Here is a 461,373-nt window from a genome sequence, read left to right as displayed (position 1 = left end):
CGCGAGGCCCTGGCCAGCCTCCGGCCGGTAGTTTCAGGGAAAGCCGCCAACAACGACGACCACAATAGGTTCGCCTTGGTCATCCCGTTGGATCGATGCGGCCCGGACAGCATGAAGAGGTACCCGACACTGCAGAGCTTCGGGCACGGCTGCGGCACGTTCTCTGGATCGGTGGCGGGAGTGGTGCAGGCAAGTCGACGACCGCCCGCCGACCGGCCGACCGCTACGGTTGGCGCCTCTACGCGACCGACGACGTGATGCGGGACACGCGGGGCGGACCACCCTCGAGAGTCAGGAGCATTTCGGACGCGCGGATCTCCCCCTTGCGCGGGAACCTGATGATGGTTGCAGTGACCGGCGTGTCAGTGCAGTTCGGCCTCTCGCTTCCAGACCAGTAATCGAAAGAGATTTGCCCTTTTCGCCGAAAATGCCCAGACGATCACAGCGCTACTCCCATCCGACAGGAAGGCCCGGCGGGATATTCAGGTGTCGAACCGCACTCCGCCGAGCCACGTGACCTTTTCGGGGTCGTGGTGGTCGAAGATGCGGCTGCGTCCGGTGTCCAGGTCGGCGATGCGTGTCATCTCGTCGGCGGTGAGCTGGAAGTCAAAGACGTCGAGGTTTTCTGCCATGCGCTCCGGGCGCACCGACTTCGGGATCACGACCATCTTCCGCTGGATGAGCCAGCGAAGGGCGATCTGGGCAACGGACTTGTCGTGGGCGCGGGCGATGTCGACGAGCACAGGGTTCTCGAAGAGGCCCTGGCCGCCTTCGGCCAGCGGTCCCCAGGACTCGTGCTGGACGCGGTACTCGCCCATCAGCTTCTGGTCGTTGGCCCGTTGGAAGAACACGTGCGTCTCGATCTGGTTGACCGCGGGGACGGTCTCGTTGTGGGTGATGAGGTCGGCGAGCCGGTCGGGGTAGAAGTTGCTGACCCCGATCGCCCGGGTGTGGCCGGTCCGGTTGATGTCCTCCATGGCCCGCCAGGCGCCGTAGTAGTCGCCGAAGGGCTGGTGGATCAGGTAGAGGTCGAGGTAGTCGAGGCCGAGGCGGTCGAGCGAGCGGTGGAAGGCGCGCTTGGCGCTGTCCTGGCCGTAGTCCTGGACCCACAGTTTGGTGGTGATGAACAGTTCGTCGCGAGGGATGCCGCTGGCGGTGATGGCCCGGCCTACGGCTCGTTCGTTCTCGTACGCGGCGGCGGTGTCGATGAGGCGGTAGCCGGCGTCCAGTGCGGCCTCCACCGCCCGCTGGGTCTGGTATTCGGGGATCTGGAAGACGCCGAAGCCGAGGATCGGCATCTGCACGCCGTTGTTGAGGGAAACGTGGGGGACCTTGCTGGTCATGACTGAAACCTTCGCTTTCTGGCTGTGGGAGGGGGACGTCGGCCGGGCGGCAGCCGCTGGGGCAGCGGTGCTTGATGCGAGCCGGGACGGAAGTGGCGAGGGTGGGTTCGGCGACGGGGCCGTCATCGAGGACCTGGTCGACGGCCACCAGGTCGTCCGGCTGATGCACGCCAGATGCGGCGGCGTTGGCGTGGACCTGTTGGGGCCGGAGGTAGCCGGTGATCGCGGAGTCCCGTTGCTGACCGGCAGGCCGCCCAGCGGCCGCGGCGGCGCCGGCGGTCAGCGTTACGGACGAGCGAAATCTCCCTTCCGTCCGGAATGGAGGCCGTCGGACGCGCTTTCGCACGGAGGCCCTGGGAACGGGGCGGACCTGTACTCCTGGGCCACGCGCAGCAAGAACGCGGTCTCGTCCGCCAAGCCGCCGTCGTGGAGCCCCACGGGAACCGCCGGGACACTTCGCGTCGGGAGCCCGGAAAGCTTGGCCCATCGGGCGCTGCGCAGCACGTACGCCAGCACGACGGCGTCGGTGTCCGCCTGCGGGACCCCGGCCCGCACCACGGCACAGCGGATCCGCTCCGGCACGTCCAGCCCGACGTACTGGTGCAGTACGAGGATGGCGTCCCGCATCTCGATCGTCTTGCGGTAGGTGACCAGGTTCCAGGGGGCCCGGGGAAGGAGGAACTCCATTACGCGGGGACGGGGCCCGGTCAGCACGACGTGGGGAACCGCCTCCGTCAGATCCCGCCACATGGGCCACAGCCTCCAGGTCGTAGCGATGTGGCCCGCAGCCTCACGGGCTGCGCAAACCGTGGGGATGAGGAAGGCCGCCGCCCTCAGCAGCGCGTGCAGGGACATGATGAAGGGCAGGAGGGGCATCAGCGCGTCCGCAAGGACGAAGAGATGGACCAGGTGGACGGCCCAGAACAGCCCGGCAAGCGCCGTCCCCCAGCCGAACAGCCACAGGCTCACGCGCAACGAGCGGCAGCGAGTTCGGCGTCCGTACCGCCAGCACAGCCATACACAGGCGGCGTTCCCCACCAGGTGCGTGCCGGTGACGATCAGCCAGTAGACTCTCTCGTCAACGGAGCCGCCGGGCCCGGATCCCCCGGATGGATAGTGCGCCTGAGTCGTCACCGCGAGCATCACCAGGGCCGTCGTCACCGTGCCGACCCCCGCGAGCAGCACACCCCTCAGCCGCCGCCTGCCGATGATCGACGCCACGAAGTGCAGGATGGCGCCGGCCGAGCAGACGCCGATGAGGTTCCGTACCAGAGTGACCAGATGGGGCGGGCCATCGGCGCGCATCACGGCCTCGGTCAGGGACGGAAGGCTCAGCGTCATGGCCGCCGCGGCGGTGGTGCCCGCCAGCCACAGCCCGCGCTGTTCGATGGAGTGGACCGCGGAACGGGAACGCAACAGGACGGCGGCCCACAGGGCGCAGGCGCCGACCGTCAGGGAGAGGTTGCCAAGGTCCCTCGGCTCAGTGTCCATGTGCGGCGCTCACCCCCCGGCCACCGCGGGGACGCCCCGCGGGCCACGAGGAGGCCGTGCACCGCAGCCCTCGCGGGAACGCGGCCCGACGGTGAGCACATCGCCTCCTGTCCCTGGTGCACGCCGAATCGCCCCACACGAAAAAGCACGCCGGAGCGTGCAGTTCCAAATCGTCCTCTCCATGCAATCAGCAGAAGGCAGGGACGTGGAAGCGGCAGCAAGCGGATTTGGCCGATTCACTGCTACAAACATGCCTGAATTAATGAAGCGCTTCCCGTTCCGCGCGCCGCACCACTGACGCGGACGCGCGTCGTGTGCCGCCCGCGGGGCACAGCCCGGTGCCGCGCCCGGCACGGACCCCCGACGCACTCCCGGCGGGCCGGGCATTTCACTGGTCCCCGCCCGCGGGGTCGTACGCCGACCCGTCACGACCTCGACCGAACCCATGTTGCCCAGCGGAAACGGGGCGCCGCACACCCGTCCGTCGGCGGCATCCAGCCCTCGACTGCGGCGCGGTACTGCCTCCTACCGAAGGGGCGGTCCTGGTCGCACTTCAGGACCGTTACCCTTCGCCTCGCGGTTCACGCATTTCCCCCTCCGGACCCAGAGGATGAGGGCACTAAAGGATAATTGTCCGCCACACCGGCACCTGAGATAATTTCCTCCTCGACGCTTCGGCGGATTCACTCGGAGGTACCTTTCAGTGCGACGCGTGGGTTTCACCGCAGGGCGACGGGTTCCGGAAGACCGGACCAATCCGCACGATGAAAACGCGACCGCCACGCCTTACCCGGACAGCGTCTGCGTCCATGAATTGTTCGCGGCGCGGGCGAGGGAACGCCCCGAAGCGCGGGCACTGGCGTGGGGCGACGCGACCATGACGTACGACGTGCTCGACGCCCGGGCTAACCGACTGGCCCACCACCTGCGGCACCAGGGTGTGCGGCGCGGTTCCCTGGTGGGCGTGTGCGTCGAACGCGGACCCGACTTCGTCGTGGCGTTGCTGGGCGTGCTCAAGGCCGGCGGCGGCTACGTTCCCCTGGACCCGTCGCACCCGGCCGAGCGGATCGCCTCCCTCGTCCGCGACGCCGACCCGGTCCGCGTCATCAGCCGGACGGCCACTGCCCGCCGCCTCTCCCTGGATGCGGACCGCACGGTGCTCGTCGACGAGGAGCGGCCGCTGATCGACCGGCTGCCGGCGAGTGCCCCCGCAGTGGCCGTCGCCCCGGACGACGTCGCCTGCGTCATGTTCACCTCCGGGTCGACCGGTGGGCCCAAGGGGGTCGTGTCGACGCACCGGGCGATCCTGCGGACGTTCTTCGGGCAGGACTACATCGATTTCGGCCCCGACCAGGTGTCCCTGCAGTGTTCTCCGGTTTCCTGGGACGTACTGGCACTGGAGCTGTGGTCGGTGCTGCTGCACGGCGGGCTGTGCGTGCTCGCCCCGGGCCAGAGCCCCGACCCGGCGACGCTCGCCACTCTGGTGGCCGAACACGGGGTCACCACCCTCTGGCTGTCGGCCGGGCTGTTCGCCGTGGTCGCCGATGAGCACCCACAGGTCTTCGCCCGGCTCCGGCAGGTCATGACCGGCGGGGAGACGCCCTCGGTCTCCCACGTGCGGCGGATCCGCCGCCGCTTTCCCCGCCTGCGGATGGTGCACGGCTACGGGCCGGTGGAGAGCATGGTCTTCGCCACTTGTCACCACATCACCGAGGACGACGGTGCGGACGGCGAACCGATTCCCCTCGGGTCGCCGATCGCCAACACCCGGGTCTACCTCCTGGACTCCGCCCTGGATCCCGTCCCCCTCGGCGTACCCGGCGAGATCCACATCGCGGGTGACGGACTCGCCCGCGGCTACCTTAAACAACCCCGCCACACCGCCGACCACTTCGTCCCCGACCCCTACGGCCCTCCCGGCACCCGCCTCTACCGCACCGGCGACCTCGCCCGCCGCCATCCCGACGGCCACCTCGAATTCCTCGGCCGCACCGACCAACAACTCAAAATCCGCGGCTTCCGCATCGAACCCACCGAAATCGAAACCACCCTCACCCAACACCCCCACGTCCACACCGCACTCGTCACCGCACACAGGGCCGGGGGCGTCGGGAGCCCGCGCCTGGTGGCCTACCTCGTCGGTGCGGCGGACCAAGCGTCCGCGCAAACGGTCACGGAGCACACGGACGAGTGGCGGCACGTCTTCGACCGGTCGCAGGGTCCCGGCCGACCGGACAACCCCTACTTCGACCTGGCGGGCTGGACGTCCAGTTACACCGGGGAGCCGATCCCCGAGGACGAGATGCGCACCTGGGTGGAATCGACGGTGTCCCGCATCCGCGGCACCGGTGCCCGCCGCGTTCTGGAGATCGGCTGTGGTACCGGACTGCTGCTGTGGCGGCTCGCCCCGCACACGGAACAGTACGTGGGGACCGACTTCTCCGCCTCGACCCTCGACTCCTTGGGACAGGCCCTGCGGACCGGGGGGCTCGACCACCGGGTCAGGCTCACGCACCGCGAGGCGGACGACTTCACGGGCTTCACGCCAGGCGAGTTCGACACGGTGGTGGTCAATTCGGTGGTCCAGTACTTCCCGGACAAGGCGTACCTCGATCGCGTCCTGCGTGGCGCCGCTCGCCTTCTGGCGCCCGGCGGCACTCTGTTCGTCGGTGACGTACGGAACCTGGCCTTGCTGACCGCGCACCACTGTTCCGTGGAGTGGTCCAGGGGAGCGCGAGGCGCACGGCTGGCGCGGCAGGTGGCCCGGCAGACCGCTCGGGAGAGGGAGCTCCTGGTCAGTCCGCGCCACTTCACCTCTTTCTGCGGTCCGGACAGGGAGTTCACGAGCCTGGAGGTGCTGCCCAAGCGGGGCCGGGCGCACAACGAGCTGACGAAGTTCCGCTACGACGTGCTGCTCCGGAAGGCCGGACGGCCCCGGGAGGGCACTCCGGCCGACGCGCCCGCGATGCTGGGGATGTGGTACTCCTGGGACGCCGACGGGATCACTCCCGGGTGGTTGCGCGAACGGCTGGCCGAGGGCGGGTCCTTCGGCGTCCTCGGGGTGCCCAACGCACGGGTCCGCACCGACGTAGCCCTGGCCATCGGCCAGGGCGCGCGGACGGTTCCCGACAGCGACGCGATCGACCCGGAGGACCTGTGGGAGTGGGGGGAGGAGCACGGTTACCACGTGGCCGTCAGCTGGGCGGCCGGACGGACGGACGGTTCTGTCGACGTGGCCTTCGTACCCGCCGGCGCGATCACGGAGCCCCTTTGGGCCGTGTTCCCCGACACCGGTGGGCGGTCGGGCGACACGACCAACGATCCACTGCGCGCCCACTTCCTGGGGGAGGCCCGGCGCGACCTCGTCCCGGCCGTACTCGCCTTCCTGGCCGGCAAACTGCCCAGCCACATGATCCCGTCGGCGTTCGTCTTGCTCGACCGCTTGCCGCTGACGGAAAACGGCAAGGTGGACCGCCGGGCGCTGCCCGAACCCGACGGCGACCGGCCGGACTGGCTGGGTGAGTCCACCGCACCGCGCGACGCCTGGGAAGAGATTCTCGCTGGACTGTTCGCTCATGTCCTCGGGGTGGAGGACGTGGGCGTCCACGACGACTTCTTCGAGTTGGGTGGACATTCGCTGTCCGCGACCCGTCTTGTTTCCCGTGTCCGGAGCCGGCTGGGAGTGGAGCTGCCCCTGGGGGAAGTGTTCACGTGCCGGACGGTCGCCCGGCTGACGGCACGGGTGGCCGGGGAGCGTCGCCGTACCGTTGGCGAGCTGCCGGGGCGAGTGCCGGTGGCGCGCGCGGAAGGGGCCCTGCCGCTGTCCTTCGCGCAGCGACGGCTCTGGTTCCTAGAACAGCTGGATCCCGGGACTGCTCGCTACCACGTGCCGTGCGCCGTACGACTGCGCGGCCCCCTGGACGTGGAGGCGCTGCGGCACGCCCTGGCCGGGGTGGTCCGGCGGCACGAGACGCTGCGCACCACCTTCTCGCAGGAGGGCGGGGTGCCCCGGCAGACGGTCCACGAGCCCGGACCTGTGCCCCTGCGTGTCGAGGACGTCTCCACGGCGGCCGATCCGCAGACTCAGGCCCGTGACCGGGTGGCCGACGAGCTGTCCCGGCCGTTCGACCTGATCGACGCGGCCTCGCCATGGCGGATCCTGCTGGTACGGACGGGGGTCGACGACCACGTGCTGTGCGTGGTATTGCACCACCTCATCTCCGATGGGTGGTCCCTCAGTGTCCTCCTGCGTGAACTGAGCGTGCTCTATCGGGCGTTCGACGAGGGCGTGCCCTCACCGCTTCCGGACCTGCCCGTGCAGTACAGGGACTTCGCCGTCTGGCAGCAGGAGTGGCTGACCGAGGACTTCCTCCGGCCCCAGTCGGAGTACTGGCAGGACCGGCTGGCCGGGGCGCCGGCGGCGCTGGAACTCCCCACCGACCGCCCCCGCCCGGCCGTGCCCACCGGCCGCGGCGCAACGGTGGACGTCGAGATCCCGCCCGACGTCGCCGAGCGGCTGCGCACGCTGAGCCGCGACCAGGGCGTGACGCTGTACATGACGCTGCTCGGTGCGTTTCAGGTCCTGTTGTCCCGCTGGACGGGCATCACCGATGTGGCGGTGGCCTCTCCGGCCGCCGGACGGCGGCATCCGGACGTGGAAGGACTCATCGGGTTCTTCGTAAACACGCTGATCATGCGGACCGACTGCTCGGGGAACCCCTCCTTCACCGACATCCTGCACCGGGTGAGGGAGACGGCCCTGGGCGCCTATGCCCACCAGGACCTGCCGTTCGAGCAGGTGGTGGAGCAACTCGCGCCCGTCCGCGAACGGGGGCGTACGCCGCTCGCGCAGGCCGTCTTCCATCTGCTCAACGTCCCCCGCTCCACCCTGGAGCTCACCGGGGTGCGCGGCGAACCCTTCGACACACCGGACACCACGATACGTACGGATCTTGAGTGCCACCTCACCGAGGAGGACGGGCAGCTGTCCGGGCGCATCGTCTACAGCACGGACCTGTTCGACCGCGAGACCGTCGAGCGGTTCGCCGGCCACTTCCAGCGCCTGCTGGCCGGTGTGGCGGACGACCCCGAACGGCCCGTCGGGCGGATCGGCATTCTCACCGACAAAGAGCGCGAGTCGGTCCTGCACACCTGGAACGTCCCTGCGACCCGTCTGTCGGACGGCCGGTGCTTCCACGAGCTGTTCGAAGCACAGGTACGCCGTACGCCGCACGCCACGGCCGTGCTGTGCGATCGTCGGCGCGTGTCCTACGCGGAGCTGAACGCGCGGGCCAACCAGTTGGCGCGGCTGCTGGCCGCTCACGGGGTCGGTCCCGAGACGCCGGTGGCGGTGATGCTACCCCGGTCGGTGACAGCGGTGGTGGCGCAGCTGGCGGTCGTCAAGGCCGGCGGGGCGCATCTGCCATTGGATCCGCAGCTTCCCGCCCAACGGATCTCGCTCGTGCTGGAAGACGCGCGGCCCGTCTGTCTGCTGACCGACTCCGGCACTGCCGCGGCGGTGCCCGGAACCACGGGGTGCGTCCGGCTCGTACTGGATGACCCCCGCACCGGCGCGCGGATCGGCCACTGCCCCGACGGCGACCTGACTGATGCCGAGCGCGGGGCACCGCTGTCCGTGGACTCGCCCGCGTACGTGATCTACACCTCGGGGTCGACGGGCGCGCCGAAGGGGGTGGTCGTCACCCACCGCGGCCTGGAGCCGCTGCGCGTCTCGCTGGCTCGGCGGCTGGGGGTGACCGGGGACAGCCGGGTGCTGCGATTCGCCTCGCCGGGTTTCGACGCCGCCTGGGGAGAGATATGCCTGGCGCTGCTCAGCGGGGCGACGCTGGTGGTCGCCGACACCGCGCAGCTGCTCCCCGGGCCCGCGCTATGCGCCCTGGTGGCGGAGACGGGAGTAACCGTGCTCTCCCTGCCCCCCAGCGCGCTGGGGATGCTGGATGAGAAGACCTTCCCCGAAGGAGTCACGGTGGTGGTGGCGGGCGAGGCGTGCCCTCCCGGACTGGTCGACCGGTGGGCCCCGGGCCACCAGATGGTCAACGCATACGGACCGACGGAGACCACCGTGTGCTCGACGACGAGCGGTCCGCTGCGGGCTGGGCAACGCCCTTCGCTCGGGTCGCCGATCGCCAACACCCGGGTCTACCTCCTGGACTCCGCCCTGGATCCCGTCCCCCTCGGCGTACCCGGCGAGATCCACATCGCGGGTGACGGACTCGCCCGCGGCTACCTTAAACAACCCCGCCACACCGCCGACCACTTCGTCCCCGACCCCTACGGCCCTCCCGGCACCCGCCTCTACCGCACCGGCGACCTCGCCCGCCGCCACCCCGACGGCCACCTCGAATTCCTCGGCCGCACCGACCAACAACTCAAAATCCGCGGCTTCCGCATCGAACCCACCGAAATCGAAACCACCCTCACCCAACACCCCCACGTCCACACCGCACTCGTCACCGCACACAGGGCCGCGGACGGTCCCGCTGTCCTCGTCGCCTACTGGACTTTGGAGCCCACGGCTGCTCCGGGAGCGGACCCGTCCCCGGCGGAGCTGCGCCGCCATGTGTCCGATCGGCTGCCGAGGCACATGGTGCCGTCCGCCTTCGTCCGCCTAGGCAGCCTGCCGCTGACGCCCAGCGGCAAGGTGGACCGGGCGGCGCTGCCCGCCCCGGTGTTCTCCGCCTCCGAGTTGTGGCAAGCCCCTCGCACGCCCACCGAGGAGGCCGTGGCCGAGGTCTGGGGGCGGGTCCTCGGTGTGGAGCAAGTGGGCGTGGAGGACAACTTCTTCGAGCTCGGCGGTCACTCCTTGCTGATTCCGCAGGTAATCGCCCGCGTCCACGAGCGGCTGTCGGTGAAGTTGCCCGTGGAGACGGTGTTCTCGTGTGAGACGGTGGCCACACTGGCCGCCGCCGTCGACCGGGCGAAGCGGCCGGAGGCACGCCCGGTACGCCGGGTGGACCTCGTGGCGGAAGCGGTGCTCGACCCGGAGATCACCGCGGTCCCGCACGGACGGACGCCAGCCGGTGCCGCGCCCTCGGCGGCCGCACGGCTCCTGCTGACCGGTGCCACCGGCTTCCTGGGAGCCTTCCTGCTCCGCGAACTGCTCGACAGCACCGACGCCGAGGTGTGGTGCTTGGTACGCGCCCCGGGAGGGCAGGAGGCACACGAGCGGATCCGCCGCAACCTGGAGGGGTACGGCCTCTGGGACGGGGTCAGGCACCAGCGCATCGTCGCGGTTCCCGGGGACCTGGAGCTGCCGTTGCTGGGGCTGGGTGCCGAGCGCTTTGCCTTACTGGCCGACGCCGTTGACGTGATCCACCACAACGGCGCCGCCGTCAACGGCGCCGCCCCTTATCACCGGTTGAAGGCGGCCAACGTCCTCGGGACACAGGAGATCCTCCGGCTGGCCACCCGCTCCCGGATCAAACCGGTGCACTACGTGTCGACCTCCGCCGTCGCCCTCGGCACCGGCACGCCCCCTTCCCGTCCCCTGCCGGAGCGCCGCGCCGACCCGGCCCTGCTTCCGCCGGGCGGTTACATCGCGAGCAAATGGGTCGCAGAAGAGCTGGTGCGCACCGCCGGGGCCCGCGGCGTACCCACCGCCATCCACCGTCCCGGACGGGTCAGCGGCGACTCCCGGACCGGCGTGTGCGGGAGGGACGACGCGTTCTGGAACCTAGTACGGGCCATGGTGGCGCTCGGCGCCGTCCCCGAACTGCCCGGAGCCCACGGGTTCACGGGTTCGGGGGCGGACGTAGGTCTCGTTCCCGTCGACTACGTGGCCAGGGCGATCGTGCACCTGTCCACCAGCCGGTCCGCGCACGGTGAGACGTACCACCTCACGGGTGACCGGCCGGTCGCCTTCGGCACCGTGGTACGACGTCTCGTCCGCAGCGGCTACCGGCTCGACAGGGTGCCCTACGCGCAGTGGTGCGCGCTGCTCGACGACGGCCCGGCCGAGCTGGCTCCTGCCCGGCTGCTGGCCGGAACGCTCCAGGATTTTCCCCGAACAGGTGCTTTCCGCTTCGATCGCCGCAACGTCCTCGCCGGGCTCGCCGGATCACCGGTGTGCTGCCCGGGCGTCGACGCGAGCCTGCTGGACACCTACATCGGCTACTTCGTGGCCTCCGGTTTCCTTCCCGCTCCGCCGCCGCCCTCCGGGCGTCGGTGAACGGGCCCCATTCGTCGTCTGGTTCAGGAGGCGCCCCCGTGGACAGCACCACGAAGCACCGCAGCCCCGCCCTCGCACAGCAGTCGTACGCGGATTTCCTCACCGACCGGATGGCACGTGCGTGCGACGCGCTCGGCATCGTGCAGGGACTGTCCCGACCGGTCCTGCGGGAGGTCCGCTCGTTGCTCGACCCCTGGGGGCGGCAGCCGATCGGCGCTCGCAGCCGCTACCCGTCCGCCGTATCCCACGACGGCTTTCCCGCCGAGCTGTCCGTCAACTGGAGCAGTGGACCGCCGCAGGTGCGCATCCTATTCGAATCGCTGGGCGACCCCATGACACCGCTGTCCTGTCGGCGGGCCGGAGTCGCGCTAACCGGCAGGCTCGCCGCACGACCGGGTGTGTCCCTGGACCGGTACCTGAAGATCGAGGACCTGGTCCTCCCCTCACCGCCGGAGCCCGAGCCCGGACTGATATGGCACTCGCTGGCCTGGACCCCGGGCCGCTCCCCCCGGTACAAGGTCTACTTCAGCGCACAGGCCCGAGGACGTGCGCATAGCCACCACCTGGTGGCAGAGGCGATGGGGAGGCTGGGACTGAGCACCGCGTGGAGCCAAGTCCGGGGCCTTCTCGGGCCGTCCGAGGACCAGGAGCACGAGCTGGAGTTCCTGGCGCTCGACCTCAGTGACACCCCGCGCTCCCGGGTCAAGGTCTACTATCGGCACCACGCCCCGACGGCGGCGGTGCTCAACCGGGTTGCGGGCCTGTCCGGTCACCACAACGCCGAGCGCGCGACGGCGGCATACCGCCGGATACTGGGCGAGGCCATGGTGCGGCAGTCCCTGCCCATCCCTAACGAACCCCTGACGTGCCTGGCCTTCCTCCAGGACCACGATATCCCGGTTGAGGCCACGACCTATCTCCGCCTCCCCGGCCTGGTCGGTTCCGACGAGGAGGCGCGCGGCCGGGTCAGCAGTCTGATGGAGGCCGAGGGGATCGACCCCGCTCCGTACCGCTCGATGATCGAGTCCCTGGCGCCCGGACCGCTGTCGCGGACCACCGGGCTGCAGGAGCTGGTCAGTGTCAGGTGCGGCCGCCGGACCCCCGACGTCACGCTGTACCTTCGTTTCGCTGCCTACCCATCGGACTGACGGGGCAGCGGCCGACCCAGGTGTCAGGGGTCGAGGCCCATGGCTGCCTGGAGTCTGTCCAGCACGCTGGCCGACTCGCTGCGCCTGCCCACCCGCCCGTGCCCCGTCCGCACGAGGTCGGCGAACGTCTCAGCCTGCAGTTCCTCACGAGTGGTGTAGCGGGAGCGACCGAGGAGCCGACGGATCAGGTCGGGATGGAGGTCGGGCAGGAGCCCGCCGATGAGCAGCCGACCGGTGTCATCGTCGAGCAACACGTGGTGGTCGAACAGCAGGTGCCCGATCTCGTGGAGCACGATGTGCTCCTGGTGCGGAAGCACGGTGTACCGCTCGAAGAAGATGTGGTCGTCGGTGTCGGTGGCCAGTAACAGGCCGCACATGCCGGAGACGGCGGCCTGCGGCGGCAGGGGGTGGAGGTGGAGCGGACGCTGCCGCTGCTCGGCCAGCCGCTCGCAGAACGCCTCGATCGAGAAAGGGTTCGGTACCGTGATCCGGCGCAGGATCGCTTCGCACTCTCGACGTATGTCGGCATGCCGGTAATCCGTACGCACGTCCTCTGAACCCTTCCTCGCGCAGTGGTTGTCAGGAGAAGGACGGGCATTCCCGGGGATGTCCTCCACGCGTCGGCGGCCGGTCAGGAGCCGGACTCCGGGGATTCTTTCGGTGATGCGCCGTCGTTTCCGTCCGTACTGGGAAGGTTCTGCGCTCTGCGGGCCTCGTTGACTATGGCGAGCAGAACGTCCAGGCTCGCCGGGGAGAGCCCCTCGGCTCGCAACGCCAGATTGCGGACCTTGGTGTCCCGCAACGCCGTGGCGAGTGCCAACTGCGTACTCACTCGTTCCGACACCTCGTCGTTGAAGAAGAACTCGGGTGGAACGCCGAAGAACTCGGCGAGAACGTCGAGCTGCTCAAGGGTCACGTTGGACTTCTTGCCCGTCGCCAGTTCCCACAGATAGGTGCCGGAGATCGTACCGCCGGTCGTCTCGCTGATCTCCTTGGCGAGTTTGGCGTATCCCGGGCGCCTGCGCTCGTCCGGATAGACGGTCTCAATGAGTTCGTTGAGCCGCTGGGCGAGCTTGCGGGGCAGTGGCCGCTCGGCTCCCCGAGGTGATGACCTGTCGCTGCCCATGTGCCACCTTCACGTGAAGAGGGGGAGCCCAACGCTTCCGGCCTGTCCGCTGGGGCGAACAGACTACCTCCTCAAACCAATACAGCCGTCCGGCAGGGTACACAAGACGCCCGGCGGGGGCTCGATGACGCAGGTCGACGACATGGGCGACCTACCGACCGACGTGGACGCCGTCTACACCTCGCGGTGGCGGACGACCGGCAGCAGCAAGCCCGATGTTCACTGGCGGGACGTCTTCCGTCCCTTCCACGTGGACACGGCCCTGATGAACCGCTGGCCCGGAGCGGTGTTCCTGCACGGCCTGCCCGCCCACCGCGGCGAAGAGGTCCGGTGAGGTCCTGGAGGCAAGGCCCTCGCTGGGTGCACGGCCCGACGGTCCAGAAGAAGGAGAAGTGATGAGCGAGGGCACGCAGGACCGCGACGACCTCACCTACCAGATCGTGGTGAACCACGAGGAGCAGTACTCGGTCCGGCCCACCGACAGGGACGTTCCCGACGGGTGGCGGGGCGAGGGCACCACCGGTACCCGTGAGGAGTTCCTGGACCACATCGAACGCGTCTGGGTCGACATGCGCCCCCTGAGCGTACGACGCTGCGGGGAGACCGGGGCCGACGTGCCAGCCGTGTCCTGAACGGTCCGGCACAAAAGGGACCGCCCGGTGAGACAGCCGGTGAGCGGCCGGCGGTTCAGCGGTAGCCGAGGAGGCCGTCGTCGAGTTCCGCCTGGTCCCCGTCCCGGAGTGCGAAAAGCGCCTGCTGGAGCGCGAAGGTCCCACGAACGACCGGGACGCGTTCGGCCTCCTGCCGGAGCGAACCCGCCTCGTGCTCCACGATCTTTCGTACCAGCTCCTCGCCGTAGCTGGCCTGGATCGCGGCCAGGTCCACCGCCTGGTCACCCATGGCCACCTCGTCCCAGTCCACCACGCCGCTGAGTCGAGGCAGTCCGTCCACGGTCTCCCACAGCACGTTCTCGCCGCCGAGATCACCGTGGACGACGGCGCTGGTGAGGTGCGGGAGGGAATCCAGGGCGTCCAGTTCCCGGACGGCGCGTTCCCGGCCTGCGTCGGACATCAGCGGAAACAGCTCTTCCCGGACGTTGGCGGCGAACTCCTGCCACCGGTTCCGCGCGGTGTGCGGGAGCGTCCTTCCCGCGGTGCCGCTCGACCCGGCACGCGCCAGTCCGCGCAAGAGCCCGGCGAACTGGGCTGCGGACGCCTGCAGGACACGCGGGTCGGCCAGCTCCGCGGCGTCCAGCGGGGATCCGGGTACACGGCTCAGGACGAGGTACGGCTTCGGCTCCTTGCCCTCATCCAGGGGAACCGGTGTATGGAAACCCAGGTCGAGCTCGGCGAGAGAGCGGAGCACGGCCGCCCGCTCCGGTAGTCGTGCTCCCGCCGCGTCCGTCCTGGCGAAGCAGACCACGCGTTCCGCACCGACCACGACGTCGTGGAACTGTCCCCGGTGAGCCAGGAGTCCGTCCCTGCCCTCGTCCGGCATGAGCCGCTTCACCGTTTCGAGGTGCTCGTCGATGATGTCCATCGGTCTCCATTCCCTTGCTCACAGGTTGTCTTCCGGTGCGTCGAAGGCAAGGCCGAGCTGCCAGATGAACAGTGCGGCGTGGATCCGGTCCCGAAGGTGGAGCTTGGACAGGATGCGCGAGACGTGGCTCTTCACCGTCGCTTCGCTGAGATTGAGCCCGCATCCGATCTCGCGGTTGTTGCTGCCCTTCGCGATGAGGCGAAGGACTTCACGCTCTCGTGCGCTCAGCAAGCGCAGTTCCGTCGGGACGTCCCGGGCCCTGGGGACCAGCCGGAAACCGCCGAAGAGGCGGCGAGTGACGCCCGCCGGCAGGAACGCCCCTCCCCCCGCCACCGCGCGGATGGCCGCCACGAAATCGCTCTGCGGGGAGCTCACCGGGAGGTACGCCTTGACGCCCGCCTCCAACGCCTTGTGCAGCAAGGTGTCGGTGTCGTCCTCAGCAACCATCACGGCCCCCAGAGAGGGCTCGCCGGAAAGCAGATGGAGGAGCTCGAACCCCTTGGGTGCCAACAGGGACGAGCCGATGATCATCACTTGTGGTCCGGCCTTCTCGGCAACCGTGAAGAGTTCGTCACGGTCACGAGCCGGAATGACGTCCACCTCGGGAGTGCGCTCCAGAAGCGCCATTATCCCGCTTCGGTACACATCCTTTTCCTCCGCGAGTACGACGCGCAGAACGTCCTCACCGCCCGTTGTTACGAGTCCCGCACTGGCGTACCGCCCGGTCGACATCAGCGCCATCACCCCCTCCCGCACAGGTGGATGAGGCGGGGTAATCGTGGACTCAGACCCGCGCATGCCAGGCAGATCGGGTCACGGACCGGAAAATGCATCATGCCGAGCCTCCAGGTTGGAAGCGCACGCCAACCGCAAAAAGCCACACCCTCGTCGCGAAGGGCACGTTGGGCTCTTGTGCGCAGGGTGCCGGGCAGTCGGCCAACCGCCTGCCCTCCACAGGGAAGTGATCAACCGCATTGTAGGCAGGCCCCAGAAGTCATTGTCAACTATAGCGGACGGATCTCATCGTTGGTCAGGGCCGACCCGTCGAACAAGCCTCCCCACCGGCACAAACGAGCGGCAATGCCCCGCCGCACGGGACGATGAGCGTGAGCGCGGCTTGCTCCGGCACACCTGGTTTCCCCCTGGCTCGCCTCCACGACTCAGGAACGGTGTCACACGAGCGGCCATATGCTCTGTAAAACACTTGTGGTGTACCGCGACGGCGGGAGTGTCACCGTCGCACAGGGACATTGCCCGCACCGGAGATGCCTTCGGGCCGCTTCTGCCGAGTAGCAGCGGCTCCAGGCCGAGGCGATCCAGCATGAAGGCGTCCATCAGCTCTTCGAATGTGGCGGAGTTGTCGAGAGGAGAAAAGCGCCGCCCCGGTGTCCTTCGACACCACGGTCCCCGACGGCTTGCTACGGCGGCCGGAGCCGGGGCCGGGTCGGGCAGGGCCGCAGTCGGCGTGGCGCGGCATCCGCTGCGCGAACGACTGCGCATGGCCCATATGCGCACCACCGGAGGAAACAGCCGCACCGGACAGCCGGAGAACATGCCTCCCCCCCCAGTGCGAAGGCGTCGAACTGCCTACCGGCCGGCGATGACGGTACCGGCTGAGGCCAGAGTGGAACTCGGGGTGGCCGGTAACGCCGAGCTTCCCCTGTCGGGCTCCGGGATGCACACGGCAGGCGCGGATGCGCCTCGCTGACGGCGGGGGAACTCAACACATTCATAGCGTGACAGCTGGTCAGCTGGGGCATTGCCAGCCAGATGACCGAGCAGCACGGTTCAGTGCGCAAGGTGAGTCGACTGCGCGGATCGGGCCCCGCTCTGATCCTGGTGCGTCGTACGGTCGTTTCACGGATGGCGACCGGGAAGCGACGCTGGGTCAGGGATGGGGAGGGCTTCGAGGATGGTCAATGCCCGTACGTACCCGCTGTGGCCGAACAGGGTTCCTGTTCGGGTGGTCTCTCGGTGGTCGGGGCATAGCGGCAGGGCCTCTTGGTAGCTCGGGGTCGCGATCCCAACCGAGCAGTACCAGGAGGCCCTGTTGCCGCAGTCTGTCGCGTTCGCTTCCGTGGAGTCCAACGCGCCGTCTCCTGCGTGTGACTGTCTCGCGCACAGGTTCGGCAACGCGGCGGACGGACCGGACCGCGTGCGGTGTTACGGCTCCGACCTGACGGAGGCGGAGTGGCAGGTCGTCCGGCCACTGCTGCCGATCCCCGCGTGGCTTCAGGGACGAGGCGGGCGGCCGGAGGGCTATTGCCACCGCGTGATGCTGGACGCGGTCCGCTATGTCGTCGACAACGGCGTCAAGTGGGTCAACCTGCCCTGTGACTTCCCGCCGTACCGGTGGGTGCACGCGTTCGCCTGCCGCTGGCAGGTGACAGGCTTGCTCGCCGAGTTCCACGACCGGCTGCGCGACAAAGTGCGCCAGAAGGAGGGTCGTGAGGTGGACCCGACGGCCGCCATCGTGGACTCGCAGTCACTGCGGGCAGCGGCGAACATCCCGCGCTCCACGACCGGCTGGGACGGCGGCAAAAGGGCGGGCGGGCGCAAGCGGCATCTGGTGGTGGACTGCCTCGGCCTGGTCCTTGCCGTCGCGGTGACCGCAGCGAACGTGCAGGACCGGGACGCCGCAGTGCCTCTGCTGGAACGGCTGCGCAGGCTGTACTTCTCCGTCCGGCTTGTCTGGGCGAACGGCGGCTATGCGGGGCGGCTGGTCGACTGGGCGGCCGAGAAGCTCGACCTCACGCTCGAGATCGTCAAACGCTGCGACGACACCACGGGGTTCGTGGTGCTGCCGCGCAGGTGGGTGGTGGAAAGAACGCTGAGCTGGCTCACCGAGTGCGGCCTGCACCCGCTCGGCCTCCTCCCGCAACCGCGCGACCTCTTCCCGGGCCTTCTTCTCCCGAGCCTCCAGCAGACCGAGCACCGACGGCACCAGCCACCTCCACAAGCGAGACGAACGGAACAACCACGCCCATCTCTCCCGCCGCCAGGAGGAGTTCATGCCCACCCAGCCCCAACCAAACGATCACGTTCGGAAAGCGGATGGCGTCTCAGACCGGCCAGGTCGGCGCGGGCGGTCTTCAGCAGGGCGAGGGCCGTAGCTACACGTTCTCGGCACGGTCGTCCAGTTCCTCGTCCAAGCCAGTCGCGGTCCTTAAGTAGTCGGCGGCCTGATCGGCGCACTTCGAGGTGTCCGTGTGACGTAGTGACTAAAGCCTATGAAATTCTCTTTCAGATGCTTAGTGGAGTGACGCGATCGGGGGAATCCACGGTGGAGGCTGAGCCTGAATCTGAAGGTGAGCGCGTCTCTGCGTTACCCGACGGGGAGACTCCTGCCCCCGGGGCCGTAACACCACGCGCCAGGAACGATGCACTCACCACGGCTCATTTGCTCCCCTTTCACCTGCGCGAGTACGACGCCGTACGTCGGTCTGCTCGAGGCAATCGGAAGGACTACGCCCTCGATCGACTGCCGATAGGGGAAGGTGGTCAGGCGCGAGTCTTCATCGCCACTCATAAGCCCTCCGGCTGCCGCGTCGCGGTCAAGAAGCGGAGCTCGATGGGCGATAGAGGGCGGCGCCGAACGCGGCGTGAGATTGAAGCAGCACAGGCACTTGAGGCTAACCCTCACATTATGCCTGTCCTCGACTTCTGTCCCGCCTATGAGTGGTTCGTCATGCCGCGTGCCGAAGCCACCGCCGAAGAACGCCGGGCCGAACTACAGGGACCGGATGCGCTGCACACACTGGTCAATTCCATAGCCTCCGCGCTGGCGGATGCTCACGCGGCCGACTGGCTTCACCGTGACGTCAAGCCCTCCAATATCCTTCTCCTCGACGGCCGGTGGACACTGGCCGACTGGGGCATCGTGCGTCGTCCACGCGGCCAGACGACCGGACTGCTCACGAGGGACGGTATCGGCACTGAGCAGTTCGCCGCGCCGGAACTGTCCGTCAATCCGCACGAAGCGACTCACGCCAGTGACATCTACAGCCTCGGCCAGGTAATCGGCTGGATAGTCACCGGTCGCAGCCCGCAGGCGAACGTGCCGCTTCTTCCCGATCCGGGCCATCGTTGGTACGGAGTGGTCCGCCGCGCCACGCAATTGGACCCGTTGCAGCGGCCGCAGGACATAGACGCTTTCCTCGCCCTGGTAGACCGCGAGACCACCTCTGCCTCCGGTCCCCCTCAGGTCCGTGCACAAGCATTGCTGTCCCGGTACACCGGTGGGGACGAGAGTGCTGTCTACGATCTTGTAGCCATGGCAGCCGATCGCCCAGACGACTACAAGTTGTACTTGGAAGGGCTGGCACAGGTCGCCGTTGATGCCGCTGGTCCGGTGTTGGCCCGCGACGTCTCCCAGGCCGGCGCAGTTATGCGCGCTATGGCTGGACATGTGATGGGGGACGGCCAGAGGCGAGCCGAACCACAGGAGGCCGATCGCGTCCTCAGCTGGCTGTCTTCTGTAGCCGCCTACGCAGTACAGGAAGGGCAGTACCAGCTCCTCGATCAAGCGACACGGGCCATGTGCGTTTGGGATGGCGCTTTCAGCTACGGGCGACCCCAACCTGGCATCAGAGCCTGGCTGCGCACATTGTCCGGCCAGGCGGCCGCCGTCATTGCCGCCGTACTCCGGGATCATCCTGACAGCGCACGCCACTTCAGCTTCCTGGCCCAGGACCAGGGCGTTCATATCGACATCCGAAACGCTGTGCACATACCGGAGCGCGGCGCTGGCCGGCTCCCGCTCGTCCCGGCCCAGACTGTGGACCGTCAGCCGCGCAGATCGACCACCCTCCCTGATGTCCTTCGAGGCCAGATACTGTCCCGCCTGTACGATCAAGCCGACAGGCTGGACTGGACCCGCATGAGCGATGCCGCGAGGACAGAGCTGTACACCCAATGGGTGCGGGGACCCCTCTATTGGTGGGGTGCTCCTCCCGTACCTTGGCTCGAAACAACGTGTCCGCGCGTGGTTCAAAGACATGGCGATGAGAGAGTTTCCGCGTGCTCAAGAGGGCAGAGGCCCCATGGCCGTATACGCACCCAGGGTCTTCCGTGGAGTCGAAGAGATCGTCGCAGCAGTCTGTGGGTCGGATGGAGAAATCGTTCCAGGGTCCGTGGCTGCCAAACCCAATCGTTTCATCGCGACCAACGGTGAGAGCAGATACTTCGTCGTTTGGGGCAGTCCGAGCGGATTCCGCCACATGATCTGGGCAATCATGAAGATGGCCGCTGACTCGAAGGAGGAACCCGTTATCGTCCTGACCACCCGTCTTGGCGACCCCGCCGACCCTGCGGCCCGAGCGGAGCAAGAGGCTATCGCGCGCCGCAGTGGTGTGCGTCTCGTGTACCTGAGCCGAGACCTACACCCGCACTCTGATCCTGCACGGTGACGCAGCCCTGGACGACCTCCCCTCTCGCACCTACTACGCCAAATGCCGGGCCCGGGGCAAGACACACGCCACCAAGCCGGAACTGGCGCGCACGACGGTCCTCGCTCGGCTCCGCGTTGCCCATCGCTTGGGTCACCGCCGATGCCGCCTACGGGCCGTCGTGACCGGCGCCCCGGACGACGCCTGGGAGCGGATCTCCTGCAGAGACGGCGCGAAGGGCCCGCGGAACTACGACTGGGCGGCAGCGGCTGGGTACCTGAGGTGTGGCAGGCGATGAAGGCTGGGCCCCCGCTGCCCGGGGCGGCTCCACAGGGCGGCAAGGGACGGCCCGCCGGGAAACCCACCACAGCACGGCCCCAGGCCGCCACCGGAATACGTACCAATATCGTGCACCAGCTGAAGGGCGACCAGGCCGACAGCGTGCTGCTGTTGCTGCCCGAGGCAGGCAGTGTGCACCGCTGGGCCACGCAGGACCCGTCCGCCGACGAGGTGCTCCGCGTCTGGTATGCCGCCATCACCCGCGACTGCCGCCTCGCCGCTCTCGCACTGCCCGAAGAAGAAAACAACGCACTTGCCCAGTTGCTGACCGGCCGCCAGGTACCGATGCGCGTCGCCGGACCTGTGCGCGGAGGGCCTTCACCCTGTGGTCTTCCACGAGGGCGGTACGGGCTTGCTGCATCGCGGCCAGCCAGCGTTGACGGGTCTCCTCCTCTTTGCGCTGTTGGGCCAGCCGTCGTTCGTTCTCAGTGCGTGCGCGGTGGGCGATTTCTCGGAGGAGAGCAGGGAGTTTGTCTTCCAGACGCCAGCGTTGCCGGTCTCCCCAGCGGTAGCGGCGACCCGGATGGGCGTAGGAGTGCTCGATGCCGAGCTCGAGCTGGTGAGATGGGCGCGTGGTCTGCGACGTCACGCGCTGCCAGGTGTATTTCACGCCGCTGGGATCGGGAATCACGTCGGAGCCTTCGCTGAAGAAGAGCGGGAAGGAGCTGTCGGCGGCGGTGATCACCAGGCTGCCCGCAGAACCGGTCGCCGGGGCGCTGACGGTGTAGTTCTTGTCTTCCACGGCGCTGCAGAGGGCGTGGAGGATGCGGCGGGCACGGGGCTGGCAGCTGAGGCAGACCGGGATGTGCGCTTGTGCAGCGGCAGGGTGGAGGCGGTCTGGGGGCAGGTCGTCGGGAACGGGGACAGCTTCGTCTGCGGGTGTGGAGCCGGGGGGTGGGGGATCCGGGGCGCGGGGTGATGAACAGGTCGCCTTTGTCGCGTCCGGTGTGCTGCAGGTGGTGGCCGTCGGGGACCAGGTGGTCTACTCGTGCGGCATAGAGGGTTCGGCGCCAGCAGGCGCGTTCGTCCGGGGTGGGGTCGGTGATGTGCAGGGTGCCGCCCGTTTGCAGGAGTCTGGTGATCAGCTCGACTGCCTCGGTTGCTGCTGGGGTGGAGGCAGACGGGCGTGGGGCGAGCATGGGGTCGGTCTGGGCCAGGTGCTGGCGGCCGGCCTCGGTGGGCGCGGCGCTCCAAGAACCATTAGCCCGTGTCAGGGTGACCAGGCCCCGGTCGCGCAGGGCGTAGACCGTCACGGCGAGGCCGCGGTCATCGGAGGTGACCGGGGCATCGCCGTGGCAGATGCGGCGCAGCACGTCGAGTTGGCGCTTGTTCAGCTTGGTGCGGGCCACGGTTCTGTTCCTGTCGTCGGTGCCAGGATGGTCGAGGTGGTGTCAGTTGTCGCGCTCGGCCTGGCGCAGTGTTTCGAGGGGGATTCCGAGTTCCCGCTCGAGGCGGTCGGCGGCTTTCGTCTGTCCGGCGTGGCGGAGGCAGCCGATGGCCTGTTCCATGAGCTGGCCGATGCGGAGCACTTCCTCACGCAGGGCCTTGAGCTCTTCGATGCTCTCGACAGCTTCTGCTCCGCACCATTCGCGCAGCAGGTCGCGGGCTGGTTTGAAGTGGCGGTCGGTCTCCGCGCAGATCTCGGGGCTGATGTAGGTGCCGGAGTTTTTGCCGCGCCCGCGGTAGTAATGGCAGTAGATGGCTGCATTCTGCGCCTTGCGGTCCTGCTCGTCCAGCAGTGCTGCCAGGTGATCGGCTTGGGTGCGGACCAGCCGGCGAGCGACTTCCAAGGTCGTCGGCCAAGGAGCGATGACGATACCGTCGGAGTCGGTGAAGGTGCGTGGATCGGTGTGGAAGAGGCTTTCGGGGACGTCCAGGAGAGCCTTCAGCGCGGCCACGTCTTCGATGTACAGCACTCCTCGGTCGCGGAGGTTGAGGCCGAAGGACACCAGCCCGTCCCACAGATGTTCGTCATGCAGCGTGGTGATGGCGTGGAAGGCGGTGTCCTCCGCGTCCGGGCCGTCCTGCGTCAGTTCGTTCCACCGCTTGTCGCGCGCCAGCCATGCATCCTTGTCCTGCCAGCGGATACGCAGCCGGGCGGACGGCACCCATTCCTCCCGGCCTTCGGCTTCCTCGGAGACGAAGCGCACCTTGATGCGCAGTGGGCGCTGCGAGCCGATCTTGAGGACCTCGACCTCCTCGACCGGGCCGTGATGCGGTGCTACTCGGTAGGCCCACCGCTCCCCCACCTCCATACGACGCTCCTCCCATCCCTCGAAGCCGTGCATCCACCATCTTGCTCCTGCCGTCGCCGCCCCAGCCTTGTCCGCGAGCTGCCGCCGAATCCACCAGCCGGACGTGTCGGGCACAGAGGCCGGTCCCGCCGTTGCTGATGACGTCCGGGGTCATTGCAAGAGACCTGGTAGGGCTCACGCAAACCTTGCCCACCTCGGCCGGGCAGCAAAGTCTCCGGGACGCGATGCCGGTAGCGGTTTGTATCTTGAGGGCGGTGCGGTCGTGCTCTTCCTATCGGCACAACCGGATGCGGTGGCTTCACGACACGGATGGGGGCGCCGGTGGTGTGAAGGCGTGGATGTGCGAGCTTGGCCTCGGTGCCGCCAACTGGCGCGCTCGCTGAGACGTGGCTTGCGACCATTGACATGCGATGGTGGAGGCGGCTGGCTGACCTCAGGCGGCCAGGGCGGTGTCCTTCCCGAAGACTTCTTCGAAGGGATGGGCCCGGTGTGTGGCGACCAAGGTCCAGGCTCCGCTGGGGTGGTGGCGGGTATGCATGCTGGAGTGACGGACCTCGGAGGGGGTCAGTACTTTCAGGTCGCCGAAGACGTAGTAGAGCGGCGTTGGGGCGTGGGTGGCGGTGAAGAGTAAGCCGGCGTTCAGCCGCCTTCGATGGTCTTAGCGTTGGCCTGCAGACTGAAACCTTCCTCCCGCAGCAGGCCGGCGACCGTGTCGGCGGAGACCCGGTGGCCCTGCCGGGTCAGCTCCGCTGCCAGCTTCCGGGTCGACTTCGTCGTCCACCGCAGCGGCGACATCGGATCGCCCCGCTCGTCGGGCTCGACCAATGCCAGCAGCGCGGGCAGCAGCCCCGGGTCCAGCTCACTGGCCTTCTTCCGGCCTCCGCCAGGACGACGGACCCGCCGCAACGGCGCCTGCCCAGACTCCAGTTCAGCCACCCCGCGTGAGACCGTGCCCTCCCGGGCCCCGGCCGCAGCGGCGACGAGCCTGATCCCACCATGCCCCAACGACCTCGCTTCCGCCCCTATGGCAAGCCGGCGCTGTCGCTCGTCCAGGTGCGGCAACAATGCTTGGAACTTCGCGGCCAGGACGGCCTCGATCCCCTCCGGTCTCCCCATACCAGAACAACGATCCCCGCAGCTGGAAGCCACGACTTGATTCCCTGCAAGCCCTTAGAACTCATAACAGAATGCGTCGTCTGTAGCATGGCTGGTTCCTTGGCGGCCTGATACCGAGGTGTCCTAGAGTCGCCGCATGCGGCGAAGGACGGGACTAGCGATAGCTGGGGTTGCAGCCCTGGCCTGGGGCGAGTGGCTGAACTGGCGTTGGTCTCGAGCTCTCGTGGGGAATAGCGGGGGCGCCTCCACGGCCGTGGTGGTGTGCGGGTACCGGAATCCCCAAGCGACGGCGAACTTGATCAACCGATGGCGAGTCCGTGCTGGAATCCGCTCCATCGCCGCTGACGGTGCGAATGGGACCTGCGTGATCTTCAGCGGCGGTGCGGCTGGCGGCGGTGTTGCGGAAGCCCAGCTGATGGCTGACTACGCGAAGTCGGTGCTTGAGTTCGATGGCACGGTGCTCCTCGAAGACCAAAGCGCGACGACGTGGGAGAACATCACGAACGTGATCCCACTGCTTGAAGACGTGGATCGCATCAAGATCGCCTCCCAGCCGGCTCATGCGCTCAAGGCCCGTGCGTACTTGCGGCGGCAGCGCCCCGATCTTGCAGAGAGGCTGGTGCGCGCGGATGACTACCGCCCTGGCGAGTGGATGGTCGTCAAACCGCTGTTGGCTCTGTACGGACTTTGGACACTCCGCGGCCTCAAAGCCGAGGAGCGGAAGGTCTCGCTGTAGACAGCCGCTGTCGCTTGGCCTCACAGGTGATGGTTCTTGAGCCGACGCCAGCAGATGATGCTGCATCCCAGAGTGAGGAGGGCTTCGTGGATGTCATCGCGGATCTCCCAGCGGATCCGCAGGCGGCGGAACGAGTACAGATGGGCGAATCCGCGCTCCACGACCCAGCGTTGGATACCCAGACCGGAGCCCTGCTCGGTGCCGCGGCGGGCAATCAACGGTTTCACGCCGAGATCCCAGACGAGACGGCGGTACTTGTCGTGATCATAGCCCCGGCCGCCCAGCAGCACATCCCGGCGGCGTCGGGGCCGGCCACGCTTGCCTCGCACCGGCGGCACAGCTTGCAGAAACCGGATGAGTTGAGTGACCTCGTTGCGGTTGCCACCGGTCAGGGTGACGGCAAGTGGGATTCCAGTGGCGTCGGTGATCAGGTGGTGTTTGCTGCCCGTCCTGCCCCGGTCGACGCGGCTTCGTCCGGTCTTGGAGCCCCCTTTAACGCTCGGATATGACAGCCGTCGACCGCCGCCCGGGAGAAGTCCAGGGCGTTCACGCTGCGGAGCTTGGCCAAGAGCACCACGTGCAGTCGGCGCCATAGCCCGGCCTCAGTCCACTCGGCCAGACAGCGCCAGCAGGTCATACCCGAACCGAAGCCGAGTTCCTGCGGCAGATATTCCCAGGCGATCCCCGTGTGCAGCACGAACAGGATGCCCTGGAACACCAGCCGGTCCGGATGACGCTTGCGCCCGGGATACCGGGCCCGACGCTCCACCTTCGGCAACAGCGGCTCGATCACCGCCCACAGCTCGTCGTCGACTTCCACGGCTTCGGCCGCGCCACCCCGCACCCCCAGAACACCAGCTCCGGAGTGATCCAACCACCTCAGAGATCATTGCGTTAGGAGTTCTCATAGGACTCCGTCAGGTCTGTCTTGATCTAGGTGTTGTGGTCCTGGTGGGGAGGGGCTGGTGGGGAGGGGCTGGAGGCAAGTGGTGCAGGTGCCGGTCCAGCACCTCAGGATGTCTTGGGGGCGTCGAGGATCTGGTAGAGGGTGAGTGCGGTCCAGGTGCTTTTGGGGCCAGCCGTTGTTCGGTGAGGAAGGCGTGGGCGGCGGTCACGAGGGTGACGTGGTGGTGCCAGCCGGGCCAGAACCGGCCTTCGAAGTGGTCCAGGCCCAGGCCGTGCTTGAGTTCGCGGTAGTCGTGCTCGATGCGCCGGCGGACCTTGGCCAGGCGGACCAGGTCGGCGATCGCGGTGTCGGCCGGCAGGTTGGACAGCCAGTAGTCGGTGGGAGCCTCGGCCTCTTCGGGCCATTCGACCAGCAGCCAGCAGTCGGGCAGGATGCCGTCCCACCAGCCCTGTTCGGCCGAAGCGGCGGCCCGGATAGGGCGCTCGACGGCGTTGCCGGCCGGGCGGACGCGCACGGCGGCGAAGCGGGAACGTAACTCGCCGCGTGAGCCCTGCCGCCAGGCGAGGGAGGTGAACGCCTCCTGCCCGAGGCCGGTGGCAAGGGCTGCCACTGAGAGTGCGGGGTGGCGGTAGCGGGGCTGGGGCCAGCAGCCGACGGGGCCCTTGCGGGCCGGGGCTGTCGGTTGGGTGTCGAATGGATGGGCGGTCACGTCCGCGCGGACGGCCAGCGTGTAGTCGATTCCCCGCTCTGCCAGGCCGGCCCGCAGGTGGGCGTTGGTGCCGTAGGCGGCGTCGGCCACCACGGCCGACGGCCTCATGCCCCATCCGGCCAGCGTGTCGAGCATGTCCAGAGCCAGCCGCCACTTCTCGCGGTGCCCGGCCTCGGGCGGGATGCGGGTGACGGTCCTGCGGTCAGTGTCCGCCGCCCACTCCTTGGGCAGGAACAGCCGCCACTGAAGTGGACAGGAGGCCGTGTCACTGGCGGCGTGGACGCTGACCGCGACCTGGCAGTTGGCGCGTTTGCCCAGAGCTCCGCAGTACTGCGGAGCCACGGCGACCGACATTCTTCCGTCCATGGGCAGCGACACGTCGTCGATCACCCAGGCCGTCGGGTTGACCAGTGGCAGCACGCGTTCGCAGATCCGCCGCTGCACCGGCGCCGGGTCCAGGTGGACTGGTTCACGAACTGCTGCAGGTTCTGTTCGTTGCCGTCCGGCAGCCGCGAGGCCATGGCCTGGATCGACTTGCGGCGGCCGTCCAGCATCAGTCCCCGCAGGTAGCAGTCGCTTTTGGCCCGCTGGTCCTTGCGCACCGACGCGAACACATCAGCCACGAATAACGCCAACTTCGCCCGGACACGGTTCACTTCATGTGCGTCCATCCACCCAACATGCCTTGGAACAGGCCGAACCGGAAGACTTAACGGAGTCCTACCAGTGGCCTTCCCGGTGACCACCCTGGCCTACGCAGTGGTGGTGGAGTCCTTCGCGCGGCGCTTCTCGGACGGTGTAACCGGTGCCTTGTCCTTCCTTCCGTTGGGACTCGCCCTGGCCGCGTTCTGCACACTGCTGTCGGTGGTGGCCGGATTCGTGCCGGGCTATGTCTTCGGCCTCATCGCCGGGTACGGAACGGCCGACGAGGCCAGGCGTCGGCTTGTCGGACGAGGACGAAGGACGCAGCGTGCTCGCGGGAACGCTCTGCCTGCTCGCTGTCGCGCTGCTGGCCTGGGTGGCCCTGGAGCGTACGCATGACGGGACCTGGCTGCCCGTGCGGATGCTGGACGCCGTGCTGTCTGCCGTCTTCTTGCTGAGCGTGCAGACTCTCGTCTTCGGGCTGATACCGCTGCATATGACGGACGGGCGACGCCTGCTGGCCTGGAGCCGTCCTGCCTGGCTGGGCGTCTACGCGGTGGCGGTGATCTGCTTCGTGCACCTGCTGGTGCTGAACCGGCGGGACGTGGTGAGGCAGGGCACCGCACCCGCGTTCGCGTCCACACTCGCGCTGTTCATCGGCTTCGGCGCGCTGTCTCTGGCCTTTTGGGCCTACTTCCGCTGCCGCCCGCCGCAACCCGCCCCGGCCGATCCGCCGACTCCTCCCGCCCCGCCGGACCCGCCCGCCGCCACCGGGAGCCAACCGTAGGCGTGTCGCGTACACGGGCGCACAACTCAGCCGGAGGAACGGATGGCAGACAGCAGTGCGGGGACTCCGGCCCCGCGCCCTGGAGGACGTCGCGGGTTGCTCGTCGTCCTGGCTCTGGTGGTCGTTCTTCGTGATGATCCTCGTCCTTGCCCGATGCGTCAGCTCGGTCGACGGACCATCCGCGTCATCGACGGGCCCGTCCACCTCAACCTCGACGCAGTCGAGTGACAGCTCGGCGTCCCGTGCGACCGCGACGATGTCAGGCGGCAGCTCCCCTCCCGCCGCGACCCCGGACGACCTCGCGTCCCGACGCCCCCACCGGCGACCTTGTCATCAACGGCGTCAAGCGCGGGATCACCAGCGCGGCGGTGTTCGACAAGTACTCCTTCGACTGGGACAAGATCGTCACCGTGAGCGCGGTCGTGTTGGACGCCGTCCCCAACGGCCCCGTCATCTCTTCCTGACGCTGCTCGGAGGCCACTCATGCCGTAGGGCTTGGCAACTGGGTGCTGCGGCCAGGGCAAGGCGGTCTGCTCCCCCGTCGCCTCGTTTGCAGCAGGTCTTTCTCCTGCGCCCCGCCGGACGGCGAAGAGCCCTGCACCCTCCTGGGGAAGGCGCAGGGCTCCTGATCGCATCCCATGAAGTGGTGTAGCCGGGCGGGGTCCCGGAACACACGGGTGTCTGCCCGGGGCGTGCATCCGTTGGTGGTGCATCTCCCTGAACAAGGGCCGGCCATCGCGCAAGTCTCCCTGACAACCGACCAGTTCAACCGCAGGAGCACGCGATGGCCTGTCCCAGTCTGAGCTGATGTCATTGCCACCGGCATCTCCGTCACGGGGCACCGCGAGATCCTCGAGCTGATGGTCGGCGACAGTGAGTCGAAGCCGTATTGGACGAAGTTCCTGCCCTCGCTGCGGGCCTACGGCCTGGAGAACGTCCAGCTGGTCATCTCCGACAGCCACAGCGGTCCGGTGGCGGCCATCCGCACCGTTTTCCTCGCCGCGGCCTGGCTAAGGTGCCGGGTTCACTTCGTCCGGAAGGGCGTCCAAGCCAGAAGTCACACTCAGGCCAACGGACGCAACGTCACCCACTGACATGGAGCCCACCAGTCCCAAGGTCGGCTATGCCGGGTCTTCGAAGTTGAGCGGTGTGTGGCCCTGAGTGGGCTGATCGGCTGTCACGTTGTGTGAGTCCCGGGGTGTTGGGTGGCCCCGACAGCAGGACGCCCGTGGGTGATCATTTCTGTTCTCTACGCAGAACGATCACCGGAAACCACGGGCTTGGACAACGATACCGATGCGATGTTGCTGCTCGGCCTGGACGGCCTGGCCGTCGCGACGGTGGAGCGGCTGGAGGACGGCACCCGCAGGGTGCATCTGGTCACCACGGACCACGGCGCGCGGGCCTGTCCCGCGTGCGGGGTGTTCGCCACGAGGGTCAAGGGCCCGGCGGTCACCCGGCCGCGTGATCTGCCGGCTGGCGGTGGCCGCTTCCGCCACAGTCAGGCCCCGGCCGAGATGGCCGCCGAAGCGGCTGCGGGCGGATCCGCGGGTCAAGGTCGTGGTCTGCGACGTGCGCGGCCGGATCAAGGCCGGCGCGGCCGAGGCGGTGGGCAGCGGCCGGCTGCTCGACGCCGACGGCGCGGAGAAGGTCCGCCGGCTGCTCGGCCGCAAGTACCTGCTCGCCCGCCTGGGTGACCTGTACGCCAACGTGACCGGGCGGCGGCGCCGCCACCCGATCGTCGCCCTGGAGAACACCTTCTGAGTCGACGCCCCAGGGCGTGGCAAGGCACCCGTCCGCGACGGATCATAGCAGGTGGGAGGCCTGTTCGGGCCGGCCGATCCAATAAGTCTACGAGTGTATACTTGGAGATGTGGCCGGCCGCCGCTCGCACGAACAGGGCGCGAGGGCAGCCCGGCCGACGGAAAGGACTCAGCACCATGAACCTCGATCTCACCGGCAAGCGCGCACTCGTCACCGGCTCCAGCGCAGGGCTCGGCGAGGCGACCGCCAGGATGCTGGCAGCCGAGGGCGCCGCCGTGGTGATCCACGGACGCGACAAGGACCGCGTGGAGGCCGTCGCGGCGGCGATCCGCGCAGCCGGCGGGACGGCCGACACCGCGCTGGGCGACCTGGCCACCGACGAAGGCGCCGCCGACGCCGCCCGGGCCGCCACCGCCGACGGACCCGTCGACATCCTCGTCAACAACGCCGGTTTCTACCGGCACCTGTCGTGGGCGGACGCCACTCCCCAGGAGTGGAACGACACCTACAACGTCAACGTCGTCTCGGGGGTGCGGATGATCCAGCACCTGGTCCCGGCCATGCGCGAACGCGGCTGGGGCCGCGTGATCACCATCGGCGGCGGACTCGCCTCCCAGCCGATGAACACCCACCCCCAGTACAACGCGACCCTCGCCGCCCGGCACAACCTGGCGGTCTCCCTGGCCCGCGACCTCAAAGGCACCGGCGTCACCTCCAACGTGGTCTCCCCCGGCGCGATCCTCGTCGACAGCGTCAAGACCCTCGTCACCCAGATCGGACCCGACCGCGGCTGGGGGCAGACCTGGGACGACATCCACCCCAACGCCGTCGAGGCGCTCATCCCCAACGACCAGAACCGCTTCGGCGAACCCGACGAGATCGCCGCGGCCGTCGCCTACCTGTGCGGGCCGCACGCACAGTACGTCAGCGGAGCGACGATCCGGGTGGACGGCGGCCTGATCCGCTCGGCCTTCTGAGTCAGCGACATCCCGGCGGACCCGGCACGGCGGCGACGGCGCATCCGCCCGCTACACCTCGCCGCCCCCGTCCTCGGCGCTACGGGGCTCGGCGCCACGAGCCTCCGCCCCGTCCGTGACCGGCTGGAGCATCGCGGCCAGCAACTCCGCCAGCCGGTCGTCGTCGGCGTCCGCCAGCGCGCCGACGCCGACGACCGTGCGCAGCAGCCACGTCCCCGCGGCCAGTGCCAGGCCCAACTGGGCGCGCAACTCGGCCTCCGGGCCGCGGATCAGTCCCGCCAGCCGGGCGCCGACGTGCGTCTCGATCCCCTGCCGGAGGATGGCGGCGGCCTCCGGGTCCGACGCGGAGCGGAGCATCAGCAGGAACGGGTCGAGGCGCTCGGCACCCGCACTCGTGCGCTCGGCGAGCGACCGGGCCATCGCCCCCGTCAGGCCACGGGATTCGGTGCCCACCACCGTCGGCGGCCCGAAGAGGCGATCCACCGCCTCGGTGAACAGGCCCTGCTTCGATCCGAAGTAGCGGTTGATCATCATCGCCGTGACGCCCGCGCGCTCGGCGATCTGCCGTACCCCGGCCCGGTCGTACCCGTGCTCGGTGAACTCCACCACCGCAGCCGCCAGGATCGCTTCGCGTGTCGCCACCGCATCCCGCCGGCGAGGCGCCTGTCCACCACTCATGGAACGAGCATACGACCCGCCATCTACGACCGTAGACAACCGGCCGACCCAGCGGGCGGCCCAGCCGGCGGCCGCACCCACGGCGAAGGGGCCGGTACGCGCGCGCGTACCGGCCCCTTGCGATGTCCCGCCGTGCCCGCGTTACTGGGTCTTCGATTTTAGGCGGTGCGGAGGTGTCCGCGGGCTCGGCGGGTGGTGACGCAGCGTGTGCGTAGGCGTTGGTTGGTGGGGTTGCGGAAGCCGTGGGCTGCGCGGGCGACGAGCTTGATCACGCGGTTGATGCCTTCGCTTTTGGCGTTGCTGTGGCCGGTGTGGATGAACGCTTCGATCTCGGCCCACCAGCGGTCGATGGTGGTGGCGAGCTGGCGGACCTCGGGGATGTCGGAGTCGACGCACCAGGTCAGGAACTTCCAGCGCAGGTGTCCGATGTGGCTCCGGTCGGCGCTGGTGCGGGCTGTGGCGAGCAGGTCCCGCAGCCGCTCTTTGGCGATCCAGGCGGTCAGCAGCGTCATACCGAGGGTGCCCGCGTTGATCAGTGCGTTCCACATCGTGCTGAACTGGGCGTCTGTGAGGTCTTCGCGGTTGCGCAGGAGCCGGCGGCGGGCCTTCCACTCGGGATCGGTGGCCCGGCCGCGCCTGCCGCGCAGGCTGGCGGTGGTGCGGCAGCGCACGATGTTGAGCATCTTGTTGGCGAGCTGGACGACGTGGAAGTGGTCGACCACGACGGTGGCGTGCGGCAGGCCGGTGCGGATGGCGGCGCGGTAGCCGGCGGACATGTCGATGGCGACGTAGTGGATCTGCTTGCGCCACTGCAGATCGGTGCCGGCCAGCCAGGCCAGGACGTCGCTGGGCGCGCGGCCTTCGATCTGGCCGAGCAGGCCCTGCACACCGAATGCGTCCACGAAGCCGGTGTGCCAGCGGTCGACCACCGGCTCCCACCGGCCGGTGTCCGGGTTCTGCCGCCACTGCGCGCGGCCGCGGCGGGTCTCGTCGATCCCCAGCACCGTGACCGGCTCCAGCGCGGCAGCGGTCACTTGCTGCCCGGCGGTGCGGAAGGCGTCCATCACCGTGGGCCAGGACAAGCGCAGGTCGCGGGCTGCCTGCACGACGGTGGACCCGGCATCGCGCACCCGCCGCCCGGCCGCCTCCCGCAGTCGGGTGGTGATCCGTGCCCCGGTCGGGACCTGGCTCACCTGCTCGGTGAACGACTTCCTCGGGCACAACGGCTCAGTGCAGTACCAGCGTCGCTTGTGCCACACCAACTGCAGGTCGCGCTCACCCCAGGGCAGATCACGCGGCCGGGTGACCGCCGGGCCCTTGACCCTCGTGGCGAACACCCCGCACGCGGGACAGGCCCGCGCGCCGTGGTCCGTGGTGACCAGATGCACCCTGCGAGTGCCGTCCTCCAGCCGCTCCACCGTCGCAACGGCCAGGCCGTCCAGGCCGAGCAGCAAAACACAACGTGACAGTCGATCAGCCCACTCAAGGCCACACACCGCTCAACTTCGAAGACCCGCTATGCCGCCCGCCTGGCACCGGCCCTCCCCGCCGGGCCGCAGGGCCCCTATCCGTACCAGGGAAGAGTAGGGGGCACATCTCGGGAGTATTCCGCAGGCGCAGGAACCACGGCGTGAGTGGGGCGAGTTCGGCGACGGTCAACGCCATCACGGATTGCTCCCACGCGTGGCGAGGCCTTCCCCGAACCGCCTCTGATCAGCTACCGCCGGCAGCGTAGATCGCCGGGCGGATCGGTGCCGACCACCTCACGCCACTCCGAGGCACTCAGATCTCGGCTGGCGAATCGGCACGCAAGATCGAGCAACGCCCGATCGTTGATCGCCCAGCGGGCCACCTTGCCGTTCGGCGAGGCCGCGATCAGTTCACCGGTCTTCCCGACGCCTACGAGAGCGGTCGCACCCCAACGGTCGTTTGCGAACGTCCTACCCACCGGAACATCGAGTTTCCCGAGCGTTGCGCCGGTGTCGATATCCATCAGGACCACGTTGCCGTCATTGCGCAACCAGCCGACGAACGACGTGCCCGGCACCCACGCCATCGGAATGGAGAATTCGGTATCGCCGGAGATCCTCCGGATCAGCTCGGTTCCGGGAAGGTCCCGAATCTCCAGCGACCCACCAGGGCGGCCGACAAGCAGCCGATTGCCCGCGAACGCGACCGAACTGACTTGGCCCGGGACATTGACCTTTCGTCTTTGCTCGCTATCGGCGACGGTAAGGTGACCACTCCCACCCTCATCCGGGGTGATCCATGCGGCGTACCGCCCCTCAGGCCTGATCGCGGCTATGTGAACCTTCTCGGGGCCGCCCTCTTGGACGATGTTGCCGTTGACATGGTTGATATAGAGCTTGTCCCTGAGCCGTAGGTTGCTCATGCCGCCATATTCACTGACCGAGGACAGCCGCTCGCCATCGGCGGTCAATCGTGCGGCGACGTCGTATGCCCCTTGCCCCTTGACGAGTTGCTTAGTGTGGCTGCCCTGGACCGTGTAGAGAGAGCCGAGGTCATCGATCAGCACGGGCGTGCCATCCGGCGTCCAGTCGGGGAAGAAGGTGCTCGGTCCCCGTGTCGGGTCCGAGACAGTCGGAGGTGAGGTCACGGTTATCGATGCGTCCGGGCCACGGCGCAAATCGTGCAGCACGATATCACCCCGTCCTCCCACGATCAGTGCTCGCCGGCCGTCGGGTGAGATTGCCATGCGGGTCTGTTGGCTCGAACGCGGCGTATCAGGTACTTCCAAGTTTCCGGCATCCAGCCGAATCCTGGAACGCTGATCCGGGTCCCACAGCGATAATGTCGTGCCCTTTGCGGAGACGAGCCGGTTGGATTCACCGATGAACGCCAGTTGCTCGGCGCCGCCACCGCCGGTCAACTCGAGGCTGGCATCGCCATCACGTTTGGCAACGGGATCGGCAAGAAATAGCCGCCCGCCGCCGGCGGCGGCGACCTTCTTACCGTCACCACGAATCGCGAGCGCGGCTGGAGTGAACCCGCTACTGAACTTGAAGTGAGTCCATGCGTCGGGTGGGCCGGCCGTCGATATGACGTCCCCGCCGCCGTAGCCTACGTAGCCGGTGAATGAGCCATCTCCTGACGTCGCGCGCTCACCCCACGTCGGAGGAAACACCTGCTCGTCCTGCCGGTAGATAACCCGGAGGTCGGGCAGGCGCAGGCGCCGCCACCTACCCGCTTCGTCGACCAGTGCGATCGTGTGTGGGCCGGAGAAACCCACCTTGTCCCAGGAGCCGTCGGATTCGATCTGCCTTGTCTGCCGCCCGGTCGACGCCTCGAACACACTAAGCCGATGAATATCGCTCAAGGGATCGGGGAGCACGACGACAATCGCACCATCCGGTGAGACTGCAATCGGTCCAGGTGCGGGGTGGCCCAGCCTCTTCGGTTCCTTTCCGGGGCGCCAGAGCACTGCGTTCCGACCATCGCTGGCCACCACGACCGAGCCCTCGTCGTCGGTCGCGATGTCGGTGATCGGGCTTTTACCCAGTCGCGTTTCGGTGGTCGTGTCACTGCGCGGATCCCACCGAATCAGCCGGCCATCGGTGCTGCCAGCGAACGCGACCCCGCTCGCGGAAGCGACAAGGGACGCGACGGGGGCGGCGAGCGCGCGTTGGCGGACCAAGTCCGGATTGTCATTGAGTACACGGAAGAGTGCTGATCTGGTTTGCGAATCCGGGTTGAGCCTGTAGCCCTCGGCCGCAAGCAGGGCGGCTTTCGCCGCATTTTCCGGTGCTTCGTTGACTGCGGTGGAGGCCAACAGTCGCGCGGTCGCCGTTCGGGCTCGCTCGGCGGCGAGTTGTCTCTGCACGAACGCGACGATTCCCGCACCGACGGCGATCAACAGCAGGACGGACAACAGCGCGATGACATTCCGGGCACGTCGTCGCTCGCGCTGTCGCCGACGATGATGCTCGCCAATTACTTCGTCCTTGTCCACACCGCGCAGCGGCGCGGAGAACTCGGCCAGCGCTTCCTGCACTCGGGGGTCGTGCAAGTCGAGTTCGGGGAGCGCACGCACGTCCCGCAGGCCGACGACGCTGACGCGCTGCTGGATCAGGTGCCGTTCCCGCCTCCATGCTTGATCACAGCCAGAGACAGGGAGAACCCCGAATGGAACCAACGACACACAGCGGACGTGATCTGCCACCCGTCGGGCCGAGGCCAGTGCTCACCACACCACGCCTCCGTCTGCGCCCGCTCTCCGAAGCCGACACCGACTGGTGGGTGCGTCTCCACATCGATGACCAGGTGAACCAGTTCGTCGGCGCCTACACCCACGAGCAGGCCACAGCGCGTCTCCGCGACATCCGTCAACAGTGGGTTCAGCGCGGCCACGGCCTGTGTGCCGTCGAACTGACCAGCACCGGCGAGGCGATCGGGCGCTCCGGCCTCAACTGGTGGGAGACGCTCGGCGAGACCGAGATCGGGTGGACCTTCGCCCGAGCGCACTGGGGCCACGGCTACGCCACGGAAGCAGCACATGCCGTCCTCGCATAGGGCTTCGGCGCACTCGGGCTGGGACAGATCACGGCCATGATCCACCACGGCAATACCGCCTCCACTACCGTGGCCCGCCGCCTGGGATTCACACTTCTACGTGAAGACAGCGTCCTGAGCCGCCCCTGCACCGTTTACGCGCTGAGCAGCGACCGCTTCGCCGCACAGTGAAGGCCGAGCGGCAACGGGTGATAGCCCACCTGCCCTCAAAGACCTGCTCCCGCGGTGCCGGGAGAGCGCCGGAGCGCATGACGAATCTGGGGGTCACCGTGGAGCGGGCGGACCACGGCTTGGTCCAGATGCACGCGGAGACCGGCGCGCCGCCAGTAGATGTCGACCACGGAAGCGACCGGCACGCCATCGGGCTGGGCAGAGTCGAAGCGAGTCCGCTCGCGCTGGCCGTGCAGCCAGGTGGCGGCCGGTGCCGGACACGGCGGACGAGGAGGAGCGGGCTCAACCTCCCGACCCGCGGGTCTCCGCACGCGCGCGCTTGACCGCCTCGTGGGTCCATACGGGCAGTACGTCCAGACGTTCTTTCTCGATGTCGCGCTCGAAGCGTCTGCGCTCTTCGTCCTCGGTGTCCGGGGGCTGGGTCGGTGGGTGCTGCTTCGGGTGGCCCGCCACACTCACCACGTATGTGCTGCCTCCGGCGAGGCCATCCGTGTCGTCTCCGGCGTTGAGGCGTTGCCGCACCTCGAATCGGTACTCCGCGCCTGCCGGTAGACGCCCCGTCGCCGCTCGGACGCTGAGGTATGCGGCGGCCTTCCCGAAGGCCGGAAGCAGGACTCCACGGACGCCTGCCGACGCCGAGGGCTCGGCCCGGTGGACGATGGGCGCGAAGGACGGCAACTCGATCACGGGCGTCCCTTCCGGGACGCACAGCATTGTCGGGCGCCGGATCAGCCGCGCGGCCACGTTCCGCAGCACGCACCGGAGCATGCTCCACACCTGCCGGAGCCAGCGGATCCAGCTGCGTGGCCGGATCCCCCGGGGCCTGGTCGGCCACCGTGTGGGGAGGACAGGGCTGACGGGCAGGTCTGCCCGTCGGGCTTTGCGGCGTGCGGAGACTCCGAAGAGGGATTTCTTCAGCGGCTTTTCGGTACGAAGAGGCGTCAGCAGGAAGGTGACCTCCCATTCGCGTGGGAGGCCGCGGAGGTCGAACACGAGATCCGTTCGCCGTTCCCCCGCGGTCGGGTTGTGGAACTCCACGTACTCGCGCATGCGCGCCCCACCCCTGCCAGGCACGGGTTCGGGCGGGATACGAGGGCCGGCGTGCAGGTTCTTCTGCCCGACCTGACGGTTGGTCGGGGCGATCTCGTCCACGTTCATCCGCACGTTCTCCCCGACCGGTGCCGCGGGGCTGTGGACGAACGCCACCATGCATACGTGGCCGTTGTCCGCGGTCGGCAGTTCGGGGATGAACCACGCCCAGGAAGCGACCTGTGGGTGGGCCGCGTCGATGCCCGGCAGCGTCTGGGGGACTCCGACGGCCTTCCACGGACTGTCCGCCGGCAGGTTGGGGGTGATGGTGCCGTCGCTGGAGAACTGGCTCCAGAACGGGAACGCGTTGCCCATGGAGGGGGACGTGGCCAACGAGGGCAGTCCGGCGGAGGCGTTGCAGTAGATCGCCCACACCTGCACCCCGCTGGCCGGCGTGCTGCTCCTGTTGTGGACCTGCACGTGTACCAGGGCTTTGCCGGCCTGCGGGAGATCGGAGCCGCTCTCCCGGACCTGGTCGAACAGCACATGGCTGAGCGGGGGGACGGGGTTCGCTTCGGGATCCGTCTGGTAGAAGTCGCTGCCCCCCGGACCGCCGTGCCGTTGCCGCACGTCGATCTTGATGTCCTCACAGTGGTAGTGCCGGACCGTCTCCCTGGGCTTGTAGGGGTTGGGGAGGCCGTCCGGGGAGGGGTGGAGCCAGCCGATGTCGAGCAGGTTGTCCCGCACGTACAGATCCACCGGCGGGCTCGTGGCTCCCGGCGTCACGTCGACTTCCCACACCCCGCGCGTGGGAATCGCGGCACGCAACAGCACCCTGGGCGCGGTCGCGTTCCCGATGTTCCCGACCCACAGGTCGTTCACCTGCGGCCCGGGCAGTCCTGTGCTGATGTCCGAGAACTGCCATGCCGAGTCGGTCCGGCCGGCCCGGTAGACACGGGAGCCCACCGCCACGTACAGCAGGTCCGGGCTCAGGGGGTCGGCGACCACGGGGCCGTAGCCGGGGCCGTCCGGGAACCCCGTACTCGTCTGGGGCTCCCAACTGCCCCCGGAGACGCGGAAGAGCGGGGTGCGGGTACCGGAGGCGGTCGTGAGTGGCTGTGTGACGACGAACGCCTCGCCCGATCCGTTCACCGTCATGGAGCGGATCTCCACCGGTGACGGCCGGTTGGCGGAGATCTCGGACCACACCGTGGCCGGCCCGGCCGTCGAGCCCGTAGTGGTTCGCCACAGACGCCCGGTGTTCCTGGCGTCGCTGTCAGTGGCGCAGTAGAGGACGTCGGCGTCGCCCGGGTGGGCGGACACGAACGACACATGGCCGTACGGCACGAAGTCCTGGCTTGTCCGGGTGGCCGTGCCGTCCTGTGCGATGCGCGCGACCATCGCGCGGGTCAGGACAACCGTGGCACCGGCGGAGTGGCTCATGGTGAACGTTGCGGTGAAGGTGCTCGCCGTGGTCGCGGTGACGGTCACCGTCTCCGCGTTGGCGGTGCCGTCGTCGATCGTCGCGACGGACCCCACGATGATGTTGTTCATCGAGGCAGGCGTCACGACCTGTGGGGTGGGGGCTGCCGTGATGGCGGAGGTGAGCGTGGTCGATGTGTCCCGGACCTCCACGCCGGCGAGGCATCTGTCGTCCAGCCCGACGACGAACGGGCTGGTCGCTGCCATCAGCCTGCCGTCGAGTGTGGGAAAACTGGCGTCGAGTTGGGGCTCACGGTGATCGTCGAAGCGAACGACGCGATAGCCCGGCCAGCCGTCGTACAGCGCTCCCACGGCCCACAGGACCACTCCGTTCGGCCCCGGTGCCATGGCCACCTGAACGGCGTCGCCGTCGGAGAGCCCCCGCCACCCCAGTGCGCCCGTTCCCGCGTTCACGGCGGTGTCCTGGCAGCCGACGTAGGTGAGGGCGGGGAGTCGGCGATCGGAGGTGAACTGGTAGATCGCGCTGCTCTGTTTGCCGTGGTCGAGGTTCTGCCAGGCGGCCGAGTCCGAGAGCAGTTCGAGTTCGTTGAAGTCAGCCGGTGGCGCCTCGACCGCATAGGCCGGGTCCGCGAAGTTGGCGCTCTTCCCGATTCCCCCGTCACACCCGATGTAGGTCGCCGGAATCGAGCCAGGGGACGGGGCGAGGGGGGCGAAGGCGATGGCGTGCTGATCCTGGTGGAACGAGAGGTTTTCGTCGTGCCAGGTCCTTCCCGCGTCCTTCGAGCGCGCGAATTTGACGCTGCCGAACATCAGGATGTCGTTGACCCCGTCGCCGGGCGAGTTCGGGGCGACGGCGAACGACATGCCGTAGTAGTCGAAGGGTGATGGCTGTCCCGTCCAGGGGACCTGCGACCAGCTGACCAGCGGATCGGCGGTGGTGTGGAGCGACACGGACTCGCCTGCGCGGGTGTGCCAGGCGTAGACGCGCGACGGATCCCGCGGGCACAAGTCGAGCAGGATGATGTCGAAAGCCTCCGGGGCCATGGCCGACGCCGGGGTGTAGGCCGGGAGCCCGATCCCGGCCGCGCTGAGGTTGGTCCAGGCGGCGGCGCCACCCGCGGGGTCGGTCGTGTGGAAGATCCCGGTGCGTGTGACGCCCGCGTAGAAGTGTGCGGTGCCGGTTCGCGGAATCCAGGCGGCCTGCCCCCTGATGTGGCCGCCGAGGACCAGGCTCCAGCTGACGCCGCCGTCGGGTGAGCGGTAGAACCCGTCCTCCGTCGCCGCGTAGAGCACGGTCGTCGTCGGATCGGACGAGGTCCTGGGGTCCACGATCAGCTTGCGGACCCTCCCCCCGAGGGAGTGGCCCGTGCTCCAGGAGCCGGGTTCTCCGCGGTTGTCGGACACATGCACCGTGCGGTGCCAGTAGGTACCGAGGTAGATGATCTCCGGGTGGTCCGGATTCACGGCGACGCAGAACGGATCGACGTCGGGGTCCGTCTGTTGCAACGAGTCGGCGATCGGCGTCCAGGACCGGCCCTCGTCACGCGTCCGGAAGGCGGACGTGCCTCCGGACCCCGGCCGTTCGGTGACGTAGATCGTCGAGGCGTTCGTCGGATCCACCGCGATGTCCTGCACGAATCCCTGGCGTCCCGCTTCGTTCCGCCGGGACAACCGCTGGAAACCCACATCGCGTGGTGTGAACACGAAGTCCGGACCGATCGGCAGCCATTCCACCGCCAACACCTCGCTCCATCGACGTGTACGGCTGACCTGACCTGCTGAGCCTGATTGCGTCCTGTTTCAAGTGCATCACGACGAACGAGAGCCCGCGAGCCGGGCCCGGGGCGCGGCAGCGCGCGCCCGTCTGCGGGGTGTGCGGGGTGTGCCGGGTGCCTGCCCGGACATACATCTGCGGCCGGGAGTCTCTCATCATCGGCGCAGCGCAGGTCGACGTCCCCGGCCTGACAGGCCGGTAGCCGGAGCGGTCGGTGACCTGCACGGTCGCAGCATCGGGCTGACCCCAGGTGTCGGGACCGACGAAGCGTAACTCCGTGCCGTGCTTGGGCGCCCGCCCTGTGGCGGGGAAATCCACGGCACGGGAACGACGAGCGGACGCGTTCGGGGCATCGTTCGAGGCGGACGACGAGGGCCAGGGCGAGGCCGGCTACGACGAAAACGACGCCGATGAGTTCGGGGACCGAAGGGAGCCGTCCAGCAGCAGGAAGGACAGGTGCTCGTCGGTGTGTCCCGGGGTGGCCACGGCTCGCGGCGTCAGCCCGCCCAGGTCGGCTTCGTCGCCGTCCACCAGACCCTGGTGGACGCAGGCGCGGCGCGCGGCCGCCGAGGCCAGGATCGTGGCGCCTTCGTCGTGGCCGAGCTGGACGGCGCCGGAGAGGAAGTCGGCGTGCAGATGTGTGTCCGCGGCGAACGCGATGCGCAGCTCTCGCCGCTCGGCTGCTGCGTGCAGGGTGCGCGGGTCGCGGCCGGCGTCCATGGTCAGGGCGCGTCCGTCACCGAGGTCGAGCAGGTAGGCGCTGTTGCCCAGTCCTTGGTCGCCGAGCGGGATGAGGTGATCGTCCGCGAAGCCCGCGGCGTCCGCCAAGATCTTGGGAGTGGGGTGTGGTCACGACCCTCAGACTCGTCTACAGCAATCCATGGATTTATGGAGGATGTCATGCCGGAGCACACGAAGAGCGGGACGAAGGAGCGGCTGTACGACGCCTTCGCAGCCAGCGGAAAGGCCCTGGCCAGCGGAAAGCGTCTGGAACTGCTGGATCTGCTCGCCCAGGGCGAGCGCACCGTAGACGCGCTCGCGAAGGCGGCCGGGCTGAACCTGACCACCACCTCGGCGCACCTGCAGACCCTCAAGCAGGCCGGTTTCGTCGCCACCCGCCGCGACGGCGTGCGCATCCACTACCGGCTCGCCGGCGACGACGTCGCCCAGCTGTTCGCACTGCTGCGCAAGGTCGCCGAATCCCACCAGGCCGCCGTGCCCGCCGCCCGTGACGCCTACCTCGGCGAGGACAGCGCTACCGAGCTCGGCCGTGAGGAACTGCGAGTCCGTATCGCGGCCGGGGGCGTCGTCGTGCTCGACGTGCGCCCTGTGGAGGAGTACCAGGCCGGGCACATTCCCGGCGCCATCTCCATCCCGGTCGACGAGCTCGCCGAGCGGATCAACGAGCTGCCCGAGGACATGGAGATCGTCGTCTACTGCCGCGGCGAGTACTGCGTCCTGGCCTACGACGCCGTGCGGCTGCTGACCGACCGCGGCCGCCGGGCAATCCGTCTCAACGACGGCATGCTGGAGTGGCGCCTGTCCGAGCTGCCCGTCGACGCCGCCGAGCTGACGTGAGCGGCCCCGACCACGTGCTCCCGCCGCACCCGGGACTCGCGGGTGGGCCGGTGTATCTGGACTACAACGCCACGACCCCCGTCGACCCGCGAGTCAGCAAGGCGATGTGGCCGCACCTGACCGAGTTCTTCGGCAACCCCTCCAGCAGCCACCCCTACGCCGGCACACCACGACGGGCGCTCGCTGAGGCCCGAGCCCACGTCGCCGACCTGATCGGCGCCGCGCCAGGCGAGATCGTATTCACCGGCTCCGGTTCCGAGGCCGACCTGCTCGCGCTGCGCGGCGCGGTCCTCGCCTCCGGCCGCCCGCGTCCGCACCTGATCACCCAGGCCACCGAGCACCCCGCCGTACTGGAGACAGCGTCCGCGCTGGAGAGGCTGCACGGCACACGCGTGACGGTGCTGCCCGTCGATGGTGACGGGCTCCTCTCTCCGGCAGCACTGGCCGACGCGCTCACCGAGGACACGGTGGTGGTGTCGGTGATGGCGGCGAACAACGAGACCGGCGCCCTGCAGCCGGTCGCCGAACTCGCCGCCCTCGCTCACGAGCACGGTGCGCTCTTCCACTGCGACGCCGCCCAGGCCGTGGGCAAGATCCCCCTCGACGTCGGCGAACTGGGTGTCGACCTGCTCACGATCGTGGGGCACAAGATGTACGCGCCCAAGGGCGCCGCCGCTCTTTACGTGCGCGACGGCGTACGGCTGGAGCCGGTCGTCTACGGCGGCGGCCAGGAACGCGGCCTGCGGGCCGGCACCGAAAACGTAGCCCTGGCCGTCGTCCTCGGCGCCGCCGCCGAAATAGCGGCCGCCGACCTCGCCGCCGGCGCCCCAGCCCACATCGCGGCCCTGCGTAACGAACTCCACCAGCGGCTCACCGACGGGCTGCCCGGCCGAGTCCACCTCAACGGGCCCGACAAGCAGCGCCTGCCGAACACCCTGAACATCAGCATCGAGGGCATCCTCGGCCACGAGCTCCTCGCCGCCGCAGGCCAGATCGCGGCCTCCACCGGATCGGCCTGCCACAGCGGCACCCACACCGCCTCCCCCGTGCTGACCGCCATGGGTCTCGACCCAGCCCGCGCGCTCGGCACCCTGCGGCTGTCCCTGGGCCGCTGGACCACCCCAGACGACATCGAGACAGCGGCAACGGCCCTCATCCGGGCGGCTGCCGCGCAATGACCGGGTCGACCAGCCCGGTTCGGAGGAGTCCGACGACCGCGTTCCTCCTCGCCCGCTCCCTGCCCGTGCGGGTCCGCGCGCAGAACGACACCGCGCAGGCTGTCGCCGCCTTCCTCGCCACCCACTCGCGCGTCGCTCGCGTCCACTATCCGGGGCTGGCCACCGGGGAGCAGAAACGCATCGTGGACGCGCAGACGCGCGGCGGGGGCGGCATGCTCAGTCGCCGTCCTGGACGCGGACGCCGGGCTCGGTCGAACCACTTGCTGATGTCCGGCTGGATCACGGTGATGATGCGCACCGGGCCTCCTCGGCCGACTCCGCTCCGACCGGGTCATGCGACGGCCGACACCGCCGCGGGTCTACGACCCCAAAGGCGGCCGACCGCCCAAGCACGGCGGCGAGTTCGTCTTCGGCGGTCCCACCGCCTGGGGCACCGAGTCAGCCGTGACTGTCACCGACACCCGCCTTTACGGGAAGGCGACCGCGCAGGCATGGGACCGGCTGCGCCCGAGGCTGACCCGACGGAAGCAGCAGACCGGTGCACGCGGCTGCTGATCGCCGCCTATGCCGAGCCGGGTGCGCCGCGGCGTTGATCGACATGAGCCTGACCAGCAGTGTCGTCCAGAACTGCCCAGCTCACGGGGCTTGTAGCGGCGGCGGCCCACCAGGGCGTCGCGGGTGGAGCGCAGCTCCGGCGGGACGGCGTCCTCCACGGCAGGGACCTGTCCCGACCTCACGGCCTGCCGCAGCGCGACGACGTCCACTCCGCATCCGTTCAGGTGGAGGGACAGCGGGGCGTAGCACCGCCACACCTGTTTGCCGTGGTCGCCGGGGATGCGCAGGACGGGGCTTGTGGGCCTGGGGACCGAGCCCGCGGGCTCGGTCCCCAGGCCGGCCTTCAGGCGCCCGAGCCTTCCGGTCAGGGAGTTGTGCAGATGACGAAGGCTCTGATGGACTCGTTCACGGTGTTGGTGTTGGTACCGCGCACGATCCAGGAATCGCCGCTGGCGAAGGAGTCGGTGAAGAAGATCTTGAAGGCTGAGGTCGTACCACCCCCGCCTGTGGGTACCTGACCGGCTGGGCAGGCGACGCTGGCTACGACGTTCCCTCCAGGGGGCACGGTGACGAAGGGGCCGAAGAACTGCGAGTGCGGGGCCAGCAGTTCCGAGCTGGCATCTGCCTTTGCGGATGGAGCGACGTCCGCCTTCTTGCCGCTGGAGCGGTCGTCGGCGAGGGCGGTCGTGGTGCCCCCGATGAGGACGCCGGCAGCAGCGAGAGCGGTCAGAGCAAGGGTGGTCGCACGAACCATCCTGACCTCCTGAATCCGGGCCCCGCTCCCCTGATGGACGCGGAAGCTCCACCTCCGAAGCTACACAGCGGATCCAATTGACCACAGTGCGTACAGGTGGTGCGACGGGGGCGTGGAGGGGCACGGATGGCGGCCCACCTTCGCCCCGCTCCGCCAAGGCAGCGCGGCGAGGTCGCAGGCAGGTGAAGCGGGCGTTGAGGTGCGTCGGTATGACCTGTGCATGCATCGCGCCTGCTTCCGGTCACCCTGCCGAGGGCGGCGAGCCGTACGGCGAAGCGGCAGCGCACCGCCGTACGTCAGCGAACGGGCCTGTCGTACGGCAAGGCCAGGGCTCGGAAGATCGCCGAGGCGGTCATGCGGAGCGAGGCGGTGTCGAAGAACCGCGCGGCGGATCTGGTCACCATCGTGTTGACCCGCTCGAGGGGAGCAGCGATCCGGATGGTGCGGCCGGCGACGATGGGGGCGTTCTCGTCGATGGTCGTGGGGTACGTCGTGGCGGTTCCTCGGGGTTGGGGGCCGACGGCGGCCACGGTGCTCAGGTCGCTCGCGTCCGGCACGAGCAGCTCCGAAGCGTCGGCCTTGAGGTCGCTGACGATGGTGAGCAGGTAGCCGTCGTCCTCGGCGGTCCCGCCTTCGGCGGGGGCGAAGACGGCCTCGCCGGGCATCCGGCCCTCACCGTGCACGAGCAGCCTCTCCTGGCCGGTTCGCGTGTCGAACTTGATGGTGTGGTAGCCCGACAGGCCCGCTCCGGGGAAGGCGATGGCGTAGCTGTAGCGGTAGGCCAAACCGGTGTGGGCGTCGTTGATCGACTGCCGTAGCCGGGGGCGCCGACCCACCACTTCCACGAGTTCTCCCAGGCGGAACGGTCGAAGCGCGGTGCTTCGAGGACGATTCGGCCCTGCGCGTCGGTGTACGCGTTGGTGACGTGCAGCAGCGCCGCCTGGTCGGGCACCTCGAACCAGGTGGTCCTGCCGCCGGCGCGCGGCATCACGCCGATGCGCAGCGGGACGTCGTCGTGCCAGCGGTAGGGGATGCCGGAGTGCTCGGCGTCGTCGAAGACAACCGGCGAGTTGATGAAGACGACATGCTCGCGGGTAATGGCGAAGTCGTGCATGAGGGAGGGGCCGGAGCCGTGGATGACCTGCGACGTGACGATGTCGCCGGAGGCGTCGGCCACGTAGTAGGTCAGGTACGGCGGGAAGGGGCCTTAGCCGAAGAAGTGCAGCTCGCCGCCTGCCCGAGGACGCTGATCTGCGGCGCGCGGACCCCCTCGCGCGGGAGATCTTCTCGGACGTCGCCAACAAGTGGGCGCTGCTGATCATCGAGGCGCTCGGCGAGCGCACCCTGCGTTTCAGCGAGCTGCGGAACGAGGTCGAGGGCGTCAGCCACAAGATGCTCACCCAGAACCTGCGCATGCTGGAGCGCAACGGCCTGGTCGACCGGACGGTGCACCCCACCGTGCCGCCGCGGGTGCAGTACACCCTCACCGAGCCGGGTCAGGGCCTGCGTACTGCGGTCGACGTCATATGCGGCTGGACCCACCAGCACCTCCGTCACATCGAGAGTGCACGCGGGCGTTTCGACGCCTGACGGGCACGCAGCGGCACGCTCGCCTTGCGCGCTTCCTTGTGACGTAACGTCGGGACTGTTGAAGCCTTCTCGCGTCGCCCAACCGATCCACCGTTCGGTCCGATGTGCCCGGCCTCGCAGCGAGACCGGGCACCTCTCGGTGATGCTATGGCGCCTTCGTGCCGCATCGGGAGGAGCCGGGTTCCGGCGCGGGGCGATCATCGCTCGGCATGAAGTCGCCGTGTAGGCCGACGATGCTGGGCGGTCTCTTCAGACTCCGGGGCACCTAGGTGACCGTCAAAGTCACCGGCCCACCCGGCATCGGGGTGCCGTTCGGGAAACCGAAGGACGAGGACTTGCGCGCCTGGTCGGACAGGCGCAGGGCGATGGTGTACGTCCCGGGGGCCACGTCGGAGGGGAGTGGGAAGGTGAGGGTCAACGGGCCGCTGAAGGTCGGTGAGGTACCGCCGGACACGGCCGGGATCCACTGCCCCGAGGAGTCGATCAGGTAGACGTCATAGCCGTTGACACCCGCGGTGGTGCCCGAGACGTTGACGGTGAGGCGGAGGTCCGTGAAGTGGTCCGTTGCCGGGATGGTGGTGGGCGAGAGCGTGGCCCGGTCGATCTGGGGCAGCACCGTGTCGGGTGCCGAAGCGATCGTCAGACCGGTCTCCGGTGCGCCGAACTCCGAGCCGTACAGGGCGACGTTCCCGGCGTTGTCCGTGATGGTCACGCCGGTGATGTCGCAGGTGAAGGCCCCCCGCGGCACGTCGTACTTCACCGAGACGGTCCCGTCCGCCGCGGTCGTCGCCGTGGTGGAGGTCTGCCGGCAGCCGTTGCCACTGCCGGAGTTCACGACCGCCGACGCGACCTCGCCCTGGTCCCCGTGGGGCCGGAAACCGACCTTGATCGTCCGGGCGCCGTGCCAGGTGTCGACCGGGTTCGGCGTCGCCGTGAAACCGTCCGCGGAGAGCACGTCATTGGAGGTGACGTGGACGGGGGCGGCTGAGAGGTTGTTGTAGGTGCTGGTGTTGCCCGCGTTGTCGGTGAGCTTGACCTGCGAGACGGTCCACGTGCCTGATGCCGCGTGCGCGGGGAAGGTCACGGACACGCGGCAGGACCCGGCGTACGTCTGGCCCCACTCGATGTAGCCACACCCCTGGTAGCCCGCGTCCCAGGTCCAATCGATCGCGAATGAGCCGGTCAGGTGCTGCCCGCCGGGGCCGGTCACCGTCAGGGTGCCGCCGGAGATGCCGGCCTGGGGGTCCTGCACGTCGAGATCGTAGGTCATGCTCGACGAGTCCTCGCCGACGTAGACGTACGGCTCCCGTTCGTGGTTCACCACGAGGTCGTCGTAGGTCGGGCCCTGTGTGTCGGCGAGCGTCTTCGCCTCGAACGTGTTGTGGAAAGCACCCAGCCGGCTGGCGTCCCAGTCCAGCGAGGTGCCCTCGGTATCCCAGGCATGTAAGCGGGTAACGGCCCAGGTCACCGACGTCCCGGCCGCGTGCTGCGGAACGGCCAGGGTCCACTCATAAGTAGCCTCTTCAGGCGTCGAACCGGGCACCACGGTGATGTCCTGGCCAGAGGAGCCCACGTCATAGGTCCCGACCAGCGGCACGCCCAGGTAGGTGCCGGCCGTCGCGCCCTGGCGGTGCAGGTAGACCCGCGCGCTCATGCCGTCGGTCTCCGGGGTGGTGTCCGTCATCGTCCAGCGGAGCGTGACGGTCTGGCCGCCAGGCGTCGCGTCCACTACGGACGGGGTGAAGTCCATGTCGGTCACGGCCATGGTGCCCGTCTCCTGCGCCACCGCGGTCCCCGTGATCGGCGTCAGGGCCAGCGCGAGCCCCACCCCGATCGCCGCGATCATCCGTCTCAGTCGTATGCGCAACTCTGGTCCCCTCATTCTGTTTTCCGTCGTGTCCCCGCACTCGGGGCAAGCGGACTGTAACAGTGCGGTGACTGATCTGTTCGGCTGCGCCCGTGCCAGCTCGCAGCGCACAACTACGGACCGCGCACCTGGCTGCGTTCGGTCGCCGACGGAGATGTCGCGTCCGCCGTGGACCAAGCGCTTGACCTCTTGGACCGCTTGGACCGCACCTGGGGTGAGACCGGTGAGACGCTCGTGGTCGTGGCCAGGGCCGGCACCCCGATGTGGCAGATCGTCCAACGCATCGAGAACCTGCGGACCGAGCGCGGCCGCGGGGGCCTCAGTCGCTGTGGGCGACCGGCTCGGGGTCGGCGTCGAGCGCATCGAGCACCGCGTCGCCGTTCGCCCTCGCCCACTCGGTCAGCATGTGGATCGGATCGATCAGCGTCGCCCCGAGCGGGGTGAGCTCGTACTCGACGCGGGGCGGCACCTCGGCGTAGGCGTGGCGGCGGATGAGTCCGTGCGCCTGGAGCCGTCGGAGCGTCTGGGTGAGCACCTTGCGGGAGATGCCGCCGATCAGCTCGATCAGCTCGCCATGGCGCACCGGGCCCTTGCTGAGGCCGTAGAGCACGACCACCGTCCACTTGTCGGCTGAACCCGCTGGAGGCGCGCCTGCGCGCCGGCGAGTTCCCCCCGCTGCTGGGCCGGCCGCCGTTCATCCTCGGCTGGGACATCAGCGGCGTGGTCGAGGAGGCGCCGCAGACGTGGCGGTTCAGACCCGGCCACGAGGTGTTCGGGATGCGCTGATCCAGATCGCGAAAGCGCTGGGCGCGCACGTGATCGCGACCGCCAGCGGGAGCAAGCGGGAGTTCGTCGAGGGGTTCGGCGCCGACGAGGTGATCGACTACACGGCGGTCGACTTCGCCGGGGCGGTCCGCGACATCGACGTCGTGCTCGACACGATCGGCGGCGACACCGTCGAGCGGTCGCTCGCAGTGCTCCGCCCGGGCGGGCACCTGGTGACGGCGGTCGCCGAGGAGGATGCGGAGCTCGCCGCCAGGTACGAGGCGGCCGGTATGCGCTTCAGCGGCATCGCGGTCGACCCCGATCCGGTCGCCCTGCGAGGTCTCGTCGAACTCGTCGAACAGGGCAGGCTCCGGGTCCACGTGCAGGAGACCTTCCCGTTCGAGCGCGTCGCCGACGCGCACCGGCTGCTCGACGGCGGTCACCTCCAGGGCAAGCTCGTCCTCACCCTCTGATCCCGTCGTGGGGCCTCGCGTGAGCGAGGAGTTCGCTCCCGAGTTGTTCGCGCCGTTGGTACGGCGGGATCAGCGTGAGAAGGGCCCGCTGTGCGTGCGGGGGCTGCTGCTGGAGGGCCGTCGCAAGTCAATGCGGCCGATGGCCGAGCGGCTCGGGGCGGACCATCAGCAGTTGCAGCAGTTCATGACGTCCTCGACCTGTTCCTGCCCGCCGCATGGGACACCCCCGAGGCAGCCGCACGCCGCAGGGCCTGCCGGATCCCCGATGGCGAGCACACGACGGCCCTGGTGCCGCGCCGCGCAGGTTCCGCCGATGAGATTCCGGCGGTTGTGCGGTCTACCCATCGACGAAGGGAGCGCACCATGCGCAAGATCATCATTTGCACGTTCCTGACGCTGGACGGCGTCATGCAGGCGCCGGGCGGTCCGGACGAGGACGCTCAGAGCGGCTTCGAGCACGGCGGCTGGCAGAAGCCGGTCGCCGACGACGAGGTCGGCACGGCCATCGCCGGTTGGTACGAGTTCTCCGACGCGATGCTGCTCGGCCGCAAGACGTACGAGATCTTCGCGTCGTACTGGCCGACCGCCGATCCCGACAACCCGTTCACTCATCGGATGAACAGCATGCACAAGTACGTGGCGTCTCGGACCCTGACATCCGTCGAGTGGCAGAACTCCACGCTGCTGGAGGGCGACACCGTCGATGCCGTACGCAAGCTGAAAGCGTCCGACGGCGGCAACATCAACGTCGTGGGCAGTGGCGACCTCGCCCAGACCCTCATGCAGCACGGCCTCGTCGACGAGTACCGGCTGACCATCCATCCGGTGATCATCGGCACCGGCAAGCGGCTGTTCGCCGACGGAACGATCCCCACTGCGCTGGAGCCGGTCAGCGTCTCGACGACGAAGGGCGGCACCATCGTCGGCGTCTACCGGCCGAACGGTAAGCCCAGCTACGACAGCTATTAGGCCGCTTCGTTTGATTCTCACCGGGCAGACCACAGGAAGCTGCCCGCTGCCTGGAGTCCGGCCAGGTAGATGGTCGCGCGGACTTCTCGTAGCGGGTGGCGATGCCGCGCCACTGTAGGCTTTGTCGGCCAGGACGGCGTCCGGCCTGGTGCGGGGCCGTCCGCGTCGGCGCGGAACACGCAGGCGTCTCATCACCGCCAACCACGGACTGATCCAGACGAAACGGCATAAGGGGCCATCCCACATGGGCTGTTGAGTAGCCTGCGGTCGTGGGAATGGGGCGATGGTGTTCACGCTCGTCGAGTCCGCCCAGCAGCGGTGGCGGGCCGTGAACGCGCCTCACCTCGTCGCCCTCGTCCACGCCGGAGCCCGCTTCGAACGCGGCCGCCTCGTCGAACGCCCCGAAGCCCGCATGGCATGAACGACCGTAACCGATCCGCGGAACGCCCCCCAATGGCCCCGGGTCACGGGCGCGGGAAGCGGGCGCGCATGGCGTCGATGCAGGTGTCCCGGGACGTGGGTCCGCCGAACCGAAGACGGTCGTAGGCCGAGAACGCCGGTTCCAGCGTGTCGAGTTCGTCGACCAGAGCGTGCAGCCGCTCCAACCACTGAGCTGAACTTGCATCCGGCTCGTTCGCTGCGGCACCGATCGCGGTCGTCAGGTATTCCTTGCGCTGAATGGCGGCCGGGGTCACCGAGTGCAGGCACACATGCTGCCCGCTGAGATACGCATTCCACTCCGCCTTCCCGGCGACCGGGTCGGCCCAATGAGCGGTGAACCACGCTTCGAGCAACTCCACTCCGCCGGCTTCGTCGGCAAGAGCGAACAGGTCGGCCGGCACCATCTCCGCACCGTCGGAGCGCAGATATCCCGGAAGCGGCAGACGCTGCCCCAGCATCAGCCGACGGACCACATCGGCATCACGGCCATGGACTGCGCACAGTTCCTCCAGGACAACGAACTGCGCGCTGACATAGTCGTCATCGGCATCGGTCATCGGATGGACGCCGTTGACCTCGCGGAACCGCTCGGCGAGTTGCTGCTTCAGGTCTGTCTCCGGCATCGGGTTGCCTCCGGCGTCACCAGTGCGGGCACCTCCCGCACAGGACTCGGCACGCTACCGGCCGGATGGTTCGGCACTCACCGAACCATCGAAGGGGTCACGACAGCACGAGGGGGCCGTGGTGATCTTCCACCTGGAGGTCAAGCAGCGAGTTCGGGGCGGCCAGAGGGCGCCATGGGATCAGGGCGAAGATCTGGCTCAGCGGGTCGTCCATCGCGTCGCGGACGTCCACCAGCCACTGCTGCGACGAACACGACCTCGGCCCCCTCGCGCCGCAGCGCCTCCGCCCGCCCGGCGCACTCCTCGAAGAACGGCAGCACGTCATCGGCGGGCAGATCGACGGGGAAAGGAGCGAACCAGACCTCAAGGCCGGCGTTGGCGGCGCACCGGGCGGCGAAGCTCAGACGCTCGGGCTCACGGCCGGAGACGCGTACGGTGTCGCAGGCCGGGGCGTTCACTCGCGCCGTCACGCCGGCAGTCGCGGAACCCCGGCGAGGAGGTGGCGGGTGTACGGATGCTCGGGGGCGCCCAGGACCTGGGAGGTGTCGCCCTGCTCGACGATGCGGCCGCGCTCCAGGACGGCGGTGCGTTCGCAGAGCGAGGCGACGACCGACAGATCGTGGGAGACCATGACGAGCGTGAGGCCCTGCTCCCGCTTCAGCTCGTTCAGCAGGTCGACGACCTTGACCCGGGTCGTGATGTCGAGTGCGCTGACGGGTTCGTCGGCGAGCAGCACCCGCGGGTCGCACACGGTCGCGCGGGCTATCGCGATGCGCTGACGCTGTCCGCCGGAGAACTCGTGCGGATAGCGCTCCGCGGCATCGGCCGGCAGTCCGACCCGTTCCAGGGCTTGGGCCACCTTGGGCCCGGTCGTGCGCTTGGTGGCGATACCGAGGGAGCGCAGTGGCTCGGACACGATGCCGCTCACCCGCTGTCGCGGGTCGAGCGATGAGTACGGGTCCTGAAAGACACACTGGACGCTGCGCCGGAACCGCCGCACCTGGTCGCGGTCGCGGAGCTTCAGTTCCTCCCCGTCGAAGCGCACCGTGCCCGAGGTGGGCCGGGCGAGCCCGAGCAGCAGACGCAGCAGCGTCGTCTTTCCGGCGCCGGACTCGCCGACGAGGGCGAGGCTGTGTCCGGCCTCGACGGCCAGCGAGACGTCCTCGACGACCGGCTGTGCGCCGGCCCGGTAGCGCAGGGCGGCTTCGCTCAGTTCCAGTACGGCGGTCATCGCGGGCTCCTGGGGTCAAGGGCGGACTCCAGCGTGCGCGCGCTGTCCACCAGCGCCTTGGTGTAGGGCGCGCGCGGGGCCCGCACGATCTCTCGGATGTCGCCCTCCTCCACGGCACGGCCGTCCTTCATCACCAGGGCACGGTCGGTGACCCTCGCGACGACCGCGAGGTCGTGGCTGATGAAGAGGACCGCCATGTCCCGTTCGCGTACCAGGGTGTCGATCAGGTCGAGTATCTCGGACTGTACGGACACATCGAGCGCGGTGGTCGGCTCGTCCGCGATGAGCAGCTTCGGGTCACAGGCCAGCGCCATGGCGAGGGCGACGCGCTGCCGCTGTCCGCCGGAGATCTCGTGCGGGAAGGAGCGGGCGATGCGTTCGGGCTCGGGCAGCCGCACTTGCTCCAGCGCGTCCACGACAGCGCGCTTCAGCGCGGCACCCCGCAACCCGCGCCGTGTGCCGAGCGGTTCGGCGACTTGCCTGCCGACGCGCATCAGCGGATCGAGCGCGGTGAGCGGCTCCTGGAAGACGATGGCGGCGTCCCGGCCGCGTACGCCCGTCAGTTGCCTGTCGCTCGCGCCCACGACCTCGGTGCCGGCGAGTTCGACGCTGCCCGCCGCGGCCAAGCCTTCGGGCAGCAGGCCGAGTACGGCGAGCGCGGTCAGTGATTTGCCGGACCCCGACTCGCCGATGAGACCGAGTCGTTCCCCCGGGGCGATGGTCAACGAGATGTCGTCGACGAGGACACGTTGGTCCGTGCCCTGGATGGTGAGGCCGCGTACGTCGAGGATGTTCATCCGCGCCTCCCCCGGGCCGCCGGGTCGAGGGTGTCGCGCAGACCGTCGGCGATCAGGTTGACACCAATGACGAGCAGCACGAGCAGGATGCCCGGGGCGAGCGCGCCGGCCGGGGCGGTGGTGAAGGTGGCCTGCGCTTCCTGCAGCATGCGTCCCCATGAGGCATTGGGCGGCGGTGCTCCCAGGCCGAGGTAGGACAGACCGGCCTCGGCCAGGATCGCGAGCCCGAACTGGAGAGCCAGGTTCACCATGAGCGTGGGCCAGATGTTGGGCAGCACATGCCCGGCCACGATCCGCGGCCAGGAGGTGCCCGAGGTGCGCGCGGCCGTGATGTAGTCCTGCGTCAGGACCCGTTTGACCAGGATGCGCACCAGCCGCCCCACGACCGCGCTCTGTGCGAGACCGATGGCCAGGACGGCGGACGCCAGGGTGGCCGAGCGGGCGGCGACCACGAGCATCGCGAGGAGCAGGGTCGGGAAGGCGATGAGGATGTCGAGGAGCGCGGCGAGCGTGTCGTCGAGCCAGCCACGCGTGAACGCGGCCAGGACGCCCAGGGTGACACCGATGGCGGCCGCGATGAGGACCGATCCCATGCCTGCTTCGAAGGCGATCCGGGAGCCGGTCATCAGCTGGGTGAACAGATCGCGGCCGAGCTTGTCGGTCCCCAGGAGATGGCCCTCGCCGGGGCCCGCGAGCCGTCCACCGGAGGTGTCGTCGGGGGCGTACGGCACCCACAGGAGCGAGACGAGGGCGAGCAGGGCGATCAGTCCGGCCGTCACACATCCGGCGATCAGCGTGGCCGAGTGCCTGATGGACGGGCGGCTCATCGGGCGCCCCCCGAGAGCCTGCCCCGCAGGCGCGGGTCGATGATCCGCTGGAGGATGTCGGCGGCGAAGCCGATGAGCAGCACCGCGAGCGTGGAGACGAACAGCACGCCCTGGATGACGGGGTAGTCGTGCTGGGCGATGCCCGTCGCGAGCAGGGAGCCGAGGCCGGGCAGTGCGTACACGGACTCCACGACGACCGCGCCGAGCAGCGTGGACGCCAGCTCGATGCCGAGGATGGAGATCACCGGTACGGCGGCGTTGCGCAGTCCGTGCCGCCACATGGCCCGCCCGAACGACGAGCCCAGGGCCCGGGCGGTGCGCAGGTAGTCGCTCCCCAGCACGTCGAGCGTGGCCGACCTGACGTACCGGATCAGCGAGGCGCTCATGACGAGCGCGATGGTGGCGACCGGCAGGACGAGGGAGCGCATCGCCTCGGCGGGCTCCGCCCAGCCGTCCTGGGGGAAACCACCGGCGGGAAGCCAGCCGCCGTTCAGCGCGAAGACGGCGATCAGGATCATGCCGAGCCAGAACACCGGGACGGCGATGCCCAGCTGGGAGACCCCGTTGAGCAGCGCGCCGTACCAGGTCCGCCGCTTGTACGCGGCGATGAAGCCGGCCGGTACGGCGATGAGCACCGCCAGGACGAACGCGGCGAGGGTGAGCGGGACCGTCACCCTCAGCCGCGCGCCGACCTCGGGCCCGACCGGCAGCGAGCTGATGAATGACGTGCCCAGGTCGCCACTGGCCAACTGCCCGATCCAGTGGCCGAATTGCTCGGGCAGGGGTCTGTCGGAGCCGATGGAGTGCCGGGCGGCCGCGATCTGCTCGGGGGCGGCGCCCACCGAGGTGAGCGCGTTGGCGGGGTCGCCCGGCAACAGGCGCAGCAGCACGAACAGGACCACGCTCGCGAGCGCCAGCGACACCAGCAGGAAGGCGAGGCGGCGCAGGATGTACCGGGCCATCAGCCCTTCTTGATGTCGTAGGCGAAGAACTGGGAGTTCAGGCCGTTCACCGGATAGCCGGACAGCTTGGTGTTCGCCACGACGATCTGCGGATACAGGTACAGCCAGTCGCTGGCCGCGTCCTCGGCGGTCTTACGGTTGACCTTCTTCAGCAGCCGGGTCTGCTCGGCCGTGGTGGACGCCTGCTCGGCCTGATCGACCCACTGGGTGACCTGCTTGTCGTCATAGCCCCAGTAGAAATCGGAGTTGCCGTACCAGACCAGGTCACGGTCGTTGACGTGTTCCTGGAGCGTGGCCGTGAAGTCGCGGTTCTGGTAGACCTTGGTGTACCACTGGTCCGGTGTGATCGTGTTGATCTTGACGGTGACGCCGACCTTGGCGAGCTGCGACTTGATGAAGGTGGCCGCTATCGGGTGCGGGTCGTAGTTGGGGGTCTCCAGGGTGAAGGTGAAACCCTTCTTGTACCCCGCCTCGGCGAGCAGTCTCTTGGCGCGGGCGGGGTCGTACGCGTTGACCTTGGTGAGGTCCTCGTACCACGGGTCGGTGGGCGGCACCATGGAGCCGATGAGCTTGCCGTATCCGCCCCAGACGGACTCCAGCAGCTTCTTGTCGTCGATGGCCGCGGAGACGGCCTGGCGGACCTTGACGTCCGTGAACGGCTTGGCCTTGTCGTTGAAGGCGAGCAACAGCTTGGTGGTGGAGTTGCCGTCGCTGACCTTGTAGTTCTGGTTGCTCTTGAACTGGTCGAGGGCGTCGGGCGACTGCTCGCTGGTGACCACGTCGACGGCCCCCGTCAGCAGCGCGTTGTTCAGCGCCGTGGCGTCCTTGTAGTAGTGGAAGACCGCCTGCTTGTTGCGGGCCGCGCCGCCCCAGTAGCCCGCGAACCGGTCGAGGGCGAGGGCGGAGCCGCGGGTCCACTTGCGCAGCCGGTACGGGCCCGTGCCGTCCTCGCTCGTCTTGAGGTTCTTCGCCTGGGAGTTGAGGATCCAGACGTAGGAGAGGTTGTAGACGAAGGAGATCGACTTCTTCGACAGCTGGACTCGCACCGTGCGCGCGTCCGGTGTCGCGATGGACTTGACGACCTCGAGATTGCTCTTGCGCGCGGACTGCGAGTCCTTCGCGAGCACCTTCTCCAGGCTGTACTTCACATCCTCGCTGGTGAGCTTCTTTCCGCTGTGGAACGTCACTCCGTCGCGCAGGGTGAAGGTGTACGTGAGCCCGTCGGGGTTGACCTTGTAGTCCTTCGCGAGCAGCTTCTCGACCTTGCCGGTGTCGGTGAGCTTGAACAGCCCTTCGTAGACATTGCCGTTCAGTGCCTCGGTGACGCCCTGACCGCCGCCCGCGGTGTTGTCGAGGTTCTGCGGTTCGTAGAGCGAGCCGATATTGACCGTGGCGTTCTTGTCGTACGCCCCGCCCGCGCCGCCGCTTCCGCCGGCGCCACCGCCGCAGGCGGTCAGGGTCAGGCCGAGGAGGGCGGCACCGCTGTACAGGGACGTCTTCTTGATGTTCATGAGGGGAACGCTTTCGTGCTGCGAGAGGGAAGTCGCGGGGTGATCAGTGCTGCGCCGGGAAGCCGTCGCGGAAGACGGGCCGCTTCTCACCGGCCCGGACGGGCAGGTGGAACCGGTTCTGCCGCGGCGGCATCGGACAGTTGTACTGGTCGGAGAAGCCGCAGGGCGGCACGAAAGCACGGTTGAAGTCGAGGCGGACCCTGCCCTCGCCGGTGTGGGTGACGAAGAGGAAGCGTCCGGCGCCGTAGGTGCTCTCCCCGTTGGTGGGGTCGCCGAAGACCAGCAGCAGCGTGCCGTCGTCGTCGAAGGCGCTCAGCGTGTAGTCATGGCCGTCCACGGTGAGCGAGATGTCCCCCGGCACGACGAGGTCACGGGTGCCGCCATTGTCCCGGATGTGCTCGAACGCGACCCGCCTGGCGCCCGGAACCGGCGTATACGAAGCCTCCAGGACCCACGCCGGGTCGTACGGGAAGACCTCGATGCGCTCGAAGTTCCGGATCGCCGGTGACCGGGCGTCCCAGAAGCGCAGGCCGTGCTCGGGCCGGCCGGTGACGAGATCGGTGCGCGCGAGCGTGGTGACCGTCACACCCTCCGGTGCTTCGGCGCGGGCCCCGTCGGGATCGGGGCGCTCACCGGCCGGAAACCAGCGGGTTTCGACGAGGGCGAGGTTTCCCGTGGATGAGGTCACCGAGCGACGGCGCTCGATGCACCACGCCTCCCACTCCCCGGCAGGGTCGAGGGTCGGCTGATCCAGGGCGGCGTGGGACACGGCTTCACTCATTCACGTAGACAATCGCTGCCTGTCACGCCTCGAAGTATCACGCTGCGTGAAGTTAAACCCAAAGAGATTTCTTTATCTTCCATAAGCCGCACTATGTCAAGTTGCTCCCGGATACCGAGACGAAAGCGAAACCACAGGTCATCCCAGGCTTGGTGACCCGGCGCAGGGGGTGAGCGGGTGAGCCAGGAGGCTCGGCAGGGCCGAGGCCCGTTACCGAACGTTGCCCTGTCGGGAGCCGGGGAACGCTACCCCCACCGAGGCCCGCGGCCGTGCGTGATCGGATGACCTGAACGAACCGCCTGGCCAGGGCTCATTCGGCGTCCACAGGCGAAGCTTCTCCGGGTTGCGGACCACCCAGATCCGGGTGGCGCGGCCGCCGGAGGCGCCGAACGCGGCCACCGTCACGGTGACCCCGTGTGCTGGGCGACCAGGCCGGGCGCACCGGCCACCGAACGTTCCAGGAGCCGAAGCCCGGGGGCCTTGTCGGCGATCGCGACCATGTACTGGGCGATGCGGTGCGGCACGCACCCGCCGCCGGGCCGAGCTCGCCAGCTCCCGGCAGGCCCCCGGGGGTGCGGCCGACGATCCCGGCGATCTCGGAGAAGGGGTGGCGGAACACGTCGTGCAGTACGAACGCGACCCGCTCGGCGGGCGTCATCGATTCCAGGACGACGAGGAAGGCCATGGTCACCGACTCGTCCAGAGTGATCTGGTCAGCCGGGTCGGCGGCGTCGGTGCCGCGCCCGCCGGCCCACTCCCCGCGGTCGGGCAGCGGCTCGGGAAGCCATGCGCCGACGTAGCGCTCGCGCCGGGCCCGCGCCGAGCCGAGCACGTCCAGGCAGACGCGCCCGGTCACCGTCGTCAGCCAGGCACCGGGAGACATGATGGCCTCCCGCCTGCTCCGCGGCTGCGCGTACCAGCGGGCGTACGCCTCCTGCACGGCGTCCTCGGCCTCGGCCAGCGAGCCGAACAACCGGTAGGCCACCTTGATCAGTTGGCGCCGCTCACCGGCGATCTCTGCCGCGCCCCACTCGGGTACACCCCTTCGCATGATCACGCCCCAGGCCCGCCGCTCCCGCCTTGCATTCCGCGTACCCGCGTCGTCGGGCTGGTGAGACCTTACCGGTGGTTTGTTAAGGCGGGAGTGGGAGGTGGTGGCTGAGTGGTCGACCGGTACTGACTGCGTTGATCAGGTTTTGTAACTGTAATGGTGGGGGCGTGCTGGACCAGGCTTTCCACCAGCGTTGCAGCATGATGGTGGGGGTCAGCCAACTGCGGACGGCACGTAGGGCCTGGGGCCAGCGTGCCGGGTGGTGCGATCGGGTGCCCCCTCTCCGGCCGGGCCGGGTGGTTGGCGGGAGTCGGTGGCAGTCCGGCTTCCCAGCAGAAGGAGAACGCGCGGTTGACCAGGGTCTGGTGGCGGCGGATGGCGCGGTCGGCGCGGACCTGGAAGTCGGCCCAGCCCAGTTCGTCCTTGACTTGCTTGTAGCTCTGCTCGCTCCAGTTGCGGATGCCGTAGATCCGCACGATCTCGGCGAGGTCGGCGGCCGGGTGGGCGGTGTCGGCCTGGCGTGGTGAGCCGGGGCGGGGCAGGCTGGTGGCCAGATACCAGGTGGATTTCTCCGGCAGGGTGTCCGGGTCGGTGGTGGCCACCACCAGTCGGGTGGTGCCGTCCGGTCCCCACCGGCCCAGGGACGCGCCGGCGGCCCACCAGGTGGTGGTGTGCCCGTCGAGGAAGGTGCGGGACACCGCCGTCCAGTCGCCCGGCCGGTCGGGGCCGTGCAAGCCAGTTCCCGGGCGGCGTCGACCGGGGTGTGGGCATCGGGGCCGTACGCCCAGGTGCCCCGGCGCCGTTTGAGGGCCACCACGAACGGCAGTCCGGCTGTGGCCAGTTCACTGCGGAAACCGTCCTGGTCGCCGTAGGCACAGTCGGCCGCCACCGTGCGGAAGTCCACTCCGGCCCGGGTGGCCCGGCGGGCGAGTGCGGCAGCGATCTGCAGTTCCGTGGCGAAGCCCGGATCGCTGCGGCCCTTGGGGAAGTGGCGGGTCGGGGTGATTGGCAGGCCGGTCTCTGAATAGGCGGGGTCGGTGGCGTAGTCGCAGAACAGCCGCACCGCCTCCTGGTAGCCGCGCAGCGTCGAGCGGACACAGCCGTGGACCGCCCGCAGGTCGCCAAACCACTCGTCCGCCAGCGGCGAGGACCAGGTCCACGGGAAGGCGTCCGCGTGTGCGGCAAACGCCCGTACCTTCCGCTCGCGGCCGTTGATGGTCGACAGCGCGAGGTTCCGGGCCAGCTGCTGGTTGCGCCAGCCGTCCAGCATCGCCTCGAAGACCTGCTCCTCCGGCCACAGCAGCGGCACCCCGTCGGCCAGGTGCAGCCGCGCGACCCCAGGTGTCACCCCGTCCTGGCCCACCAATTCGTCACGCTCCGTAGATCGCATCCGGCGCGAGAATCTCGCATCAGACGCGAAGCCCGGAGCGGAACAGCAGGCCAGCCATCCGATCGAGTGAAGCGGAACGATACGGGCCCGGCCTGTCGGCTACCGTCTCGACAGACGCGCGGTGATCCCTATCTCCGCTGATCAGCGGCTGGCCGATGCCAGTCCGACCAACGCCGCGCAAAATGGTGCACGTTCGCATCGGATGCGATTCGCAGCGGTTCCCAGATACGCGCCAAAGGGGCAATGAGATGACGCTCGGCGGCGCCGCGGCCGGAGGCGCTTCATCTCGTGCACGGTGAAGATCACCCGCTGGTGTGGGACGGCCTTCTTGATGGTGTGGGCGAAGTCCATCGCCTTGACGAACTCCGGCCGGACCTTGACCCGGGTGCTGATCTTCTCAGAGAAGACCAGGTCACAGCCCGCCTCTTCCGGGGCGTCTAGCTGGCTCTGGAGTTCCTGCTGGACCGTACTGCACCGGGCGCACCCCACCCTTGTGGTTTTTGTCGCGGCCTCGGGCACCGCGGCGTCGATCGCCGGGCCCAATCTCCCACGCGCTGCCGGGGCCGTGGTCGGCGGGGGTCCGGACTTCGAGTTCGGCGCGGAGCTGGGGGACGAGCATGAAGCGTGGGGTGTGGTACTTCGGGGCGACCTTGCCGCCGCGGGTGCGGCAGGTGCTTGCGGCGGGGACGGAACAAGTGGGGCAGTCGAACTGTTCGGCGGCGGCCGGCCGGTTCGGCGGGACGTGTTCACCGTGGCGCGGTCGGGGCGCTGGGTCAACGGGCTCGGTGCTCGGCAGGCATGCGCGACCCCTGACTGTACGTACGTACAGTAAGGGGTTAGGGTGGCAGACCCAAGAGAAAGGTTTTGCGGCATGATGTCCGACTTGATCGACGTGCACGCGCATTTCACCCCGCCCACCACTCCCGAAGAACGGGAAACGCGGTGGCATGCCATGCGAGCGGAGCAGTTCCTTGCACCGGCTCCCTACCACTGGACGGTCGAGGCGACGCTGGACTACATGGAGCGCGCCGGCGTCGCGATGCAGTTGCTGAGCAACATCCCCAAGACCCTGGACGCCCTTCGCGCGTCCAACGACTACGGCGCGTTCCTCGTGTCGGAGCATCCCTCGAGGTTCGGTCTGCTCGCCGCTCTGCCCACCGACGACCCGGCCGCCGCGCTCACCGAAATCGAGCGCGCCGGCGGCGACCTGCAGGCGGACGGGTTCGCGGTGACCTGCATGTACAACGGAGTCTCCCTCGGCGACGCGAGCCTGGAACCGGTGTGGGCCGAACTCGACCGCCGCGGCGCGACCGTGTTCGTCCACCCGGACGCCTACGCTCCCGCGTTCATGGGCCGCCCCAGCCCGCTGCTGGAGGTCGCCTTCGAGACCGCCCGCACCATCGTCGACATGCTGTACGCAGGCGTCTTCCGCCGGTTCCCGAACATGCGGGTGATCGTCGCGCACTGCGGCGGCGCGCTTCCCGCCCTGGCGGGGCGCCTGCATCTGCTGGGCACGGAAGCCTGGGTACCGAACCCCGGCGAACTCGACCAGGGCGAGATCCGGGACCACCTCGCCCGGCTGTATCTGGACACCGCCGCCACCGGCACCGCCCACACCCTCGCACCGGCCCTGGCCATGACCACCCCAGACCACCTCGTCTATGGCTCGGACAGCGGCGTGCCGTGCAGCACGGAAACGACGCTGGAAGCCAACCGGCATGTCCTGGCGGACTTCACCGGACTCCCCCGCGAACAACTCGAGGCCATCGGCCACAACGCTCTGCGCCTGTTTCCGATGGCTGCGGCCCGGCTCGGTGGGCAGGTCGCGGCGGCCTGACGGCGCGCGCGTCGAGGGAGGCTCGACCCGCACCTCGAAGGAGGAAGAAACCATGCACATGATGGACGCGCAGGGGGTTGTGCGGGTGGCGACCGGACTGCTCCGCGGAACCCCGGAGGAGGGCGTCGTCGTCTACCGCGGCGTGCCCTTCGCCCAGCCGCCAGTCGGGCCGTTGCGGTTCCGCTCACCGCTGCCGCCTGAGCGGTGGTCGGGCATCCGGGACGCCAGCCGCCCGGGCCCCGCCTCGTACCAGTTCAACTCCGACAATCACAGCGATGTCGAGCGCATCGTCCGGGACATCGACCCCGGCGTGCCGGGCATCATGGCGTGGCCCGGCTACACGAACGCGACCTACCGCCACAACCACGCGGCGGAGGACTGCCTGTACCTCGACATCTGGGTGCCGGAGTCGGCTCCGCGCGCAGTCCTGCCCGTCTACGTCTACTACCACGGCGGCGCGAACGCGGTCAGCTCCGGTTCGTTCGAGCTGGAGCGGGGCGCGAACCTGGCCCGCGAGGCCAACATGATCGTGGTCCGGCCGAACTACCGGATGGGCGCTCTCGGCTGGGTCCACTTCGGTCTCCTGGGCGGTGGTCTGCCGGAGGCGGTGAACCTCGGCGTGCAGGACCAGTTCGCCGCGCTGAAGTGGGTGCACGAAAACATCGAGGCGTTCGGCGGCGACCCGGAGAACATCACGATCGGCGGGGAGTCCGCCGGAGCCACCGCGGTCTCGCACCTGCTGACCAACCCGAACGCGCATCCCTACTTCCGGCGCGCGGTGCTGCAGTCGCTGTCCCCCTTCAATCTCTGGTGCACACAGCAGCGGCCGGATGCCGTCACCGTCGCGCAGATGTACCTCGACCTCCTGCACATCGACGACCCGACGCGACTCCAGGACATCGAACCCAACCGGCTGCTGGCCGTGCAGAACGTGCTGACCCGCTACTTCGATCCGGACCGGCATGTCGCCTGGCGTCCCTTGGGCGCCGTCGTCGAGGGGGACTGGGTGCCGCAGGCCCCGGCACTGCATCTGTCGGAGAACATGGTCGCCAAGCCCGGCCTGGAAGTGGCCATCGGTTTCGCGAAGGACGAGTGGCAGTTCTTCCGCGGGCATTCGGAGACGGTCAGCCGCGGATCCCGGCGGGACGTGCTGGGCGTCCTGGCACAGGTCTTCGGTGCGGACGGTGCCGAGGAGGTATACCGGCGATTCCACGAACTTCGCCCGGACCATGCGCCCGGCCTGCTGCTGTCGGACATCATGTCCTTCGAGTTCTTCAAGCTGTCGTCGCTGGCGATCGCGCGGAACCTCAGCGCGCAGCGGATCCCCGTGCACCTGTTCCAGTTCTCCTACGACCTGCCCGGCCTCGGCGGTCGGCTTCGCGCCGTGCACACCGGGGACATCCCTTTCCTGTTCCGCAACCACTCCGAACGCGACCTCGCCTGGTGGCCGGCCTTCGACGGGGCGGACCGGGAGGACGTACGACAGGTCAGCGGGCGGATGGGCGAGCTCTACGCGTCCTTCATCCGCAGCGGCGACCCAGGAGCCCGGTGGCCGCGATTCGACGCGGAGGACGGGAACGTCCTCTGGTTCGGCCGATCCGTCGAGCCGAGGCCCGGCCTGCTGAAGCGGGAGTGGGACATCTTCCAGGAATACGGCCTCGGCACCGTGCGGTCGGTGGAGAACGTGCTCGTCGACAACGTACGGGCAGCACTGGCGAGCAGGTCGGCCGCCTAGCGGGCGGACGGAGCATCCGCTCCTCGTATGGCAAGGGAGCCATGCGTGGCTCGGCGACGCCGGTGCCATACTCGAGCCGAAGCGCGCAGAAATGAGGGATGGCCAGGTGGGCGATTCGATGGCCGGTCGGAGCGAGACGAGCGGTGGCCGACGGCAGGCGATCATACGGGCCGCCGAACGCCTCTTCGCGCTGGAGGGCTATCACGGCGCGACGATGCGCCAGATCGCCGAAGAGGCGGGTGTCAAGCTGTCCCTCGTCGTCTACCACTTCACCTCGAAGCTCGGACTGTACTCGGCGATCTTCGAGGAGCGCCGGTACGTCAACGACGAGCGGTTGGCGCGTCTGAAGGCGATCCCCGACCTGCGCGCCGACGACGCCGTCGAACAGATCGTCAGCTCCTTCACCGATCCGGTTCTCGCGCTGCACGACGACCCGGACGACGTCTGGTTCGCCCGTCTCGTACTGCGCGAGGCATCCGACCCGTCCAGCCAGGAGCGACCGGTCATCCGGGACCAGTTCGACCCGCTGGCCCGCCAGTTCGTCGAAGCGCTCAGCATCGCGCTGCCGGACAAGCCCGCCGGGTTCCACCACTGGGCGTACCTGTACTCGGTGGGAGCCCTCACCCAGAGCGCGTTCGACACCCGCGTGCGCAACATCGCCGACGAGCCCGGCTACGAACAGAAGCACGCTCTCCTGCGGTCCTACATCACCGCCGCCCTGCGGTACGGCTGACCCAGCCCGGCCCGACCCGGGTTCACGCCGATCGCGGCCCTCGCGCTCCGCGGTCCCCACTCCCTGCGCCGCGAGCCGTGGCAGTGTCGGCGTCTTCTTCCGCCCGACGGTCGTCGCTGGGCTCTGGCGGTCCGGTATCGGTCGGGACGCGGTAGAGGGCGGCGGCCAGCGGGGCCGCGCGGATGATCGCTGCTACCACGTCGCCCGCCTCCGGATGCCGATCGGCCAGATGGGTCAACAGGTCGGCCTCGCAGCCCTCCAGAGGGTCGAGGCGGGCGACGAGAGGCCGCCGAGGCTCACCGGAAGGGTTCCGGTCGGCGTGGTAGTGATCCTCTCGGCCTTGCGGCGGCAGTCCCGACACAGCCGGTTGCCGGCCGCGGACCGGATGGCCGCACTGGTGACAGACGCCTGAGCAGGTGATGCACCTGCCGGTGTCCGGCTGCAGGACACGGTCCTTCTCGCCCAGCCGCGCCACAAATGACGCATTCTGTCAGGGCCTCTTACGCGACCGGCTCAAGTGCCTCCAGTACCGGTCCGGCACCCTCGACGGCTTCGTAGCGGGCACCGGCCCGACCCTCGACGAACCAGCGTCACCTTGACGAGCCGAAGTCGGTAACGGCGACGACGTGCTGGTAGAGGCAGACGGCATCCGGCGCGTACCAGGAGCCGTCCGGGCGCTGTATCCGGTTCAGGATCGGGCAGTGGTGGCGGGACGCTTCACCCGGGGTGTCGGCGTCCTGGTGTGCCGACCCGTGATCGCGTCCGAAGCTGTCGCACACCACCACCAGTTCCGGATGCGAAATCTGAGTCCGGGCGTCCTGTGTCAGGAGGCAGGTCGGAGGGGCCTCCACCCGGCCACATAGTCCAGGCCGGTTGTCGGTCCCTCCAGGCTCGCCCGCACACGTGTCTCGTGCCTGGCAGGTTGACGCGGGCCATCGCCGGGCGGCTCGCCGGATTCTGCGGGCCGATCTCTCCAGAAGCGGCGTTCCAGGGCCAGCCGACGGACCTGGGTGGCCGAGGACCGCGTACAGCAGAACCGGGACAGTAGCCTCCGGGGTGCGCTCCCGGATGCCGGGCAGGGCGCTGGCATAGCTGTCGGAAAGCCGGGCGAGCAGCCCGGCCTGCTCCTCGTCCATCACGTATGGGACCGTCCGGGGCGCCTGCTTCGGCTTGTCGGCGTTCGTCATGTCCCCACGGTCCTGGCGCAACACCGGGCCGAGTAGGAACGGCCCGGGAAACCGGTGTTGCTGCCAGAAGTTTGGACAGGGCGTGATCCGGGCCGCCCATCTGGCTGCTGGGCTCGGCCGGATACTCGCGGCCGGAGATCGTCACGACCAGTTGCGGCTGCGGGCAGGCACAGGGGCCGCCGGGGGGCTTTCCCGGCGGGCGGGCTGACCGGGACCACTTCGGTGTGCTCCATCCGGAACGGACTGATCTTCCGCAACCCCGCGAGCCGGATCAAGGTCGGGCAATACAAGTACGCCGTGCTGCAACCGCTCGTCCCCGAACAAGTCGATCGCTCCGTCGCGGCTGCCACCACCCCAGCGGCGCGGCTCATCCTCGCCCTCGCAGCGGTCCACGCCGCCCGGGTCGCCCAGATCGCCACCCTCATGCTCGACGACGTCGACCTCGGCAACCGCCGGCTGACCATCGCCGGACACGCCCGCCCGTTTGACGATCTCACCCTGAAACTGCTGCTGGCCTGGCTGGAGCACCGGCGAAACCGGTGGCCGAACACCGCGAACCTCCACCTACTGATCAACAACCAGACCGCCATGAAGACCAGCCGTGCCAGCAACCGCTGGATCAGTGCCGCGATGCGCGGGCAGGATGCGACATTGGAGCGGCTCCGCGTCGACCAGCAACTCGAAGAGGCCCTGGCCCACGTGCCCGACCCGCTCCACCTCGCCGAGGTCTTCGGACTCGACGGGAAGACCGCGATGCGCTACGCGGACTCCGCACGAGCCCTGCTGGAACAAGCCGCTGAACAGCACCTTCGATGAAATCTGCTCGACCGGGACGCACTATGAGGGGAATCATGAGCGAGTGACGTCGACCGAATCAGCAGCAATCGCTCTACAGGACCATGCCGCCCTCTTGAGTATGGCCGGCGAGCTCACGCCTCGGGAATTCACTTTCCGGATTCACCAGCGCCGCGGACATGAGCTGCCTCTGACTGAGCGGCTCGCCGAACTCGACGATGAGTACGACGTCCTCGAATACGAGGACAGAACCGTGGACCAGGTCGATGCCGAGGTCACGGCCGAAGCCCGCCGCCTCGCGGCCCACCCCATAGTTCCCGCCGAACCCGCGGATACGCCCAGTTGATGCACACGGACACACCCGCGAGTTCCCGTTGAACAGGCTTCGGTTTCCCTGAACCCACGGGCCTCACCGGCCTCGGGGAACATCGGTACAGCGGTTAACGCTAAGTGGTCGGCTCCGGAAGTCCTTCGTGGGTTGGTCATGCTGCCAGGGCGGTAGAGGATTTTTCTGGGTGATCGGCGGTATGCCGGTCGAGCCTGGCCAGCAGATCGTTCAGACCTGGCGTTGCCCCGGCCGCGTGCTGCGAGGAGGACGACCGTGGCGCGCTGCCTGGCCTGGTGTGGGTCTTGTGGCCGTAGGCCATCTTCTTCAGCCGGCGGCGTTCGGCAGCGGTCAGCACCACCGTCACGGCAGCGCATATGGGCATAGTGAACCGACGGCTCTCGTTCGTACAGATGTTGAGCGGCGGGGACGGAGCCGAGGGAGGTACGGGCGTGCGCCCCGGTTACACACGGCGCTGGCGGACTCGTTCAACTACCATGCCGCGTATGCAGTTCACAGGGTGATGGCGATGGCGATATTCGGCTTCTTGGGCAGATGTAGAACCTTGACGAACCAGTTGCCGATCCGGGACGTGATGTACCGCTTGCCGAGGAGGTCCTGCGCGGCCATGGTGCTGTCCTGGTCGAGCAGCCGGGCGGTGCCGGGAAGGGACGCTGCGCTCGTGGAGGTCCGCCCCCGCAGATCGCAGACGGTCACGGTCACGGCGCTGTTGTTGCGGATCCGCTTGACCTTCCAGGAGCCGGCGGGCGTCACGACGAGGATCTCGCCCTGAGGACCTGCCACATGCCAGACCGGCGTCGGGACCGGGGATCCGTCCTTACGGTAGGTGGTGAGGCTGATGTACTTGCTGCGTCGGATCTCGTCCATGGCTGGCACGCTCGGTAGCCTCGATCTTTCGTGATGGTCCGACCCTCTGGCCCGGGGGCCCGTCGGACGATTTCGATGTCAATGCCGAGGACGGCGGCGTGTTCTGCGGCGCCTCCCGCGGTGTGGACACTCTGACCAATGGATCTTGCAGATCCGAGGAAGGGTGTCCTGGTGGGACGTAAGTCTCCGTGTACCGGTGGAGTTCAGGAATGATGCCGTCGCGCTGTACCGCACGGCGAGTGGGAAGCGCACCTGTGCGGCGGCGGAGGCCGGGGGCCCGGCGAGACGCTGCGCAGTGGGTGTGCGGACCTGTCGCGCCGCCAGCGCCGCCTGTTGGACGCCACGCAGGTCGCAACGTCCTAGTCCGGGCGGCGTGCCAGAGACGCGAGGATGATCTCCCGCGCGGCGTGGACCGTGGCCGTGAAGGCGGCCGGGTCCCGGCCGATGCGTTCGGCGCCGCTGCGTAGGGCACCGGACAGCAGCTCCACCGTGAGGTGCACATCGCCGACGTCGCGGAACTCCCCGCGCGCGATGCCGTCCTGGACGACGTTCTCCACTTCGACCACGATCGCGTTGAACGGGTTGTCCGGCCCTTTCGGTACCTCGGCGACCAATGGGCCGGAGCCCGGCTGGAACATCAGCTGCATGGCCTGGTCCGTGCACGCCTTCAGGACCGCCTCGATGATCTCCCGCATCCGCTCCGAGGCCGGGTCCGAGGACCGCGCGGCGATCGCGGCCACACACTCGAGCATGGGCCGGCTCGCCCGCTGAGTCAGCGCCATAACCAGACCACCCTTGTCGCGCGCGTAGTTGTACAGCGTGTTGCGCGCGAGCCCGGCCCGAGCCGCGATATGGCCCATGTTGATCGAGTCGTAGTCGCGTTCGAGCAGCAGCTGCCGCATCGCCTCGGCGAGGTCGGACCACACCATCTCGTGGTGCTCTTCTATGCTGGCTCCCCGGATCCGCGGCATCCGATCATCCTCTCCTCGTCGGGGCTTTCCTTGCGCCCTGGGTCTGTCTCCCCGCCCTGCACAGCGGCCGTGCGGGGCGCGTGTCGTGCGCTGTATCTCAAGAAGCGCGTGGATCAACTTCGGCCTTCGTCGCTAGCCGTCCTGCCCAGCGGCCAGGGCGGCACCCGCCAGATGCGGGTTCTCCTGGTGGCTCGCGGTGAGCCTTACGTGGCTGAGGCGCCAGCCGTCCGCCGTGCGAACCGCCTCGTTGTCGTAGAAGCCGACCACCAGCCAGCGGTCGGGTCCGCCGTCGGCCAGCTCCTCCGGGACCCAGTGTTCGGCGCGGACGTGCGCGTGGACGGTCGCGCGGTCGCCATCGATGTCGATCACGTGACCGGTGATGGCGTGGTGCGTTGCGATGAATGGTGCAAAAGCGCCGCGGAGAGCCTCGACGTAGTCGCCGAGCGGCACGGTCATGGGCGGAATACCGGCGACCGACTCGAAGTCGACCGTGACCGGGTCGGCCAGGACGAGGCCGGGCAGCTCGGTGAACTCCTTCAGGTCCGCGATGTCGGCGTACCGGCCTATCAGTTCGAGGAGATCAGCGCGATCACTGAGCGCGTTCATGGGGGAACCCCTTCTTATTCGCTGTGGCGGCGCCTGTTCGCTGCGGCGACGGCCGGAGCTGCGCACCTTTATGCGACTACCTGTCGCATAGATTACGACGGGTAGTCGCAAAACTCAAACCTTGGGCATGCGTGCGGTGCCACTCACGGTCAGGACTGCGCTCGTATGACACCGGCGACGCTCACCTCGCAGGCGAAGCACCGCTCCTGGCCTGCTTCTCACCGCGCTTTCCGCAGCAGCCCGACCAAGGTCCAACTCATTGCCACCGCGATGGCGATGCCCCTCGAGCCCCCCGACGGCATGCGGTACGTCGCCGGCCACCTGGCCGCCGCGTGGAGTCCGATGCGCGACCTTGTTCCGGTCGAAATGAGGTCCGGCCACCCACCTGGGCATCTCAATGGCCGTTGACACCGCCCAACTTCCTTTCGCGCGAGAGGAAGTTGGCGTCAGCCGGACGTGGCCAACATGTCTGAAGGCCCGTTGGAGCCGGGCAAGTTGGGAATCACCTACTTCCCGACTTGCCCGACGCTTCGCAGACACCCGAGATAACCGATCTCAAGGCGTTGAGCGTGGAGCCGCGGCCGGCGGCCCCGGCTCCACAGCGTCAACCCCCGAAGGACTTCGGGAGCGGACCACTTAGAACTCCTAACAGAAAGGGACTTCGTCCGATCCGGGTGCGATGGGGCCGGGCGAGCACGAAGGAAGATCACTACTCTGCATGAGTGCTTTCCTACGACGAGTTGACTTCACCTGAGCGTGAGCTGTGGGACGCGTTCCCCGAGGGGCGGCGGGTGGATCTGCGTACGGGTACCGCGGAGGAGGACAGGGTCGCCGACGGCGGGCGGTGGGGGCCCGAGCGGACGGTGCGGGCGGCGGTGGTCGCCGCGCTGTTGCTGGGCGCGAACACCGGGCAACTGGGTGCGGTGGCGCGTCTGAGGCTCACCGGGGCACGGATCTCCGGATGCCTGGACCTGGCCGGCGCGCAGATCGCCCATGCCCTCTGGCTGGAGGCATGCTGGTTCGAGGAGGCCGTGAATCTCCTCGGCGCGTCGACGCAGGCCCTCGTGTTCACGGACAGTCGGATACCCGGCATCGAGGCCGATTCGGCCCGCATTGAGGGCAACTTTTCCCTGCGGCGCGCCGTGGTGGAGGGCCGCGCCCCCACACCCTTCAACCGCTTGAGCACCGCCCTGTCGCTCACCGACGCTCGAGTGAACGGCGGACTGCTCCTCAACGGGGCCAAGTTGATCGCACCGGACGGGTGGGCCCTGTCGGCCGGTGGTCTGGCCATGGAAGGGGGCGTCTTCTGCCGGAACGGGTTCGTCGCGTACGGGGAAGTCCGGCTGATGGGGGCAAAGTTGCCGGGCACGCTGGTCATGCAGGGCGCCCGGCTGGAAGGACCCGGTCCACGCGGCGTGGCCCTCACCCTCGACAACGCCATGGCCTCGTCGCTCAAGTTCTCCCAAGGGTTCACCGCGAACGGCACGGTTCGGCTGCGCGGCACGCAGGTCACGGACAACGTGACCTGCGACGGAGCCGTCCTGAACGGCCCGCCCACCGACGACGGAAACGCCCCGGCCCTGATCGCCATGCACCTGCAAGCCGTCGACCTCGATCTCACCCTCGCCCGGCCCCCGTCCGGCACCCTCGACCTGCGGGGCGCTCAGGTGTCGTACCTTCACGAGAACGAGCACAGCTGGCCCGAGAGGGTCGATTTGGACGGATTCGTCTACGGCTCCATCAAAACGGCGGACACGAACGACGAGCGCCACGAGGCCGTGGGTGACCGGGAATCCGTGGCCCGACGCGTGGCATGGATACGCAGCAGCCCGGGCTACAACCCGCAACCGTACGAGCAGTTGGCGGCCTGGTACCGCAAGGCCGGGCACGACGACGACGCCCGCCGCGTCCTCCTCGCCAAGCAGCGCCACCGGCGCCGCGCCCTGTCCCCGGCAGCCCGCGCATGGGGCCACCTCCTCGACGTGACCGTCGGCTACGGCTACCGGCCCTGGCTGGCCGGAGTTTGGCTCCTCGCACTGATCCTTCTGGGCACGCTGTCCTTCTCCGCAGACTCCCCCAAGCCGGTCAAACAAGGCGAAGGCGCCCCGTTCCAGCCCCTCGTCTACACACTCGACCTCTTGATCCCCATCGGGGGTCTAGGTCAGCGCACGGCCTGGTATTGGTCGAGCAACAGCCTCCAGTGGCTGGCCTACCTGCTGATCGCCCTCGGCTGGGTGCTGACAACCGCCGTCATCGCGGGTGTCACCCGCACCCTGCAGAAGAACTAGCGGGCAAGTGCTGGCCTGAGGCGTCGCCAACAGATGAGTGCGCGTCCAAGGATGAGGAAGCCTTCGTGGACGTCGTCACGTATCTCACAGCGGATCCGAAGGCGGCGGAACCAGTGCAGGTGGGCGAACGCGCGCTCCACTACCCCCCAGTTGCGCCGAGGCTGAGCGGCGTGCTCCGGTCCGTTCTCCCAGGTCACCTGCTGGACCCGTTGCCAGCCCTCCAGGGCTAATGAGGGCCCCGGCGGTGGATCGCCCGCGGCTTCAGCCTGCCCACGTTGCGAGCCCTCCAGGGCTGATGAGGACCTCGGCACCGATTGGCGACATCCGACAAGAACCAATCACAAGCAGAGACGCATCAGAGGGACGCCAAAGCGGAGATTCCCATGACTGCCTGGGTATGCAGCGGAATACCACGCGACCGCGTCGCCTTCTCCTGCTCGGCCACACGGCGCAGCTGCTCCTTGCGCTCCCTCTGACGGGCCTCCCGCCGGGTCCTGGCGCAGGCATCGGCCACCTCGCGAGGGTTGCCGACACAGATGAGATCCAGGAGGAACAGCTGAGAGCCTGTTGCGCTATCGATTCCTTGTCCGACCACTACAGCAGCCGGTCCTGCACAGCGGCTGCCTCCGCCGCGCCCGGCATCAGTTTCGCTTTCACGCTCGGGCGCTGTAAGCCCGGCTGTCGTCGGGTCCACAGTGGCGTTTCTCAGGTGTCGGGGTGAGGAGGGAGTCGTCTTCGGTGCGAGCGCCCGGGAGTTGGTGGCGGGCGGCGATCAGAGCGGCGTCGACATCGCGGGTACCGGTGGCGATGCACAGCGTGTAGGAGACATCATCCAGGCGCTGTTGTGCCTCCGGGCCGCCGTTCTCGGCATGCAGGCCATGGAGGGTCTCGTACTGCTGGACGAGGTCGGCGAGGACCGCGGGGTGGGCCATGAGCATGGCAGACTCCTCTTCGCTCTTCGTGGCGCGGTGGCGGTAGGCGCTGAGCTGACGAGCGCCCGGTGTGAGGCGTGGGGCGTCAGGCGGCAGCCGGGGTCGGCTGGGGTCGCGGCTCGGTCTCGATCTGTTCGCGGATGTCATGGCAGCTGCGGGAGATGAGGCGGGAGACGTGCATCTGGGAGATGCCCAGCTCCTGGGCGATGTGGGACTGGGTCATGTCGCGGAAGAAGCGCAGGTACAGGATGTGCTGCTCCCGTTCCGGAAGCCGGTGCAGGCAGGGCTTGACCGCCTCCCGGGCGATGACCGTCTCGTAGCGGGCCTCGGGTCGGCCGAGGGTGTCGGCCAGGGAGTAGCCGTCATCCGCACCGGTCATCTCGGCATCCAGGGACAAGGAGCGGTAACTGCCGAGGGCTTCCATGCCGGTGAGCACGTCCTCTTCGTTCATGCCGGCGGCTTGGGCGACCTGCGCCACGGTCGGGGAGCGGCCAGCGCCTTCGGTGGTGGCCATCTCCTGAATGGTGGCGCGGACCTTGTTGCGCAGCTCCTGCACGCCCCGGGGGACGTGCAGGTCCCAGCCGCAGTCACGGAAGTACCGCCTGAGCTCCCCGACGATCGTGGGGATCGCATACGGCTCAAACGCGCTTCCGCGCTGCGCGTCGTAGCGGTCGACGGCCTTGACCAGACCCATCGCCGCGACCTGCTCCAGGTCCTCCAGATTCTCTCCACGGTTGCGGTAGCGGTGGGCGAGGCGGTGAGCCATCGGCAGCCAGGCAGCCACCAGTTCCTCCACCAACACTTCCCGCTCGGGCCCATCGGAGGCCACAGCCAGCCGTTCGAAGTCGGCCGCAGTGTCAGGGGCGTCGGCGTGAGAGCGGCGGGCACGTGCGGGTACGGCGTTCATCGGTGTCATCTCTGCTTCCTGCTCGTTGATGTCCACCAGCACGGAAGCCCAGCGCGGCACATCTGGGGCCCCAGCGCGTTACGCGCGGCTCCCGCGGGTGTGCCTGCTTTCCGAAGCACCTCGGTCACTGACTCTTCTAGCCCCGCACAATGATGTCAAACCGTTGCGTGCCAGTGCTTGGCAACTTCTCTCGCATCTGCCGGCGCCCAGGGACGAGCTGGGAGGCGAGCTGGATGAGCGGCCCTGCGGCCGAGGTTCCGTGTCGTCTGGGCCCGTTCGCCGTCCCCACCTGCTGAGGTACCTCCACCGACAGTTTCGTACTCACCTGCCCCGGGCACCCGCCTGCCCAGCCTCGGCACCACAACGTGGCCGCGCGGCAGCCCGGCTGCCACGGCCACCGAAACCGCACCGTCAGAAAGAGGATGGCCGTGCCAGAACGAGACGCAACGAAGACCGCCGTCCACGAGACCGCCCCTCAGGTCGTGTCGGAGCCCGCACCTCGGTTCCGCGCGCTGAAACAGGAGCCCCCCGGCCTTGAGCGGGACATGGACCCCCGTCCTCGCTACCAGGCCGAAAACTACAAGGCATCCGGCAAGCTGACCGGCAAGGTGGCCCTGATTACCGGTGGTGACTCCGGGATCGGCCGTTCCGTCGCCTTGCTCTACGCACGCGAAGGCGCCGACGTCGCCATCGTCTACCTCCCCTACGAACAGCCGGACGCCGAGGAAACGCAACGCGTCGTGGAAGAACAGGGCCGCACCTGTCTGCTTCTCCCCGGAGACTTGTGCGACCCCGGCTTCTGCCGCGAGGTCGTCGAACGGACGGTGCGACGGTTCGGCCGCCTGAACATCCTGGTCAACAACGCGGCTTACCTGAACAGCAAGCTGGAGCTGGAACAACTGACCGCGGAAGACTGGGACCGCACCTTCAAAACCAACGTGTACGCCTACTTCCACCTGGTCATGGCGGTACTACCGCACCTCGAGCAAGGCGATGCGGTCATCGCCACCGCCACCGAGGAAGCTCTCAAGGGCAGCACCACGATGATCGACTACGCGGCGTCCAAAGCGGCTCTGGTCGCCTTTACCAAATCCATCGCTCCCCATCTGGCGGAGCGGGGTGTCCGCGCCAACATCGTCGCACCGGGCCCCACTTGGACCGCCCTCAACAACGCCGACGATCACATGCCACGCGAAGGTCTCGCCGATCTCGGCAGCGAAGCGCCCCTGGGCCGCCCCGCCCAGCCGGAGGAAATCGCACCGGCGTACGTATACCTCGCTTCGGACGCGGATTCGAGCTACACGGTGGGCGAAGTGATCGCCGTAACGGGCGGAATCGTGGACACCCGCTAAGAGACGCCCTCCTGAACGCATGCGTCGTGAAGTGCTCGCACCCGCCATTCGGGTGCTGACGGTGAACGTCCTGGAGAAGCGCTACGCGGACTGGGACTGCCGCAGGGACGTTCTGGCACGCGGAATCCTCGCCTGTCGACCCGATGTCGTCGCCTTGCAGGAAGTGGTCCACGACCAGCCCTACCGGAGTGCCGTGGCCGACCTGCTGGGTGAAGGCTGGCATCTGGCATCACACCCTCGCTGGACGGCCGACGGAATGGGCGCCGCCCTGGCGAGCCGATGGCCGATCGGCTCGATACGGGCGGACGACTTCGACGGCGCCGGGCGAACACCGACGATGCCGTGGTGCGGCGTCGTCACCGCGGAGGTACGGGCGCCCCGCCCCTTCGGCCCGTTGCTCATCGTCCACCACAAGCCGAACTGGCCCCGAAGGCAGGAGCGAGAGCGGGAAGCCCAGGCCGTGGCGGCGGCGCGGCTGGCCGAGAGCATGGCCGGTGACCGTCTGCGGCACGTCGTGGCGATGGGGGATTTCGATGCCACCCCCGACAGCGCGAGCGTCCGTTTCTGGACCGGTCGCCAGTCCTTGGAAGGCGTGAGCGTGTGCTACCGCGACGCCTGGGACGCGGCGCATCCGGGCGACCCGGGCCACACCTTCTCCCCGGTGAATCCCCTCGTGCGTCGCGGGGACATGCCCGAAGACGAAGGGCGGCGCATCGACTACATCCTGGTCCGCTGCGACGACTACGGGCCGACCCTCCACATCGCGCGGTGCGAGCGACTCTTCACCGAAGCGGTGAACGGGGTCTGGGGCAGTGATCACTTCGGTCTGGTCGCGGACCTCACCCTGCCCTGCCGTCCGTCGGGCCCCGCCGGGTGGATCTGTCGGGGGTCATAGCCGCCACCGCGCAATGGCTGGTCGGGGCCTCTCCCGCGGCCGGGGCGCGATGAACGCGGCGGTTGCTGAAGCACAGGCCCGGCATGCGGTGACGGTGACCGCGTGGCTCCGATACCCCACGGCGACGGACGCCGCGCTGGTCGCGATGGCGGGGCCGGTACCGTGTCAGTGCGGGGCAAGCCGGCCATCCGGCGCACCTCCTCTTTCCGCCCGGCGCCCCGAATACCCGGCTGTGGCACGGCAACCGGTGGAAGGTACGGCGCCTGCTCGGCGAATCCGGCACAGCCGCCTGTGATTGGGCCCGCGTCTCACGCCTACCCGGCGCTGAACGCCAAATCTCATCACCGGACTGGCGGTCGCGATCCTGGCGCTCGGACCCGAACGCAGCAGCGGTGAAGGGCTCCGGCGAACGGCCGCGACGTCACGGGCGTGAGACCGTCATCGTGACCGGTGCCAGCGCCGGCATCGGCCGCGCGACCGCTCACGCCTTCGCCGCCCGGGGCACTGCGGTCGCCCTGCTGGCACGCGGTGCTCGCGGGCTGGACGGCCGCGGACGAGGTGCGGTCGGCCGGTGGCCATCCGCTGCCCATCAGCGTCGACGTCTCCGACGCCGCGGCCGTCGAGGCGGCGGCCACCCGGGTGGAACAGGAACTGGGGCCGATCGACGTCTGGGTGAATGCGGCCTTCGCCACGGTCTTCGCCCCCGTCCAGGAAATCGAGGCGGAGGAGTTCGAGAGGGTCACGCGCGTGACGTACCGGGGATTCGTCCACGGGACCCAGGCGGCCCTGCGCCGCATGGTGCCCAGAGACCGCGGCACCATCGTCCAGGTGTCGGCTCCGCCCTCGCTCATCGAGGCGTTCCCCCGCAAGCCGCCTATTGCGCGGCCAAGCACGCCATCCAGGGCTTCCACGAATCCCTGCCCTGCGATCTCCTGCACGACCACAGCCGGGTGCGGGCCACCATGGTGCACCTGCCCGGCGTCAACACGCCCCAGTTCAGCTGAGTGCTCTCCCGCCTGCCGCGACATCCCGGCCCATGCCGCCGATATACCAGCCGGAAGTCGCCGCGAAGGGGATCCTTTACGCCGCCGACCACCCGAGACGACGCGAGCACTGGGTGGGTGGCTCGACCGCCGCGGCATGAAACAGCATCAGCGCCGGAAGCGTGCCCAGAACCGATCTACGACCACCCAACGATCACCAACCGAAAAGGCCGCCCCCGCCTTCCGGCGGAAACGGCCTCCGACCTGCAATAACACCGTCGGGACGACAGGATTTGAACCTGCGGCCCCTTGACATCACCCCGACGCGGACCGGGTGGTCACGGTTGCCGACAGCCAGATCGTCCCAACACCCGACACACAGGACGCACCGTCACCGCTTCCGTCACACCGTGCATAGCCCCATAACCACAAAGAAAGCCGGTGACGCACCCGCGGGCGCCTTGTGCGAGGACATGGGAACGGACGCTCTCGCGAAGTCCGTCAGCCAGGCGGCTCGACGGCCGAATGGCGCCCTGGGCGTGAGCGTCGGCTGAGCCGTGTGTCGGTGTACGACGGCTCTCCTGCGCCTGGAGCCGCTGGGGCTGGGGCTGGAGCAGGTCGCGGGCGCCGCCCGTGAGGCTGGAAACCGGTACGTGTGATCGCCCCCCAGGTGCATTCCCGCCAACGCCCGAATCTCCGCGGCCACACAGTCTGACCTGGCCCTTTGCCGGATGCGAGCCGTCGCGAGTGTGGCAAGCGGGGCAGCCGCCCCGACGCGGCTCCATGGTCAAAGGGTGTCGCCGTCGGAGCTCTGGGGTGGGCGTGCGCGGTGGCGGCGCAGGAGTCCGCCGTGTGCGGCTTCTTCGTGGGTGACGACGTAGACGTCGATGTCGTCGCCGGACCCTTCGATGATGGCCTCGCCTGTACCACGGCTGAACAGGTTCTTGAGGCGGTTGCGCCGGCTGGCGCCGATGACGATCTGGGTGGCGTTGACCTGCCGGGCGAACTGCAGGACGGCCTCAGCCGGGTCTTCGGCCCCCACGGTGTGGTAGCTGCCGCCGAGGCTTTCCACCAGGGAGCGCTGGTGGTCCAGTACTCGCGGTGGGGTGGTGGCCAGGCCGTCGCTGAGTTGGACGTGTACGGCGAGTAGTTCGCCCCCTGCCCCACGGGAGGCGGTCCGTTTGCCGCGGCGGATGAGCGTTTCACTTTCGGGTCCGCCGGACACGGCGACCAGGACGCGTTCCCGCGTGGCCCAGGGCTCTTGAATGCCTTGCTGCTCCCGGTAGCGCTGGATGGCTTCCTCGACGCGGTCGGCCGCCCACAGCAAGGCGATCTCCCGGAGAGCGGAGAGGTCGCCGGGGCGAAAGTAGTGCGACAGCGCGGCGTCAATCTTCTCGGGCGGGTAGATGTTGCCGTGGGCCCCAGCCGTTGTCTTCCTTCTCCATGGTCGTCCCTCAGCGTCGGCGCGGCGCTTGTCCAGACCGGAGATCCACGATGCGGGCGCAATCTGCTGGAGGCATGAGCGGAGCACTGGTTCAGGCAGCTGTCCGAGGCAGTGGGAGCACGCTGCCCCAACCCTGGAGAGGCCCCTGGCGCAAAGCCGTAGCATGCAGAGCCGATCTTTCTGTTCACGCATCCAGGCGCATCACCCGTGGTACCCGCGATAAGCATGCCGCCGCTTGATCCACCGATCGCCCCGCTTACCCTGATCAGGCCGTTTCTTCGGCGGCGTGTTCGATTACGCGATGTGACAGGAGTGCACGATGGCCACCTCCCCCGATGTGGCGACCCATCCGCAGGAAAGTGCGGACGGCCGCCGCCGGGCTTCGGGGCGCCTCCGGTCCTGGTTGCTGGAGGGCCTGTCCGATATGGCCAAGCAGCAGCCGGGGCCGCATGCCCAGCCCCCGGAGGGGCACAAGGGGCAGCGGTGGTGGCGGGTGATGTGCCTCACCGGCGTGGACTACTTCTCCACCCTCGGCTACCAGCCCGGTATCGCCGCCCTCGCCGCCGGGCTGCTGTCTCCCATCGCCACCATCGTGCTGGTGGCCGTGACCCTGGCCGGGGCGCTGCCGGTATACCGGCGGGTGGCCAAGGAGAGTCCGCATGGCGAGGGGTCGATCGCGATGCTGGAGCGGCTGCTGTCGTTCTGGCAGGGCAAGCTCTTCGTGCTGGCGCTGCTGGGGTTCGCGGCCACCGACTTCCTGATCACCATCACTCTCTCGGCCGCCGACGCCTCCACCCACCTGGTGGAGAACCCCCACTTCACCAGCGTCCTGCACGGCCATGAGGTGGCCATCACGCTGGGGCTGATCGCCCTGCTCGGCGCCGTCTTCCTCAAGGGCTTCATGGAGGCCATCGGTGTGGCGGTGGTGCTCGTGGGCGGCTACCTGGCGCTGAACGCGGTCGTCGTGGTCGTCGGGCTGTGGCATGTGGCGACCGCATCGCATGTGGTCACCGACTGGTCGCAGGCGCTGACCGCCGAGCACAGCAACCCGTTGATCATGGCCGGATTGGCGCTGGTGGTGTTCCCCAAACTCGCACTGGGTCTGTCCGGTTTCGAGACCGGTGTGGCCGTCATGCCCCATGTGGACGGCGGTCCCGGCGACACCGAGGAGCGTCCCACCGGGCGGATCCGGGACACTCGCAAGCTGCTCACCACCGCCGCCGTGATCATGAGCGTCTTCCTGATCACCACGAGCTTCATCACCACCGTGCTCATCCCGCAGGACGAGTTCAAGGCCGGCGGCCAGGCCAATGGACGAGCCCTGGCGTATCTCGCGCACCACTATCTGGGGTCGGTCTTCGGCAGCGTCTACGACGCCGCGACCATCGGCATCCTGTGGTTCGCGGGCGCCTCGGCGATGGCCGGGCTGCTCAACCTGATGCCGCGCTATCTGCCCCGCTACGGCATGGCCCCGCACTGGGCCCGCGCGGTGCGTCCCATGGTGCTGGTCTTCACCCTGATCGGCTTCCTGGTCACCTGGCTCTTCGACGCCGACGTGGATGCCCAGGGCGGTGCCTACGCCACCGGGGTGCTGGTCCTGATGACCTCCGCCGCCGTCGCGGTCACCATCGCCGCCCGCCGCGCCCGGCAGCGGGGCTGGACCATCGGCTTCGGCGTGATCTCCGTGGTCTTCGTCTACACCACGGCGGTGAACGTGGTGGAACGCCCCGACGGTGTGAAGATCGGCGCGTGCTTCATCGCGGGCATCATCCTGGTGTCCCTGCTGTCCCGGCTCGCCCGCGCCTTCGAACTGCGCGTAACGGACATGGAACTGGACGAGATGGCCCAGCGCTTCATCCGGGACACCGCCACCCGCCGCATACGGTTCATCGCCAACGAGCCGGACAACCGCGACCCGGCCGAATACCGAGACAAGATCCACCAGATCCGGGCCGACAATGACATTCCCGAAGAAGAGGACTTCGTCTTCGTCGAGGTCACGGTGCGCGACCCCTCCGACTTCGAGACGGCCGTCCGGGTCCACGGCGAGGTACTGCACGGCCGCTACCGCGTCCTGACCCTCGACGGCTCCAGCATCCCCAACTCGCTGGCCGCCCTGCTGCTGCACGTACGGGATGAGACCGGGTGCAGACCGCACATCTACTTCGAGTGGACCGAGGGCAGCCCCTTCGCCCAGTTCCTGCGGTTCTTCCTCTTCGGCCAGGGAGAGGTCGCCCCCGTCACCCGGGAAGTCCTCCGCGAAGCCGAACCCGACCGCGCCCGCCGCCCCCACGTCCACGTCGGCTGAGCCTCGGCAAACCGTTAACAACGAGCATGGACCACGTAAGAGGGACGTCAGGACCGATGTCGCCCGCGGAGCCGTCCGTCTAGCGTGAAGGCCATGGAACGGCGAAACGGCCGATCCGCCAGACGCCCGGCGCGCGGGCACGCCGTCGGCCAGCGCCGATGGCGTGCGGACGCACGAGGCGCGGGGTACATCGCGCTGGCGTTCGCCGCGCTGACGACTCTGCTCGACTGGGGGTCGGGGGGACTCACCATCCCGCGCGCCGATCTCTGGTCCCTACTCGCGATCCTCGTCTTCGCCGTCTTGCGGCCACCGCGGGTGACCGCGGACGAGGGATGGCTGACGGTGCACGGATGGGTCTGCATGCGCCGCGTACGCACCGACGCCCTCGTCTCGGTACGGCAGGACGGCAGGATCGCCACCCGCCTCGTTCTGAGGGACACCCACGGCCGGTCGGTTGCGCTCGACCCCCGGGTCCTGCTCGCCGATCCCCTGCTGTGGCACGAGCTCGAGACCGGTGCCCGCCGCTCTCTCGCGCACGGCACCTTGCGGCACGGGGAGGAGACGCTGCGGCGGCTGGGCGAGCACATCGACGGGGAAACGGCTCACGCGGTGCTCAAGGCGTCGGGGTTGGAGTGACCCGCGTCAGAGGGGTGTCAGGACGCCATCAGGGGCCCGTTCTCTTCCCTCGTCCTCCGCCCGGACCGCCCTCGTGACCGGAGCCAGCTCGGGCATCGGCTGGGAGACCGCCCGGCTCCTGGCCGAGCGTGACTGGACCGTCCTCGTTCACGCGCCCGACGCCGATGCCGGGCGGCAGGCCGTGGAGCGGCTGGTCGACGCGGGCGCCAATCGGACACGCCTCGATCTCGCCGTAGCGGACTTCTCGCACCTCGCCGACGTCCGCGCGATGGCCCGGTCGGTGGCCGAGACTCACCCGGCGATCGATGTGCTGGTGAACAACGCGGCCGTGGCCGCACCGGAGTGCCGCACCCTCACCCCCGACGGCAACGAATTGGCCTTCCAGATCAACTTCCTGGCCGCCTACCTGCTCACCCGGGAGCTGACCGGGCCCCTGCGTGCCCGGCCGGGCAGCCGAGTGGTCAATGTGTCCTCCTCCATGCACCGCACCGCGTCCATCGCCTGGAACGACCTGAGCCGGGCCCACCGCTACTCCCGGCACGCGGTGTACGCGCAGTCGCAGCTCGCCCTGACGATCTTCGCCCGCGCCGCCGCCTCCGGCAGGGCACCGTACACCGCGGTCAGTGTGCACCCGGGCATCTGCGAGACGGCGCTGCTGTCGCTGTACGCGCATGAGGGGGACCCCGCCGCCGAGGGTGCCGCGCGCGTGGTGCGGCTGTGTGATCCGGCCACCGATGTGGTCCCCGGCGCCTATTACGACCGCACGGCGCTCTCCCCGGCCGCGCCCATCGCGACCGAGGACCGTACGGCGCGCCGACTGTGCAAGGTGGCCGACCGGCTGGTCGCCAAGGCCGCCTGACGCGCAAGGCCGTGGTCATGGCTCGAACCGGTACCCCAGCCCCGGAACGGTGATCAGGTGGCGTGGGCGTGCCGGTTCGGGCTCCAGCTTGCGGCGCAGGCCGGCGAGGTAGATGCGCAGGTAGTTGCTCCGGCTCTCGTACCCCGGCCCCCAGACGTCGCGCAGCAGCCGGCGACCGGTGATCAGGCGGCCGGGGTTGCGCAGCAGCAGGGCGAGGACGCGCCACTCCGTGGGAGTGAGATGCGGTGCCTCGCCCTCTCCCGACCTGGGCGCGATGAGATACGCCCTGGGATCGACCCGCCAGGAGGCGATGTCCACCGCATCCGGTTGCTGAAGGACCGGCGGGCGGCGCAGCGCCGCGCGCAGCCTGGCGGCCAGCTCCTCCACGGCGAACGGTTTGGTCAGGCAGTCGTCCGCACCGGCGTCCAGCACCTTGACCGTGTCGGCGGGGTCGGTATGCCCGGACAGCGCGATGATGGGCAGCGGACTCCAGGCCCGGACGCCGTGGATGAGGTCCGTACCCGCCATGCCGGGCAGCCCGAGGTCGAGGATGAGGGCGTCCGGCAGACGGTGGGAAACGAGTCGCAGGGCGGTCTCGCCGTCCTGTGCGGTGTGGACCGTGTAGTGCCGGCCTCGCAGGGTCATGTCCAGCGCCCGCAAGAGCTGCGGGTCGTCCTCGGCCACCAGGACGCTCCTCATGCCACGGCCCTCGCTTCCAGTGACGGGGCGACGGGCAGGGACACGACCATGGTCAGCCCACCGCCGGGGGTGTCCTCGGGAATGAGGAGGCCGTCCATGGCCTCGGTCAGGCCACGGGAAAGGGCCAGGCCGAGCCCGAGGCCGGTGGTGTTGTCGGTGTCCCCCAGCCGCTGGAACGGTTCGCAGATCCTTTCCCGGTCGGCCGAGGGCAGACCGGGACCCCGGTCGGCGATCCTGAGTTCCACCCGGGAGGCCAGGACGCTGGCGCCGATCAGTACCTGTTCGCCCTCGGGTGTGTGCCGTACGGCATTGGTGACCAGGTTCGCGATGACGCGCTCCAGGAGCGGAGGGTCGGCGAGCACGTCGGGGACGTCCGCCAGCCCCTGGGTCACGATGCCGACGGGGCTGTCGGGCAGGGTGTCCAGGGCCGGCGGGATGACCTCGGACAGGGCCGTGGGCTGGAGGCGGAGGCTGAGGGCACCAGCTTGGAGACGGCTCATGTCGAGCAAGTTGTCGACCAGTCGGTTGAGCTTGGCCATCGACTCCTCGGCGGTGGCCAGCAGTTCGTCGCGGTCCTCCTCGGAGAAGTCCACGTCGCGGCTGCGCAGCGAGCTGATGGCGGCCCAGCCGCTGGCGATCGGGGTGCGCAGATCGTGGCTGACGGCGGCGAGCAGGGCGGTGCGCATCCGGTCGGCGGCCTTGACCGGCTCGACCTCGGCGGCGGCCTCGGCCAGCCGGGCCCGTTCCAGGGCGGCGGCCACGTGCCCCGCGAAGGCGGTCAACACCCGGCGTTCGGAGGCGTCGAGGTGACGGCCACGCAGGACGAGGAGGTCCTCCTGGCCGACGGGCACGGCGACGGGCCGCACGCCTTCCCCGGCCGCAGCTTCGCCGTCCGGACCGGTGCGGGTGGTGAGTTCGGCGGAATCCATACCGAACGCCTCCCGCGTATGGTCCAGGAGCCCTTGCACGGTTTGAGCGCCCCGCCCAGCGCATCCCCCGCGAGGGACGACAGCGTCTCCGCTTCGGCGGTGGCATTGGCCGCGCCGCGGGACAGTCGCAAGGAACGGTCGACGATCGTGGCGACCGTCACGGCGACCACCGCGAAGGCGGCGAGGGCCAGCGCGTTGTTGGGCTTACCGATGGTGAACTGGCCGATGGGCGCGATGAAGTAGTAGTTGAGCAGCAGCGACGCCGTGATCAGGCAAGCAACGCGGAGACCACGCCACCGATGCAGGCGACGCCGACCACCGTGAGCAGGAAGAGCAGTGCCTCGCTGGTGAGGTTGAGCCCACCGCGGTTCGTGGCGAGGACGACGGTCAGCAGCGGTGGGAGAACGAGTCCGGCGACCGGCCCGGCCACCTTGCGGACGCGGGACAGACCGCTCCTGCGGGCGGGCAGGAGGCGGCCGCGGCCGGCTCGTTCATGGGTCACCATGCGGACGTCGATGTCGCCGGAGAGTTCGACGGTGGTCTCTCCGACACCGCGTCCGGTGAGAAAGCGCAGCAGGTGGCCACGGCGGCTGGTGCCTATGACCAGTTGGGTGGCGTGCTCGGCACGGGCGAAGTCCAGCAAGGCGGTGGGGACGTGGTCGCCGACGACGGAGTGAAGGCTGCCGCCCAGGGACTCCACGAGCTGCCGCTGTCGGGTGAGCGCGGCCGGGGAGGCGTCGGTGAGTCCGTCGCTGCGGGCGATGTGGACGGCCAGCAGATCGCCGCCGGCCCATCGGTCGACGATCCGGGCGGCGCGCCGGATCAGCGTCTCGCCCTCCGGCCCGCCGGTAAGGGCCACCACCACCCGTTCCCGCGTGTCCCACACTCCACCGATTCCATGCTCGAAGCGGTACTTCCGCAGGGCCTCGTCCACCCACCCCGCGACCCACAGCAGCGCCAGCTCGCGCAGGGCGGTGAGGTTGCCCAGGCGGAAGTAGTTCGCCAGCGCGGCGTCGGCCTTCTCAGGGGCGTAGATATTTCCGTGCGCCATACGGCGGCGCAGCGCTTCACCGGCCATGTCGACCAGCTCGATCTGATCGGCGCGGCGCACGACCTCGTCCGGCACGGTCTCCCGCTCCGGCACGCCGGTGATCTTCTCCACGACGTCGTCGAGCGATTCGAGGTGCTGGATGTTGACAGTGGTGATGACGTCGATTCCGGCCTTGAGCAGCTCCTCGATGTCCTGCCACCGCTTGGCGCGGCGCCCGCCTGGGACGTTGGTGTGGGCGAGTTCGTCGATGAGCGCCACCCGGGGTGAGCGGGCCAGGACCGCGTCGAGGTCCATCTCCATGAAGGTGGTACCGCGATACTCGCGTGCGGCCCGGGGGACGGTCTCCAGGCCCTCGAGCAGGCGGGCATCTGACCAGTCACCGAGCTCCCGAGCATAAGGGGCGGGGTGCATGATGCCCCAATAAGCGAGAGGCTACTGAGTGAGGACGTTGTGGAAGCAGGCTGGAGGGCGGTCCGAGCCGACGGCCGGGTGCGTCCGGAGTTGCTCGAAGCGGCCTATGCCGAACCACAGCTGCGGAAGCTGTTCCCGTGGACGGGCATGGGCGAGCTGCACTTCAGCCGGTGCACCGAGCAGCGATGGACATGGGACATCCCCTATATCCAACCCGCCGCCGAAGGCAGCTACTGGGTATCAGGCCCTCTCCGCTCGCAGGCCGTGGGACCGGCACAAACCCCCGAGCAAGCCATCGCCATGGTGGTCGAACGCCTCCCAGCTAACTGCGGACCCGCCTTCCTGGGCACCCCAGAAGAACTCGCCGCCCACGAAGCAGCACGCAACGGAGGTTAAACGACAAGCTCAGGGCCGCGCGGCCGACCACTGCCCGAACGAAGCGGGCAGCTCCGCCAGGACGTCGCTCTTCTGCGGGATCCACCCCAGCGCGGCCCCGGCAGCGGAAGAGTCGATGACCTCGTCCCGGTCGAACACCCGGTATACGGGCTTCTCGTCCTCGATTGGGGCGAAGGCCACGGCATCGGTCCTGCCGACCGCCCGGGCAGCGGCTTCGACGACAGTCAGTGGGGCCACAGGACGCGCGTCGGCCAGCAGGTAGGTGCGCCCGTCGTGTTCCTTGGGCGCACGCAGTACCGCCGTGTAGGCCCGCGCCAGGTCCTCGACGTGAATCCAGGACCATACCTTGTCCCGCCGTCCCCGGTGCACAGGCCCGGAGGATTGGGCCTCGCGGAACCAGTCCCCGACGATCGAGCTGTGTGCATCACCGCCGTGCACCATCCCCGGCCGCAGCACCGTGTGCGGCAGTCCCGCACCCTGCAGTTCGGCTTCCAGACGAGCGCGGACGGTGCTGCTGTCGACGGGGGTCCCAGGCGTCAGCGTCGCGTGAGCGTGCTCACCGTAGATCGAGCAGCCGCTCGTGTACACGAGGTGGTGCCGGCCACCGGCATCGGCGAGAGCACCGAACAGGGCACGCTCGGCGCCGACGGGGTCATCCGGGTCGAAGGCGGTGTGGACCACGGCGTCCGTGTCGGCGAGTATCCCGCTGAGCACGGCACGGTCCGTGAGGCGTCCGCGCAGCGGCCGGACACCGAAGTCTCTCAGCGCCCTCGCCCTGCCCGAATCAGGATCCCGTGTCAGGGCAGCGACCTCATGCCCCGTCCCGGCCAGCGCCCCCGCGACAGCCCGCCCGACATAGCCAGTTGCCCCTGTGATCAGTACACGCATCCCAAGATGCTAACCGGTACCCTGGCAGCCGCCGCGATCCCTGACCCCACATCCGCCACAAGGCGACTCTTCAACCCGCAAGGTCCCTCGCAACCTACAGCTTCAGTCCGCAACCTCGGAGTCACGGGACACTGACCAGCAAGGAGTTCTGAAACAGCTAAGTCTCAGGAGCTGGGACACCAGGTGGGCGTCTTTCTGCCCGCCTCCTTCGCCGGCGCCCCGGTGAAGGCCCACGCCGTGGTAGCGGCCCCCGCCCCGATGGCCGCCTACGCACGCGGGCTGTACCGGTTCCTGCGCGAACTCGACCAACAGGGGTGCGACCTGATCATCGCCTCTTTGCCGGTGGAGGAGGGGCTGGGACTGGCGATCGCCAACCGGCTGCGCCGTGCCGCGGGGCCCCGGCCCACCGCGTGACCAGCACCGATGATGGACCTCTCGCGTCACCGGACGCGACTGATCTGCTCCTTTGGGCACGATGCCCTCGTGCAGCTGCTGCCCATTCCTTGCCCCGCCCGCCTCATTCCGGACGCCACCGGCACCGACGCCTTCCACGATGTGTACCGGACGGCCATGGCGCAGCAGGCTGTGTTCGTCGCCATTGAATCCGAACGATGTCAGCGGTGGACCGTGAAGGCGGACACGCTCACTGCCGGCTCCGGCCACGCTGTCGACGATGCCGTGAACGGTGCGGTCCGGGCCGCGATCACCCGTCTTGGCGAAAACCGGGAGGTCGACCTGGACACCTACGCATGCCTGGTCTACTTCATGATGCACGGCGTGCGGAGCGAAGACCGAGCCCGTGAACTCGCGGCTGCACTCCATGCCGCCCTGTACGGAGACCTGGGGCCCCTGACCCAAGCAGTGCCTCCCTCTCATGATTGCCGACCGCGGCAGATCACGCTGAGAGGCCGCGGCCGAGGCGGTCAGGCGGTGGGCACAGCCGCGTCGAGGCCGCGAGAGGCGACGAGTTGCGCACTGCCGTCGGCCAGGCGGTAACGCAGGCCCACCACGGCGGTCTGGCCGGCGGCGACCTTGTCGGCGAGGACCCGGGAGCGGTCCAGCAGCAGGTCGGCGGTGTGCCTTATGTGCTCGGCGAGGATCTCCTCCGGCTCCACCCGTCCAGCAGCCCGCGCGGCCAGCACGCTGGGGGTCACCCGCTCGACGACGTCCCGGACGTATCCGGCCGGCGTCATGCCGTCCTCCAGCGCAGCGCACGCCGCGCCGACCGCGCCGCACGAGTCATGCCCAAGGATCACGACCAGCGGGCAGCCCAGCACCTCCACGCCGAACTCGATACTGCCCAGCACTTCCGGGCCCATGACGTGGCCCGCGGTGCGCACCACGAACAGGTCGCCCAGACCCCGGTCGAAGATGATCTCAGCGGCCAGCCGGGAGTCTGAACACCCGAACAGCACGGCGAAGGGCTGCTGGGACGGTGCGGTCTCGGCGCGGCGGGCGGTGTCCTGGTTCGGGTGCTCGGGGGTGCCGGCGACGAAGCGCTGGTTACCGGCCAGTAGCAGCTCGAAGGCCTCGCGGGGCGTCGGGGTCTTGATCTCGCTCATGCCCGCAGCCTAGGACCCGGCACCAGCCGTCGCACCGCCTGGTCCCGTCGGTGCGCGTCGGGTCGGGCGCCGCTGACGGCTTGGGCAGTACCCCGAGGCGCCCGGCGAGGGCGGCCTCGATGCGGAGTCTCAGCGCGCGGCGCTGCTGCCCGGCCCCGTACGGCCACCGGTCCAGAATCCTCCGCTCGTGGTCCATACCCGCACAACGAGCGAGGCGCTGCCCGCGCTGTCGGCCGAACGACGGAGGACCGCCAGGGATCACACGCCGTCCCCTCCGTTCCGGGCCTGCACCAGCAGTTGGGCCACGACGTCCTTCGCCGTGAGGTCCACGCGGGTCGGCCGGCGCGGGGCGATGATCTCCGGCCCGGCCGGTGCGTCGGTCGCCTCGGCCTCGGCGAGCGCCCGGTACAGCGAGGCGACCGACGGATGCGGCGGTGCCGGTCCCTTTACACCCGTACGGCGCCCGACCGGTCAGGCCTCTGATTGTCACGCACCCGGTAGACACCCGGAGCCAACTCGTCGGACGCTTCGACGACAAGCGATGCCAAGTAGGCAGGCCAACGGGTGTTTGAATCCCAGGTCGCGCTCACTGGCAGGCGCATGCTGGCAACCGTTTCGAGTTGAGCGCCGCTGAGGTCCGCGTGGCGCAGCTTCGCATGGCGCAGGCTCGCGTGGCGCAGGTCCGCGCCGGACAGGTCCGCCCCGACCAGAATCGCATAGGTCAGGTCCGTGCTCCTCAGGTCCGCCCCGACCAGAATCGCATGGCTCAGGTCCGCATGGCTCAGGTCCGCATGGCTCAGGTCCGCATGGCTCAGGTCCGCGCCCATCAGGTCCGCATGGCTCAGGTACGAGAGGCTCAACTTCAGCGGATCGACATCGCCTGGCTGCGCAGGCTGGTTGAGGTGCGCGGCTTGGGGGACGGGTGCGTGGGGTGTTTCCTCTGTGTGTTGTGCGATGGCTTCCGCAGTTGCGGTGATGGCAGTGGCGGGGGCGTCGCGGCATGCGAGGTAGAGCAGCCCGCGGAGTGCGGCTGCGTGGTCTTCGCGCTCGTCGTCCGTCACCACGTCTCCAGGGTAGGCCGGTGGCTTCATTGCGGGGGCCGTTGTCGTTTGACGCAGATGGGGTAGCGGTATTCGGGCCGGGTGTTGGCTGCCAGCAGGAATCCGACGGCCGCGTTTTCGGCCCGGCGTACGGGGCCGTCCGTGCTGCCGGGCGGAGGGGGCGTGGCCGATCCCATGATCGTCTCGATGATGTGGGTGAAGTGTTTCTCTGCCTGTTTCCAGTCCGGTTCGGTATCTGGCGCGCCGGGGCTGACAGGGTGGCGGGTGCCGAAGGCCAGGACCCGCGGCCTTCACCGTGTCGTTGCCCTGTTTGTGCACGTCATGCAACGTGATCACGAGCCGCTCCCGGAAGAGGGGGGCGGGGGCGGTTCGGCCAGGCGGCGCAGTTCGGCGAGAACGTCCTCCAGTTCACGCGCGTGGTGGGCTTGGATCTGCTCGGTGATGACATAGCCAGCCGTGGCTCCGATGATTGCGGGGATGGCGGCCCAGCCGGTCAGGGATAGTAGCCACGCGCACCACAGGGGGGCGAACGGCGGTAGGCGAAGTGATGCCGATCAGTACGTCGTAGGCGTTCGCCCAGCCGATCAGAAACCCGTTGAGCACATACAGCGCCGTGCACATCGCGAGCACGGAGGCACCCCGGCTGATCAGCCAGAAGCCGAACCGGGGCAGGGCATGCCGGTCGGCCCAGCGTGCCCGCAGCCGTTGCCATCGGCCTGGTGGCGGAGGCCCACCGGGCGACGGCGGGGATGCAGTGGACACCCTGTTCAGGGTAGAGGGTCGAACCGACCGACCGGGAGGTGAACCGCACTCTCTGCGAGACAAGTTGAGGGGTGTCTGCGCTGTCCCGCCACAGGACCGTACCGCTGACAAAGCCCCCGGCGACCGCCCCTGCATGCCAGCGCCAACTTGCGGCAGACATCCGGCATAGGAGCACCACACCATCACAAGGGCAGTGTCCACGAACTTCCCCACTCACTTGAGAGCTTGATCAAGTGAGGCCAGGAGTAACCCTGGTTGTTTTCAAGTCTCTGGCCGCAGTTTGGTGAAGATCGCGTCCGTCGTGGAGTCACGGACGACCCATGCGCGAGTGTCATCGCCTGATCCTCGGGCGGCCGCTCTCCAACGCGTCCCGCGCCGCTTCCATGAAGGCGTGGCGGCATTCACGTTTGGTGGCACCCTGTCCAGGCGAAATTGCGTTGCGCATGTGTGCGTGTAGCGTCTTGGTGTAGTCGTGGGCGGCCTGGGCTGTCTCATGCGAACAGGTCAGCTCGACGGCCTTCTTCGCCAGCCACAGGTCATGCAGTCTCTCGTCTGCAGGGTCTTCAGGAGCCGGAAGACCAAGTTCTCGGCGATCCAGCACCAGCTCGACGCGTTGCGCGGCAGCCAGGAATCCCGAGATCGCCTCTTTGCGCTCAGCGCGCTCTGCGTCTCTGCGTTGCTGCCGGTCACGTTGCACCTCGACGCGCGTCGCCAGGTACTGCCCTACGAGTGTCCCCGCGGTCCCGAGAAAGACACCGATCAAGGCGAGAACCGTGCTTCCAGCAACTCCATCCATGGCATACAGCCTGGTAGATGGGTGCCGTGCCACGACCGGTTTCTCGAAAACCACCCTCTGCCCGGGCTTGTGACGGTGATGGTTCCGGCGCCGGTGGCGAGTCCGCCGGGGACGGTGGCGACGAGCTGGGTGGCGCTGATGGGGGTGAAGACGGCGGTGGCCGTGGCCGCGGCGCTGTCGGTGAAGGTGACGGTGTCGACGTTGACGAAGCCGGTTCCGTTGATGGTGATCTGGTCTCCTGCGGTGCCCGTTGCCGGAACCACCGAGGTGACGGCCGGGGCGAGGTAGTAGTCGATGAGGGTGGTGCCCGAGGTGCTGGTGCCGCCGGCGGTGGCGATGGTCACGGGCTGGGTGGACACGGTTCCGACCTGGCCGGGGTTGGCCGATGCGGTGAAGGTGACCTGGCTGGGCTGGGTGGGAGTGACCGCGACGGTGCCGACGGTGCCCACCCCGACCTGCGTTCCGGTCAGGAAGTTGCTGCCGAACAGTGTCACCGGGCCGCCCGTGGCGGCTGCGACGCAGGAGACGCTGGTTCCTGTGGTGGTCGGCGTGGCGATGACGAAGAAAGGCGGGGCGTTGCTGGTGGCGCCTGTGGTGCTGGTGACGCTGACGGAGACCTGGCCGGAGCACGGTGCGGTGTTGGGGACGACGAAGGTGACCTGGGTGGCGGTGACGGTGGTCGGGGTGACCGCTGCCGAACCGAAGTTGACCCTGGTGGTGAGCGTGGCTGGCCCGCCGATCTGCGGCGGGTGAGATCCGGCGCGCCCCCGGCTTTCCCGGGGCCACCTGGGCGGGGCCGTGAGGCCGCGCCGCCACCCCGGCCGACGGCCGGTTCAGCCATGGGCCGGGCCGGGCGCCGAGCGGGCGCGGGGCGGGCGCTCCGGGAAGAGCCGTCGTTGTCCACGCATGACGACGTGCCCCAGGCCGGAGAGCGCACCGGCGATCGCGAGGTCGGCGATGGGGAGTGGCTCGGTGCCCAGCAGGGTGCGCAGGGGCGGGAGATAGACGCCCGCCGCTTGCAGGGCCAGCGCCGTGCCGACGGTGAGCAGCAGGAATGGGTTGGCGAGGCTGCCGGGGCGGGCACGGCAGCCCAGCGCGACGCCGAGCTGGGTGGCGCCCAGGATCAGGAACATCATGGACTGCCAGGGGCGGCCGGTCTCCCGCGCCCAGACTCCGGCGGTCAGAGTGATGGTGGCGACGAAGACCCCCATGGCCAGGAGCCGGGGCCAAAGCCCGGCGCCCAGGACGCTCTCCTCGGGCGGGCGTGGTGGGTGGCGCATCACCCCCGGCTCGACGGGTTCGGCTCCCATCGCCACACCGGGGAGTCCGTGGGTGAGCAGGTTGATCCACAGGATCTGGGCGGGGAGCAGGGGCAGTGGCATGCCGAAGAACGGGCCGAGGAGCATGACCAGGATTTCCGCTGTTCCTCCGGCGAGGGCGTAGAGCAGGAACCGGCGCACGTTGGCGTAGACGCGGCGGCCCTCCTCGACCGCGGCGACGACGGTGGCCAGGTTGTCGTCGGCGAGCACGAGGTCGGCCGCTTGGCGGGCCACTTCGGTGCCGCGCTGTCCCATGGCAACGCCGATGTCCGCGCGGCGCAGCGCGGGACCGTCATTGACGCCGTCGCCGGTCATCGCCACCACATGGCCCGCCGCGCGCCATGCCTGGACGATGTCCAGCTTCTGATCGGGCGTGGTCCGGGCGTAGACGCGCGAGGCGGTCAGCGGGCCCGCGGTGCCCTGGCGGATGCGCATCCCCGTGGTGACCTCGTCCTCCCGGGCCACGATGCCCGCACGCGCGGCCACCGCCCGTGCCGTGAGGGGGTGGTCGCCGGTGATGAGGACCGGGGCGATACCGGCCTGTTGGCACGCTGTGACGGTGGTCCGGGAGGTGTCGCGGGGCGGGTCGAGGATGCCGACCAGGCCGAGCAGCGAAAGCCCCGATTCCCAGGTGTCCGGGCTCCGGAGCCGTGTCTCGTCGTGGTCGGCCGAGGCTACGGCGAGGACACGGTATCCGTCGCGGGCCAGGGCCTCGGCCTGGGCGGCGGCCCGGGTCCGGGTGTCCAGAGGGTCGATGAGGGCCGGCGGCCGGAGCATGACCTCGGGGGCTCCTTTGCATACGACCCGCAGTCCGCCGCCGGGTGCGCGGTGCACCGTCGTCATGCGCTTGCGTGCGCTGTCGAAGGGGATCTCGTCGACCCGTGGCAGTTCGCGTTCCAGTGCGGCCCGGTCCAGGCCGAGCCTGGCTCCGGCCGTGAGCAGGGCGGCCTCGGTGGGGTCGCCCATCGCGCGCCACCGTCCGTCCCCGTCCGAAGGAGGCTCCAGCGCGGCGTCGTTGCACAGCATCGAGGCGCGGAGCAGCGCGGCCAGGTCCGGGGCGTCGCTCACGGTCGCCGGGTGGCCATCGCGTGTGACCCGGCCTTCGGGCCCGTAGCCGATGCCGCTGACGGTGGCCTCGCCCTGTGGCGTCCACAGCCTCTCCGCGGCCATCCGGCCCTCGGTCAGGGTGCCGGTCTTGTCGGTGGCGAGCACCGTGACCGAGCCCAGGGTCTCCACCGCGGGCAGCCGCCGGACGATGGCGTGCCGCTCCGCCATCCGCCGTGCCCCCAGGGCCAGGGCGAGGGTGACCACGGCGGGCAGGGACTCGGGTACGGCCGCGACGGCCAGGCTGATCGCGGCCACGACCATCAGCTCGACCGGCTGTCCGCGGACCAGGCCCAGGGCGAGCACCACCGCGCACAGTGCGACGGTGACGGCCGCCAGCACCCTGCCGAACCGGGCCAGTCGGCGTTGCAGCGGGGTCAGTCCTGGCGCGGTACCCATCAGCGCGGCAATCCTGCCGAGCGCGCTGTCCGGGCCGGTGCCGGTGATCCGGACCCGTCCGCGGCCGCGGACGACCACCGTGCCCGCCGACACCGTGGACGGCGTCCGGTCCGCGCCGGCCGTCTTCTCCACCGGGACGGACTCGCCCGTCAGCGCCGACTCGTCGACCAGGAGCAGGGCCGCGTCGATGACCTCACCGTCGGCGGGAACGATGTCCCCCTCGCCCAGCAGGACCAGGTCTCCCGGCACCACATGAGCGGCCGGTACGGAACGCTCCTCGCCGTCCCGCACCACCCGGGCCGTGGGCGCGCTGAGGGCCGTCAGGGCGGCCACGGCCCGCTCCGCCCGTACCTCTTGGACGACACCGGCCACGGTGTTCACGGTGATGACGAGCAGGATCACCGATGCGTCGGGGAGATCTCCCGTGGTCAGGGTCAGCACGGCGGCCACGAGCAACACCACGATCAGTGGGTCGCGCAACTGCTGCAGCACACGGCGCCACAGCGGAGTGCGCCGTTCCCGGGCCACGACATTGGCCCCGTGCTGCTCCAGTCTCCGCGCCGCTTCCTCCCGCGACAGCCCTGCCGTCACCAGGGGGCATCCTTCGCAGGCCGCCCTCGCTGGGCGGCCAGGGTTCGCGAGGAGCCAAAGCGCTCGGCGGGGCGAGGGGCCGGCATGCCTTCATCGTGTGGCCGATGTTCCTGGAGCGCATCCGGCGCCCACGGGACCGGCGACGGAGCCTGAGTCCCAAGCCGACCACGTCCGCCATCAGAACCGATCGGTACGAGCCAGGAAGCGGGGCGGTGTGTCCGTGGTCATGGGGTACTCACGTGCGAATGAGTCGACCGCAGGAAGGCGGTGGGGATGATGGCGCTCCCGCTGGTGGTGGGTGTCGATGGACCGGAGTCCAGCCTGGACGCCCTTGACTGGGCCGTGGACGAGGCCGCACGCCATGAGCTCCCCTTGCACCTGGTCAATGCTTCCCGGTGGGAACGGTATGAGGGCCGCCTGCCCTCGTTCGGCACCGACCGTCCCACTGAGGATGTGGCGGCCGAGAACATCGTCGCCGCCTGCGCGGAACGTGCGACGTTGCGCAACCCTGACCTGACGTGAAGGTGTCCGCCGAGGTCCTGGCCGAGGACACCGTGATGGCGCTGCTGGAGCAGAGCCGTGAGGCGTTCGCCGTGGTCACCGGGTCCCGTGGCAGGGGCGCGATCGCGGAGACGCTTCTTGGGTCGGTCGGCCTGGCGGTGGCGGCACGTGCCGTCTCCCCGGTGGCCGTGGTCAGGGGCGGGGAGAAGAACCGCGCGGGCGCCCTGCGGCGCGTGGTCTTCGCCGTCGGCGACCTGGTGGAAGGGTCGGCGGCAGTCCGGTTCGCCTTCCGTGAGGCGCGGGCGCGGGAGGCCGCACTGCACGCCGTACGCTCCTGGCGGCGCCCCGCGCACCCCCACGCGGGCCAGTCGCCGCTGGAGCGTGAAGCGAGCGGCCTGATCTACGAGGAGCAAGCGGCGGGCGTCCTCAGCGAAGTTCTGGAACAAGTCGAGCGCGAGCACGACAGCATCACGGTCCATCGCGAAGTCATCGAAGGACCGGCGCACCGGGTCCTGCTGGACGTGTCCGAGCAGGCCGATCTGCTGGTCGTCGGCGCCCTCCGGCGCCGTGACCACACCGGGCCGCAGCTCGGCCGGGTCAGCCACGCCGTACTCCACCGCTCCGCATGCCCGGTCGTGATCGTGCCCCAGCGGGTGTGAGCGCGGCAGGGCACGGGCGTGCTCAGGCTCGCCACTGCCGAGCGGCGCGCAGTCGCCGCAGGTAGGGGTCGTGGGCATGGCGTGGCAGGAGGCGCAGCCGGACGTCCAGGACGAGAACTCCGTCGGGCCGGGCCACCACCGGGTTGAGGTCGGTCTCGGCGAGCTGAGGGAGGTCACAGGCCATCCGGGACAGCCTCAGCAGCAGCAGCTCCAGCCCCTCGAGGTCCACCGGCCCGCCACCCCGGTAGCCGAAGAGCAACGGGGCGCAGCGCGGAGCGGTGAGGAGGCTGTGCACATCGCGGTCGGTGAGCGGGGCGAGTCTGGCGGCGTGGTCGGCGAGGAGCTCGGTGGCGGTGCCGCCGAGGCCGAAGAGCACCAGGGGGCCGAACACCTCGTCCTGCACGACACCCGCGAACAGCTCCACGCCCCGGCGTGCCATGGGCTGGAGGAACGCACCGGCCATCCGGTCCCCGAAACGCGCCCGCAGGTCCCGGTAGGCGTGGCGCACCTGGTCCGGCCCCTCCAGGTCGAGCCGCAGCGCTCCCAGGTCGCTCTTGTGCACCAGCCCGGGCCAGTACGCCTTGACGGCCACCCGGCCGCGCTCGTCCTCCACCAGGTGCCGTGCGGCCGCCACCGCGGTAGCGGTCGAGCAGGGCCGCGCAGTCACGGGGGTCGGGCCACCCTCCACCGGGATGACGGGTGAGGAACTCCTCCACGAGGACCGTGGCACCGGCGGGGTCGATGCCCGACAGCGGTGGCACGCTGCCCGGCGGTTCGGCGCGCCAGCGCGCGTAGCGGGCGGCATGGGCCAGTGCGCGCGCCGCGGACTGCGGTTCGGAGTATGCGGGGACGGGGCGGTCGTCGGTGCCCGCGAGGAGCCGTACGGGCGCCTCCTGGTCGAGGAGGACCGCGGCCACCGGCCGGGGGTGCCGGCCCGGGGAGCCGGTGAGGGCCAGCAGCGGGTCGTCCCGCGTTCCGGTGGCCAGGGCCGTGGGCACGAGGACCACCAGCACGGCGTCCATGGTTCCGTGTGCCGCCAGCAGGTCCACACAGGAGCGCATCCGGTCAGCGGTGACGGCGGCCGTGGTGTCCACGGGGTTGCCGGTGGCGGCGCCGGGCGGCAGGACCGCCCGCAGTTCACCGGCCAGACCGGGGTCCAGCGCGGGGACGGTGAGTCCCGCGTCGGCGCAGGCGTCGGCGGCCAGCACACCAGCGCCTCCCGCGTTGCTCACCACCGCGACCCGGATGCCCGCGGGCAGCGGCTGGGCGTGCAACAGGGCCGTGGTGTCGACCAGTTCGGCGATACTCCGGGTGGCGATGATGCCCGCCTGGGTGAACAGGGCACCGCGGGTCATGGCGGGGGTGGCCGCGCGGCGGTGTGCGAGGCGGCGGCGCGCCGCCCGGCCTCCGAGCGGCCCGCGTCCACGGTGAGCACGGGCATGGTGCGGGCGACACGGCGCGCGGTGCGGGAGAAGGCCCGCGGATTCCCGAAGGACTCCAGGTGGAGCGATGCCGACCCCTCCGGACTGTACGGCGACCCGCGCGCACCCCGGCAGCGGAGGATGCGCGGCGAACGTCGCGTTCAGACACGCCTCGTCGGCCGTGTCGGCGATCCCCAGGCAGTTGGGGCCCACCAGCCGCATCCCGTGGCGGCGTCAGCAGGTGAACAGCGCCTCCGCCTGACCGGTGTCAAGCCCCGCCGTCAGGACGACCAGCGCCCCCACACCCGCCGTACCGCACTGCCCCGCGACGTCGGGCACCGCGATGCGTGGGGCACGACAGCGACGGGGCGCGCGGCGTGGTGGAGCAGTGCGTGTGCGACGTGGCCGACCGGCCGGGTCCCTTCCGCTCCTCCGCACCATCACGACGGGACTCCTGGACAACGCAAGCACATGCAGGCCGACGGACCCGAGCAAAAAGCGTCCACGCCTGCGGTGATGGGATGGCTCATGGGAATCTCCGAGGAGGTGGCTGGTCCTCCGTCCCGCCGACGCCGCGTCCCCCTCATTCATGGGGGACGACGGCGACCGGGCAGCTCGCGTGGTGCACCGCTGCCTGTACCACGGGACCCAGGCGGGGCCCCAGCGCGGGCGGGTGCTTCCGCCGTCCGACCATCAGCAGGTCGCTGTCGGCCGCGGCCTCCACGACGGCCTGGGCCGGGCTCTCCAGTCGGATCTCGTCGACGACCTTCACCCGGGGGAACTTCTCCCGCCACGGTCGCAGTACCTCGTCCAGTTCCCGTCGCGCCTGCTCCGTGAGGGCCTGAGCCACGCCGGACTCCGCGCCCCCGGTGGCGGCATGGGTCCGGTCGGGCTTTCGTCCGTGGACGGCATGCAGTGGCACATCGCGGGTGAAAGCGGTGACATAGGCGAATTCCAGGAGGTTGTCCTGGGGGCCGTGCAGGCTCAGGCCCACGACCACACGCCGCCGGTGTCCGGCCTCTGCCCGCCCCGCGCGCATCAGGACCACCGGCCGCTCCGCCCGTGCGATGGTGTGCAGTCCGATGTCGCCGAGGAAGAAGCTCGCCACCCGGTCCAGCCCGCGCGATCCGAGCACCAGCATGCGGGAGTGCGCCGCCGCGTCGAGCAGGGCCGTCTCGGCCTCGTCCGCCACCAGGTCCTCGATGATGGTCAGTTTCGGGTGGTCGCGGGCCAGCTCGGTGCGGGCGTCGTGCACGATGCGCTTCGCCCAGTAGTTCTGGTCGTCCGCCGCCTGGCTGTCGGGCGTGGGCGGGCACAGCAGGATCCACGCGTGCGTCAGACGCAGCGCCAGCTGACGCCGTTCCGCCTCGTCGGCGGCCCAGTGCGCGGCGGCCAGGCTCTCGGCCGAGCCGTCGAGACCCACGGTGACCACTTGTTCCATGACGGCTTCTTCCATGGCGGTGCCTCCTGCCGGATTCCCCGGTTCTACGCGGCCAGGGTGGAGCCGCCGGTGTCATCGGTGCCGTAGGCGATGTGCTCGGTGACCGAGACGACCCCGTCCACGCCCCGGCACAGCCGCACGACGACCGGGATCAGGCTCCTGGCCTCGACCGATCCGTCCAGCGTGACCTCGCCCTCGGTCACGTCGACCGTCACGGCCGAGGGCGCCAGCCGCAGGGTCCGGCGCAGCAGATCCCTTTCGATCTCGTCGCGGATCGCGTCGTCGTGGCGCAGGAAGACCCGCAGCAGGTCGCCACGGCTGATGATGCCGAGCAGTTCGCCGGTCTCGTCCACCACGGGAAGCCGCTTGATGTTCCGCTCCGACATCACGCGGGCCGCCTCGACGACCGTCCACTCCGGACGCGCGCACACGGCGGGCGCCGACATCAGCTCCTCCGCCCTCGCCCCCTCCGCTTTCGCGCGCTCCCACGCCTCCAGGTGCGGGACCGGCAGAAGGCCGGAGGGGGCCGCCTGGCCGGAGGACTTGCGCAGCAGATCACCTTCGGACACCACGCCGATGGGGCGTCCCGCACCGTCCACGACCGGCACGGCGGTGACTTCGTACTCCGCGAGCAGCCCTACGAGTTCCTTGAACGGCATGTCCCGGTGCGCCTGGACCACCGGGCGCGTCATGAGGTCTCCGACCGTTCTGTGGTGCATGTTCCGGCTCCTCTCGCAGACTCACTCGCGTGCGTCGGCCGGTGTTCCCTTGTCGAGCCTGCCAGCTCGTCCCCGCCACCGGATGAGCCTCTTGGCTCCCCCTGACGGCCACACGGCCCAGATGGGGCCGTCCGACCCCTCGATCCAGGGCTTTCCGCCCCCAGGACACCGTTCACCTGCGGTGACACAGTGGATGTGAGGAGGAAAGGCGGGATGTCGATGCGTGCGCATGTCGGCGACCAACTGATTGTCGAAAGCCCCACCACGGGTGCCACCAAACGCGATGGTGAGATCGTCGGAATCCACCATGCCGACGGGACACCTCCCTACGACGTGCGGTGGTCGGACACCGACCAGGTCACCCTTGTGTTCCCCGGTCCTGACGCACACATTCAGCCCATCGGCCACGGGCTCGAAGGGCAGCCGGAGGAGCCCCGGCAGCCCGGCTCCGCGGCGCCCCACGGCGGTGCTCGTTCGCTCTCCGAAGCGGTGGTCATGGCGCTGGTGCGGGACGCCACGGCCGCCCCGTCGATGCACAACGCCCAGCCCTGGCGGTTCCAGTACTTCCGGCGCAGGCGTGTCTTCCATCTGCGGGCGGATCTCCGGGGCGCTCTGCCGCACTCCGACCCCGAACTCCGCGCGCTGCACATCGGCTGTGGCGCCGCCCTGATGAACCTGCGGGTCGCGGTGGCGCACGAGGGCTGGGGGGCGCAGACTCGGCCGCTGCCCGACCCCGGCGACCCGATGCTGCTGGCGTCGGTGACCCTGACCGGTCCGCTCGGCGACGAGGCCGATCCGGCCGACTTGTACCCCGCCGTACGCACCCGGCACACCAGCCGGTACCCCTTCGCCGAGACACAGATCCCCACGCCGGTACGCACCTCGCTCGTCGATGCCGCACACCGGGAGGACGTCGCGCTGGACTTCGTCTCCGGCTGGCATCTTCAGTCCGTCCTGGACCTGGTGCTGGAGGGCGAGGCCCGTAACCTCACCGACGCCGGCGCCGCCGCGGACCTGGCCCGCTTCACCCGCAGCGCGGACGACACACGATCGGCCACCGAAGGGGTTCCGGAGTCCGCTTTCGGGCCCCGCCGCCGGATCGGCAAGGCCCCCATGCGTGACTTCGCGGGCGGCAAGTCCATCCCCGGCCGCCCGACCACCGACTTCGAGACCTCTCCCCACCTGGCGTTGCTGAGCACCTCCCGCGACCGCCCGGTGGACTGGCTGCGCACCGGCCAGGCGGTGGAGCGTGTTCTGCTGCGGGCCACGCTGGAGGGGTTGTCCGCCTCGTTCGTCACGCAGGCCCTGGAATGGCAGGACCTGCGCTGGCCGCTGCGCGATCCGACGTCGGGCATGGCCTATGTGCAGATGGCGCTGCGGCTGGGGTACGGCCCTCCTGGTACACAGACCCCCAGGCGGCCGGTCGACGACGTGCTGGACATCGAGCCGTAGCTCCGGCCGCGCGTCTCCTCGAGGAACCGCCCTCAGGCCGGGCGCTCCGCCTCCTCCGGCCCGACGCCCCGGAAGTGGCATTCCACGTCCACGACCCCCTCCACGGCCCGAGCGAGGCGCGCGGCCACGGGGATCAGCGCGGTGTCGCGGATCTGTCCGCCGAGCGTGACGACTCCCTCCCGCACCTGGACGTGGACACTGCTGCCGGGGAGGAGGTAGGACACCACCGTGCGATGGACCTCTTCCTCGATGTCCTGGTCCGAGCGCAGGAAGACCTTCAACAGATCGCCGCGGCTGACGATTCCCTGCAGCTTGCCCTCGGCGTCGACCACGGGGAGCCGTTTGACCCCTCTGAAGGCCATGATCCGGGCCGCCTCGGACAGCGTGGCGTCCGGGTGCACGGTCACCGCCGGGGAGCTCATCAGCTCCTCCGCCGTCAGCGCCCCCGCCTTCGCGAGGTCGGGTAGGCGCCGCAGCTGCTGGAACCGGTTCGGATCGCTGTCCCGGAACTCCTCCTTGGGCAGCAGATCCGCCTCGGAGACGACACCGATGACACGGCCCTCGCCCTCCAACACCGGCATGGCACTCACCCGCCACTGGCCCAGCGTCTGCACCAGTTCCTTGAATGACGCGTCACGCCCGACGGCGACCACCGTCCGGGTCATCACATCGCTCACGATATGCGGAGTCTCGGACACGGGGGTACCTCCCTCCGCGCGGCGTTCCGGCGGCTCTTCTTCCTCCAGTGTCCGGCGTGCCGGTGTCCCCCGGCCACCCGAGGGCCGCGGCGTTCAGCAGATCCGGGGCAGTTGCTCGCCGAGTGGCAGATCCACGATCCGGGTCCCGCCCAGTCCGGTGCGGGCGACGACCATGCCGGGGTGTTCGGCCACGCACTCGCCGATCACGGCCGCCTCGCGTCCCCTCGGGTGCGCGCGCATCGCGTCCAGGACCGCGTCGGCGTGGGTCCTGGGCACGAAGGCGACCAGGCGGCCCTCGTTGGCCACGTACATCGGGTCCAGGCCGAGGAGGGCACATGCGGTGGCGACCGCGTCCGGAACGGGCACCGCCGCCTCGTCCAGGACGACGCCGGTGTCCGAGGCCGTCGCGATCTCGTTGAGAGCGGCGGCCAGGACGCCTCTCGTAGGGTCGCGCAGGACGTGGATCTCGGGGGTGACGGCGAGCATCGACCGGACCAGTCCGGCCAGGGGTGCGGTGTCACTGACCACCTCGGTGCCGAAGGTCAGCCCTTCGCGGACGCTGAGGATGGCGATGCCGTGCTGTCCGATCGGTCCGCTGACGATCACCACGTCGCCGGGCCTGGCACGCTGCGGGCGGATGTCCACACCGGCGGGGATCAGCCCGATCCCCGCCGTGTTCACGTACACACCGTCGCCGTGGCCGGAGTCGACCACCTTGGTGTCGCCGGTGACCACGGTGACGTCCGCCGCGCGGGCGGCCGCGCCGAGCGACTGGGCGACCCGGCCGACGGTGCTCAGCTCGGTGCCCTCCTCCAGGATGAACGCGCAGGACAGGTACGCGGGAACGGCTCCGCTCATGGCCAGGTCGTTGACGGTGCCGTTGACCGCCAGATCTCCGATGCTCCCGCCGGGGAAGAACAGCGGGCGGACGACGTAGGAGTCGGTCGAGAAGGCCAGCCGGGCGCCGCCGAGCGTGACGGCGGCCGAGTCGGTGAGTCCTCCCAGCGTCTGGCCACCGTAGGCCGGGAGGAAGAGGTGCCGGGTGAGCTCCGCGGAGAGCGCTCCTCCCCCTCCGTGGCCCATGACCACCACCGGGTGGTCGCGCAGCGGCATCGGGCAGGACCAGCCGACGGTGCCGGCGGTGATGTCAGTCAACGGAAGCCGTCTCCTCCGTGCGGGGCGTGGCCAGACGCCGGTACAGGTAGTAGGCGGCGCACGCGCCCTCGCTGGAGACCATGGTCGCGCCCAGCGGTGTGCGCGGGGTGCAGGCGGTGCCGAAGGCCGCGCACTCGTGGGGTTTGATCAGCCCCTGGAGCACCTCTCCGCTGCGGCACACCGCGGGCTCCTCGGTGGCCAGGCCGGTGACCTCGAACCGGTGCTCGGCGTCGTAGTCGCGGTAGGCGTCCGAGAGGCGCCAGCCGCTGCCCGGGATGGTGCCGATGCCGCGCCAGGCGCGATCGGTGGTGGTGAACACCTCTCGCAGCACGCCGAGGGCGACCGGGTTGCCCTGTGGGCGCACCGCGCGTGGGTAGGCGTTCTCGACGCGGTGTTCGCCCCGTTCGAGTTGGCGGACCGCCCGTCGGATGCCTTCCAGGATGTCCAGCGGCTCGAATCCGGTGACCACGATGGGCACCTTGTAGGTATCGGCGAGGGCGGGGTACTCGAAGGTGCCCATCACGCTGCACACGTGCCCGGCGGCGAGGAACGCCTACGGCGAATGGATCGAGAGCCAGTCCCTGCACATCCATCTGCTGCACGCCCCCGACTTCCTCGGCCACCCCAGCGCCGTCGAACTCGCCCGCGAGCACCGCGCGGCCGTGGAACGCGGCCTGCGGATCAAACAAGCGGGCAACGCCATCATGGAGCAGCTCGGCGGCCGCGCCATCCACCCGATCAACGTCCGCGTCGGCGGCTTCTACCACGTGCCGGCCCCGGCCGAAGGCCGGCGATCAGCGGATCGGCCACGTTCAGTGCCAAGGTCATCGGCCAGCCACAGATCCGGCAGCTCGGCGCCCTTGCGCTTCGCCCGTGCCCGCAGATACCGGCTCACCGCCCGGGCCGTTTTCGGGCCGAACCGCACGCGGCGGTCGCGGCTGCCCTTGCCCTGGTAGTGCACCGAGTCAGTGACCAGGTCGATGTCCTCCACGGTGAGGTTGCCGACCTCGGACAAGCGGGCGCCGGTGTTGTAGTAGAGGCGGATGATGGCCTCGTCCCGCAGTTGGAGGAACGTCTTGCCCTTGCAGGTGGCCAGCACCTTCTTGGTGTCGTCGTCCCGGATGACCGGGATCAGCTTCTTGACCGTCTTGGGCTGGCGGACGCGTTCCATCGGGGAGCGGTCGATCTCCTCCTCGTCCAGCATCAGCCACTTGAAGAACTGCTGCAGTCCCTTGTGCTTGTTCAGCGCTGTCGACGCCGACCGCGTCTCGATCATCCAGCCCTGGAATGCTTCGATGTGGGCGCGGGTGACCTCGGCGGGGTCCTCGGCCGCGTCGTCCGTCTCGAGGTCGGGCGTGGCGTTCTCGTTCAGGTAGCGGGCGAGTTGGGCGGCGGCGAGGAGGTAGTTGTAGCGGGTGGTCTCCGGGTAGTTGCCCGCCCGCAGGGAGCGGTCCCAGTCGCGCAGGAACCCGATCCCAGGTCTTGGGGAGCCCTGCGGTGATCTTGTCCAGGTCCAGAAGCGACATGGAGCGAAACCCTCCGAGTCAAGGGGTCGGTGAGCGCCGTGCTCGACCTCGACACGGGAAACGGGAGCGCGAAAAGAGGGCCCTCACAGGGGTTGACCTGCGAAGACCCTCTGCACCGTCGGGACGACAGGATTTGAACCTGCGACCCCTTGACCCAGCGTTGGGTGCCCAGGCCGGAGCCGTGCTCGGTGCCCCGGCGAGCGATCATCGGCTTCACGCCGAGATCCCAGACCAGGCGGCGGTACTTGTCGTGGTCGTAGCCGCGGTCGGCCAGCACCACGTCCGGGCGGCGCCTGGGCCGGCCGCGCTCCCCCCCGCACCGACGGCACGGCCTGGAGGAGTGGGATCAGCTGGGTGACGTCGTTGCGGTTGCCGCCGGTCAGGGTCGCGGCGAGCGGAATGCCGGTGGCGTCGGTGACCAGGTGATGCTTGCTGCCCACCCTGCCCCGGTCGACGGGGCTTCGTCCGGTCTTGGCTCCCCCTTTAACGCCCGGACGTGGGAGCCGTCGACGGCCGCCCGGGAGAAGTCCAGGGCGTTCGCGCTGCGGAGCTTGGCGAGGAGGACCTCGTGCAGCCAGGGCCACACGCCGGCTTCGGTCCACTCGGCCAGGCGGCGCCAGCAGGTCATGCCCGAGCCGAAGCCGAGTTCCTGCGGCAGGTGTTCCCAGGCGACACCGGTGTGCAGGATGAACAGGATGCCCTGGAATACCAGCCGGTCCGGATGACGCTTGCGCCCGGGATGCCGGGTCCGACGCTCGATCTTGGGCAGCAGCGGCTCGATCACCACCCACAGCTCGTCGTCGACGTCCCATGGTTTCGCCCGTGCCACCCCACACCCCCCGATCATCAGTCCCGGAGTGATCCAACCACCTCAAAGATCATTTCGTCAGGAGTTGTAAGCCGCTGGTTCCGGGTGCGGAAGCGTTCCTTCCAGGCACTGGCGGCCCCGGGCGGCAGGTCGAGGGAGTCGATGCCGGGGTGGTGGCGTTCCAGGTCCGACCAGAAGTTCCGGGTCAGGGCGCGGGCCAGGTTGTCCAAGGTGCTGTAGTCGAGCTTCGGTCGACGTTCTTCCAGGTAGTCGATCAGGAGTCGGCGGATCGGTGCGCAGGCCACGCCGTGGCGGTCGACGAGCTGCTCGCAGGTGAGCTGGCCGGTGACCCGGTCCAGGAAACGCAGGGTCGCTGGTGCGTCGGACGGCAGATGGCCGAGCTCACGGAGCCACGAGTAGAAGAGGGTGCCACCCGAGTTGTCTATCTCCGACTTCCGAAGCTCGATGGAGAACTGGATGGCGTCACCGGCGGTGATGTCCGCCAGGTCTCCACCTTTGGCGAGCATGATGCGTGCCAGGGCCCGGCGGGCGCGGCGTCCTCCAACGGCCGTCCAGCGTTTCGGATCGACAGTCTCTCGCAGACGCGCGTAGCCCTCGGGGTCACGTGCCTGTTCGACGACTGGGCGCAGGTGGGTGGTCCGGTAGCCGAACTGCCACGTCAGCGGGAGCCGTATCACGTCGGCGCTGGCCAATATCAGCAGCCCGGTCTGTATGTCGTCCATCGCGCCTGGGCTGTCGCGCTGACCCAAGCGTGGCCCTGCTGGAGCCAGTGGTGCGGGCACTGGGCTGCCGGAGATGCCTCCCATCGTTCCTGCCAGCTCTCGCCGGGGAAGCTGTCCAGCCAGGCCAGGATCGCGCGGGCTCCGCTTTTACGGGCCCATCGGGTGTGCTTCTTCTCCGCCTGGAACGGCGGCCGGTCCAAGAGCGCGAGCACCTCCTCCGCGGACGAGCACGTCGTTGACCATCGCGTCCCGGCGGATCGAGCCGGGAACCGGGCCTGCGCCTGCCGCAGCATGCCGCCCGCAGCTTGCGGGGCCCGCGGCCGGTCCTGCGCCTGGGCCCGCGCTGATCCGGCCATAACTCGGACTCGGACGTTCATCCGCTCCTCCCGAACAGATCATTGAGGCTCTCCGTCCGGTACCCGGCAGCTGGGACGGCCGGTACCCGGGTCTGATGGGCCTGCCGCTCATGGCGTTCGCGGACTGCCTCGACGACCTCCTCTGGACCGGCCGGGACGTAGATCTGGGTGGTGGTTAGGTGCGCATGCCCCAGGACCCACTCCAACTGCCCGTACGTGTACCGGGTGCGGTGCGAGAGCGACGGCGCCGACCGCCGGGTCTGGATCGGCACCCAGAGCCTGGCCCACCCCACCGAGTGGGTACCGCTCGCTGACTGCTCCTGGACCGACGACGGTCTGATCACCCCGGCCGCCACCGAGATCCTGAGAAAACGCCGCTCCGCTACCGGCCCGCGCCGCGGCAGAGAGGAGGCCCTGGGCGAGGCCCGGGCATGGCTGGCCGGCCACGAGGTCCTACCAGCAGCGCGTCTTCGCCGACCTCGCCCAGGCAGTCACTGAGAAGCGGGCCTTCGACGTCCGTTCCCAGATGCGGACGGCCACGACACTCACCCGGCGCGGCGCCAGCTCTTCCGAACAGCGCATCCTGACCATGGCCCGCACCTTCCTCCGCCAGCAGGACCATCTCCCCGACCCCGGGTCGGACCCGGACCGTGCTCACGCCATCTCCCCCGCCGACGCGCACCACGCGCAAGCGCGCCAAGCCGCAAGAAGGCGCCAGGTCGCCCAAGGCGCCCACGAAGAAGAACGAGGCGAGGAAGGAGAAGAAGCCGAACCCCGCACGGATGGAGCGGCGCGAACGCCGTGCCGGAGTGCTCCAGGCCAGGAGCGCTCTTCAACGCCTCGACCAGCGTTTCCGGCTCCATCTCACCGCTGATGAGCAGCGGAACCTGATAGAGGAACTGGCCGCTGCGGTGCAGATCGCAGGCGACTGGCTGTCCACCACAGAGCGGCAAGAGGCCAGGTCCTGGACCCGGAAGCTCACCCAGCCCAAGAAGCAGACCGGCGAACGCCAGGCACGCCGTGAGCTTGCACCTCACGTCCTGGAGTCCGCGGCCGCTGCCGTCCGCGGGGCACTGAAGAAGGCCGCCCGCGAGCAGACCACCACCAGCTGGGCCCGGCTGGAGCAGCAACTCGGCTCCGCGCTGCCTCGCACGACGCTCGCGGACCGGGTCCAGATCCTGACCCTCGTCGACCAGGCCGCCCCCGCCGACCAGGCACTCCTGTCGTCCCTGGTCGCCGCGGGAGACCCGGACATGACGATGTCCTACCGCAAGGTCGCCGACGCGCTGGGCCTGGATGTGCCCGCGGACGACGACGACCTCCGCGACGTAGTCGAGGCAGACGTGCGGCAGGTTCACCACCACTGGCGCCACCAATAGCCCGTCACCGGCTGGGCATTTATCCAATCCGATCCCGGCGGGCAGGCACCAAACGTACGGTCACGCAAGGCAGTCGGTGACCGAGTGGTCACACCAGGTCAACTCCGGGCCGTGGAGAATCACAGAGGGGCGAGCCGTGGCCTGAGCGTCACTCGCAGCTACTTTGCCCCTGGGGCCGACCTGCAAGCCCGAGCCGGGGCAGTTGACCGGCCGGGGCGGGGCGAGCCGGCGTCTCCACACTGACGCGGTGGCGACGCGGGGCATGGTGATCGCCGTTTCCGGCGAAAGCGAACGAAAGCCACCGCGATCGCGCGACGCGCCGATGGCTACTCCGTTAGGGACAGGGCCCGGCTCGGGCAGATCTCGACGGCGACCCGGGCCCGCTTCAGCGCCTCGTCGTCCGCCGGGGTGTCCTGGAGGACGACGACCGTGCCGTCCTCCTCGCTCTGATCGAACCCTTCGGGGTCGGTCAGGACGCACTGGCCCGCTCCGACGCACCGGTCGAGATCCGCCACGACTTTGGTCATGCCGGCTCCTCCCACGCCACGGGTACCTCGTGGATGCCGTAGATGAGGGCGTCGTCCTTGTAGGGCAGCTTGTCGGCTGACGTGGCCAGCCGCAGCGTCGGAATCCGGCGGAAGAGCGTGTCGAAGACGATCTGCAGCTCCATCCGGGCCAGGTTCTGGCCGAGGCACTGGTGGATGCCGAAGCCGAAGGCGACGTGGTTGCGGGCGCCCCGGTCGAGCTTGATCTCGTCCGCCTCGTCGAAGGCCGAGGGGTCGTGGTTCGCCGCGTTGCTCAGCGCCAGGACGGGGTCGCCGGCCCGGATGGTCACGCCGCCGATCTCCACGTCCTCGACGGCGACGCGGGCGTTGGCGAACTCGGCGATGGTGTAGACCCGCAGCAACTCCTCGATCGCGGGCAGGGTACGCGCCGGGTCCTCGCGCAGCGCCGCCAGTTCCTCCGGGCGCTCCAGCAGCGTCACCACGCCGAGCGAGATCATGTTGGCGGTGGTCTCGTGCCCGGCGAGCAGCAGCAGGAAGGCCAGCGACAGGACGTCCTCGGGGTCGTTGCCCTGGGCGAGCTGGCGGCCCAGCAGGTCGTCGGTCGGCTCGGCGGCCTTCTTGGCGATCAGATCCCTGAGGTAGTCGCGCAGTCCCGTGAGCGCCTGCTGTCTGTCCTCGGCCGTGAGGGCGCGGCTGAGCAGGGTCGCACTGCGGGTCTGGAAGAAGTCGTGATCGTGGTAGGGCACGCCGAGTTGCTCGCAGATGACCAGGGACGGCACCGGCAGGGAGAGGGCCTGCACGAGGTCGGCGGGGCGCGGCCCGGCCAGCATCGCGTCGATCTGCTCGTCGACGATCTCCTGGATGCGCGGGCGCAGGCCGGCCATGCGGCGCACGGTGAACTCGCCGACCACGGCCTTGCGTGCGGGGCCGTGCTCGGGCGGGTCCAACTGGATCATCGTCTGGAGGAGTGGTTGACGGCCGGGTCGCTCGCGGGTGAACCGGGGGAAGTTCGGATTCCGGCGGTCGGAGCTGAACCGTGGGTCCGTGAGCATGGCTCGGATGTGCTCGAGTCGGCTCAGGGCCCAGGCGACCTGGCCGCTGGGCAGGGTGACTTGGGAGATCCCGGGATCGGTGTCCCGGATGCGGGTGTGCTGCTCCGGGGGCGCGTACGGGCAGCGGCGGGTGGCCTGCAGGGCGGGAGCGGTCATTGAGGAGCCTCTATCGTTCAAGATCGAATCCAAGCGGAATAGCGTCATCGGTCGTGAGTGGAGCTGCGTTACTCGTTCCTGGCTTCGGTGGGGTCTGCGGATGGGCTGGGCAGAGGGTGGCCTTGCGATTCGGGGATCGGTACGGTGGCGAGGCGCTGGCCGTTGCGAGCGGCGGCGGCCTTGGCCCAACCGCTGGTGGAGATGACGCCGAGCGCGAGCGCGACGAGTCCGCAACCTCCGAGGATGGCCCAGGCAGCGTGGCTTGAGTTGATGAAGCCGGTGCCGGTGCCGGTGCCGGCCACGATCGAGCCGGTGACGGCGACGCCGATGGAGGCGCCGAACTGGCGGGCGCTGGCGGCGAGCGCGCCGGCGACACCGACCTGGTCGGGCGGCAGTCCGGAGACGGCGGTGTTGGTGATCGGCGGGGTGAACATTCCCGCGCCGAGGCCGAAGATGGCGTAGGCGGCCAGCAGGTAGACGCTCGCGGTGTGCGCGGTCAGGGGGACGAGAAGGAAGGCGCCGATAGCGAGTAGCGCGCCGCCCAGCGTGAGGGGGAGGCGGGCGCCCTGGGAAGCGAGAAGCCGCCCGGAGAGGTTGGCGGCGACGGCCTGGCCCACGGCCAGCGGGATGATCATCAGTCCGGCGTGCAGGGGGCTGAAGTGGCGGATGTCCTGGAGGTAGAGGGTGTTGAGGAACAGGAACCCGCCGAGACCGGCCGACATCAGGACGGCGATCGTGTTCGCGCCGGAGAACGGAGGGCTGCGGAAGAACCGCAGGTCGATCAGTGGCTCGGATCGCCGGGGCTCGACGATGAGTATCCCGATGAGGGCCAGGACGGCGAGTACGATCAGCCCGACGATCCAGGGGTCTGCCCATCCGTGGCGGGGGCCCTCGATCGTCGCGGCGATGATCGACGCGAACAGGACGATGATCAGCGCCTGGCCGGGCGGGTCGAACGCGCGGCCCCGGGCGGCCTTGGACTCGGGGATGAATCTCTGGGTGAGCAGGATGGCGGCGATCCCGATCGGAACATTGACCCAGAACACCGATCGCCAGTCGATGCCGCTGACCAGCAGGCCGCCGAGCACGGGCCCGGCCGCGATGGTGATCCCGATCGCCGATCCCCACATGCCGAGCGCTCTTGCCCGTTCCCGGCGGTCGGTGAACACGCTGACGATGATCGACATCGCGACCGGGTTGAGCATCGAGCCGCCCACCGCTTGCAGGCCACGGAAGGCGATCAGCCACCCGACGCTGGGCGCCAGGCCGCAAAGGAGGGAGCTGAGGGAGAACAGCGCCAGCCCGAGCTGGAAGATCCGCTTGCGGCCGAAGCGGTCGGCCATGGAGCCGGACAGCACGAGCAGGCAGGCCAGGACCAGGGAGTAGGCGTCGACCGTCCACTGCAGGCCGCTGACCGAGGCGTGCAGGTCCTTGCTTACCGACGGGAGCGCCACGTTGACGATGCTGAGGTCGATGCCGGTCACGCCCACGCTGAGACAGCAGATCGCCAGCACCATCCGGCGATGAACGGGACGTAATGGGCCGGTCATCGCCGTCGGCCCGGGAGTGTTCGCTGTGCTCATGGCGGATCCCTGAACGGATTCGATAGAGTCTCCGATAGAAACGGAGAGGGTGTCCAGATCACTATACGGAGACCCTATCCACTTATGCAAGGACGCGCGAATGACTGACCATCCGCCCTCCAAAAGGGCCGACGCCACCCGCAACCGCCAGCGGATCCTCGAAGCGGCACGCACCGCTTTCGCCGCCACCGGAGCCGAGACGTCAATGGCCGAGATCGCCCGGAGAGCCGGGGTCGGCCCGGCAACCCTGTACCGCAACTTCGCGACCCGCCACGAACTCCTGGAGGCACTACTTACCGACGAGGTCGATGAGGTCTGCGCAGCCGCCGCGACAGTCGAGGGTGACAGCCCGAGGGACCGGCTCACGACCTGGCTGCGCCGGTTCTTTCAGTACGTCACCACCAAGCGGCCGGTCGTCATCGGGCTGCTTGAGCACACCGACAGAACCGATCCCGTCTTCCAAAGCCGGGGCCGGATGCTCGCAGCCGGCCAGCCGTTGCTCTCCGCCGCCCAGGACGCGCACCAGATCGCCGGCGATCTTGACCTCGACCAGATCCTCGACCTCGTGGTGGCCATCGCGAAGATCCCCGGAACCCCGGAATACCGACAGCCGATCCTTGACGCGGCGCTCGCCGGACTGCACAGGCGCGGCACCTGATGTCCACTCTGTGCGGCGCACGGTGCGGAATCCCGCCTTGCGCAGGTTCGCCGCACTGACCGAGGCCGGAGCCTCGGACTGGCTGCACGAGCGGGAGCGGCGGATCCGGGGTCCTGCCGCAGTTCGCCGGCTTGCAGGTGCTGCCGGGTGACATCGCCGCGACCCTCGTCGAGGACCCGGAATGGGCACCGTGGCGGGTTGCCGTCCGAACCGGATACCTGCCCGACTCCGACGGCTACCCCGGCATGGACGGTGTGGCAGAAGATCCGCATCGAACAGCAGCTGCCGAACCTGTGGGCGGGCGTGCCCCGGATTCTCTGGAACCGCATCACTCGGCAGTTCACCCCGAGCGGTTGACCAGCCGCCACCCACTTGAGCTGGCTGCGTCATGCCCGCTGGTCAGCCATATCCGCCCGAAATTTCCCAGGTACTACGGCAACCCCACGTTGAGGGCCGTGCCTGACCCGACGTACAACGCCGGACGCGGCGTCGAAGTCCTGGCGATGTCCTACCTGCCGAACGGCGGCACGACGCCACGCAATCCGTACCCACGGGCTGGCGTAGTCGATCTCAACCCTGCCAACATCACCGTTCGTCAAAGCCGTTACTGGCTGATCGACGCCAGCGGCATCTAGGAGAGCGGGGAGTAACCGCAGCTCAGGGGCTCGTCCGGATGCGTGGCGATGCCGTCACGTACAGGCGGCCGTCGTCTCCGCCACCGCGTACACAGCCAGGCGGAGCGCGACGTCCTCGGTGGAGATCACCGCCGGCGACCGCGCGGTGCTGGGCCTCGTTGAGCAGGGTCCCTGCCGGTACTGGGGTCTCCGCCGCCTACAGCGGCAGGTCGTCGAGCCGCCGCTCGGCCTGGAACATCGCTGCGGGCCCCACGTCCTCGAGCCGGGACACCACCGCGCCGGACACGAGACGGTGGGCCTGGTCGAGCATGCAGTCCTCTGCGTCGACCAGGTCGCAGGACCAGCCGCCGGCGTACGGGTTCCAGAACAGCACGCGCGTACCGCCCTGGCCGATGCGGATCGACACCGGCGGGCGGCTCACGTACCGCTCCGGCCACGTGAAACCGCTGGTCGATCCGCCATGCGGGCCGGGCGCGGCCACCATCGCGCGGAGGTAGACGGAAGCGGGCCCGTGAGGCAGCCCAAGTTGCCCACGGCTGTCGTGGTGCCCAGCGGCCTTGAACTGCGTCCTGACACGCCGAGCCATCAGGTCCGCCTGCCACCGTTGCCCCCGGGCCGCCGCCTCGTTAGGCCGAACGGGTGATAGCGAACGGTCCGGTGACGGGCCGACGGTGAAGGGGCGGGTAGCCGGGATGGCGCGGGATCTGGGCCTGGACGACGTCGTCGACCACTTCACGCTGAACAGCGGGGAGACCAGTTGGCTGCGCGACAAGCGCTTCCCGGACCGCCCAGCGCGACCGCACCGATGCTCCAGGCCGCCCTGGTATACGTCAACACGCCGATGATCCAGGACATGCTCGCCGAGCCGGAGTGGGCCGACGTCCTGACCAACGAGGATCGCCGTGCGCTCACCCCGCTGTTCTGGATGCACATCCAGCCCTACGGGGAGGTACGGCTGAACATGTCCAGCCGCCTTCAGCTCTCCGCCCCCCCCACCAGCTCGAAGGCGGAGCCCGCCGCAGCCTGACCGCCTTCACGGCCGCCCTCATCTCCACCTCGGCGTTATACGCCTTGCGGGTGGCGCCGTCTGCACCGCCTGCAGCGCGGCGAAGGCGAGCGCGGCCTCCGCCGCGACCGGGTCCGCGTCCAGCTCGCCCGGCTCCACCAGCTCCATTCTTCTATTCCGGACTAACAGCGATTCCTGCTCAGTAGCGCGGCGGCCACCTTGAGAAAGGTGGCGCGGAAGCGATACAGCGTTTCCTTGGGCTGCACCAATCAGGCGGGGCAGCTGGATCACCTCGGCGGGACCTACCCAGTCGGCAACAAGGCTGGCGTCAGGTCGTTGGATCGGACCAGAAGCAGATCGGTACGGCCGGCGGTACGACCACGGTCTGACCTGGAAGTGTGGCCCGTGCTCCGACGACGCAGCGAAGGGCTGCGGAGCATCTTTGCACCATGACCATCACTTCTCCGTCGAACACTGCATCGCACTCGGTCTTTCCGGGACGATGGGTGGGCGGCGCATCCCTCATCGTCGGACCCTTGCTGGTGCTCGCCGGTGTGCTGCTGCGTGTGCGCTTCGGCTTTTTCTTTCCTGCCCAACTGAGCGCGTACGAGCATCATCCGGACCTCATGACAGCCTCGTACAGCCTGGTGTCCGCAGGATGGGTGTTGCTCTGGCCGGGCGTCGTGCTCCTCGCCGCCGACATCGGTGCGCATTACAGGGAGCTGGCTGTGTGGGGCGGCGCTCTCGCAGTCCTGGGCTTGTTCGCCCGGGCGTTCCACGCTGGTGTGGACCACGCAGGCTTCCAACTGGTGACCGCCCAGGGTGCGGCGTCGGCGACGCGAACGGTGAGCGAGACCTATGGTGCGTTTCATGTCTTCAGCACGCTGAACGCCGCCATCATGGGGGGCTGGATCCTGCTGGCCGTCGGCGCCTACCGCTCGCGGGTGCTCGGCCCCCTGCGCGCGGCGGCCTTGGCTCTGGCATCGGCGATGCCGCTGGGAGTGCTGAAGGGGACGACCACCTGGTCGGCCGCGGCGGCTGCGGGGGTGTGCGTAGCGCTTGTTCCGCTGGGCGTAACCGCATGGCGCACCGGGCCAGCCGCGCGGCCGGTCACAGTCGTTGGGAGGTTTGTGCTGGTGGGCGTCGTGGGCATCGCAATGTTCCTCTTCGGGCAGGCCGGATGAGTGCTCGTCGATATCGTTGCGTGATGCGCATAGTGCCTTGGCGCCTGCGGACGCGGTCGCATCTGTTGATCCTCGACGCCGGCACAGCCGGTGTCGTGATAGCCGCGTATGTTGCGCTGGCCGGGCAGGGCGCGTCCGACGGCCTGCCTCGGTTCTCCGGCCCGGCGTGGGTGGGCTGGCTGGTGGCCGCGTGTGTGGGAGCGCCACTGACCGTTCGGCGTGTGTGGCCCCTGCCTGCCCTGGCGGTGGTTCTGGGCGCCACGGCAGCGGCGACCCTTCTCGACATCACCCGCGATCCCTACATCTCCACGGCCCTGGCGCTCTATACGGTGGCGCTTCTGGAGCCGGCCCGCCGGGCTACTGGGTCGCTGGCCCTGACCCTCGTCGTCTCTGCGACTGCGGTCGTCACCGGAGAGGCAGTCCTGACACCCTCCGGCCCGTGGTCAGAAGCCGCCGGAACCGCGGCGCTCGTCTGGCTGGTGCTGGGCGCCATGTGGGCTGCGGGCCGCGTCGTGCGGGAGCGGCGCGCCCGAGCGGTCCGCCAGCAACGGCGCCTGGCCGACGAGGTGCTGGCCGAGGAACGCCTGCGCATCGCCCGAGAGTTGCACGACATCGTCTCGCACAGCCTCAGCGTGATCGTCGTCAAGGCGGCGGTCGCCAACCATGTGGCCGAGGAACGTCCCGAGGAGACGCGCGACGCCATCCGGGCCATCGAACAGACCGGTCGGGAGGCGCTCACTGAGATGCGGCGCGCCTTGGGGATGCTGCGCGGCGACACCGCCGGAGAGCACACGCGAGGTGCCGGCTCCGCGGAGACGGCACCCGCTCCCGGTCTGGGCGACCTGCCTTCTCTCGTCCAGCGCGCCGAGCAGGCGGGAATCCGTACTGGACTGCGTACCCGGCTGACGGCTGACCTCTCCGCGGGTCTGGCCCTGACCGTCTACCGGATCGTGCAGGAAGCGCTGACCAACGTGGTCAAGCATTCTGGCAACGGAACGCGCTGCGAGGTCGCCATCACCGCGGACTCCCGTGGAGGAGTGCACATCGAGGTGGTGGACGACGGAGCAGGGGACGCGGTCGTATCCGGCCGGGCGGATCTCAGGGGCGGCCACGGACTCCTGGGAATGCGGGAACGCGTGATGATGTACGGGGGAACGCTGGAGGCCGGACCGCAGCCCGGCGGCGGGTTCGCCGTATCGGCTCGCCTACCAGCCGAACCAACGCACGGCACCGCACCAAGCCGAAGGGAGACGACCGCGTGACCGACCCGATCCGGGTACTCGTCGCCGACGACCAGTCCCTGCTCCGAGGCAGTTTCCGGGTACTCATCGACACCACCCCCGGGCTGACCGCTGTCGGCGAGGCCGGCACCGGCGCCGAAGCCGTCCAGAGCGCGCGGCGCCTGCGCCCGGACGTCGTGCTCATGGACATCCGAATGCCCGGTATGGACGGGATCGAGGCGACACGACACATAGCCCGATCTCCCGAGACGGCGGAGACACGCATTCTCATCCTGACCACATTCGACCTCGACGAGTACGTGTACGGCGCGCTGCGGGCCGGAGCAGCGGGGTTCCTCCTCAAAGACACCTCTCCCGAGGTCCTGCTCTCGGGCATCCGCACGGTCGCCGCCGGAGAGTCCCTCCTCGCACCGTCGGTGACTCGGCGTCTGATCGCCGAGTTCGCCCGATTCCCCCATGCGCACCCGGTGCCCGGCTCCTCGCTGGAGGGCCTCACAGACCGCGAGCGAGAGGTTTTGCTACTCGTGGCCCGCGGCCTCTCCAACACCGACATCGCCGAGTACCTCCACCTCAGCCACGGCACCGTCAAAACACACATCGGTCGACTACTGAGCAAGCTGCGGGCACGTGACCGTGCGCAACTAGTGATCAGCGCCTATGAATCAGGGCTTGTATCAGTGACCATCGCTCCTGAGCGCCGTGTCCAACCTGGGAGCGGCGAACTTCTCTGATGACTCCCCCGCCCTGAGCAGTAGACGATCAAGGTGGGTTCAATGACAAGGCCCCGCCCGGGGCGGGGCAGGAATTGTTCAGGCGTGCTCAGGCCCGGGCCCCGTGTTCTCCCGCTTCCTGCGGAGACGGCGGCGTAGGGTCGGTGGATACCGGCATGCCGAGGTCAACCAGCTGCGGCCGACAATCGGTCGGAGCCCGTTTGAGGCTGTTGAGCTTGGCCATAGCGGCGTCAAAGCTGACTTGAAGTCCTTCGACCTCGCCGAGCCAGCCGTTGGCGCGGGCCTCGCGGATGCGCTCCCGCAGGTTCTGGATGATCTCGAGGATGGTCAGCGCGTCGGACGGTAGGTCGCGATGATCACTCCGCTGCTGGTCGGCTGAGCGCTGACCAGCTCCAGCTTCTTCAGGGTGGCGTCGTCGGCGAACAGCTTCTTGCGGCCCTCGCCGGCCACCACCGGGTGGATCAGCAGTACCAGTTCGTCCAGCAGGTCCTGCTCCAGAAGCGAACGCACCAGCGTGGGGCTGCCCGCGACGGTGATGTCCTTCCCCTCGCCCGCCTTGAGCTTCTCGATCGCGGCCGCCAGATCGCCGTTGATGAGCGTGCTGTTCGCCCAGTCCTCCACGCTGTCCAGCGTGGAGGAGACGACGTACTTGGGCGAGTCATTGATCCACTTGGCGAAGCCGGCGTCCTCGCCGTCGGTCACCGTCGGCCAGTACCCGGCCCACTCGGTGAAGGTCGCCCGGCCCAGCAGAATCGTGTCGGCCGTCTCCAGCGTCTTTCCCAGCGCCGCGCCCATCTCCTCGTCGAAAGCGAACTGCCACTCGTTCGGCGACTGGGCGACACCATCGAGCGAGACGAACAGACCCGAAACGACCTTGCGCATGATTCCTCCGTGATGAGTTCGGGGTCGTCTGCCCGGTCCCGGCCGAATAGCGCTCCGGCCGGGGCGGGCCGACCCCGTGGGCTACGTCAGGAAGACTATGCGGGCACCGGGGAGGAGGGCTTGTACAGAAGCGACAGCGGCTCCGCCCTGTCTGGAGCACTCAGCTGAGTGGCGGTCCGGCCGATGAACCGGGTCAAGGACCGCGCCAGGTGCGGTTGGTCGAAATAACCCAGCTGGTGCACGACCTCCTGCGCCGGCACCCCCTCCTGGATCAGAACCGCCGCCTCGCGGGCACGGTGGATCTGCCGGATGGCACCCCGGGTGAGGCCCGTCGCCGCGACGAAACGCCGCTGGAGGGTCCGATCGGAGACATCGGGGGCCGCGCCGCCGAGCACCGCGGGCACGATCGGGTCGCAGTCCACGATGCCCTCACGCACCATGCGCCGCACGAACGCCTCCGCATTGTCGTAATCGGGCACGTGCCAGGCGGAACCCTTCAGCCACACGGAGCGCCGCGTGACGTCGGGGATCTCCGCGCTGCCACCCACAAGCCGGCTGATCGGCACGTGAGGCATCGAGGTGCCGAGAGCGAAGCTGATACCGAAGAACGTGGCGTCCTTGGGAACGGGAGCCAGAGAGGCCCTGGGCTCTGGGCCCAGCACGGCCGCCTGCATCTGGCCGTCGTGCTCCCAGAAGACAAGCTCCCAATGCGACGCCGCGATCGACGTCATCCGGCCAACCTCGATGCTGCGGCTGCGCCATACCCTCTCGATGTACGGCAACTCCGACGGCCGACTCTCGATCTCCAGACCCAACCGGATCGCCCCCGTTCATCGCCGCCTGCGCCGCCAGTGTGTCATGTCGCGCGGGCGGCCAAAGCTCGTGCGAGATGCGCGGGAGTATCCGCGCGGCTCGGCCCGAACGCGGCCGGCGGCCCGATGCCCCAGGGCTCATGTGGAAGCCCAACTACCTGGCCCGCATCACCGCGACAGCCGACCTCGTGATCTGGGACTCCTTCGAGCAACCGCACCGTAGGACTCGCGACTACGTGGCATTCGGTCCGTTCCAGTTCGACCGTCACCAATACGATGACGCCTTGCGGGCCCTGAATGCCGCAATCGGCTCCGACGAGACGTGATCCGCACCCGCCAACGCTAGTTCAGAGAAGCTTGCATCCGTTGTCCGGTCCTCCAGATGGATCCTCGCCAGCGGCCCTCGACGAGGGCTGGGTACAGGGACGGGCAGGAGACCGAGCCACATGTCCATTCTGGCGCGCTTCCGACTCCCACCACGACGGCACCGGCCTCGGCCTGCCCATCGTCCGCCATCTGGTCCACGCCTCCGGCGACCAGATCACCCTCAACGCCGCGACGCCGAGCGGCGGTCTGGACGCCCAGGTCCGGCTACGCCCCGCCGAGCAGGAACGTCGCTGCGGAGGCGCCACCGGACGCGCTGCTCACCGCGTCGGACGCCGAACACCGACACCCAGAAACGGTCCCCGGACGCCGGTATAACCGCTGTTCCCCGCTACCAGCGGACCGCTGGTCACGGCTGGCCGGGGCTCCTGGCGTGAGAACACCAAGATGCCCGCGAGGCTACTCTCCACACCCGATGCGGCGTCTGCGCGGAGTCAGAGGTGACGCACCCAGGAGTCACCAGTCGGTGAGGTCGATCAAACGGGAACAGTGCGGGTCGTCGATGTCGCCCGGCACGGTCCGTTCCACCTCCACGATCAGGGAGGGAAGTGCTGCGAGCAGGGCTGTCAGGGCACCGGACGGTCGTACGTCGGCGGCGACCACATCGGTGTCTTCCTCGTGGTCGACATACAGGCGCATCCGGTCGGGGCTCTGAAGGAGGAAACCTCGCAGTCGCGGGTCGGGCTGTTCTTCGGTCCAGGGGCAGGTAAGGGTGCGCAGGATGGTGAAGGCGTTGTCGCACTCCCCCGGGCCGACGGGATCGACCTGCGCCGGATCCACATGGATGAGGGCCATGCCCATCACCGTGTCGACACGGCTGCTGGAGAAGATCTGGGTACCGGTGGTCAAGGCCCGCACGATGCCGAGGACATCATTCGGGCCCGCTAGTTCCTCAGGATCGTCAACGGTGCGCAGAGGAATCTCCCAGGCCACCAAGTCATCGGAAACGCATGGGTGTCGAGGGCCAGTGACGATCCGGACCGCCGCAGCAGGGGACGGCGAGGGCAGGACACCGTGGATGAACCGGCCGTCGGGCAATGGGGCATGGATGTGGTGGAGCAGCAGGCGCACCATGTCCGCCTGCTGCTCCGCGATGTCGTCGTACGTGAGAGTCACGCATCAAACGATGTCACTGGTTGAGCCAGTTCGGGCACTTATTCAGGCCCTTGCAGTAGGCGGTGATAATACCGATCTTCTGGCCGGGGCCGGCGTCGTAATGTCCGTCGGCGGTCTTGCGGGCGTACTGGACGATCACGATGACCTGCACGCGGCGGTTGCCGTTCCAGGCATAGGCCCAGTACTCAAGGCGGGCGCCGTTCTTCTTATCGGGCTTGCCGTTGATAGCGGCATTGACGATCTTGCATTTCTTGATGTTGTGAGGGCCGGAGAAGTGTTTCCAGCCGAGCTTGCTGTTGCCTCCTCCTGAGCCGCATACGCAATTCAGTCTCCCGTCCTTATAGGCTATCGGCGATATGCTCGCGTTCCGCGGATGGCGAGCGGGTTCTGTATGCATGCCATCCGCCCCAAAGCGTCTCAGAGATGCGGGAAGCGCCACCACGTGGCGCGCCTTGATTGCAATCTCTCCACTTGCGGAATGTTCAATCCGAAAGCAAATGGAGCGATCAATGACTGCTTCCCTTCAGCTTTGAGTACCAGCTTCTCAGCGCTCGCTCCCCACGTGCACAGGTCTCGTCACCCCAGCGCAGGCCCGCTGTCACCGGTCTTCCACCCACGGACGGAGCCTCACCCATCCCGAAGCTCTTCGAGCTCGCTGCGGGTCAGGATGAAGGGCGGGATGCGGCCTTTTCAGCCCTCCTGGGTGGCGTGCACGAGACCGGCTGGCGGTTGTCCTCCGCCATGGTCGGGCGCCGGGTTGGTGATGTCGTCCAGCAGCGTGTCAATGAGCCTGGCCAGCCCCCTTGGCCCTCCGCCGCCGTAGCCGTAGGTGTAGTTGCCGCCTTCATCACTTGGGGCGCGAGAAAGACGGTGCTGTCCTCGGTGCGTACCCAGACCGCGCGGTTGCCGATGGTCAGGGCGGCGAGCGGGGAGAGGGCGGGCACGCGTTGTGGGGCGAGGGTTTCGATCTTTCCGTCGCGGGTGTGTACGGCAGGCATGTCGGTCAGCGGGTCGATGAGGATCTGTTCCTCCCCGGTGTCGCCGAGGTAGGTGGCTTAGCACCCCATCCCGGCCGACGGTATCCGCCGCTGCTGCGGCCACTTCGCCGAGGCTGTACTGCCCGGCACCATGCCCCAGGTCTCGTTGATCTGTGCTGTCGCCGCGATGATCGCTCCGAAGACCTCACCTGGCAGGGATAAGTCGGCCAGCAGCGCGTCGACCTCTTGGGACAGCTCGCACGGCCAGCCCTCCTCTTCCTGGCCGTGCGATTGTGGCTAGCCGTTGCGGGGCGGAACGTTGATGACGGTAGCGTGAGCAAGGTCGGGCTCGAGCTTCCCAGCGGATGGCGGCTCAAGCTTCGCGGACGAAGCTCGCACAGTCCGGGCAGTCATCGATATATCGATGCCGACACTCGGCAGTGTGCTGCAGAAAGGTGATCGCCTGTTGTCTTCGGATGATCTCCTCTTCGAGGGCCGCGATCTTCGCCTTCACGACCGTCTGCGCCGTTGACTTCTCAGGTGCCATGGCGGCGACCACCTCGGGCAGCGAGAGCCCGACGCGCCGCAGTTTCAGCACCGTGCGCGCCTGTTCCACAGCGCTGTCGTCGTAGATGCGGTAGCCGTTGCCATCGCGGCCCACGCTGAGCGCCCCAACATGCTCCCAGTGCCGCAGCACGTGGGCCTCTATTCCGAGTTCTGCTGCCACTTCGCCGATCGTCTGCATCGCACACGCCCTTGCCTTCACGTCGACCTGAACCCTTAGCGTCTCGATCATGCCTGACACCACTGGCCCCATGGGCTCCCGCCGCCGTCCATCGATCCTTGTCACCGGCGCGACCGGCAACCTCGGCCGGGAGGTCGTCAACCGTCTCGTAGAGCGCGACGCGCGCGTTCGATGCCTCGTGCGAGATCAGCCCGAACCGCGACCCGGAGTCGACTGGGTGGTCGGTGACCTCACAGACCCCGCTGATGTGCGTGCGGCGCTTGCCGGCATGGACGCTGTGTTCCTGATCTGGCCCCTACTCGATTCCGCCCCAGCCCACGAGGTCGTGATGGAGATCGCCGCAATGGCGCCTCGTGTCGTCTACCTGTCCTCGACCGCCATCGACGACAGCGCCTCTTGCCAGAGCGATCCCATCGTTCAGGTGCACGCCGATATGGAAGCCTTGCTGAACAGCGCCGGACTGCGCCCCATCGTGCTGCGCAGCGACACACTGGCGTCCAACGCGCGTGGCTGGGGGGCGCAGCTGTGCGGGGGCGACGAGGTGTCAGGCCCGGACGTCGCGCGGACAGCCGTGGTCGACGAGCGAGATGTCGCCGATGCCGTCGTGGCCGTACTGCTCGCGCCGCACGACCAACTCGATCACGAGCCGTACCTGCTCACAGGGCCCGAAGCCCTCACTCGCGCCGACCAGGTAGCCCAACTCGGTGCCGCCCTTCAGCGCCGCCTACGTTTCCAAGCGCTGCCAGCAGATCTGGCGCGATCGCGAATGCTCGCAGACGGTCGACCGGAGCCACTTGTGGAAGCACTGATCACCGCCTCGGTGCGGCGACCAGAGTCAAACCGCATCACTGATCACCTTGAGCACCTCATCGGCCGACCGGCCGGCACCTTCACCAAGTGGGCCGCCGATCACGCGGCAGAGTTCAGCTGACGAGAACTGCGGCCCCCTCACCCCACGCGATGACGAACATGCTCGACGCCCTGCATGGGGCTTGTCGAGTCCAAAATCGTCGTTCGATTTCTCTCAGCTTGACGCTGAAGCTCCTATGGACCGTCAAGTGCTGGAGATGCCGATGGGGCGCCCCTGAAGGCGCTGGTGAGGTGGCGGTAGACCTCGCGCGCGATGAAGCGCTTGAGGCATCTGACGATGTCCTTCGTCTTGAGCCCCTCGAGGGTGCGTCGTGCGACGTGGTTACGGGTGCGTGGGTCGTGGCGCATGCGGACCAGCACGATTGCGTGCAGCGCGCGGTTGGCCTGGCGGTCGCCGCCGCGGTTGAGTCGGTGGCGGTCGGTGCGACCGGAGGAGGCCGGCACAGGTGTGGCGGCGCACAGGTGGGCGAAGGATGCCTCGTATGGCGGATCTCGCGGTCAGGCGGCCCGTGTGACGCGAGATCGGGTGAGAGGAGCCGGGCTCTTCTTCTTCCGGGTGAGACGCCGGATCATCAGGGTGATCGCGGCCCACGTGATGAGGGTCTCCGAGTGCTGGACGAGCCGCTCGTAGTCTCGCGCGTGGCGGCGGGCGTGCATGATCCACGCAAGCGACCTCTCGACGACCCAACGACGTGGCAGCACGATGAAGCCGTAGGCGTCCTTGGGTCGGCTGACGGGCGGCCGCTTCTCGTAGTCGGGCCCGCTCCTCGGGCGGCGGCATCTGCGGCTTCCCCTTCAGCAGCGCGTCGACCGCGTTGAACAGCTCGTCCTCGCTCGGCATGCTCCGTCACGACCGTGATCGTGTCAGCGGCGTTGCCGCAGTAGCCATGCGGTGCGCCGATGACCGTGATCTCGCCCCGGAAGTTGTTCAGCGTGGCGACGATCGCCGCGCTGGCCAGCCGTCCTACGGAGACACTGGCGGGCCCATGGAACAATCCCTTCAGTCACGGGCTCAGGGGGAATGACGCCGTATGGAACGGGTTGAGGCTGCGCGAGACCTCGTGCTCGGTTACATCCGGGCGCTGAACGCGATTGATGAGGCGATGAGGGCGGCGATTCCCTCACTTGAGCGACTGGCGGATGTCGTCGGCCTGGCCCGTTCGCGGCAGATCAGCCGGGGTGATCACATCGGCATCTATTCCTACAAGGTTCATGGGACAGGGTGCCGCTTCGTGAGCGACAACGGCACTGAGGTTGATGTGGACTTCGCAGCAGACGGGAGCGAAGTCTTCGACCTCTGGCGGCTGCGCGGGTATGGGCTGAGCCTGCCGGAGCCCCTTGACATCACGGATCAGGACATAAGGTCCGCAGTGCGGTCGCTGCAGTCGCTTCTGCACGAGGTGCGACCAGGGTGGTTCAGCGTAGCCAACTGATCGCTTCAGGATGAGGTTCGCAGGCAGCGGAGGCATATGAGGGTGCAGGCCAGTTCGAGCAGGCCCTGGTGGAGGTCGGCGCGTCGTTCGTAGCGGGTGCGGAGCCGTTTGAACTGGTTCAGCCAGGCGAAGGCGCGCTCGACGACCCAACGCACCGTGCCCAGTCCTGAGCCGTGGGCGACACCGCGTCGGGCGATCACCGGCTTGACGCCGCGCTTCCACAGCAGGGGGCGGTACTTGTCGAAGTTGCAGCCGCGGTCGGCGTGCAGGCGCAGATCGCCCAGCAGCACGACCAGACGATCACATACGCCACGGCCATCCGGACCCGGACCGCGTCCACCGAGGCGATCCTGCGGCGCTTCACCCGCGACGCCTCCCACCCCACCTACGCGGCGATGCTGGAGGTCGGCCGCACCCAGAAGACCATCTTCGTGGCCCGCTACTCGCGGATCCGGAGTGGGCCGACCTCCTCACGCTCGCCGACCGGCGCGGACTGACCCCGCTGTTCTGGTCCCACGTCCGACCCTACGGCGAGGTCAACCTCGACATGGATGCGCGCCTCAACCTCGCCGCGGCCATCGTGCCGGGCCCCGGAACCCACTGGACGGCCAGCAGGCGGCTTCCCGGGATCGGCCGTGATGGCTCAACCGACTGGGAGTGGCGCCGGGTGCGGCATAGTCGATCGGCGTTAAACCGGGTCGAGGCGCGGGCTGCCACCTGCTGCGGGAAGAAAACGCCCGACGTGTGTGACGATCAACCGTCCCACCCGGGGGTGTCACCGTGGTGCCCGATCCACTCAATAGTGGATAGTCTTCGCTATAGTGGAGAACATGAGTGACGGCAGCACTTTCTCCAGCGGCCTGTCCATTGCCGAACTGGGGGCCAGGATCCGAGGCGAGCGACGGGCTCGGAGCATCAGCCTGGAACGGCTCGCCAAGCTGAGCGGCGTGAGCCAGAGCATGGTGTCCGAGGTGGAACGCGGCGCGAAGACGCCAAGCGTGCTGGTTCTCGACCGCCTGGCGACCGCACTGGGCACCTCTATCGCTCGACTGCTGGACGAACCGGTGCGCCCGGACGTCGTGGTTCTGGTCAGTGACCGGCAGCAGGTGGTACGAGACCCCGCGGGGTGGGAACGGCGGATCCTTTCCCCGGTCCTGCCGGACATCGAATTCGAGTTCATGCGCACCACCCTGGAACCGGGCGTGGACGCAGGAGAGTTCTCCCCGCACTCGCCGGGATCGCACGAGTACGTGGCAGTGGAACAAGGGTGTCTGCGCCTGACCATCGACGGTGTGCCCCACCGGCTTCAGGCCGGGGACGCAGCCTATTTCCCCGGCAACCGCCGGCACGCCTTCGCCAACGACATGGCCGAAGCGTGCGTGTACTACCTGGCTATGACACTGGCCCCGGCAGTCCAGTTCCACCGCCTGTCGGGAGGGCACGATGCATGACCTGCGGAAAGCAGCCCGTTCGGCGGCGGACCTCGCAACCGAACACCTGGCGGGTGTGCCCGGGGGGCCGGTGTGGCGGCCGGTGTCCGAGGCGGACCGCGCGTGGCTCACCCGCCAGCCACTGCCCGCCGACGGCCGCCCGCTGGCGGACCTACTGGACGAGGTGCGCGACCGGATCCTGCCGTATCCCATGGGCAACGGGCATCCGCGGTTCTTCGGCTGGGTCAACTCCCCGCCGTCCCCCGCCGGCGTCCTGGTGGCCCCCCTGGCCGCGGCCATGAACCCCAGCTGCGCGGGCGGAGACCACACTGGCGTTCTGCTGGAGCGCACCGCCGTGCGGTGGCTGGCGGAGCTGGTGGGATTCCCCCACCCCCCGGCGGCCGGGCTGCTGACCAGCGGAGCCTCCATGGCCACCATCACGGCACTAGCCACGGCCCGCCACCAGGCGTTCCGCGACCAGGGCCACGACGTGCGCGAGACCGGCCTGTACGGGCATCGCCCGATGGCGCTCTACGTGTCCGCCGAGGCGCACAGCTGTCTGCGCAAAGCGGCAGAACTTCTCGGCCTGGGCACCCGGTACCTCCGCACCGTCCCGGTCGACTCGGCTTTCCGCATGGACACCGGCGAGCTGCGCCGTCTGATCGCGGCTGACCAGCGAGCCGGGGTGCGGCCGTTCTTCGTCGCCGCCAGCGCGGGAACGGTCAACACCGGAACCGTCGACCCCCTGGACGACATCGCCGCGATCGCTCTCGAGCACCGACTGTGGTTCCACGTCGACGGTGCCTACGGCGCGCTCGGCATCCTCGCCGACGACGCCGCCCCCGGCTTTGCCGGACTGGAACGGGCGGACTCTCTGGCTCTGGACCCACACAAGTGGCTTGGCGTCCCCGTTGATGCCGGCTGCATCCTCTTCCGCGAACCGGCCGGCCCGCGCGACGCCTTCAGCCTGGTTCCCCCCTACCTGCGCGACGAGGACGCCGGGGAGCTGGGCTGGTTCTCCGAGTACGGCACCGAACAGACCCGCCCGTTCCGAGCACTGCGCGTATGGGCCACGATCGCCCACCTCGGCCGGGACGGCATCGTTCACCTGGTACAGCACACCACCAGGCTCGCGCGCACGCTCGCCGAGTTGATCGAAGCTTCCGACGACTTCGAGCTGCTCGCCCCGGCGGTCACTTCCATCACCGCGTTCCGCCACCGCCCTCCGGACCTCGACACAGACCGCGCGGAAGCACTGAACGAGGCGATCCCGGCCGCCGTGCAGCGCCGTGGGCACGCCTTCCTCACCGGCACGCGGATCTCGGGTGCCGCGGCCCTGCGCGCCTGTGTCCTCCACCCAGGCACCACGAAGGACGACCTGACCGTCCTGCTCGACGAAATCCGAGCCGCGGCTCGGGAGGTCACCACATGAGTCCTCAATACCTGGTCGTCGACCTCGGCGGCGTGCTGTTCCACTTCGACCACGCCCATCGCCTGCAACGCCTGGCCGATGTCTTTGCGCTCCCCGCAGATCGAATCGACGTGTTGCTGTGGCGGTCCGGGTTCAGCGCCGACTGCGATTCGGGCAAGTACCCGCACGCGGCGGAGATCCGGGACCGTATTCGGGCTGCCACCGGCTTCACCGGCAGCGACGATGACCTCGACGCTGCCTGGTGCAGCGCCTTCCGGCCCGACTACGCCGTTCGGGAGACACTGGAACGCCACCGCGGCTCCCGGCCCTTGGCGCTGTTCACCAACAACGGCCCGCTGGAGCAGGAGGCGCTGCTTCGGCTGTACTCCACGATGTTCGACTGCTTCGACCACCTGCTGTTCAGCCATCGCCTCGGCCACCGAAAGCCTGCCCTGGCTGCCTTCGGCGCCGCCGCGAAACAACTGGGCGCCCGCCCGGACGACATCCTCTTCATCGATGACAGCGCAGCCAACACCGACGCAGCACGCGCCGCAGGCTGGACCGCCCTCCACTTCCAGAGCAGAGAGACCATCGAGCGAACCCTGGCCCTCGAATGCAGTAACGCCACGACACAAGGCGTGCAGGCATGTTGATCTAACGGCCGATTGGTGAGCAAGATCGGTAAGCGAGGCTTCACAGCCGGATCGGCACCGGATCATGCTCATAAAGCGGTGTCATAAAGTCATCTCAAGAACTTGAGGAGCACCCTTTTCTGTACGATTTGGCGGGTGCAGCCACCCCAGGACGACGACACCGCCAAGCGCGCCCCTGCTCCTTCGCGAGGGCACACAGCTCGGCATACTCCTTGTCCTCGGCGAGGTTGTTCGGCGTGCACAGGGCCCTTGCAGGATGCCCGCGCGGGCGAACCGCTTGACGGTCTCGACGGTCTCCTCGAAGCCCCCGGGGCGGCCACGGAAAACGCCGTGCGAGTCGGCCGAGAAGCCGTCGAGGGACACGTTCATGTGCGCCCCCAAGGCGGCGAAGGCCGCGATCTGCTCGTTCGTGATGATCGTCGCGTTCGTGCACACCTCGGCCCCCATGCCCGCGTCGCGGAACGCGGCGGCCACCTCGATCAGCTCGGTGTACATGAACGGCTCACCGCCGGTCAGCGTGACGCGGTTGACCCGGGCCTCGGCGAGCTGGGGCACCAGGCGGTCACGGACCGGGGACAGGGGCATGAACTCGCCGCGCTTCGTCGCCGAGACGAAGCAGTGTTTGCAGGACTCGTTGCACGGCTCGCACACCCGGACGAGCGCCTTGCGGTGTGGGTGATCCACAGGTGTTCGGAAGTAGCAGGACGCAGCTTGCGCCCCAGTGATGATCGGACGGGCTGTCATACAAGCCTCCACAGTTGGCGGTGGTGCCCGCGCCCCGGCCGGGCGACACTCAGGCGAGCGCGGCCGGGGGCGGGAGTCTCATCAGGCGGGGACGTACGGGAGAGCGGCGCGCACCTCGTCCCCCAGGCGGCGTATGCACGGCTCGCAGCTGTAGAGCGGCACCTGGTGCCCCGCGCTCTCCGCCGTGCCGAGCAGCAGCGTCGGCAGGGCAATGCGCTGGCACCACAGCCAGCAGTCACCCGGCACTGGTTGGCGCCGCTCGGGCGCCGGCGCCGGGGTGGCGCCTGCGGATGAGGACGCCCCGGACCTTCCTCTCCAGGTGTCGGATACACCTCCTCGCATGCGTGCAAGGAAGCGTTGCCGCCTTCCCAGAGGACCGGGCCGAGCCACAACACCGGGAGCGCGGTGCGCTCGCACCACAGCCAGCAGTTGCCAATGGTCCAGCGTCGCCGCACGAGCGACCTCCTTTCCCTGCCGTGACGGCTCCGGCCGCCCTCCCCCGGGGGAGTAGGAAGCGGCGGCCGGAGCCCCGGACCACCCCGGGCCGAGGCTCACGGGCACGCCTGGCCGGGGTGGGGGTCATGGATGGGTGATGCCGTAGCTGAGCACGCCCAGGAGCGTGGCCACGGCCAGGACGTACAGCAGTTGTCCGGTGGTGGGCCTCATCGCGGCTTACCTGTGTCAAGCAGGTGTCCGGCGCTGCCGCCAGTGTCGCGCCAACACGGCTGGCAGGCCCAGGAGACGCGTCTCAAGCCGTCGCTGGACTCCCACACGTCGACCACGACATGGTCCCGCGTGGTGGTGGCGCAGAAGCGGCACACCCGTACAGGAGCCAGATCGGCAGCCTCGTCCAGCGGCCCGACGACGGCCTCCATCGCCCGGCGCAGGGCGGCAGCGTCAGTGAACAGCCGATCAGCCTCCGGCGGGTGGATCCAGCGGGTGCCGCCGCGATCGCCGTCCAGCCCGGGGACCGTGAGCCTGTCCCCTGCCCGATAGAGGGTCATGCCCAGAGGCGGAGCCGCAGGCCAGGCGTCTGCCCCGCCCGGTGGAATGATCCACACCAGCTCCTGACGCACCGGGTCCTCGAAGACCGCACCCGCACTGTCACCGAGAGCGTCCAGGACGTGACGGCCCCAGTCATCCGGAGTCGCGACAGCGTTCCAGGTCTCATCAGCGCGCATCAGGTCGAGCGGCTGCTTGGGCAGGAGGCTGGCGAGCACATGCCCGCTCATAGATCTTCCTCTCCGGTGGTGCGTGCTTGTGGTGTCCGCCCGTCGAGCGGCATGCCGTTGTGGGGGTGACGGGAGGGGCGGGCTGCTGCCCGCCCGGCTTCAGGGCGAGGCCGCGAACTCGCAGCCGCACCGCGTGCCGTCGTGTAGGGAGGTCAGGCTCGCTCTCAAAGACGTGCCGCATCCGCGGCAGACGAGCCGTCATGGGCGGTCGGGTGCGCCGGGATAGTCCTCGTCCGGGTCGAATCCGGTTCGCCGCGCTTCCCATAGCGCCTCATCGAGTTGCGCGGCCGGGTCCCACTCAGGGGCCAGCCCCTTGCTTGACTGAGGGGCACCGAACGGGCTGGGGATATCGCAGGAGTGGCCGCCGAACACCATGCCGAGGCTGACCCACCGGCGGTTGTCTGTGCGGTCTGTTTGAGAGCTCACAGGAGATTCCCCTCCTCCAGGGGCGTTGTCGCGTAGGCCAGCGCGCGCCCGTGGTCTGCACTCTTCTCGACCGGCTCACCGACGGCCTCACCTGCGGCCTTGACGCCGATGCCGTGTTGGAGCACGGGCTGACGCTGGTCAGGGCAGCGGCCTCATGAGCAAGGATGCGGCTCCGATCGGGGCGGTCGGCGTGGTCGGCGCGGGCGCGGTCGGACAAGCCACGGCCGCAGCGCTCGTCACCTCCGGTCTGGCTGCCCGCCTGCTGGTCACCTCGCGCACATCCTCACGCGCGGCCGCGCTGGTGGCGGACCTGGACGACATGCGCACCGCGCTGCGCGGGTCAACCTACCCGCTGACCTGCCACCCTGCCGACCTGATGGACTGCGACGCCGTGGTGGTCGCCTTACGGGCGTCGTTCACTAACACCCGCGCCACTGACGTCCGTATGGCCGGTGCCTCGGCGAATGGCGCCCTGGTCGCCGGGCTCGCGGGGAAGCTGCGCGGCTATGGCGGCACCGTGCTGATGGTGACCAATCCGGTCGACCTGATGGCGAGAATGTTCGCCGACGTCTCCGGCTGCCGCCGGGTGTATGGGATCGGCTCGGCCCTGGACACCGCGCGCTACCGGACGGCGCTCGCCGTCCACGTCGGGGCGCCGCTGGCGGCGGTCAGCGGGCAGGTGATCGGCGAGCACGGTGATCACCTGGTGGTGTGCGCATCATCGACCACCGTCAACGATGAGCCAGCGGACGTGCCCGTTCGGGTGATCTTCAACGAATTGTGCTCGAGGCCCGGGCGGATCAGCGCCGGTATCGGCCGCACCCGCTACGGACCTGCCGGTGCCGTGCTCGAAACCGTGCACCTGGCCCTCGGCCTGGCCGACGGCACCACGCAGCTCTCCACGGCCTACCAAGGCGGCTGGCTGGGAATTCCGTTGCGATTCACCGCAGGCCAGCCCATACCGTGCCTCCCACAGCTGGCTCCCAGCGAGGCCACTCACTTCCAGTCCGCCGACGCCAAGCTCCGCACCGCATACGAGGCCCTCACCCCGGCGCTCCAGCCCATCCCGTCCACTCCTGAAGGGAACCACCACCCGTGACCGCTACCGCTACCCGCATCACCGCCGCCGACGCGGGCGTGACCGTCATCAGCCACACCCCCGCCATCACCAACTGGGCCGACCGCTACTTCGGCGCCTGGTGGAACGCCTCTGCCACCACCCCCGCTGAGGCCAGCGGCGGATTTCCGGCGGTCTTCGCCGACGTCGACCCGGAACTCGTGGAAGACATGTCGTTGCTGGTCGACACCTTGCAGCACGATGCAATCACCTACGCGAAGGCCAAAATGCTGGTCGCCCACGACCGGGACGGCGCTGTCGTGGCGTTCTCCCCCGACGAGCAACTGGCCTACCGGTTCCAGCCGGAACGCCAGCGCCTGACGATCGCCGGGCGCGCGGCCCAGCCGGTCGCCGTCGCGGCTTCGCGCCTGGCCCGCGAGATGGTCCGCGCGCAGCTGCTGCGCGACGGCTGGACGGTGCTTCACGCCTCAGCCGCCGACCGCGACGGCCGCACCGTCCTGACCTTCGGCTCCAAGGGCGCCGGGAAGACCACCGTGGCCATGCTGCTGGCCTCCTGGGGACACGACCTGCTCGCAAACGACCGGGTGCTCGTACGCCCCGAAGGCGAGCGGCTACGGGTGCTGCCGTGGCCGTCCGCCGCCGCTCTCGGCCTGGGCCTGCTGGACGCCCTCGGTCTGTACGACGTGGTCCGCGAACGGCTCCAGGCCGGGGAAGAGCTACACCCCACCCAGCACCAGGCGGTGACCGACGCGCTCCTGGCCGGGCAGCGAGAGCCGCTGTGGGCGCCCGGCGACGGCAAGCGGGAGCGGAAGGCCCAGCTCTTTCCTGACCAGTTCGTGACCTGGTTCGGTATGCGCCTGGCGACCGAAGGCAGCGCTGTCGCGCTGCTGTTCCCCCGCATCACCCCGGGTGCGGACCCCGCTCTCACGCACGAGGTGCGTCAGGTGACTGAGTCCGACTTCATGAGCGGGAGCACCGAGGACCGCTACCCCGACGTCTTCGGCCTGGCCGAGGGGATCGACGGTGGCGGCAGCGAGTCTGCCCGCCGCGCGGTCGCCGAGCGCCTGGCCAAGCTCCCGCATCACGCACTCGTCCTCGGCCACTGCACAACCGCCAATACGGCATTCCTCTCCAACCTCTTGGAGAACGCCTGAAGGCTGCGAAGCCCCCGCACCTTGTGGTGGCATGCGCGAGGCCGGGGGCCCGCTTCCCAACCCCCCACCCTACGCGGTCTACCGTCTCCGGCGGACTGCGGTGCATGAGAGGAGGCGGGCCGCCTTCCGGGCCTGGCCGGTCAGGACGCCGAGCAGGAAGGACAGGGCGAGGATCGCGCACGCCGTCCGTGTCGCCGCCCTACGCACGGCCCCTGGCACCGTGCGCGGGTCCTTTTCGTACGCCCGCCGGGCCTCACGGCGCACATACGCCGTCGGTACCCGGCGTCGCCAACTCAGCTGGCGGCGTGACTGTTCCTCGTTGTCATTGACTGTGAGCACTTCTCTTGGGGCGAAGGTGGACCGCCCGTATTCCACGGCGGTCCGCCATACCCTGATCCAGCGCGGCGTCTGCGGATCGTCAGGATCTCCCGCATCATTGAGCAGTGCCATGACAGCGTCGCCGACCTTTTTGAGCTCCTCTGTCCTCATGGAGGACTGAGACAACCCGCTTTTGGGCTGCGCGAGTTGCGCTAGATGTTCTTCCATCCAGAGCCACGCCTGATGCTCCGCCGTCTGTCCTCCTGGTGTGCCGCCCTGTGGTGCCTCGGCGACGAGGATGGCCTTGTGCAGCCGCTGCTCCTGCTCTCTGCGCTCCTCATCGCTCATGCCGCCGAGGAGGCGCAGCAAGTGGTGCGCGCCGTCCATACGACCCCAGGTGAAATCGGACTGCCGCCATTCCGCGTCGATGAACGCGCCGAAGTGGGCCAGGCGCACCCCGTAGAGCTTGCGCTCACCCATTCCGTCAAAGCGGTCCTCGTGGAAGAGCGGGCTCATCGTGTCCGGGCCGAGTCGCATGAATTCGAACTTCGGCGGGAGCGGTTCGACGAGTTTCGAAGGCGGCGCGTACACGCGCGTCACGACTTCGACGGTCAGGCAAGCAGTGACAGCCTCCTGATCGCTCCAGCCGTTGTGCAGGCCCGCCGCCGTCATCGCGTTCACATAGTGCTCCCCCGCGGCCTTGATGGTCTCCCTCAGTTTCTCGGGGATGTCCAGTTGCCGGTAGAGCCGTTCGTAGAGTCGAGCAGCCCCTTCTTCCGCCAAGTCACCGGGATTGGCTTTGATGCGGATCTCGGTGTCGAGCGCTTCGGTCAGTGCGAGCACCCGCCGCAGGCACTTGCTGACCTTTCGGCCTCCGTCAGTCAGTGCCGAGAGAACGTCCTTGTTCGTCTCTGTGTCAAGCATTTCCAGAAGGTGGTCGATGAGACATTGAAGGACACGCTCAGCTGCGATGATCCCCCAGTTCCATGGCCCGTCCGAGGCAAAATCCACGGGCTGGTCGTAGCAGGGGATCCAGCTTGGGCTTTCAGGGTCTCGTCCTGTGCCCGAGTGGGGGGCAAGAATTTTTTCCAGGCGGGCGCTGTCCGTTTCCGGCGTCGCCATCAGCGATCTGGTCCGGTCGGTCTCACTGATCCGTTTGCGCAGGTCGTAGAGGAGGGCGGCGGCCCGGTTACGACGGTATTCGTTGTTGAGGTTGCCTGCCACGTTCCGGATGTGCCGATAAAATGGTTGCTTGCCCCCGCTGTCCTTCACATCGTTGAACATCCTCTGAAATAGTTCCAGTTGGCGATCACGGATGCCGGAACACACACGCGTGGCGAGGTCTTCCATACCGGACCGAAGATTGACCTCCTGCGGATAGCGGATCGCGTTCAGCGCCGCCGAGTTCCAGCGGATCTTGTCGCACGGCTGTTCCTTGGTGCTCTCCTGAGCCAGTCGGCCTACTGACGGCACCACGTAGACGACGACGCGCTTCAGGGGATTGTCAAGCTTGCGCCTGGTGATCGCTTCAAGGACAGGGCCGAAGGGGGCATTGTTGAGGATGCCACCATCGAGAACGCAGCTGGCGGGAAAGTCGAGCTCGGCTCGCGGCTGCACGCGGTATTTCAGCAGCGGGTACTCGGACACCGCAGGGAATGCTACCGGAAACCCGGCGGTGGCACGGGCAGCATCGATCAACGCCGTCAGATCCTCGTCCTTGAAATGAGAGACACAAGGAATTTCGTCGAATTTCCAGTGCCGGCAGTCCTCCTTCTTGTACGTCACGTTCTCGTCCTGCTGAAATCGGTAGAGGCGCCGGTGGTCACGAACGTCGAATTCTCCGCCGAATCCGTCCTCGTAATTGAGGTTGCGTCCGTCCAGGGCCGTCGCTGTCACGAACAGCGTGACGGGGTGGCGGCTGCCACACGGGGCGCCGCCGATGTCGTGCACTGCGTTGGCGACCTTATTTCTGAAGGTGTCGCCGTTGAGCACACTGATCTGTGACGTCGGGTGCAGCAGCGTTTTCAGGTCTGCGGAGTCCTTCCACAGATCGCGCAGCGGTGGCAGCTTCGCGCCCCGGGCGATCGCCGTGGCCAGCATCAGACCGTTGATGCCGCCAGCAGAAGTTCCCGAGATGACGTCGATCACGACCCGCGTTCCAGCCTTGCGCGCGAGTCGTGCCCAGATGTCGAACACCTCCCGGTCCCGTTCGTCGATCGTGTCCTTGTCCTCGTCCTTGCCGCTGGACGCGCGGCGCAGCAGGTCAAGCTCATGAGTGACGCCGCCCATCCACACGGCGAGACTGACGCCCCCGTTCATCACCAAGGCAAGCCGGGTTTCATGATGAGGGGGGGTCTCGGTGTCGTTGGCCATCGCGACTTCCCTTCCTTTGGGAAAGCTACTCCGGGCCTGCCCGGCGCATCCATCAGTCGGAGCGACCACCTGCACCGATGCGCCGTTGATCGCTCTGTGTAACCGACCATCGGCCAAATGTGGGGGCGTTGCAACTCAAAGGCGTCTCACTGGCCCAACGGGCATTTGCCTCTGACAGCTGCCGAATACGGCAATCGAGGAGCCCCCTCGGGTGTATTTCATGCAGGATATGCATCCCGTACAGCCCCCGAAGAAGACAGCCCCAACGGCGACCGCCGCCTCCTCTGGGGGTGACCGTGTGGCGCGAGGCTGGTAGAGACCACTTTGTGCAGCTCAGCGCCAGCGTGATCGACAATATCGTGTGCAACACATGTGGCGCTACTTGATGCTGGGTTTCGTCGATCATGACTGACTACCAGCGGAAGGACCGGATCGGATCGGCAGTGCTCTTCGGGGCGAGAGCCCCATGGTGCTCCGGAAGCTGGAGGCCGGATTCGCGATTTTCGGGGACGCGCCGTTCCGCCGGAATACTCGGCGCTGTTGGTGGACGATCCCGCGGTGGAGTGGCTGTCGGATCTTCAGAAGAGCAAGCGTCTTGCATTTCTCTCCGACAAGGACAAGCTGAGGAACATCCATGTCAGATCTGCTCACGTACGAGTTCCAGTCCACTGTGCCCGGCCTCAAGATGCGGCTTCATGATCAATGAGAGATAGTGATGTGGATGCCGCTTTCGGGCAGTGACCGATGTCTCGCCAGCCATGAGATGGCCGCAGCGGAGTCGAACCAGCGCGGCTACCTGAGAGTGGTGCCGTGGGTATCGGATGCGACACGAGCATACGCCGTATCAGTGCAGGCGCTGATGAAGGGCGACAGCGGTCGGCGACACAAGGAAAAAGACTAAGTCGCGCAGCGGCATCGTGAATCCCGTTCTCCGTAGAGACAACGAAGCGGCGGGTCACCGCGCGGCTCTTGTGGTGATGTGCCGTCGCAGAGTTAGGGGTAACTCATGGACATCGTCTACTACCAGGGCACCGAAGATCAGCTTCTGCGTGTCAATGCGGACGGCACCGACAAGCGGATCATCGGCTCCGCCCTGTCGATGCCCTTTGTGTCCGACGGCGTCGTCTACTACCAGGGCCTCAACAACAATCTCTGGCGCAAGAACACGGACGGCACCGACGGGCACGGCATTGGCAACAACACCACCCCGTCACCGCCCTTCGTGTACGGAGGCGTCGTCTACTTCCGAGGCACCGACGATCAGCTTTGGCGCATCAACACGGACGGCACCGGCCAGCAGAGCATCGGCTACACCCTGTCGACGCCCTTCGTGTACGACGACGTCCTCTACTACCAGGGCCTCAACAACAATCTCTGGCGCAAGAACACGGACGGCACCGACGGGCACAGCGTTGGCAACAACACCACCCCGTCACCGCCCTTCGTGTACGGAGGCGTCGTCTACTTCCGAGGCACCGACGATCAGCTTTGGCGCATCAACACGGACGGCACCGGCCAGCAGAGCATCGGCTACACCCTGTCGACGCCCTTCGTGTACGACGACGTCCTCTACTACCAGGGCCTCAACAACAATCTCTGGCGCAAGAACACGGACGGCACCGACGGGCACAGCGTTGGCAACAACACCACCCCGTCACCGCCCTTCGTGTACGGAGGCGTCGTCTACTTCCGAGGCACCGACGATCAGCTTTGGCGCATCAACACGGACGGCACCGGCCAGCAGAGCATCGGCTACACCCTGTCGACGCCCTTCGTAGCCAGCTGATTCATGGCCTGGAAACGGCCAGCGGCACAGGTGGTTCTGTGAGGAATTGGACCCTTCTTCTCCTGATGTGCCCGGGTCGCCGACCTGGGCACATCAGGAACTGCCTCAGCCTTGTTGGTTCAGCGCTCTGGTCAGGTCCCGGTTGGCCTCCCTGGCGGCATCGAGATCGGATCGGGCCTCCTCCAACGCGGAGGTCAATTCGACGTTGTGCTGCTCCAACCTCGTGATCTTCCGCTGGAGCTCGTCGATATCCGCTGGCACGGCAAGCGGATACCTGGAGGCACGCGCGACTGGCACTTCCGTCACGGGTCCGTAGGGGACGCATCGGTCGTTCCGCATTCCTCTTCGTCGGGACACAGCCGGGCAAGGCGCCGATTCGCCAGGTCGACGGCGTCACGGAGGCTCTCCCCAGAGTTGGGGTAGCCGTGCCGACGCCCGAGTTCGGTGAGGGAGTAAAGCCGGGGATGCCGTCCGCGGGCTGTCCCGGCTTCCGGCCGCGGAAGCCGAGGCGTTCCTGCCACTCGCTGGTGCCGGTGATCGTCGTTGTGCCGAAGTGGCCATCCATGAAGGTCTTAGCCATCGACGAGTGCGGCCTCGTAGGTCAGCACGCCGGGGTACGCGACCGGCTGGCCTGAGGCCGACGGGTTGGACCGGGCGGCGGCGACAAGCTTGGACAAGGAGATCTCCGGCCGGGCCGGGGTGGGCAGCGGACCGGGCGCCGCGTGGCCGAGGCGGTCGGCGATCCGGTCGCGCATCGAGTCCATGAAGAAGCCACGCGGATCGACCTTTCCCGGCTGCCACTCCAGGTGGCCGATCACCGACCGTGGGCCCCAGCCGTGGACGCGGCAGATCGCCGCCGAGACCCGCTCAATGGCCTCCAACTGCTCCGTGGGCCACGGGTCCTCACCATCGCCGAAGTGGAGTGACGAGGGCTTTGTGCTCTGCCTCAGCAGGCGTCGTCGAGGACGGCGGCGATCTGATCGAGTACGTGGTGGGGTGGCGTGTAGGGCACGCGCAGATGGTGGATGAGGGTGGCGTCGGCCGCGAAGCGTGGGCCTGCCGCGAGCGCGACCCCGTTCCGGCCGGCTCGTTCCACGATGGTGTCGGCAAGGGCGGTGGTCAGCCGCAGCCACAGGGCGAGCCCGCCGGGCGGGAGGGTGAAGTGCCAACGGCCGTTGCCGGCAGTGGCAAGCAGGTTGCTGAGGTGGTCGCGCTGCTGACGCAACTCGTGCCTACGCCGGTTGAGTACCGGTTCCAGGTCACCAAGCAGCTCGGCTGCGACGAGCTGCTGCATCGGGGGCGCGGACAGTGGTCCGGCCAAAGGATGGTCCTGCAGTTTCCTGATGAGCGAGGCGGGGGCTCGGATCCAGCCGATGCGCAGCCCGCCCCAGATGGACTTGCTGGTTGAACCGATCAGCAGCGCTGCGCGCATACGGGGGGCGGGAACGGGTCGGTCGCCCAGGTCGAGGTCGCGCAGGGTCTCGTCCACCACAAGGGTCACCTGATGCTCGGTCGCAAGCCGACTCACAGTCCGGCGGACGTCCGGAGACATCAGCGCTCCGGTCGGATTGTGGAAGTCGGGCACCAAGTACGCGAGGTTCCCGCGCGCGGCAGCGAAGGCGTCCTGCAGTTGCCCCAGGTCCCAGCCTGTGGTGGTGACCCGGCAGCCGACCAGCCTCGTTCCGGGTGCTCGCAGCACCCGGAGCGCATCGAAATACGTGGGGATCTCCACCACCGCCACGCGAGGCCGAAAATGCGCCGCGAGGAGGGTTAGTGCGGCTCTGGCACCGTTGGTAATAAGGATCTGCTCGGGTCGTGTCCCGGTGCCCTCGCGGCTGTACCTGGCAGCGATCGCGGTGCGCAGTTCCGCGATGCCCGGCCCTGGCTCGCCGTCCTCGGCCAGCAGGGGCCCTGCCCGCTCTACGGCTCGCTTCGTCGCCTCCAGATAGAGCTCTTGCGGCGCAGCGGGAACGGCCCGGCGCAGGTCGATCAGAGGCCCGGCCTCGCCCGTTGCCGAGAGAGGGGCGATGCGTTGCGTAGCGACGGCGGGGAGCTGCACGGTGCTGGCGCTGCCGTGCCGGGTGCGGACCCATCCGGCATCGCGCAGCCGGTCCAGGGCGGCCGTCACCGTGCCACGGCTCACGCCCAGAGCCGCAGCCAAACGGCGCTCGGCGGGCAGCTCGCTCCCGGCGCGGACACGGCCATCGAGCAGCGCCTCCCGTACCGCATCAGCCAGCGCTGTACTGAGCGGCGCCTTGGTGCTCCGCCATGGGCCCAGAGCCTGCACCAGCTGGTCGTCCCCCATCCGCACTGGTCCAGTTTCCCACAATTGGACCAGGGCTCGGAGCGGTGGGCTCCGTACAGTCGTGATGACACGACGAAGGAGACATACCGTGCACCCACGACTTGCCGCCGACCGCGACGGACTACCGCACCTGTTGGAGACCGTTCGGCAACACGCTGTCGGCCTGCTCGACGAGGTCTCCGAACGAGAGGTTGTCCCCGCAGCGCAGCTGCCGGACCCGGACCCCCTGTCCGCACAGGGAGCAGGGCTGCAGGCAGCGGTGGACGAGTTCGCCGCCCGCTGGGAGCCGGCACTCTCGGCGAGCGCCGGACCGCGTTATCTGGGATTCGTCACCGGCGGCGTGACGCCGGCCGCGCTGGCCGGCGACTGGCTGACCGCGACCTGGGACCAGAACGCGATGTCGTCCCTGGACGGGGCTGGACAGCACCTGGAGCGCGAGACGATCGGCTGGCTGCGCCCCCTCTTCGGCCTGTCCGAAGACCACCACGGGACCTTTGTCAGCGGCGCCACCATGTCCAACACCGTCGGCCTTGCCATCGCCCGCGAATGGCTCGGAGAGCAGCAGGGCATGTCACCGGCTGAGCATGGTGCAGGTGCGCTCGGCACTGTACGGGTGCTGTCAGGGGCTGCGCACTCCAGCGTGTCCAAGGGGTTGTCGATGCTTGGTCTGGGACGGCAGGCCCTGGTACGTGTGCCGGCCCGCCCCGGGCGGGAAGCGGTCGACCTGGCGGCCCTGGAGCACGCGCTCGCCGAAGGCGAGGGCGACGGCCCGGCCATCGTGGTCGCCAACGCAGGTACGGTCAACACCGCAGACTTCGACGACTTGCGCGCCATCGCCGCACTGCGCGAGCGCTACTCGTTCTGGCTGCACGTGGACGCGGCCTTCGGCGCCTTCGCAGCCCTGTCTCCCGGGCACGCCCACCTGGTCGACGGCCTCGACCTGGCCGACTCGATCTGCATCGACCTGCACAAGTGGCTGAACGTCCCCTATGACAGCGCCGTACAGTTCACCCGTCGCCCCGACCTGCAGACGAGCGTTTTCCAGAACGCGGCGGCCTACCTCGGCCCGCTCGAGGACACCCCTGACATGGCTCACCTCACCCCGGAGAATTCCCGTCGCCTGCGCGCTCTCGCGGTGTGGTTCACCCTACGGGCTTACGGCCGGGACGGTCACCGCGAGATCACCGAAAGGTGCGTCGACTGCGCCCGTGCGCTGGGCGACGCCGTCGAGAAGACACCCGGCCTGCGGCTCCTGGCACCGGTCCGCCTCAATGTCGTCTGCTTCACCCTTGTCGACGACCCCACCGCCGAACGGCTCGCCGCGCTCGCCAAGCGGCTGTCCGACGAAGCCTTCCTCACCCCTACCGTCCTCGACGGTGTGCCCGCGCTGCGGGCAGCCTTCAGCAACTGGCAGACCACCGAAGCCGACGCCCGCCGAGTAGCCGCGGCGTTGCAAGCCGCTCTGCCCGCGTTGTGAGGCGACAGGCTGACCGCGCCCCGGCGGCGTACCCGTCGGGGCCTACGGCGAGCAGCCAGGCGTGGGCGGCATCGAAGTCATCGCCCCCAGTTCGATGCGGGCTTGCTTCTCCTCCCTGATCCCCACAGCCAGCCTTGGAACGGCAGCCCTTCCCGAGCGTCTGGCGTCTGGCGCCTGGCGCCTGGCGCCTGCAGAGCCTGCCGGTCCGTCTCCGACCGTCCGGAGGGACGGACACCTTGTGCCGTCCCTCCCCCACACCGCTTCGGCGATCAGGCGGTGGTGAACTCGGCGACATGCCCGTTCCGCATGGTCAGATGGGCGCCCTTGAAGCGGGACCGCATGCGCCGGTCGTGGGTGACGACGACGACCGTGCCTTGATAGCCGGTCAGCGCCTCCTCCAGTTCCTCGACGAGCGCGGGCGAGAGGTGGTTGGTGGGTTCGTCCAGCAGCAGCAGGTCGACCGGCTCGGTCACCAGCCGGGCGAGTTCGATACGGCGCCGCTGCCCGTACGACAGGTCCTGCACACGCTGCCGAAGGTCGTCCGGGCTGAACAGCCCGAGGGAGAGCAGCGCCTCGGTGTGCTCGCCGATATCGCCGATCCGTCCGCTGCTGAACGCCTGAAGCACCGTCATCCCTTGTGGCCATGGCGTCTGTTCCTGCCGCAGATGCCCCACGCGGCCCGATACCCGCACCGATCCGCTGTCGGGTGCCAGCTCTCCGGAGAGCACCCGCAGCAGCGTCGTCTTGCCGGCCCCGTTGGGCCCGGTGATCAGCAGCCGTTCACCGGGCCCGAGGCGCAGGGAGTCGATGCCGAGCCGGTCGGCGACCCGGACGTCGATGAGTTGGGCCACCGTCTCCTCCGGAAGCGCGGCCTCGGTGGTGATCTCGGCGGTGAAGGTGAGCGGCTCGGGCGGCGGCGCGACCGGGTTTTCGGTCAGCCGCGCGACGCGTTCCTTGGCGTTGCGGATCCGCACCATCGCGCCGTGGCCCCGCCCGCGCATCCGGAACTGCCCGGCGCCGAAGACGGCGAAGGGGAGCTTGCGCGGGATGTTGTCCAGCCGTGCGACGTTGGACGTGATCAGTTCGCGGCTGCGGTCCAGTTCGGCGCGCCACTGCTCGTACTCCAGCAGCCGGCGCTGCCGTTCCGCTGCCTTGGCCGCCAGGTAGCCCTCGTAGCCGTTGCCGTAGCGGGCCACCTTGCCGGAGTCGATCTCCAGGATCGTGGTGGTGAGGCGGTCGAGGAAGAGTCGGTCATGGGTGACCGCGACGACGGTGCCTTTGTGCTTGCGCAGGTGTTCCTCCAGCCAGCTCACGGCCCGGTCGTCCAGGTCGTTGGTCGGCTCGTCCAGCAGCAGCAGTTCCGGTTCCGAGGCCAGCGTCGCCGCCAGGGCGAGGCGTGAGCGCTCGCCCCCGGACAGGGTGCCCAGCCGCCGGCCGCGCTCCAACCCGGGCAGCCCGAGCCCGTGCAGCGCGATCTCCACGCGGGAGTCGGCCTCGTAGCCGCCGCGGGCCTGATACCGGTCCACCAGCGCGGCGTAACCCTCCAGGAGGCCGGCGAGTCCGGGATCCTGGCCCGCCTGGTAGGGCCGTTCGGCCAGCTCGGCCTCGGCCCGGCGCATGCCCTCCTCCAGCTCCCGCAGGTCGGCAAGGGCCAGATCGACGGCGTCCTGGACCGTGGCGTCCAGCGGCAGCTCCAGTGTCTGGGCCATATACCCGACGCCACCGGGCGCGACCACCGTCAGCGCACCGTTGTCCGGCTGTTCCTGACCGGCGATGAGCCTGATCAGCGTGGACTTGCCGGATCCGTTGTCCCCGATGACACCGACCTTCTCCCCCGGCTTGATCGTGAAGCCGATCCGGTCGAGTACGACGTGGTTTTGGTAACGCTTGGTGATGTCATGCAAAGCGAGTTGCGCTGTCGACACGCGGAAGTCCTCCTGATCGGGGTTGAGTGGTGTCGCCGCGCACACAGCAGGCCGTTGGAAAACGCAGACGGTTGGAAACCCGCACCGTCAGGAGCGGTTCCATCCGGAGGGAAACAGCGCATGACGAAGGAATCGCAGCGCGTCCGTCTTCTCAGGGGTGCACGGCGGGGCGCGGTGACGGAGCCAGGCTCGACGTCCCACACCTTCGCGGACCACACGTACCGATCACAGGGAACCCATAGGGGCATCGTAGATGGTACGAAGCCGCACCGGCAACCGGGGCCGGGCGGAGCGCCGGTCCGTCTTGCGGCCCTCCCGCCCGGGTCACGGCTGGGGGTAGGCCCGCAGAGCGGACGCCAGCTCCGGCCCCACCCTCGCCTTCAGCAGGGTGCCCTGCTCGGTGTGTTCGGCGGACAGCACCTCGCCCTCCCGGTGGACCCGGGAAACCAGGCCGCCCTGGGTGTAGGGCACCATGGCCTCGATCTCCACCTCGGGACGCGGCAGCAGGACGTCGATGAAGTCCCGCAGTGCATCGATACCGTCTCCGGTGCGCGCGGAGACCGCGATCGAGTCCGGTTCCGCGGCCAGCAGCCGGGACAGCACGTCCGGGTCGGCGGCGTCCGCCTTGTTGACGACCACGACCTCCCTGATCTCGCCCGCGCCGACCTCCGCCAGGGCCTCCCGGACGGAGGCGAGTTGCGCCTCGGGTTCCGGGTGCGAGCCGTCCACCACGTGCAGCACCAGGTGCGCGTCCGCCACCTCGTCGATGGTCGAGCGGAACGCCTCGACGAGGTGGTGCGGAAGGTGCCGTACGAAGCCGACGGTGTCGGCGATGGTGTAGGGACGGCCGCTCGGGGTCTCCGCGCGGCGCACCGTGGTGTCCAGGGTGGCGAACAGCGCGTTCTCCACCAGCACTCCGGCGCCGGTGAGCCGGTTCAGCAGGGAAGACTTACCGGCGTTGGTGTACCCCGCGAGCGCGACCGACAGCACCCTGTTGCGCCGCCGCTCCTCGCGCTTGACATCCCGTCCGGTCTTCAACTGGGCGGTCTCGCGGCGGAGTTTGGCCATTCGCTGGTGGATCTGCCGCCGGTCGGTCTCGATCTTCGTCTCGCCGGGTCCGCGGGTCGCCATGCCGCCCCCGCCACCGCCGCCCATCTGCCGGGACATCGACTGGCCCCAGCCGCGCAGCCTGGGCAGCATGTACCGCATCTGGGCCAGCGCCACCTGGGCCTTGCCCTCGCGGGACTTCGCGTGCTGCGCGAAGATGTCCAGGATCAGTGCCGTACGGTCCACGACCTTGACGCGTACGACGTCCTCCAGGTGGACCAGCTGGCTCGGGCTGAGTTCGCCGTCGCAGACGACCGTGTCGACGTCGGCCTCCTCGACGATCTCCCGCAGCTCTTCGGCCTTGCCCGATCCGATGTAGGTCGCTGGGTCGGGCTTCTGCCGCCGCTGGATGACCCCGTCGCACACCAGGGCGCCCGCCGTTTCCGCCAGCGCTGCCAGTTCGGCGAGTGATGCCTCGGCGTCGTCGGCGCTGCCGGACGTCCAGACGCCGACGAGTGCGACACGCTCCAGGCGCAGTTTGCGGTATTCGACCTCGGTGACGTCGGCGAGTTCGGTGGACAGTCCGGCGACTCGGCGCAGCGCGGCCCGGTCCTCGCGGTCGTACTGCTCACCGTCGGGGCTGTCGGGGTCCACCGGCACGAGGTGTTCGTCCATCAGGGCGTCCGCCCGCTGCTGACGTGCGGCGGGACCCTCGGGGTGCGTCATATGAGTCCTTTCTCGGGCGGGGACCGCCGGTGGAGCCCGGCACGGGTGCGCTGCGGGCCCTCCTGGGGTGACGGTTCCCACCGGTCGCGTGATCGTTCGTCCGGCCTCTGCGCGGGGCGCGCCGGAGATGTCCGGGGTGCACGTGGAGTCCGTCAGATCCGTCGAAAGGACGGACTGGACAGGACGAGGCGGGCCAGGGGCCGGGGCCGGAAAGGAGGTGGGTGAACACTGTCGGCGACAACGGACGGGCACACGAGCACAGCCCGGAAGCTGTGCCCGGCGGTACGTCTCGCCGAAAGGCTCAGCCAAGGGCCGCTTGGGGCTTCGCGCCCAGCGCCGCGTCACAGAGGGTCAATGCCGAATCTCACACGCCGACAACCGTAGTTGACTCTCCGGCCGACCGCATCCGCCTTTTCCGGACGACGAAGACCACTCACCGCGACTCACCCTGCTCGGCCCGGTCGTACGGCGGTCTCCGGCCGTAATCACCTGGTTGAAGCCGTCCGCGAAGCAAGCGTCGCTGTGCGCGGCCCCCGCCGAGAGGTGGTCTCCCCGGGATTCCCGGTCATCCGCCAGCTGAACACCTGGAGTCCGTCCTCACCTACCGGGGCACAACCGCGATGCGCACCCTCGCGCTCGGCCAGACGCTGACCGGGCGCACGGCCTTCCGCTGACCCGGCCCGGCGTGCACGACACGCCTGGCCGGATCACTCGGGATCTGGGCGAGCCGCCCTGAGTACCCGGCGCAGCCGGGCAGGGTCGACTTCGGTCACGGCTGTCTTCCCGTCCAGCTCCCAGCCCTCGCCGTACGCCTCGGCGAAGGCTTCCCCGCCCAGCGCGGCCCGGCCCCGGCGGATGAGCTCGCCGACCTGCCGGTCCGTGCGGTCGTGAGCGCCGCGCAGCCGGGAGACGGCGCCGAGCAGGACGGCCGACTCGCGATGCCGCCCGTGTGCCTCGGCCAGCGCGGCCATGTTCACCGCCACCAGCGACAGGATCGGCAGGTCCCGGGTCTTCAGCGCCGCCGCGTACGCCGTCGCCAGCGGCTTCTCCGCACCGGCGAGGTCGCCTCCGTCCTGGTGCTCGAGCGGGAGCCGGGGCCCCGCTCCCCGTGGAAGGCGGACCCGCTCGGGATGCGGGGCCTGTCCGCCGCGTCGGTCGAGGCGTTCTACCGCCGCGGGATGCTGCACCCGCTGCTGACGGCGTCGGGCGTCCACGACGATCCCGGCGCGAACCCCGAAGCAGACGAGCCGTCACCCCCTCGTGGCGGGGGCCACTTCGCCGGCATGATGCTCGATCCGGCCAAGGTCGAGGTCGCCGCCCTGCCGTTCCGGCTTCCCAGCCCGGCGATGGAGGGCGCGCTGACAAACCTCGCAGCGGTCGAGGCGGTGCTGTCCGAGCGGGCGTCCAAGCTCGGCGTGGACGTCAGACGCGGCGTCACGGTCTCAGCCATCGCCCAGGGCGACAAGAGCGTGGTCGCGCAGGCCGGTGAGCGCGAGTACGCGGCGCGCTGGCTCGTCGGCTGCGGTGGCGGACGCAGCGCGGTGCGTGAGCTCGCGGGCTTCGAATTCGTCGGCAGCGAGCCGCAGTTCACCGGCTATACCGTGCTCGCCACCATCACCGATCCCGAGAAGCTGGGCCGTGTCAATCTGACGCCGAACGGCATGTACATCCAGATGCCCACGGAAGGGCACCTGGGCATGATGGACTTCGACGGCGGCGCGTTCGATCGTTCGCGGCAGCCGACCCGCGACCATCTGCAGGCGGTTCTGCGCCGCGTGTCCGGCACCGATGTGGCGCTGAGCGACATCCATCTCGCCTCGAGCTTCACCGATCGGGCCATGCAGACGACGACCTACCGGCAAGGACGCGTCCTGCTCGCGGGCGACGCCGCTCACATCCACTCCCCCCTTGGCGGGCAGGGACTCAACCCCGGCATCGGCGACGCCATGAACCTGGGATGGAAGCTCGCGGCGACCGTGCGCGGGTACGCGCCGGACGGGCTTTTGGACACCTACATCCGCGAGCGCCATCCGATCGGCGCAGCCGTGCTCGACTGGACGCGCGCCCAGACGGCGGCCATGAAGCCGGACCCGCATGCGCAGGCGCTCCAAGGAGTGACGCGCGACCTGATCGGGACCCGTGACGGAGCGACCTACGTGTTCGAGAAGATATCGGGATCGTCGATCCGCTACGACCTCGGCAACGAGCACCCGCTGGTCGGCCGCAACGCCCCGGACCTTCGCCTCGATGACGGCACTCGCTTCGGCGCCCTGATGCGGGACGGACGAGGCGTCGCGCTCGATTTCAGCACCGACCGATGCCTGCGCGGTTCAGCGATGGGCTGGGAGAACCGGCTGCGGTATGCGGCCGGTCCGGCGAGAGACGACCTCGGATTGGGTGCCGTGCTCGTCCGGCCCGACGGCGTAGTCGCCTGGGCGGGTGACCGCGCCCCTGATCGTGGGGCGTTCGAGCGGGCCGCCGGCCATTGGCTCGGTAGTCCGGACATCTGAGGCAGCGACCCCGGTCCCTGTCGGCCCACGTGCCGAAGGGGACCGCTCTTCTCATCGTTGGCGCAGCCGGCGCCGGGATCGGCGGAACGCCCCGCGGACACCACTACGGGACCAGCGGCCGCCAGATGTCTACATTCATACTATTTGCAACCGAAGTGAAACTTCCTCTCCTCAACCGAGTTCCAGGAGCGCATATGGCGATCACCCTCCGGCCGGGAAGCACCGTGATGTTCACCGGCGATTCGATCACCGACTGCCAACGGCTGGACAGCGAACAGGGGCTCGGGTTCGGCTATCCGCTGCGCATCGCGGGCGAGTGGGGACTCAGGCATCCGGACCGGGCCGTGACCTGGCTGAACTCCGGGATCGCGGGCGACAAGGTGATGGACCTCGAAGCCCGCTGGCAGGCGGATGTGCTCGACGCGCGCCCGGACGTGGTGTCGTGGCGGGCCGACCTGGACCCGAAGATCCAGGTCGTGCGCGAGCTCGCCCGCGAGTACGGCGCGCACCTGCTCGCCGCCGACGGCATGTTCGCCAAGCTCGCCGCGACGACCGGGCCGGAGTACTGGGCCGCGGACGGCGTGCACCCGACGCCCGCCGGTCACGCCGCACTCGCGGCGGCCTGGCTGCGCCTGGTCGCGTGACCGGGCCCGGCCGTTGCCGGCGGTCCCCATCGCCGCGGCGAGCGCTCCAGCGGGCCGTCAGCGCCCCGTCGAGGTCACCGTCCGGCCCCTCCCACCAGCACCAGGTCCGCTCCGGCGGCCGCAGCGGCCCGTCCGGCGCCTCGATCAGCGGCACCCGGGCGGGGAGGGCAACGTGGCGAGCCGGTGGGCCAGCGTCGGACCGGCCGATGAGGCCACGTCGGCGTCCCACGCCACCGCCGGCTCCCCAGGGTCCGCCGGACGCCGGCCTAGCCTCGCACGCGCCTGTGGCGCCGCATCATGAGCACGCTTGCGGCCGCGACGGCCAGGACGGCGCCGCCGAGGAGGGTCGGCTTGTTCTCGCCGACCGCGGCGGGCCCGAAGCCCGCGTCGACCCCGCCGCTGGGGTAGCTGCGCTCGACCTCGAACGTATCCGTGAGCTGGACGCTCGGCGGACACTTCACGATGACGTCGTGGCCGCCGGACGTGGCCTTCTTCGGCACTTGGAAGTGGCCGGTGAGCACACCATCGTGGTCGTTGTCGAACAGGTGGAACTCGTCTCCGCCCGCCGTGCCCTTGCCATAGGTCACGCCCGAACCGCAGGCGGTCGTACTGACGGTGACCGTGGCCCCCGGGGCGCCGTACCTCGGGCTGATGCGGAGCTCCGAGTCATCGGCGGCGGCAGCGGCCGGGCCCTGCAGCACGAGGGCACTCAGAACCAGGCCGATGCCTGCAACGACGGGTACGTTCCGCATGAAAACCTCCAACGGAGCAGTGGCCGACCTGATCATGCGGCACCTGTGAGGCGCTCCCCTCACGAGACAACCGACAGTTGGCCACCGCCGCAACACGAGGCGTCACCCCGCAACGCCGCGGCCACCGCTCCGCTTGATGGTCTCCGCAGGTCACCGGAGCGACGGCCGAGAGGGAGTGGCAAGGGCCGGAGGAGGGCGAATGGGCTATGCGCGCAGTGGCGCCGGTGCGCCGAGCGCGTACACGCATCGCTCGGCGGCACGTGGTCAGAGCGCGGGCCAGTTCCGCGGCAGGGCGTCGAGCGCGCCCAGGGGCCCGGCACCAGGATCCCGCCCGGAGCCGGAACCGCAGCCGAGGCCGGGGCAGCCGCGGGCCGTTCGGCAGCACTCCGGGGGCGTACCTTCCCAGGTGATTGATCGAGAAGTCACCGAGTAGACCTGCGGTGCAGCGCGGGACCCTACCGAGGCCACTGTCCCCACGCTGCTGCCTGAGCAGCCCCGCCCGTTCACTTTCGGCAAGACCACCCGCACGAGGATCTCCGGCTGGGCCCAGAAAGTCATCGGTGACCGGAAGATCCGCAAGAAGGAACTGGGCGCCGCCACCCGACTCCTGGCCCTGTACACCGCCGCCCACGCCCCCCTCGACGCCCGCCTCGACGGCCGCCTCGGACGCGCCGAGGACGGCGGGCCGCACCTGGACCAGGCCGCCGCGTTCACCGCCCTGCCACCCGAGGACGTCGCCGAGCACGCCGGACTGCTGATCACTGCCGACTGGCTCGCCGAAACCGACACCGCCAAAGGGAAGCTGCGCGGACAGCTTGCTGAACGCATCCTGCCTTTGGGAGGGCTGCGGTAGAGCGCCGGGCCCGCCCTGCCAGCATCACCCGCGCGCGCCACCCGCACCCGGGGCGGGGTGACCGGCAGCGATCGGCCGGGGGCGAGTCCTGCCATCCGTTTCGGCTGTATCTCGACTGACCCTCTACGTACATGCCCGGCCGGGCCGCCCCGGGCCGCAGGGCCCCTGAATACCCCCGCTCAGCCGGCGTTGAACGCCTCGGCCACGGTCAACGTGTCCTCGTACAGGTGCATGCGAACGATCCGGCCGCCCTCGACCACCAGGTGCATGGCCACCGGTGTGGTGAACTCCTTCCCACTGGCCACGACGGTGTGCGTGAAGACCGCCAGCAGCACCACGTCACCACCGTCGACGATGACGCGCTCCAGCACGACCTTGCTCCTGCCGTGCGCGAAGTGCGGCCACATCGTGGTGAAGTACGGCGCGACCTCCTCCCGGCGGGTACGGCGCCCGGTCCAGGGCAGCGCCTCACTGCCGGGGACGTGCCAGTCGATCTCCTCGGCGAACAGTTCCTGGATGCCGTCGGGGTCCTGCCTGCCGAGGCGCTCCACGAACTTATCGACCACGGTCCGCGAGGTCTGAGCATCTGTTGTCATCGTCCTTGTCCTTTGTCTCTTCGTCTGCTTGAGGTGTCGGTCGGGCCTCAGCCCTGGAACAGGAAGTGCTTGCCGCTCAGCGGCCCGCCGAGCTGCATGAGCGGCCCGCCTTCAGGCAGCGCGCCAAGGTCGGCCGGCGCGAACCCGAATTCGGCTCTTCGCAAGCACGCGCACGCGGTTCAGATGCCCTGGAGCGGCGCATGCGTCCCGCGGCGCCGATTTGGCGCCTAGAGCTGTGTGGCGCCGCCGTCGACGGGCAGTTCCGCGCCGGTGGTGAAAGTGCTTTGGTCGCCGGCCAGGTAGAGGGCGGCGGCCGCGACCTCCTCGGGACGGCCGGCGCGGCCGAGCGGGGTCAGTGGGGCGGGCTCGGCCGCGGTGGGCCGATCGCCGCGCGGGAAAGCGGCGAGGAGCTCGTTCAGGCCCGGGGTCTCGACGGGGCCGGGGGTGAGGGCGTTGACGCGGATTCCGCGGCCGGTCAGTTCGGCGGCCCAGGTGCGGGCGAGGCTGCGGATCGCGGCCTTGGTGGCGGCATAGACGCCCAGGCCCGGGGTGGCCCGCAGGGCCGAGCTGGAGGAGAGCAGTATCACCGAGGCGCCGGCCGTCAGCAGCGGCAGCGCCTTTTGGACAGTGAAGACCGTGCCCTTGAAATTGATCGAGGCGGTGCGGTCGTACTCCTCCTCGGTGATCGCGCCGAGCGGGCCGTAGTCCCCGACCCCGGCGTTGGCCACCACAATGTCCAGGCCGCCGCTGCGGTTCGCGATCTCGGCGAAGAGCCGGTCGAGGTCGTCGAGGTCCGAGGCATCGCCCTGGATGGCGATGCCTCGGGCGCCGACCTGCGCGACGGCGGCGTCCAGCTCGGCCTTGCGGCGCCCGGTGAGGTAGACGGTCGCGCCCTCGGCGGCGAAACGGCGGGCGATCGCCAGGCCGATGCCGCTGGAGGCGCCGGTGACAAGGGCGGTCTTGTCGTCCAGCTGTCCCATGAGATTCTCCAATTCCTTGACGTAACCATTATTGTTACATTGATGGGCGCAGAATGCGCTCTCCTCCGATCAGGGGCGGTCCGAGGTCAGGCGGCTTTCAAGATGTCCCGCAGCACGTCCTCCAGCGTGGTCTTGGCCAGCTCCCTGCGCAGGGCGGCCTCCACTTCGTCGTACACGGCAGTCATCGCCGGCCCGATGCCGTGACCCACGACACACTCCGGGTCCGGTGTCGCGCGATGCAAGGCGAAGACCGGTCCCGGCTCGATCGCCTGGTAGACGTCGAGCAGGGTGATCGCCGCCAGGTCCCGCGCGAGCATCCAGCCCGCCCCCGCCCCCCGCCGCGAATCGGCCAGGCCGGCCTTGCGCAGCTTGGCCAGCAGGCGGCGGATCACCACCGGGTTGGTGTTGACGCTCGTCGCGATCTGCTCGGAGGTGGCGACCTCGTGGCCACGCCGCTGATACAGCCCGATCCATGTCAGGGCGTGCGCCGCGATGGTCAGCCTGCTGTTGGCGCTCACGCCGGACTCCACCTCCCTCGCCCCTCGATTCTAGTCGTAACGATAACTGTTACAACTGCGTGCGGCAAGTCCTGCGGGGCCGGCCGGACCGGCCTCATCAAGGAGCACGCCCCCCGCGAGCGCACCATCGCCGAGTTCTTCTCCGTCAGCCGGGCCGTGGGTGACGAGAGGCCAGGTCCAGGAAGAAGCCCGGAGCGTCCAGGAGTTCCTTCTCCACCGCCAGTTTCCCCTCTGCCGGGCACGCACCTCTTGCGCCGGGGTGGCGTCCTGAGCCCTGTGCAATTCCACTGCGCCGTGGAAAACCTCCGGCAACGCATTGCTCCGCAGATCACCCAGAAACACCGTGCCGCCGTCGCGGGTGGTCTCGATGGCGCCTTCGCGCACCTGGAGCAGACAGGCAGCGTCGGGGAAGCACTGCGCGACGGAGTTGATCACGACGGTGTCGTGCGATCTCGGCGGCAGACCGGTGAAGTCCGCCGTGTGCCGCAGGCTCAGCTCGACCCGCGGGGAGAGGCGGTCACGCGTGCGACGACCTGGGTCTTGGAGCCCTGGTCGACCAGAGCCTCGGCGCCGGCGCGGGGGCGGTGACCGCCCCGCGCTACCGCGGCAGGTGCCGGGGCGCCGCGCAGGGCCAGGGCGCGTTCACCAGGCCCGGAACGTGGCGTCCGGCCGGTCTTCGGCGGCGACGCGCCCGACGCGCAGGAACGATGCACGGTGGCTCAGGTGCTGCCCCGGGGCGGCGTAGGACTCGAAGGACGTCAAAGACGGGTCGGACAGTCCCGGCACCCGCCGCCAGGTCGCATCGGCGCGGAAGGCGTCGTCGTCGGTGAGCGCGTCGCTCCACACGCCGTTGCCCTTCCGCCGCAAGTAGTGGCCGGGATAGTTGACCGACTCCAGGGACACCGCGGCCGGGTCCGCCAGTCCCGGAACGACTTTCCACCGCATGTCGGCGTACGGTGTGACGTTCGGGTCGACCCGGCCGCGGCTCTCGTAGTGCCGGACGAAGCGGTTCGGTGCGCCGGCCGCCTCGAAGCTGTAGACGTTCGACCGGATCGAGACGTTGTCGAAGCGGGCGAGGGGCCGGCCGGCTGCCGCGCCGTCCGCCGCGGTATCGGCCCCGCGCAGGCCCGCCCGCACACCGTTGGCTCCCGAGGCGAAGCTCGTGTCCGTCACGCTGAGCCTGGGCTCCGCCATGCCATCGACGTACACCTTGATCGACGAGCCGATGGCTTCGATCTTCACATGGTGGGTCTTGCCGACCGCCACACGGAACCGAGCGCGGGCCAGTTCCGTTCGCTCGTCGCCGGTGGACTTGCCCAGGACCAGGCCCTTGGTGGTGAGGGCGGCGTAGTAGCCACGGAAGCCCTCACTTCCGGTGCCGGGCTCGGTGACGCGGAAGGTGAGCCCGGACGCGCTGCGGCCGTGCTTGAGCGTGACGTCGGCTTCGTAGACGAGGTCCGAGAAGTTGGTGTTCTGCAACGCCAGCCCGCCGGACCCGGCGGCGGAGTACGCCCCGCGTGTCGCCGACCACTGGGCGTCGCCGTAGGTGTGCCATCCCACGGCGTTGTCGTCGCCGAAGTCGTCGTGGACCTTCATGGTGACCGGCCTGATGGTGCCGTCCTCGTTGAAGTACATCCGGTCGTAGGCGAGTTGGCGGTGGTTGCCTTCGGTGTCGCTGAGCGGGCGGCGGTGGTACACGATGTACCAGATGTCGGTACCGGGCACGTTGACGACCGAGTTGTGGCCCGAGCCGCGGGCGACGGCGGGGTCCTGCCCGAGCACCTTGTCGATCTTCTTGAAGGGGCCGGTGGGCGAGTCGGACATGGCGTAAGAGACGGAGTAGTCCGGGCCGGTCCAGCCTCCCTCGGACCACATCAAGTAGTACTTGCCGTTCCGTTTGAACATGAAGGAGCCCTCGGTGTAGTTCTCCGGGGTGATCTCCTTGTAGGTGGTGCCGTCGGCGAAGGTGCCGAGGCTGGTCATGTCCGGGTTGAGCTTGACGACGTTGGCGTGGTGCCAGCCGCCGTAGTACATGTACGCCTGGCCGTTGTCGTCGATGAAGACGTCCTGGTCGATGGGCTGGGCCCCATTGTGGAACTGCGAGATGAGAGGTTTGCCGAGAGCGTCCTTGTAAGGGCCTTCGGGGCGATCGGCGACGGCCACCCCGATGCCGCCGAGCTCGGAGTTGTTCTGGATGTCGTTGGCCGCGAAGTACAGGTAGTACTTGCCGTTCCGCTCGACCGGTGCGGGCGCCCAGAGGGCACGTCTGGCCCAGGGGATGTCGGCGATGTCGAGGACCTTGGGGTGTTCGGTCCAGTGGACCATGTCGGTCGAGGAGAACGCGTTCAGATACGTCTGCTGGTCGTACTCCTGGGACGTGGTCGGATAGATCCAGTACCGGCCGTCGTAGACCGCGATGTCGGGATCGGCGTACCAGCCGTCGACGATCGGGTTGCCGGACTCGGCCGTGCCGTAGTCGGGTACGACCGTGGGGGCTTTCGGTGCGCTCGCGGCGTCGGCCGCCACGGAGGCGGGCGGGAAGCCGAGCAGCAGGGTGGCGGACAGCGCGACGGAGAAGGCGCCTATGCCGCGAGTTCCGCGAGTTCTGCGAGTCAACGTACTGCCTTTCGGGAGGGGGCGGAGCACCGGGAAAGCGGGCGGGCGACGACGGGTACCGCCCGCGGGGCGTGAGGCCGCCCGGTAACCGGTCCCCCCGGCACCGCCGGCGTCTCGGTGTCATCAGCGGTTGGAGACCTTGAAGGCGCCGTGGCCCTGGGCCGTCACATCCAGGGCCCCCCGATGCCGTTCGCGCAGCGCTCCGCCGGGCGGTGCGTCGTCGGAGGAAGGGCGGTGTCGGCATGAGGTCCCCGCAGGCGCACCTAGGGCGCTGACAACGTTAACGAACATCAGCGCCTCGGTTTCCATGGAGACAACGATGTCACAGATGGATCTCATGGAGAGTTCCAGCTGCTGCGGCCAGTGTCAATACGCCGCAACGCGGCGCGGAGCGGGTGAAGTTGACCGCGATGACGGTGCGCTGGTCAGCTGGTCATTGCCGTGGAAGCGCTGGATACCAAAGCGCTGGGCTCGTCTTGGCCAGAAGAGCACCGAGCAGCCGCAGACGGTCTCTGCTGATCAGCGGCTTCCCCATGTTGCCCGGACAACGCGGCGCAAGATGGCGCCAGTTCGCATCACATGCGATTCGCGCCGATTCCGAGGTAAGCCCAGAAGCCGCCAGTAGTTGAGCCGTCGGTGCCGACGGCGAACGTCGCCAGGGCCAGAGGGAAGGAGTCGCTTCAACAAGGATTGTTCCGCCTTTCCCGAGTGCCGCGAAGGCAGGTGGTCGGCACCGTAAGCAACACATGGATACTTGCCCATGAATCAATGAATGGATAAGCTCCGGTCCTGGCACGGACGGAGGGAAGGTATGCGCGAGGTGTCCCAGCCGGCGACCGAGGCGATCCGGATGGTGGAGGTACTGCGTGCGCTGGCCGATCCGGTGCGACTGGAGATCATCCAACGACTCGCCGCGACCGGCGAGGAGAGCTGCAACGCCATCGGCGGCGACCTGGACGTTCACCAGACGACGCTGTCCCACCACTACCGGGTGCTGCGCGAGGCGGGAGTCACCTGGACAACCGTCAAGGGCCGATCCCGGCTGGTGCGGCTTCGCCGTGACGACTTGGACGCGTTGTTCCCCGGCCTGCTCGACTCGGTACTGAACGGAGCTCGCCGCACGCACGCAGCCGCAGAAGGCTGAGGGGTCTCGCCGGTAATGCCGCTGGATTGAACGCTCATTAAACGGTCGCCGGCCGCGTCGCCTTAAAGCAAAGATATTGGACTTAAGGAGCCGTCATGGTCAGCAAGATCCCGCCCGCCGAGCGCGAGGCCCTGCTCGCCGAACCCATCATCGGTGTGCTGAGCGTGGCCGCCGAACCCGGCCGCGCGCCGCTCACCACCCCGATCTGGCACCTCTACACCCCCGGCGGCGAGGTCACCGTGGAAACCTCGCCGAACGCTCGCAAGACGAAGCTGATCGAGGCCGCCGGCCGGTTCGCGCTGTGCGTGCAGGACCCGGCCACCATCCGGTACGTGACCACCGAGGGTCCGGTCATCGGCATCCGACCGGTCACCGAAGAGGAACGGCTGGCGAGGGCGCGGCACTACCTGCCGGAGGAAGCCGCGATCGCGTACGTCAAGGCCACCCCGCATCAGAGCGCCAACGTCGTCGTCACCATGCGCCCGGAACGCTGGAACACCGCCGACTTCAGCGATCAGACCGCGGAACTGTCCTGATCCCGGCGGACCGGCCTGTTCCGCGGCAGCTGGTGTCCTGACACCCGACGCCGAGGGCGGCACATCCACCCCGATGCTGCTGGCCCGCTCCCGCCACGCCTCCGTCCGCTCCCTGGAACGCTACGCCCGCCCCGGCGTCGACGACGCAGTCGCCCGACACGTCGCCGAACGCGACCCCGCCGCCCACCGCAGAGGTTGAGCCTTCGGGAGCTACCTGCGGGTTACTTGCTCCCTGGTGTCTGTGCTGGGACTACCGAGCCAGTACCGGTGCCGGCTTAGCGCACGGTCTGACGTGGATGTTCCTCAACCCCCAGCTTCATGGGATGTCAACTGTCCGCGTCGTGGGGACGCCGGGCGGCCCCCACAGGATGGCGGAGCAGTACGGGATACTGGCGAGCGAGGGCTCAGCCGCTGGCGGGGAAGCTCGTGGGGCTCATCGGGCACGGGGCGGTCGCGCCGCGGCAGCCGCTCGGACGACCAGGTCGTAGGAATTCTCGACCGCGTCGGTGACCAGTCGTTTGGTGATGCCGGGCCCCGGGCCGAGCGAGATCCAGTGCCGTTTGTCGAGATAGCGGCCCGGGGTGATCGAGGCATAGCCGTGTACGTGTGCGTGGGCGTGTTCGGGTTCGCACTTGACCGTGATGATCTGCTCGTCCGGGTCGTCGGTGACGATGAGGAACACCTTGCCCGCGACCTTGTACACGTCGAGTTGGGGGGTGAAGGGGTGTCCGTGGCTGACGTCGGGCAGGGCCAGGGCCGTCCGGCGGGCGGTGTCCTGGAGCCGGTCGCCTGCCGCGCTCACCGGGACGCCCGCGTTTTGCTGCCGTAGGTGTGCGGGTCGACGGGCTGCTCGGCCTTGGGCAGGTGGGCGACGACGAGCCGGTAGGACTCTGTGACGAGTTCCCTGACGAGCGACTTGTCGATGCCGTCCCCGCCCTCCAGCGTGATCCAGTGCTTCTTGTTCATGTGGTAGCCGGGGGTGATGTGGCTGTTCTGGTTCCGCAGGGCGAGGGCCTCGCCGGGTTCCGCCTTGAGGATCACGACGGGACGCCCGGGCACCTCGGTCATCAGCATGAACACCTTGCCGCGCACCTTGAAGACCTCCCAGTCGTCGCCGAAGGGATGCTCCAGATTGGCTCCGGGAAGCTCTTCCGCGCAGTCGGCGGCGGTCTTGTGCAGGGTCAGTCCGTTCATGGGCGTTGTCTTCCTTCAGGTGGTGACGGCTGCGACGCCGAAGGGCGCCGGGAGCGCGCCGCCCAGTCGCGGCGGCACAGTCCATCCTTGCCCGGAAACAGTCGAAAACCGGCGGTAGGCTGCGGACACGTGATGGTCGACAAGCGACACCCCGTTCCGGACGGGCAAGCCGAACCGGCCGCGGTCCCCTTGTACGGTTTTCAGCCCCCGGTCGGCACTCCCTACGGGCTGGAGGTGACCACCGTCGAGGGCTTCTTCGCCGAGCACGACGACTGGCCGTGGAACCCGCCCCGTCCGGGCCGGGCCACCTTCCACTACCTCATTCTGGTCACCGAGGGCGTACTGCGGCACGACGTCGACCACGTCACGCGGACCGTCGTCCCCGGCCAGTGGCTGTGGGTGCGCCCCGGGCATACGCAGTGCTGGCATCCGCCCGGCACCGCCCGCGGCCCGTTCGTCCTGTTCGAGCCCGACGTGCTCACGCCCGGCACCGCACGCCTCCTGGCCCCGCTCACCGCGCACGAGGCCCCTGCCGTGCTCAGCCCGCACCCCGACGACGCCACCTGGCTCCAGCAGACGGCACTCCAACTCCTGGACGAACACCGAGCCCTCGGGCGCCGCCCCCTCGATATCCACCACGCACTGCGCCGCAGCCTGCTCGAATCGCTGCTGCTGCGCCTCACCAACGCCCCCGGCACCGCCCTCACCGGCACGACGGTCGGCACGGGCCGTGGTGACACCTATAGGCGGTTCATGGACGCCCTGGAGCTGCACTTCCGCGAACTGCACCGGGCCGCGGATTACGCCGAGCTGCTCGGCTGCTCGGTCCGCACCCTCAGCCGCGCCGCCCGGGACGCCACCGGCAAGGGGGTACGTGAGCTCATCGACGAGCGGCGCCTCCTCGAAGCCCGGCGCCTGCTGGGAAATGCCCGGTGGGACGCCCGGGTCGTGGCCGCCCACCTCGGCTTCACCGATCCCGCGAACTTCGGCCGCTTCTTCCGTAACCACACCGGTCTCACGCCGGCCGCGTTCGCGGCCCGCGAAGCAAAGACCCGCGTACGTCTGGGGCGAGGCCGCCCGCGTTGATTCCGTCGTTCTTCAGGTCGGCGGCCAGCGCGTCGAGGTGTCCGGCACTGCGGGAGATGAGGGCGATGTCGAAGCCTTCGTGGCCGAAGCGGCGGGCGACGGCAGCGCCCAGTCCGGGGCCGGCTCCGACGAGAGCGAAGGCGGTCATGAGAGGAGTCTCCTGTTGCTGTGCGGCGCGAGTGACTGGTCGGGGTCAGGTCCGCGGGGTCAGGCGCAGGGTGGTGGCGCGGGCCTGCTCGGCGGTCATGGGTTCGACGTAGCCGGTGTAGCGGCCGTACTTGGCCCGGTAGGCGGCATCCACGCGCTCGTTGAGGGCGGGGTCGGTGACGGGGGTGAAGGTGACGTCGGCCTCGGCACCGTCGGCGGTGATGTGCCCGGTGCGGCCGGCCTGGGCGGTGTTCCACCAGGCGCCGCGGTTGCCCCGCCAGGAGCGGACGTACAGCTCGTCGCCCTCGCGTACGACCCAGATGGTGGTCGGCGTGCGCAGGGAGCCGTCGCTGCGGGTGGGGGCGATGCGCAGTTCGTCGGCGGCTGCGATGCGCTCCAGTGTGGCCGGGTTCCAGGTGGTCATCAGCTCGGCTCCTTCACGGTGAAGTGGGGGTGCGGGTGGGATCCTTCCGCCTGGCCGGTGCCGGGGCCGGGAAGGGATGCGTGGCCGTCCGGGTGGCGCGCAGCGGTGGGGCGCAGGAAGCAGGCGGCCACGGCGGAGGCGGCGACGACGGCGGCGGCCAGCAGCAGGCTGATGCGCACGCCGGTCAGGACATGGGCCTGGCCGGCGATGAGCGCGCCGAAGACGGCGACGGCCAGTGCACCGCCGAGCTGCCGGGAGGTGTTGAACACGCCGCTGGCGGTTCCGGTCAGAGCGGTGGGCACGCTGTTGACCAGCAGGGCGGTGGTCGGCGGCATGGCCAGCGGACCGCCCAGGCCCACCGGCAGCATCAGCAGCGCCAGTGCCCACGTCGGCGTCGCGGCCGGCACCGCGGCCAGGGTGAGCAGGCCCGCCGTCATCAGGAACAGGCCGCACGCGATGGGCACGCGCGCACCGAAGCGTTCGGCCGCGCGGGCGGAGACGGGGTTGATGAACGCGGACAGCACCGTCATCGGGACGAACGCCACGCCGGTGGCCAGCGCGGACAGCCCGCGCTCCTGCTGGAGGTAGAGGCTGAAGAGGAACACCATGCCGTAGAAGCCGGCCATGAACGCGAACCCGGCGGCGCAGGAGATGACCACGGTGCGTCGGCGCAGCAGGCTCAGCGGCACCATCGGATGTGCGCCGCGGGCCTGGGCCCGGACGAAGACCGCAGCGGCGGCCGGCATCAGCAGCGCCGCGCCCCAGACCAGGGGTGTGGTGAAACCGCGTTCTCCGGCCTCGATCGCGGCGAAGGTCAGTGTGCCCATCGCGATCACGGCGGTGACCTGACCGGTCACGTCGAATGGAGCCGGCCGGTGCGCGGAGCGGGCGGTGCGGGCCAGGAGCAGCAGGGCGATCAGTCCGACGGGAAGGTTGATGAAGAAGATCATCCGCCAGCTCATCAGGCTGGCTGCGCCGCCGGCGACCGGTCCGGCTGCCGAGGCGACGGCGCCGCCCACCGCCCACAGGGCGACCGCGCGGGCCCGTTTGGCCGGGTCGGTGTATGCCTCGCGGATCAGGGCCAGGCTGGTGGGCATCATGGCCGCCGCGCCGGCCCCCTGCACCAGCCGGGCGGCGATGAGCACCGGCAGGCTGGGGGCGAGTCCGCAGGCGGCGGAGGCCGCCACGAACACCGCGAGGCCAAGTCCGAATGCGCGGCGCGCGCCGATACGGTCCGACAGGGCCCCGGCCGACAGCAGCAGGGCTGCGAACATCAGGGTGTAGCCGTCGAGGACCCACTGCAGGCCGCTGATGCCGCCGCCCAGATCGCTGCGGATCGCCGGCAGTGCGACGTTGACGACCAGGGCGTCCAGGGTGATCACGAAGAATCCCAGCAGGGCCGCACCCAGTGCGGCGCCCGGGCGCCCGCGCCGCCCGGAGGCGGTGTCTTCGCGGGGGGTCAAGGAGGCAGGCGATGTCATGGTGCAGGACTCCAGGAGGCAGACGAAGGCGGTGGACACTCTCGGGCGCCATCGGCGCACGGGTCCGGCCACGGGCGGAGCGTTGGGCCGAGGTGCGGGACCGGGGCGCTGAGGCCCCGTAGGTATCCAGGCAACCCCTGGTCATGTGCGCGGGGAAGGCACCGCTGTTCCAGGTACTGGCACAACCCCCCGTCCCGCGAGCGGCGCCCTTGGGGGCAGCGCGCGAAGGCGCCGGGCGGCCGTCTTCAGCGGCTGCCCGGGGCTCTTGGGTGCTGTGTCAGCCGTTGACCAGGCTCATGTGGTGTTCGTTGTAGCGGTCTCCGTGCACACCGGTGCCCGCGGCCAGAGCATTCAGCTCGGCTACCTCGTCGGCGGACAGCGCGGCCTCGGTCGCGGCCGCGTTCTCCTCCACCCGTTGGATGCGGCGCGTTCCGGGGATGGGGACGATCCACGTGTGCTGGGCCAGAAGCCAGGCCAGCGCCACTTGCCCGGGGGTGGCGTCCTTGCTCCGGGCGAGGGTGGCCACGTGGTCGACCAGCGCCTGGTTCGCGGCACGGTTGTCATCGCTGAACCGCGGGATCGTGCGGCGGACGTCCCCGTCCGTGAACGTGGTCGTCGCGTCGACCGTACCGGTGAGGAAGCCCTTGCCCAGTGGGCTGAAGGGGACGAATCCGATGCCGAGTTCGGCCAGCGCGGGCAGGATCTCGGGCTCGGGGTCGCGGGTCCACAACGAGTATTCGCTCTGCACGGCGGTCACCGGGTGAACGGCGTGGGCGCGGCGGATGGTGGCAGCGGAGGCTTCGGACAGGCCGAAGTGCCGTACTTTCCCGGCCGTGATGAGGTCACCGACGGCGCCCGCGACCTCTTCGATCGGCACCTGGGGGTCGACGCGGTGCTGGTAGAAGAGGTCGATGGTCTCGGTGCGCAGGCGGCGCAGAGAGGCATCCGCCACGCGCCGGATCTGGTCCGGGCTGCTGTCCAGACCGGTCATCTGCCCGTCCTCGATCCGCCAGCCGAACTTGGTGGCGATCACCACCTGGTCGCGTACCGGCGCCAGGGCCTCGCCCACCAGTTCCTCGTTGACGTAGGGGCCGTAGACCTCGGCGGTGTCGAAGAACGTGACGCCCCGCTCCGCAGCGCCGCGCAGGACGGCGATCATGTCCTGTCGGTTGCCCGGGTTGGGACCGTAGGACTGGGACATGCCCATCGCGCCCAGCCCGATGGCGGAGACGTTCAGGCCCTGGCCCAGGGTGCGCGTATGCATCTCGGGATCTCCTTGAGTAGCAGGTAAGAGGCCGGGTCAGTGGGCGGTGAAGCCGCCGTCGACGGGCAGGGCGACGCCGATGACGAAGCTGGCGGCGGGGCTGCACAGCCACAGCACGGCGGCGGCGATCTCCTCGGCGGTGCCGAGGCGGCCGATGGGCTGCTGCTTCATGATCTCGGCCATGGCCTCGGCCTGGCCCTCGAGCATGCCGGCGACCATCGGGGTGTCGATCGTGCCGGGGCACACCGCGTTGATGCGCACGCCCCTGGGGGCGTACTCCACGGCGGCACTCCGGGTCAGGCCGATCACGCCGTGCTTGGAGGCGTGGTAGGCGGCGCGCTCGGGCAGGCCGACCAGGCCGCCGAGGGAGGAGCAGTTGACGATCGCGCCGGAGCCCTGGCTGCGCATCTGCCGCAGCTCATGCTTCTGGCACGTCCAGACGCCGCGGAGATTGACCGCATTGACGCGGTCGAACTGCTCGGCTTCCTCGTCGGCAGCGTCCGAGGGAGGGACCTGGATCCCGGCGTTGTTGAATGCCATGTCCAGGCTCCCGAAGGCGGCCACCGCACGGTCGACCATGGCCGCGGCCTGGTCCTCGTCGGCGACGTCGCACCCGACACCGAGGGCCTGGTGGCCGGCGTCGGTGAGGTCCTTGGCCGCCAGGTCGGCGGCACTGTGGTCGAGGTCGGCCAGGACGACGGCCGCGCCGGCCCGAGCGAAGGCACGGGCGGTGGCCAGGCCCATGCCGGAAGCAGCACCGGTGACCAGGGCGACCTGGCCCGTGAAGTCGTACTGGGGGTTCATGAGCGGAAAAGTCCTCTCGTGTCGGCGGCAGAGATCAGCACCCTCTACTTCCCCGGCTGCCCGGATCGTCGAGCGCGACGTCGGGCAGCCGTGGCGCGTCAGGGCTTGAGGAGTGCCTTGATGGCGCGGCGCTCGTCCATGGCCTGGTAGCCCTCGGCCACCTCCGAGAGGGGAAGCTCCAGGTCGAAGACCTTGCCCGGGTTGATCCGACCGGACAGCACCCGGTCGATCAGGTCGGGCAGGTACTCGCGTACGGGGGCGGGGCCGCCGCGCAGGCCGACGTGACTGTAGAACAGCTCGGTGCCGTCCAGGGAGACGCAGTGGGGCACACCGACGAAGCCGACGTTGCCGCCGGGCCGGGTGGACTGCAGGGCCTGCTGCATGGACTGTTCGTTGCCCACGCACTCCAGCACGCGGTCGGCACCGATCCCGCCGGTCATCTCCTTGATCCGTGCCACGCCCTCATCGCCGCGCTCGGCGACGATGTCCGTGGCGCCGAACTCGCGCGCCAGCTTCTGGCGGGACTCGTGCCGGGACATGGCGATGATCCGTGTGGCACCGAGTTCCTTGGCGGCGATCACCGCGCACAGGCCGACCGCGCCGTCACCGACCACGGCGACGGTGTCACCGGGGCCGACTTCGGCGGCCTTGGCCGCGTACCAGCCGGTGCCCATGACATCGGAGCAGGCCAGCAGGCTGGGTACGTACGTTGCGTCGGGTACCTCGGGGGTGGCCACGAGCGTGCCGTCGGCGAGCGGGATGCGGATCTTCTCGGCCTGGCAGCCCTCGGCGCCGACGAACTCGCGGTGCAGGCAGTTGGTCTGGTAGCCGTTCTCGCAGTTCGGGCAGGTGTTGTCCGAGGCGAAGAACGAGCCGATGACGAACTGCCCGGGCTGGATGGTCTTCACGTCCGCGCCGACTTCCTCGACGATGCCGACGTACTCGTGACCGAAAGGGGTGGGCTGCCCGACCGGGTTGATGCCGCGGTAGTCCCACAGGTCCGAGCCGCACACACAGGTGGCGACGGTACGGATGACGGCGTCAGTCGGGTTCTGAATGGTCGGGTCGGTTCGCTCCTCGAAGCGGACGTCTCCGGGAGCGTAAAGGACGGCTCCACGCATGATGAACGGGCCTTTCTGGTCCTCAAAGGGTCCGGTACGCCCGCCGGGGCGTCCGGAAAGTACCGGGGCGAGGGCCGTCAGCGGGCGACGGCGGCAAGCGCCTTGGCGTACTGCTCGCCGGTGACCGGCTCCAGCCAGGTGGTGCCGTCGCTGTTCTCGTCGCCGACGAGGATGGCGATGTGGGCCATGAGGGTGGTGTCGGTGGCGCCGTGCCAGTGCTCCTCACCGGCCGGGCACTTGACCGTCTCACCCGCGGTGACCCGCACGACGTTGCCGTCGCGGGTGCCGACCAGGCCGACGCCGTCGGTGATGTAGAGGGTCTGTCCCTTGGCGTGGGAGTGCCAGTTGGTGCGGGCACCGGGGGTGAAACGCACCAGAGCGGCGGCCAGGCGGGCCGGGTCGGTGGGCGCCTCGATCTGGTTGAGGTAGACGTCGCCGGTGAACCGTTCGACGGGCGCCTTGGCGGTGGGGGTGGAGGTGATGTGTTCCACGACGGCTTTCCTTGATCCTCGAAACGGGCGCGGGGAGGGACGGGACGGGCCTGGTCAGGCGGCTCGCTCGTCGGCGATCTTCTTCAGCAGGGTGATCGCGGTCATGCCGTTGGGCCACCCGGCGTAGAAGGCCAGGTGCGTGATCGCCTCGGACAGCTCCTCCACGGTCAGCCCGTTGTCCAGGGCCACACCCAGGTGGTACGGCAGCTGCTCGCTGCGGTACAGGGCGGCCAGCACGCTCACCGTGACCAGGCTGCGGTCCCGCGGCGACAGTCCGGGCCGCTCCCACACGTCTGCGAACAGCACCTCGTTGGTGATCTCGACCAGCTTCGGCGCGATGCCGGCCAGTTCCTGGGGTGCGGACTGCTTCGCCATAAGGTGACTCCCTGCGATGGTTCGAACACGCGGATGCGGCACTTCTCACCGTCGGCCCTGCCGGTCTCACCGTCGGCTCTGCCGGTCTCACCGTCGGCACTGCCGGGCTGGGGGCATCCGCAGACGGGTTCCCACCGCCTGCGGGCTCGGACCGCATCCGCTGCCACCATCGACGAAACCGCAGCTCACAACCCTGCGGAAGGCACTGCTGTTACAGGTACTGACAGAACCCCCCAGCTCTGCTCCACCGCGCTTAGCCTGGCAAATATGGACACCGCCCACGAGATCCGCGAGTTCCTCGCCACCCGCCGCGCCAAGATCACTCCACAGCAGGCCGGCCTGCCCGCCTTCGGGGGCGGCGACCGCCGGGTGCCCGGACTGCGCCGTGAAGAGGTCGCCCTGCTGGCCGGCGTCAGCATCGACTACTACGCCCGCCTGGAACGCGGCCGGCTCGCCGGCGCCTCCGAAGAAGTCCTCGACGCCGTCTGCCGGGCCCTGCAGCTCGACGAGGCCGAACGCGCCCACCTGCACGATCTGGCCGCCGCCCAGCGCCATCGCCCACCACGCCACGCCGCCCGCAAGCAGAAAACCCCCGTCTCGGCCAGCCTCACACGCGTCCTGGACTCCATGACCGATGCTCCGGCCTTCATCCGCAACGGACGCCTCGACATCCTGGCCGTCAACCCGCTCGGGCGCGCCCTCTACGCCCCCTTGTTCACCGGCTCAACCCGCCCGGTCAACATCGCACGCTTCCAGTTCCTCGACCCCACCAGCCGCGACTTCTTCCCCGACTGGAACGCCTCCGTCAACACCACCGTCGCCCTCCTGCGCACCGAAGCCGGCCGGGCCCCGGGCGACCTCGAGCTGACCGGGCTGATCGGCGAACTCGTCACCCACAGCGACGAGTTCCGCGCCGCCTGGGCCAAGCACAACGTGCGCCTGCACCACACCGGCCGCAAGCCCTTCCGCCACCCGGCCATCGGCAAGATCACCCTCGACTTCGACGCCATGGAACTGCCCGCACACCCCGGCCTCACCCTGACCGCCTACAGCGCCGAGTCCGGCACACCCGCGTACGACGCCCTGCGTCTGCTCGCCTCCTGGACCGCCACCGACCACGAACAAACCCACCACGAAGACCCCGCCCACTCCTGACCTGCCCCGGGCAGGCACTACAGCTCGGGGCACAGGGCAGGCGCTCAGCCCATCCCCGCCGACGCCGCCGGCGACGGATGCGTATCGGCCCAGTCGGACAACAGCCGCACCCGCTGCGCCGACTCGCTGCCCGGATCCGGCGTCAGGACCGACAGCATCAGATCCGGCCGCCCCGGCAGCGTCAACGTCTCGAACGGCAAGCTCAGCCGCCCCACCGCCGCTACCTGCGAGCCGGGCGCGAGCTGGCTCCGGCCGAGCTCGCGGCTCAGGGCCGACTCGGACTCCTTCCGGTGTGCTCAGCTGTGTTCAGCGAGGAGCGGTACCGCCCGGGGACTCTGCGCTCAGGAGCGTGAGCAGCCCGGGGAATCTCTTCTCGATGTCCGCGCGTCGTAGTCGGATGCCCTTGCGGTTGCCGTAGTCGATCTCGTCAATGAGACCTGCCTCGCGCAGGACCCGGAAGTGGTGGGTCTGGGTCTGCTTCGAGATCGGAAGGTTGAACGAGTTGCAGCCCCGCTCGCTGTCGCTGCGGTCGGCGGCCAACTCCGTCATCACCGAACGACGGTGCTCGTCGGCGAGGGCGCGAAATACCGCACCCAGATCGAGCGCATCGGCCTCGGGGCCGACCAGGTTCATCCCGGCCACGCGGCACTCCCTTCAGGTACGACTTGAATCGTACCTCAAGGATGTGCTCCACTGAGGTACGAAATTGATCGTACCTTGACCCGATTGCGCTGCCCGGTGCCGCCGCGCCCTGAGACCCGGCCCGGCACTCGCCGGGGACCTGGTCATCGACACTCCGAGAGGTCATCGTCATGAAGAAGCCCGAGGTGCTGATAGTCGGTGCCGGAATCGCAGGGCCCGCACTCGCATACTGGCTCTCCCGGAATGGCTACCGGCCGACGGTCGTCGAACACGCCCGGCAGTTGCGCTCCGGTGGTAGCGCGATCGTCGTGAAGGGGCCCGCGATCCCGGTCGCTGACCGCATGGGCATCCTTCCGCAGCTCCGCGGGCTCGCCACCCGCAATCGGTCACTGACCCTGCTCGACCCCGGCGGCAGGCGGATCCTGCAACTCCCCCTCACCTCGGACAAGGCTCCGACGGTCGAGGTGACCCGAGCCGACCTGTCCGAGGTGCTCCACCGGTCGGCGCAGACCGAGGCCGAGTTCTTGTTCGACGACACGGTCACCGCTCTCGACCAGGACGAAGGCGGGGTGGACGTCACCTTCCGGCGGTCCGCGCCACGGCGCTTCGACTTGATAGTCGGTGCCGACGGGATGCACTCCACCGTACGGCGCCTGGTATTCGGACCCGAGCGGCAGTTCGCGAGCGACCTGGGCCTGTACGGCGCGACCGTCCCGTTGGAACCCGACGCCATCGAGGACCCGACCGAGATGACGATGCTGACCGCGCCTAATCGGATGCTGGTCCTCCACCCCTCGCGGACCACTCCGCTCGCGATCTTCACCTTCCGGGCCGCACAGCTAGCGCCCCACGACCGCAAGAACATCGCCCTTCACAAGCAGACCGTGGCCGACGCCTACGCCGACGTGCGGTGGCGGGCACCGGAACTCGTGGCGGCGTTCCTCAACCACCCGGCTCCGTTCTTCGACCCCCTGACCACCGTCCGGATGCCCTCGTGGTCCCGCGGACGGGTCGTACTGCTCGGGGACGCGGCGGCGGCGACAGCCCTGCTGGGCGACGGGTCCAGCATGGCGATGGCGGGCGCGTACGCCCTCGCAGAAGAGCTCGCCGCCCATCCCGGTGATCACGCCCGCGCCTTCGCCGCCTACGAGTCGCGGCTCCGCCGTGAGGTAGGCCCGCGGCAGCGACGCGTCGGCCTGCTCTCCAGGCTCATGGTGCCCCGCACCCGGCCGGGCCTCGCGGTGCGCAACGCCGTGGGCCGCGCGGTCGGTCGCACGAACCGGATCGCCTCTCGCGAAGCCGCGAACCGGTAGACCGGGTCCGCACCGACCGGTCACCGGTCGGTGCGCAGCTCCGCGGTAGCTCTCAGCCGTGTCGGCGCCGCCACCATGTCCGACGAGCCCGGCTCGGCGTGGCAGGTCATCGCCGCCGCGGCAGGTCGGCTGCTGGCGGCCTCACCCACCATTCCGGGCGCTCGCCACGACATGGGTACTGCCGGTGACTACGCCCCCCGCGACGCGAAGGTAAAGTGCTGGGCGGACAAGGGCATATCAAGGCGCCGACGGCACCACCCGGGCGCCCGTCCGCGGCCGGCGTCTCAAGCTGCGGCAACGTCGGCACAACAGCACCCACGCCGGAATCCGTTGCCTCGGCGAGCAAGCCATGGCCGCCCTGAAGGGCTGGCGCCTCCCGCGGAAACTCCGCTGTAGCACCAACCGAGTCACCGCCATCGTGAAGACCATCCCCGCCCTTCGCCACGCCTCAACCTGAGGTTGGAAAAAGCTCAATGCCAAGGCCAAGCGGCTGCGCAGACAGAAATGCCCTGGTAACGGGGGATGTCTGCTTACGGCCGAGGGCGTGTTCCTTCCCGGGACTACCGGTGTACGAGTGGATGTGTGGAGACGCTCGCGGACGGGACACTGATCCAGCTGTCCAGCACACGCTCGTCGAGAGCGTGTGCTGGACTGCGGTGTCGCATCCCGCCGGGTCCACAGCCGTTACGGTCGTCAGCTGGACGACCGTCCCGTCGCCGGCAGGCCGGTGCTGGTTCGGCTCACCGTCCGCCGGTTCATCTGCGACGCCCCAACCCGCCACGACGGACGTTCGTTGAGCAGGTCGACGGTGCGAGCGAGCCCATGTGGCGGGCCGAGTTGAGGCCCTGCTCCATCAGGTCGACCGCCCACAGCATGGGCTGGACGCCCTCCAGCTTCGCCAGGCCGGGCGTGGGCCCGAGGCGGAAGCCGCCGGGCTGCGGCTTGCCGGACGCGGGCCGGCCGCAGCGACGAAGGCGTTGTGCGCGGCCCGGGCCAGGTCGCCGCGCCGGTCGCGGTCGGCCCGGCGGCCCGGTCCCGGGCCTCGTGCAGGGTGAAGGTGACATCGATGACGCGGACCGCGAGCGGCAGGACCCGGGGGTCGTCGGTCAGCAGCTGGAGTTCGGTCAGGGCCTCGCTGGGGTCCCTCTTGCCCACTGCGGCGCCGACGACCAGACCGACGTCGGCCAGGCCGGACCCGATCCACTCCAGATCGCGCGCCTACCCGAGGCGGTAGTCGGCTTGCGCGTCCTCGCGCGCCGCGGGCTCGGCAGCGACATCCTCGTGCTCCGCGTCGCACCCGCAGTGCTCGCTCAGCCGGTACTCCGTGTGAGACATACCTTGGTACTTTTGCGACATGGAATCCTGGCTGAAGGACCTACTCACCCAAATCGACGAGGCGACGGCCAAGCTGATTGCGACAGCCTGCGGCCTGACCGACAAACAGGTCAGCGAACCGTCGTTGCTGCCCGGCTGGTCCCGCGGCCACGTCCTCACCCACATTGCCCGCGCCGCTGAGGCTCACCGAAACCTGTTGGAGGCAGTCCGCACCGGGACCGACATCCCCGCCTACGCGAGTCAAGAAGCCCGCGACACGTCCATCGAGAACGGTGCGAGCCGGCCGGTCGCCAACCAAGTAGCCGACATCGAACGGACGGCGGCGGCATTCCGGGCCGCCGTCGACGCAACACCAGATGACGCGTGGACGACCAGTGTCACCATCCTGCACCTTGAGCCGTTCCCGGCGAGCCAGGTTGTCCTACGCAAGCTCGTCGAGCTCGAACTGCATCACGTCGACCTGAACGCGGGCTACCGGCCGGCCGACTGGCCTGTCTCCTTCAAGCCGCTGGAGCTGCCCGAACCCATGCGAAGCCAGGCCGCCGACCGTATGTCCTGGTTCACCACGAAGTAACTCCAACCGCTGCTGTCGACGGTCACGTAACTCCCCAGCCCCCTGGGGGTGGGCCGGTTACTTGGTCGGGAGTTTGGTGGGGTCCGTGGTCCCCTTCGGTCGTTTGTTGGGCCGGTAGCTGGGGCCATTCATGATGAATGACCTGGTGGCTGGCGTTGATCAGCCGGTCGAGGAGGACTCGGCGACGACGGGGGTGGGGAAGAGGGGATACCAGTCGCTGGGTGCCCGGTTGCTGGTGGTGATCAGGGAGTGTCCCTGCCATTCGGAGACGAGTTCGTAGAGGTCGTCGGCCTGGGCTGCGGACAGTTGGCGCACGACCTCCACCAGCGGGCCGCGGACGCCGGAGACACCAGGGCCCTGACGGAGCTGGCCCGGCGACGTGAGCAGGCGGGCAACACGGCGGGCGCGCAGCGGCTGTACCAGCGGGCCGCGGATAGGTGTCTCCGGCATCGGCGGAACGGCTGTGAAGGACTCCAGGTCAGCCATGCTGGCGCCGAAGCCAAACTCGCCCAGATCGACCAGCGGACCACCGTCGCCCTCGGCATGCCCGACCTGAGCCGGGTCACCGGGCGGATCGTCACCACCAGCCGAGACCGGTCGGAACAGCCCCCAGCAAGTTGGTTCAGAGAATCCGAGTCGCTGATCACCTGGGCCGCGATCACCCTCATGACCAGGCGCATCACCCGTCGAAGCTCCCGCAGGACCAGGCAGCCAGCCTCCCGCGAAGCCGAACGGGACTGATCGTTCTCAAGGACAGGGTCATTTCCTCAGCCCACCCGCTGGGTAGCCTTGATGCAGATGCTTACCCAACGGCCGGAGGCGCTGGTGGATGCTACGAGCGCGCTGGCGTGCAGTCTCTGACCCGGTGCGCCTCGGCCGCGACGCCGCCGAACTCACCGCTCTCGCCGACCACCTCACCGCTCACGGCCTCATCCTGGAGATACTCGCCGGGCCCCTGCCCGGCATCTACGACCCCACCACCGGCCCGGGCAAGCCGCTGTTCGCGTTCTTCGCCGCGATGGCGGAGACCGAGGGGGAGAACATCCGCGAGTCCACGCTGGAGGGGCTCGACACCGCGGCCCGCAAAGGCAAGCACGGCGGCCGGTCACCCGTTATCACCGACGACATGCCGCACACCGTGCTGCGGCGGAGAGCGAACGGGGAGTCCGTCGAGCAGATCCAGCCCGACCTGATCATCCCCACCGGCGAGCGCAAGGGACAGAACCCCTCCGTGGCCAGCATCTACCGGGCGCTCGCCGAGCACGCCAAGCGCGAGGTGTACCCCGAAGCCGTCGAGGCCGCGCACGCCGACTTCGCCGCGCTCCAAGCCGCCGTCGGCGACGGTGTCGAAGACCCGCAGGACCTGATCGGATCCGGTGAGCTCCAGGATCCGGCAGCCCCGCCCCGCCCCGCACGCCTGCGCAGAATCGACACGATGAAGATAAAACTCGACACCGTGTAGACTTTTACTGAGAGGAGCGTCCCGGCTCCTCGCGAGACCTCTATGGAGGAACGATGGAGAAGCGGAATTGGCTCATCACCGGCGTCAGCACGGGCCTGGGGCGCGCTTTCGCCCAAGCCGCCTTGGCCGCCGGGCACACCGTCGTCGGCACCGTCCGTTCCGAGAAGGACCTGCGGGCCTTCGAAGAGCTCAGGCCCGGGCACGCTCACGGCCGTATCCTGGACGTGACGGACGGTGACGCCGTCTCCGACGTGGTCGCGCAGGTCGAGCGGAGCGTCGGCCCTCTGGACGTCGTCGTCGCCAACGCCGGCTACGGCCTGGAGGGAACCTTCGAGGAAACCCCGCTGGCCGAGGTGCGACGGCAGTTCGAGGTCAACGTGTTCGGGGCAGTGGCCACCCTGCAGGCGGCGCTGCCCTACATGCGCCGGCGCCGCAGCGGACACCTGATGGCCGTCACGTCCATGGGCGGGCTCATGGCCGTGCCCGGCATGTCCGCCTACTGCGGCAGCAAGTTCGCCCTGGAAGGCATCCTGGAGGCGCTGGGCAAGGAAGTCGCGCAGTTCGGAATCCATGTGACGGCGATCGAGCCCGGCTCCTTCCGCACCGACTGGGCCGGACGGTCCATGACACGCGCCGCGCGGACCGTGGACGACTACGACGAGCTGTTCACCCCCATTCGCGAAGCGCGGCAGAAGGCCAGCGGGAACCAGCTGGGCAACCCGGCCAAGGCCGGGGAAGCGGTCGTGCACATCACCTCGGTCGAGCAGCCGCCGGCCCACCTCGTCCTGGGCTCGGACGCGCTGCGACTGGTCACCGCCGCGCGCACGGCCGTGGACGAGGACATCCGCGCGTGGGAGACGCTCTCCCGCACGACCGACTTCGCCGAGGGTGCTCAGCTCTGATGCCCGGCCACCACCCAGCGCGGAGCCGTCGCACCCCCGAGCGCAAGGGGGATGTCCGGGAGCGGGCCATTCTGGACACCTGTGAGGCCCTGCTGGCGCAAAAGGGCTACGACGCCATGACCGTCGGCGACATCGCCCAGGGCGCCGGCATCACACGCGGCGCCCTGTACTTCTACTTCGGCTCCAAGCAAGAAGTGGTCACGGCGCTCGTGGCCCGGACCGTCGAGCACCTGTGGGAACGGTCCCGGGCCACCGCGCAGGCCGACGAGCCACGCCAGGCCATCGCGGCAGCCATGCGGCGCACGGTCGAGCTGTGGAACGAGCACGGCCTGGTCATGCGCACGGCCATCGACCTGTCATTGACCTTGCCGGAGATCGGCGAGCTGTGGAGCCACACGGCTGACCTGTTCATCGCGGCCATCACCGCCGTCCTGGAACGCGCCGGCATCCAGGCCGGCGCCGAACCGGACCAAGCCTCAGCGATGGCACGCGCCCTGTGCTGGATGATCGAGCGGACTTTCTACCACGCCTCACAGGAATCCCGCGAGAAGCTCCAAGAGGCGTCGGCGACATGCGAACACATCTGGCTGACCATCGCCGGTCTGACCACCTGAGTCATCTGCCACGCACGCGGCCTCGTCTCCCTGTTGTGCGACTCCGCACAGCTCGCCCCTGCCGGTCGTGGGCGCGGCGAGGCGCGGAACCATGGCTGACACCCTCACTGACGCGGGACGGCGTCCCGGTCGAGACCTTCACGCGTGCCACAGGGCAACCGGGCCGAGCGAGGACGATCGTGCCCGTCAGCCCGTGGGGTTCGACCACGTGGTCGAGCGCCTTCTCCAGCGGGGGTGCCTGCTCGCCTCGGTCGGCGGCGGCTTGCAAGGCGGCGCTCGCCATGCACATCCGCGCGCCGGCATGTGGGCCACCAACAGCACCGGCGACGCCCTGGCGCTGCTGGACCGGCGCCCTGCGTCCATCGAGGACGAGTGAACCGCCGGCGACGTCCACGCAGCGCTTAGGGATCGCTCTGGGCGGCGAGGCCAACGCACCCCTCTCGGTGGCACCGTTCAGACGAAGAAGGCGTTCATGCCGGTGACGTCGGACAGGTAGGTCTCGATGTTCGCGATCTTGCCGTCGCGGAGGCGGCAGACGGTGGAGAGGTACTCGTCGAGCTGGGCGTCGTCCCGGTGGGCGGTGTTGTGCAGGGACAGAGCCATGTTCTTGGAGCTGACCAGGATGTGCAGCAGTTCGAAGTTGAGGCCGTAGGAGGCGATCTTCTTCGCCCGTTCCACGACTGCTTCGGCGCCTTCGGCGGTGCCGGAGATGGTGTTGTCGCCGGGGAGTGACCAGGTGGCGTCGTCGGTGAGCAGGGTGCGGATGCCGTCCCAGTCGCGGGCGGTGAGATAGGCGTGGAACTTCTTGCCGAGCTGGTGCTGGGTCTCGTACGAGCTCATGGGGGTTCTCCTCAGTCGTTACTTAAAGCGGTGATCGCCGCTTTAAGCGGAGTCTAGGCACACCGACCACTAAAGCGCAACTCGATGCTTTAGACTGGGGCGCATGCCCGCCAAGAGCAAAGACACCCGCCCCGGCGGCCGCAGCGCCCGCGTGCGCGCCGCCATCCACCAGGCCACCGTGGACCTGGTACAGGAGATCGGACCCGAGAAGGTCACCATCCCCGCCGTAGCACGCCGCGCCGGCGTCAACCCCAGCTCCGTCTACCGCCGCTGGGGAACAACCTCCGGCCTCCTGGCGGACGTCGCCGCCCAACGCCAAGACAATGGAACCCCGGAACTGCTCGGCGATCTCCGCAAAGACCTCGAACAGGTCGCCGCGTGGACCCTCGACGACCTGTCCCGACCCGGAGGCGTGGCGTTCTTCCGCGCCGAAGTGGCACCCGACGTCGATGAGCGCCGAGCCGGGTTGCGCGAGTGCCTCAAGCGGGTCAGCACTCGATTCCAGGCCGCCTTGCAAGCCGCCGCCGACCGAGGCGAGGAGGCACCCCCGCTGGAGAAGGTGCTCGACCACGTGGTCGCACCCCTGTATTTCCGGGTTGTGTTCTCGATCCCGGAAACCAACGAGGACTACGCACGCGGCCTCGTCTCCCAGTTGTGCGACTCCGCACAACTGGCCCCTTCAACACCGCACACCGGGCCAGGCGCGAACGCGGAACAGCCCACACACGAATAATTGCGAACATCTCGATCAGGCCCCGGCGCCCACACCAGAAGGTCTTGGCCTCGCTGGAGCGGAGCCCAGCCGGTCGCCCTCGTAGCTGGTCCAGCCGGACGCCTCACTGTCCAACCGCCGCGGTGTGTCCCACTGCAGATGCACCTTTCCGCAGCCCGTCTTCGCCTTCCCGCTAGGGCAGGGACGCTGAGCGGCTGCGGTGCATTGCCATTCCGCCAGGACGCGGAATTCGCGAGCACGTCCACTGGGGCCACTACCGCAGCCAGGACCTGCTGCGGTGGGAGCCCCAGCCGCTCGTGCGTCGCTCTCCTCCGGGGTCATCTCATGAGTGGCCCGGCCATATCGTCGTCGAACTCGAGAGCTTCCAGGGCCCAGGATCCCAAGATCCGATGCATCGGACGCTCGGTACGGAGCCGCGAAACTCCACACAGCTGTAGTGGCTCGCGGCTGGTGCCGGAGACCGCCTTCGTGACCTGCAGCTTCTTCCGCAGCCTCACAGCGTGTCGGGCATCGGAGTCTCAGCTTCGTGTCGTTTCCTCCGCGGTCCGTCTTGATCGGAGCGGACCGCTGGCTTGTGACCTGGGCTGTCGCGCACTTTCCGAGTCGGCAGCCCGCGGGTCTCCCACCTGTACGGTTGCCAGGTAGTCGCGGGCTGCCGGAGTGGAACCCGCGTGGATAAGCCTCCGGGTGTGTGACGCGCTCGATCGCACTGTACGGCCCGGACGGACGGGTCAGCGCAGTCCGGCGAAGAGATCGGTCTCGGGTACGGCCGCGCCGGTGGCATCCTGGACACGTACGAAGGTCTCCATGCCCATCAACTCGCCGAACCTCTCCTTGCCCATCTTGAGAAAGAAGATGTTCTCGCCCTGACTGGCGTGCGCGGCCAGCGCGTCGAACTTCTGACCGCTGAACGCGGTGGTGTCCACCCACGTGGTGATCTCATCGTCGGGGAGGCCGATCTCGGCCATCGCGGCGGCCTCGGCGGGATCCGGCTCCGGCATGTCCTCATGGAACTCACGCATGATCTCCCCGAAGCGCTGCATCATCGAGCGGGGCATCGTCGTCCAGTACACCTTCGGTGCCAGCGCGGTCATCTCCAGTGCCGCCATCGTGATGCGGTGGGCCTGGATGTGGTCGGGGTGGCCGTAGAAGCCGTTCTCGTCATAGGTGACGACCACATCGGGTCGGTAGTGCCGCATGAGTTCCGCGAGTCGGGCGGCGCCTTCCTGCACGGGGGTCTGCCAGAAGGATCCGGGGGCGTCGTTGCTCGGCCAGCCCGTCATCCCGGAGTCGGCATAGTCCAGCATCTCCAGATCACTGACCTTCAGGACGTCACAGCTCACTTCAAGTTCTTGACGGCGCATCAAGGCGACGGCCGCCGGATCGTGTCCGGGATCGCCTGGCTTGACACCCCCCTTTCCGTCACCGCAACCGCCGTCGGTACACGTCACGAGAACCGTGCGGATGCCTTCCGCCGCGTACCGCGCGAGGACCCCTCCGGTTCCGGTGGCCTCGTCGTCGGGGTGAGCATGCACTGCCATGAGCGTCAAGGGCCGGTCAGTCATGAAACAGTTCTCCTGCAGAAATACGTCTTGGTCCGAGTGCGCGGCGGGCGTTCCGCGATCCCGGGGCCCGGATCCTGTCGGGGCGGATGACCTTGTTCCCACCCGTGCGACGCCGGTCCCTCGGTCGATGCAACAGTGTGACCGGACCTGCTGTTCCCGGCGCGGCCGCTTGGTCCGCGATGCGCGGTTTCGGTCCGGTCGCCTCGAACTGGTTCGTGGCGTTCATGACGATGCGGCCGTCGAACGGTCCCAGGCCCCGTACGGCGTCAGGGATCTCCTGCCATGGCACGGCCAGCAGCACCAGTCCCCCGCCGCGGCCTCCTCGCGCGCGCCCGCCTTCACCCCGAGGTCCGAGGCGAGTTCGGCCGGCGTCTCCGGCCCGCGGCTGTCGCTGAGCACGATGTCGTGGCCGTGCCTGAGCGCATGGCGAGCGACCGCGGTCGCGATCTGCCCGGCGCCCAGCGTGCCGATCCTCATGACTGTCCTTCGTGGTGGGTGAGCAGCACCGTTCCACGCTTACCGGGCCGGCCCACGTGGGCGACGGCCTCGGCGTGCTCCGCGAGATCGTAGGTCGCCGCGACGGTCAGCAGCTCGGGGTGGTCGACGGCGATCCGGACGGCTCTTTCGACGTCGGCGCGGCGTTCTTCAGGCGTGCGCAGGAGCCAGTGTCGTATGGTGACGCCGCGGACCGTGAGGCCGCGGTCGACAAGGTTGAGGGCCTCGACGGGGGTGCTGCCGGAGCCGAGGAACCCGTAGGTGATCAGGGTTCCACCGTCCATGAGCAGCTCGGCCAGGTCGGCGGTGAGCGATCCGGCCGACCGCGTCGAGGACGACCCGTGCACCACCGCCGATCTGATCGCGCACCTGGTCACGCCAGTCATCATCCGATGTGGAGATCGCGCCGTCACCGGGCTCGTTGCGCACCAGATTCACCAGCGGGACGCCGTCGGCCAGCGCGGAGACCAGGGTCCCGACCGACGACCTGGCTGCCGTCTGCACCACCGGTCCACCGCCCGCTTCTGCGATGGCTCGCAGCAGGAGCGAGGCGGTCAGCGGATTGCACAGCATGAGTGCCGCGGTGGCGTCCGAGACGCCCTCGGGCACGGGCACGGCCAGACTCGCCGGCACCGTGGCCCACTCCGCCCAGGTCCCGGGCACGGGAAAGAAGTCCACTCGGGCGCCGGGCACCAGGCCGCCGGGTCAGGAGTCGCCCGTGCCCCGGATCACCCAGGAGGAGAAGGCCCGCAACCGCCGCAACATCGTCGCCGCCGCCGCACGCCTGTTCCGCCTGCACGGCATCGACGGCGTGGGCATCGCGGATCTGATGAAGGAAGCCGGCCTCACGCACGGCGGTTTCTACAACCACTTCCCGTCGAAGGACGCGCTCGCGGTGGAAGTGTGCCGCGCCGCCTTCGAGCAGTCCCTCGGCGCGCTCGACGGAATGATCGAGGCGGGCGCGACGCCAGAGGGGACACCACTGGAACGGGCCGTGGCGGTCTACCTGTCCACCGACCACCGCGACCACCCCGACGGCGGCTGCCCCTCGTCGTCCCTGATCGCAGACGCGGACCGCGACGGTGAGAGCGTCCAGGACGCCTATGCGGAAGGAGTGGAAGGCTACCTGGTCGGCTTCACCGCCGAACTCATCCGGATGGGCCTTTCCCAACAGGACGCTCGGGCACGCGCGATCCGTTTGCTGAGCGAGCTGATCGGCTCGATGATGCTCGCCCGTGCGGTGTGTGAGGTCCGCCCCCAACTGTCCGACGAGATTCTCGGCAGCGTACGAGCACAGGCGCTGCAAATCGACCACGCCCCGAACTGATCACAGAGCCGATCCATGGCTCGGCATGTGATCTTTCACTGGAAGCTGATGTCCCGGTCACGGCAGGTCTGCCGCCAGGTGTTCCTGCTGTAGGCCCAGGCGTTGTCGGTCAGTACCCGCTCGTCGGTCACGCCGCGTGCGGCGAACCAGGCGGCCGCCCGTCGTAAGAAGGCCGCGCAGCTGGGGCCCTCTCGTCGGGCAGGTTCTCGGTGCAGGCCAGGCGTGAGTGGTCATCCAGAGCGGTATGCAGGAAGGCGTAGCCGGTCCCGCCGTTCAAGCACCCCTCACGGCGCCTCGCCCGTCACCGACGTCCCCGGACAACACACCTAGGCGCACGGAAGGGCGCCTGATCCGGGCGAATGCAAAGTGGCACGCGGGTAGCTGCCGAGAAAGAGGGTCCGGCCGTTGCGCCGACGCAGGGCCGCGACGACCGAACCGACCGGGGGCTCGTCGATATGGCCCTCGCATTCGAGGAGGAATGAGTAGCCGCCGAAGCCACCACCGCTGGGCCTGGACAGCACCGAAGTCAACGGGACCGATGTGCGGACGAACTCACATAGTACGGCGTGGAGTTCGCTTACCTTGTCCGCCAGTGGCACGACCAGGGTGCTGCGGTCGGCCCCCGTGGGCAAGGACCGCACCGTGCGTCGGGCGACCCTCACGAACCGGGTCACCGCATCCGGTCGGGCCCCGATGTCCTGTGCGACCACATCGAGCCCGTGCGCCAGGAGCGTCTTCGCCGAGGCGATGGCGGCGGCGCCAGGCGGGCGTGACCGGCCCACCTCTCGGGCGGCGTACGCGGTCGAAGGGGAGGTGACGAGATCGGCGTGCGGGAGGTGTGCGTCGATCCAGGTGCGGCACTGCGCGTGGGCGTGCGGATGTGTCAGCACCCGGCGTACCGACGCCAGGGAGCCGCCCGGCGGTACGGCGAGCGCGAACTCGACCCGGAGCAGTGTCTCGCCGGTGATGCACAGGTCCCCGCTGTGTGCGAGGGCGTCGACGGAGGCGGTGACGGCGCCCTCGACGGAGTTCTCCCAGGGGACGACCGCGGCGTCCGCCGTCCCGCCGCGGATGGCGTCGAGCGCCTGGCGGACACTCGGGTACGGTACGGCCTCCCCGGACCGTACCCCCAGGCCGGCGAGGGCGGCTTCGGTGAACGAACCGGACGGGCCCAGATAGGCGGTGGGCATGGGACGGAGCCTCCTTGGTCGAGTCGCGGGTCGCACAGCGTGGTGTAGCGCTCGCCACGACCGGGATGCACCCGGACGACCCCGCGACGCGGCCCGTATCCGCTTCTCCGGTCGGTGGCGCTCACGCGGAAACATCCTTCGGGTCCCGCAGGGGGATGTCAGGGAAGTGCGTCCGCAGGGTGCGGCGGATGCCGTCGTGCCACTCGACAGCGCAGTCGCCGATCAGCGACCGCCGCTTGGTGCTGTCGAAGGCATACGTCTCACGGGTGACGGCGGTCTTCTCGAGCTTTGCCTCGACACCCGTGATCGCGGACATGTACTCGACGCAGTCGGTCATGCCCACCGGCTCGTCACCGCCCCAGTTGACGACCGTCGCGGGCAGGCTCGCGATGCCCCACAGCAGCGGGACCTGGTGCACGAGATCGTCGGTGTGGATCAGTGATGCCCAGTTCTGGCCTTCGACCGGGACCGGGATGACCTCGCCGGCCAGCATCTTCTTGAAGTACATGACGGGCACGCCGCCGTAGGAGGCCGGACCGTAGGAGATGTTGAGGCGCGCGATGGTGGTGGGTACGCCGAGCGTACGAGCGTACGCGCGGGCGGTGCCCTCCGCCGCGATCTTGCAGACGGGGTACGTCGGCAGCCATTCGGCCACGCCGTCCAGGGGGTCGGTCTCTTTGTACTGGTGATCGAGGGTCTGGCGCTTGTAGAAGGCACCGGTCGACACGTGCAGAAATGCCTCCGCCGTGCGGCAATGCGTCATGAGCCGTCCGACGGCGACCGAGTTGACCTCGATGGCGGTGTCGAAGTCGCCGTCGTAGCCCCGGTGCACCGCGGAGTGCATGACGTGGGTGAAATCGTCGGGCAGCGAGTCGAGGGTGTCCTCGCCCATGTCCCAGCGGTGCGTCGTGATGCCCCGGGCGCGCAGATCGTCCTCGACGCCGGGGGTGGTGAAGCGGCCGAGGCACCATACCTCGTTGTCGGCGGCGAGGGCCTCGGCGACCGGGCGGGCCGCCTGACCGGTGCCCCCGGTGATCAGGATCTTCTTACGGTGCGTCACAAGAGTATCTCCCGCGCTCACGTGCCGTTGAGGGCCCGGTCGAGCTCGGCCCGGAGGATGGTCTGGAAGGTGGCGACGTGCTTGGGACCCATCAGCGTGTAGTGCTCGCCGGGCACGTCGAGGTAACGGTTCTCTTCTCGGGTGTGCTCGTCCCAGCGGCGCAGCTCGTTGTTGAGCCAGTCCTCCTTGGTTCCCCGCAGCGGGATGGCGTAGAAGACGCTCATCGAGCGCACGGTGCCGCTCGGCTGGTAGGTGCGGCCGAGTCCGGTCAGACCGTCGGCGAGGTCGGCCCAGGCCGTGAACCGGGGCAGATCGAGGTCCAGTTCGGTCAGCCGCTCTGGCGGGGCGATCTCGATCAGATGCTTGAGTTGCTCGTCCTTGGTGAGCGGACGCAGTCGGTCAGGCAGTTCGGCGGCCTGTTGCCTGGAGACCAGCTCCAGGAACATCGCCAGGTTGACGGCGGTCTCGATGTAGTCGAGTTCGTCCATGCGGTACTTGATGTGCGGCGGGAGGTTGAAGCTGCCGAGGAAGTCGACCCGCTCGCCCTCGGCCTCGAGGATCTTGGCTATCTCGAAGGCCACTGCCGAGCCGAAGGAGTAGCCGGCCAGCGCGTACGGGCCGTGCGGCTGCTTCTCGCGGATGGCGGCGGCGTAGGTACGGGCCATCTCGTCGAAGGACTCGAAGGGCTTCTCACCCGGGTTGAAGCCGCGCGCCCGCAGCGCGTAGAAGGGGCGCTCCTGTACGAAGTACTTGGCCAGGTTGACGAAGACAAGAACCTCGCCGACGCCCGGGTGGACGCAGAAGAGCGGTGTCTTGTCGCCACTGGTCTGCAGAGGGACGACCGGGTCGTACACGGCCGGGCCGGTGTCCTCGCCCCCCGCGAGCCGCTTGGCCAGCTCTCGGACGCTCGGCGCGGTGAGGATGGCGAGGACCGGCAGGTCCACGGCACCGAGCCGGCTGCCCGCCAGCCGCTTCATGCGCAGGATGTCCAGCGAGGTGCCGCCCAGGTCGAAGAAGCCGGCCGTGGCGCTGACCGTCTCGGGCGCCATGTCGAACAGCTCCGCGTAGATCCCGGCCAGGGCCCGCTCGGTCTCCCCCTCGGGAGCGACGTATCCGCCGAGGTGGCGCGTGACCAGGTCGTCGACGGCCGCCCGGTGCGCGGTGTAGTCGCCGGCTTCCAGGCGCTTTCGCATCAGTGAACGCTGGATCTTGCCGAGGCTGGTCTTGGGGAAGGCGCCCTCGGGCAGTGGCAGCAGCAGCGCCGGGCGGAAGCCCCAGGCCATGACGATGCTGTTGCGCACCGCGATGAGCAGGCGGTGCAGACCGGCCTCGTCGTCCGGGTCGAGGGTGGTCGCGAAGGCCACCACCAGCTGCTCGGTGTCGCTGCCCTCGGGACGGGTCGGGAAGGCCGCGACATACGACTTCCGTACCCCGTCGAGATCCTCCAGGAACGCCTCCAGCTCGTGGCTGAAGTAGTTCACACCGTTGACGATGATGCTGTCCTTGCTGCGCCCGACGAGGGTGAGCCTGCCGTCGACGAGGCGGCCCAGGTCGCCGGTGCGGAACCAGCCGTCGGCGGTGAAGGCGTCCATGGCGGCCTGCGTGTTGTTGAAGTACCCACCGGTGACCATCGGTCCGTTCAGCTGGACCTCGCCGACCTCGCCCTCGGCCGCCGGCACCCGGTCCTCGCCGTCCTCGCCGTCCTCGGCGGCTATCCGGATGATGAGCCCCGGCACCGGGCGGCCGACCGCCGCGAACTCCGCGTCGAGGTCCTTGTCGGGGAAGTCACGGTTGTAGATGCTGCCCGCGCAGGTCTCCGTCATGCCGAACGCCGGCCACAGCACGCCGCGGTCGAGTCCGTACGGAGCGAGGTTGTCCAGGAAGGTGACGCCGGTGGTCACCAGGTTGGCCTCACCACCAGAGATGATGTGCCGCAGACTGGACAGGTCCAGGGGCAGCTCGCCGGGCAGCTCCGCCAGGGCCTGGTTGATCAGGCCGAGCAGGAAGTTGGGCGTGAAGGTCATCGTTACGCGGTGCGCGTCGATGAGCCGTAGGAAGCGCACCGGGTCGCCGAGGATCGTGTCCGGCGTGGTCTGCAGCTGGGTCGCGCCGACCGACAACGGCAGCAGATGCGCCTCCAGCAGGGCCGCGACGTGATCGTAGGAGATCCAGTTGAGCGTGATGTCCGCCGAGGTGAGGCTCTGCGTCTCGGCCTTGGCCGCCATGGAGGCCAGCAGGTTGGCGTGGGTGAGCACGACGGCCTTGGAGTTGCCCGTGGACCCCGAGGTGAGGACCAGCAGGGCGACGTCCGTGGGACGGGCCCTGACGATCGTCATGTCCCCGGGCGCGATATCGCCCGCATGAGCGGTGAGGTCCTCGAGGACCATCACCTCCAGGCCCGGGACCTCGGGCATGTCGTCACACAACCGCGTCGTGGTGACCAACAGCGGGCCGTCGAGCAGGGAGTGGACGTGTCCGAGCTGAACACTCCACCTCTCTTGGTCGTTGCGCAGGGGAACCAGGGGGCAGGCGGTCATGCCACCGAGCAGACAGGCCCAGAAGGTGGGCAGGAAGTCGTCCGGCCGCTCCAGCAGCAGCACGATCGTGCGGCCGGCTTCCGCGCCACGGGCGCGCAGTCCCGCCAGAATCCGGCGGGCCTCGTCCAGCAGTTCGGGGTACGGCTGGAGCCGACTCTCCAGCACATCGTCCGCCAGGCAGTACCGGAGCCCGTTGTCCGGACAGTGCTCGGCAGCCTGGAGCAGCAGGTCGGCCAGGTGGTACGGGGCCTCCCGCTGGGACCGGGGAGCCGTCCGGACGGCGGTGGACACGAATTCCTGACTCATCATCATCGCCCCTCTCCTGAGTACATGTGCGAACTCCACTTCGCCAGGCTTTCGGAGCTTTGTCGTATTTCTTGGATCGAAGCTTTTCCGAGGGATGAGGGCATTGCGGCGCCGTCATGGATCAGACGTCTTCTCGGTTGCCCAGCCTTTTCCTGTGAGTCACTCGAGTGTTAAATCCCCCTCGATTTGCTGCTCATTTGACAGTGAGTCACCGTTCTTGACTCCGCAACTCCAGGGAAACCACGTTCGGTTGTTCTGGTGCTGAGATTCTCATCGCAAACCACGGAGCGTCAGACCGATTGGCGCAGTGCACGAAAGGGGCAATTCATGAGTGCTTGCCATCACAAGAACGCAATAAGCCAGGACTCTGGCACCATATCGGACGTGACGGGACGTCGGCGGTGGGTGGGCTTCGCCGGAACGCTGGTCTCCGCGGTGGCGATCATGGGCATCGCCGGGGCCGGGACGGCTTCCGCGGCAACGGAGACAAGCGTGGAGACACATCACGCGGCGGCACCCGAGTCCAGCCCCACCAGCCCCGTGGGCGAGTCGGTGGGCGCGTTGTGGCAGCACGTCGAGATGTACCACCTGAGTGACCCGTCGTGGGAGGTGACCAGCATGCTGACCGACCCCTCCGGAAACCTCAAGGTTCACGGGAAGATGCTGGACGACACCCTGTCCCCGGTCGTCGGGGCAGCCACCGAGGCCCTCGGCGGCTAGGTTCTCCCCAGGCGTGGCGGGGAAACCGGCCGCGCGTCGGCGGGGCCCGGGAATTTGCGAGCGACGACCCGGCCCCGCCGACGGGGAAATCCCGATTCCGAACACCATGGCATCAGACGGAGGGTGCGGCCCGAGCGGGGCGCGGAATTCGTGATCCGGTCGGCCGGGCTCAGCTGATTACTGGGGCAGCGGAGCGGGCATTCGTCCGTAAGTGGAACCACGGGCCAAAGGCGACATGTGACATGCAACCTACTCGCGACGTCGCATGGAGTTCACTGAGTCACCACATCAGTCCAGCCTCGGTGACCGTGGTACGGCCAGGAAAGGGGCGGCACGTGTACCACCAGCAGCCGAAGAATCTGCTGATGTCGTACTCGCCGAAGAAGCTCGGCCTTTTCTGGACACCGGAAAGGGCGCGCTGAAGCGTGCTGCAGAAGGCTGGCCGAGCCGTGCGTCACCCGGCGGGTTCGATACGGAGGACGGCGGCGGTGTCGAGGATTTCGACGACCTCCAGGCTCATGGCGTCGTTGATGGTCGCGGCGTGTCCCTCGCCGCAGCTGAGCCCGACGCCGCCTCCGCCCTCCGACGACACGCCGCCGCCACCGGAACAGCCCGAAACGCTGAAGCCCGACCCCGTCAGCTGTGCGACCATCTCGACCTTGCCGCCGGTGACCGCCTTCACCTCGATGGGCCCGAGGCCGTACGTTTCCGGCACTGTCACGACGTCCCCCACGGCGACCTCGATCTCGCACGTCCCGTCAGCGCACGGCCCGGTCGGCGAGGGCGACGGCGTGGCCGTCTCCGTGAGGTCGGACGCCCGTGACCCGGAGCCGGACCGGCTGGGCCGGCCCTCGGCGGAAGACGCGTCCGAAGAATCCGAGGAACACGACGGGAGAGCTGCGAACACGACAGCGACAACGACGGCGAAGACGGCGGTGGATGACGTTCTTCTACGCATCATGGTCGCCATGGAACCCCGCCACGACCGGGACCCCTCCCGGCCGCCCGGCGGGCGCGCCACCCAGACGCCCCGGACGTTCGCCACCGCGCTGTGACCAACGCCGCGCCCATCTACGGTGGCCGGACCGCGCCGTAAAGGCGATGCCCCTGGCGGTGGTTGGTGTGGTGTGCGACTCGCCGCCGAGCGAACGGGGAATACGCCTGGCGCGTCTCACCAGGCTGCGCATGTCAGCTCGTTAAGCGACCACGCCCAGACGATCTTGTCGATGGACAAGCGCCCACGACCAGCGCGAGACACGACCAAGGGTTCACACAAGCCAACGGCTTCTCGGTATGGGCGCTCTGGACAACGGTGGCGCTGTGGGAGCCGCCGTTCCCGGCGTGGTGGGCGGGCCTTCTGGCCGGATTCCTCGCTGCGGTGGGCAGTGGCGCGTTGTGCCTCTTCGCGCTCAAAGACTTCGGTGAGCCGCTGGAGGTGGTGGAGTGGGCGCTACTGGTGACGCTGCTGGCCCCGCTGGCGAGCGTGTTCGTGTGGATGGTGACGGCCTCGGAGGTGGGCACGTCGGGACTCGGGCGGGCGCTGATCCCCGTCATGGGCACGATCGTCGCAACCTGGGTGACGACCGGGACCTTCAAAGCAATCTGCAGCGAGTGACGGGACGCGGACCTTTCGATTCCCAGTGCGGGTTTGATCACTGAGACGACAGCTCGAGGCACGGCTCTGCGGACTCCACCCCAGCTGGCACAGCACCCGATACCCCCGGCGTGTCTGCGTCACACGACAGGGTTCGCTGGCAAGGAAGCCCGAACGGCTGGACCACTGTCAAACGCCTCGGTCGAATGACAGCGGCCAGCCGCGCGACTCTGCGCCATGCCCCTTGCCAGTGCTGTGGTCAGGGAGTGTCACCCGACCGGTCGAAGTGGTCCGGGTCCCCGGAGCGCGGGTCGTACAGCGACTGCGGACACCGTAGATCCATCGTCCGAACAGCTGGGACTTCTGCACGCCATTTCGTTCAAGCCCCCCTCGGGCCCGCTCACGCAGACGTCCCGCCCGCCACGCCCCAGCCTCCGGGAAGGTTCGGACAGGGCGCGGCGTTGCTGTTCCTCGCGGGCAATCTGTTCGGCGAGGACGTCACGGTCGACGTACGGGTCGGCCGCGTTCGCGGTGCGCCGTTCGGCCTCGCTGGCCAGGCCAAAGACTCGGAACGCTCAACGCTTCAGATCGAGCGAGGCGGCCAATGCCTCGAACAGCCAGATCTGGGCGAACCCGAGGTTGTGCGCCTGGTCGTCTCTGATGACGCTGACCAGATGCCAGTATCGTTGAAAGACCGGAGCCCGGAGCCTGGCCGAGAGGACCCGGCCCGCATGCCGACGGAAGTCGGCGGTGTCCTGTGCACCACTAGCGCGTGCAATAGCTGACACGTAGCTGTCGAGAGCTTCGCCCGGCTGGGGTGGGACCCCCCGCTTCAGATGGTCGGTGGCCATCGAACAGGCGGCGAGAAGTCCCGAGAGGAAAGAGGCTGGGTCCTGGACCGACGGCCAGGCCGCGAATGCCCCAGCTTCAGGTCGAGCTACCAGCACCTGAAGTTCGGCGTAGGCAAGAACGCTCTGCGCCGTCGGGTCGTGCGGTGCCTGAGGGATCGCCGCGGCGCTGACCGCCTCCACCAGCCGTGCCGGGACGGATGCGAACGCCCGCTCCCAGGACCGGACCAGCTCCGGATGGGCATGCGCCATCTGACCTTCCCCCGGCAGCCGCTGGACGCGTGACAGGATCTCCAGTCGTTCCAGCCGCTCGTCGCCAGGGCAGTCGTCCAGGGCCTGCAGGGTGGCCTGGCGCCACCGCAGCTCGGCTAATCGCTCCTGCACGGCGCCAAGCTCGGCGGTCACCAAGTCGGCGAGGGAGCGTTCGCCGGTAACCACCTGGGTGATGGTGGCGATCGGCACCTCAAGCGCTCGCAGCCGCCGTATCAGGCGCAGTCGTTCAAGCGCCTCGGTGCCATAGCGTCGGTGGCCGCCGGTACTGCGCTCGGCCTCGGGCAGGAGCCCGCTGTCGGAGTAGTAGCGGATCGTCTTCACAGGGAGCCCGGTTCGGGCAGCGAGATCACCAATGCTCCATGTGTTCTTCATCACAGCCCCTTGAACCTCCAGCGTACGGGAGCTTTTACCATACGAATCGCCGATCACAGAACGCAGAGCACCAACCGGCCAACTGTGTTCCCAGGCGGCAGCAGGAACTTGAGACAACTGTTCGTTCGGCATGAGCCCTGGGTCCCGAACAACTCGAGACTGGAGCCTCTTATGAAGCAGTTACGCAAGGCAGGCAGGTGGGCAGCGCTGGTGAGTGGCGCAGCCGCGGCCACAGCGTTCGCCGTGTCTCCGGCACAAGCCGATGTACAAGCCCCGCAGGACTACGTGTGCACTGTGGGCGAGTTCTGCGCCTACCAGTGGGCCGGCGGGCAGGGGGCGAAGGCATCGCTGAGAACGAACGTCTACGACCTGGGCGGTTGGAACAGCGGGATCCTCAACGACCACGTCTACTCCGTCTTCAACGCCACAGGCAGCGACTGGTGCCTGTACAAGCATGCCGGCTATGACACTCTGGTCCGTGTGATCAGTAAAGGCTGGGCCGGAGACCTTCCGACCGATCTCGGAATCAGCTCGATGAGGAGTTGCTGACCCGATCGATTCGGAACAACGGTCACGTCGGTAACCCCGCCGGGGCTGGGCAGCGTCCACTGCTCTGCCCCGGCGGAGTCACAACCGACCGCGCCCCGAAGATCCAGCGAACCCTGGCTTCCTTGGGAGCCTGGGTCGTCTTCGCGGCCCCGGACTGCCCTTGGGGGCGCGCTTCAGAAGTGACCGCCCTCGCCCAGGTCCACGCCGTCGGCGCCCGCCTTCCGTGCGGTGTTGAGGCACGTCCTCCAGCCCCATGGCGAAGTCGTCCGGGAGCCCGTGCAAGGGCTGGCCCGGCCGGGTCAGCCCCATCACGCGCACCCGGAGCCAGGAGCGGACCGCGGGCGGGATCGAGGTGGCGCCCTCGTCGAGGGGCACCGGCCGGGACCGACCTGGCTCTCACGGACGCCTACTTCGAGAAGATGGTCGCGGTGTGGCAGCCGACGGGCCTGCGCGCCATCGAGGGCCTGGCGCACTGGGACATGGACGCGGCGCTGCGCGAGACGACGCAGCCGATCACCGTGTTCGCCATGCGCGACCTGGTGACGCAGGAGGCGATCGACCGCTACGGGGACCGCCTCGACATCGCGCTCGTCGACCTGGCCACCACTTGGTGGAGTCCCTCGAAGCCACGGCGAAGCTTCTGGCCGACGTGAGGAGCTGATGAGGCGGCGGTGTGGGCCGTGGAAGGGCTCACGGCCCACACCGCCGCGAACCGTATCGCCGTGTGGCGGCAACCCGGTCATCGCGATCGGCGCTACCGGCTTGCTACTTCGTGAGGAAGAGGGTTCGGCTGTGTCCGGCCCAGAGTTCACGGGACCCGAGAGGAGCCCGCTGCGACTGCGGGACGTCAGTGTCCCCAATCGAGTGTGGATGTCCCCGACGGCCCAATGCGCCGCGAGCCCTGATGGGAAGCCGACCGCCGGCTCCGACAAGGAGTCCCAGGCAGTCTCCATGCTCGCCCTGCACCTGCTCCAGTCCGCGCTGGTGCACGTCAACGCCCTGCTCCTCCAGGACATCCCGAGCGATGAGGAGTGGCAGAACAGGCTCACCAACGTCGACCGGCGGGCTCTGTCCCCGCCGTTCTGGGCCCATGCCAACCCCTACGGCCGCGCCGGGATCGTCCACTGCCCAGTCAGCGGTGGCTGGCCAGGCTCGGCCTCGCTGGCGACCGAGGGCCTCTGGCCCTTGTTCTTGCCCGAGGTGATGACCAGCTTCTGGGCGATCTGCGGTACGGGCACGCCGTTGGCCCGCAGGCTGCGGGCGTAGTCGGCCATGTCGTCGTCGACGATCTTGGGGCGTCCGCCGTGACGGCCGCGCTCGCGGGCGGACGCCTGGCCCTCCAGGGACTTCTCCCGGATGTACTCGCGCTCCGGAGAGCGAGGCGGGGTCCGGGGACTTCGTCGACTTGGAGGGCGGTGAAGTCGGCGTGGGCCTGCTCGACGGCTTCGGGGTACGCCTCGCGCTTGGCATGCTCGGCGAGCGCCCGGTAGAGGGGTGTGACCCAGATACGCGTCAAAGGGACAATGAGTTGATCTCGAAGCCCTGACGGGCGGCCAGAGTGCCCCGGAAAGAGGCAACAGCCTCGCACGAGGGTGATGCTGTGGCCTTTGCTCCCCTGGGCGGGCACGGTCCCCCGGTAGCGTCCCGCCGTACGCGATGTGAACGGCGGGGCCGCGGTGGCGAAGCGGTGGGTCCGGTACGTGATGCCGGTGATGGTCGAGGTCGACTGCGACGACGACAAGGTGACCTGGGTGGTCACGCTCCCGGAGGAGGTCCGTGAGGACCGCGACGACATGGGGCACTTCCTCATCTACGACGAGGAGTTCGTCCGCCGGGACGGCGACGGACAGCAGTTCTGCGTCGGCGAACCCCAGTGAGCACTGTGCATCATGAAAGCTGCCCGTCAGATGGTCTGGTGTGTGCAGCCGTCGGGAGGCTCGGGCTGGTCCGGGGCGGTAGTCCACCAACAAGGTCATCCGTCAGCGGGCGACTTCCCGCTTCGTCAGCACCAGCAGGGCCCGCACCAGCGCGGTCGCCCACCTCGGCAGGGCCAACGCCTCGGACCGTCGGGCACCGGCTCGCGAGGCGAAGGGCAGGCAGCCTGAAGAGATGGGGGTGAGACGTCCTTTCCGTCCCTGAAGCGTCCGCACCTGCTACGGCGTGCCGGCGAGCCTGCCCATCACGTCGTACACCTGCTGCGGAGTCAGCGGGGCTACGGAAAGCGCTCCTTGAGCTGGTTCCGTGTCCAGCCCCTCGAGCAGGAAGGCGACTTGGCGGCGCCAGGCGTCGGGCGCGGTGTCCGCGACCGCGCGGGCGAGCAGGGCGTTGGTGCCGAAGAAGAGCAGGAGGTCCTCGCTGGTGAAGTCTGGCCGGATGGCGCCGGCCAGCTGGGCTCGTTCGATGATCCGTGTGGCGGCGTCCCGCGCCCGGCCGCAGATGGCCATCAGGCACTCGGCGGCCGGATAGCGTCCGCTGACGACGTCGGCGACCGCGGGATCGGTGGCCTGCAGTTCACAGACCTTCTCGAGGTAGTACGCGAACCCCTCCCGGGGGTCTTCGAAGGACAGGGCGTGCTCGGCGGCTTCGTCGAGACGGTCGGCGGCCAGTCCGGTCACCACTTCGTCAATGAGCGCCTCGCGGGTGCCGAAGAGGTTGTAGAGCGTGCCGTGACTGACACCGGCCCGGCGGGCGATTTCTTTCAGGGGCACCTTCAGGCCGCGTTCCTGGAAGAGCTCGGCGGCGGCTGCTCGCAGCTTCTCCGCGTTCCGTTGCGCGTCGGCCCGCATCCGGTCGTTCCTCCTGGCTGTGACATTGCGGCTTCCATGGTCGCGTCCCCCCAGCAGATTAACTTGACCCGTGGGTCATGTTGAGTGTTACCGTTGGCAGGCAACTTGACCCAAGGGTCAAGAATTGTTGCGGCAAGGAGCAGTCCGATGTCCAAAGTGATCGCCGTCCTCGGTGCCGGTACCGGCCTGGGTGTGTCCGTGGCCCGCCGCTTCGGGCGCGAAGGTTTCCGGGTCGCCCTGGTGGCCCGCCGCAAGGACCGGCTGGACACCCTCGTCGAGGTGCTCGCCGGCGAAGGCATTCAGGCGGTCGCGTTCTCCGCCGATCTTTCCAAGCCCGCCGAGGTGCCCGCTCTCGTCGAGGCGATCCGTGACCGCTTCGGCCGGATCGACGTGGTCGCGTACGGGCCGATCAGCGGTGACCAGGGCTTCACCCCGGCCGCCAAGCTGGACGCGGCAACTTTGCAGGGCCTGTCCCCGCTCCTGCTGTTCACCCCGGTCGAGGTGGTCCGGGCAGTGCTGCCGGAGTGGACCGAGCGCGGCGAGGGTGCCTTCCTGCTCGCTCAGGGCTACTCAGCGGCGCAGCCGATGCCCCACCTCAGCGGCCTGGGCCCCGTGATGTCCGCCACCCGCAACTACCTGTACTCCCTCAACGCCGAGCTGGCTGACACGGGCATCTACGTCGGAGCCCTGACCATCGCGTCCCTGATCGCCCGCAGCGAGGTGTCCGCCGCGGCCCAGGCCGCCTTCGAGTCGGCCGACGGTCCGCACTTCCCGGTCGTCGACCCGGACGACCTCGCAGAGCACTACTGGGACATGTACACCAAGCGCGACCGCGTCGAGCAGCTCCACCCCGAGTCGCTGACTCCACAGGCCACGGCATAGCAGGACTCCGGCACCTCTTTCCATCGGGCCCGTTCGGGAGCAGGTCGAGCGCGTGGATGCACATGACGCGAGTGGCGTGCCTCGTGACGTCGCAGGTCCCGGTTCCGGTGTGACGACGGCTGCGGCCGACTGCTGTGGATCTCCGCAGTGCGGCCCGGACGCACCTCCGAGATCACCGCCTGCTGTCAGCTTCGGTTTGGTGACGATTCTTATCTAGACCTGGCGCCTGTCTGCCCGGGTCAGAGCAGCGTGAATGGCTGAGGGACGTAAGGTCAGTCTCGTCAACGCAGGTCGTCAATGGAGGACTGGCCGCGGGAGTGTTGAAGCGGGCTCACAGGTAGCAGCCGACTGCCGAGAAGTACTGCGCAGGCCCCGACGGTCAGCAGCCCGCCGGCGAGGAAGACCCCTCGCACGTCGGCGAGTGGCAGGACCAGTGCCCCGATTGCGGCGCCGGCCGCGATGCCGGCGTTGTAGGCGCCTGAGTTCGCAGCGAGGGCGATATCCGTGCGGCCCGGCGCGCAGTGCAGCATCTCGTTCTGGGTGACCATGAACACCGGTCCGAGCGCTCCGCCCATGAGGACCATGAACGTCACCGCTGCGACCGGATGAGTGCCGACTGCGTGCAGGCCGAGCATGCCTACCGCCTGCGTGGCTATGGCCGTGGGTAGCGCGGACTGTGGGAAGCGGTCCAGCAGCGCTCCTGTGATGCTCACCCCGGCCAGACAGGCGACACCGAAAACCACGAGCAGGACGCTGACCGTGCTCGAGGAGAATCCGCTCACGTCGCCCAGGAACTTCACGATGTACGTGTATCCGGTGAAGGCCCCGGTGGCGGACAGGGTCCCGGCCGTCAGCACGGTCGCGAACCGCCGGACGTCGGGACTGGTCGCGTAGGCGGCGGGTTCTTCCTCCGGAGGCGAGGTCGGCAGCAGAACGGCAATCGTCACCAGAGAGACGAGTCCCAGAGCCGCCAGCATGGCGACGGGCATCTGCCAGTCGCTCTGTCGGCCCAGCCAGGTCCCGGCGGGAACACCGAGCACGAGGGCGAGAGAACCTGCGACGGACAGCGCACCGACCACACGCCCGCGGACCTCGGGCGCGAACAGGCCCACCGCGACCGGCCCCATTACGGCCCAGAACAGCGCCTGGGCGAGCGCGGTCAGCAGCCGCGCCATGAGCAAAAGCCAGTAGGAGGGGGCCAGGCTCGCGATCAGACTGGACACGACAAGCGCGGTCAGTAGCCCTGTGAGCACATGGCGTCGGGGCACGGCCCGCGTGACGTGGACGAGCGGCAGAGACGCGAGTGCCACCGCCACGGCGTAGCCGGTGACCAGGAGACCGACCGCTGACACTGACACCCGAAGGCTTGCGGAGATGAGCTCCAGCAGGCCGATCGGCAGGTTCTCCGCTGTGTTGAAGGTGAAGGCGGCGAGCATCAGGACCGCGAGCACCGCTGACCTGTGCCATAGAGCCGGTTGCCGCGTGATCCTATGGCCCCTTGCTGCCCTCGCTCGTTGCTCTTGCTCCGTGGCACCCTCCATGGAGCTACCTCACTGGGCCTCCGGTCACGCCGCAACCGAATTCATCTGCCGCAGAGGCGCTCAAATGATCAGGCATGGCCTTCAGGGCCGTTCGGCGCGGGTTCGAGAACACGCTCGCGGATCATCTGCCGCAGGCTCGTGCGGGTCGCGGCCAGGTCTCGCTCAAGCTCCTGGACGTGATCGGCGAGTGGTCGGAGTCCGGTGAGTTCGTGTTCGAGCTTCCTGTTGGCTTCGGTGAGTTCGCTGATCCGCTCGGTCAGTTTCCGGTTGCTGATCTGGTCAAGCTGGGGTCCGAGCTGCTGCCGCATGGCGGTCCGGAGCTGATCGCGTTCGGCGCGGAGTTCCTTGATCTCTTCCCGGGCCATGGCTAGGCCCGTGTGCAGGCTGACGGTGCTTGCTTTGCGGCCTTCGGCGGCTGCGGTGACAGGAGCCTGTTCCTGCCGCTGGATGGCCGCCTGGACGTGTTCGTCGACCAGCAGGGTTTCGCGATCCCGTGCCGGTCGGTGACCATCAGGCTGAGCGTGCCGACCGCCTGGCGCTTGCGCCAGAAGCCATTTCACTTGGCCGGCCTGCGGTGACATATGAGGATCGCGGCGATGATGGTGAAGGCGAGGAAGTGTTCCGGATTGCGCTCGTGCTTGCCTCGCTGAACCTGCCCAGGGAGGCGGGCGGGCATCCGGCCGCGCTGCTGGAGGGCACCTACCGGGAGGTCGTCGCCCGGGTCCCGGACAACGCGCAGATCGCCTTCGACGACGACGGCCGCCTGCACTTCGCGGTCCCGGAGCCGGAACCCGAACCGGCCTCCCTGCTGGAGTTGCGGGCCGCAGTGAACGCGATGCTGCCGAGGGTGGACCTGCCCGAGGAGCTGCCGGAGGTGTTCTCCTGTACGGCGCCGAACAGGCGTTCCTGCCGGCTCCCCGACCTGCCTGGCGGCCTACGGCCCCTCCGGGACAAGCACGCGGCCGACAACCAGTGAGGCCCTTGGCTCAGAGGGCGGTGTGCGGGGCGAGGAGGCTGGTGCCGCACCAGTTCTGCTGGTGGAGGTGGTCGAGCACGGCTGCCTCCGCCGAACCTGGGTGGCGGCGTGTACCGACGATGACGGGTTCGGTCAGGGAAGGCAGGAACGGGCGGGCTAGCCGTTCGAAGCTTTCGGGTACGGCCGATGCCGGAACCACGGTGACGCCCAAGCCCTGGGCTGCCAGTCGCACGGCGGTGGAGATCTGTGACGCTCGGGCCACCGTGGGCGGGCTGATGCCCGCGTCGGCGAGCAGGCGGGCGAGGTATTCGTCGAGCAGGCTGGCGCGGCGGAAGCGCACCCATCCCTGCGTCGCGAGGTCTGCCATGCGCAGGGCCCTGTCGCTGGCGAGGAGCGGGTGTCCCTCGGGCAGGACGGCGACATAGGTCTCCTCGCCCAGGGCGTGGATGTCGAATGTGCAGCCGGTGGGGATGCGATGGACGAGGACCATGTCGAGCGTTCCCTGGCGGGCCAGCCGTTCCATATCCGCTGGATCGGGCTCCTCGTGGAGAATGACCTGGAGTTTCGGGTGGCGGTGACGGAGCCGGCCCAGTGCCAGAGGGAGCTGTCGTGCTCCCAGGCCCATGTGGACGGCGATGATGAGTTCACCGGCCAGCTCCCCGGAGGCGGCACGGGCAGCCAGGACGGCTCTGCGGGACGCGGTGGTCGCGATCTCTGCCTCGGCGAGGAAGGCGCGTCCGGCCATGGTCACTGTGACCCCACCCGATGTCCGAGTGAACAGCTGCACACCGAGGTGCTTTTCCAGAGCGCCGATCTGCTGCGACAAGGACGGCTGCGTGACGCGCAGACGCTCAGCAGCCGCTGTCATGGAGCCTTCTTCGGCCACAGCCAGAGCGTATTCGTATTGCCTCAGGTTCATCCGCTTCCCCTTTCCGGGGGCATAGGCAATGCCAATCTCGGGTATGCGCGGACACTATTTGTCTCTATGTCTCGCGGATCCTACCGTGATGCATGTCCGGTGGATGGCCGCCACCGAAAGCGGTGGCCATCAGGGCGGGAGTCGGTACGGGTGCGCCTGCGAGGGGCCCGTGGTGGCGAGGCCGCCCGGCGGGTTCTGCTCGACAACGCATCGTCCAGATCTCAGGCAGTTGCCCCGGAGGCCCGCGTCACCCGAACGCTCACCAACATGGACGGGAGTGGCAATCATGGCAAATCAGACAGGTGTTAGCCGCGGCGACGGAGTATCGCCGAAGAACGCCGATTCGAGACTGGCGGGAAAGGTCGCGCTGGTGACGGGTGCTTCCAAGGGCATCGGGGCGGGCATCGCGCGGGAATTCGCTGCGGCCGGAGCGTCGGTCGTGGTCAACTACGCCTCCAGTGCCGCTGGCGCCGAGCGGGTGGTGCGGGACATCCAGGCGCGAGGGGGGACCGCGATCGCCGTGCAGGGCGACGTGTCGGTGCCTGCGGATGTTGAGCGCCTCTTCGCCAGGACCGTAGACGCGTACGGCCGGTTCGACATCCTCGTCAACAATGCCGGTGTCTATCACGCACAGCCGCTGGAGACCGTCACGCAGCAGGAGATCGACCGTCAGCTTTCCGTCAACGTGACCGGACCGATCCGTATGATCCAGGAAGCCCTTAAGTACTTCGGGTCCGACGGCGGGTCGGTCATCAACATCGGATCGCTGGACAGCGCCCGCGCGGTGCCGGGGATGTCGGTGTACGCCGCGACGAAGGGCGCCGTCGATGCCTTGACGCGAGTCCTGGCCGCCGAGCTCGGCCCTCGCGGGATCCGAGTGAACACCCTGGCCCCTGGCGGTGTGGAGACGGAAGGTATCCACGCGGCCGGCTTCATCGGCAGTGACGCCGAGACGGACATGATCGGGCGCACCCCCCTGGGCCGTATCGGTCAGCCCAAGGATCTGGCGCGGGCGGCGGTCTTCTTCGCCTCCGACGACGCCGCATGGGTCACCGGAGAGCGCCTCACCGCCTCTGGCGGCCTGCGAACCTGACACACCCTGACAACGCCGGAGTCTGCGCAAGGTCGGACCCGTCGAGGAGTACACCGCAGCCGATGTGAGCGCCGTGCTCGACGTGAACGTCGTCGGGATCGTGCGCGTCACGCACGCCTTCCTCCCGCTGCTGCGCAAGTCGCCGAACCCCGTCATCGTCAACGTGTCCAGCGGGATGGGCTCCTTCAGCATGACCCAGGACCCGGCGCGGATCGAGTCGCAGTATGCCCTGCCCCTCTACTGCGCCTCGAAGGCCGCGGTCACGATGCTCACGACGCAGTACGCCAAGGAACTGAAGGACGTGAAGGTCAACGCCGCAGACCCCGGGCAGACCGCGACCGACTTCACCGGCGGCCTCGGACACAGCGTCGCCGACGGCGCCGAGTCCATCGTGACCCTCGCGACGATCGGCCCGGACGGGCCGACGGGACAGTTCATCGACCGATCCGGGAACCTCCCGTGGTGAACCTGCCCTGAGCTCAGGACCGGTCCACCCGCCGCCCTGCGCGTACCTCATGCTCGTAATCTCTACGCTCAGTGATCACGAAGGACGGCCGTGCCCGCGCTGCCGGCTTGCCTGCTCGAACCCGTGTGGGACCAGTTCGCCGCGCTCCTCCCCGTCCGGGAGGAGTTCGTCGTCGTCCACCCGCTGGGCTGTCACCGCCGCCGGATCCCCGACCGAACCGTCTTCGAGCACATCGTGCTCGCGCTGGTCCATGGTTCCGGCTACGAGCGGATCTCCACCCCCGGATGCTCGGACCGCACCATCCGCCGACGCCTCAAAGAGTGGACCCGGCAAGGGATTTCCAAAGCGCTGCACGCTCTCGCCCTGGACGCCGCGCAGGAGCAGGTCGTCATGCTGCCGGACACCGTGAACGTCAACCTCGACCGGGGCTAGGACAGCGTCAAGTCCCGTGCGTTGCTAGCCCCCTCGACCCGAGTGCCCAGGAGATTGTCCCCGTCCCATCCCCGAAACGCGCGAGAGGGGGCCGGCCCCGGAGAACGGGTCAACGCCACGGCGTCGGCCGGAACTCCGACGAGTACCGATGTTCTGTGGACATACGCCGTGTTGCCTCATGCCGTGTTGCGGCTGAGGGAGTCACGTGGCGTACGAATGGCATCTGTTCTGGGTGGGCGACCGGGGGCAATCCGGCTGGAGGCCGACCCGTGCCCGGCTGGGAGGAGTTGGAAGATGCTGCGGCACTCCATGGCCCTGCGGACGCTGATCGCGCTTCACGCGCGCTTTCCGCACCGTCTATGGCATCCCACCCAAGGAGTACCGCCACCAAGCCCATCGCATCGCCGAGTAGACGCATCGCCAAATAGGTGTGCGCTCAGTGCTAACGAAATCCATGCTGCTGCCACCTACCGTGAAAGCACTCGCTGGCGAACAGGACCGATCCCAGCGTGACCCAAGGTAAGAGGAGCACATGCGTGATGGGGGATTTCATGAGTAGGAAACTGTACGTGGGCGCGATAGCCGGAGTGATGGCTCTCGGGACCGTCGGCGTCGGCACTGCCCAGGCGGTGCCGGTCCGTGACTCGACGGCTGCGCGTGTGGTCTCCGCTCACCGCGCCGTCGCTGTGTCAGGCGACTGCACCGACTGGAACCGGGCGGTCGGTATTCCATTCAGGTGGAGCAGTGAGATAAAGGCTCCCTGTGGGTTCGCTGGGTACCCCGGCCTCAAGATGACCTATTCATGGTCCGCGGAGAGGGGAAACCCATGCATCAAGGTCAAGGGTTATCCCGGTGGCGCGAGGAAGTGGTACAACGCCGGCTGCGGGAGTAGGGGATCAATTACTGTGCCGTGGGGTGACACCCTCGCCCACAAGGGGATTAAGGTCAAGGGCGCTTCTCTCTTCGTGTGGCGCTGAAACTCTGAACGAAGCGCATACGGGCCGGCCCGTGCCTGCTCCCCGGGGCGGATGCGTTCTCGGGTGACGAGGTGAAGGTTCGCCCTGATGGGGCGGTCTGCGGCCGATTGGCCCGACTGGATACAACGAGCGCGACCCCTGATGATCAAGGTTGCCCGAAGCCAAAGATCACGAACAGGGGTCGCGTTCGCGTGCCTGCGGCATTCGCATGATCGTCGCAACGTTGCAGACTCGTGGTGCCCAGAGCAGCAGCGAAAGCTTGGGTCGGGGTCTGCTAACTCAAGGTCTTACGGGGTCGATTGATGAGCCGACTTGCAATCCGTGACGGGGGCCACCGTATTATCCGCCGCAAAAACAACGGATATCGCTGACCTGGGACGATGCCGCTGGAACCGACGGAGATCTCGTTGAAGACCTGCCCCGTAGTCGCCGACGGTGGGGTCAGCAGTCCTCCTCGTGCCCGTGTCCTGGGGAGCGGCAGGGTCGTTCACCATGCAGTGCGGTAAGCCGTTGATACGACAGGGTCGCCGTATGTGACTGCTTGCGGTGGGGGTTATCGGTGGCGACCCGTGTGTTCGCGGATGACGAGCTGGCGCGGCTGCGCGGCTTTCCGGAGATCAGCAAGGAAGAGCTGATCCGGTTCTTCACGCTGACGTCGGCGGACATGGGGTTTATCGATCCGGGCCGGGGCCGTAGCCCGAAGGACCGGCTGGGGCTGGCAGTGCAGCTGTGCACGCTGCCGTGGCTCGGGTTCGTTCCGGACGATGTCGCCTCGGCGCCGGTGGCGGCGGTGGCGGCGGTGGCCCGGTTGTCCGGGCACTTGCGGATCCCCGTGGGCGAGCTGCGGTTCTACGGAGAGCGGTGGCAGACCCGCACGGGGCATCTGCGTGAGGTGATGCGGTACCTGAACTGGAAGTCGGCGAAGGCGCTGGAGCTGAAGGAGCTGGACGAGTTCCGGCTCGCCCGCGCGATGGAACACGACTCGCCGTCCCTTCTGTTCCGTCTGGCCTGTGAGCATCCGGCCCCTTCGCGGGTGGTGCGGCCCGGGGTGGTGAAGCTGCTGGAGCGAGTGGCCACGGCGCGGGCGGAGGCGGGGCGGGAGACGTACCAGCGGGTGCGGCATCTGCCGACGCCGAAGCTGATGGGCGAGCTCGACGGGCTGCTGACGGTGCTGGCGCAGTCTGCCGCCGATGTGCTGGACGAGGTCATCGGCCTGTTCGATCAGGCCGTCTCCGCGCGGGAGAGCCGGGCGCTCACCAAGATGCGCGACGAGCCGGCGGCCCGCGCCGCGGCCGGGGAGGGACGGCAGGCGCTGCTGGACGAGATCCTTCCCGTCCTGGTGGACACCCGGGATCGAGGACGAGATGGTCGGCGGGCAGCTGCGGAACACCATCGGCCGAGGACATCCCGGCCGAGGCCGCCGAGCTGAAGGAGGAACTGTCGGAGCTGCTGCCGTTGGCCCCGATCGCCTCGTTGCTGGTGGAGCTGGATAGGCGGACCGGTTTCCTGGACTGCTTCACGCACGCCGGCGGCAAGCAGGCCCGCTCCCCGGAACTGAAACGGACCCCGCTGGCCGTTTTGATCGGGAACGCCACGAATCTGGGTCACGAAGGTCATCGTGGTGACCCGCAGGGAGGCGCACTACGTGCTGGACGAGATCATGGGCAACAAGACCGACCTCCCGATCGGAGCACGCGACCGATACGCACGGCGTCACCCTGGTCAACTCCGCACTGTTCGACCTCGTCGGGAAGCAGCTCGCCACGCATCCGGGACCTGGGAAAGATCACCCTGTACCGAATGGACCCACAGCGGAACGTGGGCAGCCTCTGGCCAGTGGCCGGACCTCTGCTCACCCAGAAGATCAACATGAGGTTGATCGAGGAGAACTGGGGCGATCTGCTCCGCCTGGCCGGGTCGATCAAGTTCGGACACGCCACCGCCTCACTGATCGTCGGCAAGCTGTCCGCTCCTCCCGGCAGAACACCCTCGCCGGGGCCCTCAAGGAGCACGGAGCGCTGCGACGCACCGTCTACGCCGCCCGCTATCCGGCGGACGAGACCTACCGCAGGAAGATCGCCCGGCAACTCAACAAGGGCGAATCGCCGCACTCCCTGCGCCGCAGCCTGCTCTACGCGCACGAGGGCGCGATCCGCCACCGCCACCTGGCCGCACAGACCGAGCAGGCATGGTGCCTGACGCTGCTGACCAACTCGGTCGTGACCTGGAGGACGGAGTACTACGGCCTGGCCATCGCCCAGATGCGAGCCGAAGGCCGCGCGGTCGACGACGAACTCCCTCGCGCACATCTCCCCGGCCCACAGCGAGAACGTGAACTTCTTCGGCACGATCAACGTCGAGGTCGACACCGAAATCGCCAAGCTCGGCCCTGCCGGCCACCGGCCCCTGCGGCCCCGCCGCCCAGGCGGGAACTGAACAGGCGGACAAGGGACGGCCGACACCCCGGGTAGGTGGAACCGCCTCCGCCAGGGCATTCACCAGATGTGTATCTGTGGATGGTTCACTCCTGCCTTGCCCTCATCAAGGGGCAAGAGGTAATCCGTTCAGGGACTCGCACGACAGGGAGGACGCGAGATGCTGGTCGAAAGGGTGTTCCGCAGCGAGGATTTGCCCCCGGCCGACCGGTTCGACTGCTGGCGCGAACTGGTCGGCCAGACCCATGCGCCACTGGACCTGCGCAGTGACCACTGGGCGGATTTCCGGGCTTCCCAGCGCCTGCTGAACCTCGGTGCCGTATCCGTGTGGCCGACAGCCTTCCAGCCACTGTGCTTTCGACGGACGCCGAAACTGATCCGGCAGTCCGATCCTGAGGGGCTGCACATCTCTTTGCCTCTGAGCGGGGCGCTGCGCGCCGTCCGGGGCGAGGAAGAGGCCGTCTACGGTCCGGACAGCCTGTGCGTCGTCGACACCTCGCGGCCCGTTGACATCCACGGGGGTGACGACGCCGGCCTGCACACGGGAGTTGGGCTGGAGGTCCCCAAAGCACTGCTGCCACTGCCCCGCAACCAGCTCGACCAGGCGGCCCGGCTGCGGCTGTCAGCGCAGGACGGGTTCGGCTCCCTGCTGGCGCAACTGCTCACCCAGCTTGCGAGAGGCACGGATTCGTACCAACCGTCCGATGGACCCCGGCTCGGGACTGTCGTGGTCGACCTGTTGTCCGCACTGATCGCCCATGCCCTGGACTCGGACAACTCTCTCCCACCGGAGACCCGCCGGCAGGCGCTCGTCTTACGCATCCGTGCCTTCGTCCAGCAGCATCTGCACGACCCGCACCTGACCCCGCGCGCCATCGCCGCCGCGCACCACATCTCCACCAGCTACCTTCACCGCCTCTTCCAAAACGAAGAGGCGACGGTCGCGGCTTGGATCCGCCGCCAGCGTCTGGAACGAGCCTGTCACGACCTCGCCGACCCGGCTCAGCGCACCATACCCATCCATGCCATCGCTGCCCGCTGGGGCTTCCTACGCGCCGCCGATTTCACCCGCGCCTTCCGCAGCACCTACGGCATGCCCCCCAAGGACTACCGTAACCAGAGGTCAGGGCATTGCCCGGCAGAAGGCTGTTGATCAGTTCGTCGTGGTCCGCGTCCGCGGCGAGGGCATGTGGGAATCCGGCGAGCAATTGATGTTCGGAATGCGCGATCCTGCTCGGATCGTTGCTGGACGCCGGTGCTTGCGTCTGGTATTCGAGCCGGAGTTCCGGGGGTGTGTAGGTGAATCGTCAGGAGTTCACGGACGTCCAGTTTGTCTTGAGCTGCCAGTCGACCACCGCGTTCACATGGTCAGGCCCGTCGTCCGTCACCTCGAACCATTCGCCCTTGGGGGCGAAGCAGCCGATGGCGCTCTCGTCGCCCCCGAGATCTTCGGGCGTGGGCCGTTCCTGGACGGATGGCATCGGCCGAGGGCCCTCGGCTGGTACCGTCATCGACCAAGCGGCAACACGGCGAACCCGTCCGCAGAACGTGTAGGTCCCCGCCTGGGACTCCTCTCCCTCAACTCAAGACCCAGTGCCGAGGTGTCCACGATCAAGGCGGAGGGCCCTTCTCCCCCACACCCGGAAGCGGCGGCAGCTCCTGGCGCCCACCCGCTCCAACGATGGCCCGGGCCCGGCCCCGACGGACCGGAGCACGGTCGGCGCTGAGTTTCGCCGTTGGTCCGAGTCCTCGAAGGGGCGGTTGACGCAACCGAATCCGGTACTCATGCCTGGCCCAACCGCAGGTCGAGCGCGGCGCCGACATCGGGGCAGTTCCTGCGGACGGTGTCGAGGAAGGCGCCGAGCACCGGGGAGCGGTCCTGGTCGGCGAAGGACAGGACCAGGTCGGGCAGCGCCGTACGCGGGGTCACCTCGCAGAACCGGACGCCCGGGCGTGGGGCCGACAGCATGCGGGAGGGCCCGAGACCCACTCCGACCCCGCAGGCGGCCAGGCCGATGATCGTGTGCACGTCCCTGGCGACGGTCGCACCGTCCAGCGCGGCGTCGTCCTCGCCCAGCAGGGTGCGCAGCCCGGCGGCGACCGCGGGCTCGTCCTCCCTGGGAGCCACGATCAGCGGCTGCCGCCGCAGCTGGTTCACACTCACCGACGCCTGGCCGGCGTAGGGGTGCGCGCTGCTGACCACGGCGATGAGATGGTCGTGCCCGACCGGAACGGACACCAGGTGCTCGGCCCCGGCGCCCCGTGGCGGCCCGAGGGTGACGGCCACGTCCAGTTCTCCGGCCATGAGAGCGGCGGCGCTGCGGCCGGATGCCATCTCGTGCAGCTCCAGCCGTACGTCGGGCCGCTCGCGGCCGAACCGGCCCAGGACGTCCGGCAGCGGGTCGAGCAGCGCGGAGGCGATGAACCCCAGGCGCAGTCGGCCCGTCTCGCCGCGCGCCGCCCGTCCGGCGTCGACCGTGGCCGCCGTCATCTCCTCCAGCGCCCGCCGCGCCCGGGCGAGGAACGCCTCGCCCGCGGCGGTCGGGAACACGCCCTGGCGGGTACGGTCGAACAACCGGGCCCCGGTCTCGCGCTCCAGGTCGGCGATCTGTTTGGACAGCGGGGGCTGTGCGATGCCCAGCGCGTGGGCCGCCCGGCCGAAGTGTCCGTGCTCGGCCAGGGCCAGTGCGTACCGCAGGTGCCGCGCCTCCATGGCCAACCCTTCCATACCCAAAAAGTATCGCCACCCAGCCTGTCACATCTTTCAGTGGATGGCGCTGCCGTCGCCGACTGGGATGGGAGTCATGACACCCTCCCTGAACACCGATGGGAACAACACCGTCTTCGTTCTCGTCCATGGCGCCTGGCACGGCTCGTGGCAGTGGGCCGCGACGCAGCGCGCACTCGCCGGTCTCGGTGCCGCGAGTGTGGCCGTCGACCTGCCCGGGCACGGCTTCGACGCCCCCCTGCCCAGCGGGTACCTGCTGCCTGGGCGGCCCGGTCTGCTGACCGAGAGGTCGCAGCTCGCCGACGTGACGACGGACGACTGCGCCGACGCCGTCCTGGACACACTGCGCCGGGTCCGCCGCTACGGCCGTGTCGTACTCGTCGCCCACAGCGCGGGCGGCGGCCCCGCGTCGCTGGCCGCAGAGCGCCCGCCCGAGCTGGTCGACCGCATCGTCTACCTCTCCGCGTTCGTCCCCGCCGGCCGCCCCCGGTTCTCCGACTACCTCGGGGCACCTGAGAACGCCACCGCACGGGGACAGAGCCTCAACCTCGGTGATCCCCAGACGCTGGGCGCCGTACGGATCGACCCTCTCTCGCCGGACCCCGCCTACGTCGAGGAGCTGCGGCAGACCCACTACCACGACACGCCCGCCGACCGCTTCGACCGCTGGCGCTCCGCGCTCAGCCCCGACCTGCCGCTGGCCGTCCCGACGACCCCGGTCACCCTCACCGCGGCGCGCTGGGGCCGTATCCCGCGCACCTTCCTGCGCTGCGCGCAGGACCGGGCGCTGCCGACGGCCGCACAGGATCTGATGATCGCCGAGGCCGACCGGGCCATGCCGGGCGAGCCGTTCACCGTCCACACCCTGCCGGGCAGCCACAGCCCCTTCGCCGCCCGGCCGCGGGACCTCGCCGAGACCCTGGTCCGATGAACGGCGGTCGACTCCTGCTGCCGGTGGTCCTGAGTGCCACCTTCGTGCAGCTGCTCAACGTCACGATCGCGCAGATCGCCGCTCCGGCCATCCAGTCCGGCCTGGGCGCGGGCCCCGGCGCGGTGCAGCTCGTCCTGGCCGGGTACACCCTGGCGTACGCGTGCCTGCTCATCACCGCCGCGCGGCTGGGCGATCGCTACGGTTACCGGCGGCTGTTCGTGCTGGGCACCGCGGTGTTCACGGCCGGCTCGGTGGCCTGCGCCGCCGCCCCGGGCGCCGGATGGCTGGTCGCGGCCCGGCTGGTGCAGGGTGCGGGCAGCGGCCTGGTCGCCCCGCAGGTGCTCTCCCTCATTCGCACCGGTCTTGCCCCGGAACGTCGCCCACGAGCCCTCGCCTTCTACGGCGCCACGATGGGCGTGGCATCTCTGGCCGGGCCGCTCATCGGCGGGCTGCTCGTCGGCGCCGACCCGCTCGGCCTCGGCTGGCGTGCGGTCTTCCTGGTGACGGTGCCGGTGGCAGTCGTCTCACTGGCGGGAGCGGCCCTGCTGCCCCCTACGCGCGGCACGGGCGAGCAGCGTGTGGACTGGGCCGGCGCGGCGCTGGCCACCATTGGCTTCGGCGCGCTGGTCCTGCCGTGCGCGCTGGGCCGGGAGGCCGGCTGGCCCTGGTGGACATGGGCCTCCTTCGCCGTGGCCGCGGCGGCCCTCACCTGCTTCGTCCGCACCCTCCGGCACCGGCCGGACCCCCTGGTCCACCCGTCGGTCCTGCGGGACCGGACCGCGCGGCTGGGCGTGCTGCTGGTGTTCGTCTTCAACGCCGGGGTGCCGTCGTTCACGTATCTGCTGTTCCTGCACCTACAGTCCGCCCTCGGATATCCGGCGCTGTCCGCCGCGCTGGTCTCCGCGCCGTTCGCCGCGGCCGCCGTTCTGGGCAGCCGCGCCGCCCCGGCCCTCTCCCGCCGCCTGGGCCCGACAGCCCTGACGGCCGCGGCGCTGGTCCTGGCGGGTACGGCCGTGGCGCTCGCGCCGCTCATCGCCACCGGGCCCGGGCGCCGGGCGGCCCTGCCGGTACTGGCGGCCGGGGGCGCGGCGTTCGGCCTGTTCACAGCCACGGTATTCACCCTGGTTCTGGCAGGTGTGCGGGGCGACACAGCGGGCTCGGTGTCCGGGCTGCTGCCCACGGCCCAGCAGCTCGGCGGCTCGATCGGGGTGACGGCGGCCGGGCTGGCCTACTTCGCACCGGCGGACGGAACGAACGCGGCGTTCGGCCACGCCATGACCTACGAGGCCGCGGTCTTCGTGCTCACGGCGTTGATCGCCCTCCGGCTGCGACGGACCAGTTCGGAGCCGGAGCGATCGCGGCCACGGCTACCTTCCGAAACGCACAGGTAGACTGCCGGACGCGGTGCTCTGCGCCTCAACATGCACAGTGCCGATGCTCGACTGCCGCAGCGCCGGCAGATGCGGCAGCGGCGCATCTGAAGCCGATCGCCAGTACCGCGAAGAACAGGCCACGGTGACCGCGGTGCCCCACCCGTGAGGGGGAAAGGGGCACACGCGATGTGTGCGGCCTTGGTGGCGGTTCAGGCGGTCGAAGTGATCGCTTGGGTGACGGCCGTGATCGCCGGGGTGGGGTGGCCGCAGAGGCGTGCCACGAGCACCCGGCGAATTTCGGGGGGTGCGCCGTCGACGCGCAGCACGCTCACCCCGGGCGGCAGCATCGGTGAGAGCCCGGACGGCACCGTGGTCACGCCGAAGCCGCCGGCGACCAACTGGAGCTTCGTCAGCCAGTCGCGCGCGGAGTGGACGACGCGCGGCCGTCCGGGCAGGCCGGGCCAGACGCCGAGCAGCGGCTCGGAGTTCGACGACGGGGTGGCGATCCATGCGGCGTCGACCAGTTCGTCGACGTGCACCGTGGTGCGTCCGGCGAAGTCTCCGGTCGAAGGCACCGCCACGACCAGTTCGGTGTCCGCGACGGTCTCGAGGTGCAGGCGCGGCAACTCGCCGTCGAAGGGCCGGTGGGGTGGGCGGGATGTCAGCACGGCGAGGTCGAGCGAGCCCGCGCGCAACGCCCGGATCAGGGAGGGCGTGGTGCCCTCGCGGGTGGTGACCGTGAGCTGCGGGTCGGCCTCCGCGAGGTGTGCGAGTGCGGCGGGCAGGATCGCCGAGCCCGCGCTCAGGACTGCCCCGAGCCGCACCAGTTCGGTCCGCGGGAGGGTGCCGGTGAGTTCACGCTCGGCCGCTGCGAGTGAGGCGAGGATCGTGTGGGCGTGCCGCAGCAGGGTCAAGCCTGCGGGAGTGAGCCGCACCCCGTCCGGGCGGCGTTCGAACAGGGTGGCGCCGGCGCTGCGCTCGAGGGCGACGGCCTGGCGTGAGACGGCCGACTGCGTGTATCCGAGTCGGGCGGCCGCCGCGGTGAAGCTGCCGGACTCGGCGATCTGCCGCAGTACCCGGAGCCCCGTGCTGGAGATGTCCATGCGACTTACGCATACCATAGATGCGAGATCATCGCTTCCCGCATGCTCGTCCCGCTCCTAGTGTCGATCTCAGGAGCACGGACGAACACGGAGGTCATCACGTGCGAGCAGCAGTTCTGACGCGGTTCGGCGCCCCACTCGCGGTACGGGAGGTGCCGGACCCCGAGGCCGGTAGCGGTGAGGTGGTGGTCGAGGTCCTCGCCGCCGGCGTGGCGCCCTACGCGGCCGAAGTCTTCAGCGGCAAGCGGAAGTACCCCCTTGTCCCTCCTGTCGTGCCCGGTGTTGGCGCGGTGGGGCGGATCGTCCACGTCGGCCCTGACGCCACCCGGCTGCGGGTCGGCGACCTGGTGTGGTGCGACTCGACGGTGCGCTCGCGGGACGATGCCCTGACGCCCGACATCACGCTCCAGGGCTGGAGTTCGCGCGGCGAGGGCGGCGCGCGGCTCGCCGAGTACATGCACGACGGCGCGTTCGCCGAGTTCATGCGGGTCCCGACGGAGAACGTCTTTCCGCTGCCCGCCGCGGCCGGAGAGGATCCGGCCCGCTGGGCCGCGCTCACGGTGCACACCATCTCCTACGGCGGGCTGTTGGCAGGTGGGCTCGCGGCCGGCGAGACGCTGCTCGTCAGCGGGGCCACCGGCAACCTCGGCAGCAGCGCGGTCGCGGTCGCGCTCGCGATGGGCGCGGGCCGCGTGGTCGCCCCAGGCCGCAACCAGGCCGCGCTCGACCTCCTCGCCGACCGTTTCGGTCCGCGTCTGCGCCCGGTCCCGCTGACCGGAGACGAGGCGACCGACCGCGCGGCGATGTCCACGACGGCCGACGGCCCGATCGACATGGTGATCGACCTGCTCCCGCCGAGCGCACCCAGCTCGGCCTCGCGCGCGGCGGCCATGACCGTGCGCGAGTACGGCCGCGTCGTCCTCATGGGCGGCGTCGGCATGCTCGGTGGCGACGACCTCGCACTCCCGTACCCATGGATCATGCGCAACTCGATCACCGTGCGCGGGCAGTGGATGTACCCGCGCACAGCCAATGTCGGCATCATCCGGCTCCTTGCCTCGGGCGCTTTGGATCTCGCCCCCGAACGGGTCCGGTCGTTCGGCCTCGATGCCGTCAACGACGCCATCACGTACGCCGCCGCGCACGGTGGCCCGTTCGACCGCACCAGCCTCACTCCGTCGGCCGGCTGACAAGGCCCACTGATCACCACCCGCACTAGGCACGGTGCCCGTCCGGATAAACACGGGCATGATGATGCCTTTCTGAGCGGTGTCGGAACAGAGATCTCAGGCCGCGACGAGCATCATGCTCAAGCAGGAGCCTTCGGCTGATGTCGCGCAGGACGCTGCCTGCGGCCATGCAACCGCTCTCCGGCACAGATCCCCCGGCAAGAGGCAACAGCCAGCAGTTCCACTGCTGACAGTGACGCACAGCGTCAACTGGGTGACAACCGTCAGATGCGCGACATCGCCCGAACAGTCCAGCCACACTCACCATCCCATCCATGCCTCGTCGGCCTCTACTGGTGGGCTCGCTACAGCCGTTGTCGCTGAGATCGATCACGGATGACGGAGGGCCAGCAATGGCGACAACGGCCAGGGCCGCTTGCCGCTCTACGCCGGAAACCGCCGGCGTCTACAGCCCCGAAGGGCTACCGGACCACCAGATGCTGGTCGGATTCTTCAGCCGGTACGGGGAGGGCTGAGGTCCTCGCGCGGCCATCCGCTCGCCGTGTCGTCTCCGCTCGTCACTCTATGTCCCTGCTCGGCCTTCCCACCCGGCGTCTCATCGAGCCCTATGGCCCTGCGCGCTGCGAAGCCGACCGCTCTCACCTGACCGGAACCGCGCCTCTCGATAGTCATGCGACGCATTGACCCCACAGCGCCATCGCGGTTGCATGCTTGTGGCCCTCCGGTGGGGAACCGGAGAGAAGGACCATGTCCTGCCTTAGGGGGAAAAAATGAGGGGAAACGCGAATCGGAGCGCCACCAGACGTGTGCGGGCCGCCTTGAGCGCCACGGTCGTGGTCTGCGCGGTCACGACGGTGCTGCCCGGAGCCGCTTCGGCTGAGCCCATGACCGTGCCGGGCGTCGCGAGCGACAGCGGAGCCGGGGTCGAGCGGATCAGTGTCGCGACCGACGGCGCCCAGGGCGACGGCGACTCCGCCGGCGCCACGATCACGACGGACGGCCGGCGTATCGCCTTCTCGTCGTTGGCGAAGAACCTCACACCCGCCAACCCGGTGACATGGGAAAGGGTGTTCGTCCGCGACCGGCAGACGAGCCAGACCACGCTGATGAGCAGCATCACCCCGACGAACCAGGGCCCAGTGATCAGCGGTGACGGGCAATACGTCGCCTTTTGGGGGCTGTTGCAAAGAGACACGAAGGCATTCCTGTCGCAGGTGAGCTCGGGAAGCACGATCGGCATCAACTGCCCGGGCCTCAGCTGCAGCCAGCCGTCGCTGAGCGCGGACGGCCGCTACATCGCCCAGGTCGCCACCTTCAACCGACCGCCGTCCCGGCAGCGCATCGAGGTACGGGACTGGCGCGCCGACACCACACAGACCGTCGCCGCGTTCGACCACACCGTCTCGGCCCGGCCGTCCATCAGCGGCGACGGCCGCTTCGTCGCCTACCAGGACGGCCAGGCGGAGGACGTCTTCGTGTGGGACCGGACCGACGACACCTCCTCCGGCCCGATCGAGGGCCCGTCCAAGGCGGCGACACTCGTCCAGCTCAGCAAGGACGGCAGCAAGGTCGTCTACCTCTCGGGCTCCGACACCTACGTCCACGACGAGAGCTCGGGCACCGACCAACTGGTGCCGAACGCGCGGGGGGTGGCCATCGATCCCACCGGCCGCTATCTGCTGTACGCCCCACACGACACGAACGGACCGTCGCTCACGCTGCGCGACCTGGAGACCGGCACCGACGAGATCGTCTCGAACCAGCCCGCCTCGGCCGGGACCGACGCCGTCAGCGCCGGTGGCCGCGACGTGGTCTTCCATTCCACGGCCGACGACATCGTGCCCGGCGACACCAACGGCAAGTCGGACGTGTTCGTCCGACACTTCTACTGATCGCCCCGGCCGCCACGCTCTCCTGCTGCCCCACCGCTCGCGCGCGAGCGATGCGTTCACCTCCCTGCGAACCGTCGAGGCCATCGCGTCGAAAGTGGAGAACGCAGGCAGCTCCAGCCCGGCCTCCGCCACCTTCTCCAGCGCAAGGTTGATCAGGTCCGCCGGGCGGTTCTTCGCCGCGACCTCCTTCCGGATCGACGCCTCCGCGGCCCTGCGGGCCCAGCCCGGTCGTACCTTGCCCCAACCCGGCGGCGCACCTCCGTGCGCCGGCGCTCGGCCGTCCGGCCTAGTGCCCACAACGGCTTCGTGCCCTCCGGCAACTCCACCGCGCGGCGGACGAAATCGACCACCATCTCCGGGTACTCATCCGGCTTCGGAAACCCGTCCATTCGCTGATAGGACTTCAACGCCAGCAGCAGAGCGAGCTGATGACCGTCGGAATCCATCCGCTCAGCCGCCCACGCCGCCTCTTGCCGGGTCGGCGCGAAGAACAGGTGCCAGCTCATGGGCGGTGATCAGCCGCTTGAACCGCGGATACGCGGTCTGTTCGATCGAGGTCACAATCCCGCCCCGGGCCCAGACGATGGTCAACATCACCACCAACGACACTGGACCGAACGGGTGACGGCCGAACCGGCCGGAACACCAAGATCAACTATTGGCGACTTTTCGGGCTCACCTCGGCGATACCCCCAGCTCGGTCGCACGGAGGAAGACGGCGACCTTGCCCGGCGTGTCGAGGGTGACCGGTAGTTGTGGGGCCGGGGTGTCCTCGCGGTCGGCCGCGGTGTGCTCGGGCATGAGGTCGGCGACGGCCGTGCGGATGGCGCTGCGGCTGACACCGTGCTCGCGGGCCTGGGCGGCGATGGACCGGCCGCCCAGGTACGCGGTGCGGACGAGTTCCTGGTCGTCGGCGACGACGCGGGGGGCGGCGGGTGTCATGGCCGGTCCAGGGCAATCCGGGCGCGGACCCGGTAGCGGCCCGCCGAGACGGCGGCGGGCGTCCAGGTCGCCGCCATAGACGGCGACCCGCTCCCGCAACCCGAGCAACCCGCGTCCGGCTCCCTCCGCCCGGTCGGCGGCCGGGTCGCTCGGAGATGCGCGCACCCTCACCCAGACCGACGCCCCCGAGGCCCCCGCCCACTTCACCGTCGACAGCCTGGAGGTCCTGGAGGCCACCCCGGCCCCCGTGCTCTACGACCTCGTACTGGAGCGGTTCGGGAACTACGTCGTTGTCTTCGACGCCGACCGCGACCAGGTCGCGGTGTTCACCGCGTCCGGCCGCTGGGTCGGCGAGGCCGCCAACCCCGACACGATCGGCGACCTCATCGACGCCTATGAGGAAGGCGACACCCGATGACGACCGCCCTCCCCGCGCAGCGCACCGTCCTGGAGAGGTTCCCCGCCGGCCACCCCGGCGGCTTCTGGCCCACCAGGCCCCTGATCTGCCTTCAAGGTGACGGCGGCTCAGTGTTGGGCCTGTCGGCAGGCACTCGCTCAACGCGGGTCCAGCCCCTCCAGCCCCTCTTCTCCAGGATCGCCAGGAGTCGCTTGGCGCCCGGTGAGGAGTTGGCCATGGTTGAGTCCAGCAGGTCGACGAACTGGTCGTCGAAGCCGTCGGCACCCACCTCGCCGGCCTCCTCAGCGCGAATCATCAGGCGCTCCAGGATGTCGGCGATCTCGACTATCCGCGGATCGTCGACCGGCCTGTCGAGTGCCCTGCTGAGAATGCTGTAGAGCTTCACCATGTCGGGGTTGTCCAACTCTTCGTGCTTCTTGGCGATCACGGCGTCGATCTGGTGCGGCACCTGGGCGGCGATCATGATCCAGGCGTCCCGCTCCATCTCGATGTACCGCTCCTCGACGCCGAGACCGCGCAGCCGGTCGAGGTAGTCCACGACGCTCTGCGGGAGCGCCAGGTGCTCCCCGGCGGCGAGCCGGGCGAGCCGTCTGCGGGTGCCCCGCAACCGCCGGATCTCGGCGCGCAGATCCTTGTCGATCTCCTGAACGCCGCCGGCGAATTCCTCCGGGCCGGCGTCGAGAAGTTCTTGCACCCTGGCCAGCGGCACGCCGGCATCGGCCAGAGTGCGGATACGGATCAGCCGCACGACCGCGGCAGCATCGTAGGTCCGGTAGCCGGACCGGTCGCGCTCAGGCTCGGGCAGCAGCCCGATCTTGTGGTAGTGGCGTACTGCCCGTACCGTCACCCCGGCGTGCGCCGCAAGCTGGCTGATGGTGAGCATGGGTCTCAGACTGCCTCAGGCAATCTTCCGGCGATAGGCGATCATCGCGCAGACGTACGCCACGACGAGGATGCCCACACACCACGCGAGCGCGATCCAGATGTCGTCGCCGACCGGCCGCCCTGTGAACAGAGCACGGATCGTGTTGACGATCGACGTCACCGGCTGATGCTCGGCGAACCAGCGCACGGGGCCGGGCATCGTCTTTGTGGGCACGAACGCCGAGCTGACGAACGGCAGAAAGATGAGCGGGTAGGCGAACGCACCCGCTCCCTCGACCGACGACGCGGAGAGCCCTGGGATCACGGCGAGCCAGGTCAGCGCCAGGGTGAACAAGAGCAGGATGCCGGCGACGGTGAGCCATGCCGACACTCCTGCCCCTGAGCGGAAGCCCATGAGCACAGCGACGCCCACGACGAGCACGAGCGCGATCAGGTTGGCGACCAGAGAGGTGACGACATGGGCCCACAGCACACCCGACCGCGCGATCGGCATGGACTGAAATCGCTCGAAGATCCCGCTCTTCACATCGGTGAACAGCCGGTACGCGGTGTAGGAGATGCCCGATGCGATGGTCATGAGCAGGATGCCGGGCAGCAGGTAGTTCACATACGAAACCGACCCGGTCTCAATAGCGCCGCCGAACACGTAGACGAACATCAGCATCATGGCGACCGGCGTGATGACGGTCGTGATGATGGTGTCCATGCTGCGCGTGACATGGCGCAGGGTCCGCCCCGTGAGCGCGGCAGTGTCGCTGAAGAAGTACGCGGTCATCCTCGTCCCTCAGTTGTCGTGCCGGTGGCGTCGCTCCTGTCGCCGCCGCCGATGACCGCGAGGAAGATCTCCTCCAGGGTCGGCTGCTTCTCGACGTACTCGACCTTGGCGGGCGGGAAGAGCTGCTTGAGCTCGGCGAGAGTGCCGTTCACGATGATCCGACCCGCGTGGAGGATCGCGATCCGGTCGGCCAACTGCTCGGCCTCGTCCAGATACTGCGTGGTGAGCAGCACCGTCGTCCCCCGGGCGGCCAGCTCCTTGACCGCATCCCACACCTCAATGCGCGCCTCGGGGTCAAGACCGGCCGTCGGCTCGTCCAGGAAAATCACCGGCGAATTCCCGATGAGGCTCATCGCGATGTCCAGCCGGCGGCGCATCCCACCCGAATACGTGGACACTCGCCGCGCGCCCGCCTCACTCAGCGAAAAACGCCTCAGCAGGTCATTCGCGATTGCGCCCGGGTCCTTGACGTGACGCAGCCTGGCGACCAGGGCGAGGTTCTCCCGACCGCTGAGGATCTCGTCGACTGCCGCGAACTGCCCGGTGAGACTGATGGACTCCCGCACGTTCGCCGGTTGCGTGGCAACGTCGAAGCCATTGACGCTTGCCGCCCCCGCGTCGGCTTTAAGGAGCGTGGCGAGGATCCTCACGGTCGTGGTTTTGCCCGCCCCGTTGGAGCCGAGCAGGGCGAAGATGCTGCCCCGCGCCACCTCGAAGTCCACACCGCGCAGCACTTCGAGCTTCCCGTACGACTTCTCGAGACCCCGCACGCGAATCGCCGGACCGGCGATCGATTGGGCCGTCATGGTCAGCTGCCTCCTTCGCGGAGCTGTTCCAGGCGACTGCGCGGAAGCTCCTCCCGGAAGGATGGAGGGTTGACCCAGCGTTAAGGTCAAGCCGTTCCGACCACGGCATCCAGATCGCCGGTCGGTCAGACACATCGCAGCAATGACGGACCGCTCGCTCACAGCCTGTTCGGCCGCGAACCCGCCATACTCAAAGCCGCCGATGACGCACTCACGCGCGGGTTCCTGTGACTCCCCGTCCAGAAATCAGCGAACCCGCCCGCTTCGCCCGGCGGTCTCGTGGACATCAGTGAGACCAGTCTGGCCGCCGCGGCCGAAGTGGCGAGGCGGGAACCCCTGCGGCGCGCTGCTACTGCGGTCGCATCAGGTCCAAGTCCTCACCCCATGCGTCCAGCACCGCGCCGTGCCCGGCCTGCCGGGCCACTGCCTCGACACGGGTGAAGAGACGACGCTGTGTGGACACGTCGCCTGTCCCTGAGATGAGGTCCGCAGCGTCGAGCAGCATGCCGGTGTCCCAGCCGGGCAACGGGAATCGGGCAAGCTCCCATTCCAGATACTTGTTGTAGGGGCGGGGACGACGGTCGAGAGCGAAGAGCAACTCCAGCAGAAACCGGATGCTGTCGGCGGCGTCGAGCCGGGCCGCGAGCGCATATCCGTCGCGGTCGTTCTTGACCGAGCGGTAGAGGGAGTTGGCGTAGGCATCGAGCCATTCGCCTGCCCCTCGGAAGGCTTCGTCGGCGTCGAGCTGTGCCTTGCTGGCCAAGATCTGGGCGATACCTCCGTCGAGCCGGTCGAGCACGACCCGGGCACGGGCGAGGGCGTACCGCTCGAAGCCGGGCATTCCGGCGGCGCGGAACTCGTCGAGGGAGAGGATGACGAGGTCGAGTTCTGGGGTGCGGTGACCCGCGAACCGGGTGAGAGCCGTCGTCGCGTCAGCTTTGAGCACGACGTACAGGTCGTGGTCCGAGTACTCGGTGGCCATGCCCTCGTGAGCCCGGGAGCCCTTGAGGACAAGGCCGACGACAGCTGAATCAGCGGCGGCGAGTTCGACAAACGCGTCGTAGGTGATGGGCCTCTGATCAGTCATTGGTGATCTCCGCGTTGTGATGACGGGTACGCCAGCTGGGCGGGTCCCGAGCGCATCGGGCCGCCCGCACCGTCTGCGGCGGCGCTTGGCCGCCGCCCGGAAGATCAACGCACACGCGGACACTACCGTCCGGCCAGCCGAAAGGTCTCGCATTCGGCCGCCTCGACGGCATCGGACGAGGTCTCACCTCGAACCTCACCGTCCCGGTCAGGCTCCCTGAAGACCCGAGGTTCAAGAGGCAACGGTTCGGCTGAAGTTCGACGGAACCCTTCTGCGGCTGCCTCCCCGGCTGGCTCAACTGGTCCTGGAGCACCTTGAACACGCCAAAGCCGTATGGGAGTCCAACCGTGCTGCAAGCACTACCCCATGGCTGTTCGTCGGTCTGAACCCGGCCCGCCCAATCCAGTCGCAGTACATCTACCTGAAGCTCAGGCGACTTGGACTGGGCGGCTTTGCAGGCCGGAACACCGCCCGTCTCGCGCTGGCGGCCGACGTTCATGGCCTCAATCCTTGCTGCCCTCACCGGGGCGCGCCGTGGCTGGTGCGCACGTGGGCACAGACCCCGGTCACAGCCCCGCCTGGGAGGGCATGCCGCCGCTGCTCGCCGCCGCATGCCCGGGACCGCCGAACTTGGTGTACGGGCTGTCAGTCGGTGTGGTAGCCAGCCATGATCGAGGCCGGGTAGCGGCTGCCTGCGGAGCCCTGGGGGAGGACCTCCCGGATACGGGCCAGGTCGGCCTCGGTGAGTTCTACGCCGGTGGCGCCGGCGTTCTCCTCCAGACGTGTGGCGCTGCGGGTGCCCGGGATCGGGACTACGTCCTCGCCCTGGGCGAGCAGCCAGGCCAGGGCAAGCTGGGCGGGGGTGATGCCCTTGGTGGCGGCGAGCTTTCGGAGCTGCTCGGCGGCGTTCAGGTTGTAGGCGTAGTTCTCGCCCTGCCAGCGCTCGTCCCAGCGGCGCATGTCGCCCTCGGGGTACTCGTCAGCGGGCTTGACCACGCCGGAGAGGAAGCCGCGGCCGAGCGGCGAGTACGGTACCAGGCCGATCCCCAACTCTCGCAGGACCGGCAGGATCTCGTCCTCTACTTCGCGTTCGAAGACCGAGTACTCGTACTGAAGGGCTGTGACCGGGGTGACGGCGTGTGCGCGGCGGATGTACTGCGGGCCGACGTTACTCAGGCCGAAGTACCGCACCTTGCCCTCGGCGATCAGGTCACCGACAGTGCCGGCGACCTCCTCGGCCGGTACGTCGGGGTCGGAGATGTGCTGGTAGAAGAGGTCGATGCGGTCGGTCTGGAGGTAGCGCAGGCTGTTCTCGGCGACCTTGCGGATGTTCTCCGGGCGGCTGTTGACGCCGCTCCCCGGCGTCTTGCTGGTCATGTCGAAGCCGAACTTGGTGGCCAGGATGACCTCGTCGCGGAAGTCCTTGACTGCACTGCCGAGCAGTGTCTCGTTGCTGCCGGTGCCTTGGCCGTACAGCTCGGCGGTGTCGAAGAAGTCGACTCCGAGTTCGTGGGCGCGGCGGATGGTGGAGATGCCGTCCTCGTCGTTCGAGGGGCCGTAGGCCAGGGACATCCCCATCACGCCCAGTCCGAGCGCGGAGACGCGCAGTCCCTGCTGTCCCAGGGTGCGGTGCTGCATGAGATCGCTCCTCGTGTCATGTCGGCAGCCCATAGCTGACCAAACCAAACTGTTCGGTTTGAACCTACGCCTGTCTGGAGTGCAACGCAAAACCGAACGGTTCGGTCGCCTATCCTGGGCTCATGCATCGCTCCACCAACCCTGGCCGGACCTCGGACGCCGCCATCGCGGGCGAGTCCGCCGACTCCACGCGCCAGCGGATCGTCGCCGCAGCCAAGGAGGAGTTCGCCCGGCACGGGATCGCCGGCGCCCGCGTGGACCGCATCGCCAAGCAGGCCAGGACGAGCAAGGAACGTGTCTACGCCTACTTCCGCAGCAAGGAAGCCCTTTACGCGCACGTCGCCGAACACGAGACGACCGCACTCATCGAGGCCACTCAGCTGGACCCGGCCGACCTGCCCGGTTATGCCGGCATCCTCTTCGACCACTTCACGGCACGGCCGGACCACTACCGCCTGATCATGTGGGGCCGCCTGGAGCTGGCCGAGCCCGCAGACAACACCACCAGCCCCCTCCAGGCCACGATCGCCGGCAAGCTCGACCAACTCCGCGACGCACAGCACATCGGGCTGCTCGACCCGGCCTGGGACCCGGTCGACGTCCTCGCCCTGATCAACCAGATCGCCATGACCTGGGCAGGTCAGCCCGAAATCGCCGCCGCTGCCGCAGACCAGGCCGTGGACCCCTCCATCACCGCCCGCCGCGCCGCACTGGTGGCCGCCGTCGAGCGCATGTTCCCTCGCTCGGACTGAGAACAACACCCAAACCGTTTGGTTTGACGCACACCTCCGGGTGTATCCGTTGAAGATGACCTGGTGGACGAACGCGCGGCCCGCTGGCGCGGGAGTGATGACGTCGAGCCCGCGGCCGGCCAGGCGGTCGGTGATTGGCCGTGGCCATCCGGATTGGCGGTAGCAGCCCTCGTCAACGGCTGTGCCAGCCAGGAGTTCGGCGACACCCGACAGACACGCCGTCCCGGGGTCAACCCCCGAAGGACTTCCGGAGCCGACCACTTAGGTATCCGTAAGAGCGCGGTCCCCAGCGACGCTCTAATCCTGGCCTCAGGTTGATCGGGGACAATGAGCGGCAAAAACATCGACTGGAAGGGGGCGGGCCGGCGTGCGGATCATGATCGCGGATGATGAAGCGGCCATCCGTGAGTCGCTGGAGCGGGTGCTCCAGGTCGAGGGTTACGACACCAGCACCGTCGCCAACGGTTTCGCCGTGCTCGACGGGGTCGTTGAGGCCGACGGCGACACGCTGGATCTGCTGATCCTCGACGTGATGATGCCCCGCCTCGGCGGGTTGGAGACCTGCCGGCGGTTGCGGGCCGCGGGTCGGGATCTGCCGGTGCTGATGCTGACCGCCCGTGACCAGGTCTCCGACCGGGTCACGGGGCTGGACGCGGGCGCCGACGACTACCTGCCCAAGCCGTTCGCCACCGAGGAGTTGCTGGCCCGGGTGCGGGCCCTGCTGCGCCGGCGCACGCCGACCGACGGGGAGTCGCAGATCCTGTCGTTCGCCGACGTCCGGCTCGATCCCGACAGGTTCGAGGCGTGGCGGGGCGGGCGGCCGCTGCGCCTGACCCGGACCGAGTTCTCCCTCCTGCAGGTCCTCGTGCGCAACGCGACCCGGGTCTTGACCCGCGACGCGCTGTTCGAGGCGATCTGGGGCTTCGACATGAGCGCCACCGCCAACAACCTTCAGGTATACGTGAGTTACCTGCGCCGCAAGATGGAGGCCGAGGGTGAGCCGCGATTGATCTACACGCTGCGCGGCCTGGGATACACGTTGCGGGAGACTCCTCCGTGAGCAGGCCCGACGGCCGGGAACCGCGCCGGCTGACCCGATGGTGGCGCCGGCGGTCCCTGCGGAGCAGGCTGACGGTGATCGCGGCGACGGCCATCGCGGTCAGCGTGTTCGTGGCCTTCCAGGTGGCCAGCGAACTACTGGGCTGGGAGCTGCAGGACAGCGCCAAGAATCAGCTGCGCGCCGACTCCCGCGTCCTGGCGACGAACGCGCAGCGCGCCGGTCTGGCGCAGGTCCAGCTTCCGCCGTATCCCGGATCCGGTCGGCTGGTGCGGGTCATCCTGCCCGACGGCTCGACCCGGACGCCGGCCGGCCAACCCGCGCTGCCCCCCGTCAGCGAGCACGCCGGGCGCGTGGCGCAGGGCGCGTCGGCCGACCTGATGGAGTCGAACGACAGCGACGAGGACGGCTACCTCATCTACACGCTGCGGGCGGGCGACGGCGCGGTCCAGGTGGCCCAGGTCGCCGACGACAGCCCGATCAACCAGTTCGGGTTCGGCATGCTGCTGATCGGGCTGCTCTGCGTGGTCGGCGGCGCCCTTGTCGGGCGGACCGTGGCACGGACCGGGCTGGCACCGATCGACCGGCTGACCGCCGCCGCGGTACGTGTCGCGCACACCCGGGATCTCGACGCCGACATCCCGGATGAGGGCGGTGGGGAGATCCGGCGGCTGATCCAGTCGATCAACGACATGCTCGCCGCGCTCCGGGACTCCCGGCGGGCCCAGCGGCTGCTCGCCGAGGACGCCGCCCACGAGCTCAAGACCCCGCTCACCAGCCTGCGCCTCAACGTCGAGCTGCTGATCCGGCTCGATCGGCGCGGCACCCTGGACAGCGCACTGCCGGCGGAGAGCCGGACCCGGCTGCTCAACGATCTCGGCGCCCAGGTGGCCGAGTTGAGCACCCTTGTCGCCGAGCTGACCGACCTGGCGCGCGGTGACGTCAGCGACGAGAACACCGAGCTGCTCGACCTCGCCGACGTGGTGGCGGCCGCCGCGACCCGGGCACGTTCCCGCACGCCCGACGTCGAGGTCGCGCTCGACGTGACCTCTGTGTGGGTGAGCGGGCGTCCCGCTGCGCTCGAGCGGGCGGTGCTCAACCTCATCGACAACGCCGGCAAGTGGTCCCCCGCGGACCAGCCGGTCCAGGTCCGGCTCCGTACCGAGGACGCGTCGGTGGTGCTCGAGGTCGACGACGCCGGGCCGGGCATCGACGCCGCCGACGTACCGCGGGTGTTCGACCGGTTCTACCGTGCCGACAGCGCCCGGGCGTTGCCGGGATCCGGTCTGGGGCTGTCGATCGTACAGCGGGTCGTCGACGCCCACGGCGGCCGGGCCACCGTCGCCCGCTCGGCACGCGGTGGCGCGCTGCTTCGGGTCGACCTTCCGGCCGCGGCCCCGCCCGCCCCGATCGCGCGGCTCACCGCCGGGGAGGACACCGCGGCGTGCTGACGCGCCCGGCGGCGCGGCGCAGGACAAGAGACGGCGGCCCTCGGGCATGGCCCCGCGCGGCTCACCGCCGGGGAGGACACCGCGGCGTGCTGACGCGCCCGGCGGCGCGGCGCAGGACAAGAGACGGCGGCCCTCGGGCATGGCCCCGCGCGGCTCACCGTCGGGGCAGGACACCGCACCGACCCCAGCCCCGGCGCGTGGCGCAGGACCAAAGGGCGGCGACCGTCGGACCCATGAAAAGATCCGGGACGGGCCTGGGTCCCCGTCCCGGATCTCGTCCGTGCCGCCGCGCTCACCGTTGCAGCGCGGGCTCCTCGTCGTCGGCGAACGACTGTTGACCGTCCGGCAGCTCCGCCGCTGGACGGGACAGCCGGCTCGGCCACCACATCCGCCGGCCGATCAGCAGGGTGAGGGCGGGCACCAGGACCGACCGCACCAGCAGGGCGTCGAGCAGCACGCCGAAGGCGACCAGGAACCCGACCTCGATCAGCATCACCAGCGGAAGTGTGGCGAGGACCGCGAACGTTGCCGCCAGGACCAGCCCTGCCGAGGTGATGACGCCACCGGTGGCCGAGAGGGCTTTGAGCATGCCCTTTCTGGTGCCGAGACGCACGGTCTCCTCCCGGGCCCGGCTGGCCAGGAAGATGTTGTAGTCGACGCCGAGCGCCACCAGGAACAGGAATGCCAGCAGCGGCACCGAATAGTCGACACCCTTGAACCCGAGGATCGTGTCGAAGACGAACACGCTGCCGCCGAAGGCCGCGGCGAATGAGACGATCACGGTGGCCATCAGGACCAGCGGGGCCAGGATCGCGCGCAGCAGCAGCCCGAGGACGATCAGGACGACGGCGAGCACCAGCGGGATCACCAGCTTCTCGTCGCGCTCGGTGGTCACCTCGGTGTCGAGGTTCTCCGCACTCGGCCCGCCGACGATCGCCTCCGCCCCGCTCACCGCGTGCACGGCGGTGCGCACCCGCTTGATCGTGTCGTACTCTGCGACGGTGTCCGGCGCGTCCTTCGGGAACACGGAGATGTTGGCCCAGCCACCGCTGGTCCGCTCCGGGATGGCCAGGGCCACACCGCGAGTGTCCTTGACGACGTCGAGCACCCGCTCCTGGTACGCCGGCCGCGCGAAGACCGTCATCGGCTGACCGCCGAGCTCCGGGAAGTGCTCGCGGAGAACGGTGAAGCCGGTGACCGACTCCGGCGCCGACAGGAACTGGTCCTGCTCCCGCAGGGCGCCGGTGTTGCCCGCCAGCCCGATGGCGAGCACGCCGAGGACTCCGAGCGAGCCGAGCGTCGCCACCCACCGGCGGCGGCCGATGGCGGCGCCGAGCCGTCCCCACAGCCCCGGCCTCTCCTCCACGGCCGTACTGAACCGCGGGATCGCCGGCCAGAAGATCCGCCTGCCGAGCACCACGAGCACCGCCGGGAACAGCGTCAGCATGGCCACCAGCGCGCACAGGATGCCCGCCGCACCGATCGGGCCCAACCCGCTGGTGCTGTTCAGGTCCGCGACGAGCAGGCAGAGCAAGCCGGCGACCACGGTGGCCGCGGACGCGACGATGGCCGGCGCCGCGGAGCGCAGCGCGTGGACCATCGCGACCCGGACGTTCTCATGGTGGTGCAGTGCCTCCCGATAACGAGCGATGAGCAACAGCGCGTAGTCCGTGCCGACACCGAATACCAGGATCGTCAGCAGCGCCGAGTTCTGGTCGTTGACCACAATGCCGAAGCCCTTGACGAGCAGGTAGACGGTCCCCATCGCGGTCAGTGCGGCCGCGCCCACGGCCGCCAGCGGGATGATCCACAACACCGGGCTGCGGTAGGTGAGGATGAGCAGGAGCGTGACGACGACGATGGTGGTGAGAAGGACCTGCACGTCGATGCCGTCGAAGACGGCGTCCATGTCGCCGTCGATCGCGCCCGGGCCGGTCACATCGAGTTCCAGGCCGGAGGGGCGGTCCTTCGCCGCTTCACGCAACGGGCCGACGATCTCCTCCGGTGCACCGTAGGCCGTGCTCACCTCGAGGGTGAACATCATCGCCTTGCGGTCGGTGGAGAGGCTCAGCGGTGAGCCCTCGCCGTCCTCACCGGCCGCCGCCGTCGCCTTCGGCGGGTACCGCTTGGCAAGGGTGTTGTAGTGGCGCTCGACCGTCGCGCGGTCGGCGTCGGTCATGCCGCCGGCGCGGTGGTACACGAAGACGAACGTGTTGCTGTCACCACCGGGGAGACGGTCGTCCAGCACCGCCACCTTCGTGGACTCGGCGCCGGCCGGCAGGGTGTCCACGGCGCTGTCGGTGGTGACCGAACTCAACTTTCCGCTCAGCGGCACCATGCCCGCCGCCAGCACCAGCCACAAGCCAATCACCAACCACGGCACCCACCGGCCCGCCAACCGACCGGCCGGCGCTTCCCCGGACGGCGCTGCGTTGACTGCCATCACTAGCCTCCTACATACGGGTTGCATCGCTTATTTGGATGCCTACTTGCTACTGAGCGAACCTGAGACGACTGTTAATGCGGTGCTCAGGCCGGTTGGCCGAACCATGTGTTCAGCACACGCACCAGCGTGGTGGCGTACGCCGAGGACCGCGCCCACGCCGAAAAGGCGATCGAGGCGTTCGCGAAGACCTACGGCGCCAAGTTCCCCAAGGCCGTCGCGAAGATAACCGACGACGCCGAGGAACTGCTGGCGTTCTACGACTTCCCGGCCGAGCACTGGATCCACTTGCGGACCACGAACCCCATCGAGTCGACCTTGTCCGGGTCGGCGCCCGCTTCGAGAACGGTCACCTCGTCGAACGCCCCGAGGAACCCGCCGCAGCGTGAGACAACTCAACCGGCCTACGACTCCTGGCAGTTGCTCATGGAACCAGCGCCGGTGACGCTACGCTGCTGTGCCGTGCAGGAGACGCGTCTCGACACTGCTCGGATCCGGGCGGCTCGCCGGGTGATCGACCCGGTTTTTCTCGACACTCCGCTGTACCGCTGCGAGGCGCTGGAGCCCGGCCTTGGGTGCAGGGTGAGCATCAAGCTCGAAACGGCGAACCCGGTCCGCAGCTTCAAGGCCCGCGGCACTGAGGTAGTCGCGAGCCTGCTCGCCGGCGATGCCTCGCGAGCCGCGGTGTGCGCCAGCGCGGGCAACCTCGGCCAAGCCCTCGCCTGGTCCGGCCGCGGCCGGGGCCTCGACGTCACCGTCGTGGCATCCCGCTTTGCGACTCGGGCCAAGCTTGATCGCATCCGCGCACTGGGCGCCAGGCTGGAGCTGGTGGACGGCGACCATGAGATGGCCCGCGAGCGGGCGGCGGCCATCGCTCGGTACGACGGCATCCGGCTGGTCGAAGACAGCCTGGACATCGAGACTTGCGAGGGCGCGGCGACCATCGGCCTGGAACTGGTGGACACCGCGCCGTCGTTCGACACCGTCCTGATCGCTCTCGGTGGCGGGGCGCTGGCCACCGGCGTGGGTCATGTGGTGAAGGCATTGGCACCCGAAGTCGAGGTGATCTGCGTCCAGCCGCTGGGGGCACCGGCGCTGACACACTCGTGGCGCCAGCGGCGTGTCGTCACCACCGACTCGACCAATACGATCGCTGACGGCGTCGCCGGCCGGTGCCCCATTCCGGCCGTCCTGGACGACCTTCTCCTGGTCGCTGACGACGCCGTCCTGGTCCAGGAGGCGTCGATCATCGCCGGTATGCGGATGCTCCTTGACCACGCCGGCCTCGTCGTCGAACCTTCGGCCGCGCTCGGCATCGCGGCGATCCTCGAAGACCGCGACCGCTTCGCCGGCCGGCACGTCGTCACCATCGTGTGCGGCAGCAACGTCGACGTAGACGCCTACCACCAATGGGTCGGCGCGGCTCCCATCCACAGGTCTTGACAATTGCTCTGCTCTTCCTCGCCCGTCGCACTACATCCTTGTCGGATCGTGGGTGGGTTGGTGGGTTATGGTGCCCGCATGAGCGGACGGTTCACCGGCTGGCCGGAGCGAGCCATGGACGTGTTGGCGCACCTGCAGGGCGAGCCATCACGCGTGGTGCGCGAGCAGTACCGCGCGGATCGCGAACGTCTCGTCCGGCAGCCGATGATCGCGCTGCTCAGTGATGTGGCGGACGTCGATCCCCGGTACGAGGACTTCTCTGTCTGGCACTACCGCACAAACTCCTGGTGGTGGCAGCATCAGGGCGCGGTGATCCGGCTCGGCCGCAAGATCGAGATCGGTCTGCGGTTCGACCTGGACGGCCTGCGGATCCAGGGCGCCTGGTGGTACCCCGACCCTGGCCAGGTCACCATGTTCCGCAAGGCCGTCGCCGCCGAGGGAAGCGGCCGCGAACTCTCGGCCATCGTCGAGGACTTGAAGGCGAAGGGCTACGACATCTCCGGGGACGTGATGAAGCGCCCCCCACGGGGTTATCCGTCCGACCACTCCCGCACGGTCCTCCTGCGCCACCGTTCACTGATCGCTGCCTATCCCCTCGGCTGCGACGAGTGGCTCCACACTCCTGAAGTGGTCGGCAAGGTCCTCGCGGCCGCCGGCGACCTCGACTCCATGCTCATGTGGCTGGTCCGTTATGTGAACAGCTCCGCCTGACTCGAGAAGAACCAGCGCCGACACACACCGCCCGGGAAACTGGCACACGTCACTGACAGGGGAGGGACGCGTACGGGACCCTTTCTCCCCAGGCCGTCACCGAGCTCAGACGCCTGCTCGCACAGGCGGCGTAGAGGGCGCCCTGAGCTCGGCCGCACGCAGCGCTGGCGTGGACGGCTCAGGTCCCGTCGCTGTCTGTCCTCTCCTTCTCGTGTCGCCATCATCAGGGCCTGGCCGCGGCGATGAAGAGCCGGGGGTCGATGGCGGCATCGGGATCAGGACTGCGGCGGATGTCGGTGTGCTCGCGGTCGAGGCGGTGAGTGTCGCGGAAGCTCGGCTGGCTGCTCATGCCCACGGGTCTGATGCCCGTCGCATGGACCGCTCCGGCCCGCTCGATTCGCTGAGGGGCTACGCGGGGCTGGGGGGCAGGTGGACGGTCATGATCAGGTGGCAGGTTTCGGTGCCCGCGCCGCGATAGGCGTGAGGGGTGTCGGCCTCGAAGGTGGCGGTCTGACCGGCTTCCACAGGGTGCTCGGCGCTGTCGACGACGAGTGTCATCCGGCCGGCGGTGACGCTGACGGTTTCGGTCACGCCCGCCTGGTGGGGGTGGCTGGGGTACTCCTCGCCGGGTTCGAGTGTCCAGCGCCAGACCTCGGTGGCCGCCGGGCCGCTGGTGGTCAGCATGAGCCGGGCCTCACTGCCGTGCTCGCCCTTCCACAGGGGCATGACGGCGTCGGCGCTCACCACCCGGACGCGTTCCTCGGCATGGCCCTCCATCAGGGCCGAGACGGAGACGCCGAGGGTGTCGGCGAGGCGGACCAGGGTGGCGAAGTTCGGGTTGCCCTGGGCCTTCTCCAGGCCGACCAGGGCCCCCTTGCTGACCTTGGCGCGGCGGCCGAGTTCATCCAGGGACAGCCCGGCGTGGGTACGGGCCGCGCGGACGTTGTGCGCCAGTGTCCGCAGGGCCGCCTCGGTCTCGGCCATCGCTTCACCCCTCCAGGGCGGTTCAGTGAAATGCACCACACGGTCGTTCAGTTGCTCAGAATAACGGTCGATGCGTTGTACGGTGCAGTCGTTCCATTGATAGTAAGGGATGTACCCATGATCGCTCTGCTGCTGGCCCTGGGCAGCTCCCTGGCCTACGGATGTGCCGACTTCCTGGGCGGTCTTGGCGCCCGCAAGGCGCACGTCCTGCGCACCGTGATGATCGCCGCCCCGGCCTCGCTCACCGTCGAGCTGCTGCTGTGGCCCTTCCTCGGCGCTTCCTTCGCCCCCGCCACCGTCGCATGGGGCGCGGCGTCCGGTGTGGCGTCGGCGGCCGCGTTCGCCCTGCTCTACCGCACGCTGGCGATCGGCCCGATGAACGTCCTGTCCCCGGTCACCGCACTGGTCTCGGCGATGCTGCCGGTCACCGTCGGGCTGGTGCAGGGCGAGCATCTGGGTCCAGCCGGGTTGATCGGCCTGCCGCTCGCGCTGGCGGCGGTGGTGCTGGTCAGCGCCGGACACGGCGCGAAGTCGGCCCGCCCGTCGCGCACCGCGTTGCTGCTGGCCTTCGGCGCCGGGGCCGCCATCGCCCTGCAGCTCGTCTTCCTGCACCAGGCGCCGTCCGACAGCGGCGTCGGCCCGCTGATCATCGGCCGCGCGGTCTCCTCCGCCGTCACCCTGGCCGCCGCCGGACTGCTGTACCGGCGGCTGGGCCCGGAGAAGCCGGCGTACGCGATCTCGGCGACGGCCGGCGTGCTGGACTCGGTGGCCAACCTGCTGTTCCTGCTCGCCGCACGCAGCGGTGACCTGGCCGTTGTCGCCGTGATCACCGCCCTGTACCCGGCCGGCACCGTCCTGCTCGCCCGCAGCGTGCTGACCGAGCGCATCCACCGCGGGCAGCTGATCGGCCTGGGCACCGCCGCCGTCGCCGTCAGCCTCCTCGCCCTTACCTGACCCCGCCCCCACCCGGAGGAACCCGCGCATGTTCATCCAGCCCTGGGACGCCGCCCTGGACGACGCCGAATGGCAGACCTGGATCGCCGACGGCCACGACTTCGGCATCCTCAGCGTCAACGGCCTGCCCGGCCGGGCACCGATCGTCGTGCCCACCCACTTCACCGCCGACGGCAACACCCTGCTGATCCACCTCGCCCGCCCCAACCCGGTCTGGAAGACGATCGAGGCCGACCCGAACGTCACCTTCACCGTCACCGGCGACTACGCCTTCATCCCCGGCCCCTGGCGCGCGGGGCCCGGCATCCCTCCCACCGACGGCGTTCCGACCAGCTACTACGCGGCCGTCCAGTTCACCTGTCAGGCCACGATCGTCGACGAGCACGAGGCCAAGGCCGAACTGCTGCGCCGCCAGATGGCCCATTTCCAGCCCGAAGGCGATCACGCCCCCATCGAGGTCGACCAGCCGCCCTACGGGCGGATGCTCCCCGGAATCCGCGGTCTGCGCCTGGACGTCACCCAGGTACGGGCGAAGTTCAAGTACGACGACCACAAGCCCGTCGAGCAGCGCACCGACACCGCCCGCCGGCTCACCGAACGCGGCACCGCCCTGGACGCGACCACCGCCGACCAGCAACTACGCCGTCTGGACCGCATCGGCACCTGGAAGCCCTGACCCCGACGCCCCAGCCCGCCCTCTCGGAACTGGATCCAAGAAGGGCACCCTGCCCCGCACCCCGACACCACCACCTGACCCCGCGCTTCGGGCGGTGTACGCGGTCGTCAGCCGGTGATCTCGATGCGCCGGGGCCTGGCCTTCTCGGCCTTGGGGACCTTGACGGTGAGAACCCCCTCAGCGAGTTCGGCACTGATGTGCTCTGCGTCGGTGTCCTGCGGCAGCGTCACCCGGTAGTCGAACTGGCCGGTGCGCCGGGTGCGATGGCGCAGCACACCGCTGCGTTCCTTTTCCTTGATCTCGCCGTGCACCGACAGCTCGCCGGCGTTCAGCTCGATGGTGATGTCGCCCTTCTTCACGCCGGGCAGGTCGACCTCGAGGAGGTAGGCATCGTCGGTCTCCTCCAGGTCGGCCAGCGGCGCCCACGTCTCACCGAGCAGGCCGCCGCCTCCGGGAACGGCCGACTGCCACAGCTCGCCCATGCGCTGGTACAGGTCGTTGAACTCGTGGAACGGGTCCCACACCGTACCGGTCTGCTGGCGCCGAACCGGAAGCGTCATTTCCGATCATCTCCTTCCGAAAGGCTCCTCGCCAGGTGGCGCGCCATCTGGCTTGCGTTCCGGAAGTCCCCCTGACCGAGACCTCCACTACCCATAATCACCCCAATACGGCCCATATTCCTACTGCGTGTGTGGCGATAAGTGCTCGCGTCGAGATCAGTAAGCGGAGGAGAGCGATGAGGCATGCCGAGTTTCTGGCGCAGGTGCGCGACCGTGGCGAGTACACCGGCCAGGAGGAAGCCGAGAAGATCGCCATCGCGGTCCTTGAGGTCCTCGCCCAGGGGATCACGCCGGGTGAGGCCACGGACCTGGCGGCGCAGCCGCCCAAGGAGCTACGTGCGCCACTGACGGGCGAGCCGGAGCGGCAGGCGGAGAGGTTCGGCGTGGAGGAGTTCTGCCGACGCGTCCCCGAACGGGTCGGTGCACGCCCCCGCACGGCCGAGTGGGACGCCAGCGCGGTGCTGTCGACCTTGGCCGATGCCGTCTCCGGCGGGGAGCTGAACCAGATCCTCAGCCAGCTGCCGTCAGGGCTACGCCACGCTGTTCGGGCGGGCGGACCTGTCCGGCCGACCTGCTCCCCCGGTCGCCCGGTGCCCGCAGCCGCGTCTGGTCGTGACCGGCCCCAGCACCACCTCGTGGGTAAGCGGCGTCGAACGCGGCGAGCGGCAACTCCCCGATCGGCCGAAAGCCTCGTCGGTGTTCCCGCCGCATAGGCCACAACCACCCCAAATTGCCGCTTCGGCCAGGTGTCAAGTACCGGGATGCGAGGAAGATAGGACTGCGTCGAGGAGTCCATCCCATCTTCGAGGGGAGGAAGGGAGGAGATCGATGATGCTCGCGCGAACCGCCCCCTTCCGTGGGCTGGACCAGTTAAAACCAGCAGGTGCCAGGCACCGCGGCAACGCATGAGGCAGCAAAGCCATGATCGTATCGACGCGTCGCGCGGGGCCGGCGTGCTGCGGCCGTGTACCCCGGTCGCCGATCAGGCCGGGCCCCGCAAGATCGCCGTCAGCGGCGGCGACTCGTACACGTACATCAGCAGCTGAAGACTGCGGCAGGAGACGGGCACGGCGGCTTCTGTCCGCGCGCTCCGCCTCTGTGCGGCCATCCATTCGGGAGGGAAGACGTCATGCGCATGCGCTGGGACGCGTTCATCGCCGCGATCCAGGAACGCGGCGAATATCCCACACCGCAGGAGGCAGAGCGAGCCTCCCGCGTCGTCTTGGCACTGCTGGGCGCTCATCTGGTGGGTGAGGTACGCGCCGAGCTGGCCGACCGGCTGCCCGAATCGCTGGCGCTGATCCTCCTCAGCCCCCTCCAGGCGCACGAACCGCTGTCACCCGAGCGGTTCATCCGGGCGACCGCAGCCTGGATCGAAGGCGCCACCGAGAAGACCGCAACCTGGGACGTCAGCGCGGTACTCAGCGTCGTGGCCGATGTCGCGGGTGAGGACCTGATGAACCGCATCCTGCTCCAACTCCCGCCGGGCTACGACCTGCTCTTCGGACGCCCGTGGCCGAGCTGATCACCCACCGTGATTCTCGCCGGCATCACAGCAGAGACAATGGCGGGATGGACGCGAACACCGCTTCGCGCCGCAGCCGACAGGGCCCCGGGGGGGGCGAGTCCCGGGCCGCGAGCACGTGGAGTACCGAGCCAGGGTCGTGGCGTCGGGCAGGCGGTGTCGCCAGCGTAGTAGAAGCGGCAGCTCACACCCTGTGTGCGAGGTTCGCAGCGGACAGACAGCCGATGGCGCCGTGGTACGGCTTGGAGGCGTACCACGGCGCCATCGGGGTGGGTCTGAACTCGTCACCCGGCCTGGTGGTCCACGACGCATCGGCCTGGAGGACGTGGCCACTCTCGGGGGATGCTCGACGAGGTTCCGGCTGTGGAGCGAGCACTTGGACCCGGGCGCGAGGTGGCGGGCACTGGAGACGGAGATCGGCCCGGGTGAGTCCCTTCCCGTCTGCCCCCGGCGCCCGGATCTGAGCGCCGTCATTTGCTTGCCGGGGCGGAACGATTCGGCGTTCCCCATTCGAGGAAGGCGCGCATCACTGCCCGTGGCCGGGGCATTGCTGACGCTGACTAGGTTGGCGTTCCTTTTCGACAGAGAGAATCCGCGTGCGACTTCTCGGCCAGCCGGGCCCCCAAGAACCGCACGGACGCTACCGCCACCGTATTCCTCGACGCCGACTGCGAAGGTCCCACCTACTACACCCTGCCTCCCGGCATTTCGGTGGGCCGGGCCTTGCGGCGGGTCAGCCGCCTGGTCGGCGTGCGGCCGTTCCTGAGCGCCGTCGCGCTTGGGCCGCGTGGAAGGCCCCCGGAGCCTGCCGCGCGTGCACCTATATGTCCGGGTGCTCGGACTCGTTTGCTGCGCCGAGCAGTTGGGTCAGGTGCCGGTGCAGGACGGCCCGGATGGTGTCCGGACCCAGGCGGTCGGGGTGGAGCGTCGCGCCAAGGGTGAGTCCATCGAGTACTGCGGCGAGATGCTCCGCCGCCACCGGATCGTCCACGCCCAGACGGTGCAGCAAGCGCCCGGCGACGGCCCGCAGCCCGTCGTGGAGTTCGGCGGCGATCTCGCCCAGGGCGGGGTCGGTGCGGGCAGCCGCGACGAAGTCCAGCCAGACCGCGGTCTCGTCGGCGCGCGCCGCGTCGAGCGGCAGGAACTGACCCGCCACCTCCTGCGCCACCAGGTACGGGTCGTCCCCGGGGTGCCGCCGCTCCCGCTGGGCCGCCACTCGGACGTCCACCCGGCGCACCATCTCGCGGGCCGCGGCCATCAGGAGCTCGCGGTGGCTGGCGAAGTAGTGCCGTACGGACCCGACGGCGAGGCCGGCCTCGGCGGCGACGTTCCGGAGTGTGGCCTGCTGGATGCCGCCGCGGGCCACGACCCGGAAGACGGCGTCCACGACGTCGCGGCGGCGCTGCTCAGGATCCACGATCTTCGGCATCCAGCTTTTATAGCACGACCGTGCTACGATTTATTTAGCATGAAAGTGCTAAATAAATTGGCTGACGCCGCAGTCCGCCGTCCCGGTGACCAGGATCAGGAGAAACCATGGACCCGTCGGAGCCGACCTCTTCGCCTTCAGTACCGCAGTCGGTCCGGTCGTCGGCGCCCGCGCGCCCGCGCCGCCTCGGCCGCCTGGCCCGCTTGGCCCTCGACCTGGGCATCTCGCCCCTTGCGTACTACGGCTGCCTCCTCGCGGGTCTGGCCACACTCCCCGCGCTCCTGACCGCGACCGGAGTGGCGGCCCTCTGGCTCGCCGCCACCGTCCTGCACGACCGGCGTGCCGACGGCCTGGCCCTTGCCATGCTCCTCATGTACGGATTTTCGGCCGCCTTCGCCGCCGTGACCTCCGAACCCCAGCCGCTGCTCCTGCGTGACCCACTGGTCAGCGCCCTCGCCGGATTCGCGTTCCTCACAAGCTGCCTCACCGCCACGCCCGCCACCGCCTATCTGGCCAGCAGGCTGCACGGTCAACCGTTGCACGACCCGATCCTGCTCCGCGCGCACCGCACGGAGACGCTGGTATGCGGTGCCGGACTCATGGCAGAGGCCGTGGCGCGTGTCCTGCTCGTGCTGACCCTGCCGGTGTCCACGGCCGCCTCGCTCACGCCACCGCTGGAATTCGCCGTTCTCATCCCGATCGTCGTGTGGATGGTCCGCCACCGCAGGAACGCGCGCACCCGTATCGCCGCCCAAGTGCGTTCGCGGACGCGGGACCCCGAGCCTGCGCCGCCGTCGGTCGCCTCCGTCCTCGAACGCCATCGAGGGGGTGCGCGATGAGGACCGTGGACAGCACGCCCGCCGCGGACGGCTTCCGCATGCCGGCGGAATGGGAGCCGCACGACGGATGCTGGATGGCGTGGCCGCAGAACGGTTACGTCTGGCGCGAAGGAGCCCGCCCCGCGCAGCGCGCCCTCGCGGCCCTCGCCAACGCCGTCGCGGACACCGGGGAGGCAGTCACCGTCACGGTCACCGGCGACCAGTACGCACACGCCCGCTCCTGCCTCGACTCCCGCGTCCGCGTGGTGGAGACGACCAGTTGGCTGGGCTGGGCCCGGGACATCGCCCCCACCTTCGTGGTCGACGGCGCCGGGCGGCGTCGCGGCGTGGACTTCGCCTTCAACGGCTACGGCAACCGCTACCCGTACTGGGCCACCGACGACCAGTATGCCCAAAGGGTGCTCGACCTCACCGCCACCGACCGCTACCGCGCCCCGCTCGTGCTGGAGGGCGGCTCCTTCCACGTCGACGGGGAGGGAACCGCCCTCGTCACCGCCGAGACCCTGCTCGACCCCGCCCGCAACGACGCCCCCTCACGCACCGCCATGCATCACCTCATGGCGGCCTACCTCGGAGTGACCCGCACCGTGTGGATCGAGTGGGGCCTCGCTTACGACGGGACGCGCGGCCACGTGGACAACATGGCGTGCTTCGCCGCCCCCGGGGTGGTCTGTCTGACCTGGACTGACGACACGAGCGACCCCCAGTACGAGCGCAGCGCACGCGCCGTGGAAGACCTGAGAAACGTCCAGGACGCCAGAGGCCGTACCCTCCGGGTGGAGAAACTGCCGCTGCCCGGCCCGCTGTACGCCACCGAGGTCGAGCTTCGAGGCATCGACCGTCACGGCGTCCCGACCGCCGGCGCCGTGCCCCGCCCCCGGCTCGCCGCCTCCTACGCCAACTTCTACGCCACGGAGGACCACCTCTTCGTCCCCCTGCTCGACCCCGAACACGACGACGAAGCCCTCGCCCGCCTCGCCAGGATCCACCCGCACCACACGGTCGTCGGCCTCCCTACCCGCGAACTCCTCCTCGGCGGCGGCAACATCCACTGCGCCACCCAGCAGATACCGAGCGGCGGTGCGGTGGCGACGGGTCCTGGCAGTGGAGCCGGGCGGCGCCTGCGATCGAACCATCCGTCTCACCCGAGACCATCGGCGAGCTGAAGAACCCCGCGTGGGTCCAGGACGGGCACCCCTCGACCGCGGTCGCCTTGGGTTCCTCCCGCTCGGTGAAGCTCTGGAACATGACCTGTCGGGAACACCCCGCCCCGGCTGAGCGCCATGCGTCCATCCCGTGGCCAGAGGATGGAGCGGGGGCGATGGGACTCGGCGACGGCTGGCGGCCGCGGTACTCGGGGAGGTGACGGCCGCCGCGGAAGATCACCTCAGGCGAGGGTCCACCTGGCTGTGTGCTCTCCGTTGGTCTGCAGGAGCGAGTCCATCTGGTACGTCACGGCCGTGATCTTCGCATTTTGCGGCACGTTGAAGATCACCCAGCCGGTGGTCTTCTCGCCCGGCTGGAGGATCAGAGTGAGGTCCAGGGACTCACCGGCGGTGGGGTCGCCGGGCTTACCGGCGTAGACCTTCCCGGTCGAGTCGATGACCTTCGCCCCCAGGTTGCCGGGGTCGTCGTAGGTGGCGTCGCCGGTGCTGAGGATCGTGAACTCCGCCGCGACCAGGCGCTGTCCGTCGGGGGCCGCGAAGGCATCCAGCGACGGTTTAGCGTTGTCCTCGTACTTGGTCAGCGTGACGTCGGCCTGAACGTGGCCCGTGGCGCCCATACCGGGCATGCCCTCCAGCGAGAGGGTGTCACCGATCTTGGCGCCACTCGGCGTTGTGCTGCTGGGCGCGGCGTCCGGCGTCTGCTGACCCCCGGACGTCGCGGCGCCGCTGGAACCGGCGCTCTTCGTGGCCGCGGCCTTGCTGCTGTCCCCGTCCGAGCCCCCGCACGCCACAAGGGCGGCGGCGAGCACGACGGCTGCGGCGGCGGACGCGATGGAGCGGTTCATGGAATTCCCCCGTAGTTGCCAGTGGGTCTGGCGGGTGTGGCGACACAGGAATTCTGATGGCTGATGTGCGGGCGTGGGGTGTCTTTCCTGTCACCAGACGGCACCAGAGGTCTGCGGCAGGTGGCGGCACGGCGCGGGCCCGGGGGCCCGCCGCATGCCGGCGGGCGCGGCAAGAGGCGGAGTCGACGCCGACCAGGCTCCAGTCGATTCAGCCACTGTGGTTGTCAGCAGACCGGTCTCCTCGGCGACCTCTCGAAGGACCGCTTCTTCCGGCCCCTTCGCGTGATGTGACTTCTCCCGCAGGGTTCTGGGTGCCGGCCTCCGGCATGCTGTGAGCGTGCGTCATCAGAACGGTCAGGTCGTCGAAGATCGCTTCTGGGCGCGATCCAGCGGTACGAGCAGTACCTCCACGCTCTGGGCCGTGAGGACATCGACACGGTCTGCGAGGTGGCCAGGCTCGTGGCGAAGAAGGCGCAGGGCCAGGGGCTCGGCCCGTGCACGTCGACGTACGCCGCTGTGTTCCAGATGATCTCTCGAGGTGTCGGCCGAAGCGGTCAGGGCCTCTGCCGCCTTCTCCGAGAGCGGCCCTTGACAGCTACACCCTGGAGTACCTCAAGAACGATTGGTACATCACTCCGTACGCGGAGCCACCCGACGGTCGACTCCACGCGCACGCCACCCGGCGGCCGGTCGACCGGCGCCCGAGCGGGGCCTACTTGCCGGTCTCCTTCTCATACTCATACGCCTTGATGACCTCGTCGGTCGGGCCGTCCATCAACAGCTCGCCCTTCTCCAGCCACAGCACCCGGTCACAGGTGTCCCGGATGGACTTGCTGCTGTGGCTAAACGGGGCCTCAAACGCTCCCGAATGACAGACGGTTACGGAATCCCGCTGGGCCGGGCCCTGGCAGGAGCGAACTGCCATGACTCACCACTGCTCGCCCCGACCCTGGACCTGTTGGACGACCTCGGCCCCTGCCTGACGACATCACCGTGCACCTGGACGCCGGCCACGACTCGGGCAAGACCCGCACCACCCTCGACGCACGCGCGAGCTCTTAGCGACGCGGAGATGACCTAGCGGCCGAGGGCCTGTCGCACGGTCAGGTCGTGGTACTTCCGCAGCCGGTACAGTTCCCAGCACGACAACCCCGTCACCGACACCGGAGCGCCGAGCAGGAACACGATCCGGGCGAGGACGGGAACCTCGGCGTTCTCGTTGTTGATCACGTCGAGGGCGGCCATCACCCACACCAGCAAGGTGGCGAGGATCGGCGGCAGCACCTCGTGGATGTCGGCGGTGCGGAACACGTGCATGAGGCAGAGCGCGATCCCGTACAGGGCGAAGCCCAGCGACCACGCGCAGAGGGTGATGAGGACGACCATGCCGGGGGTCCCGATGGCGTCACGGAAGCCGGCGGTCTTCGGGTCGGGCGCCACGGCGAGGGGGAACGTGGCCATGGACCCCATCAGAGCCGCCACCGCCCCGAACGACTTCAGGGACCGACGCAGGTAGAGCCCGCGCAGCGCACCCTGCGCGGCGAACGCGAACAGGGCGATCGCGAACGGGAAGGCGCACACGAGGACGAGTGTGCTGATCCAGCTCTGGTTGAACTTGTCGCCCGCGACGGTCTCGACGCCCTTGGTGGTGTCGACCGGCTTGTACGACATGACCAGGACGAGCCAGGCGGCGACGCCGAGCCCGGTCCGCCACATCTGGATCTTGCGCACCGTCAGGTCTTCGACGGCGTCCGAGCGCGAGGGGCGGAAGGCCCACTGGGCGGCGTAGAACGGGTTGTAGACGCACTTGAGGATCCGCTGCCCGCGCATCAGCGGCGGCCGGGGCGGGCGCGGGAGCGGCGGCTGCGGGCCACCTCCGTGCGGCTGCGGCGGGTAGGGCCCCATGCCGGGGCCGCCGGGGTACGGGGGGTGTCCGGCCCCGGGGTAGGGCTGATGGCCGGGACCTGGGCCCGGCTGTCCACCGGGGCCGGGTCCGAGTCCGCCCGTCGGATCCCAGTAACCATTACCGTTCGTACTCATGCCGTGCTCCCCCGATGTTTCGGTCTGTGCCGTGCGCGGCGCGGCCCGAACCGCCCGCTCAGCGTGCGGCGTGATCTTACCCATCGCGGATGGCCGAGAACTGCACGTTCCGGAACCGGGCCGGGCACTGGTGGGTAACGACCCGGTCCAGGGTCGGGGCGAGCAGTGACGAGTCATGGCAGTTCGCTCCTGCCAGGACCCGGCCCAGCGGGATTCCGTAACCGTCTGTCATTCCGGAGCGATTCGAGGCCCTGCTTACCTCGGTCGACCGGTGAGCGTCCGGCGGCCTCTCCGCCTCCGGGTGCTTTGGTGATCGAGCCGCCGACAGCGATCTGGTCCAGGACGAGGCTGACGATTCGGTCGTATGCCTCCAGGGCTGTATGCCGAAGCCGGACGAAGGCGCCGGCCGGATCCACTCGTCGAGTGCCCCACCGCGCCTATCTGCGCGAGCTCTAAGGCCGTGTCCTACGCGGTGAGGCGGTCGTTGACTTTGCGCTGGTTGGCATTGAAGCGCGCCTTCTTCTGACGATTCCCGCACGTGTTCATGTCACACCATTTGCGGGTGCGACTTTGACTGGTGTCGAAGAAAGCGGCTCGGCAGGTCGGTGATGCGCACAAGGCCAACTTTCCGTCTCGTTCGCCCGCGATGATGCTGATCGCGTCGGCGGCGATCACGCTGAGGGCATCTTCCACGCAGGAAGCCGAGCTGAGCCGCCATTGCCGCTCACCCTCGGGCGTCAGGATCGCTGCGGCCCGACCCTGAGCGCTGCAGTCATTGATGACGTGGACAGCAGGCGCGGGGAGAGGGTCCTGGATCGCGGCCGCTGTCGCGGCGGCGTGAATCGACTCCCTCAATTCCCGAGCGAGGTCGAGCTGGGCAGTGGTGCAGGAGTCCACGGCGAGGCCGTTCACTCCCAGCCAGTCGATGAGTCGATGCGGCGTGGGAATGCGCTCCACAGCGTTGCCATGACGCTCCGAGAGAGTCCCCGTGAAGCTCGTCGCCAGCACCTTACCGAGACGGAAGTCAGGGAACCCAGCACGCATGGAACCACCTTAGCAGGTTGCAGCGTGGCTCGGAGACGTGCTAGAACCGCCTTAGCCGGTTCGCGATAGTTCGTAGCCGGTCCCGCGATGGCCAGGAGGTCTCATGCCCCGTCCAACCAGCGACGTGCGAGCATTCGAAGCCCACGCAACTGACGCTGACCTCGACGATTTGCGCGCGCGACTGGCCTCGGCGCGGCTACCGGAGGCCGAGACGGTCTATCGCGCCGCGCCCGACCCCCGCCGATGGGAACAGGGCGTTCCTCTCGCCGACCTCGTCGATGTCGTGAACTACTGGCGCACCGGGTACGACTGGCGGTCGTTCGAAGAGCGCCTTAACCGGATCGGTCAGTTCCGCACGACCATTGATGATCTGGGAATCCACTTCCTGCACCGCCGATCCGCGCGCGCAGATGCCACTCCTCTGATCTTGACGCACGGCTGGCCAGACAGCATTGTCCGGTTCATCGATGTAGTGGACGAGCTGGCAGATCCGAAAGACGCGGACGCGCCGGCGTTCCATGTCGTGGTCCCGTCGCTACCAGGCTTCGGTTACAGCGACAAGCCGGCCGCCACCGGGTGGGGAACCGAAAAGATCGCGGCCGCATGGGTAGAACTGATGGGAAGGCTCGGCTACAGCAAGTTCGCAGCCCACGGCGGCGACTGGGGAGGTAATATCACCACGGTTCTCGGCGGCAGGTTCCCGGCGCACGTTCTCGGCATCCACACAACGTTCGCGGAGGGACCGCCCGGGTTGACAACGGACGGGCTGACGGCGGTCGAGCGCAAATGGACCGAGGAAACCCGCGATTTCTGGCGCCACCGCGCGGCGTACGCGAAGCAGCAGGCGACCCGACCACAGACCATCGGCTACTCGCTCGTCGACTCACCGGTCGGGCTTCTTGCCTGGATCCTCGACAAGTTCGCTGAGTGGTCAGACACCGAAGACAGCCCGTTCGAGACGATTTCCATAGACAGCGTTCTCGACGACGTCACCCTGTATTGGCTGACGCGGACCGGCGCATCGGCGGCCCGCATTTACTACGAAAGCCACAACTCGCTGGACCCCGAACTTCGGGTCGACGTCCCTTCAGCACTCACTATGTATCCCCGCGACGTCGAGAAGTGTCCGCGCGCCTGGGCACAGGAGCGGTATCGACAGATCGTCCGATGGAGGTCGCCCGAAAACGGGGGACATTTCCCGTCGCTGGAGGTTCCCGAGTATTTCGTCAAAGATCTGCAAGAGGGCCTCGCGGCAGTGCTGGCCGCTCATCGGTGAACGCGGCTGGGTGCCGGCACTCGATCACCTCCTGCTCCGGCTCAAGGCGTTGCCCGACGGCTTCCAGACCGAGTTCATCGAGACGGCGGAACATGGTCAGACAGGGCGCGGCGAAGACAGCGTGGAGCGTGTCGAGGTCTTTCGGATGGACAGTGCAGGAACGTCCATCGTGGTAGACCTCGACACCTACCCAACACCCCGACCACACCCTCAACCGCGAAGAGCCGGAGACGTTCTCCAGGGCGAGTTTCTTGACGATGAGGTCGGCGGCCAGGTCCTCGTTGAGCCGACAGGTGTCCAGGGGTGCCGATGCGTATCTCCGTGTCGTCGTCGGAGAAGTTGCGCGGGACGTGGAGGTAGTGGCGCGGGTCGGTCAGCATGGGCGGCTACGTCTACCGTTGATCGAAAGGCTGTCAAGGCAGACGTGGAGGTAGCGATGAGGGTCGTGTTCGTGCATGGGGCGTGCGTGCGGGACGGGTCGTGGTGGTGGCACCGCACCGCCGAGCTGCTGCAGGAGCGAGGGGTGCCGAGCGTGGCCCCGGCGCTGCCGAGTTGCGGCGAGGCGGGCCTGCCCGGCGGCGTCGGCGGTCCGGGGCTGCCCGAGGACGTTGCCGCGGTGCGGCAGGTGCTGCAGGCCGGCGACGAGCCGACCGTCGTGGTCGCCCACAGCTACGGCGGCATCATCACCGCGGAAGCCGCTGCGGGAATCGGGTCGGTACGCCACCTGCTGCTGGTCTCCAGCTATCTGCCCGAGGTCGGGCAGAGCCTGTCGGAGTTCGGGGACAGCAGCCCCGCCCCGTACCTCGACGTCGACCCCGACGCCGGCACGTTCGAGGTCCGCCCCGAGCTGCTCGTCGACACGTTCCTGCAAGACTGCGACCCTGAGGTCCAGGCGCAGGCGGCGGGCCACCTCGCCCGGCAGAGCGTGCAGGTGACCGGGCAGCCGGTCGGGGCGGCCGCATGGCGGCAGGTGCCCTCGACCTACCTCGTCTGCGCCCAGGACCGCGGCACCCCGCCGCGCCTACAGCGCGAGTTCGCCCGCCGGGCCGACAGCGTCGTCGAACTGGACGCCGGCCACCACCCGTTCCTGTCCCAGCCCGCCGCGGTCCGGGACCTGCTGCTGAGCCTGTGACGGCAGTCGCGGACGCGCCGGGCCGGCGATCCGGGGGCCGGAAGGCCGTCGTGAGCGCCGAGGAAGAACTTCTGTCGAGGGCTTACACGGTGCCAGTGCGGACACCCTTGGGCATACCGCCCATCTCCCCCGGCTCCCGGCCCAGTTCGATCGCGGCGGCATCCAGCCCGGCTGCGGTGAGGATGCGGACCTCTTCCCCTCCTCTGGTCCGGCCTCCGTCCAGGAGCAGGCCCTTTCGGCGCAGATCGTTCGCCGCGCCTCGGTGGCAGGCGGTGCGCGCTTCCTTCTGCTTGGCCGCCGTCTTCTTCAGGGTGCGCCGGTAGGTCAGGTGCGGCGAGGACAGCCGTTGGACCTGATCGGCGGTGGCGACCTTGAGCACCCGAGGACGCGCAGCACGTCACCGCGCAGGTCGTTGGTCGATCCCGCCTCGTTCCCCTTGCGCTTGCCTGCCATCAGGCGGCTCGCCCTCCCGTCGTCCGCGACCGGCCGGCGGCCGGGCGCCGGCCCCCGGTTGTGGACGGAGCCGGGCCCCCGGACCCCATGATCTCCCTCACCACCGACAACCAACTCAGGAACAAGGGGAGAGAAGAGGGTTGTGACGATCCGGCGCAGGCCCGGAAAGCCATGGTGACAAGGGGAGATGCAGAGTGCACCGGCGCCGGGCGCGGAAGTGGCTTCGGCAGTGGGAACGCAAGCGTCGGGGGGCAGGAGCTCACCCACGGGCACGGTGTCCTTGTTCCTCCGGCCTACTGGCCGGGTCGGCGGTCGTCCGGCCCCCACACGGGCATGGGCGCGGTGGGCGAACCGCTTCCGCAGGGTTCTCCCGCTGCTCCGCGGGGACGGTCAGCACGTGCTCTTGACGCTCATGCCCCCAGCCTGCCCTGTGCCGGGGCCGCGCCGATCGGGAAAGCCACCGATTGCGCGCACGTGGCTTTGCCGTCCAGGTCATCGAGGTGTCCCTGCACCGCATCAGCCGTGACGGTGTCCCAGCAGGTCAGAGCGCAGGACGTCCCATGATGTCCCGCGGAGGGCGGGGACTGTGGAAGGCCGTTGAACCGGTGGGCAAGGTTGGTCAGGCACACCGGGCGGCGTGGTCCACCCCGCGCCGCCACTCCGGACGACCTATGCCAAACATCCACAACAAACAGGGGAACTCCATGAACACACGTAAGCGCATCGCTCTCGGTTTCGCGTCACTCGCCCTCGCGACCGGTGGGCTCGGCGGGGGTGTCGCCGTAGCCGCCGACGACGGAGAAGCGACGGCACAGCAGCCCACGAGCGCCGCCGCCTGCAGCACCTGGTACGACAACGCCGGCCCCGGCGGCGCCTACCGTGGGCACGCCAAGTGCTCCGGCAACGTCGACGTGAAGGTGTGGGTGAAGTGCTCCGACGGCAGCACCCACGCGAGCGCCTGGCGGTTCCAGTACGCCAAGGCCGAGTGCCCCTCGGGCCAGCGCGGCAGCTTCGCCCAGTACGACACGAGGCCCTCGCAGTCGTAGCCTGACCCGAAGCCGACACGCCACCGCGTGATGACCTGCACCGGTCCTGCTTCGGTGGCGTGCCGGCTGTCGTCCCGCTGATCCCCGCGTCGGGGGTGCGGCCGCAGGGCGGCGGTACGCAGAACACACCTGATGAGACGCTATTCGCGGCCGCTGTGCCGGTCCCGGCCGCCTCCGATTCCACGTCCACGCTGTCCGGGCAGGAGATCAGATGCGCCCCTCCCCGCCCGGCTGACCGAGAAGTGTCGCTCGACACGCACCGAGCAGTGATCGAGCCCGTTGTAGGCGTGGCCAGTCGATCATCTGTCCGTCCACGCACACTGCGGCGCCATCGGAGTCCCCGGCGGCCTGCACGACCCGCCGGGCCCATTCCAGCTCGGCGTCCGTCGGTAGCCATGCCTGGTGAACCACGTCGATCTGTCGAGGGTGGACGCACATTCGACCGCCGAAACCCAGCCCGCGACTGCGCTGTGAGACGGCGGCCAGACCAGCCTCGTCATCAAGGTGGGTGTACACACCGTCGAGCGGCGCGGGCAATCCGGCCGCCCGGGACGCCACCACCAGCGCGGAGCGGGCCCACAGCAGCTCCGGCTCGTCGGGTCCCGAGGGGACGACGTCCATGTCCAGCGCGAGATCGATGCTTCCGAAGAGCAGCCGCGCCACCCCGGGTACCTGTGCGATGGCCGCCGCTTCCCGCACCCCGAGGGCGCTCTCCACCAAGGCCAGCACAGGCATACCGTCCGGCAGACGGCGCAGCACCTCGGCCACGCCGTCCGCCGTCGAACTCTTCGGCAGCACCACGCCGAGCAGCCTCCGGGCCGCAGTGAGCGCGGCCAGGTCCCCCGCATGCCAGGGGGTGTCCGCGGCATTGATCCTCAAGAAGCCGTCGTGTGTGCTCAGCCATCGGATCGCGGCTTCCCGCGCCGCGGCCTTGGCACCCGGTGCCACCGCGTCCTCAAGGTCGACCAGCACCCCGTCCGCCCCGCTGGCCGCCGCCTTCGCAAAGCGCTCCGGCCGGTCGCCGGGCACGAAGAGCAGAGTACGGGGAGCGGGCTCCACAGGTGTCCCTCCTCTCGCTGCGCTCATGCGACCACGAAGGCCGCCCAGGCGGCGGTGGGAGCCAGTGCGCACACCCCGGCGCCCCACCACAACAACCCCTGGTACACGCCGGGCCTCAGCCGCTCGGGAGAGTTGGCCACCACCAACGCACCATTGGTGGAGAAGGGACTCGCGTCCACTACGGTCGCCGCGGCCGCCAGTGCTATCACCATGCCGGTCGTCCCGATGGCACCGGACTTCAGGAACGGCACGGACAGCGGCATCAGGGCGCCGAGGATCCCGGTGGTCGAGGCGAAGGCCGAGACGACACCGCCCACGTAGCAGATCACCAGGGCGGCCAGTAGCGGGGCGCCGATCGCCGCGATCATCTTCCCCAGGGAGTCCACGATGCCCAGTTCCTGGAGCAGGGCTACGTAGGTCACGATTCCGCACACCAGGAGCACCACGGGCCAGGCGATCTCCTTGGTGGCCTGCTGGGACGTGCGAGGGAAGATCAGCGCCAGCAACGCCGCCAAGGTGAGGGCCAGGAAGCCGGTGTCCAGCGAGAGGACCGTGGTCCCCAGCACCAGCGCGACCATCGCGGTCAGCGTCACCACCTGCTCCGCGCCTGGGCGAGAAGCCGGGTCCGTTGCCGTAGGGTCGGTGTCCTTTTCCATAGCCTGCGGTTCGAGCCGTCTGCGCCCGAAGACGAGCCATGACACTGCGGCGACCGCCAGGTTGAAGGCGAAGGTGCCTGCGAAGAGCAGTCCGCCGCTGACGGGCAGATGGTTCTTCTCCAGCGCCGAGTGGACGATGCCGCCCAGGATCCCGGAAGGGGCGAAACTGCCCGCTGCGGCCCCGTTAACAGCCATCAGCCCGGCGTACAGCGGACTGATGTGGTGCTTGACGGCGAAAGCCACGCCGATCGGCGCCACGATCGCCACCGCGGCGGGCGAGGCCGCGCCTGTCGCGCAGAGCAGTGTCGCCAGGCCGAAGAGCACCCAGGGGACGGCTCCTACCCGGGCACCCACCGCCTGCACCGCGACACGTACCAGCCAGTCCACCGTGCCGTTGACGCGGGCGATCCCGAAGAGGAACGTGACGGCGACCAGCACCAGGAACATGCTCACGGGGAAACCCGCCAGCACCTCGTCCGGCGTTCGGTCGAGGGCGACCACTCCGAGCAGAAAGGTGGCGACCAGGGCGAGCATGCCCATGTTCAGCCTCCGTACGCTGGAGAGCAGGAACACAGCGGCGAGGATCAGGACTCCGGTGAGTTCATTCGGCATGGCTGACCTCTTCGCGGTCGGCGCTGCGGGGCGCGGCCAGCCACGCCAGGATGGACTCGGTGTGCTCGCCCAGTTCCGGGACCCGGCCCAGCCGCTGCGGGTGCTCGCCGTGGAAGGTGACCGGGGGTATCAGGCCCTCCAGCGCACCGACCGGGCTGTCGAACGGAGCCCAGCGTCGACGGTCACGTAGTTGGGGGTGTGCGCTGAACTCCCGCATGGTGCGCTGGCGTGCGTAGGCAATCGACGCCTCCTCCAGCCGCGCCACCAGTTCCTTGCCGGTGAGCGTGCCCGTCACCTCGCTCACCAGGGCGTCGAGCTCGGTGCGGTGCGCCACCCGGTCGGCGTTCCCGGAAAAGCGGGGGTCGTCGCACAGACCGGGGCGCCGCAGCACGGTCATGCAGAAAGAAGCCCACTCCCGCTCGTTCTGCAGCCCGAGGTTGATCGTCTGTCCGTCGCGCGTGGTGAACGGGCCGTAGGGGGCGATCGTCGCGTGACTGGCGCCGGCGCGGGCCGGAGCCGTGCCGCCGTAGCGCGTGTAGTACTCGGCGTATCCCATCCATTCACCGAGGGCTTCGAGCATCGAGACCTCCAACTGCGAGCCCCGGCCTGTGCGGGCCCGCTTCAGCAGGGCCGTAAGAATGCCGGAATACGCATACATCCCGGCACATATGTCCGCGATGGACAGACCTACCTTGGACGGTGTCTCGGGGGTGCCGGTGATGGAGACCAATCCCGCTTCACACTGGACCAGGAGGTCGTACGCCTTGCGGTCGCGGTAGCAGCCGGTACTGCCGTAGCCGGATATGTCGCAGGTGATCAGCCTCGGGTGGCTCAGCGCGAGGACGTGGTGGCCGATGCCCAGGCGGACCGCGGCGCCGGGTGCCAGATTCTGCACCAGGACGTCGGCCCGGTCCACCAAGGCGCGCAGCTGACGATTGCCTTCCGGTGAGCGCACATCGAGCTGGACGCTCTCCTTCCCTCGATTCAGCCAGACGAAGTGGCTGGACATGCCACGCACCGTGCGGTCGTAGCCGCGGGCTAGATCGCCGCTGCCCGGGCGTTCGATCTTGATGACACGGGCGCCCAGGTCCGCCAGTTGGCGGGTGGCGAACGGAGCGGCGACGGCCTGCTCCAAAGAAACCACGAGCAGTCCGGACAGGGGCCCGGCGGGGCCTTCCTGCTCAGGGCGAAGACGCGGCTCTGACATGGGGTCCCTCCCATGGGAGTCCTGGTTGGTGAGGACTCACTGTGGGCCGCCGCTCGACCGTTGTGAAATGACCAAACCTCGCCAGGACCATGCCGTATACGTATAGTCCCTGCATGGAGATACGGGAGCTGCAGTGGTTCACGGCCTTGGCCGAGCACGAGCACGTGACGATCACCGCGGAACGGCTCAATGTCTCCCAGCCGACCCTGTCCCGGGCCATCCGGCGGCTGGAGCGACGAGTGGGCGTTCCGCTGTTCGACCGGCACCAGAACCGGCTCCGGCTCAACAAGTACGGCGAGGTCTTCCGTGCCCACGCCCTGCGCGCGATCAGTGAGGTCTCCGGCGCCGAACAGCGCATCACCGCTCTGATCGACCCCGACACCGGCACCGTGGCACTCGGTTTCCTGCACTCCTACGGCACCTGGCTCGTACCCGACCTCCTCGCCGGGTATCGCCGGCTGGCTCCTGGCACCACCTTCGAGCTGCGCGGCGACGCCGCCGACGCCGTGGTCGACGACGTCCGCAACAGCAGGCTGGACCTGGGGCTGACCAGCCCGCGACCGGCCGGGGACGATGTGGAGTGGACACCGCTGCGCGACGAGGCCCTGTGCTTGCTCGTCCCACCCGGACACCGGCTGGCCGGACGCCGCCGGGTACGGACCGCGGAGCTGGCCGATGAGGCGTTCGTGGCACTGCAGCCGGTCTTCGGACTGCGTCAGATAACCGACCGGCTGTGTGCTGCGGCCGGATTCGTGCCGCGGGTCGTTTTGGAGAGCACCGAGCTGAGCACGTTGCGGGCCCTGGTCGCCGCCGGTCTCGGTGTGGCCGTCGCCCCGGTCACCGGCAGCCCATCCGGCCCCGGTGAACACGCTGTTGCCGTGCCGCTCGAGGATCCGCAGGCGCGGCGCACGGTCGGTGTGGTCACACTCGCCGGAGGACCACGGGCGCCAGTGGTGGCGAGGTTCTACGACTACGTACGGTCCGGGGCTCATGCGCCGCACGTATGATCCCGGTGAAGGTTCGGCATTTCACAGCGGACCGGGGACTTCCCAGAATGAGCGCCATGACGACTGAGAACCTGGGCCAGGGCGCCACCACCCGCACCGCTGCCGTCGAGGGCTGGCAGGGCCGCTTCTTCGAGGACTTCACCACCGGCGACGTGTACCGCCACCCCCTGGGCCGCACGGTCCTGGAGACTGACAACTCCTGGCTCACGCTGCTGACGCAGAACACCGCGCCGCTGCACTTCGACCGCCACTATTCGGCGGGCACCGCCTGGGGCAAGCCGCTGGTGGACTCCACCTTCACGCTCGCCCTGGTCACCGGGCAGAGTGTCACCGACATCTCCCAGCACGTGATGGCCAATCTCGGCTGGGACCGAGTCAGGCTGCCCAACCCGGTCTTCGAGGGCGACACGATCTACTCGCAGTCCGAGGTCCTCCACAAGCGGGAGTCCGCCAGCCGCCCTGACGTAGGGATCATCAGTGTGCGCACCATCGGATACAACCAAGACGGTGTCATCGTCATCACCTTCGAGCGGACACTGATGGTCTACCGCCGCGGACACGGGCCCCGGTTCGCGGCAGTGGAACCGGTCTGGGACGAGCGGTCCCGCAGGGCTGCGGGACTGCACTGACCGGTTCGGACCTCCTGTCGGCAGCCATACCCGCTGGTTCCCGCCTGTCCGGGACAGCCGGACGAGGACCGTCCGGTGCGGTCGCCGGGGCATGGTTCGCGGGCTGCTGCTGAATGGGCGGCGCAAGTCGGTGGAGCCGATGGCGGTCCGTCTCCGCGAAGGACGAGACACGGTCGTGGGGCATCGACGCTCCCCTGGTCGTCGCGGAGGCAGGCTACGGCGACGCCGTCCGGCGGCACCGTGGTTCCGCGCTCGCCGCGCACATGCGGCCGGTTGATCGACGCGCTGGTCGGATCACTTGTGCGTGGTGGCCGGTGGGCCGGCGATGGCGGTGAGCTGGAGCTTGGTCTCGTCCTCGCTGCCGGGCACGGCGGTCATGATGACGATCTTGAGCTCGGAGTCGCCGTCGGTCAGGACGTCGCAGTCCACCGTGACCGGGCCCACCGTCGGGTGGTCGATCGTCTTGTGGTCCTCGCGGTGCGCGGCCACCTCCCCGGCCGCCCATAGCTCGGCGAACCTCCTGTTGCCCGCGTTCAGATCGCGGATCAGCGTGGCCAAGCGGCTGTCCTGGGGGAAACGGCCGGTGGCGCGGCGCAGGTCGGAGACGACAGCGGCGTCGGTGGCGTCGCTGTCCGCCTCGGTCACCGGCCACCGCGAGAGGTGGGCGGGGCCGGCGTCCACCGGGAACCTCTCGCGGGCGAAGTTGCGCAGCCGCGGCGGCGAGGCGGAGGGGTCGCCCAGCAGGGCCGCCCACCCGTGGTTCCACCACACCAGTTGCCAGTCCGCCGCGAACACGGCGACCGCCACGTCCCCGAGGCGGGCGAGCACCCGCTGCACGCCGGGCGGGAGATGGTCAGAGATGGCGCCGTCCACCGGCGGTGCGAGCTGGGCCAGCCGGTGCAGGTGGTCCCGCTCGGCGGTGGACAGCTGCAGGGCGCGCGCCAGGGACGCCACCACCGACGCTGAGGGTGTCGTGGCCCGCCCCTGTTCCAGGCGCACGATGTAGTCGACCGATACCCCGGCCAGGTCAGCCAGTTCTTCGCGCCGCAGCCCGGCCGCCCGGCGCCCGCGGGCCACCGGCAGCCCGGCGGCCGAGGGGGGCAGCCGGTCCCGCCACGTGCGGATCATCGCGCCCAGTCCGGTCCCGGGTGTCGTCGACATGATCCTCATCCTCCTGCATCCCCGGTCGTGCGTGTGGGCGCGAGGGTGGTACTGGTCTTCCTACCGTCGAAGCATCTCTGGTCCGCCTCCGTCGTCGGGATCAGTATCGACCGCATGACGATCACCTTTATCACCGGAGCCAACAAGGGGCTCGGCCGCGAGACCGCCCGCCGCCTGATCGAGTGTGGCCACACCGTGCTCGTCGGAGCCCGCACCCCTGAGCGGGGTGAGGAGGCCGCCGCCGCGCTCGGCGCACGCTACGTCCCCATCGACGTGACCGACGACGCGTCCGTGGCCGCCGCGGCCGCGAACGTCGCCGAACACGAGGGCAGGATCGACGTCCTGATCAACAACGCCGGGGTCCACGGCCCCCTCGGCGATCCCAGCGACCTCACCGCCGCCGACGCCCTCGCCGTCCTCGACGTCAACGTCATCGGCGTCGTCCGCACCACCACCGCGTTCCTGCCGCTGCTGCGCCGCTCGGACGACCCCGTGATCATCAACGTCAGCAGCGGCATGGGCTCCCTCGCCCTCACCCACGACCCCGGCCGGCCCGAGTCGCACGTCATCGCGCCGCTGTACACCTCATCGAAGGCGGCGCTGACGATGTTGACCACGCAGTACGCCAAGGGGCTCAAGGGCATCCGCGTCAACGCCGCCGACCCCGGCTACACCGCGACCGACCTCAACGGTCACAGCGGCCCCCAAACCGTCACCGAGGGCACGGACGCGATCGTCGCCCTCGCCACCGACGGGCACGGCGCCGGCACCGGACGCTTCGTCTCCCGCCATGGCGAGATCGCCTGGTCCTGAAACCGGACGTGCCGGATCAGCCGTTTCAGGCGACGAGGACACCATGAAATCGTCGCAGTATTCGGGGTGGCTTCAGGGCGCAGATCACATCGTGATCAATCTGCGGGCGTCGCCCACGGACCGGTGGATCTCCTTGCGGGACACGAGTGCAACTGACGGACGAGGAGTGGGAGTTCACCGGGCCGTACCTGCCGATCGGCGAGTGCGGCCCGTACCCCGAGCGGCTGCGGCAGCAGTTCGGGGGCGTGATCTGGCGGTTCAAGACTGGCGGCCAGTGGCGGGAGATGCCGAAGGAGACCAGATCCGCCGCCACCGCCGCGCCGACGATCACGAATTCTCGGCGGCGACTGGGGCGAGACCGTGCACATCTCCGAGATGTTCCGCCTCGTGCGCGGCGCCCCAGCACGTCCTGGTCGTGCTCGACGTCCTCCACCGCGACCGTCTCGCCTGCGCATCCACGACGGCGCTGGCCACTCACCCTGTGAACGCCGGAGACACCTCCGCGAGGCCCGAGAGCGTGGCATGGATCCTTTCCGCTGCCGCCACGGAAGCTCCCGCCTGCTGGTCGATCATGGCGTAAATGTCCCTGGACCAGTGACTGAGCGCCTCTATAGGGTCACCGTCGTTTCCGGGCTCGCAGGCTTTCCCAGGGCACCCGCCGCGCCAACCGCGGGCTACTCGCCGGCTCGACCATCGAGGACGGTCAGCCCATCTCGTGATCCCCGCAACGACCCTGACACAGCGACGAAAGGCAAGCATCATGCGCAAGCGCTCCCTCGCTCTCGCGGTCTTATCCGCCGCGTTCGCGGGCATCGCCGTCACCGCGCCCAACGCGTCGGCGGCCGGCAACAGTGCCTGCCCAGACGGCAACTTCTGCCTGTGGCCCACCTTTGCGTCCTACCCCACACCCGTCGAAACCCCGGCCCTGGTGACCAGTGGTGACTGGTCTGGAAACATCGACGGGCTCGTATTCCAGAACACCGGCTCCCGCGCCGTCGACGTGGAATACACCACTTACATGAACAACGGGACCGTTCCGGTGGACGGCACGGTGTGCGTCACGAGGGACAAGGTCAGCAGGCAGTTCTTCTACAACCCGACGACCGTGCACAAGGTCACGTGGCGCGCCGACAACACGTGCTGACATGACCGCACAGCGGGCGCTCCCCGGCCGAAGCGCCCGCTTTCCGTCAGCCCCGGTCGGATGACGGGGAGACCAGAAGCCACGGTGGATCGCCCGCTTCCACGTTGGGTCCTGTACCGCAAGTCTGCGGTACAGGACCCAGACTGGCGACGTCGGGCCGGCCGCGAGAACGACGGAGCCCTGTGCGGCGCCCGGGAGTCAAGGTTTCCCGATCTCGTCCAACTCGGCGAGTTCCCCGTCGGAGAGCGAGAGTCCCGCGCCGGCGACGTTCTCGCGCAGGTGCGCCACCGACGAGGTGCCGGGAATGAGCAGGATGTTCGGCGACCGTCGCAGCAGCCAGGCCAGGGCGACCGACATCGGCGTCGCGTCCAGCCGGGTGGCCACGGCGGAAAGCGCCGTGGACTGCAGCGGGGTGAAGCCGCCGAGGGGGAAGAAAGGCACGTAGGCGATGCCCTTGTCGGCGAGATCGTCGATCAGCTCGTCGTCCTGGCGGTGGGCGAGGTTGTACATGTTCTGCACGCACACGATCGGCGCGATCGCCTGCGCCTCGGCGACCTGTTCCGCCGTCGCGTTGCTCACTCCGAGGTGCCGGATCAGGCCCTGCCGCTGGAGTTCGACGAGGGTCTCGAAGGGCTCGGCGAGCGAGCCGGGCCGGGGGCCCTGGGCGTCGCCGAGCCGGAGGTTGACCACGTCGAGCGAATCGAGGCCGAGGTCCTCGAGGTTCTCGCGGACGGCGCGTCGCAGGTCCTCGGGCTGCCGGGCAGGGGGCCAGCCGCCCTGCCGATCGCGGACCGCGCCGACCTTGGTCACGATGTGCAGCGATGCGGGATAGGGGTGCAGCGCTTCACGGATCAGCTGGTTGGTGACGCGTGGTCCGTAAGCACCGGCGGTGTCGATGTGGGTGATCCCGAGGCCGGCGGCCTCGCGCAGGACGGCGAGCGCGCCGTCGTGGTCGGCGGGCGGGCCCATGACCCCGGGGCCGGCGAGCTGCATGGCGCCGTAGCCGAAACGGGTGACGGTCAGGTCACCCAGGGTCCAGGTGCCGCCGGGCAGTGATGTGGAGGGTGTGTTCATGCCTGTGTCTTTCCTGCTGAGCCGGATACTGCGGAGGGACTACTGCAGAGAGTTACTCGTCGCTTGGTTCGCCGTTCGTCAACGGCACCCTTGTTCGCGCGGTTGCACCAGTGTTCGCGCGGTTCACCGGCGCGATCTTCGTTTCGCTCATGCCGTTGATGTTGGATCGCGGACAAGCGGCGCATCCAATACCGATGCGGTGCCCTGTCATACCCGGTAGGTATCACCGAGGTACGCTGTGGCCATGGACACCTTGGAGACCCGCGAGCTGAGGTACTTCATGGCCGTCGCCGAGGAACTGCACTTCGGCCGCGCCGCCGAGCGCCTCGGCATGGCCCAGCCACCGCTGTCCCGGGCGATCCAGCAGCTCGAGCGGCGCCTCGGAGTCTGCCTGCTGAAACGCAACCGCCGCGGCGTCGCCCTGACCGGTGCCGGCGAGATGCTGCTGCACGAGGGACGCGCGGCCCTCGACGCGACCGCCGCCGCCGCTCGCCGCACCCGTCGCGCCGGTGGTGCCGACAGTCCGGGTGGCCCCCGCAACCGCCTGGTGCTGGCAGTGAAGGCCGGCGCGTCCCACGAGCTGCTGCACAAGCTCCTCGACGCCTACGCGGCCGAGCCCGACGCCGCCGAGATCGAGGTGCTGCCGAGCGGCACATGTGAACAGGAAGGGATGCTGCGCGACGGCCGCGCTGATGTGGCTCTCATGCACGCACCGTTCAACTCCCTCGCCGGGTTCGACAGCGAGGAACTGATGACCGAGGGGCAGATCGCCATCCTGCCCGCCGGGCACCCCCTCGCCTCGCGCAAGGCTCTGTCCCTGGCCGACGTCAGCGACATCCCCGATCTTCCGCTCGCCCGCTGGTCCCGCCACGGCACGTACCCACCCGGCCCGGGCCCCGAGATCCACGACCAGACGCAGCTGGCCCAGCTGATCGCCCTCGGACGCACCGTGGCCGTCTTCCCCGACTCCGCCCGCGCCTGGCTATGGGCGGAGCACACCGCCGTCCCCCTGACCGACGCACCCCCCGTCGTCACCCACATCGCCTGGCCCGCGCACAGCCGCTCCCTCGCCCTCGCCGGGCTGATCCGCACGGCCACACGGCTATGACCCTCTCGTGCCTTCCCTCGGCGCCGTGGTCCTCCTCTCCGCGCGGGCGGAGGTGAACCGTTCGATCGTGGCCCAGATCAGGGCAAGCGCCGCAGCAGCCGGTGCATCGCCTCCGCGGACTCGGCCATGGCGGCCAGCGAGCAGGATTCATCGGTGACATGGGCCTGATCCGGGTCGCCCGGTCCGTACACCACCACCGCCGGATCGCCGAGCCGGCCGGTCAGCACCGAGGCGTCGGTGAAGTAGGTCGCGTACTCGGCCGGGCGGGCCGAGGAGCCGGGGGCCAGGATCTCCCGCGCGGCGGCGGCAGCCGACGGGTCGGTGGCGACACCGGGCAGGTCCAGCAGCGGTTCGAGGCCGATGCCGTCGCCGCACAGCCGGGCGATCTCCGCGATCGCCTCGTCCCGTCCGAAGCCGGGAACGGTGCGCACGTCCAGCCGCATCTCGGCGCGGTCCGGCACCAGGTTGGGCTGCTCACCCGCGTGGAAGGTGCCGATGTTGACCGTGGCCGGGCCGTGGGTCGGGCTCACCGGCCAGGCACGGTGCCCGTGGATCCTGCTCGCCGCGGCGGCGAGCGCGGTGATCGCGTTGCGGCCCAGCTCCGGGCGGGAACCGTGCGCGGAGACCCCACGGGCCGTCGCGGCGAGCCACAACACGCCCTTGTGGCCGAGGACGGTCCGGTTGCCGGTCGGCTCGGCCACGATGAGCAGGTCGGTGGGGATGAGTGACGCCGCGTCGATCGCCTCGGCCCCATGGCAGCCGGTCTCCTCGCCGAAGGTGAAGATCAGCTGTACGGCGGTGTCCCGCGGGCTCTCCCGGGCGGCCCGTATCGCCGCCTCGACCTGGCAGGCCACGCCCGCTTTCATATCGCTGCTGCCGCGGCCGAGCAGCCGGCCGTCGCGCAGCTCCCCGCTCATCGGGTCGAACGACCAGCCCGACGGGTCGGCGGGCACGGTGTCCAGGTGTCCGGTGAAGGTGACCGGCACCCGTGGTACAGCGGGCCCGAACCGGGCGACGACGTTGGACCGGCCGGGTATCGGCTCCTCGACCCGGACGTCGAACCCCGCGCCGTCCAGCCGGTCCGCCACCAGTGCGGCGGCCGGTGCCTCCCGGCCGCCCCGGGTGTCGATCCGCACCAGCCGCCGTGCGAGGTCCGTCGCACCGCGCCATGTGCCCGCGTCGTCCATCGGGGTCCTCCCGGGGGTGTGGTGATGCGCCGTCATACGCGGTCCGGGGGCGCTTGCGTGGCCCGGGTGCTGTCGCGCACCACCAGGGTCGGCACGAGTGAGATACGCGCGTGCGGACCACGCTCGGCGTCCTTGGCCAGGCTCGCCGCGGCCAGCAGCCGTACCGCCTCCGCGGCGATCCGGTCGCGGGGCTGATGGACCGTGGTCAGGGCCGGCTCGGCCAGCCGGGAGAACTCGATGTCGTCGTAGCCGGTCACCTGCACCTGCTGGGGCACCGCGAAACCATGGGCCCGGCAGGCGCGGGTGGCCCCGAGCGCGATCAGGTCATCGGCGCATACGAGCGCGTCCGGAAGGCCGCCCTCCGCGATCAGCCGGGCCACGGCGGCCTCGCCCCACTCCACGCTGTAGTCCCCGAGCAGCACCTGGCCGGGGATCACCTCGATGTTCAGCTCCTCGGCGCGCCGCCGGAACCCGGCGAACCGCTGTTCCGTGGAGGAGTGGGTCATCAGCGAGCCGATGAAGGCCGCCGACCGCGCCCCGCCGTCGTGGAGGTGGTCCATGACCTGCCGCATCGCGGCGATGTCGTCGACGCCCACCCAGTCGGTGGTGGTGCCGTCGACGAATCGGTCGAGCTGGACGAGCGGCAGCCGGTCCGCGGTCTGCTGCACGGCGGGCCGGCTGTCGACGCCGTGGCTCGGGCTGACGATGATGCCGTCGACGTTGCGCGCGGCGAGCGAGGCCAGCCGGCGCGCCTCGATCCGCGGGTCGGAGCGCGCGTCGCACAGGAACAGCTCCTTGCCCTCCTTCCCCAGGGCGTGTTCCACGCTCTCCACCAGGGAGGTGAAGAACGGGTTGGTGATGCTGGGCACGACCATGCCCACGGTGTCGGTACGACTGTTGCGCAGTGCCCTGGCGATGACATTGACCTGGTAGCCCAGGTCGTCGGCGGCGCGGCGGACCTTGCGTTCGACCGCGGCCGAGACCTGGCCCCGGCGGGAGAGCACCCGCGACACGGTGGCGGTGGAGACACCGGCCCGCTCGGCGACCTGAGCGATCGTGACCCGTTGCAATCGATTACCTTCCTGCCGGGAAACCTGGCGGTCACATGGCTCCAACGCCCATGTGACCTGGCGCGTTGAATCAGCATAGAGCCTTGACACGGCACCTGACCCCTGCCTACGGTCCTCCGCAACTCAGCTGTAATCGATTGCATTGAGGTGGCGCGATGACGACGTCCGGGAGCACGAGCGACCTTGGGGTGTTCCCGCCCCGGCCGAACGCGATCAAGGAGCTGTTCGGCACCCCGAAGGTCGTCATCGGCGTGGTGCACCTGCCGGCGCTGCCCGGCAGCCCGCATTACGAGGGCGCCCCGCTGGACGAGATCTGCGCCTTCGCGGTCGAGGAGGCGCGGGCCTATCTGGAGGGCGGCTGCCACGGGCTGATCGTGGAGAACCACTGGGACATCCCGTTCCTCAAACCGGGCGAACACGGTTATGAGACATCGGCGGCGATGGCCGTGGTGACCGACCGGGTGCGGCACGCCGTGCTGGAGGGGGCCGGCGACAGGCTCGGGGTCAGCGTGCTGTCCAACGCCGCCGAGTGCGCCATCGCCTCCGCCTGGTCCGGCGGCGGCGGATTCGTACGGGTCAACCAGTGGGCCAATGCCTATGTCGCCAACGAGGGCATCATCGAGGGCCAGTCGGCACACGCCAGCCGCTATCGCAGCCGGATCGGTGCCGGCCCGGTCAAGGTCTTCGCCGATGTGCACGTCAAGCACGGTTCGCACGCCATCGTCGCCGACCGCACACTGGCCGAACAGACCGAGGACGCCGAGTTCTTCGGCGCCGATGTGCTGATCGCCACCGGCTCCCGGACCGGGGACGCCGCCTCGCTGGAGGAGGTCGAGGGCATCTCCGCCCACACCACCCTGCCGGTGGTGATCGGCTCCGGTATCACCGCGGGCAACATCGGCTGCCTGCTGCCCGCCTGCGACGGGGTGATCGTCGCGTCCTCGGTGAAGGACAACGGCCGCTGGTGGGGCCGGGTCGACCGGGCCAAGGTCCGCGAGCTGACCACCGCGGCGGCCAGGGCCGGAGTGGTGCTCCCGTGATCGTCTTCTGCGGGTACGCCAACATCGACCTGACCGTCGGTGTGCCGGCGCTGCCCGCTCCCGGTGACCGTGTGCAGGCGACCGCCATCCGCCACGGCCACGGCGGGATGGCCGCCAACGCCTCGGCGGCCGCGGCCCGGACGGGAGCCGACGCGTGGTTCGCCGGTGTGGTCGGACCGGAGCCGCGGAGCACGGCGTTCCTCGCCGCACTCGCCGCCGACGGGGTCCGCACCGACTGGACCGCCCGCACCGGCACCCTCACCACCGCCGTCGTGCTGCTCACCCCGGACGGCGAACGCGCCGTCATCAGCCAGGACGACGAACTGGACGCCCGGCACATCGTCCGTACGGCACGGGCCGCGCGCGAGGCCGGGGCGGACTGGCTCTACCTCGACGGCTACCGCTTCCCCGAGGCCGCCGCCGCACTGGCCGAGGCCGCCGCCGACGCCCCGCCCGGGACACCCGGACCGGGCCTGGTGGTGGACCTCGACGGCTGCCACCGGGCGGAGGCGATGCGCACCGCGCTGTCCGCGGCGGATCACGCCGTCGTCGGCCGGCCGCTGGCCGTCGCGCTGCTGGGCGGGGAACCGGCCCTGGTCCGGGCCGCCACCGACATGGACGTCCATCTCGTCGTGACCGATGGTTCGCGCGGCTGGACCCTGCTGACCCCGGCCGGTGAACGCCACGACGGTCCGGCGATCGAGGTCGACGCGGTCGACGCCACCGGGGCCGGAGACTGCTTCACCGGCGCGTACTGCGCCGAACTGGACCGGGGCCGGTCCCCGCTGGAGGCGGCGCGCTTCGCCGCCGTCGCCGCCGGCCTGTCCTGTACCCGGCCCGGCGCCCGTGACGGGCTGCCCGACCGGCGGGCCATCGACTCCTGGCTCGCGGCCCACCCCACTCCCGGAACCCCGGAGCCGACCCGCACCCAGTAGGACAAGGAGAGCAGATGCGCCAGAAAGTGACGGCCGTGGTCGCGCTGGGCCTGCTGCTGACGACCGTCGGCTGCGACACCCAGGCCCGCCGCGAGATGGCGGCCGAGAAGAAGACCACCGAGCAGGGCCCGCCGCCGCCCGCGGAGGTCGCCCGCTCCTGTACCGTCCGCGGCCACGCTCCGAAGATCGGTATCGTGCCCATCAACCTCCAGGCGCTGTTCTTCAACCAGATCAACACCGGCGCCCGGACCGTGGCCCGCAAGGCGGGGGTGAAGACCCAGGTCGTCAACGGCAACGACGACTCCGCCACCCAGGCCAACGCCATCGACGACCTGGTGGCCAACCACTACGACGCCGTCATCGTGGACGCGGTCGACACCGAGGGCATCAAGCCCGCCATCCGCCGGGCCAAGGCGGCGGGCGTACCGGTCGTCGCCGTGGACGCCACCGTCGACGACCCCGCGGTCTCCGTCCAGGTCGGCGTCGGCAATGCGGAAGGCGGCCGGCGGATCGGCGAGGCCCTGCTGAAGACGGCCGGCAACCGCGGTGGGATCGGCGTCGTCGGCGCGCTCAACAGCACCATCCAGAACGAGCGGCAGAAAGGATTCACCGCCACCGTCACCGCCAAGGGCATGAAGATCCAGAACGTGGTCGACGGCCGCAACATCCAGGAGAACGCCCAGACCGCCGCCGAGAACCTGCTCACCCGCGACCCCGGCCTGAAGTACGCCTACGCCACTGGCGAGCCCGCCCTGATCGGCCTGGCCGCCGCCGTGGTCAGCCAGCACCGCACCAAGGACCTCAAGGTCGTCGGATGGGACCTGTCCAGCCAGGCCGTCGACGGGCTGCGGGCCGGCTGGATCACCGGTGTGCTGCAGCAGAACACCTTCCGGTTCGGCTACGAGGCCATGAATTCCGCGATCGACCTGGCCTGCGGCCGCACCACCCGCCGACAAGTGCCCGTTCCCACCCAGTTGGTGACCCCGGACAACGTCAAGGACTACCTCTACTACCTGGAGAAGTGATGGGCGAGAGCGCGCTGGTCTCCCTGCGAGGAATCACCAAATCGTTCGGCGCCGTCCGCTCGCTGCGCGGCGTCGACCTGACCCTGGCCCCGGGCGAGGTGCTCGGCCTGGTCGGCGACAACGGCGCCGGGAAGTCGACCCTGATGAAGGTCCTGGCCGGTGCGGTCCAGCACGACGGCGGGCAGATCTCCATCGACGGCCGCGACGTCCGCTTCACCAGCCCCGCCGACGCCCGCCGCGAGCGGGTCGGCATCGTCTACCAGGACCTCGCTCTGTGCGACACCCTCGATGTGGCGAGCAATCTGTTCCTCGGCCGTGAACCGCGCAGAGGCCCCTTCATCGACCGCGCGACGATGCACGCCCGAGCGGCCGAAACCCTCTCCGAACTGCACGTCCGGGTGAAATCCACCTACCAGGAGATCGGCGAGCTCTCCGGAGGGCAGCGGCAGGCCGTGGCGATCGCCCGTGCGGTGTCGTTCGGCCCGCGCGTGCTGATCCTGGACGAACCCACCGCCGCGCTCGCCGTCGCCGAGGTCCGGCAGGTGCTGAAGATGATCCGCGACGTCGCCGCCCAGGGCGTCGGCGTCATCCTGATCACCCACCGGCTGCAGGACCTGTTCGAGGTCTGCGACCGGATCACCGTGATGTACGAGGGACGCAGCGTCGAGGACGCCCCGATCTCCGATCTCGACATCGAACGGCTCGTCGCCATGATCACCCGATCCGGCGCCACGAACGGCGGGCCCGGCACCGAGGAGGAGGTGGCCTGATTTGACTTCCTCCCCTATCTAAAGGTGGGGGATTCCAGCGGTCACCCGCTGGGTTTCCTGCTTCACCGACGACCGCCCCGTCCGGGAGGACTCCCGTTGAGGTCTTACACCGTCTCCACAGGCAGACGCCGCCAGCCCGGCGGCCAGGATGTTGCGTGCCGCGTTCACGTCGCGGTCATGCACGGTGCCGCAGTCACACGTCCACTCGCGGACGTTCAGCGGCAGCTTCCCGCGGACCGTCCCGCAGGCCCCGCACAGCTTCGAGCTGGGGAACCAGCGGTCGACCGTCACCAGTTCGCGCCCGTACCAGGCGCACTTGTACTCCAGCATCATGCGCAGGTCCGCCCAGGCCGCATCCGAGATGGCGCGCGCGAGGCGGCCGTTCTTCAGCAGGTTGCGGACGGTCAGGTCCTCGATCACGACCGTTTGGTTCTCACGGACGAGACGAGTCGACAGCTTGTGCAGGAAGTCGCGGCGCCGGTCGGTGATCCGCGCGTGCACGCGGGCGACCTTCCGGCGCGCCTTCTCCCGGTTCGCGGACCCCTTTGCCTTGCGGGACAGCTCCCGCTGCGCCTTCGCCAGGCGGGCTCAGTCGCGCCGTTCGTGTCGGGGGTTGGCGATCTTCTCCCCGGTGGACAGGGTCACCAGGGAGGTGATCCCGGCGTCCAGGCCGACGCCCGCACTCGTGGCGGGGGCAGGGGCGATGGTGTCCTCGACGAGCATCGCCACGAACCAGCGGCCCGCGCTGTCGCGGGACACAGTCACCGTCGTCGGCTCCGCATCCTCCGGGAGGGGACGGGACCAGCGGATATCCAGCGGCTCGGCCATCTTCGCCAGCGTCAGGCGCCCGTCGCGCCACTTGAAGGCGCTGCGGGTGTACTCGGCCGACGCGCGGGACTTCTTCCGCGACTTGTACCGCGGGTACTTCGCACGCTTGGCGAAGAAGTTCCCGAACGCCGTCTGAAGATGGCGCAGCGCCTGCTGGAGCGGGACGGAGGACACCTCCGAGAGGAAGGCGAGTTCCCCGGTCTTCTTCCACTGCGTCAGCGCGGCGGAGGACTGCACGTAGGAGATGCGGCGCCGCTCGCCGTACCAGGACCGCGTGCGCTCCTCCAGCGCCTTGTTGTACACCAGGCGGACACAGCCGAACGTGCGCGACAGCTCAGCCGCCTGCTCGTCCGTGGGGTAAAAGCGGTACTTGAACGCCCGCTTGACCTGCCGCGTCATGCCTCACAATCTATCAGCTCCCTTGTGAGTAGCGGATGTCGGCCGGATCTCCCTGGACGCCGAATCGCCCTGACGGCGATTCGGCTTTCCCAGCCCTGCTCCGCAGGAGCTTCGTTTCCTCCCCCGGCTGAAGCCAGGGGTATCCACCAAGGAGAACCCCGATGAGCGCCGACACCGCGATGCGCACCACCGCCGTACTGGGCCGGCCCCCGGGCCGCTGGCAGCGCGCCAACAAGGCCACCCTGGCCATGCTCGGCGTGGGCGTCGCGCTCTTCCTCGGCTTCGGCATCGCCGCCCCCAACTTCCTGACCTTCACCAACCTGGCCAACCTGGCCACCCAGGTGGCGATCACCCTGATCGTGGCGGTCGCCATGACCTTCGTGATCAGCACCGGGCAGATCGACCTGTCCGTGGGGTCGATCCTCGCGTTCACCGCCACCTGCACCGCCGAGATGCTCCAGGCCGGCTGGGACTCCTCCGTGGTGATCGTCGTGGCGCTGCTCGCCGGGCTCTTCTGGGGCGCCGTCAACGGATGGCTGTCGGCTTATCAGAAGATCCCCCCGTTCATCGTCACCCTCGCCACCATGTCGGTCGTCCGCGGCCTGGCACAGCTGTGGACCAAGGGGTTCTCCGTCCCCATCGACGCCCGGCTCTTCGTCGCCAAGCTCGGCGACGCCTCCTTCCTCGGGCTGTCCGCACTGGCCTGGATCGCCCTGGCCACGGTCGCCGTCGGAGCGGTCCTGCTGTCGAAGCTGCCGTTCGGCTCCTACGTCAACGGCATCGGCTCCCAGGAGGAGTCGGTACGACGAGCGGGGGTGAACACCGCCCGGATCAAGATGGTCACCCTGATGCTGACCGGGGTGGCCGCCGGTATCGCCGGGCTGCTCACCGCGGCCAGGCTCGGCTCCGGCTCCGCCAACTCCGGACAGGGCTTCGAACTCACCGTGATCGCCGCGGTCGTGCTCGGTGGCACCAATCTGTTCGGCGGCCGGGGCACCGTGCTCGGCACCGTCATCGGCGCCCTCATCACCGGGGTCATCGCCAACGGCCTCAACCTGCTCGGTGTGAGCCCGTTCCTCACCCCCATCGTCACCGGACTGGTGCTGCTCGCCGCGATCTGGCTCAACCTGCGCGGCCGGGCGATGGCCGATCTGTTCGCCCATCTGACGAGCCGCTCATGAGCGGCCCCGCCCCCCGCACCGTGACCACGGTGACCGGACCGGTGCCGAGCACCGGGCTCGGCCTCACCCTCACCCATGAGCATGTGCGCAACGACGTCCGCAAGGCCGTCACCACCCCGGCCGACCCCCGCCTCGGTCATCTGCGCGACGCTCGCACCACACCCGAACTGGCCTGGCTGCTGCGCGAGCAGCCCTACGCCTGCCTCGACCACTGTGTACTCGACGACACCGAAGGGATGCTGGCCGACCTGCGCGCGTTCGCCGCCGGCGGGGGCGGCACGATCGTCGACGTCACCCCGGGCGGACTGGGCCGCGACCCGGCGGCGCTGCGCGCGTTCTCCGAGGACAGCGGCGTACGTGTGGTCATGGGCAGCGGCTGGTACCTGGAGCCCTACCATCCCCGGCCGCTGTCACCGGCGGACGAGCCCGGCCTCGCCGCCGCGTTGCTGGCCGAGTTCACCGAGGGAGCCGACGGCACCGGGATCCGGCCGGGCGTCATCGGCGAGATCGGGGTCTCCCCACGGTTCACCGAGGGTGAGCACACCGCGCTGCGCGCCGCCGCGCGCACCCAACGCGAGACCGGTGTCCCGCTCTACGTCCATCTGCCCGGCTGGCAGCGCCGCGCCCACGAGGTCCTCGACCTGGTACTGGGAGAGTACGGGGTGGCGCCGGCCGCCGTGGTGCTGTGCCATATGGACCCCTCGCACGCCGACCCGGACTATCAGCGGTCGGTGGCCGACCGCGGCGTCTGGCTCGAATTCGACATGATCGGCATGCCGTTCCGCTACCCCGGCGAGGGGCAGTCCCCGGCACCCCACGAAACCGCGCACGCGATCGCCGGGCTCATCGCCCGCGGACACGGCGACCGGCTGCTGCTCAGCCACGACGTGTTCCTCAAGAGCATGCTCACCGCCTACGGCGGCAACGGCTTCCGCTATGTGCCGGAGCTGTTCCTCTCCCGGCTCGTCGAGCACGGCGTGCCCCGGCGGACCGCCGCGGACCTGCTGCACACCAACCCGGCCCGGCTGTTCGAGCACGCCGCCGCGTCCTGACGTCCTGACCACCGTCCCGGCGTTTCGCCCCATCCCCGTTACGAAGGAGCACCTTGTGAGCCGCGTCCTGATAGCCGGTGAGAGCTGGATCTCCCAGTCCACACACATCAAGGGGGTCGACTCGTTCACCACCAGTACCTATGTGACCGGCGTCGAGCCGTTGCGCCGGGCGCTGGAGGACCGCGGGCACGAGGTCACGCACCTGCCCGCGCATCTGGTACCCGGGCAGTTCCCGGGCGATGCCGAGGCGCTCGCCGCCTACGACGTCGTCATCCTCTCCGACATCGGGGCGAACTCCCTCCAGCTCTCCCCCGAGGTGTTCGAGCGGGGCACGCCGGGGGCCGACCGGATCGAGGCACTGCGCGGATGGGTCGGCGACGGCGGCGGGCTGCTGATGGTCGGCGGCTATCTCTCCTTCACCGGTTTCGAGGGCAAGGCCGCCTACCGCAACACCGCGCTGCACCAGGTGCTGCCGGTCGAGCTGCTGCCCGAGGACGACCGCGTCGAACTCCCCGCGGGCGGCCACCCGTCGGCCATCGGTACCGGCCATCCCGCCCTCGGCGGGGTGACCGGCGAATGGCCGCCGCTGCTCGGCTACAACCGCGTCCGGCCACGTCCGGGCGCCGAGGTCCTGGCCACCCTGGGCGGCGACCCCCTGGTGGCGGTGGCCGAGTACGGCGCGGGACGCTCGGCGGTCTTCACCTCCGACTGCTCCCCGCACTGGGCGCCCGCGGCGTTCTGCGAGCAGTGGGACGGCTACGCCCGGGTCTTCGGCGGCCTCGTCGAATGGCTTACCCGGTGAGCCGGTCCGAGCGGCTCCTGAAGGCCGCCGCCCCGGTCATGGAACGGGCGCTGCGCATGCGCTTCGTCACCGAGGTCACGGCCGGCACGATCAGCGACGCCGACTACGCCGACTACCTGGAGATCGAGGCCGCGTTCGTGGAGACGGCCACCCGGCTGCACGGACTGGCCGTATGGGGCGCCCCCGACCGGACGGCGCTGGAGCGCAACGCCCGTGCGGTCCACGCGCTGACCACCACCCAGGCGGACTACTTCCGCGAAGCCCGCGCCGCCTGGCCCGTCCCCGCCCGGCCGGACGCCGCCCGGCGGGCCGAGGTGCTGTCGCGGTACGCACTCGACGCGGCGCGGGAAGGCGGCTACCCGGCGGTGATGACCATGCTGTTCGCCGCGGAGAGCCTCTACCTCACCTGGTGCACCCGGGCACACGAGCGCGGCGCCGTCCCCGACGGCGCGATGAGCGCCTGGGTGGCGCTCCACGCCGACCAGGAGTTCCGGGACGGGGTACGGGCCCTCGCGGCGGAGGTCGACGCCCTGCCGGACGACATCCCCCAGGAGCGGCTGGCCCGCTGGTTCACCGGCATGCTGGAGGCGGAAATCGCCTTCCACGACGCGGTGTTCGGATGACCGGGCCCCGGCGGGGACCGATCCCCCGACCGGGCTGCTGAGCCGGGCGAGGCGTACCCGTCGTTCGGTGCGGGGGGGGGGGAGCCCGCTCGTAGGCCCGTCAGCCGAGCCCCCGATCGGGGGCATGGAGTCGTGGCCAAGCTAGCCGTCCAGTCGCTGACGGCGCAGCAGGAACCACGCCGCTACCGCGGTCGCCAGGAGCACGCCCGCACCGACGCCGGCCGCGATCCGCAGGCCGTCGACGAACGCGTCCCGCGCCGTGGCCAGCAAGGCCGTGCCCGTCTCGGGCGGTAGCGCGGCGGCCGCCTCGACGGCGCCGCCGATCGAGTCGTCCGCCCTCTCGGCCGCCGGGCCCGGCACCCCCACCGGCGGGGTGAAGCCGCGGTAGGCACCGGTCACGATGGAGCCGAGCACGGCGATGCCGAGCGCCGCGCCCAGTTCGTACGCGGTCTCCGATACCGCCGACGCCGCTCCCGCCTGGTTCTTCGGCACGGTGGAGAGGATGACGTCCGCGGTGACGGTGAACGCGAGGCCCGCGCCGACACCGACCACCAGCAGCACCGCTCCGAGGAGCGGGTAACCGGTATCGGTGCGCAGCCAGAGGAGAGCGGCGAGGGCGAGCCCGATCGCCGCCAGGCCGCCTGAGACCACCGCCCGTACGGAGAAGCGGTGGGCGGCGCGTCCCGCCAGCAGCCCTGCCACCACGGCTCCGGCCGCCGTGGGGAGTTCGGCGAGTCCGGCCTCCAACGGGTCCCGGCCCTGCACCAGTTGCAGGTACTGCGACAGGAAGAAGACCAGCCCGGAGAGGCCGAGGACGGTGAACATGTCGGCGAGGACCGCGCCCGAGAAACCCCGGTGCTGGAAGAGCCGCATGTCCAGCAGGGGGGCGGGGAGCGTCAGCTGCCGCCGCACGAACCATCCCAGGGCCAGCACCCCGACCGCGCCGGTGGCCGCGATGTCCCCGCGCACCCCGTACACCGCCGTCTCCTTGACCGCGTAAACGATGCCGACCATGCCGATGAGGGAGAGCAGCACGCTGGGCAGGTCCAACGGGCCGGGCGCCGGGTCACGCGACTCGGGGAGCAGCTTCGCTCCGACGAGCACGAGAAGCACCATGACGGGGAGGTTGATCAGGAAGACCGAGCCCCACCAGAAGTGTTCGAGCAGGAAGCCGCCGAGGACGGGGCCGACGGCCATGCCCGCCGAGGCTGTCGCACCCCAGATGCCGACGGCCAAGCTGCGCTCCCGGGGGTCCTGGAAGAGGTTGCGGATGAGGGCGAGGGTGGAGGGCATGAGGGTCGCGCCCGCGATACCGAGCAGCGCCCGCGCGCCGATCATCATCTCCGCGCTCTGCGCGTACGCCGTCAGCGCGGACACGGCGCCGAAGGCAACCGAGCCGCCGAGCAGCAGCTTCTTGCGGCCGATGCGGTCGCCGAGGCCGCCCATGGACACCAGCAGGCCCGCGATGACGAAGGAGTATATGTCGCCGATCCACAGCAGCTGGGTGCCGGAGGGTTCGAGATCCTCGCTCAGGAACGGGGTCGCCAGCCCCAGGACGGTCGCGTCGACGGCGACCAGGAGGACGGCGAGGACGAGTACGGCGAGGGCCAGCCAGCGGCCGGGCCGCGGGTGCGTCTCCGCGCTCTCTTCCCTGATCTCGACGGGGCTCCCGCTCATGCGTCCCCGCTCCCCCGCCGCGCGCCGCCGAGCAGCAGCTCCAGCACCATGTACTCCACGTCCTTGGCGGCGAGCCGCCCGTCGTAGACGCCCCACGCGGCCGACGCCATCAGCCCGTACATGGCCTCTGCCAGCCACACGGGTGTCAGGTCGATGCGAAAGTTCCCCTGCTCCTGGCCGCGCCGGAAGAGCGCGGTCAGGCGGGCGTCGAGCCGCGCCCAGCCCGCGTTGACCTCCTCGCCCTCGAAGAGCTGGTTCTCGCCATAGAGAAAGGCGAGGAAGCCGGAGACCGGCTGAAGGGCCGCCACGACCCGGCGCAGCGCCTCGACCGCGTCGCCCTCCTCGATGCGGGCCGTGTCCAGTGCCGCCTCGAACCGCTCGATGCCCAGCTCCTCCAGCGCCCGGATGAGCGCGTCGCGCCCGGCGAAGTGCCGGTGGAGCGTGGCGCGGCTGATCCCCGCCGCCTTGGCGATGTCGTCCATCGAGGCGGTGGCCCTGCGGGTGAGCAGGGCGGCGGCTTCACGCAACACGTCGTTCCGGTCAAGAGACATGCGACAACCATAGCTTGAATGAGACAGTAATGTCTCATACAAAACTGGGTAGCCTCACCTGTCGCCGCTCACTGGCGTTTGTCGACGGCATGCTGACCTCCCGGACGCTCAGGTTCCTCCTCCGCCGTCTCAGACAGCCGCCGCTTCTCGTGCGCGGACCTCGCCGGTGGCCCGCACGCTGCCCCGCTCCTCGCCCCAGCGGACCACGGCCCGGGGAGGGATCATCCGGCCGAGCGGACACCCCGACGATCGGAACGCCGGCAAACGACCCGAAAGTGCGGCGGCTCAGGTAATGCGCCGGCGGGTCCACGGAGCGGACCATCGGAGCCGGACTGCTGCCGCCTCCGATGTGGGGGCGATGCTCAATACCTGTGGATCACTCCTGACGGAGGGAGGCGTACCTTCCTGATGGATCGATCGATAGGTCATCGAGCAAGGCCGACGTCGCAGCGTCGGTCGGGAGGGCACGCCCGTGCTTACGGCAGTCAACGATGACGGCACTGCGCCAAGCGGCAGTTCGCCGCTGGATGAGATTGTCCGGGAAGGCGCGAGGCGGATGCCGGCCGCCGCGCTGGAGGCCGAAGTCGAGTCGACGTTCGCCGCCGTCCGCCCGCGGACCAAGGTCACCCGCGGGGCCGGCTCCCGCACCGCCGCCCTGGCCATGGTCTTCACACTCGTCGAGTCCGCCCAGCAGCGGTGGCGAGCCGCGAACGCGCCCCAGCTCCTCGCCCTCGTCCGTGCCGGAGCCCGCTTCGAACCCGGCCAGCTCGTCGAACACCCCCAGGCGGTCGCGGCGTGAGCACCCTCGCGGCCCAGGCCATCGGCACCAGGCGGCTGGACCTGCTGCCGCTGCACGTCGAGCACGCCGAGGAGATGGCCACCGTGCTCTCCGACCCGGCCCTGCACATTTTCACCGGCGGCGCCCCGGACACCCCGCAAGCCCTGCGCTCGCGCTACCAGCGCATGACCGCAGGCTCGCCCGACCCGGCCATCTCCTGGCTGAACTGGGTGATCCGGCTCCGTGACACGTCCTGCCTGACAGGCACCGTCCAGGCAACGGTCAGCCCCTCCGGCCACGGCCCCATCGCCGAGATCGCCTGGGTGGTGGGGACCCCGTGGCAGGGAAGAGGCATCGCCACCGAAGCAGCCCGAGGACTCCTCGCCTGGCTCAGCCGGCAACCGGTACACACCGTCATCGCCCACATCCACCCCGAACACCGGGCATCCGCCGCCGTCGCCACCGCCGCCGGACTCACCCCCACCGACGAATGGCACGACGGCGAGATCCGATGGCACCGGAGCATCAGACGATAAGGTGTGGCCGGAAGGTCTACGACTTGGCGCTCGGCGGGCCGCTGGTTCGTCTCGATGCCGGGCGAGGACCCCGGAGTCCAGCAACTGGCCGCCACCAGTGCGGCGGAGCTGTCCTCGAAGGAGGACGAGACCTGGCATCTCAGCCCTGCGTGGTACTGGCGGACGGCCAGGAATGGGTCCGGCCTCGATCGCTCACAAGGGCCCGTCAGCGTCAGAGAGCGATCAGTCCCGCCTTCGTCTGCTTGAACCCGCAGGAGTCGAAGTAGAAGGACCGCAGTTCGTCGTCGAAGTCAACGTGCAACCATTCGCAGCCGCCGGCGCGGGCGCCATCCACCGCGGCCGCGACGAGCGCTGTGCCGATACCGCGCCCCCGGTCCCCGCGGGCCACGACGGTGTCGAGGACGAAGGCATGGACACCGCCGTCCCAGGCGACGTTCACAAAACCGACGAGGCGGTCTTCTTCGCGTGCGCAGACCCAGCCCAGACTGTGCCGGCATGGGCGGGGCAGGTGCGCTCGATGGACCACTCTCGGCCGAGCGGCCTCCTCAGCACCGGGCCGAGCCGGCCTGTTCCCGCCACCTCGGCAGCGCGCTTGCCGCCCGCGCCGCGCACCCGCGTCCCGACGTCAGATGCGGTGCAGCAGACATTCTCGGGCGTAGGTCACGACGCCGCGACCTCGAGCACCAGCTTGCCCGTGGTGGTGCCCGATTCGATGCGGCGGTGGGCCTCGACGGCCTGCTCCAGCGGCAGGGTTTCGACCTGCGTCCGCAGATCTCCCGTCGCCGCGGCCGCCACCGCGCGGCGCAGCGCCTGCCTCGTCTCCTTGGGGAAGGCGGCGGAGAAGGCGGCCAGGTTGAAGCCGGAGACGGTCTTGTTGGTGAACCACAGTTCGTTGGCCGGGATACCGATGTCCTCGGCGCCCGAGGCGTTGCCCATCACCACCAGGCGCCCCATCGGGGCCAGCCGGTCCAGGCCGGCCCGGCGGGCCGGGCCGCCGACCATGTCGACCACGACGTCGAACTCGCCGGCGTCGGCGATCCGGTCCCGTGTGATCACCTCGTGGTAGCCGAAGCGCTTGGCAGCCTCGATCTTGGCTGCGCTGCCGACGGTGCCGACCACGTGGCCCGCGCCCAGCAGGCGGGCGGCCTGGCCGAGTTGGCTTCCCACGCCGCCGGCCGCCGCATGGATCAGCACGCGTTCTCCGGGTTCGATCCGGGCCACCCGGTCGAGCACGAGGAAGGCGGTCGTGCTGTTGGACGGCAGCGCCGCGGCCAGGTCCATCCCGATCCCGAGGCCGTCCAGCGGCACGACCAGGTCCGCCGAGGTGACCACCACCTCGGCGTAACCACCACTGTCGACGATCGAGAGCGCGGCCACCGGCTGCCCGACGGTCAGGTCCTCGACGTCCTCACCGACGGCCCGGATCCGCCCCGCCACCTCGATACCGGGCACGAACGGAAGCGGCACGTCGACCACGCCGCGCCGGTAGAGGACCTCGGCGAAGTTGGCGCCGGCGTACGCCACGTCGATGGCGACCTGGCCCGGCCCGGGCTCGGGGACGGGGATGGTGGCGACGCGGAGCACCTCGGCGTCGCCGAACTCGGGGATGGTCACTGCCTTCATCATCTGCCTGCTGCTGTTGCTCATGTCCCCGATCCTGCGGGCACGGCGGCGACGCGGGCAGTGCCCACTCATCCTGGGTGTGGCACCACCAGGCTGTGCTGCCGCAGCAGCGTCTCCATCCGCTCCTGGGTGTCGGTGCCGGGACGCGGGTTGTGCAGGATCAGATGGTGCCCGGGGTGCTCGGGCAGCGGCAGCAGTGTGGCATCGAAGATCATCGTCCCGGCGTCGGGATGATCGACCGCCTTCACCGCGCTGGTGTGCTCGGCCACATCGTGGCGCGCCCACAGCTCGGCGAATTCCGGGCTGACCACGGCCAGATCGGCGGCGATACGGCCGAACTCCGGATCGTCCGGGTAACGCGCCGCGTCGGCCCGGAAGGCGGCGGCCACATCCGGTGCGGTCGCGGCCCAGTTCCGGTGCAGCACCCGGTAGCGGGCGTTGGTGAAGAAGGAGACCAGGCAGTTGTGGTCGCTTTCGCGGTAGCCGAACACCACGCGTGCCGCGTCGTTGACGGCGGTGAAGTTCCAGTGGCGGTCGCGAACATAGCCGGGCCGCGGCGACCAGGCGTCCAGCAACCGCCGCACCTCGGGTGAGGGCGCCGCCGAGGGCGCGGAGGGGGCCTGCGGCGGATTGAGTCCGGCCAGGCGGTACAGGTGGGCACGCTCGGTGGAGCCCAACAGCAGCGCGCGGGCGATCGCGTCGAGGACCTGCCCGGACACCTTGATGTCGCGCCCCTGCTCCAGCCACGTATACCAGGACACTCCGACGCCTGCGAGCACCGCGACCTCCTCGCGCCGCAGACCCGGTGTGCGCCGCCGGCCACCGTCGGGCATGCCGACATCGGTCGGCGAAACCCGGGCCCGGCGGCTGCGCAGAAACTCCCGCAGCTCGGTGCGCCGGTCGTCGCGGGACAGGGGCGAATGAGGGGTGGCCATGGGGTCAACTTTAAGCAGCGCGTCCGCGGAAGCACGCAGTGGCCGTAGTTCGCGGCTGACGTCCCGAGGACGCCGGCCGCCTGTCCGGGGCGGGCGACAGCCGACGGCGGCGGGACGGGCGTTCGGCCGGTCAAGCCGGGCGGCACCCAGCTTGTCGATCAGCTTCACCGGGACGACGACGAAGAACACCACGGCACCGGCGTACAGCAGTCGGTGGTGGCCCGGCTTGGGGGATCGCCGAGGTAAGCCCAAAAGGGGCCACGGGGTGATCTTGGTTACCGGTCGAGGTTGCTGACGCGGTTGGCGTACTCGCGATGTGGACGGTGTCGCCCGGCCGCGCGTACCTGAGCAGTTCGCGGAACTTCGGGCGCTGGAGGGGGTGGAGGCGGCTCGAGGTGCCCGGGTCCTCCTCGAAGACGACGGGGTCCTCGATGCCGGCCTCGGCCAGGACGAGGCTCTGCCGGGCGGTGGACTGCTGGTCGGTCGAGACTCGCTTGTAGACCAGGTTTGCCACCGAGGGCCCTTTCCGTACGGAGGATCGGACCCTATCTGTCGTCAAACCCTGTCAGTAGTCACCATCGGATCTGATGGGATTCGAGCCGCAGTGAACCCCGGATCGCATGGGTTCACTGGACGCGCCTCCGGCCTGTCGTCAAGGGATCGGTTGACGACACATAGCTGAGCGTCGGCGTGCTCGCGGTGGGCGCGGACGGGTACCGGGCGCTGGTCTCCTACGGCGAGATCTCCCCGGGCTCCGGCAATCGGGGCGCGATCCTGGCCGTCGAGCAGGACGGGGCACCGCCGGCCCGACCCCGGCTGGTCGTGACCGGCGAGGTCACCGGTGGGCGCGACGTCAACGACGTCGTCGAGCTGGACGTCGTGTGCGTCGAGCCCACCGGCTAACCCCGAGCGACCTCAGCGGTGTGCGCGGGGGTGTAGCGCTCGCCCATCACCTGGTCGCTCAGCGGGTCCAGCGCGGCCAGCGCCTCGGCGTCCAGGGTGAGCTCCAGCGCGGCCGCGTTCTGCTCCAGCCGGGCCGGGCTGCGGGTGCCCGGAATGGTCGCCACCGCCACCCCGAGCCGCTCGGCCTGGGCGTACACCCAGGCCAGCGCCACCTGGGCCGGGGTGGCACCCAGCCGGTCGGCTACCCCGCGCACGGTCTGCGCGATCTTCTCGTTGGCCTCGCCCGCCTCGCCGGCGAAGCGGGGGTTGGTGCGCCGGAAGTCCTTCTCGCCCAGCGTGGAGCGGTCCAGGGCGCCGGTCAGGAACCCCCGCCCCAGCGGCGAGTACGGCACCAGCCCGACCCCCAGCTCGGCCATCACCGGGGTGAGCGCCTCGACGTCGCGGGTCCACAGCGAGTACTCGCTCTGCACCGCGGTGATCGGGTGCACCGCGTGCGCCCGGCGCAGCAGCTCGCCGTCGACCTCGGACAGGCCCAGATGGCGGACCTTGCCCGCCTCGACCAGCTCGGCCATCGCCCCGACCGTCTCCTCGATCTCCACGTCCTGGGGCGGGCGGTGGGCGTAGTACAGGTCGATCACCTCGACGCCCAGCCGCAGCAGCGAGGCGTCGCAGGAGCGCAGCACGTAGTCCCGGGCACCGCGGATGCGGCGTGCCCGGTCGCCGGCACTGCGGTCGATGCCGAACTTGGTGGCCAGCTGCACCTGGTCCCGGCGACCGTGGATGGCCCGGCCCACCAGCACCTCGTTGTGCCCGGTGCCGTAGGCGTCGGCGGTGTCCAGGAACGTGATGCCCAGCTCCAGGGCCCGGTCGATGGTGGCCAGGCCGCCGTCCCAGTCGGCGGCGCCGTAGCTCTCGCTCATTCCCATGCACCCCAGGCCCATCGCGCTGACGGTGAGACCGGGCGAGCCGAGCGTGGTTCGGGTGATCATGCGCGGATACTCCTCCTGCCCGGCGGACCGGGCGGTACCTCGAGGGCTGACGAACGCCTCCGACGCTAGGACTTGGAGCGCGCTCGAAGTCAAGGTTGGACCGGTCAGCTTGCCTGTCCTGCTTCCCGGGATCCTCGACTTCTTCGAGGAGGGCGTCGCCGTAAGCAAGGGCGTCCTGGAACTCATCGGCACCGACGTCGCCGCGTTCTGCGACGACCTGGTCAAAGACTCCCCTGCCTACGCGGACGTCTACCAGGAATCCATCAGCGCGGAACCCGGCGCACACTTGGCCGAGGCCGGCGGTGGTCAGGTCCTGCGTGTCCGCGTGCACGGTGGTGGGCTTGACCTCGGACGCGTCCTTGAGCAGGCCCTCGATGATGTAGACGGCCTCCCACAGCAGGCCGCGCAGGGCGCCGCCACGGCGGTGCAGGTCCTGGGCTCGGCCGCGGCGCACGAGGGTCATGTGGTCGAGCGCGCGTACCGCGACGCGAAGCTCATGGAGCTCGGCGACACCGGTCGGTCTGATCGTGGTGGACAACACCCTGTTCTTCGGCCGGGTCGCCGATCCCGGGGCACAGGACGCCGACACCGAAGGGGTCCGCGCGTTCAACGCGCTGGTCCGCGGCGATCCTCGCGTGGAGATGTCCCTGATCCCCATGGCGGACGGCATTACGCTGATCCGCAAGCGGCAGCTCACAGCCTGAGTCCCGCGGCGACCTCCAGGAGCTGGTGACGGAACCAGCGGTGGGCGGCGTCCTGGTTGTTGCGGGGGTGCCAGTACATGGCCTCGGTCAGCGTGGTCATGGGCACCGGTAACGGCATCGTCCTGAGCCCCGACCCCGTGGCCTCATCCGCGAGGAGTCCCTGGAGCACGGTGACCAGACGGGTCCCGGGCACAAGGTGGGGGGCCATGGCGAAACCCCCGACGTCGGCGGCGACCCGGAGCCGGGCGCCCAGGCGGTCGAAGTAGGACTCCACGATCGATGTCATCGGCCCGTTGATCCCGAGGAACGGCAGCCGTCGCAGCTCATCGACGGTGATGGTGTCACCCACCCCGGGGTGGTTCTCATCGACGGCCACCACGAACTCGTCGGTGAACAGCGTCTCGCTGAAGAAGCCGGACAGATTCTGGGCAAGGCTGGTCGGCCAGATCAGCAGATCGCACTGTCCCCGGCGGAGCTGGTCGATGAAGTCGGCCTGCGCGGGGAAGACATTGACCCGGATGCTCAGCGATTCGGCCTCCACCTTCCGCAGAATGGGCCGGATCAGCACCGTCTGGGCGTAGTCGCTGGCGATCACGGTGAAGGTGCGAGGAGGGCCGGCGGCGGGATCGAAGGTCTTGCTCACGCCCATGACGGCCTGAACCGCCACCAGGGCCTCCCGCGTCGGCCGCACCAGCGACTCGGCCAACGGGGTCAGCGTCATCCCCCGCCCCTGCCTGATGAGCAGCGGATCTCCGAAATGGCTCCTCAGCCGGGCGAGCGAGGCGCTCATCGCCGGTTGTCCCACGAAGACCCGCTCCGCCGCCCTGGTCACACTGCGTTCGGCCAGCAGAGCGTTCAGGGCGATGAGAATGTTGAGATCGATATTGCCAAGGTCATCCGACATACGCGCGCCGCTTTCCCAGGGGTCGGTCATGCCCGCCGGCATGGCGCCCGGCAGGGGGAGGCTCGCGCACGCGGACACCCGCGGGAACGGCCTCTTCCACATCTTCCGGTTCACCGCGGGCATAGCGCGGGCGAATCAGCAAACGACCAGGCGTTTACCCAGGATTCGCCGGTGGCGGAGCTGCCCCGGGGCAGCTCCGCCACCGGCGTGTACCGGCCGGGCGGGGCGACGCGTCGGCCTCACAGCACCGTGTGCCCGTCCCCCTTCAGCCACTCGGCCACCAGGGCACTCGTCCGCGAAGCGTGCTCCTCCAACAGGGTGAAGTGATCACCAGCCGTGGTGCGGACCTCCGCACGCGTGACGACCGGTGCGGAGCCGTCCCCGGCCAGCAGCGGTACGTCGGCCCGTACGGACAGCACCGGCACCGGCAGCGGCGCCGCGGACCATTCCGCGAACAGATCGCAGTTCCACGCCATCGCCGACAACCCGGTCCCGGTCAGGCCCCGCACGACGTCGCGGCGGTCCGTCATGCCGCGCATCAGCGCGCCGACGAACTCGTCCATCCGGTCCGGCGAGGGCAGATACGTGTCCAGCAGCACGACCGACCGCAGCGGTGCGCCGCGTTCGCTCAGCAAAGCGGCCATCGCCAGGGCGAGCAGCCCTCCCGAGGAATACCCCACCAGGACGAACGGGTCGTCCCCGGTCCTGGCGAGGACCCGCTCGGTCTGCACCCGGGCCAGGACCTCCCCCGACTCCGCCAGTGGCTCGCCGTCGAGGAATCCCGGGGTGGCCAGGACGTCGACCGCGCGGCTGCCCCGGAACCCGGAGGCGAACCGGGCGTAGGTGTAAGGCCCCGCCAGCGGCACCAAGGGGGTCAGACAGACCAGCCGGGGGGCTTCGGCACCCGACCCCAGCGGGGTGAAGGCGGGTGTGCCCGGTTCGGTGCGGAAGGTCGGGCGGTTACGGGCGACCGTACGCAGCAGATCGAACGCCCGCTTCCCGTCGCCCGCCTCGAACGCCGCCGCGCACAGGTCGGCGACCAGGTCGGACTGCGGTGGTGCGGGCGCCGCCGCCGCGGCGGGTTCGACGCTCAGCCGGGTCAGCAGGTGCCGGGCGAGCCGGGCCGGAGTCGGGTGGTCGAAGGCGATCGAGGTGGGCAGCCTGAGTGAGGTGGCCGAGGCGAGGCGGTTGCGCAGTTCGACGGCGGTCAGCGAGTCCAGGCCCAGCTCCGCGAACAGACCTGCCGGGTCGACCTCCTCGGTGCCGGCGTAGCCGAGTACGTCTGCTGCCGTGGCGCGCACCATCTCCAGCAGCCCCTCCTCGGTACGCACCGGCTTGGCGGTGGTGGTGCCCGCCGCCTTGCGTGGTCCGCGCACCAGCCCGGCCATCAGACGGGGCGGGTCCGGCAGGTCGCGGAACACCGCCAGGTCCAGCCGAGCGGCGACGACCTGGGCGTCCCCGCCGGTGGCCACGTGGTCGAAGATCGCATGGCCCTGCTCCTCGGCCAGCGGCATCAGGCCCGACCGCGCGAAGCGCGCGTGGTCCAGCCCCGCGGTCATCGCGCTGGGGAGGTCCCACAGCCCCCAGTCGATCGACACCCCGGGCAGGCCCCGCGCCCCGCGGTGCTGGGCGAGGGCGTCGAGCACGGCGTTGGCGGCGGCGTAGTTCCCCTGCCCCGCCGCGCCGAACACCCCCGCGGCCGAGGAGAACAGCACGAAAGCGCTGAGGTCCATGTCCTGGGTCAGCTCGTGCAGCAGGCGCGCGCCCCGGACCTTGGGCCGCAGCACCGTCTCCAGCCGGTCGGCGTCGAGTTCGCCGATGGTCGCGTCGTCGAGCACCCCCGCGGCGTGCACCACGGCCGTGAGTGGGTGCGCCGCCGGGACGGCGTCGAGGACCCGGCCCAGCGCCGCGCGGTCGGCGATGTCGCAGGCGGCCACGGTGACCGAGGCACCGGCCCCGATCAGTTCGTCCCGCAGTTCCCGGGCCCCGGGCGCGTCGATCCCCGTGCGGCTCACCAGGACCAGGCTGCGCACGCCGCGTGCCCGTACGAGATGCCGGGCCAGCGACGCGCCGAGTCCGCCGGTGCCACCGGTGAGCAGCACGGTGCCGTCCGGGTCGAGGTCCCGGCCGACGGTCAGCACCACCTTGCCCACGTGTCGGGCCTGGCTCAGGTACCGGAACGCGCTCGGGGCCCGGCGTATGTCCCACGTGGTGACGGGCAGGGTCGCCAGCTTCCCGGTGTCGAACAGGGTGAGCAGCTCGGCCAGCATCTCGCCGATCCGCTCCTCCCCCGCGTCCGACAGGTCGAAGGGCAGATACTCCACGCCGGCGGGGCCGTCCTGGCGGATGTCGGTCCTGCCCATCTCCGCGAACCGGCCGCCCGGGCGCAGCAGTCGCAGTGAGGCGTCCACGAACTCGCCCGCGAGCGAGTTCAGCACGGCGTCCACTCCCTTGCCGCCGGTGACCTCGGTGAAGGCCCGCTCGAAGTCGAGCGTCCGGGAGGAGGCGATGTGGTCCCGGGCGACCCCGAGTCCGGCGACGGCGTCCTGTTTGGGCTCGCTCGCGGTGGCGAACACCTCGGCGCCCCACACCCTGGCGAGCTGGATCGCCGCCATCCCGACACCGCCCGCGCCCGAGTGCACCAGGATCCGCTGCCCGGGCTGGAGGCCGAGCAGATCGCGCAGTGCGTAGTAGGCGGTGAGGAACACGGCGGGCACGCTCGCGGCCCGGGCGAAGCCCCAGCCGTCGGGTATCCGCGCCAGCAGACGCCGGTCGGTGACGGCCGTCGAGCCGAACGCGGCGTCGGCGAGGCCGAACACCCGGTCGCCGGGGCGCAGGGAACGCACGCCGGGACCGACGTCGAGCACGACTCCCGCGGCCTCCACACCGAGCCGGGTCAGGTCACCGGGCACCATGCCAAGGGTGATCAGCACGTCCTTGAAGTTCACCCCGACGGCACGGACCGCGATGCGGACCTGCCCGTCGGTCAGCGGCTCGACGGTACGGGGGGTCAGCGCGAGGTCGTCCAGGCTGCCGGTCGGCGAGGCGGTGAGGTGCCACGCCTCGCCGACGGGCGGCTCCAGCGCGGCCGGCCGCCGGGCCAGCCGTGGCGCGTACCGGTCCGCACCCCGCAGGGCGACCTGCGGTTCCCCGGTCGTCAGGGCGTCGCGGAGGTCGGCCGTGGTCACGGGCCGGTCGCTGTCGAGCAGCACGAACCGTCCGGGGTGCTCGGACTGCGCGGTGCGCAACAGCCCCCACACCGCCGCCCGGTCGGGCACCGGCTCGTCCGGCGGCCGCACGGCCACCGCCTGGTGCGTCACCACCACGAGCGGTTCGGGACGGTCGGCGGCGATCACGGCCTGCAGCGCGGCCAGGATCCGGTGCGGTGAGGACGCGTCGACGGCCGTCAGCACGATCGACGTACCCGGGGGCACGGCGGACGGCTCGGTGTACGCGGGCACGCCGAGACCATGGCCGGCCTCGGGGCCGTCGAGCACCGCCCACTCCCGGTCGGCGGCGGGTTCCGGCTCCGGAAGCGGGACCCAGTCCACGGTGAACAGCGCGTCCGCGGGCAGGGCGCCGGTCGCGGGCCGGGCGAACGGCCGGGTGAGCAGCCGGCCCGCGCGGAACACGAGCGTTCCCTCGTGGTCGACGGCGGTGATCGACATCGCGTCGGGCCCGGCCGGGGCGAGGCGGACGAACAGCTCCCGCGCGCCGTGTGCGTGCAGTTCGGCATCGGACCACAGGAACGGCAGCCCCGGCTCGTCCCCGCCGGCCAGTGTCATCGCCTGGCAGGCGGCGTCCAGCAGCGCGGGATGCAGCTCGAACCCGTCGCTGGGGACCGCATCGGCCAGGGCCACCTCGGCGAACAGCTCGTCACCTGACCGCCAGGCCGCGCGCATACCGCGGAACGACTCACCGTACCGGTAGCCGGCGCTGTCGAGTTCACCGTAGAAGGTGTCCAGCGCGACCGGTTCGGCGTCGGGCGGCAACACCGGTGTGCCCGGAGGAACCGGCGACGCGGACGCCGAGAGCCGGCCGGTGGCGTGCCGCGCCCAGTCGTGCTCGCCCCGGCTGTGCACGGAGAACGGCCGGTCCCCCGACGCGTCGGGGCCGTGCACGGTGAGCTGGATCCGGATGTCGCCGCCGGTCAGTACCAGCGGCGCTTCCAGGACGAGTTCGGTGACTCCATGGCAGCCGGTCTCGTCGGCGGCCCGGACGGCCATCTCCAGGAACGCCGTGCCCGGCAGCAGCACCGAGTCCCGCACCACATGGTCGGTCAGCCACGGGTGGGTCCGGGTGGAGAGGGTGCTGGTGAACACCACGTCCGAGGAGCCCGCGAGCTCCTCGGCGGGGCCCAGCAGCGGGTGGCTCTGGCCGGGGCGCCGCAGCGGCTGAGCCGTCGGCCAGAACCGCTTGCGCTGGAAGGCGTACGTCGGCAGCGCGACGGCCCTGCCGCCGGGCAGCGCGGGGCTCCAGTCCACCGCCACCCCGTGGGTGTGCGCGTCGGCGAGCGAGCGCAGGAAGCGGTCCATATCGCCGTCGTCGCGGCGCAGCGACGCGACGGTGTGCACGGGCCGGTCCAGCGCTTCCGCCGTCTGGTGGAGCGCCGCCGCCAGCAGCGGGCGCGGGCTCATCTCGATGAACACCGTGTGCCCGTCCTCGATCAGCCGGCGGCCGGCCGTCTCGAACAACACCGGGCTGCGCAGATTGCGGTACCAGTAGGGCGCGTCGAGGGCCGCGGTGCCCAGCCTCCCCCCGGTCACCGTGGAGTAGAACGGGACGTCGACGCCCCTCGGGCTCAGTCCGGCCAGCTCCCCGAGCAGCGCGTCCTCGGCCGCCTCGACGGCGGAGGTGTGCGAGGCGTAGTCCATCGGCACCCGTTTGGCCGCGGGCACCGCTTCCAGCACGCGCTCGAGCGCGCTGTTGGCCCCGGCGACCACCGTGGACGACGGACCGTTGAACGCGGCGATCTCGACGCCGTCGAAGCGGACGCGTTCGGCGGCGACCGGAACGGACAGCACTCCATGGTCGCCGGACAGGCGGTCGGCGATCACCTTGCCGCGCCGCACGACCGCGACCGCCGCCTGTTCGACCGTCAGCGCACCCGCCACGCACGCGGCGGCGTACTCACCGAGGGAATGCCCGACCACGGCGGCCGGGGCCACGCCGTAGGACTCCCACAGCCGGGCCAGCGACACCATGACCGCGAACAGCGCGGGCTGGACGACGTCGGCCCGCCGCAGCATGTCCTCCTCGCCGAGCACCTCCATCAGGTCCCAGCCGGCCTCGGTGGCCATCGCCCGCGCGCACTCGGCCATCGAGGCCGCGAACACGGGCGAGGACTCGATCAGTGCGCGTCCCATCCCCGCCCAGCTGGAGCCCTGGCCGGGGAAGACGAAGACGGGGCGCGGGTCCTGGCCGGCGGCCACGGCCGAGACCACCGAAGGTGCGGAGGCGCCCCTCGCCAGCGCGGTGAGTCCGGCGGCCAGCTCGGCGCGGTCCCGGCCGAGGACAACGGCCCGATGGGATTGCTGTGAGCGCGTGGTGACCAGGGACCAGCCGATGTCGACCGGATCGGTCCCGCCGTCCAGCAGCACGGACAGCCGCCTCGCCTGCTCCGTGAGGGCTTCCGGCCCTCGGCCGGAGAGGGCCAGCGGAATCAGCGCCGTCTCCCCGGTTGCCCGCGGCTCGGCGGGCGGTGGGGTGTCCGCCTCCAGCACGACATGCGCGTTGGTGCCCGAGATGCCGAACGCCGAGACTCCGGCCCGGCGCGGTGCGCCGGTGTCGGGCCACGGGGTCCTGCCGCGGGCCAGCTCAACACTGCCCGCCGTCCAGTCCACATGGGACGACGCCGTGGTGGCGTGCAGGGTCGCGGGGACCGTGCCGTGGTGCATGGCCAGCGCCGTCTTGATCACGCCCGCGACTCCGGCGGCGGCCTGGGTGTGGCCGATGTTGGACTTCAGCGTTCCGATGAGCAGCGGCCGCTCCCGGTCCTGCCCGTAGGCCGCCAGCAGGGCGTGTGCCTCGATCGGGTCACCGAGTGGTGTCCCGGTGCCGTGCGCCTCGACCACGTCGACGGCCCCGGAGGACAGGCGCGCGTTCGCCAGGGCCTGGCGGATGACCTCCCGCTGGGCACGGCCGTTGGGGGCTGACAGGCCGTTGGACAGGCCGTCCTGATTGATCGCCGAACCACGCACCACGGCCCATACGCGGCGTCCCGCGGCACGGGCGTCGGACAGGCGCTGCAGTACGAGCATGCCCGCGCCCTCGGCGAATCCGGTGCCGTCCGCGGAGTCGGAGAACGCCTTGCACAGGCCGTCGGGGGCCAGCCCACCCTGGCGGGAGAACTCGGCCAGGCCCGTGGGAGTAGTCATGACCGTCACCCCTCCCACGAGGGCCGTGGCGCACTCGCCGTTCCGCAGGGACTGCGCGGCCAGGTGCAGGGCGACCAGCCCGGAGGAGCACGCGGTGTCGACGGTGACGGCGGGCCCCTCGAGTCCGAGCGCGTACGCTACCCGGCCGGAGAGCACCGAGCCCGCGCTGCCCGTGCCCACGTGACCGGCGGCGTTGTCGGCCGCGGCACCGGTCAGGAGGGCGTAGTAGTCCTGACCGGTGCTGCCGAGGAACACACCGGTGCGGCTGCCGGCCAGGCTGCCGGGCGCGATGCCGCCGTGTTCCAGCGCCTCCCACGAGGTCTCCAGGACCAGCCGCTGCTGCGGGTCCATGGCCATGGCCTCTCTGGGGGAGATCCCGAAGAACTCCGCGTCGAAGGCCGCGATGTCGTCCAGGTAGGAGGCCGTGGTCACACAGTCCGCGGGCAGGGCGGCGAGGTCCCACCCCCGCTCGGGCGGCGGCGGTCCCACCGTGGTGCGTTCCTCGGCGAGCAGGTCCCACAGCTCCTCGGGCGAGGTGACGCCGCCGGGGAGGCGGCAGGCCATTCCGACGATGACGACGGGATCGGTGGTGAGGTCCGGGTCGGCCACCGGGTGCGCCGGGGTCCCGTCCGGTGCGCCGCCACCGAGCTCCGCGCGCACGTGGTCGGCGAGCGCGGCGGGCGTCGGGTGGTCGTAGACCACGGTGGTCACCAGGGACAGCCCCGTCACGGCGTTGAGGCGGTTGCGGAACTCGACGGCGGTCACCGAGTCGAATCCCAGCTCGTTGAACGGCCGGTACGGCTCGACCTGCGTCCCGGAGGCGTAGCCGAGGACCGCCGCGGTCTGGGCGCGTACCACCGCGAGCGGATCGGTCGCCTCCGCCGGAGCGGTCTCCGTGGTGAGCAGCGACCTGACCTCGGGGATCCGCGAGAGCGCCGGATTCGGCCGAGTGGCGGTGACCGCCGTGTGATAGCGGTCCCACGCGATGTCGGCCAGCACGATCGCCGCGTCGCCGTGTTCCACTGCCGTGCGCATCGCCGCTGTCGCGTCCTGCGGGGACATTCCCGGTACTCCGTGCCGCCGCGCGGCCTCCCCGAGGGGGCCGTCGCCCATCCCGTCCCCGGCCCATACTCCCCAGCCGATCGACGTGGCCGGCAGCCCCTCGGCACGCCGCTGTTCGGCCAGCGCGTCCAGGTAGGCGTTGGCCGGTGCGTAGGTGCCCTGGCCCGCGGCGCCGACCGTGCCGGCGAGCGAGGAGAACAGCACGAACGCGTCGAGGTCCAGGTCGCGGGTGAGTTCGTGCAGGTTGGCCGCGCCGCGTGCCTTGACCGCGAGGACCCGGTCGAATTGCTCCATGGTCAGGGTGTCGATCGCGGCGTCGTCCAGTACGGCGGCGGTGTGCACCACGGTGCGCAGTGGTGTCGCCGGGTCGATGGAGTCGATCACTCGGGCGAGGGCGGTGCGGTCGGACAGGTCGCAGGAGACGATGCCGAGTTCCGTCCCCGAGTCGGCGAGGTCCGCGGCCAGTTCGCCGGCGCCGGGGGCGTCCGTCCCGCGTCTGTTCAGCACGATCACGCGCTCCGCGCCCTGGGCCGCCAGCCAGCGCACGACATGCCTGCCTAGTCCTCCGGTGCCACCGGTCACCAGGGCGGTGCCGCGGACCTGCCAGTCGCCTCCGCTCTCGGGAGGCACGGGGGCGCGCACGATCCGCCGTCCGAACGCTCCACTCCGGTCGATGCGGACCTGGTCCTCGTGGGTGTCGCCCAACAGCACGGCGGCGATACGGCGTTGGCCGGTGTCGTCCAGCGGCTGCGGCAGGTCGATGAGACCGCCCCAGGCGCGCGGCCGCTCGAACCCGACCACCCTGCCGAATCCCCAGGTCATCGCTTGCGCCGGGGATCGTGTCGCATCCCTGGTCACGCACCACAGCGGTGCTTCGACGCCCGCCGCGCCCAACTGCCGCACCAGCCGCACGGTCCGGGCGAGACCCGCGGGGACGGCGGGGTGGTCCGGCTCGGGGTCCTCGTCGTGGGCCAGCAGCGCGAGGACACCGGCCGGCTCGGGGAGGGCGGCGAGGTCGAGCTCGCCCGGCGCCCGGACGACCGCTTCGGCGCCGTACCGCCGCAGCGCGTCGAGGACGCTGTCGGACCAGGCGTCGGCCCGGTCCGTGACGACCAGCCAGGTGCCGGTCAGCACCGGATCGGCGGACAGCCGCAGCGGCGTCCAGTCGGTCCGGTACCGCAACCGGTCGAGGGGGCTCGCCGCCGGTGCGGGGTCCCCGGTCGTCCGCTCCGCGGGGGTCACCCAGTAGCGCTCGCGCTGGAACGGGTACGTCGGCAGGTCCACGACGCGGGCCTCGGGCAGCGCCGCGGTCCAGTCCACCGGCAGGCCGTGCAGGTCGGCGGCGGCCAGCGAGGTCAGCATCCGGTGCAGCCCGCCGTCGTCGCGGCGCAGGGTGTCCAGCACCGGGCCCGCGGCGGTGATGTGCGCGAGCACCGGGTGCGGGCTGACCTCGACCATGAGCCCGTGTCCGTCCCCGACGAGGAGGTCCACCGTGTCGGCGAAGTTCACCGTCCGCCGCAGGTTACGGCTCCAGTACCCGGCGTCCAGCTCCTCGGTGTCCAGGCGGGAGGTGGTCACCGTGGAGTAGAACGGCACCTTCCCCGGGCGGGGCCGGACCGGTGCCAGCGCCTCCAGCAGATCGGCCTCGATACCGTCGATCTGTGGCGAGTGGGCGGCGAAGTCGACCCCGGCGAGCCGCCAGCGCATGATCCCGGCGGCGGACAGGCGGCGCTCGATGCCGTCCAGCGCCGCCGGGTCGCCGGAGATGGTCACGTTCTGCGGTCCGTTGACGGCCGCGATGGACACGGCGTCCTTCCCGTCGTCCGCGAGCAGTTCGCGCACGCGGTCCGGCGAGGCCATCACCGTCATCATCGCTCCGCGTCCGGACAGACGCTCGTGGATGAGGCGGCTGCGCAGCGCCACGACACGGGCGCCGTCCTCCAGGGACAGACCACCACTGACGCAGGCGGCGGCGATCTCGCCCTGGGAGTGGCCGATCACCGCGGCGGGCTCGACACCGAACGAGCGCCACAGCGCGGCGAGCGAGACCATGACCGCCCACAGCGCCGGCTGCACGACCTCGGCCCGGGCCAGCGCCCGCTCGTCGGACAGCGCATCCCGCAGCGACCAGTCGATGTGCGCGGACAGTGCCTTCTCACAGTCCCGCATGGCCTCGGCGAACACCGGTGACTCGTCCCACAGCCGCGCGCCCATCGCGGTCCACTGGGAGCCGTGTCCGGGGAAAACGAACGCGACCCGCTCCCGGTGAGGCCGTCGGCCGGCTCCGAGCGCCCGCTCGCCCCGGGCGACGGTGTGCAGCGCCTCGAGCGCCTCGGCACGGCTCCGCACCGGCAGCACGGCCCGGTGCGGAAACCGCGCGCGTGTGGTCGCCAGCGTGAACGCGACATCGGCGAGCGACTCCTCGCGCTCGAGCAGATGGGCGCGCAGCCGGGCCGCCTGGGCCCGCAGGGCGCTGTCGGTCCTGCCGGACAGGATGAGGGGCACCAGACCGGAGTGCTCGGTGCGGGGGCGCTCCTCGGGCGCGGGAACGCTCTCGACGATCACGTGCGCGTTGGTGCCGCTGATCCCGAACGAGGAGATACCGGCCCGGCGCGGGCGGTCGGCGGCGGGCCACGGCCGGGCCTCGCGCAGCAGGCGCACCGGGCCCGTGGACCAGTCGACGTGCCGGGACGGCCGGTCGACGTGCAGGGTCTTCGGCAGCCGGCCCGCGCGCAGCGCCTGCACCATCTTGATCAGGCCGACCAGCCCGGCGGCCGACTGCGTGTGCCCGACGTTGGACTTCACCGAGCCCAGCCACAGGGGGTGCTCGCGGTTCCGGCCGTAGGTGGCCAGCAGGGCGTCCGCCTCGATCGGGTCGCCCAGGGTGGTGCCGGTGCCGTGCGCCTCGACGGCGTCGACCTCGTCGGCTCGGACCCCCGCGTCGGCGAGTGCCTGCCGGATCACCTCTTCCTGCGCGGCACCGTTCGGCGCGGACAGCCCGTTGGAGGCGCCGTCCTGGTTGATCGCGGACCCGCGCACCACGGCGAGTACCGGATGTCCGAGCCGCTGGGCGTCGGAAAGCCGCTCGACGAGCACCGCGGCGACGCCCTCGCCGAAGTTGGTGCCGTCGGCGGCGTCGGCGAACGCCTTGCAGCGTCCGTCGGCGGCCAGGCCGCCCTGCTTGGAGATTTCGACGAAGCCGTGGGGCGCGGACATCACCGAGACGCCGGCGACCAGCGCCTTCGAGCAGTCGCCCGTGCGCAGCGCCTGGGTGGCCAGGTGCAGGGCGACCAGGCCCGACGAACAGGCGGTGTCGACGGTGACGGCGGGCCCGCGCAGGCCGAAGGTGTAGGCGATCCGTCCGGAGGTGACGCTCGGCGCCGTACCGGTGGCGACATAGCCCTCCGCGGCGTCCGGGTCGTCCAGGAGGCGGATCAGGTAGTCGCCCGGTCCCGCGCCGACGAATACGCCCGTGCCGCTGTCCCGCAGCGCGTCGGGCGCGAACCCGGCGCGTTCGAACACCTCCCAGGCCGCCTCCAGCAGCAGCCGCTGCTGAGGGTCCATCGCGGCCGCTTCGCGGGGTGAGATGCCGAACAGGTTCGCGTCGAATCCGCCCGCGTCGTCGACGAAGTAGGCGTCCGTGACGAAGGGGCTGAGGGACTCCAGGTCCCAGTTCCGGTCCCGGGGCAAGGGCGTGAGCACGTCCGCGCCGGAGTCCACCAGTTGCCACAGCTTCTCCGGCGAGTCGGCGCCGCCGGGCAGCCGGCAGGCCATCGCCACCACGGCGATCGGCTCCGTGGCCGCTTCGGTCAGGGCCCGGTTGTGCTCCCGCAGTCGCTCGGCCTCCTTGACCGATGAGCGCAGCGCGTCGACGAGGCGGTCGGGTGAGACGGTCATGTCGGTCATCCTTCGGAGGTGTGCGGTTCGGCCGTGCCGAGCGCGAGGGACATCAGCTCCTCCACGCCGAGGCCATCGATGTCCACGTCGGTCAGCGCCCCGTCGCGCGTTGGCTCCTCCCGGGCCTTCTCCGAAGCCGCGTCGGTCCCGGCCGTGTCGGCATCAGCCGTGTCGGCCTCGGGGAACAGCTCGGCGGCCAGCTTCCGGGCCAGCGCCTGGGGGCTGGGGTGGCTGAACACCGTGGTGGCGGGCAGTCGGAGGCCCGTCGCCGCGTTGAGGCGGTTGCGCAGTTCGACCGCGCTGAGCGAGTCGAAGCCGATCTCGCCGAACGCCCTCAGCGGGTCCACCCGGTCGGCGTCGTGCCCGAGGACGGCGGCCGTGTGCGCACACACCAGGTCGGTCAGCACCTGTACCCGCTCGGCGGCGGGGACATCGGCCAGCAGGTCGGCGGTCGAGGTCTCGGCGACGGGCGTCGCGGCGACCACCCGGCGGACCCGGCGGCGCACCAGGTTGCGCCACAGCGGCGGCGGTTCCGCCTCGCCGGACGGGTCGACGTCGATGGGCAGCAGCAGTGCCTCGTCGCGGGAGAGCGCCTGGTCGAACAGGTCCAGCGCGGCCGTCGCGGACAGCGCGCGAACACCGGAGCGGGCGATTCTCGCCCGGCCGGTCTCGCTGAGCGTCGCGGTCAGATCGCTGATGTCCGCCCAGAGTCCCCAGGCCAGCGACTGCGCGGGCAGGCCCTCGGCGGCCCTGCGTTCGGCCAGTGCGTCGAGGAACGCGTTGGCGGCGGCGTAGTTCGCCTGCCCGGCGTTGCCGGTGACGCCCGCGGCCGAGGAGAACATCACGAAGCCCGCGAGGTCGTCCGGCCGGGTCAGCTCGTCGAGTACCGCGGCGCCGTCGACCTTGGGGCGGAACACCGCGTCGACGTCCGCCCGGCCGAGCGAGCCGACCAGACCGTCGCTGAGGGCACCGGCGGCGTGCACGACGGCGGTGAGGGGGCGCTGCGGCGGTATCGCGGCCAGGACGCCGCGCACCGCCTCCCGGTCGGCGACGTCGCAGGCCGCGAAGGTCACCGAGAACGCGCCGAGGGCGGTGAGCTCCGCCTCCAGCGCGGCGGCCGCCTCCGTGTCCCTCCCCCGGCGGCTGAGCAGCAGCAGGTGCCGGACACCGCGCTCGGCGACCAGGTGCCGGGCGAGAGCGCCGCCCAGCGTGCCACTCGCGCCGGTGAGCAGCACCGTCCCCGCCGGATCCCATGGCCGGGGCACGGTCAGCACCACCTTGCCGACGTGGCGCGCCTGGCTGACGTACCGCAGCGCCTCCGCGGCGCGGCGGACGTCCCACGCGCGGACCGGCAGCGGGGTCAGCGCGCCCCGCCCGATCAGGGAGGCCAGTTCGGCCAGCATCGCCTGGATCCGGTCGGCACCGGCGTCGAGGACCAGGTCGAACGCCCGGTAGCGGACCGAGGGGTGGTGCAGGCCGATCTCGTCGGCGTCGCGGATGTCGGTCTTGCCCATCTCGAGGAACCGGCCTCCCTCGGCGGTCAGCCGCAGGGAGGCGTCGACGAACTCGCCGGTCAGCGAGTTCAGCACGACATCGATTCCGTGCCCGCCGAGCACCTCCCGGAAGGCGCTCTCGAACCGTGTGGTCCGCGAGGAGGCCAGGTGGGAGGCGCTGACACCGGCGGCCCGTACCTCGGACCACTTCGCCGGGCCGGCCGTGGCGAACACCTCGGCCCCCAGGTGCCGTGCGATCCGCACCGCGGCCATGCCGACGCCGCCGGCCGCCGCGTGGATCAGCACCCGGTCACCGGGCCGGACGCCTCCGAGGTCGGTCAGCCCGTAGTAGGCGGTGAGGAAGGCGACCGGCGCCGCCGCTCCCTGGGCGTACGTCCAGCCGGTGGGCAGCGGCATCAGCGTGCGGTGGTCGGCCACGGCGACCGGCCCGGCGTAGGCGCCGGTGACCAGCCCCATCACCCGGTCGCCGACCGAGAAGCCGGTGACGCCAGGACCGACCTCGGTGACCACACCGGCCGCCTCGCCGCCCGCGGGCCGGTCCCCACCGGGCACCACGTCGAGGGCGACCAGGACTTCCCGGAAGTTGACGCCCATCGCGCGCACCGACAGGCGGACCTGACCCTCCGTCAGCGGTGCCAGCGCGTCGGGCGCGGGCACGATGCCCAAATCGTCCAGGGTGTCCGCGGAGTCCAGGTCCACGCTCCACGCCTCGGCGTCCGCGGGCACGGTGAGGGCGGGAAGGGGGGCGTGCTCCGCGAGGCGGGGCACGAACAGCCCGTCGCCCCGCACGGCGACGACGGGTTCGTCACCGGGGATGACGGCAGCGGGCGGCAGCACCGGCGGATCGGCGTCGGGATCGAGGTCGACGACCAGGAAGCGCCCCGGGTGCTCGCTCTGCGCCGAACGGATGAACCCCGCGGCGGCGGCCGCGGCCGGATCGGGCCCCCGGCGCTGGCCGACCGGGAACGCTCCCCTGGTCACGAACGCGAGCGTCGCGGCGGCGAACGCCTCGTCGGACAGCCACCTCTGGATGGCGGCCATGGCGCGTCCGGTGAGCTCGTACCCGTCGGCCACCGCGTCGCCGGACCGCGCCACGAGAGGCAGCAGAACGACATCGGGCGCGGTGTCGGTGCCCATCGCGGCCGCCAGCGCGTCCAGTCCGGCATGGGGGTGGGCGTCGAGACCGCCGAAGGGGGACGGGGCGAACTCCACGGGCTCCGGCCAACCCGGCAGGACGGCCGTCCTCGGCGGGGGCGAGGTGTTCGCGGGCGCCTGTACCCAGTCGACGCGCAGCAGCTTCGCGGTCGACCCGCGGTGGGTGGACACCGGCCGCCCACCGGAGAGCTTCATGGTGACGACCTCGCCGATGGCCAGCACCTGGACCCCACGGGAGTCGGTGGCCAGCAACGACACACCGCTGTCGCCTCGGGGCTCCATCCGCATCCGCAGCGCACGGGCGCCGGAGGCGGACACCGAGATGTCCGACCAGGTGAACGGCAGGAACGTCTGGCCCTCCGCCAGGCTGCCGTGCGCCATCACCTGCAGCGCCGCGTCCAGCAGGACCGGATGGAGCACGAAGCCCTCGGGGGAGGCCCCTTCCGGCAGGGCGATCTCCGCGTAACGCACCTCCCCGTCGAGCCACACCCGTCGCACCCCCTGGAACATCGGCCCGTATCGGAGGCCGTCCGCCGCGAGGGCGTCGTAGAAGTCGCCGAGGTCCGCCTCGACGGCGCCCGCGGGTGGCCATGCCTCCCAGCGCGGGGGTGCCGGGGCGGGGTCGCGGGCCACGGTCGCGGTCGCGTGCAGCACCCATGCCGCCGGGGTGCCTGCCGCGCGCGAGTGCACCGTCACCTCACGACGCCCGGCGCGGTCGCCTCCCACGGCCAGCTGGACGTCGACACGCTCATGGCCTTCGAACACCAGCGGTGTGTGCAGGGTCAGTTCCTCGACGCGCTCGCAGTCGGCCTCGTCCGCCGCCCTGAGCACCATCTCCACGAAGCCCGCACCGGGGAACATCACCGAGCCGAGCACGGTGTGATCGACCAGCCAGGGGTGGGAGTCGACGGACAACGAGCCGGTCAGCACGGTGTCCCCGGTCTCGGCGACCTCCAGCACCGCGCCGAGCAGGCCGTGTTCGGCACCGGCCAGGCCGACCGTGGACACATCGCCGCCTCCGGGGTCGGTGAGCCAGTACCGCTCACGCTGGAAGGCGTAGGTGGGCAGGTCGACGAAGGCGGGCGGGCGGTCTGCCCACAGCGGGCCGAAGTCCACCGCCGCACCGCCGGTGAACGCCGCGGACAGCGCACGCAGAAACTGGTCCATGCCACCGGAGCGGCGGCGCAGCGTGCCCACCGTCGTCGCGGGAACGTCCATCTCCGCGAGCGTGTCCTGCACGCCGGGCATCACCACGGGATGGCTGCTGACCTCGATGAACGTGTCGAAGCCCGCGTCGGCGAGGCCGCGTACCGCGGAGTCGAGGCGCACGGGCCGGCGCAGGTTCCGCAGCCAGTACTCGGCGTCCAGCGCGGCGGTGGGCTCGAACCGCCCGGTCACCGTGGAGAAGAAGGGCACCGCGGCCTGGCGGGGAGTGATGGTGTCCAGGGCGCGCAGCAGCTCGTCGGCGAGGATGTCGACCTGCGCGGAGTGGGAGGCGTAGTCCACGTCGATCCGCCGGGCCCGCACGTCGTCGCGTGCGCAGTGGGACATCAGGTCGTCGAGGTCCTCGGTGCCGCCGGATACGACCACCGAGAGGGGGCCGTTGACCGCCGCGATCGACAGTTCCGCGTCCCGGGACGCGATCAGGTCCTCCACCTCGGACAGCGGGAGTGGCAGCGACACCATCCCGCCACGCCCGGCCAGCTCCCGTGCGATCAGCCTCGACCGCACACACACCACCCGCGCCGCATCCTCCAGCGACAGCGCCCCCGCCACACACGCCGCCGCGATCTCCCCCTGCGAATGACCCACCACCGCCGCGGGCTCCACCCCGAACGACCGCCACAACCGCGCCAGCGACACCATCACCGCGAACAGCACCGGCTGCACCACATCCACCCGCCCCAGCGCCTTCTCATCCCCCAGCACATCCAGCAGCGACCAGTCCACGAACGGCGCCAGCGCCGCCGCACACTCCTCCATCGCCGCGGCGAACACCGGCGATGTCTCCCACAGCTCCACCGCCATCCCCACCCACTGCGCCCCCTGCCCCGGGAACACGAACACGACGTCGTGGGCCTCCGCACGCGCGGTGCCGGTGACGACGTCGGGGCTGGGCCGGCCGTCGGCCACGGCACGCAGGGCGGCGCGCGCCTGGGCGACGGTGCTCACGACCGACACCGCGCGGGTGCGCAGTGTCGCCCTGGTGGTGCTCAGCGCACGGGCGAGGTCGGTCAGGTCGTGGTCGACGACGTCGAGCAGCCGTTCCGCCTGGGCCCGCAGCGCCGCCGGGGTGCTGGCCGTGAGAACGAGCGGCACCACGGCGTTGTCCGGCCGGGACGGCCCGGTGCCGGAGCTCGGTGCCCCGGGCCGCACGGCGGGTTCCGGTTCGGCCTGTTCGAGGATGAGGTGCGCGTTCGTGCCCGACGCCCCGAAGGAGGAGACGGCGGCGCGGCGGGGACGGTCCACCACCGGCCACGCACGAGCCTCGGTCAGCACCCGCACCGCACCCCACTCCACCTTCGAGGACGGCACATCCACATGCAACGACCGCGGCAACACCCCACACCGCAACGCCATCACCATCTTGATCACACCAGCCACCCCCGCGGCCGCCTGCGCATGACCGATATTCGACTTCACCGACCCCAACCACAACGGCTCACCCCCCACCCGCCGCCCATACGTCCCCACCAACGCACCCGCCTCAATCGGATCCCCCAACACCGTCCCCGTCCCATGCCCCTCCACCACATCCACATCCCCCACCGACAACCCACCCGACCCCAACGCCGCCCGAATCACCCGCTCCTGCGCCACACCCGACGGCGCCGTCAACCCATTCGACGCCCCATCCTGATTCACCGCGGAACCCCGCACCACCGCCAACACCCGACGCCCCGCGGCCACCGCATCCGACAACCGCTCCACCACCACCAACCCCGCACCCTCGGAAAACCCCGTCCCATCCGCACCCTCCGCAAACGACTTGCACCGACCATCCACCGCCAACCCCCGCTGCCGCGAAAACTCCACGAAGGCGGCAGGTGTGAACATCTGCGTCGCTCCGCCGGCCAGTGCGAGGTCGCACTCCCCGCGGCGCAGGGACTCCCCCGCCAGATGCAACGCCACCAGCGAGGACGAGCACGTGGTGTCGAGGGTCACGGCGGGCCCTTCCAGGCCCAGGGTGTAGGCGATGCGGCCGGAGGCGACGCCACCGGAGTTGCCGGTGCCGAGGTATCCCTCCAGCTCGTCGGGGACGCTGGTGAGGCGGTCGACGTAGTTGTGGTACATGACCCCGGTGAACACGCCGGTCCGGCTGCCGCGCAGCGAGTCCGGGGCGATGCCCGACCGCTCCAGGGCCTCCCACGCCAGTTCCAGCAGCACGCGGTGTTGCGGGTCGGTGGCCAGTGCCTCCCTGGGCGAGATGCCGAAGTGTTCGGCGTCGAACCAGTCGCCGTCGGTGAGGAAACCACCGTGTCCGACGTAGGACTTGCCACGGCTGGCGGGGTCGTCGTCCAGGAGCCCGTCCAGGATCCAGCCCCGGTCGGTGGGCAGCGGCGTGATGGCGTCGCGCTCGTCGGCGACGAGCTGCCACAGCTCCTCGGGTGAGCTGATCCCGCCGGGGTACCGGCAGGCCATGCCCACGATCGCGAGGGGCTCGCGGGCGGCCGACTCGTACTCCTTCAGGCGCTTGCGGGCCTCGTGCAGTTCGGCCGTGACCCAGCGCAGGTGGTTGAGCAGTTCATCCTCGTTCGGCATATGCGGGAGATCTCCGTGAGACGGTCTGAGGGGGCGGGGAACGGCTCTACTTCATGCCGAGCTCGTTGTGGATGAAGTCGAAGAGTTCGTCGGCGCCGGCATCCCGCAGCCGCGCGGCGGACTGCTGGGGCGCGGTGTTGCCGCGCGCGTGCAGCTTCGCCACGCGGTCGGCCAGGACGGTGCGCAGCGCCTCGTCGGTCGACGGCGCGGCGAGTACCGACTCGAGGTGGTCCAGCGCGGCCAGCAGCGCCTCTTCGGGGCTGGTGGCCGAGGCCAGTTCCGCGGCCAGTTTCCCGGCGAGTGCCTCGGGGGTCGGGAAGTCGAAGGTCGTGGTGGCCGGAAGCCGCAGACCGGTGATGGTGTTGAGCCGGTTGCGCAGTTCGACGGCGGTGAGGGAGTCGAACCCGGCCTTCAGGAACGGTTGCCGCGGGTCGATCTCATCACGCCCGGCGAACCCGAGGATCGCCGCGGCCTGCTCGCGCACCAGCTTCAGCAGTTCGCGTCCGCGCTCGGCGGGCCCCAGTGCGGCCACGCGGGCGGCGAAGTCCGGCTCGGCGACCACGGCGGCGGCCGCCGGTCGCACCGGGCCACGGGCGACCGGCGCCATCCTGACCGGCACGGCCACCGGATCGGTGCCGGCCAGCGCCCGGTCGAACAGCGCGAGGCCCTCGGCCGTGGACAGGGCGCCGACCGCGGCCCGGGGGCGGGTGGCCTTGACCGGGGCGGTCAGCGATGTCGTCTGCTCCCACAGGCCCCAGGCGAGGGAGTGCCCGGCGAGGCCGGCCGCACGCCGCCGGGTGGCCAGTGCGTCGAGGAAGGCGTTGGCCGCCGCGTAGTTCGCCTGCCCCGGGGAGCCGAGGATTCCGGCCGCCGAGGAGAACAAGGCGAACAGCCGCAGGTCCATACCCTCGGTGAGCTCGTGCAGATGCAGCGCTCCGTCGATCTTCGGTGCGGCGACGGTACGCAGCCGGTCGGGGGTCAGCGAGGTGACGGCGCCGTCGTCGAGCACGGCCGCGGCGTGCACGACACCGGCGAGCGGGAACTCCTCGATGCCCTCGAGCACCGCGCGGACCTGCTCCCGGTCGGCGACATCGCAGGCGATCGCCTCGGCCCCCGCGCCCAGTTCCCCGAGTTCGGCGATCAGCTCGGCCACGCCGTCGGCCCGCGGTCCGGACCGGCTGACGAGTACGAGGTGCCGGACCCCGTGCCGCATGGCCAGATGGCGGGCCACCAGGGCGCCGAGGCCGCTGGTTCCACCGGTCACCAGGACCGTCGCGTCGGACGGAATCCGCGGGAGGTCACCTTCGCCCCGGGCACTCACCAGCCGGGGGGCCAGGATCGCGCCGCGGCGCAGGGCGAGCTGTGGCTCACCGGTCGCGAGAGCGGCGGAGAGTGCGTGGTCGGACTCGTCGCCGATGTCGACGAGGACCAGCCGCCCCGGGTGTTCGGCCTGCGCCGAGCGCACCAGTCCCCACACCGGCGCCTGGCAGAGGGCGGAGAGCGTGTCGTCGGGCCCGGTCGAGACCGCGCCACGCGTCAACACGACCAGACGGGAGTCCGGCCGGCCCTCGTGCCGCAGCCACTCCTGGACGGCCTCCAGCGCCTGGTTCGCCACCTCGATCGGCGAGTCCGCGACCTCGCACTCGTACCTCACGGTGGGGCCGGGATCGACGGCCGGCAGGCCGGCTTCCACGGGTGTCCACTCCAGGCGGGAGAGCAGGCCGGCCAGCGGGGGATCGAGCTGGTCGGCGCGGAGCGTGCGGGAGCGCACGCGGTCCACGGTGACCACCGGCGCGTTCGCCGGATCGGTGGCCAGCACCGAGATGTCCCCGGCCTGCGTCGCGGCGACGCGCACGCGCAACGACCGGGCCGCCGAGGCGTGTACGGAGATCCCCGACCAAGCGAAGGGAAGGGATGTGCGGCCGGGCCGAGCCGCCGCGAAGGCCATCACCTGCAGTGCGGAGTCGAGCAGCGCGGGGTGCAGCACGAACGCGGCCTCCGCCACCTCGTCCGGCAGCGCCACCTCGGCGTAGTACGCGTCCGCGGACCGCCACATGGCCCGCACACCGCGGAAGGCCGGTCCGTAGTCCAGGCCGTTGTCCTCCAGAGTCGCGTAGAACCCTTCGATGTCCACCGCTTCCGCCGGTTCCGGCGGCCAGCTCCGCCAGACCGGCACCTCGCCCGGCCGGTCGGTGGTGACCGCGCTCGCGTGGTGGGTCCAGTCCGATCCGGCTGTCCGGGAGTGGACCTGGACGTGACCGTCGGTGGCGACCGTCACCTGCACGTCCACCCGCCCGTCCGCCGGAATGACCAGCGGCGCGTGGAGGGTGAGTTCCTCGACGGCCGGTCGGCCCGCCTCGTCGCCCGCCCGGACGACCAGCTCGACGAAGGCGGCACCGGGCAGGATCACCGAACCGCGCACGGTGTGGTCGGCCAGCCATGGGTGCGAGGCGAGCGACAGCGACCCGGACAGTACGATCTCGCCGGAGGCCGCTACGTCGGCCTTCGCACCGAGCAACCCGTGGTCCACCGGTGCCAGGCCGACCGCGGACACCTCACCACGGGCGGAGCCTACGTCCAGCCAGAACCGTTCGTCGGCGAACGGGTAGGTGGGAAGATCCACGTGCCGGACGCCGGTCGGAAGCGCCGCGCTCCAGTCCACGTCGATCCCGAGGGCACAGGCTTGCGCCGCGGCCCTCAGCATCCGCGCGAGGCCATCGGACTGCCTGCGCAGTGTGCCCACGACGACGATCTCGGTGTCACCGGCGGTCTGTTCGACGGCCGTGGTCAGCACCGGGTGGGGGCTGGGTTCGACGAACGCGCCGTAGCCGTCGGCCAGCAGGGCCGACACCGCTCCCTGGAAGTCCACCGGCTTCCGCAGGTTGGTGTACCAGTACTCCGCGTCCATGGTCGAACCATCGATCAGGCCACCCGTCACCGAGCTGTAGACCGGAACCGTGCCCACGGCCGGGGCGATCGGCCCCAGGGCCGCCAGCAACTCCTCACGAAGGCCGCGGACCGCAGGCGAGTGGGAGGCGTAGTCCACCGCGATCCGCCGAGCCCGAGGCTCCCGCTCCACCAAAGCCGCCACCGACTCCGATGTCCCCGACACCACCACCGACTCCGGACCGTTCACCGCCGCCACCACAAGACCATCACCAAACGGCTCGATCAGGCCCTCCACCTCGGCCACCGGAAGTGGCAACGACACCATCCCGCCACGCCCGGCCAGCTCCCGCGCGATCAACCTCGACCGCACACACACCACCCGCGCCGCATCCTCCAACGACAACACCCCCGCCACACACGCCGCCGCGATCTCCCCCTGCGAATGCCCCACCACCGCAGCAGGCACCACCCCGAACGACCGCCACAACCGCGCCAGCGACACCATCACCGCGAACAGCACCGGCTGCACCACATCCACCCGCCCCAGCGCCTTCTCATCCCCCAGCACATCCAGCAGCGACCAGTCCACGAACGGCGCCAACGCCGCCGCACACTCACCCATCCGCTCCGCGAACACCGACGACTCCCCCAACAACTCCACCGCCATCCCCACCCACTGCGCCCCCTGCCCCGGAAACACCAACACGGGTCGGCCCGCGGACACCGCCTTCCCGGTGACCACCGCGCCACGGGGTTCGCCGACCGCGCAGGCGCCCAGGAGTTCGTCCAGTTCACCGCGGTCCGCGGCGATCAGTACCGCGCGGTGCGGAAACATGGTCCGCGTCGTGGCGAGCGAGTGGGACACGTCCCCGAGGTCGGCCTCGGGGTGGCGCTTCAGGTGCTCACGCAACCGCCGTGCCTGCTCCCGGACCCCGGCGTCGTTGCGGGCGGACAGCGGATACGGCAGCAGGCCGGCGTCGACCAGGTCCTGCCGGAGGGGTTCCGGTTCGGCCTGTTCGAGGATGAGGTGCGCGTTCGTGCCCGACGCCCCGAAGGAGGAGACGGCGGCGCGGCGGGGACGGTCCACCACCGGCCACGCACGAGCCTCGGTCAGCACCCGCACCGCACCCCACTCCACCTTCGAGGACGGCACATCCACATGCAACGACCGCGGCAACACCCCACACCGCAACGCCATCACCATCTTGATCACACCAGCCACCCCCGCGGCCGCCTGCGCATGACCGATATTCGACTTCACCGACCCCAACCACAACGGCTCACCCCCCACCCGCCGCCCATACGTCCCCACCAACGCACCCGCCTCAATCGGATCCCCCAACACCGTCCCCGTCCCATGCCCCTCCACCACATCCACATCCCCCACCGACAACCCACCCGACCCCAACGCCGCCCGAATCACCCGCTCCTGCGCCACACCCGACGGCGCCGTCAACCCATTCGACGCCCCATCCTGATTCACCGCGGAACCCCGCACCACCGCCAACACCCGACGCCCCGCGGCCACCGCATCCGACAACCGCTCCACCACCACCAACCCCGCACCCTCGGAAAACCCCGTCCCATCCGCACCCTCCGCAAACGACTTGCACCGACCATCCACCGCCAACCCCCGCTGCCGCGAAAACTCCACGAACAGCGCGGGGACCGCCTGCACCGCGACGCCACCGGCCAGTGCGAGATCGCACTCCCCGCGGCGCAGGGACTCCGCCGCCAGATGCAACGCCACCAGCGAGGACGAACAGGCCGTGTCGACAGTGAGCGCGGGACCGTTCAGGCCGAGCGTGTAGGCGACGCGCCCGGATATCACGCTGGACACATTGCCGATCATGACCTCCGACGCGTCGACGGCGAGCGTGTCGTAGCCCTGGTAGGAGGCGCCGACGAACACCCCCGTCGGCCCGCCGTGCAGCGTTTCCGGGACGATGCGAGCGTTTTCGAGCGCCTCCCAGGCGACCTCCAGCACGAGTCGCTGCTGCGGGTCCATCCCCCGCGCCTCGCGCGGTGAGACGCCGAAGAACGCCGGGTCGAAATCGCCCGCTCCGTCGAGGAACGCCCCGCGCTCGGTGAGGCTGTCACCCGGGTCGAGCCGCCATCCGCGGTCCCTGGGGAAGTCCGAGGTGGCGTCCACCTCGCCGGCCACCAGCTCCCACAGGTCCTCGGGGGTCCGGACCCCGCCGGGATACCGGCAGGCCATACCCACGATGGCGAGCGGTTCGGGTGCCGCGGACTCCAGCTCGCGCACCCGGGTGCGCAGGGTGTGCAGTTCCGAGGTCGCCAGCCGCAGGTAGTCGCGTAGCCTGTTCTGATCAGCCATCTCAGCCATCCGCCCGAGTCCTTCCTCGCCTGTGCTCTGCCGGTCGCCGTGTCGCGGGGTCACCAGGTGACCGGGAGCGCACTGACGCCGTTGACGAGCCGTTCGGTCCGCCACGGCACTTCGTCGGCGGGGACGGCCAGGCGCAGTCCGGGGAACCGGCGCACCAGGGCGGTGAGGACCATCTGGAGTTCCACCCTGGCCAGTTGGGCGCCCAGGCAGTGGTGCGCGCCATGGCCGAAGGCGATGTGGGCCCGCGCGTCGCGGTCGAAGTCGATCTGGTCGGGGCGCTCGAACACGCTCGCGTCCCGGTTGCCGGCGGCCATGTGGACGACCACCACGTCTCCCGCCCGGACGAGGGTGCCGCCGAGTTCGACGTCCTCGACGGCCATCCGGGGAAAGTTGCCCGCCGTGGCGAGCGGGGTGTAGCGCAACAGCTCCTCGACCGCCTGGGGCACCAGCGTCGGGTCGGCGACCAGCCGCTGCCACAGTTCGGGACGGCTCAGCAGCAGGTAGAGGAAGTTGCCGACCTGGTTGGCCGTGGTCTCGTGCCCGGCGAGCAGCAGGGTCATGCCGAACACGACGAGTTCCTGCTCACTGAGCCGTTCGTCCTGGTCCCTGGCCAGGACCAGTCCGCTCAGCAGGTCGTCGGCGGGCTCGGCGCGGCGCTGGGCGATCAGCTCGGCGAGGTAGGCGATGAGGCCGTCCCTGGCCTTGACGATCAGTTCGAGGTCCTCGGAGGCCACCGACATGATGTCGTCGGTCCACTGGGCGAACCTCGCGTGGTCGGCGATCGGCACGCCGAGCAGGTGGCAGATCACCCGCACCGGCAGCGGCCAGGTCAGCGAGCGGGCCAGATCCGCCGGGCGGCCGTCCTTCTCGATCCGGCCGAGCAGGTCGTCGAGGATCTCGTCGATCGCCGGGCGCAGTTGCTCGACCTGGCGCATGGTGAACGCCTTGGCCACCAGCTTGCGCAGCCGCGTGTGCTCGGGCGGGTCCATGGAGAGGATCGAGGTGTCGGTCTCGATCGCGGGTGTGCTGCGCGCGACGTCCTTTCCGAGGGTGGCCGAACGGCTGAACCGGGGGTCGGACAGCACGGTTTTGATGTCCTCGTAGCGGGTGACCAGCCAGGCCGGGCCACCGTAGGCCATCGTGACCCTGGTCAGCGCCCCGGCGCGGCGGGCCCGTTCATAAGCGGGGTCCTCGTCGAGTCCGAGCTGCGGGCCGAACGGGTAGGTGTGGATCTGGTTGTCGACAGCGGTCATCGCGGGAGTCTCCTTGGGATGGGGCATGAGCGAGGCGACGCGGGCCTACGGGGTGTCCGGCGGGTCTTCCCCCTCCCCGCCCCTTCCCGCGGCATCCATACGCGGTTCCGCCACGTGGCAGGGGCAGGGGCAGGAAGGGGAACAGCCCGCCGCAGGCGGCGAGTTCCGTCGGAGCACCCCCCTAGGCATGGTCCTGGTCGATGAAGCTGAACATCTCCTCGTCGCTCGCCGAGGCGAAGTGGTCCGTGGCGAGTGCCCGCGGGCGTCGGCTGCTGAGCAGTGCCTCCATACCGCCCAGCAGCGTGCCCAACTCGTCGGGCCCCGCCTCGTCGAGCAGGGATTCCAGGCGAGCCAGCAGTTCCCCGGCGTCAGGGCCGTCACCGCCGAGCCGTCCGGCGAGGTGCTCGCCGAGTTCGGTCACGGTGGGGAAGTCGAACACCACGGTCACGGGCATGCTCAGGCCGGTGAGTTCGGTGAGCCGGTTGCGCAGCCGTACCGACGTGAGCGAGTCGAAGCCGAGTTCGCTGAAGGCACGGCGCGGGTCGACGGCCACCGCGTCGTCGTGACCGAGCACGTCCGCGACCTCGGCATGGACGAGGTCCCGCACCTTCGCGGTGCGCTGCGCCGCGCCGAGCCCGGCGAGCACGGTGCGCAGATCGGCCGCGTCGGGCCTGGACACGGCCACCGGGCGGCGGGCCTCGGGCAGCTCGTGCAGCAAGGTGCCGAGGCCGTCGCGGGTGTGGGAGGGCACACGGTCCCAATCCGCGTCGAACACGGCGGCGGTGGCGTCCTCGCGGTTGAGCGCGTGTTCCAGCGCGACCAGCGCGGCCTTGGCGGGCATGGCGGTCAGGCCCATGCGCCGCAGCCGTTCGTCGCCGACCACATGGGTGGCCAGGCCCTCGCCCGCCCATGCGCCCCATGCCACGGCCAGGGCGTGTTCACCGGCCGCCCGGCGGGAGACGGCAAGGGCGTCGAGCATGGCGTTCGCCGCCGCGTACGCACCGAGACCGGGCACCCCGAACACCCCGGATATCGAGGAGAACAGCACGAAGGCGGACAGGCCGCGACCGCGCGTCAGCTCGTCCAGCACCTGGGCCCCGCGGACCTTGGCCCTGGCGACCGTGGCGAAGCCGTCGGGGGTGAGCGTGTCCAGCACACCGTCGTCGAGGCTCGCGGCCAGATGGAAGACGCTGGTGACCGGGTGCTCTTCGAGCACGGCGGCCATCCGCTCCCGGTCGGCGACGTCCGCCGCGACGAACGTGACACGGGCACCGGCCTGTTCGCACGTCTCGCGCAGCTCCCCGGCACCGGGCGCGTCGGGCCCGCGACGGCTGAGCAGGATGAGGTGGTCGGCGCCGCGGCCCGCCGCCCAGCGGGCGAGTTCCGCTCCGAGCCCGCCGGTGCCACCGGTGATCAGGACCGTTCCCTCAGGTGTCCAGGCGCGGGCAGGCGCCTCGGGAGCCGCGCGGACGAGCCTGCGCCCGTACGGCCCGGTGGACCGGATCGCCACCTGGTTCTCGGCCTTCTCCTCGGCGAGCAGGGACCGCAGCCTGGCGGCCGCCGGCTCGTCCAGCTCCTCGGGGAGATCGACCAGGCCGCCCCAGTGCGCGGGGTACTCCCAGGCGGCGACCCGGCCCAGCCCCCACACTCCGGCCTGGTCGGCCCACGGCTGGGGGTCGGCGGAGTCGACGGCCACCGCGGCGCGGGTGGCGATCCAGGTCGGCGTGGCCAGCCCGGCGTCGTCGAGGGCCTGAAGCATGGCCGCGGCCTCCACGGGGGTCCCGGGCGTGAGGAGGACTCCGTCAGCGGGCGCCTGAGCGCGCAGCCGCTCGGCGAGCTCCGCGCGCGGTGCCTCCGCGGACACCTGGACGGCCTGGTCGCCGAGCGCCCGCACGACCGAGTCGGCCCATGCGGTGCCGGTGGCGCCGAGCACGAGCCAGCGTCCCGGTTCGGCTACCGCCGGGGGCTCGGGCAGCGGGGACCAGTCGACGCGGTGGCGCCAGCGGTCGGTGACGGAGGTGCGGTCACGGGGCGGGGTGACCCAGAAGTGCTGGTGCTGGAAGGCGTACGTGGGCAGGTCGACCACGCGGGCGCCGGGGTAGGCGGGCCGCCAGTCCACCGACACGCCGTGCGCGAACGCCTCCCCCAGCGCCCGGTACACGCGGTCGAGTGTTCCCTCCCCGCGTCGCAGGGTGCCCAGCGCGACCGTCTCCGCCGTCTCCTCGATCGACGTGGTCAGCACCGGATGCGGGCTCATCTCCAGGAAGACCCGGAACCCGCCCTCCTCCACCAGCCCGGACACCGCACCATGGAAGTTCACCGGCTCCCGCAGGTTGGTGTACCAGTACTCCGCGTCCATGGTCGAACCATCGATCAGGCCACCCGTCACCGAGCTGTAGACCGGAACCGTGCCCACGGCCGGGGCGATCGGCCCCAGGGCCGCCAGCAACTCCTCACGAAGGCCGCGGACCGCAGGCGAGTGGGAGGCGTAGTCCACCGCGATCCGCCGAGCCCGAGGCTCCCGCTCCACCAAAGCCGCCACCGACTCCGGCGCCCCCGACACCACCACCGACTCCGGACCGTTCACCGCCGCCACCACAAGCCCATCGCCATAGGGCGCGATCAGGTGCTCCACCTCGGCCAGGGGCAGTGGCACCGATGCCATGCCCCCACCTCCGGCCAGCTCCCGCGCGATCAGCCTCGACCGCACACACACCACCCGCGCCGCGTCCTCCAGCGACAACACCCCCGCCACGCATGCCGCCGCGATCTCCCCCTGCGAATGCCCCACCACCGCGGCAGGCTCCACCCCGAACGACCGCCACAACCGCGCCAGCGACACCATCACCGCGAACAGCACCGGCTGCACCACATCCACCCGCCCCAGCGCCTTCTCATCACCCAACACATCCACCAACGACCAGTCCACGAACGGCGCCAACGCCGCCGCACACTCACCCATCCGCTCCGCGAACACCGACGACTCCCCCAACAACTCCACCGCCATCCCCACCCACTGCGCCCCCTGCCCCGGAAACACCAGCACCGGCCGGGAGTCGAGGGTGCGCATGGCCTGGTCCTGGGCCGCGGCGAGCCGGTCGAGGTCGTCCGGGCCGAAGGCCACGGCGCGGCACGCGAGAGCGGTGCGCGAGGTCGTGAGCGACAGGCCCACATCGACCGGGCGCAGGCCGGGGTGGTCACGCAGGTGCTCGGCCAGGCGGGCCGCCTGCGCCCGCAGGGCTTCGGGGGTGCGCGCGGAGAGCGGCCAAGGCACCCCGGTCGGCCCGGCGTCGACGGCAGACGCCTCGTCAGGGCGGTCAGGCCCCTGTTCGAGGATGAGATGCGCGTTGGTACCGGACACACCGAACGAGGACACTCCGGCACGTCGTGGCCTGCCGGTCTCCGGCCACGGCAGCGTCTCGGTCAGCACCCGGACCCCGGCCGGCCAGTCCACGGTGGGCGCCGGTTCGGTCACGTGCAGGGTGCGCGGCATGACCCGGTGCGCCAGGGCGGACACCGCCTTGATCACGCCACCGATACCCGCCGCCGCGGCGGCATGGCCGATGTTCGACTTCATCGAGCCCAGCCACAGCGGCCGTTCACGGTCCTGGCCGTACGCGGCGATCAGGGCGTTGGCCTCGATGGGGTCGCCGAGCACTGTGCCGGTGCCGTGTGCCTCGACCATGTCGACGTCCTGCGGGCGCAGGCGCGCGTTCGCCAGTGCCTGCCGGATCACCCGTTGTTGTGCCACCCCGTTGGGAGCGGACAGACCGTTGGACGCGCCGTCCTGGTTGACCGCCGAACCACGCAGTACGGCGAGCACCCGGTGTCCGTTGCGGGTGGCCGCGGACAGCCGTTCCAGCACTACGAGCCCGGCGCCCTCGGCCCAGCCGGTCCCGTCCGCCTCCGCCGAGAACGCCTTGCACCGGCCGTCCGCGGCCAGGCCGCCCTGATGGGTGAACTCCTCGTAGGCGAACGGCGTCGCCATCACGGCGACACCGCCCGCCAGGGCGAGGGTGCTCTCCCCGCTGCGCACGGATTGGGCGGCCATGTGCAGCGCCACCAGCGACGACGAACACGCGGTGTCCACCGTGACCGCGGGCCCCTTCAGGTCCAGCGTGTACGCGATACGGCCGGACAGCACGGCGGACATCTTGCCGGTGAGGACCAGGCCGCCGAGTCCCGCGTGCTCCCCGTCGGCCGCGCCCAGGTAGTCCTGCTGGGACGCGCCCACGAACACGCCCGTCGCGCTGCCGCGCAAGGTGCTCGGGTCGATCCCGGTCCGCTCCACCGCCTCCCACGCCGTCTCCAGCAGCACCCGCTGCTGGGGGTCCATGGCAAGCGCCTCACGCGGGCTGATGCCGAAGAACTCGGCGTCGAACCCGGCCGCGTCGTGCAGGAACCCGCCCTGCGTGGTCGCACTGGCCAGCATCAGCTGGTCGAGATCCCAGCCGCGGTCGGTCGGGAACCCGGACACGACGTCCCGCTCGTCGACGACGAGACGCCACAGCCCTTCGGGGTCCGCGACGCCACCGGGGTACCGGCACGCCATGCCGACGATGACCACCGGGTCGCCGTCGTCCGCGGCGACCGTACGCCGGACCGGGGTGTCGGTGACCCCGGTCAGGAACGCGGCGACCGCGGCCGGTGTGGGATGGTCGAAGGCGAGGCTGATCGGCAGGTCGAGGCCGGTCGCGTCGCTGAGGGCCGTGCGCAACTGCGTCGCGGTCAGCGAGTCGAGTCCGAGGTCGGAGAAGGCGCGGTCGGCCGGGATATCGGCGGCCCGTCGATGGCCGAGCACGGCCGCGACGTGCCCGCGGACCAGGTCCAGCATGTCCTGCGGGCCTTCGGCCACCGCGATGTCATCAACGGTGCCGACAGGATCCGTGGGCCAGAAACGACTGCGCTGGAAGGCGTACGTGGGCAGGTCCACGCGGGTGGCGTCGGGGAAGACGGCACTCCAGTCGACCGGTACTCCGTGCACATGGGCAGTGCCCAGCGCACGGACGAACTGGCCGAGACCGCCTTCGCCGCGCCGCAGGGTGCCCAGGGCGGCGACCGTCGCTCCGGCGGCTTCCGCGGTCTGCTCGACGCTCATGGTGAGTACGGGGTGCGGGCTCATCTCCAGGAACACCTGGCGGCCCGCTCCCAGCAGGGCCGACACGGCCCCGGCGAAGTCGACCGGCTTCCGCAGGTTGGTGTACCAGTACTCCGCGTCCATGGTCGAACCATCGATCAGGCCACCCGTCACCGAAGAATAGAACGGCACCTCGGCGGCGGCCGGCCGCACCGATGACAGCCCTGCCAGGACCGCGTCCCGGATCCCCTCCACCATCGGGGAGTGGGAGGCGTAGTCCACCGCGATCCGCCGCGCCCGAGGCTCCCGCTCCACCAAAGCCGCCACCGACTCCGGCGCCCCCGACACCACCACCGACTCCGGACCATTCACCGCCGCCACCACAAGCCCATCACCAAACGGCTCGATCAGGCCCTCCACCTCGGCCACCGGAAGCGGCAGCGACACCATCCCGCCACGCCCGGCCAGCTCCCGCGCGATCAACCTCGACCGCACACACACCACCCGCGCCGCATCCTCCAACGACAACACCCCCGCCACACACGCCGCCGCGATCTCCCCCTGCGAATGCCCCACCACCGCAGCAGGCACCACCCCAAACGACCGCCACACCTCCGCCAACGACACCATCACCGCCCACAACACCGGCTGCACCACATCCACCCGCCCCAACGCCACCTCATCACCCAACACATCCACCAACGACCACTCCACAAACGGCGCCAACGCCGCCGCACACTCACCCATCCGCTCCGCGAACACCGACGACTCCCCCAACAACTCCACCGCCATCCCCACCCACTGCGCCCCCTGCCCCGGAAACACCAACACCGGACCGGCTGCCGACAGTGCCGTTCCCCGCACCACGTCCGCGGACGGTTCGCCCTCGGCCAGGGCGCGCAGGCCCTCGGGGCTTGTGACCAGGGCTCGCCGTGCGAAGTGCGTGCGCGAGAGGGCCAGCGCGCAGCCGATGTCCCGGGCGGACAGCGTGCGGCCCCTCAGATGGGCGTCGAGCAGCCGCGCCTGCTCGCGCAGCGCGGACGCGTCGGGGCCGGACAGCACCCACGGGCTCGGCCCCTCGTCCGGGGACTCGGCCTGGGGCTGTGGCGGGGCCTGCTCGACGATCACGTGCGCGTTGGTGCCCGAGATGCCGAACGACGACACTCCGGCGCGCCGTGGCCGGTCGGTCTCCGGCCACGGTCGCGCGGCCGTGACCAGTTCGACGGCGCCGTCCGCCCAGTCCACGCGGGAGCTCGCCCGGCTCACGTGCAGCGTCGCCGGGACGATCCCGTGCCGCAGCGCGGCCACCATCTTGATCACGCCGCCGACCCCGGCCGCCGCCTGGGTGTGGCCGATGTTCGACTTCAACGAGCCCAGCAGCAGGGGACGTTCACGGTCCTGACCGTAGGTGGCCAGCAGCGCCCCGGCCTCGATCGGATCGCCCAGCCTCGTCCCGGTGCCATGCGCCTCGACCACATCCACGTCGGACGGACGCAGACCGGCGTTGTCCAGTGCGCTGCTGAGCACTCGGCGCTGAGCGGAGCCATTGGGCGCGGTGAGGCCGTTGGACGCCCCGTCGGAGTTGACCGCCGAGCCCCGCAGCAGCGCCAGCACCTGGTGTCCGTTGCGTTCGGCGTCCGACAGCCGCTCCAGGACGAGCAGACCCGCGCCCTCGGAGAAGCTGGTGCCGTCGGCGTCGTCGGAGAAGGACTTGCAGCGGCCGTCGGGGGCCAGACCTTCCTGCTGGGTGAAGTCGATGAAGGCCGACGGCGTGGACATCACGGTCACCCCGCCCGCCAGGGCCAGGGAGCAGTCTCCCGACCGCAGCGCCAGCGTGGCCTGGTGCAGTGCGACCAGCGACGAGGAGCACGCCGTGTCGATGGTGACCGCCGGGCCTTCCAGGCCCAGGGTGTAGGCGATGCGGCCGGACATCACGCTGCACGCGTTGCCCGTCGCGGAGAACCCTGGAGGCAGATCGGGAACCTGGTCGAGTACCGACTGGTAGTCCTGGTGCAGCGCGCCGACGAACACACCGGTCCGGCTCCGGCGCAGGGTGCCGGGCACGATCCCGGCGCGCTCCAGCGCCTCCCAGGCCAGCTCCAGCAGCAGCCTCTGCTGCGGATCGGTGGCCAGCGCCTCCCTCGGGGACATCCCGAAGAACGCCGGGTCGAACTCGGCCGCGTCGGGCAGGAAGCCGCCGGAGCGGGTGCTCGACGGCACCTCGCCCCAGTCCCGGTCGGTGGGGAAGTCGGTGATCGCGTCGCCGCCGGACTCGACGAGTTCCCACAGCTGCTCGGGGCTGCGCACACCGCCGGGGTACCGGCAGGCCATGCCGACGATCGCGATGGGTTCACTGCGCGTGGCCAGCAGCTTGTCCAGTTGACGGCGAGTGCGCCGGAGGTCCTCGGTGGTCTCCTTGAGGAAGTGCCGCAGCTTGGCCTCTGTGCTGGTCATGAGATACCGAACTCCTTACCGAGCAGCTCGAACATTTCCTCGTCGGTGGCCTCGCCGAGATCGGTGTCCTGGGCCTCGGTGTCGGTCACGAGCAGTGCGGACAGCCTGCGCATCACCTGCTCCCGGATCCCGGGGTCGCCGTCGAACCGGGCGAAGGCGTCCTCCAGCCGGGCCAGCTCGACGAGCACCGGATTCTCCTGGGGCCGGTCGCCTCCGATGCGGGAGGACAGGTGCTCGGCCAGTGCGGTGGGCGAGGAGTGCTCGAAGACGATGGTGGCGGCCAGCCGCAGGCCGAGTTGGGTGCCGATCCGGTTGCGCAGTTCCACGGCGGTCAGCGAGTCGAAGCCGAGCGACTTGAACGGGCGGTCGGCCTCCAGTGACCGGTCGTCGGGGTGGCCGAGCACCGCGGCGGCCTGCGCGCGCACCAACCTGGTCAGCTCGGCGACCCGGTCCGCCGGACGCATCCGGGCGAGGCGGTCGCCGAGTGCGCCTTCTCCGGTGTCGGCGTGCCTGCGGCCGGTCGTGCCGGTCAGTGCCCACAGGATGTGCGGTGCCGACGCGGCGGCCCGGAGGGCCGGCAGGTCCAGGCGCATTCCGGCGACCGCGGGCTCGTCCTGCGCCACCGCGGCGTCGAACATGGCCAGCGCCTCGTCGGTGGCCAGCGCGGGCAGACCCGAGCGGGCGATCCGGTCGATGTCCCGTGCGGTCAGCGCGCCGGTCATACCGCTCGCCTCGGCCCACAGGCTCCACGCGATCGACGTGGCGGGCAGGCCCGCGGCCTTGCGATGGGCGGCGAGGGCGTCCAGGAAGGCGTTGGCGGCGGCGTAGTTGGCCTGGCCCGCGCTGCCCATCACGGCGGCGGCCGAGGAGTAGAGCACGAACGCGGCGAGGTCGAGGTCCCCGGTCAGCTCGTGCAGATGCCAGGCGCCGTCGGCCTTGGAGCGCAGGCTGGTGGCCAGCCGTTCGGGGGTCATCGACTGGATCACGCCGTCGTCGAGCACCCCGGCCGCGTGCACGACGGCCGTCAGCGGATGCTGGGACGGAATGGTGGCGAGAAGGTCCGCCAGTGCCGTCCGGTCGCCGACGTCACAGGCGCGCACCAGGACCTGAGCCCCGTGCTCGGCCAGCTCCGCGACCAGCCGCGCCGCGCCGGGCGCGTCCGGTCCGCTCCGGCTGACGAGCAGCAGATGCCGTACGCCCCGCGTGGTCACCAGGTGGCGGGCCAGTGACGCGGCCAGCCCGCCGGTGCCGCCGGTGATCAGGACGGTGCCCCGCGGGTTCCAGCGCCGCGGCATGGTCAGCACGACCTTGCCGATGTGCTGGGCACGGCTGATGTACCGGAACGCCTCACGTCCGCGCCGGACGTCCCACGTGGACACCGGGAGGGGCTTCAGCACACCGTCCCGGAACAGGTCGAGCAGAGCTTTGAGCCGCTCCTGTACGGCGTCGGGCTCCAGCTCCGCCAGGTCGAAGGCGCGGTAGCCGATCCCGTCCGGCACCTCGGCACGGATGTCGGTCTTGCCCATCTCGGCGAACCGCCCGCCCCTGGGCAGCAGCCGCAGCGAGGCGTCCACGAACTCGCCGGCCAGCGAGTTCAGTACGACATCGACTCCCCGGCCACCGGTGACCTCCAGGAAGCGCCGCTCGAAGTCGAGGGTGCGCGAGGAGGCGATGTGGTCCTCGGGAACGCCCAGCCTGCGCAGCACGTGTTGCTTGGGTTCACTGGCGGTGGCGAAGACCTCGAGCCCCCAGTGCCGGGCGAGCTGGATGGCCGCCATGCCGACGCCGCCGGCGCCCGCGTGCACCAGCAGGGACTGTCCCGCGCGCACCTCGGACAGGTCGAGCAGACCGTAGTAGGCGGTGAGGAACACGACGGGCACCGACGCCGCCTGCGCGAAGGTCCAGTCGTCGGGCATCGGCGCGAGCAGCCGGTGATCGGTGACGGTCAGTGGCCCGAAGGCGCCGACGGTCAGGCCGAACACACGGTCGCCGGGGAGCAGACCGGTCACGTCCGAGCCGGTCTCCAGCACGACACCGGACACCTCGGCGCCCAGTGGGGTCGCGGCACGCCGGTTCATGCCCAGCGCGTCGAAGACATCGCGGAAGTTCACCCCGGCGGCCCGGACGTCGACCCGGACCTCCTGAGGTCCGAGCGGTTCCTCGGCGCGGGGCCACCGGATCAGGGCGAGGTCGTCGAGGCTGCCCTTCCGTGTGGTCTCCAGGCGCCATGACGGGCCGGCCGGTGGCGTCAGCGTGCCGGGCTCGGCCAGCCGGGCCGCGAGCAGGGCGCCGTCGCGCACCGCGAGCTGGGGTTCTCCGCCGGCCAGCGCGCGCGAGACCAGCTCGTCCGACACGCCGGGCCCGTCCGTGTCCACCAGGACGAACCGGCCCGTGTTCTCGGTCTGTGCGGACCGGATCAGGCCGCGGGCGGCCGCCACCGCGGGCACGACGTCCTCGTCGCCGACGGCCACGCCGCCCTCGGTCACGAAGACGAGCGAGACCTCCTCGAGCCGTGGCTCGGCCAGCCATGCCCGCAGCAGGCCGAGCACCCGCGCCGTGAGCTGGTAGGTGGCGGGCAGCATCGCGTCGCCCACCGGGCCGAGGCGGACCACGGCCGCGTCGACACCCGCGCTCGTATCGGGCAGTTCCCAGGTCCGCGGGTCGAGTTCGACGACGGTACGGGCGTGGTCCGGGTCGGCGGTTACGGGCCGCCAGGCGATCCGGTACAGCGGGGCGTCGATGACGGAGTCCACGGCGGTGTATCGGCGCAGCACCAGGGACTCGGCGGTCAGCACCGGTGCGCCCGCGGGGTCGACGACGGTCAGCTCGACGGTGTCCGGGCCGATGCCGCGCAGCCGGGCCCGCAGGGAGGTGGCCCCGCTCGCGTGGAGGCGCACCCCGCTCCAGGCGAACGGAAGCACACCGGTGCTGCCCAGCAGGCTTGTGGCGTGCAGAACGGCGTCCAGCAGCGCGGGGTGCAGACCGAAGGCGCCCGCCTCGGCCCGCTCGCGCTCGGGAAGCGCCACCTCGACGCAGACGCCGTCCTCGGTCAGCCATGCGGCGTTCAGGCCGCGGAACGCCGGGCCGTAGCCGTATCCCTCCTCGGCGAGAGCGTCGTACACCCCCGCCGGCTCGATCGTGTCCGCGCCCGGGGGCGGCCAGGACGTGATCGCGGATGCGGGGTCGCCGCCCTCGTGCTCACCGGTCTCGTGCTCACCGGTGGACAGGGTGCCGGTGGCGTGTCGCGTCCAGTTGGCTCCACCGCGGGCGAAGACCCGCACGGTCCTGCGGTGGTCGGCGGCGGGCCGGTCCACGTGGATCTGTACCTGGACACTCCCCTGTTCCGGCAGGACGAGCGGCTTCTCCAGCACGAGTTCGTCGACCCGGTGGCAACCGACCTCGTCGCCCGCGTGGATGACCAGCTCCAGCAGGGCGGTTCCGGGCAGCAGCACCGTCCCGGCCACGGCGTGGTCGGCCAGCCAGGGGTGGGTCGCGAGCGACAGGCGGGCGGTGAACAGGTGGCCGTCGTCACCGGGCAGCTCGATCCCCGCCCCGAGCAGCGGATGCTCCGGAACGCTCAGGCCCGCCGCGGTGACGTCCACCGCGGTCGTGCCGGCACGAGGCCAGTATCGCTGGTACTGGAAGGCGTACGTGGGCAGTTCCACGCGGGTGGCGTCGGGGAAGACGGCGCTCCAGTCCACGGGGATCCCGTGCTGGTGCGCCAGGGCGAGCGAGACGCGGATCCGGTCGAGTGTTCCCTCGCCACGTCGCAGAGTACCCAGCGCGACCGTCTCCGCCGTCTCCTCGATCGACGTGGTCAGCACCGGGTGCGGGCTCATCTCCAGGAAGACCCGGAACCCGCCCTCCACCAACCTCGACACCGCGCCCTGAAAGTCCACCCGCTCCCGCAGGTTGGTGTACCAGTACTCCGCGCCCAGCTCGGCGCCATCCACCCGGCCACCCGTCACCGAAGAATAGAACGGCACCTCGGCGGCGGCCGGCCGCACCGATGACAGCCCTGCCAGGACCGCGTCCCGGATCCCCTCCACCATCGGGGAGTGGGAGGCGTAGTCCACCGCGATCCGACGCGCCCGCGGCTCCCGCTCCACCAAAGCCGCCACCAACTCCGGCGCCCCCGACACCACCACCGACTCAGGACCATTCACCGCCGCCACCACAAGCCCATCACCAAACGGCGCGATCAGGCCCTCCACCTCGGCCACCGGAAGTGGCAACGACACCATGCCCCCACCACCGGCCAGCTCCCGCGCGACCAACCTCGACCGCACACACACCACCCGCGCCGCATCCTCCAACGACAACACCCCCGCCACACACGCCGCCGCGATCTCCCCCTGCGAATGCCCCACCACCGCAGCAGGCACCACCCCAAACGAACGCCACACCTCCGCCAACGACACCATCACCGCCCACAACACCGGCTGCACCACATCCACCCGCCCCAACGCCACCTCATCACCCAACACATCCACCAACGACCACTCCACAAACGGCGCCAACGCCGCCGCACACTCACCCATCCGCTCCGCGAACACCGGCGATGTCCCCAACAACTCCACCGCCATCCCCACCCACTGCGCCCCCTGCCCCGGAAACACCAACACCGGCCGGGAGTCGGTGACCCGGGCTGCGGACAGCGTGAGGGAGCCCGGTTCCTCACCACGGGCCATGGCTTCGAAGGCGGTGCACGCGGCCTTCCGGTCCCCGACCACGGTCGCGCTGTGCTCGAACCGGGTGCGTGTGGTCGCCAGGGAGTAGGCCAGGTCGGCCGGGGCGAGGTCCGGCCGGGCCGCCAGGTGGTCCGCCAGCGCTCGTGCCTGGGCGCGCAGCGCGGGCAGGCTCCGGCCGGACAGCTGCCACACCGCCCGCTCGTCCCGTGCGAGCGGTGGCCGCTCGGGCGTCTCGGGTTCCGGCGCCTGCTCGAGGATGATGTGCGCGTTGGTGCCGGACACACCGAACGACGACACTCCGGCACGTCGCGGCCTGCCGGTCTCCGGCCAGTCGGTCGTGTGCGCCAGCGGGGAGACCGCGCCCGACGCCCAGTCGATACGCGAGGACGGCGCCGAGAAGTGGAGCAGACCCGGCAGCACTCCCGCGCGCAGCGCGCCCACCATCTTGATCACGCCACCGACCCCGGCCGCCGCCTGGGTGTGGCCGATGTTCGACTTCAACGAGCCCAGCAGCAGGGGACGTTCACGGTCCTGCCCGTAGGTGGCCAGCAGCGCCCCGGCCTCGATCGGATCGCCCAGCCGGGTGCCGGTGCCATGCGCCTCCACGGCGTCCACGTCGGAGGGTGCGAGCCCGGCGTTCTCCAGCGCGCTCCAGATGACCTGCTGCTGTGCGGTGCCGTTCGGTGCGCTCAGACCGTTCGAGGCGCCGTCGGAGTTCACCGCGGAGCCGCGGATCACGGCCAGCACCTCGTGGCCGTCGCGCTGGGCGTCGGACAGCCGTCGCAGGGCGAGCATTCCCGCCCCCTCCGACCATGCCGTGCCGTCCGCGTCCTCGGAGAACGACTTGCAGCGGCCGTCCGGGGCGAGGCCACCTTGTTTGGTGAACTCCAGGAAGGGCGAGAGCGTGGTCATCACGACCACGCCTCCGGCCAGCGCCAGCGAGCACTCCCGGGCACGGAGCGCACGCACTGCCGAGTGGAGCGCGACAAGGGAGGCCGAGCATGCCGTGTCCACCGTCAGGGAGGGGCCTTCCAGCCCGAGCGTGTAGGAGATCCGGCCGGACATGACACTGGCGGCGCTGCCGGTGCCGACGTAGCCCTCGACCTGGTCGACGGTGTCCCGCAGGAGTTCGGGGTAGTCCTGGGCGCAGGTGCCCACGAACACGCCGGTGTCACTGCCCCGCAGGGAGTCCGGGGCGATGCCCGCGCGCTCGACCGCCTCCCATGACGTCTCCAGCAGCAGCCGCTGCTGGGGGTCCATGGCGACCGCCTCCCGGGGGCTGATCCCGAAGAACTCGGCGTCGAACCGGTCGATGTCCCGCAGGAACCCGCTGGCCTCGGTGGCCACGCGGTCCCGGACCGAGGCCAGGTCCCAGCCGCGGTCGGTGGGGAACTCGGTGATCGCGTCCACTTCGGACACGGCGAGCTCCCATAGTTGTTCGGGGGTGCGCACACCGCCCGGGTAGCGGCAGGCCATGCCGACGATGGCGATCGGCTCGGTGGCCATGGCCTCGTAGCGGCGCAGTGACCGGCGGGTGCGCTTGAGGTCGGCGGTGACCCGGTTCAAGTAGTCACGGAGCTTCTGCTCACTCATCGGACACCCAACTCCTCGTCGGACACATCGGACGGCGCGGCGTCGAAGGCGGGCGCCCGGGTAGCGCGGCCACGGGCACCCGGCCCGTGGCACAGGGACACGTTCACAGCTCGAATTCCTCGTCGATCAGCCGGAACAGCTCCTCGTCGGGGACGCCGTCCACCTCGTCCGGCTCGCCGGAGTCGTCGAGCCGGCTGCTGAGGCTCCGCAGCCGGGCGGCCAGCCGGGAACGCGCCGCACGGTCGGCGCGTACGGCGGGCAGCGCCGACTCCACGTCGTCGAGTCCGCGGAACACGGCGTCGATCCGCTGCCGGTCGTCGGGCAGGACGGTGGTGGCCAGGTACTCCGCAAGCGCCGCCGCGCTGGGATGGTCGAAGGTGATGGCGGTGGGCAGTTCGGTGCCGGCGCGCCTGGCCAGCACGTTCCGCAGCCGGACCGCGGCCAGGGAGTCCATGCCCATCTCGGCGAACGACGCGGTCGGCTCCACCTCGGCGACCGTGCGGTGGCCCAGCACCGTCGCGACGTCCTGGCGGACGACCGACAGCAGCAGGCCGGCCCGCTCGGCCCGGGTCAGGGGCGCCAGCCGTTCCGCGAGAGGGGGCTCCGGAACCTCATACGGCTCGATGTCAGGGGGCTCCGGGACGTCCGTGGCGTGCTCCCTCGCCGCGGCGCCGGCGGGCCCTCCGGCCGCGTCGCGCGCCGGCCAGTAGCGCTCGCGCTGGAAGGCGTAGGTCGGCAGATCGACGCGCCCGCCTCCGCGGCCGGCCAGGACCGAGGACCATGCGACGGGGACACCCCGGACGGAGAGTTCGGCGAGCGCTCCGGTCAGCGCGGACACCTCGTCGTGGTGACGGCGCAGCGCGGACACGACGACCGCCGAGCCGGGATCGGACAGGCTGTCCTCGGCCATGCCGGCGGCGATGCTGTCGGGTCCGAGCTCCAGGATCGCGGTGACGCCGTCGGCCTCGGCCGAGCGCACCCCGTCGGCGAAACGGACGCACCCGCGCACATGCCGCACCCAGTACTCCGGGGAACACAGCTCCTCGTCGCTCGCGACCTTGCCGGTCAGGTTGGACACCACGGGAACGGCCGGCGCCCGGTAGCGGACGCTCTCGGCGACGGTGCGGAACTCGTCCAGCATGCCGTCCAGGTGAGCGGAGTGGAACGCGTGGCTGACCCGCAGCCCGCTGGTTCTGCGTCCGGCCGAGCGCCAGTGCTCGCGGACACGGTCGACCTCGACGGCGTCCCCGGAGATCACCACGGCGGACGGTCCGTTGACGGCGGCGAGTTCGACGCCGGTGCCGAGGTCGGACACGATCTCCTCCTCGGACGCCTCGATCGCGGCCATCGCCCCGACCGCGGGCTGGGCCTGGATGAGCCGGCCCCGCGCGGCGACCAGCGCGCAGGCATCGGGCAGCGACAGGACGCCGGCGACGTGTGCCGCGGTGAGTTCGCCGATCGAATGCCCCAGGAGCAGATCGGGGGCGACTCCCCAGTGCTCCACCAGCCGGAACAGGGCCGTTTCCATCGCGAACAGGGCCGGTTGGGTGTACTCGGTGCGGTCCAGGACCTCGTCGTCGGCGTCGAGGACCACATGGCGCAGTGGCAGTGCGAGGTGGCGGTCGAACTCGGCACACACCGCGTCGAACGCGGCCGCGTACCGCGGGAACGCGCGGTACAGCGCACGTCCCATACCGGGCCGCTGGCTGCCCTGTCCGGAGAACACCATGGCGAGCCGCTGCGGCCGGGCCCGGCCGGCGCCGCCGGTGAGCTCGCCGACGGCGAGGTGGGCCAATTCGGCCAGCAGGTCTTCGCGGCTGCCGCCGACCAGCACCGCACGGTGTGCCATCAGCGACCGGCCGGTCACCAGTGACCAGGCGACATCGGCCGGGTGGTGGTCCGGGCGGTCCGTCAGCCAGGAGTGCAGGCGGGCGGCCTGGGCCCGCAGGGACGCCGCGCCACGGGCCGAGAGCACCCAGGGCACCACCGGGGTGGACACCGTGGGAGGCGCCGGCGGGGGCACGGTCTCGGCCGGGGCCTGTTCGAGGATGATGTGCGCGTTGGTGCCGCTGATCCCGAAGGAGGAGACTCCGGCCCGGCGGGGGCGGCCGGCCGACGGCCACGGCGTCGGCTCGGTCACCAGGGACACCGCGCCCGCCGACCAGTCCACATGCGGAGTGGGCTCATCGATGTGCAGCGTCCTGGGGACGACACCGTGCCGCATCGCCAGGACCGCCTTGATCACCCCGGCGGCGCCCGCGGCGGCCTGGGTGTGGCCCAGGTTGGACTTCACCGAGCCCAGCAGCAGGGGGCTTTCCCGGTCCTGGCCGTAGGTGGCCAGCAGCGCGCCGGCCTCGATCGGATCGCCGAGCGCCGTACCGGTGCCGTGCGCCTCGACCATGTCCACTTCGGCGGGGGCCAGCCGGGCGTCGGCGAGGGCCTGCCGGATGACGCGCTGCTGGGCGGTCCCGTTCGGCGCGGTCAGCCCGTTGGAGGCGCCGTCCTGGTTGACGGCCGTCCCCCGGACCACGGCCAGCACCTGGTGGCCGTTCTTCCTGGCGTCGGAGAGGCGTTCCAGCAGCAGCAGGCCGACTCCCTCGGACCAGCCCGTGCCGTCCGCCGCCGCGGCGAACGCCTTGCAGCGCCCGTCGGGGGCCAGTCCGCGCTGGCGGGAGAACTCGACGAAGGCATGCGGGGTGGACATCACGGTGACGCCACCCGCCACCGCGAGCGTGCACTCCCGGGCGCGCAGGGCCTTGGCCGCCGCGTCCAGGGCGACCAGCGCGGAGGAGCAGGCCGTGTCCATGGTGACCGCGGGCCCCTCGAGGCCCAGGGTGTAGGACAGCCGCCCGGACAGCACGCTGGCCGCGGTCCCGGTGAGCAGGTAGCCCTCGGCGTCCAGGGACCCGGGGGCGATCCCCGCGCCGTAGTCCTGGCCGTTGGTGCCCATGAACACCCCGCAGCGGCTGCCGCGCTGGGCCTCGGGGTCGATGCCCGCCCGTTCGAACAGCTCCCACGCGGACTCCAGGACGAGCCGCTGCTGCGGGTCCATGCCCAGCGCCTCACGCGGGGAGATCCCGAAGAACGCCGCGTCGAAGCGGTCGGCGTCGTGCAGGAAGCCGCCGGTGCGGGCGTAGCTGGTGCCCACCCGGTCCGGGTCGTCGTCGTACAGGCGCTCCAGGTCCCAGCCCCGGTTCCCGGGGAAGGGCGACAGCACGTCACGGGCCTCCTCGAGCAGTCGCCACAGGTCCTCGGGGGAGGACACGCCGCCGGGGAACCGGCAGGCCATCGACACGATCGCGATCGGGTCGCCGGTCGTGGCCACGGCCGTCGGCTGTTCCGCCGACTCGGTCGCCACGCCCAGCAGTTCGGCCAGCAGGTAGTCGGCGAGCGCCGCCGGGCTGGGGTGGTCGAAGACCACGGTGGTGGGCAGCCGCAGCCCCGTGCGCGCACCGAGGCGATTGCGCAGCTCGACGGCGCCCAGCGAGTCGAACCCCAGGTCACGGAATGGGCGGGTCAGGTCCGGCGAGCCGGACTCGGTGTGCCCGAGCACGGTGAGCACCTCGTCACGGACCACGTCGAGCAGCAGCCGCGGCCGCTCGGACTCGGGGCGTTCCCGCAGCCGTTCCGCCAGCGCGGAGGGCCGCTGTGCCGAGGTGTCGGAAGCCCGGCGTGCCGGGGCCCTGACCAGTCCGCGCAGCAGGGCGGGCAGGGTGCCGGCGCCTGCCTGTGCGCGCAGCGCGGAGAGGTTCAGGCGCACCGGTGCCGTCACCGGGTGGCCGGTGCGCAGCGCGGTGTCGAACAGGGCCAGCCCGTGGTCCGCGGTCAGCGGGTCGATCCCCGCGCGGGCGAGTCGTGCGAGGTCCGCCTCGGCGAGGTGGGCGGTCACACCGCCGCGCTCGGCCCACAGGCCCCACGCCATCGACACGCCCGGAAGGCCCTGTGCGCGCCGGGTCTGCGCGAGAGCGTCGAGGAAGGCGTTGGCCGCCGCGTAGGCGCCCTGTCCGGCGTTGCCCACGAGGCCGGAGTACGAGGAGAACAGCGCGAAGACCTTCAGGTCCGCGCCCCTGGTGAGCTCGTGGAGGTTGACCGCGGCCCGCACCTTCGGGCGGTAGACCCGTGCCACCTGATCGTCCGTCATCGAGGTGATGACGGCGTCGTCGACGACTCCGGCCGCGTGCACGACGGCCGTCAGCGGCCGGTCGGCGGGCAGGGACGCGAGCAGTGCGGCGAGTGCGCCGCGGTCGGCGGCGTCGCAGGCCGCGATGGTGACCTCGGCCCCCATGGACTCCAGCTCGGCGCGCAGCCGGGCGGCGCCCTCGGCGGTCTCACCACGACGGCCGGTCAGCAGCAGGTGCCGGACCCCGTGTTCGGCGACGAGGTGTCGTGCGACGAGTGATCCCAGCGCACCGGTTCCGCCCGTGATCAGCGCGGTCCCGGTGAGGGCCGGCGGGGTGCCGTCCACGGCGGGCGTGGCGACGAGCCGCGGTACGCGGGCGCTGCCCTCGGTGAGGACGATCTGCGGCTCACCCGAGGCGAGCGCGCCCGGCAGTGCGCGCACGGACGCTTCGGTGCCGTCGAGGTCGACGAGGACGAACTGGTCCGGGTGTTCGGTCTGGGCGGTGCGCACCAGCCCCCACACCACGGCCTGGGCGGTGTCCCGGAGTTCGGTGCCGCCGTACACGGCCCGGCGGGTGAGGAAGACCAGCCGCGCGCCGGCGGGGTGTTCCTCGGCGAGCCACGACTGGAGGAGGTTCAGCGCCCGCGAGGTGACCTCCTGTGCCCGGGCGGCGATGTCCTCCTCTTCGTGGCCGGGACCGAAGGCGGCGAACACCACGTCCGCCTGCCCGTCCGCCGTGGGCGGTTGCCCGATGCCGGGGTGGACGGCGCGGAGCCCGTGCTCGTCCTCGCCGTCCAGGGCCCAGCGGCCCGCTTCCGCGGCGGGCAGCCGCGTGACCGTCCACTCCAGTCGGTGGAGCGGCGCGTGGTGCCGGGCCCGTGCGGTGTCCACCGCCGCGAGCGTCACGGACTCGACGGTGTACACGGGCTGACCGGCACCGTCCGTGATCCGCAGCGCGTAGGTGTGCTCGCCGAGCGGCAGCAGATGGACGCGGACCGACGCGGCACCGGCGGCGTGCAGCCGTACGCCGTGCCACAGGACGGGGGTCTCGTCCCCGGCGGCCACCAGGCTCAGCGCCGCACCGACCAGTTCCGGGTGCAGACCGTACGGCTCCGCCTCGCCCTCCTGCTCCGGACCGGCCTCCGCGAACAGCTCTCCCCCGGCGCGCCAGGCCCGCGCCAGCAGGGGGGATGAGCCGTCCTGCAGGGTCACCGCCTCGGCGTCGGCCGGTGGCCACCGGGTGAGACCGGCCCCGGTGTCCGGGGACGCGGCGCCGGCGCTCGCCGTCGCGTTGCGGGTCCACGGTGTCGCCTCGTCCGGCTGCGAGAACACGTCGATGGTGCCGTCGGCGTCCACGCGCACCTGCACCCGGAGGACGCCGGAGTCGGGCAGCCGTGGCGGGGCCACCTGGCGCAGGACGTCGACGCGGTCGAAACCGGCCTCTGCCGCGGTGTGCACCACCAGTTCCAGCAGTGCGGCATCCACACCGGCGGGATCGGCCAGCCACGGATGCGCACCGGCGGACAGCACACCGGTGAACACGGTGCCACCCTGGTCCGCCAAGCGCACCGCGGCGCCCAGCAGCGGGTGGTCCACGGCCGTCATGCCCGCGGTCCGCACATCCGCCGCGCCACCGCTCGGCAGCCAGTAGGGGCGGTGCTGGAAGGCGTAGGTCGGCAGATCGACGGGTCCGTGTCCGGCCCCGGCGAACACCGTGGCCCAGTCGACCGCGACGCCGTGCGCGTGCAGGGCGGACAGCGAGCCGAGGAAGCAGTCGGACTCGTTCCGCTCACGCCGGAGGGTGCCCTGGACCGCCGCCCCGGCGCCGGCGTCGTCGACGGTCTCCTGGATGCCGACCAGCAGCACCGGGTGCGGGCTGCACTCCACGAAGGTGTCGAAGCCGGCCGCCAGCAGCGCCCGGGTGGCCGGCTCGAACTGGATGGGGCTGCGAAGGTTGCGGTACCAGTACTCCCCGGTCAGCTCGGCCGGGTCGATCCAGTCCCCGGTCACGGTGGACATGAACGCCGTGGCCGTGGCGGTCGGCCGGACCGGGGCGAGCAGCTCCGCCACACGCTCCCGGATCGTCTCGACGTGGGCGGAGTGGGACGGGTAGTCGATGGGCACCCGCCGCGACCAGACGCCCTCCGCCGACAGGGCGGACTCCAGCCGGGCGAGCGCGGGGAGATCGCCCGCGACCACGGTGGACGTGGGGCCGTTGAGCGCGGCCACGCTCACCCGCTCCAAGCCCTCCAGGCGGGACCGGACCTCGTCCAGGGGCAGGTTGATCGAGAGCATGCCGCCGTGGCCGGACAGTCCCTCGGCGATGGCCTTGCTGCGCAGCGCGACCGCGCGGGCGGCGTCCTCGAGGGACAGCGCGCCCGCGACGACCGCGGCGGCCATCTCGCCCTGTGAGTGGCCGATCACCGCGTCCGGCACCACCCCGACGGACTTCCACAGCGCCGCCAGCGAGACCATCACCGCGAACAGGACCGGCTGCAGGACCTCGGTCCGGTCGAACTCCCCGGAACGCACCACGTCGATGAGCGCGAAGTCCACGTGGGGGGCCAGGGCGCGCTCGCAGTCGGCCATCGCCCGGGCGAAGACCGGCGAGGTCCGAAGCAGGTCCACCGCCATCCCCGCCCACTGCGGGCCCTGCCCCGGGAAGACGAACACGATCTTGCGTGGGCCCGCCGTGGCGCGCGTGGCGGTGGAATCGGGCTCGTCGCGGGCCAGTGCGGCCAGCCCCGCGCGGAGTTCCCGCGCCGACCGGCCGAGCAGCACGGCGCGGTGGTCGAACGCGGTCCTGGCGAGGGCGAGCGAGGCGCCGAACGCGGTGAGGTCCGCGTCGTCGGTCAACGCCGCCGACAGCCGGCCTGACTGCGCCCTCAGCGCCTCCGGGGTGCGTCCGGACACCACCAGCGGCACGCTGGTCAGGGTCAGCGGTGCCGTGGCCGGCACGGGCTCCGCCGGTTCGGCCGCGGGTGCCTGCTCGATGATGGCGTGGGCGTTGGTGCCGCTGATGCCGAACGAGGACACCGCGGCGCGGCGCGGGCCCCGGGTGTCCGGCCAGGGCGCGGGCTCGGTGAGCAGCCGGACCGCGCCGCTGTCCCAGTCCACCAGCGGTGTGGGCCGGTCGACGTGCAGCGTTCTCGGCAGTTGGCCGTGCTGGAGGGCCATCACCATCTTGATGACGCCACCGACCCCGGCCGCGGCCTGGGAGTGGCCGATGTTGGACTTCAGCGAGCCGAGCAGCAGGGGGTGCTCACGGTTCTGTCCGTAGGTGGCCAGCACGGCCTGGGCCTCGATGGGGTCGCCCAGCCTGGTGCCGGTGCCGTGTGCCTCGAGGGCGTGCACATCGGCCGGGGACAGGCCGGCGCTCGCCAGCGCGGCGCGGATCACCCGCTCCTGCGACGGGCCGTTGGGAGCGGTGAGCCCGCTGCTCGCGCCGTCCTGGTTGACCGCCGTCGAGCGGATCAGGGCCAGTACCCGGTGGCCGTGGCGACGCGCGTCCGACAGCCGCTCCAGCACCAGCACCCCGACCCCCTCGGACCAGCCCGTGCCGTCCGCCGCCGCGGCGAAGGACTTGCACCGGCCGTCCGGGGACAGCCCCCGCTGCCGGGAGAACTCCACGAAGGTGCCGGGCGTGGCCATGACGGTGACACCGGCGGCCAGCGCCAGCGAACACTCACCGCCGCGCAATGACTGCGCGGCCAGGTGCATCGCCACCATCGACGAGGAGCAGGCCGTGTCCACGGTGACCGCCGGCCCCTCGAAGCCGAAGGTGTAGGCGATGCGACCGGACAGCACACTGGCAGTGGTACCGGTCAGCCGGTGCCCGTCGACCGCGCCCGCGGTGTGTTCCAGCGGCGGTCCGTAGTCGTGGTACATCACTCCGGCGAAGATTCCGGTGCGGCTGCCGCGCAGTGTGCCCGGGACGAGACCGGCGCGTTCCAGCGCCTCCCAGGACGCCTCCAGCAGCAGCCGCTGCTGCGGATCCATGGCCAGTGCCTCACGCGGGCCGATGCCGAAGAAGTCGGCGTCGAACCCGGCCGCGTCGTGCAGGAACCCGCCCTGGTCGCAGTAGGACGTCCCGGGGTGCGAGGGGTCCGGGTCGAAGAGCTCGGTCAGCCGCCAGCCCCGGTCGGCCGGGAACCCGGTGACGGCGTCGCCTCCCCGCGCGACCAGATCCCACAGGTCCTCGGGCGAGCGGACGCCACCGGGGTAGCGGCAGCTCATTCCCACGATCGCCAAGGGCTCACTCGCGGCGGCGGCGAGCTCGTGGTTCTTCCTGCGCAACCGCTGGACCTCGCGGAGGCTGTCGCGCAACGCGTCGGTGACCGCGGCGGCGGATGATTCGCTCATCGGTGTCGTCTCCCGGCTCGCTCAGGATTCCAGGCTGCGACGGGCCAGCCTGACCAGGTCGTCCGCGTCCAGCTCGTCGAGGCCGTCCAACTCGTCGAGACCGTCCAGTTCGTCGAGGCCGCCCGGTTCATCGGCGCCGTCCGGCCGGTGGGGGCCTGCCGGTTCGTCGCTGCCGGCCTGGGCGGAGGACTCGGCCACCAGCGTGAGAAGGGGGTCCAGCAGACCCGCGGTGCGCAGACGTGCCACCGGCAGCGTGGCCAGAGCCCTGCGCAACGCCACTTCGTCCACCGGCTCCGGTGCGGCGGGCTCCATCTTCTGGGCGATCAGGGCGGCCAGCCGGTTCGGAGTCGGGTGGTCGAAGACGACCGTGGGGGTCAGGGTGAGTCCGGTGACCCGGTTGAGCCGGTTGCGCAGGTCGACGGCGATCAGTGAGTCCACGCCCAGTTCCCGGAAGCCGCGATCGAGGTCGATCACCTCGTCGGGGCCCTGACCGAGGCAGCCGGCCAGTTCCCGCCGTACCAGGTCGAGTGGGGACGCGTCCCGCTCGGGCCGCGTCCTCGATGCCGCCGGAACCAGGCCACGGGACAGTGGCCCCGGGTCGTCGGACACGGACCGCGGCTGTCCGGCCTTCCGGCCCACCGCCACCAGCAGCGGGGTGTCCCGTCGCAGCGCGGTGTCGAACAGCGCCAAGCCGTCCTCGGTGGACAGCGTTGGCATGCCGATGTCCGCCAGCCGGTCGAGGTCGGCGCGGGACAGCTCGGCGGCCATGCCCGTGTGCTCCCACGGAGCCCATGCGAGCGAGGTGGCGGGCAGCCCCTGGGCCGCGCGGTGCTGGGCCAGGGCGTCCAGAAACGTATTGCCGGCGGCGTAGTTCGCCTGCCCGGCCGCACCGAGGACGCCGGAGGCCGAGGAGAACAGCACGAACCCGTCGAGAGCGAGGTGCCGGGTCAACTCGTGGAGGTGCCAGGCCCCGTCCACCTTCGGACGCAGTACCGATGACAGCCGCTCGGTGGTCAGCCCGGAGATCACGGTGTCGTCCAGGACGCCTGCCGCGTGCACCACCGCGGTGAGCGGATGCTCGGCCGGGATCGAGGCCAGCAGCCCGGCCACCGCATCGCGGTCGGTGATGTCGCAGGACCGCCGGCTGACCCCGGGGCCGAACTCCTCCGGGTTCACCGGCCGCCTGCCGACCAGCACCAGGTGGCGCATGCCGTGCTCGGTGAGCAGCCGATGGGCGACCAGCCGGCCGAGCCCCCCGGACGCGCCGGTGATCAGCACGGTGCCGTCGGGGTTCCATCCACGGGAGGCGGCGGGCGCGGGTCCGCGGGTCAGCCGAGGGGCGAGGAGTGTTCCCGCACGCACCGCCAACTGCGGCTCGTCCGGCGGCAGCACGTCCAGGACGGCCCGCGCCGCTTCGACGTCCACGTCCAGGTCGAGCAGGACGAACCGGCCGGGGTGCTCACGCTGCGCGGTACGCACCAGGCCCCACACCGGGGACTGCGCGAGGCCCGGAACCTCCTCGCCGTTCCGGGTGGCCACCGCCGACCGCGTCACCAGCACCAGCCGAGCCGGGGCGAACCGCTCGTCAGTGATCCACGAGCGCACCAGTTCCAGCACCCGACCGGCGATCGCGTGGGCGGCGCCGGGCAGGGTCGGGTCCGCTTCCGAGGGCACCGGCACCACCACGAGATCCGGACGCTCCTCCGCGCAACCGGAGAGATCGCCGTTGTCCGGTACGGCGACGCGGTACGTCATGGACGCCGGGGCGACCGGCGCCCAGTCGACCGTCAGGAACGGATCGCCGTGCGCCACGGGTCCTGCGGTACGGACACTCAGCGCCTCGACGTCGGCGACCGCTCCCCCGGCGGTGTCGGTGATCCTCAGCGACACCGTGTCCTCACCCGTGCGTCTGATGTGGGCCCGGACGGCGGCGACACCGGTGGCGTGGACGACCGTCTTCCGCCAGGAGAACGGCAGCTTCGCGCCGTCGAAGAGGCCGAGCGCACCGGCACCGTGCAGACACGCGTCGAGCAGCGCCGGATGCAGCGCGAACTCGCCGGCCCGGCCCGCGAGGTCCACGTCCAGTTCGACCTCGGTGATCACCTCGTCGTCGGCGCGCCAGACACGGCGTACGTGGCGGAACCGCGGACCGTACTCCAGCCCGCACCGGGCCAGGCCGCGGTAGAGGTCCCGCGTGGACAGCTCGACGGCGGACACCGGCGGCCAGTGGCCGAGGACCCGCTGGGCGGCGTCCGGCGCGGGGACGAGGGTGGCGGTCGCATGCCGTGTCCACTCGGCATCGCCGTCCGCCGGCCTGGAGTGCACGCTCAGCGCACGGCGCCCCTCGGCGTCCTCCTCCCGCACGCCTACCCGGAGTTCGACGCTCTCGTGGGGCCGCAGCGCGAGTGGCGCCAGCATCACCAGTTCCTCGACGGTGCGACAGCCCGTCACGTCACCGGCGTGCACGGCCATCTCGAGGAAGGCGGTGGCCGGGACGAGCACGGTGCCGCCCACGACGTGGTCGGCCAGCCACGGATGCGTGTGCGTGGACAGCACACCGGTGAACTCCACGGCGTCGCCTTCGGGCTGCGCGATCCGCGCGCCGAGCAGCGGATGCCCGGCCGGGCGCAGCCCGACCGCGCCCGGCGAGGACCCGGCGCCGGGAGGCTGGTCCAGCCAGTAGCGCCTGCGCTGGAACGGATAGGTGGGCAACTGCGTGCGTCGTGCCGAGGTGCCGTCGAACACCGCTGCCCAGTCGAGGGCGACACCGTGTGCGTACAGCCTCGACACCGCCTCGGTGAGCGTGGCCACCTCCGGGCGGTCACGGCGCAACGCGGGCACGAACCGCGCGTCCCCGTCGACGCACTCCGGCCCGAGCGTCGTCAGCACGGCATCCGGCCCGAGCTCCAGGAAGTCCGTGACGCCGTGGTCGTAGAGCCACCGCACGCCGTCGCCGAACCGCACGGCCGCGCGCACATGCCGCACCCAGTACTCCGGGGAGCACAGCTCGCCGTCGGCGGCCACCCGGCCGGTCACATTGGACACGATGGGGATCGTCGGCGCGTGGAACGTCAGCTTCTCCGCGACCGCGTGGAAGTCGGCGAGCATGGGCTCCATATGGGCGGAGTGGAAGGCGTGGCCGACCCGCAGCCCGCGCGTGCGGCGGCCGCGCTGCTCCCAGTACCGAAGCTGCCCGGTGACGGCCCGCTCGTCCCCGGCGATCACCACGGCCCGCGGTCCGTTGACGGCGGCGATCTCCACGTGCCCGTCCGCCTCTGGCAGTCGGGCCAGCACCTCCTGCTCGGTCGCCGCGATCGCGGCCATACAGCCACCACCCGGAAGCGCCTGCATCAGCTTGCCGCGCGCGGCCACCAGCGTCACGGCGTCGGCCAGACCGAGCACACCGGCCACATGCGCGGCGGCGAGTTCACCGATGGAGTGCCCCACGAGGTAGTCGGGACGCAGTCCCCAGCTCTCGACCAGCCGGAACAGCGAGACCTCGATCGCGAACAGCGCCGCCTGGGTGTAAGCGGTCCGGTCGAGCAGATCCGATCCGTCGAACACCACCGCCTTCAGCCCGGCATCGAGGTGCTCATCGAATCCGGCGCACACGCGTTCGAACGTCTCGGCGAACACCGGGTACCGGGCGTGGAGTTCCGCCGCCATCCGGCCGCGCTGGCTTCCCTGGCCGGTGAAGAGGAAGGCGAGTGCGCCGGCCGACGCCGTGCACACGTCGTCGGCCTCGAGGGAGCCCAGCGCCGCGAGGAGCGTGTCGCGGTCCCCGCCGACGACGACCGCGCGGTGCTGCCGGTGCTGCCGGGTGGTGGCCAGCGAGAAGGCGACGTCGTCCGGGGCGGCCCCGGCCAGCGCCACGGCCAGTCGCCGTGCCTGGTCGACCACCGCCTGCCCGGTGTGCCCGGACAGCAGCAGCGGCATGGTGCCGCCGCTGTCGGGCGTGCGGTCCGGACCGGGTCCGGGGACGCCCTCGACGACGATGTGGGCGTTGGTCCCGGAGATGCCGAACGAGGAGACGGCGGCGCGGCGCGGGCGGCCGCGCGACGGCCACGGTGCGGCCTCGGTCAGCGGGCGCACCGCTCCCGCCGTCCAGTCCACGTGCGCGGTCGGGTCGGTGATGTGCAGGGTCTTCGGCGCGATGCCGTGCCGCATGGCCTGCACCATCTTGATGACCCCGGCGATCCCGGCGGCGGCCTGCGTATGGCCGATGTTCGACTTGAGCGAGCCGAGCAGCAGGGGGTGTTCCCGGTCCTGGCCGTAGGTGGCGAGGATGGCGTGCGCCTCGATCGGATCGCCCAGCACGGTGCCCGTGCCGTGCGCCTCGACCACGTCGACATCGTCCGGCGCCAGCCGGGCCTGGGCCATGGCCTGGCGGATGACCTCCTCCTGTGCCGGCCCGCTGGGCGCCGTGAGCCCGTTGGAGGCCCCGTCCTGGTTGACGGCGGTGCCGCGGATCAGCGCGAGAACGTCATGGCCGTTGCGCCGGGCGTCGGACAGGCGCTCCAGCACGAGCACACCCAGCCCTTCGGCCCAGCCGGTGCCGTCGGCCCGAGCGGAGAACGCCTTGCAGCGCCCGTCCGGTGAGAGACCGCCCTGACGGCTGAACTCCACGAACATGCCCGGGGACGACATCACGGTCACACCGCCGGCCAGGGCGAGCGAGCACTCCCCCTGCTGGAGTGACCGGACGGCGAGATGCACGGCCACCAGCGAGGACGAGCACGCGGTGTCCACGGTGACGGCGGGCCCCCGCAGGCCGAGTGTGTAGGCCACGCGACCGGACAGCAGGCTCGTGCTCGTACCGGTGAGCAGGAACCCTTCGGCACCGTGCGCCGTTTCGTGCAGGCGCGGCCCGTAGTCCTGGGCCGTCGCGCCGACGAACACTCCGGTCCGGGTGGCGCGCAGGCTCTCGGGAACGATTCCCGCCCGTTCGAGCGCCTCCCACGTGCCCTCCAGCAGGAGGCGCTGCTGCGGGTCCATGGCCGTGGCCTCGCGCGGGGAGATGCCGAAGAAGGCCGCGTCGAACTGGTCGATGCCGTCGATGAATCCGCCCTGCCGGGTGGCGGTGCTGCCGGGGGCGACCTGCCAGCCCCTGTCGGTGGGGAAGTCGCTGATGGCGTCGCGTTCCCCCATCACCAGGTCCCACAGGTCCTCGGGCGAGGTCACCGAGCCGGGAAGCCGGCAGCTCATGGCGACGACGGCGATGGGGTCGTCCGTCGCCGTCGGGACGGCGGCGACCGCTGTCCGGGCGGCCCGGGGACGCTCACCGCCCAGCCGGTCGGCAAGGTGTTCGGCCAGCGCGGCGGGGGTCGGATGGTCGTACAGCACGGCGGACGAGAGCGCCAGGCCGGTCGCCGCGACGAGCCGGTTGCGCAGTTCGACGGAGGTCAGCGAGTCGAAGCCCAGGTCACGGAACGTCTCCGTCACGGTCAACGACCGCGGATCGTCCCGGCCGAGCAGTACGGCGCCGTGCTCACGCACCAGGTGCAACGCGGCCTCACGTCGCTGCTCCGCTGTCTGCCGCGACGCCCGCGGTGTCCCCGCGGCCGACTCGTGAGCCGACTCGTCGGTCGGCTCGCCGGGCCAGTACCTGCTGCGCTGGAACGCGTAGGTGGGCAGGTCCACCGGCCGGCCGTCCGGGAATGCGGGCCGCCAGTCCACCTCCACCCCCCGCACATGGGCCTCGGCGACCGACCGCAGGAAGCGCCCGATACCACCGTCGTCACGGCGCAGCGAGCCCACGACGACGGCCTGGGGCCCGGCGGTCTCCTGGACCGGCATGACCAGGGCCGGATGCGGGCCGCACTCGATGAACCCGGTGAAGCCCTCGGCGTCCAGCGCGCGCACACCGGCCTCGAACCGCACGGTCTCCCGCAGATTGCGGTACCAGTAGGCGGCGTCGAGTTCGGTGCCGTCGGCCCAGTCCCCGGTGACGGTGGAGAGCAGCGGGACCACGGAGCGGGTGGGGCGGATGGCGGCCAGCTCATCGAGCAATGCCGACCGGATGTCGGCCACGTGCGGGGAGTGCGAGGCGTACTCGATGGGCACCGTGCGCACCCACACTCCCCGGGCCGACAGGGACTCCAGAAGTTCCCGCACCGGCTCGGCGTCGCCGGACACCACGACCGAACGTGGGCCGTTGACCGCCCCGATCGTGACACCGTGCGGCAGCAACGGCTCGACCTCGGCCGCGGGCAGGGCGACCAGGCCCATGCGGCCCCTGTCCTTGATCGCGTCGACAACCCTGCTGCGCGACACCACGACACGTGCGGCGTCCTCGAGGCTGAGCGCTCCGGCCACGCAGGCGGCGGCGATCTCGCCCTGCGAATGCCCGATCACCGCGTCCGGCCGCACTCCGTGGGATCGCCACAGTTCGGCCAGCGACACCATGACCGCGAAGGTGGCCGGCTGCACGACATCGTCACGGGCCATCGGTTCGCGCAGTACATCGAACAGATCCCAGTCGACGAACCGGGACAGTGCCCGTGCGCACTCCCGCATCCGGGCGGCGAAGACCGCCGACTCCTCCAGCAGTGCCCGTCCCATACCGGACCACTGGGAGCCCTGACCGGGAAAGACGAAGACGGTCCGCCCCGGATCCCGCGCCGTTCCGAGCACGGGTCCCGGCCGCTGCTCCTGGAGTGCCGCCAGCTCCTGCCGGTCGAAGACCACGGCGCGGTGTTCGAGGGGCGTACGCGTGGTGGCCAGCGAGTATCCGACGTCGGCGGGCGGCAGATCGTGGTCGTCCAGGTGGCCGAGGAGGCGTTCCGCCTGGCCGCGCAGCGCCTGCCGGGTGCGGGCGGACAGGACCCACGGCGTCACCACCGGGGGTTCACCGGGCGGCGGTGGCTCGACGGAGGGCGGCTCGGCGAGCACGACGTGGCAGTTGGTGCCCCCGATACCGAAGGAGCTGACCCCCGCCACCAGCGCCCGGTCCTCGTCCGGCCAAGCGGTGGTCTCGGTCTGTACCCGCAGGTTCAGCTCGGACAGCGGGATCGCCGGGTTGGGCCGGGCGAAGTTCAGGCTCGCGGGCAGCCGGCGGTGGGTGAGGGCCAGTATCACCTTGAGCAGCCCGGCGATTCCGGCCGCGCCTTCGAGGTGACCGATGTTGGTCTTCACCGAGCCGACCCGCAAGGGCGTGTCCTCCGGCCGTTCGGAGCCGAGTGCCGCTCCCAGCGCGGCCGCCTCGACCGGGTCACCGGCCCTGGTCCCGGTGCCGTGCAACTCGACGTACTGCACGGCACCGGGTTCGACTCCCGCGGCCCGGTAGGCGGCGCGCAGCACCTCGGTCTGTATCGCGCGGTCCGGTGTGGTCAGATCCGCCTGACCGGCACCGTCGTTGTTGACGGCGCTGCCGAGGATCACGCCGTGCACGCGGTTCCCGTCCAGCAGCGCGTCGGCGAGCGGCCTGAGCACGATCATGGCGCCGCCCTCGCCGCGCACATAGCCGTTCGCCCGTTCGTCGAAGGTGTAGCAGCGGCCGTCCGGGGAGAGGACGCCGAGCGCGTCGACCGCCCTCGCGGAGGCCGGGGCGAGGTTGAGGTTGACGCCGCCCACGAAGGCGTGGTCGACCTCTCCGCGGCGGATGCTGTCACAGGCCAGGTGCACCGCCACGAGGGAGGAGGACTGCCCCGAGTCGACGGTGATGCTCGGGCCGCCCAGCCGCAGCAGGTGCGACACCCGGTTGGCGATCATGGAGCGGTGGGTGCCCGTCAGGGTGTAGCGGTCCTCCGCCGTGCGGCGGGCCCGGGTGAGGGCGGACCAGTCGTCGGACGACACCCCCAGGTACACACCCGAGCGGCTGTCGCGACGGGGGTCCGCCACGAACCGTGCGGACTCCATGGCCTCCCAGGCCAGTTCGAGCGCGAGCCGCTGCTGTGGATCCATCGCGGCCGCCTCGGCCGCGGTGACTCCGGCGAACTCGGCGTCGAAGTGGCCCACTTCGGAGAGGAAGCCGCCTGATTCGACGGCCTGTTCGGCGCTCCAGCGCCCGTGCGCGGTCCCGTCGACCGCATGGCTCCCGGCACTGAGCAACCGCCAGAATTCCTCCGGGTTCCGGCCGCCGGGGAGACGGCAGGCAATACCTGTGATCGCGATCGGCACCGACGCGTGAGCGCCCGTGGAAGGCGCGACGGACACAGCCAACCTTTCCTCCCCGCGAGACAGGACAAGCGGCGGGAGGACTTCGTCCGGAAAATGCTTCCCATGCGAGCGGAATGCCGCAGGGCGAAACCAGATCCATCGCCGAGTCATTGGCAGCGACAGGTTTTCGCCGCCTTGACCGGAGACGCTAATCAGCTCGGTGATCGCCCGGAAGGCAACTGGCATCGATCACGACCATCCGCGCCATGGATACCGGACGTATCGCATAAACAGCCCACATCCGGTACACGAAGCGTGGGGTCACAGCCGTGCTGCCATCTCCTGGATACGCTCGCGCAGCCAGCGGTGCGCCGGATCCGCGGTGTGCCGGGGATCCCAGTACATCGCTTCCGTCAGCTCCCCCACCGGCTCCAGGGGCACCGCCCGCAGGCCCATCGCAGGCCCCAGCCGCTCGAAGAGCCGTCGGGGGATCACCGCGACCATCCGGGTGCCGGACACGAGGCAGGCCGCGCCGACGAAGGTGTCGCTCATCGCCACGGTCCGGCCGGACACGCCGCCTTCGCCTAGGGTGAAGCCCGACAGCGGCGTGGCCTGCGAGCCGATCCCGATACCGGGCAGGCCGGCCAGTTCCTCCAGGCTCAGGCTCGGGCCCACATCGGGATGGTCACCGTCGACGACAGCGACCAGCTCGTCCGGGGGCAGATCGCCGCGGGAGAACGACGTCAGCTCGTCGGCCAGCGCGTTCGGCGGCCAGATCAGCAGGTCGGACTGGCCACGGCGTAACCGGTCGAACATGCCGGTGTGCACCCCGGTGACGCTGACCCGCACATCCGGGGCCGCCTCGCTGAGCTCGCTGAGCAACGGACGCAGCATCACTATGGTCACGTAGTCATCGGCGACCAGGTTGAAGGTTCGGGTGCTGGTGGCCGGATCGAACTCCTCCGTACGGTCCAGGACCCCGTACATCCCGCCCAGGAGCTCCTTGACCGGGTCGACCAGTGAGTCCGCGAGCGGGGTGAGGACCATCGTCCGCCCGGCCCTGACCAGCAGCGGATCGTTGAAGTGCCGCCGCAGCTTCGCAAGTGCCGTGCTCATCGCGGGTTGACTGACGGAGACCCGCTCGGCGGCCCTGGTGACACTCCGCTCCGAAAGGAGCGCGCTCAGCGGGACCAGAAGGTTCAGGTCGATCTTGGTGGGCCGATCCGTCACCACGGGCGGCAGGCTCCGCTCGGCCGAGGACGCCGGCCGGCTCCCCCGCTGCCCATGGGCGGCCATACGCAAGAAGAAGTCGCCGATGTTCCGCACGCCGCCCGGATCGGTCCCCGCATCGGGGTTTCCCTCCAACTCCCTGACCATGGACGCCGCACGCTCACGCATCGTCTTCTCGTACCCGGCGATCGCCGCCGTAAGGTCGTCACCGGCCCCGATGACGGCACGGGCGAGGTCGGCGGCATCCCGCATGGCGAGATTGACACCCCAGCAGAATGACACCATGCCGTGGGCGGCATCACCCAGCAGGGTGCGGCCCGGTGTGGTCGGCCAACTGGTGCCGGCGGGAAGGCCGTAGAGCGGGCGGGGCACGATCGCGTCATCGCAGTGGCGGACGAGGTCCGTCAGTTGTGGGGCCCAGTCGGTGAAGTGCTCCAGGATCGCGGCGCGTGCCCGCTCGGGCCGGTCGTAGGGGATGCCGTTCGTAGTCAGCCAGTCCTCGGGAACGCGGAAGGCGATGTGGATGCGCAGGCGGCCATCGCCGTCCCGCTGCGCCATCAGGCCCTTGTCGTCCTGGAGCGCGAACATGTTGCCGCGGCCCACGAGTGCGGCCAGGGCCGGCTGGGTGCGGTGGGCCTCGGGGACACCGATCTCGATGCAGCTGATCCCGGAGTACACGGGCTCGGCCTCGGTGAGCGTCGGACGGACACGGGACCAGAGGCCGTCCGCTCCGATGAGCAGGTCGCAGGTATCCACCGCACCGCCGTCGAAGTGGAGTTCGTGGCGGTCGCCCTCCAGGGCGGTGACGGTGCCGAGGCTGTGGCCCCAGCGAATGCTGTCGGGCGCCAGGCCGTCGAGGAGCATCTCGCGCAGGGCGCGGCGGCCGATCTCCGGCCGGCCCGTGTCGCCTTCGGGGGTGACGTCCTGGGGATGGACCGTGGCGTCCTTGCCGAGGATCTTCACATCCAGCCCCCTGGGGCGGGCCTGGGCCCAGAACTCGTTCTCCAGCCCCGCCTCGCGCAGTGCGTGGAGGCCGTACTCGGGGTGCAGGTCGAGGGCGCCGCCCTCGTCGCGGGCGGCCTCGGCGGACTCGCGCTCGTACACGACCGCGTCGATGCCGCCTGCCTGAAGAATGCGCGCGAGGGTGAGGCCACCCGGGCCACCGCCGACGATCGCGATACGGGGGGTGGTGTTCATGACCAAGGAGTCCTTCTCAGACAGCTGGGCGTGTGCGGCAGGATATTCGGAACCATCGCCGAATTCCCCGGCGTTGTCGCTGGTGAAATAGACAGTCTTTCCAGGGCGGCGCTGGGAATACTCGACGGTCCCACCGTTCGGGCCAACGTGGATCCGGCCGGTCAGTGAGCACAACGTCCCGTCGTGGCTTCCTGGCGGGCACGACACGCCCGACCTGCGCACCCGCCCGCACACCCGCACACCCGCGCGCCCGGACGCTCACTACGGCACCAACGCGATGCCCCCGTCGACACGCAGATTGATTCCGTTGATGTAGCCGGCCAGCGGGCCGGCGAGAAATGCGACCGCTGCCGAGATATCCGCCACGGTGCCGAGCCTGCCCGTCGGGTTCGGAGCGTACTCGGCCACCACCAGGGGTTCCAGCTCTGTCCACTGTTCTGGCCAGCCTCGTGCGGCCGCCCCGTCCTCGAACATCTGCCGCATGCCGTCCGTGACGATGACACCGGGGCTCACCGTGTTCGCGGTGATGCCGGATCCGGCCAGATGCCGGGCCAGGCTGGTCGTCATGTTGACCACCGCCGCCTTCGCCGCCGAATACTCGACCATGTTCGGCAACGGAGTCGTCGCGGCCCGGCTGCCCACATTGACCACCCTCCCCCATCCGCGCTCGCGCATCTGAGGCACCACGGCCCGGATCATCCGCACCGCGGACACGACGTTCCCGTTCACCGCGTCCAGCCACACCGCCGGCTCCGCGGTTTCCCAGTCGTGCTCGGCGAACGGGCCGGCGTTGTTGACCAATATCTCCACGCCCCACTCCCGGGCCCGCTCGGCCACCGTCTCGGCGGCAGCCTCATCAGCAAGGTCCCCCAGCACGACGTCCACCACCCCGCCGACAGCACGAAGCCGCTCCGCAACCTCGCCGACACGCGCGGGGTCGCGGCCATGCACCAACACAGCGCACCCTTCATCGACCAGCCGCCGGGCCACCGCGGCTCCGATGCCCCCGCTGCTCCCCGTCACCATCGCCCGTCGTCCCGCGAGCTCAAGGTCCATATTCCGCACGCTAGACCACACCTGTGACAGCGGCGTCGACGAAGAGGATCGAAAGTATGGGAGCGCTCCCAACCCGCCACTGTAACCGGCGCACGACAAGCCCGGAAGGCCCAGCGCCATCTTGGTGAGGGACATTGACCTGCCTGCAAGCGCTTGCTAATTTTCCGACTCGCATTGCTGCACCGTCACCCATCAAATGCCCGTTCACCTCTGGGCTCTGACGATGAGCAACAGTCAGCAATCGCTCTCATGTGCTGTCTGTCGTCTCCACGACAGCTCCCCCACATCAGGAGGTCTCAGCGCCATGAAGCACTCTCGGACATTCCCTCGCGCCCTCGTCGCCGCGGCGGCGGCCTTGGTCGCGTCGGCGGGTCTGCTCGCCGTCCATCCGCCCGTCTCTCGGGCGCAGTCCGCGTCCTTCGACGCCGGTGACTTATTCGTGTCGCCGAAGGGCAGTGCCGACGCCCCCGGGACGGAGTCCTCTCCGACCACACTCGCCTCGGCGATCACCCGCATCACCCCGGGCGGCACGATCTACGTGCGCGGCGGGGCCTACAACCTCTCGCAGACGGTCACCGTCGCACCGGGCAACAACGGCACGTCGAGCGCCCGCAAGGAGCTGGTCGCCTACCCCGGCGAGACCCCGGTGCTGAACTTCTCGGCCATGAGCGAGGATCCGGGGAACCGCGGGCTCGCCCTCAACGGGTCGTTCTGGCACGTCTCCGGCATCACCGTCGAACGCGCCGGTGACAACGGAATCTTCGTCGGTGGCAGCAACAACGTCATCGAGCGCACGGTGACCCGCTTCAACCGTGACACCGGGCTCCAGATCTCCCGCATCGCCTCCGGCACCCCCCACGACCAGTGGCCGTCGAACAACCTCGTCGTGAGTTCGGAGTCGCATGACAACGCCGACTCCGACGGCGAGGACGCCGATGGATTCGCCGCGAAGCTCACGGTCGGCTCCGGGAACGTGTTCCGCTACGACGTGTCCCACAACAACATCGACGACGGCTGGGACCTCTACGCCAAGAAGGACACCGGCCCCATCGGCCCGGTGACCATCGAGGACTCCCTCGCCTACGGCAACGGCACCCTCTCGGACGGCACCCAGAACTCCAACGGCGACCGCAACGGCTACAAGCTCGGCGGCTCGGACATCGCCGTCGACCACGTCATCCGCCGCAGCATCGCCTACCACAACGGCAAGCACGGGTTCACCTACAACAGCAACCCCGGCCATATGTCGGTGTCGGGCAACGTCGGCATCGACAACGGGCAGCGCAACTTCTCGTTCGACGGCGGGACTTCGGTGTTCCGGGACAATGTGTCGTGCCGCGGCGGCAGCAGCGGCACGAAGGACCGCATCATCGGTGACGCCGACAGTTCGAACCAGTTCTGGTCCGGGACGAACGGATCCCGGTGCTCGTCCTACACCGGCGCGCTGAAGTGGTCCTTCGCCGCGGACGGCAGCCTCCGCGTGAGCTTCGGTGGCTAGGCCCTGGGTGAGTCGTCCGGGGCGTCTGTGACGAACGACGCGCCGTGAGGGGTGCTTGAACGGGGCGAGGGCCTTCTGGGTTCGGTGTGGACGGCGAAGTCCGCGCCGATACCCAGGAGGCCCTCGTTGCTACCGCCGCCACGGGGCAGCGGGCATGAGCGACCGCTCCAGGACCCGCGGGCACATGCCCCGGTGCGAGTGCGTCAAAGCGGACCTTCTCCGCAGTGAAGTTGAGGGCCTGTCATTTTTTGCCGTCAGAGCTCTTGTGAGAGGTATCCACCTTCATTACTTTCCAGTAAGTGGCGCCCCGACGATGACAGATCCCACCTCGAATGGAGTGACCATGGCTCCCGAGCACCGTGGCTCCACCCGAATGATGCTCTCCCTCGCCGCCGCCGTGGCGCTGGCCGTGACCGGTTCCACGGCGGTGAGCGCCTCCGCACAGCCGAAGGCGGCCGGCCTGCGGGAGGTGATGTTCGTGGGCAACAACTGGGACGGCACCGCCGACGTCATCAAATCCACCGGCGACTTGGCCAGGATCGGCCGGATCAACGTCATACCGGACAAGGACCAGCGGCTCACCGAGATCTACCTCAACCCCATCAAGCTCGCCTTCTTCCTGGGGATCCGGCTGGGGCCGGGTGAAGGGCACGACCAGTTCGTGGACGACATGTACTCGACCCCGGACGGCTCCGCCATCGTCGTCTCCCGGCCCAGCTTCGCCGACGTGGTCTCGATCGACGTCGCGACGGGCAAAATCAACTGGCGCTTCCCCGTGTCGGGGTTCCGCGCGGACCACATGGCCGTGTCCCCCGACGGCAAACGCGTCGCGGTGTCGGCTTCGACGTCGAACACGGTGCATGTCCTCGACATCGAGACGGGTAAGCAGCTCGGTTCGTTCTCCGCCGGTGACAAGCCCCATGAGAACGTCTTCACCGACGGCGGCAAGTATCTCTGGAACATGTCGATCGGCGAGGTCAACACCGCCCTGGACGATCCGTCGATGGACTGGACGAAGGGCGACCGGCACATCACCGTGGTCGACGCGAACACGTATCGGCAGGTCAAGGTCATCGATATGCGCGAACGGCTCGACGCCTTCGGCCGCAAGGACCTGTCCGACGCCGTCCGGCCCGTCGCCTTCACCCCCGATGAGTCCAAGCTCTACTTCCAGGTCTCCTTCTTCAACGGGTTCCTGGAGTACGACGTGGCCAAGGACAAGATCACCCGCTCGAAGACCCTCCCGAAGAACCCTGAGACCAGCGAGGACCGCACCACCTGGGTCAACGACTCCCGCCACCACGGCCTGTCGATGAGCCCCGACGGCAAGAAGCTGTGCGTCGCCGGGACGATGGACGACTACGCGACCGTCGTGGACCGGGAATCGCTCCAGGAAGGCCCCCTGGTGCCGGCCTCGAAGCCGTACTGGGCGACGGTCAGCGGCGACGGCACCGCGTGCGTCGTCTCCGAGAGCGGCGCCGACCGGGTCACCGCGATCGACTTCGCGACGGGCGAGAAGACCGCGTCCGTGTCGGTCGGCGACCACCCGCAGCGGGTGCGCATCGGCCATGTGGCCGCCGACTGGACCGGACCGTCGGCCTCGTAGCGGTACCTCGGAGCGTCGCGGCGCTCCGGTGACCCGGCGGGGGCCGATATGTACGCGGCCCCCGCCTCGTCATGTCGACGGCAGGGCTCAGACGACCCCCTGGGCGGTCATGGCCTCGGCGACACGGAGGAAGCCCGCGGCGTTGGCGCCGAGCACGTAGTCGTCGGCGTCACCGCCGTAGGTCTCCGCGGTGGCGCGGCACCGCGCATGCACCTGTCGCATGATGGTGGCGAGCTGGTCCTCCGTACGTTCGAAGCTCCAGCTCTCGCGGGACGCGTTCTGCTGCATCTCGAGTGCGGAGGTCGCCACCCCGCCCGCATTGGCGGCCTTGCCCGGACCGAACAGAATCCGCGCGCCGCGGAAGACCTCGACCGCCTCGGGCGTGCACGGCATGTTCGCGCCCTCGGCCACGGCCAGCACACCGTTCTTCGTCAGCGCGGTGGCGTCCTGCTGGTGCAGTTCGTTCTGGGTCGCGCACGGCAGTGCGACCTGGCACGGCACGTCGAACACCGACCCCCGGGCGGAGAACCGGGCGGTCGCCTTCGCCTCGGCGTAAGCGGAGATCCGCTCGCGGCGTACCTCCTTGATCTCCTTGAGCAGCTCCAGGTCGATCCCGTCCTCGTCGACCAGGTACCCGGAGGAGTCGGAGCAGGCCACCACCCGTCCACCGAGGGCGTGGACCTTCTCGATGGCGTAGATGGCCACGTTGCCCGACCCGGAGACCACGACCCGCCGTCCGTCGAAGTCGTGGCCGCGCGTGGCGAGCATCTCCTGGGCGAAGTACACCGCGCCGTAGCCGGTGGCCTCGGTGCGGGCATGCGATCCGCCCCAGCCGACCGGCTTGCCGGTCAGAACCCCGGACTCGTGGCGGTTGGTGATCCGCTTGTACTGGCCGAAGAGGTAGCCGATCTCACGGCCGCCGACTCCGATGTCCCCGGCGGGCACATCCGTGTGCTCGCCCAGATGCCGGTACAGCTCCGTCATGAACGCCTGACAGAAGCGCATGACCTCGCCGTCCGAGCGGCCTTTGGGATCGAAGTCCGAACCGCCCTTGCCGCCGCCGATCGCCATGCCGGTGAGCGCGTTCTTGAAGATCTGCTCGAAGCCCAGGAACTTGACGATGCCGAGGTTGACGCTGGGGTGGAACCGCAGCCCGCCCTTGTACGGTCCGAGGGCACTGTTGAACTCCACCCGAAAGCCCCGGTTGACCTGCACCGTTCCCTGGTCGTCCACCCACGGGACCCGGAACATCAGCTGTCGTTCGGGCTCGCAGAGCCGTTCCACGATCCTGGCGTGCAGGTACTCGGGGTGGGCCTGGAGCACGGGTCCTATCGCCTGAAGGACTTCGTGTGCTGCCTGATGGAACTCCGTTTCCGCGGGATCCCGTCGGTGGAGATTGCCGTAGACGGCCTCGAGGTAGGCACTGACGTCCATGTGCGCTGTCTCTCCGTTCGCATGCGGGCCGGGCCGGCCGGGCGCCGGCACGAGCTGTGCTTCAGGCGCGGAAGTGCGCCGACAGCGTACTTCAGCCGGTGCCGGCCCTCAGGGCGAACGAGACGGGACTGGACGTCCTCCAGGCGCCCGGCTCAGTCCGGCAGGCCCCACGGCTTCGCGTCGCCGACGGCCGGTACGTCGCGCGGCCGTAGATCGGGGTGGGTGCCGCGCGGGGCGACGACGGCCGTCTCGTCCCGGCCGAGCGGGATCTCGATACGGCCGGGTCCCGTCTCCCGGTACCGCAGCCGGCGGCCGTGCTCGTCCCGTACGTCGATGGCGCCCGCGATGCCGTGCTGCAGCACCAGTGGCGCACCCGCCTCGCTGTGGACCCGCACCCACCGGGTCCTGCCGCCGGAGCGGTCCGCGTCGACGAGGAACGCGCCCTGGGCGCGCAGGGCCTGGAACGAGACGTCGGGCCAGCGCCGTGAGACGGAGGGGAAGACCCTGACGACGCCGCCATGGCTCTGCATCCCCATGTCGAGGATCGACTGGGCCGTGGTCAGCGGGCTCTCGATGCCCAGGTTGCCGTCCTCCGCGTACATGGTGTTCGCGGTCATGTAGCAGTCCATGTAGGACTCGTCGAAGCGGTTCCCGGTGAACGTGGTGAGGAAGTCGAGGGCGTCCTCGGGCCGCCCCATCCGCGACGCCATCGAGGAGGCCGCCGCGTAGCTGTATCCCGCCCAGAGGCTGCGGTCCTCGGCCCAGTGGTCGAACGTGGTCCGCATGAGGTCCCGGTCGGCCGGCCGGTCCCAGGTGAGCTCGTGCAGCGGGTACAGCCACAGCATGTGGGAGAAGTGGCGGTGGGAGTCGGCGAGGGGGGTGCCGGCGCCGATCGTGACGCCGGTCGCGTCGCGCGGATAGTCGACCAGACGCCGCAGGATCTCCCGCCAGCGCCCGGCGCGCGGGTTGTCGGTGCGGAGGATGCCCAGACAGTCGAGGAGCGTGGCGCAGCCCCAGCGGAGCAGGGAGAGGTCGTAGGTGCAGTCCACCGCGTCCGCGTACTCCGGAGACCGGGTGAGCGGCAGATGCAGCTTGCCGTCACCACCCTCGTGGAGGAAGTGGTCGTAGTAGTTCACCGCTTTGACGAGGATCGGGTAGAGGACGTCGCGCACGATGCGCGTGTCCATGGTGTGCCGGTAGCTGAGCCAGACGTTGTGCATGGCCCAGATGAGATTGCCGTTGTTGTCGGTCTTGGTGGAGGTGCCGGGGACGCCGACGGTGTGGGTGCCGGGGCGCAGCGTCCAGTCGGAGGGGTGGGCCAGGGCGTAGATCTGCTCGTTCGGGATCTCGGGTGGGAGGGACAGCGGCAGGTTCTTCTCGAAACTCTTGAAGGTGGAGGTGACGGAGTCGAGTTCGAGGTGGTTGGAGCCCTGGATCAGCCAGGTGGCGATCTGGACGTTGAGGTTCCACCAGACCGCGGTCCAGCTCCCTCCGGTCTCCGGGTACCACGGCCCCCATTCGGACATCGAGGGTCCTCCGGCGCGGGTGGCGCAGGCGGCCTTGTAGAGCTGGATCCAGTAGAAGTCCTGAATCCGCTTGTCGGGCACGGAGAGCAGGCTGCGCTGGTAGTAGCGGTTCCACCAGTCGCGGTGCTCGCGCACCAGCTCGTCCGGGTCCTCGGCCAGGGTGTGCGCCACCTCGGCGACGGCGAGTTCGGTGGTCTTCGAGAGGTCGTCGGGGTAGCGGTAGACGATATGCGCGGCGAGCAGCCTGCCGGTGCCGACGCGGCGTTCCCGCCAGGCGGTGGTCCACCCGCCGCCGGCGATCAACGGCTGTTCGACGTAGTGGGTGGCGCCCGAGGAGCCGGTGCGGGGGTCGGGGTTGCCGGTGTAGTCGGCGGGCTTGTTCTTCGTCCGGGGCGAGGCGGCGGACATCCATGTGAACGACCAGGCCGCGCTCTCCTCGCCCGCGCTCGGCCGGGTGGAGATCAGCAGCGCGGTACGGGCGTTGTGCACCAGCATCGAGAAGCGGACGCTGCCCCGGGTGGTGGTGACGGTGCCGTTCAGCTCGGCGTCCCAGATGTCGAGGGTCCAGTCGACACCGGTCACCTCGCCCGCCAGCGTGAGGTCGAAGTGTCCTATGGGCAGCCGTGAATAGCCGTACGTGGCGGCCCACTGCGGTCGCTGGTCCTGTACCTGATTGTGGCTGACCATCACTTTCACGGAGTTGGCCGTGGCGCCCCGGTAGACGTTCACCCCGAGCAGCCCGTTGCCGAGGAAGGGGCCGTCCTTCCAGTCGCCGGGCATCCGCCGCCACCGCGGAGCGGCGGCCCTGGCCAGCCGTTCGGGCAGGTCTCCCGACTCGCCGGGCCCCCGGGGCGCGGCCCAGGCGGTACCGGAGCCGGTCAGCCGGCCTCCAGCGCCGAGCGCGACCGCCGAGCCGGCTGCGGCCGCCGAGCCGATCACTCCTCTTCGAGAGATCCCGTTCCCTGTTGTCGGGGTCACGAATGTGCCTCCCATATCCGGTGGTGAACTACCCGGCATGGTGCAGGCCGTATGAGCCCAGGGGAAGACCTCCGACGTATCAGAATTCCGAAAGGCCCATATCCGCAGGTGAGTTACCGGGAGCCGGCCCGGTATCAGGGACCCACATGGAGGTGGGAGGCCCAGAGATCGGGCCTCTCGGGGTACGCGCGACGGAGTTCCGCGGTGGCTGTGTGCAGGGCTTGGGCTGCGTGGTCGGGGCCATGGGCCGCGATGACGGTGTAGAAGTGGTCGGCGATATCGGCCGCCGCCAGGTCGTCGATGCGCCAGTGGGTGCCGATGACATGGCGAAAGCCCGCCAGGTGGAAGGCGCCGGTGATGTGCACGGCTTCGTCGGCGCCCAGGAAGATGACATCGCTGGTGGCGCAGGCCGACAGGTAGGCGAGGTCGGCGTCCAGGCCGAACGGCAGGTCTCTCGGGGTGAGTGGCTGGTCATGGAGGAGCAGCCGGCCGCGGGTGGGTTCGCGGGTATCGGCTTGCGCATGGCAGGCGAAATGGATGATCCGGGTACTGGGCAGGGCCGTCAGGACGGCGTCGCGGGTGGCTTGCTCGTTGTGCAGGACCGTGGCCGAGAGCAGGCGGGAGAGGCTGTTCGCCTCGGATGCGGCACCCGGCAGCGAAGCCTGCCCGGGAGTTCTGCTCATGGCCACCACGAGGGCCTTGCCCGGGGAGGCGGGGCGCCGGCGCGCGGCGGGCAGGGACCGGACGGTGGGCAGATACGAGGACACCACTCTGTCCATGACACCCTCGTGACCGTCGCCCGCGGCGTGCAGGGGGAAGAGGGACATCACGCCCGCCGGGCACCACCAGAGGCGGGACCCCTGCCACCCCCCGGCCTTCAGCGCCTCCAGCACGGGGCGGACGGCCGCGTACCAGAGCCAGGCGAGAACGTCGAGGACGTCGTCACAGGCGCCGGAGGCAAGAGCCATCTTGAGAGCTTTGTGCCGGGCCCTGGCCCTGTGGAGCCTGAGGCCGGGCAGGGCGACGGGGTGGACACCCGACGGCGTGACGAGCAAGGCCAGACCGCCGGTCTCGATCGCGCTGACCGTGACGATCGGGCCCCGGGTGGCGTTACGGCACAGGTGGCGAGCGGTGGTGGCCCGAGTGCCGCGCCATCCCGGCGTCGGCATGGTGTCGGCGAGGATCCCGCGCGCCTTTTCCAGGAGTTCCAGGGCCCGATCAGGGCGGTTGGCCGCGACCGCGGCGTCGGCTGCCTTCGCACCCAGGCCGGCGTGGACGGACAACATGTGCTCACGGTCCTCGTGGTAGGGGCTGCTCAGGCCGACCTCGGGCAGCAGCTCGACAATTGCCTCGAAGGCCGACAGCCTCTCCGCGGGATGCCCCGAGGAAAGGGACGCCAGCTCAGCCTGCTCCAGACCGATCCGTATCCGCGCTCGGGCCGAGAGAGTGGGGAGGGCAAGGGCCTCGGCGACCTCCGCCCTGGCTCGGTCGAGATCGGTGGCGTCGCCGGTGCCGCCGAAGCGCAGCCGGCGGGCGACGCTGAGATCCCGCAGAATGTCCGCCCGCTGCTGGGCGGAGGCGAACTCCAAGGCGCGTTCACCCGCGGCGATGGACTCGTCGAGGTCGGTGATGTCCCGTGTCAGGTCGTACCGGCACCCGAGGGCGGCGGCGAGCAGGGCAAGCGGCAGGCAGCGGTCGGGTGCGTCGGCGACGGCTTCCCGAAACAGGTGGATCGCCTCGGGCAGGGCATCCCGCTCACTACGCATGGTGAAGCGCGCCATGTGAACGTTGCCGAGCCCGCACAGGAACATCTGGCGGCGACGCACATCGGTCGTGGCCACGAGGTCGAGGGCGGCGCGGCCGTTGTCGACCGCGTTGTCCAGATGCCAGAAGGAGCCCATCCGCCGGTACCAGTGCATCTGGGCCTGGCTGAGTGAGTAGAGGGCATCCGCCCGGGAGAGGTCGTCGTCTTCGGGGAGTTTACGCAGTACGCGCTCCCTCAAGTTGAGGACTCTCAAGAGGTACTCGCTGTTCCCCGTGCGCTCGTACTGGGCGAATGCGATGTCGGAGTGGAGAGCGGTGGCCCTGGGCTCACGGGGCAGGCACAGAGTGGCTTCGACGATCGCTGCCGCGGCCCGGTCGAGGTCTTCGCCGGAGTGTGTCGTGCCGTGGCGCACGAAGTACAGCGAGGCGATGTGCCACTCGACGAGCGGATAGTCCTTGTGGTCCCGCTGGATCAGCTTCTCGGCCTGCTCGGCCCTGGCGATCGCCTCGGTCACGATGCCGGGATCCCGGACGACAGCGGACCAGAGGCTGAGGGCACGCGACAGGAGCAGCAGCCGGGTCGGCAGCTGTGGGCCGGGGGACTCGACCGAATCCTGAAGGAATTCGATGGCGCGGCGCAGATCCGTGGTGTCGGGCTCGCGCAGGAACCGCTGGTAGAGCTTCTCGCCGCAGGAGAAGAGGAGGGAGCATCCGACGGCGTCGCGCGCTGAGGTACGTGCGTATACGGCCAGCTCCTCCGCGCACCGGAGCGCGGCCTCGTGATCCTCCGCGCTCCCGGTCGCCTCGTAGCGTTCTTCCAGCGCCAGGAGGAGCTCATGGCAGGTGGCGAGGCGGTCCCGGTGGCCGTGCGGGACAAGAGCCCCGTGTGCGGCGGCGACGGCCCGGTCGAGGTCGGCGGTGTCGCCGCGCCGGGCGGCCAGCAGTCGCCACGCCCGCCCCAGGGCCCGCTCGCGCTCCCCGCGCTGCGGATGGCCGTCTTCGGTGGCCATGACGATGCGCTGCCAGGCGAACGCCGCACGCTCGGCGAGCGCGGGATCGGGTGAGCTGCGGGCGTCCTCGCGCAGCCGTTCCGCCTCGCAGACGCCGTAGTCGGCGAGGAAGGGAAGCATGTCGGGCGGCAGGGCCATGTCCTCGTACAGGAGACAGGGCGTGAGCGCCTGGATGGCCATGAGCATGTCGTTGCGGTCGTGCGCCGCGAGATAGCGGTAGAAGTGGAAGACACCCAGCACCTGGGACGACTCGGTGTCCTCGTCGTCCCAATCCTGCCGGACAGCCGAGAGGGGCCTTGCCATCTCGTCCGCGAGGGTGAGCCCGACATCGCCGGTCTCCGTCACCCGATTGACACAGGTGATGAGTTCCTGTAAGGCGTGAGTGTCCATCAGTTGGTCTCCGGTGACGTCTGGTCACCCGCTCACAGCGCGCTGACGGCGGGTGAGGTCCACGAATGTGTGGGCTCCGAGAAGGAACGCCGGTACCAGCGCTACCACGACGAGCGGCTGAGGGATACGGAATGACAGGGCGATCGCCCCCAGACTCAGGCTCAGCGCCGAGGTGACCGAGGCCGAGGTGACCGAGCGGCGCAGGACGAGCGGCAGGAGGCACGCGAGGAGGCAGACAGCGCCCCCGATACGTACCGGCCAGCCATACCAGACGCCGGGCGCGGAAGCCGATGCCAGGATGGCGAGCAGGACGGCCATGCCGAGCCAGGCATCGCGGCGGATCGCACGATCGAGAAAGGCGGCCCTGACCAGCCAGGCGAGTTCCCCCACAATGCCGGCCGCGCAGATGGCGAGGACCGTCCACCGGCCGCCGGTTGGCTGTCCTCGCGGCACGCAGATGACGAGCAGCCCGGCGAGCAGCGCGATGATCCCCGCGTGGTAGAAGCCGCGTGCCGTGTTCGCCCAGCGCTGGGCCTGCCGCAGATGGCTCTCCTGCATACCCATCAGGAACCGGCTTGGAGCCCCGTCGGTCTCCTCGCCGGGGAACCACTCCAGAAGATCGCCCGGGGTACACATGTACCGTCGTGTCCATGCCGTTGCCTGAACGGTCGCGATCTGCAGCAGACCGGACAGGACGAACAGAGCCAGAGAGGCGTTCGGCCATCGGCTGACGGCCGCGGGGCCCGGGGCCGACTGCAGCGCCACCACCGCGAGTGTGAAGCTCCCTCCGGCGAGCAGCGGGGCGGCGAACCCGCCGACCGATTGGATACTGTCCAGGTAACCCATCGGGACAGGTGGCCGCCAGCTCATGTGCCGGCCACCCTCGGGCACTCCGCGGTGTGATCACCGTCCACCCCGCCGCAGGAGCATGAGTAACCGCGCCCGGCGACGCCCCGTACATCGGAGACCTCGCGCTCGAAGGTGATCCGGGGCGACGGCAGTGCCAGCGCGCCCGCCACCGCCGAGCCGACGGCGATCAGGTCGGCCGTCTCCGGCACCACGATCAGGATTCGGAGGTCGCCCGGCTCAACCGGCATCACCTCGACGAGGTCGGCGCCGAACGGCGCGAGAGCGGTACCGACCAGCTCCCTGTCGGGTGGTTCGGTCTGCTGCCACGTCCCGCGTAACCGCACTATGAGTTCTTCCCGCACCGGGCCATCATGCCCGTGCCATGGCCCGGGGATTCACGGAACCGCGGAGAGAGCCATATTCAGGGCGCCCGCCGGTACCGGGCGCGTCCGCACACGAGCCTCTCATGGGCCGCCGGACACTCCACGCCCGCGTCATGTGGTGTCCAAGCTCTGTCAATTCCGCCTACGGGATGGCTCTCTAGGTTCAGGGCCGTGGGGCCCCGCCGTCGGCCGGCGGCGGGGAACGGTCACGACCCTCATTGGAGCGAGAGTGGAACGTCGCACCCTCCTGCGTGCCGCCGTCATCGGCGGCTCCTCGGCAGCTCTCGGCGGAACCCTGTGGCGCGGCGCCGCGTACGCGGCCCCGGCGCAGCCGGGCGCCGGCCCGTACGGGGCGCTCGGTTCGCCGGACGCCAACGGCGTACGGCTTCCCGCCGGGTTCACCAGCCGGGTGATCGCCCGTTCGCGGCAGACGGTCACCGGCACCTCGTACACCTGGCACGACGCCCCGGACGGCGGAGCCTGTTACGCCGACGGCAGCGGCTGGATCTACGTCTCCAACTCGGAGATCAACCCGTCGGGCGGAGCGAGCGCGGTGACGTTCTCCTCGACCGGGGCGGTCACGGGCGCGTACCGCGTCCTTTCCGGTACCCGGCAGAACTGCGCGGGAGGCAAGACCCCGTGGAACACCTGGCTGTCCTGTGAGGAGGTCGATCGCGGCTATGTGTACGAGACCGACCCGTGGGGTGTGAAGGCCGCGGTGCGGCGCGACGCGATGGGCCGCTTCAAGCACGAGGCGGCGGCGGCCGATCCCGTCCGCCGGACCGTCTACATGACCGAGGACGTCACGGACGGGTGCTTCTACCGTTTCACGCCGACGACGTGGGGTGACCTGTCCTCCGGCAGGCTGGAGGTCATGGTCGCCGGTTCCGGCACCAGTGGCCCCGTCACCTGGGCGACCGTGCCGGACCCGACCGGCGCCACCGCCACCCGCAACCAGGTGGCCGGGGCCAAGCGGTTCAACGGCGGCGAAGGGTGCTACTACGCGAACGACACCTGCTGGTTCACCACCAAGGGCGACAACCGGGTGTGGCAGTACGACGCGGCCGCCGGGACGATCGAACTGGCCTATGACGATTCGCTGGTGACCGGCGGCACGGCCCCGCTGACCGGTGTGGACAACGTGACCGGGGCGTCCTCCGGAGATCTGTACGTGGCCGAGGACGGCGGGAACATGGAGATCTGCGTCATCACCCCGGACGACGTGGTGGCCCCGTTCCTGCGCGTCGACGGCCAGTCGGGCTCGGAGATCACCGGCCCGGCGTTCTCACCGGACGGCAAGCGGCTGTACTTCTCCAGCCAGCGCGGCACCAGCGGCAGCTCGTCCGGCGGCATCACCTATGAGGTGACGGGGCCGTTCCGCGGCTGACGGCCTGCGGTGAACCCGAACCGGAGCCGCCGCCGGCCGAGCGCCCGGCAGCGGCTCCGGCCCACTCCGCTCACTGAGCGACCGCTGCCCCATCACAGGAGGTTGCCCAGCCACCGCTCGGCGGGTTCACCGTGTGCCGGTGACGGTGACCGGCTCGTCGTTCTTGAGCTCTCGCACAAGCTGTTCGACCTTGGCCTTGTCCCACTGGAGGTTGCCGCCGACGCTGCCGGAGATGGGCATGTTCATCGACTTGCCGTCGCTGCTGGTGACGTCCTTCATGGCGAAGAACATCTTGGCCAGGTAGTAGGGGTTCATGTCCTTGTCGACGATGAGGGTGTCCAGTCCGGCCCCCATGGCGGGGTAGAGCCTGAAGGGGTTCAGGAGCGTGCCGGGCGTCGCGGTCTGGCCGGCCAGCGCGGAGAGGAACTTCTGCTGGTTCTTGGTGCGTTCCAGGTCGCTGGTGGCGAACGCGTGCCGGGTGCGGACGAACGCGAGTGCCTGCTGGCCGTTCAGCGTCTGTTGGCCCGCGTCGAAGTCGGCGCCGGACCACTTGTCCTTGAAGCCCTTGTCGAGGGTCATGTCGACGCCGCCGATGTTGTCCACGATGTCGGCGAAGCCGGAGAACCCGACCTCCGCGTAGTGGTCGATGTGCAGGCCGATGTTGTACTCGACGGTGCGGACCAGGAGCTGTGGGCCGTCGATGGAGTACGCGGCGTTCAGCTTGTTGTCGCCCAGCGGGCCCTTGATGTCCCCGGACTCGGAGCCGCGGAACTTCGGGATGGTCACGTTCGAGTCGCGCGGCAGCGATATGAGTGTCGGGCCGGACGCGCCGTCGTGCAGGATCATCATCGAGTCGGTGCGCTTGCCGTCGGCGGAGCCCGTGTGCAGGTCCTTCTTCCGCTGGTCCGACATGCCCTCGCGGCTGTCGGAACCCACGATCAGATAGGTGGTGCCCTCCCCCGTCCCGGGGCGGTCGACCACCTTGTTGAGGTCGACTTCCTTGCGCAGCCGGGAGTCGGCCCAGAAGTACGTTGCCACCGAGACGACCAGCAGAACCAGCACCAAGGCGATCAGGACACGCATGACCGTCCTGCCACGGCGGCGGGGCGGCCTGCCGCGGTGCTCCTCGTACGGGAACTCATCCGGTGGGCGCGTGCCGTCGGTGCCCGACGCGGTGTTTCCCCATCCAGAGGGGTGCGCGAAGTCGGGGTTTCTGCTGTCTGTCCTTGGGTGCATGCCCGACAGTGTGCATTCCTCGCCCGGCTGAAATGCAAATGGAGGAGAGGATGCGCCCCGGAGTGTTTCCAATTTGATATACAACTCCAAGGAGGGCAGCGAAACGCGCACAGTCGATATTTCCCATCAGCGGTGACTGCGTATGTGAAGGCCCTGCGACCACTCTGCGTTTCGGACATTACCCGTCTGTGCTCTCGGTGAGCCTCCGACTCTCGTGTGTCGACGTTCTGGGATTTATTGCGCACGGCTGGGGCACGGCTCCACACACCACTCCACGGCGGTGATGAAGGCGCCATTACCTTCAGCGTCGAGGGTGCGGATCGTGTTACTCGACCAGGATCGGGCGGGGTGTACTGGACGGAAATGGCCCGGTGTAACACGCGTTTACGGTACGGCGCTGTAGGTACTGCCGACTGGTCATCGGCGCGCGTCCTCCCTGGTCGATCTCCGGTCCCCCCCGGTTCAGGGACAGCAGGGCGCGTGGCGCGGGCGGGTACCCGCTATCCGCCCGCGCCCTCCTCCTCGCTCGCCTGCCGCCCCAGGTGCCGGCATCGTCCGCGGGCGGCATCGCCGCTGGTCACCACAGGGTCCGGAGCGGCTGTCCGCCCGAAGACGGCGGCGGCCGGTACCCCTCGGCACGAGAAGGGGTACCGGCCGCCGAGCCTGCGGGGTCAGAGCCGTCGCACCCAGGCAGCGGCGCCGTGGCCGATCGCCAGGTAAATCACCGCGGGCAGTGCGTAGTTGAGGAAGACGCGAACGGATTCCGTGTCCATCGTGAAGATGTCCTGTGACCAGCCGGCGAGCCAGTCCGCCACACCATGCACGAAGTCGACAAAGACATTCGCCTGATTCGCGTCGAGCATGTACAGCAGGATCCACAACGCCAGAAAACCCGCAGCAATGTCTGCGAGGGTGTGAATGACCAGCGCTGCCCTGTCTGCACCCAGACCCCCTCCATTGCCCGCCCGACGCCGATTGGCGGCGGGATAGCCGGCCGGGTTGGCGGGGTATGGGCGATTTCCATCACTGTTGTACTGACTGTTATCCGCTATGCGGTCATGGGGGTAACTCATGGGGCTCCCCCTTGCCGGGCCAGCCCAACCGAAACCTTCTTCACACTCGTTTCACACTGACGTTCCCGGGGTGTTATGAATTCTGCCGAGATCCGGACCTCGGCCGATTTTGTTTGATGCGGCGTCAGTTCTCTTGGAAGGGTGTGGATGGCATGGTCGGGTCGCCGCCGAGTACGCCCCGCCGAAGCGGAAGCTGCTCTACGGAGCCTTCGCCCAGCAGGGCTCCCCGGTCGGCAATCTCCTCGCGACGCTCGCCTTTCTCGGCATCGCCAGACTCCCGGACGCCGCCTTCGAATCCTGGGGCTGGCGCGTCCCCTTCCTCGCCTCCGCCGTCCTCGTGGCCATCGGCCTGGCCATCCGGCTGCGTCTGGCGGAGACCCCCGAGATGCTGGCCGTCCTGGAACGCAAGCAAACCGCCAAGCTGCCCATCAAGGTCGTGCTCACCCGCTATCCGCTGGTCGTCGCCCTGGGCGTACTCGCGGGCACGGCCGGTGTCGCGATCACTTACATCAAGACGACCTTCGCGCTCTCCTGGGCCACCTCCGGCATCGGCTTCGACCGCACCACCTTTCTGACCGTCATCTCCCTCACCCTCGTGGTGCAGGTCGTGGTCCAGCCCTTCGGCGCCGTCCGCGCCGGCAGGTGGCCGGTGAAGAAGGCCGTGCTGTGGATGCTCCTGCCGGAGTTCGTCGTCCTGCCGCTGATGTTCGTGCTCCGCGCCACCGGCAACTTCTGGCTCGCCGTCCTCGGGATGGGGCTGGCGACCTTCCCACGCCCTGGCGTACGGAGTGGCCTGCCGTGAGCTGGAGACATGCGACTCGGGCCTGCGCTCCTTCGTCTCCGTACAGGGCTCCCTGGCCATGTTCGCGATCCACCGCTTCGGCTCCGAGGAGCAGAAGGACCAGTGGCTGCCGCGTATGGCGGCGGGTACGGCCATCGGATGCTTCGGCCTGACCGAACCCGACCACGGCTCGGACCCCTCGTCGATGCGCACGCGCGCCCGGCGCGAGGGCCGCGACTGGATCCTCGACGGCCGCAAGACGTGGATCACCAACGGCTCGGTGGCGGCCGTCGCCGTCGTCTGGGCTCGCACCGACGACGGCATCCGCGGCTTCGTCGTACCCGCCTTGGAGCTCCCGTCTCCGGCCCGCGCCTAGGCCCGCTGGGCGAACCGCACCCGCAGCGAGCCGGGGCCCCGGGTGAACACTCCCGTCTCGGCGGGGACCTCGCCCTCGGCGAAGGCCATCGTCGGGAAGGCGTCCAGCAGGTGGTTGACGCCCACCTCGACCTCGGTCTTCGCCAGCAGCGCCCCCACGCAGAAGTGCCGCCCGAGCGCGAACGCCAGATGGTCCGCGGCGGCCGAGAAGGCGCTGCCGGTCGTCAGGTCCTCGCGGAAGATGTCGAACGTGTCGGGATCGGCATAACGGCTCCCGTCACGGTTGGCCGCCCCGATCAGACAGGTGACGGTGGCACCCGCCGGAATCGTGCCACCGCTCACCTCCACGTCCTCACTCGGCTGGCGGAAGATCATGTGCACCGGAGGGGTGAAGCGCAGTGTCTCGGCGAAGGCCGCCGGGATGAGCGTACGGTCCTCGCGCACGGCCGCCAGCTGGTCCGGATGGGCCAGCAGATTGCGGAAGAGACCGGCGATGGCCTTGTCCGTCGTCTCGCCGCCCGCCGCGAGCAGCAGGCTGACGAACGCCTTGATGTCCTCGTCGCTCATCCGCGTGCCGTCGATCTCGGCGCTGCACAGGACGGAGAGCAGATCGTCCCCCGGACGCGCGCGCCGGTCCTGGATGATCGGAATCACGTAGGCGGCGAGTTCGTCCCGGGTGCGCAGCCCCGCCGCGGCGACCTCGGGGTCCTGGCTCAGATTGCCCAGGAAGTCGATCATCGAGGTGTACCAGACGTGGAACCGGCCGTGGTCCGCCCGGTCCAGCCCGAGCATGTCGACGATCACGTTGATCGGAAAGCGGGTCGCGTACTGGCCCACCAGATCGGCGTCCGGAGCGTCCCGGAAGGCGTCGATGAGGTCCCGGGAGTTGCGCTCGATGACGGGCAGGAACTTCTCCCGTAACTCCTTCCCCCGGAAGGCGGGCGCCACCAGCGCACGGCGCACGGAGTGCTCACGCCCGTCCATCTGGAGAATGGTCCGGCCGTGCACCGGCTCGATCTGCCAGTCGTAGTTGTGGCTGGTGAACACCGGGTCCTTGAAGGCCCGGGCGACGTCCTCGTAGCGGGAGATGATGTAGCCGCCGGTCGTGTGGTGGTGGATCAGCGGAAAGTCCTCGCGCATGGTCCGGTAGGCGGGGTACGGGTCCGCCGCGAACTCCGGGGAGAGGATGTCGGGCGCCGTGGAGGGGGTGGTCGTCATGAGGGAGCGCTTCCTGGGCGAGCGGCGGCGGTCACCGGCCGTACGCACCCATGGCGCACGGCACGGGTCATCACGACAGGGCACGACGACGACCCCGCTCATGCCACGTGATGGGACGTCAGGTCGTGGCCAAGGCTAGACGCAGCGGAACCGGCGGGTCCAGATCCACTCCCGGCCACCCCCTGGGCGCGATGCCCGTTGCATGACTTCAGCGTGCGACGACCCTGATAACGCTCGGCTCGGCCTTCGGCTGCTCGAGAGCCAGTCGGATAGCGATCTCGGTCGGCATATGGGCAGGGTGCCGACGGGTGACGTCCACTCGCCGGTGGGCGATGTGAGCCACGCGACCGCGGTACTGGTGCTAGAGAGCAGCCAGGGCCGTGGCGCCCAGGGCGGTCAAGGCCGGTACCTTCAGCGCTTCGAGGCCGACGTAGGCGTGATGGGCTCGTGAGCGGGGAGGATGCTCTCCGGCCAGCACTCGGCTGCCGCGCTGCTGGAGGAACGGTCGGACCGCGGCCAGTTGCACGACCAGCAGCACCACGACGACTCCGGTGAGCACGGCGACGGGCGCCGTGGGGCTCGCGGTCAGGACCGCCGCCACGATCACGGCGGCGAGGACCGCCTCGGCGGTGTTGAGCGCGCGGAAGACCCGTCGGCCGATGCCCAGGCCCAGGCGAGTGGCTTCCGCGTCTTGTTCGATGTGCGCTCGGAGTGCGCGGAATCTGAGGGGCGTCTCCACCAGGGAGATGCCCGCCACCATGCCCATCCAGGTGAAAGCGGTGGCGGCCGTCACCGCGGCCAGGTTGTGGTTCACCACGAGCCCTCCGTGTTCTCGGCCGACGGTTCCACGACGCGGTCACGCTCGCTCGGCGCGGTCCCACAGCTCCCGCAGTGCGGCATTGATACGTTCGGGCTGCTGCGTGTGTGGATAGTAGCCGGGGACGATCAGGTGGTCGGCGCCGATCGCCGCCGCGACGTGGTCGGCGCAGGCGATCAGCGGCTCACCGGCGTACCGTCGGTACTGCTCCGGCGCTCCCTCCCAGTCACCGGAGATCATCAGCTTCGGGAAGGGTGCCTCGGCCAGCGGTCCGAGTGGGATGTCCGCGTCCCAGCAGGGGCGTTCGGCCATCGAGGCGGCCGCGGCGCGCAGCCGCGCCGGCGTCGGCTCCGGTGTCGCCATGCCGACCGATGCGGTAGCCGCGCTCAGGAACTCCTGGGGCGTGAGGTCCGCGGGCAACGCCGCGGTAGCCGCGCGGGCCCGCGCCAGCGCCTCGGCGACGACCGGATGACGCTCGGCGGGCCGCAGCGCGCCGGGCTGGATCAGGGTGAGCGAGTGCACCAGGTCGGGACGGCGTACGGCGGCGGCCATCGCGCTGACCCCGCCGTACGCGTGTCCGACCAGATGGGCCCCGGTGCCGAGGAGCCCGATGATGTCCTCGGCATCGATCGACCAGTCGCTGTGCGCGATGTCCGGGCTGCGCCCGTAACCTCTGCGGTCCATCACCAGCAGCCGGTGCCGGTCGGCCAGCGGGCGCTGTGCCGCGAAGCCGTATTGCTCGTCGTCACCCCAGGTGAGGATCCCGTGGACCAGGACGGCGGAGGGGAGGCCCGCGCCACCGTCCTCCCACACGGTGACGTGTACCGGTCCGGCTGCCTCCGAGTGCTGATGCGTGGACGTGTCGGTCATCGGTCCCCTCCCGGTCTCGTCACTGCCCCTCGTCACTGCGTGGCCTGCCGACAGTCTGCCCCCTCACGCTTCCCGGTGCGCCCGACTGCGGCCAGGCCGCCCGGAGAGCGGCACACCGGCCGGGCCGTCTGCGGGGAGGGGCGGCAGTGGCTGTGCGGGGTGGGGACATCCGATTCCTTCGATTCCTCCGGTTCCTTCGCTTCCCGCGAGCCGAGCGGGGGACGAGCCGGAGTGCGCTCGCCGCCCTAGCCGCCGAGACCGAAGAACTTGGTGATCCAGTAGCTGGAGCAGATCGAGTCCAGGAAGTACGGGGCGCCGGTGCTGCCGCATTGTTCGGCGCCGGTGCCGGGGTCGACCGGGGTGCCGTGGTTGATGCCGGGGACCTTGTTGACCTCGACGGCCACCGTGCCGTCGGACGCCACGTACTCGTCGTGCTGGGTGGCATTGGGACCGATGCCGGAGGTACGGGTGGGCGTCTGGGACAGCCCGTGCAACGCCGTCCACTGGTCGCGCAGTTCGGTGGCGTTGCGCGGCACGACCGTCGTGTCCTGGTCGCCGTACCAGATGGCGGTACGCGGCCACGGTCCCTCGTACGACGGGTACGCCTCGCGCACCCGCTGGGCCCACTCGCTCGGGCTGAGGTCAAGCCCGGGGTTCATGCACTGGTACGGGCTTTTGTTCTTCGTGCAGTTGTAGAGCAGGCCCGCGACGACCGCGCCGGCGGAGAAGACGTCGGGGTAGGTGGCGAGCATGACCGAGGTCATGGCACCGCCGGCCGACAGTCCGGTGATGTAGACCCGCTTGGAGTCCCCGCCGTAGGCCGAGACGGCGTGGTCGGCCATCTGCCGGATCGAATGGGCCTCGCCCTGGTCGCGCCGATTGTCATTGGCCTGGAACCAGTTGAAGCACTTGTTGAGGTTGTTCGACGAGGTGGTCTCCGCGAGGACCCTCGGGCGGGGTCAGCGAGCCGTCTCGCGCACCGGCGGCGTCGGGGTGAAGCGCACGGGCAGTGTCGTCATGCCTCGCGCCCACGGGGAGGGGCGGCGGGTGAGTTCTTCGGCCGGGATGGCGAGGTCGACGTCGGGCAGCCGGTCGAGCAGCACCTCGATGGCCGTACGGGCGATGGTCTCGGCGATCTCCTGCGCCGCGACCGGGCAGCGGTGCTCGCCGTGCCCGAACGAGAGGAACGCGTTGTTGCCGCCGGTCAGCCTCGTGTCGTCGGGGCGTATCTGCGGATCCATGTTGGCGGCGGCGAGTCCGAGGCACACCATGTCGCCCGCCTTGATCCGGCGGTTGCCGAGCGTAGTGTCACGGGACGCCCACCGGCCGACGCCGTTCTGGGCGGGGGTGTCCTCCCAGAGCACCTCGTTCATGGCCTCCGAGACACTCTTGCGCCCGCCGGCCAGGGACATGGTGAACCGTTCGTCCGTGAGCATCAGCCGCAGCGAGTTGCCGATCCAGTCCGCGGTCAGGGTGTGGCCGGCGATGACCAGCACGATCAGGTCGTGGAGGATCTCCTCCTCCGTGAAGCCGAGGGTGTTGCCGACCAGTTGGGCCGCGACGTCCCGGGGGCCGTTCCCCGCCTTCCGCTCGGCCATCAGGGCCGCCGTGGCCTCGGCGAGGTGGACCTGGGCCGCCTGGGCCAGGTCGCCGCCGTCGGCCAGGTCGATGGCCGCCGCGGCCAGTCCGGCCCCCTGCTCGTCGGGGAAGCCGTAGATCTTCGCCAGGACACGCACCGGGAAGGGCATCGCGTACTGGGCGATGACATCCGCGCTGCCCTCCCCGCAGAAGCCGTCGATCAGTTCGTCGGCCAGCCGCTCGGCGTGCTGCCGGATCTCGAAGGGGTCGACCGACTCCAGCGCGTCGCTGATCATCGCGGCCCGTACGCGGTGCCGCTCACCGGTCGTGTACAGGATGGACGGCTGCCCACGGCCGATCAACGGGGCCAGCGGCCAGTCCTCCGGGATGCGGTCCCACTGGTTCCAGAGTTCGGAGTCTCGGGTGAAGAGCACGGGGTCGGCCGTGACCTGGTGCAGTTCACGGTAGCCGAGAACCAGCCACGCCGGGATGCCGCCCTCGAGGACGATGGGGGCGACCGCACCATGTTCGCGGCGCATCTCCGGGTAGAGGAGGTTGGGTTCGACATGGAAGCGGGGGCCGCTCAAGGGCACGGCGAAGGGGCTCACATGATCCCCGCCGTGCGGGGGCTCGCCGCCTCGATGTGCGGGACACCCCGGTGGCGGGGCGGGCACTTCGGAGTTCTGAGCGGTGGGGTCGGTCGGCGTCATCGCTGTGGTACCTCCGAGATCGGGTCAGGGGTCCCCCGCACGGATCCCGGTCCCCTCGGCGGGCGGGTCCGCATGGCGGCTCATGACGGCGAGACCGTTTCGTGGCTGACAGGGCGTCTCAACGATCGGGGATGTGGCGGCCGTCGTCCTCGATCCTCAGCGCCCGTTCGGGACAGGGGTCCACCACATGTTGCGCGGCAGCCAGGTTGTCCCGCGTCAGCGGCGAGAGCGTTACCACGGGATCACCCTGGTCGTCGCAGGCGAGGATGGTCGGCGCGGCACCATAACACAGGCCCTGACCTGCGCAGGCGCTGACGGCCGCCATCGGCCCGGGTGCGCGGCCCTCGGGCAAGGCGCAGGCGGCGGCCTCCTCACGCCGTCCAGGCGTTCAGGAGCACTTCTCCCAGGTTGCCGGCGATGGCGGTGTGGGGTGCCGCCTCGAGCTGCTCCCTCTCGTGTGCGCCCCCGAGGACTCCGATGACGTGTCCGGCTCCGGAGCGCGTGCCGGCGAGCAGGTCGTTGGCGGTGTCGCCGGCGACGAGGACGCGCTGCACCGCGTCGATCCCGAGGCTGATGACCGCGGTGAGGATCAGATCGGGGTAGGGGCGGCCGCGGAGTGTTCCGGACTGGGCGACGGTGAGGTCGACAAGGTCGCGCCAGCCGAGCGTGTCGAGGAGCGCGGCTTGTACGGCGGCGTCGAAGCCGGTCATGAGACAGGTCTTGACTCCGCGTTCCCGCAGGGCGACGAGGACTTCCTCGGCGCCGTCCCTGGCGGGCAGCTCACCGGCCGACACGGCCTTGAGCATGAGGTCCACGAAGTTCTGGTGGGCTTCGGCAGCCTTGTGCGGATCGGGCGCCAGTCGGTTGAACATGTCGGTTTTCGCCATGCCGCGCAGGGGCCGGAGCGTTTCCGGGGTGATCGCGTCGAGACCCGCGAGCGACAGGGCGTCGTCCACGGCCCGTTCGACGACGCCGTTGTCCGCGATGGTGGTGCCGGCCATGTCGAGGACGGCCAGGTCGATCACCGGAGAGTGGTCGTGGTGGGGCACAGATGTGTTCCTTAAACTGGTGTGTTCCCTTTACAGGGAGTGTTCGATCGTGGTGTCGGCCATCACGTCGAGCGCTTTGGTCGATGCTTTGGGGCGGCGGACCGCGATGCCGACGAAGAGGGCGTCGACGATCCCCAGGTGGGCGAGGCGGCTGGCCATCGCTTCGAGGCGGAACCCGTACTCGGGTCCTCCCGCGACGAGCGCGGCGTCCACGACACGGGTCAGGGGCGAGTTGGTGAAGCTGGTGATGGCGGCGACGAAGGCGCCTGCCGCCCGCGCCGCCTCCGCCGCCAGCAGCGACTCGCGGCTGGCACCGGTGTGGCTGACGACAAGGCACACACAGGACTCGTCCAGGTGCCGAGCGGCCAGGTGCTGGGCCATGACGTCGGTGGGAAACATCGTGACGAGGCCGAGCGCGGACAGCCGGTAGGCGGCGTCGTGGGCCGGCGCCGCGGAGGTGCCGTTCCCGATGACGAGGACACGGTCGGCCGCCGCGATGCGATCGATGGTGAGTGACAGCAGTTCGGGGTCGACGGTCTGTGCCGCGTCGACCAGGGCCCGGGCGCTACGGCGCAGGATGCGGTCGAGGATGTCACCGGCAGGTGTCCGACCGTCTATTCCCTCTTCGTGGGCGAGTTCCTGCTCCTGCTCGTCCTGCTGGGCGAGGTCGCGGGTGATGGCGAGCTTGACGTCCTGGTAGCCCCGGTACCCGATGCGCTGGCAGGCACGGACCGCTGAGGACTGCGCGACGCCGGCCTTATGGGCGAGCTCGGTGACCGAGCCGCGCACTACCGCTTCGGGGTCGCTGAGGATCAGCTCGATGAACCGCTTGTCCGTCGCGCCCAGGCTGGGCAGCGCGGCGTGGGCACGAGTGACGAACTCGCCGCTCACCAGGGACGGCTTGGCTGCAACCACGGGACCTCAATTCGCTCGCGAAGCACGGATCGACTGTCGATACGAGCAGGACGCTAGCACAGGATGGATGATCCATCCTGAACACCAAGCTGTATCTGGATAATTCATCCTCCGATAACCCGAGCTTGGCTGCCGCGCCACCCCGGACCCCGAACCTGGCACCGCCGAGGCGGATCGACAGGTGTTCGAACGCCCCCTACGCCGAGCGGCCTCACGGGAGGGCGACACCGACCCCGAAGTGCCCCCCAAGAGCCGCGGAGAGTCACTACAGCTTCCAGGTGGCCTGTCGGGCCCATCGACACCAGCGCAGCACCCAGACCCCGCCCACCAGCGCCTTGCGTCCGCCGCCTCCGGGCGGCCGATCAACTCCGGAAACGAGGAACACCCCCGTGATCACCCTGTCGCCGACCGCCGCCTTGCGCCAACGCGCCGCGAGACTGCGCCATGAGGGCGTCCAAGTCTTCGACTTCTCGGCAGGCGAACTCGACCTGCCGACCCCCGCCCACATCGTCACCGCGGCCATCGACGCCGCGCAGAGGCCGGAGAACCACCATTACGGGCCGACCGGCGGCGAGACCCGCCTGCGCCAGGCGATCGCCGACCGGCTCATCCCCAGGACCACGGCAGCCCTCGACGACTCGAACGTACTGGTCACCCATGGCGCGAAACAGGCATTGTTCAACACGTTCATGGCGCTGCTCGAGCCTGGGGACGAGGTCCTGATCCCGGCGCCGTACTGGGTGACGTTCCCGTCCTCGGTCCGGCTGGCGGGCGGCAGTCCGGTGATCGTCCAGCCGTCCGCCGGCGAGCTGAAGATCACCCCGGACCACCTGGAGGCGGCTCGGACCCCGTCCACCCGGGCGATGGTGCTGTGTTCACCGAACAACCCGACGGGACTGGTCTACGACGCGTCGGAGCTGCGCGCCCTCCTCACCTGGGCGGCGAAGCACGGCGTCTGGATCGTCTCGGACGAGACCTACGTCGACCTCGGCTTCCGGCCCGTCCCCGCGCCTGGCCAGGTCGAGCCCGGGGTGAGCGACCGGCTCATCACGGTCGGCAGTGTGTCCAAGTCCTACGCCATGACGGGCTGGCGGGTGGGCTGGATGTCGGGCCCGAAGAAGGTCATCGACGCGGCTGCCGCCGTCCAGTCCCACACCACCTCGAACGTCAGCCGCATCGGGCAGGCGGCCGCTCTCGCCGCCCTCACCGGACCGGATGTGACGGCCGGATTCCGGGCGGTCCTCCGCGACCGGCTCACGGCGTGCCAGGTCGTACTGGAACCTCTCGGGCTGTTCCGGACGCCTCCTGACGGCGCGTTCTACGTCTTCCCCGACATCCGCGGGTTCGCCCCCGACGACGTCACCGTGGCGGGCCGCCTCCTGGACTCCGGCGTCATCACGGTGCCCGGTGCCTCTTTCGGGGCTCCCGGGCATCTGCGGCTGAGTTTCGCCATCGCGGAGGAACACCTGCGCCGCGGACTGTCGATCATGGCCGAACTCCTCGACGGCCGGGCCGCTTGATGTGCTCGCCCGACCGGCAGGCGACGCGCACCGCGTTCCACCGCCCGCTCCGCCCGTCCGGGCTCCCCGAACTCACCGCTGGATCGGAGACGTCATCATGACCACCGCCACTGATGGCAAAGCCGCGCTCGCACCACCGGGCAGCGGTGCCGAGCAGCCCGGACCCCCAAAGATCGTCCCCGTCCGGCACCCCGGCCGATGGGTGGCCGTGGCCATCGCCCTCGTCCTGGTGGCGCAGTTGGTACACGCCCTGGTCACCAACCCCGGCCTGGAGTGGCCGACCTTCCGGCGGTACTTCTTCGACCACAGCGTTCTGCACGGTGTATGGCTGACCATCGAGCTCACCTTCTACACCGCGGTGGCGGGCTTCGCGGGCGGCATGGTGCTGGCCTTCATGCGGCTCTCCCCCAACCCCCTGCTGCGGGTGACCGCCTACGGCTACGTCTGGCTCGTGCGCTCCGTGCCGCTGCTGGTGCAGGTGCTCTTCTGGTTCAACATCTCCTACCTGTACTCCCGGCTGAGCATCGGGGTGCCGTTCGGACCGGAGTTCTTCTCCTTCAGCACCACCCATCTGGTCAGCTCGGTGAGTGCGGCCGTCATCGCGCTCTCGGTCAACGAGGCCGCGTTCGCCTCGGAGATCGTTCGTGCGGGGGTGCTGTCCGTCAGCCACGGTCAGCTGGAAGCCGCCGCCGCGCTGGGGATCCCCAAGCGCCGTCAGCTCATGCGCATCGTGTTGCCACAAGCCATGCGGACGATCGCGCCCAACGCGGCCAACCAGCTGATCTCGCTGTTCAAGAACACCTCGATCGTCTCCGTGATGGCGATCATGGAGCTCTTCTACACCGTCCAGGTCATCTACGGGCGCACTTCCCGCATCGTGCCCATGCTGCTCGTCGCGACCGCCTGGTACGTCCTGCTGACCACCCTCCTGACGATCTTCCAGTACTACGTCGAGCGGCGCTTCGCCAAGGGCACGACGCGGGCGCTGCCGCCGACCCCCGTCGAGCGGGTGCGCCTCGCCATCCGCAACCTCCGCGCGGCTGCCGCGGATGAAGGGAGCCCGCGGTGACCGCGACATCGCCTTCCGCCGGCCGCCGTTCCCGCGAGGCCGCGGCCGATCCGGCCCGGGTCGTCGTCGACATACGCGACGTCCACAAGAACTACGGTCTGGTCGAGGTGCTCAAGGGCGTCGATCTCCAGGTCCACGTCGGCGAGGTGACCGTGGTGCTGGGCCCGTCCGGGTCCGGCAAGTCCACCCTGTTGCGCTGCGTCAACCACCTGGAGAAGGTCAAGCGCGGCACCGTCACCATCGACGGCGAACTGATCGGCTACCGGCGGGTCGGCGACAGGCTGCACGAGCTGCGCGAGCGCGAGGTGCTGCGTCAGCGCACCCACATCGGCTTCGTCTTCCAGAACTTCAACCTCTTCCCGCACCTCACCGTGGAGGACAACCTGGTCGAGGCGCCCGTCTCCGCCCTGGGGGTGCCGCGTGCCCGGGCCCAGGAGCGCGCCGAGCGGCTGCTGGAGCGCGTCGGCCTGCGCGACAAGGCGGCCGCCTACCCCGGGCAGCTCTCCGGCGGCCAGCAGCAGCGCATCGCCATCGCCCGCGCGCTCGCCCTGGAACCCAAGGTGCTGCTCTTCGACGAGCCCACCTCCGCCCTCGACCCGGAGCTGGTCGGCGAGGTGCTGGATGTGATCAAGGATCTGGCACGCGCCGGGACCACCATGATCGTCGTCACCCATGAGATCGGCTTCGCCCGTGAGGTCGCCGACACCGTGGTCTTCATGGACGACGGCCGGATCGTCGAGCAGGGCGCACCGGCCGACGTGCTCGACTCCCCCCGGCACGAGCGCACCCGCACCTTCCTCTCGAAGGTCCTCTGATCTCTCTTCTTCCGAAAGGCAGGACCACCATGTCCGTACTCATCCGCCCCAAGCTCACCGCGCTCACCCTGGCCATCGCCGCCGCGCTCACCCTGAGCGCCTGTAGCGGCTCCACGACGGACGCTTCCGGATCGGCGTCCAAGGGGGGCTTCAACACCGGCCCCGACCAGAACCGCTACTCGGCACCCAAGGTCGACTCCATCGCCGCCGAAGTACCCGCGGCCATCCGGTCCCGGGGCACCCTCGAAGTCGGCAACTCCAAGGGGAGCACCGCACCGCTCACCTTCTTCGCCACGGACAACAAGACCCTCATCGGCGTGGAAACGGACATGGCGTACGCGATCGCCTCGGTATTCGGCCTCAAGGCGCACTACAACCCGGTCTCCTTCGAGCAGGTCTTCGTCGGTCTGGACAGCGGCAAGTACGACGTCGGCGTCACCAACATCACCGTCACCGAACTGCGCAAGCAGAAGTACGACATGGCCACCTACCGCAAGGACGCGCAGGCGTTCGAGGCCAAGAAGGGCGCGACATGGCGCGTCACCGGCCCCGAGGACGTGGCGGGCAGGACCATCGCCGTGCCCACCGGGACCAGTGAGGAGAAGGCCCTGCTGGACTGGAGCGCCCAGAACGTCAAGGCGGGCCGCAAGCCCGTCAACGTGAAGTACTACCAGGACGAGTGGGCTTGCTACCTGGCCCTCCAGTCCGGCCAGATCGACGCCTATCTCCATCCCAACCCCGAGGCCCAGTACCACGCCAGGACCTCCGGCCGGACCCAGGTCGTCGGCGACATCATCGGAGCCGGGAAGAATCTGGAGGGCCTGATCGCCGCGACCACCAAGAAGAACAACGGCCTCGGCAAGCCGCTCAAGGACGCGATCAACTACCTGATCACGAAGGGCGTCTACGGGAAGATCCTGGCGCGCTGGGGTCTCACCGGCGACGGGGTGAGCACCTCGCGGCTCAACCCGCCCGGCCTGCCGATCGAGGGCAAGTGAGCGCCCGAACACCGAACGCCGGACCCGGACCCCATCCCGGCCCGGGTCAGCCCTCACGAACAGAGCCTCGATCGGAGAACGCGGAATGGTGAGCACGCTCCTCGTCGTCATCGACGGACTACGGGCGACCGATGTGCGGAAGATGCCGTTCCTCACGGAACTCGCACACCGCGGGGTGTCGTACCGGCGAGCACGCTCGGTCGCGCCGTCGCTGACCCGCCCCGCCGCGGCGTCCCTCGCCGGCGGAGCGCCCCCCGGCGTCACCGGAATCCCGGGCAACCGCCTCTGGGCCGACGGACACCTCATCGACACCGGGCGCCCTGACCACCTGGAGCTGCTCCGCTCCCTACGGGGTGATCGGCTGCTCCCCGTGCCGACTCTGGGGGAACACCTCGCCGACCACGGGCGCACGCTCGTCGCCGTCGGAACGGGTTCGAACGGCTGCACACTGCTGCTCAATCCGGGAGCGGCCGACGGGCACGGGGCCGCGATCGGCGCGCGTCCGTACGGCCATGATGCCTTCTACGCGCAACCCGAGAGTGTCCGTCGCCGTCTCGCGGGCAGCCTCCCCCAGGCCGCGGACGGCCCGTTCCCCGCGTTGCGCTGGGCAACCGATCTGATCGCCGACTACGTCGTTCCGGAGCTGGCGCCGGATGTCCTCGTGCTGTGGTCGGGCGAGCTGGACGACGTGCAGCACGACAACGGCGTCGGTGGCCCGGCCGGGGACGATGCTCTCTCCGAGATCGACCGCCGACTGCGTCGACTGATCGACCGGGTCCGTGAGCGGGCACCGCACGCCGACGTCATCGTGACGGCCGACCACGGCTTCTCGAACGCGACGCACACGGTCGACATGGCCGACATCGCGTCACTGATTCCGCCTTCGCTCGCCGATGCCGTGCAACTCGTCGACAACAACGGCGGGTTGTTGGTGTACGCGCGGCGGCGCCTCCTACCCGCGCAGATCAACGCGATCCTCGACGCCGTCATGTCGGCGGAGTGGTCCGGGCCGGTCTTCGCCGAGTGCGACGTCCCGGGGGTCCTTCCGCCCGCCGGCCTGTGGTCCGCCCGAACGGCCGCCGACGGTCTGCTCGCGTATGTGTCGCTCACCTATCACGACCGACTCGGCACTCCGCGCGTCGGTCACAGCGTCCGAGACGGCGCGCGGCTCGCGGGCGGTCACGGCTCCACCTCAACCGCCGACATGCGCATACCACTCGTACTGAACGGGCCGAGCTTCCGAACCGCCCATGAAACCCCCTTCCCGGCCGACCACCTCGACATTCCCCCGACGATCTGCCGGCTCATGGGGCTACCGGTCCCGCCGTCCATGTCCGGACGGGTACTGAGCGAAGCCGGCCTTCCTGGTCACGGAGACGCATCGGCGCTTCCGGAGGGCCGGCGGGTCGTCGCGGAGCGCGACGCCGCGGATGTCACCACGGCCCACTTCCAGCATCTCGCCGGCCGTCAGTACTTCCTCTCGGCCGACAGGCACCGGAGCTGAGTCGGACCGCGGCGAGCGAGGGCCGCCGCGTGGTGGTGGAAGGCGCGGCGGACCGCGGGGAAGCGGCGGGGATCACGGCTGGGGTGGACGCGGTTGGTGAGGAGGACGAAGTAGCGGCCTTCCGTCCCCGCCCCGTCCCCTGCCGGGTCCACCCACAGGCTCGTCCCCGTGAAGCCCGTGTGGCCGTACGAGGACGGCCCCATCGCCGTACCGACCGGTGACCCCACCGCGTCCCGCCCCTGCCAGCCGAGGCAGCGGCGCAGCGGGAGGCCCTCCGTATGGCAGGCGGTCATGCGGGCGAAGCCGGTCGCGCTCAGCAGGCCGTCGCCGCCCGCCGCGAGCGCCCGGCCCAGCCGGTCCATGTCGGTCAGCGGTGCGAACAGGCCGGCGTGGCCGCAGACTCCGCCGAGCACCACCGCGTTCTCATCGTGCACCTGGCCGGTCACCAGGCGGCCGCGCCAGGCGCACAGCTCCGTGGAGACCGCGCGTTCACGGGCCGCCGGGCCGGGCGTGAAGACCGTCTCGCGCATGCCGAGCGGCTCGCACACCTGCTTCGCCACCAGCTCGTCCAGGCCGGTGGCGGTGGCCTGTTCGAGGATCAGGCCGAGGAGGACGAAGCCCGCGGAGGAGTACTCCACCACCGTGCCCGGCGCCCCGCGGAGCGGCAGTCCGCGGAGGGCGGCCAGCAGCCCGGCCCGGTCGGGGTGCGCGCGCCAGAGCGGGGTACCGCCGGGCAGGCCGGAGGTATGGGTGAGCAGTTGACTGACGGTGATGTCCGCCTTGCCGGGCACGCGGCGGTACTCCGGCAGATACGCGCCGACCGTGTCGTCCAGCCGGAGCGCTCCCGTCTCCGCCAGCCGCAGTGCGGCCAGGCCCACGATCGGTTTCGTCACCGAGGCCAGATCCCACAGCTCGGTGCCGTTCAGCTCCGCCCCGCCCCAACGGCGGGTGCCCAGGTGCCCGTGCGTCTCCCGCCCGGCCGCGGTGCCGACCGACCAGGCGGCCGCGGAGTAGATCCCGGCCCGGCGGCCGGCCGCCAGGAGTGCCGCGAGCCGTGCCGGCCGGTCCGCCGGGGGCGGGCCGGCCACTCCCCTCCGCTCCGCCCCCGGTGGGATCCGGCCGCCCGCGGCCCCGCTCACTCCTGACCCCGCACGATCCCCAGCGCCCCCGCCCCGCCGCGCAACGCCGCCGACACCGTGCCGGCCGCGGCTCGCACCATCGGCCCCAGCACCGCCACGCTCTCCTGGTCCAGCGTGAACGTCAGCCCGACGATGCCGACCGCCCCGGCGACCCGGTCGCCCGGACCCAGCACCGGGGCCGCGATGGCGCGGACGTCCTGTTCCGCGTATTCGTCATCGACCGCATAGCCTCGCTCGCGCACGGCGGGCAGCGCGGCGAGCACGGCTCCCGGGTCCCGCACCGTCCGTGACGTACGGGCCGGGAGCGGCTCGCCGCCCAGCAGCTCCGCCGCCACCGGCGACGGCAGGGCCGACAACATCGCCCACCCCACCGCCGAGCAGTACAGCGGGACGTCGCCGCCCGCGGTCAGCGGCATGCGGTACGCGGACGACGGCTCCGACTGCGTCACGTGAACCGCCACGGCGCCGTCCCGTACCGAGAAGTGGGCCAAGTGGCCGGTGCGCAGCCGCAGGTCGTCCAGGACCGGGCGGGCCAGCCGCAGCTCGTGGCTGGCGGCCAGCGCCGTGGCGGCGAGCCCGAGCAGGCGCGGCCCGGCCTGATAGGTGCCGCCGGGGCCGGGGACCGCGTACCCGGCCCCGGCGAAGGTGTGCAGCAGACGGTGGACGGTCGGCTTCGGCAGCCCCGTGCGGGCGGCGAGGTCGGCCAGACGGTGCGGCGCATCGGGCTGGACCAGCGCGTCCAGCACCGTGAGTGCCTTGTCCACGGGACCCGTCGCGGCGGCGGGCGGCTCCTCACGGCGGGAGGCGGAGGTATTGACCGGCTTCGGCATGTCGCTTAGCTTAACGCATCATCATTCCGGTTTCCGGAACGGACGAACCGTTCAACGGAACATCACGCGGAGGGCAGATCGTGACTCCTCCATCAATGCCGCGCCGTAAGGCCCTTCGGCTGGGCGGACTCGCACTCCCTGTCATCGCCGCGCCGGCAGCGCTCACCGGATGCGGAACGGCCGCGGGCGCCGGCCGCGACGGCACGCTCCGGGTGGCGCAGCCGGCCGACCCCACCACGCTCGATCCGCACAAGCAGGGCGACATGGTCTCCATGAACGTCCTGATCAACATCTTCGACACCCTCACCACCCGGGATGTCTCGGGCCGACTCGCCGCCCGGCTCGCCACCTCCTGGGAGCCCCGGTCCAGGACCGTGTGGCGCTTCCGCCTCCGGAGAGGCGTGCGCTTCCACAACGGGGAGGAGTTCGACGCCGATGCCGTCAAGTTCTCCATCGAACGGGTCCTCGACCCGAAGACCCGGTCGCCGATCGTCGAGCTGCGGTATGTGACCTCGGTCCGCGTGATCGACCGCCACACCGTGGATGTGCACACCACGCTGCACGACCCGATCCTGCCCGCGAAGCTGTCGCTCTTCGGCGGCGTGATCGTGCCGCCGAAGTACCTCGCCGACGTCGGCGACGCCGCCTTCGCCCGGCGGCCGGTCGGCACCGGGCCGTTCGTCTTCGAGTCCTTCCGGCGCGATCGCGAGCTACGGCTGCGCGCCAACCGCCGCCACTTCCACGGCTCCCCCGGGGCCGACCGCCTGATCTTCCGCGCGCTGCCCAACCCCGCCTCCGCGCTGGCCGCGTTGCAGAGCGACGAGGTCGACCTGGTCACCGGGCTCACCCCGGACGCCGCCCGGCAGCTGTCCGGCTACGCGGGCGTGGAGCTGGAGAGCCACCGGGGCGTGCGGACCGCGTACCTCAATCTCGACACCACCTCCGGGCCGCTGCGCGACCGCCGCGTGCGGCAGGCGCTCAACCACGCCATCGACGTGCCGCTGCTCATCAAGGCCGTACTCGACGGAAAGGCGCGCGAGGTGCCCGCGATGCTGCCGCGCGGCGTGGTGGGTTTCGACGGGTCCGTCGAGCCCTTCCGGCGCTCCGTACGCACCGCCCGGCGGCTGCTCGCCGAGGCCGGCCACCCGCACGGCCTCACCACCACGCTCACCGCCTCGGGCGACGACGCCCAGGTCGCCGAGGCCATCTCCGGTCTGCTCGACCGCGTCGGCATCCGGGCCCGCGTCGAACTGCTCGACCCCGGCACCTTCTCCGCCCGCCTCACCTCCGACAACCGGCACGCGCTCGGCCCCCTCTACCTCGCCGCCTCCACCGCCTGGACGCTCGACGGCGCGTCCATGGTGCAGTCGAACGTGCGTCATGACCGGCGGCAGAGCCGGTGGGTGTCGAAGGAGGCCGACCGGCTCATCGACGCCGAGGAGCTGTCCATGGACCCCGAAGACCGGCAGCGCGCGTTCACCGCGCTCCAGCGCCTGATCAAGCGCGAGGCCCCGTTCGTACCGCTCTACCAGCAGGACATCATCCTCGCCCGGACCACCCGGGTGCGCTGGACACCGGTCGTCAACGGCTCGCTGGCCATGGAGAGCGCGGAGGTGAGGGCGTGACGGCCGCCTCCGTCCAGCCGACGGTCACCGTCGGCAGGCCGAAGTCCGGCCTCCTGCGCCATGTCCTGGTCCGCCTCGCCACCGCCGTCGGCGTGCTCTTCGCCGCCGCCACCCTGGCCTTTGTTCTGGTACGGCTCTCCGGCGACCCGGTCAAGCAACTGCTGCCCCCGGACGCCACCGCCGCCCAGGAGGCCACGCTGCGCTCCCAACTCGGCCTGGACCAACCCCTGATCGCGCAATATGGCGACTTCCTGTGGGGGCTGCTCCGGCTCGACCTCGGCGACTCGCTCGTCTACCACGAGCCGGTCAGCCAGGTCATCGCCGACCGTATCCCGGCCACCCTCGAACTCGCCGCCGGCGCCCTGGTGCTCAGCCTCGTCATCGCCATACCGGCCGGGATCTACGCCGCGACGCGCCGTGGCCGGGCCGGTGACACCGGCGTGATGACGGCGGTGCTGCTCGGCCAGTCCACCCCGCCGTTCTGGGTCGGCATCCTGCTGGTCCTGCTCTTCTCGGTACGGCTCAAGGTACTTCCGGCCTCCGGCTACGGCACCTTCGCACATCTGGTGCTGCCGGCCGTCACACTGTCCGTCTACTCCATCGCCGTCATCGCCCGGCTGCTGCGCTCCTCGCTCATCGACGTCCTCGGCTCGGACCACATCCGCACCGCGAGGGCCAAGGGACTCGGCCCGGCGCAGGTGGTGCTCGCGCACGGGCTGCGCAACGCCTCGCTGCCCACCGTCACCGTGATCGGCCTGGAGTTCGGCGGGCTGCTCGGCGGGGCCATCCTCACCGAGCAGGTCTTCTCCTGGCCGGGCATCGGACGGCTGACCGTGGAGGCCATCTCGCACCGGGACTTCCCGCTGGTGCAGGCGGCCGTCCTGTTCTTCGCCGCCGCCTTCGTGATCGTCAACCTGCTGGTCGACCTCTCCTACAGCCTCCTCGACCCGAGAGTGCGGGCCCAGCCATGACCGTCGTACGCAACCGGCTCGCCCTGGCGGCCCTCGGCGTCCTCGCGCTGCTGGTGATCGCCGCCGTCTTCTCACCCCTCCTCGCCCCGGACGACCCGGCCAAGCAGCAACTCCTCGCCCGTCTCACACCCCCGGCCTGGGAGGGCGGCGGCAGCCTCGCACACCCGCTGGGCACCGACCAGCTCGGCCGCGATGTGCTGTCCCGCGTGATCTACGGCTCCCGGGTCTCGCTCCTCGTCGGCATCGGGGCGGCGCTGCTCGCCGGTGTGGTGGGGGCGGCGTGCGGGCTGTTCGCCGGCTTCCGCGGCGGATGGCCGGACCGGATACTGATGCGCTTCGCCGATATCCAACTCGCCTTCCCCTCGCTGCTGCTGGCGCTCGCCATCGTCGGCTTCCTCGGCTCCGGGCTGTGGAACGTCGTCCTGGTGCTCGGCTTCACCGGCTGGGTGGCGTACGCCCGTGTGGTCCGCTCCGAGGTGTTGTCGCTGCGCACCCGGGACTATGTGACCCAGGCCCGGGCGACCGGGGTCACGGACCTCACGATCATGCGCCGGCACCTGCTGCCCAACGTCCTGCCGCACCTGGCCACCATCGCCACGCTGCACATCGCGGCCGCCATCGTCGCCGAGTCCTCGCTCAGCTACCTCGGCCTCGGTGTGCCCAAGGAGACCGTCACCTGGGGCTCGATGCTCGCCGACGGCCAGCTCTATCTCGGCACCTCCTGGTGGGTCGCGGTCTTCCCCGGGCTGGCGCTGATGCTCACGTCCCTGGCCATCAACATCACCGGCGACGCGCTGCGCGACGTCGCGGACCCGAAGGCGTACCGCCGATGACCACACATGCCCCCCATGCTCCCGTGCTCGAGATCCGCGATCTGCACGTCGACTTCCGGCTCGCCACCGGCCCCGTGCATGCCGTGCGCGGCGTGAGCCTGACGGCACACGCCGGAGAGACCCTGGCCGTCGTCGGCGAATCCGGCAGCGGCAAGTCGGCCACCGTGCTCGCCGCGCTGCGGCTCAACCCCGAGCCGCCGTGTGTCTACCCCGGCGGCGAGATCCTCCTCGACGGCCGCGATCTGCTCGCGCTGCCGGAGAAGCACCTGCGCGAGGTGCGCGGCAACGACGTCGCGATGGTCTTCCAGGACCCGATGACCAGCCTCGACCCGCTGCAGCGGGTCGGCAACCAGGTGGCCGAGGTGCTGCGCAGGCACCGCGGGGCCTCGCGCGCCGGGGCCCGGGCGGAGGCGGTACGGGCGCTGGACGAGGTCGGCATCCCGGATCCGGAACTGCGGGCACGGCAGTACCCGCACGAGCTGTCCGGCGGGCTGCGTCAGCGCGTGATGATCGCGACGGCGCTGGTCGGCCGGCCACGGGTGCTCATCGCCGACGAGCCGACCACCGCCCTGGACGTCACCGTGCAGCGCCAGATCCTGGACCTCCTCGCCGATCTGCGCGCCCGGCACGGTATGGCGGTGGTGCTGGTCACGCACGATCTCGGGGTGGTCGCGGAGACCGCCGACCGGGTCGTGGTGATGAACGCCGGCCGGGTCGTGGAGCACGGCACCGTCGCCGAGGTCTTCGAGACGCCCCGCCGGCAGTACACCCGCGACCTGCTCGCCGCCACCCCGCGACTGGAGCCGACGACATGACGACCGCCGACACGTCCCGGAGGACGACCACGAGGACGACGCTGCTCGAACTGGTCGGCCTGTCCAGGGAGTTCACCGGACCCGGTGGCACCCGCACCATCGCCGTCGACGACGTCACGCTCACGGTCGAGGACGGCGAGACCCTCGCCCTCGTCGGCGAGTCCGGCTCAGGGAAGACGACCCTGACCCGGCTGCTGCTGGGGCTGCTGGACCCCACCGCCGGGACCGTGCGCTTCGAGGGCCAGGACCTCGCCGGACTGTCGCCGGCCGAGATGCGCGCGCTACGGGCCGGGATGCAGGTCGTGCTCCAGGACCCGTACTCGAGCATGAATCCACGCATGAAAGTCACCGATATCGTGGCCGAGCCGCTGGTCACCCATGACGTCACCTACCGCGGACGGCGCGCCCGGGCGCGGCTGCGGGAGCGGGTCGGCGAGTTGCTGGAGTCGGTCGGGCTGCCGGCGCGGTCGCAGGACCGGTACCCGCACGAGTTCTCCGGCGGGCAGCGCCAGCGCATCTCCATCGCCCGTGCCCTGGCGTCCTCGCCGCGGCTCGTGGTGCTCGACGAGCCGACCAGCGCCCTCGACGTCTCCGTCCAGTCCCAGGTCCTCGACCTGCTGGCCGAGCTCCAGCAACGGCACGGCCTGACCTACGTGTTCGTCTCGCACAACCTCGCCGTGGTCCAGCGGATCGCCGACCGGGTGGCGGTGCTGCGGCGCGGCCAAGTGGTCGAGTGCGGGGAGACCGCCGCCGTGCTGGGCACGCCCCGGCACCCGTACACCCGCGAGCTGCTGGCCGCCGTGCCACGCCCCGACGCGTACCGGACCAGGACCAGGACCGGCACCGGCACCGGCACCGGCACCGGCACCGGCACCGCCAGCGGGACTACCGGTGCGTGAGGACCAGCCCCGCGCCCCCGAGCAGCGCCACGTCGTCCGGCCGGCCCGCCTCGCCCAGCACCACCCGCGGCGGGGCGGCCGTCGACCAGCCGCTGTCCCGCCGCAGCCGCTCCTCGACCCGGGCCCGGAACCCCTCTCCGCCCTCGACGGCCTCGCCGTGCAGCACGAACAGACCGGGGGCGAAGAGCTGCTGGATGGTGACCAGGCCGAGAGCGAGGTTGTCGGCGTACTCCTCGACCATCGGCCGGGTGCCGTCCCCGCGTCGTACCAGCCCCTCGAGCGTCATTCCGGTGCCCAGTCCCTCCGCCTGCGCCCGCCGCCGCAGCCAGCGCGTCGTGGCCACGGTCTTCCAGCAGCCGCGCGCCCCGCAGGTGCACGGCTCGCCACCGGCCAGCACCGTCATATGAGCTCCGCTGCGGCCACCGTGCGGGGCCAGCAACTCGCCGCCCGTGAACACCCCGACGCCCAGCACCTCGCCGGTGGACACCGAGGCGAAGGACCGAAGGCCCCGGCCCACGCCGAACCACCGGTCCCCCAGCACCTGGAGCCGGGCCCGGTGCTCGAGGTACACCGGCACCCCCAGCGCCCGCCGCAGCACCTCCACGACCGGGTAGCCGCGCAGCGCCGGCACGTCGTTGACCTCGATGAACGTGCCCCGCTCCGGGTCCACGAGGCCGGTCGCGGCCACACCGACCCCGGTCAGCTCACGCCCGTCGAAGCACTCCCGGGCGGCTTGCCGCACCGCCGCGTCCACTCCGGCCGCCTCCCGCGCGGCCGGGTCGTAGCCGGTCGCGGTGCGCCGCAGCAGTTCTCCGGAGCGGTCGACCAGCGCCGCGCGCACCTGCCCGGGCAGCACCTCCACCGCGCCCAGCAGCGGGCGTCCGGGGGCGACCGGGGGGTCGGGCACCAGGCGGAGCCGGGGGCGTCCGCCGTCGGGGGCGAGTGCGGCCATGCGCAGACTCTGCCACGCCATGAACCCAGGAGGTAGTACCACATTGCTCCGGCTGACCGAACTCACCTGGCGCGAGGCCCGGGCCGCGGGCGCGGACGCCGTCGCCCTGCTGCCCATCGGCTCGCAGGAACAGCACGCCGCCCACCTGCCGATGGGCACCGACACTCTGCTGGTCACGGCGGTGGTGGACCGGGCGGCCGAGCTGCTGGCGGACGCCGGGCCGCCGGTCGTACGTCTTCCCGCCCTGCCGTACGGGCACAGCCCGCACCACCTCTTCGCGGCCGCGGTGTCGCTGTCGGCGGGCACCCTGGCGGCGGTCCTCGCCGACATTCTGCGGTCCCTCACCGAGAGCGGCTTCCACCGCATCCTGATCGTCAACGGCCACGGTGGCAATGACGAGATCATGCGCCTGGCGGTCAAGGAACACGCCCTGCGGGCCGAGGGCGCGTTCGCGGCCTGCTCCTACTGGAGCCTCGGCGAGGCGCCGGAGAACCCCGGGCACGCCGGCCGCTACGAGACCTCCCTCATGCTCGCCGCCCACCCGGAGCTGGTCCGTACACCCATCGAGCCACAGCGTCCCGCCGGCGCCCCGCCGCTCTTCAACGCACCGCCGCACCCCGGCCTCACCGCCGAGCGGCACGGCGAGTGGGCGCGGGTGGGCGGGCTGACCGACGACCCGTCCACGGCTCGCCCCGACCCGGGCGAACTGTCCGCCCGCGCCGCCGAACTGGCCCAGGCCATAAGGGCATTCGCCGAAGCAACCGCCCCCGGTGCCATCTGAGGAGGACCTCGTACATGAAGGTCACACACGTCGACGTCTGGGTCGTGAACCTCCCCCTCACCTCCCCCTTCACCAGCTCCTTCGAGACCAAGACCGGCGAGACCCGCACCGTGGTCCGGATCCGGACCGACGAGGGGGTGGACGGCTGGGGCGAGACGATGTGGGGCCGGCCGGTGGCCGCGCTCGTCCGCAAGCTCGCGCCCGACCTCATCGGCACCAGCCCGTTCGCCCTGGAGTCCTTCCACCGCAAGCAGCACATGGTGCCGTTCTTCCACGGCTACCTCGGTTACGCCGCCATCGCCGCCCTGGACGTCGCCTGCTGGGACGCCATGGGCAAAGCCACCGGCCACGCGCTCACCGATCTGCTCGGCGGGGCGGTACGCGACACCGTCCCGCTCACCGCACTCGTCACCCGCGCCGACGGCGCCACCCCGGAAGCCCTCGCCGAGCACGCCACCCGGGTGGTGGCCGAGGGCGGTTTCCCGGCGGTCAAGCTCAAGGGCACCGGCGACGTGGACGGCGACGTCGCCAACCTCCGCGCGCTGCGTGCCGCACTGCCGGACACCGAGCTGCGCGTCGACCCCAACGCCGCCTGGTCGGTGCCGGATTCGGTACGCGCGGGCATCAAGCTGGAGGAGCTGGACCTGGAGTACCTGGAGGACCCGTGCCCCGGCATCGAGGGCATGAGCCAGGTGCGGACCAAGGTACGCATCCCGCTGTGCACGAACATGTGTGTCGTCCGCTTCGAGGACTTCGCCCCGGCGGTGCGGCTCGGCGCGGTGGACGTCGTCCACGGCGACGTCTACAAGTGGGGCGGCATCGCACCGACCAAGGCCCTCGCCGCCCACTGCGAGACCTTCGGCCTCGGCATGAACCTGCACAGCGGCGGCGAACTCGGCATCGCCACCGCAGCCCACCTCGCCGTGGTCGCCAGCACTCCGTTGCTCAGCCGCGCCATCGACAGCATGTACTACCTGCACGCCGATGACATCGCCGACCCGATCCCGCTCATCGACGGCCGCCTCGCCGTCCCGCGGGGCCCGGGCCTGGGCGTGCGCGTCGACGAGGAGAAGCTGCGGCACTACGCGGCGGTGAACGAGCGGGAGGGCGATCTGACGGGATGACGTCGAGGCGGGACGAGGGCGACCACGGGCTATTCCTTGACCGCCCCCGAGTTCGCCCCCTGCACGAAGTAGCGCTGGAAGCAGAAGAACAGCGCCGCGACCGGCAGGGTCGCCAGCAGGGCCGCCGCCAGCTTCAGCGGGTACTGCGTACCGCCGCCCAGCCCGCCGGAGACAAACCGCGCGAGCCCGGTCGTCAACGTCTCGTACTGGCCGGACTGCGTGGCCACCAGGAAGTGGGTGAACTCGTTCCACGAGCCCTGGAACGACAGGATCGTCAGGGTGATCAGCGCGGGCCGGGCCATCGGCAGCACCACCGACCAGAAGGTCCGGATCACCCCGGCGCCGTCCACCCGCGCGGCCTCCTCGACCTCCCGGGGGATCGACTCGAAGAATTGCTTCATGATGAAGATCCCGGCCGCGTCCACCATCAGCGGAAGGACCATGCCGGTGTAGGTGTCGAACAGCCCGAAGGTGTTCAGCACCAGGAACTTCGGGATCAGCAGCGCCACCCCGGGCACCGCCATCACCCCGATGACGAAGCCGAACAGCAGCGAGCGGCCCCGGAAGCGCAGCCGCGCCAGCGCGTACCCCGCCATCGAGTCGAACAGCACGCGCCCGGCGGTGACCAGGACCGCGACCAAGGTCGAGTTGCCCAGCCAGCGCAGGAACGGCACTCCGTCCCCGGCCTGGCTCAGCCCGAACAGCCGCTGGTAGGCGGCGGTCGTCGGGGTGGTGGGCACCAGTCCGAGGGGATGCGCCGCCGCGTCCGGGTCCGTCTTGAACCCGGTCACCAGCTGGAGCGCGAACGGCAGCAGGTACAGCAGTGCGACGCCCACCACCAGGGCGTATCCCAGCACCCGCAGCGGCAGCGGGAACCGCCCGAGCACCGGGCGCCCCCGCGCCGGGGCGGCGGCCTTGGCCTTGGACTTGGGCTTGGCCTTGGGCTTGACGGCGGCCGTGGCGGCGGTCGTGGCGTTGGCGTTCATCGGTTCCTCCCGGGGCGGGGACCGCGCTCCCGCAGCGCCCAGCGCTGCAGGGCGGTGATGAACAGGATCAGCGCGAGCAGGATGAAGGCGATGGCCGCGCCCTGCCCGAAGTCGGCGCCGTCGAAGGCCGCCGAGTACGACAGGAAGGCCGGCGTCAGCGTCGTGTTGCCCGGAGCGCCCTGGCCCATCACATACACCTGGTCGAAGACCTGCCAGGTGGCGATCGTCCCCAGGGTGAGGACGAGGAAGAGCACCGGCCGCAGCGCGGGCAGCGTGACGTGGCGCAGCATCTGGCGGCGGTTCACGCCCTCGATGGCGGCGGCCTCCTCCACCTCGCGCGGGATGTCCTGGAGGGCCGCGAGGAAGATCAGCATGAAGGTGCCGGATGTCGTCCACACGGCCAGCAGAATGATCGTGCACATCGCGACGGACGGACCGGACAGCCATTCGTACCAGGAAAGGCCCATGAAGGAGTGGTCGGCCAGCACACCCGTGGGGTGGTCGGGGTCGACGATCCCCAGGCCGCCGAGCAGCGTCGAGAGCACCCCGCGCGGGTCGGCGAACCAGTTCGGGCCCTTCACTCCGATCCAGGACAGCAGCGTGTTGACGGCACCACTGCCCTGGAAGAGGAAGAGGAAGACGGTGGAGACCGCGATCGAGCTGGTGACGGATGGGAAGAAGAACGTGGTGCGCAGGGCGCCCCGCGCGCGCAGCAGCCGCTGGTTGACGATCAGCGCCAGCACCAGCGCGAGCCCGGTCTGCAGCGGCACGGTCAGCAGTACGTAGTAGGCGTTGTTGCGCAGCGAGGTCGCGAAGAGGGTGCGGTCGAGACCGTCCTCGGTGAGCAGCGCCCGGTAGTTGTCCAGGCCCACGAACTTGGCCTGCCCGGTGAACGGGTTGGACTGACCGTTCCAGTCCAGCAGGCTGACCCACAGGGCCATCAGGATCGGCAGCACCAGGAACAGGCCGAGGATCAGCACCATGGGGCTGACGAACAGCCAGCCCCAGGCGCCTTCGCCGCGGCGGCGCCCCGCGGGCGGGGTGTTCGGGGTGCGGGGCGCCGCCTTGGGGCCGGACCCGCCGGGCGCGTCGGACGCGCCCGGCGAGCCGGCCGTACGGGGATCCCCGCCGGTGGCCCCGGGGGCCGGGCGGGGATCGGACGACGCGCCGCGAGGGGTGCGGCGCGCCGTACGAGGGGTGGTGCGGAAGGGCATGGCGGCTCAGTCGCCCTTCGCGAGGGTCTGTTCGCCGTTGCGCTGCAGGTCGGCGAGGATCTTCTTCGGGTCCGTGGTGCGCAGCGACTGGAGTTCGGTGTTGAACTGGCTGAGCACCTTCTCGAACCCGGCGACGGTCACCGGGCCCTGCGCGTAGGCGCCTGCGTCGACCCAGGCCCTGGCGTCCGGCTCCTGCTTCGCGTATTCGGCGAGGGCGCTGGTGCGCGAGGGCATCACCCCGAACGCGTCGGCGAACTTCAGCTGCTGCTCACCGGAGCTGAGGTACTTCACCAGGTCCACGGCCGCCGACCGGTGGGCGCTCTCGGCGGCCACGCCCCAGCAGTTGCTGAAGGCCAGCGTGGCCTTCCCGGCCGGTCCCGCGGGCAGCGGGACCACCTTGTACGCCACCTTCGGGTAGTCGAGCTTCATGCCACCGGTCAGCCAGTTGCCCTCGATGGTCATGGCGGCCTTGCCCTTGCCGAGGGCCTCGCCGCCCCAGCTGGTGTCGACCTGCTTGGCATACTTCATCGAGCCGGACCGCAGCAGCGACCTCACGAAGCCGAGCCCCTCGGCGTTCGGCGCGCTGTCGGCGGTCATCTTCGTCTGCTTCGCGTCGGTGATCCATCCGCCCGCCTGCTTCATGAAGACGCCGAGTCGCTGGTACTCGTCGCTGGTGACCAGGCCGGTGACCCCGTCTCCGGTGAGTTTGCCGGCGACCTTCCTCAGCTCGTCCCAGGAGGTGGGGTAGTCCTTCTCGGTCAGCCCCGCCTTCTTCCACAGGTCGGTGTTGATGGCGAGGGCGAGGGTGGAGGTGTCCTTGGGCAGGCACACCAGCTTCCCGTCGTAGGTGAAGGAGGTGCGCAGAGGCTCGGCGAAGTCGTCCGCGTCCTTGATCTTGTCGCCGTACGCGTACAGGGAACCGCCCTTGGCGTAGTTCGCGAACTGGTCGGAGTTGACGTAGAAGACGTCCGGCGGCTTGTGCCCGGCGAAGGACTGGGCCAACTGCTGGTTCATGTCCTTGGCGGCTTCGACGGTCACCTTGTTGCCTGACTGCTTCTCGTACGCGGCCGCGGCCTCCTTGACCGCCTTGGTCTCGGCGTCGCCCGAGGTGGCTATCAGCACCTTCAGGTGCTGTTCGGCGTTGGTGTCCTGCTGCGTCTCCTTGTCGTCACCGAAGCTCGACGAGCAGCCGGTGGCGGCCAGGAGCGCCGCGCAGGTGACGAGGGCGGCGGTGGCCGTGCGGGGGGCCATGATTCCTCCGTGGATTCGGGATGGTACGTGCGGCTCGGGGGGGGTGGAGGAGAGGTGAGGTTCGGGGCGCGGCGCCTCATGGCGCCGGCGCGTCAGGGCACCAACGCGGGAGAGCGCCGGTACGTCAGGGCTTCGGCGCCGGGGTGCTGTCGCGGACGACGAGGGACGGCTCCAGCAGGACGCGCTCCGGTGGCGCGGCCGGGTTGGCCATCCGGGCCAGCAGCAGCCGCACGCACTCACCTCCGACCGCCTCCAGCGGCTGGGCGACCGTGGACAGGGAGGGCGAGAGGATCCCGGCGGTCGGCGAGTCGTCGAAGCCGACCACGGCGACGTCCCGGCCCGGGACGGCGTCCCGCTCGCGCAGCGCGTGATAGCAGCCGAGCGCCAGCATGTCGCTGGCCGCGACCACCGCCGTGACACCCGCGTCCAGTAAGGGCTTCACGGCGATCCGGGCCGCCTCGACGTCCCCCGCGCTCTCCGCGCGCCGTCCGCGCGTCGGGAGCCCGTGCCGGCGCATGGCCCGCTGCCAGCCCTCGGCACGGTCGTCACCGACGCCGGAGCCGCGCGGCCAGCCCAGGAAGGCGATCCTGCGGTGCCCGAGGGCGACCAGGTGCTCCACGGCGGCGTCCGTGCCCGAGGCACCGTCGACGTCGGCCCAATCACCGATCTGCCGCCCCGACCACATCCGGCCGAAGCCGACGAACGGTACGCCCCGCTTGGCCAGCCACGCCTGGCGGGGATCCTGGCGGGCGGTGTTGCTGAGCACGAAGCCGTCGACGTCGTGCCGGCCGAGCAGTTCCTCGTACCCATCCAGGCTCGGGCCGCCGGGCGGGCAGGCGAACAGCAGTATCCGGTAGCCGGCCTCGTCGGCGGCCTGCGACAGGGCGTGCAGGAAGCGGTCCATGACCGGGGCCGTGTCGCCCCCCGGGACGGGCTGGATGCCGTAGCCGATCAGCTTGCTGGAGCGGGTGCGCAGCGTCTGCGCGGCACGGCTCGGGCGGTAGCCCATCTCGTCGATCACCGCGCGGACTCGCTCCAGGGTCTCGGGGCGCAGCAGGTCCGGGGAGTTGATCGCGTTGGACACGGTCTGCGGGGAGACACCGGCCCGGCGGGCGACCATGGCGAGGGTCACCGGGCCGCCCTTGGGCGAGGGACTGCTGGTGGAGCGGGGCATACGGGTCTCCGGCGTACGAGGGTCTGAACCTGGTCCTACGAGCTTGATTTGAGCGTTCCAAAGGCATTGTCAGCGCTCTGAGGAGGCCGTTAGTGTCTTTGGATCGATCTAATGCTGAGAGGTTCTACTCCTTTGGACACCACTGTCAAGGCCCAGGACACCAAAGAACCGGTCACGGCCCCCGCTTCGGTGGCCGCGGCCCTACAGCCGTTCCTGCACGACGCGGTCGTCACGCTGTACGCGCCGAGCTTCGTGGTCTCGCGCGCGGACGGACAGCTCGACGGGGGTGCGGACGGCTTCTACCACGGCGACGGCAGGGCGCTGTCCCACCTGACCGTCACGGTGGGGTCCATTGCCCTGGCGCCGGTCGGCGGCGGGCTCAGGGGAGCCGACCGGGCGGACTTCCGGGCGATCCTGCGGGGGCTCGGGGAGGTGACGCCCGACCCGGCGGTGGCCCTGAACCGCCGCCGGACCGTCGCCTCCGGGCGGCTGGAGGAGCGCTTCGAGGTCACCAACGCGGGCACCCGGCGGGTCGGTTTCCGGCTCGCGGTCACGGCCGGCACGGACCTCGCCCCGATGGAGCGGGTGAAGTCGGGTCACGTCCTGGATCCGGTGCCGGCGCGGGCCGAAGGCGCGGAAGGCGCCGGGGGCAGCGGTCTGGTGTGGTCCCGCGACGAGTTCGCCGTACGCCTGGTCAGCGAGCCCGCGCCGGACGCCCTTGACGCGCCGGAGGGCCGGCTGTCGTACGACGTCGCACTGGACCCCGGCGCCTCATGGACGGTGACGCTGCGCTGCACGGCGGCGTACGCGGACGGTGACCAGTTCCCGGCCGCCCCGGCGGACGCCGTACCCTGGCGCACCCCGGCCCTGCGCAGCGCGGACCGGCGCTTCGACCACTGGCTGGACCAGTCGGTCGCCGACGCGGACCGGCTGCGCCTGGTGGACCCCCGGTCCGCGGAGGGGCGCACGGGGGGCGTTGATCAGTTCCTGGCCGCCGGAGCTCCGTGGTTCCTGACCCTCTTCGGCCGCGACTCGTTGTGGGCCGCTCGTATGCTGCTCCCGCTCGGCACCGAGCTCGCGGCCGGTACGCTGCGCACGCTCGCCCGCCGCCAGGGGGCGGTGGCCGACCCCGCCACGGAGGAGCAGCCGGGGAAGATCTTGCACGAAGTGCGGCGCGGCACCCAGAACTTCACCGACACCTTCGCCGTCCCGCCGGTGTACTACGGCACGGTCGACGCGACCCCCCTGTGGATCACACTGCTCCACGACGCCTGGCGCTGGGGCCTGGCCCCCGAGCAGGTGGAACAGTTGCTGCCGCACACCGAGTCGGCGCTCGCGTGGATCCGCGACCAGGCGGCCGCGGCCGGCGACGGCTTCCTCAGGTACGTCGACCGGACCGGGCGGGGCCTGGCCAACCAGGGCTGGAAGGACTCCGGCGACGCCATCCGCCATCGCGACGGCCGGCTCGCCGACCCGCCGATCGCGCTGTGTGAGGTGCAGGCGTACGCGTACGAGGCGGCGCGGGGCGGAGCGGCGCTGCTGCGCGCCTTCGGGCGGCCGGGTGCGGACGCGTGGGAGCAATGGGCGGAGGGGCTCGCCACCCGCTTCCGGAAGCGCTTCTGGGTGGAGGACGCGCAGGGCCCGTACCCGGCGGTCGCGCTGGACCGCGACGGCCGGCCGGTGGACTCGGTCACCTCGGGCTTCGGCCACCTTCTCGGAACGGGCCTGCTGAACCAGGAGGAGAGCGCGGCGCTGGCGGCCCGGTTGACCGGCCCCGGCCTCGACTCGGGCCACGGTCTGCGCACCTTGAGCAGCGACTCGGTGGGCTTCAACCCGTACGGCTACCACATTGGTTCCATCTGGCCGCACGACACCGCGATCGCTGTGCACGGCCTGGTCAGGGCCGGCTTCCCGGACGCCGCGGCGCCGCTGGCGGCGGGCCTGCTGACGGCGTCGGCGGGGTTCGCCGGACGCCTGCCCGAGCTCTTCGCAGGCCACGGCGCCGCGGCGGGCCCGCACCCCGCCCCCTACCCCGCCTCCTGCCGCCCCCAGGCATGGGCGGCCGCTTCCTCGGTCCTGGTGCTGCGCTCGGCCCTCGGCCTGGACGCGGACGTCCCGGGCGGCACGGTCACGGTGGCCCCCGCCTTCGCCGGGGCGTACGCCCCGCTGACGGTGACGGGGCTCCAGGTCGGCGGCGCCCGGCTGGACATCGCGCTGGCGGCGGACGGAGCGGTGAACGTGACGGCACCGGAGGAGCTGACGGTGGTCTCAGGCTGACGCGGCGCCCCCGATGCCCCGGCGACGGCTCCGCGCGGCGGCAAAGGCGCCGAGGCCCGTCGCCCGGGCAACGTTCGACGAACGTTGCCCGGGCGAACCGAGGGCTGCCCCGGGGCCGACACGGCCCGGGGCCCCCGGCTCTGCCCAGGGGCGAAGTGACCGGCGGTAGCCCTTGGTCGTACTCGCCTGTGCTCAGTCCTTGTAGTCGGGGGCGATCCGCTCGACCATCCGGAGCAGTGCCGCCCAGGCGAGGTCGTACGCCTTGTCGTCCTGGAGGTCGGAACTGTCGTCCTCGCCGGCCAGTTGGCGCGCGGTGAGTCGGCAGATATCGGGGTGGGGAATGATGAGCTCGGAGCCGGCGGCCGTGGCCGCGGTCTGTATCTCGCATGCCTTGTCGAGGTAGTACATGCGCAGGAACGCTTGGGCTGGGGTCTCGCCGACCGTGAGCAGGCCGTGGTTGCGCAGGATCATCGCCGGGTGGTCGTCGAGGTCGGCGACGAGTCGCTGCTGTTCGGCGAGGTTGAGGGCGACGCCCTCGTAGTCGTGGTAGCCGAGCCTGCCGTAGAACTCCATGGAGATCTGGTTGAGCGGGAGGAGGCCGTCCTCCCGCGCGGCGACCGCGCAGCCGGCCTTGGTGTGGGTGTGCAGGACGCAGTGGGCGTCGGGGCGGGCGGCGTGGATGGCGCTGTGGATGACGAAACCGGCGGGGTTGACGGGGTGCGGGGTGTCCTCGACGGGCCGGCCGGAGAGGTCGACCTTGACCAGGTTCGACGCGGTGATCTCCTCGAAGAACAGGCCGTAGGGGTTGATCAGGAAGTGGTGCTCGGGTCCGGGGAGCCGGACGGAGATGTGCGTGAAGATCAGGTCGGTCATCCGGAAGTGCGCCACGAGGCGGTACACGGCGGCGAGTTCGCGGCGCAGGCGGTGTTCCTCGTCGGAGGTGGCCTGGGCGGTGTGGTCGGTGCGGAGTATCACTTCGGTCATGAGTGATCCTTCTTCTCGTGGGTCTGATGGCCGGCCGGACCCCGGGCTGGTTCGCCCGGGGTCTGTGTCGGTGAGTGGGCCGCCGACGCCGTCGGTTTGATCAGGCCGCGCTGAATTCGGGGGTGCTGGTGGGCTCTCCCGCCAGGCGGCGGCGCCATGCCTCGACGACGGCTTCCTCGGTCGGCCTGGTCATGAGGCTGACGGCCACGTAGGCGATGAGGTTGGCGAGCAGGCCGTAGTAGACCGGTTCGTTGGCGAGGAATCCCTCGGTCACCATAAAAGTGATCACGGTGGCGCCACCCGCGACCATCGCGGCCATGGCGCCGGGCAGGTTTCCGCGCCTCCAGATCAGGCCGCCGAGGATGGGGACGAGCAGGCCACCGACGAGCAGGTTGTAGGCGACGGTGAGGGCCTCGATGACGTCCCCGAGGAGGCAGGCGATGACCATGGAGGCCACGCCGAGGATGACGATGGCCAGGCGGTTGGAGCCGATCTCGTCCTGGTCCTCCGGGCTGACAGGGGCCTCCTGGCGGCCGCGGTGGCGCAGCCGGGCCCAGATGTCATTGTTGGCGACGGTGGCGGAGGCGATCAGGGCGCCGCTGGCGGTGGACATCATCGCGGACAGGGCGGCGGCCAGGACCAAGCCCCTGATTCCGGTGGGCAGGGCGTGCTTGACGATGGTGGCGAATGCCTCGTCGGCGCTGGCCAGGTTGGGGTAGAGCACCTTGGTGGCCATGCCGATGAAAGCTCCGGCGAGGGCATAGACGAGACAGTAGACGCCGGCGACGGTGCCGCCCCAGGCGGCGACCTTGTCGGTGCGGGCGGTGAAGACCCGCTGCCAGATGTCCTGCCCGATGAGCATGCCGAAGGTGTAGATCAATACGAAGGTGAAGATGGCCTGTCCGCCGATGGAGGTCGGGGAGAGGTAGCCGTGCGGGAGACGGTCGGCCATGGCGGCGAGTCCGCCGGCCTTGACCACTGCGATGGGCAGCAGCAGGACGAGGACGCCCAGGCTCTTGACCACGAACTGGACCATGTCGGTGAGCGTGATGGACCACATGCCGCCGAGCGCCGAGTAGCCGACGACGATCGTGCCACCGATGACGACCGCGACCCAGCGCGGAACATCGAACAGGACGTCGAAAACGCTCGCGTAGGCGATGGTGGAGGTCACGGCCAGCATGAGGGTGTAGACCCACATGACGACGCCGGAGACGACGCTGGCGGCGTCGCCGTAGCGCAGGGAGAGCATCTCGGCGACGGTGTAGACCCGCAGCCGGGCGATCCGGGCGGAGAAGAAGACGCTCAGGGCCAGCAGCCCGAGTCCGATGGAGAAGACCATGGCGGCGCCGGAGATGCCGTAGGTGTAGCCCAGGCGTACGCCGCCGATGGTGGAGGCGCCGCCCAGGACGACGGCGGCCATCGTGCCGGTGTACATGAGGGGGCCCAGGCGTCGTCCAGCGACCAGGAAGTCGCTCTTGGAAGCGGCGCGTTTCTTGCCCCACCAGCCCACGCCGACGATGCCCAGCAGGTATCCGGCCATGACGAGGTAGTCGACGGTCAACGGGGTCCTCCGATTCGCTGCGGCCGGCGCCTGATGCGCGAAGCCGTCACAGGGGCTGTTTCGGGGAAGGGCAGCGGCTGCGCGCCATGTGGGGAGACCGGCGGCGCAGCACTGGGGAGAGGGGAGAGATGGGGAGGTGATGTGCACATGGGCAAGGGCCAGGGGTGGTGCCCTGCTGTCACCCGACCGTAGCTACCGGTCGTCCTGTTGCTGAAGTGCGGGTTTCATCCAATATGGAGTCGTCCGTTGGATGAAACCGGCACTCCTGCGCAGTGCCGCCGGGCTGGGAGGATGCCTCCTCATGACCGAGACCGAGCAGCCGTCCGTTCCCCTCAGCGTGCTGCTGGCCGACCCGGAACTGGGCCTGTGCCAGGTCGCCGGACCGGCCGAGGAGCGCCGTATCAGCACCGTCGGCACCACGGAGATCGATGACCCCACGCCCTACCTCGTCGGCGGCGAGCTCCTCCTGACCGCAGGGGTTCGCCTCCCGCGCTCCGCGGACAGCATCGACACCTACGTGCGGCTCGTCGTCGCCGCCGGGGTGGCCGCGCTCGGGTTCGGCGTCGCCCCCGTACACGAGGAGGTGCCACCCGAACTCGCCGCCGCCTGTGACCGCCACGGGCTGCCGCTCCTGCGGCTGCCGCCGGCCACACCGTTCGTGGCGGTCGGGCAGGCCACGTACGCCGCCATCGCCGAGGCCCGCAACCGTGAGCTGAGGGACATCTCCAAGGCTCAGTCGGCCCTTGCCTCCGCTGCTGCCCGTCCGGATGCGCTCCAGGCCGTACTCACCCAGCTCAGCACCCACACCAGGGCCTGGGCGGTGCTTTTCGACGCCCAGGGCAACGAACTGTTCAGCGCCGGTCCTCGCCCCCCGGCTCCCGCACCGCGGCGCGTGCGCGACCTCGCCGTACGCACCACCGCGCGCACCAGCCGACGTCACGCGGCGGACAGACCAGCTCCTCCCGCGGCGGCAGCGGATCACCACGGGGGCATCCACCTGACCGTCCACACCCTGCCCGGCGCTGACGGCGCCACCACGCCGCTGGCCCTCGGCCAGGCCACCACCACGGCCCCGACTCTGGTCCACCGCCAGGTGACCAGTACGGCGACCGTCCTGCTGGCCCTGCTCACCAGCCCGCGGCACGCCCTGGGCACCGATACTCACAGCGTCGGCGCACTGGTACGGCTGATGCTCGGGGCCTCCCCTGCCCAGGTAGCGCCCGCCCTGGCCCCCGCCGGCCGAACGAGCGGCGAGCACTGGATCGTGGTCCACGGACGGCACATCCCCAGACGCTCCACACCGGCACCGCCGACCGCGCCGACCGGTGACGATCCGGCCCAGCTCGCGACGCTGGGCACCGCGCTGGGCACGCCGTACCTGTACATCGACGGCCCTGGCCTGAGGGCGCTGGTCCCCAGCGCACCGGACACCCGGCCCAGCGCCCCCGTGCAGGCCGCCGACCTTGGGTGGGTCCTGGGCTTCAGCGCGCCCGCAGCCGTCCCCGACCTGCCACAAGCCGACCGCCAGGCCGAACTCGCCCTGCAGCGCGCGATCGCCGCGGCTGCCCCCGCCGTCGTGCACTCCTCCGACCCGCTCGGCCTTGATGCGATCGTCGCGCCCGCCGACGCCCAAGAGCTCGCCCGGATCCGCTTCGCCCCGCTGGACCAGGCCGGCTCACCGGGCGCCACGGTCCTCCTGGACACCCTGCGGACCTGGCTGAACCTGCACGGCAGCTGGGACCGCGCCGCGGCAGCCTTGCAGGTCCACCGCAACACCGTGCGCCACCGCCTCGCTCGGGTCGCCGAACTCCTCGACGTCGACCTGCGGGACCCGGGCGTCCGCATGGAACTCTGGTTCGCCCTGCGCTGGCTGCCCGACGGGCATCGCACACACCACCCTTGACCGGCACACCTGAGCGGCCACGGGCGGCGTCACAGTTGGGTGCCGCCGCCGTCCACCGCGAGCTCGGCGCCGGTGGTGTAGGTCGCGTCGAAGGCGAGGAAAACGGCGGCACGCGCGACCTCCTCCGGATTCCCTACGCGCCCCATCGGAATCTGCGCGGCGAAACCGGCCACCATTTCATCCGCCACCTCCGCGGGCAGCCTCTCGTACAGAATTCCTGTGTCGATCGGCCCCGGGCTCACCGCATTGACACGTATGCCGCGCGGCAGCAGTTCACGAGCCCAGGTTCGCGCCATCGACCGGAGGGCCGCCTTGCTCGCCGAGTAGACACTGTGGTCCGACTGCCCCAGCACGTCCAAGACCGAGGTGGTCAGCACCACCCCGCTGCCCTCGGCCAGCAGCGGCAGCAGCCGCTGCAAGGTGAAGTAGGGCCCCTTGGTGTTGGCCGCGAAGATGGCGTCGTACATCTGCTCGGTCGTCGCCTCGAACGACACCGAGTCGGTGATGCCCGCATTCAGGAACACCGCGTCCAGTTGACCGAACGCCTCCTCGACCTTCCCCGCCAGGGCGTCGATATCGGCTTTTGAGGTGGCGTCGCTGCGAACCGCGATCAGCCCCTCTTTGCCCGCCGTTTCCAGCGCGGCTTCCTTACGCCCCGTGACCATCACCTGAGCACCCTCGGCCGCCAGCAGACGTGCGATCGACAGGCCGATTCCACTACTGCCACCGGTGACGAGGGCGCGCTTTCCGTCGTAATTTCCCATGTTCCGATTCAAATCCGGGACCGGCGACGGCGTCCAAGACCTGATCCGCAACCCGTCATGCGCCTACTGCATGGGGGTAGGCTCGAGGCGTGCGCGTTCCCGGCTCGGACCTCGATCTGCGGCTCGTCGGCTACTTCACGGTCGTCGCGGAGCACGCCAACTTCGGCCGTGCCGCCGCGGTGCTGCACGTCGCGCAGCCGTCCCTGAGCCGCCAGATCCGTACGCCGGCTGCGGCACCGACACCCCACGGCCCGCATCCGCACCCGCCACCTGGAGTGGAACGACGCCCACGCCCTCACCGACCGCCGCGTGGACGCCCTGGTCGCCCGCGCCCCACTGCCCTTCCCCACCGACCGGCTGCGCCTCACCGAGCTGTGGACCGAGCCACGGGTCCTGGTCGTCTCCACGGACCACCGCCTGGCCGGAAAGGAATCGGTAACCGTCGACGACCTCAGCGAAGAAGTTCTGCCGCAATGCCCGAGCGCGGTCCCGCAATGGAGCGACTTCGCCCGCCTGGAGCCGCGCCCGGATGGCGTTCCGGCTCGCAGTGCGCCGATCGACTACGAATCGTTCGAGGACAAGCTCGACCTGGTCGCCGAGGAGCGGACGGTCTTGATTCTGGCCGCCGGCGACCGGCGGCCCCAACTGCGCCCCGGCCTGACCACCGTGCCCATCGAGGGCATCGACCCGGTCCGCGTCGTCCTGGCGACCCGCGCGGCCGATGCCAACCCTCTGATCACCGATTTCCTGAACGCCTGGCCATCCGACACGCCCACTCCTCGGGGTCACTGAGCAGGGCACAGGGGACCGGGCCGGCCGGGCTGTCAGCGGTAGTGGAGGTAGTGGCGGCGGACGCCGCGGAACACCGCCAGCTCACTCCCCCAGGCCGCCGCCACCTCGTCCGCCCCGGCGCCCGCGTCGATCATCGTGCGCACCCGCGTGCTGCCCGTCAGCCGGTCGATGCTGTGGTCGGGCCGCCAGGCGAAGTCGCTCCACACACGCTTCGCGGTCACCAGGAGCGCCACGCCCGTGTACACGGGGTCGTACACGTCGCGGTCGCGGACGTGGAGCTGCACGCCGCCCACCGTCGTTCCCTGGAACTTCGAGAAGGTGGGGGCGAAGTACGCCTCACGGAACTCCACCCCCGGCAGGTCGAGGGCGTTCGCAGCCTCGGCCCACCGGGCGTCGATGCCCTCGGCCCCGAGCAGTTCGAAGGGACGGGCCGTGCCGCGCCCCTCCGACAGGTTGGTGCCCTCGAAGAGGCACGTCCCGGAGTAGACGAGGGCGGTGTCCGGTGTCGGCATGTTCGGGCTGGGAGGCACCCAGGGCAGACCGGAGGCGTCGTAGAAATCCGAGCGCCGCCATCCGGTCATGGGCACCGTCTCCAGGTGCACCGGGGTCCGCAGGAACTCGCCGTTGAACAGCCGTGCCAGCTCCGCGACCGTCATGCCGTGCGCCTGGGCGATGGGCTGACGGCCGACGAAAGACGCGAACTCCTTGTGCAGCACGGGGCCGAGCGCGCCGCGTCCCGTCATCGGGTTGGGCCGGTCCAGGACCACGACGCGCTTGCCCGCGAGCTGTGCGGCCTCCATGCAGTCGTAGAGCGTCCAGATGTACGTGTAGAAGCGCGCGCCCACGTCCTGGATGTCGAACACCACGGTGTCGACGCCGGAGGCGGTGAAGATGTCGGCCAGCGGCCCGCCGTTTTTGAGATAGGTGTCGTACACCGGCAGGCCCGTCGCCGGGTCGTCGTAGCGGCCCTCCGATCCGCCCGCCTGCGCGGTTCCGCGGAAACCGTGCTCGGGTCCGAAGACGGCGACCAGGTTCACGCGGTCGTCCGCGTGCATCACGTCGACGATGTGGCGTACGTCGCGGGTCACGCCCGTCGGGTTGGTGACGATGCCGACCCGTTGGCCGTGGAGCAGTGCGTATCCGTCCTCGGCGAGGCGTTCGAAGCCGGTGCGCAGCCGGTGGCCGTCGCCCCGAGCCGCGGCGGCCGGTGCGGCGGCGGCCGCACCCGTGACGGTCAGGGCGCCCGCGGCGGAGCCGGCGGCCAGCAGATTGCGTCGGGACAGGCTCATGGGAGGAATCCGTTTCCTGAGGAGGGTCTGTTCGGGGTTCAGGTGGGGCGGACGAAGGCCGTGTGGGCACGCGTCGCCGTCCGGCGCGTGGGGGTCAGGCGGTGGCTTCGTCGAGGAGTTCCAGCACATGCCGGTAGGGGCGACCTGTGGCACGGGTCATGCCCATCTCACAGGTGCGGTTGCAGGAGGCGTACGCGTCGTATGTTCCGGCGGTGATCTCGGCGGCCTGAGCCGCGGTGGCGGCCGCTGTGACCTCTGGGTGAAGCAGACCGCGGTCCCCGGCGAAGGCACAGCAGCCCCAGTGGTCGGGGACGGTGACCTCCTCGCCGACGGCCGCCGCCAGGGTGCGCAAGGCGCTCTCGATGCCCAGGTGCACGGTGGAGCAGGTGGGGTGCAGGGCGAGGGTGCGCAGGCGGCGGGGTTCGGGCAGGGCGGGGAGCAGGTGATCGACGGTGAAGACGACGCTGTCGACGAACTTCAGCGAGGCGAAACGGGCGCCGTCGGACTCCGGGAGCGCGTCGGGCAGTTGCTCCAGGCCGTGAGTGCAGGAGGAAGCGTCGCAGACCACGGGGAGTCTGCCGTGGCCGCTCGCCTCCCACAGCGCCTTCAGGGTGCGGGAGGCCATGGTCCGGTAACCGGTGGTGTAGCCCTTGGACTGCCAGGGAGTGCCGCAGCACAGTCCGGCCAGCTCGCCGGGCACGGTGAGGGGAACGCCCGCTCGTTCGCACAACCGCAGGAAGGCGGCCGCCGAGCCCGCCGCCCCACCGGGAGCCGCCTCGGGAGCGAAGACGCTGCCGATGCAGGCGGCGAAGAACACCGCACGTGGCTCGGCCGGGCGCTGGGGGCCGGGCCGGGCCGGGCCACCGCGGGGGATGTCGTCGGCCCAGGCGGGAACCAACTCCCCCGCCCCGAGCCGGCGGGCCGCACCGGTGGCGGCGCGCAGTGCGGGGGTGGGGAGAGCGTGGGCGGTGTTCAGCGCGGCGCGCACGCCTTTGACCGCGGTCGCCCAGTGCCGGGCGGCGGCGTTCCCGGCACGTTGTGCGACGGCGCCGTGGCGTTCGGCGCGCAGGTGTTTCATGACCACGCCGGTGTCGATGGCGACCGGGCAGGCGGTGACGCACAGGCTGTCGGCGGCGCAGCTGTCGACGGCCGCGTAGGTGTAGTCGGTCTCCAGGGCGCGGCGGCGTTCCTCGTCGCCGGCCAGCGTGGCCAGCGCGATCTCCCGTTGGAGGGCGATGCGCTGACGGGGTGTCGTGGTGACATCCGCGGTGGGGCAGACGGGCTCGCAGTAGCCGCACTCGACGCAGGCGTCGAGTGCGGGATCGACCTGCGGGACGCTCTTGAGGCTGCGCAGGTGGGCGGCCGGATCGTCCTCCAGGATCACGCCCGGGTTGAGCACGCCGCGCGGGTCACACAGCCGCTTCAGCTCGCGCATGATGTCGTACAGGTCGTCGCCGTACTGGCGGCGGACGAAGGGGGCCATGGCGCGGCCGGTGCCGTGCTCGGCCTTCAGCGTGCCCCCGGCGTCCAGGACGAGATCGACCATGGCGTCGGTGAACCGGGCGTAGCGCTCGATCTCCCGGGCGGAGTCGAAGTCCTGGGTGAGCATGAAGTGGAGGTTGCCGTCGCGGGCGTGGCCGAAGGTCACCGCGTCCTGGTAGCCGTGCCGGTCGAAGAGTCCGATGAGTCCCTCACAGGTGCGGGTCAGCCGTTCCATCGGCACCGCGATGTCCTCCAGGAGCGCCGTGGTTCCGGGACGGCGGGCACCCGCGACCGCGGTGTACAGGCCCTTGCGCAGGTGCCAGAGCCGGGCCCTGACGCGCGGATCGCGGACGAGCGACGTACCGGTGACGGCGGGGAGGCGCTCCAGGACCGGCCGCGCGGCCGCCAGCGTCTCCCCCAGCGGTTCGGCGCCGTCCTCGGCGAACTCGACCAGCAGGGCCGCGTGCCCCTCCACGCGCAGACCGTGCAGCTCGTCGACCGGATTCGAGGACTGCTGCGCCACCCGCAGTGATGCGGCGTCGAGGAGTTCGGCGGTGCGGACGCCGGCGGCCAGCAGCGCCGGCAGGGCGTCGGTGGCCTCGGCGAGGCCGGGCAGTACCAGCAGGCCGGTGGCGGTGTGCGGCAGCAGGGGGACGGTGCGGAAGACCGCCTCCGCCACGAAGGCGAGGGTGCCCTCGCTGCCGATCATGAGGTGGGCGAGGATGTCGACCGGATCGCTGTGGTCCACGAACGAATTGAGCCCGTAACCCAGGGTGTTCTTCATCGAGAACAGCCGCTCGATGACGGCACGGGAGGCGGCGGAGGCGCGGACGCGGTCGCGCAACCGCAGGAGTCCCGCGTGCAGTTCGGGCTCGCGGGCGCGCAGAGCTTCGTCGGCGTCGGGGGCCGCGGTGTCGACCACGGTCCCGGACGGCAGCACGAACCGCAGGGACTCCATGGTGCGGTAGGCGTTGTCCTGGGTGCCGCAGTTCATGCCGCTGGAGTTGTTGGCGACCAGGCCGCCGATGGTGCAGGCGGACTCGCTGGCCGGGTCCGGGCCGAGCCGACGCCCGTACCGGGCGAGCCGCGCATTGGCCTGGCGCACCGTCAGGCCGGGTTGCAGCCGGATGCGCAGACCCTCGTCGAGGACCTCCGCGCCGCGCCAGTGACCGCGGACGTCCACGAGGATGCCGTCACCGCTCGCCTGCCCCGACAGGCTGGTGCCGCCCGAGCGCAGGGTGAGCGGCAGCCCGGCTGCGTCGGCCCCGGCCATCAGGGCTCCCACCTCGGCCGCCGACGCGGCGCGCACCACGGCCCGCGGCGTGAACAGGTACGGCGAGGCGTCGTGGGCGGCCGCGACCCTGCGCGGCACATCGGTCGTCACCCTGGACGGGTCGCTGACGCACGCGGCCAGAAGCTCGGCCAGGCGGGCGTCGTCCCCTTCCGGGGCAGGCGGCGCGGGGACAGTCGGGGTGGAGGGGGTCATGGGTCCTCGATGCCGGGATGGGGGTCAGTGCGTGATGCGCAGCAGGCGTGGCGGCTGCGCGGCGGGTTCGCACGGGCGCAGCGGCAGCAGGCCGGGCGTGATGCTGCCCAGGAGCGTGGCGCGGCGGGCTCCGGTGCCCGAGCGGAGCGTACCGGGCAGGCCGTTCACCGTGAAGAAGCCGAGCACGGCGAAGGCCAGGGCCTCCTTGGCGTCGGAGGGCAGGCCCAGGGCGTCGCTGGGGCGGACCGGCACGCCCGGCAGTGCCTCGGTGATCATGTGCATCAGCACCGGGTTGCGGGCGCCGCCGCCGGAGACGACGAGTTCGGTGACGCCGTGCGTGCGGCAGGCGTCCGCGACGGTGACGGCGGTGAGCCGGGTCAGGGTGGCCAGGACGTCCTCGGGCCGGGGCGTGGGCACGGCGTCGAGGGCCCTTTGCAGATAGGGCAGGTGGAAGTGCTCCTTACCGGTGCTCTTGGGTGCGGGCCTGCGGTAGTAGGGGTCGTTCAGCAGGAAGGCGAGCAGGTCGGGATCGGTTCGACCGGCGGCGGCCCTGCGGCCGTCCTCGTCGTAGGCGGCGGCGCCCGCGGTGAAGTGCCGTACGGCGGCGTCCAGAAGGGCATTCGCCGGCCCCGTGTCGAAGGCCAGGGGGTCGGTGCCGGGGGCGACGACGGTGACGTTGGCGATGCCGCCCAGGTTGAGTGCGGCGGGGGTGCCGGGCAGGGCGCGAAGCAGCAGTGTGTCGGTCATGGCGACCAGTGGGGCGCCCTGACCACCGGCGGCGACGTCCCGGCTGCGCAGGTCGGAGACGACGGGAAGGCCGGTCGCTTCCGCGATCCAGGCCGGCTGGCCGAGTTGGAGGGTGCCGCGGACGGTGCCGTCCTCCACCCAGTGGTGCATGGTCTGGCCGTGCGAGACCACCAGGTCGGCGATGCCGTCGCACAGTTCGTGCAGGGCGTGTCGGGCGGCGTCGGCGAAGGCATGGCCGATGCCGGTGTCCAGGGCGCAGACGGCCTGGACGGTGGTGGCCGCCGGCGGGAGGGTGGCGGCGATCAGGTCGCGCAGGTCGCCGGGGTAGGGCCGGGAAAGGTGACCGAGCGGCCGCAGGCGCAGAATGTCGCCGTCCAGGGCGAGGTCGGCGGCGGCTGCTTCGATGGCATCGTAGGAGGTGCCCGACATCAGCCCGATCACGCGCATGGCGCCTCCTGTCCCACGTTCCGCCGCGCGGGCACGGGCGGCTGCGGTTGCTGCATGGCTTCTTCTCCCAAGGTGCTGTCGCTGTACAGGGTGCGGAGACCGCGGGGCCCCCGCATCCGGCCGGTCGCGTGCTCCGTCACTCCGGGCCGACGGCCGCCGCCGCACGGTCGGGTCCCGACTGGTCGGCGCTCTCCGAGGCCCCGGCGGTCTCGGGAGCGCGGTGGAACAGGCTCATCAGGCCGCCGACGACCAGGGTGACCACCACGCCGATCGGGACCAGCCACTGGGCGGCGATCGCGGTGGGAACGGTGGCCCCGGCCACGGTGACGTCGATCTTCACCTCGCGCACGATGTAGGTCATGACCGCGACTGTCGCCACGAAGGCCACGATGGAGTCGACCTCGTTGGCACGCCTGACGAGCCGTCCGAGGAGGAACGCGCCGAGGAGCGCGCCGTAGGTGTAGCCCGCGATGGTCAGGCCCGTGAGATAGACGTTGCCGGTGCTGGTGCTGAAGGCGCAGGCGAACACCGCCATCAGCACTGCCCACACCAGTGTCATCACCCGGGCGAGCCTGAGCAGGAACTCCTCGGACGGCGCGCCGCGGAAGAAGCTGTGGATGATGTCGGCGACCGTCGAGTTCGACATCGAGTTCAGCGCCGAGGACAACGAGCCCATCGCCGCGCCGAGGATTCCGGCCACGATCAGGCCGGAAATCACCACGGGCAGGCCGTGGAGGATGAAGTCCGGGTACAGGTTGTCGGAGCTGGCCAGGCCCAGCTCCTTGACGCTCTTGCCCTGGTTGTACGACCACAACAGGGCGCCGACCAGGGAGAACGCGGCGAACTGGACGGTGACGAAGACACCGGAGGCGATCATGGCCTTCTGGCCGTCGCGCAGGGTCCGGGTGGCCAGGATGCGCTGGACGATCAGCTGGTCGGAGCCGTGGCTGGCCATCGCGAAGATGGCACCGCCGACGATCGCGGTCGGCAGAGCGAACGGGCTGGTGAGGATGTGGGCGAGCCCGAAGTCGGTGTCGAACAGCTGGAACCTGCCGGCGTGCAGGGCGTCCGCGAAGCCGGCCCCACCGACGTGGCTGGACAGCACCGCGATGGCGAGGATCGCGCCACCCAGGTACAGAGCCATCTGAATGGCGTCGGTCCAGATGACCGCCTTGATGCCGCCGAGGTAGGTGTAGACGACGGTGATCAGCGTGAGGACGACGATGATGACCCGGTAGCCGACGTGCACTCCGAACTCGTCGAGCAGCAGCTTGATCGGGAGCGCGGAGGCGAACAGCCTCACCCCCTCGGCCAGGAGCCGCGTGAAGACGAAGGTCACCGAGGCGAGCCCCTGCATCTTGAGCCCGAACCGGTCACGCAGGTACTGGTAGGCGCTGACGAACCCGCCACGCTTGTAGAGGGGGATGAGCACGGTGGCCACGACGACGCGGCCGATGACGTAGCCCAAGGCGAGTTCGACGTTGCCGAAGGCCTGGCCGCTGTAAGCGCCACCGGGCACGCTGATGACCGTGAGCACGCTGGTCTCGGTGGCCACCACGGAGAACGAGACCGTCCACCACGGCACGTGGCTCTCACCGACGAAATAGTCCTTCGACGTCTTCTGCCGGCCGGCCAGCCGCAGTCCGATCGCCGCGATGGCGATCAGATAGACGACGACCACGACGAGGTCGAGTTGGCGCACGCTCACTCCTAAACAGCGGCCGACGATGTCAACGGCAGGGTGGGGACGATGGGTGTCGCCCGCCTTACACGGGCGATGTGGGGTTCGTGCGGTGCCGATGCGTCCAGCGCCAGCAGGCCTGCGCCGTCCAGCGGGTCCCCGAGCGGGGACCGCAACGGGAGGGGGTGCGGGCAGTCGGTGAGCGCCGACCGCAGCGGACCGAGGAGCGGTTCGCCGAGGCCGGTGAGTCCGCCGGTGATGGTGACGGCGGGGGCGTCGCCGCCGATTCGGCGGGCGGCGGCGAATACGGCCTCGGCGAGCGCTCCGGCGGCATCCCGGACGATCGCGGACGCCGTCGCGTCACCCTCGGCGGCCGCCCGTGCCACGTCCGGGGCGAAGGACGCGATGGTGCGGGCTTGGTTGCCGTCTCGGCTGACGGCCGAGGGCAGCCGATCGGGGTCGCCGAAGCGCTCGACGGCGGCGGCCAGCAACGCGGTGGCCGGTCCGCGCCCGTCGTGAGCATGCAGCGCGGCCCGCAGTCCGGCGGCACCGATCCAGGCGCCGCCCCCTTCGTCACCGAGCCAGGGACCCCAGCCGTCCACCCGGGCGTACGCCCCGCCGTCCCCGATACCGACGGCGACGGAACCGGTGCCGATCGCGAGCACCACGCCCAGGCCACCGCCCAGGGCGCCCGCGTGGGCGGTGACGGCGTCGCTGGTGACGGCCACCTCATGCACGGGCAGGTCCTCCAGGAGTCGGACGGCCAGGGCGCGGGCCGCCTCCGGTGCGGCGGCCGCCCCCGCCGCACCGACGCAGACCGTGGCAGGCCGGAGCGAGGGCTCCCGTTCCAGGAGCGGCAGGACGGCGGCGCGCACGGCCGCACGGGCCGTCGCCAGTCCGTTTTCGGCGGCGAGCCCAGGAGCTCCGGGCACCTCCTGGGCGGTACGGGCGGGACCGGCACCGTCGGCCCACACAACGGCTCGGCAGCCGGTCTTGCCCAGGTCTACCGCTATCGCTGCTGTCATACGGCATGCCTTCGGTCGGTGGGGATCCGCCGCATCAGGCGGTCACGGGGTGGGTGGGTGATCGGTGACCGGCGCGGATCGCGGTCCAGCGAGTATCAGAAGGCCGACCTCCACATGTCAATAAGTAACCTCGCGAGATTCATTCCGTAAATTTTTGACCTCCCCCTTGCGGCGCGGTTAGCGTGTGGCCCAGCCACTCAGGAGGGAGCGACCCATGGCCCGCCGGGAAACACCCCGCACCGCCGCCCCGCCCGCGGAGGAAACCTCCCCCGCCGAGACCCTGGCGCGCATCCGCGCGGCACTTCCGTCCCTGGCCCCCGCGGAACGGCGGGTGGCCGACATCGCCCTGGCCGACCCGGCTCAGGCGTCGGAGCTGTCCATCAGCGCGCTCGGTAAACAGGCCGACACCTCGGTGGCCACGGTGACGCGCTTCTGCCGGGCCGTGGGAATCCCCAACTACCCGCAGCTGCGCCTCGCCCTGGCCGCCGCCGCGGCCCGCGAGCACGCCCTCGGTGGCGAGCGCCCCGTACCGGGCACCGACATCAGCGCCACGGACACACTCGGCGACATCGTCGGCAAGATCATCTACAACGAGGTGCGCGCTTTGGAGGACACCGGCGCCGGGCTGGACATCGGGGCGCTGGGCCGCGCCGTCACCGCTGTGGCCGGGGCCCGCCGCATCGACATATTCGGCGTCGGCGCCAGCGCCTTCGTCGGCCAGGACCTGCACCAGAAACTCCACCGCATCGGTCACCTGGCCTTCGTCTGGACCGACCGGCACGCCGCCCTGACCGCCACGGCCCTCCTCGCGCCCGGCGACGTCGCCCTGGCCATCTCCCACTCCGGGGAGACCGAGGACACCGTCGAGCCCCTCCGGGCCGCCGCCGAACGCGGCGCCACCACCATCGCCCTCACCAACGTTCCGCGCTCCACCCTCGCGCAGAGCGCGGACGTCGTGCTGACGACCTACGCCCGGGAGACACCCTTCCGCTCCGGGGCCACCGTCAGCCGCATCGCCCAACTCGCACTCATCGACTGCCTGTTCGTCGGCGTCGCCCAGCGATCCTTCGACGCCACGACCACGGCCCTGGAGGAGACCTACGGGGCCGTCCAGCGTCGCCGGCGCCCGCAAGCGCAGCGCCGCACCCCGGCCGACGACTGAACCCCTTTCGCCGGCCACCACCTTCCCCTGAAAGGATGCCCGCGCCGTGGACCTGAGCACACTCGGCACCGAGGCTCGCAACGAGCGGACCACCGAACTGGACCGCATGCCGGTCTCCGAACTGCTCTCGGTCATGAACGCCGAGGATCAGACCGTCGCCCTCGCCGTCCGCGACGCCCTCCCGCAGATCGAGGCCGCCGTCGAGGCGGTCGCCGAGTCCCTGAGGCGGGGCGGACGGCTCATCTACCTCGGCGCCGGCACCAGTGGCCGCATCGGACTGCTCGACGCCGTCGAGTGCCCCCCGACCTTCGGTACCTCCCCCGAGCAGGTCGTGGGCCTGCTCTCCGGAGGCCCGGGCGCCTTCGTCGTGGCGGTCGAGGGGGCCGAGGACGAACCCGCGAGGGCGGTCGACGACCTCGAGAAGATCGGTGTGAACGACCGCGACACGGTCGTCGGGCTCGCCGCCAGCGGCCGTACTCCCTACGTCGTCGGTGGCCTGAAGCACGCCGCCGCCCAGGGTGCCGTCACCGTGTCGGTCGCCTGCAACCGCGACACGGTGGTCAGCCGCTACGCCGATATCCCGATCGAGGTCCCCACCGGCCCCGAGGTTCTCACCGGATCGACCCGGCTCAAAGGCGGCACCGCCGAGAAGATGGTCTGCAACATGCTCTCGACCGCGTCGATGGTGCGGGTCGGCAAGGTTTACGGGAACCTCATGGTCGATGTCCGGGCCAGTAACGAAAAGCTCGTCGACCGGGCCCGACGCATCGTCGTCGAAGCCACCGGGACCGATGCCGACACCGCCGCCGGGGCGCTGCGAGCCGCCGACGGACATGCCAAGACGGCCATCGTCATGCTGCTCGCCGGCTGCACCGCCGAGGAGGCCGCCCGGCGCCTGGACCTGGCGCACGGCGACACGCGCACTGCCGTAGGCCGCCCCTGAGCTCGGCCGGCTTCAGCGGCGCCGACCGGCGCTCGCGCTGGACCGGGCCGGGAGTCGGCGGTGCGCGGTGTACGCCCGCGGCGCTCGGGGTCCGTCCTGCGATATCGCGCCGGTCACGCGGCTGACCGTGGGACACGGCAACCCCACCGGCCATGGGACACGCGGCCACAGCCTCGACTGTCCCGGTGTGTGTACCACACATTGGCCCCATCACCTATGTGTATGAACACTTGCCTCCGACGTTCCACGAGCCGCATCACAGACGAGGGCTGCGGCTCGATCACGAGGGGAGAGCCACGATGACCTTCAGGCCCATCGACAGCCACCACGCCCTGAGCCGCCGATCCACGCTCGCAGCGGCGGGGATCGCGGCCGTGAGCGCTCTCGGCGTCCGCGACGCGGAGGCGCGGTCGAGGCACCCGAGTACGTCCAGCCGCTCGGGCCTGGCACCGAACGCCGAACCGATCGCCGAGAACCTCCTCGACACCACCCCGGAGAACCAGGCCGCGACCTATCGGCACGTCGACCGCCAACGGCTCGCGACCCGTGCCATCCACACGGACCCGGCCCGAACCACCCCGCTCCCGCGCTGCGGAACTTCGCTGAGCGACGTGCGCTACATCTACAAGGGGACCAGGCGCACCGTCGGACGCTTCGTCTCCGACAACCGGATCGCCGGTCTCCTGGTGCTCAAGGACGGCGCCATCGCCCACGAGCAGTACGCGATGGGCAACACCGAAACGACGCGGTGGACGTCGATGTCGATTGCCAAGTCCGTCACCGCCACCTTGATCGGCGCGGCCCTGGCCGACGGCGCGATCGGCGGACTCGACGACCCGGTCCTGCGGTACGTCCCCGAGTTGAAGGGCAGCGCCTACCAGGACAACACGATCCGGCAGCTGCTCCGGATGAGCTCGGGCGTCCAATGGGTCGAGGCCGGCGCGAACGATCCCTATGGCGACAACGACATCGCGCGCATGTTCAAAGGGATATACGGCAAGCAGCGGGGCGCGGTCATGGAACTCATGCGGACCCGCCCGCGGGCGGCGGCACCGGGCAGTGTCTTCAACTATTCCACTGGCGAGGCCTACGTGCTCTCGGCCGTCGTCGCCAACGCGACGGGGAAGACGGCGAGCCACTACCTGTCGGACAAGATCTGGCGCCCCCTCGGAATGGAAGCCGACGCGTACTGGATACTCGACGCGCCCGGGGGCCGGGAGATGGGCGGAAGCTGCATCCAGGCGACGCTGCGGGACTACGGCCGCTTCGGGCAGTTCATCCTGACCGGCGGCGCCGGAGTGGTGCCGAGGGGATGGCGGAACCGGGCCGGCCGGCCCGAATCGAGGATCACCGACTACGGCCGCCTGTACGAGGGATCCCCGTACGGCTACGGCTACCTGTGGTGGGCCATCCCGCCCGGGGTCGCCGGTGCGCGCGGCCCCGTCCCGACCTTCGTCGGGCTCGGGCACGGCGGGCAGAAGCTCTACATCAACCCCGCGGAGGGCGTCGTGGCCGTGCTGTGGAGCGCTCTGCGGCCCGGGGTCGACGTGGACCCGGAGCTCTTCGCCCTACTCGACTCCGTGGTCCACGCACTGGGCTGAGCCCGGAATCCCGCCCCCACTCACGGGGCGGCGTGCAGAGGCGCGGCCCATTCCACCACGGTGCCGTTCGGCTCGTTCGGACGGAGGGAGAAGGAGCCGCCCAGTTCCTCGGCGCGCTGCTGGAGGTTGGCCAGGCCGCTTCGGCGGGTGACGGCCGGGTCGACGCCGTGGCCGTTGTCCGCCACCTTCAGCCGCAGCGCCGTGTCGGTGACGTCCACGCTGACGTCGACGGCGGTGGCATGGGCGTGCCGGGCCGCGTTGGACAGGGCCTCGCCGACCACGGCGAGCATGTGCTCGGCGTGACCGGCGGGGACGTTGGTGTCCAGCAGGCCGGTCATGCGCAGCGCGGGCGCGAAGCCCAGGGCTTCGGCCGCGCGCTCCATGGCCGCCACCAGCCGGGCTCGCAGCCCTTCGCTCCGGGACCGTTCCTGCTCGCCGAGCGAGTAGATGGTGGAGCGGATGACCTTGATGGTGTCGTCCAGGTCGTCGACCACCCGCTGGACCCGCTCGCCCACCTGCGGCCTGTCGGCGAGCCGGCCGAGCGCGGACTGCAAGGTCAGCGCCCCGGCGAATAACCGCTGGATGACGAGGTCGTGCAGGTCGCGGGCGATCCGGTCACGGTCGTTGAGGACCAGCATGCGATCGGCGTCCTGCCGGTGCTCGGCGACCTCGAGCGCCAGCGCCGCCTGGTTGCCGTACCCGATCACCATGTCGATGACGGCGTCGGTGAAGACCGGGCCGCCCGGTATGTTGGCCACCTGCAGCACGCCCCGCACATGGTCGCGGGTGCCGAGGGGGACGAGGAAGGCGGGGCCCAGCTCCACGACCGCGGCGCTGCCGCCGCTGGCCCGTGGATCGGCGCTGACCGCGTCGCTGGTGATGGTCTCCCCGGAGGCGAAGACCTTCGCGGCCAGCGTGGCGGCGCCCAGGACCAGGCCGCGCGCATCCTCCGCGCACGGTCCGGAGGCGGCCTCGATGACCAACTCGCCGCTGTCGCCGACCGGGATGGCCAGGGTGACCAGGTCCGCGCCGGCCATCTCGCGCAGGGTGGCGGTGAAGGACTCCAGCACCGCGGCGGGTGCGGTGCCGGACAGCAGGCTGCGGGTCAGCTCGTTGCTCGCCGCCAGCCACCGCTGCCGGCGGCGGGCGTCGTCGTACAGCCGGGCGTTGTCGATCGCCACACCGGCCGCCGCGGCCAGGGTGCGCAGCACCGCCTCGTCGTCGGCGTCGAACTCGGCGGCGCCCTGCTTGTCGGTCAGGTACAGGTTGCCGAAGACCTGTTCGCGCACCTTGATCGGGGTGCCGAGGAAGCTGGTCATCGGCGGGTGCCCGGACGGGAAACCCACGGAGGAGGGATGCCGCGCCAGGTCGGCCAGGCGCAGCGGCTCCGGGTGGCGGATCAGCAGCCCCAAGATGCCCTCACCGCGCGGGTAGTGACCCATTCCCGCGATGGTCTCCTCGTCGATGCCGACGGTGAGGAACTGCTTGATCGTGCCTTCCTCGCCCAGCACGCCGAGCGCCCCGTACCTCGCGTCGACCAGACTGACGGCCGACTCCACGATGCGCTGCAGCACCACCTCGAGCTCCAAGTCGGAGCCGATCGCGAGCACCGCGTCCAGCAGCGTGTGGATGCGGTCGCGTGCCGCCCGGACCTGCGCCACCTGCTGCTGCAGGCCGTCCAGCAGCTCATCCAGCCGCAACTGGGGCAAGGCCCCGGACCCCGCGGTACCACGGGGTTCCTGGCCGCACTCGTCCACCACAGTTGCTCCCCTTTTCCCTCGCGCCGGCCCCACCAGGATGCCCGACGCACGGACGCGGATCGACAGCGCCCCGGGGGGGGGGCGGCGCCAGCGGCGCGCGGGCGGTCCCGGCGCCGGGTGCGTGCCGTGGGCCGGTCGAGGTTGCCGCGCGGAGGGAGGGGAGGAGCCGTCAGGTCACGGGGACGGCTCCGGCATGCGGGTACCGACACGGCCCCGGACCGCCTCGATGGCCTCCCACTGTTCGGTGGTCAGCGACGCCAAGGCGGCGGGAAAGACGCCGTCCTGCTCCTTGAGGATGTGAGCACGCAGCAGGTCGAGGGTCTCGATCAACCGCTCCGCCCAGGTGGGATCGGCCAGGAACGGTCCGGCCGCCTCCGCCAGCACGGTCTCGACGCGGCGGTGCTCGTCCTCCAGGACGGCCATCTGGTCGGGGAAGTCACCGACCAGTGCCGGGAACAGGCCCTCCTCCTCGACCTGGGTGTGCGGGCCGAGCACGGCGGCGATCTCCCGGGCCACCTCCGCCATGCGGGCGACCTCGCCGCCGCGGTGGGCTTCGCGGACGTGACTGATGAGCGCCACGACCCGCTCGTGCTCCTGGGTCAACTCGTCGATCGTCTCCAGCGCCTGGCAGCCGCAGTACTCGCACATCGCGTGGCTCTCCTTCCCCACTCAGTGCGCCTGGGGTGCGGGAACCCACCGGGTGACCGCCTGGCGCAGGCCCGTACCGGTGAAGGTGAGCGCCGCGGCCGCCACCACCGCGAGCAGGGCCAGGCCGAGGGCGTACGAGCCGTACGCGCCGTACAGCGAGCCCATCAGCAGCGGGGGGACGAAGCCTCCGAGGCCACCCGCGGCGCCGACGACGCCGGTGACCGAGCCGACCTCGTTCGCCGGGGCCAGCAGGGCGACCAGGGCGAAGACGGCGCCACTGCCCGCGCCGAGCGCGGCGGCCATCGCCAGGAACGCGACCGTGCCCACCGGCGCCAGGGACGGCGTGAACGCCTGGACGAAGGCTCCGGCGAGGACCACGGCCAGCGTCGCGGCGAGCACCCGCACCGGGCCGACGCGGTCCGACAGCCAGCCGCCGATCGGGCGCATCACGACCGCCAGCAGCACGAAGCCGGCCATCCGGTTCGCCGCGTCCGCCTGGGTCAGGCCGTAGCCGGTCTTCAGATAGGTGGGCAGGTAGACGGAGAAGGCGACGTAGCCGCCGAAGGCCACCGCGTACAGGGCGGACGCCTGCCAGGTGATGCCGAGCCTGAGCGTGGCGGCGAGGCGGCGGCCCAGCGATTCGGTGGGCACCGTACGGCCGGGCGCGTCGCGCAGCACCAGGGCGGCCACCAGTGCGTAGGCCGCCAGCACGGCGGCGGTGATCAGGAAGGGGTTGGCCATGCCGTGCGCCTTCACCAGCCTGACCGTGGTCAGCGCGCTGATCGCGGTGCCGCCCATGCCGGCCCCGAAGACGCCGATGGCCAGCCCGCGCCGCTCCGGCGGGAACCAGGCGTTGACGAAGGGCACACCGACGGCGAACGCGGTACCGCCGATACCGAGGAAGAACCCTCCCACCAGCAGGGCCGCGAGTGAGGAGTGGCCGGTCAGACCGAGGTGGAGCACCGGCACGACGGTGGCCGCCGAGACGAGCGGGAACATCACGCGACCGCCGAACCGGTCGGTCAGCGCGCCTACCGGGATCCGCCCCAGCGAGCCGACCACCACCGGCACCGCCACCAGCAGCGACTGCTGGAACGAGCTCAGGTGGAGGGTGTCCTTGAAGCGCGGGCCGAGCGGGCTGAGCAGCGCCCAGGCCCAGAAGTTGACGGCGAATCCCACCGTGACCAGCGCCAGCATCAGCCACGCCCGGCCGGACACGGAGGCGGCCGTTGCCGGTGGCTCGTTCTGCTTCGTCGACGGCTGAAGCATCGTCAGCCCGTCCCTTCGTGTTCGCGAGGATGCGGCCCCGGCGATCCGTCTGGGGCCGCGGGCCGCCCGACCGCGCGGTGTGCGCCAGTGGCCTACCGCCACTATCCGCAGGCCGAGTCCGCCGGGGGTGGGCCGTCCGGCCTCACCCTCCGGCCCGGCGGTCCCCGGTTTCCCGTACGGCCGGATCACGAGGTTCGGTACGAGGTGCTCCGCGCACCCCGGCTGGAACAGCGGGCGCGTGGACAGAGGCCCTACGGCCCTAACGGTGCCCCGGCCAGGGGAGGCAGCATGGACTGATGTTCCACAAGGAAGGCTTTCGCGTGCTCGATCGGCAGGAGTGCCTGCGCCTGTTGGCCAAGGTGCCGGTCGGTCGTGTCGTGTACACCCGGCAGGCACTGCCCACGGTGCTCCCGGTCAACTTCTCCCTGGACGCGGACTCCTCCGTGCTCCTGCGCACCTCGGCCGGCTCAGGTCTCGTCCACGCCATCGACGGGGTCGTGGTGGCCTTCGAGGCCGACGACTTCGACGCCGCGACCCGCTCCGGGTGGAGCGTCGTCGTCACCGGCCGGGCAACCGTGGTCACCGACCCCGCCGAACACGAACGGCTCTCGCGGGTCGGCCCGAGTTCCTGGGTGGTCACGCGCGATGACGTCTTCGTACGCATCGAGTCAGAGATGGTCACCGGCCGGGAGGTCACCGACACGCGCGGCGCGGCCTGACCGCGCCTCGACGGGCAAGCGCCCTTAGCGCACTCACATCACCGGGGCCGGGACCGGGACCGTCCACGCCGCTCACGGCGATTCGGCCGCCGCCTGCCCGCGGGCGCGGGGGGTGCGGCCCCCGTCCGGCCCGTAGCCGAAGCGGATCAGCAGTTGGGGATGGCATCGCCGGCGCGGGAGGCCGATGGCCGCGCGCAGGTCCGGCCATTCCATCGCCTGGTGAAGGAGCGAGGTGCGCACGCCGTGCGCCGTTGCCGTCAACAGCACGTGCTGCAGGGCCTGGCCCGCGTGGAGCCAGTCCTTCCGGCGGTCCTGGGAGGTCCACAACAGGGCGGCCTGGGCGTGGCGTTCGAAGCGGAGGGCGGGCGGATGGAGTGTGGGGAACGGGTCGGTGAAGTCCCGCATCGGCATGCGTCCGGCCGCATCCCGCGGACCGAGGGCCGTGACCGGAATGCCGTACGGCCGGTCCGACCCCGGTGGCGTGATCCAGGCGCGTGCTTCGGCGGTGCGCGACGAGTTGGCGTGGTTGCGGGCCTCGGCGACGGCGGTCAGGTGCAGCAGCCGTCGGGTCCCGGCGATGTCCGGTAGACGCAGGCCCGCGCCCTCCGCGCGTGCGGCCTCCGCCATCTCCGTCACCACCGGGTCGGGCACCGGGCGGCCGGTGAACGGCATGCGGCTGGTGTGCCGCCGGGCGATGGCCTCGTACAGGTCCGGCCTCCGCCGGGGGTGGTCGTGCGGACCGATGGGGCCGGCGAGCCGCACGACGGCTATCAGATCGGGCTCACTCGGGTCGGGGAGCAGCCGTACCTCCGGGTGCCGTCGCAGGTGTACGGCGGCGACTCGGAGGTTGAACACGGCCGCGCCCACGGACAGATGCCGTGCGCGGCCGTCCGGGTCGGCCATCGGCAGCGCCCGTTCCCGCGCCGCACGGACCTCCAGCGCGTGGTTGTCCGGGTTCACGCGGAAGCGCCAGGGTTGTGTGTTGTGGATGGACGGCGCCGCCACGGCCGCGGCGAGCAGCGTCTCCAGGGCGGTCGCGTCCAGGAAGGGGGTACTCACCATGCTTCCTCTCATCTGCGAGATCACCGGCACCTGTCGGCTTGACGGAACCCGGGCGTCGCCGGGTCATGTGACGGGCAGTGCGGTGGCGAGCAGGACGACGCCCAGCGAACCGACGGCAAGCGCCCGGGCCAGTCCGGGGCGTCCCTTGGCGTATGCCACGCCATGGCCCGCCGCGGCGAGCATGACCAGGGCGAAGAGCCCGAACAGCGGAGCGGGCTGCCCGAACGCGGCGACCTGGCGGGGGCGCTCATCGGGTCCTCCGTACGGGGTTCGTGCGCGGTGTGCGTCCGGCCGCCCGGGAGTCAGGGCAGACGTGGCGGGCGGCCGGACGCCGACCGGTCCGGCCCGCGCGCGGCGCCCGCCACGGGGGTCGGCGATGGAGACGGCCGAACGGGCGCTCGGTGCGGTCGTCCACGGGATACCTCCGGATCGGTCGGCAACCAGCGTCCGGCATCGGGCGGTCCCGGCGCGGCGGCCAATGAGCCCATCGATCGGGGCCAAGGGTCCCTCGTCCACGTCCGCCCGGAGTTGGACAGGTTGGGGCGACCGTGGCGGCGCCGGATCAGCGATGGCCGAGCCGTAGCCGCCGGACTTCGGGGAGCCGGCCTCACCGTGCCGCAGCGGTGGGCGCCACGGGCCGAGGGGCCCTCGGGCACCGCCCGCCAGGCCCTGATCACGGCTCCGGAGAGGGCCGAAGCGGTCTCCCGGTCAGGGACGTTCGGCCCCGGGCTCGGCGCGGGACCGGCGCCTAGCGTTCGTGACCATGGAGAACGACAGGATTGCGCGCCGCTCGCAGCGGCGCGCGGGCGGGGGCTGGCCGCTGGCCGCCCGCAGGCTGCTGACCCGCCGTGAGGTGTCGGCCGACAGACGCGCCGTCTTCGGTGAGGGCGACCCGACGTGGGAGGGGTTCTACCGGGACCGCTGGGCACACGACAAGGTGGTGCGCTCCACGCACGGCGTCAACTGCACCGGCTCGTGTTCGTGGATGGTGTACGTCAAGGACGGCATCATCACCTGGGAGCACCAGGCCACCGACTACCCGTCGATCGGCGCTGACTGCCCCGAGTACGAACCGCGGGGCTGCCCACGCGGCGCGTCGTTCTCCTGGTACACCTACTCCCCCAGCCGGGTCCGCTACCCGTATGTGCGGGGCGCGCTGCTGAACCCGTGGCGCGAGGCGCGCCGCCGCCTCGGCGACCCCGTGGCGGCCTGGGCGGAGATCACCGGCGACCCGGCCACGGCCCGCGCCTACAAGCGGGCCCGCGGCAAGGGCGGCCTGGTCCGCGCCGGCTGGGACGAGGTCACCGAGCTCATCGCCGCCGCTCATGTCCACACCATCAAGACCTACGGTCCGGACCGGGTGGCGGGCTTCTCCCCGATCCCGGCGATGTCCATGGCCTCCTTCGCGTCCGGCGCCCGCTTCATGTCGCTGATCGGCGGCACCCTGCTGTCCTTCTACGACTGGTACGCCGACCTCCCCGTCGCCTCGCCGCAGGTCTTCGGCGACCAGACCGACGTCCCCGAGGCGGCCGACTGGTGGAACGCCGGCTACCTGATCATGTGGGGCTCCAACATCCCCGTCACCCGCACGCCCGACGCCCACTTCCTCACCGAGACGCGCTACAACGGCACCAAGGTCATCGCGGTCAGCCCCGACTACGCCGACAACGTGAAGTTCGCCGACGAGTGGCTCGCCCCGCACCCGGGCACCGACGGGGCGCTCGCGATGGCGATGGGGCACGTGATCCTGCGCGAGTTCCTGGTCGACCGCGAAGTCCCTTACTTCCGGGACTACTTGAAGCGATTCACCGACGCGCCGTTCCTGGTGACGCTGCGCGAGCACGAGCGCGGGCTCGTCCCCGACGGATTCCTCACCGCCGCCGACCTCGGCTCCGACCTGGGCTCCGGCCTCGGCTCGGACGAGGAACACGCGGCGTTCAAGACCGTCCTCCTGGACCGGGCCACCGGCGAGCCGGTGGTCCCCGGCGGCTCGCTCGGCTTCCGGTGGGGGGAGGCCGGGCGAGGCCGCTGGAACCTCGACCTCGGTGACACGGATCCCGAGCTCAGCCTGCTGGAGCGGGCGGAGGACGTCGTGCCGGTGGCGCTCCCCCGCTTCGACGAGGGCACCACCGAGGGCGGCTCGGTGATGCTGCGCGGCGTACCCGTGCGCCGCATCGGCGGCCGGCTGGTCACCACCGTCTTCGATCTGCTGCTCGCCCAGTACGGCGTGGCCCGTCCCGGGCTTCCGGGCACCTGGCCCTCCTCGTACGGGGACGCGAGCGAGCCGTACACCCCTGCCTGGCAGGAGACGGTCACGTCCGTCCCGGCGGAGCAGGCGGCCCGGATCGCGCGGGAGTTCGCCCGCAACGCCGAGCGCACCCGAGGCCGTTCGATGATCGCGATGGGCGCGGGCACCAACCACTGGTTCCACTCCGACACCATCTACCGGGCCTTCCTGGCGCTGACCACGATGACCGGCTGCCAGGGCGTCAACGGCGGCGGCTGGGCGCACTACGTCGGCCAGGAGAAGGTCCGCCCGCTGACCGGCTTCCAGCACCTGGCGTTCGCCTTCGACTGGCAGCGGCCCACCCGGCACATGGCGGGCACTTCCTACTGGTACCTGAACACCGATCAGTGGCGCTACGAGGCCATCGGCCCCGCGGGGCTGGCTTCCCCGCTCGGCGCGGGCCGCTTCACGGGCAAGGCGTTCGCGGACTGTCTGGCGCAGGCCGTGCGCCTGGGCTGGACCCCGGGCCACCCCGGCTTCAACCGCAACCCGCTGGACCTGGCCGACGAGGCGGCGGCCCAGGGGCGCGGGGTGGCCGAGCACATCGTGGACGAGCTGAAGTCCGGGCGGCTCGCGTTCGCCGTCGAGGACCCGGACGACCCGGCCAACTTCCCCCGGGTGCTGACCGTGTGGCGGGCGAACCTGCTGGGCTCCTCCGGCAAGGGCAACGAGTACTTCCTGCGCCATCTGCTGGGCACGGACGCGGCGGTCCGCTCCGCCGAGACCCCGCCCGGGGAACGGCCCGAGGAGGTGGTGTGGCGCGAGGAGGCTCCCGAGGGCAAGCTCGACCTGCTGGTCACCATGGACTTCCGGATGACCTCCACCGGTCTGCTGGCCGATGTCGTCCTGCCGGCCGCGACCTGGTACGAGAAGGACGACGTGTCCAGCACGGACATGCACCCCTTCGTGCACGCCTTCACCCCGGCCATCGCACCACCCTGGCAGGCCCGCACCGACTACGACACCTTCTTGGCCATCGCCGACACCTTCAGCGAACTGGCCGCCGAACACCTCGGCACCCGCACCGACGTCCTCGCGGTGCCGCTGCAGCACGACACACCGGATGAACTCGCCCAGCCCGGAGGGGAGGTGCGGGACTGGAGAACCGGCGAGTGCGAGCCGGTCCCGGGCCGGACCATGCCCAAGCTGGCCGTGGTGGAGCGGGACTACGCGGCCGTGGCACAGAAGATGCGCGCCGTCGGCCCGCTGCTCGACACCCTCGGCATGACCACCAAGGGCGTCACCGTCCACCCGGACCGGGAGATCGAGGAGCTGCGCCGTCGCTGCGGCACCGTGCGCGCCGGGGTCGGCGCCGGGCGCCCGGCCCTGGCCACCGCCACCGACATGTGCGAGGCGATCCTCGCCCTGTCCGGCACCACCAACGGCCGTCTGGCGACCGAGGGGTTCCGGGAGCTCCAGCGGCAGACCGGCAGCGAGGGCCTGGTGGAACTGGCCGCCGAACGCGAGGCGGAGCGGATCACGTTCGCCGACACCCGCACCCAGCCGCGCGCCGTGATGACGTCGTACGAGTGGTCGGGGTCGGAGACCGGCGGGCGCCGCTACTCCCCGTTCGTCATCAACACCGAGCACAAGAAGCCCTGGCACACCCTCACCGGCCGCCAGCACTTCTTCGTCCAGCACGACTGGATGGCCGAGCTGGGCGAGCAACTCCCCGTGTACCGGCCGCCGTTGAACGCGATGCGGACTCACGGCGACGAGCGGCTGCACGAGGAGGGCCGCGCGGAGGTGACCGTGCGCTATCTGACCCCGCACTCCAAGTGGTCCATCCACTCCGAGTACCAGGACAACGCCTACATGCTGGCGCTGTCCCGGGGCGGCCCGGTGATCTGGATGTCCACCGCGGACGCCGAGAGGATCGGCGTGAGGGACAACGAGTGGATCGAGGCGTACAACCGCAACGGCGTCGTGGCCGCCCGGGCGGTGGTCACCCACCGGATGCCCGAGGGCACGGTGTACATGTACCACGCCAAGGACCGCACGGTGAACGTGCCGAAGACCGAGGTCAGCGGCAAGCGCGGCGGCATGCACAACTCGCTCACCCGCCTGCTGGTCAAGCCCACCCATCTCGCGGGCGGCTACGCCCAGTTCACCTACGCCTTCAACTACTACGGCCCGACCGGCAACCAGCGTGACGAGGTCACCGTCATCCGCCGCCGCTCCCAGGTGGTCGACTACTGATGCGCGTGATGGCTCAGATCGCGATGGTGATGAACCTCGACAAGTGCATCGGGTGTCACACCTGCTCGGTCACCTGCAAGCAGACCTGGACCAACCGGACCGGTGTGGAGTACGCCTGGTTCAACAACGTCGAGACCAAGCCGGGTGTCGGCTACCCGCGCCGCTACGAGGACCAGGAACACTGGAAGGGCGGCTGGATGCTCGACAAGCGGGGACGCCTCGTCCTGCGCTCGGGCGGCCGCGTCAAGCGGCTGCTGTCCCTGTTCTCCAACCTCGACCTGCCGGCCATCGAGGACTACTACGAGCCGGTGACGTACGACTACGACAACCTGGTCAGCGCCCCGGCCGGCCCGGACCTGCCGGTCGCGCGGCCCCGCTCGGTCCTCACCGGAAAGCCGACCTCCATCACCTGGGGCGCCAACTGGGAGGACGGTCTGGGTGGTGCGCCCGAGCACGCGGGCGGCGACCCGAACCTGAGGGGCGAGTGGGCCGAGAAGGTCAGGTTCGCCTTCGAACAGACCTTCCTGTTCCATCTGCCCAGGCTCTGCGAGCACTGCCTCAACCCGGCCTGTGTGTCGGCCTGTCCGTCCGGCGCGATGTACAAACGGGTCGAGGACGGCATCGTCCTGGTCGACCAGGACCGCTGCCGGGGCTGGCGGATGTGCGTGACGGCGTGCCCGTACAAGAAGGTGTACGTCAACCACGCCACCGGCAAGGCCGAGAAGTGCACCTTCTGTTTCCCGCGCGTCGAGGCCGGCCAGCCGACCGTGTGCTCCGAGACCTGCGTGGGCCGACTGCGCTACCTCGGGTTGCTGCTGTACGACGCCGACCGCGTCGGCGAGGCCGCCGCCACCCCCGACGAGCACGACCTGCTGGACGCCCAGCGCGGGGTGTTCCTCGATCCGCACGACCCCGAAGTCCGCTCGGCGGCACGGGAGTCCGGGATCTCCGAGGACTGGCTGGACGCCGCCCGCCGCTCGCCCGTGTACGACCTGGTGTGCCGGTACAAGGTGGCGCTGCCACTCCACCCGGAGTACCGCACGCTGCCGATGGTCTGGTACGTGCCACCGCTCTCCCCCGTCCTGGACGCGGTGACCGTGGCGGGCGGCGACCAGGACGACCCTGACCACGTGTTCGCCGCCGTCACCCGGCTGCGCATCCCGCTGGAGTACCTGGCGGAGCTGTTCACCGCCGGGGACACCGATGTGGTCGCCGGGGTGCTGATGAAGCTGACCGCGCTGCGCTCGTACATGCGCGCACGCGTCCTCGGCGAGCCGGGCGACGAGGCCGCGCTGAAGGCCGTGGGCCTCACCCCGCGGGACGGGGAGGAGCTGCACCGGTTGCTCGCCGTCGCGAAGTACGCCGACCGATACGTCGTTCCCGCGGCGCACAAGGAGGACGCGGCCGCCCTGACCGCGATGGAGAACCGCTGTCCCGTCGAGTCGTCGGACAGCGGTGGCCGACGGGTATCGCTCGGCATGCCCGTCCCGCGCCGCGACAACCCCGCCGGAGGCCACCCGTGAGCCCGCTGCCCGCCACCGTCCCCGCCATGGTGCGCACCCGCGTCCGGGCCGCCATACGCCGGCCCTCCCGGCTCACACCGAAGGAGGCCGAGGCGCGCGCCCTGCTGCTGCGACTGTGCTCTCTGCTGCTGCAGTACCCGGACCGCGAACTCACCGCAGCACGGCCGGAGTTGGCGGCCACCGTGAGCGCGCTGCCGTCCTCGCCGGCCGCCGAGCACCTGGCCGCCTTTGTCTCCTGGTTCGCCGACGAGCGGTCCGAGGCGCTGGAGCGGACGTACGTCGAGACGTTCGACCTGCGCCGCAAGAGCAGCCTCTACCTCACCTACTACCTGCACGGTGACACCCGTCGCCGGGGCATGGCCCTGCTCACCCTGAACCAGCGCTACCGTGCCACCGGCTGGGACATCGACGGCGGCGAACTGCCGGACCACCTCCCGGTCGTGCTGGAGTTCGCCGCGCTGGCGGGTCCGGGCGGCGGCGAGGCACCGCTGCGCCAACACCGGCGCGGGCTGGAACTCATCCACCGGGCGCTGACCGACGCCGAGTCCCCGTACCGGCGCGTCCTGGCCACGCTGCTCACCCTCCTGCCGCCGCCCACCGAGGCCGACCTCGCGGCGGTGGCCCGGCTCGCCGCCGAGGGCCCGCCCGACAAGGAGGTCGGCCTCGCCCCCTACGGGAGCTTCGGCGACGGTGAGTTCGCGCCTCGGAGCACCTTCGTACCCCCCGCCCCCGCTCCCGCCCCGACGAGCTGTACGGAAGGCCACCGATGAGCGCCGCGTCCTCCCCCGCCGCGAGCGGCACCGACCTCCTGCTGTGGGTCGCCGTTCCCTACATCTGTCTCGCCGTGTTCGTGGCCGGCCATCTCTGGCGCTATCGGCACGGCCAGTTCGGCTGGACCTCCCGCACCACCCAGCTCCTCGAACACCGCTGGCTGCGCTGGGGCAGCCCGCTGTTCCACCTGGGTGCCTTCATGGTGATCGCCGGGCATGTGGTGGGACTCGCCGTTCCCGACTCGTGGACCGAGGCGGTGGGGATCACCGAGCACGGGTACCACCTGGCGGCTGTCTGGATGGGCTCGGTGGCGGGGGTGGCCATGGTCACGGGGCTCGGCATGCTGTGCGCCCGTCGGCTGCTCACCCGCCGGATCCGTCTCACCACGGACCGCAGCGACAAGCTGCTGTTCCCCCTGCTGTCCGCCACCGTCCTGATCGGGATCAGCGCCACGGCCGCGCACAACGTCTTCGGGCCCGGCTACGACTACCGCGAGAGCGTTTCGGTCTGGTTCCGCGGCGTGTTCGCCCTCCAGCCGCGCCCCGAGGCGATCGCCGGGGCGCCGCTCCTGTTCCAGCTGCACGCCGTGAGCGCCTGTCTGCTCTTCGCGGCCTGGCCGTTCACCCGTCTGGTCCACGTCTGGAGCGCACCGATCGGCTATCTCATCCGCCCCTACCTGGTCTACCGACGCCGCGCGGCCACTCAGGCACCAGGGGGACGCACCGATTCGGCACCCGCGTCGCGTACCGGGCGCGCCGCATGAGCCGGGCTCGCACAGGACAGCCGGGTCGGCGCATCGGTTGGCTGCTGACCCTGACCGGAGCCGTCGGCTGGCTCGCCTCCTTCCAGCTCACGGTGGACGACTGGCGGCTGCTGAAGGACCCGGCCTATCAGTGAACGAGCGCCAGGCCCCACGGACCGACGGGTCCGTGGGGCCTGCTTCCCGCCGCCCGGCGGTCGGGCCTCTCAGCCCTCGGCGTGGGCCAGCCACAGGTCGGGGCCGAAGACCTCGTAGCGGATGTGGCGTGCGGGGATACCGGCCCGGAGCAGTTGGGTCCGGGCGGCGCGCATGAAGGGGAGCGAGCCGCACAGGTACACGTCGGCGTCGCCGGGCAGGTCCAGGCCGTCGAGGTCCATCAGGCCCGTGCGCGCACCGGCTTCCTCGGCCGCGTCCTCCTCGTACCAGAACTCCGATCGTGCGTTGGGAAGTTGGGCCACGAGACGGCGGGTGTCGGCGCGCAGGGCGTGGTCGGCCGGAGCGCGGTCGGCGTGCAGGACGCGGACCGGTCGGGCCGAACCGGTGGCGGCGAGGTGTTCGAGCATGGCGGCCATGGGGGTGCAGCCGATACCGGCGGACACCAGCACGAGCGGGGTGTCGGTGTCGTCGAGGACGACGTCTCCGAACGGGGCCGACAGGGTGAGTTCGCCACCGGCCCGTACGGTGCGGTGCAGCTGGCTGGACACCTCGCCCTCGGGGGCGCCGGCCACGCTCGCCACGCGCTTGCCCGGTGATGCGCCGCAGCCCGTCGCCGGGGGCGTTGGACAGGCTGTACTGGCGGGTCTGGCCACGTCCGGGGTCTCCTCCCGCCGCTCCACGACGGTCCACTGCCGCCACGGGTGCCGCGGGTCGACCTGGGCTTCCTGGTAGAGGCGGGCCTCCTGGGCGATGAGGGCACCGGCCATCAGCCAGTACACCTCGTCCCAGGCGGAGGCCACCTCCGCGGTGACGGCCTCGCCCAGCACATCGCCGATGGCGCGGAAGAGGTATTTGTGGACGATCGTGTACTGGTCCTCGGTGACGCCGAGCGCGGCGTGCTTGTGGGCGATCCGGGACAGCAGCGCGTCGGGGCGGGCGTCGGGGTCGGCCAGCAGCGCCTGGGCGAAGGCCGCGATCGATCCCGCCAGAGCCTTGCGCTGCTCGCCGCTGGCCTGGTTGCCGCGGTTGAACAGCCCGTCCAGCAGCTCGGGCTGCTCGGCGAACATGGTGCCGTAGAAACGCGCCGTGATCTCGTCCAGGGCCCCGCCCACAGCGGGAAGGGTGGCACGAATGACAGCGGCCGACTCAAGCGAAAGCATGGCTCTCCTCTGCAGTGCGGGCACTTGGGGGGACGGCGCTCACCGCCGCGGCCGGGGCCCGTCGTGTGGATCGGGCCGGTACATCGATCGTGCCGGTGGCACCGCGAAGCCGAACAGGGCCGAACTTCCCTGATGGCAGGGACGGTCGGGCCGGGTTGAGGTGAGGCTCGACTGTGCGCACGCGGACCGCAAGGACCGACCGGCCCTTTCCTCGTTCCGCTCGGCTCTGGCGCGCCGGGCCCGAGCCCGGAGACGATCAAGCAGACCAGTGGGCGGTGGGAAGAAAGGACAGTCGGGGATGATCGCTGTTGTAGGGCATCCCGATCTCAGCACGTCGACGCTCGTGCTGGTGGAGGAGGAACTGCGGGCGCGGCTGGCCGAGTTCGCCCGGGCGGGCAGAGCCGGTCTGGTCCGCGCCGGAAAGGGGTTGCCGACGGCGTTCGGGAGGGCCGCCCGTAAGGCCGGGCTGGCCCTGGTGACGGTCCTGCCGGCGCGGAACGGCGTGCCCACGCAGTTGGCCGAGCTCGACCGCAAGGCCGCCGGCGAACTGCTGCTGCTGTCCGAGCAGGTGCGGCTGGTGGAGTACGACCCCGGCGACCGCGGCTCGTGCGTGACCGCGGACGAGAGCTTGCTGCGCCACTGCGCCCGTGTGCTCGCGGTATGGGACGGCTCGCCGTCCAGCGGCCGGGACGTGACGGCACATCTGGTGGCCTACGCGCGCAGTCACGGGGTCGATGTCGAGGTGATCTGGCCGCGAGGGGCCAGGCACGGGACCGTTCGCCGGGAACCGTCATGACCGTTCAGCCTCTTCCTCCCGTTCCCGGCACTCGTATGGTCGAGCTGGACCGGAAGGAATCGCTCAGGCTGCTGACGGGCGTGTCCATGGGGCGGGTGGGCTTCACCCATCAGGCGCTCCCGGTGATCCGGCCGGTCAACCACCTCGTGAACGACGACGGCGACCTCGTCATCCGCACCCACGCGGGTGCCGCGCTGCTGGCCACCGCGTCGGCGTCCGAGGTGGTGGTGTACGAGGCCGACCAGATCGACGAGGCCACGCACACCGGCTGGAGTGTGATGGTCACCGGCACCGCGAGCCGCGTCACGGATCCGCGGACGCTCGCCCGCTACCGCACCGAGCTCACCCCCTGGATCAACACGGAGATGGAGCACGTGGTCCGCATCCGTGCCGAGTTCGTGACCGGCTACCGGCTGGAGACGGCGCCACCGCCCCCGTAGCACGCGTCACAGGCCGTTGCCCCGCGCGGGTTTCGCCGATGTCATCGGCGCGTGGCGAGCCCGAGCCCGCGCGACGGGGCCGGGTGGCTCCCCGTACGGACCGGATGGCCCATCGTCCGGGGGCGGCCGCCGCCGCACGCTGGAGGCGGCAGATTTCAGACCCCGCCCGGGAGGCAGGCCATGAACACCCCGACCATGCTGCGCGCGCTACCCGCCGACCACCGGCAACGGCTCATGCACTTCGCCCGTGAGGTGTCCTTCCCGCAGGGAACGCGTCTCTTCGACGAAGGCGCCCGTGCGGACCGGTTCTGGATCCTCCGCACCGGCTCGGTCGAGCTCGACACGCAGGTGCCCGGTCGGCGTACCGCCGTCATAGAGGCACTGGGCCCCAACGAACTCGTCGGCTGGTCCTGGCTGTTCGCGCCGTGCGTGTGGCATCTGGGCGCCACGGCGACGACACCCGTGCGGGCCTACGAATTCGATGCCACGACCGTCCGCTCCATGTGCCGGGACGACCCGGCTCTCGGCCAGGCCGTCACCCAGTGGGTCGGCGAGGTGCTCGCCCACCGGCTGCGTTCCGCCAGGGGCCGGCTGCTGGACCTCTACGCCCCGTACGGCGCCGGCAGCGCCGTCTGAGCGAGGCGGAAGGCGATGCGGGAGAGCGCGGAGGACGTCCGATCGAGACGTCGTGGCGTCCGCCGGCCTTGGTCTTCAGCGCCCTTCCCGCCGCTGCCGGTCCTGGGCCTGGGTGGCGATGACCGCGGCCTGGATGCGACGTTCCACGCCGAGCTTGGCCAGCAGACGCGAGATGTGGTTCTTCACCGTCTTCTCGGCCAGGTACAGCCGCTGGCCGATCTGACGGTTGGTCAGCCCCTCGCCGATCAGATCCAGAATCTCGCGCTCGCGTTGCGTCAGCCCGGGCAGGGCGTCGGGCTCCTCCTGCTGCTGACCGCCGCGCAGCCGGGCCATCAGCCGGGTGGCGGCGCTCGGGTCGAGCAGGGACTTGCCGTCGGCCAGGGTGCGCACCGCGGACACCAGGTCCGAGCCCTGGATCTGCTTCAGGACGTACCCCGAGGCGCCCGCCATGATCGAGTCCAGCAGGGCCTCCTCGTCATCGAAGGAGGTCAGCATCAGGCAGGCGAGCTCGGGCATGCGCGAGCGCAACTCCCGGCACACGGACACGCCGTCACCGTCGGGCAGGCGAACGTCGAGAACGGCCACCTGCGGTCGCAGCGCGGGGACGCGGACCAGGGCCTGCTCCACCGTCCCGGCCTCACCGACCACGCTGATGTCCGGCTCGTCGTCGAGCAGGTCGCGCACACCACGCCGTACCACCTCGTGGTCGTCCAGCAGGAAGACCCGGGTGGGGTTGCCGGGGCCGGGCCGCTCGCTGTCCGCCATGGATTTGCTCCCTGTAGGTTCCGCGTTCCGTCGATGCCCGATCGCGTCGGGATCGGCATCCGAACCGAGATCCTTCTCGTATTCGGGCCGAGGGACCAGGGCCGGTCGGCCCATTTCCTCCCGCGACGCCGCGACGGCCGAGGTGCGGCACGGGCCGTCGGCGCCGGTGTCAGTCCGTGGCCGGGAAGCGGCGCGGCGCCAGGAACAGCAGAACCAGGAACGCCAGCCCCGCCGCGCAGCCCGCGCCCAGGTACACGGTGCGGACGGCGTCCGAGACGGCCCGCCGCGCCACCTCCGGCGCGGTCCCGGCGTGGAGCGCCCGGGTCACCGAATCGAGGTCACCCATGCCCACGAGCCGCGCCGACAGCACCCCGTTGACGATCGCGCCGAAAGCCGACGCGCCGATCGTCTGGCCGGTCTGGCGGCAGAAGAGCACGGAGGCGGTGGCCGTACCCCGCTCCGACCACCCCACCGTCGACTGGACGCCGACCATGAGCGGGAGCTGGAACAGTCCGAGCGCGGCGCCCAGCAGCAGCATCAGCGCCGTTGGCTGCCATGCCTGGCCCGGGTACGGCAGGAGCGGGAAGGCGAACAGGAGCAGCGTGGCCGCGCCGATGCCGAGCATCGCGGTGTTGCGGATGCCGATGCGCCGGTAGACATGCTGGCTGAAGGAAGCCGAGACCGGCCAGCTGAGCGTCCACACGGACAGGACGAATCCGGCGGCCACCGGTCCCAGGCCCAGAACCGACTGGGCGTACGTCGGGAGGAAGAGGCTGGGGGCCACCGTCAGCAGGCCCAGGGCGCCGAGGGCGAGGTTGACGGCGGCGATGGGGCGGCGGCGCCACACCCAGCCGGGCATGATGGGCTCGCGGGCCCGCCGTTCGACGACGACCACGAGCGCGGCGAGCGCGAGCCCGGTGGTGAACAGGGCGAGGGACGGGGCGGACAGCCACGGCCAGGCCACCCCGCCCTGCACCAGGGCGCTGAGCAGCACTCCCCCGCAGGCGAAGACCGCGCACGCGCCCGCCCAGTCGATGGGCGGCCGGTCGGCCGGCCGGTGGCCGGGCTCGTGGAGGTGGCGGACGACGAGCCACAGCACCACCACGCCGACCGGCAGGTTGACCAGGAAGATCCAGCGCCAGTCGGCGTACGCGGCGAGAACGCCGCCGAGAGCCGGGCCGGCGATCGCCGACACCGCCCAGACCGAGGAGAGTCGTGCCTGGATCTTGGGTCGCTCCGCCAAGGGGTAGAGGTCGGCGGCGAGGGTCTGCACCGTGGCCTGGAGGGCACCGCCACCGAGTCCTTGTACGACGCGGAACGCGATCAGCGCCACCATGCTCCAGGCGGTGGCGCACAGCAGGGAGCCGAGCAGGAAAATGGCCGCGCCCACGATGAGCACGGGTTTGCGACCGAAGGTGTCCGACAGTTTGCCGTAGACGGGCAGGGAGACCGTCACGGCGAGCAGGTAGCCGGAGAACAGCCACGAGAACGCGGAGAAGCCGCTGAGGTCGCCGACGATCTGCGGAACGGCGGTGGAGACGACGGTGGAGTCGAGCGCCGCCAGCGCCATGGCCAGCATGAGAGCGACGGCGACGACGCCCCGCTTCCTGGGCGGGGTGAGTGGTGTCGGCCGCGGGGTGAGTGGTGTCGGTCGGGTGTGGGGATGCCCGCGTCCGTCGGCCGCCCTGGTCATCGTGGAATGCCTCCTTCATGGGCCGGGTCTGCGTCTCCATCGTTGTGACCCACGCATCGATTGAGGAAGCAAATTGATCCAATAATTCTTATTGCGCTTCGCAATGAGACTGCTTAGCATCGGCGCCCATGGTCTTTCCTCCGGAGCACGTGCGAACGTTTCTGGCGGTGGCGCAGTCCCTGAGTTTCACTCAGGCCGCGGCGGCGCTGGGCCTCGGGCAACCCACGGTGAGCCAGCACATCCGCAAGCTGGAGCAGGCGGTGGGGCGGCCGTTGCTGGTCCGGGACACTCGAAGCGTGGTGTTGACCGTCGACGGGGAGGCCATGGTCGGCTTCGCCCGTTCCATCCTCGCCGCACACGCCCAGGCGGCGGACTACTTCACCGGCACGGGGGTGCGGGGCCGGTTGCGCTTCGGAGTGACCGACGACCTCGCATTGACCCAAGTGCCGCGGATCCTGCGGGACTTCCGGCACCTCAACCCCGGTGTCACGTTGGACCTCACCGTCTCCCAAGGGGTACATCTGCAACGCAGAGTGGAATCCGGCCACGTCGACGTCGCCTTCGTCAAGACGAACGCCGGGGATGGTCGAGGGCGGCTGGTGCGCCGGGACCAGCTGGTCTGGGCAGCCGCCGAGGGAACCGGCCTGCGGTGGGACGAGGAACGGCCGGTGCCGCTCATCGTGTACCAAGCGCCCAGTCCCAGCCGTGATCTGGCGGTGCGGGCATTGGAGCAGGCGGGCATCAAGCACCGCGTGGTCTGCACGGCGCGCGGGGTCAACGCCGTCCTCGCCGCCACCCGCGCCGGGCTCGGCCTCGCGATCTTCGTCCGCAGCCTGCTGCCGAGCGACCTGGTCGAGCTGCCCGGCAGCGCCGGCCTGCCCGAACTCGGCGAACTCGACCTCGTCCTGCTGACCAATCCGCACGCCCCCGCCGAACCCGTCGAGGCGCTGACCACCGCCATCCTCGCGCACACCGACCGCATCCGCTCCATCCACGGCACCCGCCGCTGGCCGGCCGAGCCGGGGCGCGCGGGGGCCCCGGGAGCCCGTCCGGAGAGAACGGGATGACGATGCCGGACGTCGCGTACGGTCAGCGGCGCAGACGAAAATGCACGGCTGCCACGTTTTATACACTTGGCGTATGAATGTCGAGCTCCGGGACCTGCGCTGGTTCCTGGTCCTGGCGGAAGAGGAACACTTCTCGCGCGCCGCGGCCAGGTGCCGCGTCACCCAGCCCACGCTGACCCGTTCTCTCGCCCGGCTGGAAGCGGCGCTGGGAGTCCGCCTGGTCGACCGCACCACCCGGAGTGTGAGCCTGACCGAGGCCGGACACCGCCTCCATGCCGAAATGGGCTCACTGCTCCCGCAGGTGGACTCCGCCCTGCGCTCCGTGAGCTCCCAGCGGACACTGCGCCTGGGCTTCACCTGGCTGCTGCCCAGCGGCCTGGCGCGGCACCTCATCACCGAATTCGAGCAGGCGACCGGGGGAAGGGTCGACCTCGTGCGACGGGACGAGCGCACGGCCGGCGTCGCCACCGGACACACCGACGCCGCGGTCCTCTACGGCACACCCCCGTCCGGTGGTCGTCTGCGCATCGTCGAGCTCGGCGCCGAGGACCGCGTGGCGGCCGTCGGCCTCCGCCACCCGCTCGCTCGCCGCAGGCGTCTGCACTGGGCGGAACTCGCCGACCACGCCCTCGTGGTCAACAAGCTCAGCGGCACCGTCGGCCGCGGCATGTGGCCGGCCGGAGCACGGCCCGAGGTGGCCGTCACCTGCCGCACGTACGACGAGTGGATCGAGATGGTCGCGGCCGACCGGGGCGTCGGAGTCCTCCCGGAATCCGCACGCACCCACCCACACCCCGACGTCCGCTACATCACCATCGCCGACGCGCCGCCCGTCCCCCTGGTCCTCGTCCGCCCCACCCGCTTTCCCCACCCCCTCACCGACCACCTGGGACGCATCGCCCGCGCCGCGACCGAACGCCCCGGCCGGCCCTGAGCGCACTCGGGCCGAGCTCACCCCGAGCCTCTGGCCTCGCTGCCCGAGCGGGAAGTGGATGCCAGGCTCTTGGTCTCCACGATGCCTCCGAGCGTCACCTCTCCCTCCTCGACCCGCACCTCGAGGGCGTCCCGGGACAGGCCCAGCGAACGACCCATCACCTCGCGCCGGATCTCCTCCACGATCGCCCCGTCGCGGCGGAGGAAGCCCCGGAGCAGATCGCTGCGGCTGACGACGCCCACCAGACGTCCGGCCTCGTCGAGCACGGGCACGGCGGTGAGGCCGTGATCTCCTTGAATGACGCATCAGGCCGCACGCAGACGACAGCCGTCGTCATGACGTGCCCCACGATTCGCCGTGTCATCTCCGCACCAAGGTTCCCTTCTGGAAACGGACATGGAGAAAGCCGAGGCCAAGCCCGGCCTGCTGTCCTGTCCACTGTGGGCTCCCGCCGCCGCACCCGGCGTGGGCCGACGGACCTCACCACGGCGCCGACCGGGCCTTGGCCCGTCGACGTGGCATCGACGAGGCCGCGCCCGACCACGCGCGGGCACGGTATGGGGCCGGTCGGCCGGGCTCAGGGGACGTGGGACCCATCCCGCCGTCCCGTCCCCGCCGAGAGGGTGGAAGCGCGCCGCAGAAGGAGGTCCGCACCATGCCCCGTACCGTCACCGTCGGCCTGGACGGTTCACCCGAGAGCCTCGCCGCGGCGGACTGGGCGGCCCGCGAGGCCCAGCGCCGCGAACTGCCGCTGAGCCTCGTCCACGCGCTGGACTGGCACTCGTTCACCTACGCGCCGCTCACCGGAGTCCAATCACTGACCCGATGGGCCGAGCGCCTGCCGAGCGACACCGCGGCACGGCTGCGACACGACCACCCGGGCCTGCGGATCGTCCATGAGCAGACCGCTCGTGAACCAGTGCCGTCGCTGCTGGCGGCCGCCGGGAACGCCGAGTTGCTGGTCCTCGGCTCCCGGGGTTTGAGCAGGGTCACCGGGGTTCTGGTCGGCTCCGTGGCGCTGTCGATCGTGGCCCGGGCCGAGTTCCCCGTCGTCCTGGTACCGACCGGCGGGACCGGCAGGGGCGACCACCGGACCCGCTCGGCCGCCATCGCCTCTCCGCGCCTGGCGCGCCGGGATGTCGTCTTGGGGCTCGACCTCCGGCGGCCCGCCGCCCCGGTGCTGGAGTTCGCGTTCGACGCCGCCGCCCGCCGGGCGGCGACACTGCGCGTCATCCACGGTTGGAGCCCGTCCCCCGCCTCCGGCCACCCGGTCCCCTTCGGCACCGGAGCGTCAGCTCAGGTCGCGGGCGAGCTGGCTGACGTCCTCCGCCCGTGGCGGGCGAAGTTCCCCGGCGTCGAGGTGAGCGAGCAGGCCGTGGTCGGCAGCCCCGCGGGGCACCTGGTGGACGCATCGGCCCACGCCGCCCTGGTGGTCGTCGGCCGCTTCACCCACGGCCCGCGGCCCGGCCCGCGCATCGGTCCGGTCACCCACGCCGTACTGCACCACTCCACCGCGCCGGTGGCGGTGATCGCGCACAGCTGACGCCCCGTCGAAAGGCAGCCGCGAAGCCGACACCGTTCCCGATCCGTCCGTCGAAGTCGAAGGGAACCATCCATGTTCAGAACCGTGCTGCACACCGCCCTCGCCTCCGCCCTGCTGACACTGGCTCCGGCCGTGCCCACCGCCGCACACACCACCGCCTCGACACCGCGTGGGGCGGGGGTTCAGGAGGACACCGTGCCGACGGACCGGTCGGGTGCCGCGGAGTCCGCCTTCGACCACGTCGCGAACTTCTACGGCGCCTACATCGACGCACGCGACTCCGCGAGTGAACGGCTCGCCCAGGAGCTCCGTCGTCACTATCTGACCCCCGATCTCCTCCGGCGTCTGGCGGACTGGGAAGGCGAGCACGCCGCCGACGGCGTGCTGCGCGCCCAGGGTGTTCCCACCGGCTGGAGGGTCAGTTACGAGGACAGCGCCATGGGACACACCTGGACGCGGGTGCGGCTCGCCTGGGACACCGGGGACCACACCACGTACACCTGTCTCTCCCTGCGCTCGGACCTGGCCACCAAGCTCATCTCCGACATCAGCGTGACGACCGTCCAGCGATGAATCTCCCCGGCGCGGAACACCCGCTGCCCACCCCCTCACACGCGGAGGTACCTGTCATGCTTCGCCCCGTCGTCGTCGGGCTCGACGGCTCCCCCGAGAGTTTCACCGCGGCCAACTGGGCGGCCCGCGAGGCCCAGCGCCGCGGGCTGCCACTGCACCTGGTGCACGCCTGGCTCTGGCAGACCGGAGATCTGCCCGCCGCGGACAGCGAGGACACCGTGCGGCACTGGGCGCGGCGCATCCTGCGCGACGCCGAGAAGGAAGTGAGCGGTCGCCACCCCGACCTCGCGCTCACCGGCGAGCAGATGCCCACCACGGCCGTCACAGCGCTGCTGGAGCGGGCGGAGGGCGCCGAGATGCTGGTGCTCGGCTCGCGCGGGCTCAGCGCGCTCACCGGCTTCCTGCTCGGCTCCGTCGGCCAGCAGGTCCTCGCCCGGGCGACGTGCCCGGTGGTGATGGTGCGGGCGAACGAACGGTCCGCCGCCGAGCGGCCGGGCGACGAGGTCGTCGTCGCGCTCCAGGACCTGACGGCGGTCCCCGGGCCACTGCTGGACTTCGCCTTCGCCGCGGCGTCCGCGCGCGGGGCGACGTTACGAACCGTGCACGTCCGCAAGCTGCCGTCGTCCGACTACGGGTACGGCCTCGCCACGGGATCCGTCGGCTACCTGAACGGTGATCTGGAGGCCCAGGTGAACCGGGAACTGGAAAAGGTCCTGGAACCGTGGCGGGAGAAGTACCCGCGGGTCACGGTGGAACGCACGATCGATCTCGCGTTCGTGGCCGGGGCCGTGCTGCGGGCCACCGCCCAGGCCGGGCTGCTGGTGGTCGGCCGGCGGACACACCGTCCCGCCCTGGGAACACACATCGGCCCGGTCACGCACGCGGTGCTCCACCACTCCACCGTTCCGGTGGCCGTCGTACCGCACGACTGAAAGCCGACTCCCGGCGCCCGGCCGGGCCTTCGGCTCGCTCTCGTGGGCGGGGCGCACCGCCCCGCCCACCGAGATCTACCGGCCCTGGGCCCGCCGTGCCGCCGTGCCGCCGGGGAGATCCACAACCGCTGTCAACAGCGCAAGGAGCGATCGGACATGACTCTCAGGACCACCGATAAGGACGCGGCCGTGACGGTGCGCGCCGAGGAGGGCGTCGACGAGGAGACGCTCGGCTACGCGCGGACCAAGGTCGACGCGGTCCTGGCCCGGTCAGGGCTGCCTGCGGTCACCGGCGAGGTGAGGATCGCCAAGGCGGCGGCGCCGCACGTCGAGCGCCCCTGGTCGGCCACGGCCGACCTCCGGGTGGGTCGCGCCGTCGTGATCGTCCACGCGCGGGAAGCCACCGGCCGGGAGGTCGCCGACCGGCTGCAGGACCGGATGCGCCGCCAGGTGGACCGGGCCGTCCACAGCGGGCGCGCGGCCCGCAGGCCGGTGGCGCCGCCGTGGCGCGGAGGACGTACGGCGGGCTGAGGCCCCTGTCGCGAAAGCCCCACCCGCCCGGCTCGGACGGACCCGGCCGGTGTGCCGCACCGGCCCGGCTCCGGGACCGGCCCCTCGGGCCCGGTCCCGGAGCCGCGTCACGCCCGCGCGCTCCGTCTCATCGATACCCCCGGACCGCTACGGCCGGATCGACCCCGTCGGCGCTTTGCCGCGGCGCACGGCGTGTGGCCGGGCCGCGTCGATGATGGCGATGACGAGGAACAGGCAGACGACGCCGGCCGCGGTCAACGCCGCCGCAGCCGTGCGGCCCGGGTTCGCCTGCCCCGTCCACAGGATCGTGGCAGCCACCGCGGTCGCCACGAGGAGTCCGGGCAGCAGCCATACGAGGAAGGCGCGGCACCGCGAGGAGGCGGACCGGACCGCCGGGGTCCTATACCCCCAGGCCGCCCAGTGTTTCTCGGTCTCCCGGAGTTCGCGTGCCCGGTGAACGCGGGACCGGGCGGCCAGCGCCGCGGTCGTGGCCGCGCCCGTCGCGGCCACGACACCGATGACACTCCAGGACACCGGCGTGAGAAGCAGCGGCGCGAGGAGCGCGACCGTACCCCAGCCGGTCAGGCATCCGGCCGCCGCGATCCGCCGGGACAGCGGCCGGTCGTCTCGGGCCCGTATGTCCGCCACCGCGGGCAGGGACCATACGCAGCCGCCGGCGCAGGACACCGCGGCAGCCAGCGCGAGGACGGCATGGGACATGGCACTCTCCTCCATCGAACACCTGGACATCGGCAAGGGCATCGGACCGTGGCGGCCCGCTCAGCGCTGTGCGGCCTCGAGTTCGCGGATCTCCGGATGGTGCAGATCGAAGGCCGGGGATTCGCTGCGTATCCGGGGCAGCCGCGTGAAGTTGTGCCGTGGTGGAGGGCATGAGGTGGCCCACTCCAGGGAGCGTCCGTATCCCCACGGATCGTCGACCTCGACCTTCTTGCCGTATCGGGCGGTCTTCCAGACGTTGCAGAAGAACGGCAGGACCGAAAGACCGAGCAGGAACGAGCCGATGGAGGACAGCGTATTGAGAGCGGTGAAGCCGTCGGCCGCGAGGTAATCGGCATATCGACGCGGCATGCCCTCGGCCCCCAGCCAGTGCTGCACGAGGAAGGTGAGGTGAAACCCGGCGGTGAGGGTCCAGAAGGTGATCTTTCCAAGTCGTTCGTCGAGCATCTTTCCGGTGAACTTCGGCCACCAGAAGTGGAATCCGGCGAACATCGCGTAGACGACGGTGCCGAACAGTGTGTAGTGGAAGTGCGCGACGACGAAGTAGGAGTCCGATACGTGGAAGTCCATCGGCGGCGACGCCAGGATCACACCGGTCAGACCGCCGAACGTGAAAGTGATCAGGAAGCCGGTGACCCAGAGCATGGGTGTCTCGAAGGACAGCGACCCCTTCCACATCGTACCGATCCAGTTGAAGAACTTGATGCCGGTGGGAACCGCGATGAGGAAGGTCATGAAGGAGAAGAACGGCAGCAGCACACCACCGGTGACATACATGTGGTGGGCCCACACCGTAACCGAAAGACCGGCGATCGAGATCGTCGCCGCGATCAGCGAGACATAACCGAACATCGGCTTGCGCGAGAACACCGGGACGACCTCGGAGACGATACCGAAGAACGGCAGCGCGAGGACGTAGACCTCGGGGTGGCCGAAGAACCAGAACAGATGCTGCCACAGCAAGGCACCACCATTGGCCGGGTCGAAGATATGCGATCCGAACTTGCGGTCGCACTCCAGCGCGAGGAGCGCGGCGGCCAGCACCGGAAAGACGAGCAGAATCAACACCGAGGTCAGCAACACGTTCCAGGCGAAGACGGACATCCGGAACATCGTCATGCCCGGAGCGCGCATGCAGGTGATCGTGGTGATGAAGTTGACCGCGCCCAAGATGGAGCCGAAGCCGGAGAGCGTCACGCCCATGATCCACATATCGGAGCCGACACCGGGTGAATGGATGGCGTCCGACAGGGGTGCGTACAGGAACCAGCCGAAGTCGGCGGCGCCCTGAGGGGTGAGGAATCCGGCGGCGGCGGTCAGTGAGCCGAACAGGAACAGCCAGTAGGAGAGCATGTTCAGACGGGGAAAGGCCACGTCCGGAGCCCCGATCTGAAGGGGCATGATCCAGTTGGCGAACCCGGTGAACAGAGGCATCGCGAAGAGCAGCAGCATGACCGAGCCATGCATGGTGAATGCCTGGTTGTACTGCTCGTTGGACATGATCTGGGTCCCCGGGCGCGCCAATTCGGCCCGCATGACCAGGGCCATCAGGCCACCGACGAGGAAGAAGGCGAAAGCCGATACCAGATACAGCGTCCCGATCCTTTTGTGATCGGTTGTCGTCAGCCACTCCACCAGGACATGTCTGCGCGTCGGCGGGGAGTCCGCCTCGGGAGCAGCCCCCCTCACGTGGTTCCCCTTGATATTCATTCCATCCACCGAGCCGCGCCCTCCGCCTCTTTGTTCAATTCAGAAGCAGCCGGAAAGGAAACACACCAAGGGCGGTACACGAGAAAACCGCCGCTCTTTCCAGCTCACAACATGATCAACGGTCGGGCAGTGGCCGCACAGGGCCGAACAGTCCAGGGCCGGGGTCGAAGGTCCCGCCGGCCCGGCCGATGCGGCCGGTCGGTCCCGCGGTGGCGTAGCGGCCGCCCGGCCGGTGTGCCGGGGTCACGCCGCGCCGACCGCGGGCCGGGGGACGGTGAGGGTCAGTACAGTCCGGTCGTGTCCTGCCGGTAGGTGTTGCCGAGGATGTCGTCGAGGAAGTCCCCGAAGCCCGTCTCCAACCGGAGACCGGTTGGGGGCTCGTAGGTGAAGAGGCCGGGACAGACGCTCTTGTCGAGGCTGCTGTCGACGAAGAGCGCGTAGGAGAAGCGATCCGGCTTCGTCCCGTCGTGACACGCCTGGCGCACCACGCGGTGGGCGACCGCGGCCACCGGCGTCCTGGTCGATCGGGTCAGGATCTCCATCGCACAGCCGAAGTTGACGATGAAGGTGCCCGGTATCGGGTCGATCGCGTACCAGTCACCGTCCCGGTCCACCTCGAGCCCGGGCTCGGTGGAGCGCAGGACCGTCACCCAGCCCGAGTCCTTGTGGATGTTCAGGCCGCGTGCGGCCACTTCGGGCCGGAAGTGGTTGAAGGTGAGGGTGTGGGTGCCCTGCGGGGTGAGGCTGTGCCCGGTGGCCTCGTGCCAGAGGTCACGCGGCAGGTCGAGATGGGTGAGCACCGCGCGCTGGATGTCCAGCGCGAAGTCGCGCATGGCCTCGGCCTGCCGCACCAGCGCGGCCGGGTACACCCGCTTCCACCAGGTGCTCGCCAGGAAGAACTGTTCGGTCTGGTCGGCATCGCGACAGAAGTAGCCCTGATGCGCGCCCAGTTGTTCCGATGTCCACCGACGGTAGCCCCGGTAGGGGTCCGTATGCCCTCTCCGGGCAGGGAGGTAGAAGCTGCGGGCGAACCAGTCTCCGGCGGACAGGTCCAGGCCGGCGGGCTGCTTGACGTAGAAGAAGCCGTCCTCCAGCGCACGTCGCAGCCCGTCCTCGGCGGTGAAGGACAGGTCGCCCTGCCGCAGTTCGGCCAGCTGCCACCCCTGTCGCGAGGCGGTCCGCGCCTGTTCCCACGCCGTGTTCATACGCGGGAGTGGAACTCGTAGCCCAGCTTGCCCGCTTTCTCCACCGAGAACGCACGGAAGCTCTGGTACTCCCGCAGCCTCCCTTCCGTGTCGTACTGGTAGAGGAACATGTCGTACCGCGGTCCCATGTAGATCGTGAACGAGGACCGGTCCGGGCCGTCGGCGTCGGCGGGCAGTTCGGGCACGCGGTGGTAGACGGCGGTCACCGGTCGCGGCAGCTTCCTGGTCAGGACGCGGAACGCGTCACCGAGGTTGACGGTGAAGTGCCCCGGCCGTTCGCGGACGGGCATCCAGCGGCCCTCGTGCAGGATCTCGTAGCCGGGCTGGTCGGTGCAGATCGTGGTGATGAACCCGCTGTCGGAGTGCTCGACGATTCCGGCGCGGTCGCTCAGGCCCGTACGGTAGTGGTTGACCGTGGTGTAGCACAGTCCCGTGTCCTGACGGGCGCCACCGGTGACGAGTTCCCGGTCCTCCTCGGGTATCCCCGCCGCGTCGAAGACGCCGTAGAGGGTGTCCAGGGTCAGCTCCTTCATCCGCCGGAGCACGGCCGTCACCTCCTGGGGCAGGTACCGCTGCCACAGGAAGCTCTCCAGTTGCAACTGCTCCACCTGATCGGGCCGGTCCTCGTAGCCCAGCTTGGACTCGGGGTGGCCGTGTTCGCGGTGGCCGCGATGGCGGTCGTCGGGGTCGCCGGTGGCGGGCTGGTAGAAGCTGCGGCAGAAGGCCAGGCCCGCGCTCACGTCGAGGTCCTCGGGAACGGCCAGGTTGAACGCGCCGAGGCACAGGGCCTGGTCCGCGTCGTCCGGCGAGGCGAACCGCAGTCTGCCCGCCTCCACTGTCGCCGCGGGGAGGGTGAGGTGGGTTTCTTCCTCAACGACATCTGTCGTCATGCTGGGACTCTCCCATCGTGGTCGGTCACTTCCGTCATGGCCGCGGCGCGCTCACAGCGCGGCGTCGTTGTCGTAGGTCCGGCGCACCTCCTGCGCGGCGAAGTCGGCGACGGACTGCACGGGGTGCGCCGTGCCGTTCTCCAGGCGGTAGACGGTGCCGTCGAGACTGGAGTCCAGGAAGGTCACGTACGAGGTCCGGTCGGGCCGGCCGGGGCCCCGCTCGGTGGCGACCACGCCGTGGATGTTGGCACGCACGGGCGTGGGCAGGGCCCCGGTGAGCACTTCCAGGGAACTCCCGAAGTTCACGATGAAGTGCCCCGGCACGGGGTTGATGGCGCTCAGTTCTCCTTCGATGAGTGCGAGCAGGCCGGGCTCGACGGATCGGAGCACGGTCACCCATCCGGAGTCGCGGTGGAACTTGCAGCCGCGGGTGGCTTTGTGCGAACGGAAGTGGTTGAACGCGAGCATCTGATGGCCCCGGTGGTCGGTGAGCCCGCTGGAGATCTCGCTCCACAGCCGTGGGGGGATGTCCAGGTGGCGGAAGACCGCCCGCAGTACGGCGATGCCGAGGTCGGCCATCCCGCGCCCGAGCGCGGCGACCTCGGCGGGCAGCAGGGGCCAATTCGCCTGCTCGATGTAGAAGTTCTCCCACTGGTCGTGCTCGCGGTCGAAGTAGCCCTGGTAGGTGCCGGGGACAGCGACGTCCCGGAAGCCGCGGTAGCGGTCGAGTGCGTCGCCGCGCCGGTCCTGGTGGAAGTGCGCCGCGAATCGGTCACCGGGCCCGGTGTCGAGGCCGTCGGGGATGCGCAGCAGGAAGAAGCCCTGGGTCAGGGCGCGGTCGAACCCTTCCTCTCGGTCGAAGACCAGGTCCTCGCCGTGGAGCCGGGAGTGTTCGAGCGCGATCGGCGGGTAGGCGGCGAGGGCCTCCCGTTCACCGGGCATCGAGGGCAGGGCCACCGGTGGCCGGCCCGTCACGGGGTGGGACGTCGTCATCGGCTCGGCTCCCTCGGTGTGCCGGTGTCGCGGTGGATGGTGATCGTTCCGGGGCGTGCGGGGCGGGGCATGGAAGCGTGGCGCTTCAGCCGGAGATCGGTGTCCTTGGTACTGACCGTGTAGTGGCCGTACAGCTCCGAGAGGACCAGGGCCTGCATCCGCACGGAGAAGAGGCGGCCGGGGCACTTGCGCGGGTTCCGCTCGGCGTTGATCATGCTGAAGGAGTTGATCTCGTAGCGGCCGCGGGAGAGCAGGGACGAGACCGTCTCGCGATCGGAGCGGACGATGGCCTCGATGTTGGCGGGGGCGAAGCGGCACGGCTCCGGGAAGACCGCCGGATCGCGGTTGGCCTGCCGCCGGTCCAGCCACAGCATGGTGCCCGGCGGTACGGTCACCCGGGCTCCTCGGTGGTGCAGGGCAAAGGGCGCGGTCGTGCGGCGCCACAGAGCGCTGGGGTTGCTGCCGCCCAGTCGTACCGCCTCCAGGACCGCGAGGTCGGTCACGGACGGGGACGATCCGCCGCGCGGGCACCGGCCGTCACCATCGCCGTTCCGTGCCTCGGCCACGATGGCGGTCTTGACCTGCGGTGTGCTCTCCACATAGCCCAGCGCCCACATCAGGCTCAGGGCCGTGGTGTCGTACGTGGCCACGATGATCGTGCCGAGTTCCTTGATCCGCGCGGGGTCCAGAGCGGCGAGGCCCTCGCGGGTGAAGGACAGTCCCCACAGCGCGAAGTAGCGCCGGATCAGGTTGGAGTCAGGAGCCTCGGCGAGGGATGCGAAGTTGGCCGTCAGCAGATCGCGCACGAACGGGACGATGACGTCGAACTCCCGCATCGCCCGCGGGTTGTCGTTGCTGATGACATCGGAGGCGAGGTCGAAGAAACCGCGGACCACGTGGCCGTACTCCGCCGAGCGCAGGTATTCCGGCAGGGGCCGCTGGGTGAGGTCGAGCACGCCGGGGATCATGCTGTCCACGTACGCGGTCAGGGACAGTGTGAAGTCGTCGAGCGAGATCTCCTGCCCCGCTGCCCGGCGCAGGTGGTCGGCCGTGTGCCGTCGGACGGCGGGCTCGAGACGCTCCACGAACTTGGCGCTGCCGAGGGAGCGTTCGACGGCCGCCCGCTTCCCCGGGCGGTCCGGGTGGTCGTGGGGCATGGATCCCATGAAGTCGCCGAACAGCTCGCGGTTGGCATCGGTGGAGGGTGCCAGGATGTCCTCACCGACCAACGGTGCGTTGGTGATCTGGTAGAGGGCGAGCCGCTGCCCCATCCAGAACGTGCACAGGCCGCCGTTTTCCTCGGCCAGCGCGCTGATGCCGGATGTGCGGAAGTAGTGCGAGGCGGGTTCCCCCCGCACCACGGTCGCCTGGTGGAAGGCCGGGGCGTGGCCGTGCAGCCGGCTGGGACCCGGATGGTGGGCCAGCACTCCGGGGAAGGGCACACCGGGCCCTTCCGGCGGGGCCACGGTCGTGGCCCTGGGGACGGCACGGCGGTCGTCGGCCGAGGTGGTCACGTCGACTCACCCGCGCCCGCGCCGACGGACTGGGCGATCCCGAAGTCGGCGTGCCGGTCGGACCAGGTCCGTTCGTTGAACTCGCGCAGGAAGTCCTCGGAGCTGCGCACCGCCGCGGCGGAACCGTCCCGGCGGACCTGGTAGAGGTTTCCGGTGGCGGGCGGGTTGGCGAAGGCCGCGAACGAGAAACGGTCGGCCGCTCCGGCCGCCGGGGTGCACTGCCGGACCCGGTGCAAGATGGCGTGCACCGGCCGGCTCAGGGCCGCGGTGAGCAGTTCGAAGGCGCCGCCGAAGTTCACCACGAAGTGGCCGGGCGCCGGATCGACGGACATCCAGACGCCGTCCACGGACGCTTCGAGGCCCGGCTCCTCGTTGTAGAGGACGGTCACGAATCCGGTGTCCTTGTGCGGGGCGCAGCCCAGTTGGGCCCGTTCGGAGCGGTAGTGGTTCGCCGCGAACCAGTGTGTGCCCCGCCCGTCGACGGCCCCGCCGGTGATCTCGCTCCACAGGTGCGGGGCGATGCCGAGGTCGGCCATCGCGCACCGCAGGACCAGCAGAGTGAGCTCGCTCATCCGCTCGGTCATGACGGTGAGTTCCGGGGGGAAGTGGCGGCGGCGTCCGGGGCCGTCGATGAGCACGTGCTCGGTCTGGAAGTGCTCACGGTCGAAGTAGACGCCCTCCAGCGCCCGGAAGCCGCGATAGGGCCGGGTCGCCTCGGGGCCGTCCTCGGGGGCGCGGTAGAACTCCCGGCACAGGGTGATACCGGGCCCGGGGTCGAATCCGGCGGGCATGGCGAGCAGGAAGCAGCCGTCCGCGAGCGCCTGGGACAGTCCGCCTTCGGTGTCGAACGCAAGGCCCGGCCCCCGCACCGACGCCCGTTGGAGTGCCATCGCTGCGGTTCTCATCCGCGGTCACCTCCCCCGGTGGTGCGGGCAGGTGCGTTCGGGGCCTCGGTGCCGGCGTAGATCTCGTAGTCGTTCTCGTCGATGAGCTCACGCGAGCCGCAGACGCGTTCCAGGCCGGTGCCCTGGGCGTAGCGGTAGATGCCCTGGTCCTGACCCGGCAGGCAGCCGCTGGAGGAGAAGTGCCCATAGCTGGAGCGGTCCGCCCGCTGGCGCGCGACCCGGTGCATGATCGCCGCGACGGGTGTGTCGCTGCCGGAGGTGAGGATTTCCATGGCCAGCCCGAAGTTGATGACGAAGCAGTCCGGGTCGGCGGGCACGACCTCCCAGTGGTCGCCGCGGGCGACCTCCAGGCCGGGGGAAGTGGTCCGCAGGACGGTGAGGAAACCGTCGTCCTTGTGGGAGCTGAGGCCGATGTCCTCGTGCGCGGGCCGGTAGTGGTTGAACGTCAGGTGGTAGGAGCCGGCCGACTGTGAACAGCCGCCGGTGGCCCGTGCCCAGTCCTCCTCGGGTATGCCCACGTGGTGGAGCACGGAGCACAGCACCTGCTGCGACAGCCGAGTGAGCGCCTCGCCGAGCTCGGCGATCTCCGGCGGGTAGTCGGTGGCCCAGAAGCGCCGTTCCAGGAGGAACTGCTCGATCTGGTTGATCCGCTGGTGGAAGCCGAGCAGCGGGTCGCCGAAGCGGTCGCTGCCGATGGTGCGGAACCGGCCGTACGGGGCGGTGGACGGTCCGCGGTAGAACTGCCGGGCGAACGTGTCACCGGCCGAGACGTCGATCTCGGCAGGGATCTCCAAGAAGAAGACTCCGTCGCGGAATGCTCGATCCCGCGCACCAGAATCAACGAACAGCAGGCTCCCGCTCGACATTCTGGCCTTTTCGAGCCGCGCTTCACCGAAGGCCGACAGGTCAGCGGAACGCTTCGCGTAGACGTCTCGGTATATCTTCCCCCGACATATCTCGGGAGCCAGTGCACGAGGCGTGGGTTCCATGCTCACCGGCCTTTCAGATGGAGGGATACGACGATGAGGTCACGTAGCTCTTCCGGCGCTCCTGGATGTTCTCCTCGCGCGATCTCGGACAGTGTGCTGAAGGAGCCTGGATACACCATGACCGGAAGTCCCTGCCGCTTGAGGCAGGCGAAGATGGAGAATTCCTCCAGGAAGTACTCGCTGGACATCCTGATGCGGTTTTCCCACTCGGTCTCGCCGATTCCGTGAGAGCGCTTGCGGTGATAGGAGCGCCCGAACGACTCCACTGACGAGCGGAACACCTCGTCCTTGGCGAAAAACGTCCGCAACTCGTCGTGGAATTGGACGCATTCACGACGATTCTGGACATCACTGCAGTTCAGGAAGGTGAAGTCGGTCGAGGCGCCATACTCGTCGAACACCCTCCGCTCGCCCTCGATAAACTGGCGGCCGAGTTCCAGAGCGCGATCGAATGCCTCTTCGGGCGCCATTCCGCGGGTCGATTCCAGCGTAAGCCGATGAATACTGTCGCCGATGAGCACGGTGCAGCGGGCGAACCTCCGGGAGATCCACTTGACCATGCTCGCGAGTTTGGCGGTGGCGAAGTTGCTGTTCTCGAGGCTGACTCCGAGAAAACATGTGTCGTGCTGCTCGAACGTGGTTCTGCTGGTCACGGGAGAGACCGATGCTATTTCTGCCTTGTAGCGCGTCCTGCGCGCCGGCTCCACCTGTTGACGGGGGGAAGAGATCGCTTGCGTGTCCAACACCATTGCATCCGCCTGAGTTCGTCGCTAAGTACGGGGATCACTCTCGGCTTCTTTTTGGGGTGTACGCGCAGCCTGACATGGCCCAGGAAAGTGGGCATGTCTCCGAGACCTCCGCAGATCACACCCGGAGGCCGCTCAAAATTGGTAGCAGGCGGCCGTGGAGTCGGCCAATGGCAGGGCACTGAATTCGGCCTGATGATTCATCAGGTCTCGCTCTCACAGGAAATACGCAGGTCACTGCGGGGTCATGGGCACAGGCACGGCACGGCGCGGGGCGCGGCGGCGGCCTCCCCGCGCCGGGAGTGGGCACGCGCATGACACCGCTCCGTGCCACGCGCATATGACGGGCGGTGAACTGGGCTTTTGCCGTACGAGTGGCGGACACGCGACGACACGCCACCGGGCGGCAGAGCGCACGGGACCCCGGAGAGCGAACGGGCCGGGACCGCGTCGGTGATGGCCGAACACCTCACATGGCATCGGTATCGACTTCCGCGGCTGCCGGCACGAGGTTGGCAAGCCGTTCGGTGTCGGTTACGGTGAGTCCCTCAGCCGCTCGGCGAGCAGCGGGCCCGCGTTGCCCGCCCCATGCGATGCGGCGTTCTGCGACGTTCCACGGACATCTCCACTCCTCCGGGCCTCGCATCCCCCTTCTCGAGCAGCGGCGCCCCCTGTCCAGGGGCGACCTCTGGCTGCGCCTTCCCCCTCCGCCAACAGCACCGCAACCGCCGCACACCCCCGTGCGGATGTTTCCAACGATGCTGCCGCCGCAGCGTGAGGAAGGAGGCCGGGGTCTCAGTGACATCGACACCCACCACCAGACGATGGGCCCTGCTTGCCATGTCCGTGGGCGTCTTCTGCATCCAGCTCGACGCGTTCGCCCTGAATCTGGCCCTGCCGCAGATCGGCCGCGATCTGCACGCAGGAGGCGCCGGTCTGCAATGGGTGACCAGCGCGTATCTGCTGTCCACCGGGACCCTCATGCTGGGTGCGGGGCGCCTCGGCGATCTGTTCGGACGGCGACGGCTGTTGATCCTGGGCCTCGCCGTCTTCGGCGCGTCGTCCCTGGTCTGCGCGCTCGCCCCGGCACTACACGTCCTGGTCGGCGCCCGGGTGGCCCAGGGGGCGGGGGCCGCGATGGTCATGCCGGTGGGTCTGTCGCTGCTGACGAACGTCTACCCCAGCGAACTGCGGGGCCGCGCCACCGGCCGGGCGCTGGGCATCGGCGGAATCGCCACCGCCTGCGGCCCGTTCATCGGCAGTGCCCTCACCGACGCGGTGTCCTGGAGGGCGGTGTTCTGGCTCAACGTCCCCCTCGCCGCGCTCGGCGCGGCATGGGCCTCGCGTACCGCCGAGAGCTATGACACCAGCGCGCCCCGGAGGGTCGACTGGCGCGGGCTTGCCACCGCGACAGCCGCGCTCGTGACCCTCGCCGTCGTCGTCGACCGCGGCCGCCACTGGCAGTGGCCCGTCATCCTGGCCGGCCTGGTCGCCGCGGCGGCCCTGCTGACCTGGTTCGTACGGCTCGAACGGGTGGCGGCGAGTCCACTGGTCCAGCTCACGCTCTTCCGCAACGGGCCCTACGTGGCGCTGACGCTCGCCGGGGCCGTCGCCAACACCGCGACCGTCATGTTCCTGTTCGTCGTGCCCCTGACGCTCCAGGGACAGTGGGACCTGTCCGTCGCCATGGCGGGTGCCGCCTTCCTCGCCCCGGCACTGGCCATGGCCCTCGCCGGTCCGATCGCCGGCCGTGTGCCCCCACCCGCCGCGGTGCGCGTGATGACCGTCTGCCTGGGCGCGGGAGCCCTCGTCCTCGCCTGCCTGGCCCGGGCCTCATCGCTCGATGTGTATCTGATCGCGGCCACCGCGGGCGGTGCGGTTCTCGGAACGGCCAACTCACTGACCCTCGTCGCCACTCAGGGGGTGATCAGACCGGAGCGGGCCGGGGAGGCGTCCGGAGTCACCAAGACCGTCATCACGGTGGCGGCCGGCCTCGGCATTGCCCTGGCCGGGGCCGTCGCCGACCAGGAACGCGGCGTGGGTTCCGAAGCGGCCTCGGACACCGCGTTGCAGATCACCGCCCTGGGGTGCGTGGCCACCTGTGTGATCCTCGCCGTGTGGCTCGGGACCCATGAGCGACAGCGGCTGCGCCGGCCGGTCCGGCGCGCGGTGAAGGTGGCGCTCGGACACCGACGCGGGGACCGGTCCGCGGGGAGGAAGTGATCAAGGTGGCCCTCGCCCGAGGTGTGTGTGGGACGCGGCCACCCCGACCGCTTCGAACGTGGCGTCCCGCACCATGTCCGGGGGTGGACCCGCTGCCTACCGTGACGGCCATGAACACCACCCGCACCACCGAGGGCGGCGCTGCCCGGCACCCCGGCCTTGACGCGTCCGCCGTCCCCGCAAGCCAGTTCCTGAAAGGGCGCAGCGCCCTGGTGACCGGCGCGGCGAGTGGCATCGGACGGGCTTGTGCCGTCGCCCTCGCCGACGCCGGGGCCTTCGTGTACGTCGTCGATCTGGCCGAGGAAGCCGCCGAGCGGGTGGCCGAGGAGATCGGCGGCAGCCCCTGCGTGACCGACCTCTCCGACCTGACGGCCATCGACGGCCTCCCCACCGCCGTCGACATCGTCGTCAACAATGCCGGGCTCCAGCACATCGCGCCGCTGCACGAATTCCCACCGGACCGTTTCGCCCTCATCCAGAAGATCATGGTCGAGGCGCCGTTCCGTATCATCCGGCGCGCCCTCCCCCACATGTACGCGCACGGGTGGGGCCGCATCGTGAACCTCTCCTCCGTACACGGCCTGCGGGCCTCGGCCTTCAAAAGCGCCTACGTGACCGCCAAGCACGCGATGGAGGGGCTGAGCAAGGTCGCCGCCCTGGAGGGGGCGCCCCATGGCGTCACGTCGAACTGTGTGAATCCCGGGTACGTCCGCACCCCCTTGGTCGAGGCCCAGCTCGCCGACCAGGCCCGCTCGCATGGCATCGCGGAGTCGGAGGTACTGGAGAAGATCATGCTGGAGCGCAGCGCCATCAAACGCCTCATCGAGCCGGAGGAGGTCGCCTCCGCGGTGCTGTGGCTGTGTTCCGAGAACGCCGGCTTCATCACCGGCGCCTCGCTGCCGCTGGACGGTGGCTGGACCGCGCACTGACCGTCCCGTGACCCGAATCGCCATACCCGCGGGTGCGCGCCGTATCGAGCCGCGAGCACCCGCCCTCCCCGAGGTTCGTTCCATGTCACAGACCACTGTTCTTTCCACCGCCGCCCTACGACACCTGATGGAGCTGCTGGCCACGGACGCCTCCGCCGAACAGTTGACGGCGGTGGCCACGCGCGCCCGCGCCGACGGCATCGACGACCGCGAACTCAAAGAGATCGAACGGGCCGTCTCCACCGCCCTCGGGGTCCGACGGGTGCTCCATCGCCAACGCCGCCGCGAAGCCGAACTCACCGCGCTGTTCGACACCGCCGGCGACCTGGCCGCCCTGCGTGACCTCGACGCGGTACTGCACTCGATCGTGCGGCGCGCCAGAACCCTGTTGGGGACGGACACCGCCTACCTCACCCTGGTGGACGAGGCCGCCCAGGACACCTTCATGCGGGTCACCGACGGCTCGGTCTCGCTCGCCTTTCAACAGCTCAGGCTCAAGCTGGGCGAGGGCCTGGGCGGGCTGGTGGCCCAGACCATGCGTCCCTACGCGTCCCCAGACTACCGCAGGGACGAACGGTTCCAGCACACCCGAACCATCGACCACGGAGTCCTGGACGAAGGTCTCGTCGCCATCCTCGGCGTGCCGCTGCTCCTCGGCTCGGGCCCGGCCGGCGACCACCATGTCATCGGTGTCCTGTTCGCGGCCGACCGCGGCCCCCGCGGCTTCTCCCCGGACGAGGTGGCCCTGCTCGGCTCGCTCGCCGCGCACGCCGCCATCGCGATCGACACCGCCAGGGCGCTCGCCGATGCCAAGAACGCCGCGGCGGAACTCACCGAGGCCAACGCCGTCATCCAGGAACACGCGGCATCCACGCAGCGCGCCGCGGAAGCGCATGACCGGCTGACCGACCTCGTGCTGCGCGGTTCGGAGGTATCCGAAGTGGCCGCCGCGGTGGCCGAGTTCCTCGGCGGCCGACTGACCATCTTCGACCCGCGCGGCGACGTACTGGCCCAAGCGGGCGGCGGAGCGGGAGCCTGTCCGCCGGATCGCGACGCACTCCTGAGAGCCGTCACCCGTGCCCGTGCCGAGGGCCGCTCGGTCCGTGACGGCGAGTGCTGGTACTGCGCCGTGCTCGCCGGGCAGGAGCTGCTGGGCAGCCTCGCCTTCCGCGGGCGCCCGGACCTCGACGGCCCCGACCGCCGGCTGTTCGAGCGCACCGGCACCATCACCGCGCTGCTCCTGCTGCTGCGCCGTACCGTCGTCGAAACCGAGAACCGCGTGCGCGGCGAACTGCTCACCGACCTCTTGGAGGGAGCGGGCCGCGATCCCGCGCTCCTCGCCGAGCGCGGGCACCGGCTCGGTGTGGACCTGACCCGGCCGCACCTGGTGCTGGTCGCCGAGGCCGAGACGCGGTCGGACGGCAGGCTGACCGCGTGGGCCCAGCAGTACCTGTTCGGCCGCGAGGGCCTGTGCTGCGAGTACGAGCAGCACGTGGTCATGCTGGTCCCCGACGACGGAACAGTACCCGGTCAGGCCGCCCGGGCCGCCGCCGAACATCTCTCCCAAGGGCTCGGCACACCCGTCAGCGTGGTCGCCGCGGGACCGTGCCAGGGGCTGGCCGCCCTGCCGGGCTACTACGCCGAGGGCCGCCGCTGTCTGGGCGCCATGCGTGTACTGGGTCTCACCGGTGATGGTGCCTGTGCCGCGGATCTGGGCTTCCTCGGTGTTCTCCTGGGCAAGGAACAGGACACCGGAAGCTTCGTCAACAGGGTCTTGGGCCCGGTCCTGGAGTGGGACGAACGCAGGGGGACCGAACTGGTCAGGACGCTTCAGGCGTATTTCGCCGTGAAGGGCAGCCACATTCGGGCCAAGGACCTGCTGCACGTCCACGTCAACACCGTGGTGCAGCGGATCGAGAGGATCGTCGCGCTCCTGGGGCAGGACTGGGACCACCCGGAACGCGCGCTGGAGATCCAGCTGGCGCTGCGGATCCACCTGGTTTCCCAGGCCGGCCCGTAGCGGACCTCGTCACAGAGCCGTGATAGCGGCCGGGACGCGCAGCTCGGGCACGGTGACCGCCTGTACGTCGTCCACGCTGACGCCGGGCGCGAGTTCGGCCAGGGTGAGGCCGTCGGCCGTCACGTCGATGACGGCGAGGTCCGTGATGACGCGGTTGACCACGCCGCGCCCCGTGGCGGGCAGGGCCAACTCGTCGACGATCTTCGGGGAGCCGTCCTTCGCGGTGTGCTCCATGACGACGATCAGGCGGCGGGCCCCGTGGACCAGGTCCATGGCCCCGCCCATCCCCTTGACCATCTTCCCGGGGATCATCCAGTTCGCCAGATCACCTCGGGCCGAGACCTGCATGGCGCCCAGCACGGACACGTCGATGCGCCCGGCGCGGATCATGCCGAAGGAGGAGGCGGAGTCGAAGCACGCGGCGCCCTTCCGCAGCGTGACCGTCTCCTTGCCCGCGTTGATCAGGTCCGGGTCCTCCGTGCCGTCCACCGGGTAGGGGCCGACCCCCAGGAGGCCGTTCTCGGAATGCAGCACGACGTGGATGTCGGCGGGCAGGTGGTTGGGGATGAGGGTGGGAAGGCCGATGCCCAGGTTGACGTACTGTCCGTCGTGCAGTTCACGGGCGGCGCGGGCGGCGAGTTGGTCGCGGTCGAGTGCCATGGATCATGCCTCCTGGGCGGCGGGTCGGACGGTGCGGCGCTCGATGCGCTTGTCGACGGGGTCCGCGGCGACGATCCGGTCGACGTACACGCCCGGGAGGTGTACGGCATCCGGGTCGAGCTCCCCCGCCTCCACGATGCGTTCGGCCTCCACCAAGGTGGTCCGGCCCGCCATCGCGCACAGCGGGTTGAAGTTCCGGGCGGCGCTGTGGAACAGGCAATTGCCGTGCCGATCCGCGACCTCCGCACGCACCAGCGCGAAGTCGGCCGTGAGGGACTCCTCCAGCAGGTACCTGCGGCCGCCGAACTCCCTGACCTCCTTGGGCGGGGAGGCCACGGCCACGCTGCCGTCGGCGGCGTACAGCCACGGCAGGCCGCCCTCCTCGACCTGGGTTCCCACGCCTGCCGGGGTGAAGAAGGCGGGGATCCCGCTGCCGCCGGCCCGCAACCGCTCGGCCAGGGTGCCCTGTGGTGTGAGCTCCACCTCCAGCTCACCGGAGAGGTACTGCCGCGCGAACTCCTTGTTCTCGCCCACGTACGACGACGTCATCCGGGCGATCCGGCCGGCCCGCAGCAGCAGACCGAGGCCCCAGTCGTCCACACCGCAGTTGTTGGACACCACCCGCAGCCCCGCCGTCTCCGTCCGGGCCAGCGCGGCGATCAGCGTCGACGGGATCCCGCACAGCCCGAAACCTCCGACGGCGAGAGTCGCCCCGCCCGGGATGTCGGCCACGGCGTCCGCGACCGAATCCACCACCTTGTCCATGTCGTCACTCCGCATTCTCGGCCCGGGATCCACCGGTCCTGACGGAATGTCCGGCGACCCGGCCCGGGGTCTGGTTCCCCCTTACCTTTCACCGCGGGCGGGCCCCGCGGGTATGTAGTCCGCCACCATGGCCCTGACGATCCGCATGGTGATCAGCGCTGCGCCGGTCGGCCCTGGGGCCTCGTGGCGTCCGGGCGGCTGCCCCGACGGGGACCGGGTGGTCTCCCCCTTTGCGGCACCGGTCGTTCCGGCCATGTGCGCCGGCCCCATGACGGTGCCTCCAGGATCGGTGGTCCGCACCATGCCGTCCGTCGCGGGGCCCTCCTATCGTTCCGGCAATCACTCACCGCGCTTCCGCCGTCGCGCATGCGGGTGGCGCCTTCAAGGAAGAGGGCGGCACCCTGCGGCGACGGGTGGGCGGCACACCGTCAGGAGCCGGTCATCATGCGTTGCAGCACCACGGACACCGTGCGAAGCAGATCTGTTCGCGCGCTCACCCTGATCGCCGTCGGTGTCCTGGTCGCGGGCTGTTCCTCGGCCGGCACCGCCGGCACCGCGGCCGGCGGCTCCGACGGCAAGACCGCTCCCGTGCGGGTGGGTCTGGTCTACTCCCGCAGCGGGTTGCTCGCCGCCTACGGCAAACAGTACGAGGAGGGCTTCACGGCGGGCCTGGCCTACGCGACGCACGGGACGAACAAGGTCGGCGGCCACCCGATCGAGGTCACCGAGCAGGACGACGCGGGCGACCCGGCGAAGGCCGTGGCCGCGGCCAAAACCCTCGTCGGCAAGGGGTACAAGATCATCACGGGCACCACCGACTCCGGCGTGGCCCTGCAGATGGCGCCGCTGGCCGCCCAGAACAAGGTGCTCTACGTCAGCGGCCCCGCGGCCACCGACGCCGTCACGGGCGTCAACGACTACACCTTCCGCTCCGGCCGGCAGTCCTACCAGGACATCCTCACCACCGGGGCGATGCTCGGCGACGCCAAGGGCAAGAAGGTCACCGTGCTCGCCCAGAACTCCGCGTTCGGGCAGGCCAACGTGGCCGCGGTGAAGACCGTCCTCGGCGGGAAGGGCGCGAGGGTCGACTCCGTGCTGGCCCCGCCCAGCGCCACCGACCTCACCCCCTTCGCCCGCCAGGCCAAGGCCCGCAAGCCGGACCTGGTGTTCGTCGCCTGGGCCGGTGCCACCGCCCCCGCCCTGTGGACCGCGCTGAATCAGCAGGGCGTACTGGATGCGAGCAAGGTCGTCACCGGACTGGCCGGCACCGCTTCGTACCCGATCTTCGGCAAAGCGGGTTCCAAGGTCTCTTTCCTCGCCCACTACTTCCCGGGCGCCGGCGGCGGCAACCCGGTGGAGAAGGCCATGCTCAACAGCATCACCAAGGCCGGTGGCGCCCCCGACCTGTTCAGCCCCGACGGCTTCACCGCCGCCCAGATGATCGTGCACGCGATCGAGTCCGGCAGCGCGACCGACACCACCGCCATGGTCAAGGCGCTGGAAGGCTGGAGCTTCGACGGGCCCAAGGGCAAGGAGCGGATCCGCGCCGCGGACCACGCCCTGCTGCAGCCGATGTTCACGGCCAAGCTGAGGGGCACCGGCAGCGCCGCTGAACCGGAGCTGGTCGACAGCGTCCCGATGGCAACGGTCACTCCCCCGGTGAAGAAGGCGGCGGGTTGAGCAAATGTCCTCCTCGAACATGACGCCGAGCGCCCCGGGGACCGCGGATGCCGGGGAGCCCCGCACCTCCCCGGCGCCGGTCCTCAGACTGCGCGGCATCGGCTGGACGGTCGGCGGCGCGACCATCGTCGACTCGGTCTCCTTAGACCTCCACGAAGGAGAGTTCCTGGCCTTCATCGGCCCCAACGGCGCGGGCAAGACCTCCCTGTTCAATCTGGTCAGCGGCATCACCCCGGTTTCCCGGGGCACGATAGAGCTCGACGGCGCCGACGTCACGAACGAGGCCGCCTACGTACGGGCCCGGCGCGGTCTGGGGCGTACCTTCCAGACCTCCAGCCTGTGGCCGGGCATGACGGTCGCCGACCATGTGCGGCTGGCCGCCCAGGCCACCAACGGCGGCTCGTACCGGGTCTGGCGCCGCGCCGACCCGTACCCGGAGTTGGTCGCCGAGGTGCTGGCGCGCACCGAACTCGCGCACCGCGCGGACACCGCCGCCGACACCCTCTCGCACGGCGAGAAACGCAAGCTGGAACTCGCGGTGCTGCTCGTCGGCGAACCCCGGCTGATGCTGCTCGACGAGCCCATGGCGGGCGTGAGCGCCGAGGAAGTGCCCGCCCTCACCGAACTCATCCGCTCGCTGCACCGCGAGGAGGGCCGCACCGTGCTCATGGTCGAGCACCACATGGACGTCCTGCTGGGTCTGGCCGACCGGCTCGCCGTGATGCACCACGGCACGCTGCTGGCCCTGGACACCCCCCAGGTGGTGATGGCCGACCCGACCGTACAACAGGCCTATCTCGGGGAGGAGTTGTGAGCACGGGACCGGCGCCGCTGCTGACAGTGCGCGACCTGCGGGTGGTCATCGGGGGCAGACACATCCTGCACGGCGTCGACCTGGACGTCGCCGCCCGTGGCACCACCGCGCTCCTGGGCCGCAACGGCTCCGGCAAGACCACCACCGTACGCGGAATCCTCGGCCTCGTACCGCGCACCGGCAGCGTGCTGCTGAGCGGCGAGGAAACGGTGCGACTGGCCACCCACTCCCTGGTCCGCCGTGGCATCGGCTACGCCCCCGAGGACCGCGGCGTCTTCGCCACTCTCACCGTCGCCGAGAACCTGCGGCTCGCCGAGCGGCCCGGCGCCGGCCAACCGGCCTACGATCTGGTGCACGAACTCTTCCCCGAGCTCAGGCAGCGCGCCCGGCAGGCCGCCGGCACCCTCTCCGGCGGCCAGCAGCAGATGGTCGCCATCGCCCGCACCCTGCTCAACGGCAACCGGCTGATCATCGCCGACGAGCCCACCAAGGGCCTGGCGCCCAAGGTGGTCACCGAGGTCGCACAGGTGCTGGAGCGCGCCGCCGAGGCGGTGCCCGTCCTGCTGGTGGAGCAGAACCTCGCCGTGGTCCGCCGCCTCGCCCGGCACTGCGTCGTGCTCGCCGACGGCCGCACCGCGCACCGGGGCCCCGCCGCCGAACTGCTCGCGGACGCGGACGCGGCCCGCCGGCTGCTCGGTGTCGGACGGGCGGGCCACGACGGCGCCGACCCCTCACCGGCCGGCCCATCCGCCCGCCCCGCGGCCCACCCCGCCACCAGGACCGAAGAAGCAGAGGTCTGATGTCCACCGTAGTCCTGCTCACCCTCACCGGGCTCGGCCTGGGCGCGCTGTACTTCCTGGTCGCCTCGGGCCTCTCGTTGATCTTCGGCCTGATGGACGTGCTCAACTTCGCCCACGGGGCCCTGATGTCCATCGGCGCCTACGGCACCTGGTGGGCCGCCTCCGGCCACCTGCCCGGCGCCGGGCCCGGCGGCGCCGGCTTCGCTCTCGCGGTCGTCTTCGGCACCGCGGTCGGCACCGTCGCCGCGGTTCTGCTCGAACTCGCCGTCATCCGCCCGCTCTACGCCCGGCCCCGCGAGCAGATCCTGGCCACCGTCGGCGTGGGCCTGGCCGTTCCCGCGTTGCTCTCCGCGATCTGGGGCACTGACGCCCGGCCCTTCCCCGGACCCGAAGCACTGTCCGGCACCGTCGGCCTGCTGGGCGCCGAGGTGCCGCTCAACCGCCTGGTGCTGATCGCCGCCGCCCTCGTGGTGCTGGCCGCTCTCAGGCTGTTCCTGGGCCGGACCCGGCACGGTCTGGTCGTCCGCGCGGGCGTGGAGGACCGGGCCATGGTCACCGCGCTCGGCATCGACGTGCGCACAGCCTTCACCCTGGTCTTCGCCATCGGCGGAGCGGCAGCGGCCCTCGGCGGCGCGATCGGCGGTCTCTATTTCGGCTCGGTCGACCCCGAACAGGGCACCTCGCTGCTGATCTTCGCCTTCGTGGTCGTCGTCATGGGCGGCATGGGCTCGCTCACCGGTGCCGCGCTGGCCTCGGTCGCCGTGGGCCTCGTCCAGCAGTTCGCCAACTACTACACCACCGCCGGACTCGGCGACCTCGCCGTCGTCGTCCTGCTCGCCGCCCTGCTGCTCGTCCGGCCGCGTGGGCTGACCGGGAGACTCGCATGACCACCGCCACCCGGCCGCGCGGTGAGACCCGCGCGGCGGACCAATCCCCTGTCACCCGCTCCGAAAGGTTCAGGCGAGCCACCCGCTGGTGGCCGGTGCTGCCGCTGGTGGTCCTGTTCCTCGTCCCCTACAGCGCACTGCCCCTGCCCGGCCTGCTGGACGGGCCGATCGGCAGCCCCGGCAACCTCCAACTGCTGTCCCTGTGCCTGGTGTTCGGAGCCCTGGCCACCGGCTACGACCTGCTGCTCGGCCGTACCGGGCTGCTGTCGTTCGGCCACGCGCTCTACTTCGCCGCGGGTGCCTACGTCACCAACACCATCATGGTGGAGGCGGGGCTGCCCTTCGCCGTCTCCGCGCTGCTCGGCCTGCTCGCCGGGGTGGCGCTGTCCGCACTGCTGGGCGCGGTCAGCCTGCGGGTGACGGGCATCGGCTTCTCCATGGTGACCCTCGCCTTCGCGCAGGCCGCCTCGATCCTCGTGCAACGCGACCCGGGCGGCGTCACGGGTGGCGAGGAAGGCAGGGCCGCGCCCGCGGACAAGCTGCCCGCCTCGCTGGTCGGCATCGAGCACACCGCCAACCTGTACTGGGTCGCCCTGGCCTACCTCGTCGTCGTGCTGCTCATCGTGCAGTGGGCGGTCCGCTCACCCACCGGCCGGGTCTGGGAGGGCATCAAGGAGAACGAGCGCCGGGTCGAGGTGCTGGGGCTGCGCCCCTACGGCTTCAAGCTGACCGCCTTCGTCCTGGCCGGCACCCTGGCCGCGCTCGGCGGCATCGTCCACCTGCTGCTGACCGGCGGCGCCACCCCGCAGACCACCACCTCCGACTTCACCCTCTCCCTGCTGGTGATGGTGGTACTGGGCGGCTCCGGCACCCGGTGGGGTCCCCTGGCCGGCGGCATCCTCTACACCTGGGCCGACCACCGGCTCGGCGACCTGTCGGGTTCCGGTGCCGTCACCGGGCTGCCCGCCGTGCTGCGCGTGCCACTGTCGCAGCCGCTGTTCCTGCTCGGCGCGCTGTTCGTCGCGGTGATATACCTGCTGCCCGGCGGCCTGGTCCGGCTGCCGGCGCGGCTGCGCGGGGCACGCGCCATGCGCGCCGCCACCGGCGGCAAGGCGGTCCGCACTCCATGACTGTCACGGCCGCACCCGCCCACGCCATGTGTACGCGCGCTACGTCGGCTGCCGTTCCCCTGGCCGCCCCTCCCATGGCGCGGTCGGTCGCCCGGTCGTACGGTCCGCTTACAGCAAACCGGTATGTCAGCCGGGCGGTGCCCCAGCGCCACGCACCGGCCGGCGGGACCGGCCCGGCCGGTCCCATGAAGTGGCATGGCAGGGCGCCGTGCAGCGTCCGTACTCCCTCCACTCCCCCACTCGATGGAGTTGCCCCATGCGTTTCGTCACCGTGCGCAGAATCCTCAGCCGCACTGCTCTGGCCGCCGCGCTCAGCGCACTGGCCACGGGCCTGACCGTCATCACCCCGCTCGCCCCCACCGCCGCGGCCGACGGCACTCTCCAGCAGGTCACCAACTTCGGCTCCAACCCCGGCAATCTGGCGATGTACGAGTACGCGCCGACGAACCTCCCCGCGAACGCGCCACTGGTCGTGGCCCTGCACGGCTGCACCCAGTCGGCGAGCGACTACCACACCCACTCCGGCTGGCAGAAGTTCGCCGACCAGTGGGGATTCGCCGTGGTCTACCCGCAGACCAACGCGGCCAACAACAGCATGTCCTGCTTCAGCTGGTTCGACGCCACCAAGAACACCCGTGGCAAGGGCGAAGCGGCCTCCATCCTGCAGATGGTCGACCACGCCACGGCACAGTACGGCACCGACCGCAAGCGGATCTTCGTCACCGGCCTGTCCGCCGGCGGCGGCATGACCGCGAACCTGCTCGCCGACTACCCGGACGTGTTCGCCGGCGGCGCCGTCGACTCCGGCCTCCCCGCGCAGTGCGCCACCACCGTGATCGCCGCCTCCGGCTGCCAGTACAGCAGCCAGAACCTCACTCCCCAGCAGTGGGGGGACAAGGTCCGCGGTTCCTACCCCGGGTACACCGGCCCCTGGCCACGGGTCGCGATCTGGCAGGGCACCTCCGACACCACCGTCACGCCGGTCAACGGCACCGAGCTGCGCGACCAGTGGACCGATGTATGGGGCATCGGCCAGACGCCCTCCAGCACACGAGACCTGACCGGCGGCACCACCGAGAGCATCTACAACGATTCCGCCGGTAAGCCCGCCGTCGCCCACTTCTCGATCTCCGGCATGCCCCATGGCCTCGCCGTGGACCCGGGCTCCGGCGCCGACCAGTGCGGCACCACGGGGACCTACTACGTCGACTCCATCTGCTCCAGCTACCACACCGCGAAGTTCTGGGGCCTGGCCGGCTCCGGCAGCAGTTCCCTGCCGGAGCCGTCCGGGCTCACGGTCACCGGCACCACCGACGACGGCGCCTCACTGTCCTGGACCGCCGTCAGCGGCGCAGCCTCCTACAACGTCTACCGCAACGGCACCAAGGTCGGCTCCCCGACCAACACCTCCTACACCGACACCGGCCTGTCCGCCGGCACCTCCTACCGCTACACCGTCGCCGCGGTCGACTCCACCGGCGCCGTCGGCGCCGCGTCCTCGCCGGTCACAGCGACGACGACCGGCGCAGAACCGGCGCCCACGTGCTACACCGACAACAACTACAACCAGGTCAAGGCCGGCCGCGCCCACCAGCGCCTCGGTCACACGTATGCAGACGGTTCCAACCAGAGCCTCGGCCTGTACAACCTCGCCGTCACCCACACTCTCAAAGAGACGTCCCCGGGCTACTTCGTCCTCGCCGACTCCGGCTGCTGACCTAGGAGGTCATCCCTGCTCGCGCAGGCCCCAAGGGGCGTCGTACTCGGTGAGCAGGTCGAGGAACGGGCGGGGCGGCAGGGCTTCGGGACCGAGAACGCCCTTGCCGGACCAGGCGCCGGTGGCGAGCAGTTCGAGGGCGATGACCGGGTTCATCGCGGTCTGCCAGACGACGGCCTGTGAGCCGTACTCGCGCATCGTCCACTGGTTGTCGACCAAGTGGTACAGGTACACCTCGCGGGGCTTGCCGTCCTTGGTGCCCTTGACCCAGGTGCCGGCGCAGGTCTTGCCGGTCATCCGGTCGCCGAGGGTGGCGGGGTCGGGCAGGCAGGCGGCGACGACGTCACGCGGCGAGACCTTCACCGGTCCGTGCTCGCCTGGCACGGTGACCTTCGTGGTCGAGTCCAGGCCCAGTTCGTGCAGGGTCTTCAGCCTCGCGATGAAGTCGTCGCCCAGCCCGTACTTGAACGTCACGCGCCGCGCGTCCACCCAGCGAGGGATCAGCAGCACCTCCTCGTGCTCGACGTTCACGCACTCCACCGGCCCGATCCCCTCGGGGAAGTCGAAAACCTCCGGTTCACTGAACGGTGCGGTGGTGAACCAGCCGCGCTCCCTCTCGTAGACCACCGGCGGGTTCAGGCACTCCTCGATGGTGGTCCAGATGCTGAAAGAGGGCGCGAAGTCGTAGCCCTCGACCGTGAGGTTCGCGCCGTCGCGCACACCGATCTCCTCGATCTCGTCGAAGAGCTCGTCCGCGGCGTACCGCGCGAAGACGTCCGACAGGCCCGACTCCACGCCCATGCCGACCAGGGCCAGGCGCCCCGACTCCGCCCAGCGGTCCGCCAGCTCGAACTGCTTGTCACCCAGCTTCACCCCGCACTCTTCGAACGGCCGTGAGGGGTGCGGAACGGACAGCGACATCGCCATGTCCAGATAGTGTGCCCCGGCCGCCAGGGCCGCGTTGAACAAAGGCATCACGAACCGTGGATCGGTCGCGTTGAACAGGACGTCGCATCGGTGCTCGGTGAGCGCGGCCCGCACCGCGTTCTCGTCCGAAGCGTCCAGGCGCAGCGCGCTGAACCGGTCGCCGTGCTCCTCCAGCGCGGCGACGGCCGCTTCAGCGCGGGAGAGATCGTAGTCCGCCACCACCATGTGGGTCAGGAATTCCCTGCGTGCCGCGATCCGGGTGGCGGCGGTGCCGACGCCGCCCGCGCCGACGAGAAGTACTCGCATGTCAGTGACCCTTCTTCTCTTCCGGGAGCGGGGCGCCTCCGGATTGCCCCTGATGCAACGGCACGGGGCGCTGTAAGGTCAACCGTGTTGGCATAAGCCATGCCGGCGGTGATGGAGGAGGGTGAGGAGATGCCGAAGCGGGTGGTGCCCGAAGAGGCGCGGCGCCGGCGCAGGCCGACGCGACAGGGCGTGGTGTTGTCCGAGACGCTCATCGTGCAGGCCGCGCTGCGGATGCTGCGCGAGCACGGCAGCGTCGGCCTGACCGCCCGACGCCTGGGAGCCGCGCTGGGCGCGGACCCGAGCACCCTTTACCGCTACTTCGCGGGGATGGACGATCTGGCCCGGGCCATCGGCGACGAGCTGATGGGCCGGGCCCTGGACAGGTGGACGCCCACCCATGACTGGCGCGCCGACCTGCGCGCCCTCGGGCTCGCCCTCCACTCCTCCTATCTCGCACACCCGCAGGCCGCCGTGCTCACGGCCAGCCGGGTCAGCGGACGTCCGCGAGAGATCGCGGTCGACGAGACCATCCTCGGCATTCTGCGCGGGGCGGGCCTGCCCGATCCCGCCGCGGTCCGCTTCTACCAGGCGTTCATCGACCTCGCCTTGGCCTTCGCCGCGCTCGACGCGGGGGAGCTGGCACTCTCCGAGGAGGCCCGCACGCGGGACGAGGAGATGTGGGACTCCACCTACGCCCGGCTACCGGCCACGACCCACCCGAACATCGCCGCCACCGCCGGCCTGCTCGCCGCCCGCATGCTGCACAGCGCCTACCCGGTGGTCCTCGACACCTTGCTGGACGGCATCGCCGCCGAACTGGCTGCCGCAGGTGCCCGAACGGCCGAATGACCCCGGCCCGTGCCTTTTTGGCATGGTGCGTCAGGAACTCGCCGCTTCGGACCGGTTCCGGCGGATGCTTATGCCAACGACATTGACCTTGAGGTTCCCAGCGCGTTTTCTCTTCGGAACCGCGAGGTTACGGCGGCACGTGACGCGCCAAGCGGACCGTTGGCACCACCGTCCCCATGGCATGGACACGAGCGGCGCCCTCGCGTTGCCGGCGTCATCCCTCGGGGTCGCCCGCTACGGACGTTCCGGTCGTCCCGGTACGACCTTGCCGCTGGAGACGCCCGAGGACATCCAGGAAAGAGGGATCACATGGCCGAAGACAGTGCGCGGGGTACGCCCGGAGAGTCCGAGCCGGCGGCCGGGCTCAATCCGAACGCGATCGGGTTTCTCGACTCCATCGCCATTGGTCTGAACGCGACCTCTCCCGCGTACTCGCTGGCAGCCGTCATCGGTCCCATCGCGGCGTTCGTCGGGGTCAACGTACCCGGCGTCATGCTGGCTTCCTTCCTTCCGATGCTGCTGATCGCGTCCGCGTTCCACTACCTCAACCGGGTCGACCCGGACTGCGGCACCACCTTCTCCTGGGTGTCGAGGACACTCGGCCCGACCACAGGCTGGCTGGGCGGCTGGGCCGTCGCCATGACCGGAGTGATGGTCGTCGGCTCGCTCGCCGAGGTGGGGACGCGTTTCGGTCTCCTGGCCGCGGGGCTCGACGGCTGGGTCGCGAACACCTGGGTCCTGCGCTCCTTGACGGTGCTGGTCATCCTGGCGATGTCCGCCCTGTGCGTGCGCAGCACCGAGGCCTCCGCCCGGCTGCAGAACGTGCTGACGCTGCTACAGGTGGCCGGACTCCTGGTCTTCGCGGCCGTGGCCCTCTACCGCGTCCACGCCGGCACCAGCACCCTGCCTGCCGTCCACCCGTCGCTGGGCTGGCTGAACCCCTTCAGCGCGGGCGTCGCACCACTCACCTCGGGACTCCTGCTCGGCGTCTTCACGTTCTGGGGCTGGGAGTCCGCGGTCAACCTCACCGAGGAGACGGAAGGCGCCGTCACCGCTCCGGGCCTGGCCGCCATCTGGTCGACGGTCATCCTGCTGGCGACCTACGTGTCCGTGGCCTTCGCCGTGGTCGCCTACTGCGGTCCGGCGTTCCTCGGCGACCACGCCGGCGACGAGGAAGCGGTGTTCGCGACCCTCTCCGACCAGGTACTCGGCGGATGGAGCTGGGTGGTGCTGCTCGCCGTCGCCACGTCCGCCCTCGCCTCCACCCAGACGACCATCATCCCGTCCTCCCGGACCGCCTTGTCCATGGCCCGCCGTCACGCCCTGCCCCAAGGCTTCGGCCGTATCCACCCAAGGCACCGCACGCCCGACGTGGCCACCTGGTGGGTCGCCGGCATCGCCATCGTGTGGTACCTCGTCATGCACTGGCTCAGCGACAACGCGCTCGCGGACTCGCTGACGGCGCTGTCCCTGCTCGTCGCGTTCTACTACGCGCTCACCGGGCTGGCCTGCGCCGTCCACCACCGGCACCTGCTGACCACGAGCGTGCGCAACTTCCTGCTGCTCGGTGCGGGACCGGTCGTCGGTGCCGTGCTGCTGGCCTGGCTGCTGGTGGAGTCGGTGATCACCATGGCCAACCCCGCGAATTCCTACAGTGGGGTCTCCTGGTTCGGCATGGGACCGCCCCTGGTCATCGGCATCGTCCTGGGGCTCGTCGGCGTACTGCTCATGCTGTGGTGGCGGAGCACTTCCCGCCGCTTCTGGACCGAACCGAGGAGACGCGAGGCGGCCGCCGGGCCCGCTCAGGACGCGCTCGTGTCCATGGTGGACTTGAGTGCACCCCGGACACGGGGGCGTCTCGGATGTCAACACGAACGGTGAGTTCGTAACGTCTCCGACATGAGTGATGAGACGCGCACATTCCAAGAAAACCAGACCAGTTGGCGGATACCGAAGGGGCTCTCCGGAGTGGCGGCCCTGCTCCTCGCCGGATTCGCCCTCGCGCCGGTCGCCACGGCGGCGGGGCGCGACACCGCCCACGGCGGCACCGCCCACCGCGGCACCCTCGTCTCCGTCACCCCGGTCGCCGACCATGACGCCGGGGAGGTCAGGGAGTTCCTGGCCGGGAGGGACATCGCGATCGATCCGGTGCGGTACGGCGTACGGGCGTACCGGCTGACGTACCGGACCGTGGACCCCTACGGGAAACCCACGACCGCGACCGGGCTCCTCAGCCTCCCCAAGGGCGGGGCCCAGCGGCTCGACCTCGTCTCGGACACGCACGGCACCATGGTCAAGCGCACCTACGCGCCCTCCGTGAGCGAGGACTTGGGCCGTGTGCCGTCGTATCTGAACGCCTCGGCGGGTCGCGCCGTCGCCGCGCCCGACTATCTGGGGCTCGGTGAGGGGCCGGGCCCGCACCCGTACATGGACACCGGCTCTTCCGTGACCGCCTCCGTCGACATGCTGCGCGCCGCCCGCACGGCCGCGGACCGGCTCGGCCGTCCGCTCACCGGTGATGTCTACGCGACCGGCTTCTCGCAGGGCGGCCAGGTCGCGATGGCGCTCGGCCGGGCGCTGGAAGGAGGCGTGGACCAGCACTTCCGGCTGAAGGGGCTGGCCCCGGTGAGCGGGCCGTACGACCTGGAGGGCCAGGAGGTGCCGGCCCTGTTCGACGGTCGGGTCAACGACACCAGCGGCGTCTTCTACATCTCCTACTGGCTGGTCGCCCAGAACCGGCTGCATCACTTCTCCAAGGACCCGGGCGAGGTCTTCCGTGCGCCGTACGCGAGCCGCGTGGAGTCACTCTTCGACGGAAGGCACGACGAGGAGGAGGTGGTCAAGGGCCTCGCCCCCTCGGTGAAGCAGCTGCTCACGCCCGCCTTCTACGACCGTCTGCAACACCCGACCGGCCCCCTGCTGGACGCCATGCGCTCGGCCGATCACACCTGCGACTGGAAGCCCGACGTGCCGGTGCGGCTGTACGCGGGGGCGGCCGACACCGACGTGCCCATCGGGAACGCGCGCAGTTGTGCGCTCCAGCTCGCCGCACACCAGGCACACGTCCCCGTGGTGAACCAGGGCGACGTGGACCACTTCGGATCCTTCGTGACGTCGGCACCACAGGTGGCACGCTGGTTCAACGCGCTGGCCTGACCACGGATCGCGCCGGCTCCCCCCGGAACGCCTCCTTGGAGCGGCCCGGGCCACTGACCTCGTCCACCGGCCTGGTGGACCAGGTGGTCAGCGGCGGTGGCCGAGTTGGGTGAGGGCGCGGTCCAGTGTGTCGGCGAAGAAGTCGGCCGCGGCGGCGTCGAGGCACAACGGCGGCTTGATCTTCAGGATGTTGAGGTGGTCTCCGGTGGGCTGGACGATCACGCCGAGGTCGAGCATGCGGTCGCAGAGTTCGGCGGTCTCTTCCGTGGCGGGTTCCAACGTGGCGTGATCCCGGATCAGTTCGAGACCGAGGTAGAGGCCCGAGCCGTGGACGGCGCCGATGATGTCGTGGTGGCCGGCCAGTGCCTGGAGCCGGCTCTTGAGACGGCCGCCCACGCGCACCGCGTTGCCCTGGAGGTCCTCCTCGCGCAGGGTGTCCAGGACGGTGAGGCCCACGACGCTGGAGACCGGGCTGCCACCGGTGGACGAGAAGAAGTAGCCCTGGTCGCGGTAGCGGCCGGCAACCTCCTTGGACGTGATGACGGCGCCGAGGGGGTGGCCGTTGCCCATGGCCTTGGCCACACAGACGACGTCGGGGACGACCTGTTGCTGCTCGAAGCCCCAGAACCAATGACCCAGTCGTCCGTAGCCGACCTGGACCTCATCGGCGACGGCCAGGCCGCCGTGGCGGCGGACCGCGGCGTACACCTCGGCGAGGTATCCCTCGGGCAGGGCCACGCCCCCGGCGTTGCCGTAGAAGGTCTCGCTGAGGAAGGCTCCTGGCGGGCGCCCCGAAGCGGCGAGGTCGTCGATCACCGCCGCCGCCTCGGGTCCGTAGCGCACCGCGTCCGCCCCGCGGTGCCGACCGCGGTAGGAGTTGGGCGAATCCACGGTGTGGACCCAGCTCGGGCGGGTGGCCAGGGCGTTGGGGTTGTCCTGCAGTGAGGTGGAGACCGCGTCGGAGGCGTACGTCCAGCCGTGATACGCCTCGCGCAGCGCGACGACATCGAGCTGCCCGGAGGCGCCGATGGCCAGCCGGATCCCCAGATCGACCGCTTCGGAGCCGGAGTTGACCAGGAACACCGTGTCCAGCGGGTCGGGCAGGAGGGCGGCGAGGCGTTCGGTGAACTCCACCACCGAGGCGTAGTGGAAGCGCGAGTTGGTGTTGAGCCGTCGCAGTTGCCGCGAGACCGCCTGTTCCACCCGTGGATGGGCGTGGCCCAACGGGGTGACGTTGTTGACCATGTCGAGGTAGGAGCGGCCCTCGGTGGAGACCAGGTGGTGCCGCCAACCACGCTCGATCCGGGGCGGGTTGGCGTAGTAGTGCTCCTGTACGGTCGCGAACACCGCGTCCCGCCGGTCGAGCAGGTCCGCGTGGTCCTCGGGGTCAGCGGCCGGGAGACCGATGAGCGGGGAAGGGTCCGCGGTGAGCGCGAGCCATCCGGCGGCGTACTCGGGGCGCACCAGCGCGGGGACGGCCGGGCCGTCGGCGCCGCGCAGCCCAAGGCGTACCGAGGTGCCGGCAGGGAGGTGGGCCAGGTCCTCGCCCGAGCGGACCGTCGCCCCGGCGGAGACCACGGGGTGGACCGTGTGGGGGAAGGACAGCGTCAGCACCCGCGGGCCGTGGGTGACCGTCAGCTGACCGGGCGCCGCGGCGAGGACCTCGCCGGCGCCGGGGGCCTGCAGCACGGTGGCCCGGCCGAACCACAGGTCGATGCCGGTGGCCACGGTCGCGGGAGAGGTGGCGGCCAGGGCCGGGGCCCGGGTGAGTCGCGCCCGCGCGTACCGCGTGGCGACCGCGACGGCGCCGTCGGCGAGCGCGGAGGCCGCCAGCCGGTCCTCGGCGTCTGCTTCGAGCCAGACTCCGTGGTCCAGGGGGTCGGCGCCGGTGGACAGGTCGAGAAGGGAGATGTCGTCGGCGGTGAGGCCCCGCGGCAGCGGGTGTGCCGGTACGTCGGCGCGAGCGGGCGCGTCGGCCAGGTCGATCGCGTCCTTGATGAGGTGGGTCATCACGGGAAGTGGGAGGTGGGTGGCCTGCTCGAATATGCGCCACTCGCGGTCGAGCGCGGCCTCGGCGTAAGCGTTCCCCTCGTCGACGGCGGCTTGGTGGCGGCCGCTGGCTACCAGGCCGGCGGCGCGCAGGACCACCAGCGGCCACAGCGCCTCGGCCTCCGCCGGGGAGAGCGGCCGGACGGCGTGGAAGGCCCGGATGGCGGGCAGCACGTGGTGGGGCTCGACACCGTCGTGGTGGAGCATCGAGGAGAGCGACACCGCCAGTTCGCCGACCGCCCAACTCCAGGTGAGGTCACCGAAGTCGATGACTCCGTCGGGCATAGGGAGGCGGCTGCCGGGAGAGCGGATCAGGTTGTCGTCCGTGAGGTCGAGGTGCACGGCCTGGCAGGGCAGCAGGGCGGCGACCTCCTGCACCCGCGTCCAGGCGTCGGCGGTCGCGGTGTGGATGGCGGTGCGGCGGTCGGGCTCGGGGATGTGCTCCGCGAGCTTGACGACGACGCGGTCGGCGTACCGCGGGTCCCACTGGAGCACACGGTCCAGACCAGGGTGCCGGAAGTCGCGCAGGGCGACGCCGACCTTCCCGGCGATCGTGCCCATGGCCGCCACCGTGGGCGGGGACAGGTGCCGCGGTCCGGAGAGCGGGCCGCCGGGGAGGTGCTCCAGCAGTCGCGCGATGACCGGTCCGTCCTCGGTGCCCACCCTCGCGCACCGGGGGGAGCCGTCGGGGTGGCGCAGGACGGTGGCGACGCGCAGCTCCGGGTGAGCGGCGGCGATCAGGCCGGCGGCAGTGTCCTGGGCTTCGATCTCCATCGGGCTGAAGGCCGGGTTGGCGATCTTCAGGACCGCCAGGGGTGTCCCGGTGTCGGAGCGCAGCAGGAAGTTGGCGTCCTGCTGGCTTCCCAGCACCTCCGCGCGGGCGGTGATGCCGAGGCGCCCCGAGGCGATGCGCTCTGCCTGAGCAGGTGACACCCGCGGTGCGGGAAGCGCGTCCTGGGCGAAGAAGTCGATGGTGCGGTACTCGTCGTGCGGCATGCCGGGTTCCTCGGCTTGGTGAGCGGAGCGTGGTGGGGGCGGGCTGGGCGCGGGCTCGCGGATGCCTCTAGTCGACTCCCCACATGAACCGGTGCGTGTGAATGGCGAAGTAGGGGAAGTTCTCCACGGACGCGACGCCCTCGACGGGCCGTACGACGTCGTTGATGAAGTCCAGAAGGTCACGCGGGCGACCGCACACGATCTCGGCGAACAGGTCGAAGCCGCCAGAGGTCAGCACCGTGTACACGACTTCGTCGTGCCGGGAGAGTTCATCGGCCACCGCCCGGGGATCGCCCTCGATACGCAGGCCCAGGAGCGCCATGGTCTGCCGGCCCATGGCCATCGGGTCGGTCACCCCGACGACTTGGACCGCCCCGGAGTCGATCAACCGCTGCAGCCGCAGCCTCGCGGCCGAAGGCGACAATCCCACCTTCGGCCCCAGCTCGGCATAGGGGATACGACCGTCGGCCTGCAACTCCCGCAGGATGGCCCGGTCGGTGTCGTCCATGGGTCACCTTTCTCCAACTGTGGAAACAGGAAAGCACGCAATGGATTCGAGCGCAATGTCGAGGCATGTCGATCGAATCGACTGTCTGTGTAGCGGAATCGAGCACACGCCGGCTCGTCGAGCAGAGCCGCCACCCGTTTCCGGCACCCACGGGCTCACCGTGCTACTGGCCTGCGAACAGGCCGACCGGCCGTCCGTCGTGCGCCGCGGCGACGAGGTCACCGTGGTGAGAGCGGACGATGAGTTCCACCACGCGAACGACTACCGTCACTGCGCGCGGAGGGGTGGGGCGAGGACGACCTGATCGAACTCGACCGCGACCAGCTCGCCGAGCGGGTCCGGGTCGCCGGCGCCCGCGGCGCCCAGTGGAGCCCGCACTGCGCCCGCATCCAGCCCGCCAAGCTGGTGCGGGGCCTGGCCGACGTGGTCGAACGGATGGGCGTCGCCGTCTACGAGGGCACCGAGGTCACCGAGATCCGCCCGCGTCAGGCGGTCACCGTCCACGGCACCGTCAAGGCGACATACGTCATCCGCGCGCTGGAGGGGTTCACCGCCGGGCTGCGCGGCAACCGCCGGGTCTGGCTGCCCATGAAACGCGTCGGTGCGGGCGAAGGCGCCGAACGCCAAGGTCGTGGTGGTGGGCTATCCGCGGCTGTACACGATCGGTGGCACCTGCGGCATCTTCGGGCTGAGCGACACCGAGCGTACGGCGCTCAACTCGCTTGCCGACACCCTCGACTCGGTACTGGCGGACCAGGCCACGAAGGCCGGGTTCACCTTCCTCGACCCACGTGCCGCCTTCGACCCACACACCATCTGCTCGCACGCCGAGACCTGGGTGACAAGTCTGGAGTGGGACAAGATCAACGAGTCCTACCACTCCAACAAGGCAGGGCACCATGACGGATACCTGCCCTTACTGACCGCGCTCGCGGGCTGACCGCTACGTCTGCGCGTTCCCGGGACGGTCACAGGGGGACGTAGGCCGGAGTGAACTCGACCGGCAGGGCGGTCACGCCCCGCATCCAGACGGACGGCCGCCACTCGATCTCATCGGCGGGGAGCGACAGCACCACATCAGGGAGCCGGTCGAGGAGCACCTCAATGGCCGCCTTGGTGATGATCTCGGCCAACTCCGGCGCCGGCTCCGGGCAGCGGTGCTCACCGTGGCTGAAGGACAGATGGGCCTGGTTGCCGGAGTTGGCCGCGAGATCCGGCCGCACCTGCGGGTCGGTGTTCGCGGCGGCCAGGCCCAAGATGACGCAGTCGCCCTTCTTGATCTGCTGCCCGCCGAGCTCGGTGTCCCGGGATGCCCAGCGCCCGATGAAGTTCTGGGTCGGAGTGTCCTCCCACAGCACCTCGGTGAGCGCTTGGCTGACGCTGCGGCGCCCGCCGGAGATCGTGACGGCGAACCGGTCATCGGTCAGCATCAGCCGCAAGGTGTTGCCGATCCAGTTGGACGTGGGCTGCTGACCGGCGGCCATGATCGCGATCATGTCCTGGACGATCTCCTCGTCGCTGAGCCGGGCCGGGTGAGCCACCATCCGCGAGGGCACGTCCGGCCTTGGCTCACGGCGGCTTCGCTCCACCAACTCCGCCATCTTCGCGGCTATGTGGCCATACGCCGCGACAGCTCCTTCGCCGTCGTCCAGTGAGGCGGTCATGTCCCGCTCCAGGTCGGCCGTCTCGGAAGGTTCAAGGCCACAGATCCGGGCCACCACCCGCAGCGGGACCTGGCTCGCGTACTCGGTCATCAGCTCGGCCCGGCCGCTGCCCGCGAACGCGTCGACCAACTCGTCGGCGACCTGCTCGCTGTGCGCGCGCAGCTCGAACTGGTCCGTTGCCGACAACGCGTCGCTGATCGCCCCCGAGCGCCGCCGATGCTCTGTGCCCTCGGTGAACAGCACGGACGGCTGATAGCCGACGAACGGCAGCAGCGGCCAGTCCTCCGGGATCCGGTCCCAGGCGTGCCAGCGACGGGAATCGCGGGCGAACAGCTCGGGGTTGGTGGTGACGTGGTGCACCTCGCGGTAGCCGAGGACCAGCCAAGCGGGGATGTCGCCGTCGACCCGGACCGGGGCCACCGGCCCATGGTCCCGCCGCAACTGCCCGTACAGCTCGGCCGGATCGGCCTGGAACCGCAGGGCGTGCATGCGTACGACGCCGGGGTCGTGGGCCGGGCAGCCCACGGGAGGCGAGGGGATCTGGGGGTCATTCATGCGGCGCGCTCCTGGGAAGGCGGCACGTTCGCCGACGCACCGAAGGAGTCCCGCATCGCTCGACCGATCGACCGGCTCACCGTGCTGAGGGCTGGCGTAGGTGCCGTCCGACCATGGGGAACCCTGGGTCCCACACCGCGGACGAGGTGGGCAGAAGGCTAACAGCCACCCGCCGCAGGAAGGGAACTCGGCGATCCGGCCAGGACCCGCGGCAGGGTCCCGGCCGGACTGTCACACCACGGACCCGTCCGCGCTTTCAGATCCGCTCCAGTCCGATGTGCACGGGTCCCCCGCTGGGAGAGACTCCCTCGAGCACGTTTGAGGGAACGCGGAAGACACGCCCCGGCGCGGCCGGCCAGGGCAGGGAGCGGCGGGCGATGACACGCCCGTCCTGACGGACCGCGACCTTCGGGAAGCGGACGAACTCATCGCTCCACAGCAGGAGTCGGCCGCGCGGAGGCGCGGGGTCCTGGGGGCGCAGGATCTGCGGGGCCACCCAGCGGAAGGGGGCGTCGGCGAGCAGACGTACCCCCTCGGCGTGTTCGCGCATGCCCTGGAGGTAGGTGATGACCTGGTGGGCGACGTGCCGGCCGTCCAGGGCGGCCACGTCGGCGGTGTCGACGGGGTGCAGCATGTTCCCGGCCGCGTAGACACCGGGCCGGCTGGTGCGCAGGGCCGTGTCGGTGAGGGGACCGAGGGTGCCGGGGTCGAGGGCGATGCCGGCGGTGCGGGCCAGTTCGTGGTCGGGGATCCAGTCACCGGTGAAGACGACGGTGTCGCACGCGACGGTCCGGCGTAGGCCGGTGTCCAGGTGCTCGATCTCGACGGCCTGACAACGGCCCTTGCCGATGATCCGCGTGATGCGGCTGCGGGTGGCGACGGGGACCCGCAGCACGGCGCGTCCCGCGGCGTTGAAGACGCCGTAGGATTCGGCCTTCGGATACCGGCTGATCATGAGGGCGGGGGTGCAGCCCGCTTCGCGCAGGGTGACGGCCGCCGACCAGCTGACCAGTTCGCCGCCGACGATGACGGCCCGCTTGCCGACGGGGCGGTGGTGGAGGTGGACGAGGTTCTGGAGCTGCCCCGTGGTGTAGACACCGTGCGGGCGGTCGCCGGGGACACGGCGCGCGGTCCTGGGTCGTTCACGGGCACCGGTGGCCAGCACGATGGCCTGGGGGCGGATCCGATAACGGCCCTCGGGGCCGGTGACATCGACGGTGTGGTCGTCGGCCCATCCGGTGACCATGGTGTGGGTACGGATCTCGGCCCCGGCGGCGGTGGCCTGCCGTACGAGGTGGCGTGCGTACGCGGGTCCCGACATGACACGGTGCAGGTCTCGCAGACCGTAGCCGGTGTGGTCGCTGTGGCGGGGAATGCCGCCGGCGGCGGGTTCACGGTCGACGGCGAGGATTCGGCCGCCGTGCCGGGAGGCCAGTTCCGCGGCCGCGGTCAGGCCCGCCGGTCCGGCGCCGACGATCAGGACGTCGGGGGTGATCAGGACGTCGGGAGTGATCGGGGACGGCTGCTGGGTCATCGGTTGTCCTTGTGCTGTCGGCTGCTGCGGCCGTCGTGGTTGTCGTGGTGCTCTTCCCTCAGGGCTGTTACGGCCGCTCCGCAGAAAAAGCCCTGGCAGCGGCCGTTCATGGCGCGGGTGCGGCGACGCAGCCCTTCGAGACCGCGGGCGGGCAGGGGGGCGTGGCAGGCGTCGCGGATCTCACCCTCGGTGACGCGTTCGCAAAAGCAGACGATGGTGCCGTAGGCAGGGTCGCGGGCGATGAGGTCGGCGTCCTGGTAGGGGCGCTGGGCGGCTTCGCCGATGTTGGGCATACGGGGCGGCTCGGGCAGGTCACCGCGGGAACGCAGGTTCAGGCCCGCCTCCTCCAGGAGCGTGCGGACGTGTTCGGCGATGGCGATGCCGGCGGTCAGTCCGGTGGAACGGATGCCTCCGACGAGGAGGTAGCGCTGCTGGGAGGTGGCCTCGATGAGGTAGTCGGGATGGTCGATGGCCGCGCGCAGACCGGCGTAGCTCGCGGTGATTTCCTCTGCCAGCAGCCGGGGCATGAGCCCTTCGCCCTTGCGGAGGAGGAAGTCGAAGCCGTCCTCGGATGTCGAGGTGTCCGTGCGGTCGGTGAGATCCTCGGCGGTGGGGCCGAGCATGACGTTGCCGTAGATGGTCGGGGAGATCAGCACGCCCTTGCCGCGCGAGGTGGGGACCGGCAGCACGATCTTGTCGACCATGGGGCGGGCGAGTTTGTCGAAGACGAACAGCTCGCCGCGGCGCGGGGTGACGGTGAACCGGTCGTGGCCGAAGAGCCGGTCGATGTGGTCGGCGCCCAGGCCGGCCGCGTTGACGACCCAGCGGGCGCGCACGTCCCCCGCGGACGTGTGCAGCGTCGTGGTCTGGGGGCCCTCGTCGACGCCGGTGACGGCGTGCCGGAGCAGGATCGTGGTGCCCCGCTGCTGTGCGTCGGTGGCCAGGGCGAGATTGGTGGTCCAGGTGCAGATGATGGACTCGTCCGGCACGGTCAGTCCGCCGAGTGCGCCGTCTCCGAGGTCGGGAAGGACGCGGTAGATCTCGTCGGCGTCGACGATCCGGCAGTGTTCGTAGCCGTTGGCCTCGGCCTTTTCCTTCAGTCCTGGCAGCGCCCGGAGCTCTTCCCCGTTCCAGGCCACCAGTACGGCGCCGGTGTGCTCGACGGGGATGCCCGTGGCCTTGGCGTAGGCGCTGAGCAGGTGGTAGCCGCGGGCGACCAGCCGGGATTCGAGCGTGCCGGGCTTGGCGTCGAAGCCGGTGTGAAGGATGGCGGTGTTGGCTTTGCTCGTCCCGTCGCCCACATCGTCGCGGGCTTCGAGCAAGGCGACGGAGACGTCGCATCCGGACAGTTCGCGTGCGATGGCCGCGCCGACGATGCCTCCGCCGATGACGGCGACGTCGAAGACGCCGCCCGCGGGGCGGTGGGGTGTGGCGGTCATGTGTGTTCTCCCTTGTCGGCGCAGGCCGCGGCGGCCTGCGCCCATGTGGTGCGGAACTCCTCGGCCCGGTCCGGGGACCAGCGGGGTTCGTAGACGGTGGCCGGCCGCCAGTCGCCGACCGCGTCCTCGAGGCTGAGCGTGGGGTCGAGGGCGCGGCGGGCGAGGGCGGCCGCGCCGAGGGGTGTGGCATGAGCGTGGGGGTAGATGTCGACCGGGAGCTGGCCGATATCGGCCTGGGCCTGCATCAGGGTGGCGGACTGGGTCAGTCCGCCGTCGGCGCGCAGCCGGGTCAGCGGCCGGCCCAGATCGGCCGCGACCAGGGAGCACAACTCGGCGACCTGGGCGGCGACGCCTTGCAGGACGGCCAGGACGAGGTGCTCGCGACGGGTGGCGAGCGTCAGCCCGGTGAACGACGCGGCCGCCTGCGGCGCCCACCAGGGGGCGGCGAGGCCGGCGAAGGCCGGCACACACAGCGCTCCCCCGGCATCCGCCGCGGCCACGGCGTCGAGATCGGTGGCCGACCGGATCAGGCCGAGGTCCCGCAGCCATCGCACCGCGGAGGCGACGGTGTAGACCTGACCGTCCACGCAGTACGGCGTCTGTCCGGCGATCCGCCAGGCCACCGACGTGGTCAGGCCGGCAGCGGATCGCACCGCGTTCCGGCCGGTGTTGGCCAGCAGGAAGGCCCCGGTGCCGTAGGTGCACTTGGCCGTGCCGGGTTCCAGGCAGTTCTCGGCCAGCAGCGCCGCCTGCTGGTCGACGATCAGCCCGGCCACCGGGATGTCCCCGCCGAAGGCCCGGGTCGTGCCGACGATCTCGTCGCCGGCGACCAGGCGCGGCAGCCGTTCCTTCCCGAGACCGAAGAGATCGGCGAGTTCACCGTCCCAGGTCACGCTGTCCAGGTCGAGGATCAGCGACCGGCTCGCGGTGGCGGCGTCGGTGACGAATTCGCCGGTGAGCTGGGCCACCAGCCAGGTGTCCGTGGTCGTCACCACGCCCTCACGGGTGACGTTGCGGCGCAGCCAGGCCATCTTCGGCGCGGAGAAGTACGGGTCCAGGACCAGCCCGGTGCGCTGGGCGATCCCCGCGGCATGAGCGGCCAGTTCCCGGCACACGCTCTCCGCGCGGCGGTCCTGCCACACGATGGCCCGCGAAAGGGGAGCCCCGGTCCGGGGATCCCATGCCAGTACGGTCTCGCCCTGATTGGCCAGCGCCACGCAGTCGATCGGCCGGCCGGCCGCGCTGACGGCCCTGCGGCCGGCCTCGAGGACGGAGTCGAGCAGCTCGTGCGGATCCTGTTCGACGCCTCCCCCGGCCAGATAGGCGGGACAGATGGTCTCCTCGGCGATCGCGACGGTGCCGTCCTCGTCGTCGACGACGATGGCCTTCGTGCCGGAGGTCCCCTGATCGATGGCGAGGATCGCGGTCATCGCGCACCACCTCCGGGGGCGACGTCACTCGGCTTCCGGGTGGCGCTGCCGGTGGTGTCCAGCACGCGATCGACGTCCGCCAGGTCCGGCATGGTCAGCCCGCTCCGGCGCCTGAGCGCGAGCAACCCGGCGAGATACACGGCACCGATCGCGAACAGCACCAGGACGTAGGTCCACGGCCCGCGGAACGAGGCGTCGCGGAAGATCAGCAGCTCGTACACCAGCCAGACGGCGGCGACGACGAGGACCGGAATCTCCCAGCGACCGAGTGAGAAGCCCTTGGTCGGGGGCAGGGACCGGCGCTTGACCGCGTACATCGCGACGGTTCCCGCGTAGATGATGGCCGGCAGCAGCGTACCGGCGGAGAACAGCTGGAAGAGCGCGTCCGTGGAGCGGGAGAACACCGCGAGGATGATCTGGGCGATCAGCATCATGAACACCGAGGCGTTCAGCGGGGTCGCCGTACGCCGGTCGATGCGCTTCAGCAGCCGCCAGCCGGGGAAACGTTCGTCCCGGGACATCGCGTACACCAGCCGGGTGCCGCTCAAGGTGATCACCAGTCCGCAGGAGAAGATCGAGACCACGACGAGGACCAGCAGGATCTTTCCGATGACCGATCCCAGCACGGCGGTGATCACCGTGGCGACCGGTGTCGCCGACGCGCCCACGCCGTCGACCCGACCGGCCGCGGCGGTGACCGCGACCAGGAACAGGAAGCCGAGCACACCCAGCGACAGCACCGCCTGCGCCATCGCCTTGGGGATGACCCGGGCCGGGTTCCGCGTCTCCTCGGCCAGATTGGCCGCCGACTCGAAACCGACGATGGTGAACGCGCCGAGCAGGAACGCCAGGGCGAACGGGCCGGCGTGGGTGGCGCCGCCCAGTGCGTAGTAGCCGCTTTCGGGGACCGGTCCGCTGTCGAAGAGGTGCCCGAAATCGAGCTTGCCGGTGAAGGCGCCCACGGCGAACAGCAGCGTGGTCAGTGCGACCATGCCGATCAGCTGGATCGTCACCGCCACGTTGTTGACCCGGTGGGTGGTCCGGGTGGAGGCGGCGACCAGAACGGCCTGGAGCAGGACCACACCCGCCGTGATCGCCCAGGCGTTCTGGGTGGTTCCGACGTAGCGGAAGAGCTCAGGGAGGATGGTGGAAGCGATCGTGTAGTCCACGGCCACGAGGACCACGCCCAGGAAGGCGAACGAGATCCAGCCCATGATCCAGCCCCACACCGGGCCCACGATCCTGGACACCCACTGGTAGGAGTAACCGCTGATCGGTATCCGGGCCGCGAGGGCGCCGAAGACCAGGGCGACGGACAGCTGGCCGATCACCGTAATGGGCCAGGCCCAGATGGCGCGGGGACCAGAGCTCGCGAGTACCGATCCATAGGCGGTGAAGATGCCCGTCGCGATCGACACGAACCCGAAGGCCACGGAGAACGAGGCATACCAGCCCAGCTCCCGGGACATGCCCTGGGGACCCTCGCCGCTCGTCGGGGCGTCTGGTCTCACTCCGTGAAGACCTTCATCTGCGTGTGCCATGACTCGAATCCCTGCTCGGGGCGCCCCCGCTGTTGAAACTGGGGGCCTGTCGGACGTGAAGGAAACCGAACGTGATCGACGCCACGGGCCCACCCGTCCGGCCGCGGACGAGCGCGACCACCACACCTGGGCAGGGCCGAAACCATGCCACGAGCATGCCCAGTGGGTTTGGCCACGCCCGAGGATGACCGATTCCGTGGAAATCTGACCGTCGATTTCTGGAAGTGTGGCCCAGGGCACGCATCACGTCAAGGGTTCGCCTGCCCGCAAACCCCAGGACAGTCGGCCGATCGCCGCCCATCACACGCACCGCCAAGGCGCGTACGAGGGCCGTGACCCGACCGGGAGGGGCCACGTGGCAACGGTAGGATTCAGTCACAGGTCCACAGAAGCAGTCACCATCAAGGGGTGAGCCGTGCTCGCTGCCGAGCGCCATCGCAGAATCGTCGCCGAGATCGCCCGGCTCAACTTCATCACCACCGATCACCTCACCACCTTGCTCGGCGTCTCCCATGAAACGATCCGCCGGGATCTCGCACTGCTCGAACGCCGCGGCGAGCTCTCCCGGGTGCACGGCGGCGCCACCAGCCGCCAGGCGCCGGTCGGGGAGGAGGCATCCTTCAACGAGCGCAGCGGCACGCTGGCCGCGGAGAAGGAAGCGATCGGACGAGCCGCGGCGGCGCTCATCGAGCCGAACCAGACCGTCGTCATCGACGTCGGCACCACGGCTCTGGAGGTGGCCCGCGCCCTGCCCGCCGATCACGTCGGCGTCATCGCCACCCCCTCCCTGCTCGTGGCCACGGAAGTCAGCACGCGCCCTCGAGTGGAGGTCCTGGTCAGCGGCGGTCGGCTCCGCCCCGGCGACCTGGCCTGCTCCAACGCACAGACCGTCGAGTTCTTCGGCAACCTGCGGGCCGACGCCGTCTTCCTGGGTTCCGGCGGCATCGCCCCATACGGCCTGACCGACTTCCACCTCGACGAGGTCGCCACCAAGCGCGCGATGCTCGACAACGCCTCCCACCGCTACGTACTGGCCGATTCGAGCAAGGTCGGCCGCATGGCCGCGCATCGCGTGTGCGAACTGAACGGCTTCGACACCCTCATCACCGACAAGCCGTGCCCGGCCGAACTGCGCACCGCCCTGAGCCGGGCCGGAGGCAGTGTCATCGTGGCTTGAAGCCCCTCTCGCCGCGGGCCCCGCACGTGTGCTCAGGGCAGATACGGGCCCGCGCGTAACAGGCGGCCACAGGGTCGGCAAGCGGTTCGGTCTCGGTCACGGTGATTTTCGACCGGAGTCACCCCCGGACGGAGCGGTCGAGGCGAGCGGCAGCCGCTGTCCCCACACGGGCCGTCTTCCTTATGGAGCTCCCACACATGCCTTTCCCGGATGCCCTTGCCTAACGTGTGCGCCGAGCGGGGCAGTGTGGTGAAAGCCTTGGGCAGTCTTGGACAAGGGGGTCGGAACATGGAGTGCCGACGAAACCGGGCAGGCCGGTGGCGGCTGTTACTCGCCCTCCTGATGGCGGTGGTGGCCGGGCTGCCGGCCGCCGGCGGCACCGCGTCCGCCGCGGAGCCGCCCTCCTATCTGACCCAGGAGGCGAGCTACGGCGCCGGTGCGGTCACCGGCGGATGGGAGCGCGTGGAGCGTTATCTCGACGCCACCGCCGGATTCCGCACCGAGGGCTACCCGCCGGACGGCCGCGGCGACCAGGACGGGCGGCGCGTGACGTACTTCGGCGGCGTCTCCCGCCCGTACTCCGGCCGCTTCCTGCTCTACTCGGCCCCCGGCTGGGACACCGGCACCCGCGCCACGCCCGTGCTCCTCGTCCACGGCGCGAACGACACCGCGGACCGTGCCTGGGCCAATCCTGGCGAGGCGGGCGGCTACGGCTGCGGCGCCGTCTCCTGCCCGTCCACCGGACTGATGCAGTACCTGTCCGCGCGCGGCCACCGGGTCTTCGCCGTGGGCTTCGCGCACAAGCAGGGCGACAACCTGATGCAGGCGCAGATCGTCGGCGACGCGATCGCCGTCATCAAGGCGAAGCTGGGCGTCGGCAAGGTCGACCTGGTCGGCTGGAGCAAGGGCGAGATGTCGGCCCGCGCCTATGTGTCGTCCGTGAAGCCGAGCTGGGGACGGGCCTACGCCGGCGACGTGCGCAAGCTCATCACCCTCGGCGGCCCGAACGGCGGCTACGACTACCCGTACGCCCACGGCTGGGCGCACGACTTCTCCATCTGGCCCGAATGCGGGGGCAAGGTCAACGCACCCTCCCCGCACTCGCACATGACCTGCTACGGAACGTACACGGCGCACCCCGAGTTCTCCATGACCCCCTCCGGCGGGTACGACGACTACCCCGGCCAGCGCCAGATGCTGGCCCGCTGGGACGGGGTCTACGGAGTCGACGGCGCCGCGCAGGACTGGTACACGACGTACTACGGCGGCCAGGGCCTGTACACGGCGGGCAGCGGCATCCAGGCCGCCATCGACGCCGGCTCACTGATCGAGCCGCTGCACACCGCCGGAGTACCCGCCGCCGTCACCACCTATCTGCTGGCCGGCGGATCCCCCGACGTCCTCGGCATCTTCAACGAGAACCGCGCCCCCAGCGACGGTGTCGTCTTCATCGCCAGCGCACTCGACACCACCGGCATCCCCACGGTCGGTGGCACGGCCACCATCGCCGGCGCCAACCACCTCGAACTGGGCTGGAACACCTCCGCCGCCGCCCAGGTCGCCGCCTGGCTCGCCTAGCGCGCTCCCGCGAAGGACCACACACATGACCACGAGTACGAACGGCGTCCGCACCCGGCGGGTGCCCACCGAGCGGCTCACCGTCCAGCTCGCGGAGGTCCGGGACGAGGGGGAGCCGGTCGTCTTCATCCACGGCAACGTCTCCTCCGCCGCCTTCTGGCACACCACCCTGCCCCTGCTGCCGGACCGCTACCGCCCCATCGCACCGGACCTCCGCGGCTTCGGCGGCACCGACCCGCTGCCCATCGACGCCACGCGCGGTCTGCGCGACCACGCCGACGATCTCGCGGCGCTGCTGGCGGCCCTCGGGATCGACCGGGCGCATCTGGTGGGCTGGTCCATGGGCGGGGGTGTGGCTCTGCAGTACCTCTGCGACCACCCGGCCGAGGTGCGCTCCCTGACCCTGGTCAACCCGGTCTCCCCGTACGGCTTCGGCGGTACGCACGGGGTGGACGGCGCCCTCAACTCCCCGGACGGGGCCGGCTCGGGCGGCGGCACGGCCAACCCGGAGCTGGTCGCGCGGCTCGCCGAGGGCGACCGCCACGAGGGCTCCCCGCTCTCGCCCCGCGCCGTCCTGGCGAACTACTACCTCAAGCCGCCGTGGCGTTCCGGGCACGAGGACGCGTACGTCGAGGCCATGCTCACCACGCGGACCGGCGACGACCACTACCCGGGCGACAGCGTGGCCTCCCCCGTCTGGCCGGGCGTCGCCCCCGGCACCCGGGGAGTCCTCAACTGCATGTCCCCGCTCCACATGCGCCTCGACGGGCTGCATCTGGTCGATCCCAAGCCGCCGATCCTGTGGATCCGCGGCGAGGACGACGTCATCGTCTCGGACACCTCGCTGTTCGACCTGGCGCACCTGGGCGCGATCGGCGCGGTGCCGGGCTGGGACGGGACACCCGCCCAGCCGATGGTGGCGCAGACCCGCCACGTGCTGAACCGTTACGCGGCCGGGGGCGGTACGGTGCGCGAAGTGGCCGTGTCAGGGGCCGGGCACGCGGTGCATCTGGCGCGCCCCGAGGAGTTCGGCGCGGCGCTGCTGGAGGTCCTGTCGGCATGACGGTGTGCGTCACCGCCCTGGGTGCCGTCCGCGGCAGTGTCTCCCCGGACGGTGTGGCGTCCTTCCTGGGCGTTCCCTACGCCGCCCCGCCCTTCGGCCCCCGCCGCTTCCGCGCACCGGCTCCGCCCGAGCCGTGGACCGGAGTGCGCGATGCCACGGCCTATGGTCCCACCGCGCCGCACGCGCCCTACGCACCGCCCTTCGACGCCCTCGTGCCGGACGACGTCATCCCCGGTGAGGACTGTCTGAACCTCAATATCTGGACCCCCGCGCCGGAGCCGGGGGCGGGTCTGCCGGTGATGGTGTGGCTGCACGGAGGAGCCTTCTCCAACGGCGCGGGGTCGGCGTCGGCGTACGACGGCGGTGCCTTCGCCCGCGACGGGGTCGTGTGCGTCACCCTCAACTACCGCCTGGGTGCGGACGGTTTCCTGCACCTGCCCGGCGTCCCCGACAACCGCGGCCTCCTGGACCAGGTGGCAGCCCTGAACTGGATCCGCGCCCACATCGCCGCCTTCGGGGGCGACCCCGAGCAGGTGACCGTCTTCGGCGAATCGGCGGGGGCGATGAGCATCGGCGTCCTGCTGTCCACCGGCAGGGCACGCGGCCTGTTCCACCGCGCGATCCTGCAGAGCGGCGCGTGTCACCACTTCCTGCGTCCCGCCTCGGCGGCCCGGATCGCCTCCCGTCTGGCCGCGAGACTCGGCATCGAACCGGCCCCGGACGCCTTCGCCGCGGTCCCCCTCACCGACCTCCTCCCCGCGCAGGCGGAACTCCGCGCCGAGATGGGCGCGCGCCCGGACCCGGCACTGTGGGGCGAGGCGGTGCTCAACATCATGCCGTTCGAACCGGTGGCGGCCGATCTCGCCCTTCCCGGCCCCGACTGCGGCGTCGACCTCCTGATCGGCAGCAATAGCGAGGAGTACCGCTTCTTCCTGGTTCCCACGGAGCGCCTGGAAACCGTCTCCACATCGGCGCTGCGTGCCGGGACGGCCGCCTACGGCCTGAACCCGGACCAGGCACTCCCCCGCTACCGCGCCACCCGCCCCGGTGCCACCCCGGGTGAGCTCCTGGCCGCGGTGGCGACGGACTGGTTCTACCGGATCCCCGCCATCCGCCTGGCCGAGTCCGTCCCGGGCTCGTACCTGTACGAGTTCGCCTGGCGCTCCCCGCGCTTCCGCGCCCGCCTCGGCGCATGCCACACGCTGGAACTGGCCTTCGTCTTCGACCGCCTCCAGGACCCGTCCTACGGCCCGATCCTCGGCGACCGCCCTCCCCAGGCCCTCGCGGACGCGATGCACGGAGCGTGGGTCTCCTTCGCGAAGACCGGCGACCCCGGCTGGCCCGCGTACGACACCACCACCCGCACCACAAAGGTCTTCGCCACCGACTCCGCTCTGCTGGACGACCCGCGGAGAGAGGAACGCCGGCTCTGGAAAGGCGTGCGCTAGGGGCCGTCGTCACAGATCACCGGTGCCGTCCCGGGTGGCGAGCTTGTCGTAGACGGCCTGGTCATGAACGGGGACCGCGTTGGACTCCCGCCGCACCACTCCGCAGGCCGTCACCTTTTGAGCATTGCCTATACCAGTCAGACCACAGTATGGTCTGTGGCGTAACTGGTCTGCGAAAGAGTTGACCGAGAGGGAGTTCCTCCTGTGCGGGTGTCGCCGATCGTCTTCCCGGACCCAGAGGCCCTGGGGCGCAAGCTGGCCGCGGAGATCGCCGTGGAAATCGAGGATGCCGCGCGAGCCGGGCGGCCGTATGTGCTCGGGTGTCCGGGCGGGCGCACCGCCGCCAGCACCTACCGGGCACTGGCGGACGAGGTGGCCGCGCGGCGGCTGGACCTGGGGCACGTCGTCATCGTGATGATGGACGAGTACGTCGAGGCCACACCGCTGGGGTCGCACGGCTGGGAGTACCGCGCGATCGACTCCGGGCTGCCGCACAGCTGCCTTCGCTTCGGGCGAGAGGAGGTCGTGGGACGCATGAACGCCGCGGCGGGGCCGGGACGGGGGATCGCGCCGGAGCGGCTGTGGGGGCCGGATCCAGCCGATCCCGAAGCCTATGACCTGCGGATCGCGGAGCTCGGCGGGATCGATCTGTTCCTGCTGGCTTCCGGGGCGGGCGATGGGCACATCGCTTTCAACCCGGCGGGCAGCCCGGCGGACTCACGGACCAGGGTGGTCCAGCTGGGCGAACAGACCAGGACCGACAACCTGGCGACCTTCCCGACGTTCGGCGGGCTGGACGACGTTCCCCGCTACGGAGTCACGGTCGGCATCGGCACCATCCGCACCCAGTCCAGGCGGGTGGTGATGGTGGCCCACGGCAGCGACAAGGGCAAGGCGGCGGCGCGGCTCGCCCGGGCGGAAGGGTACGAGGCCGACTGGCCGGCCACCGTCTTCGCCGACTGCGCGCACCCGCGGCTCTACCTCGACCAGGCGGCAGTGGCCGCCTCAGCGGCACTCACCTCGCTCTGAAGCCGCAGCTCACATCCGAATCCCAAGCTGAATCACCAAGAGATCCTGGAGGATCGATGGCTCGCGTCAAGATTGCCTACCTCGGTGGTGGGTCCTCGCGTGCAGCGGGGACCATGGCCTCCTTCATGCACCACGGCAAGGAGTTCGACGGCTCCGAGTTCGTGCTGATCGACCTCGATCAGGACCGGCTCGATGTGGTCCGGACGCTCACCGAGAAAATGGCCCGCAACGCGGGCCTCGACATCACCATCAGCACCGCGACCGACCAGCGTGCGGGCCTGCGCGACGTCGACGCCGTGCTCAGCAGCTACCGTCCCGGCGGCTTCGAGGCCCGTGCGCTCGACGAGCGGATCCCGCTCAAGTACGGGGTCATCGGCCAGGAGACGCAGGGGCCGGGCGGCACGATGATGGCGTTGCGCTCGATCAACATCATCAAGGAGGTCTGCGCCAACCTGGCCGACGTCGCCCCCCGCGCCCGGATCTTCAACTACACCAACCCGGTCAACATCGTCTCCCAGGCGGTCTCCGACTACACCGACATCCCGATCGTCTCCTTCTGCGAGGGCCCGATCGTCTTCCCGCCGGTCGTCGCCAAGGCCGCCGGACTCGACCCGGACAAGCTCAAGGCCAACCTCGTCGGCGTCAACCACAACTGCTGGTCGAACGAGGCGACCTACGACGGGCAGGATGCCTTCCCGATCCTGCGCGAGCGCTACGAGGCGCTGAAGGACAAGCCCACCGAGGACCGCAACGGCATGCGTGCGCTGCACCTGGCGGTGGCGATGGAGTCCATACCGTCCGACTACTTCAACTACTACTACTTCAAGGACGAGATCCTGCGCGAGCGGCAGTTGGCCGCCAAGACCCGTTCCGAGGTCATCCTGGACTCGCTGCCCGACTACTGGGAGCACTACCGGGAGCAGGCCGCCTCCGACGCCCCGCAGCTCGAGAAGGACCGCTCGCGCGGCGGGATCCACGAGCTGGAGCTGGCCATCGAGGCGATCAGCGCGTTCTACAACGACGCCCCGGCGCGTCTCCCCTTCAACATCACCAACACCGGCGGCTGGCTGCCCGGATTCGAGGAGTCGACCGTCGTGGAGCTGTGGGGCACGGTGGATGGCACGGGCTTCCACCCCGAGGAGCAGAAGCCGCTGCCGCACTCGGTGCGTGGCATCGTCCAGCAGTTGGCCGAGTACCAGATCCTCACCGCCAAGGCGGCCTGGGAGGGCACCGCCGCGGACGCCGTCCGAGCCCTGATGGCCAATCCGCTGGTGCCCTCGCTGCCGGTGGCCGAGGCGCTGTACGCCGAGCTGGCCACGGCGCAGCGGGCCTGGCTGCCGGAGCGTCT

362 protein-coding genes and 53 pseudogenes (2 of these 415 running past the window's edge) are annotated in these 461,373 nt (G+C 70.2%); 190 read left to right on the top strand and 225 right to left on the bottom strand.

Annotated elements, in window-relative coordinates; all coding sequences use genetic code 11:
• Window positions 1–68, top strand: the 3' portion of a protein-coding gene (locus ACZ6TD_RS47290) for a hypothetical protein (RefSeq protein ID WP_471348356.1). It extends 220 nt beyond the left edge of the window; 68 of the gene's 288 nt are visible here — the last part of the coding sequence; its start codon lies beyond the left edge, outside the window; it ends in the stop codon at window positions 66–68.
• A 414-nt stretch (window positions 69–482) separates the two neighbouring features.
• Here ACZ6TD_RS47290 and ACZ6TD_RS47285 read toward each other — a convergent pair whose 3' ends face one another.
• Both ACZ6TD_RS47285 and ACZ6TD_RS47280 read right to left on the bottom strand, forming a co-directional pair.
• The gene (locus ACZ6TD_RS47285) at window positions 483–1,343 is read right to left on the bottom strand and encodes an aldo/keto reductase (RefSeq protein ID WP_471348354.1); all 861 of its coding nucleotides are present in this window, start codon (window positions 1,341–1,343) and stop codon (window positions 483–485) included.
• A gap of 285 nt (window positions 1,344–1,628) precedes the next feature.
• On the bottom strand, window positions 1,629–2,834 hold the full coding sequence (locus tag ACZ6TD_RS47280; protein ID WP_471348351.1) for an MAB_1171c family putative transporter: 1,206 nt from the start codon (window positions 2,832–2,834) through the stop codon (window positions 1,629–1,631).
• Window positions 2,835–3,711: 877 nt separating this feature from the next.
• Here ACZ6TD_RS47280 and ACZ6TD_RS47275 point away from each other — a divergent pair.
• Complete coding sequence (locus tag ACZ6TD_RS47275) at window positions 3,712–11,022, top strand: amino acid adenylation domain-containing protein (protein WP_471348350.1); 7,311 nt, start codon at window positions 3,712–3,714, stop codon at window positions 11,020–11,022.
• A 38-nt stretch (window positions 11,023–11,060) separates the two neighbouring features.
• Entirely contained in the window at window positions 11,061–12,170 is a 1,110-nt protein-coding gene (locus ACZ6TD_RS47270) for a tryptophan dimethylallyltransferase family protein (RefSeq protein WP_471348348.1), read from the top strand.
• 23 nt (window positions 12,171–12,193) lie between these two features.
• Here the strand turns inward: ACZ6TD_RS47270 and ACZ6TD_RS47265 are convergent, their stop codons facing one another.
• On the bottom strand, window positions 12,194–12,718 hold the full coding sequence (locus ACZ6TD_RS47265; protein WP_471348346.1) for a hypothetical protein: 525 nt from the start codon (window positions 12,716–12,718) through the stop codon (window positions 12,194–12,196).
• A gap of 83 nt (window positions 12,719–12,801) precedes the next feature.
• Window positions 12,802–13,296 carry a hypothetical protein gene (locus tag ACZ6TD_RS47260; RefSeq protein WP_471348344.1) on the bottom strand — a complete coding sequence of 165 codons (495 nt, stop codon included), beginning with the start codon at window positions 13,294–13,296 and terminating at the stop codon, window positions 12,802–12,804.
• Window positions 13,297–13,420: 124 nt separating this feature from the next.
• On the opposite strand from ACZ6TD_RS47260, the gene ACZ6TD_RS47255 reads away from it, so the two are divergent.
• Window positions 13,421–13,630: a hypothetical protein gene (locus ACZ6TD_RS47255; protein ID WP_471348343.1), complete on the top strand. Its 210-nt coding sequence runs from the start codon at window positions 13,421–13,423 to the stop codon at window positions 13,628–13,630.
• 61 nt (window positions 13,631–13,691) lie between these two features.
• Complete coding sequence (locus ACZ6TD_RS47250) at window positions 13,692–13,928, top strand: MbtH family protein (RefSeq protein WP_471348341.1); 237 nt, start codon at window positions 13,692–13,694, stop codon at window positions 13,926–13,928.
• A 55-nt stretch (window positions 13,929–13,983) separates the two neighbouring features.
• Here the strand turns inward: ACZ6TD_RS47250 and ACZ6TD_RS47245 are convergent, their stop codons facing one another.
• Window positions 13,984–14,835 carry an aminoglycoside phosphotransferase family protein gene (locus ACZ6TD_RS47245; RefSeq protein WP_471348339.1) on the bottom strand — a complete coding sequence of 284 codons (852 nt, stop codon included), beginning with the start codon at window positions 14,833–14,835 and terminating at the stop codon, window positions 13,984–13,986.
• An 18-nt stretch (window positions 14,836–14,853) separates the two neighbouring features.
• Window positions 14,854–15,576: a response regulator transcription factor gene (locus tag ACZ6TD_RS47240; protein ID WP_471348337.1), complete on the bottom strand. Its 723-nt coding sequence runs from the start codon at window positions 15,574–15,576 to the stop codon at window positions 14,854–14,856.
• A gap of 1,336 nt (window positions 15,577–16,912) precedes the next feature.
• Between ACZ6TD_RS47240 and ACZ6TD_RS47235 the strand changes: the two genes are divergently transcribed.
• Complete coding sequence (locus ACZ6TD_RS47235) at window positions 16,913–20,008, top strand: IS5 family transposase (RefSeq protein ID WP_471358680.1); 3,096 nt, start codon at window positions 16,913–16,915, stop codon at window positions 20,006–20,008.
• A gap of 749 nt (window positions 20,009–20,757) precedes the next feature.
• On the opposite strand, the gene ACZ6TD_RS47230 is transcribed toward ACZ6TD_RS47235, so the two are convergent.
• The 3 genes and pseudogenes from ACZ6TD_RS47230 to ACZ6TD_RS47220 form a co-directional block, all read right to left on the bottom strand.
• Entirely contained in the window at window positions 20,758–21,303 is a 546-nt protein-coding gene (locus ACZ6TD_RS47230) for a hypothetical protein (protein ID WP_471348335.1), read from the bottom strand.
• A gap of 649 nt (window positions 21,304–21,952) precedes the next feature.
• Window positions 21,953–22,849, bottom strand: a complete 897-nt coding sequence (locus tag ACZ6TD_RS47225; RefSeq protein ID WP_471348333.1) for a hypothetical protein — start codon at window positions 22,847–22,849, stop codon at window positions 21,953–21,955.
• Window positions 22,850–23,461: 612 nt separating this feature from the next.
• Window positions 23,462–23,932 (bottom strand): annotated as a pseudogene (locus tag ACZ6TD_RS47220) (ISAzo13-like element transposase-related protein); the annotation flags it as partial.
• A 136-nt stretch (window positions 23,933–24,068) separates the two neighbouring features.
• On the opposite strand from ACZ6TD_RS47220, the gene ACZ6TD_RS47215 reads away from it, so the two are divergent.
• Window positions 24,069–24,668, top strand: a complete 600-nt coding sequence (locus ACZ6TD_RS47215) for a YdcF family protein (RefSeq protein WP_413105569.1) — start codon at window positions 24,069–24,071, stop codon at window positions 24,666–24,668.
• Window positions 24,669–24,688: 20 nt separating this feature from the next.
• Here the strand turns inward: ACZ6TD_RS47215 and ACZ6TD_RS47210 are convergent.
• Window positions 24,689–25,512, bottom strand: a protein-coding gene (locus ACZ6TD_RS47210) for an IS5 family transposase (protein ID WP_471358677.1) whose coding sequence is annotated in 2 segments (ribosomal slippage) — window positions 24,689–25,158 and window positions 25,158–25,512 — 825 coding nt in all. Because the reading frame shifts where the segments join, the coding sequence is not laid out codon by codon here.
• Between the two features lie 175 nt (window positions 25,513–25,687).
• Window positions 25,688–26,955, bottom strand: a pseudogene (locus ACZ6TD_RS47205) (IS701 family transposase); the annotation flags it as partial.
• Between the two features lie 299 nt (window positions 26,956–27,254).
• Between ACZ6TD_RS47205 and ACZ6TD_RS47200 the strand changes: the two are divergent.
• The 5 genes and pseudogenes from ACZ6TD_RS47200 to ACZ6TD_RS47180 all read left to right on the top strand — a co-directional run bounded on the left by ACZ6TD_RS47200 (window position 27,255) and on the right by ACZ6TD_RS47180 (window position 30,454).
• Entirely contained in the window at window positions 27,255–27,713 is a 459-nt protein-coding gene (locus ACZ6TD_RS47200; protein WP_471348331.1) for a hypothetical protein, read from the top strand.
• Window positions 27,714–27,955: 242 nt separating this feature from the next.
• Window positions 27,956–28,177, top strand: coding sequence for a hypothetical protein (locus tag ACZ6TD_RS47195; RefSeq protein ID WP_471348329.1), 222 nt, complete (start codon window positions 27,956–27,958; stop codon window positions 28,175–28,177).
• A gap of 339 nt (window positions 28,178–28,516) precedes the next feature.
• Window positions 28,517–28,750, top strand: a pseudogene (locus ACZ6TD_RS47190) (transposase); the annotation flags it as partial.
• A gap of 427 nt (window positions 28,751–29,177) precedes the next feature.
• Window positions 29,178–29,477, top strand: coding sequence for a PNPOx family protein (locus ACZ6TD_RS47185; RefSeq protein WP_471348327.1), 300 nt, complete (start codon window positions 29,178–29,180; stop codon window positions 29,475–29,477).
• A gap of 176 nt (window positions 29,478–29,653) precedes the next feature.
• Window positions 29,654–30,454 carry an SDR family NAD(P)-dependent oxidoreductase gene (locus ACZ6TD_RS47180; RefSeq protein WP_471348325.1) on the top strand — a complete coding sequence of 267 codons (801 nt, stop codon included), beginning with the start codon at window positions 29,654–29,656 and terminating at the stop codon, window positions 30,452–30,454.
• Window positions 30,455–30,505: 51 nt separating this feature from the next.
• Here ACZ6TD_RS47180 and ACZ6TD_RS47175 read toward each other — a convergent pair whose 3' ends face one another.
• From ACZ6TD_RS47175 to ACZ6TD_RS47165, 3 genes are all read right to left on the bottom strand, one after another.
• Window positions 30,506–31,132 carry a TetR/AcrR family transcriptional regulator gene (locus ACZ6TD_RS47175; RefSeq protein ID WP_471348323.1) on the bottom strand — a complete coding sequence of 209 codons (627 nt, stop codon included), beginning with the start codon at window positions 31,130–31,132 and terminating at the stop codon, window positions 30,506–30,508.
• A 158-nt stretch (window positions 31,133–31,290) separates the two neighbouring features.
• Entirely contained in the window at window positions 31,291–32,586 is a 1,296-nt protein-coding gene (locus ACZ6TD_RS47170; RefSeq protein WP_471348322.1) for an ISL3 family transposase, read from the bottom strand.
• 263 nt (window positions 32,587–32,849) lie between these two features.
• Window positions 32,850–35,144 (bottom strand): WD40 repeat domain-containing protein, encoded by a 2,295-nt coding sequence (locus ACZ6TD_RS47165; protein ID WP_471348321.1) that lies wholly within the window; start codon window positions 35,142–35,144, stop codon window positions 32,850–32,852.
• A gap of 131 nt (window positions 35,145–35,275) precedes the next feature.
• On the opposite strand from ACZ6TD_RS47165, the gene ACZ6TD_RS47160 reads away from it, so the two are divergent.
• Window positions 35,276–35,662 carry a GNAT family N-acetyltransferase gene (locus ACZ6TD_RS47160; protein ID WP_471348320.1) on the top strand — a complete coding sequence of 129 codons (387 nt, stop codon included), beginning with the start codon at window positions 35,276–35,278 and terminating at the stop codon, window positions 35,660–35,662.
• Window positions 35,663–36,115: 453 nt separating this feature from the next.
• Here ACZ6TD_RS47160 and ACZ6TD_RS47155 read toward each other — a convergent pair whose 3' ends face one another.
• Window positions 36,116–40,045: a WD40/YVTN/BNR-like repeat-containing protein gene (locus tag ACZ6TD_RS47155; protein ID WP_471358876.1), complete on the bottom strand. Its 3,930-nt coding sequence runs from the start codon at window positions 40,043–40,045 to the stop codon at window positions 36,116–36,118.
• A 424-nt stretch (window positions 40,046–40,469) separates the two neighbouring features.
• Window positions 40,470–40,907 (bottom strand): MBL fold metallo-hydrolase, encoded by a 438-nt coding sequence (locus ACZ6TD_RS47150; protein ID WP_471348318.1) that lies wholly within the window; start codon window positions 40,905–40,907, stop codon window positions 40,470–40,472.
• Between the two features lie 72 nt (window positions 40,908–40,979).
• Between ACZ6TD_RS47150 and ACZ6TD_RS47145 the strand changes: the two genes are divergently transcribed.
• From ACZ6TD_RS47145 to ACZ6TD_RS47130, 4 genes and pseudogenes are all read left to right on the top strand, one after another.
• Window positions 40,980–41,657 (top strand): ArsR/SmtB family transcription factor, encoded by a 678-nt coding sequence (locus ACZ6TD_RS47145; RefSeq protein ID WP_471348316.1) that lies wholly within the window; start codon window positions 40,980–40,982, stop codon window positions 41,655–41,657.
• Window positions 41,654–42,835, top strand: a complete 1,182-nt coding sequence (locus tag ACZ6TD_RS47140) for a cysteine desulfurase family protein (protein WP_471348314.1) — start codon at window positions 41,654–41,656, stop codon at window positions 42,833–42,835. Before ACZ6TD_RS47145 ends, ACZ6TD_RS47140 begins: the two co-directional genes overlap by 4 nt.
• Window positions 42,832–43,014, top strand: a pseudogene (locus tag ACZ6TD_RS47135) (PLP-dependent transferase); the annotation flags it as partial. The gene ACZ6TD_RS47140 and the pseudogene ACZ6TD_RS47135, both read left to right, overlap by 4 nt.
• A gap of 124 nt (window positions 43,015–43,138) precedes the next feature.
• Window positions 43,139–43,384: pseudogene (locus tag ACZ6TD_RS47130) on the top strand (transposase); the annotation flags it as partial.
• Between the two features lie 370 nt (window positions 43,385–43,754).
• On the opposite strand, the gene ACZ6TD_RS47125 reads toward ACZ6TD_RS47130, so the two are convergent.
• The 3 genes and pseudogenes from ACZ6TD_RS47125 to ACZ6TD_RS47115 form a co-directional block, all read right to left on the bottom strand.
• The gene (locus tag ACZ6TD_RS47125) at window positions 43,755–44,144 is read right to left on the bottom strand and encodes a hypothetical protein (RefSeq protein ID WP_191066255.1); all 390 of its coding nucleotides are present in this window, start codon (window positions 44,142–44,144) and stop codon (window positions 43,755–43,757) included.
• 296 nt (window positions 44,145–44,440) lie between these two features.
• Window positions 44,441–44,989, bottom strand: coding sequence for a carotenoid oxygenase family protein (locus ACZ6TD_RS47120; protein WP_471348312.1), 549 nt, complete (start codon window positions 44,987–44,989; stop codon window positions 44,441–44,443).
• 59 nt (window positions 44,990–45,048) lie between these two features.
• Window positions 45,049–45,321, bottom strand: a pseudogene (locus ACZ6TD_RS47115) (carotenoid oxygenase family protein); the annotation flags it as partial.
• 56 nt (window positions 45,322–45,377) lie between these two features.
• Between ACZ6TD_RS47115 and ACZ6TD_RS47110 the strand changes: the two are divergent.
• Window positions 45,378–45,734 carry a winged helix-turn-helix transcriptional regulator gene (locus ACZ6TD_RS47110; RefSeq protein ID WP_471358674.1) on the top strand — a complete coding sequence of 119 codons (357 nt, stop codon included), beginning with the start codon at window positions 45,378–45,380 and terminating at the stop codon, window positions 45,732–45,734.
• A 265-nt stretch (window positions 45,735–45,999) separates the two neighbouring features.
• Here ACZ6TD_RS47110 and ACZ6TD_RS47105 read toward each other — a convergent pair whose 3' ends face one another.
• Complete coding sequence (locus ACZ6TD_RS47105; RefSeq protein WP_471348309.1) at window positions 46,000–47,580, bottom strand: cupredoxin domain-containing protein; 1,581 nt, start codon at window positions 47,578–47,580, stop codon at window positions 46,000–46,002.
• Window positions 47,581–47,920: 340 nt separating this feature from the next.
• The gene (locus ACZ6TD_RS47100; protein ID WP_471348306.1) at window positions 47,921–48,217 is read right to left on the bottom strand and encodes a winged helix-turn-helix transcriptional regulator; all 297 of its coding nucleotides are present in this window, start codon (window positions 48,215–48,217) and stop codon (window positions 47,921–47,923) included.
• A gap of 14 nt (window positions 48,218–48,231) precedes the next feature.
• On the opposite strand from ACZ6TD_RS47100, the pseudogene ACZ6TD_RS47095 reads away from it, so the two are divergent.
• The 3 genes and pseudogenes from ACZ6TD_RS47095 to ACZ6TD_RS47085 all read left to right on the top strand — a co-directional run.
• A pseudogene (locus tag ACZ6TD_RS47095) lies at window positions 48,232–48,839 on the top strand (NADP-dependent oxidoreductase); the annotation flags it as partial.
• A 7-nt stretch (window positions 48,840–48,846) separates the two neighbouring features.
• Window positions 48,847–49,038: pseudogene (locus ACZ6TD_RS47090) on the top strand (transposase); the annotation flags it as partial.
• Window positions 49,039–49,202: 164 nt separating this feature from the next.
• On the top strand, window positions 49,203–49,808 hold the full coding sequence (locus ACZ6TD_RS47085; protein ID WP_471348304.1) for a dihydrofolate reductase family protein: 606 nt from the start codon (window positions 49,203–49,205) through the stop codon (window positions 49,806–49,808).
• Between the two features lie 102 nt (window positions 49,809–49,910).
• On the opposite strand, the pseudogene ACZ6TD_RS47080 reads toward ACZ6TD_RS47085, so the two are convergent.
• Window positions 49,911–50,003: pseudogene (locus ACZ6TD_RS47080) on the bottom strand (IS5/IS1182 family transposase); the annotation flags it as partial.
• Between the two features lie 85 nt (window positions 50,004–50,088).
• Here ACZ6TD_RS47080 and ACZ6TD_RS47075 point away from each other — a divergent pair.
• Window positions 50,089–50,229: pseudogene (locus ACZ6TD_RS47075) on the top strand (IS256 family transposase); the annotation flags it as partial.
• A 43-nt stretch (window positions 50,230–50,272) separates the two neighbouring features.
• On the opposite strand, the gene ACZ6TD_RS47070 reads toward ACZ6TD_RS47075, so the two are convergent.
• The 12 genes and pseudogenes from ACZ6TD_RS47070 to ACZ6TD_RS47015 form a co-directional block, all read right to left on the bottom strand.
• Window positions 50,273–50,872: a DUF6058 family natural product biosynthesis protein gene (locus ACZ6TD_RS47070; protein ID WP_471348302.1), complete on the bottom strand. Its 600-nt coding sequence runs from the start codon at window positions 50,870–50,872 to the stop codon at window positions 50,273–50,275.
• A gap of 97 nt (window positions 50,873–50,969) precedes the next feature.
• Complete coding sequence (locus ACZ6TD_RS47065; RefSeq protein ID WP_471348300.1) at window positions 50,970–51,104, bottom strand: hypothetical protein; 135 nt, start codon at window positions 51,102–51,104, stop codon at window positions 50,970–50,972.
• A 234-nt stretch (window positions 51,105–51,338) separates the two neighbouring features.
• Window positions 51,339–52,103: an ABC transporter ATP-binding protein gene (locus ACZ6TD_RS47060; RefSeq protein WP_471348299.1), complete on the bottom strand. Its 765-nt coding sequence runs from the start codon at window positions 52,101–52,103 to the stop codon at window positions 51,339–51,341.
• Window positions 52,100–52,900 (bottom strand): ATP-binding cassette domain-containing protein, encoded by an 801-nt coding sequence (locus ACZ6TD_RS47055; protein ID WP_471348297.1) that lies wholly within the window; start codon window positions 52,898–52,900, stop codon window positions 52,100–52,102. Before ACZ6TD_RS47055 ends, ACZ6TD_RS47060 begins: the two co-directional genes overlap by 4 nt.
• Complete coding sequence (locus ACZ6TD_RS47050) at window positions 52,897–53,727, bottom strand: ABC transporter permease (RefSeq protein ID WP_471348295.1); 831 nt, start codon at window positions 53,725–53,727, stop codon at window positions 52,897–52,899. Before ACZ6TD_RS47050 ends, ACZ6TD_RS47055 begins: the two co-directional genes overlap by 4 nt.
• Window positions 53,724–54,689 (bottom strand): ABC transporter permease, encoded by a 966-nt coding sequence (locus ACZ6TD_RS47045; protein ID WP_471348293.1) that lies wholly within the window; start codon window positions 54,687–54,689, stop codon window positions 53,724–53,726. Before ACZ6TD_RS47045 ends, ACZ6TD_RS47050 begins: the two co-directional genes overlap by 4 nt.
• Window positions 54,689–56,200, bottom strand: a complete 1,512-nt coding sequence (locus ACZ6TD_RS47040; protein WP_471348292.1) for an ABC transporter substrate-binding protein — start codon at window positions 56,198–56,200, stop codon at window positions 54,689–54,691. The genes ACZ6TD_RS47045 and ACZ6TD_RS47040 overlap by 1 nt, the downstream gene beginning before the upstream one ends.
• 43 nt (window positions 56,201–56,243) lie before the next feature.
• Complete coding sequence (locus ACZ6TD_RS47035) at window positions 56,244–56,981, bottom strand: DUF1684 domain-containing protein (RefSeq protein WP_471348290.1); 738 nt, start codon at window positions 56,979–56,981, stop codon at window positions 56,244–56,246.
• Between the two features lie 210 nt (window positions 56,982–57,191).
• Window positions 57,192–58,032, bottom strand: a pseudogene (locus ACZ6TD_RS47030) (sigma-70 family RNA polymerase sigma factor).
• Window positions 58,033–58,100: 68 nt separating this feature from the next.
• Window positions 58,101–59,059, bottom strand: a pseudogene (locus tag ACZ6TD_RS47025) (IS701 family transposase); the annotation flags it as partial.
• Between the two features lie 504 nt (window positions 59,060–59,563).
• Window positions 59,564–59,941 (bottom strand): recombinase family protein, encoded by a 378-nt coding sequence (locus tag ACZ6TD_RS47020; protein ID WP_471348288.1) that lies wholly within the window; start codon window positions 59,939–59,941, stop codon window positions 59,564–59,566.
• On the bottom strand, window positions 59,835–60,326 hold the full coding sequence (locus tag ACZ6TD_RS47015) for a zinc finger domain-containing protein (RefSeq protein WP_471348286.1): 492 nt from the start codon (window positions 60,324–60,326) through the stop codon (window positions 59,835–59,837). Before ACZ6TD_RS47015 ends, ACZ6TD_RS47020 begins: the two co-directional genes overlap by 107 nt.
• Here ACZ6TD_RS47015 and ACZ6TD_RS47010 point away from each other — a divergent pair.
• The 4 genes and pseudogenes from ACZ6TD_RS47010 to ACZ6TD_RS46995 form a co-directional block, all read left to right on the top strand.
• Window positions 60,294–61,259, top strand: coding sequence for an amidohydrolase family protein (locus tag ACZ6TD_RS47010; RefSeq protein WP_471348284.1), 966 nt, complete (start codon window positions 60,294–60,296; stop codon window positions 61,257–61,259). The genes ACZ6TD_RS47015 and ACZ6TD_RS47010 overlap by 33 nt on opposite strands.
• 52 nt (window positions 61,260–61,311) lie before the next feature.
• A complete protein-coding gene (locus ACZ6TD_RS47005; RefSeq protein ID WP_471348282.1) occupies window positions 61,312–62,994 on the top strand; it encodes a carboxylesterase/lipase family protein in 1,683 nt (560 codons plus the stop codon).
• A 118-nt stretch (window positions 62,995–63,112) separates the two neighbouring features.
• A complete protein-coding gene (locus tag ACZ6TD_RS47000) occupies window positions 63,113–63,727 on the top strand; it encodes a TetR/AcrR family transcriptional regulator (RefSeq protein ID WP_471348280.1) in 615 nt (204 codons plus the stop codon).
• Window positions 63,728–64,224: 497 nt separating this feature from the next.
• Window positions 64,225–64,326 (top strand): annotated as a pseudogene (locus tag ACZ6TD_RS46995) (transposase); the annotation flags it as partial.
• Here ACZ6TD_RS46995 and ACZ6TD_RS46990 read toward each other — a convergent pair.
• A complete protein-coding gene (locus tag ACZ6TD_RS46990; protein WP_471348278.1) occupies window positions 64,318–64,914 on the bottom strand; it encodes a hypothetical protein in 597 nt (198 codons plus the stop codon). The pseudogene ACZ6TD_RS46995 and the gene ACZ6TD_RS46990 overlap by 9 nt on opposite strands.
• 222 nt (window positions 64,915–65,136) lie before the next feature.
• On the opposite strand from ACZ6TD_RS46990, the gene ACZ6TD_RS46985 reads away from it, so the two are divergent.
• Window positions 65,137–65,730 (top strand): hypothetical protein, encoded by a 594-nt coding sequence (locus ACZ6TD_RS46985; RefSeq protein WP_471348276.1) that lies wholly within the window; start codon window positions 65,137–65,139, stop codon window positions 65,728–65,730.
• Between the two features lie 43 nt (window positions 65,731–65,773).
• The gene (locus ACZ6TD_RS46980) at window positions 65,774–66,055 is read left to right on the top strand and encodes a hypothetical protein (RefSeq protein ID WP_471348274.1); all 282 of its coding nucleotides are present in this window, start codon (window positions 65,774–65,776) and stop codon (window positions 66,053–66,055) included.
• A gap of 136 nt (window positions 66,056–66,191) precedes the next feature.
• On the opposite strand, the gene ACZ6TD_RS46975 is transcribed toward ACZ6TD_RS46980, so the two are convergent.
• The 4 genes from ACZ6TD_RS46975 to ACZ6TD_RS46960 form a co-directional block, all read right to left on the bottom strand.
• A complete protein-coding gene (locus ACZ6TD_RS46975) occupies window positions 66,192–66,401 on the bottom strand; it encodes a hypothetical protein (RefSeq protein ID WP_471348272.1) in 210 nt (69 codons plus the stop codon).
• Window positions 66,402–66,547: 146 nt separating this feature from the next.
• A complete protein-coding gene (locus ACZ6TD_RS46970) occupies window positions 66,548–66,922 on the bottom strand; it encodes a PPOX class F420-dependent oxidoreductase (protein ID WP_471348270.1) in 375 nt (124 codons plus the stop codon).
• Window positions 66,923–67,281: 359 nt separating this feature from the next.
• On the bottom strand, window positions 67,282–67,851 hold the full coding sequence (locus ACZ6TD_RS46965) for a TetR/AcrR family transcriptional regulator (RefSeq protein ID WP_471348268.1): 570 nt from the start codon (window positions 67,849–67,851) through the stop codon (window positions 67,282–67,284).
• Window positions 67,852–68,025: 174 nt separating this feature from the next.
• Window positions 68,026–68,499 carry a nuclear transport factor 2 family protein gene (locus tag ACZ6TD_RS46960; RefSeq protein WP_471348266.1) on the bottom strand — a complete coding sequence of 158 codons (474 nt, stop codon included), beginning with the start codon at window positions 68,497–68,499 and terminating at the stop codon, window positions 68,026–68,028.
• 722 nt (window positions 68,500–69,221) lie between these two features.
• Here ACZ6TD_RS46960 and ACZ6TD_RS46955 point away from each other — a divergent pair.
• The gene (locus tag ACZ6TD_RS46955) at window positions 69,222–70,787 is read left to right on the top strand and encodes an oxidoreductase (protein ID WP_471348264.1); all 1,566 of its coding nucleotides are present in this window, start codon (window positions 69,222–69,224) and stop codon (window positions 70,785–70,787) included.
• 653 nt (window positions 70,788–71,440) lie between these two features.
• Here ACZ6TD_RS46955 and ACZ6TD_RS46950 read toward each other — a convergent pair.
• On the bottom strand, window positions 71,441–71,725 hold the full coding sequence (locus tag ACZ6TD_RS46950; protein WP_471348262.1) for a DUF5133 domain-containing protein: 285 nt from the start codon (window positions 71,723–71,725) through the stop codon (window positions 71,441–71,443).
• 79 nt (window positions 71,726–71,804) lie between these two features.
• Window positions 71,805–72,635 (bottom strand): SigB/SigF/SigG family RNA polymerase sigma factor, encoded by an 831-nt coding sequence (locus tag ACZ6TD_RS46945; RefSeq protein WP_471348260.1) that lies wholly within the window; start codon window positions 72,633–72,635, stop codon window positions 71,805–71,807.
• Window positions 72,636–73,054: 419 nt separating this feature from the next.
• Here ACZ6TD_RS46945 and ACZ6TD_RS46940 point away from each other — a divergent pair, with 419 nt between their 5' ends.
• From ACZ6TD_RS46940 to ACZ6TD_RS46930, 3 genes and pseudogenes are all read left to right on the top strand, one after another.
• Complete coding sequence (locus ACZ6TD_RS46940) at window positions 73,055–73,978, top strand: SDR family oxidoreductase (RefSeq protein ID WP_471348258.1); 924 nt, start codon at window positions 73,055–73,057, stop codon at window positions 73,976–73,978.
• Window positions 73,979–73,997: 19 nt separating this feature from the next.
• The gene (locus ACZ6TD_RS46935; protein ID WP_471348256.1) at window positions 73,998–74,873 is read left to right on the top strand and encodes an endonuclease/exonuclease/phosphatase family protein; all 876 of its coding nucleotides are present in this window, start codon (window positions 73,998–74,000) and stop codon (window positions 74,871–74,873) included.
• 392 nt (window positions 74,874–75,265) lie between these two features.
• A pseudogene (locus ACZ6TD_RS46930) lies at window positions 75,266–76,011 on the top strand (SDR family oxidoreductase); the annotation flags it as partial.
• Between the two features lie 632 nt (window positions 76,012–76,643).
• On the opposite strand, the gene ACZ6TD_RS46925 reads toward ACZ6TD_RS46930, so the two are convergent.
• Both ACZ6TD_RS46925 and ACZ6TD_RS46920 read right to left on the bottom strand, forming a co-directional pair.
• On the bottom strand, window positions 76,644–77,183 hold the full coding sequence (locus tag ACZ6TD_RS46925; RefSeq protein WP_471358671.1) for a universal stress protein: 540 nt from the start codon (window positions 77,181–77,183) through the stop codon (window positions 76,644–76,646).
• A 30-nt stretch (window positions 77,184–77,213) separates the two neighbouring features.
• Window positions 77,214–77,465 (bottom strand): annotated as a pseudogene (locus tag ACZ6TD_RS46920) (hypothetical protein); the annotation flags it as partial.
• Between the two features lie 154 nt (window positions 77,466–77,619).
• On the opposite strand from ACZ6TD_RS46920, the gene ACZ6TD_RS46915 reads away from it, so the two are divergent.
• The 3 genes from ACZ6TD_RS46915 to ACZ6TD_RS46905 all read left to right on the top strand — a co-directional run bounded on the left by ACZ6TD_RS46915 (window position 77,620) and on the right by ACZ6TD_RS46905 (window position 81,103).
• Window positions 77,620–79,608 carry an APC family permease gene (locus ACZ6TD_RS46915; RefSeq protein ID WP_471348255.1) on the top strand — a complete coding sequence of 663 codons (1,989 nt, stop codon included), beginning with the start codon at window positions 77,620–77,622 and terminating at the stop codon, window positions 79,606–79,608.
• A 93-nt stretch (window positions 79,609–79,701) separates the two neighbouring features.
• A complete protein-coding gene (locus ACZ6TD_RS46910; RefSeq protein WP_471348254.1) occupies window positions 79,702–80,244 on the top strand; it encodes a hypothetical protein in 543 nt (180 codons plus the stop codon).
• A gap of 73 nt (window positions 80,245–80,317) precedes the next feature.
• Window positions 80,318–81,103: an SDR family NAD(P)-dependent oxidoreductase gene (locus ACZ6TD_RS46905; RefSeq protein ID WP_471348252.1), complete on the top strand. Its 786-nt coding sequence runs from the start codon at window positions 80,318–80,320 to the stop codon at window positions 81,101–81,103.
• A 15-nt stretch (window positions 81,104–81,118) separates the two neighbouring features.
• Here ACZ6TD_RS46905 and ACZ6TD_RS46900 read toward each other — a convergent pair whose 3' ends face one another.
• The gene (locus ACZ6TD_RS46900; RefSeq protein WP_471348250.1) at window positions 81,119–81,802 is read right to left on the bottom strand and encodes a response regulator; all 684 of its coding nucleotides are present in this window, start codon (window positions 81,800–81,802) and stop codon (window positions 81,119–81,121) included.
• Window positions 81,799–84,142, bottom strand: a pseudogene (locus ACZ6TD_RS46895) (ATP-binding protein); the annotation flags it as partial. The gene ACZ6TD_RS46900 and the pseudogene ACZ6TD_RS46895, both read right to left, overlap by 4 nt.
• A 45-nt stretch (window positions 84,143–84,187) precedes the next feature.
• Between ACZ6TD_RS46895 and ACZ6TD_RS46890 the strand changes: the two are divergent.
• Window positions 84,188–84,589 carry a DUF6193 family natural product biosynthesis protein gene (locus ACZ6TD_RS46890; RefSeq protein ID WP_471348247.1) on the top strand — a complete coding sequence of 134 codons (402 nt, stop codon included), beginning with the start codon at window positions 84,188–84,190 and terminating at the stop codon, window positions 84,587–84,589.
• 9 nt (window positions 84,590–84,598) lie between these two features.
• Here ACZ6TD_RS46890 and ACZ6TD_RS46885 read toward each other — a convergent pair whose 3' ends face one another.
• Window positions 84,599–85,477: an NAD-dependent epimerase/dehydratase family protein gene (locus ACZ6TD_RS46885; protein WP_471348245.1), complete on the bottom strand. Its 879-nt coding sequence runs from the start codon at window positions 85,475–85,477 to the stop codon at window positions 84,599–84,601.
• Between the two features lie 165 nt (window positions 85,478–85,642).
• Here ACZ6TD_RS46885 and ACZ6TD_RS46880 point away from each other — a divergent pair.
• Window positions 85,643–85,891 (top strand): annotated as a pseudogene (locus ACZ6TD_RS46880) (Sua5 family C-terminal domain-containing protein); the annotation flags it as partial.
• A 509-nt stretch (window positions 85,892–86,400) separates the two neighbouring features.
• Here the strand turns inward: ACZ6TD_RS46880 and ACZ6TD_RS46875 are convergent.
• The 7 genes and pseudogenes from ACZ6TD_RS46875 to ACZ6TD_RS46845 all read right to left on the bottom strand — a co-directional run bounded on the left by ACZ6TD_RS46875 (window position 86,401) and on the right by ACZ6TD_RS46845 (window position 93,071).
• Entirely contained in the window at window positions 86,401–87,039 is a 639-nt protein-coding gene (locus ACZ6TD_RS46875; RefSeq protein ID WP_471348244.1) for a carbonic anhydrase, read from the bottom strand.
• 446 nt (window positions 87,040–87,485) lie between these two features.
• On the bottom strand, window positions 87,486–88,103 hold the full coding sequence (locus tag ACZ6TD_RS46870) for a pentapeptide repeat-containing protein (protein ID WP_471348242.1): 618 nt from the start codon (window positions 88,101–88,103) through the stop codon (window positions 87,486–87,488).
• Window positions 88,104–88,432: 329 nt separating this feature from the next.
• Entirely contained in the window at window positions 88,433–88,567 is a 135-nt protein-coding gene (locus tag ACZ6TD_RS46865; RefSeq protein WP_471358669.1) for a hypothetical protein, read from the bottom strand.
• A gap of 626 nt (window positions 88,568–89,193) precedes the next feature.
• Window positions 89,194–89,625 carry a hypothetical protein gene (locus ACZ6TD_RS46860; protein ID WP_471348240.1) on the bottom strand — a complete coding sequence of 144 codons (432 nt, stop codon included), beginning with the start codon at window positions 89,623–89,625 and terminating at the stop codon, window positions 89,194–89,196.
• On the bottom strand, window positions 89,622–90,152 hold the full coding sequence (locus ACZ6TD_RS46855; RefSeq protein ID WP_471348238.1) for an IPT/TIG domain-containing protein: 531 nt from the start codon (window positions 90,150–90,152) through the stop codon (window positions 89,622–89,624). Before ACZ6TD_RS46855 ends, ACZ6TD_RS46860 begins: the two co-directional genes overlap by 4 nt.
• 129 nt (window positions 90,153–90,281) lie before the next feature.
• Window positions 90,282–90,398, bottom strand: a pseudogene (locus tag ACZ6TD_RS46850) (hypothetical protein); the annotation flags it as partial.
• A gap of 93 nt (window positions 90,399–90,491) precedes the next feature.
• A complete protein-coding gene (locus ACZ6TD_RS46845; RefSeq protein WP_471348236.1) occupies window positions 90,492–93,071 on the bottom strand; it encodes a cation-translocating P-type ATPase in 2,580 nt (859 codons plus the stop codon).
• A gap of 273 nt (window positions 93,072–93,344) precedes the next feature.
• On the opposite strand from ACZ6TD_RS46845, the gene ACZ6TD_RS46840 reads away from it, so the two are divergent.
• Together ACZ6TD_RS46840 and ACZ6TD_RS46835 are read left to right on the top strand one after the other, a co-directional pair.
• The gene (locus ACZ6TD_RS46840; RefSeq protein WP_471348234.1) at window positions 93,345–93,593 is read left to right on the top strand and encodes a universal stress protein; all 249 of its coding nucleotides are present in this window, start codon (window positions 93,345–93,347) and stop codon (window positions 93,591–93,593) included.
• Window positions 93,590–94,231, top strand: a complete 642-nt coding sequence (locus ACZ6TD_RS46835; RefSeq protein ID WP_471348232.1) for a universal stress protein — start codon at window positions 93,590–93,592, stop codon at window positions 94,229–94,231. The genes ACZ6TD_RS46840 and ACZ6TD_RS46835 overlap by 4 nt, the downstream gene beginning before the upstream one ends.
• A gap of 22 nt (window positions 94,232–94,253) precedes the next feature.
• Here the strand turns inward: ACZ6TD_RS46835 and ACZ6TD_RS46830 are convergent.
• The 3 genes and pseudogenes from ACZ6TD_RS46830 to ACZ6TD_RS46820 form a co-directional block, all read right to left on the bottom strand.
• A pseudogene (locus tag ACZ6TD_RS46830) lies at window positions 94,254–96,003 on the bottom strand (acetate--CoA ligase family protein); the annotation flags it as partial.
• A gap of 232 nt (window positions 96,004–96,235) precedes the next feature.
• Complete coding sequence (locus ACZ6TD_RS46825) at window positions 96,236–97,108, bottom strand: universal stress protein (protein WP_471348230.1); 873 nt, start codon at window positions 97,106–97,108, stop codon at window positions 96,236–96,238.
• Window positions 97,109–97,137: 29 nt separating this feature from the next.
• Complete coding sequence (locus ACZ6TD_RS46820) at window positions 97,138–97,812, bottom strand: CBS domain-containing protein (protein WP_471348228.1); 675 nt, start codon at window positions 97,810–97,812, stop codon at window positions 97,138–97,140.
• A gap of 213 nt (window positions 97,813–98,025) precedes the next feature.
• On the opposite strand from ACZ6TD_RS46820, the gene ACZ6TD_RS46815 reads away from it, so the two are divergent.
• Window positions 98,026–99,264 (top strand): Acg family FMN-binding oxidoreductase, encoded by a 1,239-nt coding sequence (locus ACZ6TD_RS46815; RefSeq protein ID WP_471348226.1) that lies wholly within the window; start codon window positions 98,026–98,028, stop codon window positions 99,262–99,264.
• Window positions 99,265–99,296: 32 nt separating this feature from the next.
• Here the strand turns inward: ACZ6TD_RS46815 and ACZ6TD_RS46810 are convergent, their stop codons facing one another.
• The 3 genes and pseudogenes from ACZ6TD_RS46810 to hypD form a co-directional block, all read right to left on the bottom strand.
• On the bottom strand, window positions 99,297–99,962 hold the full coding sequence (locus ACZ6TD_RS46810; protein ID WP_471348223.1) for a CBS domain-containing protein: 666 nt from the start codon (window positions 99,960–99,962) through the stop codon (window positions 99,297–99,299).
• 93 nt (window positions 99,963–100,055) lie between these two features.
• On the bottom strand, window positions 100,056–101,075 hold the full coding sequence (hypE, locus tag ACZ6TD_RS46805) for a hydrogenase expression/formation protein HypE (RefSeq protein ID WP_471358666.1): 1,020 nt from the start codon (window positions 101,073–101,075) through the stop codon (window positions 100,056–100,058).
• Between the two features lie 34 nt (window positions 101,076–101,109).
• Window positions 101,110–101,670: pseudogene (gene hypD, locus ACZ6TD_RS46800) on the bottom strand (hydrogenase formation protein HypD); the annotation flags it as partial.
• Between the two features lie 4 nt (window positions 101,671–101,674).
• Here hypD and ACZ6TD_RS46795 point away from each other — a divergent pair.
• Window positions 101,675–101,929 (top strand): annotated as a pseudogene (locus ACZ6TD_RS46795) (Ni/Fe hydrogenase subunit alpha); the annotation flags it as partial.
• On the opposite strand, the gene ACZ6TD_RS46790 reads toward ACZ6TD_RS46795, so the two are convergent.
• From ACZ6TD_RS46790 to ACZ6TD_RS46780, 3 genes and pseudogenes are all read right to left on the bottom strand, one after another.
• Window positions 101,878–102,561 carry a tyrosine-type recombinase/integrase gene (locus tag ACZ6TD_RS46790; RefSeq protein WP_471358663.1) on the bottom strand — a complete coding sequence of 228 codons (684 nt, stop codon included), beginning with the start codon at window positions 102,559–102,561 and terminating at the stop codon, window positions 101,878–101,880. The pseudogene ACZ6TD_RS46795 and the gene ACZ6TD_RS46790 sit on opposite strands and share 52 nt — an antisense overlap.
• A 233-nt stretch (window positions 102,562–102,794) precedes the next feature.
• Window positions 102,795–103,490: pseudogene (locus ACZ6TD_RS46785) on the bottom strand (IS5 family transposase); the annotation flags it as partial.
• Window positions 103,490–104,194: a hypothetical protein gene (locus tag ACZ6TD_RS46780; RefSeq protein ID WP_471348221.1), complete on the bottom strand. Its 705-nt coding sequence runs from the start codon at window positions 104,192–104,194 to the stop codon at window positions 103,490–103,492. The pseudogene ACZ6TD_RS46785 and the gene ACZ6TD_RS46780, both read right to left, overlap by 1 nt.
• Window positions 104,195–105,200: 1,006 nt before the next feature.
• Between ACZ6TD_RS46780 and ACZ6TD_RS46775 the strand changes: the two genes are divergently transcribed.
• Complete coding sequence (locus ACZ6TD_RS46775; protein WP_471348218.1) at window positions 105,201–105,929, top strand: hypothetical protein; 729 nt, start codon at window positions 105,201–105,203, stop codon at window positions 105,927–105,929.
• Between the two features lie 326 nt (window positions 105,930–106,255).
• Here the strand turns inward: ACZ6TD_RS46775 and ACZ6TD_RS46770 are convergent, their stop codons facing one another.
• The 3 genes from ACZ6TD_RS46770 to ACZ6TD_RS46760 all read right to left on the bottom strand — a co-directional run bounded on the left by ACZ6TD_RS46770 (window position 106,256) and on the right by ACZ6TD_RS46760 (window position 109,226).
• On the bottom strand, window positions 106,256–106,456 hold the full coding sequence (locus tag ACZ6TD_RS46770) for a ferredoxin (RefSeq protein WP_471348216.1): 201 nt from the start codon (window positions 106,454–106,456) through the stop codon (window positions 106,256–106,258).
• The gene (locus ACZ6TD_RS46765) at window positions 106,453–107,643 is read right to left on the bottom strand and encodes a cytochrome P450 (RefSeq protein ID WP_471348214.1); all 1,191 of its coding nucleotides are present in this window, start codon (window positions 107,641–107,643) and stop codon (window positions 106,453–106,455) included. The genes ACZ6TD_RS46770 and ACZ6TD_RS46765 overlap by 4 nt, the downstream gene beginning before the upstream one ends.
• A gap of 68 nt (window positions 107,644–107,711) precedes the next feature.
• Entirely contained in the window at window positions 107,712–109,226 is a 1,515-nt protein-coding gene (locus ACZ6TD_RS46760) for an MFS transporter (RefSeq protein ID WP_471348212.1), read from the bottom strand.
• A 100-nt stretch (window positions 109,227–109,326) separates the two neighbouring features.
• Between ACZ6TD_RS46760 and ACZ6TD_RS46755 the strand changes: the two genes are divergently transcribed.
• Window positions 109,327–109,884 (top strand): TetR/AcrR family transcriptional regulator, encoded by a 558-nt coding sequence (locus ACZ6TD_RS46755; RefSeq protein ID WP_471348210.1) that lies wholly within the window; start codon window positions 109,327–109,329, stop codon window positions 109,882–109,884.
• Window positions 109,885–110,015: 131 nt separating this feature from the next.
• Entirely contained in the window at window positions 110,016–110,519 is a 504-nt protein-coding gene (locus ACZ6TD_RS46750) for a hypothetical protein (protein WP_471348208.1), read from the top strand.
• 196 nt (window positions 110,520–110,715) lie between these two features.
• On the opposite strand, the gene ACZ6TD_RS46745 is transcribed toward ACZ6TD_RS46750, so the two are convergent.
• On the bottom strand, window positions 110,716–111,003 hold the full coding sequence (locus ACZ6TD_RS46745; RefSeq protein WP_471348206.1) for a hypothetical protein: 288 nt from the start codon (window positions 111,001–111,003) through the stop codon (window positions 110,716–110,718).
• A 273-nt stretch (window positions 111,004–111,276) separates the two neighbouring features.
• On the opposite strand from ACZ6TD_RS46745, the gene ACZ6TD_RS46740 reads away from it, so the two are divergent.
• The 4 genes from ACZ6TD_RS46740 to ACZ6TD_RS46725 all read left to right on the top strand — a co-directional run bounded on the left by ACZ6TD_RS46740 (window position 111,277) and on the right by ACZ6TD_RS46725 (window position 114,681).
• Entirely contained in the window at window positions 111,277–111,546 is a 270-nt protein-coding gene (locus tag ACZ6TD_RS46740; protein WP_471348204.1) for a Tn3 family transposase, read from the top strand.
• A gap of 428 nt (window positions 111,547–111,974) precedes the next feature.
• Window positions 111,975–112,709 (top strand): hypothetical protein, encoded by a 735-nt coding sequence (locus tag ACZ6TD_RS46735; RefSeq protein WP_471348202.1) that lies wholly within the window; start codon window positions 111,975–111,977, stop codon window positions 112,707–112,709.
• A 65-nt stretch (window positions 112,710–112,774) separates the two neighbouring features.
• Window positions 112,775–113,971 carry a sensor histidine kinase gene (locus ACZ6TD_RS46730; RefSeq protein ID WP_471348201.1) on the top strand — a complete coding sequence of 399 codons (1,197 nt, stop codon included), beginning with the start codon at window positions 112,775–112,777 and terminating at the stop codon, window positions 113,969–113,971.
• Window positions 113,968–114,681, top strand: coding sequence for a response regulator (locus tag ACZ6TD_RS46725; RefSeq protein ID WP_471348199.1), 714 nt, complete (start codon window positions 113,968–113,970; stop codon window positions 114,679–114,681). Before ACZ6TD_RS46730 ends, ACZ6TD_RS46725 begins: the two co-directional genes overlap by 4 nt.
• A gap of 327 nt (window positions 114,682–115,008) precedes the next feature.
• On the opposite strand, the gene ACZ6TD_RS46720 is transcribed toward ACZ6TD_RS46725, so the two are convergent.
• Both ACZ6TD_RS46720 and ACZ6TD_RS46715 read right to left on the bottom strand, forming a co-directional pair.
• Window positions 115,009–115,563, bottom strand: coding sequence for a dihydrofolate reductase family protein (locus tag ACZ6TD_RS46720; RefSeq protein ID WP_471348198.1), 555 nt, complete (start codon window positions 115,561–115,563; stop codon window positions 115,009–115,011).
• Window positions 115,564–115,658: 95 nt separating this feature from the next.
• Window positions 115,659–116,378 (bottom strand): helix-turn-helix domain-containing protein, encoded by a 720-nt coding sequence (locus ACZ6TD_RS46715; protein WP_471348196.1) that lies wholly within the window; start codon window positions 116,376–116,378, stop codon window positions 115,659–115,661.
• A 137-nt stretch (window positions 116,379–116,515) separates the two neighbouring features.
• Here ACZ6TD_RS46715 and ACZ6TD_RS46710 point away from each other — a divergent pair, with 137 nt between their 5' ends.
• Window positions 116,516–116,701 carry a hypothetical protein gene (locus ACZ6TD_RS46710; protein WP_471348194.1) on the top strand — a complete coding sequence of 62 codons (186 nt, stop codon included), beginning with the start codon at window positions 116,516–116,518 and terminating at the stop codon, window positions 116,699–116,701.
• Window positions 116,702–117,215: 514 nt separating this feature from the next.
• Here the strand turns inward: ACZ6TD_RS46710 and ACZ6TD_RS46705 are convergent.
• The 3 genes from ACZ6TD_RS46705 to ACZ6TD_RS46695 form a co-directional block, all read right to left on the bottom strand.
• Entirely contained in the window at window positions 117,216–117,875 is a 660-nt protein-coding gene (locus ACZ6TD_RS46705) for a hypothetical protein (protein ID WP_471348192.1), read from the bottom strand.
• 13 nt (window positions 117,876–117,888) lie between these two features.
• A complete protein-coding gene (locus ACZ6TD_RS46700) occupies window positions 117,889–118,272 on the bottom strand; it encodes a hypothetical protein (protein ID WP_471348189.1) in 384 nt (127 codons plus the stop codon).
• A gap of 953 nt (window positions 118,273–119,225) precedes the next feature.
• Window positions 119,226–119,648, bottom strand: a complete 423-nt coding sequence (locus ACZ6TD_RS46695; protein WP_471348187.1) for a MerR family transcriptional regulator — start codon at window positions 119,646–119,648, stop codon at window positions 119,226–119,228.
• Between ACZ6TD_RS46695 and ACZ6TD_RS46690 the strand changes: the two genes are divergently transcribed.
• A complete protein-coding gene (locus tag ACZ6TD_RS46690) occupies window positions 119,647–120,528 on the top strand; it encodes an NAD(P)H-binding protein (RefSeq protein ID WP_471348185.1) in 882 nt (293 codons plus the stop codon). The two genes, ACZ6TD_RS46695 and ACZ6TD_RS46690, sit on opposite strands and share 2 nt — an antisense overlap.
• A 113-nt stretch (window positions 120,529–120,641) precedes the next feature.
• Here ACZ6TD_RS46690 and ACZ6TD_RS46685 read toward each other — a convergent pair.
• Both ACZ6TD_RS46685 and ACZ6TD_RS46680 read right to left on the bottom strand, forming a co-directional pair.
• Window positions 120,642–120,947: pseudogene (locus ACZ6TD_RS46685) on the bottom strand (transposase); the annotation flags it as partial.
• Between the two features lie 72 nt (window positions 120,948–121,019).
• Window positions 121,020–121,202 (bottom strand): annotated as a pseudogene (locus tag ACZ6TD_RS46680) (transposase); the annotation flags it as partial.
• A 296-nt stretch (window positions 121,203–121,498) separates the two neighbouring features.
• Between ACZ6TD_RS46680 and ACZ6TD_RS46675 the strand changes: the two are divergent.
• Window positions 121,499–121,900, top strand: a complete 402-nt coding sequence (locus tag ACZ6TD_RS46675) for a DUF6896 domain-containing protein (protein ID WP_471348182.1) — start codon at window positions 121,499–121,501, stop codon at window positions 121,898–121,900.
• A gap of 5 nt (window positions 121,901–121,905) precedes the next feature.
• Here the strand turns inward: ACZ6TD_RS46675 and ACZ6TD_RS46670 are convergent, their stop codons facing one another.
• The gene (locus tag ACZ6TD_RS46670; protein ID WP_471348180.1) at window positions 121,906–122,190 is read right to left on the bottom strand and encodes a transposase; all 285 of its coding nucleotides are present in this window, start codon (window positions 122,188–122,190) and stop codon (window positions 121,906–121,908) included.
• Here ACZ6TD_RS46670 and ACZ6TD_RS46665 point away from each other — a divergent pair.
• The 4 genes from ACZ6TD_RS46665 to ACZ6TD_RS46650 all read left to right on the top strand — a co-directional run bounded on the left by ACZ6TD_RS46665 (window position 122,164) and on the right by ACZ6TD_RS46650 (window position 125,394).
• Window positions 122,164–122,397 carry a Tn3 family transposase gene (locus tag ACZ6TD_RS46665; RefSeq protein ID WP_471348177.1) on the top strand — a complete coding sequence of 78 codons (234 nt, stop codon included), beginning with the start codon at window positions 122,164–122,166 and terminating at the stop codon, window positions 122,395–122,397. The genes ACZ6TD_RS46670 and ACZ6TD_RS46665 overlap by 27 nt on opposite strands.
• A gap of 333 nt (window positions 122,398–122,730) precedes the next feature.
• A complete protein-coding gene (locus ACZ6TD_RS46660; RefSeq protein WP_471348175.1) occupies window positions 122,731–123,351 on the top strand; it encodes a helix-turn-helix domain-containing protein in 621 nt (206 codons plus the stop codon).
• Complete coding sequence (locus tag ACZ6TD_RS46655) at window positions 123,344–124,762, top strand: pyridoxal phosphate-dependent decarboxylase family protein (RefSeq protein ID WP_471348173.1); 1,419 nt, start codon at window positions 123,344–123,346, stop codon at window positions 124,760–124,762. Before ACZ6TD_RS46660 ends, ACZ6TD_RS46655 begins: the two co-directional genes overlap by 8 nt.
• On the top strand, window positions 124,759–125,394 hold the full coding sequence (locus tag ACZ6TD_RS46650) for an HAD-IA family hydrolase (RefSeq protein ID WP_471348171.1): 636 nt from the start codon (window positions 124,759–124,761) through the stop codon (window positions 125,392–125,394). The genes ACZ6TD_RS46655 and ACZ6TD_RS46650 overlap by 4 nt, the downstream gene beginning before the upstream one ends.
• Window positions 125,395–125,475: 81 nt before the next feature.
• Here ACZ6TD_RS46650 and ACZ6TD_RS46645 read toward each other — a convergent pair whose 3' ends face one another.
• The 4 genes from ACZ6TD_RS46645 to ACZ6TD_RS46630 all read right to left on the bottom strand — a co-directional run bounded on the left by ACZ6TD_RS46645 (window position 125,476) and on the right by ACZ6TD_RS46630 (window position 127,921).
• Window positions 125,476–126,138: a radical SAM protein gene (locus ACZ6TD_RS46645; RefSeq protein WP_471348169.1), complete on the bottom strand. Its 663-nt coding sequence runs from the start codon at window positions 126,136–126,138 to the stop codon at window positions 125,476–125,478.
• Window positions 126,139–126,219: 81 nt separating this feature from the next.
• Window positions 126,220–126,384 carry a hypothetical protein gene (locus ACZ6TD_RS46640; protein ID WP_471348167.1) on the bottom strand — a complete coding sequence of 55 codons (165 nt, stop codon included), beginning with the start codon at window positions 126,382–126,384 and terminating at the stop codon, window positions 126,220–126,222.
• A 416-nt stretch (window positions 126,385–126,800) separates the two neighbouring features.
• Complete coding sequence (locus ACZ6TD_RS46635) at window positions 126,801–127,370, bottom strand: hypothetical protein (RefSeq protein ID WP_471348165.1); 570 nt, start codon at window positions 127,368–127,370, stop codon at window positions 126,801–126,803.
• A gap of 422 nt (window positions 127,371–127,792) precedes the next feature.
• Complete coding sequence (locus ACZ6TD_RS46630) at window positions 127,793–127,921, bottom strand: hypothetical protein (RefSeq protein ID WP_471348163.1); 129 nt, start codon at window positions 127,919–127,921, stop codon at window positions 127,793–127,795.
• A 29-nt stretch (window positions 127,922–127,950) separates the two neighbouring features.
• Here ACZ6TD_RS46630 and ACZ6TD_RS46625 point away from each other — a divergent pair, with 29 nt between their 5' ends.
• Both ACZ6TD_RS46625 and ACZ6TD_RS46620 read left to right on the top strand, forming a co-directional pair.
• The gene (locus ACZ6TD_RS46625; protein WP_471348161.1) at window positions 127,951–128,895 is read left to right on the top strand and encodes a lactate/malate family dehydrogenase; all 945 of its coding nucleotides are present in this window, start codon (window positions 127,951–127,953) and stop codon (window positions 128,893–128,895) included.
• Entirely contained in the window at window positions 128,892–130,028 is a 1,137-nt protein-coding gene (locus ACZ6TD_RS46620; RefSeq protein ID WP_471348159.1) for a phosphoenolpyruvate carboxykinase (ATP), read from the top strand. The genes ACZ6TD_RS46625 and ACZ6TD_RS46620 overlap by 4 nt, the downstream gene beginning before the upstream one ends.
• Window positions 130,029–130,106: 78 nt before the next feature.
• Here ACZ6TD_RS46620 and ACZ6TD_RS46615 read toward each other — a convergent pair whose 3' ends face one another.
• A complete protein-coding gene (locus ACZ6TD_RS46615; protein WP_471348157.1) occupies window positions 130,107–132,719 on the bottom strand; it encodes a DUF3376 domain-containing protein in 2,613 nt (870 codons plus the stop codon).
• Window positions 132,720–133,185: 466 nt separating this feature from the next.
• On the opposite strand from ACZ6TD_RS46615, the pseudogene ACZ6TD_RS46610 reads away from it, so the two are divergent.
• Window positions 133,186–133,343: pseudogene (locus ACZ6TD_RS46610) on the top strand (diadenosine tetraphosphate hydrolase); the annotation flags it as partial.
• Between the two features lie 382 nt (window positions 133,344–133,725).
• Window positions 133,726–134,505: a DUF5050 domain-containing protein gene (locus tag ACZ6TD_RS46605; protein ID WP_471348155.1), complete on the top strand. Its 780-nt coding sequence runs from the start codon at window positions 133,726–133,728 to the stop codon at window positions 134,503–134,505.
• Between the two features lie 686 nt (window positions 134,506–135,191).
• On the opposite strand, the pseudogene ACZ6TD_RS46600 reads toward ACZ6TD_RS46605, so the two are convergent.
• A pseudogene (locus tag ACZ6TD_RS46600) lies at window positions 135,192–135,428 on the bottom strand (N-acetylmuramoyl-L-alanine amidase); the annotation flags it as partial.
• Window positions 135,429–135,451: 23 nt separating this feature from the next.
• Window positions 135,452–136,810 carry an aminotransferase-like domain-containing protein gene (locus ACZ6TD_RS46595; RefSeq protein ID WP_471348153.1) on the bottom strand — a complete coding sequence of 453 codons (1,359 nt, stop codon included), beginning with the start codon at window positions 136,808–136,810 and terminating at the stop codon, window positions 135,452–135,454.
• Window positions 136,811–136,898: 88 nt separating this feature from the next.
• Here ACZ6TD_RS46595 and ACZ6TD_RS46590 point away from each other — a divergent pair, with 88 nt between their 5' ends.
• Complete coding sequence (locus ACZ6TD_RS46590; protein ID WP_471348151.1) at window positions 136,899–138,287, top strand: pyridoxal phosphate-dependent decarboxylase family protein; 1,389 nt, start codon at window positions 136,899–136,901, stop codon at window positions 138,285–138,287.
• A gap of 269 nt (window positions 138,288–138,556) precedes the next feature.
• On the opposite strand, the gene car(A) is transcribed toward ACZ6TD_RS46590, so the two are convergent.
• The 3 genes from car(A) to ACZ6TD_RS46575 all read right to left on the bottom strand — a co-directional run bounded on the left by car(A) (window position 138,557) and on the right by ACZ6TD_RS46575 (window position 142,968).
• A complete protein-coding gene (car(A), locus tag ACZ6TD_RS46585; protein ID WP_471348149.1) occupies window positions 138,557–140,212 on the bottom strand; it encodes an ABC-F type ribosomal protection protein Car(A) in 1,656 nt (551 codons plus the stop codon).
• 324 nt (window positions 140,213–140,536) lie between these two features.
• Window positions 140,537–141,985: a GTPase HflX gene (gene hflX / locus ACZ6TD_RS46580; protein ID WP_471348147.1), complete on the bottom strand. Its 1,449-nt coding sequence runs from the start codon at window positions 141,983–141,985 to the stop codon at window positions 140,537–140,539.
• A 707-nt stretch (window positions 141,986–142,692) separates the two neighbouring features.
• Window positions 142,693–142,968 carry a hypothetical protein gene (locus tag ACZ6TD_RS46575; protein ID WP_471348145.1) on the bottom strand — a complete coding sequence of 92 codons (276 nt, stop codon included), beginning with the start codon at window positions 142,966–142,968 and terminating at the stop codon, window positions 142,693–142,695.
• An 84-nt stretch (window positions 142,969–143,052) separates the two neighbouring features.
• Here ACZ6TD_RS46575 and ACZ6TD_RS46570 point away from each other — a divergent pair.
• Window positions 143,053–144,495: pseudogene (locus ACZ6TD_RS46570) on the top strand (FAD-dependent monooxygenase); the annotation flags it as partial.
• A gap of 194 nt (window positions 144,496–144,689) precedes the next feature.
• Window positions 144,690–145,139, top strand: a complete 450-nt coding sequence (locus tag ACZ6TD_RS46565) for an SGNH/GDSL hydrolase family protein (RefSeq protein WP_471348143.1) — start codon at window positions 144,690–144,692, stop codon at window positions 145,137–145,139.
• Window positions 145,140–145,405: 266 nt separating this feature from the next.
• Here the strand turns inward: ACZ6TD_RS46565 and ACZ6TD_RS46560 are convergent, their stop codons facing one another.
• The 7 genes from ACZ6TD_RS46560 to ACZ6TD_RS46530 form a co-directional block, all read right to left on the bottom strand.
• Complete coding sequence (locus ACZ6TD_RS46560) at window positions 145,406–145,891, bottom strand: sortase (protein ID WP_471348141.1); 486 nt, start codon at window positions 145,889–145,891, stop codon at window positions 145,406–145,408.
• A gap of 1,032 nt (window positions 145,892–146,923) precedes the next feature.
• Complete coding sequence (locus ACZ6TD_RS46555) at window positions 146,924–147,340, bottom strand: nuclear transport factor 2 family protein (RefSeq protein WP_471348139.1); 417 nt, start codon at window positions 147,338–147,340, stop codon at window positions 146,924–146,926.
• A gap of 227 nt (window positions 147,341–147,567) precedes the next feature.
• Window positions 147,568–148,320: an SDR family NAD(P)-dependent oxidoreductase gene (locus tag ACZ6TD_RS46550; protein ID WP_471348137.1), complete on the bottom strand. Its 753-nt coding sequence runs from the start codon at window positions 148,318–148,320 to the stop codon at window positions 147,568–147,570.
• Window positions 148,321–148,406: 86 nt separating this feature from the next.
• Window positions 148,407–148,838: an Rrf2 family transcriptional regulator gene (locus ACZ6TD_RS46545; RefSeq protein WP_471348135.1), complete on the bottom strand. Its 432-nt coding sequence runs from the start codon at window positions 148,836–148,838 to the stop codon at window positions 148,407–148,409.
• A 30-nt stretch (window positions 148,839–148,868) separates the two neighbouring features.
• On the bottom strand, window positions 148,869–149,273 hold the full coding sequence (locus ACZ6TD_RS46540) for a hypothetical protein (protein ID WP_471348133.1): 405 nt from the start codon (window positions 149,271–149,273) through the stop codon (window positions 148,869–148,871).
• A 207-nt stretch (window positions 149,274–149,480) separates the two neighbouring features.
• A complete protein-coding gene (locus ACZ6TD_RS46535) occupies window positions 149,481–151,454 on the bottom strand; it encodes a family 43 glycosylhydrolase (RefSeq protein WP_471348131.1) in 1,974 nt (657 codons plus the stop codon).
• A gap of 123 nt (window positions 151,455–151,577) precedes the next feature.
• Complete coding sequence (locus tag ACZ6TD_RS46530) at window positions 151,578–151,763, bottom strand: hypothetical protein (protein ID WP_471348129.1); 186 nt, start codon at window positions 151,761–151,763, stop codon at window positions 151,578–151,580.
• A 502-nt stretch (window positions 151,764–152,265) separates the two neighbouring features.
• Between ACZ6TD_RS46530 and ACZ6TD_RS46525 the strand changes: the two genes are divergently transcribed.
• Both ACZ6TD_RS46525 and ACZ6TD_RS46520 read left to right on the top strand, forming a co-directional pair.
• Window positions 152,266–152,598, top strand: a complete 333-nt coding sequence (locus ACZ6TD_RS46525) for an ArsR/SmtB family transcription factor (RefSeq protein WP_471348126.1) — start codon at window positions 152,266–152,268, stop codon at window positions 152,596–152,598.
• A gap of 95 nt (window positions 152,599–152,693) precedes the next feature.
• Complete coding sequence (locus ACZ6TD_RS46520) at window positions 152,694–153,134, top strand: pyridoxamine 5'-phosphate oxidase family protein (RefSeq protein WP_471348124.1); 441 nt, start codon at window positions 152,694–152,696, stop codon at window positions 153,132–153,134.
• Window positions 153,135–153,567: 433 nt separating this feature from the next.
• Here ACZ6TD_RS46520 and ACZ6TD_RS46515 read toward each other — a convergent pair whose 3' ends face one another.
• Window positions 153,568–153,936 (bottom strand): MmcQ/YjbR family DNA-binding protein, encoded by a 369-nt coding sequence (locus ACZ6TD_RS46515; protein ID WP_471348122.1) that lies wholly within the window; start codon window positions 153,934–153,936, stop codon window positions 153,568–153,570.
• The gene (locus ACZ6TD_RS46510) at window positions 153,933–154,328 is read right to left on the bottom strand and encodes an MmcQ/YjbR family DNA-binding protein (RefSeq protein ID WP_471348120.1); all 396 of its coding nucleotides are present in this window, start codon (window positions 154,326–154,328) and stop codon (window positions 153,933–153,935) included. Before ACZ6TD_RS46510 ends, ACZ6TD_RS46515 begins: the two co-directional genes overlap by 4 nt.
• Window positions 154,329–154,457: 129 nt before the next feature.
• Between ACZ6TD_RS46510 and ACZ6TD_RS46505 the strand changes: the two genes are divergently transcribed.
• The gene (locus ACZ6TD_RS46505; protein WP_471348117.1) at window positions 154,458–155,414 is read left to right on the top strand and encodes a helix-turn-helix domain-containing protein; all 957 of its coding nucleotides are present in this window, start codon (window positions 154,458–154,460) and stop codon (window positions 155,412–155,414) included.
• Here the strand turns inward: ACZ6TD_RS46505 and ACZ6TD_RS46500 are convergent.
• From ACZ6TD_RS46500 to ACZ6TD_RS46465, 8 genes are all read right to left on the bottom strand, one after another.
• On the bottom strand, window positions 155,344–155,562 hold the full coding sequence (locus ACZ6TD_RS46500; protein ID WP_471348116.1) for an SDR family NAD(P)-dependent oxidoreductase: 219 nt from the start codon (window positions 155,560–155,562) through the stop codon (window positions 155,344–155,346). The two genes, ACZ6TD_RS46505 and ACZ6TD_RS46500, sit on opposite strands and share 71 nt — an antisense overlap.
• A gap of 45 nt (window positions 155,563–155,607) precedes the next feature.
• Window positions 155,608–155,985 (bottom strand): DUF2255 family protein, encoded by a 378-nt coding sequence (locus tag ACZ6TD_RS46495; RefSeq protein WP_471348114.1) that lies wholly within the window; start codon window positions 155,983–155,985, stop codon window positions 155,608–155,610.
• Window positions 155,985–157,466 carry an MFS transporter gene (locus tag ACZ6TD_RS46490; RefSeq protein WP_471348112.1) on the bottom strand — a complete coding sequence of 494 codons (1,482 nt, stop codon included), beginning with the start codon at window positions 157,464–157,466 and terminating at the stop codon, window positions 155,985–155,987. The genes ACZ6TD_RS46495 and ACZ6TD_RS46490 overlap by 1 nt, the downstream gene beginning before the upstream one ends.
• A gap of 277 nt (window positions 157,467–157,743) precedes the next feature.
• On the bottom strand, window positions 157,744–158,730 hold the full coding sequence (locus tag ACZ6TD_RS46485) for an aldo/keto reductase (protein WP_471348110.1): 987 nt from the start codon (window positions 158,728–158,730) through the stop codon (window positions 157,744–157,746).
• A 36-nt stretch (window positions 158,731–158,766) separates the two neighbouring features.
• On the bottom strand, window positions 158,767–159,534 hold the full coding sequence (locus ACZ6TD_RS46480) for a glucose 1-dehydrogenase (RefSeq protein ID WP_471348108.1): 768 nt from the start codon (window positions 159,532–159,534) through the stop codon (window positions 158,767–158,769).
• Between the two features lie 98 nt (window positions 159,535–159,632).
• Window positions 159,633–160,655, bottom strand: a complete 1,023-nt coding sequence (locus ACZ6TD_RS46475) for a zinc-dependent alcohol dehydrogenase family protein (RefSeq protein WP_471348106.1) — start codon at window positions 160,653–160,655, stop codon at window positions 159,633–159,635.
• 77 nt (window positions 160,656–160,732) lie between these two features.
• Entirely contained in the window at window positions 160,733–161,146 is a 414-nt protein-coding gene (locus ACZ6TD_RS46470; RefSeq protein ID WP_471348104.1) for a (R)-mandelonitrile lyase, read from the bottom strand.
• A 54-nt stretch (window positions 161,147–161,200) separates the two neighbouring features.
• Window positions 161,201–161,521, bottom strand: a complete 321-nt coding sequence (locus tag ACZ6TD_RS46465; RefSeq protein ID WP_471348102.1) for a carboxymuconolactone decarboxylase family protein — start codon at window positions 161,519–161,521, stop codon at window positions 161,201–161,203.
• A gap of 267 nt (window positions 161,522–161,788) precedes the next feature.
• Between ACZ6TD_RS46465 and ACZ6TD_RS46460 the strand changes: the two genes are divergently transcribed.
• Window positions 161,789–162,676 carry a helix-turn-helix transcriptional regulator gene (locus ACZ6TD_RS46460; protein WP_471348100.1) on the top strand — a complete coding sequence of 296 codons (888 nt, stop codon included), beginning with the start codon at window positions 161,789–161,791 and terminating at the stop codon, window positions 162,674–162,676.
• A gap of 44 nt (window positions 162,677–162,720) precedes the next feature.
• Here the strand turns inward: ACZ6TD_RS46460 and ACZ6TD_RS46455 are convergent, their stop codons facing one another.
• Complete coding sequence (locus ACZ6TD_RS46455) at window positions 162,721–162,876, bottom strand: hypothetical protein (RefSeq protein ID WP_471348098.1); 156 nt, start codon at window positions 162,874–162,876, stop codon at window positions 162,721–162,723.
• A gap of 106 nt (window positions 162,877–162,982) precedes the next feature.
• Window positions 162,983–163,318 carry an ArsR/SmtB family transcription factor gene (locus ACZ6TD_RS46450; protein WP_471348096.1) on the bottom strand — a complete coding sequence of 112 codons (336 nt, stop codon included), beginning with the start codon at window positions 163,316–163,318 and terminating at the stop codon, window positions 162,983–162,985.
• Window positions 163,319–163,488: 170 nt separating this feature from the next.
• Between ACZ6TD_RS46450 and ACZ6TD_RS46445 the strand changes: the two genes are divergently transcribed.
• On the top strand, window positions 163,489–164,631 hold the full coding sequence (locus tag ACZ6TD_RS46445; RefSeq protein ID WP_471348094.1) for an FAD-dependent monooxygenase: 1,143 nt from the start codon (window positions 163,489–163,491) through the stop codon (window positions 164,629–164,631).
• Window positions 164,632–165,274: 643 nt separating this feature from the next.
• Window positions 165,275–165,472 (top strand): transposase family protein, encoded by a 198-nt coding sequence (locus ACZ6TD_RS46440; RefSeq protein ID WP_471348092.1) that lies wholly within the window; start codon window positions 165,275–165,277, stop codon window positions 165,470–165,472.
• On the opposite strand, the pseudogene ACZ6TD_RS46435 reads toward ACZ6TD_RS46440, so the two are convergent.
• Window positions 165,387–165,584: pseudogene (locus tag ACZ6TD_RS46435) on the bottom strand (hypothetical protein); the annotation flags it as partial. The gene ACZ6TD_RS46440 and the pseudogene ACZ6TD_RS46435 overlap by 86 nt on opposite strands.
• Before the next feature lie 401 nt (window positions 165,585–165,985).
• Between ACZ6TD_RS46435 and ACZ6TD_RS46430 the strand changes: the two are divergent.
• Complete coding sequence (locus ACZ6TD_RS46430) at window positions 165,986–166,540, top strand: maleylpyruvate isomerase N-terminal domain-containing protein (protein ID WP_471348090.1); 555 nt, start codon at window positions 165,986–165,988, stop codon at window positions 166,538–166,540.
• A 57-nt stretch (window positions 166,541–166,597) separates the two neighbouring features.
• On the opposite strand, the pseudogene ACZ6TD_RS46425 reads toward ACZ6TD_RS46430, so the two are convergent.
• A pseudogene (locus ACZ6TD_RS46425) lies at window positions 166,598–166,855 on the bottom strand (ATP-binding protein); the annotation flags it as partial.
• A 550-nt stretch (window positions 166,856–167,405) separates the two neighbouring features.
• Between ACZ6TD_RS46425 and ACZ6TD_RS46420 the strand changes: the two are divergent.
• From ACZ6TD_RS46420 to ACZ6TD_RS46405, 4 genes are all read left to right on the top strand, one after another.
• Window positions 167,406–168,002 carry a recombinase family protein gene (locus ACZ6TD_RS46420; protein ID WP_471348088.1) on the top strand — a complete coding sequence of 199 codons (597 nt, stop codon included), beginning with the start codon at window positions 167,406–167,408 and terminating at the stop codon, window positions 168,000–168,002.
• Between the two features lie 53 nt (window positions 168,003–168,055).
• The gene (locus tag ACZ6TD_RS46415) at window positions 168,056–168,904 is read left to right on the top strand and encodes an oxidoreductase (RefSeq protein WP_471348086.1); all 849 of its coding nucleotides are present in this window, start codon (window positions 168,056–168,058) and stop codon (window positions 168,902–168,904) included.
• The gene (locus ACZ6TD_RS46410; protein ID WP_471348084.1) at window positions 168,904–169,518 is read left to right on the top strand and encodes a TetR/AcrR family transcriptional regulator; all 615 of its coding nucleotides are present in this window, start codon (window positions 168,904–168,906) and stop codon (window positions 169,516–169,518) included. The genes ACZ6TD_RS46415 and ACZ6TD_RS46410 overlap by 1 nt, the downstream gene beginning before the upstream one ends.
• Window positions 169,519–169,711: 193 nt before the next feature.
• Window positions 169,712–169,894 (top strand): hypothetical protein, encoded by a 183-nt coding sequence (locus tag ACZ6TD_RS46405; protein ID WP_471348082.1) that lies wholly within the window; start codon window positions 169,712–169,714, stop codon window positions 169,892–169,894.
• A gap of 77 nt (window positions 169,895–169,971) precedes the next feature.
• Here the strand turns inward: ACZ6TD_RS46405 and ACZ6TD_RS46400 are convergent, their stop codons facing one another.
• A complete protein-coding gene (locus ACZ6TD_RS46400; RefSeq protein ID WP_471348080.1) occupies window positions 169,972–170,358 on the bottom strand; it encodes a nuclear transport factor 2 family protein in 387 nt (128 codons plus the stop codon).
• A 103-nt stretch (window positions 170,359–170,461) separates the two neighbouring features.
• Here ACZ6TD_RS46400 and ACZ6TD_RS46395 point away from each other — a divergent pair, with 103 nt between their 5' ends.
• Window positions 170,462–171,091, top strand: a complete 630-nt coding sequence (locus ACZ6TD_RS46395; RefSeq protein WP_471348078.1) for a TetR/AcrR family transcriptional regulator — start codon at window positions 170,462–170,464, stop codon at window positions 171,089–171,091.
• Between the two features lie 731 nt (window positions 171,092–171,822).
• Here ACZ6TD_RS46395 and ACZ6TD_RS46390 read toward each other — a convergent pair.
• The 3 genes from ACZ6TD_RS46390 to ACZ6TD_RS46380 form a co-directional block, all read right to left on the bottom strand.
• Complete coding sequence (locus ACZ6TD_RS46390) at window positions 171,823–172,656, bottom strand: PIG-L family deacetylase (RefSeq protein WP_471348076.1); 834 nt, start codon at window positions 172,654–172,656, stop codon at window positions 171,823–171,825.
• 222 nt (window positions 172,657–172,878) lie between these two features.
• Window positions 172,879–173,133 carry an NAD(P)-binding domain-containing protein gene (locus ACZ6TD_RS46385; protein WP_471348074.1) on the bottom strand — a complete coding sequence of 85 codons (255 nt, stop codon included), beginning with the start codon at window positions 173,131–173,133 and terminating at the stop codon, window positions 172,879–172,881.
• Entirely contained in the window at window positions 173,130–173,528 is a 399-nt protein-coding gene (locus ACZ6TD_RS46380) for a hypothetical protein (RefSeq protein WP_471348072.1), read from the bottom strand. The genes ACZ6TD_RS46385 and ACZ6TD_RS46380 overlap by 4 nt, the downstream gene beginning before the upstream one ends.
• 341 nt (window positions 173,529–173,869) lie before the next feature.
• Here ACZ6TD_RS46380 and ACZ6TD_RS46375 point away from each other — a divergent pair, with 341 nt between their 5' ends.
• Window positions 173,870–174,478: a TetR/AcrR family transcriptional regulator gene (locus tag ACZ6TD_RS46375; RefSeq protein WP_471348070.1), complete on the top strand. Its 609-nt coding sequence runs from the start codon at window positions 173,870–173,872 to the stop codon at window positions 174,476–174,478.
• A gap of 44 nt (window positions 174,479–174,522) precedes the next feature.
• Here ACZ6TD_RS46375 and ACZ6TD_RS46370 read toward each other — a convergent pair.
• The 4 genes and pseudogenes from ACZ6TD_RS46370 to ACZ6TD_RS46355 all read right to left on the bottom strand — a co-directional run.
• Window positions 174,523–174,746, bottom strand: a pseudogene (locus ACZ6TD_RS46370) (DDE-type integrase/transposase/recombinase); the annotation flags it as partial.
• Between the two features lie 58 nt (window positions 174,747–174,804).
• Entirely contained in the window at window positions 174,805–175,668 is an 864-nt protein-coding gene (gene pheA / locus ACZ6TD_RS46365; RefSeq protein WP_471348068.1) for a prephenate dehydratase, read from the bottom strand.
• A gap of 121 nt (window positions 175,669–175,789) precedes the next feature.
• A complete protein-coding gene (locus ACZ6TD_RS46360; protein WP_471348066.1) occupies window positions 175,790–176,728 on the bottom strand; it encodes an NAD-dependent epimerase/dehydratase family protein in 939 nt (312 codons plus the stop codon).
• A gap of 17 nt (window positions 176,729–176,745) precedes the next feature.
• Window positions 176,746–179,571, bottom strand: coding sequence for an AMP-binding protein (locus ACZ6TD_RS46355; RefSeq protein ID WP_471358659.1), 2,826 nt, complete (start codon window positions 179,569–179,571; stop codon window positions 176,746–176,748).
• Window positions 179,572–179,955: 384 nt separating this feature from the next.
• On the opposite strand from ACZ6TD_RS46355, the gene ACZ6TD_RS46350 reads away from it, so the two are divergent.
• Window positions 179,956–180,291, top strand: a complete 336-nt coding sequence (locus ACZ6TD_RS46350) for a hypothetical protein (RefSeq protein ID WP_471348064.1) — start codon at window positions 179,956–179,958, stop codon at window positions 180,289–180,291.
• 454 nt (window positions 180,292–180,745) lie between these two features.
• Here the strand turns inward: ACZ6TD_RS46350 and ACZ6TD_RS46345 are convergent, their stop codons facing one another.
• Window positions 180,746–181,012: a hypothetical protein gene (locus ACZ6TD_RS46345; protein ID WP_471348062.1), complete on the bottom strand. Its 267-nt coding sequence runs from the start codon at window positions 181,010–181,012 to the stop codon at window positions 180,746–180,748.
• 591 nt (window positions 181,013–181,603) lie between these two features.
• On the opposite strand from ACZ6TD_RS46345, the gene ACZ6TD_RS46340 reads away from it, so the two are divergent.
• Window positions 181,604–181,906, top strand: coding sequence for a hypothetical protein (locus tag ACZ6TD_RS46340; RefSeq protein WP_471348060.1), 303 nt, complete (start codon window positions 181,604–181,606; stop codon window positions 181,904–181,906).
• A 554-nt stretch (window positions 181,907–182,460) separates the two neighbouring features.
• Here ACZ6TD_RS46340 and ACZ6TD_RS46335 read toward each other — a convergent pair.
• Window positions 182,461–183,510, bottom strand: a complete 1,050-nt coding sequence (locus ACZ6TD_RS46335; RefSeq protein WP_471348058.1) for a helix-turn-helix domain-containing protein — start codon at window positions 183,508–183,510, stop codon at window positions 182,461–182,463.
• Between the two features lie 39 nt (window positions 183,511–183,549).
• Between ACZ6TD_RS46335 and ACZ6TD_RS46330 the strand changes: the two genes are divergently transcribed.
• From ACZ6TD_RS46330 to ACZ6TD_RS46315, 4 genes are all read left to right on the top strand, one after another.
• Window positions 183,550–183,927: a peptidase inhibitor family I36 protein gene (locus tag ACZ6TD_RS46330; protein ID WP_471348056.1), complete on the top strand. Its 378-nt coding sequence runs from the start codon at window positions 183,550–183,552 to the stop codon at window positions 183,925–183,927.
• Between the two features lie 419 nt (window positions 183,928–184,346).
• On the top strand, window positions 184,347–184,580 hold the full coding sequence (locus ACZ6TD_RS46325) for a hypothetical protein (protein WP_471348054.1): 234 nt from the start codon (window positions 184,347–184,349) through the stop codon (window positions 184,578–184,580).
• A 298-nt stretch (window positions 184,581–184,878) separates the two neighbouring features.
• On the top strand, window positions 184,879–185,193 hold the full coding sequence (locus ACZ6TD_RS46320; RefSeq protein WP_471348053.1) for a Tn3 family transposase: 315 nt from the start codon (window positions 184,879–184,881) through the stop codon (window positions 185,191–185,193).
• Window positions 185,194–185,603: 410 nt separating this feature from the next.
• Complete coding sequence (locus ACZ6TD_RS46315) at window positions 185,604–185,804, top strand: hypothetical protein (RefSeq protein ID WP_471348051.1); 201 nt, start codon at window positions 185,604–185,606, stop codon at window positions 185,802–185,804.
• A gap of 276 nt (window positions 185,805–186,080) precedes the next feature.
• On the opposite strand, the gene ACZ6TD_RS46310 is transcribed toward ACZ6TD_RS46315, so the two are convergent.
• Window positions 186,081–186,713 carry a TetR/AcrR family transcriptional regulator gene (locus ACZ6TD_RS46310; protein WP_471348049.1) on the bottom strand — a complete coding sequence of 211 codons (633 nt, stop codon included), beginning with the start codon at window positions 186,711–186,713 and terminating at the stop codon, window positions 186,081–186,083.
• 147 nt (window positions 186,714–186,860) lie between these two features.
• Here ACZ6TD_RS46310 and ACZ6TD_RS46305 point away from each other — a divergent pair, with 147 nt between their 5' ends.
• The gene (locus ACZ6TD_RS46305; RefSeq protein WP_471348047.1) at window positions 186,861–187,595 is read left to right on the top strand and encodes an SDR family NAD(P)-dependent oxidoreductase; all 735 of its coding nucleotides are present in this window, start codon (window positions 186,861–186,863) and stop codon (window positions 187,593–187,595) included.
• Between the two features lie 281 nt (window positions 187,596–187,876).
• On the opposite strand, the gene ACZ6TD_RS46300 is transcribed toward ACZ6TD_RS46305, so the two are convergent.
• Together ACZ6TD_RS46300 and ACZ6TD_RS46295 are read right to left on the bottom strand one after the other, a co-directional pair.
• Complete coding sequence (locus tag ACZ6TD_RS46300; RefSeq protein WP_471358656.1) at window positions 187,877–189,031, bottom strand: MFS transporter; 1,155 nt, start codon at window positions 189,029–189,031, stop codon at window positions 187,877–187,879.
• Window positions 189,032–189,204: 173 nt separating this feature from the next.
• Complete coding sequence (locus tag ACZ6TD_RS46295) at window positions 189,205–189,717, bottom strand: hypothetical protein (RefSeq protein ID WP_471348045.1); 513 nt, start codon at window positions 189,715–189,717, stop codon at window positions 189,205–189,207.
• 53 nt (window positions 189,718–189,770) lie between these two features.
• Between ACZ6TD_RS46295 and ACZ6TD_RS46290 the strand changes: the two are divergent.
• Window positions 189,771–190,026 (top strand): annotated as a pseudogene (locus ACZ6TD_RS46290) (hypothetical protein); the annotation flags it as partial.
• A gap of 96 nt (window positions 190,027–190,122) precedes the next feature.
• Here ACZ6TD_RS46290 and ACZ6TD_RS46285 read toward each other — a convergent pair.
• Window positions 190,123–191,031, bottom strand: a complete 909-nt coding sequence (locus ACZ6TD_RS46285) for a LysR family transcriptional regulator (protein WP_471348043.1) — start codon at window positions 191,029–191,031, stop codon at window positions 190,123–190,125.
• 286 nt (window positions 191,032–191,317) lie between these two features.
• Here ACZ6TD_RS46285 and ACZ6TD_RS46280 point away from each other — a divergent pair, with 286 nt between their 5' ends.
• The 7 genes and pseudogenes from ACZ6TD_RS46280 (at window position 191,318) to ACZ6TD_RS46250 (ending at window position 197,587) form a co-directional block, all read left to right on the top strand.
• Window positions 191,318–192,124, top strand: coding sequence for an SDR family NAD(P)-dependent oxidoreductase (locus ACZ6TD_RS46280; protein ID WP_471348041.1), 807 nt, complete (start codon window positions 191,318–191,320; stop codon window positions 192,122–192,124).
• Window positions 192,125–192,155: 31 nt separating this feature from the next.
• Window positions 192,156–192,590 (top strand): annotated as a pseudogene (locus ACZ6TD_RS46275) (SDR family NAD(P)-dependent oxidoreductase); the annotation flags it as partial.
• A 90-nt stretch (window positions 192,591–192,680) separates the two neighbouring features.
• Window positions 192,681–193,007: pseudogene (locus tag ACZ6TD_RS46270) on the top strand (transposase); the annotation flags it as partial.
• A gap of 554 nt (window positions 193,008–193,561) precedes the next feature.
• Entirely contained in the window at window positions 193,562–193,999 is a 438-nt protein-coding gene (locus ACZ6TD_RS46265; RefSeq protein ID WP_471348039.1) for a hypothetical protein, read from the top strand.
• Between the two features lie 559 nt (window positions 194,000–194,558).
• Complete coding sequence (locus ACZ6TD_RS46260) at window positions 194,559–195,428, top strand: DUF4158 domain-containing protein (protein ID WP_471348037.1); 870 nt, start codon at window positions 194,559–194,561, stop codon at window positions 195,426–195,428.
• Window positions 195,429–195,478: 50 nt separating this feature from the next.
• Window positions 195,479–196,242, top strand: a pseudogene (locus ACZ6TD_RS46255) (Tn3 family transposase); the annotation flags it as partial.
• A gap of 352 nt (window positions 196,243–196,594) precedes the next feature.
• A complete protein-coding gene (locus tag ACZ6TD_RS46250; RefSeq protein ID WP_471348035.1) occupies window positions 196,595–197,587 on the top strand; it encodes an AraC-like ligand-binding domain-containing protein in 993 nt (330 codons plus the stop codon).
• 154 nt (window positions 197,588–197,741) lie between these two features.
• Here the strand turns inward: ACZ6TD_RS46250 and ACZ6TD_RS46245 are convergent, their stop codons facing one another.
• Entirely contained in the window at window positions 197,742–197,915 is a 174-nt protein-coding gene (locus tag ACZ6TD_RS46245; protein WP_471348033.1) for a hypothetical protein, read from the bottom strand.
• Window positions 197,916–198,217: 302 nt separating this feature from the next.
• Window positions 198,218–199,147: a LysR family transcriptional regulator gene (locus tag ACZ6TD_RS46240; protein ID WP_471348031.1), complete on the bottom strand. Its 930-nt coding sequence runs from the start codon at window positions 199,145–199,147 to the stop codon at window positions 198,218–198,220.
• 91 nt (window positions 199,148–199,238) lie between these two features.
• Here ACZ6TD_RS46240 and ACZ6TD_RS46235 point away from each other — a divergent pair, with 91 nt between their 5' ends.
• Together ACZ6TD_RS46235 and ACZ6TD_RS46230 are read left to right on the top strand one after the other, a co-directional pair.
• A complete protein-coding gene (locus ACZ6TD_RS46235) occupies window positions 199,239–200,093 on the top strand; it encodes an alpha/beta fold hydrolase (RefSeq protein ID WP_471348029.1) in 855 nt (284 codons plus the stop codon).
• On the top strand, window positions 200,090–201,484 hold the full coding sequence (locus tag ACZ6TD_RS46230) for an MFS transporter (protein WP_471348027.1): 1,395 nt from the start codon (window positions 200,090–200,092) through the stop codon (window positions 201,482–201,484). The genes ACZ6TD_RS46235 and ACZ6TD_RS46230 overlap by 4 nt, the downstream gene beginning before the upstream one ends.
• Window positions 201,485–201,675: 191 nt before the next feature.
• Here the strand turns inward: ACZ6TD_RS46230 and ACZ6TD_RS46225 are convergent, their stop codons facing one another.
• Complete coding sequence (locus tag ACZ6TD_RS46225; RefSeq protein WP_471348025.1) at window positions 201,676–202,569, bottom strand: LysR family transcriptional regulator; 894 nt, start codon at window positions 202,567–202,569, stop codon at window positions 201,676–201,678.
• A 101-nt stretch (window positions 202,570–202,670) separates the two neighbouring features.
• On the opposite strand from ACZ6TD_RS46225, the gene ACZ6TD_RS46220 reads away from it, so the two are divergent.
• Together ACZ6TD_RS46220 and ACZ6TD_RS46215 are read left to right on the top strand one after the other, a co-directional pair.
• Window positions 202,671–203,759, top strand: coding sequence for an alcohol dehydrogenase catalytic domain-containing protein (locus ACZ6TD_RS46220; RefSeq protein WP_471348023.1), 1,089 nt, complete (start codon window positions 202,671–202,673; stop codon window positions 203,757–203,759).
• An 818-nt stretch (window positions 203,760–204,577) separates the two neighbouring features.
• Entirely contained in the window at window positions 204,578–205,651 is a 1,074-nt protein-coding gene (locus ACZ6TD_RS46215) for a hypothetical protein (protein WP_471348021.1), read from the top strand.
• A gap of 450 nt (window positions 205,652–206,101) precedes the next feature.
• Here the strand turns inward: ACZ6TD_RS46215 and ACZ6TD_RS46210 are convergent, their stop codons facing one another.
• Window positions 206,102–206,251 carry a hypothetical protein gene (locus tag ACZ6TD_RS46210; RefSeq protein WP_471348019.1) on the bottom strand — a complete coding sequence of 50 codons (150 nt, stop codon included), beginning with the start codon at window positions 206,249–206,251 and terminating at the stop codon, window positions 206,102–206,104.
• A gap of 75 nt (window positions 206,252–206,326) precedes the next feature.
• A complete protein-coding gene (locus ACZ6TD_RS46205; RefSeq protein WP_471348017.1) occupies window positions 206,327–206,593 on the bottom strand; it encodes a hypothetical protein in 267 nt (88 codons plus the stop codon).
• A 247-nt stretch (window positions 206,594–206,840) separates the two neighbouring features.
• On the opposite strand from ACZ6TD_RS46205, the gene ACZ6TD_RS46200 reads away from it, so the two are divergent.
• On the top strand, window positions 206,841–207,011 hold the full coding sequence (locus ACZ6TD_RS46200) for a hypothetical protein (RefSeq protein ID WP_471348015.1): 171 nt from the start codon (window positions 206,841–206,843) through the stop codon (window positions 207,009–207,011).
• 91 nt (window positions 207,012–207,102) lie between these two features.
• On the opposite strand, the gene ACZ6TD_RS46195 is transcribed toward ACZ6TD_RS46200, so the two are convergent.
• The 5 genes from ACZ6TD_RS46195 to ACZ6TD_RS46175 form a co-directional block, all read right to left on the bottom strand.
• Entirely contained in the window at window positions 207,103–207,894 is a 792-nt protein-coding gene (locus ACZ6TD_RS46195; protein WP_471348013.1) for a MerR family transcriptional regulator, read from the bottom strand.
• Window positions 207,895–207,909: 15 nt separating this feature from the next.
• On the bottom strand, window positions 207,910–208,671 hold the full coding sequence (locus ACZ6TD_RS46190) for an ABC transporter permease (protein ID WP_471348011.1): 762 nt from the start codon (window positions 208,669–208,671) through the stop codon (window positions 207,910–207,912).
• Window positions 208,668–209,477, bottom strand: coding sequence for an ABC transporter ATP-binding protein (locus ACZ6TD_RS46185; RefSeq protein WP_471348009.1), 810 nt, complete (start codon window positions 209,475–209,477; stop codon window positions 208,668–208,670). Before ACZ6TD_RS46185 ends, ACZ6TD_RS46190 begins: the two co-directional genes overlap by 4 nt.
• 349 nt (window positions 209,478–209,826) lie before the next feature.
• Window positions 209,827–210,564, bottom strand: a complete 738-nt coding sequence (locus tag ACZ6TD_RS46180; protein ID WP_471348007.1) for a hypothetical protein — start codon at window positions 210,562–210,564, stop codon at window positions 209,827–209,829.
• 645 nt (window positions 210,565–211,209) lie between these two features.
• On the bottom strand, window positions 211,210–212,202 hold the full coding sequence (locus tag ACZ6TD_RS46175; protein WP_471348005.1) for an aldo/keto reductase: 993 nt from the start codon (window positions 212,200–212,202) through the stop codon (window positions 211,210–211,212).
• A 122-nt stretch (window positions 212,203–212,324) separates the two neighbouring features.
• Between ACZ6TD_RS46175 and ACZ6TD_RS46170 the strand changes: the two genes are divergently transcribed.
• From ACZ6TD_RS46170 to ACZ6TD_RS46160, 3 genes are all read left to right on the top strand, one after another.
• Entirely contained in the window at window positions 212,325–212,954 is a 630-nt protein-coding gene (locus ACZ6TD_RS46170) for a TetR/AcrR family transcriptional regulator (RefSeq protein WP_471348003.1), read from the top strand.
• 367 nt (window positions 212,955–213,321) lie between these two features.
• Window positions 213,322–214,014 (top strand): response regulator transcription factor, encoded by a 693-nt coding sequence (locus ACZ6TD_RS46165; protein WP_471348001.1) that lies wholly within the window; start codon window positions 213,322–213,324, stop codon window positions 214,012–214,014.
• The gene (locus ACZ6TD_RS46160; protein WP_471348000.1) at window positions 214,011–215,462 is read left to right on the top strand and encodes a HAMP domain-containing sensor histidine kinase; all 1,452 of its coding nucleotides are present in this window, start codon (window positions 214,011–214,013) and stop codon (window positions 215,460–215,462) included. The genes ACZ6TD_RS46165 and ACZ6TD_RS46160 overlap by 4 nt, the downstream gene beginning before the upstream one ends.
• A 292-nt stretch (window positions 215,463–215,754) precedes the next feature.
• On the opposite strand, the gene ACZ6TD_RS46155 is transcribed toward ACZ6TD_RS46160, so the two are convergent.
• Entirely contained in the window at window positions 215,755–217,905 is a 2,151-nt protein-coding gene (locus ACZ6TD_RS46155) for an MMPL family transporter (RefSeq protein WP_471347998.1), read from the bottom strand.
• Window positions 217,906–218,046: 141 nt separating this feature from the next.
• On the opposite strand from ACZ6TD_RS46155, the pseudogene ACZ6TD_RS46150 reads away from it, so the two are divergent.
• The 3 genes and pseudogenes from ACZ6TD_RS46150 to ACZ6TD_RS46140 all read left to right on the top strand — a co-directional run.
• A pseudogene (locus tag ACZ6TD_RS46150) lies at window positions 218,047–218,229 on the top strand (transposase); the annotation flags it as partial.
• Between the two features lie 138 nt (window positions 218,230–218,367).
• Window positions 218,368–219,348 carry a threonine ammonia-lyase gene (locus ACZ6TD_RS46145; RefSeq protein WP_471358653.1) on the top strand — a complete coding sequence of 327 codons (981 nt, stop codon included), beginning with the start codon at window positions 218,368–218,370 and terminating at the stop codon, window positions 219,346–219,348.
• Between the two features lie 78 nt (window positions 219,349–219,426).
• Window positions 219,427–220,059: a DUF2461 family protein gene (locus ACZ6TD_RS46140; protein WP_471347996.1), complete on the top strand. Its 633-nt coding sequence runs from the start codon at window positions 219,427–219,429 to the stop codon at window positions 220,057–220,059.
• Window positions 220,060–220,282: 223 nt separating this feature from the next.
• Here the strand turns inward: ACZ6TD_RS46140 and ACZ6TD_RS46135 are convergent, their stop codons facing one another.
• Window positions 220,283–220,408 (bottom strand): hypothetical protein, encoded by a 126-nt coding sequence (locus ACZ6TD_RS46135; RefSeq protein ID WP_471347994.1) that lies wholly within the window; start codon window positions 220,406–220,408, stop codon window positions 220,283–220,285.
• A gap of 59 nt (window positions 220,409–220,467) precedes the next feature.
• A complete protein-coding gene (locus ACZ6TD_RS46130; RefSeq protein WP_471347992.1) occupies window positions 220,468–221,043 on the bottom strand; it encodes a helix-turn-helix domain-containing protein in 576 nt (191 codons plus the stop codon).
• A gap of 117 nt (window positions 221,044–221,160) precedes the next feature.
• Between ACZ6TD_RS46130 and ACZ6TD_RS46125 the strand changes: the two genes are divergently transcribed.
• Window positions 221,161–221,997, top strand: coding sequence for an EamA family transporter (locus tag ACZ6TD_RS46125; protein ID WP_471347990.1), 837 nt, complete (start codon window positions 221,161–221,163; stop codon window positions 221,995–221,997).
• Between the two features lie 28 nt (window positions 221,998–222,025).
• Entirely contained in the window at window positions 222,026–222,673 is a 648-nt protein-coding gene (locus ACZ6TD_RS46120; protein ID WP_471347988.1) for an FMN-binding negative transcriptional regulator, read from the top strand.
• A gap of 107 nt (window positions 222,674–222,780) precedes the next feature.
• Here the strand turns inward: ACZ6TD_RS46120 and ACZ6TD_RS46115 are convergent, their stop codons facing one another.
• On the bottom strand, window positions 222,781–223,233 hold the full coding sequence (locus tag ACZ6TD_RS46115) for an Hsp20/alpha crystallin family protein (protein WP_471347986.1): 453 nt from the start codon (window positions 223,231–223,233) through the stop codon (window positions 222,781–222,783).
• A gap of 176 nt (window positions 223,234–223,409) precedes the next feature.
• Here ACZ6TD_RS46115 and ACZ6TD_RS46110 point away from each other — a divergent pair, with 176 nt between their 5' ends.
• The gene (locus tag ACZ6TD_RS46110) at window positions 223,410–223,946 is read left to right on the top strand and encodes a DUF2267 domain-containing protein (RefSeq protein ID WP_471347984.1); all 537 of its coding nucleotides are present in this window, start codon (window positions 223,410–223,412) and stop codon (window positions 223,944–223,946) included.
• Between the two features lie 416 nt (window positions 223,947–224,362).
• Window positions 224,363–224,758: a DUF2267 domain-containing protein gene (locus ACZ6TD_RS46105; RefSeq protein WP_471347982.1), complete on the top strand. Its 396-nt coding sequence runs from the start codon at window positions 224,363–224,365 to the stop codon at window positions 224,756–224,758.
• 820 nt (window positions 224,759–225,578) lie between these two features.
• Here ACZ6TD_RS46105 and ACZ6TD_RS46100 read toward each other — a convergent pair.
• Complete coding sequence (locus tag ACZ6TD_RS46100) at window positions 225,579–226,187, bottom strand: TetR/AcrR family transcriptional regulator (RefSeq protein ID WP_471347980.1); 609 nt, start codon at window positions 226,185–226,187, stop codon at window positions 225,579–225,581.
• Window positions 226,188–226,294: 107 nt separating this feature from the next.
• Here ACZ6TD_RS46100 and ACZ6TD_RS46095 point away from each other — a divergent pair, with 107 nt between their 5' ends.
• Both ACZ6TD_RS46095 and aguA read left to right on the top strand, forming a co-directional pair.
• On the top strand, window positions 226,295–227,026 hold the full coding sequence (locus ACZ6TD_RS46095; RefSeq protein WP_471347978.1) for a VC0807 family protein: 732 nt from the start codon (window positions 226,295–226,297) through the stop codon (window positions 227,024–227,026).
• Complete coding sequence (gene aguA, locus ACZ6TD_RS46090; RefSeq protein WP_471347976.1) at window positions 227,023–228,192, top strand: agmatine deiminase; 1,170 nt, start codon at window positions 227,023–227,025, stop codon at window positions 228,190–228,192. Before ACZ6TD_RS46095 ends, aguA begins: the two co-directional genes overlap by 4 nt.
• A gap of 221 nt (window positions 228,193–228,413) precedes the next feature.
• Here the strand turns inward: aguA and ACZ6TD_RS46085 are convergent, their stop codons facing one another.
• Window positions 228,414–229,037: a DUF4352 domain-containing protein gene (locus tag ACZ6TD_RS46085; RefSeq protein ID WP_471347974.1), complete on the bottom strand. Its 624-nt coding sequence runs from the start codon at window positions 229,035–229,037 to the stop codon at window positions 228,414–228,416.
• 712 nt (window positions 229,038–229,749) lie between these two features.
• Window positions 229,750–229,881 (bottom strand): annotated as a pseudogene (locus ACZ6TD_RS46080) (ABC transporter ATP-binding protein); the annotation flags it as partial.
• On the opposite strand from ACZ6TD_RS46080, the pseudogene ACZ6TD_RS46075 reads away from it, so the two are divergent.
• Window positions 229,882–230,087: pseudogene (locus tag ACZ6TD_RS46075) on the top strand (IS5/IS1182 family transposase); the annotation flags it as partial.
• Window positions 230,088–230,114: 27 nt separating this feature from the next.
• Here the strand turns inward: ACZ6TD_RS46075 and ACZ6TD_RS46070 are convergent.
• The 3 genes and pseudogenes from ACZ6TD_RS46070 to ACZ6TD_RS46060 all read right to left on the bottom strand — a co-directional run bounded on the left by ACZ6TD_RS46070 (window position 230,115) and on the right by ACZ6TD_RS46060 (window position 232,121).
• Window positions 230,115–231,077, bottom strand: coding sequence for a hypothetical protein (locus ACZ6TD_RS46070; protein WP_471347972.1), 963 nt, complete (start codon window positions 231,075–231,077; stop codon window positions 230,115–230,117).
• Window positions 231,078–231,222: 145 nt separating this feature from the next.
• Window positions 231,223–231,498 (bottom strand): annotated as a pseudogene (locus tag ACZ6TD_RS46065) (IS5/IS1182 family transposase); the annotation flags it as partial.
• A 44-nt stretch (window positions 231,499–231,542) separates the two neighbouring features.
• Window positions 231,543–232,121 carry a CGNR zinc finger domain-containing protein gene (locus ACZ6TD_RS46060; protein ID WP_471347970.1) on the bottom strand — a complete coding sequence of 193 codons (579 nt, stop codon included), beginning with the start codon at window positions 232,119–232,121 and terminating at the stop codon, window positions 231,543–231,545.
• Window positions 232,122–232,224: 103 nt separating this feature from the next.
• Between ACZ6TD_RS46060 and ACZ6TD_RS46055 the strand changes: the two genes are divergently transcribed.
• A complete protein-coding gene (locus ACZ6TD_RS46055) occupies window positions 232,225–233,397 on the top strand; it encodes an epoxide hydrolase family protein (RefSeq protein WP_471347968.1) in 1,173 nt (390 codons plus the stop codon).
• Window positions 233,398–233,833: 436 nt separating this feature from the next.
• The gene (locus ACZ6TD_RS46050; protein WP_471347966.1) at window positions 233,834–234,529 is read left to right on the top strand and encodes an alpha/beta hydrolase; all 696 of its coding nucleotides are present in this window, start codon (window positions 233,834–233,836) and stop codon (window positions 234,527–234,529) included.
• Between the two features lie 82 nt (window positions 234,530–234,611).
• On the opposite strand, the gene ACZ6TD_RS46045 is transcribed toward ACZ6TD_RS46050, so the two are convergent.
• On the bottom strand, window positions 234,612–234,908 hold the full coding sequence (locus ACZ6TD_RS46045; RefSeq protein WP_471347964.1) for a hypothetical protein: 297 nt from the start codon (window positions 234,906–234,908) through the stop codon (window positions 234,612–234,614).
• Window positions 234,909–235,686: 778 nt separating this feature from the next.
• On the opposite strand from ACZ6TD_RS46045, the gene ACZ6TD_RS46040 reads away from it, so the two are divergent.
• A complete protein-coding gene (locus ACZ6TD_RS46040; RefSeq protein WP_471347962.1) occupies window positions 235,687–236,028 on the top strand; it encodes a hypothetical protein in 342 nt (113 codons plus the stop codon).
• Between the two features lie 207 nt (window positions 236,029–236,235).
• Here ACZ6TD_RS46040 and ACZ6TD_RS46035 read toward each other — a convergent pair whose 3' ends face one another.
• From ACZ6TD_RS46035 to ACZ6TD_RS46025, 3 genes are read right to left on the bottom strand one after another with little or no spacing between them, the layout of a single operon-like run.
• Window positions 236,236–237,087 (bottom strand): HpcH/HpaI aldolase/citrate lyase family protein, encoded by an 852-nt coding sequence (locus ACZ6TD_RS46035; RefSeq protein WP_471347960.1) that lies wholly within the window; start codon window positions 237,085–237,087, stop codon window positions 236,236–236,238.
• 23 nt (window positions 237,088–237,110) lie between these two features.
• Window positions 237,111–238,355 carry an SLC13 family permease gene (locus tag ACZ6TD_RS46030; protein WP_471347958.1) on the bottom strand — a complete coding sequence of 415 codons (1,245 nt, stop codon included), beginning with the start codon at window positions 238,353–238,355 and terminating at the stop codon, window positions 237,111–237,113.
• Window positions 238,345–239,562 carry a CaiB/BaiF CoA transferase family protein gene (locus ACZ6TD_RS46025; protein WP_471347956.1) on the bottom strand — a complete coding sequence of 406 codons (1,218 nt, stop codon included), beginning with the start codon at window positions 239,560–239,562 and terminating at the stop codon, window positions 238,345–238,347. Before ACZ6TD_RS46025 ends, ACZ6TD_RS46030 begins: the two co-directional genes overlap by 11 nt.
• A 113-nt stretch (window positions 239,563–239,675) precedes the next feature.
• Here ACZ6TD_RS46025 and ACZ6TD_RS46020 point away from each other — a divergent pair, with 113 nt between their 5' ends.
• Both ACZ6TD_RS46020 and ACZ6TD_RS46015 read left to right on the top strand, forming a co-directional pair.
• Window positions 239,676–240,569, top strand: coding sequence for a LysR family transcriptional regulator (locus tag ACZ6TD_RS46020; RefSeq protein WP_471347954.1), 894 nt, complete (start codon window positions 239,676–239,678; stop codon window positions 240,567–240,569).
• Window positions 240,570–240,625: 56 nt separating this feature from the next.
• The gene (locus ACZ6TD_RS46015) at window positions 240,626–241,198 is read left to right on the top strand and encodes a MaoC family dehydratase (RefSeq protein WP_471347952.1); all 573 of its coding nucleotides are present in this window, start codon (window positions 240,626–240,628) and stop codon (window positions 241,196–241,198) included.
• Window positions 241,199–241,492: 294 nt separating this feature from the next.
• Here ACZ6TD_RS46015 and ACZ6TD_RS46010 read toward each other — a convergent pair whose 3' ends face one another.
• Window positions 241,493–242,359, bottom strand: a complete 867-nt coding sequence (locus tag ACZ6TD_RS46010; RefSeq protein ID WP_471347950.1) for a helix-turn-helix transcriptional regulator — start codon at window positions 242,357–242,359, stop codon at window positions 241,493–241,495.
• Window positions 242,360–242,473: 114 nt separating this feature from the next.
• Between ACZ6TD_RS46010 and ACZ6TD_RS46005 the strand changes: the two genes are divergently transcribed.
• The 3 genes and pseudogenes from ACZ6TD_RS46005 to ACZ6TD_RS45995 all read left to right on the top strand — a co-directional run bounded on the left by ACZ6TD_RS46005 (window position 242,474) and on the right by ACZ6TD_RS45995 (window position 244,316).
• A complete protein-coding gene (locus ACZ6TD_RS46005; RefSeq protein ID WP_471347948.1) occupies window positions 242,474–243,172 on the top strand; it encodes an SDR family NAD(P)-dependent oxidoreductase in 699 nt (232 codons plus the stop codon).
• A gap of 98 nt (window positions 243,173–243,270) precedes the next feature.
• A pseudogene (locus tag ACZ6TD_RS46000) lies at window positions 243,271–243,486 on the top strand (transposase); the annotation flags it as partial.
• A gap of 446 nt (window positions 243,487–243,932) precedes the next feature.
• Window positions 243,933–244,316 (top strand): hypothetical protein, encoded by a 384-nt coding sequence (locus tag ACZ6TD_RS45995; protein WP_471347947.1) that lies wholly within the window; start codon window positions 243,933–243,935, stop codon window positions 244,314–244,316.
• Window positions 244,317–244,514: 198 nt separating this feature from the next.
• Here ACZ6TD_RS45995 and ACZ6TD_RS45990 read toward each other — a convergent pair whose 3' ends face one another.
• A complete protein-coding gene (locus ACZ6TD_RS45990; protein WP_471347945.1) occupies window positions 244,515–245,390 on the bottom strand; it encodes an aldo/keto reductase family oxidoreductase in 876 nt (291 codons plus the stop codon).
• Between the two features lie 244 nt (window positions 245,391–245,634).
• Here ACZ6TD_RS45990 and ACZ6TD_RS45985 point away from each other — a divergent pair, with 244 nt between their 5' ends.
• Window positions 245,635–246,498: a LysR family transcriptional regulator gene (locus tag ACZ6TD_RS45985; RefSeq protein ID WP_471347943.1), complete on the top strand. Its 864-nt coding sequence runs from the start codon at window positions 245,635–245,637 to the stop codon at window positions 246,496–246,498.
• Between the two features lie 77 nt (window positions 246,499–246,575).
• Here ACZ6TD_RS45985 and ACZ6TD_RS45980 read toward each other — a convergent pair whose 3' ends face one another.
• Both ACZ6TD_RS45980 and ACZ6TD_RS45975 read right to left on the bottom strand, forming a co-directional pair.
• Window positions 246,576–247,685, bottom strand: coding sequence for a M20 family metallopeptidase (locus ACZ6TD_RS45980; protein WP_471347941.1), 1,110 nt, complete (start codon window positions 247,683–247,685; stop codon window positions 246,576–246,578).
• Between the two features lie 32 nt (window positions 247,686–247,717).
• Window positions 247,718–248,755 (bottom strand): LacI family DNA-binding transcriptional regulator, encoded by a 1,038-nt coding sequence (locus tag ACZ6TD_RS45975; protein WP_471347939.1) that lies wholly within the window; start codon window positions 248,753–248,755, stop codon window positions 247,718–247,720.
• A 155-nt stretch (window positions 248,756–248,910) separates the two neighbouring features.
• Here ACZ6TD_RS45975 and ACZ6TD_RS45970 point away from each other — a divergent pair, with 155 nt between their 5' ends.
• The 4 genes from ACZ6TD_RS45970 to ACZ6TD_RS45955 are packed head-to-tail and all read left to right on the top strand — an operon-like array spanning window position 248,911 to window position 252,525.
• Window positions 248,911–249,795, top strand: coding sequence for a BtpA/SgcQ family protein (locus ACZ6TD_RS45970; protein WP_471347937.1), 885 nt, complete (start codon window positions 248,911–248,913; stop codon window positions 249,793–249,795).
• Entirely contained in the window at window positions 249,792–250,730 is a 939-nt protein-coding gene (locus ACZ6TD_RS45965; RefSeq protein ID WP_471347935.1) for a carbohydrate kinase family protein, read from the top strand. Before ACZ6TD_RS45970 ends, ACZ6TD_RS45965 begins: the two co-directional genes overlap by 4 nt.
• 14 nt (window positions 250,731–250,744) lie before the next feature.
• Window positions 250,745–251,755, top strand: a complete 1,011-nt coding sequence (locus ACZ6TD_RS45960; protein WP_471347933.1) for a substrate-binding domain-containing protein — start codon at window positions 250,745–250,747, stop codon at window positions 251,753–251,755.
• Entirely contained in the window at window positions 251,755–252,525 is a 771-nt protein-coding gene (locus tag ACZ6TD_RS45955; protein WP_471347932.1) for an ATP-binding cassette domain-containing protein, read from the top strand. The genes ACZ6TD_RS45960 and ACZ6TD_RS45955 overlap by 1 nt, the downstream gene beginning before the upstream one ends.
• A gap of 18 nt (window positions 252,526–252,543) precedes the next feature.
• Here the strand turns inward: ACZ6TD_RS45955 and ACZ6TD_RS45950 are convergent.
• Window positions 252,544–253,752, bottom strand: a pseudogene (locus tag ACZ6TD_RS45950) (RNA-guided endonuclease InsQ/TnpB family protein).
• Window positions 253,753–253,913: 161 nt separating this feature from the next.
• Here ACZ6TD_RS45950 and ACZ6TD_RS45945 point away from each other — a divergent pair.
• Genes ACZ6TD_RS45945 through ACZ6TD_RS45930 form a run of 4 tightly spaced genes read left to right on the top strand, consistent with a single transcriptional unit; the run spans window position 253,914 to window position 257,410 of the window.
• Complete coding sequence (locus ACZ6TD_RS45945) at window positions 253,914–254,933, top strand: ABC transporter permease (protein ID WP_471347929.1); 1,020 nt, start codon at window positions 253,914–253,916, stop codon at window positions 254,931–254,933.
• On the top strand, window positions 254,930–255,985 hold the full coding sequence (locus tag ACZ6TD_RS45940; RefSeq protein WP_471347927.1) for a phosphotriesterase family protein: 1,056 nt from the start codon (window positions 254,930–254,932) through the stop codon (window positions 255,983–255,985). Before ACZ6TD_RS45945 ends, ACZ6TD_RS45940 begins: the two co-directional genes overlap by 4 nt.
• 55 nt (window positions 255,986–256,040) lie before the next feature.
• Entirely contained in the window at window positions 256,041–256,787 is a 747-nt protein-coding gene (locus ACZ6TD_RS45935; protein WP_471347925.1) for a glutamine amidotransferase, read from the top strand.
• A complete protein-coding gene (locus ACZ6TD_RS45930; protein ID WP_471347924.1) occupies window positions 256,784–257,410 on the top strand; it encodes a TenA family protein in 627 nt (208 codons plus the stop codon). The genes ACZ6TD_RS45935 and ACZ6TD_RS45930 overlap by 4 nt, the downstream gene beginning before the upstream one ends.
• A 141-nt stretch (window positions 257,411–257,551) precedes the next feature.
• Here the strand turns inward: ACZ6TD_RS45930 and ACZ6TD_RS45925 are convergent, their stop codons facing one another.
• Window positions 257,552–259,087, bottom strand: coding sequence for an MFS transporter (locus ACZ6TD_RS45925; protein ID WP_471347922.1), 1,536 nt, complete (start codon window positions 259,085–259,087; stop codon window positions 257,552–257,554).
• Complete coding sequence (locus ACZ6TD_RS45920) at window positions 259,084–259,638, bottom strand: TetR/AcrR family transcriptional regulator (protein WP_471347920.1); 555 nt, start codon at window positions 259,636–259,638, stop codon at window positions 259,084–259,086. Before ACZ6TD_RS45920 ends, ACZ6TD_RS45925 begins: the two co-directional genes overlap by 4 nt.
• Window positions 259,639–260,221: 583 nt before the next feature.
• On the opposite strand from ACZ6TD_RS45920, the pseudogene ACZ6TD_RS45915 reads away from it, so the two are divergent.
• Both ACZ6TD_RS45915 and ACZ6TD_RS45910 read left to right on the top strand, forming a co-directional pair.
• Window positions 260,222–260,437, top strand: a pseudogene (locus ACZ6TD_RS45915) (IS256 family transposase); the annotation flags it as partial.
• Window positions 260,434–260,952: a GNAT family N-acetyltransferase gene (locus tag ACZ6TD_RS45910; RefSeq protein WP_471347919.1), complete on the top strand. Its 519-nt coding sequence runs from the start codon at window positions 260,434–260,436 to the stop codon at window positions 260,950–260,952. The pseudogene ACZ6TD_RS45915 and the gene ACZ6TD_RS45910, both read left to right, overlap by 4 nt.
• Window positions 260,953–261,163: 211 nt before the next feature.
• On the opposite strand, the pseudogene ACZ6TD_RS45905 reads toward ACZ6TD_RS45910, so the two are convergent.
• The 4 genes and pseudogenes from ACZ6TD_RS45905 to ACZ6TD_RS45890 all read right to left on the bottom strand — a co-directional run.
• Window positions 261,164–261,445: pseudogene (locus tag ACZ6TD_RS45905) on the bottom strand (GNAT family N-acetyltransferase); the annotation flags it as partial.
• Between the two features lie 167 nt (window positions 261,446–261,612).
• Window positions 261,613–262,599, bottom strand: coding sequence for a quinone oxidoreductase family protein (locus tag ACZ6TD_RS45900; RefSeq protein WP_471347917.1), 987 nt, complete (start codon window positions 262,597–262,599; stop codon window positions 261,613–261,615).
• Window positions 262,600–262,643: 44 nt separating this feature from the next.
• Entirely contained in the window at window positions 262,644–263,510 is an 867-nt protein-coding gene (locus ACZ6TD_RS45895) for a helix-turn-helix transcriptional regulator (protein ID WP_471347915.1), read from the bottom strand.
• 130 nt (window positions 263,511–263,640) lie between these two features.
• Entirely contained in the window at window positions 263,641–264,024 is a 384-nt protein-coding gene (locus tag ACZ6TD_RS45890; RefSeq protein ID WP_471347913.1) for a recombinase family protein, read from the bottom strand.
• A 176-nt stretch (window positions 264,025–264,200) separates the two neighbouring features.
• Between ACZ6TD_RS45890 and ACZ6TD_RS45885 the strand changes: the two genes are divergently transcribed.
• Window positions 264,201–264,413: a hypothetical protein gene (locus tag ACZ6TD_RS45885; protein WP_471347912.1), complete on the top strand. Its 213-nt coding sequence runs from the start codon at window positions 264,201–264,203 to the stop codon at window positions 264,411–264,413.
• On the opposite strand, the gene ACZ6TD_RS45880 is transcribed toward ACZ6TD_RS45885, so the two are convergent.
• Window positions 264,410–265,402, bottom strand: coding sequence for an aldo/keto reductase (locus tag ACZ6TD_RS45880; RefSeq protein WP_471347910.1), 993 nt, complete (start codon window positions 265,400–265,402; stop codon window positions 264,410–264,412). The genes ACZ6TD_RS45885 and ACZ6TD_RS45880 overlap by 4 nt on opposite strands.
• Before the next feature lie 91 nt (window positions 265,403–265,493).
• Here ACZ6TD_RS45880 and ACZ6TD_RS45875 point away from each other — a divergent pair.
• Window positions 265,494–265,682 (top strand): annotated as a pseudogene (locus tag ACZ6TD_RS45875) (DUF1048 domain-containing protein); the annotation flags it as partial.
• 33 nt (window positions 265,683–265,715) lie between these two features.
• Here ACZ6TD_RS45875 and ACZ6TD_RS45870 read toward each other — a convergent pair.
• A pseudogene (locus ACZ6TD_RS45870) lies at window positions 265,716–265,799 on the bottom strand (Tn3 family transposase); the annotation flags it as partial.
• Between ACZ6TD_RS45870 and ACZ6TD_RS45865 the strand changes: the two are divergent.
• Window positions 265,800–265,907 (top strand): annotated as a pseudogene (locus ACZ6TD_RS45865) (acyl-CoA dehydrogenase family protein); the annotation flags it as partial. It abuts the pseudogene before it with no gap.
• 13 nt (window positions 265,908–265,920) lie between these two features.
• Window positions 265,921–266,106, top strand: a pseudogene (locus ACZ6TD_RS45860) (O-methyltransferase); the annotation flags it as partial.
• Here ACZ6TD_RS45860 and ACZ6TD_RS45855 read toward each other — a convergent pair.
• The 11 genes and pseudogenes from ACZ6TD_RS45855 to ACZ6TD_RS45805 form a co-directional block, all read right to left on the bottom strand.
• Window positions 266,096–267,010 (bottom strand): LysR family transcriptional regulator, encoded by a 915-nt coding sequence (locus ACZ6TD_RS45855; protein WP_471347908.1) that lies wholly within the window; start codon window positions 267,008–267,010, stop codon window positions 266,096–266,098. The pseudogene ACZ6TD_RS45860 and the gene ACZ6TD_RS45855 overlap by 11 nt on opposite strands.
• Window positions 267,011–267,249: 239 nt before the next feature.
• A pseudogene (locus ACZ6TD_RS45850) lies at window positions 267,250–278,331 on the bottom strand (SDR family NAD(P)-dependent oxidoreductase); the annotation flags it as partial.
• A gap of 20 nt (window positions 278,332–278,351) precedes the next feature.
• Window positions 278,352–284,771: pseudogene (locus ACZ6TD_RS45845) on the bottom strand (SDR family NAD(P)-dependent oxidoreductase); the annotation flags it as partial.
• A gap of 52 nt (window positions 284,772–284,823) precedes the next feature.
• Window positions 284,824–289,968: a type I polyketide synthase gene (locus ACZ6TD_RS45840; RefSeq protein ID WP_471358650.1), complete on the bottom strand. Its 5,145-nt coding sequence runs from the start codon at window positions 289,966–289,968 to the stop codon at window positions 284,824–284,826.
• A 95-nt stretch (window positions 289,969–290,063) separates the two neighbouring features.
• Window positions 290,064–291,266: a cytochrome P450 gene (locus tag ACZ6TD_RS45835; RefSeq protein WP_471347907.1), complete on the bottom strand. Its 1,203-nt coding sequence runs from the start codon at window positions 291,264–291,266 to the stop codon at window positions 290,064–290,066.
• A gap of 181 nt (window positions 291,267–291,447) precedes the next feature.
• Window positions 291,448–298,776 (bottom strand): type I polyketide synthase, encoded by a 7,329-nt coding sequence (locus ACZ6TD_RS45830; RefSeq protein ID WP_471358647.1) that lies wholly within the window; start codon window positions 298,774–298,776, stop codon window positions 291,448–291,450.
• A gap of 17 nt (window positions 298,777–298,793) precedes the next feature.
• Window positions 298,794–305,081: an SDR family NAD(P)-dependent oxidoreductase gene (locus ACZ6TD_RS45825; RefSeq protein WP_471347905.1), complete on the bottom strand. Its 6,288-nt coding sequence runs from the start codon at window positions 305,079–305,081 to the stop codon at window positions 298,794–298,796.
• Between the two features lie 397 nt (window positions 305,082–305,478).
• Window positions 305,479–313,563: pseudogene (locus ACZ6TD_RS45820) on the bottom strand (type I polyketide synthase); the annotation flags it as partial.
• 21 nt (window positions 313,564–313,584) lie between these two features.
• Window positions 313,585–321,717, bottom strand: coding sequence for a type I polyketide synthase (locus tag ACZ6TD_RS45815; RefSeq protein WP_471347903.1), 8,133 nt, complete (start codon window positions 321,715–321,717; stop codon window positions 313,585–313,587).
• A 264-nt stretch (window positions 321,718–321,981) separates the two neighbouring features.
• On the bottom strand, window positions 321,982–324,087 hold the full coding sequence (locus ACZ6TD_RS45810) for a LysR substrate-binding domain-containing protein (RefSeq protein ID WP_471347901.1): 2,106 nt from the start codon (window positions 324,085–324,087) through the stop codon (window positions 321,982–321,984).
• Between the two features lie 261 nt (window positions 324,088–324,348).
• A complete protein-coding gene (locus ACZ6TD_RS45805; RefSeq protein ID WP_471347899.1) occupies window positions 324,349–325,143 on the bottom strand; it encodes an SDR family NAD(P)-dependent oxidoreductase in 795 nt (264 codons plus the stop codon).
• A 304-nt stretch (window positions 325,144–325,447) separates the two neighbouring features.
• Between ACZ6TD_RS45805 and ACZ6TD_RS45800 the strand changes: the two genes are divergently transcribed.
• Window positions 325,448–326,641: a right-handed parallel beta-helix repeat-containing protein gene (locus ACZ6TD_RS45800; RefSeq protein ID WP_471347897.1), complete on the top strand. Its 1,194-nt coding sequence runs from the start codon at window positions 325,448–325,450 to the stop codon at window positions 326,639–326,641.
• A gap of 343 nt (window positions 326,642–326,984) precedes the next feature.
• Window positions 326,985–328,247, top strand: coding sequence for an outer membrane protein assembly factor BamB family protein (locus tag ACZ6TD_RS45795; protein ID WP_471347895.1), 1,263 nt, complete (start codon window positions 326,985–326,987; stop codon window positions 328,245–328,247).
• Window positions 328,248–328,334: 87 nt separating this feature from the next.
• On the opposite strand, the gene gdhA is transcribed toward ACZ6TD_RS45795, so the two are convergent.
• The 5 genes from gdhA to ACZ6TD_RS45770 form a co-directional block, all read right to left on the bottom strand.
• On the bottom strand, window positions 328,335–329,681 hold the full coding sequence (gdhA, locus tag ACZ6TD_RS45790; protein ID WP_471347893.1) for an NADP-specific glutamate dehydrogenase: 1,347 nt from the start codon (window positions 329,679–329,681) through the stop codon (window positions 328,335–328,337).
• 152 nt (window positions 329,682–329,833) lie between these two features.
• Complete coding sequence (locus ACZ6TD_RS45785; RefSeq protein WP_471347891.1) at window positions 329,834–332,185, bottom strand: glycosyl hydrolase family 95 catalytic domain-containing protein; 2,352 nt, start codon at window positions 332,183–332,185, stop codon at window positions 329,834–329,836.
• 134 nt (window positions 332,186–332,319) lie between these two features.
• Window positions 332,320–335,349, bottom strand: coding sequence for a CHAT domain-containing protein (locus tag ACZ6TD_RS45780; protein WP_471347889.1), 3,030 nt, complete (start codon window positions 335,347–335,349; stop codon window positions 332,320–332,322).
• Window positions 335,350–335,373: 24 nt separating this feature from the next.
• The gene (locus ACZ6TD_RS45775; RefSeq protein ID WP_471347887.1) at window positions 335,374–336,195 is read right to left on the bottom strand and encodes a hypothetical protein; all 822 of its coding nucleotides are present in this window, start codon (window positions 336,193–336,195) and stop codon (window positions 335,374–335,376) included.
• Between the two features lie 20 nt (window positions 336,196–336,215).
• Window positions 336,216–336,560: a hypothetical protein gene (locus ACZ6TD_RS45770; protein ID WP_471347886.1), complete on the bottom strand. Its 345-nt coding sequence runs from the start codon at window positions 336,558–336,560 to the stop codon at window positions 336,216–336,218.
• Window positions 336,561–336,810: 250 nt separating this feature from the next.
• On the opposite strand from ACZ6TD_RS45770, the gene ACZ6TD_RS45765 reads away from it, so the two are divergent.
• Entirely contained in the window at window positions 336,811–337,968 is a 1,158-nt protein-coding gene (locus ACZ6TD_RS45765) for an alkaline phosphatase PhoX (protein ID WP_471347884.1), read from the top strand.
• A gap of 126 nt (window positions 337,969–338,094) precedes the next feature.
• Here the strand turns inward: ACZ6TD_RS45765 and ACZ6TD_RS45760 are convergent, their stop codons facing one another.
• The gene (locus ACZ6TD_RS45760; protein WP_471347882.1) at window positions 338,095–339,204 is read right to left on the bottom strand and encodes an LCP family protein; all 1,110 of its coding nucleotides are present in this window, start codon (window positions 339,202–339,204) and stop codon (window positions 338,095–338,097) included.
• A gap of 671 nt (window positions 339,205–339,875) precedes the next feature.
• A complete protein-coding gene (locus ACZ6TD_RS45755) occupies window positions 339,876–340,277 on the bottom strand; it encodes a hypothetical protein (RefSeq protein ID WP_471347880.1) in 402 nt (133 codons plus the stop codon).
• A 109-nt stretch (window positions 340,278–340,386) separates the two neighbouring features.
• Here ACZ6TD_RS45755 and ACZ6TD_RS45750 point away from each other — a divergent pair, with 109 nt between their 5' ends.
• Window positions 340,387–341,079 carry an MFS transporter gene (locus tag ACZ6TD_RS45750; RefSeq protein WP_471347878.1) on the top strand — a complete coding sequence of 231 codons (693 nt, stop codon included), beginning with the start codon at window positions 340,387–340,389 and terminating at the stop codon, window positions 341,077–341,079.
• Window positions 341,048–341,401, top strand: a pseudogene (locus ACZ6TD_RS45745) (acyl-CoA dehydrogenase family protein); the annotation flags it as partial. The gene ACZ6TD_RS45750 and the pseudogene ACZ6TD_RS45745, both read left to right, overlap by 32 nt.
• Before the next feature lie 29 nt (window positions 341,402–341,430).
• On the opposite strand, the gene ACZ6TD_RS45740 reads toward ACZ6TD_RS45745, so the two are convergent.
• The 8 genes and pseudogenes from ACZ6TD_RS45740 to ACZ6TD_RS45705 form a co-directional block, all read right to left on the bottom strand.
• The gene (locus tag ACZ6TD_RS45740) at window positions 341,431–342,651 is read right to left on the bottom strand and encodes a cytochrome P450 (protein ID WP_471347876.1); all 1,221 of its coding nucleotides are present in this window, start codon (window positions 342,649–342,651) and stop codon (window positions 341,431–341,433) included.
• Window positions 342,652–343,012: 361 nt separating this feature from the next.
• The gene (locus tag ACZ6TD_RS45735; protein ID WP_471358644.1) at window positions 343,013–343,465 is read right to left on the bottom strand and encodes a hypothetical protein; all 453 of its coding nucleotides are present in this window, start codon (window positions 343,463–343,465) and stop codon (window positions 343,013–343,015) included.
• Between the two features lie 42 nt (window positions 343,466–343,507).
• Complete coding sequence (locus ACZ6TD_RS45730) at window positions 343,508–344,338, bottom strand: alpha/beta fold hydrolase (RefSeq protein WP_471347874.1); 831 nt, start codon at window positions 344,336–344,338, stop codon at window positions 343,508–343,510.
• Between the two features lie 248 nt (window positions 344,339–344,586).
• Window positions 344,587–345,285, bottom strand: a pseudogene (locus tag ACZ6TD_RS45725) (extracellular catalytic domain type 1 short-chain-length polyhydroxyalkanoate depolymerase); the annotation flags it as partial.
• 12 nt (window positions 345,286–345,297) lie between these two features.
• The gene (locus tag ACZ6TD_RS45720) at window positions 345,298–346,626 is read right to left on the bottom strand and encodes a cytochrome P450 (protein ID WP_471347872.1); all 1,329 of its coding nucleotides are present in this window, start codon (window positions 346,624–346,626) and stop codon (window positions 345,298–345,300) included.
• 118 nt (window positions 346,627–346,744) lie between these two features.
• The gene (locus tag ACZ6TD_RS45715; protein WP_471347870.1) at window positions 346,745–346,951 is read right to left on the bottom strand and encodes a ferredoxin; all 207 of its coding nucleotides are present in this window, start codon (window positions 346,949–346,951) and stop codon (window positions 346,745–346,747) included.
• A 46-nt stretch (window positions 346,952–346,997) separates the two neighbouring features.
• A complete protein-coding gene (locus ACZ6TD_RS45710; protein ID WP_471347868.1) occupies window positions 346,998–347,675 on the bottom strand; it encodes an HAD family hydrolase in 678 nt (225 codons plus the stop codon).
• Between the two features lie 30 nt (window positions 347,676–347,705).
• Window positions 347,706–348,590 (bottom strand): MurR/RpiR family transcriptional regulator, encoded by an 885-nt coding sequence (locus ACZ6TD_RS45705; RefSeq protein ID WP_471347866.1) that lies wholly within the window; start codon window positions 348,588–348,590, stop codon window positions 347,706–347,708.
• A 389-nt stretch (window positions 348,591–348,979) separates the two neighbouring features.
• Between ACZ6TD_RS45705 and ACZ6TD_RS45700 the strand changes: the two genes are divergently transcribed.
• The 5 genes from ACZ6TD_RS45700 (at window position 348,980) to ACZ6TD_RS45680 (ending at window position 354,496) form a co-directional block, all read left to right on the top strand.
• Window positions 348,980–350,110, top strand: a complete 1,131-nt coding sequence (locus tag ACZ6TD_RS45700) for a pyridoxal phosphate-dependent aminotransferase (RefSeq protein WP_471347864.1) — start codon at window positions 348,980–348,982, stop codon at window positions 350,108–350,110.
• A gap of 97 nt (window positions 350,111–350,207) precedes the next feature.
• The gene (locus ACZ6TD_RS45695) at window positions 350,208–351,179 is read left to right on the top strand and encodes an amino acid ABC transporter permease (RefSeq protein ID WP_471347862.1); all 972 of its coding nucleotides are present in this window, start codon (window positions 350,208–350,210) and stop codon (window positions 351,177–351,179) included.
• A gap of 71 nt (window positions 351,180–351,250) precedes the next feature.
• Window positions 351,251–351,994, top strand: coding sequence for an amino acid ABC transporter ATP-binding protein (locus tag ACZ6TD_RS45690; protein ID WP_471358641.1), 744 nt, complete (start codon window positions 351,251–351,253; stop codon window positions 351,992–351,994).
• 29 nt (window positions 351,995–352,023) lie between these two features.
• Entirely contained in the window at window positions 352,024–352,992 is a 969-nt protein-coding gene (locus tag ACZ6TD_RS45685; protein ID WP_471347860.1) for an ABC transporter substrate-binding protein, read from the top strand.
• An 85-nt stretch (window positions 352,993–353,077) separates the two neighbouring features.
• Window positions 353,078–354,496, top strand: coding sequence for an alkaline phosphatase family protein (locus tag ACZ6TD_RS45680; RefSeq protein ID WP_471347858.1), 1,419 nt, complete (start codon window positions 353,078–353,080; stop codon window positions 354,494–354,496).
• Here the strand turns inward: ACZ6TD_RS45680 and ACZ6TD_RS45675 are convergent.
• Entirely contained in the window at window positions 354,460–355,584 is a 1,125-nt protein-coding gene (locus ACZ6TD_RS45675) for a serine hydrolase domain-containing protein (protein ID WP_471347856.1), read from the bottom strand. The genes ACZ6TD_RS45680 and ACZ6TD_RS45675 overlap by 37 nt on opposite strands.
• A gap of 47 nt (window positions 355,585–355,631) precedes the next feature.
• A complete protein-coding gene (locus ACZ6TD_RS45670) occupies window positions 355,632–356,465 on the bottom strand; it encodes an IclR family transcriptional regulator (RefSeq protein WP_471347854.1) in 834 nt (277 codons plus the stop codon).
• A 95-nt stretch (window positions 356,466–356,560) separates the two neighbouring features.
• On the opposite strand from ACZ6TD_RS45670, the gene ACZ6TD_RS45665 reads away from it, so the two are divergent.
• The 5 genes from ACZ6TD_RS45665 to ACZ6TD_RS45645 are packed head-to-tail and all read left to right on the top strand — an operon-like array spanning window position 356,561 to window position 361,608.
• Window positions 356,561–358,090, top strand: coding sequence for an ABC transporter substrate-binding protein (locus tag ACZ6TD_RS45665; RefSeq protein ID WP_471358638.1), 1,530 nt, complete (start codon window positions 356,561–356,563; stop codon window positions 358,088–358,090).
• A complete protein-coding gene (locus tag ACZ6TD_RS45660; protein ID WP_471347852.1) occupies window positions 358,087–359,061 on the top strand; it encodes an ABC transporter permease in 975 nt (324 codons plus the stop codon). The genes ACZ6TD_RS45665 and ACZ6TD_RS45660 overlap by 4 nt, the downstream gene beginning before the upstream one ends.
• Window positions 359,058–359,894, top strand: a complete 837-nt coding sequence (locus ACZ6TD_RS45655) for an ABC transporter permease (protein ID WP_471347850.1) — start codon at window positions 359,058–359,060, stop codon at window positions 359,892–359,894. Before ACZ6TD_RS45660 ends, ACZ6TD_RS45655 begins: the two co-directional genes overlap by 4 nt.
• A complete protein-coding gene (locus ACZ6TD_RS45650; protein ID WP_471347848.1) occupies window positions 359,891–360,709 on the top strand; it encodes an ATP-binding cassette domain-containing protein in 819 nt (272 codons plus the stop codon). Before ACZ6TD_RS45655 ends, ACZ6TD_RS45650 begins: the two co-directional genes overlap by 4 nt.
• A complete protein-coding gene (locus tag ACZ6TD_RS45645; RefSeq protein ID WP_471347846.1) occupies window positions 360,706–361,608 on the top strand; it encodes an ATP-binding cassette domain-containing protein in 903 nt (300 codons plus the stop codon). Before ACZ6TD_RS45650 ends, ACZ6TD_RS45645 begins: the two co-directional genes overlap by 4 nt.
• Here the strand turns inward: ACZ6TD_RS45645 and ACZ6TD_RS45640 are convergent.
• Window positions 361,595–362,560 carry an ROK family protein gene (locus ACZ6TD_RS45640; protein ID WP_471347844.1) on the bottom strand — a complete coding sequence of 322 codons (966 nt, stop codon included), beginning with the start codon at window positions 362,558–362,560 and terminating at the stop codon, window positions 361,595–361,597. The two genes, ACZ6TD_RS45645 and ACZ6TD_RS45640, sit on opposite strands and share 14 nt — an antisense overlap.
• Before the next feature lie 19 nt (window positions 362,561–362,579).
• On the opposite strand from ACZ6TD_RS45640, the gene ACZ6TD_RS45635 reads away from it, so the two are divergent.
• Window positions 362,580–363,341, top strand: a complete 762-nt coding sequence (locus ACZ6TD_RS45635) for a creatininase family protein (protein ID WP_471347842.1) — start codon at window positions 362,580–362,582, stop codon at window positions 363,339–363,341.
• Between the two features lie 14 nt (window positions 363,342–363,355).
• Window positions 363,356–364,465 carry a mandelate racemase/muconate lactonizing enzyme family protein gene (locus ACZ6TD_RS45630; protein WP_471347840.1) on the top strand — a complete coding sequence of 370 codons (1,110 nt, stop codon included), beginning with the start codon at window positions 363,356–363,358 and terminating at the stop codon, window positions 364,463–364,465.
• Window positions 364,466–364,494: 29 nt separating this feature from the next.
• On the opposite strand, the gene ACZ6TD_RS45625 is transcribed toward ACZ6TD_RS45630, so the two are convergent.
• The 4 genes from ACZ6TD_RS45625 to ACZ6TD_RS45610 all read right to left on the bottom strand — a co-directional run bounded on the left by ACZ6TD_RS45625 (window position 364,495) and on the right by ACZ6TD_RS45610 (window position 369,090).
• Entirely contained in the window at window positions 364,495–365,451 is a 957-nt protein-coding gene (locus tag ACZ6TD_RS45625) for a carbohydrate ABC transporter permease (RefSeq protein ID WP_471347838.1), read from the bottom strand.
• Window positions 365,448–366,434 (bottom strand): carbohydrate ABC transporter permease, encoded by a 987-nt coding sequence (locus ACZ6TD_RS45620; protein ID WP_471358634.1) that lies wholly within the window; start codon window positions 366,432–366,434, stop codon window positions 365,448–365,450. Before ACZ6TD_RS45620 ends, ACZ6TD_RS45625 begins: the two co-directional genes overlap by 4 nt.
• 237 nt (window positions 366,435–366,671) lie before the next feature.
• Entirely contained in the window at window positions 366,672–367,916 is a 1,245-nt protein-coding gene (locus ACZ6TD_RS45615) for a sugar ABC transporter substrate-binding protein (RefSeq protein ID WP_471347836.1), read from the bottom strand.
• A 124-nt stretch (window positions 367,917–368,040) separates the two neighbouring features.
• On the bottom strand, window positions 368,041–369,090 hold the full coding sequence (locus tag ACZ6TD_RS45610; RefSeq protein ID WP_471347835.1) for a LacI family DNA-binding transcriptional regulator: 1,050 nt from the start codon (window positions 369,088–369,090) through the stop codon (window positions 368,041–368,043).
• A 132-nt stretch (window positions 369,091–369,222) separates the two neighbouring features.
• Between ACZ6TD_RS45610 and ACZ6TD_RS45605 the strand changes: the two genes are divergently transcribed.
• Window positions 369,223–371,367: an amylo-alpha-1,6-glucosidase gene (locus ACZ6TD_RS45605; protein ID WP_471347833.1), complete on the top strand. Its 2,145-nt coding sequence runs from the start codon at window positions 369,223–369,225 to the stop codon at window positions 371,365–371,367.
• 192 nt (window positions 371,368–371,559) lie between these two features.
• Here the strand turns inward: ACZ6TD_RS45605 and ACZ6TD_RS45600 are convergent, their stop codons facing one another.
• Together ACZ6TD_RS45600 and ACZ6TD_RS45595 are read right to left on the bottom strand one after the other, a co-directional pair.
• Complete coding sequence (locus ACZ6TD_RS45600) at window positions 371,560–372,351, bottom strand: class II aldolase/adducin family protein (RefSeq protein ID WP_471347831.1); 792 nt, start codon at window positions 372,349–372,351, stop codon at window positions 371,560–371,562.
• 100 nt (window positions 372,352–372,451) lie between these two features.
• The gene (locus tag ACZ6TD_RS45595) at window positions 372,452–373,915 is read right to left on the bottom strand and encodes a sodium:solute symporter family protein (protein WP_471347829.1); all 1,464 of its coding nucleotides are present in this window, start codon (window positions 373,913–373,915) and stop codon (window positions 372,452–372,454) included.
• Between the two features lie 301 nt (window positions 373,916–374,216).
• Here ACZ6TD_RS45595 and ACZ6TD_RS45590 point away from each other — a divergent pair, with 301 nt between their 5' ends.
• Window positions 374,217–375,818: a PucR family transcriptional regulator gene (locus ACZ6TD_RS45590; RefSeq protein ID WP_471347827.1), complete on the top strand. Its 1,602-nt coding sequence runs from the start codon at window positions 374,217–374,219 to the stop codon at window positions 375,816–375,818.
• A gap of 29 nt (window positions 375,819–375,847) precedes the next feature.
• On the opposite strand, the gene ACZ6TD_RS45585 is transcribed toward ACZ6TD_RS45590, so the two are convergent.
• Window positions 375,848–376,582 (bottom strand): SDR family oxidoreductase, encoded by a 735-nt coding sequence (locus tag ACZ6TD_RS45585; protein WP_471347825.1) that lies wholly within the window; start codon window positions 376,580–376,582, stop codon window positions 375,848–375,850.
• Window positions 376,583–376,671: 89 nt separating this feature from the next.
• On the opposite strand from ACZ6TD_RS45585, the pseudogene ACZ6TD_RS45580 reads away from it, so the two are divergent.
• Both ACZ6TD_RS45580 and ACZ6TD_RS45575 read left to right on the top strand, forming a co-directional pair.
• Window positions 376,672–376,755, top strand: a pseudogene (locus ACZ6TD_RS45580) (hypothetical protein); the annotation flags it as partial.
• 55 nt (window positions 376,756–376,810) lie between these two features.
• Window positions 376,811–377,374, top strand: coding sequence for a LysR substrate-binding domain-containing protein (locus ACZ6TD_RS45575; RefSeq protein ID WP_471358631.1), 564 nt, complete (start codon window positions 376,811–376,813; stop codon window positions 377,372–377,374).
• 32 nt (window positions 377,375–377,406) lie between these two features.
• On the opposite strand, the gene ACZ6TD_RS45570 is transcribed toward ACZ6TD_RS45575, so the two are convergent.
• From ACZ6TD_RS45570 to ACZ6TD_RS45550, 5 genes are all read right to left on the bottom strand, one after another.
• Window positions 377,407–378,663, bottom strand: a complete 1,257-nt coding sequence (locus ACZ6TD_RS45570) for an exo-beta-N-acetylmuramidase NamZ family protein (protein ID WP_471347823.1) — start codon at window positions 378,661–378,663, stop codon at window positions 377,407–377,409.
• A gap of 94 nt (window positions 378,664–378,757) precedes the next feature.
• A complete protein-coding gene (locus tag ACZ6TD_RS45565) occupies window positions 378,758–381,631 on the bottom strand; it encodes an FAD-binding and (Fe-S)-binding domain-containing protein (RefSeq protein WP_471347821.1) in 2,874 nt (957 codons plus the stop codon).
• Window positions 381,632–381,655: 24 nt separating this feature from the next.
• A complete protein-coding gene (locus tag ACZ6TD_RS45560) occupies window positions 381,656–382,825 on the bottom strand; it encodes an anhydro-N-acetylmuramic acid kinase (RefSeq protein ID WP_471347819.1) in 1,170 nt (389 codons plus the stop codon).
• A 136-nt stretch (window positions 382,826–382,961) separates the two neighbouring features.
• Window positions 382,962–384,527 carry a sodium:solute symporter gene (locus ACZ6TD_RS45555; protein WP_471347816.1) on the bottom strand — a complete coding sequence of 522 codons (1,566 nt, stop codon included), beginning with the start codon at window positions 384,525–384,527 and terminating at the stop codon, window positions 382,962–382,964.
• Between the two features lie 8 nt (window positions 384,528–384,535).
• A complete protein-coding gene (locus tag ACZ6TD_RS45550) occupies window positions 384,536–385,531 on the bottom strand; it encodes a BadF/BadG/BcrA/BcrD ATPase family protein (protein WP_471347814.1) in 996 nt (331 codons plus the stop codon).
• A gap of 214 nt (window positions 385,532–385,745) precedes the next feature.
• Here ACZ6TD_RS45550 and ACZ6TD_RS45545 point away from each other — a divergent pair, with 214 nt between their 5' ends.
• The 3 genes from ACZ6TD_RS45545 (at window position 385,746) to ACZ6TD_RS45535 (ending at window position 389,237) form a co-directional block, all read left to right on the top strand.
• Window positions 385,746–386,693 (top strand): MurR/RpiR family transcriptional regulator, encoded by a 948-nt coding sequence (locus ACZ6TD_RS45545; protein ID WP_471347812.1) that lies wholly within the window; start codon window positions 385,746–385,748, stop codon window positions 386,691–386,693.
• Window positions 386,694–386,739: 46 nt separating this feature from the next.
• The gene (gene murQ / locus ACZ6TD_RS45540; RefSeq protein ID WP_471347810.1) at window positions 386,740–387,636 is read left to right on the top strand and encodes an N-acetylmuramic acid 6-phosphate etherase; all 897 of its coding nucleotides are present in this window, start codon (window positions 386,740–386,742) and stop codon (window positions 387,634–387,636) included.
• 299 nt (window positions 387,637–387,935) lie between these two features.
• Window positions 387,936–389,237: a serine hydrolase domain-containing protein gene (locus tag ACZ6TD_RS45535; protein ID WP_471347808.1), complete on the top strand. Its 1,302-nt coding sequence runs from the start codon at window positions 387,936–387,938 to the stop codon at window positions 389,235–389,237.
• 20 nt (window positions 389,238–389,257) lie between these two features.
• Here ACZ6TD_RS45535 and ACZ6TD_RS45530 read toward each other — a convergent pair whose 3' ends face one another.
• The 3 genes from ACZ6TD_RS45530 to ACZ6TD_RS45520 form a co-directional block, all read right to left on the bottom strand.
• The gene (locus ACZ6TD_RS45530; RefSeq protein ID WP_471358627.1) at window positions 389,258–390,937 is read right to left on the bottom strand and encodes a sensor histidine kinase; all 1,680 of its coding nucleotides are present in this window, start codon (window positions 390,935–390,937) and stop codon (window positions 389,258–389,260) included.
• 234 nt (window positions 390,938–391,171) lie between these two features.
• Entirely contained in the window at window positions 391,172–391,645 is a 474-nt protein-coding gene (locus tag ACZ6TD_RS45525; protein WP_471347806.1) for a hemerythrin domain-containing protein, read from the bottom strand.
• Window positions 391,646–391,666: 21 nt separating this feature from the next.
• Window positions 391,667–392,914: an MFS transporter gene (locus tag ACZ6TD_RS45520; RefSeq protein WP_471347804.1), complete on the bottom strand. Its 1,248-nt coding sequence runs from the start codon at window positions 392,912–392,914 to the stop codon at window positions 391,667–391,669.
• Between the two features lie 296 nt (window positions 392,915–393,210).
• On the opposite strand from ACZ6TD_RS45520, the gene ACZ6TD_RS45515 reads away from it, so the two are divergent.
• Window positions 393,211–393,633 (top strand): pyridoxamine 5'-phosphate oxidase family protein, encoded by a 423-nt coding sequence (locus ACZ6TD_RS45515; protein ID WP_471347802.1) that lies wholly within the window; start codon window positions 393,211–393,213, stop codon window positions 393,631–393,633.
• A 72-nt stretch (window positions 393,634–393,705) separates the two neighbouring features.
• Here the strand turns inward: ACZ6TD_RS45515 and ACZ6TD_RS45510 are convergent, their stop codons facing one another.
• Entirely contained in the window at window positions 393,706–394,695 is a 990-nt protein-coding gene (locus ACZ6TD_RS45510) for an Acg family FMN-binding oxidoreductase (RefSeq protein WP_471347799.1), read from the bottom strand.
• A 63-nt stretch (window positions 394,696–394,758) separates the two neighbouring features.
• Window positions 394,759–395,196 carry a hypothetical protein gene (locus ACZ6TD_RS45505; RefSeq protein WP_471347797.1) on the bottom strand — a complete coding sequence of 146 codons (438 nt, stop codon included), beginning with the start codon at window positions 395,194–395,196 and terminating at the stop codon, window positions 394,759–394,761.
• 262 nt (window positions 395,197–395,458) lie between these two features.
• On the opposite strand from ACZ6TD_RS45505, the gene ACZ6TD_RS45500 reads away from it, so the two are divergent.
• The 5 genes from ACZ6TD_RS45500 to ACZ6TD_RS45480 are packed head-to-tail and all read left to right on the top strand — an operon-like array spanning window position 395,459 to window position 402,372.
• Complete coding sequence (locus ACZ6TD_RS45500) at window positions 395,459–399,181, top strand: nitrate reductase subunit alpha (RefSeq protein ID WP_471347795.1); 3,723 nt, start codon at window positions 395,459–395,461, stop codon at window positions 399,179–399,181.
• Window positions 399,181–400,704, top strand: a complete 1,524-nt coding sequence (narH, locus tag ACZ6TD_RS45495) for a nitrate reductase subunit beta (protein ID WP_471347793.1) — start codon at window positions 399,181–399,183, stop codon at window positions 400,702–400,704. The genes ACZ6TD_RS45500 and narH overlap by 1 nt, the downstream gene beginning before the upstream one ends.
• Window positions 400,701–401,474, top strand: a complete 774-nt coding sequence (narJ, locus tag ACZ6TD_RS45490; protein WP_471347791.1) for a nitrate reductase molybdenum cofactor assembly chaperone — start codon at window positions 400,701–400,703, stop codon at window positions 401,472–401,474. Before narH ends, narJ begins: the two co-directional genes overlap by 4 nt.
• Complete coding sequence (gene narI / locus ACZ6TD_RS45485) at window positions 401,471–402,238, top strand: respiratory nitrate reductase subunit gamma (RefSeq protein ID WP_471347789.1); 768 nt, start codon at window positions 401,471–401,473, stop codon at window positions 402,236–402,238. The genes narJ and narI overlap by 4 nt, the downstream gene beginning before the upstream one ends.
• Complete coding sequence (locus ACZ6TD_RS45480) at window positions 402,235–402,372, top strand: hypothetical protein (protein ID WP_471347787.1); 138 nt, start codon at window positions 402,235–402,237, stop codon at window positions 402,370–402,372. Before narI ends, ACZ6TD_RS45480 begins: the two co-directional genes overlap by 4 nt.
• 69 nt (window positions 402,373–402,441) lie before the next feature.
• Here the strand turns inward: ACZ6TD_RS45480 and ACZ6TD_RS45475 are convergent, their stop codons facing one another.
• Window positions 402,442–403,551, bottom strand: a complete 1,110-nt coding sequence (locus ACZ6TD_RS45475) for a globin domain-containing protein (RefSeq protein ID WP_471347785.1) — start codon at window positions 403,549–403,551, stop codon at window positions 402,442–402,444.
• 298 nt (window positions 403,552–403,849) lie between these two features.
• On the opposite strand from ACZ6TD_RS45475, the gene ACZ6TD_RS45470 reads away from it, so the two are divergent.
• The 3 genes from ACZ6TD_RS45470 (at window position 403,850) to ACZ6TD_RS45460 (ending at window position 405,423) form a co-directional block, all read left to right on the top strand.
• Window positions 403,850–404,347, top strand: coding sequence for a hypothetical protein (locus tag ACZ6TD_RS45470; protein WP_471347783.1), 498 nt, complete (start codon window positions 403,850–403,852; stop codon window positions 404,345–404,347).
• Complete coding sequence (locus ACZ6TD_RS45465) at window positions 404,344–404,787, top strand: pyridoxamine 5'-phosphate oxidase family protein (RefSeq protein WP_471347781.1); 444 nt, start codon at window positions 404,344–404,346, stop codon at window positions 404,785–404,787. Before ACZ6TD_RS45470 ends, ACZ6TD_RS45465 begins: the two co-directional genes overlap by 4 nt.
• Window positions 404,788–404,967: 180 nt before the next feature.
• Window positions 404,968–405,423 (top strand): cyclic nucleotide-binding domain-containing protein, encoded by a 456-nt coding sequence (locus ACZ6TD_RS45460; RefSeq protein WP_471347779.1) that lies wholly within the window; start codon window positions 404,968–404,970, stop codon window positions 405,421–405,423.
• A gap of 75 nt (window positions 405,424–405,498) precedes the next feature.
• Here the strand turns inward: ACZ6TD_RS45460 and ACZ6TD_RS45455 are convergent, their stop codons facing one another.
• The gene (locus tag ACZ6TD_RS45455) at window positions 405,499–406,188 is read right to left on the bottom strand and encodes a response regulator (protein WP_471347777.1); all 690 of its coding nucleotides are present in this window, start codon (window positions 406,186–406,188) and stop codon (window positions 405,499–405,501) included.
• 169 nt (window positions 406,189–406,357) lie between these two features.
• The gene (locus tag ACZ6TD_RS45450; protein WP_471347776.1) at window positions 406,358–407,881 is read right to left on the bottom strand and encodes an MFS transporter; all 1,524 of its coding nucleotides are present in this window, start codon (window positions 407,879–407,881) and stop codon (window positions 406,358–406,360) included.
• Window positions 407,882–408,048: 167 nt separating this feature from the next.
• On the opposite strand from ACZ6TD_RS45450, the gene ACZ6TD_RS45445 reads away from it, so the two are divergent.
• Window positions 408,049–408,948 (top strand): LysR substrate-binding domain-containing protein, encoded by a 900-nt coding sequence (locus tag ACZ6TD_RS45445; RefSeq protein WP_471347774.1) that lies wholly within the window; start codon window positions 408,049–408,051, stop codon window positions 408,946–408,948.
• Window positions 408,949–409,021: 73 nt separating this feature from the next.
• On the top strand, window positions 409,022–409,882 hold the full coding sequence (locus ACZ6TD_RS45440; RefSeq protein ID WP_471347772.1) for a LysR family transcriptional regulator: 861 nt from the start codon (window positions 409,022–409,024) through the stop codon (window positions 409,880–409,882).
• Between the two features lie 17 nt (window positions 409,883–409,899).
• Here the strand turns inward: ACZ6TD_RS45440 and ACZ6TD_RS45435 are convergent, their stop codons facing one another.
• Entirely contained in the window at window positions 409,900–410,154 is a 255-nt protein-coding gene (locus tag ACZ6TD_RS45435; protein WP_471347770.1) for a CBS domain-containing protein, read from the bottom strand.
• A 383-nt stretch (window positions 410,155–410,537) separates the two neighbouring features.
• Here ACZ6TD_RS45435 and ACZ6TD_RS45430 point away from each other — a divergent pair, with 383 nt between their 5' ends.
• The 4 genes from ACZ6TD_RS45430 (at window position 410,538) to ACZ6TD_RS45415 (ending at window position 413,461) form a co-directional block, all read left to right on the top strand.
• Window positions 410,538–411,425: a universal stress protein gene (locus ACZ6TD_RS45430; RefSeq protein WP_471347768.1), complete on the top strand. Its 888-nt coding sequence runs from the start codon at window positions 410,538–410,540 to the stop codon at window positions 411,423–411,425.
• 72 nt (window positions 411,426–411,497) lie between these two features.
• On the top strand, window positions 411,498–411,998 hold the full coding sequence (locus ACZ6TD_RS45425) for a hypothetical protein (RefSeq protein WP_471347766.1): 501 nt from the start codon (window positions 411,498–411,500) through the stop codon (window positions 411,996–411,998).
• 56 nt (window positions 411,999–412,054) lie between these two features.
• Complete coding sequence (locus ACZ6TD_RS45420; protein ID WP_471347764.1) at window positions 412,055–412,930, top strand: universal stress protein; 876 nt, start codon at window positions 412,055–412,057, stop codon at window positions 412,928–412,930.
• A 156-nt stretch (window positions 412,931–413,086) separates the two neighbouring features.
• The gene (locus tag ACZ6TD_RS45415) at window positions 413,087–413,461 is read left to right on the top strand and encodes a hypothetical protein (protein WP_471347762.1); all 375 of its coding nucleotides are present in this window, start codon (window positions 413,087–413,089) and stop codon (window positions 413,459–413,461) included.
• A 147-nt stretch (window positions 413,462–413,608) separates the two neighbouring features.
• On the opposite strand, the gene ACZ6TD_RS45410 is transcribed toward ACZ6TD_RS45415, so the two are convergent.
• The 9 genes from ACZ6TD_RS45410 to ACZ6TD_RS45370 form a co-directional block, all read right to left on the bottom strand.
• Window positions 413,609–414,181 carry a hypothetical protein gene (locus tag ACZ6TD_RS45410; RefSeq protein ID WP_471347760.1) on the bottom strand — a complete coding sequence of 191 codons (573 nt, stop codon included), beginning with the start codon at window positions 414,179–414,181 and terminating at the stop codon, window positions 413,609–413,611.
• A gap of 60 nt (window positions 414,182–414,241) precedes the next feature.
• On the bottom strand, window positions 414,242–415,909 hold the full coding sequence (gene ctaD, locus ACZ6TD_RS45405) for an aa3-type cytochrome oxidase subunit I (protein WP_471347758.1): 1,668 nt from the start codon (window positions 415,907–415,909) through the stop codon (window positions 414,242–414,244).
• 281 nt (window positions 415,910–416,190) lie between these two features.
• Complete coding sequence (locus tag ACZ6TD_RS45400) at window positions 416,191–417,114, bottom strand: 2OG-Fe(II) oxygenase family protein (protein ID WP_471347756.1); 924 nt, start codon at window positions 417,112–417,114, stop codon at window positions 416,191–416,193.
• On the bottom strand, window positions 417,111–418,004 hold the full coding sequence (locus tag ACZ6TD_RS45395) for a 2OG-Fe(II) oxygenase family protein (protein ID WP_471347754.1): 894 nt from the start codon (window positions 418,002–418,004) through the stop codon (window positions 417,111–417,113). The genes ACZ6TD_RS45400 and ACZ6TD_RS45395 overlap by 4 nt, the downstream gene beginning before the upstream one ends.
• 51 nt (window positions 418,005–418,055) lie before the next feature.
• Window positions 418,056–418,997, bottom strand: coding sequence for a 2OG-Fe(II) oxygenase family protein (locus tag ACZ6TD_RS45390; protein ID WP_471347752.1), 942 nt, complete (start codon window positions 418,995–418,997; stop codon window positions 418,056–418,058).
• Window positions 418,994–420,511 carry a cytochrome P450 gene (locus ACZ6TD_RS45385; protein WP_471347750.1) on the bottom strand — a complete coding sequence of 506 codons (1,518 nt, stop codon included), beginning with the start codon at window positions 420,509–420,511 and terminating at the stop codon, window positions 418,994–418,996. Before ACZ6TD_RS45385 ends, ACZ6TD_RS45390 begins: the two co-directional genes overlap by 4 nt.
• Window positions 420,508–421,416 (bottom strand): 2OG-Fe(II) oxygenase family protein, encoded by a 909-nt coding sequence (locus ACZ6TD_RS45380; RefSeq protein WP_471347748.1) that lies wholly within the window; start codon window positions 421,414–421,416, stop codon window positions 420,508–420,510. The genes ACZ6TD_RS45385 and ACZ6TD_RS45380 overlap by 4 nt, the downstream gene beginning before the upstream one ends.
• The gene (locus ACZ6TD_RS45375; protein WP_471347746.1) at window positions 421,413–422,210 is read right to left on the bottom strand and encodes a 2OG-Fe(II) oxygenase family protein; all 798 of its coding nucleotides are present in this window, start codon (window positions 422,208–422,210) and stop codon (window positions 421,413–421,415) included. The genes ACZ6TD_RS45380 and ACZ6TD_RS45375 overlap by 4 nt, the downstream gene beginning before the upstream one ends.
• 197 nt (window positions 422,211–422,407) lie before the next feature.
• Window positions 422,408–423,154 (bottom strand): tRNA-dependent cyclodipeptide synthase, encoded by a 747-nt coding sequence (locus tag ACZ6TD_RS45370; protein WP_471347744.1) that lies wholly within the window; start codon window positions 423,152–423,154, stop codon window positions 422,408–422,410.
• A gap of 795 nt (window positions 423,155–423,949) precedes the next feature.
• Between ACZ6TD_RS45370 and ACZ6TD_RS45365 the strand changes: the two genes are divergently transcribed.
• From ACZ6TD_RS45365 to ACZ6TD_RS45355, 3 genes are all read left to right on the top strand, one after another.
• On the top strand, window positions 423,950–425,374 hold the full coding sequence (locus ACZ6TD_RS45365) for an MFS transporter (protein WP_471347743.1): 1,425 nt from the start codon (window positions 423,950–423,952) through the stop codon (window positions 425,372–425,374).
• A gap of 110 nt (window positions 425,375–425,484) precedes the next feature.
• Window positions 425,485–426,303, top strand: coding sequence for a 3-hydroxybutyrate dehydrogenase (locus ACZ6TD_RS45360; protein WP_471347741.1), 819 nt, complete (start codon window positions 425,485–425,487; stop codon window positions 426,301–426,303).
• 82 nt (window positions 426,304–426,385) lie between these two features.
• Complete coding sequence (locus tag ACZ6TD_RS45355; protein WP_471347739.1) at window positions 426,386–428,323, top strand: helix-turn-helix domain-containing protein; 1,938 nt, start codon at window positions 426,386–426,388, stop codon at window positions 428,321–428,323.
• 9 nt (window positions 428,324–428,332) lie between these two features.
• Here ACZ6TD_RS45355 and ACZ6TD_RS45350 read toward each other — a convergent pair whose 3' ends face one another.
• Window positions 428,333–428,983 (bottom strand): 3-oxoacid CoA-transferase subunit B, encoded by a 651-nt coding sequence (locus ACZ6TD_RS45350; protein WP_471347737.1) that lies wholly within the window; start codon window positions 428,981–428,983, stop codon window positions 428,333–428,335.
• A gap of 3 nt (window positions 428,984–428,986) precedes the next feature.
• The gene (locus tag ACZ6TD_RS45345) at window positions 428,987–429,748 is read right to left on the bottom strand and encodes a CoA transferase subunit A (RefSeq protein WP_471347735.1); all 762 of its coding nucleotides are present in this window, start codon (window positions 429,746–429,748) and stop codon (window positions 428,987–428,989) included.
• 444 nt (window positions 429,749–430,192) lie between these two features.
• On the opposite strand from ACZ6TD_RS45345, the gene ACZ6TD_RS45340 reads away from it, so the two are divergent.
• The 6 genes from ACZ6TD_RS45340 (at window position 430,193) to ACZ6TD_RS45315 (ending at window position 436,776) form a co-directional block, all read left to right on the top strand.
• Window positions 430,193–431,428, top strand: a complete 1,236-nt coding sequence (locus tag ACZ6TD_RS45340) for a substrate-binding domain-containing protein (RefSeq protein WP_471347733.1) — start codon at window positions 430,193–430,195, stop codon at window positions 431,426–431,428.
• A 19-nt stretch (window positions 431,429–431,447) separates the two neighbouring features.
• Window positions 431,448–432,242, top strand: a complete 795-nt coding sequence (locus tag ACZ6TD_RS45335; protein ID WP_471358624.1) for an ABC transporter ATP-binding protein — start codon at window positions 431,448–431,450, stop codon at window positions 432,240–432,242.
• Window positions 432,239–433,042, top strand: coding sequence for an ABC transporter ATP-binding protein (locus ACZ6TD_RS45330; protein ID WP_471347731.1), 804 nt, complete (start codon window positions 432,239–432,241; stop codon window positions 433,040–433,042). Before ACZ6TD_RS45335 ends, ACZ6TD_RS45330 begins: the two co-directional genes overlap by 4 nt.
• A complete protein-coding gene (locus tag ACZ6TD_RS45325) occupies window positions 433,042–433,929 on the top strand; it encodes a branched-chain amino acid ABC transporter permease (protein WP_471347729.1) in 888 nt (295 codons plus the stop codon). Before ACZ6TD_RS45330 ends, ACZ6TD_RS45325 begins: the two co-directional genes overlap by 1 nt.
• A complete protein-coding gene (locus ACZ6TD_RS45320) occupies window positions 433,926–435,059 on the top strand; it encodes a branched-chain amino acid ABC transporter permease (protein WP_471347727.1) in 1,134 nt (377 codons plus the stop codon). Before ACZ6TD_RS45325 ends, ACZ6TD_RS45320 begins: the two co-directional genes overlap by 4 nt.
• A gap of 256 nt (window positions 435,060–435,315) precedes the next feature.
• Entirely contained in the window at window positions 435,316–436,776 is a 1,461-nt protein-coding gene (locus ACZ6TD_RS45315; protein WP_471347726.1) for an extracellular catalytic domain type 1 short-chain-length polyhydroxyalkanoate depolymerase, read from the top strand.
• Between the two features lie 9 nt (window positions 436,777–436,785).
• Here ACZ6TD_RS45315 and ACZ6TD_RS45310 read toward each other — a convergent pair whose 3' ends face one another.
• Window positions 436,786–438,009, bottom strand: coding sequence for a saccharopine dehydrogenase family protein (locus ACZ6TD_RS45310; RefSeq protein WP_471347724.1), 1,224 nt, complete (start codon window positions 438,007–438,009; stop codon window positions 436,786–436,788).
• 129 nt (window positions 438,010–438,138) lie between these two features.
• Between ACZ6TD_RS45310 and ACZ6TD_RS45305 the strand changes: the two genes are divergently transcribed.
• The 3 genes from ACZ6TD_RS45305 to ACZ6TD_RS45295 all read left to right on the top strand — a co-directional run bounded on the left by ACZ6TD_RS45305 (window position 438,139) and on the right by ACZ6TD_RS45295 (window position 442,014).
• A complete protein-coding gene (locus ACZ6TD_RS45305; protein WP_471347722.1) occupies window positions 438,139–438,858 on the top strand; it encodes a TetR/AcrR family transcriptional regulator in 720 nt (239 codons plus the stop codon).
• A gap of 309 nt (window positions 438,859–439,167) precedes the next feature.
• Window positions 439,168–440,739, top strand: coding sequence for an APC family permease (locus ACZ6TD_RS45300; protein WP_471347720.1), 1,572 nt, complete (start codon window positions 439,168–439,170; stop codon window positions 440,737–440,739).
• Window positions 440,740–440,757: 18 nt separating this feature from the next.
• Entirely contained in the window at window positions 440,758–442,014 is a 1,257-nt protein-coding gene (locus tag ACZ6TD_RS45295) for an alpha/beta hydrolase family protein (protein WP_471347718.1), read from the top strand.
• An 87-nt stretch (window positions 442,015–442,101) separates the two neighbouring features.
• On the opposite strand, the gene ACZ6TD_RS45290 is transcribed toward ACZ6TD_RS45295, so the two are convergent.
• Together ACZ6TD_RS45290 and ACZ6TD_RS45285 are read right to left on the bottom strand one after the other, a co-directional pair.
• Complete coding sequence (locus ACZ6TD_RS45290; RefSeq protein ID WP_471347716.1) at window positions 442,102–445,059, bottom strand: aminotransferase; 2,958 nt, start codon at window positions 445,057–445,059, stop codon at window positions 442,102–442,104.
• A 67-nt stretch (window positions 445,060–445,126) separates the two neighbouring features.
• A complete protein-coding gene (locus ACZ6TD_RS45285) occupies window positions 445,127–445,567 on the bottom strand; it encodes an Lrp/AsnC family transcriptional regulator (protein WP_471347714.1) in 441 nt (146 codons plus the stop codon).
• A 270-nt stretch (window positions 445,568–445,837) separates the two neighbouring features.
• On the opposite strand from ACZ6TD_RS45285, the pseudogene ACZ6TD_RS45280 reads away from it, so the two are divergent.
• Window positions 445,838–446,062 (top strand): annotated as a pseudogene (locus tag ACZ6TD_RS45280) (FAD-dependent oxidoreductase); the annotation flags it as partial.
• Between the two features lie 106 nt (window positions 446,063–446,168).
• A complete protein-coding gene (locus tag ACZ6TD_RS45275) occupies window positions 446,169–446,507 on the top strand; it encodes an SGNH/GDSL hydrolase family protein (RefSeq protein ID WP_471347712.1) in 339 nt (112 codons plus the stop codon).
• Between the two features lie 28 nt (window positions 446,508–446,535).
• On the opposite strand, the gene ACZ6TD_RS45270 is transcribed toward ACZ6TD_RS45275, so the two are convergent.
• The 5 genes from ACZ6TD_RS45270 to ACZ6TD_RS45250 all read right to left on the bottom strand — a co-directional run bounded on the left by ACZ6TD_RS45270 (window position 446,536) and on the right by ACZ6TD_RS45250 (window position 453,700).
• Window positions 446,536–447,786 (bottom strand): cytochrome P450, encoded by a 1,251-nt coding sequence (locus ACZ6TD_RS45270; RefSeq protein WP_471347710.1) that lies wholly within the window; start codon window positions 447,784–447,786, stop codon window positions 446,536–446,538.
• A gap of 256 nt (window positions 447,787–448,042) precedes the next feature.
• The gene (locus ACZ6TD_RS45265) at window positions 448,043–449,320 is read right to left on the bottom strand and encodes an NAD(P)/FAD-dependent oxidoreductase (protein ID WP_471347708.1); all 1,278 of its coding nucleotides are present in this window, start codon (window positions 449,318–449,320) and stop codon (window positions 448,043–448,045) included.
• Window positions 449,317–450,759 carry an FAD-dependent oxidoreductase gene (locus tag ACZ6TD_RS45260; protein WP_471347706.1) on the bottom strand — a complete coding sequence of 481 codons (1,443 nt, stop codon included), beginning with the start codon at window positions 450,757–450,759 and terminating at the stop codon, window positions 449,317–449,319. Before ACZ6TD_RS45260 ends, ACZ6TD_RS45265 begins: the two co-directional genes overlap by 4 nt.
• A complete protein-coding gene (locus tag ACZ6TD_RS45255; protein ID WP_471347704.1) occupies window positions 450,756–452,189 on the bottom strand; it encodes an FGGY family carbohydrate kinase in 1,434 nt (477 codons plus the stop codon). The genes ACZ6TD_RS45260 and ACZ6TD_RS45255 overlap by 4 nt, the downstream gene beginning before the upstream one ends.
• On the bottom strand, window positions 452,186–453,700 hold the full coding sequence (locus ACZ6TD_RS45250) for an APC family permease (protein ID WP_471347702.1): 1,515 nt from the start codon (window positions 453,698–453,700) through the stop codon (window positions 452,186–452,188). The genes ACZ6TD_RS45255 and ACZ6TD_RS45250 overlap by 4 nt, the downstream gene beginning before the upstream one ends.
• A gap of 445 nt (window positions 453,701–454,145) precedes the next feature.
• On the opposite strand from ACZ6TD_RS45250, the gene ACZ6TD_RS45245 reads away from it, so the two are divergent.
• From ACZ6TD_RS45245 to ACZ6TD_RS45220, 6 genes are all read left to right on the top strand, one after another.
• A complete protein-coding gene (locus tag ACZ6TD_RS45245) occupies window positions 454,146–454,907 on the top strand; it encodes a DeoR/GlpR family DNA-binding transcription regulator (RefSeq protein ID WP_471347700.1) in 762 nt (253 codons plus the stop codon).
• Window positions 454,908–455,195: 288 nt separating this feature from the next.
• Complete coding sequence (locus ACZ6TD_RS45240; RefSeq protein WP_471347698.1) at window positions 455,196–456,485, top strand: esterase/lipase family protein; 1,290 nt, start codon at window positions 455,196–455,198, stop codon at window positions 456,483–456,485.
• A gap of 25 nt (window positions 456,486–456,510) precedes the next feature.
• Window positions 456,511–457,548 carry an alpha/beta hydrolase gene (locus ACZ6TD_RS45235; RefSeq protein WP_471347696.1) on the top strand — a complete coding sequence of 346 codons (1,038 nt, stop codon included), beginning with the start codon at window positions 456,511–456,513 and terminating at the stop codon, window positions 457,546–457,548.
• Window positions 457,545–458,996, top strand: a complete 1,452-nt coding sequence (locus tag ACZ6TD_RS45230) for a carboxylesterase/lipase family protein (RefSeq protein WP_471347694.1) — start codon at window positions 457,545–457,547, stop codon at window positions 458,994–458,996. Before ACZ6TD_RS45235 ends, ACZ6TD_RS45230 begins: the two co-directional genes overlap by 4 nt.
• A 204-nt stretch (window positions 458,997–459,200) precedes the next feature.
• Complete coding sequence (locus ACZ6TD_RS45225) at window positions 459,201–460,025, top strand: 6-phosphogluconolactonase (protein WP_471347692.1); 825 nt, start codon at window positions 459,201–459,203, stop codon at window positions 460,023–460,025.
• 56 nt (window positions 460,026–460,081) lie between these two features.
• On the top strand, window positions 460,082–461,373 hold the 5' portion of the coding sequence (locus tag ACZ6TD_RS45220; protein ID WP_471347690.1) for a family 4 glycosyl hydrolase. Its footprint extends 10 nt past the window's final position; 1,292 of the gene's 1,302 nt are visible here — the first part of the coding sequence; its start codon is at window positions 460,082–460,084; its stop codon lies off the right edge, out of view.

Source organism: Streptomyces yongxingensis (assembly GCF_055597465.1).
Note: the sequence above shows the minus strand (reverse complement) of the source record. Positions and strands in the feature narration are given on the sequence as shown.

Bases quoted from the DNA above. Each gene is read 5' to 3' on its own strand.
- ACZ6TD_RS46060 (WP_471347970.1), bottom strand. From the start codon at position 232,121: ATGCGTGCTGGGTTCCCTGACTTCCGTCTCGGTAAGGTGCTGGCGACG.
- ACZ6TD_RS46560 (WP_471348141.1), bottom strand. From the start codon at position 145,891: ATGCGGAACGTACCCGTCGTTGCAGGCATCGGCCTGGTTCTGAGTGCC.
- ACZ6TD_RS46135 (WP_471347994.1), bottom strand. From the start codon at position 220,408: ATGAGCAGCCAGCCGAGCTTCCGCGACACTCACCGCCTCGACCGCGAG.
- ACZ6TD_RS46305 (WP_471348047.1), top strand. From the start codon at position 186,861: ATGTCCAAAGTGATCGCCGTCCTCGGTGCCGGTACCGGCCTGGGTGTG.
- ACZ6TD_RS45920 (WP_471347920.1), bottom strand. From the start codon at position 259,638: ATGTCTCTTGACCGGAACGACGTGTTGCGTGAAGCCGCCGCCCTGCTC.
- ACZ6TD_RS45685 (WP_471347860.1), top strand. From the start codon at position 352,024: ATGTCCGTACTCATCCGCCCCAAGCTCACCGCGCTCACCCTGGCCATC.
- ACZ6TD_RS45720 (WP_471347872.1), bottom strand. From the start codon at position 346,626: ATGACGCCGACCGACCCCACCGCTCAGAACTCCGAAGTGCCCGCCCCG.
- ACZ6TD_RS45590 (WP_471347827.1), top strand. From the start codon at position 374,217: ATGACCGAGACCGAGCAGCCGTCCGTTCCCCTCAGCGTGCTGCTGGCC.
- ACZ6TD_RS45305 (WP_471347722.1), top strand. From the start codon at position 438,139: ATGCCGAAGCGGGTGGTGCCCGAAGAGGCGCGGCGCCGGCGCAGGCCG.
- ACZ6TD_RS45570 (WP_471347823.1), bottom strand. From the start codon at position 378,663: ATGAGCCTGTCCCGACGCAATCTGCTGGCCGCCGGCTCCGCCGCGGGC.
- ACZ6TD_RS46205 (WP_471348017.1), bottom strand. From the start codon at position 206,593: ATGACACCCGCCGCCCCCCGCGTCGTCGCCGACGACCAGGAACTCGTC.
- ACZ6TD_RS46530 (WP_471348129.1), bottom strand. From the start codon at position 151,763: ATGGAAACCGAGGCGCTGATGTTCGTTAACGTTGTCAGCGCCCTAGGT.
- ACZ6TD_RS45855 (WP_471347908.1), bottom strand. From the start codon at position 267,010: ATGTCGGATGACCTTGGCAATATCGATCTCAACATTCTCATCGCCCTG.
- ACZ6TD_RS46565 (WP_471348143.1), top strand. From the start codon at position 144,690: ATGGCGATCACCCTCCGGCCGGGAAGCACCGTGATGTTCACCGGCGAT.
- ACZ6TD_RS45395 (WP_471347754.1), bottom strand. From the start codon at position 418,004: ATGACGACAGATGTCGTTGAGGAAGAAACCCACCTCACCCTCCCCGCG.
- ACZ6TD_RS46415 (WP_471348086.1), top strand. From the start codon at position 168,056: ATGGAGAAGCGGAATTGGCTCATCACCGGCGTCAGCACGGGCCTGGGG.
- ACZ6TD_RS46285 (WP_471348043.1), bottom strand. From the start codon at position 191,031: ATGAACCTGAGGCAATACGAATACGCTCTGGCTGTGGCCGAAGAAGGC.
- ACZ6TD_RS45630 (WP_471347840.1), top strand. From the start codon at position 363,356: ATGAAGGTCACACACGTCGACGTCTGGGTCGTGAACCTCCCCCTCACC.
- ACZ6TD_RS46185 (WP_471348009.1), bottom strand. From the start codon at position 209,477: ATGACGGCCCAATCGATCGCCGGTCCGGCGATTCGCGTGCGGGGTCTC.
- ACZ6TD_RS47280 (WP_471348351.1), bottom strand. From the start codon at position 2,834: ATGGACACTGAGCCGAGGGACCTTGGCAACCTCTCCCTGACGGTCGGC.
- ACZ6TD_RS45425 (WP_471347766.1), top strand. From the start codon at position 411,498: ATGTTCAGAACCGTGCTGCACACCGCCCTCGCCTCCGCCCTGCTGACA.
- ACZ6TD_RS45450 (WP_471347776.1), bottom strand. From the start codon at position 407,881: ATGACCAGGGCGGCCGACGGACGCGGGCATCCCCACACCCGACCGACA.
- ACZ6TD_RS46335 (WP_471348058.1), bottom strand. From the start codon at position 183,510: ATGCCGAACGAACAGTTGTCTCAAGTTCCTGCTGCCGCCTGGGAACAC.
- ACZ6TD_RS46355 (WP_471358659.1), bottom strand. From the start codon at position 179,571: ATGAGTCAGGAATTCGTGTCCACCGCCGTCCGGACGGCTCCCCGGTCC.
- ACZ6TD_RS46010 (WP_471347950.1), bottom strand. From the start codon at position 242,359: ATGTCGACGACACCCGGGACCGGACTGGGCGCGATGATCCGCACGTGG.
- ACZ6TD_RS45805 (WP_471347899.1), bottom strand. From the start codon at position 325,143: ATGGACCTTGAGCTCGCGGGACGACGGGCGATGGTGACGGGGAGCAGC.
- ACZ6TD_RS45945 (WP_471347929.1), top strand. From the start codon at position 253,914: ATGAGCGCCGACACCGCGATGCGCACCACCGCCGTACTGGGCCGGCCC.
- ACZ6TD_RS45825 (WP_471347905.1), bottom strand. From the start codon at position 305,081: ATGAGTGAGCAGAAGCTCCGTGACTACTTGAACCGGGTCACCGCCGAC.
- ACZ6TD_RS46395 (WP_471348078.1), top strand. From the start codon at position 170,462: ATGCCCGCCAAGAGCAAAGACACCCGCCCCGGCGGCCGCAGCGCCCGC.
- ACZ6TD_RS47060 (WP_471348299.1), bottom strand. From the start codon at position 52,103: ATGACCGCCGTACTGGAACTGAGCGAAGCCGCCCTGCGCTACCGGGCC.
- narH (WP_471347793.1), top strand. From the start codon at position 399,181: ATGCGCGTGATGGCTCAGATCGCGATGGTGATGAACCTCGACAAGTGC.
- ACZ6TD_RS45800 (WP_471347897.1), top strand. From the start codon at position 325,448: ATGAAGCACTCTCGGACATTCCCTCGCGCCCTCGTCGCCGCGGCGGCG.
- ACZ6TD_RS46460 (WP_471348100.1), top strand. From the start codon at position 161,789: ATGGACACCGCCCACGAGATCCGCGAGTTCCTCGCCACCCGCCGCGCC.
- ACZ6TD_RS46770 (WP_471348216.1), bottom strand. From the start codon at position 106,456: ATGACCAAAGTCGTGGCGGATCTCGACCGGTGCGTCGGAGCGGGCCAG.
- ACZ6TD_RS47160 (WP_471348320.1), top strand. From the start codon at position 35,276: ATGGAACCAACGACACACAGCGGACGTGATCTGCCACCCGTCGGGCCG.
- ACZ6TD_RS46650 (WP_471348171.1), top strand. From the start codon at position 124,759: ATGAGTCCTCAATACCTGGTCGTCGACCTCGGCGGCGTGCTGTTCCAC.
- ACZ6TD_RS46110 (WP_471347984.1), top strand. From the start codon at position 223,410: ATGAGGCATGCCGAGTTTCTGGCGCAGGTGCGCGACCGTGGCGAGTAC.
- ACZ6TD_RS45585 (WP_471347825.1), bottom strand. From the start codon at position 376,582: ATGGGAAATTACGACGGAAAGCGCGCCCTCGTCACCGGTGGCAGTAGT.
- ACZ6TD_RS45455 (WP_471347777.1), bottom strand. From the start codon at position 406,188: ATGGCGGACAGCGAGCGGCCCGGCCCCGGCAACCCCACCCGGGTCTTC.
- ACZ6TD_RS46295 (WP_471348045.1), bottom strand. From the start codon at position 189,717: ATGTCACCGCAGGCCGGCCAAGTGAAATGGCTTCTGGCGCAAGCGCCA.
- ACZ6TD_RS45300 (WP_471347720.1), top strand. From the start codon at position 439,168: ATGGCCGAAGACAGTGCGCGGGGTACGCCCGGAGAGTCCGAGCCGGCG.
- ACZ6TD_RS45615 (WP_471347836.1), bottom strand. From the start codon at position 367,916: ATGGCCCCCCGCACGGCCACCGCCGCCCTCGTCACCTGCGCGGCGCTC.
- ACZ6TD_RS46100 (WP_471347980.1), bottom strand. From the start codon at position 226,187: ATGCCGAAGATCGTGGATCCTGAGCAGCGCCGCCGCGACGTCGTGGAC.
- ACZ6TD_RS46195 (WP_471348013.1), bottom strand. From the start codon at position 207,894: ATGCTCACCATCAGCCAGCTTGCGGCGCACGCCGGGGTGACGGTACGG.
- ACZ6TD_RS46660 (WP_471348175.1), top strand. From the start codon at position 122,731: ATGAGTGACGGCAGCACTTTCTCCAGCGGCCTGTCCATTGCCGAACTG.
- ACZ6TD_RS45650 (WP_471347848.1), top strand. From the start codon at position 359,891: ATGACCACACATGCCCCCCATGCTCCCGTGCTCGAGATCCGCGATCTG.
- ACZ6TD_RS45625 (WP_471347838.1), bottom strand. From the start codon at position 365,451: ATGAACGCCAACGCCACGACCGCCGCCACGGCCGCCGTCAAGCCCAAG.
- ACZ6TD_RS47145 (WP_471348316.1), top strand. From the start codon at position 40,980: ATGCCGGAGCACACGAAGAGCGGGACGAAGGAGCGGCTGTACGACGCC.
- ctaD (WP_471347758.1), bottom strand. From the start codon at position 415,909: ATGAATATCAAGGGGAACCACGTGAGGGGGGCTGCTCCCGAGGCGGAC.
- ACZ6TD_RS46745 (WP_471348206.1), bottom strand. From the start codon at position 111,003: ATGGTGGCCGCGCCCGGCCCGCATGGCGGATCGACCAGCGGTTTCACG.
- ACZ6TD_RS46320 (WP_471348053.1), top strand. From the start codon at position 184,879: ATGCTCGCCCTGCACCTGCTCCAGTCCGCGCTGGTGCACGTCAACGCC.
- ACZ6TD_RS46235 (WP_471348029.1), top strand. From the start codon at position 199,239: ATGACACCCTCCCTGAACACCGATGGGAACAACACCGTCTTCGTTCTC.
- ACZ6TD_RS47225 (WP_471348333.1), bottom strand. From the start codon at position 22,849: ATGCACGGCTTCGAGGGATGGGAGGAGCGTCGTATGGAGGTGGGGGAG.
- ACZ6TD_RS45470 (WP_471347783.1), top strand. From the start codon at position 403,850: ATGATCGCTGTTGTAGGGCATCCCGATCTCAGCACGTCGACGCTCGTG.
- ACZ6TD_RS46500 (WP_471348116.1), bottom strand. From the start codon at position 155,562: ATGACCGCCTTCGCTCTCGTCGGAGCCGGCCCCGGACTGGGCGCTGCC.
- ACZ6TD_RS45775 (WP_471347887.1), bottom strand. From the start codon at position 336,195: ATGGGTTACCTGGACAGTATCCAATCGGTCGGCGGGTTCGCCGCCCCG.
- ACZ6TD_RS45740 (WP_471347876.1), bottom strand. From the start codon at position 342,651: ATGACGACCACCCCCTCCACGGCGCCCGACATCCTCTCCCCGGAGTTC.
- ACZ6TD_RS45400 (WP_471347756.1), bottom strand. From the start codon at position 417,114: ATGAACACGGCGTGGGAACAGGCGCGGACCGCCTCGCGACAGGGGTGG.
- ACZ6TD_RS46310 (WP_471348049.1), bottom strand. From the start codon at position 186,713: ATGCGGGCCGACGCGCAACGGAACGCGGAGAAGCTGCGAGCAGCCGCC.
- ACZ6TD_RS45440 (WP_471347772.1), top strand. From the start codon at position 409,022: ATGAATGTCGAGCTCCGGGACCTGCGCTGGTTCCTGGTCCTGGCGGAA.
- ACZ6TD_RS47085 (WP_471348304.1), top strand. From the start codon at position 49,203: ATGCGCAAGATCATCATTTGCACGTTCCTGACGCTGGACGGCGTCATG.
- ACZ6TD_RS46475 (WP_471348106.1), bottom strand. From the start codon at position 160,655: ATGCGTGGAGCCGTCCTTTACGCTCCCGGAGACGTCCGCTTCGAGGAG.
- ACZ6TD_RS45810 (WP_471347901.1), bottom strand. From the start codon at position 324,087: ATGAACACCACCCCCCGTATCGCGATCGTCGGCGGTGGCCCGGGTGGC.
- ACZ6TD_RS46595 (WP_471348153.1), bottom strand. From the start codon at position 136,810: ATGGGGGACGACCAGCTGGTGCAGGCTCTGGGCCCATGGCGGAGCACC.
- ACZ6TD_RS45430 (WP_471347768.1), top strand. From the start codon at position 410,538: ATGCCCCGTACCGTCACCGTCGGCCTGGACGGTTCACCCGAGAGCCTC.
- ACZ6TD_RS45415 (WP_471347762.1), top strand. From the start codon at position 413,087: ATGACTCTCAGGACCACCGATAAGGACGCGGCCGTGACGGTGCGCGCC.
- ACZ6TD_RS45550 (WP_471347814.1), bottom strand. From the start codon at position 385,531: ATGACAGCAGCGATAGCGGTAGACCTGGGCAAGACCGGCTGCCGAGCC.
- ACZ6TD_RS46040 (WP_471347962.1), top strand. From the start codon at position 235,687: ATGAACACACGTAAGCGCATCGCTCTCGGTTTCGCGTCACTCGCCCTC.
- ACZ6TD_RS46520 (WP_471348124.1), top strand. From the start codon at position 152,694: ATGGTCAGCAAGATCCCGCCCGCCGAGCGCGAGGCCCTGCTCGCCGAA.
- ACZ6TD_RS46710 (WP_471348194.1), top strand. From the start codon at position 116,516: ATGTGGAAGCCCAACTACCTGGCCCGCATCACCGCGACAGCCGACCTC.
- ACZ6TD_RS46635 (WP_471348165.1), bottom strand. From the start codon at position 127,370: ATGAGCGGGCATGTGCTCGCCAGCCTCCTGCCCAAGCAGCCGCTCGAC.
- ACZ6TD_RS45390 (WP_471347752.1), bottom strand. From the start codon at position 418,997: ATGACGACGTCCCACCCCGTGACGGGCCGGCCACCGGTGGCCCTGCCC.
- ACZ6TD_RS46700 (WP_471348189.1), bottom strand. From the start codon at position 118,272: ATGCATACAGAACCCGCTCGCCATCCGCGGAACGCGAGCATATCGCCG.
- ACZ6TD_RS47035 (WP_471348290.1), bottom strand. From the start codon at position 56,981: ATGAGTGAAGCCGTGTCCCACGCCGCCCTGGATCAGCCGACCCTCGAC.
- ACZ6TD_RS46400 (WP_471348080.1), bottom strand. From the start codon at position 170,358: ATGAGCTCGTACGAGACCCAGCACCAGCTCGGCAAGAAGTTCCACGCC.
- ACZ6TD_RS46170 (WP_471348003.1), top strand. From the start codon at position 212,325: ATGCATCGCTCCACCAACCCTGGCCGGACCTCGGACGCCGCCATCGCG.
- ACZ6TD_RS46250 (WP_471348035.1), top strand. From the start codon at position 196,595: ATGCTGGTCGAAAGGGTGTTCCGCAGCGAGGATTTGCCCCCGGCCGAC.
- ACZ6TD_RS46645 (WP_471348169.1), bottom strand. From the start codon at position 126,138: ATGACAGCCCGTCCGATCATCACTGGGGCGCAAGCTGCGTCCTGCTAC.
- ACZ6TD_RS45940 (WP_471347927.1), top strand. From the start codon at position 254,930: ATGAGCGGCCCCGCCCCCCGCACCGTGACCACGGTGACCGGACCGGTG.
- ACZ6TD_RS45290 (WP_471347716.1), bottom strand. From the start codon at position 445,059: ATGCCGCACGACGAGTACCGCACCATCGACTTCTTCGCCCAGGACGCG.
- ACZ6TD_RS45240 (WP_471347698.1), top strand. From the start codon at position 455,196: ATGGAGTGCCGACGAAACCGGGCAGGCCGGTGGCGGCTGTTACTCGCC.
- ACZ6TD_RS45665 (WP_471358638.1), top strand. From the start codon at position 356,561: ATGCCGCGCCGTAAGGCCCTTCGGCTGGGCGGACTCGCACTCCCTGTC.
- ACZ6TD_RS45760 (WP_471347882.1), bottom strand. From the start codon at position 339,204: ATGCACCCAAGGACAGACAGCAGAAACCCCGACTTCGCGCACCCCTCT.
- ACZ6TD_RS45520 (WP_471347804.1), bottom strand. From the start codon at position 392,914: ATGCTTCAGCCGTCGACGAAGCAGAACGAGCCACCGGCAACGGCCGCC.
- ACZ6TD_RS47105 (WP_471348309.1), bottom strand. From the start codon at position 47,580: ATGATCGCGGCGATCGGGGTGGGGCTCGCGCTGGCCCTGACGCCGATC.
- ACZ6TD_RS45970 (WP_471347937.1), top strand. From the start codon at position 248,911: ATGACGACGTCCGGGAGCACGAGCGACCTTGGGGTGTTCCCGCCCCGG.
- ACZ6TD_RS46945 (WP_471348260.1), bottom strand. From the start codon at position 72,635: ATGACACCGATGAACGCCGTACCCGCACGTGCCCGCCGCTCTCACGCC.
- ACZ6TD_RS45730 (WP_471347874.1), bottom strand. From the start codon at position 344,338: ATGACCGACACGTCCACGCATCAGCACTCGGAGGCAGCCGGACCGGTA.
- ACZ6TD_RS46330 (WP_471348056.1), top strand. From the start codon at position 183,550: ATGAAGCAGTTACGCAAGGCAGGCAGGTGGGCAGCGCTGGTGAGTGGC.
- ACZ6TD_RS46410 (WP_471348084.1), top strand. From the start codon at position 168,904: ATGCCCGGCCACCACCCAGCGCGGAGCCGTCGCACCCCCGAGCGCAAG.
- ACZ6TD_RS45545 (WP_471347812.1), top strand. From the start codon at position 385,746: ATGGCCCGCCGGGAAACACCCCGCACCGCCGCCCCGCCCGCGGAGGAA.
- ACZ6TD_RS46240 (WP_471348031.1), bottom strand. From the start codon at position 199,147: ATGGAGGCGCGGCACCTGCGGTACGCACTGGCCCTGGCCGAGCACGGA.
- ACZ6TD_RS45610 (WP_471347835.1), bottom strand. From the start codon at position 369,090: ATGCCCCGCTCCACCAGCAGTCCCTCGCCCAAGGGCGGCCCGGTGACC.
- ACZ6TD_RS46445 (WP_471348094.1), top strand. From the start codon at position 163,489: ATGAAGAAGCCCGAGGTGCTGATAGTCGGTGCCGGAATCGCAGGGCCC.
- ACZ6TD_RS46950 (WP_471348262.1), bottom strand. From the start codon at position 71,725: ATGCTCATGGCCCACCCCGCGGTCCTCGCCGACCTCGTCCAGCAGTAC.
- narI (WP_471347789.1), top strand. From the start codon at position 401,471: ATGAGCGCCGCGTCCTCCCCCGCCGCGAGCGGCACCGACCTCCTGCTG.
- ACZ6TD_RS47045 (WP_471348293.1), bottom strand. From the start codon at position 54,689: ATGGCCCGGTACATCCTGCGCCGCCTCGCCTTCCTGCTGGTGTCGCTG.
- ACZ6TD_RS46175 (WP_471348005.1), bottom strand. From the start codon at position 212,202: ATGCAGCACCGCACCCTGGGACAGCAGGGACTGCGCGTCTCCGCGCTC.
- ACZ6TD_RS45980 (WP_471347941.1), bottom strand. From the start codon at position 247,685: ATGGACGACGCGGGCACATGGCGCGGTGCGACGGACCTCGCACGGCGG.
- ACZ6TD_RS45285 (WP_471347714.1), bottom strand. From the start codon at position 445,567: ATGGACGACACCGACCGGGCCATCCTGCGGGAGTTGCAGGCCGACGGT.
- ACZ6TD_RS46675 (WP_471348182.1), top strand. From the start codon at position 121,499: ATGGAACGGGTTGAGGCTGCGCGAGACCTCGTGCTCGGTTACATCCGG.
- ACZ6TD_RS47050 (WP_471348295.1), bottom strand. From the start codon at position 53,727: ATGAGCCGCCCGTCCATCAGGCACTCGGCCACGCTGATCGCCGGATGT.
- ACZ6TD_RS45640 (WP_471347844.1), bottom strand. From the start codon at position 362,560: ATGGCCGCACTCGCCCCCGACGGCGGACGCCCCCGGCTCCGCCTGGTG.
- ACZ6TD_RS46480 (WP_471348108.1), bottom strand. From the start codon at position 159,534: ATGAACCCCCAGTACGACTTCACGGGCCAGGTCGCCCTGGTCACCGGT.
- ACZ6TD_RS45340 (WP_471347733.1), top strand. From the start codon at position 430,193: ATGCGTTGCAGCACCACGGACACCGTGCGAAGCAGATCTGTTCGCGCG.
- ACZ6TD_RS45350 (WP_471347737.1), bottom strand. From the start codon at position 428,983: ATGGCACTCGACCGCGACCAACTCGCCGCCCGCGCCGCCCGTGAACTG.
- ACZ6TD_RS45360 (WP_471347741.1), top strand. From the start codon at position 425,485: ATGAACACCACCCGCACCACCGAGGGCGGCGCTGCCCGGCACCCCGGC.
- ACZ6TD_RS47245 (WP_471348339.1), bottom strand. From the start codon at position 14,835: ATGGACATCATCGACGAGCACCTCGAAACGGTGAAGCGGCTCATGCCG.
- ACZ6TD_RS46115 (WP_471347986.1), bottom strand. From the start codon at position 223,233: ATGACGCTTCCGGTTCGGCGCCAGCAGACCGGTACGGTGTGGGACCCG.
- ACZ6TD_RS46605 (WP_471348155.1), top strand. From the start codon at position 133,726: ATGGACATCGTCTACTACCAGGGCACCGAAGATCAGCTTCTGCGTGTC.
- ACZ6TD_RS46190 (WP_471348011.1), bottom strand. From the start codon at position 208,671: ATGACCGCGTACTTCTTCAGCGACACTGCCGCGCTCACGGGGCGGACC.
- ACZ6TD_RS46155 (WP_471347998.1), bottom strand. From the start codon at position 217,905: ATGGCAGTCAACGCAGCGCCGTCCGGGGAAGCGCCGGCCGGTCGGTTG.
- ACZ6TD_RS45480 (WP_471347787.1), top strand. From the start codon at position 402,235: ATGAGCCGGGCTCGCACAGGACAGCCGGGTCGGCGCATCGGTTGGCTG.
- ACZ6TD_RS47260 (WP_471348344.1), bottom strand. From the start codon at position 13,296: ATGGGCAGCGACAGGTCATCACCTCGGGGAGCCGAGCGGCCACTGCCC.
- ACZ6TD_RS46390 (WP_471348076.1), bottom strand. From the start codon at position 172,656: ATGACTGACCGGCCCTTGACGCTCATGGCAGTGCATGCTCACCCCGAC.
- ACZ6TD_RS47215 (WP_413105569.1), top strand. From the start codon at position 24,069: ATGCGGCGAAGGACGGGACTAGCGATAGCTGGGGTTGCAGCCCTGGCC.
- ACZ6TD_RS45925 (WP_471347922.1), bottom strand. From the start codon at position 259,087: ATGAGCGGGAGCCCCGTCGAGATCAGGGAAGAGAGCGCGGAGACGCAC.
- ACZ6TD_RS45295 (WP_471347718.1), top strand. From the start codon at position 440,758: ATGAGTGATGAGACGCGCACATTCCAAGAAAACCAGACCAGTTGGCGG.
- ACZ6TD_RS45985 (WP_471347943.1), top strand. From the start codon at position 245,635: ATGGACACCTTGGAGACCCGCGAGCTGAGGTACTTCATGGCCGTCGCC.
- ACZ6TD_RS47180 (WP_471348325.1), top strand. From the start codon at position 29,654: ATGAACCTCGATCTCACCGGCAAGCGCGCACTCGTCACCGGCTCCAGC.
- ACZ6TD_RS46915 (WP_471348255.1), top strand. From the start codon at position 77,620: ATGGCCACCTCCCCCGATGTGGCGACCCATCCGCAGGAAAGTGCGGAC.
- ACZ6TD_RS46485 (WP_471348110.1), bottom strand. From the start codon at position 158,730: ATGCATACGCGCACCCTGGGCCAGGGCCTGAACGTCTCCGCCATCGGG.
- ACZ6TD_RS46820 (WP_471348228.1), bottom strand. From the start codon at position 97,812: ATGCACCACAGAACGGTCGGAGACCTCATGACGCGCCCGGTGGTCCAG.
- ACZ6TD_RS45320 (WP_471347727.1), top strand. From the start codon at position 433,926: ATGACCACCGCCACCCGGCCGCGCGGTGAGACCCGCGCGGCGGACCAA.
- ACZ6TD_RS46005 (WP_471347948.1), top strand. From the start codon at position 242,474: ATGACGATCACCTTTATCACCGGAGCCAACAAGGGGCTCGGCCGCGAG.
- ACZ6TD_RS46815 (WP_471348226.1), top strand. From the start codon at position 98,026: ATGTCGATGCGTGCGCATGTCGGCGACCAACTGATTGTCGAAAGCCCC.
- ACZ6TD_RS47240 (WP_471348337.1), bottom strand. From the start codon at position 15,576: ATGGCGCTGATGTCGACCGGGCGGTACGCCAGTGCGGGACTCGTAACA.
- ACZ6TD_RS46245 (WP_471348033.1), bottom strand. From the start codon at position 197,915: ATGCCATCCGTCCAGGAACGGCCCACGCCCGAAGATCTCGGGGGCGAC.
- ACZ6TD_RS46970 (WP_471348270.1), bottom strand. From the start codon at position 66,922: ATGGACGAGATCCGACGCAGCAAGTACATCAGCCTCACCACCTACCGT.
- ACZ6TD_RS46900 (WP_471348250.1), bottom strand. From the start codon at position 81,802: ATGAGGAGCGTCCTGGTGGCCGAGGACGACCCGCAGCTCTTGCGGGCG.
- ACZ6TD_RS45460 (WP_471347779.1), top strand. From the start codon at position 404,968: ATGAACACCCCGACCATGCTGCGCGCGCTACCCGCCGACCACCGGCAA.
- ACZ6TD_RS46935 (WP_471348256.1), top strand. From the start codon at position 73,998: ATGCGTCGTGAAGTGCTCGCACCCGCCATTCGGGTGCTGACGGTGAAC.
- ACZ6TD_RS46695 (WP_471348187.1), bottom strand. From the start codon at position 119,648: ATGATCGAGACGCTAAGGGTTCAGGTCGACGTGAAGGCAAGGGCGTGT.
- ACZ6TD_RS46265 (WP_471348039.1), top strand. From the start codon at position 193,562: ATGGGGGATTTCATGAGTAGGAAACTGTACGTGGGCGCGATAGCCGGA.
- ACZ6TD_RS45695 (WP_471347862.1), top strand. From the start codon at position 350,208: ATGACCACCGCCACTGATGGCAAAGCCGCGCTCGCACCACCGGGCAGC.
- ACZ6TD_RS45235 (WP_471347696.1), top strand. From the start codon at position 456,511: ATGACCACGAGTACGAACGGCGTCCGCACCCGGCGGGTGCCCACCGAG.
- ACZ6TD_RS45410 (WP_471347760.1), bottom strand. From the start codon at position 414,181: ATGTCCCATGCCGTCCTCGCGCTGGCTGCCGCGGTGTCCTGCGCCGGC.
- ACZ6TD_RS45345 (WP_471347735.1), bottom strand. From the start codon at position 429,748: ATGGACAAGGTGGTGGATTCGGTCGCGGACGCCGTGGCCGACATCCCG.
- ACZ6TD_RS45715 (WP_471347870.1), bottom strand. From the start codon at position 346,951: ATGGCGGCCGTCAGCGCCTGCGCAGGTCAGGGCCTGTGTTATGGTGCC.
- ACZ6TD_RS46720 (WP_471348198.1), bottom strand. From the start codon at position 115,563: ATGCGCAAGGTCGTTTCGGGTCTGTTCGTCTCGCTCGATGGTGTCGCC.
- ACZ6TD_RS46910 (WP_471348254.1), top strand. From the start codon at position 79,702: ATGGAACGGCGAAACGGCCGATCCGCCAGACGCCCGGCGCGCGGGCAC.
- ACZ6TD_RS45960 (WP_471347933.1), top strand. From the start codon at position 250,745: ATGCGCCAGAAAGTGACGGCCGTGGTCGCGCTGGGCCTGCTGCTGACG.
- ACZ6TD_RS46960 (WP_471348266.1), bottom strand. From the start codon at position 68,499: ATGAACGCGCTCAGTGATCGCGCTGATCTCCTCGAACTGATAGGCCGG.
- ACZ6TD_RS45515 (WP_471347802.1), top strand. From the start codon at position 393,211: ATGTTCCACAAGGAAGGCTTTCGCGTGCTCGATCGGCAGGAGTGCCTG.
- ACZ6TD_RS45325 (WP_471347729.1), top strand. From the start codon at position 433,042: ATGTCCACCGTAGTCCTGCTCACCCTCACCGGGCTCGGCCTGGGCGCG.
- ACZ6TD_RS45795 (WP_471347895.1), top strand. From the start codon at position 326,985: ATGGCTCCCGAGCACCGTGGCTCCACCCGAATGATGCTCTCCCTCGCC.
- ACZ6TD_RS45990 (WP_471347945.1), bottom strand. From the start codon at position 245,390: ATGAACACACCCTCCACATCACTGCCCGGCGGCACCTGGACCCTGGGT.
- ACZ6TD_RS47255 (WP_471348343.1), top strand. From the start codon at position 13,421: ATGACGCAGGTCGACGACATGGGCGACCTACCGACCGACGTGGACGCC.
- ACZ6TD_RS47070 (WP_471348302.1), bottom strand. From the start codon at position 50,872: ATGCCGGAGACAGACCTGAAGCAGCAACTCGCCGAGCGGTTCCGCGAG.
- ACZ6TD_RS45510 (WP_471347799.1), bottom strand. From the start codon at position 394,695: ATGGTGAGTACCCCCTTCCTGGACGCGACCGCCCTGGAGACGCTGCTC.
- ACZ6TD_RS46430 (WP_471348090.1), top strand. From the start codon at position 165,986: ATGGAATCCTGGCTGAAGGACCTACTCACCCAAATCGACGAGGCGACG.
- ACZ6TD_RS46765 (WP_471348214.1), bottom strand. From the start codon at position 107,643: ATGACCGCTCCCGCCCTGCAGGCCACCCGCCGCTGCCCGTACGCGCCC.
- ACZ6TD_RS46735 (WP_471348202.1), top strand. From the start codon at position 111,975: ATGACCATCACTTCTCCGTCGAACACTGCATCGCACTCGGTCTTTCCG.
- ACZ6TD_RS45380 (WP_471347748.1), bottom strand. From the start codon at position 421,416: ATGAGAACCGCAGCGATGGCACTCCAACGGGCGTCGGTGCGGGGGCCG.
- ACZ6TD_RS45500 (WP_471347795.1), top strand. From the start codon at position 395,459: ATGGAGAACGACAGGATTGCGCGCCGCTCGCAGCGGCGCGCGGGCGGG.
- ACZ6TD_RS45670 (WP_471347854.1), bottom strand. From the start codon at position 356,465: ATGCCGAAGCCGGTCAATACCTCCGCCTCCCGCCGTGAGGAGCCGCCC.
- ACZ6TD_RS46225 (WP_471348025.1), bottom strand. From the start codon at position 202,569: ATGGACATCTCCAGCACGGGGCTCCGGGTACTGCGGCAGATCGCCGAG.
- ACZ6TD_RS46105 (WP_471347982.1), top strand. From the start codon at position 224,363: ATGCGCATGCGCTGGGACGCGTTCATCGCCGCGATCCAGGAACGCGGC.
- ACZ6TD_RS46825 (WP_471348230.1), bottom strand. From the start codon at position 97,108: ATGGAAGAAGCCGTCATGGAACAAGTGGTCACCGTGGGTCTCGACGGC.
- ACZ6TD_RS45755 (WP_471347880.1), bottom strand. From the start codon at position 340,277: ATGAGTTACCCCCATGACCGCATAGCGGATAACAGTCAGTACAACAGT.
- ACZ6TD_RS47285 (WP_471348354.1), bottom strand. From the start codon at position 1,343: ATGACCAGCAAGGTCCCCCACGTTTCCCTCAACAACGGCGTGCAGATG.
- ACZ6TD_RS46510 (WP_471348120.1), bottom strand. From the start codon at position 154,328: ATGAACGGACTGACCCTGCACAAGACCGCCGCCGACTGCGCGGAAGAG.
- ACZ6TD_RS45335 (WP_471358624.1), top strand. From the start codon at position 431,448: ATGACGCCGAGCGCCCCGGGGACCGCGGATGCCGGGGAGCCCCGCACC.
- ACZ6TD_RS45880 (WP_471347910.1), bottom strand. From the start codon at position 265,402: ATGATCACCCGAACCACGCTCGGCTCGCCCGGTCTCACCGTCAGCGCG.
- ACZ6TD_RS46300 (WP_471358656.1), bottom strand. From the start codon at position 189,031: ATGCTCGCCGCCTTCACCTTCAACACAGCGGAGAACCTGCCGATCGGC.
- ACZ6TD_RS46120 (WP_471347988.1), top strand. From the start codon at position 222,026: ATGTTCATCCAGCCCTGGGACGCCGCCCTGGACGACGCCGAATGGCAG.
- ACZ6TD_RS45270 (WP_471347710.1), bottom strand. From the start codon at position 447,786: ATGAATGACCCCCAGATCCCCTCGCCTCCCGTGGGCTGCCCGGCCCAC.
- ACZ6TD_RS46020 (WP_471347954.1), top strand. From the start codon at position 239,676: ATGGAGATACGGGAGCTGCAGTGGTTCACGGCCTTGGCCGAGCACGAG.
- ACZ6TD_RS46465 (WP_471348102.1), bottom strand. From the start codon at position 161,521: ATGGCGAAGCAGTCCGCACCCCAGGAACTGGCCGGCATCGCGCCGAAG.
- aguA (WP_471347976.1), top strand. From the start codon at position 227,023: ATGAGGACCGTGGACAGCACGCCCGCCGCGGACGGCTTCCGCATGCCG.
- hypE (WP_471358666.1), bottom strand. From the start codon at position 101,075: ATGCCGCTGCGCGACCACCCGGTGGTGGTCATGGGCCACGGAGGGGGA.
- ACZ6TD_RS45525 (WP_471347806.1), bottom strand. From the start codon at position 391,645: ATGTGCGAGTACTGCGGCTGCCAGGCGCTGGAGACGATCGACGAGTTG.
- ACZ6TD_RS45265 (WP_471347708.1), bottom strand. From the start codon at position 449,320: ATGACCCAGCAGCCGTCCCCGATCACTCCCGACGTCCTGATCACCCCC.
- ACZ6TD_RS46990 (WP_471348278.1), bottom strand. From the start codon at position 64,914: ATGACGAACGCCGACAAGCCGAAGCAGGCGCCCCGGACGGTCCCATAC.
- ACZ6TD_RS46055 (WP_471347968.1), top strand. From the start codon at position 232,225: ATGCCCCGTCCAACCAGCGACGTGCGAGCATTCGAAGCCCACGCAACT.
- ACZ6TD_RS45995 (WP_471347947.1), top strand. From the start codon at position 243,933: ATGCGCAAGCGCTCCCTCGCTCTCGCGGTCTTATCCGCCGCGTTCGCG.
- ACZ6TD_RS46965 (WP_471348268.1), bottom strand. From the start codon at position 67,851: ATGGTGTGGTCCGACCTCGCCGAGGCGATGCGGCAGCTGCTGCTCGAA.
- ACZ6TD_RS47275 (WP_471348350.1), top strand. From the start codon at position 3,712: ATGACGTACGACGTGCTCGACGCCCGGGCTAACCGACTGGCCCACCAC.
- ACZ6TD_RS47040 (WP_471348292.1), bottom strand. From the start codon at position 56,200: ATGAACATCAAGAAGACGTCCCTGTACAGCGGTGCCGCCCTCCTCGGC.
- ACZ6TD_RS45310 (WP_471347724.1), bottom strand. From the start codon at position 438,009: ATGCGAGTACTTCTCGTCGGCGCGGGCGGCGTCGGCACCGCCGCCACC.
- ACZ6TD_RS45315 (WP_471347726.1), top strand. From the start codon at position 435,316: ATGCGTTTCGTCACCGTGCGCAGAATCCTCAGCCGCACTGCTCTGGCC.
- ACZ6TD_RS45370 (WP_471347744.1), bottom strand. From the start codon at position 423,154: ATGGTGTTGGACACGCAAGCGATCTCTTCCCCCCGTCAACAGGTGGAG.
- ACZ6TD_RS46490 (WP_471348112.1), bottom strand. From the start codon at position 157,466: ATGACATCGCCTGCCTCCTTGACCCCCCGCGAAGACACCGCCTCCGGG.
- ACZ6TD_RS45600 (WP_471347831.1), bottom strand. From the start codon at position 372,351: ATGACCGAAGTGATACTCCGCACCGACCACACCGCCCAGGCCACCTCC.
- ACZ6TD_RS45680 (WP_471347858.1), top strand. From the start codon at position 353,078: ATGGTGAGCACGCTCCTCGTCGTCATCGACGGACTACGGGCGACCGAT.
- ACZ6TD_RS46095 (WP_471347978.1), top strand. From the start codon at position 226,295: ATGGACCCGTCGGAGCCGACCTCTTCGCCTTCAGTACCGCAGTCGGTC.
- ACZ6TD_RS45535 (WP_471347808.1), top strand. From the start codon at position 387,936: ATGACCTTCAGGCCCATCGACAGCCACCACGCCCTGAGCCGCCGATCC.
- ACZ6TD_RS46495 (WP_471348114.1), bottom strand. From the start codon at position 155,985: ATGACCACCTGGAACCCGGCCACACTGGAGCGCATCGCAGCCGCCGAC.
- ACZ6TD_RS46550 (WP_471348137.1), bottom strand. From the start codon at position 148,320: ATGGGACAGCTGGACGACAAGACCGCCCTTGTCACCGGCGCCTCCAGC.
- ACZ6TD_RS46070 (WP_471347972.1), bottom strand. From the start codon at position 231,077: ATGAGTACGAACGGTAATGGTTACTGGGATCCGACGGGCGGACTCGGA.
- ACZ6TD_RS45260 (WP_471347706.1), bottom strand. From the start codon at position 450,759: ATGACCGCCACACCCCACCGCCCCGCGGGCGGCGTCTTCGACGTCGCC.
- ACZ6TD_RS45900 (WP_471347917.1), bottom strand. From the start codon at position 262,599: ATGAGCAACAGCAGCAGGCAGATGATGAAGGCAGTGACCATCCCCGAG.
- ACZ6TD_RS45255 (WP_471347704.1), bottom strand. From the start codon at position 452,189: ATGACCGCGATCCTCGCCATCGATCAGGGGACCTCCGGCACGAAGGCC.
- ACZ6TD_RS45230 (WP_471347694.1), top strand. From the start codon at position 457,545: ATGACGGTGTGCGTCACCGCCCTGGGTGCCGTCCGCGGCAGTGTCTCC.
- ACZ6TD_RS45835 (WP_471347907.1), bottom strand. From the start codon at position 291,266: ATGACCGCTGTCGACAACCAGATCCACACCTACCCGTTCGGCCCGCAG.
- ACZ6TD_RS47000 (WP_471348280.1), top strand. From the start codon at position 63,113: ATGGCCGGTCGGAGCGAGACGAGCGGTGGCCGACGGCAGGCGATCATA.
- ACZ6TD_RS45560 (WP_471347819.1), bottom strand. From the start codon at position 382,825: ATGCGCGTGATCGGGCTGATGTCGGGCACCTCCTACGATGCCATCGAA.
- ACZ6TD_RS46780 (WP_471348221.1), bottom strand. From the start codon at position 104,194: ATGGACGACATACAGACCGGGCTGCTGATATTGGCCAGCGCCGACGTG.
- ACZ6TD_RS45645 (WP_471347846.1), top strand. From the start codon at position 360,706: ATGACGACCGCCGACACGTCCCGGAGGACGACCACGAGGACGACGCTG.
- ACZ6TD_RS47005 (WP_471348282.1), top strand. From the start codon at position 61,312: ATGCACATGATGGACGCGCAGGGGGTTGTGCGGGTGGCGACCGGACTG.
- ACZ6TD_RS45475 (WP_471347785.1), bottom strand. From the start codon at position 403,551: ATGCTTTCGCTTGAGTCGGCCGCTGTCATTCGTGCCACCCTTCCCGCT.
- ACZ6TD_RS47010 (WP_471348284.1), top strand. From the start codon at position 60,294: ATGATGTCCGACTTGATCGACGTGCACGCGCATTTCACCCCGCCCACC.
- ACZ6TD_RS45355 (WP_471347739.1), top strand. From the start codon at position 426,386: ATGTCACAGACCACTGTTCTTTCCACCGCCGCCCTACGACACCTGATG.
- ACZ6TD_RS46875 (WP_471348244.1), bottom strand. From the start codon at position 87,039: ATGAGCGAGATCAAGACCCCGACGCCCCGCGAGGCCTTCGAGCTGCTA.
- ACZ6TD_RS46050 (WP_471347966.1), top strand. From the start codon at position 233,834: ATGAGGGTCGTGTTCGTGCATGGGGCGTGCGTGCGGGACGGGTCGTGG.
- ACZ6TD_RS45620 (WP_471358634.1), bottom strand. From the start codon at position 366,434: ATGGTGCTGATCCTCGGCCTGTTCCTGGTGCTGCCGATCCTGATGGCC.
- ACZ6TD_RS46030 (WP_471347958.1), bottom strand. From the start codon at position 238,355: ATGCCGAATGAACTCACCGGAGTCCTGATCCTCGCCGCTGTGTTCCTG.
- ACZ6TD_RS45465 (WP_471347781.1), top strand. From the start codon at position 404,344: ATGACCGTTCAGCCTCTTCCTCCCGTTCCCGGCACTCGTATGGTCGAG.
- ACZ6TD_RS45420 (WP_471347764.1), top strand. From the start codon at position 412,055: ATGCTTCGCCCCGTCGTCGTCGGGCTCGACGGCTCCCCCGAGAGTTTC.
- ACZ6TD_RS46625 (WP_471348161.1), top strand. From the start codon at position 127,951: ATGAGCAAGGATGCGGCTCCGATCGGGGCGGTCGGCGTGGTCGGCGCG.
- ACZ6TD_RS46140 (WP_471347996.1), top strand. From the start codon at position 219,427: ATGAGCGGACGGTTCACCGGCTGGCCGGAGCGAGCCATGGACGTGTTG.
- ACZ6TD_RS46015 (WP_471347952.1), top strand. From the start codon at position 240,626: ATGACGACTGAGAACCTGGGCCAGGGCGCCACCACCCGCACCGCTGCC.
- ACZ6TD_RS47175 (WP_471348323.1), bottom strand. From the start codon at position 31,132: ATGAGTGGTGGACAGGCGCCTCGCCGGCGGGATGCGGTGGCGACACGC.
- ACZ6TD_RS46025 (WP_471347956.1), bottom strand. From the start codon at position 239,562: ATGTCAGAGCCGCGTCTTCGCCCTGAGCAGGAAGGCCCCGCCGGGCCC.
- ACZ6TD_RS45780 (WP_471347889.1), bottom strand. From the start codon at position 335,349: ATGGACACTCACGCCTTACAGGAACTCATCACCTGTGTCAATCGGGTG.
- ACZ6TD_RS47055 (WP_471348297.1), bottom strand. From the start codon at position 52,900: ATGAACATCCTCGACGTACGCGGCCTCACCATCCAGGGCACGGACCAA.
- ACZ6TD_RS46280 (WP_471348041.1), top strand. From the start codon at position 191,318: ATGGCAAATCAGACAGGTGTTAGCCGCGGCGACGGAGTATCGCCGAAG.
- ACZ6TD_RS46385 (WP_471348074.1), bottom strand. From the start codon at position 173,133: ATGAGGATCGGCACGCTGGGCGCCGGGCAGATCGCGACCGCGGTCGCT.
- ACZ6TD_RS45655 (WP_471347850.1), top strand. From the start codon at position 359,058: ATGACCGTCGTACGCAACCGGCTCGCCCTGGCGGCCCTCGGCGTCCTC.
- ACZ6TD_RS47250 (WP_471348341.1), top strand. From the start codon at position 13,692: ATGAGCGAGGGCACGCAGGACCGCGACGACCTCACCTACCAGATCGTG.
- ACZ6TD_RS47015 (WP_471348286.1), bottom strand. From the start codon at position 60,326: ATGCGCGTGCACGTCGATCAAGTCGGACATCATGCCGCAAAACCTTTC.
- ACZ6TD_RS46840 (WP_471348234.1), top strand. From the start codon at position 93,345: ATGATGGCGCTCCCGCTGGTGGTGGGTGTCGATGGACCGGAGTCCAGC.
- ACZ6TD_RS46555 (WP_471348139.1), bottom strand. From the start codon at position 147,340: ATGACAACAGATGCTCAGACCTCGCGGACCGTGGTCGATAAGTTCGTG.
- ACZ6TD_RS46325 (WP_471348054.1), top strand. From the start codon at position 184,347: ATGGTCGCGGTGTGGCAGCCGACGGGCCTGCGCGCCATCGAGGGCCTG.
- ACZ6TD_RS46615 (WP_471348157.1), bottom strand. From the start codon at position 132,719: ATGGCCAACGACACCGAGACCCCCCCTCATCATGAAACCCGGCTTGCC.
- ACZ6TD_RS46525 (WP_471348126.1), top strand. From the start codon at position 152,266: ATGCGCGAGGTGTCCCAGCCGGCGACCGAGGCGATCCGGATGGTGGAG.
- ACZ6TD_RS46085 (WP_471347974.1), bottom strand. From the start codon at position 229,037: ATGAACCGCTCCATCGCGTCCGCCGCCGCAGCCGTCGTGCTCGCCGCC.
- ACZ6TD_RS46125 (WP_471347990.1), top strand. From the start codon at position 221,161: ATGATCGCTCTGCTGCTGGCCCTGGGCAGCTCCCTGGCCTACGGATGT.
- ACZ6TD_RS47125 (WP_191066255.1), bottom strand. From the start codon at position 44,144: ATGGTTCGTGCGACCACCCTTGCTCTGACCGCTCTCGCTGCTGCCGGC.
- ACZ6TD_RS46130 (WP_471347992.1), bottom strand. From the start codon at position 221,043: ATGGCCGAGACCGAGGCGGCCCTGCGGACACTGGCGCACAACGTCCGC.
- ACZ6TD_RS46180 (WP_471348007.1), bottom strand. From the start codon at position 210,564: ATGACTGATCAGAGGCCCATCACCTACGACGCGTTTGTCGAACTCGCC.
- ACZ6TD_RS45635 (WP_471347842.1), top strand. From the start codon at position 362,580: ATGAACCCAGGAGGTAGTACCACATTGCTCCGGCTGACCGAACTCACC.
- ACZ6TD_RS46885 (WP_471348245.1), bottom strand. From the start codon at position 85,477: ATGCGTGTACTGATCACAGGGGCAACTGGCTATGTCGGGCGGGCTGTC.
- pheA (WP_471348068.1), bottom strand. From the start codon at position 175,668: ATGCCCACCGCCTATCTGGGCCCGTCCGGTTCGTTCACCGAAGCCGCC.
- ACZ6TD_RS45955 (WP_471347932.1), top strand. From the start codon at position 251,755: ATGGGCGAGAGCGCGCTGGTCTCCCTGCGAGGAATCACCAAATCGTTC.
- ACZ6TD_RS46230 (WP_471348027.1), top strand. From the start codon at position 200,090: ATGAACGGCGGTCGACTCCTGCTGCCGGTGGTCCTGAGTGCCACCTTC.
- hflX (WP_471348147.1), bottom strand. From the start codon at position 141,985: ATGACGCACCCCGAGGGTCCCGCCGCACGTCAGCAGCGGGCGGACGCC.
- ACZ6TD_RS46690 (WP_471348185.1), top strand. From the start codon at position 119,647: ATGCCTGACACCACTGGCCCCATGGGCTCCCGCCGCCGTCCATCGATC.
- ACZ6TD_RS45565 (WP_471347821.1), bottom strand. From the start codon at position 381,631: ATGACCCCCTCCACCCCGACTGTCCCCGCGCCGCCTGCCCCGGAAGGG.
- ACZ6TD_RS46655 (WP_471348173.1), top strand. From the start codon at position 123,344: ATGCATGACCTGCGGAAAGCAGCCCGTTCGGCGGCGGACCTCGCAACC.
- ACZ6TD_RS46760 (WP_471348212.1), bottom strand. From the start codon at position 109,226: ATGAGCACAGCGAACACTCCCGGGCCGACGGCGATGACCGGCCCATTA.
- gdhA (WP_471347893.1), bottom strand. From the start codon at position 329,681: ATGGACGTCAGTGCCTACCTCGAGGCCGTCTACGGCAATCTCCACCGA.
- ACZ6TD_RS46755 (WP_471348210.1), top strand. From the start codon at position 109,327: ATGACTGACCATCCGCCCTCCAAAAGGGCCGACGCCACCCGCAACCGC.
- ACZ6TD_RS45895 (WP_471347915.1), bottom strand. From the start codon at position 263,510: ATGGCCACCCCTCATTCGCCCCTGTCCCGCGACGACCGGCGCACCGAG.